The following is a 455,698-nucleotide window of genomic DNA, read 5'->3' as shown; positions in this document are numbered from 1 at the left end:
GCGGCTGCTGGGGCAGCCCGACCTTGTCCTCGAAGCCGGGCAGCGCGATCCGGTACACGCACGAGTCGCAGTTCATCCGCAGATCACCCTCGACCGCCTCCCGGTACCGCTCCATCACCAGGTCGAGCAGTTCCGGCTCGGGCCCGATGACGTCCGCCGAACGCACCTCGACCTCCGGGTGCGCCGCCGCCCAGCCCTCGGACTGCTGCCGCACCCGGTCCGGCAGGATCCCGGTGAAGAGAAAGTACGGCAGGACGACGATCCGGCGCGCCCCCAGTTTCAGACACCGGTCGAGCCCGCTCGGCACATCCGGCGCCGCCAGTGACACGAACGCGGTCTCCACACCGGCGTATCCGCGCCCCTCCCACAGCAGCCGGGCCGCCTTGTGCACCTCGGCGTTGGCGTCCGGGTCCGTCGACCCGCGGCCCACCAGCAGCACGGTCACGTCGGCGCGGTCCCCCGCGGCCCGCGAGGAGCCGCCCAGCGCCTCGTCCAGCCGCCGCTCAAGGACCGACAGCAGGGTGGGGTGGGGACCCAGCGGACGGCCGTAGGTGTACGAGATCCCCGGGTGCCGTTCCTTCTCACGCGCGAGCGCGGCCGGGATGTCGCCCTTGGCGTGCCCGGCGGAGACCAGCATCAGGGGCACCGCGGCGAACCGCCGCGCCCCCCGCTCCACCAGCTCGGCCACGGCGTCGCCGAGCGGCGGCGGGGACAGCTCGATGAAGCCGCCCGCGACGGGCAGTTCGGGGTGGCGGCGCCCCAGCTCCCGTACGAAGTCGCGGAACGCCTCGGCCCCGGCGGCGTCCCGGGTGCCGTGGCCGGCGATGAGCAGGGCGGGCGGGGTGGTCACAGCGTCTCCTCGGAAGTGGGGTGGTACAGCAGGGCGTTGAGCGCGGCGGCGGCGACCGCCGAGCCGCCCTTCTCGGACACGTTGCTGACGGCGGGCAGCCCGCTCGCCCGCAGCGCGGCCTTGGACTCGGTCGCGCCGACGAAACCGACGGGCAGCCCGATGACGAGCGCGGGGGAGGCGTCCAGCGTCAGCAGCTCCTCCAGGGCGGTCGGCGCGTTGCCGATCACCCACAGGGCGCCGGGCCCGACCTGCTCGTAGGCGAGCCGGATCGCGTGCGCCGAACGGGTCAGCCCGGGACCGGACTCGGCGTCGCGCAGCCGGCACACCGTCTCGCGGCGGGTGATCCCGGCGGCGACCATCTCCACGTCCACGACGACCGGCGCCCCGGCGTGCAGTGCAGCGTGTGCCTTCACCAGGTCGCCCTCGTCGGCCACCAGGTCGGTCGCGTACTCCAGGTCGGCGGCGGAGTGGATGACGCGTTCCACGACCGCCCGGGTCAGCGGCGGGAAGTGCGAGGTGTCCAGGCGGGCGCGCAGCCGCCGGAAGGACTCCTGCTCGATGGGGTGGACCACGCGGTTCACTCGCCCTCCTCCTGAGCGCTCTCCTGCCAGCGGTAGCCGCGCGGGGTGACCATCCGTCCGGCGATGTTCCGGGTCGCGGTGTTGCCCACGGTCACGACCGTCATCATGTCGACCCACGCCGGGTCTAGCGTGCCCAGGGTGGTCAGCCGGCTCGACTCGTCGGGACGCGAGGCGTTGCGCACGACCCCGACGGGCGTCGTCGGCTCGCGGTGCCCGGCGAGGATCGCGAGCGCCTTGGGCAGCTGCCAGTCGCGGCCGCGGGAGCGCGGGTTGTAGAACGTCACGACGATGTCGGCCTCGGCCGCCGCGCGCACCCGGCGCTCGATGACCTCCCACGGCGTGTGCAGGTCGGACAGGCTGATGGAGACGTGGTCGTGGCCGAGCGGCGCGCCCAGGATCGCCCCGGCGGCGAGCGCCGCGGTGACCCCCGGCACGCCGATCACGTCGATGTCGTCGGAGGCCTCGGCGAGCGCGGGGGAGGCCATCGCGTACACGCCGGCGTCCCCGCTGCCGACGAGCGCGACGGCATGCCCGGCGCGCGCCTCGGCGACCGCGGTACGCGCCCGTTCCTCCTCGGCACCGAGCCCCGACTCCAGGATCCGGGTGCCGGGCCGCAGCAGGTCACGGATCTGGTCGACGTACTGGTCGAGGCCGACGAGCACGGCGGCGCGGCGCAGTTCGGCCCTGGCCCGCGGGGTGAGCAGATCGCGGGCGCCGGGGCCGAGCCCGACCACCGCGAGCCGGCCGCGCGCGGGACGTCGTACGACGGCGCAGGTCGCCATGGCGGGCCGGCCGTCCGGCCGCCGTGACTTCCGCTTGGGGACGAGGAGTTCACCGCCCCGCGCGAGCGCCGCCGCCTCGGCGACGGAGGGGGTGCCGACGGCGGCGAGGGGAGCGTCCGAGGGGTTGGGGACCTGGACCCCGGCCAGCTCCTCGGCGGAGTACGTCACCAGTGGAACCCCGAGCCGCGCGGCCGCCGCGACGAGCCCGGGCTCCTCGGCCTTCGCGTCGACGGTGGCGAGTTCGGCGACGCTGCGCGGAGACAGGCCCGCGTCCCGCAACGCGTCCTCGACGAGGGCGAGCACCTCGTCGGCGGGGGCGTCCTTGGAGGCACCGACGCCGACGACGAGGGACGGCGGCCGCAACAGCACCTCGTTCCCGGCGGGTTCGACCGCGCGGTCGGTCACCCGGACGGTGTGGGCGCCCTCGTCCGCCAGCGGCAGCGGGGGCAGCGGCCACGCCGTCTCGGCACGCAGCGCGACCGGTTCGCCGTCCAGCAGGGCCCGCGACACGGCCGCCACCGAGCCCTCCACCGGGAAGCCGAGAGTGTCGAGCCCGGGCAGTCCGACCGCGTCGGTCGCGGTGGTCACCACCGGCTGCGCGGCCAGCAACTCACCCACCTCACGGGCGAGTTCGTTCGCCCCGCCGCCGTGCCCCCCGACCAGCGACACGGCGAACCGCCCGCCCTCGTCGACGCAGACCACGCCCGGGTCGGTCGCCTTCTCGCCCAGCAGCGGGGCGATCAGCCGGACCACCGCACCCGTGGCCAGGAAACACACCAGCTGCTCGCACTCCGCGAACGCGGACCGTACGGCGTCCTTGACGGCACCGTCGTACACCCGCGTGCGGTCCGGCCACGCCGCGGCCAGCCGGTCGCGCGCCGCCGCCCCCGCCGCGGTGGCGGAAATGAGGCCGATCACTGGGCAACTCCTTCTTCGGATCCGTCGTCGGACCCTTCTTCGGAAGCGGGGAGCCTGGACCCCCACAGCAGGAACACGGGATTGGTCGCCGCCAGCCGGGTCACCTCGCCCGGCAGCGGCGCGAGACGGGAGGACTGCAGCAGCACCCCGTCGCAGGAGAACCCGGCACCGGTCAGCGCCGCACGCGCCGCCGGCACCCGGTCCAGGGCGGCCATCGCCACCACCACCGTCCGCCGGGCGCGCCGCGCGCAGGCGTCGACGACGGCGGGCAGTTCACGGCCCCCGCCACCGACGAACACGGCGTCCGGGTCGGGGAGCGCGGCCAGGGCCTCCGGCGCCGAGCCGTGCACCACGTCCACGTACACACCGTGCGCCCGGGCGTTGGCTGCGATCCGCCCGGCCCCGTCCGCGGCCTTCTCCACGGCGACGGCGGCGGCACCGAGGCGCGCGCACTCCACGGCCACCGACCCGGACCCCGCGCCGACGTCCCAGACGAGGTCGCCCAGCCGGGGCCCGAGCCGGGCCAGGGCCAGCGCCCGGACCTCGAACTTGGTGATCATCGAGTCGCGGTGCGCGAACTCGTCCTCGCCGAGGGCCCACCCGGCGGGCTCCGCCCGGCCGCCCGCCACCGTCCGCACGGCGCTCAGCGCCCGCCTCTCGTCGAGGCACAGCACCACACTGACGTCCGCACCCCAGTCCCGCGCGGCGGCTTCGGCGGGCGTGACCCACTCGACGCGCTCCCGCGGGGAGCCGAGCGCCGAGGCGACGACAAGGACCCGCCCGCCGGACAGCGGCGCCGGGGCGGACGAGCCCGCGGCGGTCTCGTCCGCGGACGAGGTCCGCGGTGCGGAGGAGCCGTGCGCGGACCCGCCCCACGGCGAGTCGCCGGCCGGCCGCAGCGCCGCCCCCAGCTCCGCCGGACCCGCACCCGGCCCCGTCAGCACCGCGACCTTCGGATGCGCTCGGCAGACGTTCACCGCCGTCCGCGGCTCCCGCCCGTGCGCGCTGACGACCACCGCGTCGTCCCAGGGGAGCCCGACCCGCGCGAAGGCGGTGGCGACGGAGGACACGCCGGGGCGCACGTCCAGCGTCCCGGCCCCGAACCGCTCGGCCAGCACCCGGACGATCCCGAAGAACCCCGGGTCACCGGAGGCCAGCACGACGACCCGGTTCTGCTTCTCCAGGTGCCGTGCCACGACATCGAGGGCGGGCGCCAGCGGACCGAGTACGACCCGCTCGGCATCCTCCGGGACCGGCGCGGCCGACAGATGCCGCCGCCCCCCGACGACCAGCCGCGCGCCGGCCAGCGCATCGGGCGGAAGCGGCGTGCCCGTCCCCGTACCGACGACGGTGATCATGTACTCGCCCCCCGCTCGCGCAGCGTCCGCCGGGCCTCGGGGTCGGCCTTGCGGAAGCCGTGGAAGTGGCCGGGGTGGTAGAGGTGCGAGCGGGTGCCATGGGCGTCCAGGGCCGGGCCGACCAGGAAGAGGGTGTGCTTCCAGAGCCTGTGCTCCTTGACCGTCTCCTCCAGCGTCTCGATCGTGCACTTCACGACCAGCTCCTCCGGCCAGGTCGCCTGATAGGCGACGACGACCGGGGTGGAGGTCGGGTAGCCGCCCTCCAGCAGCTCGCGCACCAGCTGTCCGCTGCGCGCGGCGGAGAGGAAGATCGCCATGGTGGTCCCGTGCCGCGCGAACTCCCGCACCTCCTCGCCCGGCGGCATCGGCGTCTTGCCGCCGCCGAGCCGGGTGAGCACGACGGACTGCGCCACCTCGGGGATGGTCAGCTCACGTCGGGCCAGCGCGGCCACGGCCGAGAAGGAGGAGACACCGGGCACGATCTCGACCTCGACACCGATCCCGGCACACCGGTCGACCTGCTCCTGCGTGCCGCCCCACAGGGCCGGATCCCCGGAGTGGATCCGGGCGACCCGCAGCCCCTCGGCACGGGCCCGCTCGTACACGGCGACGACGTCCTCCAGCGACATCGTCGCGGAGTCGAGGACCTCCGCGTCCTCGCGCGCGTGCTGGAGGACCTCCGCCTGGACCAGGCTCGCTGCCCAGATCACCACGTCGGCCTCGGCGATCGCGCGCGCGGCCCGGAACGTCAGCAGATCGGCGGCGCCGGGGCCGGCACCGACGAAGGTCACCTTGCCGGTGGGGGCGGCGCCGAAGGCATGGGCGGCGGCAGTGGCTGCGTCAGCGGCATCGGCCATGGAAAATCGGTCCTCTCTGGACAAAGGGTGTTACGGGTGCTGCAGGATGTGCGCTGGGGCGGGTCGATCGGATAGCAAGGGCACATGGCGGTCTTCGTCGCGCTCGGCGCGTTCCTGATGACGCTGGCCGGCGGCTGGACGGCACAGCGTGTGACCGACCGTCGTCACCTGGTCCTGGGCCTGGCCGGCGGTCTGATGCTCGGGGTGGTCGGCCTCGACCTGCTGCCGGAGGCGCTGCGCGCCGCCGGCCGCGAGGTCTTCGGCGTACCGGCCGCCCTGCTCCTGTTCGTGGCCGGATTCCTCCTGGCCCATCTGGTCGAACGCACCCTGGCCCTGCGCCAGGCCGCGCACGGCGGCGACGAGCACGGTCACCGGGCGCCCGAGGTGGGCCTGACGGCGGCGGGCGCGATGGTCGGCCACAGCGCGATGGACGGGGTGGCGATCGGCGCGGCCTTCCAGGTGGGCGGCGGCATGGGCGCGGCGGTCGCGCTCGCGGTCATCGCCCACGACTTCGCGGACGGCTTCAACACGTTCACGATCACGAGCCTGTACGGCAACGCGCGGCGCCGGGCGATAGCGATGCTGGTCGCCGACGCCTGCGCACCGGTCCTCGGTGCCCTCTCCACGATCTTCGTCACCATCCCGGAGGCTCTGCTCGGCGGCTATCTCGGCCTCTTCGGCGGCGTCCTGCTCTACCTGGCCGCCGCGGAGATCCTCCCGGAGGCCCACCACGAGCACCCGGCCCGCTCGACGCTGCTGTGCACGGTGGCCGGCGCGGCGTTCATCTGGCTGGTGGTGGGCATGTCCAGCTGACGCCCGACCGGTCACAGCTTCCCGCCTCTGCCGCCGTCCCGGCGCGGGGGCGCGATGAGCGTGGACAGGTACGGCAGCGGGGAGCCGTCCAGCTCGGCGGCGGACCGGATGGACTCCTCCGCCAGCCCCAGCGCCGACCCCCATACGGCGTCGTCGACCCGCCCGGCCTCCCGCAGCGCCGCCACGACCGCACCGGCCTGCCGCCCGAACTTGTACGCCACGACCGTCCCCGGCCCGCTCAGCGCCTCCTTGAGCACCTCGGCCCCCGCCGTCACCGGCACCAGCGTCAGCGGCTCCGTCCCCTCGGTGAGCACGGCCCCGGAGCGGGCGGCGAGGTCCTGCATGGCAGTGATCCCGGGGACGGTCTCGACGACGACTTCGGGTATCAGCTCACCGATGGTCTGCGCGAGATAAGTGAACGTCGAATAGACATTCGGATCCCCGATCGTGGCGAAGGCGACCGCCCCATGACCGCGCAGCAGCTCGGCCACCCTGGCCCCCGCCGCGTCCCAGGCCGCCTCCCGCCGCCCCCGGTCGCTGCGCTCGTTCAGCGCGAAGACGACCCGTACGACCTTCTCCTCGCCGACGTAGTGCAGCACGGTGGCCTCGGCCCGCCCCCGCTCGCCGGAGTCCATCACGGGCACCACGACGACATCGGCCGCGCGCAGGGCGTTGACCCCCTTCACGGTCACCAGCTCCGGGTCACCGGGCCCCACTCCGACTCCGATCAACCTGCTGCTGCTCATGACGTCCGGCACCTCTCCACGAACCTTTGGGCCACACCGGGCTCGGACGCCCAGTGCGTGTGCAGATAACTGGCGTGCACATCCCGCTGTACAAAACCTTCGACACGCGGCCGGGGCGTACGCACCCCCCACGCGGGAGCCGCCCCCGCCCCCGGCTCCACCACCGTCCGGTGGAACTCGTGCCCCCGCATACGGGTACCGGCGACGGCCAGCACACTGTCGCTCACGGCCACGGCATCCCGGTACCCCAGCGTCAGCCGCTCCGACATCCGCGCCCGCGCGTCCAGCACCCCGCACATGGGCACCCCGTCCAGCTCCCGGCACAGATACAGCAGCCCCGCACACTCGGCGGCGACCGGCCCCCCACGCTCCGCGAGTGCGGCGACGTCCTTCCTCAGCAACTCGTTGGCCGACAACTCCCCGGCGTACACCTCAGGAAACCCACCCCCGACGACCAACCCGCGCGTACCTTCGGGCAGCCGCTCGTCCCGAAGCGGATCGAACACAACGACTTCGGCCCCAGCGGCGACAAGCAACTCGGCGTGCTCGGCGTAGGAAAAGGTGAAGGCAGGCCCTCCAGCAACCGCAACAACCAACCCCTCCGCCGCCTGAGGGCGCAGGCCGTCCCGCGCCTCCCTCAGCTCGTCGGGCGTCTGAGGACGCAGGCCGTCCCGCGCCTCCCTCAGCTCGTCGGGCGTCTGAGGACGCAGGCCGTCCCGCACTCCCTTCAGCCCGTCCGGCGTTTGAGGACGAGGCCGTTCAGGCCGAAGCGGGGGTCCGGGGGCGGCAGCCCCCGAAGGCGGGGCCGAAGGGGCGGCAGCCCCTGGAGATGGGACGGGTAGGGGCGGCGGGGGCGAGGAAACCAAGGCCGCAGCCGCATCCCACGCCGCACCCGGCAACGCCCCGGCCCCCCGAGCCAACCCCATCAGCGCCTCCAGGTCACACCCGTCGGAGACCTGCGCGGCCATCGCAGCCACCGCCGCAACCGCCTCCCCCCGCCGCTCCGCCACCGGCACCAACCCCAGATGCCGCGACGGCGTGTCCACCTGCGCCACCCGCCGCAACACCCCGAACACCGGCACCCCCGCGGCCTCCAGCGCCTCCCGCAGCAACTCCTCGTGCCGGTCCGACCCCACCTTGTTCAGAATCACGCCCCCGACCCGCACCTCCGGATCCCACGACGCGAACCCGTGCACCAGCGCCGCCACCGACCGCGACTGCGACGACGCGTCCACGACCAGCACCACCGGCGCCCGCAGCAGCTTCGCCACCTGAGCCGTGGACGCCAGCTCCCCTTCCCCCGCGGCCCCGTCGTACAGCCCCATCACACCCTCGACGACGGCCAGATCACAGCCGCGCGCACCATGCGCGAACAGCGGGCCGATCAGCTCCGTCCCGCACAGGTACGCGTCGAGGTTCCGCCCCACCCGCCCGGTCGCGAGCGCGTGATACCCGGGGTCGATGTAGTCCGGCCCGACCTTGTGCGGGGACACGGCGAGCCCCCGCGCGGCGAACGCGGCCATCAGCCCCGTGGCGACGGTGGTCTTGCCGCTGCCCGAGGAGGGCGCGGCGACGACCAGCCGGGGCACGGACGAGGACGTCACCACTCGATGCCCCTCTGCCCCTTCTGCCCCACGTCCATCGGATGCTTGACCTTGGACATGTCGGTGACGAGATCGGCGAAGTCGACGAGCTTCCCGGGCGCGTTCCGCCCGGTGATCACGACGTGCTGGGTGCCGGGCCGGTCCCGCAGCACGGAGACGACCTCGTCGGTGTCCACCCATCCCCAGTGCATCGGGTAGGCGAACTCGTCGAGGACGTACAGCTTGTAGGTCTCGGCGGCCAGATCCCGCTTGACCTGCTCCCAGCCCTCCCGGGCCTTCTCCTCGTTGTCCAGCTGCTCGTCGCGCTGCACCCACGACCAGCCCTCGCCCATCTTGTGCCAGTCGACGCTCCCGCCCTCGCCGGAGGCGCCCAGCACCCGCAGCGCGTTCTCCTCGCCGACCTTCCACTTGGCGGACTTGACGAACTGGAACACCCCGATCGGCCACCCCTGGTTCCAGGCCCGCAGCGCGAGCCCGAACGCGGCCGTCGACTTGCCCTTCCCGATCCCGGTGTGCACGACCACCAGAGGACGGTTACGGCGCTGACGGGTCGTCAGTCCGTCGTCCGGTACGACACTCGGCTGCCCCTGCGGCATTACGCGGCCCTCCTCTGTACGTCCTTCACCAGCCCGGAGATGGCGTCCGCCCGCAACTCGTCGAGCGTCACCGCCGTACCGCCCAGCTCACCGGCGAGCTGTCCCGCCAGCCCCAGCCGCACGGGTCCCGACTCGCAGTCGACAACCACCGAGGCGACCCCCTCGGCCGCGAACAGCCGGGCCGCCCGCCCGGCGAGGGCGACCGGCTCCGTCCCACCGGTGGCCCGCCCGTCCGTCACCACGACCACCAGCGCCCGCCGCGCCGGATCCCGCAACCGCTCCACCCGCAGCACGTCATGCGCCTTCAACAGCCCGGCGGCGAGCGGCGTCCGCCCGCCCGTCGGCAGCGACTCCAGCCGGGCCGCCGCCGTGTCCACCGACGACGTCGGCGGCAGCACCACCTCGCCGGCCGCCCCCCGGAACGTCACAAGCCCCACCTTGTCCCGCCGCTGATACGCGTCGAGCAGCAGCGACAGCACGGCACCCTTCACAGCGCTCATCCGCTGCCGTGCGGCCATCGACCCGGACGCGTCGACCACGAACAGCACGAGGTTCCCCTCGCGGCCCTCCCGGGTCGCCTGCCGCAGATCGTCCCGGCGGAGCACGAGCCCCGGCCCGGACCGCCCGCGCGCCCGCTGATGCGGGGCGGCGGCCTGCACCGTCGCCGCCAGGTGCAGCTTGGTCAGGGCACCGCGCGGCCGTCGCGCACCCGTGGTCCGCCCGTGCTCGGTGCGCGCCCGGGACCGTCGTCCGGCGGCCCCCTCGCCGATCCCCGGCACACTCAGCACCTTGGTACGAAAGGGCTCGGCGGCCCGTACGGGAGCCTGCTCCCCGCCACCGGCCTGCCGCGGCACGCCCTCGCCCTCCCCGGCCTCGGGCCGGGCGGCGCCGTCCGTGTCACCGTCGCCCTGCGGCCCCTCGTCGGGCTGCGGCTGCCCGCCGCCCCCACCGGGACCGTCCGGATCCGGATCGTCGTCCTCGGACTCTCCGGCGAACTCCTCCAGCGTCCGGTCCAGCCTGTCCTCGTCGAGTCCCGGCGCGTCGAAGGGATTGCGGCGCCTGCGGTGCGGCAGCGCCAGCAGCGCGGCCTGCCGTACGTCCTCGGCCAGCACCACCGTCCGCCCGGCCCACGCGGCGAGCGCGCCGGCGGTCCGCGCCATCACGATGTCGGCGCGCATGCCGTCGACCTCGAAGGCGGCGCAGGTCGCCGCGATCTGCCGCAGCACCCCGTCGCCCAGCCGCACCGACGGCAGCAGTTCCCGTGCCGCCACGATCCGTTGCCGCACGGCGGCCTCCTCGCCGGCCCAACGCGCAGCGAAACCCGTCGGATCGTCGTCGTACGCGAGCCGCCGCCGTACCACCTCCACCCGCTGGTCGGGCTCGCGGGAGGCGGCCACCTCGACCGTCAGGCCGAACCGGTCGAGCAACTGCGGGCGCAGCTCACCCTCTTCGGGGTTCATGGTGCCGACGAGCAGGAACCTGGCCGCGTGCCGCACCGAGACACCCTCGCGTTCCACGTACGACGCGCCCATCGCCGCCGCGTCCAGCAGCAGGTCGACCAGGTGGTCGTGGAGGAGGTTGACCTCGTCGACGTAGAGGATGCCCCGGTGCGCGTCGGCCAGCAGGCCCGGCTCGAAGGCCTTCACGCCCTCCGCCAGGGCGCGTTCGATGTCGAGCGCGCCCACCAGCCGGTCCTCGGAGGCGCCCACCGGCAGCTCGACCATGCGCGCCGGGCGGGACTCGAACGCGCCGGGCGGGTTGTGCGGGCCGTCGGGGCAGGCCGGGTCGGGCGCGGCCGGGTCGCAGGAGAAACGGCAGCCGGCGACGGTGTCCACGGCCGGCAGCAGCGCCGAGAGGGCGCGTACCGCCGTCGACTTGGCGGTGCCCTTCTCGCCGCGCACCAGCACTCCGCCGACCGCCGGCGAGACGGCGTTCAGCAGCAGCGCGAGCCGCAGGTCGTCCTGGCCGACGACGGCCGTGAACGGGAACGGGGTACTCACTGGTCGTCGCCCTCCGAGTCGCTTTCCAAGTCGCCTTCGAGCTCCAGGTAGGTGGCGCGCAGCCGCTCCAGGGTGTCCGCGTCCGGCTCGGCCCACAGGCCCCGGTCGGCGGCCTCCAGGAGCCGTTCGGTGATGCCGCGCAGCGCCCACGGGTTGGACTTCTTCATGAAGTCCCGGTTCTCCGCGTCGAAGACGTACTCCGCGCTGAGCTTCTCGTACATCCAGTCGTCCACGACCCCGGCGGTGGCGTCGTACCCGAACAGGTAGTCCACGGTCGCCGCCATCTCGAAGGCGCCCTTGTAGCCGTGCCGGCGCATGGCCGCCATCCAGCGGGGGTTGACCACCCGGGCGCGGAAGACCCGGTGGGTCTCCTCGCCGAGCGTGCGCGTCCTCACCTGGTCGGGCGTGGCCGAATCGCCCACGTACGCCTCGGGGTTGGCGCCGGTCAGATGACGCACCATGGCGACCATGCCGCCGTGGTACTGGAAGTAGTCGTCGGCGTCCACGAGGTCGTGCTCGCGGGTGTCCACGTTCTTCGCGGCGACCGCGATCCGCCTGAACGCCGTCTCCATGTCGCCGCGCGCCGCCCGCCCGCCGAGCCCGCGCCCGTAGGCGTAACCGCCCCACACCGCGTACACCTCGGCGAGGTCGGCGTCGGAGCGCCAGTTGCGCGCGTCGATCAGCGGCAGCAGCCCGGCACCGTAGGCCCCCGGCTTGGAGCCGAAGATCCGGGCCGTCGCGCGCCGCCGGTCGCCGTGCTCGGCGGTGTCCTCGTCGGCATGCGCCTTCACGTAGTTCTGCGAGGCGGGCTCGTCCAGCTCGGCGACCGTGCGCACCGCGTCGTCGATCACTCCGACCACGTGCGGGAACGCGTCCCGGAAGAAGCCGGAGATCCGGACCGTGACGTCGATGCGCGGCCGCCCCAGCTCGGCCAGGGGGATCACCTCGAAACCGGTCACGCGCCGCGACGCGTCGTCCCAGACCGGACGGCAGCCCAGCAGCGCCAGGATCTCGGCGATGTCGTCGCCCTGGGTGCGCATCGCGGAGGTGCCCCACACCGTCAGGCCGACGGACCGCGGGTACGCGCCGGTGTCGCTCAGATACCGCTGCACCAGCGAGTCCGCGAGCGACTGGCCGACCTCCCAACTCAGCCGGGACGGAATGGCCTTGGGGTCGACCGAGTAGAAGTTCCGGCCGGTGGGGAGGACGTTGACCAGACCGCGGGTGGGCGAGCCGGAGGGGCCCGCCGGGACGTAACCGCCGTCCAGGGCCTTCAGGATGTGCCCGATCTCGTCCGTGGTCCGGGCGAGCCGTGGCACGACCTCGGCGCACGCGAACTCCAGCACCGCGACGGCTTCGGGGAGTTCGGTGCCGAGCACCTCCCGTACGAGCGCGCCGCTCTCGGCGACGGCCCAGCCCCGCTGCTCCATGCCCTCCGTGACCCGGCGGCACAGCTGCTCCAGCAGGTCGATCGCGTCGGCGGCGGTACGTGAGGGGCCCTCGACCAGATCCGTCAGCTCCACCGGGACCTTCACCGGCGCGCCCGGCTCGGCCAGCAACTCCTTCTCGCTGAGCCCGAAATGGGCCGCGAAGGAGGCCCTGAGCCCTGGCAGCGCGTTGGCCTGGCCGCCCCACACCTGCGAGGCGCGCAGCACGGCCAGCACCAGGTTCACCCGCGCCTCACCGACCGGTCCGCCGCCGAGGATGTGCAGACCGTCGCGGATCTGCACGTCCTTGATCTCGCACAGATAGCCGTCGATGTGCATGACGAACTCGTCGAAGTCGCCGTCCTCCGGCTGCTCGTCCACATGCAGGTCGTGGTGCAGCTCGGCCGCCTTGACCAGCGTCCAGATCTGGGCGCGGACGGCCGGCGCCTTGGTCGGGTCCAGATCCGACACCAGCGCGTACTCGTCGAGCAGCTGCTCCAGCTTGGCCAGGTCGCCGTAGGTGTCGGCACGGGCCATAGGCGGCACCAGGTGGTCGACGACGGTGGCGTGCCCGCGCCGCTTGGCCTGGGTGCCCTCGCCGGGGTCGTTGACGATGAAGGGGTAGATCAGCGGCAGGTCGCCGAGGACCGCGTCCGGCGCGCAACCCGCGCTCAGGCCGAGACCCTTGCCCGGCAGCCACTCCATGGTGCCGTGCTTTCCCATGTGCACGACCGCGTCCGCCCCGAAACTGTTCTCCAGCCACCGGTAGGCCGCCATGTAGTGGTGCGACGGCGGCATGTCCGGGTCGTGGTAGATCGCGATCGGGTTCTCGCCGAAGCCGCGCGGCGGCTGGATCATGACGACGACGTTCCCGAACTGGAGGGAGGCCAGCACGATGTCGTCACCGTCGACGTACAGCGTGCCCGGCGGCTCGCCCCACGCCTGCGTCATCGCGTCCCGCAGCTCCGGGTCGAGCTTCTCGAACCACGCCCGGTAGTCCGCGAGCGGCACCCGCGCGGGCGCGGCGGCCAGCTGGTCCTCGGTCAGCCACTCGACGTCGTGCCCGCCGGCCTCGATGAGGCGGTGGATCAACTCGTCGCCGCCGGAGGGGTACTCGCTGACGCCGTACCCGGCGTCCCGGAGGGCGTCCAGCACCCGCACCGCCGACGCGGGCGTGTCCAGACCGACCGCGTTGCCGACCCGGGAGTGCTTGGTCGGATACGCGGTGAAGACCAGCGCGATCCTCTTCTCCGCGTTCGGCTTGTGGCTGAGCCGCGCGTGCCGTACGGCGATTCCGGCGACGCGTCCGGCCCGCTCCGGGTCGGCGACGTACACCGGGACGTCGTCCGGACCCTGCTCCTTGAAGGAGAACGGGACCGTGATCAGCCGTCCGTCGAACTCCGGGATGGCGACCTGCATCGCCGCGTCCATGGGGGAGAGGGCGGCGTCGGACTCGTCCCAGGCGCTTCTCGACGTGGTCAGGCAGAGACCTTGCAGCACCGGCACGTCGAGGTCGGCGAGCGCCCCGATGTCCCAGGCCTCCTCGTCACCGCCGGCCGAGGCCTGGGAGGCGTGCGTGCCGCCGGCCGCCAGGACGGTCGCGACCAGCGCGTCGGCCTCGGCGAGGAGCTCGTACAGCCCGGCGTCCGCCCCGCGCAGCGAACCGCAGTACACCGGGAGGGCGTTGGCGCCCTGCGCCTCGACGGCATCGCAGAGGGTGTCCACGAAGGCGGTGTTGCCGCTCAGTTCATGGGCCCGGTAGAAGAGCACCCCGACGGTCGGCCGGCCGCTCTCCCGGGTCCGGGCGCCGTGGACGCCGTACTCGGGCATCTTCTGCGGCTCGTCGAACCCCTCACCGGTCAGCAGCACGGTGTCGGACAGGAACCGGGCCAGCTCGGTGAGGTTGGCGGGGCCGCCCTCGACGAGGTACCTGAGCGCCTCGGCCACCACACCCGCCGGCACCGAGGACTCCGCCATCAACTCCGCGTCCGGCACGGCCTCGCCGCCGAGCAGCACGGTCGGGATCCCGGCGGCCTTCAGCGCGGCGAGCCCGTCCTCCCAGGCACGCTTGCCGCCGAGCAGCCGTACGACGGCGATGTCCGCGCCCTCGATCAGCGCGGGCAGCTCCGCCGCGACGTCGACGCGCGTCGGATTGCCGATCCGGTAGCCGGCACCGGAGGCGGCCCGGGCCGCCAGCAGATCGGTGTCCGCGGTCGACAACAACAACACAGTGCTCATGCGGGCGCTCCCGGTGGAATGAAAGGCAGTCCTTGCGGCGCGCCCGACTCGATGAGCCGCCAGAGCGCGTCCGTGTCCGCGTGCTGTTCGATCAGGTCGCCGAGCCGGTCGAGCTGCTCCTCGCGCAGCGCGGCGAACGAGGTTTCGGGGGCCGGCACGAACCGGCGGCCCGCGGCGGCCGCCACCTCGCGCAGGAAGGCCCGGCGGAAACCGTCCGACTCCAGGGAGCCGTGCCAGTGCGTGCCCCAGGTCTGCCCGACCCGGCACCCGTCCAGGCTGTGTCCATGGTCATCAGAGATGAACGCATCCCCACCGGTCACCTCGGCCACCCCGTGATGGATCTCGTACCCTTCGACCCGCTCGCCGAGGGCCTCCCCGACGGGCCGGGTCAGCGTCTTCTCCCGGGCGAACCGGACGCGCACGGGCAGCACCCCGAGCCCTTCGACATGGCCTCGGCGGCTCTCGACGTCGTCCTCGATGTGCTCACCGAGGATCTGGAAGCCACCGCAGACGCCGAGCACGGGCCGCTGCTCGGCGGCCCGGCGCCGCAGCGCCCGCGCGAGCCCCCGCTCGTGCAGCCACTCCAGGGCGCGAACCGTCCCGCGGGTTCCCGGAACCACGACGAGATCGGCATCGGCCAGCTCCTCAGGCCGGTCCACGAACCGCACCACGACGCCCGGTTCGGCGGCCAGGGCGTCCACGTCCGTGAAGTTGGACATGAGGGGTATCGCGCAGACGGCGACCCGGAGGACGTCCTCGCCGACGGGCGGCGCGGTGTTCGACTCCCGCACCGTCCCGCGCAACGACACCCTCAGCCCGTCCTCCTCGTCGATCCCGAGCCCGTGCCGGAACGGGAGCACGCCGTACGTCCGCCGCCCGGTGAGCCCGTGCAGCATGTCGAGGCCCGGCTCCAGCAGGGAGACGTCACCCCGGAACTTGTTGACGAGGAACCCGGCGACGAGTTCCTGGTCCTTGGGCGAGAGCAGGGCGACGGTGCCGAAGAACGACGCGAACACGCCCCCGCGGTCGATGTCCCCGACCACGAGCACGGGCAACCCGGCATTCCGGGCGATCCCCATGTTCACGATGTCGGTCCGGCGCAGGTTGATCTCCGCCGGACTGCCGGCTCCCTCACAGATCACCGCGTCATACGTGCCCCGCAACTCGGCGAGGCAGTCGAGCACGGTCCCGAGCAGCTTCTGCTGCCGCCCGCCGTGGTAGCCACGCGCACTCAGCTCACCGACCGGCTTGCCGAGCAGCACGACCTGACTGCTCTGCTCGCCACCGGGCTTGAGCAGCACCGGGTTCATCGGCGCGGTCGGCTCCACCCGGCAGGCCTGCGCCTGCATGGCCTGCGCCCGCCCGATCTCGGCCCCGTCACGCGTCACGAACGAATTGAGGGACATGTTCTGCGCCTTGAACGGCGCGACCTTCACACCCTGCCGCACCAGCCACCGGCAGATACCGGCGGTGACGACGCTCTTCCCGGCGTCGGAGGTGGTACCGGCCACGAGGAGGCCTCCGTTGTTCATGACGCCCTTCCCCGAAGCGATCCGCGCAGCAGGGCCGCAGCCGCGCTCACCCCCCACGCCAGCCATCCCACCCGCCGCGACAACCGCACCGCCCGATCGATGTCAGCGACTTCCACAGCGCGCCCCTCCCCGTTCAGCACCGGCCGATGCTCCACTCGCCCCCCGTACGACAACGTCCCCCCGAGCCGTACCCCCAACGCCCCCGCGAACGACGCCTCCACGGGCCCCGCGTTGGGGCTCGGATGCTTCGCGGCATCGGCCCGCCAGGCCCGTACCGCTCCCTTGGGGTCCGTTCCGGACACCGCGGCCAGCACGGCGGTGAGCCGCGCCCCCGGCCATCCGGCCACGTCGTCCAGCCGCGCGGAAGCCCACCCGTACCGGCGGTGGCGGGCCGACTTGTGCCCCACCATGGCGTCCAGGGTGTTCACGGCCCGGAACCCGAGCAGCCCCGGCACACCCCCAACGGCCCCCCACACCAGCGCCCCGACGACCGCGTCGCTCGTGTTCTCGGCGACGGACTCCACGACCGCCCGTGCGATCCCGTCGGCGTCCAGGGCCTGCGGATCCCGCCCGCACAGATGCGGCAGCCGCGCGCGGGCCGCCTCGACGTCGCCCGCCTCCAGGGCCCGCCCGACGGCGCGGGCCTCGCGGGCGAGCGAAGTGCCGCCGACCACGGCCCAGGTGGCCGCGCCGGTGAGGGCCACGGACGCCGCGGTGGACGGTCGTACGATCCGCTGGGCCACGGCGCCCAGCGCCACGGCGCCGCCGGCGCACACGGCGGTGTGCAGCGCGCCCCACCCGCGGTGGTCCCGCCACAGCACCCGCTCCACGGCCCCGGCCGTCCGGCCGAACACGGCGACCGGATGCCCCCGGCGCGGATCGCCGAGCAGCAGATCACCGAGAAGGCCGGCGGCGGCGCCGTACGCGAAGACGCGATCGGCACCCATCGGCTCAGCCGGCCGCGGGGTGGGGGAACGACCGGGTACTGAACCTCGAACGGCAGCCGTGCATGGCGATATGTCCTCACTCAGGGTGTCCGCGCCCTGGTTCGACGAGACCGGCGGTGAGAGTTCCTGGCTTCCGGGGACTGCTACCCCGGTGACAGTGGCGGGACCGCGCCGGATTCACACCGGCTTCCTCCCTTGCCGCCGTACATGGCTCCGGAAGTCCACCACGCCCCTGGAAGACCCGTCAACTTGCCGTTGACCTGGGAGGGGAGTGTGTGGGAAGGCCCACACCGGTTACCTGCCGAGGTCTGTGGGGCATGCCGAAGGCTCCTCTCCGAGCGGATGGAGAGGAGCCTTCGGTGGGGGCGAGCCCCTGTTGTGTCAGGCCTTCGCCACGATCAGGTGGATCCCGTAGGCCACCGCGGCCGCGCAGCCGGCGAAGCAGAGGTAGGCGGCCGTCACGGCCAGGGCGGCGGAGTCGCCCTGGGCGGTGGCGCGTTCGCGGGCGGAGAGGCCCTTGATGCCGAGGGTGAACAGGGCCACCAGGCCCACCGTGACCACGAGGCTGACGCCGAAGACGGAGCCGATGGCTGCCCAGTCGATGTTCATGTCGCTTCTTCCTCGGGGGTCAGACGGTGGCGGCCGGGTCGGTCGCGGGAGCGGCGGGGGCGGTAGCGGGGGCGGGGATGGTGGCGACGAGATCGTCGGTGACCGGGCCGGCGGGCGGCGGGGTCACGGCCGCGATCGCCGTGGTCACCACGCCGGCCGGCTCGGCGGTGTCGGCGTCGTTGACGTTGCCGCTGTCCACGACCTCGCGGCGGGACAGCTTCCAGATGCCGGCGCTGGTGGCCACCAGGAAGACGGCGACGAGCGCGGTGCCCCAGTCGCCGAGGTCCGTCACGGACTCGGCGAGGGCGCCGACCAGCGCGGCGGCCGGGAGGGTGAGCAGCCAGGCGACGACCATGCGGGTCGCGGTGGACCAGCGGACCGTGCCGCCCTTGCGGCCGAGGCCCGCGCCCATCACGGAACCGGAGACGACGTGCGTGGTGGAGAGCGAGAAGCCGAGGTGCGAGGAGGCCAGGATGGCGGTGGCCGCGCTGGTCTGGGCGGCGAAGCCCTGCTGCGGCTGGAGGTCGGTCAGGCCCTTGCCCATGGTGCGGATGATGCGCCAGCCGCCGATGTAGGTGCCCAGCGCGATGGCGAGGCCGGCCGAGAGGATGACCCAGGTGGGAGGGTTCGAGCCGGGGGCGATGGAACCGCCCGCGATCAGCGCGAGGGTGATGATGCCCATCGTCTTCTGCGCGTCGTTGGTCCCGTGCGCGAGCGAGACCAGTCCGGCGGAGGCGATCTGGCCGGCGCGGAAGCCCTTGCGGGTGGCGTTGTCGTCGGCGTTCTTGCCGATCGTGTAGGAGAGCCGGGTGGAGAGCATCGCCGCGAGGCCCGCGACCACGGGGGCGGCGACCGCCGGGAGCAGGACCTTGGTGACGAGCACGTCGCCGTGGACCGCGCCGAAGCCGGCGGAGGCGACGGTGGCACCGATCAGGCCGCCCATGAGGGCGTGCGAGGAACTGGAGGGCAGGCCCACCAGCCAGGTGACGAGGTTCCAGAGGATGGCGCCGACGAGCGCGGCGAAGATGACCTCGGGACGAATGCCGTTCTCGTCGACGAGACCCTTCGAGATCGTGTTGGCGACCTCCACGGAGAGGAAGGCGCCCGCCAGGTTGAGCGCGGCGGACATCGTCACCGCGATCTTGGGCTTGAGCGCGCCGGTCGAGATGGTCGTGGCCATCGCGTTGGCGGTGTCGTGGAAACCGTTCGTGAAATCAAACGCGAGTGCGGTGACCACCACAATCGCGAGGATCAGCGAGAAGCTTTCCATTTACCCAGGCAATCTTTCGAAGTCATTGGTTGTTGGACCGTAGGCAACCTGGGTGAACGGTAGGTGAACTGGGGTGGGCTTAGGGGTGTCAGTGATGGGGGGTCGTCATTCCGCTTCCGGTCCGGCGACCCAGTCGCCGCTTGGTCAGTGGCCCCGGGCGAACGCCCTCAGCCGCCCCGGTGAGCCGTTGAAGAGATTCTGGTCACCCGGCAGGCTGCCGCTGTTGCCGTACTGCCAGAACGTCCAGGAGGACCATCCGGCCGGCAGCGTTCCCGCCTCCGCCGAGCCGTGCCGCGCGATCCACAGCGCGTGGTCGGCGGCGAACGCGCCGCTGCCGCCGGTGCAGAGGTCCCACCAGTTGGTCGTCGTGTAGATCACCGGCCGCCGGCCGGTCTCCCGCCGCAGCTCGTCGCTGAAGGACCTGATCCAGCCGACCATCCCGGACGGGCTCAGGCCGTAGCACCTGTGCTTCTTGTCGTACGGGTTGTACTCGACGTCGAGCGCGGGCGGCAGCGTCCAGCCGTCCGCCGTCCAGGTGCCGCCGTTGCTCACGAAGTACGCGGCCTGTGCGGCGCCCGACGACTGGTCCGGCCGGGCGAAGTGGTACGCGCCCCGGACGAGGCCCGCCTGGCGGGAGCCGTTGTACTGCCGGCCGAAGTACGGGTTGCGGTAGGTGGTGGACTCGGTCGCCTTGATGTAGACGAACACGGCGCCTTTCGCCTTGGCGTCCGGCCAGTCGACGTTCTTCTGGTGCGAGGAGACGTCGTGCCCCCTCGGTGTGCTCGCGGCGGAGGCCGGCGTCCCGGCGAGCGCGGGCGCGGTCCCCGCGAGGGCGAGTGCCGCCGCGGCCGCCGCGAGGACATGAATGCGGTGGCGGGTCGACGGAGTGCGGTCACGGGCCACGTTTCCCCCCGGAATGGCGGCGTGTACGAAAAATCGTCCAGAGAATATTGGAAGATCGGCGTATGATCGGTGATCTTCGGCCAAGCCTAGAAATGGAATCCTTTGTGGGGTTTTGCGCTCTACTGGATTCCGGACGTCCGGCCTAAAGTGCCCCGCCGTGCAGGGCCGTTGAGGCGCCGGCTGGCAGGATCGGGCCATGGCTGAACACCGGCGGGACGAGCGTGACCAACGGGGCGGGCGCGGCGGCGCACAGGGGGTGGCGGAGCCCCGAAGACGGGATGCGCGGGCGGCGGAGGTTGACGCGTGGCGGGAACTCGTCGCCACGGCCCGCCGCACGGTGTCCGACGGGCTGGTCGTCGGCACCTCCGGCAACGTCTCGGTCCGCGTCGGCGACACGGTGCTGGTCACGCCGTCGGGCGTGCCGTACGACCGACTCACCCCCGACGACGTCACGGGCGTCGACCTCGCCGGCCGCCAGGTCCTCGGCACCCTGGTCCCGACCAGCGAACTGCCGATGCATCTCGCGATCTACGGCAGCACCGGCGCCGGGGCCGTCGTCCACACCCACGCCGTCCACGCGACGGCCGTCTCCACGCTCGTCCCCGAGCTGCCGGCGATCCACTACATGTCCGCCGCCCTCGGTGGCGCCGTCCGGGTCGCCCCCTATGCGACGTACGGCACCGACGAGTTGGCCGAGAACATGCTCCGCGCCCTGACCGACCGCTCCGGCTGCCTCCTCCAGAACCACGGCACGATCACCTACGGCACCACCCTGACCCAGGCCTACGACCGCACCGCCCAGCTGGAGTGGATGTGCCACCTGTGGCTGACGGCATCCACGGTCCCGGGCCTGACCCCGACCCTGCTCTCGCCCGGCCAGGTGGCGGAGGCGGAGGAGAAGCTGAGGGGATACGGCCAGACAGAGGGGTGAACCCCGGCCTGACGGGAAGACGGGTCCAGTGGCTTCGTCGATTTCTCCTTCCTCCACTGGCCGACACCGGAGTCCGCCCGGACACTGGACAGGTGCGCCCAGTCAAAGTCACGGCCGCCGCCGTCGGTGCCGTACTCGCCGCCGGTGCGGCCGGCGTGGCCGCGGGGCGGTTGGCCAGTGACGCCGCGCTGAAGGCACCGCCCGGCCGGCCCCTGCCCACCGAACCCCGGCTCACCGTGCACGGCACCGCGGCCGGCCGCATCACCCTCACCCGCGACCTCGCCTCGCTGCGCCCCGGCACCTACGGCCTGGCCGGCGACGGCTCGCACGCGGTCGTCGGCGCCGTCCTGGAGTCCGCCGCGGACACCGCCGACACCGTCGTACGACGGCTGGAGCGGGTGACCCACGGCACGTTCGAGACCGGAGACAACGCCTGGCTCACCGCCAACGTCCACGTCGGCAACCCCGGCACGGCCCTGGGCCTGGAGTACGCCGACATCGACCTGCCGGGCGAACTCGGCCCGCTGCCCGCCTGGTTCGTGCCCGGCCACCGGGAGACCTGGGTGATCGCCGTGCACGGCCTCGGCACCACCCGCGAGCACCCCATGAACGTCATGCCGTTCCTGCACGCCCTGCGCCTGCCGGTGCTCGCCCTCGCCTACCGCGGCGACCTCGGCGCGCCACGCCCCCCGGACGGCCTGAACCACCTCGGTGAGAGCGAGTGGCGCGACCTGGACGCGGCGATCCGCTACGCCCTCCGCTACGGCGCCCGCCGCGTCGTCCTGTACGGCTGGTCCACCGGCGCCACCATGGCGCTGCGTGCCGCCGCCCACTCGGCGCTGCGCGAGCGGATCTCCGGGCTGGTCCTCGACTCCCCGGTGCTCAGCTGGGAAGCCACCCTGCGCGCCCTCGCCCAGGCCCGGCACACCCCCGAGCCCCTGCTGCCGCTCGCGGTGCGCGCCGCACAGGGCCGCGCCCGCCTGCACGCCGACCATGCCGGTGACCCCGTCGACCCGGAACACCTCACCGTGCCCACCCTGATCGTGCACGGGCCGGACGACACCGTGGCCCCCTGGGCGTACTCCCGGCGGCTCGCCGAGCGGCGGCCCGACCGGGTGGCCCTGCACACCGTCCCGGACGCCCCGCACGGCGCGATGTGGAACGCCGACCCGGAGGAGTACGAGGAGCGACTGCGCCGGTTCCTCACGCCCCTGATGTGACACCCCGGGGCGTGCGCCCCCCTGGGCGTGTGCTTGCGTGTGCACCCCGATGTGCGCTCCCCGATGTGCGCGACCCTCGGCGCGTGGGCTCGCCGCGCGCGCCCCTTCGGCTCCCATGACAACCCCCGATGTGATTCTTCCCGCACCCGCCGGTCCTTCCCCTCCGCCTCCCCGGCCGCTCCTCGTCACAAGCCGGAGACCCCGATTCCGGCCGGTTCCAAAGGTTCCGTTTAAGCCCGTACCACTGGCCTGAACACGTCTCCTCGCCTCCCCTCCCACCCCGTGCGTTGGCCAGCCCCGTCGCCCGCCGTGACATTCCGTTTGGGTTTTCGGACCGTCAACCGGAAGACTGCACCCGTGACGTCCCGTATCCCGCGCGACTCAAGGCTTCGACTCGTCCGAACGCGACCCCTGGCCGCCGCCCCCCGAGCGATGAACCAGCGGCCCGCGCGCCGCCCCGCACCCCGCCCGCCGGAGGGCACCCCGGCCCCCGCCGAGCTGGCCAGAATGGCACGCTCCGGCCTGGCCGGCGCGGCCCGCGTCGCCCACTGGGCCGACGCCGCACTCGGGCCCGGAAGCGACGGCGCGACCGCCGACGGCAAGGCCACCCTGTCCGACGCGTCCGCCGAACGCGCGTCCGAAGACCTGGGCCTGACCGTCGCTCAGGTCCGCGCCGACTGGGACACCGCCCGCCTCGCCGGTCTGGTGGAGGTGCACGGCGACAGCGCGCGTCCCGGCTGGCGCCTGCGCGCCTGGGACCGGGACGACAGCGCCGTGCTGCGCGGCTGGGTCGCCCTCTTCGACGCGTGGTCGCTCGCTCACCCGGAGCCCGCGGAGTTCGAGCCGGCCGCCGTCGCCGAGGTCGTCTCGGCCATGCCCCAGGTGCTCTCCTTCCTCCAGCTGTCCGCCGGTCCCGTCCCGGTCGAGCAGCTCCTGGATCTGCTGGGACAGCGGGTCACCGAACTGCGCACCGAACGCTGCGAGGTCCCCTACGAGACGGAGAACGGCACCGGGACCGCCAAGCCCCTCGCCGCCGTGCGCTCCGCCGACGCCGCCCCGGCCGCCCACGTCCCGGCCGAGGACCCAGCCCCCGCCGACGAGGCCGAACTCGCCCCCCTCCTCGACTGGTCCCTGCACGCCCTCGCCTCCGTCGGCGCGCTGACCTACGGAGACGGCCAGGCCACCCTCACCCCGCTGGGCAGCTGGGCGGTCTGGGTCAAGCTGGAGCAGATCTGCGTCGCCGCGCAGAGCCCCGCCGGGAACATCGAGGTCGCCGCCGAGGAGATGCTGCGCGGCTGCGCCCAGCTGCGCCCCAACGCGGCCCGCGCCGAGTACCGCGCCTGGCTCGCCGCCCGCCCCGTCGGCGGCGCCGTCACCGAACTCGTCGACGCCGCCCGGGGCGAGGACGCCCTGCTGCGCGGCCTCGCCTTCGAGGCGCTGCGGGTCGTCGGCGCCCCCGCCGAACCGGACGTCCGCGCGGTCGTCGACGAGCCGACCCTGCGGCCCTATGCCCTGCTGTGGCTGGCCGAGCACGACGGGGTCGACCCCGAGGACGCCCACGAGGTGCTCACCCGGGAAGAGGCGACCTGGCTCTGGGTGGACACGGCCGCAGCGGTCGCCGACCACGGTGAGGCACCGCTGCTCGTCCGCCACCTTGAGTCGGCACTGCAGCCCACCGTCCCCGCGCTGCTCGACGAGGTGCGCGCGGTCGGTCACCCGCGCACGGTGCAGGTCCTGGTCGCGCTCGCCGCCGCCCACCCCGACCCGGCACTGGCCAAAGCCGTCCGCCGGGCCGCCTTCCAGGTGCACACCGGCGGTTAGGGATGCCGGATCAGGCGGCTATCTCCGGGGCGTACGTGCCGAAGCTCCAGATGTTGCCCTCGACGTCCCGGGCCATGTAGTCCCGCGAACCGTAGTCCTGGTCCGTCGGGGGCATCAGGATCTCGGCGCCGTGGTCCGCGGCGCGCTGGTGGTGTGCGTCGACGTCGTCCACGACGATGTACACCCCCGTCGGGCCCGCGCCCTCCATCGCCGCGTCGAACCGGCCGCCGCGGCCCTTGGAGCCCAGCATGATCGCGCCGTTGCCCTGCACCAGCTCGGCGTGGAGCACCATGCCGTCCTCGCCCTCGTACACCGACAGCTCGGTGAAGCCGAAGGCCTCCGTCAGCTGCTTGATCGCCGCCTTCGCGTCCGTGTACAGCAGCGACGGATAGATGCTCGGCCGCCCGCCACTCGTGCCCGCCATCCCGATCACTCCCTTGTGCGTCGGTCCCCGAAAGCCGTCGTTCCGGCCTGGTCCCCAGTCTTGCACCCGGCACTGACAACGCCTCAGGCCCGGACCGACGTTGCAGGTCAGCGCCTCATCGGAAGCAGCCGGCCGGCTGCTTCTCGGTCGGACCGCGACCTCTCAACGAGCCCGTGAGGTGCGGTACATGCCACCGGGGGGACTGCCGTCTGCTCGCGCCGCCCGAACGGGCGACGTCCCGCCCCGCCCCCGCGTCACGTCCGCCCGCTCGTCACGGGCGTGGCTACGCTCTGCGCCTGACGCAGGCACAGAGGCGCCCGACCGGGCTCCGAAGGAGTGAGGGGTGGCCGTTCTGCAGCACGGGAGGACCGAGCCGTCCGACACGGAGGACCGCCCGGAGCAGCCTCCGACCGCCGTCCGGCACGGGACTCCGACCGCCGTCCGGCACCGGAATCCGACCGCCGTCCCGAGGCAGCCTCCGTCCGGCCTCCCGGGAGGACACCCCGCCCGCACCCCCCTCAAGGGCCTCCTCGCCCTCGCTCTCCTCCTCGCGGCCGTGCTCCTGCTCGTCACAGGCGCCCACCGGATCCGCCCCGCCCCGTACGGCGACCACCTCACGCCCGGCCCGCCCGCGCCCGGCGCACGCGCGCGTGGCGACCTCGTCGAGGCGTACGACGGGCGGACCCTGCGGTGGAGGTACGCCCGCGTGGGCCGCCGCCCGCTCAGCGTGCTGCCCACGCGCGGGCAGGCGATCACCGTCTGGGACGACGGGCTCGTCACCGACACCGACGGCCGCTCCGTGCGCTGGCACCGCGCCCTGCCCGCCGCGACCGGCTGGCTGCGCGCCCGGGGCGGCGCCGGTGTCCTGCGGCTCCTGGACGGCGGCATCCTCGCGATCGTGACCCCGGCCCGCATCGCGGCGTACCGCACCGGCGACGGTGACCTGCGCTGGGTGCTGCCCGCCCGCGCGGGCTGCGCGTTCCGCCCCGAACGTGCCGTACGTCACGGCTCCGCCCTGCTCGTCGCCCAGCCCTGCGTGCACGGTGCCTGGACCGCGCAGCTCGTCGCCGTGGACGACCTGGGCGGAATCGCTCCGCACCGCACACCGCTGGGCAACGACCCGCCCCGCGCGGGGCGTCCCGAACACCCGCGCACCGAAAAAGCGCTTGCGCCGCCCCGTTAGACTTGTCCCATGGCCATTCTCCTCGCGCATTAGACGGCGGGAACGTCCTCAGCCGTCCACCCGTCAAAAACCCGTACGCCCTGGAGTCTGTCCGTGATCTCCGCCTCCGGTATCGAGCTGCGCGCCGGTGCCCGCATCCTCATCGAGAACGCCACCTTCCGGGTCGCCAAGGGCGACCGCATCGGCCTGGTCGGCCGGAACGGCGCAGGCAAGACCACCCTCACCAAGGTCCTGGCCGGCGAGGGCATCCCGGCCGCGGGCACCGTCACCCGCTCCGGCGAGGTCGGCTACCTCCCCCAGGACCCCCGCACCGGAGACCTCGACGTCCTGGCCCGCGACCGGGTCCTCTCCGCGCGCGGCCTCGACGTACTGCTGCGCAAGATGCGCGAGAACGAACAGCGCATCGCCAACGGCCAGGGCGCCACCCGCGAGAAGGCGCTCAAGCAGTACGAGCGCCAGGAGACCGAGTTCCTCACCAAGGGCGGCTACTCCGCCGAGGCCGAGGCCGCCACCATCGCCGCCGCGCTCAACCTGCCCGACCGGGTGCTCGGCCAGCCTCTGCACACCCTCTCCGGCGGCCAGCGCCGCCGTATCGAGCTGGCCCGGATCCTGTTCTCCGACGCGGACACCCTGCTGCTCGACGAGCCGACCAACCACCTGGACGCGGACTCGATCGTCTGGCTGCGCGACTACCTGAAGACCTACCGCGGCGGCTTCATCGTGATCTCCCACGACGCCGACCTGGTCGAGACGGTCGTGAACAAGGTCTTCTACCTGGATGCCAACCGCTCCCAGATCGACGTCTACAACATGGGCTGGAAGCTCTACCAGCAGCAGCGCGAGGCCGACGAGAAGCGCCGCAAGCGGGAGCGCGCCAACGCCGAGAAGAAGGCGGCCGCGCTGCACTCGCAGGCCGACAAGATGCGCGCCAAGGCCACCAAGACGGTCGCCGCGCAGAACATGGCCCGCCGCGCCGACAAGCTGCTGGCCGGCCTGGACGCCGTCCGCGTCTCCGACAAGGTCGCCAAGCTCCGCTTCCCGGAGCCCGCGCCCTGCGGCAAGACCCCGCTGACCGCCGAGGGTCTGTCGAAGTCGTACGGCTCCCTGGAGATCTTCACCGACGTCGACCTGGCCATCGACAAGGGGTCGCGGGTCGTCATCCTCGGTCTCAACGGCGCCGGCAAGACGACCCTGCTGCGGCTGCTCGGCGGTGTCGAGCAGCCCGACACCGGTGAGGTGATCGCGGGCCACGGCCTCAAGCTCGGCTACTACGCCCAGGAGCACGAGACCCTGGACCCGGAGCGCACGGTCCTGGAGAACATGCGCTCGTCGGCCCCCGACCTGGACCTCGTGGAGGTCCGCAAGGTGCTGGGCTCGTTCCTGTTCTCCGGCGACGACGTCGACAAGCCGGCCGGCGTCCTCTCCGGCGGCGAGAAGACCCGCCTGGCCCTCGCCACGCTGGTCGTCTCCTCCGCGAACGTCCTGCTGCTGGACGAGCCGACCAACAACCTCGACCTCGCCAGCCGCGAGGAGATCCTCGGCGCCCTGCGCACCTACAAGGGCGCGGTCGTCCTCGTCACCCACGACGAGGGCGCCGTGGAGGCGCTCCAGCCCGAGCGGATCATCCTGCTGCCCGACGGCGTCGAGGACCTCTGGGGCGCCGACTACGCGGATCTCGTCGCCCTCGCCTGAGATCCGGTCTCGTCGCCGTCGTTTGATCGAATGCCTGATCCACTGGCTATGGATCATTCGGCCTATCGGTGATCCATCATCTGTGTGAGATCTCCTCGTATCGAGGTGTGTCCTACATCGATTTCGCGGCCGACCCCTTTGTCGACAAGGGGTTGGCCGCTTTCTGCGCCTGACCTGGCACTTCACGGAAGTACCCGTTCGGCCGCACGGACGGCCCGCGGCGGAATCACAGATTCCGCATGTGGGGATGCGCTCCTGTCGTCACAACGATGTCTCACGGACCTTGCCGAATGGGTGGCCATCGCGCCCCGGAGGGGTGATCATGAGGGGACCAGAGCGCACTTCCCATGAGGAGGCACGGGTGGCCGAGACTCTGAAGAAGGGCAGCCGGGTGACCGGCGCCGCGCGCGACAAGCTCGCGGCAGACCTGAAGAAGAAGTACGACTCCGGTGCGAGCATTCGGGCACTGGCCGAGGAAACCGGCCGCTCGTATGGCTTCGTCCACCGGATGCTCAGCGAGTCGGGTGTCACGCTGCGTGGGCGTGGCGGGGCGACGCGGGGCAAGAAAGCCGCGTCCTGACCCCGGGCGGCCCATCGGCTTCGATGGTGGCCACCCGGTCGGTCGAGTGATCGGCCGGGTGGTTACTGTGCAGTCACTTAGCATGCCGTACGGCAATGCGTGATGACCGCACACATCGGAGGCGCCCCATGGCTTCGCCCGACCAGGACCTCGTTCCTGTTCTCGACAAGGACGGCGTACGGCTCACCGTCGACGACGCGCTCGCCACGGTGACGCTGACCAACCCGGCCAAGCGCAACGCCCAGAGCCCCGCACTGTGGCGGGCGTTGGCAGAGGCCGGGCGGTCACTGCCGGGGTCGGTCCGGGTCGTCGTGCTGCGCGGTGAGGGCCAGTCCTTCTCCGCGGGCCTCGACCGGCAGATGTTCACGCCGGAGGGGATCCCGGGAGAACCGACCTTCATCGAGCTCGCACGCCGCGGCGACGCCGAGCTCGACGCGGCCATCGCCGAATACCAGGAGGCGTTCACCTGGTGGCGGCAGAGCGACATCGTGTCGATCGCCGCCGTGCAGGGACACGCCATCGGGGCCGGCTTCCAGCTGGCCCTCGCGTGTGACCTGCGCGTCGTCGCCGACGACGTGCAGTTCGCCATGCGCGAGACGAGCCTCGGGCTGGTGCCCGACCTGACCGGCACGCACCCGCTCGTCTCGCTGGTGGGCTACGCCCGCGCACTGGAGATCTGCGCGACCGGACGGTACGTCCAGGCCGCGGAAGCGGTGGCTTCCGGGCTGGCGAGCGTTGCCGTACCGGTGGGCGACCTCGACGCGGCGGTGCGCGACCTGGCCGGCGCGCTGCTGGCTGCGCCGCGGGACGCCGTGGTGGAGACGAAGGCGCTGCTGCGGGGTGCCGGCGGTCGTACGTATGACGAGCAGCGGGCTGCGGAGCGGCAGGCTCAGGCTCGGCGGCTGCGGGACCTCGCGGGGGTGGGCGAGTAGTTGACCGCGGGCCGGTGGGGGTTGCTCGCGCCCACGCGGCGACAGCCGCATGTCGGCACAGCCCCGCGCCCCTGAAGGGGCGTGTTTCAGGCGACGCTTGTCACCAGTACAGCCACGGTCGGCTGATCGCCCAGCTCCTCGCCGACCGCCGCGCGGACCCGCCGGGCCACCTCCACCGCCCGTGGGCCGTCGGTCAGCGCCACCTCCACCCGGACGTGCCTGCGGGGCAGGGCGGCGTCGAAGTGCACCTGGCGGCTCAGCGCCCCGGTCACCCGCGCCACCCCCGGCACTCCCAGCGCCGCCGCCACCACCCGGGCCTCCTCGGGATCCGCCGCCGCCCGGACGGACGGCGGCCGAGGCGCGGGTACGGCCTCCGGCTCCGCCGTCTCCTCCACCAGCAGGTCGGTCACCCGCAGGTCCACCTCGGTCACCGCCAGCCCGAGCCGTCCCGTGGCCGCCGCCAGAGTCCGGCGCAGCCGGGACGCCGTCGCCGGGAGGGGCTCGGCGGCCGTCGCCGCGAAGTCCGCCGACAGCCGCAGCGGACCCGGCGGCACCGCACCGGGCGGTGCCGGTACGACGGCCTCCGCCACGTCCGCCGGATCCGCCAGAGCGATCCGCACCGCACCCAGCCGCACCCCCGCCACCTCGCCCGCCGCCCGCCGCAGGACCGCGTCCGCGGCCGCCTGCGTGAGCCAGGCCCCGTCGTGCGGGCCGCCCAGCGGAAGCAGCCTGCCCAGGCCCAGAGGGTGCCGTACCGTGCCTGTCCGTCGGTCCGCCGTCATTGCTCCAGCCTGCCGCATCTTCGGGGCACGACAGGACATCCGCACGTACCTTGGTCGCAGGACGAGGACGGGAAGGGACGCACGGCGATGACCGAGATGGCGGCTGAGCCCGAGAAGGACCCGACGGTACAGACCCGCAAGACCGTCAGACGGGGCGGCGGCGACCCGGCGACCCGGGGGCGGACGACGATCGCCGACGGAGTCGTGGAGAAGATCGCCGGACTGGCGGCCCGGGACGTGGTGGGCGTGCACGCGATGGGCAGCGGCCTCGCCCGCACCTTCGGTGTCGTCCGCGACCGGGTGCCCGGCGGCTCCAAGTCCGTGTCCCGGGGCGTGAAGGCCGAGGTCGGCGAGGTGCAGACCGCGCTGGACCTGGAGATCGTCGTGGACTACGGCGTGTCGATCGCCGACGTGGCCCGCGCGGTCCGGGAGAACGTGATCGCCGCCGTGGAGCGCATGACCGGGCTCGAAGTGGTCGAGGTCAACATCGCGGTGAGTGATGTGACACTCCCGGAGGAACAGGACGAGGAACCGGAGTCCCGGCTCCAGTGACCGCTGAGGGGAGCGCACCATGAGCATGGCCGTCGTCGGCATGATCGCCGGCATGGCGCTGGGCTTCGCCGGGTACTTCGGCGGGTTCGGTGCCTTTCTGCTGGTGGCGGCACTCGGGGCCGTCGGGTTCGTCGTCGGCCGGTTCGCGGAGGGGGACCTGGAACTCGGCGACTTCTTCCGTACCCGCGACGACCGGCGTGGCCGCCGGCGATGACCTCCGCGAGTGGTGAGACGCGTGGCGCCCTGACCGTCGTGGCGCCCGGCGAGCGCGGTGACCTCCGGATCGCCGACCGGGTGGTGGCGAAGATCGCCGGACAGGCGGCCCGCGAGGCGCTCGGCCCGCTCCCGAAGGACGCCGTACCCCCGCACGCCACCGTGGTCACCCACCATGACACGGCCCGCGTCCGGGTCCACCTGGAACTGGACTATCCGTCGGACATCGGCGCCCGCTGCGCGGCCGTGCGTCGGCATGTGGTCGAGCGGGTAGGCGCGTTGGTGGACATGGACGTCCGGGAGGTCGCCGTTCACGTCGAACGGCTGCACCCGGCCCAGACCCAGGGGAGGGCCTGATGAGCGCCGAACAGACACCGGTCATCGAGAAGCCGCCGCCACCGGCCGCCGCACCCCCGGCCGGTCACGCGCCCCGCTTCTGGTCCCCGCGCCGCGCCCCCGCGGCCCTGGTCGCGGTCCTCGTCCTGGTGATCGCGGGCGCCTTCCTCTACGACATCGCGGCCGTACGAGCCCACCACCCCGCCATGCGCTGGCGCCGCGAACTGGCCCGCCGACTCGCGGCGCAGCCCCTGGACGGCACCTGGGTCCTGGTGGGCGCGGGCATCACCACCGCCCTGGGCCTGTGGCTGCTGGTCCTGGCCGTCACGCCCGGCATGCGGGACCTCCTGCCGATGCGCCGCACCCACCCCGACGTCCGCGCCGGGCTGCGCCGGGACGCGGCCGCCATGGTGCTGCGCGACCGGGCCATGGAGATCTCGGGCGTGCGCCGGGTGCGGGTACGACTGCACCGCTCCCGCGCCCATGTCCTCGCCGTCTCCCACTTCCGCGAACTCGACGACGTACGCGGTGACCTGGAGGCTTCCCTGGCCGACGCGATCCGCGCCATGGGGCTGGCCCGCCCGCCCACGCTGACCCTGCACGTGATCCGCCCCGGCCGGAAGGGGTGACGTTGTGCTCGGCACCGTCAACCGCGTACTGATCGCCCTCGCGGGCCTCCTGCTCCTCACCCTCGGCGGCTCGGTCCTGGCCGTCGGCCTCGGCGCCCCGCCCCCGTCCTGGTGGATCCACGACGGCCGCCACGACGTCCTGCTCACCCAGGCCGAGCGCACCCACTGGCGTGCCGCGGGCTGGTGGTGGCCGACGGTCCTGGCCGCCCTGGCCGTCCTGTTCCTTCTCGCCCTCTGGTGGCTGACCGCGCAACTGCGCCGACGCCGCCTGACCGAGGTCCTGGTGGACACCGGAGACGGCGAGGACGCGTTGCTGCGCGGCAGGGCCCTGGAGACGGTCCTGGCGACGGACGCCGCCCACCAGGAGGGCGTCTCCCACGCCGAGGCGGTCCTGAGGGGCACGCGTACGGCTCCGCAGGTACGGGTGTGGCTGCAACTGGAGCCGGACGTGGCCCCGGAGACGGCTCTGAGGGACCTGACGAACCAGGCACTGACCCACGCCCGGAACTCGGCGGCGCTGGAGAAGCTGCCCGCAGAAGTCCGACTGACGTCAGTGAAGCACCGTGCGGAGAGGGTCACTTGACAACGCCGTCAAGCTCCCACGCACCCGCACCCGAAGCACCGACCGTCAGAACCCGTGCCTCATCCCCCCGTCCACAGGCACCATGATCCCGGTCAGATAAGAAGCCGCCGGAGACATCAAGAACGCCCCCACCCGCCCGAACTCCTCCGGAGCCCCGTACCGCCGCAACGGAATCCGCGACTCGTGCTCGGCCCGCGTCGCCTCGGGGTCGGCGGACATGCCGTCCAGCTCCCGCACCCGGTCCGTGTCGATCCGGGACGGCAGCAACCCCACCACCCGGATCCCGCGCGGCCCCAGCTCGTCCGCCAGCGACTTGGCGAACCCGGCCAGCCCCGGCCGCAGCCCGTTGGAGATGGTCAGCCCGGGAATCGGCTCGTACACCGACGCGGACAGCACGAACCCGATGACCCCGCCGTCCTCCAGCTCGGCCGCGGCCGCGCGGGCCAGTCGCACGGCCCCCAGGAACACCGACTCGAACGCGGTCTGCCACTGCTCGTCCGTGTTGTCGGCGACGAACCCGGCCGGAGGCCCGCCCACGCTCACGAGGATGCCGTCGAACCCGCCGAACCGCTCACGCGCGATCGCGATCAGCCGCTCCGGCGCCGACGGATCCGCGTTGTCGACAGCCGCGCCCACCGCGTTCGGCCCCAGCTCGGCCGCCACGTCGGCGGCCCGCTTCTCGTCCCGCCCGGTCACCACGACCTTCGCCCCGTCCGCGACCAGCTCGCGCGCGGCCGCGTGACCCAGCCCGCGGGTCGCTCCGGTGACGACGTACACCCGGTCCTTCAGCCCAAGATCCATGGTCCCTATCCTGCCTGCTCGCCGTCGAAGAGCGTGAGGGCGGTGTTCACCAGACCGATGTGACTGAACGCCTGCGGGAAGTTGCCCAGTTGACGCCCGGTCTCCGGGTCGTACTCCTCGGACAGCAGCCCCACGTCGTTGACGAGGCCCACCAGCCGTTCGAACAGTTCCTTCGCCTCGTCGGTGCGGCCCGTCATGTGCAGCGCGTCGGCGAGCCAGAACGAGCAGGCCAGGAAGGCGCCCTCGCCGCCGGGCATCCCGTCGACGCCGATCGCGTCGGTGTCGTAGCGGCGCAGGAACCCGCCGTGGCCCAGGTCGTCGCGGATCGCGTCGACCGTGCCGACCACCCGGGGATCGTCCGGCGGCAGGAAGCCGACGCGCGGGATCAGCAGCAGCGCGGCGTCGAGCTCACGGGAGCCGTAGTACTGCGTGAAGGTGTTGCGCTTCGGGTCGTACCCCTTCTCGCACACCTCCCGGTGCACCTCGTCACGGAACGCGCGCCAGCCCTCCAGCTCGCCCTCCAGGTCCGCGTGCTCCTCCAGGGTCCGTACCGCGCGGTCCGCCGCCACCCACACCAGCACCTTGGAGTGCACGAAGTGGCGGCGGCCGCCGCGCACCTCCCACAGGCCCTCGTCCGGCTGCCGCCAGGCCTTCTCCAGGAACTTCATCAGCGCGCACTGGATGGACCACATGTGCGGCTTGGTGGGCAGACCGGCGGTGCGGGCCAGCGACAGCGAGTCCATCACCTCGCCGTACACGTCCAGCTGGAGCTGGTCGACGGCACCGTTGCCGACGCGCACCGGGCGGGAGCCGGCGAAGCCGGGCAGCCAGTCCAGTTCGAACTCGGGCAGCCGGCGCTCACCCGCGAGGCCGTACATGATCTGCAGGTCCGCCGGGTCGCCGGCGACCGCGCGGACCAGCCAGTCGCGCCAGCGCTCGGCCTCCTTGCGGTAGCCGGCGGCGAGCAGGGCGCCGAGGGTGAGGGTGGAGTCACGCAGCCAGCAGAAGCGGTAGTCCCAGTTGCGCACCCCTCCCAGCTCCTCGGGCAGCGAGCTGGTGGCCGCGGCGACGATGCCGCCGGTCGGCGCGTAGCTGAGCGCCTTGAGGGTGATCAGAGAGCGGACGACCGAGTCCCGGTGGGGGCCGTCGTAGGTGCAGCGGGCGGTCCAGCGCCGCCAGTCGGTGACACTGGCGCGCAGCGCCTCGTACGCGTCCGTGAGCGGCGGCCGCTGCTCGTGCGAGGGATGCCAGGTGAGCACGAACGCGACCCGCTCGCCCTCGGCGACGCTGAACTCCGAGTGCGTGCCGAAGTCCTCGCCCCAGGTGCGTACGGACGGATCGCTGCGCAGCCACACCGCGTCGGGCCCGGCGACGGCGACCCGGTGGCCGCCGGAGCGGCGCATCCAGGGCACGACCGAGCCGTAGTCGAAGCGGAGCCGCAGCGTGCTGTGCATCGTGACGCGGCCGCTGACGCCCTCGACGATGCGTACGACGTCGGGCGCCCGGTCGCGCTGCGGCATCAGGTCGGTGACGCGGACCGTGCCCTCGTCGGTCTCCCACTCGGTGTCCAGGACCAGGGTGTCATGGCGGTAGGCGCGCCGGGTGCAGGTGGTGGCGCCTCGGGGGGCGATCCGCCAGTGGCCGTGGTCCTCGTCGCCCAGGAGCCTCGCGAAGCAGGCTGCCGAGTCGAAGCGGGGCAGGCACAGCCAGTCGATGGAGCCGTCCCGGCCGACCAGGGCCGCGGTCTGCTCGTCGCCGATGAGCGCGTAGTCCTCGATACGTCGGTCCACGGGTGCCGGTTTCCCTGCCGGCCGGGGGGCCAATCAGGGGGGAGGGCCGGGGGAGTGACGTGGCCGTTCTCAGACGGCGGCCGGTTCCGCTTCGGCGGCCGTCTCCTGCTCCGCCGCTGCCTCGGCACGCGCGCGTGCCTCACGACGGACCAGCACGAAGAAACCGTAGGGGACGCCCGCGGCGAACAGCCACCACTGGATCATGTACGCGTAGTTCAGCGGGGCGTCTTCCTTGCCCGGGTCGGAGATCTGCTCCGGGGTGTCGCCCTTGGGCTGGGGCGCTGTCTGCTCGATGTAGCCGCCGAGCACCTGCTTGCCGAGCCGGCGCGCCTGCTCCTCGCTGTTGATCAGCATGATCTGCCGGTCGGGCAGGCCCTTGAGGTCCTTGATGCCGCTCGCCGCGGTGGTCTCGTCGGGCATCAGCCGGCCCTGGATGGTGACCTTGCCGGCCGGCGGGGCCGGGATCTTGGGGAAGGCGGTCTGGCTCGGGCCGTCCGACGGGATCCAGCCCCGGTTGACGAGCAGCACCTTGCCGTCGGTCAGGACGAGGGGGGTGAGCACGTGGTAGCCGACCTCGTCGTCGGAGTTGGTACGGCGGCGGACGACGACCTCGTCGGCGGTGTCGAAGGTGCCGGTCGCGGTGACCGTGTGGTACCGCTCCTTGCGCGTCACGGCGTGCCCCGGCTCGGTCACCTGCTCGACCGGCACCGGCTTGGCGCCGAGCGCCTCGGCGACCAGCTGGTTGCGGGCGCTGCGCTCCTCGTACCGGTGCTTCTGCCAGAACCCCAGCCGGATCATGGTGGGGATGAGAAGCAGCGAGATGAGGGTGAGGATCACCCACTGCCGGGTCAACAGGAAGCGGTACACCCCACGACCGTACAACTCGGTCGTGGGGCGCGAACGGGCGGGTACCGGGTCGGCCGGGTCACACGCGGTCGACGATGCCCGCCTTCCCGGCCTCGCGGGCGCAGTGGGCGCCGCAGAACCACTGGTTGTCGGCCTCCACGCCCTGGCCGATGATCGAGACCTTGCAGTGCTCGCAGAGCGGGGCCATGCGGTGGATCGCACAGGAGAAGCAGTCGAAGACATGGACCGCGCCCTGCGCGTGCACCTCGAAGGTCATTCCGTAGTCATTGCCGCATACTTCGCATTTCGCCATGCGCCACAGGGTGGGCGGTCGGCCGCGCGGGGGCGAGCGGGCGCCGGGCGAGTCGTACGGCAATCACCCGTCCGTACGGACCGTGCGGACGGGTGTACGGCTCCCCGGCGCGGTCATTTCTCCGTGGCCGGCGCCACGTCCCGCAGCAGCTGCCCGAACGCCGCCTCGTCGACCACCGGTGTCCCGAACTGACGGGCCTTGAGGACCTTCGACGTGCCCGAGTCGGGGTCGTTGGTGACGAGCAGACTGGTGAGCCGCGAGACGCTCGCGGAGACGTGCAGACCGGCCTCGACGGCCCGGTCCTCCAGCAGCTCCCGCTCGACCGAGGTGTCCCCGGAGAACGCCACCCGCATGCCCTGCTTCAGCGGGCTGCCGTCCTCGTACCGCCCGGGGTTCGGATAGGGGCACGCCGGCCGTTTGCGGGACGGCCGCCAGCTGCTGGGCCGGTAGCCGCCGTATCCGCCGTTCCCGGCGCTCGCCTGGGGCCCGATCCGGGGCGTGTCCGACCACTCCGCCAGCGGCCGGCACTCAAGGAGCGGCAGCCGTACGTTGCCCGCCGCCGCGGCCCGCAGACTGGGCCGGAACGCCTCCGCGAGCACGCGCGCGTCGTCCAGTGCGTGGTGCGCCCGCCGCTGCACGACACCGAAGTGCGCGGCCAGCGTCTCCAGTTTGTGGTTGGGCAGCGGCAGGGCCAGCTCCTTGGCGAGCGCGATCGTGCACAGCCGCTGCCGTACCGGGGCCTCGCGCCGCGCCCGCGCGTACTCGCGGGCGATCATCTGCCAGTCGAAGACCGCGTTGTGCGCGACCAGCACCCGGCCGTCCAGCCGGGCCGAGAACTCCTCGGCGATGTCGGTGAAGAGCGGCGCGCCTTCGAGGGTCTCGCTCGTCAGACCGTGGATCCACACCGGACCCGGATCGCGCTCGGGGTTGACCAGCGTGTACCAGTGGTCCTCGACCTCGCCGCGCTCGTCCAGCCGGTAGACGGCCGCGCTGATTATCCGGTCGTCCCGGGCCAGTCCGGTGGTCTCCACGTCGACGACGGCATAGCCCTTGGGATACGCGGCCGGCCACGGGGTGCCGGGGGACACTGCGGTCGTACGGTCTTCGAGCATGGTCATTGAGGATACGGGCCCGCACCGACAGCCCCGTCCGTCAGGTCGCCTGCCGCGGCCGCTCGTTCGAATGTCCTGACGGCTCGTCCGTCCTGACGGCCCGTCGCCCGGCGGTGGACTTTGTCCTGATCGCCCTTCGCGTGGCTATGGACCTTTTCGCCGCCCGGTGCAAGCGTGCACCCCGCCCGGCGCGCAGAGGGTCGACGGAAGGGCGGTACGGCGGATGGCACGCGTACGGTACGGCGCTCGGACCGAGGCGGAGATCGCGGCCGCCCGCACCACGAAGCTCCCGGACGTCTGGTCCACCGGGGTGGTGGCCGTCTGGGAGACCGACCCGGACGCGGTCGCGGCCGTCCTGCCGCCGCCGCTCAAACCGGCCGGCCGGCCCCTGGCCCGCGTCAACATCAGCAAGGTCGAGCTGCCCGGATACCCGCTCGGCGCAGGCTCGTTCGCGGTCGCCGCCGCCCACGGCACGGTTGAGGGCTGGTACCCGCTGGTCATGCCGATGACCCACGAGCGCGCCCTCACCGGCGGCCGCGAGGTCTTCGGTGAGCCCAAGAAGCTCGGCGAGGTGAGCGTCGAGCGCGACGGCGACCTCGTCCGCGCGTCCCTCGCCCGGCACGGCGTCGCCTTCGTTGAGGTGCGTGGCACCGTCGACGGTCCGCTGCCGCTGCCCGAGCCCGCCCGGAAGACCGACTTCTACTTCAAGTTCCTCCCGGCGGTGGACGGTTCGGGCTTCGACGGGGACCCGCTGCTGGTGCACTGCGTACGCGAGGAGAGGGTCCGCCGGCTGGAACGTGTCACCGGGGAGGTGATCCTCCGCGAGTCGGCGTACGACCCGGTCGCCGACCTGCCGGTGCTGCGCCTGCTGGACCTCAGCCTCGGCGAGAAGTCCAGCGACCAGCGCGGCCGGGTCGCCGAGCGGGTCGACGCCCAGGCCCTGCTGCCGTACGTCCACCAGCGCTACGACGACCCGCGCCAGATCCATGACGCGCCGCCCGAAGGGAGCGAGGCCTGATGGAGCTCCGTGCCGGACAGGTCGCCGTCGTCACCGGCGCGGCGAGCGGGATCGGGCTCGCGATGGCCCGGCGGTTCGCCGCCGAGGGGCTGAAAGTGGTCCTGGCCGACGTGGAGCCGGCCGCCCTGGAGAAGGCCGCCGACGCGCTCTGCGCGGAGGGCGCCGACGTGCACGCGCGCGTGGTCGACGTCGGCGTCCGCGAACAGGTCCTGGAGCTGGCCGAGGCGGCCTACGACACCTACGGAGCGGTGCACGTCCTGTGCAACAACGCCGGGGTCGGCTCGGGCGCCGAGGGCCGGATGTGGGAGCACGAACCGAACGACTGGAAGTGGGCGTTCGAGGTCAACGTGTGGGGCGTCTTCCACGGCGTCCAGGCCTTTCTGCCCAGGATGATCAAGTCGGGTCACCCCGGCCATGTGGTCAATACGTCATCCGGCGACGGCGGTATCGCCCCACTGCCCACCGCTTCCGTGTACGCGGTCACGAAAGCGGCCGTCGTCACGCTCACCGAGTCCCTGTACGCCCATCTCAGAGCGGAGCACGCGCGCGTGGGCGCCTCGGTGCTCTTCCCGGGGCCGCACATGCTGCGCACGGGTCTGTGGGAGTCCCACCGCAACCGCCCGGGCCGCTACGCCAAGGAACGGCCGCGCAGGACGCCGTACCGCAGTCTCGACCAGTGGGAGGCCGCGATGCGCGAGGCGGGCAAGGAGGTCGCCTTCACGCCCGTCGAGGAGGTCGCCGAGTTCGTCGTGGCGGGCATCCGCGCGGACCGCTTCTGGCTGCTGCCGGAGAGCGAGCACAGCGACGCCCAGATCAGGGCGCGGGCGCGCTCGATGCTGGACCGGACGAACCCCTCGTACCTCGAAAGCTTCATCCTGGACTGAACAGGGGGCAGTGGTGACCGCGTACGACGACCCATATCTGATCATCTCCTCCGACTGCCACGCCGGGCTGCCCACCGAGGAGTACCGGCCCTATCTGGACGCCCGGTTCCACCGGGACTTCGACGAGTTCCTCGCCGGGCGCGACCGCCGCCGGGAGGAGATGACCCGGCTCGGGATCCGCAACGAGGCGTTCGCGGCCAAGTGGTTCCGGGACAACGAGGAGGGACTGCGCGGCGGCTGGGACGCCGCGCAGCGGCTGAAGGAGCTGGACGGCGACGGGGTGGCCGCCGAGGTGGTCTTCCCGGACGCCGACGCGGTCGACAGCCGGACCGCGGCGCCGTTCGGGGTCGGCCTCGGCCTGTCCGGGGACCACGACCCGGAGCTGGGCATGGCAGGGGCCCGGGCCCACAACCGCTGGCTGGCGGACTTCGTGTCGGAGCACCCGGAACGGCACTGCGGGGTCGCCCTGCTGCCGGTCACGGCCCCGGCCGACCGCGTGGTAGCAGAGGTCCACCGTGCGAAGGAGTCCGGCCTCGGCGCGCTGATGATCCCCGCCATGTGGGTCGACAAGGAGCCGTACCACGACCGCCGTTACGACCCCGTCTGGGCGGCGGCCGCCGAGTGCGGGATGCCGGTCCTCACCCACTCCGGGGCGGCCCCGCGTGAGGAGTACGGCGACCATCTCGGCATCTACGTCAGCGAGGTGACGTGGTGGCCGGCCCGCCCGCTGTGGTTCCTGCTCTGGTCCGGCGTCTTCGAACGCCACCCGGGTCTGCGCTTCGGCGTCGCCGAGTCGGGCTGCTGGTGGCTGCCGAACCTGCTGTGGTTCATGGACCGGCTCTACCTCGGCGCGCACGGTGGCAAGAAACTCTCCCCCTTCGGGGAACTGAAACGCCCGCCGCACGAGTACCTGGACCGGCAGGTCTTCGTCTGCGCCACCAACACCAAGCGCCGTGAACTCGCCCAGCGCTACGAGATCGGCGTCGACAACATCCTGTGGGGCAGCGACTTCCCGCACCCCGAGGGCACCTGGCCCGACACGCGCGCGTGGCTGCGCCGCACCTTCCACGACATCCCGGTGGCCGAGACCCGCCGGATGCTCGGCCTCGCGGCGGCCGAGGCCTTCGGCTTCGACGTGGACCGTCTGACCCAGCTCGCCCTGCGTATCGGCCCCACCCCTGCCGACCTCGGCCAGCCGGCCGACCAGACGGCGGTGGAGGCATCCTGGGCCCGCTCGCGCGAGGTGGGCCGCCACTGGCTGACCGACAACGACTTCCCGGCTCTGGGGGTGACGTCGTGAGCGACGACCGCTACACGGTGATCTCGGCCGACTGCCACGCGGGGGCGGACCTCCTCGACTACCGCCCCTACCTGGAGAAGCGTCACCACGACGACTTCGACGTGTGGGCGGCGACGTACGTCAACCCCTACGAGGACCTGCTCGCCGACTCGGCGGACCGGAACTGGAACTCCGGGCGGCGGCTCGCGGAGCTGGAGCAGGACGGGATCGTCGCGGAGGTGATCTTCCCGAACACCATCCCGCCGTTCTTCCCGTCCGGCTCGCTCATGGCCCCCGCGCCGACGGCGGCGGAGTTCGAGCGGCGCTGGGCGGGCCTGCGCGCCCACAACCGCTGGCTGGCCGACTTCTGCGCCGCCGCACCCGGCCGCCGCGCGGGCGTCTTCCAGATCCTCCTCAACGACGTCGAGGAGGCCGTGAAGGAGATCCGCTGGGCGGCCGGGGCCGGCCTGAAGGGCGGTCTGATGCTCCCCGGCACTCCGCCCGGCTCGGGCCTGCCCGAACTGCACGCGCGCGTGTACGACCCGATCTGGGCCGTCTGCGCGGAACTCGGTGTCCCGGTCAACCACCACGCGGGCTCGGCCTCCCCGCCGCTCGGCGACGAACCGGCCGCCCGCGCGGTCTTCATGGTCGAGACGACCTGGTTCTCGCACCGGGCGCTGTGGCACCTGGTCTTCGGCGGCGCCTTCCGCCGCCACCCGGACCTGAGACTGGTCCTGACCGAACAGGGCTCCGGCTGGATCCCCGGCGTCCTGGCCATGCTGGACTACTACCACGGCCGCATGCTGGCGGCGGCGACCAGGGCGACGACGGCGGAGTCGAAGTTCGGGGTAGGCCTGGCGGACTCGATGGGCGAACCGCCGTCCTCGATCTGGCGGGACAACTGCTTCGTCGGCGCCAGCTTCATGCGCCCGCACGAGGTGCCGCTGCGCGACCGCATCGGCCTCGACAAGATCATGTGGGGCAGCGACTACCCGCACGACGAGGGGACGTACCCGTACACCAGGGAGGGCCTGCGCTTCGCCTTCGCCGGCGTCCCGCGCGACGAGCTCGCGGCCATGCTCGGCGGCAACGCGGCCCGCGTCTACGGCTTCGACCTGGACCTCCTGGACCCGATCGCGGCGAAGGTCGGACCGACGGTGGCGGAGATCGCCGAGCCGCTGCCGGAGCCTCCGGCGGACGCGACGAGCCCGCTGTTCGCGCGGGGGGCCTCGGTACGGGTCTGGTGACGTCGGTGCGGTGCCCATGGGCCTCGGGGTGCGATCCTCCCTGCTGTGACGGAACCTACGCACGACAACGAGGCCCACGGGGGAGCGCTCGGCTCCCGGCTCAACTGGCTGCGGGCGGCCGTACTGGGCGCGAACGACGGCATCGTGTCGACGGCGGGCATCGTCGTCGGCGTCGCGGGCGCCACGCCCGACCGCAACGCCCTGCTGACGGCGGGCCTGGCGGGCCTGCTCGCGGGATCCATGTCGATGGCGGCGGGGGAGTACGTCTCGGTGTCCACCCAGCGCGACTCGGAACTCGCCGCGCTGGCGCAGGAGAAGCGGGAGCTGAGGGAGCAGCCCGAGGCGGAACTGGAGGAACTGACCGAACTGCTGGAGCGCCGCGGCCTGACCCGGGAGGTGGCCCGCGAGGCGGCGGTCCAGCTGACGGAACGGGACGCGTTGCGTGCCCACGCGCGCGTGGAACTCGGTATCGACCCGGACGAGCTGACCAACCCCTGGAACGCGGCGGTCGCCAGCTTCCTGGCGTTCACGGTGGGGGCGCTGCTGCCCCTGCTGGCGATCGTCCTGCCGCCGGCGGACTGGAGGCTGCCGGTGACGGTGGGGTCGGTCCTGGCGGCCCTGGTCCTGACGGGGTGGAGCAGCGCCCGGCTGGGTGCGGCGGCCGCGGGACCGGCGGTGCTGCGGAACATGGCGGGCGGGGCGCTGGCCATGGGAGTCACCTATGCGGCCGGGAGTCTGCTGGGGGCGGTGGGGGTCTAGCGGCCGCCCGCCCGTTGGCGGAGATCGCCAACAAGCAAGCGCATACCGCCCCTCATACTTGTGGGTAACAACGTCTAGCCGCGGCCGACCAGCGGTTCTACGGTGCCCCCATGCCGAACCTGCCCGATGTCGTGCTGTGGTCGATACCCGCCTTCGTGCTGCTCACCGTGATCGAGGTGATCAGCTACCGCATCCATCCCGACGACGACGCCGCCGGGTACCAGGCCAAGGACGCGGCCACGAGCATCGGCATGGGGCTCGGGTCGCTCGTCTTCGACTTCGTGTGGAAGATCCCCATCGTCGCGATCTACACGGCGGTCTACGAACTGACCCCGCTGCGAGTTCCCGTCCTGTGGTGGACGGTCCCGCTGATGCTGTTCGCGCAGGACTTCTTCTACTACTGGTCCCACCGCGGTCACCATGTCATCCGCATCCTGTGGGCCTGCCACGTCGTCCACCACTCCAGCAAGAAGTTCAACCTCTCCACCGCACTGCGCCAGCCCTGGACCTCGCTGACCGTCTGGCCGTTCTACGTCCCGCTGGTGGCCGTGGGGGTGCACCCCGCCGCGCTCGCCTTCTGCTCCTCCGCCAACCTCGTCTACCAGTTCTGGATCCACACCGAACGCATCGACAGGATGCCCCGGTGGTTCGAGTTCGTGTTCAACACGCCGTCCCACCACCGCGTGCACCACGCCTCCCAGGGGGGCTACCTGGACCGCAACTTCGGCGGGATCCTGATCATCTGGGACCGGCTGTTCGGGTCCTGGGTGCCCGAGGTCGAGCGCCCTGCGTACGGGTTGACCAAGAACATCGACACGTTCAACCCCGTCAAGGTGGCCACCCATGAGTACGTCGCCATCGCCAAGGACATCAAGGCCGCGCGCAGTTGGCGGGAGCGGGCCGGGCGGGTGTTCCGGGGGCCGGGCTGGGCGCCGGCGTCCGCCGTGGAGCAGGCCGAGGAATCCGTGGCAGCGTGAGAGCGTCCCGGGCGCTGCTCGCCGCCTTCGCCCTTGCCGTCGTCCTCGACCTCGCCTGCCTGGCCGTCGGCTTCCGCACCGGACACGCCGCCGCCAAGGTGCTCCTGATGCCCCTGCTCGCGGCGTCCGCCGCCCGCGCGGGCGCCCCGCGGCTCCTCGTCGCCGCCCTGCTGTGCGGCTGGGGCGGCGACCTCCTGCTCCTCTCCGGCGCCGGTCCCGCCTTCATGGCGGGCATGGCCTCCTTCGCCGCCGGGCACGTCTGCTATCTCCGCCTCTTCCGCCGCCAGGGCCCGCCACGCGCGCGTGCGCGCCTCCTCGCCCTCGTCTACGGGGTCGCCCTCGTCACCCTGGTCACCCTGCTCTGGCCGGACCTGCCGACCGGCCTGCGGGTCCCCGTGGCCGGCTACAGCACCCTGCTCACCGCCATGGCGTACACCGCCGGCACCCGGCTCGGACCGGTCGCCGGGTTCGGCGGCGCGCTCTTCACGCTCTCCGACTCCCTGATCGCGACCGGCGTCGCCGGCTGGCCGCAACTGCCGCGACCCGACTTCTGGATCATGCTCACCTACGCGGCGGCACAGTTCCTGCTGGTCCGGGGCACCCTCGACACGCGCCCCGCACCGGCCACGGCGTACCGTGAAGTGCGCTCGACCACCCCCTGAGCGCCCCCACGCCACCGTACGAGAAGGACCCTCGCCATGCGCGCCACCACCATCCACGCCCCCTTCGACATGCGCGTGGAGGACGTGCCCGAGCCCGTGGTGCAGCTGCCCACCGACGCTGTCGTACGCGTGCTGCGCGCCTGCATCTGCGGCAGCGACCTGTGGGCGTACCGGGGCGAGGCGGCCCGGCAGCCGGGACAGCGCATCGGGCACGAGTTCCTCGGCGTGGTCGAGGAGACCGGCTCCGAGGTGGGCACGGTGAGGCGCGGAGACCTCGTGGTCGCCCCCTTCATGTGGTCCGACGGCGTCTGCGACTACTGCCGCGAGGGCCTGACCACGTCCTGCGAACACGGCGGCTTCTGGGGGGCGGTGGGGTACGACGGCGGCCAGGGCGAGGCCGTGCGCGTCCCGTTCGCCGACGGCACCCTGGTCCGGCTGCCCAAGGACGCGGCCTCCGACGACCACCTGCTGTCGGCCCTGCTCACCCTCTCCGACGTCCTCGGCACCGGCCACCACGCGGCGCTCGGCGCGGGCGCCCGCCCCGGTGCCACGGTCGCCGTCGTCGGGGACGGCGCGGTCGGCCTGTGTGCCGTGCTGGCCGCCAAGCGGCTGGGCGCCGAGCGGATCATCGCACTGGGCCGGCACGAGGTCCGCACCGACATCGCGCGCCGCTTCGGCGCCACCGACGTCGTCGCCGAACGCGGGGACGCGGCCGTGGACGCCGTCCGCGCGCTCACCCGGGGCCAGGGCGCGCACGCCGTCGTCGAGGCCGTGGGCACCGAGCAGTCCATGCGGACGGCGGTCGACATCACCCGCGACGGTGGCGCGATCGGCTTCGTCGGCGTCCCGCACGGCAGCGGCACCGGCCTGGACCTCGGCGTCATGTTCGACCGGAACATCGCCCTGCGCGGTGGTGTCGCCCCGGTCCGCGCCTACATCCCCGACCTGCTGCCCGACGTCCTCGACGGCACGATCGACCCGTCGCCGGTCTTCGACCTGACCGTCGGCATCGAGGGCGTGCCCGACGGCTACAAGGCGATGGACGAGCGGACCGCCCTGAAGGTGCTCGTCACCAACGGCTGAGTCAATGCCTGATCAACGCGTGAATCAACGCTCCGATCAACACTTGATCAAGTCCACCTGATCGGCAGCGGCAGCGCCGTCAGCACCCCTGACACCGCCACGACCACCCCCAGTACCGCCACCTCGGCCCGCGCGGGGACGTACGCGGTCAGTGGGTCGGCCGCCCTGCGCAGCCGGAACCGCGCCCACAGCGCGAGCACGGCGACGGCGGCTACGAGGATCACCTTGGCCAGCAGGGTGCGCCCGTACGCCGTCGTCGTCAGCTGCTCCAGGACCGTGCCCGCGGGCATCCGCCGCAGCGAACTCCACACGCCCGTCGCGGTGATGGCAGCGAGCAGGACCGCCGCCACGCGCGCGTAGAGCCCGAGCAGCGCCGCCCCGGCCTCCCGGCCGCGCCACCGGCGCAGCATGCGCAGCGTGTGCAGCAGCCCGCCCGCCCACAGCGTCGCGCACGTCAGATGCACCAGCGTCAGCGCGGAGCCGAGTAACGGGTAGTGCTCGGGCGCGGGATGCGCGCGCAGCGCCTCCGCGACGGCCACCGCCGCCAGCGGCCACACCTGGGTCGCCGGGCGGCGCGAGCGGGTGCAGAGACCGGCCAGCAGAAAGGCGTTCACCTCGATCAGCGCCAACTTGCCGTCGGGCGACCGGTAGAGACCGCCCACGTCGATGTCGGCGAGAGAGCGCGGCACGAGGTTGCCCGTGGACACGACCGCGGCGAGCCCCAGCGCGGCGACGAAACCGGCGACGGCCGCGAACATCGCCCAGTCGGGCGGCCGTTCGGGCGGCGCGTCCGGCAGCCGGCGGGCCAGCCGGTCCACGAACAGCTCACCGGCGGGCAGGCACAGGGCGGCGAACAGCACCCCGCGCAGCAGGGCGATGCCGCCCACCCCGGGCGCGGCGGCCTCACCGGTGCCCCGCAATGCGACGGACGGCCCGAGCAGCGGCACCAGCGCGGCCACCACCGCCAGCACCAGGAGGGCGACGGCCCGCGAGGTCCCGGGGCGTCTCGCGAGGCCGCCGGCGGCCACCTCGGCGGTCGGTCGTGTCAACGGCCCCCCTGATCTCCACCAGCCATGACAGAAGCGGGCAAGTACAGGAAAACAGCTGACGGCCCGGCATACCACCCATTCATATGTTTTTGGCCACTCTGGCCCGCGCGGTCGCGCGCAACGCGCCCGGTCCGCCCTCGCTTTCGCTCCGGGCGGCTATGTCCACCGGGCCGGATCCGACCCCCAGGGCACCGGCGGCCGCGCCCAGTCGGCCGGGCCGCCCGCGAAGGACACCGGCGGGCGCGCGTACCGCAGCCGCCCCAGCGCGCTGTCCTTCTCTGCGAGCCAGGCGTCCGGCCCCTCGTGCGGCTCGCCGCGCTCCGGCGCGGACTCCGCCTCCGCCTTCTCCTCCGCCATCTCCGTCATGAGCCAGTGCGCGGTCCGCGCCAGAGCCAGCCGTACGAACCTGCTGCCGCCGTCGTACGACTGCTCGGTCAGGGCCCGCAGCACGCCTGCCGCCAGCAGGTATCCGGTGCCGTGGTCCAGCGCCTGCGCGGGCAGCGCGCCCGGCCGGTCCGCCGTGCCCTCGATCTCCGCGATGCCCGTGGCGACCTGCACCAGGCTGTCGAAGCCGCGCCGCCCGCCCCAGGGCCCGTACGCGCCCCATGCCGACACCTGGGCCACGACCACCCCGGGCCGCCGCTCGGCCAGCGCCTCGGGGGAGAGCCCGAACCGGTCCAGGGCGCCCGGCCGGTAGCCGGTGACCACGACGTCCGCCGAGGCCAGCAGCTCCTCGAAGGCCGCCCGGTCCGTCGTCAGGCCGAGCGTCGCCGAGCGCTTCCCGAAGCCGGTGTCGGCGTGCAGGTCGGGGAGTTCGGGCAGCCATGGCGCGTCCAGGCGCAGGACGTCCGCGCCCAGCAGGCCGAGGGTGCGGGTGGCGACCGGGCCGGCCAGGACCCGGGTCAGGTCCAGGACACGCAGGCCGGCGGCGGGCAGCAGGGGAGTGGCGCCGGTGTCGAGCGGCGGGAGCACGCGCGCGTGCGCCGTGCCCGGGTGACCGCGTTCGACCAGGGGGCGTGCGGCCACAGTGACCGCCTGCTCGTGCGCGGCCCACTCCCCGGGCGACCGCAGCGCCACGGCGAGCCCGCCGGCACCGAGGACCGCGTCCTCCACCTCCAGTGCGGGGCGCCCGGCGATCCGGGCCGCGACGTCCTCCGGGGAGGCGTCTCCCGGCAGTCCCAGCCCGCCCAGCAACCGAGCCCTGTGATGCGGGTAGTTGGCGTGAGTGCGCACCCACCCGTCGGCCGCGCGCCAGAACCGGGACAGCGGGGCGAACGGTACGGGCGCCCGCCCGTCGAGCAGCAGGTGCCGCTCACTGGTGAACGCCGCCGCCACGGCCCCGTCGTCCACCCGGACCGCGGGGACCGTGGCCGCCCCGGTCCGCCGTGCTCCCAGCTCGGCGGCGGCCAGCGCGCACACGCCGACGCAGGCGCGGGCGAGCCGGCGTACCGGAAGGTGTGCCGGAAGCGTGCCCGCGCGGGTCACGGTCGTGACCCGCGCGGGCAGCGACGGATCGCCGCCCAGCGCGGACCATGCGTACTTGATTCCAGTCATGACTGCACTATGCATTATTGACTGGATCAATATGTGTGGCCGGGGCTACCTGGTCACCGCTGCCAGCGCGTCGGCCGTGCCCCAGCCGTAGAAGCCGTTGCGGTTCTTGGAGCCCTCGCAGACCGCGTCGATCTTGCCGTCGCCGTTGATGTCGTACGGGTCGGTGCACGGCGTGGCGGTCGCCTCGGCGTACAGCAGGGCCTTCACCATGGCTGCGGAGGCGTGCGGATGGGTTGACTTGATCAATGCCGCGACGCCGACGACATGCGGGGTCGCCATCGACGTACCCGCCATGTAGCCCCACGTGCCGCCCGGCAGCGGGCCCAGGATCAGGCCGCTGGTGGCAGGGGGCGCCGGCGCCTGGTAGGCCGTGGAGTCGCCGCCGGGCGCGGCGATGTCGATGACCCCGAGGCCGTAGTTGGAGAACGACGACTTGAGGCCCTTCGCGCCGGTCGCCGCGACCGTGACGACACCCGGCAGCTGGGTCGGTATGTCGAAGCACTTGTGCGGGTCGATCACCCGGTCGGTCGGTGTGCCGTCGTTCGGCGAGACCGGGTCGGTGATCGAGTGCGAGGCCAGGTCGTAGCTCTCGTTGCCGGCCGCCGCCACATTGACCGTGCCCTTCCGCTCGGCGAACTGCGATGCCCGGGTGATGGCGTCGACGAGAGCCTTCTGGTTCGGGTCGTCGGTGCAGTTGAAGTACCAGGGGTCGGTGTAATAGCTGTTGTTGGTGACGTCGACGTGGTGTTCGGCCGCCCATACGAAGCCGCAGACCACGGCCTCCGTGTAGAAGTACCCGGCGGTGGTGGCGACCTTGATGCCCGCCACCTTGACGCCCGGCGCCACACCGGTGATGCCGATCCCGTTCCTGGCGCCCGCGATCTCGCCCGCCACGTGCGTGCCGTGCGGGCTCTCCGCCGCGGTGGGCCGCCAGGCGCCGTACGTGGTGTCCGGCTTGCCCGAGACGCAGTTGGTGGACGCGGCCGCGTCGAAGTTCGGGGCGATGTCAGGGTGGGTGTCGTCGACGCCCGTGTCGATGACGGCGACGGTGACCTTCGGGCTGCCCAGGGTCTTCTCGTGCGCCTTGTCCGCATTGATGGCGGGCAGGTCCCACTGCAGCGGCTCCAGCGGGTCCTGCCCGTCGGTCGCCCGCGCGTCCGCCTGTGCGACCTGCTCGGAGCTGAGCACCTCCGGTGTGCCCACGTCGGTGGTCGACTGCGCGGGCAGCGGGGCGTTGCGGGTGTTCCCGGCCGAGTCCACGCCGGGCACCTTTCGGATGATCGTGGCGAAGTCCGGGTTCGAGGAGTGGACGACGATCACACCGATCTCGTCGTACGCGATCACCACCGAACCGCCGACCCGCTCGATCGCCCGCTGGACGCGTTCGGAAGTGCCGTGCCCAGGACGGACGTTGACGACGTAGCTGAGGGACGTCGGGTCACTGGCGGCGGCCGCGACCGCGGCCGTGGACACGCCTGTGTCGGCGGCGGACGCCGAGACGGGGGGCAGGAAGACGAGGGCCGTGGCCATGGCCATGCCGAGCGGGAGGGCGAGGACGCGACGGTGGCGCGGCTGGGGCGCGGTCATCTGAGGTCTCCAGTTCGTTCGCGGAACGGGCGTGCCGTGCGGGAAGGTCCTGCTCTTCTGTGGCTGCTTGCTCTTCCGTGGTCACCTCACCGCGCGGAGCGCGTCGACGACACCGGAGCCGTAGAAGCCGTTGACGTGCTTGCCGCCCACGCAGGTGGCGTCGACGACGCCGTCGCCGTCCCCGTCGTACGGGCCGGCCGGGCAGCCCGGGTTGTCCGCCTCCGCCTTCAGCAGGGCCAGCAGGCGGGCCGGGGTGGCATGCGGGTGGGTCGACTTCAGCAGCGCGGCCACGGCGGCCACGTGCGGGGACGCCATCGAGGTGCCCTGGAGGAAGCCGTACTGGCCGTTCGGCAGGGTGGACAGGACGCGGCCGTTCTTCGACGGGGTGTCCGGGATCTGGTACTTGTCGCCGCCCGGACCCGCCACGTCGATGACGCCCTGCCCGTAGCTGGAGTAGTAGGACTTCGTGTCGTCCACGCCGACCGCGCTCACGGTGACCACGCCGGGCAGCTGGGTCGGCACGTCGAAGCATTCGTGCGGATCGACCGTCCGGGTGACGGCGGTCGAGTCGTCCGGGCTGGAGACGTCCGTGAGGGCGTGCGCGTCGAGGTCGTCGTTGGAGTTGCCCGCCGAGGCCACGTTGAGCGTGCCCTTGCGCTGGGCGTACAGCTGCGCCCTGTTGACCGCGTCAACGATGGCACGTTGATCGGGGTCGTCCATGCAGTTGTACAGCCATGGATCAACGTAGTAGCTGTTGTTGGTGATCTCGATGCCGTGGTCGGCGGCGAAGACGAAGGCGCAGACGACGCTCTCCGGGTAGAACAACTGCGTCGAGTCCGGCTGGGCCACCGTGATGCTCGCGACCTTCACGCCCGGTGCCACGCCCGCCACGCCGATCCCGTTGCGGGCGGCGGCTATCTCGCCGGCGACGTGGGTGCCGTGGTAGTGGTCGGCGTCCACCGGCCGCCAGGCGCCGTACGTCGTGTCCGCCTTGCCGCTGACGCAGTTGGCGGACTGCGAGGCGGAGAAGTTCGGGGCGATGTCCGGGTGGGTGTCGTCGACGCCGGTGTCGATGATGCCGACCGTCACCGACCGGCTCCCCGGGTTGATCACGGCGGCCTTGTCGGCGCCGATCGTCCGCAGATCCCACTGGTCCGCTTCCAGAGGCTCCTGGCCCGCCGTCGCCCGCTGCTCGGCCTTCGCGGCCTGGGCCTTCGACAGCACCTGCACGGCACCCTCGTCCGTGGTCCCGGCCGCGCTCAGTGGAGCCGTCCGGGTGGCGCCCGCCGACTGCACCCCGCGCACCGCTCGCAGGGCCGCGCCGAAGTCCGGGTTCGCCGAGTGCGCGACGATCACGCCGATCTTGTCGTACGTCGCGATGATCGTGCCGCCATTGCGGGCGATCGCCCGCCGCACCGACTCGACCGTGCGATGGTCCGTCCTGGTGTTGACGACGTAGGCCAGAGTCGGCCCGTCCGCCGCCTGCGTCGCCCGGGTGGTCGGCGGGGCCGCGGAAGCCGCCGTCGGCAGGAGGCCGAGCGAGGCGGTCAGTGACAGGACGACCGGGACGGCGAGCGCCAGCCCCCGTCTGGAACGCAGATGAGCCATGGGGTCTCCACATCATCCGGAACATCAGCCGAAAACATCGGCCGAAAACGGGACCGCCCAAGACGCGAGTGGCGCTTGGGCAGGTACATGACGGGTGGTGCAGGGCCGAAGCTATCCCCCGCACTCACCGGCCAGCAATGACCGGAGGGGACTTGCGCCCACGACTTCCGAAAGAACTCGGGCGGGTTGAACCTGCCCACGCGTGGCGCCGTGACCTTGAGGAGGGAGCCGCAGCAGGATCGAGGCCCCCCGTCGGAATCACTCGCCGGAGCCGCGCCGTCACCACCGGTGAGTGATCCACATGTCTGTGAGGTCAGAATCCGCATGTCCGTATCGCGAGGAGACTCCGTGGCAACCGAGACACCACCGCCCTCGAACACACAGACCCGGCACCCCTCCGGCGAGGAGTTCGCCGAGGTGCAGCAGAGTCCGGAGTTCGCCGAACTGCGGCACTCCTACCGCTCCTTCGCCTTCCCGCTGACCTTCGCCTTCATCGCCTGGTACCTGCTGTACGTCCTGCTCTCCAACTACGCGGACGACTTCATGGGCACCAAGGTCGTCGGCAACATCAACGTGGCCCTGGTCCTCGGCCTCGCCCAGTTCCTCACCACGTTCCTCATCGCCTGGTGGTACGCCCGGCACGCGGCCGCCAAGCTCGACCCCAAGGCCGAGGCCATCAAGTCCCGGATGGAGGGCGGCGCATGAGCCCCGCGATCACGTTTGCGGCCGGCGAGGCCAGTGACCACCGGACGCTGATCATCACCCTGTTCGCGGTGTTCGTCGCCGCGACCCTCGTCATCACCGTCTGGGCGGGCCGCCAGACCAAGGACGCCGCCGACTTCTACGCGGGCGGCCGCCAGTTCACCGGCTTCCAGAACGGCCTCGCCGTCTCCGGCGACTACATGTCCGCCGCATCCTTCCTCGGCATCGCCGGCGCGATCGCCCTCTTCGGCTACGACGGCTTCCTGTACTCCATCGGCTTCCTGGTCGCCTGGCTCGTCGCCCTGCTCCTGGTCGCCGAGCCGCTGCGCAACTCCGGCCGCTACACCATGGGCGACGTGCTGGCCTACCGCATGCGCCAGCGGCCGGTCCGCACCGCCGCCGGCACCTCCACCATCGTCGTCTCCATCTTCTACCTGCTGGCCCAGATGGCGGGAGCGGGTGTCCTCGTCTCGCTCCTCCTGGGCATCACCAGCGACGGCGGCAAGATCGGCATCGTCGCCCTGGTCGGTGTCCTGATGATCGTCTACGTCACCATCGGCGGCATGAAGGGCACCACCTGGGTCCAGATGGTCAAGGCCGTGCTGCTCATCGCGGGCGCCCTGCTGCTGACCTTCATGGTCCTGGCGAAGTTCAACTTCAACATCTCCGACCTGCTCGGCAAGGCCGCCGACAACAGCGGCAAGGGGTCGGCCTTCCTGGAGCCCGGCCTGAAGTACGGCGCCACCGGCACCAGCAAGCTGGACTTCCTCTCCCTCGGCATCGCCCTGGTCCTCGGCACCGCGGGCCTGCCGCACATCCTGATCCGCTTCTACACCGTGCCCACCGCCAAGGCGGCCCGGAAGTCGGTCCTCTGGGCGATCGGCCTGATCGGCACCTTCTACCTGATGACCCTCGCCCTCGGCTTCGGCGCGGCCGCGCTGATCAAACCGGACGAGATCATCGCGTCCAACAAGTCCGGCAACACGGCGGCGCCCCTCCTCGCCCTCCATCTGGGCGGCGTCGACTCCACCTGGGGCGCGGTCCTACTGGCCACCATCTCGGCGGTGGCCTTCGCGACGATCCTCGCGGTGGTCGCGGGCCTCACCCTGGCGTCCTCGTCGTCCTTCGCGCACGACATCTACGCCAACGTCATCAAGAAGGGCCAGGCCACCGAGAAGCAGGAGATCAACGCGGCCCGGTACGCCACGGTCGGCATCGGCGCGGTCTCCATCCTCCTCGGCGCCCTCGCCCGCGACCTGAACGTCGCCGGCCTGGTCGCCCTCGCCTTCGCGGTCGCCGCCTCCGCCAACCTGCCGACCATCCTCTACAGCCTCTTCTGGAAGCGGTTCACCACCGCCGGGGCTCTCTGGTCGATCTACGGCGGCCTGGTCACCGCGGTCGGCCTGGTGCTGTTCTCGCCGGTGGTGTCCGGCAAGGAGACGTCGATGTTCCCGGGCGTCGACTTCCACTGGTTCCCGCTGGAGAACCCCGGCATCATCTCGATCCCGGTCGGATTCCTCCTCGGCGTCCTGGGCACTCTGCTGTCGAAGGAGGTCCCGGACGCCGCCAAGTACGCGGAGCTGGAGGTGCGGTCGCTGACGGGCACCGGCGCGCACTGAGCTTCGTACGACTGGCCGCGTCGACGGGATCATAGGATCCTACGACGCGGCCGCGTCGTGCCTCGTGGCATCGGGCCTCTCACTATGTCGGTGTCGTCGCGTAGGCTCGCAGGTGACGGTGAATATCTGGTCCGGAACGAGGGAGGGGGCCCGCGTGCTCATCGACACCTATGGCCGGGTGGCCACCGACCTGAGAGTCTCGCTGACCGACCGGTGCAACCTGCGCTGTACCTACTGCATGCCCGAGGAGGGGCTGCAGTGGCTGGCCAAGCCCGACCTGCTCACGGACGACGAGATCGTCCGGCTGATCGACATCGCCGTCCGTCTGCTGGGCGTCGAGGAGGTCCGCTTCACCGGCGGTGAGCCGCTGCTGCGTCCCGGCCTGGTCGGCATCGTGGAGCGGGTGGCGGCCCTGGCCCCCCGCCCCCGGATGTCCCTGACGACCAACGGCATCGGCCTGCGCCGCACCGCGGCGGCCCTCAAGGCGGCCGGCCTCGACCGGGTCAACGTCTCCCTGGACACCCTCCGCCCGGACGTCTTCAAGACCCTCACCCGCCGCGACCGCCACCAGGACGTGCTGGCCGGTCTGGTGGCCGCCCGCGACGCCGGTCTCACCCCGGTCAAGGTCAACACGGTCCTGATGCCCGGCCTGAACGCGGACGAGGCCCCCGATCTCCTCGCCTGGGCAGTGGCCCACGACTACGAGCTGCGCTTCATCGAGCAGATGCCCCTCGACGCCCAGCACGGCTGGAAGCGCGACAGCATGGTGACGGCCGGGGACATCCTGGCCTCGCTCCGCACCCGCTTCGACCTCACCCCCGAGGGCGCGGACGACCGCGGCTCGGCTCCGGCGGAGCGCTGGCTCGTCGACGGCGGCCCGCACCGGGTCGGTGTCATCGCCTCGGTCACCCGCCCGTTCTGCGCGGCCTGCGACCGCACCCGCCTCACGGCCGACGGCCAGATACGGACCTGCCTGTTCGCGCGGGAGGAGACGGATCTGCGCGGTGCGCTCCGCTCCGGCGCGGCGGACGAGGAGATCGCCCGCATCTGGCGGCTGGCGATGTGGGGCAAGAAGGCGGGAGCCGGTCTGGACGACCCGACGTTCGTGCAGCCGGACCGGCCGATGTCGTCGATCGGAGGCTAGAGCCGGCTATTTCTCGGCCGACTGCCACTCCCGCAGCGACACGACGTCCTTGAGGAAGCCCCGGACGCCGAGGAACTGCGAGAGATGCTCCCGGTGCTCCTCACAGGCGAGCCAGGTCTTGCGCCGCTCCGGGGTGTGGATCTTCGGGTTGTTCCACGCCAGCACCCACACCGCGTCCGCGCGACAGCCCTTCGCCGAACAAACAACGTCACTCACTGCTTCGTCTCGCACTGGGTCGTCTCGCACTGGGTCGTCTCACCGAAAAGCCCCGCAAAAAAGGCGACGCCGAGCAGCCACGGGGGGAGCTGCCCGGCGTCGGTCCGTCGCTCCGACGGGGGATGCGGAGCGCGTACGAAGTATGTCATGGGTCACCCTTGGCCCGGCACTGGAACAGCACGATTGATCTGAGCTTTTCTTGAGCTTTGTGGGTGGTCGTCGTCCGGTTACGGCGTATCCCCGATGCTCACACCGACTCCGGCCGCTCGCCGCGCACCCCTGCCGCCGGGTCCGCCGGCACGTCCTCCGGGACGGCTTCCGTGGGGGAGTCCGCCGCCCGCGGCGGCGTGATCATCAGCCGGGTGGGCGCGATGCCGAACGTCGACGGAAGCGACGGCGGCCGTTCCCGTCCCGCGTTGGCGATGACGACCGCGACATAGGGAAGCAACGCGCCCAGCACCAACGCCACGACGGCCACGTACCGTTCGACGTTCCACAGCGCGACCGCGAGGATCACGGACACGGTGCGGACCGTCATCGAGATGACGTACCTCCGCTGCCGGCCGCGCACGTCCTCCGCGAGGCCCGTACGGGCCCCGGTGATCCGGAACACCTGGACGTTGCCGTCGCCGCGCTGCTTCCGCGTCACAATCCACCATCCGCCCGCATCGGACTCTCCCCGGCGCTACCCCGTCCACACCCGCTCGGGGAACCGGGCCGGGACCCTTTCCACGGTACGCCGCGCCTGCGCCGCCTTCGAGACCGGGGCGCCCACCCGCCTGCGTGAACGCCCTGCGCCGTACCCCGTACAGGCGCACCGACATGCGCCGTACGGGGTACGGGCCGAGACTTGGCGTAAAGCTCACGTCGAGCCGGACGAGGAGGCAGCCATGGGCTGGTTGTGGGCGATCATCGTGGGTTTCGTGCTGGGCCTGATCGCGAAGGCGGTCATCCCGGGCAAGCAGCACAGCCCGCTCTGGCTGACGACGATCTTCGGCATGCTGGGCGCGATCGCGGGCAACGCGATCGCGCGAGCGTTCGGCGTGGCGGCGACCCCGGGCATCGACTGGACCCGTCACCTGTTCCAGCTGGTCGCCGCGATCATCATCGTGGCCCTGGGGGACATGGCGTACATGGCGACCCTGGGAAAGCGAAAGCAGCGCATCTGAAGCACCCCGTCAGGGGCGCGGGGAACTGCGCGACCAGCCACAACGAGCCGGCACTCGGCAACGCACCCGCACCCCTAGGCGCTCACGAACCGACGACCTCCACAGCCGCCAGATTCTTCTTCCCGCGCCGGAGCACCAGCCACCGCCCGTGCAGCAGCTCCGCAGGATCCGGAACGGCATCCTCGGCGGTCACCTTCACGTTGTTCACGTAGGCCCCGCCCTCCTTGACGGTCCGCCGGGCGGCGGACTTGGAGGCCACCAGCCCGACCTCGGCGAACAGGTCCACCACCGGACCCAGCTCGGCGACCCGGACATGCGGCACCTCGGACAGTGCCGCGGCCAGCGTCCGGTCGTCCAGCTCCGCGAGCTCGCCCTGCCCGAACAGCGCCTTGGACGCGGCGATCACCGCGGCCGTCTGGTCGGCTCCATGGACGAGCGTCGTCAGCTCCTCGGCCAGCGCCCGCTGCGCGGCCCGCGCCTGCGGCCGCTCCTCGGTCTGCTTCTCCAGCTCCTCAAGCTCCGTCCGGGACCTGAAGGACAGGATCCGCATGTACGTCGAGATGTCCCGGTCGTCCACGTTCAGCCAGAACTGGTAGAACGCGTACGGCGTCGTCATCTCGGCGTCGAGCCAGATGGCGCCGCCCTCGGTCTTGCCGAACTTCGTGCCGTCCGCCTTGGTCATCAGCGGCGTCGCCAGCGCGTGCACCTCGGCGTGCGGCTCCAGACGGTGGATCAGGTCCAGACCCGCGGTGAGGTTGCCCCACTGGTCGCTGCCGCCCTGCTGGAGCGTGCAGCCGTACCGCCGGAACAGCTGGAGGAAGTCCATGCCCTGGAGGATCTGGTAGCTGAACTCCGTGTAGCTGATGCCCTGGTCGGACTCCAGGCGGCGGGCCACGGAGTCCTTGGTCAGCATCTTGTTGACGCGGAAGTGCTTGCCGATGTCCCGCAGGAACTCGATCGCCGACAGGCCCTCGGTCCAGTCGAGGTTGTTGACCATGACGGCCGCGTTCTCGCCTTCGAAGGACAGGAACGGCTCGATCTGGGCGCGCAGCTTGCCGACCCAGCCGGCAACCGTCTCGGGGGCGTTGAGCGTCCGCTCGGCCGTCGGACGCGGGTCCCCGATCAGACCCGTCGCACCGCCCACCAGGGCCAGCGGCCGGTGACCGGCCTGCTGGAGCCGGCGCACGGTGAGCACCTGTACCAGGTGCCCGACGTGCAGGGACGGCGCGGTCGGGTCGAAACCGCAATAGAACGTGACGGGACCGTCCGCGAGCGCCTTGCGCAAAGCGTCCTCGTCAGTGGACAGAGCGAACAGCCCCCGCCACTTCAGCTCGTCGACGATGTCCGTCACGGTTCTCGTATCTCCTTGGTGATCTTCTGGCGGTCGTGCGACCACGGCTACGAGGTTATACGCCCTGACTGACAGAGCTCATATTGAAGTCGGGCACCCGCAGCGCAGGCATCGCAGCCCTAGTGAACCAGTCGCTCCATTCCCTCGGCAGCGTCTTTTCCGTGCGCCCCGCCTCGGTCGCCCGCCCCAGCAGGTCCACCGGCGACTCGTTGAACCGGAAGTTGTTCACCTGCCCGGTGACCTGGCCGTTCTCCACCAGGTAGACGCCGTCCCGGGTCAGCCCCGTGAGCAGCAGCGTCGCCGGGTCGACCTCGCGGATGTACCAGAGACAGGTCAGCAGCAGGCCCCGCTCGGTCGAGGCGACCATGTCGTCCAGGGACCGGTCCTGGCCGCCGTCGAGGATCAGGTTGCCGCCCGCCGGGGCGACCGGCAGCCCGGTGAGGCCCGCGGTGTGCCGGGTGGTGGTCAGGTGCTTCAGCGCGCCGCCCGAGACCCACTCGGTGGCGCCGAGGGGCAGCCCGTTGTCGAAGACGGACTGGTCGGCGCCGGAGGAGTGCGCGACCACGAAGGGCGCGGACTCCAGACCCGGCTCGTTCGGGTCGCTGCGCAGGGTCAGCGGCAGGTCGGTGAGCTTCTCGCCGACGCGGGTGCCGCCGCCCGGCTTGGAGAACACCGTGCGGCCCTCGGCCGCGTCCCGCCCGGACGCCGACCACAGCTGGTAGATCAGCAGGTCGGCGACGGCGGTCGGCGGCAGCAGCGTCTCGTACCGGCCGGCCGGGAGGTCCACGCGCCGCTCGGCCCAGCCGAGCCGCACGGCGAGCTCGGCGTCGAGCGCGCCCGGGTCGACGTCCTTGAAGTCCCGCGTGGAGTGCCCGGCCCAGGCGGAACGCGTGCGGTCCGGCGACTTGGCGTTCAGCTCCAGCGTGCCGGTGGGCTGGTCGTGCCGCAGCCGCAGCCCGGTGGAGGTGCCCACGTACGTCGACACGAGTTCGTGGTTGGCGAAGCCGTACAGCTCACGGCCACCGGCACGCGCGCGTGCGAAGGCCTCGCCGAGCGCCGGGGCGAAGTCGGCGAACACGGCGGAGGAGGTCTCGCCGGGGGCGTCCGTGAAGTCCGGCGACCCCGGTACGCCCGTGACCAGCGGCTGGGCGTCCTCGGCGGGCCCGGCGCCCCGCGCGGCGGCCTCGGCGGCCCGCACCAGGGGCTCCAGGTCGTCGGCGGTCACGGCCGACCGGGACACCACACCCGACGCCGTGCCCTCCTTGCCGTCCACGGTGGCGACGACGGTGAGCGACCGGCCGCGCGTGACGCCGTTGGTGGTGAGCGCGTTGCCGGCCCAGCGCAGGTTGGCCGTGGAGTGCTCGTCGGCGATGACCACGCAGCCGTCGGCCCGGGACAGTTCCAGCGCGCGCTCGACGACCTCGTGCGGCTTGGTGTTGCGAGCGCTCATCGACCGGCCTCCTGCGTGGTGTTGAGGATGTTGACGCCCTTGAAGAGGGCAGAGGGGCAGCCGTGCGAGACGGCGGCGACCTGTCCCGGCTGGGCCTTGCCGCAGTTGAAGGCGCCGCCGAGGACGTACGTCTGGGGGCCGCCGACGGCCGCCATGGAGCCCCAGAAGTCGGTGGTCGTCGCCTGGTAGGCGACATCGCGCAGCTGCCCGGTGATCCGGCCGTTCTCGATCCTGAAGAACCGCTGTCCGGTGAACTGGAAGTTGTACCTCTGCATGTCGATCGACCAGGAGCGGTCGCCGACCACATAGATCCCGCGGTCCACCCCGCCGATCAGGTCCTCCGTCGCCAGCCCGCCCGGGTCCGGCTGCAGGGACACGTTGGCCATGCGCTGCACCGGGACGTGTCCGGGGGAGTCGGCGTACGCGCACCCGTTGGAGCGGTCGAAGCCGGTCAGCCTCGCGATCCTGCGGTCCAGCTGGTAGCCGACCAGCGTGCCGTCCTTGACCAGGTCCCAGGACTGGGCCGCGACGCCCTCGTCGTCGTACCCGATGGTCGCCAGGCCGTGCTCGGCGGTGCGGTCGCCGGTGACGTTCATCAGGTCGGAGCCGTACTTGAGCTTGCCGAGCTGGTCGAAGGTGGCGAAGGAGGTGCCGGCGTAGGCGGCCTCGTAGCCGAGCGCGCGGTCCAGCTCGGTGGCGTGGCCGATGGACTCGTGGATGGTCAGCCACAGGTTGGAGGGATCGACCACCAGGTCGTACAGACCCGCCTCGACGCTCGGCGCCCGCATTTTCTCGGCCAGCAGCTCAGGGATCTGCTCCAGCTCGGCGTCCCAGTTCCAGCCGGTGCCGGTGAGGTACTCCCAGCCGCGGCCGACCGGCGGCGCGATGGTCCGCATCGAGTCGAACTCACCGCTGGAGTCGTCGACCGACACGGCCGTCAGCTGCGGATGCAGCCGCACCCGCTGCTGGGTCGTCACGGTCCCGGCCGTGTCCGCGTAGAACTTGTTCTCGTGCACGGTGAGCAGCGAGGCGTCCACGTGGTTGACGCCGTTCGCCGCCAGCAGCCGCGCGCTCCACTCGGCGAGCAGCGCCGACTTCTCCTCGTCCGGCACGGTGAACGGATCGATCTCGTACGACGAGATCCACGTCTTGTCCGCGTGCACCGGCTCGCCGGCCAGCTCAACCCGTTCCTCCGACCCGGCCGCCTTGATGACCTGTGCCGAGAGCTTCGCCATGGCCACCGCCTGGGAGGCGACCTTGGCGGCCGCGTCCAGGGTCAGGTCCACCCCGGACGCGAAGCCCCAGGTACCGCCGTGCACGACCCGGACCGCGTACCCGAGGTCGGTGGTGTCCGACGATCCGGCGGGCTTGGCGTCCCGGAGCCGCCAGGACGCGCTGCGCACCCGCTCGAACCGGAAGTCCGCGTGCTCGGCCCCCAGCGCACGCGCGCGTGCCAGCGCGGCGTCGGCCAGGGCCCGTAGCGGAAGCGCCGTGAAGGCTTCGTCGATGGAATGAGGCACGGAGGTCTCCCTGCTGTCGTGGCCTGTCCGTCCGATCATGTCGCGCCCGTGGGCGCGCGGACCACAGGTTTCGGTCCGGCGTCGGGCCTTTCTGTAGGGACCCCACAGCGACACTCCTCAGCCACTGTCGGTGCCCGCTTGCCCGCGGTGACGGCGGGACCGATAGGTTTTCGATGAAGCCGCCTGTCATGCCAGCTGTTCGGGCGGGTGCCAGACCGAACGAAAGGGTGATCCGTTGAGCCGCTCGGTTCTCGTCACTGGAGGCAACCGGGGCATCGGCCTCGCCATCGCCCGCGCATTCGCCGACAACGGTGACAAGGTTGCCATCACGTACCGCTCGGGTGAGCCGCCGGCCGTCCTCAAGGAACTCGGCTGCCTGGCCGTCAAGTGCGACATCACCGACTCCGAGCAGGTGGAGCAGGCCTACAAGGAGATCGAGGACGCGCACGGCCCGGTCGAGGTCCTGATCGCCAACGCCGGCATCACCAAGGACACGCTCCTGATGCGCATGTCCGAGGAGGACTTCACCTCGGTCCTGGACACCAACCTCACCGGCACCTTCCGGGTGGTCAAGCGCGCCAACCGCGGCATGCTGCGCGCCAAAAAGGGCCGCGTCGTCCTCATCTCGTCGGTCGTCGGCCTCTACGGCGGCCCCGGCCAGGCCAACTACGCCGCCTCCAAGGCCGCCCTGGTCGGCTTCGCGCGGTCCCTCGCCCGCGAGCTGGGCTCGCGCAACATCACCTTCAACGTCGTCGCGCCCGGTTTCGTCGACACCGACATGACCAAGGTGCTCACCGACGAGCAGCGCGCCGGCATCGTGTCGCAGGTGCCGCTCGGCCGGTACGCGCAGCCCGAGGAGGTCGCCGCGACGGTGCGGTTCCTCGCCTCGGACGACGCCTCGTACATCACTGGAGCCGTCATCCCCGTTGACGGCGGACTGGGAATGGGTCACTGATCACCATGAGTGGAATCCTTGAGGGCAAGCGCATCCTGATCACGGGTGTGCTGATGGAGTCCTCCATCGCCTTCCACGCGGCCAAGCTGGCCCAGGAGCAGGGTGCCGAGATCATCCTCACCGCGTTCCCGCGGCCCACGCTGACCGAGCGCATCGCCAAGAAGCTGCCGAAGCCCACCAAGGTCATCGAGCTGGACGTCACCAACGACGAGCACCTCGGGCGGCTGGCCGACGTCGTCGGCGAGGAGCTCGGCAGCCTCGACGGCGTGGTCCACTCCATCGGTTTCGCCCCGCAGGACGCGCTCGGCGGCAACTTCCTCAACACGCCGTTCGAGTCCGTCGCGACCGCCATGCACGTCTCGGCGTACTCCCTGAAGTCGCTGACCATGGCCTGCCTGCCGCTGATGCAGAACGGCGGCTCGGTCGTCGGCCTCACCTTCGACGCCCAGTACGCGTGGCCGCAGTACGACTGGATGGGCCCGGCCAAGGCCGCCCTGGAGGCCACCAGCCGCTACATCGCGCGCGACCTGGGCAAGCAGAACATCCGCTGCAACCTCATCTCGGCCGGCCCGATCGGCTCGATGGCCGCCAAGTCCATCCCGGGCTTCAGTGACCTGGCCGCCGTCTGGGACCACCGCTCCCCGCTGGAGTGGGACCTCAAGGACCCCGAGCCGGCCGGCCGCGGCATCGTCGCCCTGCTGAGCGACTGGTTCCCGAAGACCACCGGCGAGATCATCCACGTGGACGGCGGTCTGCACGCCATCGGCGCCTGACCCGCACGGACTCTCCGAGGCCCGCACCCCGCGAGGGTGCGGGCCTCACCCGTTCGGCCCACCGGCCGGGCCGTCGCCGCCACGACGGCGCACCCTGGATTACGCGTGGAGCGAGCGTTCACCGCGCGACGCCCCTCCCCAGCCCGGCCGAGGAGGTCCCCTTGTGCGCCTGTCCCGCAGCCTGGCCCCGGTGACCCTGGCCCTCGCTCTCGTGCTGTCGCTGCCGTACGACGCGGAGTCCCACGCGCTCGTGCCGAGCGGACACAAGCCGGCCCCACAGCTGTTCGGCGCCTCCTGCCGGAGCACCGTCCGCGGCTCCCATGTGGTGGCCTACTGCCACAACCCCTACGTCGACACCGACCGGGTCAGGCTGCACATCGAGTGCGCCCAGTGGTGGGACATCGACACCGACGGCTCCCCGGCCGACATCGGCCCGGCGATGACCGTGCGCCTGGCCGGCCGCTGCTGGAAGGAGGTCGGCGCGGTGTGGATCAGCCACCAGAAGGTGAGCTGAACCGGTCCGGACGGCACAGGAACGGGTAGCTCGCCGCCTCCTTCGCGGCCGCGTCCGCGTCGCCCGCGCGGATCGCCTCGACCAGCCGGGTGTGGTCCATGTACGCCTGCGGGGTCAGCTCGGCGCCTACGTCCGCGCGCAGCCACTCCCGCAGTACCTCGCCCAGGTCCGCGTACATCGCCGTCAGCACGTCGTTGTGCGACGCGGCCACCACGGCCAGGTGCAGGGTCGCGTCCGCCGCCACGAAGGCCTCCGCGTCCCCTGACCGCCAGGCCTGCTCGCGGCGCGCCAGCAGGGCGTCCAGCTGCCTGAGGTCCTTCTCCGTCCGACGGACCGCGGCCAGCCGGGCGGCCGACGACTCCAGGGTCGAGCGCAGCTCGGCGATGTGCCGGGGGTCGGCCTCCGCGAACCGGCGGTGCATCACGCCGGCCAGCTCACTGGTCGCCGCGACGTACGTCCCCGAGCCCTGGCGGATGTCCAGCAGGCCGTTGTGCGCCAGCGCCCGGACGGCCTCCCGGACGGTGTTGCGGGCCACCCCGAGCTGCTCGACCAGCTCCGGCTCGGTGGGGATGCGCGAGCCCACCGGCCACTCGCCCGAGGTGATCTGGTTCCGCAACGCGGCGATGACCTGCTCGGACAGTACCGAGCGGCGCGGATGACTCAGAGGCATGGCACACCTTCGCACGCGAGGCCCCACCGGAAGCGGCCGGGCCTGCCCGGGGATGGACAATCAATCATCCCATGATTCTATGATGGGTCTCATGGCAGGCAAGGAAACCCGCACCACGAGCTCCACGGCAGGACGGACGGCAGCAAGGGCGAAGACACCTGTGGCAGCCCGGGCGACGGCGCCCGACGGGACCCCCGCGACCGCCACGCGCGCGTGGACGACACGGCTGGTCGTCATCGGCATCGTGCTGTCCGCGGTCAACCTCCGGCCCGCCATCACCAGCCTCGGCGCGCTCCTGGAGGAGGTCCGCGACGGCCTCGGCATGAGCGGCAGCGTGGCCGGGCTGCTCACCTCCGTGCCCCCGCTCTGCTTCGCCGTCTTCGGTGTCATGGCGCCCCGCCTCGCCCGCCGCTTCGGCCCGGCGGCCGTCGTCTGCGCCGCCATGGTCGCCGTCACGGCAGGCCTGCTGATACGCCCGTACACCGGCAGCACCGCCGGGTTCCTGGCCGGCAGCGCGCTCGCGCTCATGGGCATCGCGGTCAGCAACGTCCTCATGCCGGTCATCGTCAAGCGCTGGTTCCCCGACCGGGTCGGCTCCATGACCGGCCTGTACTCGATGGCCCTCGCCGCCGGCACCTCGGTGGCCGCCGCGGTGACCGTGCCCGTGACCGACGCGCTGGGCGGCGGCTGGCGATCCGGGCTGGCCGTGTGGGCCGGGCTCGCGGCGGCCGCGGTGCTGCCGTGGGTGCCGCTGGTCCGGGACCGGGGACCGGCGCCGGCCCCGGAGGCCGGGGCCGCGGCACGCGCGCGTGCGGAGCGGCAACCGCCCGCCCTGCGGATCACCCGCAGCCGTACCGCCTGGGCGCTCGCCGTGTTCTTCGGGCTCCAGGCCACCGCCGCCTACATCACGATGGGGTGGATGGCGCAGATCTTCCGGGACGCCGGCGTCTCCGCGAGCACGGCCGGGCTGCTGCTCGCCGTCACCATGGTGATGGGCGTACCGCTGGCCTTCGTCATTCCGCGCGTGGCCACCCGGCTGCCGCGCCAGGGCCCGATCGTGATCGCCCTCGGCGTCTGCGGCCTCGCCGGATACGCGGGCCTGTACCTCGCGCCCGCCGCCGGCGCCTGGGCCTGGGCCGTGCTGCTCGGCATCTCGAACTGCGCCTTCCCGCTGGCTCTCACCATGGTCGGGATGCGGGCCAGGACCGCAGCGGGCGTCGTCCAGCTCTCCGCCTTCGCCCAGAGCGCCGGATACCTCATCTCCATCCCCGGCCCGCTGCTGGTGGGCGTGCTCTACCAGCACAGCGGCGGCTGGGGCCTGCCGATCGCCCTCATGATCGGCCTGATGCTCCCGCAGATGGCCGTCGGCATCCTGGCGGGCCGCGACCGCACGGTGGAGGACGAGGCAGCCGCGACGGCCTGACACCGCCCCGCCCCGCCGGTCCCGAGGCACCGCGGCCCTGCCGCCCCCTGCCGTTCCTGTCCCCGCCGCCCCGCGGCCCCGCCGCCCCCTGCCGTTCCTGTCCCCGCCGCCCCGCCGACCCTGTCCCCGCTGCCCAGCCGGCCCCGCCCTGTCGGCGCCGCCTGTGTCGGCCCCTGCCGGCCCGTGTCGCGGCCACCCCGCCCGGTGCGTTCCCTTCCGGGGATGCCAGACTGGCACCATGCCAGTGCTCGATCCGAACCCCCAGAACGGTCAGAAGAAGATGCTGATCGTCTTCGGCTCGTTCTTCGCCATCTTCATCGTCATCGCCGTCATCGCGACCCTCGCGTCACCCTGACCACCACAGGCCACCGCCCGCGGCCGCTGGTGGGGCTAGCCCCACCATCCCCTAGGGGGTGAGGGTCAGGGTCAAGTGGGTGGATCACCGGATGGGTTGGCGACCGCGGATTCCGTAATTTCGAGGTGTGGCCGCGAGGGCGGCCGAGGGATCCCGGAGACCAGCGGAGGCGATCATGCCGGCCCTAACGCACACCCGGCACCACCCGGCGACCCGGGGCAGCGTCGACATCCGGCTCCCCTGGTGGGCGCTCGCCCTGCCCGCGCTCGCCTTCGTGGCCCTGCTGATCCTCATACTGAACCCGGTGGACGCCCACGCGGCCACCGGCGACCCCGCCGTCACCCACCTCTTCGAGCGCGTCCAGCAGCTCGTCACCCGCTAGCCGCCGTACCGCCGGGCAGGGCGAAGCCGCATGTCAACTCCCTGCGCCCGATGGCCTGTTTCATGCGAAGCTGGGTGCCATGAGCGTCGCAGAATCCCGCAGGATTGTCCTCTTCCGCCATGCGAAAGCCGACTGGCCACAGGTGACCGACCACGAGCGACCGCTCGCTGACCGGGGCCGAACGGACGCCGCCGTCGCCGGACGCAAGCTCGCGGACAGCGGTATCACCTTCGACCTGGCCCTGTGCTCCACCTCCGTGCGCACCCGGGAGACCTGGAAGCTCGCCGTCCATGAGCTCGCGCACCGGCCGAAAACCGTCTACGAGGAGCGGGTGTACGAGGCCTCGCCGGGCGAGCTGATCGCCGTGCTCAACGAGGTGCCCGACGACGTACAGAACGTGATCCTCATCGGTCACAACCCCGGCGTGCACGGCCTGACCGAGATCCTCGCCGGCACCGCCGAGGCCGACGCCCGCGAGTGGATGAACCGCCGGGGCTTTCCCACCGCCGCCTTCGCCGTGGTGACGCACGAGGGCTCCTGGAAGGCCCTGGAGCCCGGCGTGGCCACGCTCGCGGACTACTGGGCTCCCTCCGAATGACACCGCACCCCCGCTGACGCGGCACGACGAGGGGCCCGGCACCTTGAAGACAGGCGCCGGGCCCCTCGTGTCCGGATCGGCCGGACGGTTCAGCTCTCGTCGTGGGTGTCCGCGGCCTCGACCTCTTCGCGGGTGACGCCCAGCAGATACAGCACCGTGTCCAGGAACGGGAAGTTCACCGCCGTGTGCGCGGCCTCGCGGACCACCGGCTTGGCGTTGAAGGCGACACCGAGACCGGCCGCGTTCAGCATGTCCAGGTCGTTGGCGCCGTCGCCGATGGCCACGGTCTGCGCCAGCGGCACCCCCGCCTCGGCGGCGAACCGGCGCAGCAGCCGCGCCTTGCCCGCCCGGTCCACGATCTCGCCGGTCACCCGGCCGGTCAGCTTCCCGTCGACGATCTCCAGCGTGTTGGCCTGGGCGAAGTCCAACCCCAGCCGCTCCTTCAGATCATCGGTGACCTGGGTGAAACCGCCCGAGACGACGCCGACTTGGTAGCCGAGCCGCTTCAGCGTACGAATCAGGGTCCGGGCACCGGGCGTCAGCCGCACCTCGGCGCGCACCTTCTGCACGACCGACTCGTCCAGCCCCTCCAGCAGCGCGACGCGCGCGTGCAGCGACTGCTCGAAGTCCAGCTCACCACGCATCGCGGCCGCCGTCACCTCGGCGACCCGGTCCTCGCAGCCGGCGTGCGCGGCGAAGAGCTCGATCACCTCGTCCTGGATGAGCGTCGAGTCCACGTCCATGACGACCAGGCGCTGGGCCCGCCGGTGCAGACCGGCCGCGACGACCGCGATGTCCACGCCGAGCTCGGCCGCGTCGGAGGCCAGGGCGGTGCGCAGCGGCTCGGTCGCCACGCCGGACACCGCGAACTCGACGGCCGTCACCGGGTACTTGGCGAGCCGGAAGATACGGTCGATGTTGCCGCCGGTCTTGGCGATCCGGGCGGCGATGGCGGCCGTCGACTCGGCGGTCAGGGGACGGCCGAGGACGGTGACCAGGGAACGCCCGAGGCCACGCGGACGGTTGTCGCCGCGGCCGGAGATGATCTCCGCCTGCATCTTCATCGACTCGGCCCAGCTGTGCACGGTCGCCCGCAGGTCGCCCTCCAGCCCCGCCGGGGGCTGGGTCACGAGCGCGCACAGCACCAGGCGGCCTCGCGTGACGACCTGCTCGATGTCGACCACGTCGACCATGTAGGCGGCAAGAGTGTCGAAGAGGCCGGCCGTGATGCCCGGCCTGTCCTTGCCGAAAATCTTGACGAGGAGAGTGGGGACCTCGGAGGTCTGCGGATCGCTCATGGTGTAACCACCGTAACCGGCACCCAGTGCCTGCGGCGCAGGTGGTCCGCCTGACGGACACGGAACAATAGGTGTCGGGCCGGTGTCGGACGCTTTGCTTCCGGACTACGCGCGAACGTGCGTGCGATGTCGGGGGCCGGGGCGGGAGCGCACCCGGCCGTGTCTCCGCACGCGGTTCGGTCCTGGACCGCGCGCACGCCGGACGTCACGATCCGCGCGGCCGCCTGGGCGGCGGCGGAGGGGGTGGGGGAGGCGGCGGCGGTGGGGGCCCGGCGCCCGGACCGCCCTGGGACCCGTCGGGCCGCCGCGCGCCCGGCCGGGGCCGCGAGGAGCGAGGCGGCGGGCCGAGCGGCCGGGCCATGGTGGGAGCGCCGTACACGTCGCCCGACTCAGGCGGCGGTGCGTCGGAGGGGGGCCCGCTGCCATCCGGCCGACTCTCCCGCGGTGCCCGGCGGCCCTCGGCACGCCGGTCGCCGTCCGCCGGGGGCGGTGCGCCCGGCGGACGACGACCCGGGGCGGCGGAACCACTCGGCGGTGCCCCCGCCCCCTGGACTCCACCGGACCAGGGCCCCCGGCCGCCCCCTGCCTCCCGGCCGCCCCGTGGCTCCCGCAGCTCCTCCGGCACTCGGAGATAGGGGTTCGTGTTCGGATTCGGCGGACGGTACGGCGTCCCCGGCGTGTAGGGCCCCGCCCCCTCGCCGCCGACCGGCCCCGAAGCCCCGCCGGCCCCCTGATACGGCGGCCCGCCGCCTGCCCCGCCCTGCCCCGCGTCACCCAGTGCCAGCGGAGCCGCCCGTGACCCGGCCGCGCCGGTCACCCAGGCCAGCAGCGCCCCTGCGGCCCCCGCCGCCGCACCCCAGACCGCTCCGAGCAGCAGCGCCATGCCCAGCTGCCCGTGCAGTCGGATCCCGGCGCCGAACGCGTCGAAGCCCAGCACCGACAGCGAGGCGTCCACCGACACGTCCGCCAGCCAGGCCAGCAACGGCAGGGTGAGCGCGGTGGCGATCCCCAGCCGCACGGCACACCGCCCGGCGAATCCCAGCGCACCGGAACCGGAGCCCGGCCCGCCGGTGACCCCCACCCCGGCCGAGCCGGCCCTCGGACCCACGGGAGTCCGCACCGCCGTGAACACCCCGGCCAACAGCATCAGCAGCGCCGCCGCCACACCCAGCAGCCACACCCGCCCGTCCAGGTCGGCCAGGTGGCCCAAGGTCACCGACTGGTCGGACTTCGAGTTCAGGAGGTCGTCCAGGGGGTGCGGCAGGAACATGGTCAGGACGCCCGTGGCCCTGCCGTCGAAGGGGACGAAAAGGCCGATCGGGATGCCCAGCCAGACGCCGTTCGGGGCGCCGAGCAGGGCCGCGCCGAGGATCCTGGCCGGGTGCGGGTCGCCGATCGCCGCGTAGGCCGCGGCCGCCCAGCCGGCCGCCACGGCCACCAGCATCACCGTCACCAGCGCCGAGGCCGCCGGCCTCACCACCCGGTGCACCGCCGCCCAGCCGTCCGGCAGCGGCGTCCGGCGCGAGGCCAGCAGAGCGATCAGCAGGATGCCCACCGACCAGCCGAGGCCGCCGAGCAGGGTCGCCGCCGTGTCCACGGTGAAGCCGACCGCCGCCTTGGCGTGCGCCAGGTCGCCGAGGCGGTCCGGCAGCAGCCCGCCGATGTCGCCGATGCCGGGGATCTTCAGACCGCCGCCGCCGCTCCCTCCCCCCGTCAGCCTGTCCAGCCCGAGCGCACCGCCGTCGATCGTCACGACGGAGTGCCCCGCCCAGGCCAGTCCGCCCAGGATCGCCACGAACAGCACCACTACCGAGCCCGCCCGGGCCAGCAGTTCGGCCGGGGCGATCACAACTCCGGCCGGGCGCAGGGACCGTAAGAAGAACCATGACAAAAGGAGCGCGCCGACCAGGCTCACCCCGAGTGGCGTGATCTCGATGGCCGTGGTGGCCTCCGCCCCCTTCAGGCCGAAAGCGGACAGATCTCCGTCCGGGGTGACCGAACCACCCGCCCCGAGCGCCACAACCGCCGCGGTCATCGGGCCGAGTGAGCCCGCCGCGTCGGCCCGCAGCAGATGCAGACCCAGCGCCGCCGTACCCGCCATACCAATCAACGCCCAGCTCACGGCGGCGATCGCGGACAGCAGGATGTCGGCCCACGGCAGCCGTGCGCCGTGCCTCGCGTGCTCGGCTCCCGTGCCGGACGCACCAGCACTCATGACAGACCCCCCGATCCGCAGCCGCCCGGACCACTCCGTCGCGCTTGTCCCCCTCGCGTGGATTACCACTCTCCGGCCCGGTTTCAACCCCGTCAACGGAAAGAGTTGAAGCGCTCGTACGAGGACTCCACAAGGCCCGGCTTTCGGTCAGAGAGCCGAGCCTGAAATAGTTCCCGACGATGTTCGACATCCCTAGACTCCCTGTGATGGGGGTAACTCGGGGGACTACTCATGGGGCTTGGCGTGCCGGAACTCGTACTGGAATCAAACGGACGTACCTGGACGCTCGATCCGTCCAGGTCATACACCCTCGGACGCGATCCGCAGGGGGACATCGTGTTCGACGACGCCAGGGTCTCCTGGCGGCACGCCACGATCAGCTACGACGGCCGTAGTTGGGTCATCGAGGACCACGGCAGTACCAACGGCACCTTCGTGCAGAGCAGGCGGGTCCAGCGGTCGGAGATCGGCCCGGGATCGGACGTCCATCTCGGCAACGCGAACGACGGACCGCGCCTGGGCCTCTCCGGCGCCGCGGCCGTCGCCCAACCGCAGCCCCAGCAGCAGCCGTACGCGGCGCAGGGCGCGGGCGCCGCCGGCTGGTCCCAGCCGGCCGCTCCGCAGCCGTCGGCCGCGCAGCAGCCGGCTCCGCAACAGGGCTGGCAGCAGGCCCCGCCGGCGATCCCGCAGCAGCAGGGCGCCCCGGCCATGGCCTCCGGTGGTGGCGCGGGGGCGCCGCCGGTCTACGGCGACCGCAGCCCGACCACGTTCCACCAGTTCTCCATCGGCCGCGTGATGCGCATCGGCCGTGCCCTCGACAACGAGCTGGTCGTTTCCGACCTGCAGGTCTCGCGTCACCACGCCGAGTTCCACTCCACGCCCGACGGCCGGATGGAGATCCGCGACCTCGGCTCGCACAACGGCACCTACGTCAACGGTATGCCGATCGCCAAGGGCGGCAGCGCGCTGCTCGGCCCGAACGACATCGTGGGCGTCGGCCACTCCACCTTCCGGATCGTCGGAGACCGGCTCGAAGAGTTCGTCGACACCGGTGAAGTCTCCTTCTCCGCACGTCACTTGACCGTCACGGTCGACGGCGGCAAGCAGATCCTCAAGGACGTCTCCTTCGGCGTCCCGGAGAAGTCCCTGATCGCGGTCATCGGCCCGTCGGGTTCCGGCAAGTCGACCCTGCTCAAGGCGCTCACCGGCTACCGCCCCGCCAACGAGGGCGAGGTCCTGTACGACAACCGCAACCTGTACAAGCAGTTCGCCGAGCTGCGCCAGCGCATCGGTCTGGTCCCGCAGGACGACATCCTGCACAAGGAGCTGACGGTCAGGAAGGCCCTCAAGTACGCGGCCAAGCTGCGCTTCCCCGCCGACACCACGGCCGAGGAGCGCGAGGCCCGCATCGACGAGGTGCTGCGCGAGCTGAAGCTAGACGTCCACAAGGAGAAGAAGGTCACCTCCCTCTCCGGCGGCCAGCGCAAGCGCGTGTCGGTGGCCCTGGAGCTGCTCACCAAGCCGTCGCTGATCTTCCTCGACGAGCCCACCTCGGGCCTCGACCCGGGCATGGACCGCGATGTCATGCAGCTGCTGCGCGGTCTCGCCGACGACGGCCGCACGGTCCTCGTCGTCACGCACTCGGTGGCCGAGCTGGCGCTGTGCGACAAGCTCCTGGTGATGGCGCCGGGCGGTGCGGTGGCCTACTTCGGGCCGCCGGAGGAGGCGCTGAACTTCTTCGGCTACGACACCTGGGCCGACGTCTTCTCCGCCTTCGAGAACTACCGTGACTACGACTGGGCCGGCCGCTGGAAGGGCTCGCAGCACTACCAGATGTACGCCGCGGACATCGACGCCATTGCGCCGCAGTCCGTACAGATGCCGCCGATGCAGGTGATGAAGCCGAAGAAGCCGCAGAGCTGGGGGTCGCAGTTGCTGACCCTGGTGCGGCGGTACGTCTCGGTCATCGCCTCCGACAAGGGCTTCCTGGCGCTGACGGTGATCCTGCCGGCGGTGCTCGGCGCGGTCAGCCTGCTCATCGACAGTGACAAGACCCTGCTGGTGAACCCGGTCAACCACAAGACCGGCATCCCGGTCCCGAACGGCACGGCCACCACGGTCCTGCTGATCCTCGCCGTCGGCGCCTGTTTCGCGGGCGCCGCGAACTCCGTGCGCGAGCTGATCAAGGAACGGGTCATCTACGAACGGGAGCGCGCGGTCGGCCTGTCCCGGTCGGCGTACCTGATGTCCAAGGTGGTCGTGCTCGGTGTGATCACCGTGCTGCAGGGACTGATGGTCGGCCTGATCGGCTTCTCCAGCCGCACGATCCCCGACCGGGGAGTCATCCTCGGCCACTCCACCCTCTTCGAGCTGTGCATCCCGATCATGGGGCTCGGTTTCACCTCGATGATGTTCGGGCTGGTCATCTCCTCGCTGGTGAAGACGTCCGAGAAGACCATGCCGCTGCTGGTGATGTTCGCGATCATCCAGGTCGTGTTCACCGGCTGCCTGTTCAACCTGAACGGCGCGGTCGGCGTCAACCAGGTCTCGTTCCTGATGCCGTCCCGCTGGGCGGTGGCCGCCGACGGCGCCACGCTCGACTTCAACAACATCGCGCCCAACACCGACGACCCGACCAAGACGGATCCGCTGTGGAACCACACGGCCGGCGCCTGGAGCATGGACATGGCCGCGCTGCTCGTTCTCGGCGTGATCTGCGGCTTCCTGGTGGCCCGCTTCCTGCGCCGCCACGAGCCCGAGGTCATGCGCAAGTAGCCGTCGCTCCCGTACGACGCCGAAGGGCGGCACCCGCAACGGGGTGCCGCCCTTCGGCGCGTCGGTGCCGAGGTCCGCGCCTGCCTCAGTACGCGCTGTTCACGTTGTCGATCGAGCCGTAACGGTGCGCCGCGTAGTTGGCGGCGGCGGTGATGTTGGCGACCGGGTCGTAGATGTTCCAGGACGTGCCGGAGACGTGGTACGTGGCGAAGGTCGGCGGGATGACCTGGAGCAGGCCCTTGGACGGGATGCCGTTGATCGCGTTGATGTCCCAGTTGTTGATGGCGTTCGGGTTGCCGGAGGACTCCCGCATGATGTTGCGGTGCAGGCCGCTGTAGGAGCCCGGGATGCCCTTGGCGTTCATGATGTCGAGGGCCTGGCGGATCCAGCCGTCGAGGTTGTTGGCGTAGGTCTTCGCGGCGACCGGCTGGATCTGCGGGCGCTGCGCGGACCGGCTCGCGGCCTGCTGGGCGGCGCGCTTGGCGGCGGCCTTCTTGACGGCGGCGACGTGCTTCGCATGGGCGGCGTGGACGTGCGCGACGTGGGTCGCGTGCGCCTTCTTCACGTGCGCGACGTGGGCCGCGTGGACCTTCTTCAGGTGCGCGACGTGCAGCTGGTGGGCGGAGGTCGCCTTCTTCTTGGCGGCGATGGCCTCGACCTTGACGTTCTGGAGGGCCAGCTGGTCCGTGACCGTGCCCGTGACGTCCTTGATCTGCTCGGTGCCGTGGGCCGCCTTGGCGGCGGTCCGGGGGGCACCGGACGAGATCGTCTCGGCGCTGCTGGGCACGGCGGAGAAGGCGAGGGCGGCGGCGCCGAGCGTGGCGACACCGGCGAGCGCGATCTTGTGGTGCTTGGTCAGCGCGGGACTGTGGCTGTGCTTGGGCATGGAGTGGACCTCTTCGAATAGCGCGGAGGTCGCTCGTTGTCTGCGGGGGAGACCGGCTCCTCCTGCGCAAGCACCGCGGGGGGAACCCGCGGTGCTGAGCGACGGCAGCCATTCTTAGCGGCCGCAAAATGCGGTGGCAAAGGTGTGACGTACGATCCCCGGTAGTGGAGCCCGGAGTGACAAATCGGGACAGATTAGAACGTCTGCCCCGTTCACCCCGGGACCCTTTATCTCCTATGTCCGTTCGTACGTGATGTGCGCCCTATGTGCGGCCTCACATCGTCTCTACAGCCATCTCACCAGGAGTTGCTGTCGCAATGCTCTGTGTGAGGACTCTCCTCCGGGAGGATGAGGTGCACGTCCCCGAACTCGTGCCACAGGTAGCGCCCGCCCAGCGCCTCCTGGTAGCTGCGGTCCACCGCGGCCCGCCCCGCGACCGCCTCCAGCATCAGCAGATGCGAGGCCTCCGGCTCGTGCAGCCCGGTCAGCAGCCCGTCCACCACCCGCACCCCGCGCTCGGGCGTCACCACGAGCTCCGTCCACCCCTCGGCCGCCCGCACCACCCCGTCGGCCCCGGCGGCGGACTCCACGGCCCGCACGGCCGTCGTACCGACCGCGACCACCCGCCCGTCACCCGCCCGCACGTTGTTGATCAGCCGCGCCGACGCCGCCGGCACGGCGAAGCGTTCCGCGTACGGCGGCTCGTGCGCCTCCCCCGACGACACCCCGGTATGCAGCGTGATCGGCGCGAACTGCACCCCCCGGCTCACCAGCTCCGCCACCAGCCGCGCGGTGAAGGGCCGCGCCGCACTCGGCATCTCCGCGCTCCCCGACCCGTCCGCCGACGGCAGCGCGAACACCGTCTGATAGACGGACAACGGCTGGTCCCGCTCCGTATAGGAGTAACGGATCGGCCGCCCGTGCTCCCGCAGCACCCCGCGTACGTCCACCGAGGCCCGCGCCCACCACAGCCGCTCGCCCCGCTCGCTCATCGGCTCCTCCAGGACCAGCCGCCCGCCCCCGGGCAGCCGCACCCTGGTTTCCGCGCGGGTACCCGCACGCACGCGTGTCGTACCGTTCCCGTCCGGCTCCCGCAGCTCGACCGCCCACCGCCCGTCGTCCCCGCGCGTGGAGAAGTGCACCACCACGCGCGCGTGCCCGACCCGCCCGTCCACGGCCGCCGCCAGCGTCGCAGAGGTGTTCACCACCAGCAGGTCCCCGGCCCGCAGCAGGCACGGCAGCTCGGCGAAGGCGTGATGCGACACCGCCGTCCCGCGCGATACCAGCAGCCGTACGGCGTCCCGCTCCAGCCCCGGCCCACGCTGCTCGGCCGGCACCCGCGCGGACAGCTCCTCCGGCACCCGCACCACCGTCGTCATCGCCCCTCCACCAGGGCCGGCGCCCCGTACCGCCCACTCGCCGGCCGCTCGTCGAGCAGCCGCAGGAACGCCGGTACGACACTCGCCGGTGCCGGCCGCGGATCGTCGTCGTCCGGTACGGCCGCCGCGTACAGACCGGTCGCCATGTCCCCGGGATCCACCGCCCACACCCGCAGACCCGGCTCCTCCACGCCGAGCACGGCAGCCAGCTGGTCCAGGGCCGCCTTCGAGGCGCCGTAACCGCCCCAGGTCTCGTACGCCTCGGCGCCCGCGTCCGAGCTGATCGCGACCACCGCACCCGCCCCCGACACCCGCAACAGCGGCAGCGCCTCCTGGACGAGTCCCAGCGCGGCCACCACGTTCACCTCCAGCGCCCGGCGCAGCCCCTCCAACGGCAGCTCGCCCAGGCGCACCAGCGGCTCGGCACCCAGCGCGCTGGCGTTGCTCACCAGCAGGTCCACTCCGCCCAGCGCCCGTGCGGCGGCCACCAGGCCGGCCCGGTGCCCGGCGTCCGTGACATCGCCGGGCAGTGCCTCCACCCGCGTCCCGTGCTCCGCGACGGCCTGCGCCGCCTCCTTCAGTACATCGGCTCCCCTGGCGTCCAGCACCAGATCCCAGCCACGCGCGGCAAGCGCCTCTGCCAGCGCCCGCCCCAGCCCCTTCGAGGCCCCCGTGATGATCGCTACCGGCATGACAACCGTCCCCTCGGTTCCGTCCGCCCGCGTCGGCGGTGGTCCCAACGTAGGAACGCGACCCTCCCGGCCGCCTCGGACGCGGGCCGCAACCTGGCGGGGCCCTTCGGACTAAGCCGCCGGTCCGGGCCGCACGCCCTAGGTCCCCGGGCCTACGGCCACCGGCCCAGGTCCTGCGCCGCCGGCCCGATCCGCGGTGTCACACCCCGCCGGTACCGTGAGGGCATGAGTCAAGGCCCCCGGTCCGGTCTCGCGGCGGTGAGCTCCGCGCTGCTGGCCATGAGCCGGCATCTGGAGGTGCGCGACGTCCTCAAGACGATCGTCGCCTCCGCCCGTGAACTGCTCGACGCGCAGTACGCCGCGCTCGGGGTCCCCGACGACCACGGCGGCTTCGCCCAGTTCGTCGTCGACGGCGTCACCGACGCCGAGTGGAAGGCCATCGGCCCGCTCCCGCGCCAGCACGGCATCCTCGCGGCGATGCTGCGCGAGGCGAAGGTCGAGCGGCTCGCCGACGTCCGCACGGACCCCCGCTTCGAGGGCTGGCCGTCCGCCCACCCCGAGATGTCCGACTTCCTGGGCCTGCCGATCCGGGACGGCGACGAGGTGATCGGCGCGCTGTTCCTCGCCAACAAGAACTGCGGCAGACCTCAGGGCGGCTGCGGCTTCACCGCCGAGGACGAGGAACTGCTCTCCATCCTCGCCCAGCACGCGGCCATCGCCCTCACCAACGCCCGGCTGTACGAGCGCAGCCGCGAGCTGACCATCGCCGAGGAACGCTCCCGGCTCGCCCACGAGCTGCACGACGCGGTCAGCCAGAAGCTGTTCTCCCTGCGCCTGACCGCCCAGGCCGCCGCCGCCCTGGTGGACCGCGACCCGGCCCGCGCCAAGGGCGAGTTGCAGCAGGTGGCCGCGCTCGCCGCCGAGGCCACCGACGAACTGCGCGCCGCCGTCGTCGAGCTGCGCCCCGCCGCCCTCGACGAGGACGGCCTGCTGGCCACCCTGCGCACCCAGGTCCAGGTCCTCGACCGGGCCCACACCGCGCGCGTGACCTTCGCCGCCAGCGGCTTCAGGGCCCTGCCCGCCGCTCAGGAGGAGGCCCTGCTCCGGGTCGCCCAGGAAGCACTGCACAACGCCCTGCGGCACTCCGGGGCCGACCACGTCGACGTGACCGTGAACCGGCGCGGCGGCGGAGCCGTCCTGCGGGTCGCCGACGACGGCAGCGGCTTCGACCCGCACCTCACCCGGCGCGCCGGACGCCATCTCGGCCTGGTCTCCATGCGGGACCGGGCGAGCGGTGTCGGCGGCACGCTGACCGTGGAATCGGCGCCCGGCAAGGGCACCACGATCGAGATGGAGGTCCCCGGTGGCTGACGCGATCCGGGTGCTGCTGGTCGACGACCACCAGGTCGTCCGCCGGGGCCTGCGCACCTTTCTTGAGGTACAGGACGACATCGAGGTGGTCGGTGAGGCCGCCGACGGCGCCGAAGGGGTCGAGCGCGCCCAGGAGCTCACCCCCGACGTCGTTCTCATGGACATCAAGATGCCCGGCCTCGACGGCGTGGAGGCCCTGCGCAGGCTCCGCGAACTCGACAACCCCGCGCGCGTGCTGATCGTCACCAGCTTCACCGAGCAGCGCACGGTCGTCCCGGCCCTGCGCGCGGGCGCCGCCGGATACGTCTACAAGGACGTCGATCCCGAGGCGCTCGCCGCCGCCATCCGCTCCGTGCACGCGGGGCACGTCCTGCTGCAGCCCGAGGTGGCCGGCGCCCTGCTCTCCCAGGAGGAGGCCAACACCGGCCAGGGCAGGAGCGGTTCGCTCACCGAGCGGGAGCGCGAGGTGCTCGGGCTGATCGCCGACGGCCGCTCCAACCGCGAGATAGCGCGTGCCCTGGTGCTTTCCGAGAAGACCGTCAAGACACACGTCTCGAACATCCTGATGAAACTGGACCTCGCCGACCGCACCCAGGCCGCCCTGTGGGCCGTTCGCCACGGCGTGACCGGCTGAAACGCCCTCCGCAACGCTTCACGGACGGCAACCCGGAGGGTCGCCTTCCGGACTGAGATTCATACCGTCGTGGGAATGTCACCCGGACGGCGCATCCTCTGGCGGCCGCCGCCGTTCTTCAGGGCGTGCTGCGGCGAACGCCGTGGCGATCGCCAAGGAGGGCTCAAGAAGTGAAGAACCTGAAGAAGGCAGCGGCCGTGACGATGGTGGCCGGCGGGATCGTGGCCGCCGGCGCGGGCATGGCCTCCGCCCACACCGGCGCCGCCGCGGCAGGCGCGGCCCACGGTTCTCCGGGCGTCGTCTCGGGCAATGTCATCCAGGCCCCGGTGGACGTTCCGGTCAACGTCGTCGGCAACAGCATCAACGTCGTCGGCGTGCTGAACCCCGCCTTCGGCAACCTCGGCCTCAACCACTGAGACCGCGCCGCACGGCGGCATCGACCTCCGGCCTTCCGGGCGCCCCCGGAAGGCCGGTCGGCTTTTGCGCCCAGCGCCCGGTTGGGCAGCGCCCCCGAAGGGGCGCGGGGCGTAGTCGGATCTGCCGCTACCGCCGCGTGGGCGCGACCAGCCACGACGGCGCCGCAGACGACCAACGACATCCCGTGGCACTTCGCGGCCCTTCCAGCGAAGCGCTCAGCGCCCTCGCTCACGCTCTTCCACAACGGAGTTGTACGCCGCGACCTGCGCCCGTCGAGCCGTCCGCTCCACGGGCCGCAGCGCCAGCGACCGCGCGGCCATCTCCGACGCGCTCACCGCCGCGCCGTGCCCGTTCTCATAGGCCAGCGAGACCAGCAGCCCCACCCGCTGCGCCAGCTCCAGCACCCGCACCGCCCGCGGCGGATATCCCGGCGCCAGCACCTCCCGACCCCGCTCGGCCCGTGCCCGGTACGCGTCGATCGCCGCCTCCGCCACCGGCCCCGACCCCGCGACGTCCAGCTTCGACAGGACATCGGTCGCGTCCCGCAGCGCCTCCGCCAGCTCCCGCTCCGCCTCACCGAGCGACGGCACGTCGGCCGGCGGCGCCTCCCGTACCGGCAGCACATGCCAGACCACCTCGACATGCACATCACCGGCCGGTCCCGCCTCGTACACCTCCGGCACCAGCCCGAACGCGGCGCCGTGACAGATCACCGCCTCCTCCGCCTCCAGCGCCCGTGCGTTGAACTCCGGCGGCCCGCTCAGCCCCAGCGGATGCCCCGACGCCGGCAACGCGACCCGCAGCCCGGTCGCCCCCAGCGTCCGCAGCCGCCCCAGCGCCAGCGTGAGCCCGACCGGAGCGGATTCACCGGGCAGCCCCTCCACCCGGTGCACCGCGTCCTCGCCGACGACGGCGAGCACGGCGTCATCCGGAGAGACAAGTCCGGCCAAAAGGGCATTTCCCCAAGCGGCGAGGCGTCCTGAACGCGGTTCCGAAAGCATGCGTCCACCCTAAGGACCGGACCGATGGAATGGAGCGCCGCACTCGTGGCGTAGATTTCATAAAGGCCGCGCCCACCGGCGCCGCCGCCCGGGCCACAGGCGTACGCGACAGCCGAGAACGGCGACACTGCAAGGGGAGACAACGCGCTCATGAGCGATGTTCTGGAGCTTCAGGACGTATCCGTGGTCCGGGAGGGCCGGGCTCTGGTGGACCAGGTCTCCTGGTCGGTGAAGGAGGGCGAGCGCTGGGTCATCCTCGGCCCCAACGGCGCCGGCAAGACCACCCTCCTCAACGTCGCCTCCAGCTACCTCTTCCCCAGCAACGGCACCGCCACCGTCCTCGGCGACACCCTCGGCAAGGTCGACGTCTTCGACCTGCGCCCGCGCATCGGCATGGCCGGCGTCGCCATGGCCGAGAAGCTCCCCAAGCGCCAGACCGTCCTGGAGACCGTGCTCACCGCCGCCTACGGCATGACCGCCCACTGGCAGGAGGAGTACGACGAGGTCGACGAGCAGCGCGCCCGCGCCTTCCTCGACCGCCTCGGCATGACCGAGTACGTCGACCGGAAGTTCGGCACCCTCTCCGAGGGCGAGCGCAAGCGCACCCTGATCGCCCGCGCCCTGATGACCGACCCCGAACTGCTCCTCCTCGACGAACCCGCCGCCGGACTCGACCTCGGCGGCCGCGAGGACCTGGTCCGTCGCCTCGGCCGGCTCGCCCGCGACCCGATCGCCCCCTCCATGATCATGGTCACCCACCATGTCGAGGAGATCGCCCCCGGCTTCACCCACGTCCTGATGATCCGTCAGGGCAAGGTCCTCACCGCCGGCCCGCTGGAGCTCGAACTCACCTCCCGCAACCTCTCCCTCTGCTTCGGCCTCCCGCTCGTCGTCGAACAGCTCGGCGACCGCTGGACCGCCCACGGACTGCCCCTGTCCTGACGTAGCCTGACGGTTTCTCACCCGGCAAAGCGCACTGTCGGGGTCGGCACCCCCGGCCCTACCATGACTGTGTGAACAGCATCGACGCGTGGGTGTGGTGGCTCGTCGTCGCGGCGGCCCTCGGGATTCCGCTCGTGGTGACCGCGATGCCGGAATTCGGCATGTTCGCGGTCGGCGCCGTGGCCGCCGCCGGTACCGCCGGACTCGGCGCGGGCACCGTGATCCAGGTGCTCGTCTTCGTCGTCGTCTCGGTCGCGCTGATCGCCGTCGTACGGCCCATCGCGAACCGGCACGCCGCCCAGCGCCCGCAACTCGCCACCGGCGTCGACGCGTTGAAGGGCAAACAGGCCGTCGTACTCGAACGCGTCGACGGCGGCGCGGACGGACGGATCAAGCTCGCCGGTGAGATCTGGTCGGCGCGCGCCCTCGACCCGGACCGCGCCTACGAAGTGGGGCAGGAAGTGGACGTCGTGGAGATCGAGGGGGCCACCGCGATTGTCATCTGACCTCGAAAGACTCAACTGAACAGAAGAGTCCCCGAGTTGCGCGTGCGTCTGTCAGACTCATCCAGCAAGATCTTCAACAACCATAAGATCTGCCGAAGCGCCGAGGCGGAGAAGGGTACGGGGAGCGACGATGGAACCGGTCATCATCGTCCTGGTCATTCTGGTGGTGTTGGTCTTCATCGCCCTGATCAAGACGATCCAAGTCATCCCACAGGCGAGCGCCGCCATCGTCGAGCGCTTCGGCCGCTACACGCGGACACTGAACGCGGGCCTCAACATCGTGGTCCCGTTCATCGACACCATCCGCAACCGCATCGACCTGCGAGAACAGGTCGTACCGTTCCCGCCGCAGCCGGTGATCACCCAGGACAACCTGGTCGTGAACATCGACACCGTCATCTACTACCAGGTGACGGACGCCCGCGCGGCCACCTACGAGGTCGCCAGCTACATCCAGGCCATCGAGCAGCTCACCGTCACCACGCTCCGCAACATCATCGGCGGCATGGACCTGGAGCGCACCCTGACCTCCCGCGAGGAGATCAACGCGGCCCTGCGCGGCGTCCTCGACGAGGCCACCGGCAAGTGGGGCATCCGCGTCAACCGCGTCGAACTCAAGGCGATCGAACCGCCGACCTCCATCCAGGACTCGATGGAGAAGCAGATGCGCGCCGACCGCGACAAGCGCGCCGCGATCCTCACCGCCGAAGGCACGCGCCAGGCCGCGATCCTCACCGCCGAGGGCGAGAAGCAGTCCCAGATCCTGCGCGCCGAAGGTGAGGCCAAGGCGGCGGCACTGCGCGCGGAAGGCGAGGCGCAGGCGGTCCGTACGGTCTTCGAGGCGATCCACGCCGGCGACCCGGACCAGAAGCTCCTCTCCTACCAGTACCTCCAGATGCTCCCGAAGATCGCCGAGGGCGACGCCAACAAGCTCTGGATCGTCCCCAGCGAAATCGGCGACGCCCTCAAGGGCCTCTCCGGTGCGATGGGCAACTTCGGCTCCCTGGGCGGCGGCGGTTCGAACGGCGGTGGCAACGTCCCGGCCCAGGAGCGCAGGGAAAAGCCGAACATCGACTAGAGGCGCCTCAAAACCAACGTTCCCCGCGCCCACCTTCTTGTTCCTGGGGGCGCGGGGCTGCATTTGATATGCGGCTCCGCCGCGTGGGCGCGATCAGCCACAGCCGCAGTCGCCGAACGACCGGGACCAGGCACTCTCTCAGGCGGCCACATCCCCCGCCAGCCACTCAGGCAAGGCCGCCAGATCCTCGGCCCCCATGGCCAACAGCATCGCATCCTGCGGCGAAGGCTCGAACGGCCTCCGAAGCAACGGCATCCCCGCCTGCTCCGGCGTCCGGTCCGCCTTCCGGTGATTGTCCTCCGCACACGAGGCCACCGTGTTCAGCCAGGAGTCCTGACCGCCCTGGGCCCGAGGCACCACATGGTCCACGGTGGTCGCCCGCCGCCCGCAGTACGCGCACCGGTGCTGGTCCCTGACCAGCACCCCCCGCCTCGACCAGGGCGCCTGTCTCCGGAACGGCACCCGTACATACCTGCAGAGTCTGATCACCCGAGGCGCGGGTATGTCCACATCCGCACCGCGCATGCGCAGTTCGGGGTGGGCCTGCTCGACGACGGCCTTGTCCTGGAGCACCAGAACAACGGCGCGGTTCAACGTCACCGTAGACAGCGGCTCGAAGCTCGCGTTCAGCACCAGCGTGTCACGCATCCAGCCCACCTCCCATGTGCACCTGCCCACCCCCGGCGGGCTTGGATCAACTCTGGACGGGCGCGCCGAGATGGACAACGCAATAAAACTGCCCGCCTCTGATCACTTCCATGACCAGAGGCGGGCAAACGTTCTATGAACGCTCAGCTGATTTCGCGCGCGGCGTCAGCCCTGCCCGGGGTTCTCGTACTCCCCGATGAGCTGCGCACGCGCGATCGCGTGGAACCGCAGATTGAACCCGACGACGGCAGGCGACACGTCGGCGTCCGGACCGAGCTTCTCCTGGTCCACCGCGTACACCGTGAAGACGTACCGGTGCGGCCCGTCCCCGGGCGGCGGCGCGGCACCGCCGAAGTCCTTCGACCCGTAGTCGTTGCGCACCTGCACCGCGCCCTCGGGCAGCCCCTCGAACTTGCCGCTGCCCGCGCCCGCCGGCAACTCGGTCACCGAGCCCGGGATGTCGAACACGGACCAGTGCCAGAACCCGCTGCCCGTCGGGGCGTCCGGGTCGTAGCAGGTCACGGCGAAGCTCTTGGTCCCGGCCGGGAAGCCCTCCCACCGCAGCTGCGGCGAGGTGTTGCCCTTGGCGTAGACCTGAGCGTCCTTGAGCGTCGCCCCTTCCTCGATGTCCTCGCTCGTCACCGTGAACGACGGGACGGGCGGATGGAAGTCATGGGGGAGCGGCCGCCGCTTGAGCTCGGTCACCTCGGTACCTCCTGATCGATACTGATCGATTACGGAACCCGTTACGGAATCCGCAGTTCCCGAGCCTAGAACCAGTTGCGCTTGCTGCCGACCTCGGACAGCCACTGGTTGAGGTACGCCGCCCAGTCGGTCCCGTGGAAGTCGTGCAGTCCCACCTGGAACGAACGGAAGGTGTCGCTGCCCTCACTGAACAGACCGGGCTTCTTGTCCATTTCGAGGATGACGTCCATGGCGTGCGCGTCCGCCACGAAGCTCAGCTCGACCTGGTTCAGACCCCGGTACTGGGACGGCGGGTGGAACTCGACCTCCTGGTAGAACGGCAGCGTCTGCCGCGTCCCCCGGATGTGCCCCTTCTCCAGGTCCGCGTTCTTGAAGCGGAAGCCCAGCTGGATGAAGGCGTCCAGGATCGCCTTCTGCGCGGGCAGCGGGTGCACGTTGATCGGGTCCAGATCCCCGGAGTCGACGGCACGCGCGATCTCCAGCTCGGTGGTCACCCCGATGTTCATCCCGCGCAGCGCCTGCCCGTCGATCATCGTGACGGGCGTCTCCCACGGAATCTCCAGCCCGAACGGCACCGCGTGCACCGCCCCGGCCTGAAGCTCGAAGGCACCGCCCAGCCGCACCTTGCCGAAGCCGATGTTCTGCTTGTACTCCTCGTCGCCGCTCTCGACCTCGACCCGCGCCTGGAGCCCCACGGACAGCCCCTGGATCTCCTGGTTCACCGAGCCGCCCTGGATCCGCACCTCGCCCTGGACGACACCGCCCGGTACGACGTTCACCTCGGTGAGCACCGTCTCGACGGACGCCCCACCGGCCCCCAGGCTCGCGAGCAGCTTCTTGAACCCCATGACACTCCTCTACTTACTACGTACGGACCCTTGATCCCTACAAACGCGATCCGGTCCCGACCGGTTCCGGTCCACACCCTGGCAAGCTGACGAATCCTTGACCAGCCCTTGGCGTCCCCGGTCTGGACTAGGCTCGGACGCCATGATCGCGCCCCCGGACCGTACGCCACTCCCCAGGAACTTCTTCGACCGACCTGTACTGGAGGTCGCCCCCGACCTCCTCGGTCGCATCCTCGTCCGCACCACACCGGACGGTCCGATCGCGGTGCGCCTCACCGAGGTGGAGGCGTACGACGGCCCGAACGACCCCGGCTCGCACGCCTATCGCGGCCGCACCCCCCGCAACGACGTGATGTTCGGTCCGCCCGGACACGTGTACGTCTACTTCACCTACGGCATGTGGTTCTGCATGAACCTCGTCTGTGGTCCGGAGGGCACCGCGAGCGCGGTCCTGCTCCGCGCCGGCGAGATCATCGAGGGTGCCGAGCTCGCACGTAAACGTCGACTTTCGGCCCGATATGACCGAGAACTGGCCAAAGGGCCTGCCCGCCTGGCCACCGCCCTGGGCGTCGACCGAGCCATGGACGGCACGGACGCCTGCGCCGCCGGCGGGACACCGCTGCGGATACTGGCCGGCTCGCCCGCCCCGTCCGACCAGGTACGCAACGGTCCGCGCACCGGGGTCGCCGGCGAGGGCGGCAATGGTGACGCGCACCCCTGGCGCTACTGGATCGCCAACGACCCCACCGTGAGTCCCTATCGGGCCCACGTCCCCAGGCGCCGCTCAAGTTGACGCGTCCCTGGAAGGTGCGTAATGTAGCCCGAGCCGCTTGAACCGGGTACGGCAATCGCCAGCAGCCGGAAGCGGCCACCCACTACCTGCGATTTCCCCTGACGGGGTCGACTTCGGCATGCCTGCATGCCCGAATTCGAACTCACGGAACTCGATTATGAGTCCCGGCGGGAATCGGCTAACGTAGTGAATGTCGAAAGGCCGACAGGCGGAAGCCGGAAAGCCTCAAGACAATCCCGCCGACCGGGAATCGGACGCCGAAAGGATCTGATAGAGTCGGAAATGCAAGACCGAAGGGAAGCCCGGAGGAAAGCCCGAGAGGGTGAGTACAAAGGAAGCGACCGTTCCTTGAGAACTCAACAGCGTGCCAAAAGTCAACGCCAGATATGTTGATACCCCGTCCGTCGGACACTGTCCGATGGTCGAGGTTCCTTTGAAGAAAAATACAGCGAGGACGCTGTGAACGGTCGGATTATTCCTCCGGCCTGTTCCGCTCCCGTGAGAAGCATTCACGGAGAGTTTGATCCTGGCTCAGGACGAACGCTGGCGGCGTGCTTAACACATGCAAGTCGAACGATGAACCACTTCGGTGGGGATTAGTGGCGAACGGGTGAGTAACACGTGGGCAATCTGCCCTGCACTCTGGGACAAGCCCTGGAAACGGGGTCTAATACCGGATATGAGCCTGGGAGGCATCTCCCGGGTTGTAAAGCTCCGGCGGTGCAGGATGAGCCCGCGGCCTATCAGCTTGTTGGTGAGGTAGTGGCTCACCAAGGCGACGACGGGTAGCCGGCCTGAGAGGGCGACCGGCCACACTGGGACTGAGACACGGCCCAGACTCCTACGGGAGGCAGCAGTGGGGAATATTGCACAATGGGCGAAAGCCTGATGCAGCGACGCCGCGTGAGGGATGACGGCCTTCGGGTTGTAAACCTCTTTCAGCAGGGAAGAAGCGAAAGTGACGGTACCTGCAGAAGAAGCGCCGGCTAACTACGTGCCAGCAGCCGCGGTAATACGTAGGGCGCAAGCGTTGTCCGGAATTATTGGGCGTAAAGAGCTCGTAGGCGGCTTGTCACGTCGATTGTGAAAGCCCGAGGCTTAACCTCGGGTCTGCAGTCGATACGGGCTAGCTAGAGTGTGGTAGGGGAGATCGGAATTCCTGGTGTAGCGGTGAAATGCGCAGATATCAGGAGGAACACCGGTGGCGAAGGCGGATCTCTGGGCCATTACTGACGCTGAGGAGCGAAAGCGTGGGGAGCGAACAGGATTAGATACCCTGGTAGTCCACGCCGTAAACGGTGGGAACTAGGTGTTGGCGACATTCCACGTCGTCGGTGCCGCAGCTAACGCATTAAGTTCCCCGCCTGGGGAGTACGGCCGCAAGGCTAAAACTCAAAGGAATTGACGGGGGCCCGCACAAGCGGCGGAGCATGTGGCTTAATTCGACGCAACGCGAAGAACCTTACCAAGGCTTGACATACACCGGAAACGTTCAGAGATGGGCGCCCCCTTGTGGTCGGTGTACAGGTGGTGCATGGCTGTCGTCAGCTCGTGTCGTGAGATGTTGGGTTAAGTCCCGCAACGAGCGCAACCCTTGTCCCGTGTTGCCAGCAGGCCCTTGTGGTGCTGGGGACTCACGGGAGACCGCCGGGGTCAACTCGGAGGAAGGTGGGGACGACGTCAAGTCATCATGCCCCTTATGTCTTGGGCTGCACACGTGCTACAATGGCCGGTACAATGAGCTGCGATACCGTGAGGTGGAGCGAATCTCAAAAAGCCGGTCTCAGTTCGGATTGGGGTCTGCAACTCGACCCCATGAAGTCGGAGTCGCTAGTAATCGCAGATCAGCATTGCTGCGGTGAATACGTTCCCGGGCCTTGTACACACCGCCCGTCACGTCACGAAAGTCGGTAACACCCGAAGCCGGTGGCCCAACCCCTTGTGGGAGGGAGCTGTCGAAGGTGGGACTGGCGATTGGGACGAAGTCGTAACAAGGTAGCCGTACCGGAAGGTGCGGCTGGATCACCTCCTTTCTAAGGAGCATCTAGCTGCCGTAAAGGCAGCCAGAGCCACTACGTCGGCAAACGTCCGACGGTGGTCAGCTCATGGGTGGAACGTTGACTACTCGGCACGGTAACTTTGATGGATCACCAGTACTGCTTCGGCGTGGAACGTGAGTCTGGATGAGGAACGTGTCGGGCACGCTGTTGGGTGTCTGAGGGAACGAGTGTCCCTCGATGCCGGCCCCAGTGAACTCCGGTTTCTTCCGGGGGTGATGGGTGGCTGGTCGTTGTTTGAGAACTGCACAGTGGACGCGAGCATCTGTGGCCAAGTTTTTAAGGGCGCACGGTGGATGCCTTGGCACCAGGAACCGATGAAGGACGTGGGAGGCCACGATAGTCCCCGGGGAGTCGTCAACCAGGCTTTGATCCGGGGGTTTCCGAATGGGGAAACCCGGCAGTCGTCATGGGCTGTCACCCGCTGCTGAACACATAGGCAGTGTGGAGGGAACGAGGGGAAGTGAAACATCTCAGTACCCTCAGGAAGAGAAAACAACCGTGATTCCGGGAGTAGTGGCGAGCGAAACCGGATGAGGCCAAACCGTATGCGTGTGAGACCCGGCAGGGGTTGCGTATACGGGGTTGTGGGATCTCTCTTCTGTCGTCTGCCGGCGGCAGGGCGAGTCAGAAACCGTTGATGTAGGCGAAGGACATGCGAAAGGTCCGGCGTAGAGGGTAAGACCCCCGTAGCTGAAATATCAACGGCTCGTTTGAGAGACACCCAAGTAGCACGGGGCCCGAGAAATCCCGTGTGAATCTGGCGGGACCACCCGCTAAGCCTAAATATTCCCTGGTGACCGATAGCGGATAGTACCGTGAGGGAATGGTGAAAAGTACCCCGGGAGGGGAGTGAAATAGTACCTGAAACCGTGTGCCTACAAGCCGTGGGAGCATCCTTGTGGTGTGACTGCGTGCCTTTTGAAGAATGAGCCTGCGAGTTTGCGGTGTGTTGCGAGGTTAACCCGTGTGGGGTAGCCGTAGCGAAAGCGAGTCCGAACAGGGCGTTTCAGTAGCACGCTCAAGACCCGAAGCGGAGTGATCTAGCCATGGGCAGGTTGAAGCGGAGGTAAGACTTCGTGGAGGACCGAACCCACCAGGGTTGAAAACCTGGGGGATGACCTGTGGTTAGGGGTGAAAGGCCAATCAAACTCCGTGATAGCTGGTTCTCCCCGAAATGCATTTAGGTGCAGCGTCGTGTGTTTCTTGCCGGAGGTAGAGCACTGGATAGGCGATGGGCCCTACCGGGTTACTGACCTTAGCCAAACTCCGAATGCCGGTAAGTGAGAGCGCGGCAGTGAGACTGTGGGGGATAAGCTCCATGGTCGAGAGGGAAACAGCCCAGAGCATCGACTAAGGCCCCTAAGCGTACGCTAAGTGGGAAAGGATGTGGAGTCGCACAGACAACCAGGAGGTTGGCTTAGAAGCAGCCACCCTTGAAAGAGTGCGTAATAGCTCACTGGTCTAGTGATTCCGCGCCGACAATGTAGCGGGGCTCAAGCGTACCGCCGAAGTCGTGTCATTGCAGCAATACTCCCAACGGAGGCTGTGATGGGTAGGGGAGCGTCGTCTGCCGGGTGAAGCAGCCGCGTAAGCGAGTTGTGGACGGTTGACGAGTGAGAATGCAGGCATGAGTAGCGATTCACACGTGGGAAACGTGTGCGCCGATTGACTAAGGGTTCCTGGGTCAAGCTGATCTGCCCAGGGTAAGTCGGGACCTAAGGCGAGGCCGACAGGCGTAGTCGATGGATAACCGGTTGATATTCCGGTACCCGCTGTGAAGCGTCAAACATCGAACCAGGCGATGCTAAGTCCGTGAAGCCGCCCCGGAGCCTTCGGGCAAAGGGGAGTGGTGGAGCCGGCGAACCAGACTTGCAGTAGGTGAGTGATGGGGTGACGCAGGAAGGTAGTCCAGCCCGGGCGGTGGTTGTCCCGGGGTAAGGGTGTAGGCCGTGCGGTAGGTAAATCCGTCGCACATCAAGGCTGAGACCTGATGCCGAGCCGATTGTGGTGAAGTGGATGATCCTATGCTGTCGAGAAAAGCCTCTAGCGAGTTTCATGGCGGCCCGTACCCTAAACCGACTCAGGTGGTCAGGTAGAGAATACCGAGGCGTTCGGGTGAACTATGGTTAAGGAACTCGGCAAAATGCCCCCGTAACTTCGGGAGAAGGGGGGCCATGCCTGGTGAGGGAATTTACTTCCTGAGCTGGGGGTGGCCGCAGAGACCAGCGAGAAGCGACTGTTTACTAAAAACACAGGTCCGTGCGAAGCCGTAAGGCGATGTATACGGACTGACGCCTGCCCGGTGCTGGAACGTTAAGGGGACCGGTTAGCTCCATTTCGGTGGGGCGAAGCTGAGAACTTAAGCGCCAGTAAACGGCGGTGGTAACTATAACCATCCTAAGGTAGCGAAATTCCTTGTCGGGTAAGTTCCGACCTGCACGAATGGCGTAACGACTTCTCGACTGTCTCAACCATAGGCCCGGTGAAATTGCACTACGAGTAAAGATGCTCGTTTCGCGCAGCAGGACGGAAAGACCCCGGGACCTTTACTACAGTTTGATATTGGTGTTCGGTTCGGCTTGTGTAGGATAGCTGGGAGACTTTGAAACGCGGACGCCAGTTCGTGTGGAGTCGTCGTTGAAATACCAGTCTGGTCGTGCTGGATGTCTAACCTGGGTCCGTGATCCGGATCAGGGACAGTGTCTGATGGGTAGTTTAACTGGGGCGGTTGCCTCCTAAAGAGTAACGGAGGCGCCCAAAGGTTCCCTCAGCCTGGTTGGCAATCAGGTGTTGAGTGTAAGTGCACAAGGGAGCTTGACTGTGAGACCGACGGGTCGAGCAGGGACGAAAGTCGGGACTAGTGATCCGGCGGTGGCTTGTGGAAGCGCCGTCGCTCAACGGATAAAAGGTACCCCGGGGATAACAGGCTGATCTTCCCCAAGAGTCCATATCGACGGGATGGTTTGGCACCTCGATGTCGGCTCGTCGCATCCTGGGGCTGGAGTCGGTCCCAAGGGTTGGGCTGTTCGCCCATTAAAGCGGTACGCGAGCTGGGTTTAGAACGTCGTGAGACAGTTCGGTCCCTATCCGCTGTGCGCGTAGGAGTCTTGAGAAGGGCTGTCCCTAGTACGAGAGGACCGGGACGGACGAACCTCTGGTGTGCCAGTTGTTCTGCCAAGGGCATGGCTGGTTGGCTACGTTCGGGAGGGATAACCGCTGAAAGCATCTAAGCGGGAAGCCTGCTTCGAGATGAGGACTCCCACCCACTTGATGGGGTAAGGCTCCCAGTAGACGACTGGGTTGATAGGCCGGATCTGGAAGCCAGGTAACTGGTGGAGGTGACCGGTACTAATAGGCCGAGGGCTTGTCCTCAGTTGCTCGCGTCCACTGTGTTAGTTCTGAGGCAACGACCGTTGCCGGCTAGAGCTGAACACACAATTGAAGAGTGTGCTTGTTCGCTCGAAACCATTAGGGTTTCGGTGGTCATAGCGTGAGGGAAACGCCCGGTTACATTCCGAACCCGGAAGCTAAGCCTTACAGCGCCGATGGTACTGCAGGGGGGACCCTGTGGGAGAGTAGGACGCCGCCGAACAATCTTTGGAGGACCCCTGGTCCCAGCGTTCAGCTGGGACCAGGGGTCCTTTTGTTTTTACAATGCTTGCGGTACCGAAGACAGGAGTCACCATGTCCACCAACTCTCCCGACGACCGACCGGAGCGCGACCAGCGGCGACGGGACAGTGGTGACCGTAACGACCGTGGGGATCGCGGTGGTTACGGCCGTCGCGACGGCCGTCGTGACGACAACCGTGGTGGTGGCGGGTACGCGCGTCGTGACGACAACCGCGCGGGCGGTGGCGGTGGTTACGGCCGTCGCGACGACCGGCGCGGTGACGATCGTGGTGGTTTCCGCCGCGACGACAACCGCGGTGGTGGTGGCGGTGGTTACGGCCGGCGCGACGACAACCGCGGCTCCCGCCCGGGGTTCCAGCGTGACGACCGCCGTGACGACCGGGACGGCTATGGGCGTCGTGATGACCGTGACCGTGGTCCGCGGCGTGACGACCGCGGCGACCGTCCCGCTGTCCGGCGTGACGACCGCGGTGACCGTCCCGCTGTCCGGCGTGACGATCGCCGTGATGACCGCAGGGATGACCGCCGGGACGATCGGCGTGACGAGCGTCCGGCCTTCCGGCGTGACGACCGCGACGACCGTGGTGGTTTCCGGCGTGATGACCGTCGGGACGACAACCGTGGCGGCGGTGGCGGCTACGGCCGTCGGGACGACAACCGCGGTGGCGGTGGCGGCTACGGGCGTCGGGACGACAACCGCGGTGGCGGCGGCGGCTACGGGCGTCGGGACGACAACCGCGGTGGCGGTGGCGGCTATGGGCGTCGTGATGACCGTGACCGTGGTCCGCGGCGTGACGACCGCGGTGACCGTCCCGCTGTCCGGCGTGACGACCGCGGTGACCGTCCCGCTGTCCGGCGTGACGATCGCCGTGATGACCGCAGGGATGACCGCCGGGACGATCGGCGTGACGAGCGTCCGGCCTTCCGGCGTGACGACCGCGACGACCGTGGTGGTTTCCGGCGTGATGACCGTCGGGACGACAACCGTGGCGGCGGTGGCGGCTACGGCCGTCGGGACGACAACCGTGGCGGCGGTGGCGGCTACGGCCGTCGGGACGACAACCGCGGTGGCGGCGGCGGTGGTTACGGCCGCCGGGACGACCGGCATGACGACCGGCGTGACGACCGCGGCCGTGGCCCCCGCCGGGACGACAACCGCGGCGGCGGCTACCCCCGCCGGGACGACCGCCGTGACGACAGTCGCGGTGGCGGTGGCTACCCGCGCCGTGACGACAACCGCGGCGGTGGCTTCCGCCGTGACGATCGCCGGGACGACAGGCGTGACGACAGGCGTGACGGTGGTTTCCGCGGCCGCGACGACCGGGACCGCGACCGCGATCGCGAGCCGATCAAGCGGCTGCCGATCCCCGAGGACGTCACCGGCGAGGAGATCGACAGGGACGTACGGCAGGAGCTGCAGAGCCTGCCCAAGACGCTCGCGGAGGACGTCGCCAAGAACCTGGTGATGGTCGCCCGGCTCATCGACGAGGACCCCGAGGGCGCCTACGGCTACTCCAGGGTGGCCCTGCGGCTGGCGTCCCGTGTCGCCGCCGTCCGTGAGGCGGCCGGGTTCGCCGCGTACGCGAACCAGAAGTACGCCGAGGCACTCGCCGAGTTCCGGGCCGCGCGGCGCATGACCGGCACCGTCGACCTGTGGCCGGTGATGGCCGACTGCGAGCGTGGGCTCGGACGGCCGGAGAAGGCGCTGGACATGGCCGGCGCCCCCGAGGTGCACAAGCTCGACAAGGCCGGCCAGGTCGAGATGCGGCTCGTCGCCGCCGGTGCCCGGCGTGACATGGGGCAGCTGGACGCGGCGATCGTGACGCTGCAGAGCCCTGAACTGGCGTCCAACTCCGTACAGCCGTGGACCGCCCGGCTGCGGTACGCCTACGCCGACGCCCTGCTCGCCGCCGGGCGTGCCGACGAGGCCCGGGAGTGGTTCGCCAAGGCCGTCGAGGCGGATCGGGACGGCAGCACGGACGCCTCCGACCGGCTGGCCGAGATGGACGGGGTCGAGTTCGTCGACGCTCTGGACGAGGAGAGCGCCGAGGAGACCCCGGAGGAGACCGAGGTCGCGGCCGACATGGAGTCGGACACGGAGGCAGCGGCCGAGACCAGGACCGGCGCCGAGTCCGACGTCGAGTCCGGCGCCGAGTCCGGCGCCGAGTCCGGCGCCGAGTCCGGCGCCGAGTCCGACGTCGAGTCCGACGTCGAGTCCGAGGCTGGTTCCGAGCAGGACTGAGCGCAGTGACCGAGTGACGGTGACTGTCGGAGGGCAGGCCCCGATCGCGGGGTCTGCCCTCTCGCTTTCGGGGCTCCCTTGGGCGTGCTCAGACGTCGAGCGCCCGGAGCACCAGCCCCGATGCCGGCTTCGGGCCGAAGGACGTCGACTTGCGGGGCATCGTCACGCCCTGGCGGGCCAGATCGCGGACGACCTCCTCGCGGACCGGGTGCATGAGGACGGCCGTACCGCCGTCCCGCTCGGCCTTGGCGACGGTCGCCGCCGTGTCGTGGATGTACGCGATATGCGCGGGGGAGTCCTCGGGGATCCGCCAGACGTGGTCGAGGAGCGTGGCGTGCAGGACGGTCGCGTCCAGGGTGCGCCAGGCGGCCGGGCGGCTGTCGGGGATCGTGCGGGCGAGGAGGTCCGGGTCCGGGCGGTCGATGAGGTGGAACGCGCCGTCGCCGGCCAGCAGGAACGCGTTGCCGACGCACGCCGCGTCCGCCAGCGCCTCCTGCGCCGCCGGGAGCGGGACGTCGAGCCGTCGTACCCGGAACAGGCCCTTGACGTGCTCCAGTGCCTCCGCCACCGGCAGGCCGTGCAGCAGGCGGTGGATGGCGCGGACGCGCAGCGGGTAGCGGGCGGTGTCGACGAGGAGGACCAGCCCGTAGTCCCAGGGGCTGGGCGAGGGGTGCTCCGCGCGTAGACGCAGGTAGGTGGCCCAGCGGTGGTGGCCGTCGGCGATCAGGGCCTGGTGGTGGGCCAGGTCGGACTGGACGAGGGTCACCTCGGCGGGGTCGGTGATCGACCAGAGGCGGTGGTGGAAACCGTCCTCCGTGGTGGTGGCGAGGAGCGGGGGGCGGTCGGCCACCGTTTCGACGACCTCGGCGGTCGTGCCGTCGCCCCGGTAGGTGAGCAGGAGGGGTTCGAGGTTCGCGGAGGTGGCACGCATCAGGGCCGCGCGGTCGGCGACGACCGGGGGCATGACCTCCTCGTGCGGGAGCACCACGCCCTCGGACGGCTCCGAGAGCCGCAGGGCGCCGATGATGCCGCGCTGGAGCAGGTCGTTCCCGTCGTGCTGCTCGTAGACGTACAGGCCCGGTTCCGGATCCGCGGCGAGGATGCCCTCGGCCTGCCAGCGGTGCAGGGTGTCGGCCGCCTGTTCGGTACCGGCGCTGGGGGTACCGGCCTGGGGAAGGATGAGGCGGACGATGTTGTGCGGGTCGGCGGACTGGAGGTGGTGTACTCCGTCGGGGCGTACGACGACGTCGTACGGCGGGGAGGTGACGGCGGCCAGGCTGCCGACCCGGTCCGGGTCGTAGCGAAGGCCTCGGAACGGGGTGAGTTCCAGGCCTCGGCGCTCCGTCGCTTCCGAGTGACCTGCAGTGTTCATCCCGGCATCGTACGTGTGTCAGTGGCGTGCGGGATGATCGACGGTGAAAGGCGGGCGGACGAAGAGTGACGAGGAGTGACGAGGAGCGATGGGGAGCGATGGGGATGAGCCAGGGCGTCAGGACTGGTCCCGAGGGCAGCGGACAGGCCCTGAGCACGGCGTACGACACGGCGCTGCTCGATCTGGACGGGGTGGTGTACGCGGGGGGCAGTGCGATCGCGCATGCCGTGGAGTCGCTGGAGGTCGCCCGCGCGGGCGGCATGCGTCTGGCGTACGTCACCAACAACGCGCTGCGGACGCCGGACACGGTGGCCGAGCACCTCACCGAGCTGGGGATCCCGACGGGGGCCGACGACGTCATCACCTCGGCGCAGGCGGTCGCGCGGCTGATCAGTGAGCAGGTGCCTGCCGGGGCGCGGGTGCTGGTGATCGGCGGGGAGGGACTGCGGGTCGCGCTGCGGGAGCGGGGTCTTGAGCCGGTGGAGTCCGCCGACGACGACCCGGCGGCCGTGGTGCAGGGATACGGCGGTCTCGACCTGCCGTGGGGGCGGTTCGCCGAGGCGTCGTACGCCGTCGCGCGCGGGGTGCCGTGGTTCGCGTCCAACACCGACCTGACGATCCCGAGCGGACGCGGGATCGCGCCGGGCAACGGGGCGGCGGTGGAGGTGGTCCGGATCGCGACGGGTGCCGAGCCGCAGGTGGCGGGCAAGCCGCTGCCGCCGATGCACCGGGAGACGATCCTGCGGACGGGGGCGGAGCGGCCGTTGGTGGTCGGGGACCGGCTGGACACCGACATCGAGGGCGCGTTCAACGGCGGGGTCGACTCGCTGCTCGTGCTGACCGGCGTCACCGACGGGCGTCAGTTGCTCGCCGCGCCGCCGCAGCACCGGCCGACCTATGTCGACGCCGATCTCCGGGGGCTGCTCACCGGGCAGCCGGAGGTCACGGCGGACGGTGACGGCTTCCGGTGCGGTGGCTGGTCGGCGACGGCGGGGGACGGCCGGCTGGAGCTGGAGGGTGACGGCGAGTCGATCGACGGGTTGCGGGCGCTGTGCGCGGCGGCCTGGACGGCGGCCGGGGAGGGCTCCTGCGAGCTGGACGGAGGCAAGGCACTGGCGCGGCTGGGGCTCTGAGACCCGGTATCTCCGGGGAGTTGCCGCGCTGCGAGCGGGAACGAGGGGGAACGGGGACACGGCATCGAGAGAAGATGCGAGGGTAGGCTAACCTAACCTCGTGTTGGTCGACAGTCCTCCCGAACAGCGCGCGGACACCACCTCCGCGCCCCCGACCCGTCGGGCGATCAGAGCCTTCGGGCTGCTCGTCTCCGTCGTGATCCTGCTGCTCGTCGCTCTGGCGAGCATCTCGATCGGGGCGAAAGAGCTGCCGCTGGACCAGGTCTGGCACGGCCTGTTCCACGACACGGGGACATACGGCGACGTCGTCGTCGACGCTCGGCTGTCGCGGACCGTCCTCGGCCTGCTGGCCGGTGCCGCCCTCGGGCTGTCCGGGGCGGTGCTCCAGGCGTTCACCCGCAACCCGCTCGCCGACCCCGGACTGCTCGGCATCAACGCGGGCGCGTCGGCCGCGGTCGTCACCGCCATCACCTACTTCGGGGTCAGCAGCCTGAGCGGCTATGTGTGGTTCGCCTTCCTCGGGGCGGCCGTGGTGGGCGCGCTGGTGTGGTTCCTGGGCGGCAGCCGGGGCGCCACCCCGGTCCGGCTCGCGCTGGCCGGTACGGCGATCAGCGCCGCGCTCTACGGCTACCTCCAGGCCGTGATGATCACGGACGACGCGGCGCTCAACAAGTTGCGTTTCTGGACGGTCGGTTCGCTGGCCTCGGCGAGCAACTCGACGATCCTGCAGGTGCTGCCGTTCCTCGCGGCCGGCACCCTGCTCGCCCTCGGCCTCGCCCGGCCGCTGAACGCGGTGGCGATGGGCGACGACACCGCGCGCGCCCTCGGGGCCAACCTGGGCCGCACCCGGGCCCTCGCCATGCTCGCCGCCACCGTGCTGTGCGGCGCGGCCACCGCCGCCTGCGGCCCGATCGCCTTCGTCGGCCTGATGGTCCCGCACGTCGTGCGCTCGTTCACCGGCCCCGACCTGCGCTGGATCCTGCCGTACGCGACGGTCCTGTCGCCCGTGCTGCTGCTCGGCGCCGACGTCATCGGCCGGATGGTCGCCCGCCCTTCGGAGCTCCAGGTCGGCATCGTCACCGCGGTCATCGGCGGGCCGGTCTTCATTCTTCTCGTACGACGGCGGAGGACGGCCCAGCTGTGAGGAACACGCGTACCCTGCGCACCCCCGGCGGGCTCTCCCTGCGGGCCGACGTGCGCGCGCTGGTCGTGGTCGTCGCGCTGCTGCTGGCCGCGTGCGCCGCGAGTGTCGTGCTGATCGGTACCGGGGACTTCCCGATCTCCTTCGGTGACGTGCTGAAGACACTGGCCGGGAACGGCACCGCCGGGCAGGACTTCATCGTCAACGAGCTGCGGCTGCCGCGGGTCCTGGTCGGCCTGCTGGTCGGCGCCTCGCTCGGGCTCGGCGGCGCGCTGTTCCAGTCGATCTCCCGCAACCCGCTGGGCAGCCCGGACGTCCTCGGCCTCTCCCAGGGCGCCACCTCCGGCGCGCTCGTCGTCATCGTGCTGCTGTCCGGAACCGCCGCCCAGGTCACCGTCGGTGCGCTGGCCGGCGGACTGGTGACCGGCCTCGCCATCTACCTCCTGGCCTGGAAGCAGGGCGTCCACGGTTACCGGCTGGTCCTGGTCGGTATCGGCGTCTCCGCCGTCGTCACCGCGGTCAACGGCTATCTGCTCACCAAGGCCGACCTGGTCGACGCGACCCGCGCGGTCGTCTGGATGACCGGTTCCCTCGACGGCCGCGACTGGAGCCAGGTGTGGCCGCTGCTGGCGCTCTGCGCGGTCCTCGTCCCGCTGGTCCTCGTCAACGCGCGGGGCCTGCGGATGATGGAGATGGGCGACGACGTGTCGTACGCGCTCGGGGTGCGGGTGGAGCGGGTGCGGCTGCTGCTGATGGTGGCCGCCGTCCTGCTCACCGCGGCGGCCACCGCAGCCGCCGGACCCGTCAGCTTCGTGGCGCTCACCGCGCCCCAACTCGCCCGCCGCCTCACCCGCGCGCCCGGCCCCAACCTGCTGCCCTCCCTCTGCATGGGCGCCACCCTGCTCGTCACCGCCGACTGGGCCTCCCAGCGCGCCTTCGGGGCCGACCAGCTGCCCGTGGGCGTGGTCACCGGCGTCCTCGGCGGTGTCTATCTGCTGTGGCTGCTCGTCACCGAGCGCAGGGCGGGCCGGATATGAGCGCGACACCCGAGTCAGACAGCAAGAGGAGCACCGTGAACCGCCTGTCCGCCGAGAACGTCACCCTCGCCTACGACCAGCGGGTCATCGCCGAGCAGCTGTCGGTGGAGATCCCCGACAACTCCTTCACGGTGATCGTCGGCCCCAACGCCTGCGGCAAGTCGACGCTGCTGCGCGCGCTGTCCCGGATGCTCAGGCCGAGCCAGGGCCGGGTGCTGCTCGACGGTCAGGTCATCCAGTCGATGCCCGCGAAGAAGGTCGCCCGCACCCTCGGCCTGCTCCCGCAGTCGTCCATCGCGCCCGACGGCATCACCGTCGGCGACCTGGTCGGCCGCGGCCGGTACCCGCACCAGGGCATCCTGCGCCAGTGGTCCGCCGAGGACGAACGGGTCGTACAGGAGTCGATGGAGCGGACCGGGATCGCCGAACTCGCCGACCGGTACGTCGACGAGCTCTCCGGCGGTCAGCGGCAGCGCGTCTGGATCGCCATGGCGCTCGCCCAGCAGACCCCGCTGCTGCTCCTCGACGAGCCGACCACCTACCTGGACATCCAGCACCAGATCGACGTCCTCGACCTGTGTGCCGAACTCCACGAGGAGCAGGGGCGGACGCTGGTCGCCGTGCTGCACGACCTCAACCACGCGGCCCGGTACGCAACCCACCTGATCGCGCTGCGGGGCGGCCAGGTGATCGCCGAGGGCGCCCCGAACGACATCGTCACGGCCGAGCTGGTCGAGGAGGTCTTCGGGCTGCGCTGTCAGATCATCGACGACCCGGAGACGGGGACCCCGCTGGTGGTGCCGGCCGCCCGGAAGGCGAGGGTCACAACAACTTCCTGAGCCGGAACAGGTCGAGCAGGTTGGCGTCCAGCCTCACCCGGCCCGAGCCCCAGGCCCCGGCGAAGTTCAGCTCGCCGTCGACCAGGGCCACCAGGTCGTCGCCGGCCATGGCGAGTCTGATCTGCGCCTTCTCCCGCGGTGGACCGGGGAACGTCTCCTCGACCTCGATCCGGCCACCGGTGAGCCGGCCGGCGAAGGTGACATCCAGGTCGGTGATGTGGCAGCTCACCGTGCGGTCCATGGCGGCGGCCGCACGGACGTCGCCCTCGGTGCCGCCCATGCTGTGCGAGAGCTTGTCGAGTGCGGCGCGGCACTCCTCGATCGTGGCCATCGCGATCGACGGTACCCCAGCGGTTCGATGTAGCGTCGGGGCATGACCGACTCCGTGCCCGAGGGCCGGGTGACGGAGGCCGAGGAAGCGGCCGCCGTCGAACCCGACTACGACCCCGCCGCGCCCGCCCCGCTGAACGTCCCCCGCACCCCCACCGGCAACGCCGAGGTCGACGCACAGCTCGACCGGCTGGCCGACGCCGACCACCTCGCCACGGACGGGCATCTGGAGATGTACGAGGATGTGCACCGGGGGCTGCGCGACGCGCTGACCGCGCTCGACGCCCGTCCGCCGGGACCCCCGGCGCCCGCACCGCCGTACGGCAACAGGGCGCCCGCGCCGTCGTACCACCAGAGCAGGAGCTGAACCCACCGTGGCAGGAGTCGCACGTCGCCGTCTGGACGCGGAGTTGGTCCGCCGGAAGCTCGCGCGCTCGCGTGAGCACGCGAGCCAGCTGATCGCCGCCGGGCGGGTCACCGTCGGCAAGACCCTCGCGACCAAGCCGGCCACCCAGGTGGAGACCGCCGCCGCCATCGTCGTGCAGAGCGACGGCAGCGATCCCGAGTACGTGTCCCGGGGCGGCCACAAGCTCGCCGGCGCGCTGGCGGTGTTCGTCCCGCAGGGCCTGGTGGTCGAGGGGCGGCGGGCGCTGGATGCCGGTGCGTCGACCGGAGGATTCACCGATGTGCTGCTGCGCGCGGGGGCCGCGCATGTCGTCGCCGTCGACGTCGGGTACGGCCAACTCGCGTGGTCTCTGCAGAGCGATGAACGCGTCACCGTCAAGGACCGTACGAACGTACGCGAGTTGACGCTTGAAGCGATCGATGGGGAGCCTGTGGATCTTGTCGTGGGTGATCTGTCCTTCATCCCGCTCGGGCTGGTGCTGCCGGCCCTGGCGCGGTGCGTGAGGCCGGACGCCGACCTGGTGATGATGGTCAAGCCGCAGTTCGAGGTGGGCAAGGAGCGACTGGGGAGCGGGGGAGTCGTACGGAGTCCGCAGCTGCGGGCGGAGGCCGTGCGGGGGGTTGCCGGGAAGGCGTGGGAGCTGGGACTCGGGGTGAAGGGTGTCACCGCCAGTCCGCTGCCCGGGCCGTCCGGCAACGTCGAGTACTTTCTGTGGCTGCGGGCCGGCGCACCCCAGTTGGATCCGGCCGACGTTGACCGTGCAGTGGCGGAGGGGCCGCGTTGACACAGAACCGAGCTCGTACTGTTTTCCTCCTCGCTCACACCGGGCGGCCGGCCGCGATCCGCAGCGCCGAGCTCGTGGTGAAGGGGCTGCTGGCGGCCGGAGTGGGGGTACGGGTACTGGATTTCGAGGCCCGCGACCTGCCGCTGCCCGACGAGGTCGAACTCGTCGAGGAGGCCTCGCCGCACAGCCTCGACGGCTGCGAGCTGCTGATCGTGCTCGGCGGTGACGGGACGCTGCTGCGCGGCGCCGAGTTCGCCCGCGCGTCCGGGGTGCCGATGCTCGGCGTCAACCTCGGCAGCGTCGGGTTTCTGGCGGAGGCCGAGCGGGACGACCTCGACAAGGTGGTCGACCGGGTGGTGAGCAGGGCGTACGAGGTCGAGGAGCGGATGACCGTCGACGTCGTCGTGCACCGCAACGGGGACATCGTGCACACCGACTGGGCGCTGAACGAGGCGGCGGTGCAGAAGGCGGGCGCCGAGAAGCTGCTGGAAGTGGTGCTGGAGATCGACGGGCGGCCGGTGACGGGGTTCGGGTGCGACGGCATCGTGCTGTCGACGCCGACCGGGTCCACGGCGTACGCGTTCTCGGCGGGCGGGCCGGTGGTGTGGCCGGAGGTGGAGGCGCTGCTGATGGTGCCGATCAGCGCGCATGCGCTGTTCGCCAAGCCGCTGGTGACCTCGCCGGACTCGGTGCTGGCGGTGGAGGTGCTGCCGCACATCCAGCCGGGGGTGCTGTGGTGTGACGGGCGGCGGACGGTTGAGCTTCCGCCCGGGGCTCGGGTCGAGGTGCGGCGGGGGGCGGTGCCCGTGCGGCTGGCTCGGCTGCATCACGCGTCGTTCACGGACCGGCTGGTCGCGAAGTTCGCGTTGCCGGTGTCCGGGTGGCGGGGGGCGCCGCACTAGCGGTCTGCGGGGGTGGCCGGGGAGCTTCGGCGACTGCGGGTGGTTCGTGGTTGCTCGCGCAGTTCCCCGCGCCCCTGGGCAGGTCCACCCGCCGGGGTGTCGAGGTGGTCGGTCGCGTCCGTGCGGTGGTGGCCGTATGTCGATATGGTCCCGCGCCCCTGGGCAGGTTCACTCGCCGGGGTGTCGAGGTGGTCGGTCGCGTCCGTGCGGTGGTGGCCGTATGTCGATACGGTCCCGCGCCCCTGGGCAGGTCCACCCGCCGGGGTGTCGAGGTGGCCGGTCGCGTCCGCGCGGTGGTGGCTGCATGTCGGTTCAGTCCTGTGCCCCTTTGGGGCGTCTTCGCTCCCCGCCGACTGCCCCTCGCGGTTTCTCCACTCGCCCGGGTGACAGGGGGCCTCGCACTTCGTCGGCCCGACCTCGTAAGGTCTTCCCCGTGCTGGAAGAAATGCGGATACGGTCCCTCGGAGTCATCGACGACGCTGTCGTCGAGTTGTCGCCGGGGTTCACCGCCGTCACCGGTGAGACGGGTGCGGGCAAGACCATGGTGGTCACGAGCCTGGGGCTGCTGCTCGGTGGGCGGGCGGATCCCGCGCTGGTGCGGATCGGGGCCGAGAAGGCGGTCGTGGAGGGGCGGGTCACCGTGCCCGAGGGCGCCTCGGCGGGCGTACGGGCCGAGGAGGCCGGTGCCGAGCTGGACGACGGGGCGCTGCTGATCAGCCGTACCGTTTCCGCCGAGGGGCGCTCGCGAGCGCACCTGGGCGGGCGCAGCGTGCCCGTGGGGCTGCTCGCCGAGCTCGCCGACGACCTGGTGGCCGTGCACGGGCAGACCGACCAGCAGGGGCTGCTGAAGCTGTCCCGGCAGCGGCAGGCCCTCGACCGGTACGCGGGCGACGGGGTCGCCGTACCGCTGGCCAAGTACGGCGAGGCGTACCGGCGGCTGCGGGCCGTCGCGGCCGAGCTGGAGGAGATCGTCACGCGCGCGCGTGAGCGGGCCCAGGAGGCCGACATGCTGCGCTATGGGCTGGACGAGATCGCCGGCGTCGAACCACGGGCCGGCGAGGACGTCGAGCTCGCCGAGGAGGCCGAGCGGCTCGGGCACGCCGAGGCGCTGTCGTCCGCCGCGACCGCCGCGCACTCCGCGCTCGCCGGAAACCCCGAGGACCCCGAGGGCATCGACGCGGCCACCCTCGTCGCGGGCGCCAACCGGGCCCTGGAGGCCGTGCGCTCGCACGACCCGGCGCTGGCCGCGCTCGCCGACCGGATCGGCGAGGTCGGGATCCTGCTCGGCGACGTGGCGGGTGAACTCGCCGGGTACGCCGACGACCTGGACGCCGATCCGCTGCGGCTCGCGGCCGTGGAGGAGCGGCGCGCCGCGCTCACCGCGCTGACCCGCAAGTACGGCTCGGACGTCGACGCGGTGCTGGCGTGGGCCGAGCAGAGCGCCGCGCGGCTCACCGAGCTCGACGGCGACGACGAGCGGATCGACGAACTGACCGCCGAGCGGGACGGCCTGCGCGCCGAACTGGGCGGTCTCGCACAGGCTTTGACCGAGGCGCGCACCGAGGCCGCCGAACGCTTCGCGGCCGCCGTCACCGCCGAACTGGGCTCCCTCGCGATGCCGCACGCGCGCGTCTCCTTCGCCATCCGGCAGACCGAGGATCCGGAAGGCGTGGAGGTCGGCGGCCGGGCGGTGGCCTACGGCCCGGCGGGTGCCGACGAGGTCGAACTGCTTCTCGCCCCGCATCCGGGCGCCCCGCCCCGCCCCATCGCCAAGGGCGCCTCCGGCGGTGAGCTGTCGCGGGTGATGCTCGCGGTGGAGGTCGTCTTCGCGGGTACGGACCCGGTCCCGACGTACCTCTTCGACGAGGTCGACGCGGGTGTCGGCGGCAAGGCGGCGGTGGAGATCGGGCGGCGCCTGGCCAAGCTCGCCAAGTCCGCACAGGTGGTCGTCGTCACGCACCTTCCCCAGGTCGCCGCCTTCGCCGACCGGCAGTTGCTCGTGGAGAAGACCAACGACGGCTCGGTCACCCGCTCGGGCGTGAAGGTCCTGGAGGGCGAGGAGCGGGTACGGGAGCTGTCCCGCATGCTGGCCGGCCAGGAGGACTCGGAGACGGCACGGGCGCACGCCGAGGAACTGCTGGCGACGGCACGGGCGGAGCGCTGACGGACCACGGACGGAGATAAGAGAGCGGAGATCGGCGGGCGGCGGGCAGAGGGCGGTGGGTGAAGGCCCCCAGGGCGTCACCCTCCCGGGTGACACGGTTCGGCGCATTGCCCCGGCCCGCCTCGGTATGTGACCTCTCGGAATACCCGGAACCCCCTTGTGTGCTGGCATGCTTGAGGGGGGCGCGGTGTCCGGGGGAGGTACGCGCGGTGATGCCGTCGGCCCCGATACCTTCTGTACGTTCCCTCGTGACCGCCCCACGCCGAACCAGGAGCCCCGGCCGCGTGAGCCCCGTGAGCAGCAACGCACCGCACGCTCAGTCGTCGCTGCGCACCGTGCAGGTGCTGGGCGGCGGCAACGCCGGCAGCAGCGCGCACGTGCGTTCGCTGGCCGCCGGCCTCGTCGCGCGGGGCGTGCGGGTCACGGTGTGCGCCCCCGCCGAGGCCGATCGCGCCTACGGCTTCTCGGGCGTCGGCGCCGACCATGTGCATGTGCCCCGCAGCAGCGACCCGGGCTCGGTCGCCGCGCTCCGCGCCGCCTGCACGGACGCCGACCTGGTGCACGCCCACGGCCTGCACGCCTCCTTCCGCGCGGTACTGGCGCTGAGCGGCCGCACCACTCCGCTGATCGTCACCTGGCACAACCGGGCGCATGCCGAGGGAGCGCGGGCGCATCTGCTGAGGATGCTGGAGCGGCGGGTGGTGAGGACGGCCGCCGTGGTGCTCGGCACCACCTCCGACCTGGTGGACCGGGCCCGCCGTACCGGCGCCAGGGACGCCCGGCTCGCCGCCGTGGCGCTGCCCGGCCTGCGGCGGCCCGCCGACGAGGACGAGGCGGAGCGGCTGCGGCCCAAGGTCCGGGCCGAACTCGGCGCCATGGGGCGGCCGTTGCTCATCGCGGTCGGCTCCCTCGACCGGCATCGCGGTTATGACGTCCTGCTGGACGCGGCACGTGCCTGGTGCCGGCTCGATCCGGTGCCGCTCCTCGTCATCGCCGGCGAGGGGCCGCTGCGTTCGGCGTTGCAGCGGCGGATCGAGGACGAGGAGCTGCCCGTGCGGCTGATCGGCCGCCGTGACGATGTCGCCGAGCTGCTCGCCGCCGCCGATCTGGCGCTGCTGCCCAGCAGTTGGGAGCCCCGCTCCGTCCTCGCCCAGGAGGCACTGCAGGCGGGCGTGCCGCTCGTCGCCACCGCTGTCGGCGGTATCCCCGACCTGGTCGGGGACGCGGCCGAGCTGGTCGCGTACGGCGACGCACGGGCCCTCGCCGACACCGTCGTACGTCTGCTCGGCGACCCCGAGCGCTGCGCGGAGCTGCGCGAGCGGGGGGCACGGCAGGCGGCGAGCTGGCCCACGGAGGACGAGACCGTCGCCCAAGTGCTCAGCGTGTACGACGAGTTGACGCAGCTCAGGCCGCTGCCGTGAGGCGTCAGGGCACGTGCCTTCTGGCTCTCAGTGCCAGGCTCAACGCCAGGACCACCTGTGGGTCGTCGAGGTCGGTGCCCAGCAACTCCCCGATGCGGGCGAGGCGGTTGTAGAGGGTCTGCCGGTTGAGGTGGAGTTCCCGGGCCGTCTCCGCCTTGCGGCCCGCGTGCGCCAGATAGGTCTCCAGGGTGGGCAGCAGCGGCGGCTTGGAACGGTGGTCGTGGTCGCGCAGCGGGCCGATCGCGCGGTCCACGAAGGCCGCCAGGTCGGGGTGGTCGCGCAGCCGCCACAGCAGGAGGTCGATGTCGAGGCGGCGCGCGTCGTACCAGGGCCGGTCGGAGAGGCCCTGGGCCGCTGTCGCCGTCGCGGCCGAGTGCCGCAGTCCAGCCGACGCCGCCGCCCAGCCGCCGGCCACCCCGACCACCACGACCGGGGGAGCGGCTCCGGGGCGCTGCATACCGGCGCGCTCCACCCCCGCCCGGAGCGCTGCCGCGACCCGGTCCGCGACCGTCGTCCGCTCCGCCTCCGAGCGCAGGCCCACGAGCAGCGGCACGCGGCCCTCGACCGGTCGTACGCCCAGCAGGACCGGCACGCCCACGGCCGCCAGCTCCTCGCCGACCGCCCGGGCCAGCACCGCCCAGCCTCCGCCCGGGGACAGGGAGTCGCCGACCCGCATGACCACCGGCAGCAGCGGGCTGCCGCCGGGCTTGAAACCGAGGACACGGGCCTGCGCCGGGGCGTCCTCGGCGGTGATCCGGCCCTCCGCGAGGTCGGTCAGGAAGTCGCCGCGCCCACGCGCCGCCAGCTCCTCCTCCTGGCGGGCCTGCATCAGCACGACGGCCAGGATGCCCGCCGCGCGGTCGGCGGCGATCCGGTGCACGGGCGCCAGCGGTCCGCGCACCGGAAGCAGGACCAGCCGGGCCCGCACCGACCCCGCCCCCGGGCCGCCGCCGGGCACGTCGACCAGCACCGCCCCGGTCGGCGGCGGCGCGTCCTTGTGCTGACCGCGCAGCCCCTCCCACACCTGGAGCGGATCCGCCCCCTCGGGCCCCGATCCGGCCGCGTACAGCAGCCGGCCGTCGGCGGTCTCCAGGAAGACCGGGTTGCCGCTGAAGTCGGCCAGGATCGCCAGCACCTGCGGCACCCCGCCGCCGCCCAGCAGGGCCTCGGTGCAGCGGCGGTGCATCTCCTCGGCGCGCTGGAGGAGCGCGTAGTGGTGGTTGACGATCTCGGTGTGGATCTCCTCGGTCACCGTCACGAACGGCACCTCGCGGTGCAGCACGACCAGCGGCAGTCCCGTCGAGCGGGCGGTGTCGACGAGGGTGGCGGGCAGCCGGGAGAACCGGGCGCCCAGCTCCACCACCAGGGCGGCGATGCCCCGCTCGGCGAGCGTGCGGACGAACGCCCGCTGGTCGGTCGGCCGGGTGCCCAGCCCGTAGCCGGTGGTGAGCAGCAGTTCGCCGCCCTTCAGCAGCGAGGCGATGTTCGGCACCTCGCCCGCGTGCACCCAGCGCACGGTGCGGCCCAGCCGGTCGGCGCCCGCCAGGATCTCCGGGAGCCCGCTGCGCAGCGTGGGCAGCTCCAGCGCCCGCTGCACGGTGATTCCGGCGCCCTGGGTGTCGAGTCCGCTGCCCGTACCGCTGTCCATGGAGCGGACGCTACCTGGGTGAACGCGTCCACGGCACCTTCCGCTAGAGCGGTCTGATGTTGTGGTTGAAGCGGAAAACGTTGTCGGGGTCCCAGCGCCGCTTCACCTTGCCGAGCCGCAGCGCGTTCCCCACGCCCAGACCGGCCCGCACCCGCTCCGGGCTCTCGTCACCGACGAGGTTCAGGCAGACCGCGCCGGTGGACCACGGCCGGACCGCGGTACCGGCGCCCCGCACCCACTCGATCACCCGTTCGTCGTCGCCCGGGTCCGCCCAGATCCCGAACGGATGCACCACCCAGGCCGCGTCCCGGTACGGCACCGGGTACTGACCCGGTCCGGAGGCGATCGCGCCGCCCAGCGGGACCAGCACCAGCCGGCTGCCGGTCGGCACCGGCATCCCCGCCGCGCCACCGCACCAGGCGTCCACCGCCGCGTCGGGCAGGCCGGCCAGACACTCGGCCGACCCGTGGTTGCGCAGCCCGGCCGGAACGTCGAGCATGCCCTGCACCTCGCTGTACGGCATCGCGCCGACGACCTCCGCCGCGTGCGGCAGCGCCAGCAGCGGCTCGGCGACCCCGCGCAGGCCTTCCTCGTCCCCCACGTACGTCACGAGGACGGCGCACACCGGATCGCCGCCGACAGTGAGGTACAGCACCGTGCCGCCCACCTCGTCGGGGCCGGTGCGGATCACCTCGCGGAAGGCGCGGAGGACGTTCGGGCCCGACGACGGCGGGAACAGCAGCAGCGCGGTCGTGAACACCGGCAGCTCGTGCAGTCCGAGGGTGAGCGCGGTGGCGACGCCGAAGTTCCCGCCACCGCCGTGCAGGGCCCAGAACAACTCCGGATTCTCGTCGGCGTCGGCGCGGACACGCTCCCCGCCGGCGGTGACCAGTTCGACACCCAGCAGGTGGTCGACGGCCAGGCCGAAAGCGCGGTCCAGCCAGCCCGTCCCGCCGCCGAGCACGAAACCGGCGACCCCCGTGCCGGAGGCTCGGCCGCCGGTGGTGGCGAGACCGTACGGCTGGGTCGCCCGGTCCAGACGGCCGATGGTGGCGCCGCCCTGCACGCGTACGGTCTTCGCCACCGGGTCGACGCTCACCTCGTGCATCCGGCGCAGGTCCACCACCAGCGCGGCGTCGGCAACCGCCGAGCCCGCCACACCGTGCCCACCGCCCCGCACCGCGACGTGCAGGTCCAGCTCCCGGCCGAACCGCACGGCGCGGACCACGTCGGCGTCGGCGGCGCACTGGGCGATGACGGCAGGCCGCCGGTCGATCATGCCGTTGAAGACGGCACGGGCGTCGTCGTACCCCGGGTCCCCGGGGGCGAACACCTCGCCGACCAGATCCTCGCGGAGCTCAACGAGTGCCGTGCGTGCCTTCGAGAGGGGAGCCATGGCTGCCCCCTTCCGGAAAGGGGGGATTCCTTCTTGACCAGCCTAAGGAGGGGCGTGCCCCTCAGGGGCGCGGGGCTCCGTCTGACATGCGGCTGCCGCCGCGCGGGCGCGACCAGCCCCCACGCACCCGCAGACAACCGACGACCGACGGCGCTACCCCCCGTACGCGCCCGACGCCGTCAGCCGCAGCGCCGTGTCGATCAGCGGCACGTGGCTGAACGCCTGCGGAAAGTTCCCCACCTGCCGCTTCAGCCGCGGATCCCACTCCTCCGCCAGCAGCCCGAGGTCGTTCCGCAGCCCGAGCAGCTTCTCGAACAGCTTGCGGGCCTCGTCGACGCGCCCGATCATCGCGAGGTCGTCGGCCATCCAGAACGAGCATGCCAGGAAGGCACCCTCGTCACCGGGGAGGCCGTCCACGCCCTCGTCGCCGCCCGAGGTCGGGTAGCGCAGGATGAAACCGTCCGACGTGGACAGCTCCCGCTGGATCGCCTCGATGGTGCCGATGACCCGCTTGTCGTCCGGCGGCAGGAACCCCATCTGGGGGATGAGCAGCAGCGAGGCGTCCAGCTCCTGGGAGCCGTACGACTGGGTGAAGGTGTTGCGCTCCTTGTCGTAGCCGCGCTCGCAGACGTCCCGGTGGATGTCGTCGCGCAGCTCCGTCCAGCGCTCCAGCGGGCCGTCCGCGTCGCCGGACTCGATGAGCTTGATGGTGCGGTCGACGGCGACCCAGGCCATCACCTTGGAGTGCACGAAGTGCCGGCGCGGCCCGCGCACCTCCCAGATGCCCTCGTCCGGCTCGTCCCAGTGGTCCTCCAGGTAGCGGATGAGCTTGAGCTGGAGCAGGGACGCGTAGTCGTTGCGGGCGAGGCCGGTCATGTGGGCCAGGTGCAGGGCCTCGGTGACCTCGCCGTAGACGTCCAGCTGGAGCTGGTGGGCGGCGCCGTTGCCGACCCGGACGGGCGCCGAGTTCTCGTAGCCGGGCAGCCAGTCCAGCTCGGCCTCGCCCAGCTCCCGCTCGCCCGCGATGCCGTACATGATCTGCAGGTTCTCGGGGTCGCCGGCGACCGCGCGGAGCAGCCACTCGCGCCAGGCGCGGGCCTCCTCGCGGTAGCCGGTGCGCAGCAGCGAGGACAGGGTGATGGCCGCGTCGCGGAGCCAGGTGTAGCGGTAGTCCCAGTTGCGGACACCGGCGATGTCCTCGGGGAGGGAGGTCGTGGGCGCGGCGACGATGCCGCCCGTGGGGGCGTAGGTGAGGGCCTTGAGGGTGATCAGCGAGCGGATCACGGCCTCGCGGTACGGGCCGTGGTACGTGCAGTGCTCGACCCACTCCCGCCAGAAGTCCTCGGTCGCCTGCAGCGACTGCTCCGGCTCCGGCAGCGGCGGCGGCTCCTTGTGCGAGGGCTGCCACGAGATGGTGAACGCGATCCGGTCGCCGGGGGCGACGGTGAAGTCCGCGTAGGTGGTCAGCGACTTGCCGTAGGTCTCCGCGGAGGTGTCGAACCACACCGAGTCGGGGCCGGCCACGGCGACCGTACGGCCGTCGTGCTTGTGCACCCAGGGGACCACCCGGCCGTAGGAGAACCGCATGCGCAGCACCGAGCGCATCGGCACCCGGCCGGTGACGCCCTCGACGATGCGGATCAGCTGGGGCGCGCCGTCACGCGGGGGCATGAAGTCGGTGACCCGGACCGTGCCGCGCGGGGTGTCCCACTCCGACTCCAGGATCAGCGAGTCGCCCCGGTAGGTGCGGCGCGTCGCGGTCGCGGGCTGGGAGTCGGCCGCGTGCGCCGGGCCGAGCCGCCAGAAGCCGTGTTCCTCCGTGCCGAGCAGACCGGCGAAGATGGCATGCGAGTCGAAGCGGGGCAGGCACAGCCAGTCCACTGTGCCGTCCCGGCAGACCAAGGCGGCGGTCTGCATGTCTCCGATGAGTGCGTAGTCTTCGATGCGCCCGGCCACGTGCAACTCCAGTCGAACGGCCACGTCACCCCCCAGGCAGAGGGGGGCTGTCGCTAGTGCGGTCAAGGGGGGTTGTTGTTGTGCGTCGTTAAGCGGTGAAGCAAAGCAGCCCGCCGTGCCCTGAGGCAAAACGACAGTCATAGCTCAACGAACTGCCAAGCTCTCGTGTTCCGGGAGTGACGGGCGGGGGTGTGCCGTGTTTTCCGGCCGGCTCGGCAGCGAGTGTCCGAGCAGGATACGACGCACGTAGATGATCTGCGTGCCGCTCCGGGCAACCTGTGTGGGCCGAACGGGTGAGCGCCGAGTGAAAAGCCGGTAAGGCAGATACCACGTCTGTGCCGACCTGTGTACGGAGCGTGGCCGGAGGCCATCTCTCCACGGCGCTGATACCCTGGTAGCCCGTGGACCGGTGGGCACGAAACCCCCGAACCGCAGCGACGGCCCCACCCCCGGAAACTCCCGGACGGCAGCCGTACCGCACGACAGACCGCGACCACGGGAGCCCCCTCTTGGCCATGCCGCCGCATGCTTTCAAAAACAGCGCAGCCACGACGACCAAGCACATCTTCGTCACCGGGGGTGTCGCCTCCTCGCTCGGCAAGGGCCTGACGGCCTCCAGCCTGGGCATGCTGCTCAAGGCCCGGGGCCTGCGCGTCGTGATGCAGAAGCTCGACCCGTACCTGAACGTCGACCCGGGCACGATGAACCCCTTCCAGCACGGTGAGGTCTTCGTCACCAACGACGGTGCCGAGACCGACCTGGACATCGGCCACTACGAGCGTTTCCTCGACCGCGACCTGGACGGCTCCGCCAACGTCACCACAGGTCAGGTCTATTCGACGGTGATCGCCAAGGAACGGCGTGGCGAGTACCTGGGCGACACGGTCCAGGTCATCCCGCACATCACCAACGAGATCAAGCACCGCATCCGCCGCATGGCCACCGACGAGGTCGACGTCGTCATCACCGAGGTCGGCGGCACGGTCGGCGACATCGAGTCGCTGCCGTTCCTGGAGACGGTCCGCCAGGTCCGGCACGAGGTCGGCCGGGACAACGTCTTCGTGGTGCACATCTCGCTCCTGCCGTACATCGGGCCCTCCGGCGAGCTGAAGACCAAGCCCACCCAGCACTCCGTGGCCGCCCTGCGGAACATCGGTATCCAGCCGGACGCGATCGTGCTGCGCTGCGACCGCGAGGTCCCCACCGCGATCAAGCGCAAGATCTCGCTGATGTGCGACGTCGACGAGGCCGCGGTCGTGGCCTGCCCGGACGCCCGCTCGATCTACGACATCCCGAAGACCGTGCACGGCGAGGGCCTGGACGCCTACGTCGTCCGCAAGCTGGACCTGCCGTTCCGCGACGTGGACTGGCGGACCTGGGACGACCTGCTCGACCGCGTCCACAACCCCGATCACGAGATCACCCTCGCGCTGGTCGGCAAGTACATCGACCTGCCCGACGCCTACCTCTCGGTCACCGAGGCGCTGCGCGCCGGCGGTTTCGCCAACAAGGCCCGCGTGAAGATCAAGTGGGTGACGTCGGACGACTGCCGGACCCCGGCCGGCGCGGCGGCCCAGCTCTCCGACGTCGACGGCATCTGCATCCCCGGCGGCTTCGGCGACCGCGGTGTGCTCGGCAAGGTCGGCGCCATCCGCTACGCCCGCGAGAACCGGATCCCGCTGCTCGGCCTCTGCCTGGGCCTGCAGTGCATCGTGATCGAGGCCGCCCGCAACCTGGCCGACATCCCGGACGCCAACTCCACCGAGTTCGACTCCGCCACCGGCCACCCGGTCATCTCCACCATGGCCGAGCAGCTGGACATCGTCGCCGGCGAAGGCGACATGGGCGGCACCATGCGGCTCGGCATGTACCCGGCCAAGCTGGCCGAGGGCTCCATCGTGCGCGAGGTGTACGACGGCAAGGAGTACGTCGAGGAGCGGCACCGCCACCGCTACGAGGTGAACAACGCCTACCGCGCGGAGCTGGAGAAGAAGGCCGGCATCCTGTTCTCCGGCACCTCCCCGGACGGCAAGCTCGTCGAGTACGTCGAGTACCCGCGCGACGTCCACCCCTACCTGGTCGCCACCCAGGCCCACCCGGAGCTGCGCTCCCGCCCGACCCGCCCGCACCCGCTCTTCGCAGGCCTGGTGAAGGCCGCGGTCGCGCGTCAGCAGGGCGCCGTCGAGCAGGGGAATTCGAAGTAACACACCGGTTGTACGGTGGCCGGGGCGCATACCTTCAAAGGTGAGCACCCCGGTTTTCTTTTCTGCAGGTGGCAGGCGCGTGGAAGGGCGGCACGGCATGACGATCAAGGACACCCCCGAGGAGTGGGAGATCCGGGCGACCGAGACCCCCTTCGTGGGCAACAAGACCTCGGTCCGCACGGACGAGGTGGTCATGCCCGACGGGTCGGTGGTCCGCCGCGACTACCAGGTGCACCCCGGCTCGGTCGCCGTCCTCGCCCTCGACGAGGAGGACCGCGTGCTGCTCATCCGCCAGTACCGGCACCCGGTCCGGCAGAAGCTCTGGGAGATCCCGGCCGGCCTGCTCGACGTCCCCGGCGAGAACCCGCTGCACGCGGCCCAGCGCGAGCTGTACGAGGAGGCGCACGTCAAGGCCGAGGACTGGCGGGTGCTGACCGACCTGTACACCACCCCCGGCGGCTGCGACGAGGCGGTACGGATCTTCCTCGCCCGTGACCTGTCCGCGGCCGAGGGGGAGCGTTTCGCGTCGGAGCACGAGGAGACCGACCTGGAGTACGCGCGCGTGCCGGTCGACGAGCTGGTGCGCCTGCTGCTCGCCGGTGATCTGCACAACAACTGCCTGGTGACGGGCGTCCTCTCGCTGGTCGCCGCCCGCACCGGCGACGGCCTCGACGCGCTGCGCCCGGCCGACGCGCCCTGGCCGGCCCGCCCCTTCGAGTCCTGAACCACCGATCGGACGACCCGGTGTGACCATCGCCTGATCCGATCGGGCGATGCGCCCGCCGCGCTCCGCCCGGAACGTCCGCGCACGTGAACTAGGCTCGACGCGATTGAGCCGATACGCCCGAACCGGAGCCCCGGCGGGCCTGCGTGTGCGGTGGGACGGGAGTGTGGCCCGTGACGGATCAGGCGGTGGACACAGGCGGCGCACGGCGCTCGGCGCCCGCGGCCACGGACGACCGGTTCCTGGGCCGTACAAGGGAGTTGAAGGAACTGCGCGCCGACATCGAGCGCGCGGGCCTGGACACCATCGCCGGCCGCAAGGCCCCCCGTGCCCGGGTACTGCTGATCGCGGGCAGACCCGGTTCCGGCCGCACCGCCCTCGCCGGGGAACTCGTCCGGCAGGTCGCCGCCGCCTACCCCGACGGGGTGCTGCGCGCCCGCCTCACCGAGCCCGACGGCACCCCGGTCCCCGTCGAGCGCACCGCCCGCGACCTCCTCACCGCCCTGCGGCTGCCCACCCCGGCCGGCGCCGCCGCGGACGACCTCACCCACGCCCTGCGCACCGCCCTCGCCGAACGCCGGATGCTGCTCCTGCTCGACGACGCGCCCGGTGCCGAAGAGGTCGACGTCCTGCTCCCCGACACCCCGGACTGCCTGGCCGTCGCCGTCTCCGGCGGCCCGCTCACCGGCATCTCGGACGTCCGCCCGTGCACCCTGGGCGGCCTGGACACCAAGTCGGCCGTGGAACTGCTCAGCCGGTACACCGGCTCGGTCCGCATCACCGTCGACCCCCGGTCCGCCGAGTCGCTGGTCGAGGTGTGCCAGGCGCAGCCCGCGGCGCTCGCCCTGGCCGGCGGCTGGCTCGCCGCCCGCCCCCAGGCCGCCGTCTCCGACCTCGCCAAACGGCTGCACGCCGAGCCGGACGACGGCACCGCGCTGGCCCGGGTCCTCCGGTTCGCGCACGACCAGCTGCCGGCCCAGTCCGCCCGGATACTGCGCCTCCTCAGCCTGGCCCCGGCCGGCCTGGCCGACCCGCACACCGCGTCCGCCCTCGCCGGCTGCTCGGTCGACACCGCCCGCACCACCCTGGACGAGCTGGTCCGGCTGGGCCTGCTGCGCCCCGTGACCTCCTCGCTGCCCCAGTACGAGGTCCCTGGCTGCCTGCACCCGCTGCTCCGGGCGCTGGCCGAGAGCCAGGAGCGGGCCGCGGAGCTCCAGCTGGCCCGCGCCCGGATGCTGGAGCGCACGGTACGGCTGCTGCAGTCCTGCCGGGCGATCACCGAGACCGACAACCCGCAGGCCCGCGAGAAGCTCCAGGCGCTCCCCCGCGAGCTGCGCTTCCCCACCCCCCGGGCCGCCGCCGACTGGCTGTGCGGCCGGCGCCCGGCCCTGCTCGCCGCCGCCCGCGCGGCGGTCGCCGACGGCGAGCTCGACACGCTGGCCCGCCGTCTGATGGCGCAGCTGGTCAAGGCCATGGTGGCCCACCTCGGCACCCAGGCCGCGGCCCCCGACCTGTACGGCGTCCACGGGCTCGTCCTGGATGTCGCCCGGCGCCGCGGGCTGTACCGCGAGCAGGCCGCCGCGCTGCTGAACCTCGGCGACCTGGACGCGCAGACCGGGCGCACCGCGGCCGCGCTGGTGCGCTATCGGTCTGCTTTGGATGCCGGACGCAAAGCAAATGACCCGTACGCGACCGGTCGTGCAATGGAATCCGTAGGTGGCACGTATCAGGAGCTGGGGGACTACGACCGGGCCGCCGACTGGTTCGGCCGGGCCCTCGCCGAGCGCCTGGCCCGCGGCGAGCGTGCCGAGGCGGCCCGGCTCTACGGCCGCATCGCCGGCGCGCACACCTACGCGGGCCGGTACGGCGAGGCGCTGCGGTCCTGGCGGGCGGCTGTTTCCGGCCACCGCAAGAACGGTGATGTGCCCGCGCAGGCAAGGGCGTTGAGCGAGCTGGCCCGGGTCCAGGAGTACGCCGGCCGGCCCGAGGAGTCGCTGCGCACCTGCCAGGAGGCGGTCGAGTGGGCGCGCCGCGCCGAGGACACCCGGCTCCAGGCGGCGCTCCAGTTGCGGCTCGCCGACACGCTGGAGCGCCTCGGCGACTCCACCGCCGCGAGCCTGCACCGGTCGGCCGCCGAGCGCATGCTGGGTGAGGAGCCTCTGGACCCCGTGGGCCCCCCGGACCATGACTCCGAGCCGGAACGCGGCGCTAACACCTGCGAAATCCGTAGTACATCCGGCGAAGATTGATGCAATGAAAGGCTAGACAGTCGGAACACCTTCATTAAACTGGCTCTGCCGCCGGTTCTTCCGCGGTGTCTCCTGGTATGCCGCTGCATGCCGGGTATGTGTATCTATGCCCCCACACACCCTCTGAGCCAAGGACCGTGATCGACGTGAAGGTCGGCATCCCCCGCGAGGTCAAGAACAACGAGTTCCGGGTGGCCATCACCCCGGCCGGCGTGCACGAGCTGGTGCGTCACGGCCACCAGGTCGTCATCGAGCGCGGCGCCGGTGTCGGCTCGTCGATCCCCGACGGCGAGTACGTCGCCGCCGGTGCCACGATCCTGGACACCGCCGACGAGGTGTGGGCCACCGCCGACCTGCTGCTGAAGGTCAAGGAGCCGATCGCGGAGGAGTACCACCGCCTCCGCAAGGACCAGACCCTCTTCACCTACCTGCACCTGGCCGCCTCCAAGGAGTGCACCGACGCCCTGCTGGAGTCCGGCACCACGGCGATCGCCTACGAGACCGTCGAACTGCCCAACCGCGCGCTCCCGCTGCTCGCGCCGATGTCCGAGGTGGCCGGCCGGCTCGCCCCCCAGGTCGGCGCCTACCACCTGATGCGCGCCGCCGGCGGCCGTGGCGTCCTGCCCGGTGGTGTCCCGGGTGTACTGCCCGCCAAGGCCGTCGTCATCGGCGGCGGGGTCTCCGGCTGGAACGCCGTGCAGATCGCCATCGGCATGGGCTTCGACGTGACCCTGCTCGACCGCGACATCAACAAGCTGCGCGAGGCCGACCGGATCTTCGGCACCAAGGTCAAGGCCGTCATGTCCAACGCCTTCGAGCTGGAGAAGGCCTGCCTGGAGGCCGACCTCGTGATCGGCGCGGTGCTCATCCCGGGCGCCAAGGCCCCGAAGCTCGTCACCAACGAGCTGGTCTCCCGGATGAAGCAGGGAAGTGTCCTTGTCGACATCGCGATCGACCAGGGCGGCTGCTTCGAGGACTCCCGTCCCACCACGCATGCCGAGCCGACCTTCAAGATCCACGAGTCGGTCTTCTACTGCGTCGCCAACATGCCCGGCGCGGTGCCCAACACCTCCACCTACGCGCTCACCAACGCCACGCTGCCGTACATCGTGTCGCTCGCGGACAACGGCTGGGCGGAGGCGCTGCGCCGTGACGCCGCGCTGGCCAGGGGTCTCAACACCCATGACGGCAAGGTCGTTTACAAGGAGGTCGCCGAGGCGCACGGCCTGGAGCACGTGGACCTCGACACGCTGATCGGCTGAACCGGCCCCGACCCGCAAGTCACCTTTTCGTAAAGGCGATACGTCAACAAGCCGCGTCAATCGCGCACATCCGGCCGGACCTTGCCCGACAAGGTCCGGCCGGATGTGTGTATGGTCACTTTGCGACTTGCGGTCAACTCGCCTCGAACGTAACCCTTCGACCGATTCGCACACCGGTGAAACCTGCTGTGCGACGGCCGTACGCCCTTGACAGCGGGATGTTTCATTGCCGACACATCCTGCCGGGTCCGGCGGATTGTGTTGCTGCGAACACCCGACACGCCATAGAGTCGCCAACCGTCGGCATGGTGCCACGCTGACCTGTCTAGAAGTTTCCTGGTCACCAAGGAGGTAAGACGACTTGTGAATGAGTCGACATTTTCTCCCGGGGGTGGTCAACCAGGAATGCCGGTACGGGACCAGGGTCCCGCGGGGTTCGAGGCTGTCGGCTCCGTCGCGGTGCGTACCTTCGCAGCAGCCCAGAGTCCGCTGATCACGCGGACAGCACACCAGAGCATGGATGGCCATCACGTGAACGCCAGGGCCGGCGACGGAAGTGGCGCGCCCCACAACCAACTCGCCGACTACGACGAACTGCCCGACGGGCACTTCTACGACCCCGACGCCGAGTACGAGCCCGATCCGGAGTACGCGGCCACGCTCGCGCCCGACGCTGCCCGCCAGCGTCGCGAGCGCGTCGGCCCGACCGGGCGCCCGCTGCCGTACTTCCCGATCCCGGGCCCGGTGACCAGTCACGGCCCCGCGACGATCATCGCGATGTGCAACCAGAAGGGCGGCGTCGGCAAGACCACGTCGACCATCAACCTGGGTGCCGCGCTCGCGGAGTACGGCCGGCGGGTGCTGCTCGTGGACTTCGACCCGCAGGGCGCGCTGTCGGTCGGTCTCGGCGTCAACCCGATGGAGCTCGACCTCACCGTCTACAACCTGCTCATGGAGCGGGGCATGGCGGCCGACGAGGTCCTCCTGAAGACCGCGGTCCCCAACATGGACCTGCTGCCCTCCAACATCGACCTGTCGGCCGCCGAGGTCCAGCTGGTCTCCGAGGTCGCCCGCGAGTCGACCCTGCAGCGCGCCCTCAAGCCGCTGCTGCCCGACTACGACTACATCGTGATCGACTGTCAGCCCTCGCTCGGCCTGCTCACGGTCAACGCGCTGACGGCCGCTCACAAGGTGATCGTGCCGCTGGAGTGCGAGTTCTTCGCCCTGCGCGGTGTCGCCCTGCTGACCGAGACCATCGAGAAGGTCCAGGAGCGGCTCAACCCGGAGCTGGAGCTCGACGGCATCCTCGCCACGATGTACGACTCGCGCACGGTCCACAGCCGTGAGGTGCTGGCCCGTGTGGTCGAGGCGTTCGACGACCACGTGTACCACACGGTCATCGGCCGCACGGTCCGCTTCCCGGAGACCACGGTCGCCGGTGAGCCGATCACCACGTACGCCTCCAACTCCGTCGGTGCCGCCGCCTATCGCCAGCTCGCCAGGGAGGTGCTCGCCCGGTGTCACGCCGAGTGAGTCTGCCCGGGGCCGACGAACTGTTCCGTACGACCGGGGGGACGGCGCTGCAGCCGTCCACCCCGAGGCGCCCGGCCAACGGCGAGGCCCGGGTGCCGGCCCCCGCGGGGGAGAGCGACGAGACGGCGGCCGCGGCCGCCGAGGACGTGCCCCAGTCGGTGCCCGTGCAGGGCGGCGACGGCGAGGGCGCTGAGCACGTGGCGGCGGAGGCCGATCCGGCCGACGCCGGGGAGTCCCGCAACCGCGGGACGTCGGCCACGGTGGTGCCCTCCGGTCCGCGCCGGCAAGATGTGCAGGAAGGTTCTGGCGCCGACGCCCAGGGCCAGCCGCGCAAGCGCGGTGGCCGGGCGCCCGCCCGGCGGCCCAGCGGGCGCGAGCGGCACGACGAGAAGATCACCGTGTATGTCTCCGCCGAGGAGCTGATGGACCTGGAGCACGCCCGTCTCGTGCTCCGAGGAGAGCACGGGCTCGCCGTGGACCGGGGCCGGATCGTCCGCGAGGCGGTCGCCGTGGTCCTGGCCGACCTGGAGTCCCGCGGGGAAGCGAGCATCCTCGTACGACGGCTGCGGGGTCGGTAGTCGGCCGAGTGGGCGGTAAGCGGTAGCCTGCGACGGCCATGACCTCGAACGACGTTCCCGCTTCCGGCCCCGGTGCCGGGCGCAGGCGTGCGCTGGGGCGGGGGCCGGGGGTTTCGCCTCCGGCGCCGGAAGCGTTGCCGGTGGTCGACGAGAGGCCGTCGTCGGCTGAGGTCGACTCTCCGGCTGAGGCCGGGGGACCGTTGGGCCCACCCTCCGCCACTCTCGACTCCGCTCGAGCGGGGGGACCCCCGTCGCCCGGCGGAACGACTGCCCACAACGGCGGCGTGTCCGCAGAGGAACCCGGCGCTGCCGAAGCGCCCGACGGCGTCTTCACAGTGCGGCTCGCCAACTTCGAGGGGCCCTTCGACCTCCTCCTCCAGCTGATCTCCAAGCACAAGCTGGACGTCACCGAGGTCGCGCTCTCCAAGGTGACCGACGAGTTCATGGCGCACATCCGGGCGATGGGGCCGGACTGGGACCTGGACCAGACCACCGAGTTCCTCGTGGTGGCCGCCACCCTGCTCGATCTCAAGGCCGCCCGGCTGCTGCCCGCCGCCGAGGTCGAGGACGAGGCCGACCTGGCGCTGCTGGAGGCCCGTGACCTGCTCTTCGCGCGGCTGCTGCAGTACCGCGCGTACAAACAGATCGCCGACATCTTCAACCGGCGTCTGGACGACGAGGCCCGCCGCTGGCCCCGTACCGTCGGCCTCGAACCGCATCTCGCCGCATTGCTGCCCGAGGTCGTCATCAGCATCGGGCCGGAGGGGTTCGCCAGGCTCGCGGTCAAGGCGATGCAGCCCAAGCCCAAGCCGCAGGTGTACGTCGACCACATCCACGCCCCGCTGGTCAGCGTGCAGGAGCAGGCCGGGATCGTGGTCGCGCGGCTGCGGGAACTGGGGGAGGCCAGCTTCCGGGTGCTCGTCGAGGACACCGACAACACGCTCACCGTCGTCGCCCGCTTCCTGGCGCTCCTTGAGCTGTACCGGGAGAAGGCCGTGGCCCTCGACCAGGAGACCGCCCTCGGAGACCTGATCGTGCGGTGGACCGGCGGTGACGAGCAGACCCGGCCGATGGTCACCGACGAGTTCGACCGGCCGCCCGAGCCGCCCAAGGAGGAGAAGGCGTGAGTGAGGAGACCGCGGAGCTGCCGGCGGGGCTGCGGCCCGTCGCCGAGCTCGACCTCAAGCCGGCCCTGGAGGCGGTGCTCATGGTCGTGGACGAGCCCGCCACCGTCGAGCACCTGGCCAAGCTCCTGGAGCGGCCGAGGCAGACGATCACCAAGGCGCTGCGGGCGCTGGCGGAGGAGTACACCGCGCAGGGCCGCGGCTTCGAGCTGCGGTTCGTCGCGGGCGGCTGGCGTTTCTACACGCGCGCCGAGTACGCGCCCGCCGTCGAGCGGCTGGTCCTGGAGGGCCAGACCGCCAGGCTCACCCAGGCCGCCCTGGAGACCCTCGCGGTCGTCGCGTACCGCCAGCCGGTGAGCCGCAGCCGCGTCTCGGTCGTCCGTGGAGTCAACTGCGACGGTGTGATGCGCACCCTCCTCCAGCGCGGTCTGGTCGAGGAGGCGGGCGCGGAACCCGAAACAGGTGCGATCCTGTACAGGACGACGAACTACTTCCTGGAGCGGATGGGCCTGCGCGGTCTGGACGAGCTCCCGGAGCTCGCGCCCTTCCTCCCGGAGGCGGAGGCGATCGAGGCCGAGACCCAGGAGGGGGTGCCGTCGTTCGATCCGGACGCTCCGGATTCCGAGGACGCAGACGACAAGACGGAACTTTGATGCGAAGCAGCAGCGGCAGGAACAGCAGCGAAAACAACGGCGGGAGCCGTGGTGGCAACAGCGGCGGCCGCGGCGGGAGCAGCGGTGGCCGCGGTAACTACCGCGGCGCCGGGAACGCCCGCGACGACAAGCAGGGCGGCCGGCCGAAGAAGCCGCGCCCGGAGGAGCGGCGCTACGACGTGGGCCCCGGCGCCACCCAGGACGGCCCGAAGTCGGGTCGTGGCGCCTCGGCGCGCGGCGGCGCCAAGGGCGGCCCCAGGCAGGGCCAGGGCACCGGGCGCGGCCGTACCGCTCCGGCGAGTTCCCGGGAGTACGACGCCCGCGCCGAGGAGCGCAACCGGGAGCGGTACGCGGGCAAGAAGGACGTCAAGCTGCCCAAGACCTTCCCGGGCGCCGAGCAGGAGGGCGAGCGGCTGCAGAAGGTCCTCGCCCGCGCGGGCTACGGCTCCCGGCGCGCCTGCGAGGAGCTGATCGAGCAGGCCCGCGTCGAGGTCAACGGCGAGATCGTCCTGGAGCAGGGCAAGCGGGTCGACCCGGAGAAGGACGAGGTCCGCGTCGACGGGCTGACCGTCGCCACGCAGTCGTACCAGTTCTTCTCGCTGAACAAGCCGGCCGGTGTGGTCTCCACCATGGAGGACCCGGACGGCCGGCAGTGCCTCGGCGACTACGTCACCAACCGGGAGACGCGGCTCTTCCACGTGGGGCGACTCGACACCGAGACCGAGGGCGTCATCCTGCTCACCAACCACGGCGAGCTGGCGCACCGGCTGACCCACCCCAAGTACGGCGTGAAGAAGACCTACCTCGCGCACATCGTCGGCCCGATCCCGCGCGACCTGGGCAAGAAGCTCAAGGACGGCATCCAGCTGGAGGACGGGTACGCGCGCGCCGACCACTTCCGGGTCGTCGAGCAGACCGGCAAGAACTACCTCGTCGAGGTCACCCTGCACGAGGGCCGCAAGCACATCGTGCGCCGCATGCTGGCCGAGGCCGGGTTCCCGGTCGACAAGCTGGTGCGGGTCGCCTTCGGACCCATCACCCTCGGCGACCAGAAGTCGGGCTGGCTGCGCCGGCTGTCCAACACCGAGGTCGGGATGCTCATGAAGGAAGTCGACCTCTAGACCTCCTGCTGATCCTCCGAACCCCGTGAAGGGGTGTGTACGGCTTCCTGACGGCCGGTCCCGGGCACCCCGGGACCGGCCGTCGTCGTCTCCGTGAACGGGGCTCCGGCGGCCACTGAGGGCTTGCGCGCCCCCGCGCGCTCTTTATAGTCGTAGGGACTATTATTCGCATCGATCAACGAGGGGTGGACAGGCGCATGCAGGGCTACGACAAGTACGCCTTCGAACCCTTCGCCGTCACCGTCGACCTCGCCGTCCTCACCCTCCGCGCCGGCGCTCTGCACGTGCTGCTCGTCGAGCGCGGGCAGGAGCCGTACGCCGGAGAGTGGGCACTGCCCGGCGGCTTCCTGCTGCCGCGGGAGTCGGCCGAGACGGCGGCCCGGCGGGAGCTCGCCGAGGAGACCGGCCTGTCGGACGTGTCCGGACTGCATCTGGAGCAACTGCGCACCTACAGCGAGCCCGACCGTGATCCGAGGATGCGGGTGGTCTCCGTCGCCTTCACCGCGCTGCTGCCCGACGCCCCCGAACCGCACGGCGGCGGTGACGCGGCACAGGCGCGCTGGCAGCCGTACGACCCGGCCCGGCCGCTCGCCTTCGACCACGACCGGATCCTGGCCGACGCCCATGAACGGGTCGGCGCGCAGCTGGAGTACAGCTGTCTCGCCACCGCCTTCTGCCCGCCCGAGTTCACGCTCGGGGAGCTGCAGAACGTCTACGAGACCGTGTGGGGCGTCACCCTGGACCGCCCCAACTTCCGCCGCAAGGTGCTCGCCACCCCCGGCTTCGTCGAACCCGCCCCCGGCGCCGCCCGGCTGACCGGCGGCCGCGGCAAACCGGCCGCCCTCTACCGCGCGGGCACCGCCACCGCGCTCCACCCGCCCCTGCTCCGCCCGTCCCGGGAAGGACGCCCCGCATGACCACGAACATCGGCGACAAACGCGCCGCCACCGGCTCCCTGATCGGTCTCGCCCTCGGCGACGCGCTCGGCTTCCCCACCGAGTTCAACGACGTGCCCTCGATCCTCGCCAAGTTCGGTCCCTGGCGGGAGATGGCGCTGCCGCGGCCGGCCGTCGTCTCGGACGACACCCAGATGACCCTCGCCGTGGGACACGCGATGCGCACTGCCATGGACCGGGGGGTGCTCGCGCCCAAGCGGCTGGAGCGGCCGCTGCGCGAGGAGTTCGTGGACTGGTACCAGTCGCCCCAGAACAACCGGGCGCCCGGCCGGACCTGCCTGCGGGCCTGCAGTCTCCTGAAGGAGGAGGGGCGCCTCTGGCAGGACGCCAGCCAGATCGACTCCAAGGGCTGCGGGGCCGACATGCGGGTCGCGCCCGTCGGCCTCGCGCCCGGGCTGAGCGACGAACAGCGCGCCGGCGCCGCCCAGTTGCAGTCCGCGCTGACCCACGGCCACCCCACCGCCCTGGCCGCCTCCGACCTCACCGCACGTGCCGTACGGCTGCTCGCGCAGGGAGCCGAACCGGACGGGCTCGTCGGGCAGTTGCGCGGGTACGCCCGGGAGAACCGCACCCGCTACCACCACACCTGGCTCGGCGACCTGTGGACGCGCAGCCACGACGCCACCCCCGAGGACTTCATCGCACGCGGCTGGGACGAGTGCCTGGAGATCCTCGACCGGCTCCAGGAGGCCGTGCGCACCGCCTCTCCGGAGGCCGACCCGTGCCTGGCCACCGGGGCCGGCTGGATCGCCGAGGAGGCCCTGGCGACCGGACTGCTCTGCTTCCTGCTCTTCCCCGGCGAACCGCTGCTCGCCCTGCGCCGGGCCGCCTGCTCCTCAGGCGACTCGGACTCGATCGCCTGCCTCACCGGGGCGTTCGCGGGTGCCTGGCTGGGCGCGGAAGCCTGGCCTACGGAGTGGGCCGACCGGATCGAGTACGCGGGCGACCTGCTGACCCTCGGCGCGCTCTGGGACGCCTGAGCGCTCGCTCGACGACCTGCTCGACAGGCGCGGAGCAGCTAACGCCGCCCGGCGCGCTCCGCGCGCACGACGCCCTGCACGACCCCGTGGTCCGCGTGCGTCCGGAGGGCCGAGTCCCGGCGGGTCCGGAACAGGAAGTCGGCCACGCGCGCGTGGTCCGGCTCCGCCGGGAGCGGGCTGCCGTGCAGGGCCCGCTCGGTCTCTTCGGCGAGCCGGGCCATCCGGGACTCGACCTCCGCCCAGGAGACCTCGCCCCGCTTCACCGCCAGGAACCCCGCGCGCCGCTCGCCCACGTCGATCGTGAGCTCGCCGGTGCGCAGCAGGTCGCGGGCGCTGGTCAGGAGCCGCAGCAGGTGCATCGCATGCTTCCAGCGCGGGGCGCCGTGCGCGCGCAGGTCCGCGTCGAGCTTCCGGCGCTGGCCCAGGGCGTACCGGGTGAAGGTGTCGTAGGCGTGCCGGGAGAGGAAGGCGCCGCGCAGGGCGAGCAGTTCGCGGCCGGTGCCGTCGATGTGCTCGACCAGGGGCGAGTGCAGGCACTCCAGGATGTTCGGGTTGGCCCGCAGCGCCAGCTCGCAGAACCGTTCCAGCTCCCAGGAGAACCGCTCCTCCTCCGGTCCCTCGACATGGGTCGGAGGCTTCTCGAAGCGCCAGAACAGGGGAGTGGGGGCGAGGAAGACGCCCCGGCGGTCGGTGTCGCTGCCCTCCGTGGCCAGGCCGAAGGCGCGCGACCCCATGACACAGGCGTAGATCGTGTGGTCGCGTACCAGGTCCTCGGGCTGCATGCCGGGGAGCGTACGCGGCCGGTCAGCCCAGGGTGATCGAATTTCCGCTCACCGTGATCGACTTCGCCGGCAGCGGCCTGGTCGCCGGGCCGTGGGCCACCGCGCCGTCGGCGATGTGGAACCTGCTGCCGTGACAGGGGCAGTCGATGGTGCCGTCCGCCACCTTGGCCACGGTGCAGCCCATGTGGGTGCAGATCGCCGAGAAGGCCTTGAACTCGCCCTTCGCCGGCTGGGTCACCACGATCTTCTGGTCCTTGAAGATCGTGCCGCCGCCCTCCGGGATCTCACTCGTCTGCGCCAGCGCACTCCCGGCGGCCGCGCTCGCGGCCCCGGAGGCGGTGGGCGTCTCGGACGAGGTGGGTGTCTCGGTCGAGCCGGAGGAGCCGTTGTTGTTGCCGCAGCCCACGCAGGTCGCGGCGAGCGCCGCGGTACCCGTCGCGAGCATGGTGCGCCGAGTGGAGCCCTCGGTCATGTCGTCACCCCGAACGTGCGGAAGAACCAGAATGCGGACGTCAGCCAGACGAGCGTGAGCACGGCGAACACCAGCCCACCGACGATCGGCAGCAGCCAGCCAGGGAGTCGCTCCCAACGGAGCAGCAGCATCTTGGCACTGAAAACACCGAAGAAGAAGCAACCCAGGATGGAGTGCCACAAAACGCGTGTTTCGTACGTCTGATAGCCCAACGCGTACAGGCAGTGCACCGCCACGGGGACGGCGACCAGGAAGGCGATCCGCCCCGACCAGCGGTGCAGGCCCGACGCCCAGCGCGGTCCCGGCAGCTTCCCGTACAGCATCAGCGCGGAGACCAGCTGGACGAGCGCGAAGAAGAACGCGATCGAGGCCAGCCACGTCTTCCCCGCGAATGTGCTGCTGAAGGCGCCGAGGCCGAAGACGGCCCCGGTCGGGTGGTGGACCCTGCCGTACACGCCGAGGGCGACCGCGACCGCCCCGGCCACCAGGACGGGGACGAGATAGCGGGCGGGGTTCGGGCTTCGGCGGTTCGGCTCGGGCGGCGGCCAGCTCTGGGTGGCGGCGTTCGGGTCGACGCTCATGTCGGCTCCCTCGGGTCACGGCCGGATGTCAGGGGAGGACCGGGTTCGCCGTCAGCGGCTGTCCGTCGACCGTCACGGCGCCGGTCTCCGGGTCGATGCGGGGTGCGGACGACGGTGTGCCTTCGCGGTCGACCATGCCGACCTGGCGGCCGTCGGCGAGCACGATCCAGCCGCCGTCGACCTTCGCTCCGCGCACGGTCGCGGTGGCCCGGTACAGCCCCGACCCCTTGACGGCCTTCCGGGCGGTGAAGGCGTAGTGGCCGCCGTCCAGGTCGACGGCCCCGCGGATGCGGCCGCCGTCCTGCAGCGTCCCGTTCAACGCGGCGCCGTGGCCGCCGGTCAGCCGCATGCTGCCGTCGGGCCGCACCCGGCCCTTGAGCCAGGACTCCTTGCTGCGCCCGTCGCAGAAGTACGCGATCGCCCTCCCGTCACGGACCGAGACGGCGACGGAGGACGAGTCGTCGTCGGTGCGTCCGGCGTAGGAGGCGTCGGCGATCTTCGACGGCGACGGCAACGAGGCCGGGGACGCCGTGCTGCTCGTCGGCGTCGGAGCCGGTGGCTTCTCCTGGTACGACGACGAGGCGTTCCTCGTCCCCGCCGTGGCGTCGAGCGCCAGCGTGAGCAGGCCGAGCAGCAGACCCGCGAGCAGGGTCAGCAACGGACCGGGACGTTTCATGGCGGACCTCCCCCGAGGCGGGTCTGGCTGCCATCAGAGCGGACCGGCGGGCCCGACGTAAAGAGACCCACAGGGGTTTTTCACTCCAAGTAGCGGAATTAGGTCATATGCGTGACATTGGGGCCATGGCAGGCAATGACCTTGAAAACATACTCGGCAGCCTCCTCGGCGACGACGAGGGCGCCGGGCTGCTGACCACGCTGATCGGCGCGATGAGCCACGGCCAGGGCGGCAGCTCGCTCGGCGGGCTCCTGGAGACCCTCGCGAAGTCAGCTCCGGCCGTCCGCAAGGACTAGGCGGCGTCTCAGCGGGCGGGCGCGACGCACGGGCCCGGCGGCGGTCTGACTAGGCTGGCCGGACCAAGAGGCCGACGTCAGAACAGGAGCAGCGCCGTGGCGGTACGAGCGGTCCGGGGGGCCGTCCAGCTGGAGCGGGACGAGGCCGGTCACATGGACGAGCAGGTCGGAGCGCTGCTCACGGCCGTCATGGAGCGGAACGGCCTGACCGCCGACGACCTGATCAGCATCTGGTTCACGGCCACCCCCGACCTGCACAGCGACTTCCCGGCGGCCGCCGCGCGGAAGCTCGGCATCGTCGACGTACCGCTGATCTGCGCCCAGGAGCTGGACATCGCGGGTGCGATGCCCCGCGTCGTACGGATACTGGCGCACATCGAGACCGACCGGGCCCGCGCCGACGTGAACCACGTCTACCTCGGCGCCGCGGCAGCCCTGCGCAAGGACATCGCCCAGTGAGAACCGCGCTCGTCATCGGTACCGGTCTCATCGGTACGTCCGCCGCGCTCGCCCTCGCCCAGCGGGGCGTCGTCGTCCACCTCGCCGACCACGACCCCGAGCAGGCCCGGACCGCGGCCGCGCTCGGCGCCGGCACCGACGAGGCCCCCGGGGGCCGGGTCGACCTGGCGATCGTCGCCGCCCCGCCCGCCCATGTCGCGTCCGTCCTCGCGGACGCGATGAGCAGGGGCGTGGCCCGCGGCTACGCCGACGTGGCCAGCGTCAAGGGCAGCCCGCGCCGGGAGCTGGAGGCCAAGGGCCTGGACCTCTCGTCGTACATCGGGACCCACCCCATGGCGGGCCGGGAGAAGTCCGGGCCGCTCGCCGCCACCGCCGATCTCTTCGAGGGCCGGCCCTGGGTGCTCACCCCGACCCGGGACACCGACACCGAGGTGCTGAACCTCGCCCTGGAGCTGGTCTCGCACTGCCGGGCCCTGCCGGTGGTCATGGAGGCCGACGCCCACGACCGCGCGGTGGCCCTGGTCTCGCACATGCCCCACCTGGTCTCCAGCATGGTCGCGGCCCGCCTGGAGCACGCCGACGAGTCGGCCGTACGGCTGTGCGGACAGGGCATCCGGGACGTGACCCGGATCGCCGCCTCCGACCCCCGGATGTGGATCGACATCCTCTCCGCGAACCCCGGCCCGGTCGCCGACCTGCTCGCCGACGTCTCCGCCGACCTCGACGAGACGGTCCGCGCGCTGCGCGCCCTGCAGTCCTCGGACGAGGCCAAGCGGCGCGAGGGCGGCGCGGGCATCGAGGACGTGCTGCGCCGCGGTAACGCCGGCCAGGTACGGGTACCCGGCAAGCACGGCTCGGCGCCGCGGGCGTACGAGGTCGTGGCGGTGCTCATCGACGACCAGCCCGGCCAGCTGGCCCGGATCTTCGCGGACGCCGGGGCGGCCGGCGTCAACATCGAGGACGTGCGGATCGAGCACGCGACCGGTCAGCAGGCCGGTCACGTCCAGCTCTGGGTGGAGCCGAAGGCGGTGCCCGTCCTCACGTCGGCGCTGCGGGACCGGGGCTGGGCGCTGCGGCAGTAGCGCTGAGAACGACGGTCCCGGGGGCCGGTAACCTTGTGCGGGGCGCACCGCCGCCCCCACACCACCCACCACCCTGCACCCGGAAGGTGTCCCCCCGTGGAAAACGGCGCCGTAAAGCCCGTGATTGTCGCGATCGACGGCCCCTCGGGCACCGGCAAGTCGAGCACGTCCAAGGCCGTGGCCGAGCAGCTCGGCCTCAGCTACCTGGACACCGGGGCCCAGTACCGGGCGATCACCTGGTGGATGGTGACCAACGGCATCGACCTCACCGACCCGACCGCGATCGCCGCGGTGGCCGGCAAGCCGGAGATCGTCTCGGGGACCGACCCGGTCAAGCCGACGATCACCGTCGACGGCGTGGACGTCTCCGCCCCGATCCGCACCGAGGAGGTCACCTCCAAGGTCAGCGCGGTCAGCGCGGTGCCGGAGGTGCGGACCCGGATCAGCGAGCTGCAGCGGTCCCTGGCCCGCGCCGCCGCGGCCGGCATAGTCGTCGAGGGCCGGGACATCGGTACGACGGTGCTGCCCGACGCCGACCTGAAGGTCTTCCTCACCGCCTCGCCCGAGGCCCGCGCGGCCCGGCGCAGCGGCGAGCTGAAGGGCGCCGACGTCAACGCCACCCGCGAGGCCCTGGTCAAGCGGGACGCGGCCGACTCGACCCGCAAGACCTCGCCGCTCGCCAGGGCCGGCGACGCGGTCGAGGTGGACACCACCGAGCTGACGCTGGCCCAGGTCATCGAGTGTGTCGTCACCCTCGTCGAGGAGAAGCGGGCCGGGAAGTGAGTCTTCCGTCGCAGCGGGGCGCCGAGACCGGGCGGCGCATCGGGGTCGGCCTGATGTACGGGCTGTGGAAGCCGCGCGTGCTCGGTGCCTGGAAGATGCCCGCGCACGGCCCGGCGATCCTCGCGGTGAACCACTCCCACAACATCGACGGCCCGATGGTCATGGGCGTCGCACCCCGGCCGACGCACTTCCTCATCAAGAAGGAGGCGTTCGTCGGGCCGCTCGATCCGTTCCTGACCCGGATCGGGCAGCTGAAGGTGGACCGGCATTCCACCGACCGCACCGCCGTCACCCGGGCGCTCGGCGTCCTGGAGGCCGGGGGAGTGCTCGGCATCTTCCCCGAGGGCAGCCGGGGGGACGGCGACTTCGCCGCACTGCGCGCCGGGCTCGCCTACTTCGCGGTGCGCTCCGGGGCGCCGATCGTCCCGGTGGCCGTGCTGGGAAGCTCCGAGCGGCGCGGACGGTTGATAAAGGGGCTGCCCCCGCTGCGGTCCCGCGTCGACGTCGTCTTCGGCGACCCCTTCGAAGCGGGCGACGGCAGCGGCAGACGCACCCGCAAGGCCCTGGACGAGGCCACCGAGCGCATCCAGAAGCAGCTCGCCGGCCACCTGGAAAACGCCAGGCGTCTGACCGGACGCTAGGCGACACTGAGTAGTGGCTCAGCCCCCCTGTGCGGCCGGGCCACCGATCACCACGATGAACGACGAGGTACGCACTTCATGAACGACCACATCCAGCCCGGCGACTCGGCTGAGCACGAGTACGACCACGGGGCGCTCGGCGACGCCGAGTACGCGGAGTTCATGGAGCTCGCCGCGGAAGAGGGCTTCGACATCGGGGACGTCGAGGGCGCCATCGAGGCGGCCGGCCACGGCCCGCTGCCCGTCCTCGCCGTCGTCGGCCGCCCCAATGTCGGCAAGTCGACTCTGGTCAACCGCATCATCGGCCGCCGCGAGGCCGTCGTCGAGGACAAGCCCGGTGTCACCCGGGACCGCGTGACCTACGAGGCCGAGTGGGCGGGCCGCCGCTTCAAGGTCGTCGACACCGGCGGCTGGGAGCAGGACGTCCTCGGCATCGACGCCTCCGTGGCGGCCCAGGCCGAGTACGCGATCGAGGCGGCCGACGCGGTCGTCTTCGTCGTCGACGCCAAGGTCGGCGCGACCGACACCGACGAGGCCGTCGTCCGGCTGCTGCGCAAGGCCGGCAAGCCCGTCGTACTGGCCGCCAACAAGGTGGACGGCCCCAGCGGCGAGGCCGACGCGGCCTACCTCTGGTCCCTCGGCCTCGGCGAGCCGCATCCGGTCTCCGCCCTGCACGGCCGCGGCACCGGCGACATGCTGGACGCCGTCCTGGAGGCGCTGCCCGAGGCGCCCGAGCAGTCCTTCGGCGGCCCCGGCGCCGGCGGCCCCCGCCGGATCGCCCTCATCGGGCGCCCGAACGTCGGCAAGTCCTCCCTCCTCAACAAGGTGGCGAACGAGGAGCGCGTCGTCGTCAACGAGCTCGCCGGCACCACCCGCGACCCGGTCGACGAGCTGATCGAACTCGGCGGCGTCACCTGGAAGTTCGTCGACACCGCCGGTATCCGCAAGCGCGTCCACCTCCAGCAGGGCGCCGACTACTACGCCTCGCTGCGCACCGCGGCGGCGGTGGAGAAGGCCGAGCTCGCGGTCATCCTGATCGACGCATCCGAGTCCATCTCGGTGCAGGACCAGCGCATCGTCACCATGGCCGTCGAGGCGGGCCGCGCGGTCGTCCTCGCCTTCAACAAGTGGGACACCCTCGACGAGGAGCGCCGCTACTACCTGGAGCGCGAGATCGAGACCGAGCTCGGCCAGGTCGCCTGGGCACCGCGGGTGAACGTCTCGGCGCGCACCGGCCGCCACATGGAGAAGCTGGTCCCGGCGATCGAGACCGCCCTCGCCGGCTGGGAGACCCGCGTCCCCACCGGCCGCCTCAACGCCTTCCTCGGCGAGCTGGTCTCGGCCCACCCGCATCCGGTGCGGGGCGGCAAGCAGCCGCGCATCCTGTTCGGCACCCAGGCCGGCACCAAGCCGCCGCGGTTCGTCCTCTTCGCCTCCGGCTTCATCGAGGCGGGCTACCGCCGCTTCGTCGAGCGCCGGCTGCGCGAGGAGTTCGGCTTCGAGGGCACGCCGATCCATATCTCCGTGCGGGTGCGCGAGAAGCGCGGCGCGAAGAAGAAGTAGGGGCACAGGTGAGAGGGGCGGCCACCGGATCGGTGGCCGCCCCTCTCACCTGTGTCAGTGCCCCTGGCGCGGACCCGGCGGAAGCGCCGCGGGGACCGGCGTCATGCCGGTCCCCTGGGTCCGCCCGAGCGTTCCGACCCGCTGCCACTGCGGCGGCTGCGGCTGCCCGCCGCCGTGCCGGGCGTTGTAGGCACCCGCGCTGTACGCGCTGTACGAGTTCCCTCCGTACGACCCCAGCCCATGCGTGCCGGTACTGAACGGGGCGCTCCCGAAGGCGACGAACCCCAGCGACTCCTCACCGCTGCGATCACCCGGCAGCGTACGGAAGGCCTTGACCCACTCCGTGTAGAGCGAGTCATAGATCGGCGTGGCCGAGTGCCCGCCCGTGGCTTCCTGAGCCACCCGAGCAGCGGGAACGGCGGAGAAGGACGGCCGGTGGTGAGGAAAGTCGTATGCGTGCACGTATGTCCAAACGACCGGATTCCTGAAGAGATGCGGCCAGTAGTTTGCTTTTAGGGGCGCTTGCGCTCCGTAAGGGGAACGGGGCTGTGTTGGATGTGCGGCCGCCGCCGCGCGGGCGCGACCAGCCACGACGTTGCCGCAGTCGCCACCCGGACCGAAGTCCCTCCCCCGTGGGCGCTCCTCAAACTCCCGCAAGCGGCAACGCAGCCGCCACCAGCTTCCCGTTCGCCGCCGCCTTGTCGATCGCGTCGCGCAGCAGATCCTCCCGGGGCTGCCGCCCGATCGACCCCACCGGCGCCGCGAACATCAGCACCTGCTGGTGCTTGTTGGCCGCCGCCCGCCACCCGTCGGTCACCTGCAGCGGCTGATGCGCCTGCCACCACGCCACCGGCTGCCCGCCCGCCGCCCCGGGCTGCAGCACCGCGTGCAGCTGACCCACCGCCAGCAGCACCGACCACCCGTGCAGCACCGGCGGCACCGCGGACAGCTCCGTCACCGGCATGAAGCCCTGCTCGATGAGGAGCGGCAGGAAGTCGTCGCCCACCCCGTCGGTGCCGGGCCGCACGATCGGCGAGGTCGGCTCCACGACCAGCGCCGGGTGCAACTCCCCGGTGATCAGCACGAGTCCGCTGGTCACCCCGAGCACCGCCTGCTCGGGCACGGACTTCTGCGGGCCGCCGCCGGGCGCGCTGTCGCCGTTGATGGAGCGGACCGCGCCCTGCAACTGCTCCTCGGTGACCTGGACGACCTGCGAGGGCAGGCAGGTGGCGTGGGCGAAGGCGAGGACGGCGGTCTCGTCGCCGATGAACAGGACGGTGCTGGTGCGCTCCTGTTCGGAGTCGCCCGGGGTGCGGCAGGACGTGCAGTCGTAACTGCCGGGGGCGTTGTCTCCGGCGAGCAGCCGGTCGGCTTCTTCGTCGCCGATCTCGGCGCGTACCTCGTCGCTGACGTCGAGCATGCGCGGCACGGTGGCTCCCTCGGGATGCGGTGCATGAAGGCCCGGGTGGCTCCCGGTCCGTGAGCCCCCGGGGTGGCGGGCTCATGAAGAAGACAACGGGCGATCTGTGGTGGGGGTCACGCAGTGGGGGGATCGGGATCGAACCATCCACTGCGCAGGGTCACTCCAGGTGCGGAATCCGGCACTCCCCGTCAACTCTTCGCAAGCCAAAGGAGTTTGACGCGGTGAAGTGAATCACAGATCCGTCGAACCCGTGGTCGACAAATCACGAAATCGGGGAATGTAGTGGGTGGCCGAAAATCGCCGCTACTCACGGTAACACCCAACTGGCCTGGCTCGACAGGGAGTTGGTTGATTTCGGGCGTTCCAGATCTCTAGATTCCTCCGCCGTGTGCAACGAGCACCGCTCGGGTACGTCCGCCGGCCACACCAGCCAGAGCACCACCGCACCACCGGCCGTGGCGGACGGGGCGAGCGCGAGGAACCGCGTCCATCGCGCGGGGACCGCGCCCCGCCTGGGGGGACCCCGGGTATGTGGAGAGGGAAATACATGTCCGAGTGTGCCGATACCACCCGTGAGACCGCCGCGAACAAGAACGGCTCCCGCAAGGGCCGTACGACGGCCGCCCTGGCCGGGGCGGCGCTGCTCGCCCCGCTGGGCCTGCTGGCAGCCACCGGCAACGCCGCGGCGGCGGACAACGGAGTGTGGGACCGCATCGCCCAGTGCGAGAGCGGCGGCAACTGGCACATCAACACCGGCAACGGCTACTACGGCGGACTCCAGTTCTCCGCCTCCACCTGGCGCGCGTACGGCGGCACCGCCTACGCGGCGACGGCCGACCAGGCCTCCAGGGAAGCGCAGATAGCCGTCGCCACCAAGGTCCAGCACGCCCAGGGCTGGAACGCGTGGCCGGTCTGCTCGGGGCGGGCCGGAGCGACCGGCTCGGCGCCCGAGAGCGCCTCGGTGACCACGAAGAGCACCACGGAGTCGGCGACGAAGTCGTCGACCACGTCGACCACCAGGAAGTCGGCCCCCGCGGCGAAGGCGCCGCAGCGCTCGACGGACCGCACCGGCCGCACCTCGTCCAAGGGCGACTACACCGTCCGCGAGGGCGACACCCTGAGCGGGATCGCCGAGCGGCACGGCACCACCTGGCGGCACCTCTACGCCGCCAACAAGGCCGTCATCGGCGACGACCCGAACCTCATCGTGCCCGGGCAGCGCCTCGCGCTCTGACGCGAACCCCTGCCTGGCACGTCCCCGCACCGCCCTGCCCCGCCCGGTCCGACCGGGCGGGGCCCGGTGCGTTTTGGGGGCATGTACATGCTTTGAATGAGAGCGGGCATCCTGATGTGAGGGCGATTCATGTGCGGACGGCGCGCTTCGAGTTCACGCTGCCGTGACCCCCTGCAGGCCCGCCCGGTACGGGGGTTCTGTGCCGAAGCGGTGAATCTCTTATGCGGTGCCGGCTTCGGCGCGGGCCGCCGGAATCGGAATGGAATGCATGCGCCGAAGGCCCCGGATCCCCGCTCCCGGTTCTTTCCGGAGGCTTTTCGGAAGACCCTACCGGCATCCGGGAATTGCGCTCGAATGCGCCAGGAAGACGCATGGAACCGCTCGTACGTGTGATGGAGTTCGATCGAAACGCGTGTCGTGATTCTGTGACAGAAGTGTGACCGGGGACGGACCCGGGACTTCGGCCCCGTCTCCGCTTCCGTCTCCGCCGCAAGCGGCCTAGCGTGGGCCTCATGGCACCGGACACCGCTCCGCCGACGGAGCCCCAGGACAGCCCGCAAGGGTACGTAGGCCTCGACGCGGGCGACGCGGAACGGCTCGCCCGGCAGCGGGGGTGGGCGACGGTGCGCTCGCTGCCGCCGGGCGCGATCATCACCATGGAGTACCGGGTGGGGCGGCTCAATTTCGAGGTGCGCGACGGCGTCGTGGCGCGCTCCTGGAAAGGCTGACCGTGCGACGGTGAAGGCCCCGGTTCCCGCAGCGGGAACCGGGGCCTTCACCGTGCCGGAGGCCGGCTGTGCGTACCTGACCCCGCTGGTTGCCTCCGTGCGGCGCGGTCAGCCGCCCGTCAGCGGGCGGGCAGCCTGGGCGGCGGTGCCGCGCGGCTGCCGGTCGGGGTGCTGCGGGCGGCGGCTGCCCACCGGGGTCACGGGGGTGCGCTCCGAGCGGGCGGTGTGCGGGCCGGGTGCCAGATGGATCGGGGTCCGGGGCGCACGGGTCAGGGAGACCGGCTCGGGCTCCGGTGTCGTCTGCTCGACGGGCGCCGGGCGCGGCTTGAGGACCACGGGCACCGGGACGGGCGCGGGCAGCGTACTGCCGCGGCGGGCGCGCCAGCGGTCGCGCAGGTCGAAGAGCGAGGTCTCGGTGCGGGCGATGAACGGCTCGCACCACGGCAGGGCAAGCAGGATCAGCAGCCCCGCGGCCCAGCCCAGCAACACGTCGCTCAGCCAGTGCGTACCGAGGTAGACGGTGGACATGCCGACGCCGAGCGAGGTGACCGCCGAGGCGGCGGAGAGCCAGCGGCGGGCTCTCGGGGTGGAGGCCAGATATGCCAGAATTCCCCAGGTCACCACCGCGTTGGCGGTGTGTCCGCTGGGGAATATATCGCCGCCCAGGCCCATCTCGTTCGAGCCGATGACGGTCGCGTAGTGCGGTCCGAGGCGCCCCATGCCGAGCTTGGCGGCACCGACCGTGATGTTGAGCAGCAGCAGGGAGGCGCCGAGCGTGAGCAGCGGGCGCACGGTGTGCTGCCGCCATGAGCGCCAGCCCAGCCAGGCCGAGACCATCACGGCGGTCGGACCGCGCTGACCGAGGACCACGTAGTAGTCGACGAACCAGTGGATTCCCGCCCACTGCTGGTACGGCCGGAAGAACATGACCTGCCAGTCGAGCCGGACCAGCCACGACGTGATCACGACGGCCCACACGATCGCCAGGTAGAAGGCGAGGGTCGCGGTGAACAACACGACCCGGTGCCGGCTCATCTTCGGCACATCAATGTGGGCCGGCCGTTCCGGCTCACGGTCCAGCCTGGCGAACACCCGGTCCAGACGGGTGAGGTTTCGTTCGGTACGCACCCAATCGACGTTACAGCGAGTGAGCTCTGTTCCCGATCGAAACAGCGGCTTTGTGATGACGATGTGATGTGGGAAACCTCTCAGGAGGTCTCCGAATTCTAAGGATTCCGTAATCCTCGGCGGGTCCGCCCTTCAATTCCTTTGATCATGCCGGGTCGCCGTTTTGTGGCACTTATGAATTCGTTAACCGAAGCATGGGGTGGAATTCTCCGGCTGCTCATCGGGGCCATGGGAACGATCATGGAGGTCCGGAGCCGTTCAGCCAGAACGCGCCATAGACCGCCGAGGCCACCGCCACACCCGTCGTGACCAGCACTGATCTGCTGGCGCGCAGCCGGGCCAGGGCTCGGGCGAGCGGCAGCAGGACCGGGAAGGCCGGCATCAGCAGCCGTGGCTTGGACCCGAAGTAGCTCGACGCGCAGAGCGCGAGGGCGAGGACGACACCCGTGTAGACCAGCAGGGGGAGCGGTTGCCGCTGGCGGACGCCGATCACGTAGAGCCACAGCAGCAGGCCGACGCCGAGAATCAAACCCGCTCCGGCCAGGGCGGACGGAAATGACGTGAACTTGTCGGCGACGAAGCGCGCGAACGCGTAGCCGCCGTCGAAGCCGTTGCGCCAGCCTGCCTGGACGTCCAGGTAGCCGAGCGGGCCCCGGCCGGTGCGGTGGCCGACCCACAGGACGTAGGCGGCGGCGCCCACGGGGGCGAGGGTCATGGCGAGGGCGCGGCGCCGAGCAGGCGCGTCGGAAGGAGTGGCCGAGGGGGTGGTGAAGAAGGTGCTGAAGAAGGTGCTGAAGAAGGTGGTGAAGAAAGGGGTGAAAGAGGAGACGAGGGGGGCGCGTGTCTCATGTGGTGCGCCGGTTGCCTGCGGTGTGCGCCCGGCGCGGGCGGCGCCGGCCCCCTCGGGGGCGTGTCCATCGGGGCGCGCGCTGTCCGCTTGGTCCGCACCACGGTCCCGCGCGCCCGCGCTCCGATCCCGCACGAACGAGACCACCCCCGCCGTCCACACGGCCGCCACCACGGCGAGCCCCACCGGCCGGGTCAGCCCCGCCAGCGCGGCCAGCGCCCCCGCGCTCACCCAGCGGCCGGTCAGGACGGCGTACAGCGACCAGGCGGCCAGCGCCGTGAACAGCGACTCGCTGTACGCCATCGACTGCACGATCCCGACGGGCAGTACGGCCCACAGCAGCACCGCGCAGATCCCCGCCCGCCGGCCGTACACGACGTCCGTGACCGCGAAGATCCCCCAGGCCGCGGCGAGCGAGGCGAGCAGACTCACCGTGAACCCGGCGTCGGCGTACGACAGGGGCGTGAGCGCGTGCAACAGGCGCTCCAGCCAGGGCAGCAGCGGGAAGAAGGCCAGGTTCGAGTGGACGTCGCCGTTCGGCAGCCGCACCTCGTAGCCGTAGCCCAGGTCGGCGACCCGCGTGTACCACAGCGAGTCCCAGCGCGCCGTCAGCAAGGTGTACGCGCTCCTGTCGCGTGCCGCACTCCACCCGGCCAGCACGACCAGGCCGAGGGCGCGCACGGCCGCGTACCCGAGCAGGGCCGGCGCCGCCCGGCGCAGAGCGGGCGCGCGCGGGGCCGTCACGGGCGTTTCAAGAGCGGTCACGGGCTCGATTATCGACGGGCGGCGGAACCGCGCGGTTCACGCGGGCGTGGTCCGGAGCGGGGGCAGTGGTGTACGCCACATGAGTTCTCCGGAGCGTGTGAGAGGTCCGCCACGTGCCCCCGGAACGAACTCGCGTACGCTGACATGTCACTCGCGTTCGTATGCGCGGGCCGGGGACCCCGCTCCTCCCCGGCCGTACGACGGGGCGTCCCCACCCCGCCGGTCCGCCGCACGCGAGGGACCATCTGGGAGGTACGTACATGTCCGGGACGACCACGGCCGCCGTACGACCGCGCCGTCGGGCGGCGTCCAGGGCCGGTGACGGTGCCAACCGCTGGGTCGTCCTCGTCGTCCTCTGCGTCAGCCTGCTGCTGGTCGCCCTCGACGCGACCGTGCTGCACGTCGCGGTGCCCGCCGTCACCGAGGACCTCAAGCCCGGCGCCATGGAACTGCTCTGGATCGTCGACGTCTACCCGCTGGTCTGTGCCTCGCTGCTGATCCTCTTCGGCACGCTCGGCGACCGGGTGGGCCGGCGCCGCGTCCTGCTCCTCGGCTACGCCCTGTTCGGCGTCGCCTCCGCGGCGGCCGCCCTCGCGCCGAGCGCGGCGGCGCTGATCGGAGCCCGGGCGCTGCTCGGCGTCGGCGGAGCGATGATCATGCCGGCGACGCTCTCCATCCTCCGGCAGGTCTTTCCCGACCGCCGTGAGCGGGCCCTCGCCATCGGCATCTGGAGCGCGGTGGCGGCGGTCGGCGCGGCCGTGGGCCCCCTCCTCGGCGGCTTCCTGCTCGAACACTTCTGGTGGGGCTCGGTCTTCCTGGTCAACATCCCGCTGATGCTGGTCAGCCTCCCGGTGGGACGGCTCTTCCTCCCCGAGTCGCGCGGGGACCGAGACGGCCCCTGGGACGTGGTCGGCGCGCTGATGGCGGCGGCCGGCCTGTTCGGCGTGGTGTTCGCGGTGAAGCGGCTGGGCGGCGGCGAGCCGACGGGCAGTGCGCTGACGGTGGCGCCGCTGCTGCTGGGCGCGCTGCTGCTGATCCTCTTCGTACGACGGCAACGGCGGCGGACGTACCCGCTGGTGGACCTGACGATGTTCGCGCGGCCGGCGTTCAGTACGGCGGTGGGCTGCATCGTGCTGGCGATGCTGGCGCTGGTGGGCCTTGAGCTGATCGCCGCGCAGTATCTGCAACTGGTGCTGGGGCTCTCTCCGTTGCAGACCGGGCTACGGCTGCTGCCGCTGACGCTCGCCGCGATGGCGGCGGGACTGGCCGGGGCGCGGATGCTGCGGCGGTTCGGGCCGCGCCGGATGGTGTGCTTCGGCTTCTGCCTGACCGCGGCGGCGGTGCTCACCCTGACGGCGATGGGCGGGGTGGACAACGCGGGCCTGCTGCTCGCCGGCTTCCTGCTGCTCGGCTTCGGGCTGGAGACCACGCTCTTCGGGGCGTACGAGTCGATGCTGAGTGAGGCGCCGGCGGCGCAGGCCGGTGGGGCGGCGGCGATCGGGGAGACGTCGTACCAGCTGGGTGCCGGGATCGGGATCGCGCTGCTCGGCAGCGTGATGAACGCGGCGTACACGCCCGGGCTGGCGGGGGTGCCGGGGGTGCCGGCGTCGGCGTCGGCCGCGGCGGGGCACTCGCTGGGGGAGGCGTACGCGGTCGCCGGACGGCTGGGTGGGACGGCGGGGGCGGGGTTGCGGCGGGCGGCGCGGGATTCCTTCGTGCACGGGCTGCATGTGACGTTGCTGGTGAGTGCGGGGCTGTTGTTGCTGGGGGCGGTCATGGCGCTGCGGTTGCCGCGTGCCATGCACTGTGAGGAGGCGCCGGTGGAACTCCCCGCTCCCCGGGGACCCCAACGCTCCCGCGTCTCGGCATAGCCCCTCCGGGGAGGGGGCCGGTTCGCGGGGGTGCCGCGTCGTCGGCGGGGTCCTTTCCCGCCCGCGCACCGCCCGTGCGGGTGGGGATGAAGGTGGGGCGACCTGTGGGGGTGCTTCGTCGTTGGCGGGTGCGGGTCAGGACTTTGCCCACCCGCGCACCGCCCGTGCGGGTTGGGGGAGGGGTGGGGCGACCTGTGGGGGTGCCTCGTCGTTGGCGGGTGCGGGTATGGGGGGATCTGTGGCCGACGTGGGTGGTGTGGGGGTGGGGGAACGGGGAGACTGTGCCTAAGCTGGTGTAACTAGCGGTGCTAGTTTTGGGAGGGTTCTGATGTCCGCGTCCGTGAAGTTGCCTCCGTTCGATGCCGGTGACCCGCTCGGGATCGACGATCTTCTGGAGCCGGAGGATCTGGCCGTACGGGAGACCGTGCGGAGCTGGGCGGCGGATCGGGTGCTGCCGTTCGTCGCCGAGTGGTACGAGAGCGGGGAGCTGCCCGGCATCAGAGAGCTCGCCAAGGAGCTCGGGTCGATCGGGGCGCTCGGTATGTCGCTCAGCGGCTACGGCTGCGCCGGGGCGTCCGCCGTCCAGTACGGGCTCGCCTGCCTGGAGCTGGAGGCCGCCGACTCGGGCATCCGGTCGCTGGTGTCCGTACAGGGGTCGCTCGCCATGTACGCGATCTATCGGTTCGGGAGTGAGGAACAGAAGTCGCGGTGGCTGCCGGGCATGGCCGCCGGTGACGTCATCGGCTGCTTCGGGCTCACCGAGCCGGATCACGGGTCCGACCCGGCCGCCATGCGGACGTACGCCAAGCGCGACGCCGGCGGCGACTGGGTGCTGAGCGGGCGGAAGATGTGGATCACCAACGGGTCGGTGGCGGGCGTCGCCGTCGTGTGGGCGCAGACGGAGAACGGGATCCGGGGATTTGTCGTGCCCACGGACACGCCTGGGTTCTCCGCGCCCGAGATCAAGCACAAGTGGTCGCTGCGGGCCAGTGTCACCAGTGAGCTGGTGCTGGACGACGTGCGGCTGCCCGCGGACGCGGTACTGCCGGAGGTCACCGGGCTCAAGGGGCCGCTCAGCTGTCTGTCGCACGCCCGGTACGGGATCGTGTGGGGCGCCATGGGCGCGGCCCGCACCTGTTTCGAGACCGCCGTCGACTACGCGAAGTCGCGGGAGCAGTTCGGTCGGCCCATCGGTGGCTTCCAGCTCACCCAGGCCAAACTCGCCGACATGGCGGTCGAACTGCACAAGGGGATCCTGCTCGCCCATCATCTGGGGCGGCGGATGGATGCCGGCCGCCTGCGTCCCGAGCAGGTCAGCTTCGGCAAGCTCAACAACGTACGCGAGGCCATCGAGATCTGCCGTACGGCGCGGACGATCCTCGGCGCGAACGGGATCTCGCTGGAGTACCCCGTGATGCGGCACGCGACCAACCTCGAATCGGTGCTCACCTACGAGGGCACCGTCGAGATGCACCAGCTGGTGCTGGGCAAGGCACTCACCGGACTCGACGCCTTCCGGTGACCCCGCGCCAGGGCAGGGCCGACGAGCGGCCCTGCCTCAGCTCTGGTTGAAGAAGCCGTCCTCCCGGCGCGAGGCCGGTTCGCCGCTGACGATCTCGGTGTTCGCCGGGGTCAGCAGGAAGACCCGGTTGGCGACCCGCTCGATCGTGCCGCGCAGACCGAAGGTCAGCCCGGCCGCGAAGTCGACCACACGCTTGGCGTCGGCCGGCTCCATGGCCGTGAGGTTCACGATGACCGGCACACCCTCGCGGAACAGCTCGCCGAGCGCGCGGGCGTCCCGGAAGCTGTCCGGGGTGACCGTGCCGATCCGGCGGCCCTTCTCCTCGGCGGTGTCCGAGGCCACCTTGACCCTGGGGTCGGTGACCCAGGCATCCCCGGGCTGCTCGGTCCCTTCGGAGTAGTCGTCGTCGTAATAGCGCTCGTCATCGTTGTCGTCGACGAGGCCAAGCCAGGCACTCGCCTTGCGTACCGATCCCATGGACGCCTCCTCTCACAGCGGTCTTTCTTGCTTCCGCATCCCTATCGTCGTCCATGATGCGGATGTCGCGCCAAGTGGATAGACGCCGCACGGGGGGTTTGTGACGGTACTGGTGCAGAGCCAAAACGTCGAGAGCCCAGGTACCCCAAGGGCGTTAGCTCACACAGCTGCTGACTGTGAGTGAAATATGATTGTCTCCGGCGTCCGAGTGATGAAGGGTGCGTCCGGGTGAACGGGTCGAGGTGGTTCGAGGCGCCTTCGGAGTGCCTTCCGAGTCTCTTCGCGCTGACTCCGGGACGCTCGGACCGCGCGGTTGTCCGGCCGGGTGGCAGGGGGGAAAGCCCTGGTGAACGGCTCACTCGGGGCGGCCGGGGCGCGGTCGGGCCGGGGCCGGGGCATGCCCCGCCGCAGCGATCGCGGGCTTCTGCGAACGACTCTGACGGAGGCTCAGGAGAGGTCGGCCGGCTCGGATGTGGTGGCGGGTGGCGTCAACCGGCGTGCGGATCCGTCACCGTATACGGATGCGCGGCGTCTGGGCGGGCGCCTCGGAATTCGCCTTGATCCTGTTTCCGTGAGGTAAAACAAAAACCTGATCGGCTGACCGCTGCCGGCCAAGGGAAGAGGAGGGTGCGGCGGCGCTGCCGCGGTTGGATCAGCGGACGTGCGGAGCGCGAGGGGAGGGGTGCGCGTGTGAAGGCGAAGGGTGGAACGCGGAGGAGAACGCGAAGAGTCCCCGCTGTCCGCGGGGCGCGCAGGGGGTCAGCTCAACAGGAACAGGACCACACGCGACCGAAGTCGATGTGGGAGCGGGTGACCAGCCACTGCTGTGGATGCATGGGCCAAGTGGAACAGGTCTCCGGTTTTCCGTCAACTGACCTGAGACGCGCTGCCCACACTCCGGACACCCTTGACAGCGAGGGGAAACGGCGCCGTAGAGTCGACGGACGGCCCTGCTGAGGGGCTCGGCCGTAAGAGCGCCGCACCGCGGCGCTCCGTGTGAAGGCACCCGCACCACCGTGTGCGCGTCCACCGTGTTCGATTGATCCGCCACGGAGCCTTCGCATGTCTTCCGAGACCCTCGCCAGACCCACCACCGTCCCCGGCATACCCGGACCCGCGGCCGACCGCTTCACCTCGGAGGCCGCCCGATGAGGCCCCAGCTGGTGATCGTGGGAGCCGGGCCGCGGGGGACCGGCCTCCTGGAGCGCATCGCCGCCAACGCGCCCGAGCTCTACGCCGGTTCCGGCCTCGACATCCATCTGGTCGACCCGCATCCGCCGGGCGCCGGACGCATCTGGCGGGCCGCCCAGTCGCCGCTGTTGTGGATGAACTCGCACGCCGAGGACGTCACCATGTTCACGGACGAGACGGTGCGGATGGCCGGGCCGGTGCGGGAGGGCCCCACCCTGCACGAGTGGGCGGGCCTGGACGGCCGTACCTTCGCGGACCGGCAGATCCAGGGCCGCTATCTGCGCCACGTCTACGACCGTGCCGTCGCCGACCTCCCCGACGGCATCACCGTCCGGCACCACCCGCGCCGTGCCCTGCGGGTGAGCGGGCCGCGCGAGGGCCGTCAGCAGGTCTGGCTGGAGGGCCGGCCGCGCCCGCTCCTCGCCGACCTCGTCGTCCTCGCCCTCGGCCACCTGGACGCCGAACTCGACCCGGAACAGGAGGCGCTGGCCGCGTACGCCGACGCGCACGGCCTGCTGCACCTGCCGCCCGACTTCACCGCCGACAGCGACCTGTCCGCGCTGCGGCCCGGCGAGCCGGTGCTGGTCCGGGGGTTCGGGCTCGCCTTCGTCGACCTGATGGTGCTGCTCACCGAGGGGCGGGGCGGCCGCTACGACGGGGACACCTATGTGCCCTCCGGGCAGGAACCGGTGTTGTACGTCGGGTCGCGGCGCGGAGTGCCGTACCACTCGAAGATCGGGTACGACTGGACCGGCGAACGCCCGCCGCTGCCCCGCTTCCTCGGGCTCGGCGAGATCGACGAACTGCTCGCCCGGCCGGGTGGCCTCGACTTCCGGCGGGACGTGTGGCCGCTGGTGCAGAAGGAGCTGGGGTTCGCCCACTACCACCGGCTGTTCACCGTCCACCCCGAGCGGACGGCCGTCGCCTGGCGGGACTTCGAGGAGAAGTACGCCGCCGCCGAGGGGGACGCCGAAGTGCGGGCCCTGGTGGCGGCCGCGGTACCGGATCCGGCCGACCGGCTCGATCTCGCGGCGCTGGACCACCCGCTGGAGGGGGTGCGGTACGGGTCGCACGAGGAGTTCCAGGACGGGCTGCGCGGCTATATCGAGGCGGACCTGGACCGCCGGCACGATCCCGGGTACAGCCCGGACCTGGCGGTGTTCCTCGGACTGCTCTCCGTCTACGGGCAGTTGGTGCGGCTCGGCGACATCGGGTCCTGGTGGCACGGGTTCTTCAGCTACCTCGCCTCCGGGCCGCCCGGCCCCCGGCTGCGGCAGATGCTCGCGCTGTCCCGGGCCGGGGTGCTGCGGTTCGTCGGCGCCCGGATGGCGGTGACGGCCGAGGACGGGGTGTTCCGGGCGTCCGCCGACACGGTGCCCGGGTTCGCCGTGGAGGCGCGGGCCCTTGTCGAGGCGCGGCTGCCCGAACCGACCATGGGGCGTGCCCGGGACACGCTGCTGCGCGAGCTGCATGCCGGCGAGGCCGCCGAGACGGCCGACGGGCTGCTCAGGGTGGACCCCGCCGACGGGCGGATCCTCGACGGGGGCGGGCGGCCGCATCCCCGGCGGTTCGCGCTCGGGCCGTTCACGAACGGCCGTACGCCCGGGGCGTTCACCCGGCCGCGCACCGGAGGGCCCGCGTTCCGGCAGAACGACGCCACGGCACGCGCGGCGCTGGCCTTCCTGGCCGACCCGGCGAGATCCGTGTCATGAGCGTCAGGGCCGACAGCACAGCCGTGCACAGGGAAGTCCCGCGCGCCGGAGGTGCGCGGTCCGCCCGGCGGCAGGAACGGCGGCGGGGCGCGAAGACGCACCGCGTGCGAAGAGGCACCGCGGTGGTGCTGGGAAGCGATCGCGGCGGCTTGGGCGCATCGGGTGACTTACCGGGAGGTTCGTGGTGATGAGCGGCTCGTACGGCCGGGGGCTGCTGCATCTGGCCGCCGCCGTGGACCAGGACGGCGTGTTCGACGCGGAGCGTCACGTCGAGCTGGTGCGGCTCGCCGAGAGCGGGGGCCTGGACTTCGTGACGCTCGACGACCGGTTCGGGTGGCCGGAGACCGACGCGCTCACCGTGCTGGCGCAGGTGGCCCCGGCCACCCGGCGGATCGGGCTGGTGCCGGTCACGACCGCCCCCGAGGCCGCCGTCGCCCACCTGGACCGGATCAGCCGGGGCCGGGCCGGCCGGTGGAGCGAGGCCCCGGGACCCGCGCCGGAGCAGCCGGTCCGGGTGGCCGACGCCACCGAGCCCGCCGCCCGGCGGGCCGCCGCCCGGTACGCCGATGTCGCCCTGGTGCGGGCCGCGAGCTCCGCGCAGGCCGCCGCCGTACGGGAGGAACTGCGTTCCTGTGCGCGGGAGTTCGGGCGGGATCCGGAAACGCTGCGGGTGCTGGTGAGCCTGGTGGTGGATCTGGGCGACGGGGAGCGCGCGGCCGAGCCGGGGCACGGTGGCGGAGGGCCCCGGCAGACCGTGCGGGGACCGCTGTACCGGGGCGGCCCGGTGGATCTGGCGGAACTGGTCGCCGGCTGGCACGGTGAGGGCGCCACCGACGGCTTCCACCTGGTCCCCGCCGAACCGCGCCGCGACCTGGAGCGGCTGGTCAACGGCACGGTGGCGCTCCTCCAGCACCGCGGCCTGTTCCGCACCTTCTACCCGGGCAGCACCCTGCGCGAGCACCTCGGCCTCGCCCGGCCCGCCGGGCAGCTCGCGGCGCCCTGAACCACCTTGCGCACCTCGCGCTGGCCGGCCGCCTTCCCCGGTGCCTGAACGGCCTGGGGGCATCCCCGTGATCGAGGACCATCCGGACGGCCGGCTCCCGGCCGTCCCCGGAATCCGGGCGGCCGCCGAGGATGGCGTCGTGCTCACCGCGACGGCGGCCGACGGCCTGGCCCTGGACGGCGGGACGCTTCACGCCGTACGGCGACGACCCGCGCACCGTCCGCGTCGGCACCGCGGACGGAGTGGAGCGCGCGCTCGTGCTCGCGGGGGAACTCGGCTTCACCGTGGCCGGCCGGGAGCTGACGCTCCAGGTCGCCGAGCAGGCCGACGGCCGGCTGTGGGCGGTCTTCGCCGACACCACCAGCGGGGTCACCAGCGTCCGGTTCAGGTTCCTCTATTCGGCCGCCCCGGCCGCCGACGGCTCCGCCACCGTCGACTTCAACCGGGCACAGCTGCCGCAGTGCGTCTTCGCGAGACCACTTCATCTGCCCTTTCCCGCCGCCGGGCAACACGCTGGACCTCGCGGTCGAGGCGGGGGAGCGGAACCTCGCCTGACCCTTTCGAGGGAATTGCGACAGGCCCTCAACTCACCCGGACCACGACGAGATCACCCAAAGACGGCGTGGTTCGAACACTGTCGCACGGCCAAAAGGCACCCTTGCGGGTACCGGTCGTTCGCCCGAATACTCCCCCTCAGCGCTTGTCAGGGGCATTGCGTGTCCGAAATCCGGGCACCACCCCTGGCTGCGCCTCACGGGCCCCGACCCCACGCGGGCCCCCGACTTCCCCTGGGAGGGAACGAAAAGTGAGGATCAAGCGCACGACCCCACGCAGCGGTATCACGAGACGGACCCGGCTGACCGCCGTGGGCACCGGCTTCCTGGCCGCGGCCGCGTTCGCCGTCCCCACCGCGAGCGCGAGTACCGTCCACACCTTCAGCGCCACCGAGCTGAAGGCCGCGAACAGCTCCGTTCTGAAGGCCGACGTCCCCGGCACCGCCTGGTCCGTCGACAGCAAGACCAACCGTGTGGTGGTCACCGTGGACTCCACGGTCTCCAACGCCGAGATCGCCAAGATCAAGCGGCAGGCGGGCGTCAACTCCGGCGCGCTCACCATCAAGCACACCCCCGGCACCTTCAAGAAGCTGATCACCGGCGGCGACGCCATCTACGGCGGCGCCTACCGCTGCTCGCTCGGCTTCAACGTGCACAGCGGGAGCACGTACTACTTCCTGACCGCCGGGCACTGCGGGCAGGTGGCCTCGACCTGGTACAGCAACTCCGGGCACACCACCGTCCTGGGCACGAACGTCAGCTACAGCTTCCCGACGAACGACTTCGCGCTGGTGAAGTACACCAACAGCTCGATCGCGCACCCGAGCGCGGTCGGCAGCCAGACCATCTCCAGCGCGGCCACGCCCAGCGTCGGGACGACGGTGTACCGCCGCGGTTCGACCACCGGCACGCACAGCGGCCGGGTCACCGCGCTCAACGCCACCGTCAACTACGGCAGCGGTGACATCGTCTACGGCATGATCCAGACCACGGTCTGTGCCGAGGGCGGCGACAGCGGCGGCCCGCTCTACGGCGGTTCCGTGGCCTACGGTCTGACCTCCGGCGGCAGCGGTGACTGCACCTCCGGCGGTACGACCTTCTTCCAGCCGGTCACCGAGGCGCTGAGCTACTACGGCGTGAGCGTCGGCTGACGACCCTTCGGATCTGCTCCCGGCGAGCCCCCGTACGCAACCGGCGTACGGGGGCTCGCTCTTGTACGAACCCGGAGTTACCGTCGAAGGACCGTTGAAGTCAGTCACCTCCCCCTGGGGGCCGGCATGGTCGAGGCGCTGGTGGCGGCCGCAGCCGCTCTCGTGTCCGTCGGAGCGGTCTACGCGATGTCCGCGGCACGGGTCGTCAAACAGTACGAGCGGGGTGTGGTCTTCCGGCTCGGCCGGCTCCGACCGGAGGTGCGTGGGCCCGGGTTCACCATGATCCTCCCGTTCGTGGACCGGCTCCAGAAGGTCAACATGCAGATCGTCACGATGCCCGTGCCCGCGCAGGAGGGCATCACCCGGGACAACGTGACCGTGCGCGTCGACGCCGTCGTCTACTTCAAGGTGACCTCGCCCGCCGAGGCGGTGGTCCGGGTCGAGGACTACCGGTTCGCGGTCTCGCAGATGGCGCAGACCTCGCTCAGGTCCATCATCGGCAAGAGCGAGCTGGACGACCTGCTGTCGAGCCGCGAAAAACTCAACCAGGGCCTGGAGTTGATGATCGACAGCCCGGCCGTGGAGTGGGGGGTCACCATCGACCGCGTCGAGATCAAGGACGTCTCGCTGCCCGAGACCATGAAGCGGTCCATGGCCCGGCAGGCCGAGGCCGATCGGGAGCGCCGGGCCCGCGTCATCAACGCCGACGCCGAGCTGCAGGCCTCCAAGAAGCTCGCCGAGGCCGCCAAGGAGATGTCGGAGCAGCCCGCCGCGCTCCAACTGCGGCTGCTGCAGACGGTGGTGGCGGTCGCCGCCGAGAAGAACTCGACGCTGGTGCTGCCGTTCCCGGTGGAGCTGCTGCGGTTCCTGGAGCGGGCACAGCAGCAACCGCCCCCGGCGGGAGGGGCGGATGGGGCCGGCGGGTCGGCAGCGCTGAATTCGGGCCAGGGCGGCCAGGGGTAGCCGGGGCGGCAGCCAGGGGCGGCCGGCACTGCCCGCCGTCCGTTGCCCGCCCGTGGTGTCTGCACCGCGAATCCTCCTGAGGCACCGGTGAACTGTGAACGGTCCGCGCACGGGGGCGCACAACATCCGCGCACGCGAGACCTGGAGTCGACCTTGTGTGCTCCCTGTGGGGCTCGGAATAGTGGGCGGCCGTCAACCAGCCTTCCGGCCCTTGAGGTCCCCATCACCTTGCGGGCCACCCCCCACAGGAGGACGCGAGTTGAAGCACCGACGCATATCCCGGCGCCGGGCGGCGCTCGCCGGCGCGGGCGCCGCCGCGCTCGTCGCCGCCGGAGTGACCTTCCAGAGTGCGAACGCGAGCGAGCCCGCCGAGGCCGCCGTGCCGCAGGTCCTGTCCGCTCCGGCGGCCGGAAAGCTCGCCTCGACGCTCGTCGCCGACCTCGGCCCCGACGCGGCGGGCAGCTACTACGACGCCCGGTCGAGGAGCCTGGTCGTCAACGTGCTCGACGACACCGCCGCCGAGGCCGTCGAGTCGGCCGGGGCCAAGGCGAGACTCGTCGCCAACTCCCTCGCCGAACTCGACGGCGCGCGCACCACGCTCAAGCAGGACGCGACCGTCCCCGGCACCTCGTGGGCGACCGACCCGGTCGGCAACAAGGTCGTCGTCACCGTCGACCGGACGGTCACCGGGACCGACCTGGCCAAGCTCACCAAGGTCGTCGACGGACTCGGCGGCAAGGCCGAACTCCGCCGCTCGCACGGGGAGTTCAAGCCCTTCATGGCCGGCGGCGACGCCATCACCGGCTCGGGCGGGCGCTGCTCGCTCGGCTTCAACGTGGTCAAGGACGGTGAGCCGTACTTCCTGACCGCCGGGCACTGCACCGAGGCCATCTCCACCTGGTCGGACTCCGCCGGGAACGTGATCGGGAAGAACGCCCTGTCCAGCTTCCCGGGCAACGACTTCGGCCTGGTCAAGTACACATCCGACGTGGCCCGTCCGAGCGAGGTCGACCTCTACGACGGCTCCGCGCGGCAGATCACCGGCGTGGCCGAGGCCACCGTCGGCATGAAGGTGACCCGCAGCGGCTCCACCACCCAGGTCCACGACGGCACGGTCACCGGCCTCGACGCCACCGTGAACTACTCCGAGGGCACGGTGAGCGGCCTCATCCAGACCGACGTGTGCGCCGAACCCGGCGACAGCGGCGGCTCCCTCTTCTCGGGCAGCAACGCCATCGGCCTGACCTCCGGCGGCAGCGGTGACTGCACCTCCGGCGGGGAGACGTTCTTCCAGCCGGTGACGGAGGCGCTGACCGCGACGGGGACCCGGCTCGGCTGACCAGCACCGGCACCCGGCTCGGCCGGCATCCGTCGTATCCCTGTGAGGCCCCGCCCCTTCCGTGGGGGCGGGGCCTTTGCCGTGGCCGCGTGGCCATGGATCCCCGGGAGCCGGCCGCAGTCCGTCACGGAGAGTGTCGCACATGTGGCGGATCGTTGTCGGCGCGCTCCCCCAGGGTGCCGACCGGCCAGGGCGAGGTGCGTGGCGTGGTGGCGGTTTTCCTCAACTGCGGTGACCGGCCGGAGAGCTGACGGGGCGGTGCCTGGCTCGGGCCTCGTCCATCCCGTGAAGAATCGCTGATGCGTTCGAATGTAAGTCGCTTGCGGGTCGCTGACCGGGGCTGATGGGGTTAGAGTAATCGAACGCGAGTACGATGAACATATCGGGCGTATGTCTGAAAAGGGGTGGAGTGATGGAGGTGCGGCATGACGGGCTTCGCTCATCTGCACGTCGCGTCCGGTTACTCCGCCCGCTACGGCGCCTCCCATCCCGAGCAGCTCGTCCGGCGGGCGGCCGAGCGGGGCATGTCCGCGCTCGCGCTCACCGACCGGGACACGGTCACCGGGGCTGTTCGATTCGCGCAGGCCTGTGCGAAGGAGGGGGTCCGGCCGGTCTTCGGTATCGATCTGGCGGTGGAGGCCCTGGCGCCCCCGCCGCCGGGCCGGCGGCGCCGCACCCCGGTGCGTGGCGGTGCGCACGTGGTCGAGCCGCCGCTGCGGTTCGTGCTGCTCGCACGGGATGGAGAGGGGTGGGCGCGGCTGTGCCGGATCACGTCGGCCGCCCATGTCGGTGCCGTGTCCGGTACCCCGCCGGTGGTGCCGTGGGAGGCGCTGCGCGAGTACGGCGGCCCGGGGCTGACCGTGCTGCTCGGGCCGCTCTCGGAGCCGGTGCGGGCGCTGTCGGTGGGCCGGGAGGACGTCGCGGTGAAGCTGCTGGCGCCCTGGCAGGAGATCTTCGGGAGGGATGTTCGATTGGAAGCCGTCGCGCAGAAACGTTCCGGCATCGGTCCGGGATCCCTGCGCCTGGCCGCCCGGACCCTCGCGCTGGCCGATCGCACCCGCACCACCGCCGTGCTCTCCAACGCCGTCCGCTACGCCGACCCCGGCCAGCACCGCCTCGCCGACGTCCTGGACGCCGCCCGGCTGCTGCGGCCGATCGACCGGCGCCGGCTGGACAGCGGACAGCGCTGGCTCAGGGACGAGAGCGGAATGGCGGCCGTCGCCCGCATGATCACCGAATCCGCCGGAGCGGATGCCCGCCGGGCCCGCAGGCTGATGACGGACACCGCGGACACCGCGACCGTATGCGCCGTGGATCCGGCGGCCGACCTCGGCCTCGGCACTCCGCACCTCCCCGAACCGGCGCTCTTCGGCGCCGAGCCGGGGGCCGGCGGCGCGGCCCGGCTGCTCCGCCTGCGCTGCGAGGCCGGCCTGGTCCGCCGCGGCCTCGACCGCGACCGCGAGGCACTCGCCCGGCTGGACGAGGAACTCGCCGTCATCTCCCACTGGAACTACGACGCGTACTTCCTCGCCGTCGGACAGGTCGTCGCCGACATCCGGGCCAAGGGCATCAGGGTCGCGGCCCGTGGCTCCGGCGCCGGCTCCCTGGTCTGCCACGCCCTGGACATCGCCACCGCCAACCCGCTCGACCACAGCCTGCTGTTCGAACGGTTCCTGAGCAGGCGCCGGGAGTCGCTGCCCGACATCGACATCGACGTGGAGTCCGCCCGGCGCCTGGAGTGCTACGACACGATCTTCGAACGCTTCGGCAAGGAACGGGTGGCGGTCACCGCCATGCCCGAGACCTACCGCGCCCGCCGCGCCCTGCGCGACACCGGCCTCGCCCTCGGCATCCCGCCCGCCGACGTCGACCGGATCGCCAAGAGCTTCCCGCACCTGCGCGCCTGCGACATCACCGGCGCCCTCGCCGAACTGCCCGAACTGCGGCAACTGGCCGCCGAGGCACACCGGTACGGCCCCCTGTGGGAGCTCGCCGAGGGCCTCGACTCCCTGGTCCACGGCATGGCCATGCACCCCTGCGGCGTGGTCATCAGCGACGCCACCCTCCTGGACCGGCTGCCGGTGCAGCCCACCCCGCAGGGCGACTACCCCATGGCCATGGCCGCGAAGGAGGAGATCGAAGCGCTCGGCAACATCAAACTCGACGTCCTGGGTGTGCGCATGCAGTCCGCGATGGCGCATGCCGTCACCGAGATCGAACGCACCACCGGCAGCCGTATCGACCTGGACGACCCCGCGCAGGTACCGCTGGACGACGTCTTCGCCTTCAAACTCATCCAGGCCAGCCAGACCCTCGGCCTGTTCCAGCTGGAGTCGCCCGGACAGCAGGACCTGCTGTCCCGGCTCCAGCCCCGCGACGTGCAGGACGTCATCGCCGACATCAGCCTCTTCCGTCCCGGCCCGGTCGCCGGTGGCATGCCCGAGCGGTACATCGCCGCCCGCCACGGCGGCAGACCCGCGTACGCGCACCCGGACCTGGAGCCGGTGCTCGCGGACACCTACGGCGTGACCATCTGGCACGAGCAGATCATCGAGACGCTGCGGGTGCTGACCGGCTGTGACCGGGCCTTCGGCGAGGTCACCCGGCGGGCGCTCGGCGACAAGGAGCAACTGCCCAGGATCAGGGACTGGTTCCACGAGCGGGCCCGCGCGCGCGGTTACAGCGCGGCCGTGCGGGACGAGGTGTGGAAGACCGTCGAGGCCTTCGGGGCGTACGGCTTCTGCCGCGCCCACGCGGTCGCCTTCGCCGTGCCCGCCCTGCAGAGCGCCTGGCTCAAGGCGCACTACCCGGCGTTCCTGCTGGCCGGCCTCCTCGAACACGACCCCGGCATGTGGCCCAAGCGGGTCCTGGTCTCCGACGCCCGCCGCCGCGGCGTCCCCGTCCTGCCGGTCGACATCAACCACTCGGGGGTGAAGCACACCGTGGAGAAGACCGACGGAGACCGGTGGGGAGTGCGGCTGGCGCTCTCCGCGGTGCGCGGCATCAGCGAGGGGGAGTGCGCCCGGATCGAGGAGGGGCAGCCGTACGGATCGCTGTCGGACTTCTGGCAGCGGGCCCACCCCAGCAGGCCGGTCGCCGAGCGCCTCGCCGAGATCGGCGCCCTGAACGGTCTGCACGACGGCCGCCTCACCCGGCGCGACCTGCTGCTCCAGATCGCCGAACTCCATCGTCAGTCCCGCGCCCGGTCCGCGCACGAGGGGCAACTGCCCCTCACCGCGGACGCCGTCGGCGGGGCCGAGCCGAGCGGGCTGCCGGAGATGACCGGCCGCGAGGCCCTGAGCGCCGAGCTGAGCACCCTCGGCATCGACGTCTCCAGGCACCTGATGGAGCACCACCACCGGCTGCTGCGCGAGATCGGCGCGACCGACGCGGCGCACCTGGCCGGGCTGCGTGCCGGTCAGCAGGTCCTGGTCGCGGGTGTACGGGCGTCCACCCAGACCCCGCCGATCGCGAGCGGCAGGCGGATCATCTTCGTCACGCTGGAGGACGGTTCCGGGCTGGTCGACCTGGCCTTCTTCGAGGACTCGCACCCGGCGTGCGCGTACACCGTCTTCCACAGCGGGCTGCTGCTGGTGCGCGGCACGGTCCAGGTGCGCGGCACCCGTCGCACCGTCGTCGGCACGATGGCCTGGGACCTGGACGAGATCGCCGCCGCCCGCCGTGACGACGGCCCCGAGGCCGCCCTCGCGCTCCTCGGGGCGAGCCGTCCGCATCCCACCCCCGCCCAGCCGCACCGCACCCTGGTCAACGGCACCACCGGCGCCCGACTGCACCCGTACGCCGACCTCCAGCCGGCCGGCACCCGCTCGGCCGACCTGAAGAAGTTCGGCCACCGAAGCCCCGGGAGCGCGGGATGAGCGGGACGACCACACGGCAGCGGCACATCGCCCACCTCCACCTGCACGCCTCACTGAACGAGGCCCAGTACGGCGATATAATCGAACTGATGTCCGATATCACGCCGCACGTCCAGGCGGTTCCGCCCGACGCCGTCCAGCTCGACCTGACATCGGCGCTCCGGTACTTCGACCTGTCCCCCTACGACATGGTCCAGGCGACGATGATGAGGCTGAAGGCCCTCTACGGCATCGACAGCAGCGCCGGGCTCGCGGGCAACCGGATGCTGGCGGCGATGGCGGCCGACGCCTCCGCGCCGGGGGAGGCCACCTGGGTGCCCACCGGGCAGGCGGCCGACTGGCTGTACCCGCGGCCGGTCACCGCACTGCCCGGGATCGGCCGCACCACGGCGCAGACACTCGCCAGATACGGCCTGCACAACATCGGCCAGGTCGCCGACCTGCCCGCGGGGACCCTGCAGCGGCTCCTCGGCGTGGGCCCCGCCCGCCTGCTGGCCGAGCGCGCCCGCGGCCACGACCCGCGCCCGGTCACCCCTCTGGAACCGGCGGCACACCTGACCGCCGACCTGGCGCTGGAACGGGACTGCCTCGACCCGGCGCAGCAGCATCGAGCCGTCCTGGGACTCGCCGACCAGATCGGTCAACGGCTGCGCGCCGAACGCCGGATCACCGGCCGGCTCACCCTCACCGTGCGGTACGCGGACCGCAGCTTCACCACGCGCACGCGCACCCTGCCGGAACCCACCGACCACTCACCCGCCCTCGCGGCGACCGCCCTGGGGCTGCTGAACGCCCTCGGGCTGCAGCGGGCGAGGGTTCGCGCCTTCGTGATCCGAGCCGACGCCCTGCTGCCTGCGGGCAGCGCCTACCGGCAACTCTCCATGGACCCGGGCGACGATCGCGCCCGCGCGGCCGAAGCCGCCGCCGACCGCGCCCGCCGCCGCTTCGGCCCCTGGGCCGTCCGCCCGGCGACTCTGGCCGACTGACCCGTCGCCGTCGAACCAGGGCAAGTCCCACGACGAACTCGGCGCCCGCGACCGCGGTGCGTCACCACGCGCAGGGCCGGCGGCAGGGGCACCGCGGCCGGCACGGTCGATGCCACCGTCAGCGCCCCGGCCACGGCGATCCCGTCGAGGAAGTTCACCCCACGACGAACATGCCGAGCAGCGCGATGCAGACGGTGGCGCCGGCGAACAGCACGGCATGTCCCGAGGTGTTCACCGCGCTGGTCACGGCTTCTGGAGAACCTTGAGAAGCACCAGAAGCTCGCCTTTGACGAGGAGCACGTGGCGTCTCTGCGCCGGGTGCTCGCCAACTACGCGGAGGTCAGAAGCGCCTTGCTCACGGCTTGACCCACAAAACAGGGCAGCGTCGGCTTCATCTCGGTCCAAGCGGCTGAGGCGCGCGCCCGGACGGTCAGCCGGCCCACGGTGGCGCGATGCGGGTGCCGTCGGTCAGTTCGGCCTCCAGGCCGATGGACGTGGTGACCCAGGAGAGCGCGGTGTGGTCGGTCGGGTTCTCGACGGTGAGCGTGGCGCCGGGGTTGACGATGACGGTGTCGCCGGCGCGCACGCGCTCGGTGCGGCCGTCGAGGGTGACCAGGAGTTCGCCGACGAGCAGGTGGAAGATCTCCTCCCGGGTGACGGTGTGGGCGGGGGCCCTGGTCCCGGCCGGTATCTCCCCTCGCCAGGCGCACAGTTCCGTGCTGCCGGTGCGGGGAGTGGCGTAGGAGACGAAGCGGGCGCCGTGGAGCTCGTGGGTGGTGGCCTCGGCGGAGCGGACGACGGGCATGGGATGCCTCTCGGTGGGACGGGCGAGATGGTCAAGGAGCTTGACCATAACGCATATGGTCAAGTTGCTTGACCGATTCGTCAAGGGTGTTTCAATGCCTCCGTGCAGAACTCCGAGGCCATGGCCCTGTCCGCAGCCCTGCTCGCCGCCGCCGGTGAGCTGACCCAGCGCATCAACGAAGGGGTCGTCGCCCGCGGCTTCGAGGGGATCAGGCCCGCCCACGGCTTCGCTTTCGCGCGGCTCGCCCCGGACGGGGCCACCGTCACCGAACTCGCCGCGCACCTCGGGGTGACCAAGCAGGCGGCAAGTCAGCTTGTCGACGAAGTCGTGCGCAAGGGGTATGCCGAGCGCCGGCCGCACCCCGGGGACGCGCGGGCGAGGCTGATCGTCCTCACCGAGCGCGGGTGGGCGTGCACGCGGGCCGCGGAGGAGGCGGCCGCCGGGGTCGTGGGGGAGTGGGCCGAACTGCTGGGCGAGGGTGAAGTGCGCGTGTTGGGTGAGCGTTTGGGGCGGATCGCTCCCTATGGTCCGATCAGGCCTGCCTGGTGATGTTCCGTCAGGGTCGGGTATGAGCCACTGGTTACCGCTGAAAGTTTTTACTGACGCGTAACTTCACGCTTCTGCTACTCGTCCGTAACTTGATGAGTGAACAGCATCCTCGTGATCCGGATCACAGGGCGTAAGGCCGTCGCACCTCCCTTGAGCCGCAAGGAGATCACACGATGCTGCCCTGGAAACGAGTGCTCAGACCCCTGACCGCGCTGCTCCTCGCCGCCGCCGTCGCCACCGTTCCCGCCGCCACCGCCCACGCGTCGAGCGCCCCCAGCACCGGCTGGAACGACTACTCCTGCCGCCCCTCCGCCGCCCACCCCCGCCCCGTGGTCCTGGTCCACGGCACCCTCGGCAACTCCGTCGACAACTGGCTCTCCCTCGCCCCGTACCTGGAGGACCGCGGCTACTGCGTCTTCTCCCTCGACTACGGCCGGCTGGACGGTGTCCCCGTCTTCTACGGCCTGGGCCCCATCGACAAGTCGGCAGAGCAACTCGCCGCCTTCGTCGACAAGGTGCTCGCCGCGACCGGCGCCGCCAGGGCCGACCTCGTCGGCCACTCCCAGGGCGGCATGATGCCCCGCTACTACCTCAGGTTCCTCGGCGGCGCCGCCAAGGTGAACGCCCTCGTCGGCCTCGCCCCCGACAACCACGGCGCCACCCTCAGCGGCCTCACCAACCTGCTGCCGTACTTCCCCGGCGCCAGTGACCTGATCAAGGCCACCACCCCCGGCCTCGCCGACCAGATGCCCGGCTCCGACTTCCTCACCAAGCTCAACGCGGGCGGCGACACCGTCCCCGGAGTGCACTACACGGTCATCGCCACCAAGTACGACGAGGTGGCGACGCCCTGGCAGAGCCAGTACCTGAGCGGCTCCGACGTCCACAACGTCCTGCTCCAGGACCTGTGCTCGCTCGACCTCTCCGAGCACGTGGCGATCGGGCTCTTCGACCGCATCGCCTTCCACGAGGTGGCCAACGCGCTCGACCCGGCGCACGCCACCGCCACCACCTGTGCGTCGGCGTTCAGCTGAGCCACGGCCCGACCGAACGCCGCCGGGGCCTGTCCGGCCTGAGCCGCCGGTCAGGCCCCGGAGCCATGAGAGTCGGCGCCGGGGCGCCCGCCGCCGCCCCGGCCGGGAGCGGATCCCGTGGGGGCGATCAGAAAGCTAGCCCCAGGAAACCGGGAAATCGCCTGCTGGGAGCAGGCGACGGAGATCCTTATGGTCGCCTTAAGGGAGTGCTCAGACTGCGCTCAGGTAGCTAGCGTTCACGCCATGACGAACGACGAGATCCGGCTGGCCCGGGCCGCCGACGTACCGGCCGTGAAGGCCGTGACCGACATGGCGTACCACCCCTACGTCGCACGGATCGGGGTGGTGCCGCAGCCCATGGAGGCGGACCACATGGCGAATGTGGCCGTGGGCCGGGTGTTCGTCGCAGGGGAGCCGGTGATCGGGCTCGTCGTCATCGAGGCGCACGAGGACCACCTGTTCCTCGACAGCATCGCCGTCCACCCCGCCGCGCACGGCAGGGGGGTGGGAGGGCGGCTGCTGGAGTTCGTGGACGCACGCGCGCGTGCGCTCGGCCTGCCCGAGGTCAGGCTCTGCACCAACGTGCTGATGTGGGAGAACCGGAAGCTGTACCCGAAGTACGGCTACGAGGTCGTCGAGCGGCGCGTTGACGGGCCGTACGACCGCGTCCACTACCGCAAGCGGCTGGGCTGAAGGGCGCGCGGGACGGGCACGGTCAGCCGTCCGGCCACCAGGTGCGTGCGATGTCCTTCCGCACCTCCGGGCGTCCGGCAGGGCGCTCGTCGGCCTCCTCGCGGATCCGACGGCTGTCCGTCCTCTTCAGGGGCTTCTGCACAGTGGTGCGGCGCATGGCTGCCTCCTTCAGGGCCTACCGAGTTCCGCGTTGTCACGGAGGTAGACCCTTTTGGCGAGAGTTCCTCATCGATGCCGGTCTGTCAGTGGTCGCTGTCACACGGATCGAGTGTCAGTGGTGGGTGTCACGCTGGGGGCATGACGAACGACAGTGATCGGACAGTTGCGGTACGTGTCGACTGGGATGCGGAGGCCGCCACCTTCGACGCGGAGCCCGATCATGGGCTGGGCGCGCCCGAGGTGCGCGCGGCCTGGGCGGCGCGGCTCCGGGCGTGGCTGCCCGCCCGCCCCGCAGACGTCCTCGACCTCGGCTGCGGCACCGGCAGCCTCTCCCTCCTCGCCGCCGAGCAGGGGCATCGCGTCACCGGGGTCGACAGCTCCCCGGCGATGGTGGCGCGGGCCCGCGCCAAGCTCGCCGGCCGTGACGCGGCGTTCCTCCTCGGCGACGCGGCGGCGCCGCCGGTGGGCGAGCTGCTCTTCGACACCGTGCTGGTACGGCATGTGCTGTGGACGCTGCCCGATCCCGCGCGCGTGCTGCGGCACTGGCGCGGCCTGCTGCGCCCCGGAGGGCGGTTCGTGCTGGTCGAGGGGGTGTGGGGGACCGTGGCCCCCGTCGGCATACCCGCTGACCGGCTCACCGCCCTCCTGGCACCGCTCGGCGCGGACGTGCGCGTGGAACGGCTGTCGGCCCAGACGGCGCTCTGGGGGAAGGCGGTGGACGACGAGCGGTACGCGGTGGTGGCGACGCTGTGACGGCCCAGGGCGCGTCAGGACAGCAGGGTCCCGAAACCGCCGCCCTCACGGGCCAGTGCCTCCAGGGTGTCCAGCGCCGACACCGCTGCCGCGGCGGCCTCCGGGTCCCGCTCCGCCAGCCCGCTCTCGGCGAACTCGTCCTCGTCCAGCCGGAGCACGTCCGAGCCGTCGGCGGAACGCCACAGGTCCAGGTCGAGGTCCTCGACGACCAGCCGGCCGCCGGTCAGCGTCGCGGGGCGGGTGACGTCGCAGTACCAGCCCTTCAGCGTGCCGTCGGCGGCGCGCACCTCCTTCACCGCGTACCAGCGGTCGCGCCAGTAGAACTCGGTGAAGACATCGCCCTGTTCGAAGCGGACGAAGCCGAAGTCGCGGGGCGTGTCACCGGCCCAGGGGGCGCGCACGGTGATCCGGTCGCCGTCGTCGTGCAGCAGCTCGGCGGGATAACAGATCTTCGTGCGGCCGGCCTTGACCAGCACGACGTCCACCGTGCCCGTCGAATCACCCGAGTTCACGGACATACCTGACCTCCGTCGCACAGATCTCGTACCCGAACCACTTGTTGATCGCCAGCATCGCGCCGTTGCCGCTGTCGTTGCCCGTGAAGGCCTCCGTGCAGCCGGCGGCGCGGGCACGGTGCAGGGAGTCGTTCTTGGCGAGCTTGGCCAGCCCCCGGCCGCGGAAGGCGCGGGCGGTGCCGGTCATGACGGTGCCGTACCGTGTGCCGCCGTCGGTGCGGCCCGCGCTGAAGGCCGCGGGGCGGCCGTCGACCAGGACGACCGAGGTCAGCTCATGGCTGAGCAGCGGGTGCCGCCAGGTCTCGTTCAGCCAGGCCTCGTAGTCGGCGAACTCGATGTCGATGTCGCTCGGTTCGTCCAGCAACGTCTCCGCGTCGAGGTCGAAGAGCGGGCGCGGGTCGTCGGCGAAGTCGGCGGCGGTGCGCAGCTCCACCCCGGGCGGGGGAGTCCGCAGCGGGGGCAGCGCGCCGTGCGCGAGGTCGAGACGGAGGAAGTGGGCGGAGCGGCTCGCGGTGTAGCCGCGACGCTCGGCGAAGGCGCGGTTGGACGGGGCGTCCAGGACCCAGGCGTACGAGGTGCTCGCGCCCACCGCCGACAGGTGCCCCTCCGCCGTACGCACGAGGAGGGCGCCGGCGCCCCGGCCGGTGCGCTCCGGGTGCACGTACACGTTGGCGAAGCCCTGGCCCGGCTCCGTGCTCTCGTGGGCGAGACCGACCTGGGCGGTACCGATGACCTCGCCGTGCTCCTCCGCGATGAGCTGGCGGAAGCGGGCGTCGGGGTGGGCGTGCGTGAGGTCGTGGACCAGGGACTCCGGGGTGTACAGCATGTAGGGCAGTGCGAGCTGCCGGACCCGGGCGAAGCCCTCGGCGTCGGACCGGACGTCGGCGCGCAGGTCACGCACGATCACTGTCATGGGGCGCACGCTATGCGGGACGTGGGCCGGATGCCTCTCATTTTCCGGCGGGTACGGGAGAATCGGGCCGTGACCTTGAAGATCCACATCGATGACAGCGCGCCGCCGTACGAGCAGGTACGGGCGCAGATCTCCGAGCAGGCGCGGGGCGGGGTGCTGCCGGTGGGGTACCGGCTGCCGACGGTCAGGGGGCTGGCCGAGTCGCTGGGCCTGGCGGTGAACACGGTGGCCAAGGCGTACCGGGCGCTGGAGACGGACGGGGTGATCGAGACACGGGGGCGCAACGGCACGTTCGTTGCGGCGGCGGGGTCGGCGGCGGAGCGCGAGGCGTCGCTGGCCGCCCAGGCCTACGCCGAGCGGGTGCGCCGACTGGGGCTGGGGGAGGAGGCGGCGCTGTCCGCGGCGCGGGATGCCCTGCGGGCGGCTTATGGGGGGTAGGGGATTTCGGGTTCGGCTGAGCAGGGCTCGGCACCGCCGGATTCCACCGTCGTGGCTGAACGCCGTTGCGGCGGGGAGAAGGGACTGATGGGTGGCGGAGAGAGACTTCCGCCGCTTGCTATTTCCGCCGCAACGGCGATCAGCCACCGCGGCGCGATCCGGCGGTGCCGGACCCTGCTCAGCCAGGTCGGCGTCGGTCAGCCGCTCGTGCTCAGCTCCGGCGTCCTGGTCACCGTCAGTCCCGCCCGCTGCGCCGCTCTTCCGAATGCCACGGCGTCCCGCACCGCCGCCCCGCCCGGGTCGTTGTTGAAGTACGTGTAGATGTCGGCCTTCTTTGGGTACGCCGTGGCGATGCGGTCGACCCATGTCTCCAGGGAACGGCGGCCGTAGCGGGGCCAAGGGCGGGCTCGGCCCTGATGGAAGCGGACGTACGCCCAGTCGGTGGTGCGCCAGAGCGGGGTCATGGGGCGGGCCTGGATGTCGGCCCAGCACAGGGCCGCACCCCGGGACTCCAGGACCTCCCGGGTCTCCGGCGTCCACCAGGAGTCGTGCCGGGGCTCCACCGCGACGCGGGTACCGCGCGGGAAACACGCCAGGCAGGCGTCCAGCAGCGACGGGTCCGCCCTGAGCGTCGGCGGGAGTTGGAGGAGGACCGGGCCCAGCCGGTCGCCGAGGCCCGCCGCGTGGCTCATCAGGCGGTCGACCGGCTCCGCGGGGTCCTTGAGGCGTTTGATGTGCGTCAGGTAGCGGCTCGCCTTGACCGCGACGACGAAGTCCGGCGGGACCCGGTCCCGCCAGGACTCGAAGTTCTCGCGGGACGGGAGGCGGTAGAACGCGTTGTTCAGCTCCACCGTGGTGAAGTGCTGCGCGTACTCCTCCAGCCACGAGCGCATGGGGAGCCCGGCCGGGTACAGGACGTCCCGCCAGTCCTTGTACTGCCAGCCCGACGTTCCGATGAACAGGGGCATACCCCCATCAAAGCACTACAGGTACAGCCCCGCGTCCGCGCCCTCCCGCGCCCCCGGTACCGAGGTCGGTGCCGTGCCCCGGCGCAGCGCGTACAGCTCCGCGAGGGTCGCCCCGTCCCGGCCCACGCCCTCCTCGGTGCCGAGCCAGTTCACCGCCTCGCGATGGGTCAGCTGGCCCACCTCGATCCGGGCCAGGCAGCGGCCGGGGCGGACGACCGCGGGGTGCAGCCGCTCCAGGTCCTCGTTGGTGGTGACGCCGACCAGGACGTTGCGTCCCTGGCCGAGCAGGCCGTCGGTGAGGTTCAGCAGCCGGGACAGCGCCTGGCCCGCCGTGTGCTTGGCCTCGCCGCGGATCAGTTCGTCGCAGTCCTCCAGCAGCAGCAGCCGCCAGCGGCCCTTGCCTGCGCCGTCCTCCTCGCCGATCGCGATGTCCATCAGATAGCCGACGTCGGAGAAGAGCCGTTCCGGGTCGAGGACGCAGTCCACCTGGCACCAGTCCCGCCAGGACCGGGCCAGGGTGCGCAGGGCGGAGGTCTTGCCGGTGCCCGGCGGCCCGTGCAGCAGCAGAAGACGGCCGGCGATGTCCTCCGGTGTCGTCTTCATCAGGCGGTCCATCGCGTCCGCGACCGGGGCCGTGTAGTTGGCGCGGACCTCGTCCCAGGTACCCGCGGAGATCTGCCGGGTGGTGCGGTGCGGGCCACGGCGCGGTGAGACGTACCAGAAACCCATGGTCACGTTCTCCGGCTGCGGTTCCGGCTCGTCCGCCGCGCCGTCCGTCGCCTCGTTCAGCACCTTCGCGGCCAACTCGGCGGTGGTCGCGGTGACCGTGACGTCCGCGCCCCGGTTCCAGCGGGAGACCAGCAGGGTCCAGCCGTCGCCCTCCGCCAGGGTCGCGCTGCGGTCGTCGTCGCGGGCCACCCGCAGCACCCGCGCCTCCTTCGGCAGCAGGGTCGCCCCGGAGCGCACCCGGTCGATGTTGGCCGCGTGCGAGTACGGCTGCTCGCCCGTCGCGAAGCGGCCGAGGAACAGCGCGTCGACGACATCGGACGGGGAGTCGGAGTCGTCGACGTTCAGCCGGATCGGCAGCGTCTCGTGCGGCTTGACAGACATGTCGCCATGATCCGTCACCGGCGCCCGCTGCGCACCCGTTTTCCGCAGTGGGAGGGGAGTGTCGGGTGTGCGCCGAGCTTCCGGAGTACCCAGAAGAGGCCACGCGCACAGCCCGGCGCGCCCCCGATCCTGTTACACGGCTGTCGATCGCCGATACCTGCCCCCGGGGTCGATTTCCACCGATACTGTTGTCCTTGATGGGACGTCATGGGTGGAATTCGGGGGCTGGGCGGTGGCGGCTCACCGCCCTGCTCGGGGTGGGCGTGGCCGCACTCGCCCTGATCGTGACACTGGTCAGCACACTTCCCGGGGGCGGCACCGGCACCGCGGGCACGACCCGGGACGGCGACAAGGTGCACGGCACCCCCGCCACCCCGCCGGACACCACCGAGCCGTACGTGGGCTGGGGCTTCACCCACACCCAGTACAGCGCCGACGAGGGCAGTACGACCGCCACCGACCGCGTCGAGAACCTGCTGTCCCAGGACGCCGGGCTGCCGCAGAACCAGGCCATCATGGGCTGGGGCGCCGACAATCCCGAGCCGGTGAAGGGGCGTTACGACTTCGCGGCGCTGGACCGGCGCGTCGACTTCATGCGCAGGTCGGGCGGCACCCCGGTGGTCACCCTGTGCTGCTCGCCGGACTGGATGAAGGGCGGCAGGCCCGGTGTGAACAACACCGACTGGAGCCAGGCGGCCTTGGAGACCGCGCCCACCCCGGACCACTACCAGGACTACGCCGACCTCGCCGCGACCGTCGCCAGGCGCTATCCGGACGTACGGCACTTCATCGTCTGGAACGAGTTCAAGGGCTTCTGGGACAACGCGAAGGGCCGCTGGGACTACGAGGGCTACACCGAGCTCTACAACCTCGTCTACAAGGCGTTGAAGGCTGTCGACAAGGACATCATGGTCGGCGGGCCGTACCTCGCCATGGACAGCTTCGACCCGCGCCGGACCGAGAACGCCTCCACCACCCTCAAGGGCGCGTGGGGCGTCATGGACCAGCGGGTCCTCGACGCCTTCGACTACTGGAACACCCACAAGGCGGGCGCCGACTTCGTGGTCGTCGACGGGTCCAGCTACACCGATGACGACGACCTGCTGCCCGACGAGTTCGCGGCCACGCAGAAGCTCACCGCCGTCAGCGAGTGGGTGCGCGGACAGACGCACGACCTGCCGCTGTGGTGGGCCGAGTACTACGTCGAGCCGGCCGACGGCCAGGACGAACGCGACGGCTGGACCGAGGACCACCGGGTCGCCGTCCAGGCCACCGGCATGATCGCTCTGGTCGAGGGCGGCGCCGACTCCGGCTTCTACTGGAATCCGGAGGACGAGAAGGGCGGCGACTGCGCCGGCTGCCTGTGGACCACGACCGACAGCGGAAACGGCGGCCAGGCACTGCCCATGTACGACCTGGTGTCGCGGTTCGGGAAGGCGTTCGGGCCGGGGACCAGGTACGAGACGGTCCCCGTCGCCAAGGACGACGTGCCCGGCGTCCGCGTCCTCGCCGGCGACAGGACCGTTCTCGTGGTCAACACCCTCGACCGGGCGATCAGCGCGCAGGTGGACGGGAAGCGGTTCGAGATGAAGGCCTACGAGGTGAAGTGGCTCACCAGGTGAACCCGGTGAGCCACCCGACCCCGCACCCCGTCACTTGAGCGTCAGGAACCGCTGCGCCAGCGAGGCCAGCACCACCGCGAGCAGCGGCAGCGAGAACCAGAAGCTGCCCTGCAGCCGGCGCAGTTGCCGCACCCCGGGCCGGACCGCGACCCGGACCACCTCGCGCGCGGTCAGCAGCAGGATCAGCACGACGGCGGCGAGCCCGCCGATCACCGACCACGGCGTCCAGGTGATCCGCGGCCCGATCGGCCCCGGATCCGGCTCGGCCACCGCACCCGCGGGCTGCGTGCGCAGCGCGTACATGGTGACGTCGTCGTTGACCAGGACCTTCGTCAGATCCTGCCGGTCGTCCAGGTTCTCGATCAGCCGGCTCTCCCAGGTCGCCGAGTAGCCGGCGTCCAGCTGGAGATAGGTGACCTGACTCCTGTTGATCACCAGATACGAGTTCGGGCCGGCGTCCTTGAGCCCCTTGACCAGGCCCGACACCAGGACCGGGTCGGTCGGCGCGAGCGTCGGCACGTAGTCGACCCGCTCCATGTCCTTGGCGCCCCACGGGATCGCCGGGGTCACGTCGTTGACCGTGTCGTTGCTCAGCCACAGCAGCCGTACCGTCGGCTTGTCGTGGGCGTAGACGTAGTCCATGGCGGCGACCTCGCCGGGCCTGACCCGCTCGAAGGACTCGTTGCCCCAACGGGCCACCAGGAAGCCGCCCATGAGCAGCAGGCCGGCCAGCAGCGCGGCCACCGGCGCCAGACCGCCCCGGTCCTTCTCCCGCTCCTTCGCCGTGGCCCCGGTGCGCGGGAACAGGGCGAGCCCGGCCAGCAGGGCCGCACCCGGCACGGCGAACATGAAGACGCGCAGCGCCATCTCGCCGCCGTACGACTGCATGCCGAAGCCCAGGAACGGCACGAAGGTCAGGACCAGCAGGGAACGCTCGCGGTACCTGTGGAAGTGGCGGCGCCACCAGCCCCAGACGGCGAACGCCATCATGCCGCCGGCCAGCAGAACCCGGATGTACAGCACCAGCTTGTGGGTCGAACTGCCGCCCTGGATACGGCCGGAGACCGAGGTGGAGACATTGCTGCCGACCCCGCCGACCCCGCCGAACAGTTCGTTGAAGTGACCGGACCAGTACGGCTCCGCCATGAAACCCAGCCAGACGGCCGCGAACACCCCGAACAGGACGGGCAGGCCCCGCAGTTCGGATCTGCCGATCAGTACCAGGGCCGCCAGCACGCCCAGCATCACGAACGGGGTGAGCTGGTGCGCCGGGACGGTCGCCGCGTACAGGCCGACCAGCACCATGAGCAGCACGGCCTGCTGACGGCGGTCGGTCGGCTCGACCTCCGCCTCGCCGGGCCGGAACCTCGTCCATATGACGTGCGGGGCGCGGAACCAGACGAGCAGGATCGCCACGAACATCAGATAGAGCAGATACGTGAAGCCCTGCGGGGAGAAGTAGTCCTGGCCGACCCAGCCGCACAGCACGAAGATCCAGATGCCGGTCCACTTCGCCCGCCAGCTCGCCCGCAGCGACCGCACCAGCAGGAACATCGGTGTCAGATAGGCGAGCTGGATGAAGGTCGGCCACCAGCGGATGACCTCGGTGAAGTCCGTGACCCCGCACGTCCGGCCGATGAACGCGGCCGCCGCGAAGAAGCCCGGCCAGCTCCAGCGGGCGTCCAGGTCCGGTACCGCCGACCCGGTGCGGTCGATGTAGTCGATGAAGCCGAGGTGCTGCCAGGCGGTCGGGAAGCGCGGCTCGGTCTCGATCACGGCCGGCAGGGCATGCAGCGAAACGACCGTCGCCAGCAGGGTGACCAGCAGCAGCGCCTTGTGCTCCCGGCGCAGCCACAGCAGCCCAGCGAACACCGTGACCAGCAGCGCCGCCCCGACCAGCGTCGGCAGCGGCAGCACGGAGATCAGCCCGAGCCCGCCCATCCGGTCCAGGTCGGCGTCGTCGAGCCGGGCCGCCGGCACCCAGTACAGCAGCAGGGCGGCGACCAGGAGACAGCCGAGGACGACTCCCGCGCGGGTGGGCGTCAGCCGCTCCCGCAGCGAGCGTGCCGGTTCCCCCGGAGCCTCGGCCGGCATCTCTGCCGCCCCCGGTACGGCCGCCTTCCCGGACGGCGCGTCGACCTCCGCCTCCTTCAGCAGCGAGACCTCGGCAGGACCGAGCGAAGCCTCCGAGTGCGGCTCCCGCTCTTCCACCGGCGCCCCCGGGTTCCGCGGCGGCCGCAACGCCCACGTCGGCCGGTCCTCCGGTCGGACAACGGGTGTGCCCGTGGGCGGAGTTCCCGGCCCGGGCCGTACGTCCGGACGCCGCTCCACGTGGTCGAAGTCCACGTGGATGCCGAGGGCGAGGGTGTCGGTGTCCAGCGCCCACGCCGGACCCCGCCTGCGCGGCGCGGTGGCGGGCTGGACCATGGGGGTCCCCCCGCTGGAGCGAAGCCGGAAGCGGGGGAGGGTGCCCAGGTCGGCGAGGTCGCCGTCCGGTGCCGTGCCCTCGGGGATCTCCGCGGGTGCCGCCCGCAGCGTCCTCCACAGCCGGGGCGCCGCGATCGTCACGATCACCGCGAGGCTGGAGATCTCGGCCACGCCCGCGCCGGTCAGCCCCATCCGGGGCAGCAACAGCAGGGTCAGTCCGAGCACCAGCACGCACAACAGGCCCTGCAGCCAGGCGAGGCCCGCGGTACGGCTCTGTGCGCGCAGCACCGCGAAGTACGTCTCCATCACGACCCTCAGCAGCGCGCCGACCGCGAACCAGCGCAGCAGCGGGGTCGCGGCGTCCGCGTAGCCGGGGCCGAACACGCCGAGGATCCAGGGCGCCCCGAAGAACAGCAGCGCGCAGATGGGGATCATGATCCGGGCCATCCGCTTCAGCGCGGCCCGGGTGTTGCCGGCCAGCCGGGCCGGGTCGTGCGAGCCCTCGACGGTCAGCGAGGCGCCCATGTTGATGGCGAGCAGGTTGGTGGTGCCACCGATGGTGGTGGTGATGTAGAAGTACGCGTTGTCCTCGGAGCTGACCTGCGAGGCGATGATGACCGGGACCAGGTAGACCACGGCGAGGGAGAACAGCGAGCCGGTGTAGTCCCCGGCCAGGAACCTGCCGATCTCCTTCAGCGTGGGCGGCCTGGCGTGTTCCGCGGTCGCCTTGACGTGCCGGGGCACCAGACGCCGGAACACCAGCCAGCCCAGCGGGACGAACGAGGTGGCGATCGCGGCGACCCAGGAGACGAAGACACCGGCCATCGGGATCGCCGCCGCGAAGGCGACGAGGAGCGCCAGCTTGACGGCCGAGAAGACGGTGTTGCCCACCGGCACCCAGGGCGCGTTGCGCAGCCCGGTCAGCACCCCGTCCTGCAGCGTGAGCAGGTTCCACGCGATCACCGACACGACGAACCCGAGGCCGGGCAGCGGCCCGTGCAGGAAACGGTACGACGGCCCCCACACGCCCAGGGTCATCAGGAAGACGCCGGCCGCCAGCGCCACGATCAGCGAACTGCCCGCGTAGGTACGGAAGATGAACGTGCCGGTCCGGCGCCCGGCGACCGGGATGAAGCGGGCAAGGGCGCCGGTCAGGGTCACCGCGGTGAGCCCCGCCAGGAGTTTCATGGCGGCGATGGCGGCGGAGCCCTGGCCGACGGCCGACTCGGAGTAGTAGCGGGCCGCGGCCAGCCAGAAGCCGAGGCCCAGGACGGCGGAGATGCCGGTGTTGAGCATCAGCGCGTAGGCGTTCCTGAAGAGTGGGCTGCCGCCGGACGGGCCGACCCGTCCGGGCAGGCGAAGACGGCGCCCCGACTGCTCGGGCGCCGACGTCTCGGGGGTCGCGGTCTCGGTTGTTGTGGTCGTGTCAGACACGGGAACGGATGGCCTTCCGGCGGACCTGGCGGGCTCTGCGGAGAACGGCGTACCCCTTGGTGAGGGCACGGTCCCTGGCGAAGTTGCGGGCGATCGCACGGCCTTCGAGCAGCCGCGCGAACTCCGCGGCGTCCGTACTGCGGCGCACGGTGATGCGCTGCAGTGCGAACGGACCCTGACGGCGGTGGGCGAGACCGTTGCCGACGGCGAGCGCCTGGGCGTACCCGGCCGCCCGCACGGCCTGCCGGACCCGGCGGCTGGAGTAGCCGTACGGGTAGGCGAACGAGGCCGGTGCGGTGCCGAGTTCGTCGGTGACGATCTCGCGGCTGCGCACCAGCTCGGTGCGCAGCCGGTCGTCGTCCAGCTGGTCGAGCTCCGGGTGGGTGTGGCTGTGCCCGCCGATCTCGCAGCCAATGCCCGCGAGTTCGCGCACCTGGTCCCAGTCGAGCATGGCGTCCAGGCCGCCCCCGGTGTCGTACGCGCCCCTGATCCAGCCCGTCGAGACGAACAGCGTGGACGCGAAGCCGTGCTTGGCGAGCACGGGCAGGGCATGCCGGTGCACGCCCTCGTAGCCGTCGTCGAAGGTGATCAGGACGGGACGGGCGGGAAGCGGGGCGCCGGAGCGCCAGCGCGTGGCCAGATCGGCCGTGCTGACCGGGGTGAGGCCCAGGTCGCCGATGAGCGCCATCTGCCCGGCGAACGCCTCCGGCGCCACCGACAGCGCGCGGGTGGCGTCGTTGGGCGCGGTCGCGACCGAGTGGTACATGAGGATCGGGACCGGGGCGTCGCTCATCGGGCACCCCCGTCGGCGGGGGCGGGCTCGCCGGGCGGTCCCCCCTCGATCCCGGCGACCGCGAAGGTCGCCCCGCCCCGCCGCGCCCGCACGCTCCCCACCACGTAGCCGCCCGCCGCCGTCAGCACCCCGGCGACGATCGCGCCCGCCCGGCCCGCGCCGCCCGGCCGGGCCAGCAGTGCGTCCCGCAGGCCACGAGCGACCCCCGCGGGCAGCACACGTGTGGTGTACCGGCGTTCGGACTCCAGCCCCTTGCCGGCGCCCACGCTGCGGGCGACCAGGGCCTTGGAGAGACCCTCGGCATAGGCGCGGGTGCGGAAGTACCCGAAGTGCTCACGGGCTTCGGGCACCCGGTGGTGGATGACCGCGCGGTCGTCGATGAGCAGGACGGCGTCCGGGCGGGCCCGGGTGAGCCGGATGCACAGCTCCGTCTCCTCGCAGCCCAGCGGGCGTCTGTCGCCGTCCCGGCCGATGCCGGTGGCGAAGCCGCCCGCCGCGTCGAAGGCCGTACGCCGGAAAGAAGCGTTTCCGCCGAGGACGTTCCGGACCCGGACACGGCCCGGTGGCAGGCCCCGGTAGGTGCAGCCGACGACCCAGTCGAACTCCTCAGGGAACCAGTCGGGACGCCGTCCCGAGGCCCAGACGGGCACGGTCCGGCCGCCGACCGCCATCACCTTCGGGTCGGCGTATCCCTCGGCGAAGCGGCGCAGCCAGTCCCGCTCGGCCACCGCGTCGTCGTCGAGGAAGGCGATCACCTCCCCGTAGGAGGCGGCGATGCCCGTGTTGCGGCCCGCGGACAGGCCGCGGGGGCCCGCGTTGGCGAGCACCCGTACGTCCGTGGCCTCCTTGTACTCCTTCGTGAGCCGTTCCAGGAGCGCCGGGTTGTGGTCGACGACCAGCAGGGTCTCCAGCGCCGGACACGACTGGGCGCGCACCGAGGAGACCGCCGCGAGAATGTCCTCCCAGCGGTCCTCGGTGTACACGCAGATCACGACGGAGATGTCGGGATCGCTCAAGACGACTCTCCCTGGCCCGTGGTGAGCATCGGGGAGTGCCGCACCTGCCGGCGCAGGTCACGCCGGTTGGAGCGCTCCTTCAGGATCACCTTGAGCACCCGCAGGCCGTCGCGCACGGCACGCAGGTTGCTGGTGCCGTGGATGCGGAGGTACTCGTAGCTGGGTATCTCCTGGACCTTCAGGCCCGCCTTGACCACCCGGATGTTGATCAGGGTCTCGATCTCGAAGCCGGTACAGTCGAGGTCGATCTTGTCGAGGCAGTGCCGCCAGAACGCGTTGTACCCGTAGCAGAGGTCGGTGTAACGGGCGCCGAACTTGCGGTTGACGACCGTGCACAGCGCCCAGTTGCCGAGTTTGCGGATGAAGGTCATGTCGTCGGTGCCGCCGCCGTTGGCGAAGCGCGAGCCCTTGGCGAAGTCGGCGCCAGAGACCAGGGCGGAGACGTACGACACGATCTCGTGGCCGTCGGCCGAGCCGTCCGCGTCCACCATGACGACGATGTCGCCGGTGCACGCCTCGAACCCGGTGATCAGGGCGTCCCCCTTGCCCTTGCCACGCTGTTCGACGACTTTCACGTCGGGCCACAACTCCCGCGCGACTTCCACGGTGTTGTCGGTGGAATTGCCGTCCACAAGGACCACTTCGTGTATCCAGCCGGGAAGTGTCTTGAAGACGTAGGGGAGATTCTCCGCCTCATTCATGGCGGGAATCACCACACTCACCGGCGGTGTGATCGCCAGGTGAGAGGAGATCGGCCGGTATTCGCCCGCGATTAACGGATCTTGGCCCGCGGCCGGTGGGCGCAGAACAGAACTCATGAGTCTTGTCCCTCTCGTCCGGTGGACCGCCCGCCCCTTGGGTGGCCCGCTTCTGTGTCCGGTTCGAAAGGGGGGTTCTCACCCGTGGTGCGGAAAACGGGTCTCCGTATCCGCAGGTGAGCTGGCAAAGCTGGCCGGTCTGCCGGAAGACGGCAGCCGGTCGCGCGGCACGGCTCGGAAACGACAGTGGTCATTGCGGTCACCGAGCACGGCACCCCCCTACCGCGCCCCGCTCCGGAACATCGCGGTCTTGAGCCCTCCCCTAGAGCCGCTTGGTGATGATCCGATGCGGGTGAGATGTACGACGGTATTGATGATTGAACCAGTATGGCAAGACCCGGAAGTGGGCCTCACGTTTTTGTTGGTTTGGCCGTTGCGAAACTTTGGCCGACCTTGTTCTTCAACTCGAACGGATATTCCCGGCTCGCCGGGGTGTCCGTTCGAGAATGCGTTCCACCGGTCGCAGAAGTACCAGCAGAAGCAGCAGAAGGCTGATCGCGGTCACGGCGACGATGCCGCCGCGCCAGGACCAGTGGTGGGTGGCGAGCATGCCCTGGGCGATCAGCATGTCCAGGGCGACGGCGCCCGCCAGTGCGGTGAGCACCCGGGCGAACGGATCGAGTCCGCGCAGTGCCCGGCCGATCGCCGCGGCTGGCGCGGCGAGCAGGTAGAACAGCGCCAACGGCCCGCGTAACGACGAGCCCGAGTCGGTGAGTGCGAGCAGCGCACCGGTCCCGGCGACGGCCGTCGCGGCCCCCGTGAGCAGGGGCCCCAGGTCCCTCCCTGGCCCTGGACGTGCCCGTTCGTCCGCAGTTGACGAGGTCTTGAGTCGTATGGTCTGCATGGCCGACTTTGCCCCCCAAGGCGCCGGATGCCGGGTTTCAATGTCGCGCAGGCGAATGCGGGGCGTCAAGCGGGCCTCCGGACATGACCGTTCCTCGGAGACACCTGATGCCTCCGGGGAACAAGTCGCTCGATTCCGGCGCGTTCCGTTGATCGATTGCGACACGAACCCCTCGGTCCCGTCGAGCGTATTCAAACGTGCCGGGAATGCACAGGACCGGTCCGGTAAGGGCTGGTTGGGATCCTGAACAGTTTTGGCATGGACACTTCCCGTCAACACGCGTCGTTGCTACGACAGTTGTGGCAGAGATCCTGCTAAAGGGAGGTTCCATGAGACGTTCCCGAATTACGGCATACGTGACTTCACTCCTCCTGGCCACCGGCCTCGCCCTCACCGGGGCGGCCGCGACGGAAGCGCAGGCCGCGACCGGGGGCTATGTGGCGCTCGGCGACTCGTACTCGTCCGGCGTCGGCGCCGGCAGCTACATCAGCTCAAGTGGCAGCTGCGACCGCAGCACCAACGCCTACCCCTACCTGTGGAACGCCGCCCACAGCCCGTCCTCGTTCTCGTTCCTCGCCTGTTCGGGCGCCACCACCGACGACGTGCTCTCCGGCCAGCTCGGCACGCTCAGCTCCTCGACCGCCCTGGTCTCCATCACCATCGGCGGCAACGACGCCGGCTTCGCCGACGTCATGACGACCTGCGTGCTCAGCTCCGACAGCACCTGCCTGTCCCGCATCAGCACCGCGGAGGCCTACGTCGACTCCACGCTCCCCGGCAAGCTCGACAACGTCTACGACGCGATCAGCGCCAAGGCCCCCAACGCCAAGGTCGTCGTCCTCGGCTACCCCCGCTTCTATCTGCTGGGCACCACCTGCCTCGGTCTCTCCACGGCCAAGCGCACCGCCATCAACAACGCCGCCGACTACATCGACACCGCGATCGCCAAGCGCGCGGCCGACCACGGGTTCACGTTCGGCGACATCCGCTCCGCGTTCTCCAGCCACGAGATCTGCTCCAGCAACTCCTGGCTGCACAGCGTCAACTGGCTGGACATCACCGAGTCGTACCACCCCACCGCGGCCGGCCACTCCGGCGGCTACCTGCCGGTCCTGACCGCCGACGCGTCCTGAGCCCTAGTCCGAACTCGTAGGCGAAGGCGAAGCGGAGGCCCCGCCGGTCGGGGTCTCCGTGGTCTTGGTGCAGGTCACCGAGAACGGCACCGAGCCGGACGTGGTCTCCACCGGGCTGCGCACCTCCACGGCGATCGCGTCGCTCAGCGTCCCGCTGTCGGACCAGGTCGTCACGGTCACCCCCGTCTGCCGGGTCCTCCCGCCGCCGTCCGGGAAGGACAGCGTCTTCCAGCCCTGGTCGTCGAGCGTCCCGTTCTTCAGCACCCACCGGTACTGCACCTCCGCGGGCACCCTCCCCACCGTGAACGTCGCGGTGAACGTCGGCGCCTGCGCGGACGACGGCGGACAGGCCCCCGAGTAGTCCGTACGGGACCCGGTCACGCTGACCTTCACACTCTGCGCGGCCGCGCTGCTGCTCGCGGACGCGGAGGCGGACGGGGACTTCGACGGGGCTGTGCTGCTCGTGCTCGGCGCCGGGGAGCTGAGGCTGCTGGCCGACTGACTGGCGCCGGCGCTGCCGCCGCCGTCGCCGTTGTCGCGGTTGAGAAGGGCGTACGTCAGCCCGCCGAGCGCGAGGGCGACCAGCACCAGGCCGATGAGCAGCACGGTACCGGCCCTGCGGTTGCCGTCGCGGTCCGACGCGGGCGGCCAGGTGTCCGCCGGGGTGGGCATCGGGGGCGTGGGCGAGGACGGCCGAGGCTGCCGGGCGACGAGTGTCCGGGCCTCGTACGGCGCCGGGACCGGGACCGTGGGGGCCGTGCCGGGGGTGCCCCCGGCCGCGGTCAACCGCAGGTCGTGCTCGGCCTGTTCGGCCGACAGCCGGTGCGCCGGGTCCTTGCGGAGCAGCCCCTCGATGACGGGGGTGAGCGGCCCGGCCCGGTACGGCGGCGGCAGCTCCTCGTCCACCACGGCCCGCAGGGTGCTCAGCGGGGTGTCCTGCCTGAACGGCGAGGTGCCCTCGACCGCCGCGTACAGCAGCACGCCGAGCGACCACAGGTCGGACTCGGGACCGAACGCCCGCCCGAGCGCCCGCTCCGGGGCGAGGTACTCCGGTGAGCCGACCACCTCGCCGGTCATGGTCAGCGCCGAGCTGCCCTCGACCGTGGCGATCCCGAAGTCGGTGAGCACCACCCGGCCGTCGTTCGACAGCAGCACGTTGCCTGGCTTCACGTCCCGGTGCAGCACCCCGGCGGCATGCGCGGCCCGCAGCGCGGACAGCACCTCGGCGCCGACGCCCGCCGCCCGCTGCGGCGACATCGGCCCCTCCGCCTCCAGCACGTCGGCCAGGGACACGCCCGGGATCAACTCCATGACGACCCAGGGCCGTCCGCCCTCCATCGCCACGTCGTACACCGTGACGACATTGCGGTTCGCGATCCGGGCCGCGGCCCACGCCTCGCGTTCCAGCCGGGCGTACATCCGCTCGACGTCGGAGCCGGGCAGCCCGGCGGGCGCCCGCACCTCCTTGACGGCGACGTCACGGCCCAGCACCTCGTCGCGGGCCCGCCACACGGTGCCCATGCCGCCCTCGCCCAGCGGGGACAGCAATCGGTAGCGGCCCGCGATCACTCGCTCACGACCCGGCTCTTCGGTCACGGGTGCCCCCCACGGCAGCTCGCGCGAATTCATCACAAACGTAACTCAGAGGAGTGCGGATGCGGCCCCCTTGAGCACCAGTCCGGCGCCCAGGGCCACGACCACGAGCGCCGAGGCGAGCGGGGTGGTCCTGCGGACCAGCGCGGCCATGGGGTGGGTGGTCCAGCGAGGGCGTTTGTCCATCACCCGAGTCATTCCCGTACCCAGCTTGACGACGGCGAACCCGGCGGCGGTCAGCGTCAGCGCGAGACCGACGCCGTAGGCGACGACGAGGAGCAGCCCGAACCAGGCCTGGCCGAGGGCGGCGGCGCCGACCAGCACGACGACGGCGGAAGGGCTGGGGACGAGGCCGCCGGCGAAGCCGAGGAGGATGGTGCCGCGGAGGGTGGGGGCCGTGGGGTGGGTGTGGGTGAACCCGCCGTGACTGTGCGGCATGTTGGTGCGGCCGTCAGCGGGGGCTGCGCCCCCGGACCCCCCTTCGGCCTGAACGGCCTCGTCCTCGAACGCCGGACGGGCTGAAGAATGTGGCTGAGCGCCGTGGTCATGGCCATGAGAGTGGTCGTGGTCATGAGGGTGGCCGTGATCGTGCGTGTGCGCGTGGGCGCGGGTGTGCTCGTGGGCGCCGACCAGGGCGGGCTCCCGCTCCTCGGCCGCCTCGTGCTCGTGATCGTGGTCGTGCTCATGGTCGTGGTGGTGACCGTGCTCGTGGTCGTGGTGGTCGCCGTGCTCATGGTCGTGGTGGTCGCCGTGGGCGTGTTCGTGGGTCCTGTTCCGCCATGCCCTGCGGGTCAGGTTCGCGCCCGCGGCCAGGACCATGACGCCGCTCGCGATGCCCAGCCAGGCGATCACCGAGGGCGTGGCCGCCGAGCCCGCCGTCACCAGGACGCCGAGGGCGACCACGCCCAGGGTGTGGGTGACCGTGACCGACGCGGCCAGCGGGAGGACGTCGCGCAGGCGGGCGCGGCCGCCTCGGGCCGCTGCCGTCGCCGCCATCAGGGTCTTGCCGTGGCCCGGTGCGAGGGCGTGCACCGCGCCGAGGCCGATCGAGATGAACAGCGCCAGCACCGCGAACCCGACGGTGAGGTGGTGGCGGGCGACCAGGTCGGTCAGGGCCTGGGTCCAGCGGTCGATGCCCCGGGGGAGGATCTCGGCCCCCGGCGTGGCCTGCCGTTCCTGGGCGAGGGCCGGGCCGCCCGGCCGTACGTGGACGGCGGCGGTGGTGATGTCGGCCGGGGAGGAGAGCAGGTCCTTGGGATAGCTGGTGAGTTCGTGGGAGAGGGACGTCTTCGGTACGTCCGTCCTCGTCAGCGTCATCCGGTCGCCGCGCGCGGTGATCTCCCGCCAGCCGGGGCCGGAGTCGGTGCCGGCGCTGTGGAAGCCCAGGGTGACGGCGGTGCCCTTCGGGAGCGGCGCGGTGAACCGGCACGACACCCGCAGGGTGTTCAGCCCCGCCTGGCCGGGGCGCAGTTCGGCGTGGCTGGTGGTGACGGTCAGGGGGGTCGCCGTGCCGTCGACGGTGAGCTTGCTGCCGTCCGCCGCCGTCGTGCAGCGCTGCTCGGCCCACTTGGCGGCGCCGAGCCGCTTCAGGTCGGGCTTGGCCTGGGTCGCCGGGATCTCGGCGAGGTCCTCGAAGTGGTCGACGCGGAGCTGTCCGGGGGCGGCGACGAGACCGTCGTACTTGTTGACGGTGAAGTTGCCGAGCGGGTGGGCGCTCGCGGCCGTGGCGGGGAGGAGGGCCAGGGCGCAGGCCGTGGTGAAGAGGGCGGCGATCCGGCGCAGGTTCACTTCGAGGCCTCCAGCGCCTTGCGGGCCGCGCGGGCGCCCAGCGGGGAGAAGCCCGGGTTGAGCTTGAGGGCCTTGGTGAGGGCGGCCCGGCCGGCCGCCTTCTCGCCGTTGGCCAGCTCGATCATGCCCAGGTGGTAGGTGAAGGAGGCATTGCGGTAGCCGGTGGCGACGGACTGCCGGGCGTAGGGCAGCGCTTCCTTGTCCTTGCCGTTGACGTGCAGGGCCCAGGCCAGCGCGTCCGCGGTGTGCACGGTGTGGCGGCGGGCCCACTCGGTGCGCGCGGCCTTCAGCGCCTCGGCCTTGTTGCCGTGGTCGGCGGCGGCGAGGGCGGTGTCGAGGTCGGCGTTGACGCCGTTGGCGCGGGCGAGCGCGATCCAGGCCTCGACGAGGGCGTACTGGTCCTCGGCCTTCTCCTTGTCGCCCTTGGCGCCCCGGTTCTCGTACAGCTCGCCGAGTTCGACGAGGGGCTGGGGCAGGGGGTAGCGGGAGACGACCAGCTCCATGCCCTTGATGGCGTCGGCCCGGTCACCGGTCGCCGCCTGGGCGCGGGCCCGGCCCTCCAGCGCGGGAAGGTAGTTCTCGTCGGCGGTCAGGGAGCGGGCGTAGTAGTTCAGCGCGCTCTTGTAGTCGCCCTGGTTCCAGGCGAGCAGGCCGAGCTGGGCGGCCACGTAGGAGATGTCGCCCTTCGAGGTGGCCGTGGAGAGGGCCTGTTCCAGCACCCGCTGGGCGCCCTTCACGTCACCGCGCAGCTCCCGCACATACGCGTACCGCGTGAACACCGGTACACCCGGCTTGCGTTGGTCGGCGAGGTCGGCCGCCTTGCTCGCCTCGTCGTAGCGGCCGAGTTCGACCAGGGCGTCGATGCGGGAGGACAGGGCGTTGGCGTTGTACGGGTTCTGCTTGAGGGCCTGGTCCGCATAGGTGAGCGCCGGCGCGAACTCGTGCCGGGCGGCGGCGAGCGCGGCCTCGGCGGCCAGCGCCTGGTCGTTGCCCGGGGTGATCTGGAGCGCGCGCTTGAGGGCCTTCTGCGCCTGTGGGTAGCGGGACGGGTCGCCCTTGGTGCGGGCCTGCTCGACGTAGGCGAGGCCGAGGGTGGCCCAGCTGTCGGAGTCCTTCGGCTGGGTGCGGAGATGGGCCTGGAGGGAGGCGATGGTCGTGTCGAGGTCCCCGCTCGCCAGCATCGCCGGGTCCACCGCGCTCGACGTGGCCACCGGCGCCGTACCGCCGTCCGGATCGGACCCGAAGGCGATCGCCCCGCCGGTCAGCGCGATCGCCATCAGCAGGGCGGAGCCCGCGAGTTGGGCCCGCCGCCAGTTCCGCCCCGCGGCGGCGAACCGGCGCAGCGCGGTGACGCGCTGTTCGTCGCGCCCGTCGTCCTTCGTCTCGGCGGGCTGCTTGTCGTTCGTACCCGGGGCCATGCCCTCTCCTAGTAGCTGTTCGCGCGGGGCGGCGCGGCCCGCGCCGTGGGGGATTGGGTGGGTGCGGGCCGCGCCAGTACATGAGGGGCGTGAATCGAGCGCCCCGTAAGGGGCGCGGGGAACTGCGCGATCAGCCACCGCCGATCCGCAGTCACCCGACTGCCCCGGTAGGAACGGCGATCAGTACGGTCGCCGCATCCGCCGCCGCCACCAGCCGAACCCGGTCCCGATCAGCAGCACGCCCGCCGCACCCGCGGCCGCCGACCCGGCGATCAGCGTCGTGTTGCTGTCACCGGAACCGGTCAGTGCGTCGCCCAGCGCGCTCTTCGTGGTGCTGCCGGCCGCCGCCTTGGCGATCTTGCCGCGCGAGCCGGCCGTCGGCTCGGCCACGTACGGGAAGTACTTCTCGAAGCTCTTGTCGTTCTTGTCGACCGCGTCGCCCAGGTCGTTCTTGGAACCGACCAGTTCGCCCTCCATGACCTGGAGAGCCTCGTCGATCACGTCGTCGGTGAGCCGACGGCCGTTCGGGAAGCCCGCGTTGTCACCGTCCAGGACACCGAGCCGCTTGGGCTTGGCGGTGGGCTTGATGGACGTGTTCAGACGGAGCATCTCCGACGGCGTCGCGTACGGCTGCTCCGTGTTGAGACCCTTGACGCCGGTGAGGAACACGCTGACGAGGTCGTTGCGGGGCTCCGACGGAGCCTTGATGTGGTAGATCGCCTCGATGAGCTTCGGCAGTTCCGGGTTGGTGACGTTCTTCAGGAACTGCGCGTCGTCCTTGGGCTCGGACGCGTTGAACTTGTCCTTGTCCTTCTGCGGGTTGACGACCTCGTTGACCAGCGGGTTGCCGAGGCGTGAGACCTGCGCGTAGTACCCCTGCGCGTTCCTGCGCTGGGTCGTCGCGTAGATGCCGACGGTCGGGCGCGACGCCGACTGCCGGATCAGGGAGTTCGGCACCTGGAGGGCGATCGTGTTGACGTTGTAGCCCTTGAGCGTGTCGTTGCCGACCTCGCTGAGGTTGCCGCCGTACAGCAGGTCGAAGACGCGCAGGTCGGCGAAGAACGGGTCGTCGGCCTGGCCGGCGAAGGTCGCGCCGCCGTTCGAGGTCTTGTAGATGGCCTGGGAGCGCAGCTTCGCGTAGTCGGGCATCGACGCCTTGCCGACGTCCGAGGGAGCCGCCGGGATGTTGTCGGCGATCCTCGTCTTGTACTGCTGCCGGCCGTTCTTGAGCTTGATGAGGTCGAGGTCGTACGACTGCGTGACGTTCAGGTCGGGGTCGTTCAGGCTGTCGACCACGCCCGTGTTGTAGAGGAACGTCTTCTTGTTCTTGATCTTGGTGCTGAAGGTGTAACGGAAGATCAGGTCGTCCTTCGCGTCACCGTTGTTGTCGATGTGGATGTCGTACTGGGCGTCGTCGGCGAACTGGTAGAAGTTCGGGCCGCCGGCCGGCTCCTCGAAGGGGATGTAGTCCGACACGATCGTCGTGGTGTCGGACTTGTCCGGGCTGACGAACGCGTACAGGTCGGTGTTGTCGTACTGCGGGGTGCCCGAGATGAGCGGGGCCTCGCGGTGGGAGGAGGCGGAGGCCGCCCCCGGTTCCAGCGCGGCGACGCTGGCGGCTGTGATCCCGCCGGTGGCCAGTGCCCCACAGATGAGCGTGACAAGGCCCTTGCGCCCCGCGCGGCTCCTGGAGTTTAGAGGTGTCATGCCGTCCGTCCCTCGGTCCCAACTTGCTTGACGGACGGGTATACGGAGCAGGGAGGCCGTTTGGATTGGTCCGAAGAAAAAAATCTTTTTTTCATGGTCAACCCGCGTTTCGGGCGCTCGCGTACGTACTTCTGCCGGAGGTGCGTCAGTTGCGAATGCCTGGTGTGGGAGGACGGGCCGGGTGCGGCCACAGGAGGGGGGACGGGGTGGAGGCGGACGAACTGCTGGTGCTCGTCGCCGGTGGCGACCAGAAGGCGTTCGAGGACCTCTACGGACTGGTGTCCGGCCCGGTGTTCGGGCTCGTGCGACGCGTGGTCCGCGACCCCGCCCAGTCCGAGGAGGTGGCCCAGGAGGTGCTCCTCGAACTCTGGCGCTCCGCGGCCAGGTTCGATCCCGGCCGGGGCAGTGCCCTGTCCTGGATCCTCACCCTCGCCCACCGCCGCGCCGTCGACCGGGTGCGCAGCGCCCGCGCGGCCGGCGAACGCGAACAACGCGAGGCCCTGCGCGCCGGCGAACCCGCCTTCGACCAGGTCGCCGAAACGGTGGAGGCCGGCCTGGAACGCGAATGGGTACGCCGCTGTCTGGACCGCCTCACCGCCCTGCAGCGCCAGTCCGTCACGCTCGCCTACTACGACGGCTACACGTACCGTGAGGTCGCCGAGCGGCTCAGGCTGCCGCTGGGCACGGTCAAGACACGGATGCGCGACGGACTCACCCGGCTGCGCGACTGCCTGGGAGGCGCCGCATGAGCCTGGTCGGCCGCCTGCTGCACCGCGAGGACCTGCACTCGCTGGCCGCGCCCTACGCCCTGGACGCTCTGGAGCCCGGCGAGCGGCGCCGCTTCGAGAAGCACCTCAAGGACTGCGCCCGGTGTGCCGACGAGGTCCGGGCGCTGACCGAGGACGCGGTGCGGCTCGCCTGGTCCGCGGCGGCCCCGCCGCCCCTCGCGATGCGCCACCGGGTGCTGGCTGCCGTCCGCGCCACCCCGCAGGAGCCGGCCCCCGGCCAGGAGCACGTACCCAATCTGCCGCCGCACGTCTGGGGCGTGCAGCCCCCGCCGCCGCGGCGGCGGGGGCGCCCGCTGTTCGTGCCGTTCGCCACCGCCACCGCGGCCGCCGCGCTGGTCGTCGCCTCGCTGTTCGCCGTGCAGGCCGACCGGACGCAGGGTCAGCTCGACGCCGCGCGCTCCCAGTCGCGTGAGATCGCCCACGTTCTTGCCGCGACCGACGCCCGCGCGACCAGCTACCAGGACGCCCAGGGCGGAAGTATCGGAGCGGTGGCCTCCGTTTCGGAGGGGCGGGCCGTCGTCACGCTCAGCGGATACGGCACCCCGTCGAACGGCCGAGTGCACCAGCTCTGGCTCATGCGCCCCCGTCTGCAACCGCGCTCCCTGGGGCTCTTCAAGGCCGACACGCCCCTGGTCGCCACGGGGCTGAGCAAGTCCGCGACGTCACTCGCGGTGACCGTCGAGCCCGCCGGTGGGTCAGCACAGCCCACCAGCCAGCCGGTTGTCCAACTCGCCCTGAAATCGGTTGGATTCGGAGAGTAGTCGAAGCGTGGTTCAAGAGGGGTCGTCAACACCCTTGCGGGGAAGGTGAATCCTGTGACCGCGATACACGAGTGCCCCATCGGGGCGATAGGGTTACCCTGCCCGGGCCGGGTGGACTCGTACGGGTGGGGAGTGACATGGATCAGATAACACGCAGCAGGGCGAGGGTTCCTGCGATCACCTGCGGGAGCGGTGCGACCAGTTCGCGCCTCGACCGCCATCTGTCGGTGCTGGCGGGTCCCGCCATACCGCAGCAGCAGGCGGTCGAGGCGACGTCGCTGATGCGTGAGCTGACCGCGCGCGAACCCGCGCGGCGCAGCGACCGGGGTGCGCGGGTCAGCCGTGTCTCCCTCTTCGCGCCGCTGCGACGGCTGCGCCGTTCGCTGTTCGGCGGCAGCAAGCACTGACCGCCTGACCGTCAGGCCCGCGCTCAGGCCGCCACACCGTCCCGGCGCAGCGCTGCGATCTCGGCGTCCGTCATCCCCACGGCACGCAGCAGCGCCTCGGTGTGCTGCCCGAGCGCGGGCACATCCCCCATCCGCGCCTCGTCCCCGCCCGGCAGCGTGATGGGCGGCAGCAACGCGCGCAGCGGCCCGACCGGCGAACCCACCTCCCGCCACCGCTCCCGGGCCGCAAGCTGCGGATGCCCGGCCAGTTCCCGCAGATCCCGCAGCCGTGCGCACGCGATACCCCCGGCCTCCAGCCGTGCCAGCGCCTCGTCGGCGCCGAGCGCCTTGAGGGCGGCCCCGACCACTTCGTCGGTCCGCGCCCGGTTCGCCACCCGCGCCGCGTTCGTCGCGAACGCCGGGTCCGCGCCCAACTCCGGTCGGCCGATCACCTGTTCGGCCAGCCGCCGCCACTCCCGGTCGTTCTGCACCGACAGCAGCACCCGCCCACCGTCCGCGGTCGGGTAGGCGTCGTACGGCGCGATCACGGCATGCGCCAGACCCGTGCGCTCGGGCGGCGTCCCGCCGTGCATCGTGTGATGCAGCGGATGCCCCAGCCACTCGGCCAGCGCCTCCAGCATCGACACCTCCACCGGCCCGCCCCGTCCGGTGGTCCCGCGCCGCACCAGCGCGGCGAGGACCCCCGAGAAGGCGTACATGGCCGCCGCGATGTCCGCCGCCGGGATCCCCGCCTTCACGGGCTGCTCCGGCGTCCCGGTGACCGACACCAGCCCCGCCTCGCACTGCACGAGCATGTCGTACGCGCGTTTGCCGGCGTACGGCCCCGACGCCCCGTACCCGGAGATGTCCACCGCGACCAGCCGGGGGTGCGTGGCGCACAGCGTGGCCGCGTCGAGTCCGAGCCGGGACGCGGCACCGTGGGCCAGGTTCTGCACGAAGACGTCCGCGTCCGCGATCAGCCGCCGTACGGCGTCCAGGCCGCGCGGGTCCTTGAGGTCCAGCGCGATGGACTCCTTGCCCCGGTTGCACCACACGAAATGCGAGGCGAGCCCCCGGGCGGCGGTGTCGTAGCCACGTGCGAAGTCCCCGCCGTCGGTCCGCTCCACCTTGATGACGCGAGCCCCGAGGTCCGCGAGCTGCCGGGTGGCGAAGGGGGCGGCGACGGCCTGTTCGACGGCTACCACGGTGATGCCTGCGAGGGGCAGGGGGAGACGGTCCATGGACCGGATCATGTCCGGTGACCGCCGGGTTTGTCAGCAGCGCCCGTACCGGCGGACGGCGAGGGGCAGGAAGACGGCGATGAGGACCGCGCTCCAGGCGACCGACCCCAGCACGGGGTGCGCCACCGGCCAGGCCGCGCCGTCGGGGACGGGAGCGTTGCCGAAGAGGTCGCGCAGGGCCGTCGTCACCGCGCTGATCGGGTTCCACTCGGCGAGCGAGCGCAGCCGGCCCGGGGGGTTGCCGGTGGGAATGCAGGCGTCGGAGAGGAGCGGCAGCACGAAGAAGGACGCCCCGAGCTGACCGGCCGCCTCCTCACTGCGGGTGAGCAGGCCGAGGTGGATGCCGACGGTCGTGCAGGCGAACCGGAACAGGAGCGGCAGGCCCACCGCGCCGGCCGCCGCCGCTGCCGGGCCCTCGACGCGCCGGCCCACGGCGAGCCCCACCAGGAGCAGGGGCACGGTGCCCACCGTGGTGACGACGAGGTCGGCCGCCGCCTGGGCCGGCGGTACGGCGGCCCGGCTCACCGGCATGCTCCTGAAACGGTCGGTCACACCTCGACGGGTGTCCTGAGCGGCCTGGACGGCCCGAGGCGTTCGCGGAGGATTCGGGTCCGGTCGACATGGAGGGGGTTTTCCGCGGCGGCAGCCGCACCTCGCACACGGTCCCGGGCCCCCAGGAGTCAGAGCAGCGTCAGCTGACCCGCTGGGCCTTCTTCGGTGTGTTCCAGGATCGACGCTGGTTTGCGGGCCGTCTCCGGAGGCGGGAGTACGCCCCCTGCCGTCAGGTCGCTCGCCGTGATCCGTGTCCTGATCTCCAAGGCGGCCTGCTGCGCGCGTGCGTCTGCCAGCAGGGTCAGGACCGTGATCAGTTCCAGCAGTTCCGAGGTCCATGACTGGGACCAGGACAGCGCGGTGACCGCGGTCAGGGTCCCCGGTTCCGCCGGGTCCGCCGTGCGGGCCGCGAACCACGTCTCCAGGACCCGGGCCTCACCCGTCCTGAAGTCCCACGCCTCCCGCGGTACCGGGGAGACACGGCCCTCGTCGAGGTGGAGGGCCTCCTCCTCGGGGTCGTAGCGGATCGTGCGGGGGCGGGCGGGCAGCGGGGCCCGGACGTACGGGCGGCGGCCGCCCGGGAGTTTGGGGCGTTCGCCGTCCCGGCGCAGCAGCCACAGGGCCCGGTGGCCGAGTTCCACGCCCTGTGCCCAGAGCGCGGTGTCGTCGGTGAGCGGGACGGTGCGGTCCGGGCGGATCACGGCCAGGGCCCATGCGAGGACGTCCAGCGGGGCGACGCCTCGGCCCAGCCGGCCGGCCAGGTGTTCCAGCAGCCCCGGCGCCAGGTTGGGTTCCCTGCCGCCCGGACGGCGATACAGCGGGCGGATGCGGCCCGCACGCAGGGTGGGGAGGAGGGAAGTCGCCAGCAGGGGCATGCCCTCCGGAGACTCCACCGCGAAGATCTGGTGGTCGTCCGTCACCCGCCACAACTCCGGGCGGGCCGCGTCGATCAGGCGGTGGTCCGGGATCAGCCACTGGTCGTCGAACGGGGCGGCCAGGACGCGGACCGGAGCCGGGCAGGGACCCGACGCGGCGGCGAGCGGTTCGGTGCCGCTGGGCTGGCCGGGGAGCTGGGCGACCGCGGAGTGGACCGTGCGGGACCGGGTCGGCTCGAACAGGGTCTCGCGGTCGGCGCCCTCGGCCTTGAGCAGCGCGTCCCAGCGGGCCTTCAGGATCGCCGGATCGGGAGCCGTCGGCCACCCCCGGCCGAGCCGTAGTGGTGCGACGGACCACGGCATGAGGTCCGCCAGCGGCGGAGCGTCGTCGTGCGTCACGCCCGGCATCGTACGACGAGTTCAGGTGGCGTCGAGCGTGACCGTGAAGGAGAACCGGTCGCCCCGGTAGTGGATGACCGCCAGGTCGAGCACGCGGCCGGCGGTGTCGTAGGTGACGCCCGTGTAGTGCAGGATCGGGCTGAGGAGCGGGACTTGGAGCAGCCGGGCCGTCTCCGGGTCGGCCAGACGGGCCTCGACCGTGTCCGTGATGCGGCTGATGTCCGCACCGGCGACGTCCCGGAGCACCTTGGTCATCGGCCGGCGGGTGAGGTCCTCCGGGTCGATGCGCTCGGCCAGTTCGGGGCGGACGTGGTTGCGGGCGTGGTTGGTGGGCTCCCCGGTCTGCTCGTCACTGCGCAGACGGTGATACGCCGCCACCTCGGCGAGGTCCGGGAAGTACTCGGTGAGTTCGCCGGTGACGGGCACCGTGCCGTGGTCCAGCAGCTCCGCCGTCATGCCCGACTGCTGGGCCACGATGGCGTCCACCGAGCCGAGCAGCCGTACCGGGGTGCCCCGCCGGACGTCCGGCTCGATGAAGGTGCCGCGGCGGCGGTGCCGGCTGATCAGGCCCTCGTCCTCCAGCTCCTTCAGCGCCTGCCGCATGGTCAGCACGCTCACCCCGTAGTGTTCCGCGAGCTGTTCCTCGGTGGGCAGCCGGAGCGGGTCCCGGGGCGAGCGGCCGAGTATCGAGGCGCGCAGCGACTGCGACACCTGGTACCAGAGCGGCAGCTTGCGGTTCAGGACGATCGAGTCCGGGGCGAAGGAGGTCACGGGCCATCCGTACCGGTGGGGGGATCTTCAGTGCAAGGGGCGGAAGTGCCGTTCCAGGCCCTGCCACACGTCGTCGTAACGCGGCTGGAGGTGTTCGGCGGTCGCCGCCTGCGGGGTGAGGGTGACCGGCCAGCGGGTCTCGAACATGAACGCCAGGCCGTCGTCCATCTTCTGCGGCTTCAGCTCGGCCGCGCTCGCCCGGTCGAACGTCTCCCGGTCCGGGCCGTGCGCCGACATCATGTTGTGCAGCGACCCGCCCCCCGGCACGAAACCCCCGTCTCCGGCGGTCTTCGCGTCGTACGCGCCCTCGATCAGGCCCATGTACTCGCTCATCACGTTGCGGTGGAAGTACGGCGGCCGGAAGGTGTTCTCGCCCACCAGCCAGCGCGGCGCGAAGACCACGAAGTCGACGCCGGCGAGGCCTGGGGTGTCGGAAGGCGACGTCAGCACCGTGAAGATCGACGGGTCGGGGTGGTCGTAGGAGATGGTGCCGATCACATTGAAGCGGCGCAGATCGTAGATGTACGGCACATGTGTGCCGTGCCAGGCGACCACGTCCAGTGGGGAGTGGTCATAGGTGGCGGTCCACAGGTTGCCGCAGAACTTGTTGACCACCTCCACCGGACCCGCCACGTCCTCGTAGGCGGCGACGGGAGCCAGGAAGTCCCGGGCGTTGGCGAGACCGTTGGCGCCGATCGGGCCGAGGTCGGGGAGGCGGAAGGGCGCGCCGTAGTTCTCGCACACATATCCCCGGGCCGTGTCCTCCAGCAGCTCCACCCGGAAGCGGACCCCACGGGGGATCAGTGCCACATGTCCCGGCTCCACATGCAGCAGGCCGAACTCCGTGTGCAGCAGCAGTCCGCCGCGCTCCGGGACGACGAGCAGCTCGCCGTCCGCGTCGGAGAGGACCCGCGCCATGGAGGCGTTGGCGTGATAGAGGTGCACGGCCATGCCGGTGCGCTGGGTGGCGTCGCCGTTGCCGCCCAGGGTCCACAGACCGGCCAGGAAGTCCGTGCCGGGCGGCGGCTGGGGCGGCGGGTTCCAGCGCAGCCGGTTGGGGTCCGGGGCGAGGTCCGTGAAGGGGGCGGTGCGCAGCGCCCCGTTGCCGGCGGCGCGGGTGAACGCCGGGTGGGCGGCCGAGGGGTGGATCCGGTACAGCCAGGAGCGGCGGTTGTGGGCCCGCGGCTCGGTGAAGGCCGTACCGCTGAGCTGCTCCGCGTACAGGCCGAGGGGGGCGCGTTGCGGGGAGTTGCGCCCCTCGGGCAGGGCGCCGGGCACCGCCTGGGAGGAGTGCTCGTTGCCGAACCCGGACAGGTACGACAGCCCCTCGGCGGTCTTCCGCGCTTCCCCGCGCTCCCGCTCGGACTCGCTCCCGCGGGAGGTGCCCCCATCGCTCATGATCGCTCCCTGGACCTGCCTGAACGCCGTTGATTCCTATGTATCACCGTAGGATTGCGCGGGGCCGGCTGCAAGAGGGTCCGATCATCCCGGCGGGGTATGGCGAGAACCCGACTTCAGGGGGATCCGGTACCGGGCGCGCTGTTCTACGCTCCCGGGCATGTCGTGGACGCGTGGACTGCCCGGTGCGCTCGCGGTCTGCGCGCTGCTGCTGGTCGCGGCGGCGGGATGCGGGACCGGGGAGGCGCACGGGCGGCGGGGGACGGGATCGCCCTCGCCCGTGGGCAAGATCCTCGACGACACGGACGCGAGCGGGCGTCACTACCGCGAGCTGGACAGGAAGCAGGCGCCCGAGGTGGGCACGGTGGTCACCCCCGACGCCGCCGGCGGCTGGGACGTCCGGCTCGACGTGCACCGCTTCCGCTTCTCCCCGGCGGGCACCGCGGCGAAGGCCGTCGTCGGCCGGGGCTTCGCCTACCTCTTCGTGGACGGCGGCCTGGTGACGCGGCTGCGGACCGCCGCCTACCACCTGCCCGCCGGCCTCGTCCCGCACGGCACCCATCACGTCACCGCCCGGCTCTACGCGGACGACGGCACGGTCTGGGCCGTGCACGGCAAGCCGGTGGAGAGCACGGCGGACGTCACGGCGTCGGGCGCGGAGACGACCAAGCCGTCGGCCTCGGCGCCCACGCCCGCCTCCCCTTCGGCCGCCGGCACCCGCGCGAGCAGCCCGGACGCCGGATGAGTGCATGGGCCATCCGTCTGCGTACTCGGGGGCGAGGTTCACCTGATCCCGGCGGAAAGGCATCATGAAGCCCGTGCCCCCAGCGACATCGCTTCGCAAAGCGCCCGTGCAGCGCCGCAGCGCCGAACGGCTGACCAGGATCCTCGACGCCTGTGCCGACCTCCTCGACGAGGTGGGCTACGACGACCTGAGCACCCGGGCCGTCGCGGTGCGCGCCGGGGTGCCCATTGGCTCGGTCTACCGTTTCTTCGGCAACAAGCGGCAGATGGCCGACGCCCTCGCCCAGCGCAACCTGGAGCGGTTCTCCGAGCGGGTCACCGAGCGGCTGAAGGACGCGCCGAAGGGTGACTGGCGGGCGGCGACGGACGCGGTGCTCGACGAGTACCTGGCCATGAAGCGCACCGCACCCGGCTTCTCCCTCGTCGACTTCGGGAACCAGATCCCGGTCGGCGCCCGCCACTCCGAGCCCAACCACAGAGTCGCCGACCGCCTGACCGACCTCCTCTCCGGCTACCTCGGCCGCACCCCCGACGAGGCACTGCGCCGCACCTTCCTGGTGGCCGTGGAAACCGCCGACACACTGGTCCACCTCTCCTTCCGGGTGGACCCGGAGGGCGACGAGGCGATCATCAGGGAGATGCGGGAGCTGCTGCGGGCCTATCTGGGGCGGGTGCTGGACTGACCGGGTCCCCCGGGCCGCCCCGTTGCTAAGGTGATCCGACGCTTGGGGCGCGCACGGGGGGAACGCCATGGCTCGGGTGGTCTGCATCCACGGCATCGGGCAACAGCACACGGGGGAGCACGAGCTGCGGGGCGCCTGGCACCCCGCGCTCCCCGACGGCCTCCTGCGGGCCGGCGCCACCACCGCCCTCGCGGCGGACGACGTGCGCTGTGTCTTCTACGGCGACCTGTTCCGCCCGCCGGGCCGCACGCTCGCACTCGGCGACCCGCCCCTGGACGCCTCCGACGTCGAGGACGGCCTGGAGACCGAACTGCTGCTGGCCTGGTGGGCGGAGGCGGCCCGCACGGACGCCGCGGTGCTGCCGCCCGACTCCCGTACCCTGGCCCGCACCCCACGGGCCGTGCAGCGAGCCCTGGGCGCCCTCAGCCGTTCCCGGTTCTTCGCCGGTGTCGCACTGCGCGGCCTGGTCCTCGACCTCAGGCAGGTCCGCCGCTACCTGTGCGACCCCGGGCTGCGCGACGCCGTCCAGCAGCGGGTCGCCGACGCGATCACGGAACGCACCCGGGTGGTCGTGGGCCACTCGCTGGGCAGCGTCGTCGCCTACGAGTCACTGTGCGCCCTCCCGGACCTGCCGGTGCGCGCCCTGCTGACGCTGGGCTCGCCGCTGGGCATCCGCAACCTCGTCTTCGACCGGCTGCGCGTCGGCGCCACGGGCTCGCCCGGCGACTGGCCCGGTTCCGTGCGGTACTGGACCAATCTCGCGGACGAGGGTGACGTCGTCGCCCTGGTGAAGGACCTGCGGCCACTGTTCGGCGAGCGGGTCAGGTGTCAGGTGGTCCACAACGGGGCACGGGCCCATGACGCGACGAGGTATCTCAACACCGCGGAGGCGGGCCGGGCGGTGGAGGAGGCCTGCCGGGACACGGGGGAGGCCGGGGCATGAGCGACAGACGCCGGGCGGTGGACCGTGGGCGCGGCGCCGGGCCCCGCTGAGGCGAAGGCCGCCGGCACCCCCATGGGTGCTTCGCGGCGTTTCCTCATCGCCGCCGCCGTCACCTCCGTCGCCGCGCACCCCGAGGCGGAACGCGCCGAACTGGCCGACGACGTGCGCCGGATCGAGGAGCTCTTCCTCGGGCCGCTCGGCTACCGCCGGGGCGCGGACCTCGCCCCCGACCCGACCCGCCGTCAACTCCAGGACGCGTTGCGGGCGTTCGCCACAGACCCGGACCGCGGCCCCGAGGACTACGTGGTTCTCTATCTCGCCACGCACGGCGTCACCGCCGAGCACAGCGGACGCCACTACCTGCTGCTGCACGACAGCGACGCACGGGATCTGCGCGGCACCGCCCTGCCCACCGAGGACCTGGTGTCCTACCTGTGGGAGGACACCGCCGTCGAACGCCTGCTCGTCCTCATCGACGCCTGCTACGCGGAGGAGGGTACGGACCGGGCGCTGCGCCGGGCCCTGGAGGACCGGCGCTTCCGGGAACCCGTCACCGGACACGGCGGCACCGGGCTCGTCCTGGTCGCGTCCTCCCGCCGCAAGGAGGAGAGCTGGTCCGGTGCCCTGGCCGCCGCCTTCGACCGGGCCGTACGGCGCGAGGCCGTCGCCGGTCACGCGCCCGACCGGATCGGCCTCGACCAGGTCATGGCGGCCATCAGCGTCGACCCCGAGGTCCCGGCCTCCCAGCGCCCCGTCTGGTCCCTCACCCACGCCACCGGGGACATCCCCGCCTTCCTGCCCAACCCCCGCCACATCCGCGACGCCGCCGGGCTGAAGCTGGACGAGATCGACCGGATCGCCGCCGTCCGCAGCCGCGAACGCGAGAGCCGGGAACAGGACATGCGCGGCTTCTTCCTGCCCCGCGCCCGGGGCACCGACGTCCCCACCGAGGAGGTCTGGGACTTCACCGGCCGGCATACGGCCCTGGGCGACCTCACCACCTGGCTCGACCCGCGCCGCACCGAGGAACGCCTCTGCGTGGTCACCGGCGACCCCGGGTCCGGCAAGTCCTCGCTGCTCGGCATGGCCGCCGTCCTCACCGACCCACAGCGCGCCGCCGCCGTGCCCCGCCAGGAGCTGCCGCCCGTGCTGCCCGGACCCGACGACATCGACGTCCGCGTCAACGCCGGCCACCTCTCCACCCGGCAGCTCCTGGACGCCCTCTGCGCCGCCGCGGGCTGCGCCGCCGACTCCCTGGGCGCCCTCGCCGCGCACCTCCAGACCCGGACCCGTCCGCTCGTCGTCCTCATCGACTCCCTCGACGAGGCCCTGGCGCCGCACGAGGCCGTCGACGAACTCGTCGCGCCGCTCACCGACCCGGCCCGCCGCCTCCCGGTACGCCTCCTGGTCGGCGCCCGCCCGCACGTCGCCGCCCGGCTCCCCGCCGACGCGCCCCGCATCGACCTCGACTCCGAACGCCACGGCGACCCGGACGCCGTCCGTGCCTACACCCGCAAGCTGCTGTGCGCCCCCGGCTCGCTGCTGCGGACCGCCGAGCCCCCACTCCTCGACGCGATCGCCGAGGCCGTCGCCGAGGCGGCCGGCCGCTCCTTCCTCGTCGCCCGCATCACCGCCCGGACCCTCGCCCGGGAACCGCGGCTGCCCGATCCGTCCGACCGGCGCTGGCGCGAGGAACTGCCGCGCCTGCCGGGCGAGGCCATGGAACGCGACCTCGTCCAGCGCCTCGGTCCGCTCGCCCGGCGAGCCCGCGAACTCCTCCTCCCGCTCGCCTACGCCCAGGGCGCGGGCCTGCCCTGGGCGGGCGTGTGGGCCCGTATCGCCACCGCGCTCACCGGCCGGGAGTACGGCGACGAGGACATCGTCTGGCTGCGGCACGCGGCAGGGTCCTACGTCGTGGAGGGCGTGGAGGAGGGCGGGTCGGTGTACCGGGTGTACCACCGGGCCCTCATCGAGCATCTGCGGGAGGGCCGGGACGCCCAGGCCGTCCAGCGGACCGTCACCGAGGTCCTGCGGGACATCGAACATCCTTACGTGCGACGGTACCTGGCACTCCACGCCGGCGAGGGCGGGGTGCTGGACGGGCTGGTCCAGGACGCGTCCTTCGTGCTGGGCGCCGAACCGGGGCGCCTGCTGGCCGCGCTGCCCGGACTGCGCACCCCGGAGGGACGGCGGGCCGGGCAGGCGGTGCGGGACCTGGAGCCTCGGCTGCGGAAGAGAGCGGGGAGCGGGGCCGACCCGGAGGGCAGAGCGCGACTGCGGCTGGCGGCGGTGTGCCGGAAGGCGGGGGCGCTGGCCGAATCGTGCGACGTGGGGGAGGCGGAGCTGCCGTGGCGGGCCCGGTGGGCGGCGTGGAATCCGCATGAGGGGGACCGGCGGTACGACAGGATGAGCGTCGGGCTCGGACAGGGCGTGGTCGTCCCGAGGGCGAACGGGGCAAGGTTCCTGGACCTCACGCGGCGGGGCGGGGCCCGGTGGGTGAACCTGGACCACGGCGCGGTGACCCACGCCGCCGAGACGGACGCCCGCTGGTTCAACGGGACACTGACCGCGGTGCCCCAGCTGGGCGACACGGCAGCCGCGTTGTTCTTCGACCGGCAGCTCGTCCTGGACAACGGCCGGCTGGAGTCGGGGAGATACGCACGGCTGCTCCACGTCTGGCGGGAGGACCGGAAGTGGACCTGGGTGATGCCGACCGACCCGGCCTTCGACACCCGACGGGAGTTCCCGATGGCCGCCGACCAGTTGACCGTGCTCGGGGGACTGGACGGTCTCCCGGCCACGGCGGCCCTGCGCTTCGACACCGGCCATCTCCTCGTCCACTCGCTCACCACCGTTCCGTTCTACGCGCCGCTCGACCGCCGGGCCCGCCGGGGGCTGTGGTCCTGGGAGATCGATGACTGGCGGGAACGACTGGACCAGTTGGCGGCCCCCTGCGTCCGGGTGCTCTCCCCGAAAGACGGATGGCACATCACCGCATGTGCCGCACCCCGCGAACTGTCCCCGGGGACCCTGCTGTTGGGCCACGCCGACGGCAGGGTCACCCAGTACTGGCCGCTGGGTGAGGAGACCGAGGCGGAGACGGCCACCGGCCACGCGGGCCACGTCACCGAGATGGCGCCGGTGTACGGCCACCCCCTGGGCCGGCTTCTCGTCACCGCCGGGAACGACGGCACCGTACGGCTCTCCTCCCTCACCACGGGGGAGCCCGTCCGCACCCTGCTGCGCGTCCCCGCCCACGTCGCCTCGATCGCCGTGCACCGCGTCGGCCGCCAGTGGATCGTCGCCGTGGTCACCGCCGACGGCCAGCTGCACCGCGTCGACCTCGACAGCGGCCGTCCCGTCGGGCTGCCCCTGCGCGTCGACCGGGGCGCATACGTCCGGGCCGAGACCTTCGACCTCGGACTCACCCCCTGCGTCTCCGTACAGGGCCACAACCGAGGCGTCCAGGTGTACGACCTCCTCACCGGCGACCGCGTCGGCGGCCAGGTCATGGATCACGAGGCCGCCGCCCTGTGCCGGGCCGGCGGGACGGTGTGCGTCGGCGGCACCGACGGCGTCGTACGACTGTGGCCGTCCCCGCACGCCGCGGACTCCGTCTACCTGACCGCCCATGAGCGCGAGGTGCTCGCGGTCGGTGAGATCCGGGGGCCGTCCGGGGCGCCCGCGCTGGTGAGCGTCGGTGCGGACCACGAAGTCCGGTGCTGGGACCTGGAGCGGCCGCATGAGCTGTGGCGGCACCGGCATCCCGCCGACCGGAGCGGCTGGCAGGACCCGCTGGTCCACCGCGCCGCCGTCGGCCGGGACTTCGTCGCCACCGCCGAGTACCGGGGGCAGGTCCGGATCCTGGTGCTGAGGGACGGACTCCCGGTCGCCGAGCAGGAGTTCACGATCCCGGAGATCCCGACCGCGCTCACCGTCGGCCGGGTGCGCGGCCGGGACGTGGTCGTCGTCGGCACGGACACCGGCCGGCTGGTCTGCTGGGACGTGGGCGGCGGCCGTATGTTCGCCTACGGCCCGCGGCCGGACGCCGAGGTGTGGGTCAGCGCGCTCGCCCTGAGCCCCGACGGCTCCGGGAGGCTCGCCGTGGGCGGACTCGACGGGTCGGTGCGGGAGTGGGCACTGCCGTCCTGCCGCCCGCTCGGCCCGGTCCGCGCCGCGCACCGCGGGGCCGTGCGGGGGCTCGTGTACACGCCGTCCGGGCTGGTCGGCTGCGGGCTCGACATGCGGCTCGTCTCCTACGACGACGGGTGGGAGCGGCGGATGCCACGTCCGCCGGCTTCACTGCACCTGGCGGACGACGGGCTGCTGTGCGGGGACGACCGGGGGCAGATCTGGCGGCTGCGGGAGGGGGCGGAGGGACGTCGGGTGGTGGAGGGGCTGGACGCGGTCCGGCCGGTCACGGCTGTCGCCGCGCTGGCGGTCGGGGGAGAGCTCGCCGTCGCCGTGGGCGGCCGGGACGGCTCGCTCCAGGTCCGGGAGGCGGAGGACGGCACCCTGGTGCGGCGGCTGCGGCCGGTGGGGGAGGCCGAGGTGGAAGAACTGGTCGGCGTGGCGACGGACGCCGGACTCCGGCTGTTCTCCCTCGACACCGAAGGGCTCTTTCAGCACTGGGACTTCGGCCCGGAAGGCCCGCGTACCTCGGTGGGGACCCCGCAGTACCTGCCGCTGCCCCATGCCGTCCAGGACAGAGGACTGACGGTGGTGCCGGCGGACGGCGGTGGGAGAGCGTCGCTGGTGTCCGTCTCGTGCCCGGACTACGACCTCGTCTGGGTCCACGACGTGACCCGGGACCGGTCCCTGGCCGACCGGTTGACGGTCCACGAGTCCGCCTACCGGCCCCGGGCGGTGCGCTGCGCGGGTGCGCTGCTGGTGGTCGTTCCCGTCGGCGACGGCTTCGCGCACGTGTTTGACGTGGTTGCCGCCCGCTGGGCGCTCCTGCCGGTACCGGACACCTGGCTGCTCGCGGTCTTCGTGATTCCCGGCCCGGCCGGCGACGAACTGTTCCTGGTCAGCGACGACGGTGCCGCGATCGTCCCCTGGGAGGCGCTGCGTCCCCGGTTCGGGGCGCCCGGCGAACCGCTGCCACGGCCCCGACGGCTTCGGTGGCTCGGCCCGCTCCGCCGGTATGTCCCCCGCTCCCTTCTCCACTCCGGCACCGCGCCGATCGCCGCCCATGAGCACGGGATCCCCCTTCCCTACCCGGATCACATCGTCCTCTTGCCGGACCACGAGACCTACGCGATGGCAGAGGGCACCCGCGTCGCCGTCCTCCGTGTCCGCTCCGGGGAGGTGCTCCGCACGATCGACCTGCCCTCGCTCTGCACCGCCCTGGCCACCGGCCCCGCGGGCGAACTGATCGTCGGCACCGAGAACGGCGTGATCCTGTTCGACTGACCCCCGGAACCCCCTCCCCGTCATGCCTACCGGTCGGTATGCTCGCCGCACCAGGCACCGCCGCTCTCAGGAGGACCCATGCCCCGCACCGCCCTGCGCGTCTGCCCCCTGTGCGAGGCCACCTGCGGCCTGACCCTCACCATCGAGGGCACCCGTGTCACCGGTGCCCGCGGTGACCGCGAGGACGTCTTCAGCAAGGGCTTCATCTGCCCGAAGGGGGCCTCCTTCGGCGCCGTCGACGCCGACCCCGACCGGCTGCGGACCCCGCTCGTCCGCAGGGACGGCGAGCTGCGCGAGGCCACCTGGGCCGAGGCCTTCGACGCGGTCGCCGCCGGGGTGCGGGGCGTCGTCGAGCGGTACGGCGCCCACTCCGTCGGCGTGGTCCTGGGCAACCCCAATGTGCACACCGTGGCCGGCGGCCTCTACCCGCAGGTGCTGGTCGGCGCCCTCGGCACCCGCAGCGTCTTCACCGCCTCCACCGTCGACCAGATGCCCAAGCACGTCTCCAGCGGACTGCTCTTCGGTGACGCCAACGCGATACCGGTGCCCGACCTCGACCACACCGACCACCTCCTCCTCATCGGCGCCAACCCCCTGGAGTCCAACGGCAGTCTGTGCACCGCCCCCGACTTCCCGGGCAAGCTCAAGGCGCTCAAGGCCCGCGGCGGCACCCTCACCGTCATCGATCCGCGCCGTACCCGCACCGCGAAACTCGCCGACCGGCACATCGCCATCCGGCCCGGCGCCGACGCCCTGATGCTCGCCGCGATGGCACAGGTCCTCTTCGAGGAAGGCCTGGTGGACCTCGGTCACCTCGCCCCGCACATCGAGGGACTCGACGAACTCCGCGCCGAACTGGGCGACTTCACCCCGGACGCGGTCGCCCGCGCCTGTGACGTGGACGCCGGGACGATCCGCGTCCTCGCCCGCGAACTCGCCGCCGCGCCGACCGCCGCCGTATACGGCCGGATCGGCAGCTGCACCGTCCCGCACGGCACCCTCGCCAGCTGGCTCGTGGACGTCCTCAACGTCCTCACCGGCAACCTCGACCGGTCCGGCGGCGCGCTCTTCCCGCAGGCCGCCACCGACCGGACCCCGCGACCGGCCGGTCCCGGCCGGGGCTTCGCGCTCGGGCGCTGGCACTCCCGGGTCAGTCGACACCCCGAGGCGAAGGGCGAGTTGCCGCTCTCCGCGCTCGCCGAGGAGATCGACACCGCGACGGCGGAGGGCGAACCGATCCGGGCGCTCATCGCCGTCGCCACCAACCCGGTGCTCTCCGCGCCCGACGGCGACCGCCTCGACAAGGCGCTGAACTCCCTCGACTTCATGGTCAGCGTCGACCCCTACCTCAACGAGACCGCCCGCCACGCCGACGTCGTGCTGCCCCCGCCGCCCCCCTCGCAGAGCCCGCACCACGACTTCGCCTTCAACACCCTCGCCGTACGCAACCAGGTCCGCTACTCCCGCCCCGCCGTCCCGCTGGAGCCGGGCAGGATGGCGGAGACCGAGATCCTGGCCCGGCTGATCCTCGCGGCCGGTGGCATGCACGGCGCCGAACCGTCCGCCGTCGACGACATGGTCATCGGCCAGACCCTGGGGAAGGCGGTCAAGGAGACCCACTCGCCCGTGCACGGCCGGGACCCGCGGGAACTCGCCGGCCTGCTCACCGGGGAGACCGGCCCCGAGCGCCGGCTCGACCTGATGCTGCGCCTCGGCCCCTACGGCGACGGCTTCGGCGTCCACCCCGGCGGACTCACCCTGGAGCAGTTGCTCGCCCACCCGCACGGCATCGACCTCGGGCCGCTCCAGCCCCGCCTGCCGCAGCCGCTGAAGACCCGGAGCGGCAAGGTCGAACTGCTGCCCCGGCCCATCGCCGACGATCTGCCGAGGCTGCGCGCGGCCCTCGACACCAGCCCCGCGGCCCTCGTCCTCGTCGGCCGCCGGCACCTGCGCTCCAACAACAGCTGGATGCACAACGTGCCCGCCCTCACCGGCGGCTCCAACCGCTGCACCCTGCACATCCACCCCGAGGACGCCGAACGGCTCGGCGTGCGCGACGGCGCCGACGTACGGGTCAAGGGCGCCGGCGGCGAGGTGGTCACCCCCGCCGAGGTCACCGACGGCGTCCGGCCCGGTGTCGTCAGCCTCCCGCACGGGTGGGGCCACGACCGCCCCGGCACCCGGCTCAGCCACGCCACCACCGCCCCCGGCGTCAACGTCAACCAGCTCCTCGACGGCAGCCTGCTCGACCCGCTGTCCGGCAACGCCGTCCTCAACGGCATCCCCATCGAAGTGACCGCAACCCCGTGACCTGGAGTTTTGCGCTTATTGCTCGCGTGTCAACGTCTTGTTAACGACGTTCGGCGCGACCTAACGTCGTCGCACCGCCGGCCCTGGTGGGAGTTCAAGGGCGAACGTTAGGTAATCCACTCATGCTGACCATCCTCGGCTTCGGCATGATCGCGACCTTCCTGGTCCTGATCATGCTGAAGAAGATGTCGCCGATCGCGGCGCTCGTGCTGATCCCCGCACTGTTCTGCGTGGTCGTCGGCAAGGGCGCCAGACTCGGCGACTACGTCATCGACGGCGTCACCAGCCTCGCGCCCACCGCGGCGATGCTCATGTTCGCGATCGTCTACTTCGGGGTGATGATCGACGTCGGCCTCTTCGACCCGGTCGTCAAGGGGATCCTGAGGTTCTGCAAGGCCGACCCGCTGCGGATCGTCGTCGGTACGGCCGTACTCGCCGCGATCGTCTCGCTCGACGGCGACGGCTCCACCACCTTCATGATCACCGTCTCGGCGATGTACCCGCTGTACAAGCGCCTGAAGATGAGCCTGGTCGTGATGACCGGTGTCGCGGCGATGGCCAACGGCGTGATGAACACCCTGCCCTGGGGCGGCCCCACCGCCCGTGCCGCGACCGCGCTCAAGCTGGACGCGAGCGACATCTTCGTGCCGATGATCCCGGCACTGGCCATGGGCCTGCTGTTCGTCTTCGCGCTCGCCTACGTCCTCGGCCGCCGCGAGCGCAAACGGCTCGGCGTGCTGACGCTGGACGAGGCGCTGGTGGAGGAGCCCCGGACGGAGACCGTCCTGGTCGGTGCCGGTGCCGGTGCGGGCAAAGGCGACCGGAGCACCGGCGTCTCCGGTACCGGTGCCGACCTCCCGGACGAGCCGGAGGGCGACGACGGCTTCCAGGGCCTCGACCCGCACCGCGCGACCCTGCGCCCCAGGCTCTACTGGTTCAACGCGCTGCTGACGGTCACCCTGCTCACCGCCATGATCATGGAGTGGCTGCCGATCCCGGTGCTGTTCCTGCTGGGCGCGGCGCTGGCCCTGACCGTCAACTTCCCCCAGATGCCCGCCCAGAGGGCCCGGATCGCCGCCCACGCCGAGAACGTCCTCAACGTCTCCGGCATGGTCTTCGCCGCCGCCGTCTTCACCGGCGTCCTCCAGGGCACCGGCATGGTCGACCACATGGCCGACTGGCTGGTCGGGAACATCCCCGACGGCATGGGCCCGCACATGGCCCTCGTCACCGGCGTGCTGAGCATCCCGCTCACGTACTTCATGTCCAACGACGGCTTCTACTTCGGCATCCTCCCGGTGCTCGCCGAGGCAGGCCAGGCGCACGGTGTCCCGGCCGTCGAGATCGCCCGCGCCTCGATCATCGGCCAGCCGCTGCACATGTCCAGCCCGCTCGTGCCCGCCGTCTACGTCCTGGTCGGCATGGCCAAGGTCGAGTTCGGCGACCACACCCGCTTCGTCGTGAAGTGGGCCGCTCTGACATCCCTGGTGGTGCTCGGGGCAGGGATCCTGTTCGGAATCATCTGAGCCGTCTGTTGGAGGACTTCACCATGGCGCCCGCCAGGAACCGCGGCTGGCTGCTCCGTCTCGTCATCGCCTTCGGCTTCGCCCAGGGGGCGGTGTCGATGGCCCGGCCCGCCGTCTCCTACCGGGCGCTCGCCCTCGGCGCCGACGAACGGGCCGTCGGCGTCATCGCCGGTGTCTACGCCCTGCTCCCGCTCTTCGCCGCCGTACCGCTCGGCCGCCGCACCGACCACGGCCGCTGCGCACCCCTGCTGCCCGTCGGCGTCGTACTGATATCCGGCGGCTGCGCGCTCAGCGGACTCGCCGACTCCCTGTGGGCGATGGCCCTGTGGAGCGGGGTGATGGGCCTCGGCCACCTCTGCTTCGTGATCGGCGCGCAGTCCCTGGTGGCCCGTCAGTCGGCGCCGCACGAACAGGACCGCAACTTCGGTCACTTCACCATCGGGGCGTCGCTGGGGCAGCTGATCGGGCCGATCGCCGCGGGTGCGCTCATCGGCGGCCCGGACATGGCGGGCACGAGTGCGCTCGCGCTGGTGGTGGCGGGTGCGGGGGCGGCGGTCGCGGTCACGTCGCTGTGGCGCGTCGAGGACCGTACGGCGGTCAAGTCCCGTACGGAGGAGGGGGACCGGGTGCCGGTGGGCCGCATCCTGCGCGCCCGGGGCGTCCCGGCCGGCATGCTGGTCAGCCTCTCGGTTCTCTCCGCGACCGACATCCTGACCGCGTACCTGCCCGTGGTCGGCGAGCACCGGGACATCTCCCCGGCCGTGATCGGCGTGCTGCTCAGTGTGCGGGCGGGGGCGACGATCGCCTGCCGGCTCGTCCTCACACCACTGCTGCGGCTGCTCGGGCGGCCGGTGCTGCTGACGGTGACCTGCTTCCTGGCGGCCCTGCTCTGTGCGGGGATCGCGGTGCCGGCGCCGGTGTGGGCGCTGTGCCTGATGCTCGGCGCGCTCGGCTTCTGCCTGGGGGTCGGGCAGCCGCTGTCGATGACGACGGTCGTGCAGGCCGCACCCGACGGCGCCCGCTCCACGGCGCTCGCCCTGCGGCTGACCGGCAACCGGCTGGGCCAGGTGGCCGCGCCGGCCGGGGCGGGGCTGGTGGCGGGGGTGGCGGGGGTGGCCGCGCCGTTCGTGATGCTGGGCGCGTTGCTGCTGGTCTCGGCGGGGGTGGCGGTGCGCTCGCCGGGGTCGGCCGGGCGGGGCGGGGGCGCCGGTCCGGTGCCGCGGACGCGCCGCAAGGGCCAGGCGTTGCGCCGCACGAGCGATATCTGACGGCGCGTCGGACGTGGCTGCCACGGTCCTTGGTGTGCATGAGTGACAGTCCAGAACGAAAGGTCGATTTGTATGAAAATCATCTAACTCGGAGGAGCTTGCATGGTCACGCTCACACTTCCGCGCACCGCCGGTTCCCGTGCGGGCGCCACCGTCGTCCTCTCCGCCCTCGCCGTGGCGGGTGCGTCGTGGGTGGCGGCGCCGAACGCGGCGGCCCAAGGGGAGAACGGCGACATCAGGCTCCACCGCGTGGGTGTGCCCTTCGGCGTCTCGAAGGACGACCCGCTGGTCTGCAAGTTCTACCTCGACGCCGTCAACTTCGACATCCTCACCTCGATCGGCTACACGATCACGCCACAGCCCCCGCTGCCCACCGCCGCCACCGTCGCCGGCTCCATCCAGCTCGCCGGAGGCGCCGGTCACACCGACCCGCTGGGGCTGGCGGACGGGCAGTACAGGCTCACGTGGATCGTGGACGGCGCCCGGAAGGAGAAGGTCTTCCGGGTCAACTGCCATGACGGCAGGCAGGACGGGCCGCAGGACCAGAACGGCCAGAACGGTCCGAACGGTCCGAACGGCCCCAACGGTCCGAACGACCAGAACGGCCAGAACGGCCAGAACAGTCCGAACGGGCAGATCCAGGACAACCAGCGCGGCGACTCGTCCTGGGGGGAGGGCGGCGGTGACCACAACGGCCCGCAGGGCGGTGTGCACGCGGGCGGCGGCGGCATCGCCGACACGGCGGCCGCGTTCTCGCCCGTGGCCGCGGCCACGGCCGTCACCCTGGTCGCGGCCAGCGGTGTGGTGTACGTCCGGCTGATCCGCCGCCGGCCCCATGGCGCCGCGTAGGCGCAGACGCAGGCCCTGGTACCGGACCCGCGCCTACCGCCTCGCCAGGACGGCCCTGCTGGCGATCGTCCTGGTGACAGTGGTCCGGTGGTGGGGGCACGAAGGGTCGGCCACGCCGGACGGGTCGGACGCCCTGGCGGCGTCCGGGCCGGGCGCGGCCGAGTCCGGGCCCCCGCCCCGCCCGTTGCCCCGGTCCCGGCCGACGTCGATGCGCATCCCGTTCCTGGGTGTCGACGCGCCGGTCACCGGGGTCCGGCTCGACCGGGGCCGGCAGTTGGAGACACCGCCGGTCGACGACCCGAAGCTGATCGGCTGGTTCCAGGGCGGCGCCACGCCGGGCGAGTCCGGCCTCGCGATCGCCGTCGGCCACCGTGACACCAGGACGGGACCCGCCGTCTTCGCGGCGCTCGCCCAGGTCAAGCCCGGCAAGCGGATCGAGGCCGGACGCGCCGACGGCCGTACCGCCGTGTACACCGTGGACCGGGTGAAGGTCTATGACAAGGTCGGTTTCCCCGACGAGGAGGTGTACAGCCCGACCCGGCGTCCCGAACTCCGCGTGATCACCTGCGGTGGCCTCTTCAGCCGGCGGACGGGCTACACCAGCAACGTGGTGGTCTTCGCCCACCTGACCGCGACGAAATGACCGGGCGGGGGCCGCGGTTCGACCTGGACGAGTGAACTCCGGCGGGAAGCGGGGACCTGCGAGGGACAACCCCTCTAAGAAGGGGGCATGCGCACTCAACTCCTCCGCAACCGGTCGGCCCTGGCCGTGGCCGGGGTCCTGCTCGCCGGCGCTCCGGCCGCGTACACCGCGCTGGCCGACGGCCATGCCCCGCCCGTGCCGGTACGAGGCAGGCCGTACATCGAGACCCGGCTGCTCTTCGGCACCGCCCGGCCGGACGGCGGACCCGCCGTCACCGACCGGCAGTTCACGGCGTTCGTCGACAAGGAGATCACCCCGGACTTCCCCGACGGGCTCACCGTGCAGAACGGGCGCGGGCAGTGGCGGGACGCGCACGGGACGATCGAGAAGGAGCGGTCGTACGTGCTGCTCCTGCTGTATCCGGAGTCGGCGGCGAAGGCCGGCGACCGGAAGATCGAGGAGATCCGGCGGGCCTACGAGAAGGCCTTCGCGCAGGAGAGCGTGGGCAGGGTGGACGAACGCGCCCAGGTCGACTTCTGATGGCCCCGGGGCACGTCTGGCGCGCTAAAACTATCGCCGCTAGTTTGTGACTCGGACGACGCGGCCCTGCCGGGAGGAAGCAGTATGAAGGCACACGACGGCCTGTACATCGACGGCGACTGGCGCGCCGCCGAGAGCCGGGACGTGATCGAGGTGGTGAACCCGGTCGACGAGCAGGTCGTCGGCCGGGTCCCGGCGGGCGGCGCGCTGGATGTCGACACCGCGGTGCGCGCCGCCCGTGCCGCCCTCCCGGGCTGGGCCGCCACTTCGCCCGCGGAGCGGGCCGCCCGGCTCGCCGCCCTGCGCGACGTGCTCACGGCCCGGAAGGACGAGATCGCGGAGACGGTCACCGCCGAACTGGGCTCACCGCTCCAGTTCTCCCAGGCGGTCCACGCGGGCGTGCCGATCGCGGTCGCGGGCTCCTACGCCGAACTGGCGGCCACCCACCCCTTCGAGGAGCGGGTCGGCAACTCCACCGTCTACCAGGAGCCGGTGGGCGTGGTCGGCGCCATCACGCCCTGGAACTACCCGCTGCACCAGATCGTCGCCAAGGCCGCCCCGGCACTGGCCGCCGGCTGCACGGTCGTGCTGAAGCCCGCCGAGAACACCCCGCTCACCGCCCAGCTGTTCGCCGAGGCCGTGCACGAAGCGGGCTTCCCCGCCGGTGTGTTCAACCTGGTCACCGGCCTCGGCCCGGTCGCCGGGCAGGCCCTCGCCGAACACCCGGGCGTCGACCTGGTCTCCTTCACCGGCTCCACGGCCGTCGGCAGGCAGATCGGCGCGGTGGCCGGGGCCGCCGTGAAGAAGGTCGCCCTCGAACTGGGCGGCAAGTCCGCGAACGTCATCCTCCCGAGCGCCGACCTCGCCAGGGCCGTCAACGTCGGCGTGGCCAACGTGATGTCCAACTCGGGGCAGACCTGCAGCGCCTGGACCCGCATGCTGGTGCACGCCGACCGGTACGAGGAGGCGGTGGAGCTGGCGGCCGCGGCCGCCGCCAAGTACGGCGATCGGATCGGGCCGGTCGTCAGCGCCCGCCAGCAGGAACGGGTGCGCGGTTACATCGAGAAGGGCATCGCGGAGGGCGCCCGGGTGGTCGCCGGCGGCCCCGAATCCCCGCGCGAGCGGGGCTACTTCGTCAGCCCTACCGTGTTCGCCGACGTCACCCCCGAGATGACGATCGCGCAGGAGGAGATCTTCGGCCCGGTCCTGTCGATCCTGCGCTACGAGGACGAGGACGACGCCCTGCGCATCGCCAACGGCACGGTCTACGGGCTCGCGGGTGCCGTCTGGGCCGGGGACGAGGCGGAGGCGGTGGCCTTCGCCCGGCGCATGGACACCGGGCAGGTCGACATCAACGGCGGCCGGTTCAACCCCCGTGCGCCGTTCGGCGGTTACAAGCAGTCGGGCGTCGGCCGGGAGCTGGGCGCGCACGGGCTCACCGAGTACCTCCAGACCAAGTCCCTGCAATTCTGAGGAGGCCGCTCCGATGACTTTCACGGTCCGAGCCGCCGTACTGCCCGCCGTGGGCGCCCCGCTCTCGGTCACCTCGATCGAACTCCCGGACCCCGGCCCCGGCCAGGTCCGGATCCGGCTCGCCGCCGCCGGTGTCTGCCACTCCGACCTCTCCCTGTCCGACGGCACCATGCGCGTGCCGGTCCCGGCGGTCCTCGGTCACGAGGGCGCGGGGACCGTGGTGGCCGTGGGGGAGGGGGTCACCCGGCTCGCGCCGGGCGACCCGGTCGTCCTCAACTGGGCGCCCTCCTGCGGAAGCTGCCACGCCTGCGCGCTCGGCGAGGTCTGGCTCTGCGCCAACGCGCTGAACGGCTCCGCCGACGTCCACGCCCGTACGGCGGACGGCACCGACCTGCACCCAGGCCTGAACGTCGCGGCCTTCGCCGAGGAGACCGTGGTCGCCGAGTCCTGCGTCCTCCCCCTGCCCGCGGGCATCCCGCTCACCGGCGCGGCCCTCCTCGGCTGCGCGGTCCTCACCGGTTACGGCGCCGTCCACCACTCGGCGCGGGTCCGGGCGGGCGAGACGGTGGCGGTGTTCGGCGTCGGCGGGGTGGGCCTGGCCACCGTCCAGGCGGCCCGGATCGCGGGCGCCTCCCAGATCATCGCGGTGGACCTCTCCGCGGAGAAGGAAGGACTGGCACGCGCGGCCGGCGCCACGGACTACGTCCTCGCCTCCGACACCACGCCCCGCGCGATCCGCGCCCTCACCGGCAGACAGGGCGTCGACGTCGCCGTGGAGTGCGTGGGCCGGGCGGTCAGCATCCGGGCGGCCTGGGAGTCCACCCGCCGGGGCGGCCGTACGACGGTGGTCGGCATCGGCGCCAAGACCGAACAGGTCACCTTCAACGCCCTGGAGCTCTTCCACTGGGGCCGCACCCTCTCCGGCTGCGTCTACGGCAACTCGGACCCGGCCCGCGACCTGCCGGTGCTCGCCGAACACGTCCGGGCCGGGCGCCTGGACCTCGGGGCGATGGTGACGGAACACATCGCCCTGGAGGGCATTCCGGCGGCCTTCGAGAACATGACGGCGGGCAAGGGCGGGCGGGCGCTGGTCGTCTTCTGACCGGCGTCACGGCACCTGTTCGGAGCGGGGCTCCCCGGCCGCGGCCACGGTCCGGGGAGCGTGCGTCCGCGCCCGGGACCGGGACACCGCCACACCGGCCAGGCACAGCACGCCGCCCGCCAGGGTGACCAGCCCGGGCACCTCGCCGAGGACCAGCCACGCCATCAGCACCACCAGCGCCGGCACGGCGTACGTCGTCGCCCCCATCCGGCTCGCGGTGGTCCTGGCCAGGGCGTATGCCCAGGTGGTGAAGGCGAGCGCGGTCGGGAAGACACCGAGGTACACCATGTTCAGGGTGGCGGACACGGGCGCGTCGGCGGCCTCGTGCACCAGCTGCCCGGCGAACGGCAGACAGGCGACGGCGCCGACGAGACACCCGTACGTCGTAGCCTGAAGCGCGCTCGCCCGGGCCAGCGCGGGCTTCTGGGAGACGACACCGGCCGCGTAGGCCACCGCCGCGAGCAGGCACAGCACCACACCCAGCACCGAGGAGCCGCCCCCGCCGGCCATCGACAGCCCCACGGTCACGGCGCCCGCGAACGACACCGCCATCCCCGCGAGCAGCCGGGGCGGCATGGGATCACCCAGCAGCCGGGCCCCGAGCAGGGCGATCAGCAAGGGGCCGACGTTCACCACGAGGGCGGCCGTCCCCGCGTCCACCTGCTGCTCGCCCCAGTTGAGGACGACCATGTAGAAGCCGAACCACAGCACGCCGGACATCCCGATCCCACGCCAGGCTGACCTGGGTGGCAGCCCTTCGCGCCGCACGACACAGAGGAGCCCGAGCACGACGGAGCCCGAGAGCAGCCGGCCCAGGGCGAGCGCGCCGGGGGAGTAGGAGTCGCCCGCGCTGCGGATCGACACGAAGGCGGAGGCCCAGAGCACGACGGTGAGACCGGCGGCGACGGCCGGGAGAAGGCCTGCTCGGGCCGGGGCGGCTTGGTTGGTCATAGCCCCGAGGGTAAGGACGCCACCGCCCCGACGCTGGCGGATTTCGGACGGCTGGGCGCGGCTGGGGCCGAGGTGGGGACACTTACCGGCGCTGGCACGGTACTGCCCGCGCCCACCCGTGCCGCCCCAGCGGCACGACTGCCCGCGGCTGGATGAGCTGACATGAGCGCCGCGGCTGGACAGCGCGCCCCAAAGGGGCGCGGGGAACTGCGCGGCCGGCCCCCACCGGCCCGCAGTCGGCGACCGACCGAACCGGCCCCTACCCCGCCGTCTCCTTCACGCGCGCGAACTGTTCACTCAACCCGTCCAGCAGCGCCCGCAACCCCGTCTCGAACGCCCGCTCGTCGATCTTCTCCTGGCGCTCCGAGAGGAGATGCGCCTGCCCGAGATGCGGATAGTCGGCCGGGTCGTACGCGCTCGCGTCGTCCACGAAGCCCCCGGCGAACGACCCCAGCGCCGACCCCATGACGAAGTACCGCATCAGAGCCCCGATCGACGTCGCCTGCGCCGGCGGCCACCCCGCCCCCACCATCGCGCCGTAGACCGCGTCGGCGAGCCGGAGCCCGGACGGGCGGCGGCCGGGGCCCCGGGCGAGGACCGGGACGATGTTCGGGTGGTCGCGCAGGGCGCTGCGGTACGACACCGCCCAGTCGTGCAGCGCGGTCCGCCAGTCCCGGCCGTCGCCCTGCCCGAGGTTCTCGAACATCGACAGGTCGACCTGCGCGCTGACCGAGTCCGCGACCGCCTCCAGGATCTCGTCCTTGGTGCGGAAGTGGTTGTACAGCGAGGGCCCGCTCACCCCCAGCTCGGCCGCGAGCCGGCGCGTGGAGAGGGCTGCGAGACCCTCCGCGTCCACGAGTTCCCGTGCCGCACGGACGATCCGGTCGGTGCTGAGGAGGGGCTTGCGCGGTCGGGCCATGGCGCACATAGTAGGGCCGGGAGAAGAAACTAGCGGTGCTAATTTAAAGGGTGATCACATGGTGAACCTGGGGCTCAGCGAGGAGCAGACCGCCGTACGGCAGCTCGCCCGGGATTTCGTCGACCGCGAGATCACCCCGAACGCGATCGCCTGGGACCGTGCCGAGGAGGTCGACCGGGGGATCGTGAAGAAGCTCGGCGAGGTCGGTTTCCTGGGGCTGACGATCGACGAGGAGTACGGCGGCTCCGGCGGCGACCATCTCGCGTACTGCCTGGTGACTGAGGAGCTGGGCCGCGGCGACTCCTCGGTGCGCGGAATCGTGTCGGTCTCCCTGGGCCTCGTCGCCAAGACCCTCGCCGCCTGGGGGACCGAGGAGCAGAAGCGGCGCTGGCTGCCGGGGCTCACCTCCGGCGCGTACGTCGGCAGCTTCGGCCTCACCGAACCCGGCACCGGTTCCGACGCGGGCAACCTCACCACCCGAGCCGTTCGCGAAGGCGACGACTACGTCGTCAACGGCACCAAGGTGTTCATCACCAACGGCACCTGGGCCAACGTCGTCCTCCTCTTCGCCCGCTCCACCGACGCCCCCGGCCACAAGGGCGTCTCCGCCTTCCTGGTGCCGGCCGACGCCCCCGGCCTCACCCGCCGCCCCCTGCACGGCAAGCTCGGCCTGCGAGGTCAGGCCACCGCCGAACTCGTCCTGGAGAACGTCCGGGTCCCCGCCTCGGCGATGCTCGGCCCCGAGGGCAAGGGCTTCTCGGTCGCCATGTCGGCGCTGGCCAAGGGCCGGATGTCGGTCGCCGCCGGCTGCGTCGGGATAGCGCAGGCCGCGCTGGACGCGGCCGTGCGGTACGCGGGGCAGCGTGAGCAGTTCGGCACGCCGATCGCAGGGCACCAGCTCGTCCAGGAGCTGATCAGCGACATCGCCGTCGACGTGGACGCGGCCCGGCTGCTGACCTGGCGGGTCGCCGACCTGATCGACCGCGGGCTGCCGTTCGCCACCGAGTCCTCCAAGGCCAAGCTGTTCGCCTCCGAGGCCGCCGTGCGCGCCGCCAACAACGCTCTCCAGGTCTTCGGCGGCTACGGCTACATCGACGAGTACCCGGCCGGCAAACTCCTGCGCGACGCCCGCGTGATGACCCTCTACGAGGGCACCAGCCAGATCCAGAAGCTGCTCATCGGGCGGGCGCTGACGGGCGTTTCGGCGTTCTGAGTACGTCCCTGAGTATCCCGACGGATGTGGGGCGGGCCACGCGCGGCGATGCTCGAACCATGAGTGACACACCGGTCAGACACCAGAACACGGCGGCCTTCTACGGCCAGGCCGTCGTCTCCTTCGCCCTTGCCATGACGGCCACCGTCATCGGCATCTTCCGGCTGCACGCCGACGCCTGGGTGCGCGGCTTCCTCGGTATCGCCGTGCTCTACCTCGTCACCTCCGCCTTCACACTCGCGAAGGTCGTCCGCGACCGCCAGGAGGCCGGCCAGATCGTCAGCCGGGTCGACCAGGCCAGGCTGGAGAAGCTGCTCGCCGCGCACGACCCCTTCGAGAAGCTCTGAAGCCCTGCCGCCCGGAAAAAGCTCTGAGCGGGCACACTAAGCGCTCGCTCAGCTTCGGCGGTATGGTGGAGCTCCGGTATCGAGAGGGGCGAGCGAGCGATGAGTACGGCGGAGGAGACGACCGGCGGCGAGGTCGAGCCGTGGGAAGAGGTCACCCCTGACGCGGCCCGGCGACTGCTGGTCGCCGCCGTGGAGGCCTTCGCCGAGCGTGGCTACCACGCCACCACCACCCGCGACATCGCGGGCCGGGCCGGCATGAGCCCCGCCGCGCTCTACATCCACTACAAGACCAAGGAAGAGCTGCTCCACCGGATCAGCCGCATCGGTCACGACAAGGCCCTGGACATTCTCCGGACGGCCGCCCGGCGCGAGGGCACCGCCGCCGAGCGGCTCGCCGACGCCGTGAGTTCCTTCGTCCGCTGGCACGCCGGGCGGCGCACCACCGCCCGGGTGGTGCAGTACGAACTCGACGCCCTCGGCCCCGACGCCCGCGCCGAGATCCTCGGCCTGCGCCGCCAGGTCGACGCCGAGGTGCGCGGGATCATCCAGGAGGGCGTCGCGTCCGGCGAGTTCGACGTCCTCGACGTGCACGGCACCACCCTCGCGGTGCTGTCGCTCTGCATCGACGTCGCCCGCTGGTTCAACGTCAACGGGCCCCGGACCCCCGAGGAGGTCGGCGCGCTCTACGCCGACCTCGTGCTGCGGATGGTCGGGGCCAAGTAGCCGCGGAGCCGCTCAGAGGTAGTAGCGGGACACCGACTCCGCGACGCAGACCGGCTTGTCGCCGCCCTCGCGCTCCACGCTGAAAGCGACCGTCACCTGGACACCGCCCGTGACATCCGTCACATCGGTGATCGTGGCGGTGGCGCGCAGCCGGGAGCCGACCGGGACGGGGGAGGGGAAACGGACCTTGTTGGTGCCGTAGTTCACGCCCATCTTCACGCCCTCGACCTTGATCAGCTGGGGGCCGAAGAGCGGGAGCAGCGACAGTGTCAGATAGCCGTGCGCGATGGTCGTGCCGAACGGGCCGGCGGCCGCCTTCTCCGGATCGACGTGGATCCACTGGTGGTCGCCGGTCGCGTCCGCGAACAGGTCGATCCGCTTCTGGTCGATCTCCAGCCAGTCGGTGTGGCCCAGCTGCTCGCCCACGGCCGCCTTCAGCTCGTCGGGGGAGGTGAAGATCCTCGGTTCTGCCATGTTGCCGGCCCTCTCGCACTGTCGGGATCACGCGTTGCCATGTCTAAGCAACTGCTTAGCATGGTCCGGTGCGGGTCCTCTGTCAACGGACCGCGACCCGCACCCGCTGGGTAGTCTCTGACGGGTGCCGCAGATTCCCGAGAAGATCCACGAGCTGACCGTGGGTCAGCTGTCCGCGCGCAGCGGCGCCGCCGTGTCCGCGCTGCACTTCTACGAGTCCAAGGGGCTCATCAGCAGCCGGCGCACCCCCGGCAACCAGCGCCGCTACACCCGCGACACGCTGCGCCGGGTCGCCTTCGTCCGGGCGGCACAGCGGGTCGGCATCCCCCTCGCGACGATCCGGGAGGCCCTCTCGGAACTCCCCGAGGAGCGCACGCCGACCCGCGAGGACTGGGCCCGGCTCTCGGAGGCCTGGCGAGCGGAGCTGGAGGAGCGCATCAGGCAGCTCAACCGCCTGCGGGATCATCTGACCGACTGCATCGGCTGTGGCTGTCTGTCGCTGGACACGTGTGTGCTCTCCAACCCGGACGACGCGTTCGGCGAACGGCGGGCGGGTTCCCGTCTGCTGCCGGAACGGGCGGAGCGGACGCGCCAGGGCGCGTCGGTCACCGCCGGTACTGGAGCGGCCTCTGCCGGTCGCCGCTGACGACGGTCGGGTCACCGGCAGTTGGGGGGTGCGGCATCCCCGGCGCACCCCCACGTGGTCAGGCCGACATGAGAAGCCGCCCGCGCCTGGCATAGGCCAGGGCCTCGGCGGTGAGCACCGGACGCGGCACCAGGATCCCGCAGTCCGCGCAGACCGGACCGGCGGAGGGCTCGTGGTCCAGGTCGTACTTCCAGATGAGGCGCTCCCCTTCGCACACCGGGCAGGCCGTGCCCGGCTCGCGCTCCAGGGCGGCGATCAGCCGTCGCAGCACCTCGGCGAGTGGTTCGTCGGGATGAACCCGTGGGTCGTCGCACCAGGCCACTCCGAATCCGCCCCAGGTCAGCCGGTGCCAGTCGTCCACGCTGCCCGGGCGGCGCAGCCCGTCGTGCTTCTCCTTCTTGCGGCGCTCGGCGAACTCGACCTCATAGGCGAGCCATACCGTCCGCGCCTCCTCCAGCTCCTCCAGCGCGCCCACGAGACGCACCGGATCGGGGGCCCGGTCCTCGGGACCGAACCCGGCCCGCGAGCAGAGATGGTCCCAGGTCGCGCGGTGCCCGTAAGGAGCGAACCGCTCCAGGCACTTGCGCAGCGAGTAACGCCGTAGCGCCAGATCGCACCGTGGGTCTCGCACCTGTCTCGCCAGACTCCGGAAACCGGCCATCGCCCTGCACCTCCGTCACACCTGCAGCTGTACATCGGTCACTTCGGCGTCGCCGCACGGGCTGCGCGCGGCGTTGCCGTATAGACGTATCGACACTCGAATCGGCTCCATCCGATTTCCGATGCCGTCCATAAGGCCGCCCGCCTTGACCGACGACGGGTGACACCGCCGACACGGGCGACCACTCCAAAACTTGACGCATGTTCATCTTCAATCCCGGGGATACCGGCGGTAACGTCCGGCACCACCCCCGTCGTGAGGAGCCGCCATGCCCCGGCGCACCAGACATCACGCGTTGTTCGACAAACTGAGAACTCCCCGCAAGCTCCCCGGGTTCCTGAAAGCCGCATCCGTATGCGTCCTCATCGCCGGCCTGCTCTCCCCGCTGGTCCAGGCGACTCCGGCGGCGGCCGCGGCCTCCAACGACTACTGCGGCGGCCAGTGTTCCGACATCCTGCCGCCCGGCGAGAACGGCAACGCCACCCTCGCCCAGATCCTGCTCAACCAGGCCTTCGGCACCCAGCCCAGCCACGCGGAGGACCAGCTCGGCCTCTACAACAACCTGGCCACGGGCTACTCCACCCTCACCGACGCGAAGATCAACACGTTCTTCAACGACTCGTCGTTCGGAGTCGCGTCCAGTCAAGTCGCCTCCTCGGAGAACCCGGCCGGCCGCAGCGATGTCACCATCGTCCGCGACAAGGCGACCGGAGTGCCTCATATCACCGGTACCACCAGATACGGCACGGAGTTCGGCGCGGGGTATGCCGCCGCTGAGGACCGGCTGTGGCTCATGGACGTGTTCCGGCACGTCGGCCGCGGCCAGCTCACCACCTTCGCCGGTGGCGCCGCCTCCAACCAGGGCCTTGAACAGGAGTTCTACCGCAACGCCCCCTACTCCGAGGCCGACCTGCAGGCGCAGATCGACAACGCCGTCGCCAACAACGGCACCCGCGGCCAGCAGGCCCTCGCGGACGCCGACGCCTACCTCGACGGCATCAACTCCTACATAGACGCCTCGGACAGCGGCCGTTACTTCCCCGGTGAGTACGTGCTGACCGGGCACAAGGACTCGATCACCAACGCCGGCACGATCGACCACTTCAAGATCACCGACCTGGTGGCGCTGGCCTCCGTGATCGGCACGCTGTTCGGCTCCGGCGGCGGCGGCGAGGTCAACAACGCCATCTCGCTGCTCGCCGCCCAGGAGAAGTACGGCGTGACCGAGGGCACCAAGGTCTGGGAGTCGTTCCGCGAGCGCAACGACCCCGAGGCCGTGCTCACCGTCCACAACGGCGAGAGCTTCCCCTACGGCACCAAGCCCGACAACCCCCAGGGCGAGGCGCTGCCCGACGCCGGGTCGGTGACGACCGAACCGCTGGTCTACGACGCCAGTGGCACCGGCGCCGACCAGAGCGCCACCGCCGCCGCGGAGACGGCGACCAAGACCGCGCTCAGCTCGGCCAGACGCGGCATGTCCAACGCCCTCGTCGTCAGCGGCAAGTACACCGCGAGCGGCCACCCGATCGCCGTGTTCGGACCGCAGACCGGCTACTTCGCCCCGCAGCTGCTCATGCTCCAGGAGATCCAGGGTCCGGGCATCAGCGCCCGCGGCGCCTCCTTCGCGGGCCTGAGCATGTACGTCGAACTGGGCCGCGGCCAGGACTACGCGTGGTCCGCGACCACCTCCGGGCAGGACATCATCGACTCCTACGCGGTCGAACTCTGCCAGGACGACTACCACTACCTGTTCCACGGCACCTGCACGGCCATGGACGAGGTCGAGCAGACCAACTCCTGGAAGCCGACCACGGCCGACAGCACGGCCGCCGGGTCGTACACCATGAAGGTCTGGAAGACGAAGTACGGCCCGGTCGAATACCGGGCCACCGTCGGCGGGAAGAAGGTCGCCTACACCACCCTGAGATCCTCGTACATGCACGAGGCCGACTCGATCATCGGCTTCCAGATGCTCAACGACCCCGACTACGTGAAGAGCCCGCAGACCTTCCAGAGTGCGGTGCAGCACATCAACTACACCTTCAACTGGTTCTACGCCGACTCCACGCACACCGCGTACTACAACAGCGGCAACAACCCGGTGCGGGCGAGCGGGGTCGACCCCGAGTTCCCGATCTGGGGGCAGGCCGCCTACGAGTGGCAGAACTGGGACCCGACCACCAACACGGCGGACTACACCCCGGCCGCCCAGCACCCCCAGTCGATCGACCAGGACTACTACGTCTCCTGGAACAACAAGCAGGCGCTGAACTACACGACAGCGAGCTGGGGTGACGGCTCCGTCCACCGTGGCAACCTGCTGAACGACCGGGTCAAGAAACTCGTCGCCGCCGGTGGTGTCACCCGCTCCGCGCTTGTCAAGGCCATGGCAGACGCGTCGCTCACGGACCTGCGTGCCGAGGACGTCCTGCCCGACCTGCTGAAGGTGATCAACAGCAGTACGGTGACCGACACCACGGCCGCCGCGGCCGTCACCAAGCTCCAGACCTGGCTGACCGCGGGCGGCAAGCGCACGGAGACCTCGGCGGGCTCGAAGACGTACGCCAACTCCGACGCCATCCGGATCCTGGACGCCTGGTGGCCACTGCTGGTGAAGGCCGAGTTCCAGCCCGGCCTCGGTGACGACCTGTACACCGCGTTCACCAACAACCTGTACATCGACGAGACCCCGTCGGCCGCTCACGGACCGACCGGTGCGCATGCCGGAAGCTCCTTCCAGTACGGCTGGTGGAGTTATGTCGACAAGGACATCCGATCGGTGCTCGGGCAGACCGTGTCGGGACCGCTCGCCGAGCAGTACTGCGGCGGCGGCAGCCTCAGCGCCTGCCGGGACATCCTCATCAGCACCCTGAAGACGGCGGCCGGCACCAGCGCGTCCACCGTCTACCCCGGGGACTCGCTGTGCTCGGCGGGCGACCAGTGGTGCGCCGACTCGATCGTCCAGCGCACCCTGGGCGGCATCAAGCACTACAACATCAGCTGGCAGAACCGGCCGACCTTCCAGCAGGTCGTGGAGTTCACGTCACACCGGTGAGCCGAACACCGGTGAGCTGATGCCCCACGGCGGCGGGGTCACCCGATGCGCCCCGCCGCCAGCACCACCCGCGCCAGTTCGGGGTGCACGATGTCGCTGTGCGCCCCGGACGGCGGGCCGCCCCTGCACACCACCGCCGCCGCGTCGACGTTCACGCAGCCCGGCGCGGCGAGCGGGCCGCGCAGCGCCGCCGCCAGGTCCAGCGACCGGGTGCCCGGCACCTCCTGGACGCCGTCGTGGCCCATCGCGCCCCACTGGGCGCCCAGCATCCGCCCCACGTCCTCGCCCAGCGCCGACTCGCAGTCGTCCGCCATCCGCGAGGCCATCGGATACAGCGTGCCGAGCGCCTCGTCGAAGTGGGAGTAACAGCACACCAGCGGGCCGTCGATCCGGTTCTGCTGCCCCTGGAGCGCCCCGCCGGCGCGTGGATCGTGCGGCAGCCGGGCGGCGAACGCGTAGTGCGAGAAAGCCCCCTGCAGCAGGGTCACGGACTTCACCGTGCGCACCCCGTCCGGCAGCCCGCGCAGCGCGAACGACACCAGCCGGCCACCGAAGCTGTGCCCCACCAGATGCACCCGCACGTCCGGTGCGGCCCCGGCCAGCAGGCCGATCACCGGCCCGAGCCCGCGCTCCCCGACGGTCCCCGCGCGCCGCTTCATCGCGTAGTAGGTCGCCTGCCGCAGCAGCTCCTTCGCGCCGTCCCACGGGTTCGGCACCGTGAACCCGGCCGCGCCGCCGCCTCCCTGGAGACCGGCCAGCGCCGCCGCGAACTCCTCGCACAGGGCCGTCGTGTCCCCGCTGAACAGCACGGGTTCGCTCTGCGGGACGCCCTCCGCGAGCGTGTCCGCCGCGAACAGCGGCTGGGGGCCGCCGGGGAGGACCTCGACCAGCAGCCGCACCAGGCGCCCGAACTCCACCAGTTCGTTCGCCGGCCGCTGGTCCAGCATCCGCGCGATCTGGTCGACCACGGTGGCCCGCCCCGGGAACGTCTCCAGGAGCGCGTGCCGGGTGTCCTTGTCGAGGACGGGCGCCGGTGACTGCTCCGCCTCCATGGCCACCACGGACTTCGGGAAGTCCGGGATCGGCTCGTCGCAGAACCGCATCGACGGCCAGATCACCCCGGCGTACCCGATCCGCGCCTTCGGCGCGAGCTTCGGGATCGGTGCGAAGAACCGCCGGTACAGGGCGGTCGCCCCCGAACGGTCGTTGTTCCAGCCGTGCGCGAAGACGATCAGGTCATCGAGGTCATGGCCGCCGATCTCGCCCAGCAGCCGGTCGCGTTCGGCGCCGTCCGGGTCCCCGTCCGCGTCGAAGGTCAGCTCCCAGTAGGGAGTCACACTCATCCCAGGATCCGCCATGCCAGGCTCCTCGTCCCCCGAACCGGTGCGATGTGCGCGCATCGTCCCGCCACGGGGCAAGGTTGGCCATACAGCGCGCCTCACCTGTAGAGGAGAAATTCCTTTCGGACCCGGCGGAAAGCGGCGAGTTCGTCCTGCCAGGCGCCGACGACCTCGTCCGGACCCGCGCCGGTGTCGATCATCGTGCGCACGCGCGCGGATCCGGTGAGCTTGTCGATCCAGTCGTCCGAGCGCCAGGCGAAGCCGCTCCACACCTTCTTCGCGGTGACCAGGAGGCCGATTCCGGTGCGTACGGGGTCGTAGGCGGCCCGGTCGTGCACATGGATCTGCACCCCGCCGACGGTCGTGCCCTGGAACTTGGAGAAGGTGGGCGCGAAGTACGCCTCCCGGAACCGCACGCCCGGCAGCGCCAGTTCGTTGGCGGCCGCCGCCCAGCGCGCGTCGATGCCCTCCGCGCCGAGCAGTTCGAAGGGGCGGGTGGTGCCGCGCCCCTCCGACAGGTTCGTGCCCTCGAAGAGACACGTCCCCGAGTAGACCAGGGCGGTGTCCGGGGTGGGCATGTTGGGACTCGGCGGCACCCAGGGCAGGCCGTAGGCGTCGTAGAAACGCGAGCGCCGCCAGCCCGTCATCGGTACGACGTCCAGAGCGACCGGTGTGCCGAGGAACTCCGCGTTGAACAGCCGCGCGAGCTCGGCGACCGTCATCCCGTGTGCCTGTGCGATCGGCTGCCGGCCGACGAAACTGGCGAACTCCCGGTGCAGAACCGGCCCTTCGGCCGTGCGGCCGGTCACCGGGTTCGGGCGGTCGAGGACGACGAAGCGCCTGCCCGCCAGCCGAGCGGCCTCCATGCAGTCGTACAGCGTCCAGATGTAGGTGTAGAAACGGGCGCCGACGTCCTGGATGTCGAAGACGACGGTGTCCACGCCGGAGGCGGTGAAGACGTCGGCGAGGGGCTGTCCGCTCTTGAGGTAGGTGTCGTAGACGGGAAGGCCGGTCGCCGGGTCGTCGTGGCGGCCCTCGGAGCCGCCGGCCTGGGCGGTGCCGCGGAAGCCGTGCTCAGGGCCGAAGACGGAGGTGAGGTTCACCCGGGGGTCGGCGTGCATGACGTCGACGATGTGGCGGGCGTCGGCGGTGATGCCGGTGGGGTTGGTGACGATGCCGACCTTCTGGGCGGCGAGGAGGGCGTAGCCGTCGGCGGAGAGGTGGTCGAAACCGGTCTTGAGGGTGCCGTGGGCGTCGGCCGTGGTTGCCGTGGGTACGGCTGCCACGGCCGTTGCCGTTGCCGCTGCCGTGGCGGCGGTGAGCAGGCTTCGTCTGGACGGGTGCAATGGGGTGGCCTCCGTCGTCGTCCGGGTGTGGGCCGGATAGGGCTGGTCGCGCAGTTCCCCGCGCCCCTTTTGGGGCGCGCTGCAGCTTAGGGGGTGCGACAGTCGCTCTTTTCTCAAACATACCGACCGGTTAGTGTGTCCGTGCTGAGCCGAGTCTGGTCGCGTCGTGTCGAAGGAGACCGATGGTGGGAGCCGTGCAAGATGCCCGAGTCGTGGTCACCGGGGCGGGAGGTGGCATCGGGGCCGCCCTTGCCCGTCGGTTCGCCGCCGAAGGTGCTCGCGTCGTCGTGAACGACCTGGACGGGGAGAAGGCCGCCGCGGTCGCCGAGGAGATCGGCGGGATCGCTCTTCCGGGTGACGCGTCCGGCATCGTCGCCGCCGCCCGGGACGCGCTCGACGGGAGCGTCGACGTCTACTGCGCCAACGCCGGACTCGCCTCCGGCGGGTCCGAGGCGGCCGACGCCGCCGTATGGGAGTCGGCCTGGGACGTCAACCTCATGGCCCATGTGCGGGCCGCGCAGGAGCTGGTGCCCGACTGGCTGGAGCGGGGGAGCGGGCGGTTCGTGTCCACCGTGTCCGCCGCCGGACTGCTCACCATGATCGGGGCCGCGCCCTACAGCGTCACCAAGCACGCCGCCTACGCCTTCGCCGAGTGGCTGTCGCTGACGTACCGGCACCGCGGGCTCAAGGTGCACGCGATCTGTCCGCAGGGCGTCCGTACCGACATGCTCGCCGCCACCGGCACCGCGGGCGACCTGGTGCTCCAGCCGACCGCGATCGAGCCCGACGCCGTCGCGGACGCGCTGTTCAAGGGGATGGCGGAGGACCGGTTCCTGATCCTGCCGCACTCCGAGGTCGCCGGCTTCTACCAGGCGCGGGCCACCGACCCGGACCGCTGGCTGACGAACATGAACCACCTCCAGCAGAAGTGGGAGGCCACCCTGTGACCCAGTCGCAGACCGAGTCCGGCTACGCCGCCCGGCCCTGGGTGGGGCTGCTCAACGAGGCCCAGCGCGGCCCGGTCGCGCCGCCCGCCTCGCTGGTGCACGCGCTGCGCACCGCCGTGGCCGCGGCACCCGACCGCACCTGCCTCACCTACTTCGACGCCCGGCTCAGCTTCCGCGAGGTCGACGAGCTGAGCGACTCGGTCGCCGCGCATCTCGCCCAGCGGGGCCTGGAGCGCGGTGACCGGGTCGCCGTCATCCTGCAGAACTCGCCGCACTTCGTGCTCGCGCTCCTCGGCGCCTGGAAGGCGGGCGCGACCGTCGTGCCGGTCAACCCGATGTACAAGTCGGGGGAGGTCTCCCACGTCCTGCGGGACGCGGAGGTGACCGCGCTGGTCTGCTCGCAGCGGTCCTGGGAGTCGTACCTGCGCGACACGGCCGCCGACTCGCCGGTGCGGGTCGTGCTCACCGCCTGCGAGCTGGACTTCCAGACGCGTGACGACGCGCGCGTGCTGAGCTTCGAGCGGCTGCCGCAGGCCGCCGACGCCGAGGACCTGGTCGCCGTCGCGCGGCAGGGCGGCAAGGCGCCCGCGGGGCGGGACCCCGAGCCGTCCGACATCGCACTGATCAGCTACACCTCGGGGACCAGCGGCGCCCCCAAGGGCGCCACCAACCTGCACAGCAACATCATGTACAACGCCGAGCGGCAGCGGACCGGGCTCGCGCTGCCCGACGCGCCGGTCTACTACGCCCTCGCGCCCCTCTTCCACATCACCGGCATGGTCTGCCAGCTCTGCGCCTGCCTCACCAGCGTGGGTACGCTCGTGCTCACGTACCGCTTCGAGTCGGGCCTGGTGCTGGAGGCGTTCGCCGAGCACCGTCCGCAGTACACGGTGGGCCCCTCCACCGCCTTCATGGCCCTGGCCGCCCACCCGGACGTCACCCCGGAGCACTTCGCCTCCTTCGTCAACATCTCCTCCGGCGGCGCGCCGCTGCCGCCCGCCCTGGTGGAGAAGTTCCGCGCCGGGTTCGGGCCGTACATCCGCAACGGCTACGGGCTGACCGAGTGCACCGCGCCCTGCGCCTCAGTGCCGCCGGAGCTGGAGGCGCCCGTGGACCCCGTCTCCGGCACCCTCGCGGTCGGAGTGCCCGGCCCGGACACCGTCGTCCGCATCATCGACGACCAGGGCCAGGAGGTGCCCTTCGGCGAGCAGGGCGAGATCGCCGTGCGCGGGCCGCAGGTGGTGCCCGGGTACTGGCGGCGGCCCGAGGCCACCGCCGAGACCTTCCCGGACGGCGAACTGCGCACCGGTGACATCGGGTTCATGGACCCGCAGGGCTGGCTCTACGTCGTCGACCGCAAGAAGGACATGATCAACGCGTCCGGGTTCAAGGTCTGGCCGCGCGAGGTCGAGGACGTGCTGTACACCCACCCGGCGGTACGCGAGGCGGCCGTGGTCGGCGTGCCGGACGGGTACCGCGGGGAGACCGTCAAGGCCTACATCAGTCTTCGACCCGGTGCTGCAACCGATCCGGACGATCTCGCCCTCTATTGCAAGGAGAGACTGGCCGCCTACAAATATCCGCGCCAGGTGGAGATCCTGCCCGACCTGCCGAAGACGGCAAGTGGGAAGATCCTCCGACGGGAACTGCGTTCCCGACCGCAACAGAGTTAGCAGATCTACGAGAAAGGCAGGTGGCGGCAGTGCCCAGGACGACGGACGGAGACGGGGCTCCTGTTCCGCAGCGGCTTCTTGCCGCCGCCACCCGGCTCTTCGCGGAGCAGGGGTACGACCGGACCTCCGTGCAGGAGATCGTGGAGGCGGCCGGCGTCACCAAGGGGGCGCTGTACCACTACTTCGGCTCCAAGGACGATCTCCTGCACGAGGTGTACGCGCGCGTGCTGCGCGTCCAGCAGGAGCGGCTCGACGCGTTCGCGAACGCGGACGAGCCGATCGAGAAGCGGCTGCGCGGCGCGGCGGCGGACGTGGTCGTCACGACCATCGAGAACCTCGACGACGCGATGATCTTCTTCCGGTCCATGCACCACCTGAGCCCGGAGAAGAACAAGCAGGTGCGCGCCGAGCGCCGGCGCTACCACGAACGTTTCCGCGCGCTCGTCGAAGAGGGCCAGCGCGAGGGCGTCTTCTCCACCGCGACCCCGGCCGACCTCGTGGTCGACTACCACTTCGGCTCCGTCCACCACCTGTCGACCTGGTACCGCCCCGACGGCCCGATGGCCCCCCAGGAGGTCGCCGACCACCTGGCCGACCTGCTGCTGAGAGCACTTCGCCCGTGATGTGCCTAGGCTGGAACGGCTGAATTCCTCTACGAGTCGACTCGGGGGGAAGGAGACCGAGTGCGATGGCGAAAGTCCTCTTCATCGTCAGCGGGGCCACCTACTGGGTCCTCAAGGACGGCACCAGGCACGCGACCGGCTACTGGGCCGAAGAGTTCGCGATGCCGTACAAGAAGATCACGGAGGCCGGGCACGACGTCGTGGTCGCGACGCCCGGCGGCGTGACCCCGGCCGTCGACATGATGAGCCTGCGTCCGTCGATGGCGGGCGGTGAGGAGATGGCTCTCGAACTGGAGGAGATCATCCGCTCCGCCGAGGTGATGCGGCGGCCACTCCAGCTCTCCGACGTCCGCCTGGAGGACTACGACGCGGTGTACCTGCCGGGCGGCCACGGCCCCATGGCGGACCTGGCGTTCGACGCCGACTGCGGCCGCCTGCTGACCGCCCAGCTCGCCTCGGGCAGGCCACTCGTGATCGTCTGCCACGCCCCCGCCTCGATCCTCGCCACCAGGATCCACGGCAGGTCCCCCTTCGAGGGATACCGCGTCACCTGCTTCACCGACGAGGAGGAAGAGGGCGTCGGCCTGGCCTCCCGGGCACCGTGGCTGCTGGAGACGGAACTCAAGGAGAAGGTCGGCATCGACTTCAGCCGCGGTCCGATCTGGGAGCCGTACATGGTCGAGGACCGCAATCTCATCACCGGCCAGAATCCCCACTCGGCCGCGATCCTGGCGGACCGGCTGCTCCAGATCCTCAAGTAGGCACGGTCCCCAGTACCGGGCGCCGGCCGGCGCCGGGATGGCGTCCAGGTCGGCGAGGCCGGCCGGCTGCAGCCGGAGGCCGGCCGGATCCGCGTACTACTTCCCACCCCGCCGCCCGGGACGTGTTCCCCGACCGGGACAACCAGATCCGCGGCTGCGTCCCCCGCCTGCGTGCCCTGGGCGGCACCGACCCCGACGCCTACTACGCCGAGCCCGGGACCCCCGACCACGACGCCATGGTCCTCCTCGACATGCTCGGCACCCCGCACGCCCCGACCCGGCCCGGAGGCACCGGCCCTTGACCGGCGACCGGGACCGGACGACCACCGACCCGGCCCGCCGTGGGGGCCGGGTCGGCGGACACCCGCACCGGCCCCTCGGCGCACAGCGCCTACAGGTACTTCTTCAGCTCCCGCCGCGCCAGCGAGCGCTGGTGCACCTCGTCCGGTCCGTCGGCGATCATCAGCGTGCGGGCCCCGGCGTACAGGTCGGCCAGCGGGAAGTCCTGGCTGACACCGCCCGCGCCGTGCAGCTGGATCGCGCGGTCGATGATGTCGACGACCGCACGCGGCGTGGCGATCTTGATGGCCTGGATCTCGGCGTGGGCGCCCCGGTTGCCGACGGTGTCCATCAGCCAGGCCGTCTTGAGCACCAGCAGCCGCAGCTGCTCGACCGTCACCCGGGCGTCGGCGATCCAGTTGTGCACCACGCCCTGCTGGGCCAGCGCCTTGCCGAACGCCGTCCGGGACACCGCCCGCCGGCACATCAGCTCGATCGCCCGCTCGGCCATGCCGATCAGCCGCATGCAGTGGTGGATCCGGCCGGGGCCGAGCCGGGCCTGGGCGATGGCGAAGCCGCCGCCCTCCTCGCCGACCAGATTGGCCACCGGCACGCGCGCGTGGTCGAAGACCACCTCGGCGTGGCCGCCGTGGTAGTGGTCCTCGTAGCCGAAGACCTTCATCGCGCGCTTCACGGTGACGCCCGGGGTGTCGCGCGGGACCAGGACCATGGACTGCTGGCGCCGGATGTCGGTGCCGTCCGGGTCGGTCTTGCCCATCACGATGAAGATCCTGCAGTCCGGGTTCATCGCCCCGGAGATGTACCACTTGCGGCCGGTGATGACGTAGTCGTCGCCGTCCCGCTCGATGTGGGTGGTGATGTTGGTGGCGTCGGAGGAGGCAACCTCCGGCTCGGTCATGGCGAACGCGGAGCGGATCTCACCGGCCAGCAGCGGCTCCAGCCACTGCTTCTTCTGCGCGTCGTCGCCGAACTGGGCGAGCACCTCCATGTTGCCGGTGTCCGGCGCCGCGCAGTTCAGCGCGGTGGGCGCCAGGTGCGGGGAGCGGCCGGTGATCTCGGCGAGGGGTGCGTACTGGAGGTTGGTGAGGCCGGCGCCGTACTCGGCGTCGGGGAGGAAGAGGTTCCACAGGCCCTGCCTGTGCGCCTCGGCCTTCAGCTCCTCGACCACGGCCGGGGTGTCCCACGGCGAGGCCAGCGCGGCCCGCTGCTCCTCGGCCACCGCCTCGGCCGGGTAGACGAACTCGTCCATGAAGGCGAGGAGTCGGGCGCGAAGCTCCTCGGTGCGCGCGTCGAACGCGAAGTCCATGACCGGTCAGCCTTCCTGAAGAGTGGTCAGTCCGTGGTCGATGAAGACGGGGACGAGCTCGCCGATGCGGTCGAAGCCCTGCCCGAGCGTCTGGCCCAGCGTGTACCGGTAGTGGATGCCCTCCAGGATCACGGCGAGCTTGAACCAGGCGAACGCCGTGTACCAGGAGATGTGCGAGACGTCCCGCCCCGAGCGGGCGGCGTACCGCTCGACCAGCTCCCGCGGAGCCGGGTGGCCCGGCGCCTCGGCGGTCGTGGACACCGGGGAGTCCGGCGCACCCAGCGGCAGGCTGTACATCACCAGCAGGCCCAGGTCGGTCAGCGGGTCGCCGAGCGTCGACATCTCCCAGTCGAGAATCGCCTTGATCCGGTCGTCTTCGCCGATCAGGACGTTGTCGAGGCGGTAGTCGCCGTGGATCACGGTGGGCGCGGGGGACTCGGGCAGCCGGCGGCCCAGGGTCGCGTGCAGCTCGTCGATCCCGGCCAGCTCACGGTTGCGCGAGGCGTCCAGCTGCTTGCCCCAGCGGCGCAGCTGGCGGTCCAGGAAGCCCTCGGGGCGTCCGAAGTCGCCGAGACCGACCTCCGCGGGGTCCACGGCGTGCAGCTCGACGAGCGTGTCCACCAGGGACAGCACGGCGTCGCGGGTGCGCTCGGGGCCGAGCGGGACGAGCTGCTCGGAGGTCCGGTACGGGGTGCCCGCCACGAACTCCATCACGTAGAACGGCGCGCCGAGGACCTCCTCGTCCTCGCAGAGCAGCACCGGGCGCGGCACCGGCACCTCGGTCGGGTACAGCGCGCTGATCACCCGGTGCTCGCGCTTCATGTCGTGCGCGGTGGCCAGGACATGACCCAGCGGCGGCCGTCGTACGACCCACTTCGAGGTGGAGTCGCTGATCGCGTAGGTGAGGTTCGACCGTCCGCCCTCGATCAGCCTTCCGGTCAGCGGGCCGGTCACCAGACCGGGGCGCTCGCGGTCCAGGAGGCCGCGCAGCCGGTCGAGATCGAGTCCGGGCGGGTGGTCGGGGCTCATGCATCGCTCCTACGAACGAATGAACAGGACCCGACTCATGATGCCGACCAGTCGGTATGTCGTCCAGCGCGTGAGCCAAACGTGACCGGGACCACCCTACGGCCCGAACGGCGGGCGGCGGCTCCCCGCGCGCAGAGCGGAGAGCCGCCACGGGCGAGGACCGGCTCAGTGATCGTCCCAGTGGCCGTCGTGCTCGGCGTGCCGGTGGCCGTCGTGCAGGTAGTCGATGTGGTCGCCGTGCAGCACGCCGGTGTGCCCGCAGCCGTCGCCGTGCCGGTGCTCGTGCGCCTCGTGGGTGACGTGGCCGTCGGGCTCGCACTCGTCCCAGTGGCCGCCGTGCTCGCGGTGCAGATGCCCGTTGTGGGCGTAGTCGACGTGGTCGCCGTGCGGCACCTGGTCGTGCCCGCAGTCCGGCCCGTGGCTGTGGCCGTGTGCGGTGTGTTCCTGATGAAGGGTGGTCATGGTGCTCGCCTTCAGGGGGTACAGGGTTCAGGAGTGTGGCGTGATGCCGACGGACAGGCTGCCACGCGAACGGCGCATATGCGGGCATCCCGGTTGCGTGGCGTCCGAGTACCCCGGAGGGTCGTGTGCATGAAAGGCATCAGCTACAGCCGGTACGGCGGCCCCGAGGTGCTGGAGTACGGCGAGGTCAAGGACCCGAAGGTCGGCCCCGACTCGGTGCTGGTGAAGGTCCGCGCGGCGGCCGTCAACCCGGTCGACTGGAAGTGCCGTGAGGGCCATCTGAACGGCGTCCTGGACGCCGTCTTCCCGGTGGTCCCCGGCTGGGACGTCTCCGGGGTCGTCGTCCAGCCCGGCTCCGCCGTGACCGAGTTCGCGGTCGGCGACGAGGTGATCGGCTACGTCCGCGAGGACTTCCTCTCCCGGGGCACCTTCGCCGAGTACGTCGCCGCCCCGGTGCGCACCCTTGCCCGCAAGCCGCGCAACCTCACCTTCGACCAGGCCGCCGGGCTGCCGCTGGCGGGCCTCACCGCCTACCAGGTGCTGGTGCACGCCCTGGAGGTCAGGCGCGGCGAGACGGTCCTGGTGCACGCGGCCGCCGGCGGGGTCGGCTCCCTCGCCGTGCAGATCGCGGCCCATCTCGGCGCCCGGGTCATCGGCACGGCGAGCGAACCCAACCACGACTTCGTCCGGGGCCTCGGCGGTGAGCCGGTGACCTACAGGGCGGGCCTGGCGGAACGCGTGCGGGGACTGGCCCCGGAGGGTGTGGCCGCCGTCTTCGACACCGTCGGCGGGGAGGCCCTGACCGCCTCGGCGAACCTGCTCGCCCCCGAGGGCAGGATGGCCTCGATCGCCGACCCGGACGTGGTCGACTTCGGCGGCCGCTACTGCTTCGTACGCCCCGACGCCGAGGACCTGACCCGGCTCACCGCGCTCGCGGAACAGGGCGCGCTCACCGTCCATGTCGCCGAGACGTATCCGCTGAAGGCGGCGGCCGACGCGCAGCGCCGCAGCCAGGAGGGGCACACCCGGGGCAAGCTGGTGGTCACCGTGGAGTGGCCGGAGGAGGGCTGAGCGCGGGCTACACGACCAGTGCGGCGGCGCACAGGGCGATGGCGACCGTGCACAGCACCGCCCCGGTCGCCCACCGGGGGGCCAGCGCCGGGGGGCGGGGCGCCGCGAGGGCGCGGATGCGGCGGTGGGCCACGAGCAGGAAGCCCAGCCACAGGACACAGCAGGCCGCGCAGGCGACCACGCCGGCGTCCGAGGTGCTGCCGTGCAGGGCGGTCTTCGCCGCGAGTATGGCGGCGACGGTCGCCGACAGAGTCGTACGGCGCCAGGCCAGCCGGGTCCGCTCCGGCTGGAGCCCGGGGTCGCGGGCCGGCTCCGTCATCCCTCCCACCCGACGAGCACGACGACGACCATCGCGACGGCGACCACGGCGATGACCACGCTCAGCAGCGCCGGGAACCGGGAGACCGGCAGATCCTCACCGCGCCGCATCGCCCGCTCGCAGCGCATCCAGTGATTGACGGCACGCAGCGAGCAGAGCACGCCTGCGGCGAGGAGGGCCAGGGCGAGGCCGATGCGCCAGCCCCGGCCGAGGTCGGGCAGGAACTGGTCCACGGCGAATCCGCCGCCGATGAGGGCGAGGGCGGTGCGCAGCCAGGCCAGGAAGGTCCGCTCGTTGGCGAGGGAGAAGCGGTAGTCGGGGGTGGTTCCTTCCTGGCGCACGACCTCGGGGGCGAACCACAGGCGGACGTTCCGTACGAATCCGATCACGTGCCGGAAGCCTACCGGGGTGGTCGCCGGTCTCCTTCGGCTGCGGGCGCGTGGGGGCTGGCCGCGCAGTTCCCCGCGCCCCTTACGGGGCGCTGCGGTCGCGTCAGCTGCATAGCCGCGGGGCGGTCGTGCCGCTGGGGCACCTCAGCCCCGATGGGCCTGCAGCCGCTTCCACGCCGCCACCCCGTCCGGCACCCACTCCCACTCCCCGAGCCGTGACACCACCTCCTCCTCCGTCAGGAAGTCGTGCCACGCCACCTCCTCCACCTGCGGCCGAACCGGCAGCTCGCAGCGCACCTCGTACACCGCCGACCACCAGCTCCGCCCGGCCCCGCCGTCGTACAGGAACTTGAAGAGGAACCTCGGCCGCGGCAGTCCGGAGACGCCCAGTTCCTCCTCGGCCTCCCGCAGCGCCGCGTCGTCGTAGGACTCGCCCGCCCCCACCACGCCCCCGACGAACATGTCGTACAGGGAGGGGAAGACCAGCTTGGTCGCGGTGCGGCGGTGCACGAAGACGCGGCCGGCGGCGTCGCGGGCCTGGATGAAGACGCAGCGGTGGCGCAGACCCCGGGCGTACGCCTCACCGCGTGGGGACTGTCCGATGACCTGGTCGTGCTCGTCGACGATGTCGAGGATCTCGTCAGCAGCGCTCATGCCGTCATCCAAGCAGGCGGACGGCCCCCGGCGTCAGCGCGGCTGGAGGTCGAGCGACGGCTCCTTCGGCGCCGCACCGCGCGGCATCGCGGGATGCAGCCCGAGCAGCACGATGCCCGCCACGATCGCCGCGAGCCCCGCCGCCTCCCAGGCCAGCGCCCCGGTGTCGGTGCGCAGCCGGTCCCCGAGGAAGCCGACCCCGCACAGGATCCCGGCGAGCGGCTGGGCCGCGGTGAGCGCGGGCAGCGAGTTGCGCAGCTCCGCCGTCTCGAACGCGCTCTGGACGAGGATCAGCCCGGTGACCCCGAGGACCAGCACGCCGTACGGCTGCCAGCCGGTGAGGACCTCCATGATGCCGCCCTCCGAGAAGCGGGTGCTGGTGACCCGGGTCAGCGCGTCCTGGACGCCGTAGAGCAGGCCGGCGGCGAGGGCGAGCAGGGTGGGGCCGGCGCTGAGGCGGGACCGTTTGGCGTAGGTCGTGAGCAGCAGGGCTGTGCCGACCATCACGCCGATGATGAGCCAGTGGCGCGCCGGGTTGGTGACGGCGTCGCCGCCGCGTGGCTGGCCCGCCAGGATGAACGCGGTCACCCCGCCCGCGAGCAGGACGAGGCCCGCCCAGCCCTGGTGGCTGAGGGGATGCCTGGTCTGGTGCCGGGAGAGCGCGAGGGCGAAGAGGAGGTTCGTCGCGAGCAGTGGTTCGACGAGGGAGATCTCGCCCTTGCCGAGGGCGATCGCGCCGAGGATCATGCCGGCCACCATCAGGCCGATGCCGCCGAGCCAGCGCGGCACCCGCATCAGGTCGAGCAGCAGCCGGGGCGAGAGGAAGTCGCTGAGCGGTGCCTTCTGGGCGACGTTCTGCTGGAGCACGAACCCGAAGCCCAGGCAACAGGCCGCACTCACGGCGAGAATCAGAACCAGAACGGACACGCTGCGTACCTCGATCTGCGGCCGGGCTACGGAGTGCGTAGTGGCCGACTGTAGCGCTCCCGGGTGGGGATTGCTCCGGGGGTACCCGGAACCGGGCGGTTGACTCGGTCACGCTGCCCGGGTCGACCACGGTGGGCGGATCGGGGCGGTTGCTACGGGACCCTACGGCCATGGTCCGACGCCCGGGCGGCCGGCGCCATGGCGTACGCCACAGCCGGCACCCGGTGCCCCACGGCCACGGTACGCCCATCGGCCCCCGGCGCGCGTCAAGTTCCCCTGGGTACAGGGTAGTTGAATGGAGTACCAGCCTCGTTCGGCTTGACGCAAAGTCTTGGCTGGGGGTTTGCTGTGCGTGATCGGCCGATGGCAGCCCGACAACCAGGAAGTTCCGCGGTGCCCCCAACCCCGCCCCTCTTAGGCCCAGGCCCGACCGTGTCAGGCCCGGGCCCGGCCGTCGCCGAAGGCCCCCGCGCGGCCACGCACCCCGGCTGCGAGCACTGCCCCGACGACGCCCTCGGGGACGCCGAACTCATCTCGGCGCGGGCCGCGTTGGCCCAGGGCCGCTGGCAGTCCGCCCGCTCCCTGTTGCTCCACACGGGTGACGACTGGGACCGCCGCGGCCACCGGGTCACCGCCCTGGCCAGCGAGCCCTACGCCGTCGCCTGGGCCCGCGAGTGGCTGCTCGCCGAGCCCGGCTCCGCCGGCGCCGCCACCCTGTACGCCCTGACCCTGGTCAGGCGCGCCCTGCGCGGCAAGGCGGACCCGGAGCGTGCCCGCGAGGCCTGCGCCGGCGCCGCCGCGCTCGCCCCCGCCGACCCCACCCCGTGGCTCGGCCTCCTCCTGGTGGCCCGCTACCTGGGCACCGGCGAGGAGACGCGCCGTACCTTCACCGAGGTGCGCCGCCGTCATCCCGAGCACCACCACGCGCACCACCTGATGGCGGCCCGGATCGCGGAGACCGAGCTCCGGGGCACGTACGAACTGTGCGCCTTCGCCGAACGCGCGGCGGCCGAGGCCCCGGCCGACTCCCCGCTCGCCGTCCTGCCGGTCGTCGCGTACACCGAACGCCACCGGGTACTGGCCGCCACCGGCCAGGCCCCCGCCGACCCGGCCGCCGCCGGGCACTGGGCCGAGCCGTCCGCGCTGCGCGCCCTGGGCGCCGCCTTCGACTGGTGGCTGGAGTGGGGGATCGAGGAACATCCCCGCCGCCACATCGACCTCAACCACCTCGCCCACGCCACCTTCGGCGCCGGCCGGTACGCCGAGGCCGCGGCCCTGTTCCAGCGCATCGGCCGCCATGCCACCGCGGCACCCTGGTCGTACCCGGACCGTGACCCGTGCGAGGCGTTCCGGGCGGCCCGGGAGCGGGTGCTGGGAGGTTGAGGCGAGGTTCATGAGAAGAGGTTGTGGATTCCTTACGGCCGCGGGATTTCGTGGCCGAGGCCGCCCCGATGGTGTTCGAATGAGTGCGTGAACTCTGAACAGTCCGAGGAGCCGCGGCGCACCGAGGAGGGCAGCCCGGTCGGCCGCCGGGTGTTCCTGGGCACCATCGGCCTCGGCGCGCTCGGCCTGGTGACCGCGCCCGTGCTGCAACGCGTCACCGAGTCGGTCCTCGGTGCCTTCTCCGGCAAGGACCCCACGGGCCTGACCGGACTCCTCCCGAACGGCGGCGGCTTCCGCTACTACTCGGTGACCGGGTCGGTGCCGGACAAGACCGCCGCCGACTACCAGCTGAAGATCGGCGGACTGGTCGACAAGCCGCGGACGTACACCCTGGCCGACCTGCGGGCGCTGCCGCAGACCAAGCTGGTCAAGGACGTCCAGTGCGTGACCGGCTGGCGGGTGCCGGACACGCCCTTCGAGGGCGTCCGTCTCTCCCATCTCCTGGACCTGGCGGGCGTCCGGGACTCCGCGAAGGCCATCCACTTCACCTGCTTCGACGGCGCGTACACCGAGAGCCTCACCCTCGACCAGGCGCGCCGCCCGGACGTCCTGGTCGCGCTGCGCATGCAGAACAAGGCGATCACCCACGACCACGGCGGTCCGGTCCGTCTCTACGTCGCTCCCATGTACTTCTACAAGTCGGCCAAGTGGCTCTCCGGCATCACGGTCACCGACAAGGTCGCCCCGGGGTACTGGGAGAGGCTGGGCTACGACGTCGACGCCTGGGTCGGCCGTTCGAACGGACGTGACGATGAGCCTACGAGCTGAGGCCCCGGCCGCCACGGACCGGCTGCACCGCTTCACCGCCGCCGAGCGCTGGGTGCACCGCACCACGGCACTGCTGATGGGCCTGTGCGTCGCGACGGCCGCCTGTCTCTACATCCCGCAGCTGGCGGTCCTCGTCGGCCGCCGCGAACTGGTCGTCCGCATCCACGAGTGCGCGGGCCTCGCCCTCCCCGTCCCGGTCCTCCTGGGCCTCGCCTCCCGTGCCTTCCGCAGGGACCTCGGCTTCCTGAACCGCTTCGGCCCCCACGACAGGCTCTGGCTGCACGCCGCCCTGAGCCGCGACAAGCGCCGCTCCTCGCGCCCGGCGGGCAAGTTCAACGCCGGCCAGAAGATCTACGCGAACTGGATCGCCGGCGCCACCCTCGTCATGCTCGGCACGGGCCTGCTCATGTGGTTCACCCACCTCGCCCCGCTGATGTGGCGTACCTCGGCCACCTTCGTCCACGACTGGCTGGCCCTGACGATCGGCATCGTCCTGGCCGGCCACATCGGCATGGCCCTGGGCGACCCGGAGGCAAGACGAGGCCTGCGCACGGGAACGGTGAGCCAGGAGTGGGCCAAGCGCGAGCACCCGTTGTGGCGGCCGTAGCCGTCGCGCCTGTTCGGCTTCGGTACTTCTCTCCACCGCGACGGCGGTCAGCCGGGACGGCGGAGTCCGGCGGTGCGCCACCGGGGGCACCGCCGGACTCCGCCCGCTCCTAGATCACCAGGGACAGCAGCAGGACCAGGCCGCCCCCGACCACCGAGATGATCGTCTCCATCACGGACCAGGTCTTCAGCGTCTGGCCGACGCTCAGGCCGAAGTACTCCTTCACCAGCCAGAAACCGGCGTCGTTGACGTGGCTGAAGAACAGCGAGCCCGCACCGATGGCCAGGACGAGGAGAGCGGTGTGGGCGGTCGACATGTCGGCCGCCAGCGGAGCCACCAGGCCCGCCGCCGACACCGTGGCCACCGTCGCCGAGCCCGTCGCCAGCCGGATCGCCACCGCGATCAGCCAGGCCAGCAGCAGCGCCGGTATCGACCAGTCCTTGGAGATCTCCAGGATCATCTGGCCGACGCCGCAGTCGATCAGCGTCTGCTTGAAGCCGCCGCCCGCGCCGACGATCAGCAGGATGCCCGCGATGGGCACGAGCCCCTTCTCGACGGTCTCCGAGATGCGCTCCTTGGAGAACCCGGCCGGCCGGCCCAGCGTGAACATGCCGACGATCACGGCCGCGAGCAGCGCGACCAAGGGGGAGCCGATGACGTCGAAGACGCGCTGGACGGTGTGCGCCGGGTCGTCGACGACTATGTCGACCAGCGCCTTGGCCAGCATCAGGACGACCGGCAGCAGGATGGTGGCGAGGGTGGCGCCGAAGCCGGGGCGGTTCTCCAGTTCCTCGGACGGGCGCTGCGGGAGCATCCGGTCGGGGGCCTGCACGTCCACCCAGCGGGCCGCGACCTTCGAGAACAGCGGACCGGCGATGATCACGGTCGGGATCGCGACCAGGACACCGAGTGCCAGGGTCACGCCCAGGTTCGCGTGGACCGCGTCGATCGCGACCAGCGGGCCCGGGTGCGGGGGCACCAGGCCGTGCATCACGGACAGACCGGCGAGGGCCGGGATGCCGATGCGCATCAGGGAGTAGTGGCCGCGCTTGGCGACCATCAGCACCACCGGGATGAGCAGCACGATGCCGACCTCGAAGAACAGCGGCAGCCCGACCACGGAGGCGATCAGCACCATCGCCCAGGGCATCGCCCGCCCGCGGGCCTTGGCGAGGATCGTGTCGACGATCTGGTCGGCGCCGCCGGAGTCGGCCAGCAGCCTGCCCAGGATCGCCCCGAGCGCGATCAGGACACCCACGCCGGCGACGGTGGCGCCGAGCCCGGTGGTGAAGCTGGTGATGACCTTGTCGAGCGGCGCCCCGGCGAACGCGCCGAGCGCGAGCGAGCCGATGGTGAGCGCCAGGAAGGCGTGGAGTTTGAACTTGGTGATGAGCAGGACGATGACGGCGATGCCCAACAGGACGGCGATGCCGAGTCGGGCATGTCCGGCCGAGGTGATGGGCGCGACGGCGTCCGCTGCCAGCATCTCGACGCTGAGTCTGGTCACGGGGTTCCTTGCGATGACGGGAACAGGAAAGGGGGGCGGTTACTGCGGGGTGCGGTCGGGCAGCGCGTCCAGCGCCCGCACGGCCCGTGCGGTGATCTCCTCGGGGCTGCCCGAGATGTCCACGGCGACGCCGGCCTCGTCCGCCTCCAGCGGCTGGAGCGTGGCGAACTGGGAGTCCAGCAGCGCGGTCGGCATGAAGTGACCCTGCCGGTGCGACATCCGGTCCTCGATGAGCTGCCGGTCGCCGGTGAGGTGCACGAAGACGAGGTCCGGGGCGGAGACCCGCAGCCGGTCGCGGTACGCCCGCTTCAGCGCGGAGCAGCTGACCACCCCGCCGAGCCCCTCCCGGCCGTGCGCCCAGGCGCCGATGGCGTCCAGCCACGGCCACCGGTCGGCGTCGTCGAGGGGGTGCCCGGCCGACATCTTGGCGATGTTGGCCGGCGGGTGGAAGTCGTCGCCCTCGGCGTACGGGACGCCGAGCCGGGCGGCGAGCAGGGGACCGATCGTGGTCTTGCCCGTGCCCGCGACGCCCATCACCGCGACGACGTATGGGGTCCGCATCACTGCCTCGCTGTCTTCCTACGGGGAGATCCCGACAACAGACACCGGCCTACGACATCCGGCGTCGGCCTCACTGAAACCCATTAGGTACGACGAATTCAAGAGTCTGTGACATATAAGTCTGACTTTTTGGCCCCGTGATCCACTCGGTACGCTGAGTGCATGAGCACACCGGGCCGGGGCCTGCACGGCCGAGTACTGGACGCCCTCGGCCCCGCCATCACCGCGGGCGAGTACCCGCCGGGGAGTGTCCTGCGCACCGACGAGCTGGCCCAGCACTTCGAGGTGTCACGTTCCGTGATGCGCGAGGCGGTCCGGGTCCTCGAATCCATGCACCTGGTCGAGTCCCGCCGACGGGTGGGCGTCACCGTCCGCCCCAAGGCCGAGTGGAACGTCTACGACCCGCAGGTCATCCGCTGGCGCCTGGCCGGCGCCGACCGCCCGCACCAGCTGCGCTCACTCACCGTGCTGCGCTCGGCGATCGAGCCGGCGGCGGCCGGCCTGGCTGCGCGGCACGCCACGGCCGCGCAGTGCGCCGAACTCACCGAGTGCGCCCTCGGCATGGTGGCCAACTCACGCGGCCACAAGCTGGAGGCCTACCTCGTCCACGACATGGCGTTCCACCGGGTGATCCTCACCGCGTCCGGCAACGAGATGTTCGCCCGGCTCGGTGACGTCGTCGCCGAGGTCCTCTCCGGCCGCACCCACCACGAAGTGATGTTCGAGGACCCTGACCCGGCCGCCGTCACCCTCCACGTCCAGCTCGCGGAGGCGGTACGCGAGGGCGACGCCCCCCGCGCCGAACAACTGACCCGCGCCATCACGACGGGCGCCCTCCAGGAACTGGACGTCCTGGCGCCGTAGCGCTACTCCCGCGGGAACACCCCGTCCAGATACACCCAGGCTCCGTCGACCCGCTCGAACCGGCTGCGCTCCTCCAGCGAGCCGCCCTCGAAGGACGCCCGGAAGGTCACGGTGCCGGTGGTGTGGAAGGCCGACCCGTCGGCCGTCGCCAGGATCTCCAGGCCGGTCCAGCGCATGCCGGGGTCCAGGCCGAGCCGGGCCGGGCGGGTCCGGGGGTGCCAGGTGCGCAGCAGGTACGGCTCGTCACCTTTCACGAAGGCGCTGTAGCGCGAGCGCATCAACGCCTCGGCCGTGGGCGCCGCCGCCTCACCCCGGTGGAACCGGCCACAGCACTTCTCGTACGTCTCCGCCAGCCCGCACGGGCAGGCGGCGGGGGGCCGCTGCCGGGAGCGTTTCGGTGTCACGGGCCCGCCCCCCTACGCCGACTCGGCGTTGGTGGGCGGCTGGGCCGGGCGGGCCGGGACGGCCGGCGTGGGCAGGGCGGGCAGCGCCGTGCGGTGCACCCAGGCGTCGAGGAGGCCGTCCAGCGGCTCGTCCGCGAACCGGTTGACATGGGCCGTGAACGTCGCCGTCGTCACGGACCCGCCCCGGTGCAGCCCCGCCCACGCGCGCAGCATGTGGAAGAACCGGTCGTCGCCGAGCGCGCAGCGGATCGCGTGCACCGTGACACCGCCCCGCTCGTAGAGGCGGTCGTCGAACATCGACTTCTTGCCGGGAGCGGCGATCCGGATGTCCTGCGGCAGCCCGGACAGCAACCGGTGGGCCGCTGCCGCCAGTTGCTGGGCGCTGCGGCCGCCGGAGCGCTCCGACCACAGCCACTCCGCGTACTTGGCGAGCCCCTCGTTCAGCCAGATGTGCCGCCAGTCGGCGATGGACACGCTGTTGCCGAACCACTGGTGGGCGAGTTCGTGCGCCACCAGCCGCTCCGAACCCCGCGCCCCGTCCACGTGGTTGACGCCGAACAGCGACAACCCCTGGGCCTCGACGGGGACATCGAACTCCTCGTCGGCGACGACCACCGCGTACTCGTCGAAGGGGTACGGTCCGAACAGCCGCTGGAACAGGTCCATCATCGCGGGCTGCCGCGCGAAGTCCCTTGAGAACTCAGGCAGGAGATGCGCCGGTATGTGCCCGTGCATGGGCACCCCGCCGAGGCCGGGGTCGCCCAGCAGCACGGTCTGGAACTTGCCGATCGCGAGGCTCACCAGGTAGCTCGACGTCGGTGCCGCCTGCTCGTACACCCAGGTCGTCGTGGACGCCTTCGTGGTGCGGGTGAGCAGCCGGCCGCCGGCCACCACCGAGTACGCCGACGGGCAGGTGACCGAGAGCAGGTACGACGCCTTGTCGGCCGGCCGGTCGTTGCACGGGAACCAGGAGGGCGCGCCGACCGGCTGGCTGGCCACCAGCGCGCCGTCCGTCAGCTCCTCCCAGCCGATCCCGCCCCACGGGCTGTTCACCGGCTTCGGGTTGCCGGACCAGTGGATCTCCATGGTGAAGGCGGCCCCGGCGCGCAACGGCTTCGCGGGCTTGATCCGCAGCCTGCCGTTCCGGTGCGTCCAGTGCGGCTGACGGCCGTCCACCCGGATCCGGCCGATCTTGAAGTCGGCCAGGTTCAGCTGGAACTCGGACAGGGCCGCCCGGCCCGCGATCGCGTTGATCCGGGCCATGCCGGCCAGCCGATTGGGTCCGGGCCGGTAGTCCAGCGTGAGCTCATAGCGATGCACCCGGTACCGGGCATCGCCGTTGTCCGGGAAATACGGGTCCGGACCCGCTGACTGCTGCACTGCCACTTCCGCGTTCGCTCCCTGCGCTGTGCTCGAACCGTCTCTCGGCGCGCCGACACCCGCGGCCACCGGACGGCCCGCGCTCAGGGACGCCATGCCTCGATCGGATTGCCGAGCCAGCGGGTGTCGTCGGGAACCGACTCCGCCGCCATGACGAGCGACGCGGGCCCGAGGGTGGTACGGGCCCCGATCGTGCTGCCGGGCAGCACGATCCCGCCAGGACCCAGTGTGGCGCCCTCACGGAGAACCACAGTATCCGTCCGCAAGATCCGGTCGTGGAAGAGGTGAGTCTGCAGCACACAGCCGCGGTTCACCGTGGTCGCGTCCTCCAGGGTCACCAGATCCGTCTCCGGAAGCCAGTAGCTCTCCACCCAGACCCCCTTGCCGATGCGCGCCCCGAGGCCGCGCAGAAAGGCCGTCATCACAGGGGTACCCGGAACCGAGCCGGCCAGCCACGGCACCGCCAGCACCTCGACGAACGTGTCCGCCAGCTCGTTGCGCCACACGAACGAGCTCCACAGCGGATGCTCCCCGCTGCGGTGCCGCCCGACCAGCACCCATTTGGCCACCACGCAGACCAGGCCCGCGGCCGCACCGGCACCCAGCAGCACCAGCCCCGACAGCAGCGGCGCCCACGCGCCCAGCGCGCACAGCGCGGCCACCGTCAGCCCGGCCAGCGCCGCCGAGCACAGCACCGGCACGATCCTGCACGTCTCCACCAGCGCCCGCGCCCACAGCAGCCGCGCCGGCGGCTCGTAGGTCCGGCTCTGGTCGCCGTCGGCGGCGCTGCGCGGCAGCTTCACCGGCGGCAGCCCCAGGTACGACGTGCCCTTCTTCGCCTTCTTGGGCGTCGCCGACAGCACACCCACCAGACCGCCGTCCGGCACACTGCGGCCCGGCGCGGTCATCCCGGAGTTCCCGAGGAACGCCCGCCGCCCGATCTGCGCGCGCCCGATCCGCACATACCCGCCGCCCAGCTCGTACGGCGCGGTCAGCGTGTCGTCGGCCAGGAACGCGCCCTCGCCGACCGTCGTCAGGCTCGGCAGCGCGAGCACGGTCGAGACCTCGGCGCCCTTGCCGATCCGCATCCCGAGCAACCGCAGCCACACCGGCGTGACCAGGCCGGCGTACAGCGGGAACAGGGTCTCGCGGGAGCGGTCCATCAGCTGGGACACCGTCCACGCCTGCCAGCCGGTCCTGCTGTGCGTCGGGTAGGTGCCGGCGCGCAGCCCCAGGCTCAGCAGCCGTACCGAGACGAGGACCAGCAGCGCGTACGCCAGCCCGAACGCCAGCGTGGCCGGGACCAGCGCGGCCGCCGCGCCCCGCAGGGCCTCGGCCAGGCCGTCCCCGGGAGCCACGAAACGCCCGGCGACCAGGAGCGCGGCGGCCCCCGCCAGCACCGGCAGCGCGCTGAGCGCGAAGCCCGTCAGGCCGTACATCACCCGCCAGTAGGTGCCGCGCTGCGGCCGCTGCTCGGGCCAGTTCCGCTTGGCCTTGCCCAGCTTGACCGCCGGGGCGCCGGCCCAGCGCTGGCCGGTCGGGATCTGCCCGGTGACCGCGGAGCCGGGGGCCACCTCGGCACGCTTGCCGACGCGGGCGCCCGGGAAGACCATGCTGCGCGTCCCGACGACCGCGTGGGCGCCGATCCGGACCGGGCCGATCACCAGCCGGTCGCCGTCCAGCCAGGAGCCGGACAGGTCCACCTCGGACTCCACGGCCGCGCCCCGCCCGATCCTGAGCAGGCCGGTGACCGGCGGCAGCGAGTGCAGGTCCACCTCGGGACCGATCTTGGCCCCCAGCGCTCGCGCGTACCGCTCCAGCCAGGAGCCGGTCAGCGTGGTCGCCCCGGTGAACTCGGCCAGCCGCTCGGCCGCCCACAGCCGCAGGTGCACGGAGCCGCCGCGCGGGTACGTGCCGGGTTTCACGCCCCGCAGCAGCAGCCGCGCGCCGCCGGCCGAGACCGCGATCCGGCCGGGCGGGGTGAACAGCACCACGGCCCCGAGGGCGACCAGCCACCAGGGCGCGGTGGGCAGCCAGCCGTAGCCGCCCAGCACATTGCCGAGCGCGGCCAGCACCACCGTCCAGCGCAGCCCGAGCAGGGTGAACAGCGGGAGGAGCAGCAGCAGCTGCACGGACTGGGCGGTGCGGGGCACGGGCGCGATCGTGCGCTCGGCGCCGTCGTCCTGCGCGGAGTCTTCCAGCCGGCGGGCCAGCTTGCGCAGCACCGGCTGCTGGTAGATGTCGAGGACGGCCGCGCTGGGGTGGCGGGTGCGCAGCCGGGTGGTGAGCTGGGCGGCGGACAGGCTGCCGCCGCCGATCGCGAAGAAGTCGTCGGAGGCACTGCTCACCGGGATGCCGAGGACCTCGGTCCACTGCTCGGCGAGCCAGGCCTCGGTGCCGTACAGCTGCTCGGCCGGGCCGCCCGTCTCCAGGCCCTCCAGAGGCCAGGGAAGGGCGTTGCGGTCGACCTTGCCGGAGGTGCGGGTGGGCAGCTCGGCGACCGGCGCCAGCAGCGGGACGAGGGCCGCGGGCAGCTCGGCACGCAGCTTCTCGACGGCGGCCGCGTGGTCCCAGCCGTCCTGGGTGACCACATAGCCGACCAGGAGCTGGTTGCCGCTGCGCGCGGTCCGTACGGCCGCCGCCGCGCCCGCGGCGCCGGGGAGCGCCTGGAGGGCCGCGTCGACCTCGCCGAGCTCGATCCGGCGCCCACCGAGCTTGATCTGCTCGTCGGCACGCCCGAGGAAGACCAGCCCCTCGCGGTCGGCGCGCACCAGGTCACCGCTGCGGTACGCCCGCTCCCAGCCCAGCGACCGAAGGGGCGCGTACTTCTCCGCATCCTTCTCGGCGTCGAGGTACCGGGCGAGGCCGACCCCGCCGATCACCAGCTGGCCGCTCTCGCCCATCGCCACGGGCACGCCCGCGTCGTCCACGACGGCCAGCTCCCAGCCGTTCAGCGGCAGCCCGATGCGGATCGGCTCCTCGCCGGTCATCAGGGCCGCACAGGCGACCACGGTGGCTTCGGTGGGGCCGTAGGTGTTCCAGACCTCACGGCCCTCGGTCACCAGGCGCTGTGCCAGCTCGGGCGGGCAGGCCTCGCCGCCGAAGATCAGCAGGCGGACGTCGTTGAGCGTCTCGGGCTCCCAGAGGGCGGCGAGGGTGGGCACGGTCGAGACGACGGTGATCTCCTGCTCGACCAGCCAAGGGCCGAGGTCGGCGCCGCTGCGCACCTGGGAGCGCGGCACGGGCACCAGGCAGGCGCCGTAGCGCCAGGCCAGCCACATCTCCTCGCAGGAGGCGTCGAAGGCCACGGAGAGGCCCGCCATGACCCGGTCACCGGGCCCGATCGGCTCCTCGGCCAGGAACAGCGCGGCCTCGGCGTCCACGAAGGCCGCGGCGCTGCGGTGGGTGACGGCCACGCCCTTGGGCCTGCCGGTGGAACCGGAGGTGAAGATGATCCACGCGTCGTGCTCGGTGCCGGGGCGGCCGGCGGGCTCCGCGGAGTCGCGGCGGACGTCGATGTGCAGCCCCGCGCCGAGGACGGCCGCCACCTCCGCCTCGCCGAACACCAGGGCGGCCCGCTCGTCCGGGTCCTCGGCGTCGACAGGCACGTAGGCGGCCCCGGCCGCGAGAACGCCGAGCACGGCCACATACAGGTCGTTGGTCCCGGAGGGAACCCGCACGCCCACCCGGTCCCCGAGCCCGACCCCGGCCTCGGCGAGCCGCCGGCGCAGCCGCGCCACCTCGACGGCGAGTGCGCGGTAGGTGAGCTGGGCGGTGCCGTCGTCGAGCGCGGGCTCGTCCGGGTGAGCCCGTACCGTTGCTTCGAACACGTCCACGAGCGTGCGCGGCGAGGCCGCCACCCCGGCCGAGAACCGTGCGGTGTCCCCGAACTCCTCGCGGATCTCTTCGTCGAGCAGGCCGAGAGCACTGCTCCCGTCAATGGCTGCCATCCGGTCCTCGCGTCTCGTTCCCGGAACCCTCCGGGGCGCCGGCGGGTCCCCAGGTCTGCCTGGGGTTATCCGGCTCCGGCTGGGTAACAAGCCGGAAATATTAGTACGACGCTAGGCTCCCGCTCCTCCGACGGCCACCCGAAGGCGGCCGTTCGGAGCACTTCCTTGAATCTTGAGCAACCTCTGACCAGGGATTATCCGCTCCCGGCGAGAGATGGGCCACACAGCGTGAGGCAGGTCAACTCCACGTGTCCGGCGGCCTGTACGACAACGGCCGGTCCGCGGCGAGGAGAGAGGGGAGAGCGCCGCGGAGCCGGCCGTCACCGTGGGGGCGGAGAAAACGTCACAGGGCGCCGGGCGTCACGCGGCGCTCACCTCGGCCCAGATGGACTTGCCCCAGGGCAGATTGCCCACGCCCCAGCGGCCCGAGCAGAGCGCGTCGAGGATGAGCAGACCGCGCCCGCGGTCCCGTTCCACCGAGATGGGACGCAGCCGGGGATGGCGGCCCAGCGGGTCGTGCACCTCGACCCGGGTCCGGGAGCCGTCGGTGTCGATGACGAGGCGCACCGGGTCGTCCGGATCGGTCTCGTAGCGCAGGGAGTTGGTGACCAGCTCACAGGTGACCAGGGCGACCGCGTCGATGTGGTCGCGGGAGGCGTCGGGGGTGTGGTGCGCGATGAAGTCGCTCACGAACAGTCGGGCGGCCTTGGCCGACTGAGGCTCGCTGGCCAGTAACAGAACCGGCGGCGGGGCGACTTGCAGGGCGCGGGGTTCGGTCGTGGTGCTCCGCTGGCGTTCGATCATGTGCATCCCCTCACGGGCATGTCCCAACGCAGGCACGGTGGTTCGCCATGCGAGTGCGGTCACTGTCGTATTTCCCGGATTCATGGTGCCTTCACAGCACAGTCGATCGCAATACGTCCCACGAGATGTGAAATATTGCGCATCGAGTCGAGAGAGTTGCGGCACAAGTCGTCAGCCGGTGGCGGGGGTCGGGGCGGCACGGGCAGACTGTCGGGCAGTTCACCGGAGAGAAGGGGGAATCCGTGAGCACGCCCACGGTGCGCCGGCGTCGGCTCGGTGCGAAGTTGCGCGAACTGCGCGGCGAACTCACCCTCGACGAGGTCGCCGAGCACTCCGGAGGCGCGTTCGTCTCGTCCAAGCTGTCCCGGATGGAGACCGGCAAGACGGCCCCCAAGGCAGCGGACATCCAGGCGCTGCTCCACCTCTACGGCGAACTCGGCCGTGACGTCAGCGACGAGCTGCGCGCGGCCCTGATCACGCTCACCAAGGAGGGCGGCAGGCGCGGCTGGTGGCACTCGTACCGGGGTGTCCTCACCCCGGTGTACGAGGACCTGATCAGCCTGGAGGCGGAGGCCGAGACGGTCTCCACCTGGCAGCTGGGCATGGTCCCCGGACTGCTCCAGACCGCCGAGTACGCCCGCGAGATCATCCGGGCGACCGCCATGTCCGAGGCGGTCGAGGCACGGGTCGACGCGCTCGTCGAGGTACGGCTGGCACGCCAGGCCGTCCTCACCCGGGACAGCGACCCGCTGGCGCTCTGGGCGATCATCTCCGAACAGGCCCTGCGCTCCACCACCGAGGATCCCGCCCTGATGTACGAGCAGTTGGGGCGCCTGCTTACGATGGGGCGACGCCCGAACATCAACATCCAGGTGTTGAGATCGGACGCTCCCCTGCACGCCGGGCTCACCGGCACCTTCAGCATCCTGGGCTTCGGTCCGCACACGGATCTGGACGTCGTCCACCAGGAAGGGCTGACCTCCGCCCTGTACATCGAGGAACGTGATCGGGTCTCCACGCACCGGGCCGCGTGGCAACGCCTCACGTCTGCCGCCGAGTCCGTCGAGGCGTCGGTGGAACTGATCACCCAGATAAGGAAGAACGAATAAGGAATGAAGCACGCTGACGACGCGTCGACTCTGCCGGTGATCTGGTGGAAGTCCTCGGCGTCCGCATCACAGTCCGACTGCGTGGAATGCGGGATCGTCGACGAGGCGACGGTCGCCGTCCGCGACAGCAAGTGGCCCGACGGGCCCGCGCTCCTGCTGGACCGCGCCACGCTCCGTGCGTTCACCTCCGCCGTCGCCCTCCGTGACGGCCGAATAGGCGGCCTCCCGGGCGGCCTCGGCTGAGACAGCGGCGCGCCCACCGCGAGGTGGTCGCCCGCACTCGGCCCCGCACTCTGCCCGAAAACCAAGAAACCCCTGCTCAGCAGGGGTTTCTTCGTGGTGTCCGAGGGGGGACTTGAACCCCCACGCCCGATAAAGGGCACTAGCACCTCAAGCTAGCGCGTCTGCCATTCCGCCACCCGGACAAGGTGTCTGTCGTGCGAAGACTTCCGTGTGGGCTTCCCTCGCGGCGACGGAGGAAACACTACCAGGCTTTCGGGGGCGGCCGATCACACCCCGTTCCGGGGCCCGTGGGCGTGAACGGCGTGTGACGGGCCGGGACCGGCCTTGGGCCCGGGCCGGGAAGGGAGAGAGGATGGCGGGGACCGGCCGGCAGTGACAGCAGGAGGAATCAGCGTGAGCGAGACGGACACGGCCAAGGGCGTCACCGGCGAGGACGAGGTGGTGGACCTCTGCCGCGAGCTGATCCGGTTCGACACCAGCAACTACGGCGACCACTCCGGTCCCGGCGAACGCAAGGCCGCCGAGTGGGTCGCCGAGAAGCTCGCCGAGGTCGGCCTGGAGCCCAGGATCTTCGAGTCCCACCCGGGCCGCGCCTCCACGGTGGCCCGCATCGAGGGCGCGGACCCGTCCCGGCCCGCCCTGCTGATCCACGGTCATCTCGACGTCGTACCGGCCAACGCCGACGACTGGACCCACCACCCCTTCTCCGGCGAGATCGCGGACGGGTGCGTGTGGGGCCGGGGCGCTGTCGACATGAAGGACATGGACGCCATGACCCTGGCGGTCGTACGGGACCGGCTGCGCAGCGGCCGGAAACCGCCCCGGGACATCGTGCTGGCCTTCCTCGCCGACGAGGAGGCCGGGGGCACCTGGGGCGCCCGGCACCTGGTCGACAACCACCCGGACCTCTTCGACGGCGTCACGGAGGCGATCAGCGAGGTCGGCGGCTTCTCCTTCACGGTCAGCGAGCAGCGCCGGCTCTACCTCGTCCAGACCGCCGAGAAGGGCATGCACTGGATGAAGCTGAAGGTGGCCGGCACCGCCGGGCACGGCTCGATGATCCACCGCGACAACGCGATCACCGAGCTGTCGGAGGCCGTGGCCCGGCTCGGCCGGCACAGGTTCCCGGTACGGGTCACCAAGACCACCCGGGCCTTCCTCGACGAGCTGGGTGACGCGCTCGGCACCGAGCTGGACCCGGAGGACATGGAGTCGACGCTGGCCCGGCTCGGCGGCATCGCCAAGCTGATCGGCGCGACCCTCAGCAACACCGCCAATCCCACCCAGCTGAACGCCGGTTACAAGGTCAACGTCATCCCCGGCGAGGCCACCGCGCACGTGGACGGCCGCTTCCTGCCCGGTCACGAGGAGGAGTTCCTCGCCGACCTGGACCGGATCCTCGGCCCGAACGTGGTCCGCGCCGACGTGCACTCCGACAAGGCGCTGGAGACCAGTTTCGACGGGGCCCTGGTGGAGGCCATGCAGTCCTCGCTGCTCGCCGAGGACCCGACCGCGAAGGCGATCCCCTACATGCTCTCCGGCGGCACCGACGCCAAGTCCTTCGACGACCTCGGCATCCGCGGCTTCGGCTTCGCGCCGCTCAAGCTGCCGCCGGAGCTGGACTTCGCGGGCATGTTCCACGGTGTGGACGAGCGGGTGCCGGTGGACGGGCTCCAGTTCGGTGTCCGCGTGCTCGACCGTTTCATCGACGAGTCGTGAAGCCCTGGCTTCAGGTAATCGGGCGGCTGTACGAAGCCGACTGAGAAGAGTGAATGCGACGATAAGCTCGTAGCTCGATTACTCCCTCCTCGTTACTCCAGATGCGATCCGCTACTTGGAATCGCATTGCCAACAAGGAGGAATAATGCTCAAGAAGGTCGTCGCTGCTGCGGCTGCCACTGGTGGTCTGGTTCTCGCGGGTGCGGGCCTGGCCGTCGCCGACTCGGGTGCCCAGGGCGCTGCCGTGGGTTCCCCGGGTGTCGTCTCCGGCAACGTGATCCAGGTTCCCGTGCACGTCCCGGTGAACGTCTGCGGCAACACGATCTCCGTGATCGGGCTGCTGAACCCCGCCTTCGGCAACACCTGCCTCAACAAGTGACGCCGACTCCCTGAGGGGCGTCTTTCCGCCGGCCCCGGAGCGCGCGCCATGCGCTCCGGGGCCGACCGGTTTTTCCGCGGGCTTTTTCCGAATGAACGTCCGTGCGGAATGCAGCAAGGTCAGGATCCGAGGCAGGGGGGAATTCAGAAAATGCGACAGGGTACCCGCAAGGGCCTTATGACAGTGGCCGCGGCGACCGGTGTGATCGCCGCGGCAAGCGGATACGCCCACGCCGACTCGGGGGCCGTCGGCTCGGCCACCGACTCACCCGGCGTGCTCTCCGGCAACACCGTGCAGGCGCCGGTGCACGTGCCGGTGAACGTCTGCGGCAACACCGTGAACGTCGTCGGCGCCCTCAACCCGTCGATGGGCAACAAGTGTGCCGACCGCGGCCCCGGCGGCGGTCCTTCGACGGGCTACGGCGACACCGCAGGACACGGCGTCCACCGCGGGCACGGCGGCTCGCACGCCGGGGGCCACACCGCGGGCTCGCCCGGTGTCGGTTCGGGCAACACCGTGCAGGCGCCGATCGACGTCCCGGTCAATGTCTGCGGCAACAGCGTCAACGTCATCGGCGTCGGCAACACCGCCGTCGGCAACGAGTGCTCCGACGGCGGGGGTTACGGACACGGGGGCCACCCCGGGCACCCCGGCGGCGGTCACCCCACGCAGCCGCCCGGGCACGGCGGGCACGGCGGGCATGGCGGGCATGGCGGGCATGGAGGTCACGGAGGTCACGGCGGCCACGGAGGTCACGGCGGCCACGGACCCGGCACGCCTCCTGGCCACGGAGGCCACGGCAGCACCCCACCCGGGACGCCGGGGACCCCTGGCACGCCGGGACAGCCGGGGACGCCGGGCCACCCGGGGACGCCGGGTCATCCGGGGCAGCACCCTGGCACGCCTCCCGCCCACTCCGGGAACACCACCGTTCCGACCGGTACCCACGGCTCCGGCCTCATCCACCCGCTGGGCAGCGCCTCGGTGAGTGCGCCGGTCGCCGCCCCGCAGCTCGCGCACACCGGCAGTGACCTGCCGCTGGGCCTCGCGCTCCCGGCGGGCGCGGGCGCGCTGCTCGCGGGCGCGGTGCTGTACCGCAGGGCGCGCGCAGCGGCGTAGCGCACGGACGGTGACGCACCGGCGGCGATGCGTGGAACGGGACGGGCCCCGCGTCGCGGGGCCCCTTCCGTCAGTCGGCCAGTCTCACCATGTGGCACGCACCTGGCGGATGATCCGCCGGCGCAACCGCACCCTGCGGCTGCCGTCGCGCATGAGGCTCAGTCGGTCCAACTCCCAGTGTCCGTACTCGGCATGGTCCGTCAGCAGACGTGTGGCTTCCTTGCGGGACACCCCGCGAGGTACGTACACGTCGACAAATTCGTATTCCGGCATCGCATCTATTGTGCGGGCTGGTGCCCGGTACGGATAGCGTCTGCACTATGTCTGATGCTGCGCAGCCCACCGCTGCCGAGGTACGCGCCGCCGCCGAGGCGGTCAAGACCGCGCTCGACCGCCATCTGGCCGCGGTCGAACGCAGGTCGGGGGAGGACGACCCGGCTGTCTACGAGGCGTTCAACCAGCTGGCCGCGGCCGCCGAGGTCTACGACGAGCTTCTCTACGACCGCTACGACGAGGTCACGCCCTTCGAGATCCCCGGTACGGACGACTCGCTGCCGCCGTACGCGGGCCCCGAGGAACCGAACGCGATCAGCGTGCTGATCCGCCGCGACTACGCCGTGGCCGAACCACAGCGGCTGCTGGCACAGGCGCAGCGGGTCGAGGCGGCGGAGTACGACGACGGCCCCGGCGCGGACGAGGACGCCGCCGGCACGATCCACGGGGCGCTGGGGGTCCTCTTCGGCGAGTTCGAGCCGGACGAGATCGCCTCCCGGCACAAGGAGTTCGGCCTGGAGGAGGGCGACTCCACGCTGTGGGTGACCGCGGCGGACGAGCCGGCCGAGCCCGGCGAGTGGCTGGAGACGCCCTTCGAGGGGGTCGATCCGCAGCGGGTGGTGTGCCGCTTCGACGTCAGCGCCGTCTTCGACGACGAGGACGCGGACGGCCAGGACGCGGACGGCGAGGACGCCGGGGACGCCGGCGAACTGGACGACGACCTCGACCTGGACGAGGACGAGGACCTGGAGCCGTTGGACGCTGCCGAGCGCTGATTCTCCCGCCGGCCGACGGTGCCTTCCGGACTCGGTCCGGACGGGCGTCGTCGGCCGGCGCCGTTGCGGCTGATCGCCGTCAGGTCGCGGTCGGCACCTGGGTCTTCAGCAGGAGCGGGAGGCGGGTGGTGCGGGGCTTCGGCAGGGTCTCGGCCACCGCCTTCGGCAGAGCCTGATCCACGCCGTGGACCACCGACAGATGACGCTCCGCCCTGCTGAACGCCGTGTACACCCAAGGTCGGCTCAGCGACTGGACCGCGTCACCCGGCAGCACCACAACCGCCGCCGGCCAGCGGCTGCCGGCCGCCTGGTGGGCGGTCACGGCCCAGCCGTGACGGACGGACTGCTCCACCCGATCCTTCGGTACGACCACGGGCGCACCCGCGCACGACAGGTGCAGCCCGTCGGCGTCGGCCTTCACCACCTGGCCCCAGGCCGTACGGCCCGGCGCGGGGGAGTAGGCGATACGGTCACCCGGGTCGAAGCCGCCGAAGCGGCCGGGGCCGGGATTGAGCCGTTCCTTGAGGGCGGTGTTGAGGGCTCGGGTGCCCGCCGCCCCGCCGTGGCCCGGGGTGATCACCACGGTCTGCTCGGCGGGGACGCCGATCGCTCGCGGGACGGAGTCGGCGACCAGCTGCACCGTGCGGTGCACCGCCTCGCCCGCGTCCCGCACCGGCACGATCACGACCTCCTTGCCGGGCGCCTCGACCTGGGTGAGCTCGCCGACGCCGATCCCGGAGACCAGCTCGCCGAGCGGGCCGGGGTCGGGCGTGCGGGAGGCGATCTGCGGGCAGACGCGGGCCGCCAGCAGGTCGGCGAAGACCCGCCCGGGCCCCGCGGACCACAGCACCGCCGGGTCCCCGCTCAGCACCAGCCGGGCCCCGTCGGGCAGCGCCTCCACGAGCATCGCGGCGCCCTCCACGTCCAGCTGGGGCGCGTCCAGCACGATCAGCAGGTCGAGGTCCAGGGCACCGTCCGCGTCCCGGCCGGGGCCCGCGGCGCCGGCCAGCAGTTCGGCGACGGTGCCGACGGCTCCTTCGCCGCCGGTGAGGCGCCGGCGGCCGTCGGGGGTGTGGGTGGCGGCGAAGGCGCGCAGTCCGGCGGCGCGGGCGGCGGTCAGCAGGGCCGCGGGTTCGGCGCGGGCCGCCTCGCCGCCCGTGTGCAGCACCAGGCCGTGCCCGGCGACCGCCCGCGCCAGCTCGGCGCCGCCGCGGGAGGCCGCCGCCGCGGCCGCCTCCCAGGGCTCCGAGGCGTCCTTGGCGAGGGAGTTGACGAGCCGGGCCAGCCCGTCGGCGAGGCTCTCCTCGGCGAGTGCGTACCGCTCCAGGGCGACCAGGACCCGGACCGGCCGCTCCTCCTCGTCGTCCTCGGGCTCCGGGGCGCCCGGATCCAGGGCGTCCTGGAAGACCAGCGCCTCGCCCTCCGCGAGCACGCTCTGCACGGCAGCCTCCGGGTCGGGCACCGCACGCTGGGCCAGCGCGGCGGTGAGCGCCGGCATCTCCAGCGCGGTGTGCCCGGCCACGGCGGCCTGTTCGAGCAGCCAGCCGGTCACCGCCCGGCCGCGCCGCTCGTCGTCCGGACCGCACTGGTCACCGAGCAGCGCCCGCGCGAACCCGTCGGCCTGGTCGGGCCGCACGCCGGTGACCCGGAGCAGCTGCCAGGGGTCCTCCCGGAGCAGCGTGTCCGCGCCCTCGCCGAGGGCGGCGGCGACCTGAGGCGCGAGCGACTCGGGCGCACCGCCGTCTGCCAGCACCCCGCGCACCGCCGTGACCGCCCCCGCGGCAGGCAGGCCGGGCACGCCGGGCACCGGGGAGGCGGGCGCAGGCTGCGGCCGACGGACGGGCTCGGGCTCGGGCGCCCGGCGCGGCGCCGGTTCCGCGAAGACGGTGGCCGCCGGCTTCTCCCCGCTCTCCACCGCCCGGATCGCCGCGAGCAGGTCCGCCGCCTTCCCGCTGAGCTTGGTCCCGCTCTCGATCGGCCCCGCCTTCTCGGCCTTGCGCCGGGCGATCCGCTCCCGCTCCACCCGCTGAGCAGCCAGCTCGGCCTCGGACTCGGACACCTGAGCCGCGCCTTCGGCCCCGTCCTCGCCGCCGCTGCCCGGGCCGCTCACCGCGGCCTCCTCGCTGCTTCCGGATCCGCCCCCGCCCACGTCACCACCGACCGGTCCAGAGCCACCGGCCGTCGCACCCGCGGCCGCCCTGGAGGAGTCCCCACCGCCGACGGCCCCGCCGCTGCCGCCGTCGCCGTCCGCGCCGTCGGTGTCGGCCGTGCCCGACCCTGCGGTGTCCGGGTCGCCGGACGCGGCCGGGCCGGCAGTGGGGGCTCCGGCCTCCGTCGTCCCCCCGGCCGTCGTGTCCTCGTCGGCCTCGGGCTTGGCGCCCAGCCCCGGCTCCGTGCTCACAGCGTGCTCCAGTCGTGATCGGGATAGCGGTGCACGGGCGCCGACACGTCGTCGAGCGCCCGGCAGATCTCGTCAGGAAGAGTAAGCGCCTCCACTGACAATGCCCCCGCGAGCTGCTGCGCGTTGCGCGCGCCGACGATCGGGGCGGCCACGCCCGGCCGGTCCCGCACCCACGCGAGCGCCACCTGGAGCGGGGTGACCGCGAGTCCGTCCGCCGCCGTCTGCACCGCGTCCACGATCCGGGTGGCGGTGTCGTCGAGGTACGGCTCGACGAACGGCGCCAGATGCTCGGAGGCACCGCGCGAGTCCGGGGGAGTGGAGTGGCGGTACTTCGCGGTCAGCACACCCCGGCCCAGCGGAGAGGACGGCAGCAGGCCGATGCCCAGGTCGAGGGCGGCGGGCAGCACCTCGCGCTCGATGCCGCGCTGGAGCAGCGAGTACTCCAGCTGCGTGCTGGCCAGCCGGGTCCGCGTGCCCGGCGCCGCGAGCTGCCAGGTCGCCGCCTTCGCCAGCTGCCAGCCGCAGAAGTTGGAGATCCCGGCGTAACGGGCACGACCGCTGCTGACCGCCAGGTCGAGGGCCTGGAGGGTCTCCTCCAGCGGGGTGTCCGGGTCGTAGGCGTGTACGTGCCAGACGTCGACGTAGTCGGTGCCGAGGCGGGCCAGGGAGGCGTCGAGCGCGGCGAGCAGATGACCGCGCGAGCCGTCGAAACGCCGGTCGGGGTCGGGGACGCTGCCCGCCTTCGTCGAGATGACCAGGTCCCGGCGCGGCACCAGCCCTTCTATCAGCTGCCCGAGCAGATACTCGGCCTCTCCGTCGCCGTACACGTCCGCGGTGTCGACGAGGGTTCCGCCGGCCTCCCAGAACGCCTTCAGCATGTCCGCGGCGTCGTGCTCGTCGACGTCCCGGCCCCAGGTGAGGGTGCCGAGTCCGATTCTGGACACACGCAGGCCGGTACGGCCGAGATGCCTCTGCTCCATGTCCGCCGACATTACTGGCCAGAGCTGGTGCGTTGGGTTGCCTGTGGATAACCGGTTTCCAGGGCAGAGCAGGTGGGCCGGTCGGCTTCGCCATGGGCTTCGCGCCGTGTCCGGCCGCGAGTCGGCGGGGGCTGAGCGCGCAGTCCCCGCGCCCTGAGGGGCCCTCTCGACGCGCCCGCGCGGCGGAGCCGCATATCGGGCGCTGCCCCGCGCCCCTTTCGGGGCGCCTCACGCTAAGGTCTCTCGCGACAGCGACGTTACTGATCAGTAAGGGGAACGGCCATGCAGCTCGGGATCAACCTCGGTTACTGGGGTGCCGGGATGGACGGGGACAATCTGGCCGTGGCCCAGGAGGCCGAGCGGCTCGGGTACGCCGTGTGCTGGGCCGCCGAGGCCTACGGCTCCGACGCCGCCACCGTGCTCAGCTGGGTCGCCGCCCAGACCGAGCGCATCGACGTCGGCTCGGCCATCTTCCAGATCCCGGCCCGGCAGCCGGCGATGACCGCGATGACCGCCGCGACCCTCGACTCCCTCTCCGGCGGCCGTTTCCGGCTCGGCCTCGGTGTCTCCGGACCGCAGGTCTCCGAGGGCTGGTACGGCGTCAAGTTCGACAAGCCGCTCTCCCGCACCCGCGAGTACGTGGAGATCGTGCGCAGGGCGATGAGCCGGGAACGGCTGTCGTACGAGGGCGAGCACTGGACGCTGCCGCTGCCGGGCGGCCCCGGCAAGCCGATCAAGCTGACCGTGCACCCGGAGCGCGAGCACATCCCGGTCTACATCGCCGCCATCGGCCCGAAGAACCTGGAGCAGACCGGCGAGATCGCCGACGGCGCGCTGCTGATCTTCCCCTCCGCCGGGCACCTGGAGGAGACGGCCGTCAAGTACCTGCGCGCGGGCCGCGAGAAGGCGGGCAGGACCCTCGACGGGTTCGACATCTGCCCGACGCTGCCGCTCGCCGTCGGCGACGACAAGGACGTGGCGACGCTCGCCGACAGCTTCCGGCCCTACACCGCGCTGTACGTCGGCGGCATGGGCAGCCGCAAGCAGAACTTCTACAACCAGCTCGCCCAGCGCATGGGGTACGAGCGGGAGGCGGCCGAGATCCAGGACAAGTACCTGTCCGGGGACAAGAACGGGGCCGCCGCGGCCGTACCGCAGGAGCTGATCGACCAGACCACGCTGCTCGGGTCCGTGGACCGGATCGCCGACCGGATGAAGGCCTACGCGGCCGCCGGGGTCACCACGCTCTCCCTCGCGCCCGCCGGCTTCGCCCTGGACGAGCGGCTCGCCTCGCTGCGGGCCGGCGCCGAGGCCCTGGAGCGCGCGGGGCTCGCGTGAGCACCTGACAAGGGAAGTGGTCCGCGGCCGTGGTGGGGGCTCGGGGGTCTTCCCCGCCACGGCCGTCACCCAGCACAACGCGCCGGACCGCACGCGGTTACGCCCCCGCGGTGACCCCGGCGCTCCTCCTTTCGGCCGAGTGCTCCCGCACCCCTGTTGCAGTGACCCCGATGCGGCATTTGACTCGTTCTTTGCTGGTCTGGTGAGTCCTCCAGAGAGGTGCCCACGATGCTTTCGGCAAGGAGTCTGTTCCAGGAGATCCTCGACAACGACGAGTCCTTCCGGCTCTTCTGCTCCATCGCGGCCGGCGGGGAGTGCCAGGGCGGCTGGGAGAACGGGCGGATCGCCGCGCTGGTGCCGAAGGGCGAACGCGACCTCGCCCCCAAGATCACCCGCCATGGCGCCGACGAGGACAAGCACGGGCGCATCTTCCACGCCCTGCTCAGGAGGCGGGGCCTGACGGCCGTCGCGGTGCCGGCCGACACCGACTACACGATGATCCTGGAACGGCACGGCATCGGGCTCGCCCACGACCGGCTCCGCGCCGACCGGCCGCTCACCGTGCCGGACATCGTGACCTACCTCGCCCACAGCCGGGTCACCGAGCAGCGCGCCGCCGAGCAGATGGCGCTGCTGCGCCGGTACTTCGCCGGCCACCCCGACGTGGGCCGCGCGGTGCGCATGATCTCCGGCGACGAGGACAACCACCTCGCCTACTGCCACGAGGAACTGCTGCGCCTGGCCGCCGCCGGGCACGGCCACGCCATCCAGCGCACGCTCCGCGCGTGCGCCCTCGCCGAGATCCGCGTCTACCGCGACGTCAGCCTCGCCGTCACGGCCCACATGGGCCGCATCCTCGGCTGGCCGACGGCCAAGTCCGCGCTCCTCGCGTTCTGCATCCACGCCGTCTACGCCTACGAACGCGCCACCGGCTGGCGCCGCATGGTCTCCCTGCGGATGCCGGAGCGCAGGAACGCCCTGGGCGGCCCCGCGACCCCGGCCCCCGAGTTCGCCTGAACCCGACCGCCGCAGACGTCCCTCACATCCACCCGCGGCGCTTGAACAGCCGGTACAGCCCCAGCTCCAGCAGCGCCATGATCATGATCACCGCCGGGTACGACCAGAACCAGTGCAGCTCGGGCATGTGGTCGAAGTTCATGCCGTAGATCCCCGCGATCAGTGTGGGGACCGCGGCCATGGCCGCCCACGCGGAGATCTTCCGCATGTCGTCGTTCTGCCGCACGCTCATCTGCGCGAGGTGGGCGTTGAGGACGTCCGACACCAGCCGGTCCAGGGCCTCCACGCTCTCGTTCACCCGCAGCAGATGGTCGTTGACGTCACGGAAGAACGGGCGGGCCTCCTCGTGCACGAAGGGCACCGTCGTGCCGCCGCCGTACGGGCCCGCTCCCGCCAGCTTGGTCATGGGCAACGCCAGTGGCACGGTCGCCCGGCGGAACTCCAGGATCTGCCGCTTGAAGGTGTAGATCCGGGACGCGGTGTGGGAGCCGCCGCCGCTCGGCGAGAACACCTCGGTCTCCAGCTCCTCCAGGTCGTTCTGCAGCTCGGTCGCGACCTCCAGGTAGTGGTCCACTACCGCGTCGGAGATCGAGTGCAGCACCCCCGTCGGACCGTGCTTCAGCATCTCGTGCTGCTCCTCCAGATGCCGCCGGATGTCGCCGAGCGGCGAGGGCGTCCCGTGGCGCACGGTGACCACGAAGGAGTCCCCGATGAAGATCATCAACTCGCCGGAGGTCACCGTGTCGCTCTTCGGCTCGTACGTCACCGGCTTCAGGACGACGAACAGCGAGTCGTCGTAGACCTCCAGCTTGGGCCGCTGGTGGGCGGTCAGGGCGTCCTCGACGGCCAGCGGATGCAGCCCGAACTCGTCGGTGACCAGGCCGAACTCGCGCTCCGTCGGCTCGTACAGGCCGACCCACAGAAAACTGTCGCCACGCGCGCGTGCCTCCGCGAGGGCGTCGGAGAAGTCCTGCGGCGTCTCGGTCCGTTCCCCGTCCCGGTAGATGGCGCAATCCACGATCACGGAGCGTATTCTCCCGTCGCCCGCCCGCCTGCGCACTTCGGCGTGCGCCTACCCTGGGCCGCATGCCCACGCTGATCCTCGTAAGGCACGGACGGTCCACCGCCAACACCTCCGGTGTGCTCGCCGGCTGGACACCGGGCGTCGCCCTCGACGAGCGCGGAGCCGCGCAGGCCGCCGCGCTGCCGGGCCGGCTCGCCGGGCTGCCGGTCTCCGAGATCGTCACCAGCCCGCTGCAGCGCTGCCAGGAGACGGTCCGCCCCCTCCTCGACGCCCGCCCCGAGCTCACCGCCCACACGGACGAGCGGATCGGGGAGGCCCACTACGGCGACTGGTCCGGCCGCAAGCTCGCCGAGCTCAAGGACGAGCCGCTGATGGAGGTCGTCCAGGCCCACCCCTCGGCGGCCGCGTTCCCCGGCGGCGAGTCCATGCGAGCCATGCAGACCCGCGCCGCCGAGGCGGTACGTGAGTGGAACGCGCGCGTGGCGCGTGACCACGGCCCGGACGCCGTCTATCTCATGTGTTCGCACGGTGACATCATCAAATCCCTTGTCGCGGACGCGCTCGGCCTGCATCTCGACCTCTTCCAGCGGATCTCTGTCGAACCGTGTTCCATCACAGCGATCCGTTACACCCGCCTCAGGCCGTTTCTCGTTCGTCTCGGGGACACCGGGGATTTCGCCTCCCTCGCCCCCCGCGAGGAACCTCCCGGGGAAGACGCCCCGGTCGGTGGCGGCGCCGGCGCGCCGTGATCGTCAGCCGCAGTAGGGTGAAGCGATCCACGTAAGCGACCCCACCGGTCGCGTCGTCGCCCTCCCAATGCCACGCACTCTCGATTCCCATGGAGACAGGACGTGTCCCGTCAGGTGTTCCTCTACGATCCGCCGGACCGCTTCGTCGCGGGCACGGTCGGACTGCCCGGACGCCGTACGTTCTTCCTCCAGGCCACGGCCGGCCCCCGGACGACCAGCGTGGCCCTGGAGAAGACCCAGGTCGCCGCGCTCGCCGAACGCATGGACGAACTCCTCGACGAGGTCGTGCGCCGCAGCGGCGGCAACGCCGCCGTCCCCGCCGTCGCACCCAACGAGGTCGCCGACACCGCCCCGCTGGAGACCCCCATCGAGGAGGAGTTCCGCGTCGGCACCATGGCGCTCGCCTGGGACGGCGAGGAAGAGCGCATGATCGTCGAGGCGCAGGCCCTCGTGGAACTGGACGCCGAGTCCGAGGAGGACCTCGCCGAGGCCGAGGAACGGCTCCTCCAGGACGAGGAGAACGGGCCCCCGATGCTGCGGGTCCGGCTGACCGGCGCGCAGGCCAGGGCCTTCGCCAAGCGCGCCCTCGACGTCGTCAACGCCGGGCGGCCGCCGTGCCCGCTGTGCAGCCTCCCGCTCGACCCGGAAGGACACGTATGTCCGCGCCAGAACGGATACCGCCGCGGAGCGTGACCGCCGCCGAGCTGCTCGCCCACGGTGACCTGAAGGTGCGCGGCCGCATCCGCGACGCCTCGAACGCGGCGCTGTTCTGCACGGTCGCGCACGACGGCCAGGAGGCGTCCTGCGTCTACAAGCCGGTCGCCGGGGAGCGCCCCCTGTGGGACTTCCCCGACGGCACCCTCGCGCAGCGCGAGGTGGCCGCCTACGAGGTCGCCGCGGCCACCGGCTGGGACCTCGTCCCGCCCACCGTGCTGCGCGACGGCCCGTACGGCGAGGGCATGGTCCAGCTGTGGATCGACGTCGACCCCGAGGGCGCCGAGCTGCTGGCCCTGGTGGACGCGGAGGAACCGGAGCCCGGCTGGAAGGCCGTCGGGTTCGCCGACGTCGGTGACGGCAGGACGGCCCTGCTGGTGCACGCAGACGACGAACGGCTGCGCCGGCTCGCCGTCCTCGACGCCGTCGTCAACAACGCCGACCGCAAGGGCGGCCACCTGCTGCCCACCGCCGACGGCCGCCTGTACGGCATCGACCACGGCGTCACCTTCAACGTCGACAACAAGCTGCGCACCCTGCTGTGGGGCTGGGCGGGGGAGGAGCTGACCGGCGAGGCCGTCGAGGTCCTCAAGGGGCTGCGCGAGGCCCTCAGGGGGCCGCTGGGGGCCCGGCTGGCCGAGCTGATCACCACCGCCGAACTGGACGCCACGCGCGCGCGTGTCGAGACGTTGCTCACCACCGGAAGGCACCCGGAGCCGAGCGGCGAGTGGCCGGCCATCCCCTGGCCACCGGTATAGCGCTCACCAGCACATTCCGGCCCGGAGATCAAGAGCGTCTTCCCGGTCGTCCGGTTCGTATACCGAACTCGGGTCCGGTTACGCTCATGTACATGCATGCCTGGCCCGCTTCCGAGGTCCCCGCCCTGCCTGGTCAGGGCCGCGACCTGAGGATCCACGACACCGCGACCGGCGGTCCGGTCACCCTCGACCCCGGTCCCGTCGCCCGTATCTATGTCTGCGGCATCACGCCGTACGACGCGACCCACATGGGGCACGCGGCGACCTACAACGCGTTCGACCTGGTTCAGCGCGTGTGGCTCGACACCAAGCGGCAGGTGCACTACGTCCAGAACGTGACGGACGTCGACGACCCGCTGCTCGAACGCGCGCAGCGCGACGGCGTCGACTGGGTCGCCCTCGCCGAGCAGGAGACGACCCTCTTCCGTGAGGACATGACCGCTCTCAGGATGCTGCCGCCGCGGCACTACATAGGCGCGGTCGAGGCCATACCCGGCATCGTGCCGCTGGTCGAGCGGCTGCGCGAGCTCGGCGCGGCCTACGAACTCGAAGGCGACATCTACTTCTCGGTCGAGTCCGACCCCCACTTCGGCAAGGTCTCCGGCCTCGACGCGGCCGCCATGCGGATGCTCTCCGCGGAACGCGGCGGCGACCCCGACCGCCCCGGCAAGAAGAACCCCCTCGACCCCATGCTGTGGATGGCCGCCCGCGAGGGCGAACCCAGCTGGGACGGCGGTTCCCTCGGCCACGGCCGCCCGGGCTGGCACATCGAGTGCGTGGCCATCGCCCTCGACCACCTCGGCATGACCTTCGACGTCCAGGGCGGCGGCTCCGACCTGGCCTTCCCGCACCACGAGATGGGCGCCTCGCACGCCCAGGTGCTCACCGGCGAGTTCCCGATGGCCAAGGCGTACGTCCACGCCGGCATGGTCGCCCTCGACGGCGAGAAGATGTCCAAGTCCAAGGGCAACCTGGTCTTCGTCTCCCAGCTCCGCAGGGACGGTGTCGACCCGGCCGCCATCCGCCTCGCCCTCCTCTCCCACCACTACCGCGCCGACTGGGAGTGGACCGACCAGGTCCTGCGGGACGCCGAGGAACGCCTCGCCCGCTGGCGCGCGGCGGTCTCCCGCCCCGACGGCCCGTCCGCCGAGGCCCTGGTGGAGGAGATCCGCGAGGCCCTGAGCAACGACCTGGACGCCCCGACAGCACTGGCGGCGGTGGACCGCTGGGCAGCCGTACAGAAGGAAGAGGGCGGCACGGACACGGGCGCGCCGGGCGTCGTATCACGCGCGGTGGACGCGCTGCTGGGCGTGGCCCTTTAACAGGCCCCGGCCCCCGCGCCCCTGCTTTCGGGGGCGCGGGGCTGTGTCGATGTGCGGCTCCGCCGCGTGGGCGCGACCGGCCGCAACTCACCCGCACCGAACACACACGGCGCATCCCCGGGCTGTCGACAAGGCCGACAAGAAGGGGCGGTACGCACCCCGCGTACCGCCCCTGTCTCAGTCCTCGGAGGTGTCCTCGCCGTCCGACCCCTGGTCCCCGGCGTCACCGGTCTCCCCGGAGTTCTCGGCGTTCCCAGGGGCGTCGGGCTTCGGCGGCCGCGGCGGCCGGCTCCGGTTGCCGGGGTTGTCCCGCAGGTACGACGCGGTGTCGCCGCCGTCCGCCGTGGCGTGACCGCCGGGCGGGCTCACGTCCCGGCGCCGCAGGTAGCGCTCGAACTCACGGGCGATGGCCTCGCCCGACGCCTCCGGCAGCTCCGCGGTGTCCCGGGCCTCCTCCAGCGTCTGCACGTACTCGGCGACCTCGCTGTCCTCCGCGGCCAGCTGGTCCACCCCGACCTGCCAGGCGCGCGCGTCCTCGGCCAGCTCACCGAGCGGGATCCGCAGGTCGAGCAGGTCCTCCAGCCGGTTCAGCAGCGCCAGCGTGGCCTTCGGGTTGGGCGGCTGGGAGACGTAGTGCGGAACCGCGGCCCAGAGCGAGACCGCCGGGACGCCCGCATGCGTGCACGCCTCCTGGAGGACGCCGACGATGCCCGTCGGGCCCTCGTACTTGGTCTCCTCCAGGTCCATCCGCTGGGCCAGGTCCGAGTCCGAGGTGACCCCGCTGACCGGCACCGGACGTGTGTGCGGGGTGTCACCGAGCAGCGCGCCCAGCACGACCACCAGCTCGACCCCCAGCTCGTGGGCGAATCCGAGCAGTTCGTTGCAGAACGAGCGCCAGCGCATGGACGGCTCGATGCCGCGGACCAGCACCAGGTCGCGCGGCTTGTCGCCGCCGACCCGGACCACCGACAGCCGGGTCGTCGGCCAGGTGATCTTGCGCACGCCGGCGTCCATCCACACCGTGGGACGGTTCACCTGGAAGTCGTAGTAGTCCTCGGCGTCGAGCGCCGCGAACACCTCGCCCTTCCACTCCCGCTCCAGATGCGCGACCGCGGTGGAGGCGGCGTCGCCGGCATCGTTCCAGCCTTCGAACGCGGCCACCATGACTGGGTCGATCAGCTCGGGAACCCCCTCCAGCTCGATCACCCAGTGCCTCCTTCCGACGTGCCCTCGCGTACGCCCCAACCTTACGGCGTGAGGCGGGGGCGCCCGCAGCCCCCTTGCACGGGGGAGTGAACGGATCACTGCCCCGTTCGCCGCCCTCGAACACCCTTGGCCCGCAGAAGCGGGTAAGCGCTTCACAGACTGCTGCGCAGCCACTGCTCCACGCTCGCGATGTGCACGGTCGCCCAGGACCGGGCCGCCTCCGCGTCCCGGTCGCGCAGTGCGGCCAGGATCGCCCGGTGCTCCCGCAGGGTCCGGGCGACCGCGTCCTCCTGGGTCAGGCCGCGCCAGATCCGGGCTCTGGTGGTCGGGCCGGACAGCCCGTCAAGGAGCGAGCACAGCACCGAGTTTCCCGAGGTCTGCACGATGCCCCGGTGGAACTCCAGGTCGCAGGCGACCAGTTCCTCCACCGAGGGCGCGGCGCCGAGCGCGTCCAACTGGGCGTCCAGTGCGTCCAGTTGCTGCTCGCTGATCCGGGAGGCGGCCATCGCGGTCGCGGCCGGCTCCAGGATCCGGCGCACCGCCAGGAACTCCAGGACGGTGTCGTCGCGGTGGAAGTCGACGACGAAGCTCATCGCCTCCAGCAGCAACTGCGGGTCCAGACTGGTGACATACGTGCCGTCGCCCTGCCGGACGTCCAGGATCCGGATCAGTGACAGGGCCCGCACCGCCTCCCGCAGCGAGTTGCGGGACAGGCCCAGTTCGGCGGCGAGCTCGCTCTCCTTGGGCAACCGGTCTCCGGGGCGCAGCGCACCGGAGACGATCATGTCCTTGATCTTCTCGATCGCCTCATCGGTGACTGCCATACCGGCCTCCCTAGGGCTCAGACATCCGATGTCTCAGCCACATTATGCGGCCTGGTCAGGCGTCCGCGGCTGCTTCGGGTACGCGAAAGGGGCGGCTCCAGGGGAGAGGAGCCGCCCCGTTCACAGACCCGTCCCCGGTACGGCGGGGACGGGGCCTCAGCGGGTGCCGGGCCGGTCAGGGAGGACCCGGCACACCGCCCGTATCGCGTCGCCCTCGGGCGGGCTCTTCGGGCTACTTCTTGTCGAGCAGGTCCTGGACCCTGGCCCGGACGTCGTCCGTGGCCAGGCCGCGGATCGTCAGCGTGGTGCGGCGGCGCAGCACGTCGTCCGTGGTCTCGGCCCACTCGTGGTCGCGGGCCCAGACGACCTGCGCCCAGATCTCCGGGGCGTCCGGGTGGACGCGCTCGGCGAGCTGCGGGTCCTCGTTGGCGATACGGGCGATGTCGAAGGCCAGCGAGCCGTAGTGGGTGGCGAGGTGCTTCGCGGTGTCGGCGGCCATCCGCGGACCCGGCGCCGGGTTGTCCACCAGCAGGCGGTGGGCGACCGCGCGGGGGTTGGCGACGCCGGGCAGCGGCAGCTTCTTCGGCAGCGAGGCGATCGGCTCGAAGTCGTCGCCCAGCGGGTGGCCCGGCAGCGCCTCCAGCTTCTCCATGACCGTACGGCCGATGTGCCGGAACGTGGTCCACTTGCCGCCGGCGACGGACAGCATGCCGCCCCTGCCCTCGGTGACCACGGTCTCCCGCTTGGCCTTGGCGGTGTCGCCAGGGCCACCCGGCAGCACCCGCAGGCCGGCGAAGGCGTAGGTGATCAGGTCGCGCTTGAGCTGCTGGTCCCGGACGGAGAACGCGGCCTCGTCCAGGATCTGGGCTATGTCCTGCTCGGTGACGGAGACATCCGCCGGGTCGCCCTCGTACTCCTCGTCGGTGGTGCCGAGCAGCAGCATGTCCTCCCACGGGAGGGCGAAGGTGATCCGGTACTTGTCGATGGGGGTGGCGAGCGCGGCCTTCCACGGAGAGGTCCGCTTCAGGACCAGGTGCGCGCCCTTGGAGAGGCGGATGGACGGAGCCGCGTTCGGGTCCTCCATCCGGCGCAGGTGGTCGACCCAGGGGCCGGTCGCGTTGAGCACCAGGCGGGCGTTGACGCCGAACTCCTCGCCGGAGACCGCGTCCTTCAGGTCGGCGCCGGTCACCCGGCCCCTGGTGAAGCGCAACCCGGTGACCTGGGCGTGGTTGAGGACGACCGCGCCCGCCTCGACGGCCGCGCGGACGGTCATCAGCGCCATGCGCGCGTCGTTCATCTGGTCGTCGCCGTACACGGCGACGGCCTTGAGGTTCTCGGTGCGCAGCTCCGGCACGTCCCGCTGCGCCCGAGCGGGCGAGAGCAGGTGGCCGACGCCGTCACCGAACGCGGAGAGCGCGGAGTAGGCGAACACGCCCGCCCCGAGCTTCGCCGCGCCGTGCGGCCCGCCCTTGTACACGGGGAGGTAGAACGTGAGCGGGTTCGCCAGGTGGGGGGCCACCTGGCGGGAGACCGCACGGCGCTCGAAGTGGTTCTCCGCCACCAGCTTCACCGCGCCGGTCTGCAGGTAGCGCAGACCGCCGTGGAGGAGCTTGGACGAGGCGGAGGAGGTGGCGCCGGCGAAGTCGCCGGCGTCGACCAGTGCCACCCTGAGCCCGGACTGCGCGGCGTGCCAGGCGGTGGAGATGCCCAGGATGCCGCCGCCGATCACGAGAAGGTCGTACGACGCCTTGGAGAGCTGCTCCCTGGTCTCGGCACGGCTCGGAAGCGAGCCGGAGGCCGGGTGCGTCCCCAGGGCAGGTACGGACTGCAGGGTGGACTGACTGGTCATGTCGGGTTCTTACTCCTCGTCAGAGCTCGATCGTGAGAGCGTGCGGGCTCTCGTCAGCTCTCGTCGTCGTCGATCCAGCCCATGGTCCGCTCGACGGCCTTGAGCCAGTTCTTGTACTCACGGTCGCGGGTCTCCGCGTCCATGCGGGGGGTCCACTCCGCGGCCCGGCGCCAGTTGGCGCGCAGTTCCTCGGTGCTGGACCAGAAGCCGACGGCGAGACCGGCGGCGTAGGCGGCGCCGAGGCAGGTGGTCTCGGCGACCATCGGGCGCACCACGGGTGCGTCGAGGACGTCGGAGAGGGTCTGCATCAGCAGGTTGTTGGCGGTCATGCCGCCGTCGACCTTGAGGGCCACCAGCTCGTCGCCGGAGTCCTTCACCATGGCGTCCGCGATCTCGCGGGTCTGCCAGGCGGTGGCCTCCAGGACGGCGCGGGCCAGGTGCGCCTTGGTGACGTACCGGGTCAGGCCGGCGATGACACCGCGGGCGTCGGAACGCCAGTGCGGGGCGAACAGGCCGGAGAAGGCCGGCACGAAGTAGGCGCCGCCGTTGTCCTCGACCGTGAGCGCGAGCGTCTCGATCTCGGCCGCGGTGGAGATCAGGCCCATCTGGTCACGCATCCACTGCACCAGCGAGCCGGTGACGGCGATCGAGCCCTCCAGCGCGAACACGGTCGGCTGCTCGCCGATCTTGTAGCCGACCGTGGTCAGCAGGCCCGCGTAGGAGTTGATGATCTTGTCGCCGGTGTTCATCACCATGAAGGTGCCGGTGCCGTAGGTCGACTTGACCTCGCCCTCGGAGAAGCAGCACTGGCCGAACAGGGCCGCCTGCTGGTCGCCGAGCGCGGAGGCGACCGGGATGCCGCCGAGCAGGTCGCCGAGCTGTCCGCCGGTGACCTCGCCGTAGACCTCGGCGGAGGAGCGGATCTCGGGGAGGATCTGCAGCGGCACGCCGATGGACTCGGCGATCTTCTCGTCCCACTGCGTGGTGTGCAGGTTCATGAGAAGGGTGCGGGAGGCGTTGGTCACGTCGGTGACGTGCTTGCCGCCGTTGACACCGCCGGTCAGGTTCCAGATGACCCAGGTGTCCATGGTGCCGAAGAGGATGTCGCCCGCCTCGGCGCGCTCCTTGAGGCCCGCCACGTTGTCGAGCAGCCAGCGGGCCTTGGGGCCGGCGAAGTAGGAGGCCAGCGGGAGGCCGGTCTCACGGCGGAAGCGGTCCTGGCCGACGTTGCGGCCGAGCTCGCGGCAGAGGGCGTCGGTACGGGTGTCCTGCCAGACGATGGCGTTGTGGACGGGCTCACCGGTGTTCTTGTCCCACAGCACGGTGGTCTCGCGCTGGTTGGTGATGCCGATGGCCTTGATGTCGTCGCGGGTGATGCCGGCCTTCTGGATGGCCCCGGCGACGACTTCCTGGACGTTGGTCCAGATCTCGTTGGCGTTGTGCTCGACCCAGCCCGGCTTCGGGAAGATCTGCTCGTGCTCCTTCTGGTCGACGGAGACGATTCGGCCGTCCCGGTCGAAGACGATGCAGCGGCTGGAGGTCGTGCCCTGGTCGATCGCGGCGATGAAGGGGCCTGCGGTGTGGGCGTCGGTCACTGTGTGCTCCTCAAAGATCCGTGGTTGTGGCGGTACGTCTGTTCACGTCTGCTTCTTCGGCGAGGCCTGACGCTTTAAGCGAAGGCGACGTTGTAGATGCCCGCGGCTATGGCTCCGCCGATCAGCGGGCCGACCACCGGGATCCAGGCGTAGCTCCAGTCGGAACCACCCTTGTTGGGCAGGGGGAGGAGAGCGTGCACGATGCGCGGGCCGAGGTCACGGGCCGGGTTGATGGCGTAGCCCGTCGGGCCGCCGAGCGAGAGACCGATGGAGACGACCACCAGCGCGGTGATCAGGCCGCCCAGCACGCCGAGGCCGTTGCCCTTGTCGTTGAGGCCCTGGGTGAGGACCGCGAGGATCAGCACCACGGTGCCGATGATCTCGGTGGCGAGGTTCTGCACCGCGTTCCGGATCTCCGGGCCGGTGGAGAAGATGCCGAGCACCGGTCCGGCGCCCGTCTCCTGGGCCTCGACGGCCTTGGCCTCGGTGGCCTGCGCGCCCGGACCGCCGACGATCTCCTTGTCGGTCAGGTGGGCGTGGAACTGGCCGTAGTAGGCGACCCACACCAGGGTCGCGCCGATCATCGCGCCGAGCAGCTGTCCGGCGAAGTAGACCGGGACGTTGCTCCAGTCGCTGTTCTTGATGGCGAGAGCGACGGTTACGGCCGGGTTGAGGTGGGCACCGGACAGGGGTCCGGAGATGTAGACGGCCGTCATGACGGCGAAGCCCCAACCGAAGGCGATGGCGAGCCAGCCGGCGTTACGGGCCTTGGAGGCCTTGAGCGTGACGGCGGCACAGACGCCACCGCCGAGCAGGATGAGTATGGCGGTACCGATGGTCTCGCCGATGAAGATGTCGGAGCTGGACACCCGCGACTCCTTTGTCCTTCGTCCAGGGAAGCCGAACCCCGAGTCCCTTCGGGGTGTTGGCGCCCTCGGGGGTGAGAGCGATGTCGGCCTTTGGCGTTGTCACACTCTAGCGCGTATTGCCGGTAGGTGTTCGACAATGCCGACCGATGGACGGGAGTCTTGCTCCGGCGTTACGCATGCGTCAAGGGTTCTGTTATCGAAAGCGCGATCGTTATTGATTGCTGCGGGTTGTCGATGAGTCGGGTCGTCCGCCGGGTGTCCTGCGGTAACTGCACTGATCTGCACTTTTGCCCTGTTATGTCCATCTCAGGGTACGACTGAGGCCGGTCCGCCGACACGCGAACCGGCCTCGACTGTCGATCAGTGGCGTGCGGTCAGAACCGGCCCGCGCCGAGATCCCGCGACACCGCACGGGCGCAGTCCCGCACCGCCGCTATCAGGTCGGGCCGCAACTCCCCGTCGTTGCAGAGCCGTTCCACCGCCCCTGTGATGCCCACCGCGCCCACCGGCATGCGGCGGCGGTCGTGGATCGGCGCCGCGACCGAGGCCACGCCCTCCCAGGTCTCCTCCACGTCGGCCGCGTACCCGCGCGCCCGCGTGATGTCGAGGATGTTCTCGAAGGCGTCCAGGTCGCAGGTGGTGCGGTCGGTGAAGGGTTTGCGGTCGGCCTCCAGGGCCTCGCTGTGCGCCACCGGGTCGTAGGCCGACAGCACCTTGCCCAGCGCCGTGGAGTGCAGCGGCTGCATGGCGCCGATCTCCAGCACCTGCCGGCTGTCGTCGGGCCGGAAGACGTGGTGCACGATCAGCACGCCCTGCTGATGGAGCACGCCCAGGTAGACGCTCTCCCCGCTGGAGCGGGCCAGGTCGTCCGTCCACACCAGGGCCCGCGCCCGCAGCTCGTGGATGTCCAGGTAGGTGGTGCCGAGCCGGAGCAGCTCGGCGCCCAGCTGATAGCGCCCCGAGACGTCGTCCTGCTCGACGAAGCCCTCCTGCTGGAGGGTGCGCAGGATGCCGTGGGCGGTGCCCTTGGCGAGACCCAGTGACGAGGCGATGTCCGACAGGCCGAGCCGCCGCTCGCCGCCCGCCAGCAGTCGCAGCATCGCGGCCGCCCGTTCGAGCGACTGGATGTTCCGTGCCATCGCCGTACTGCCTCCGTCCCCGGTGACCTTCACCGCCACGACGTCATAACCGTCGTTCGGCAATGTCGAACACTACCGGTCCATGTCGACTCACCGCTAATGGTCCGTCGACATCCGTTACTTCACGCGTGGCCCGCCCTTGGGTGTCCGGCCACACATGTCCGCCCCGCACCATGACCGCTGAGCGGCCGAAACGCCATGGCCGGCGTCATACTGCCCGCCCCGAGGCTCACTCGTCCGCCACATGGACGCCCTGCCCATCCAAGCCCACTCCCGGTTACCCTGGCGCCGTGCGTCCATAGCCGGGTCCGCCCGGGGAAACCGCATAGCCGACAGCCGTCGCATTCAAGGGAGCCCTTCATGGCCTCGTTGCCGCCGTCCCCTTCCGCCGACAGCCGGACCCGGGTGTCCGCGCTCCGGGAGGCGCTCGCCACACGCGTGGTGGTCGCCGACGGAGCCATGGGCACCATGCTCCAGGCACAGGACCCCACCCTGGAGGACTTCGAGAATCTCGAAGGCTGCAACGAGATCCTCAACCTCACCCGCCCGGACATCGTGCGTTCGGTCCACGAGGCCTACTTCTCCGTGGGCGTCGACTGCGTCGAGACCAACACCTTCGGGGCCAACCACGCGGCCATGGCGGAGTACGACATCGCCGACCGCGTCCACGAACTGTCCGAGGCCGGTGCCCGCATCGCCCGCGCGGCCGCCGACGACTTCACCGCCCGCGACGGACGGCAGCGCTGGGTCCTGGGCTCCATCGGCCCCGGCACCAAGCTGCCCACCCTCGGCCATGTGCCGTACGTCACCATCCGTGACGGCTTCCAGCAGAACGCCGAGGGCCTGCTCACCGGTGGCGCCGACGCCCTGATCGTCGAGACCACCCAGGACCTGCTGCAGACCAAGGCCTCCGTCCTCGGCGCCCGCCGCGCCATGGAAGCCCTCGGCACCGAGGTCCCCCTCCTCGTCTCCATGGCCTTCGAGACCACCGGCACCATGCTGCTGGGCTCCGAGATCGGCGCCGCGCTGACCGCGCTGGAGCCGCTCGGCATCGACATGATCGGCCTGAACTGCTCGACCGGCCCCGCCGAGATGAGCGAGCACCTGCGCTACCTCACCCGGCACTCGCGCATCCCGCTGCTGTGCATGCCGAACGCCGGTCTGCCGGTCCTCACCAAGGACGGCGCCCACTTCCCGCTGGGCCCCGAGGGCCTGGCCGAGGCCCAGGACAACTTCGTCCGCGACTACGGCCTCTCCCTCATCGGCGGCTGCTGCGGCACCACCCCCGAGCACCTGCGCCAGGTCGTCGAGAAGGTCCGCGGCGTCACCCCGCCCGAGCGCAGCCCGCGCCCCGAGCCCGGCGCCGCCTCCCTCTACCAGACCGTGCCGTTCCGCCAGGACACCTCCTACCTGGCGATCGGCGAGCGCACCAACGCCAACGGCTCCAAGAAGTTCCGCGAGGCCATGCTGCAGGCCCGCTGGGACGACTGTGTGGAGATGGCCCGCGAGCAGATCCGCGAGGGCGCCCACATGCTGGACCTGTGCGTGGACTACGTCGGCCGGGACGGCGTCGCCGACATGGAGGAGCTGGCCGGCCGCTTCGCCACCGCCTCCACCCTGCCGATCGTCCTGGACTCCACCGAGGTCGACGTCATCCAGGCCGGCCTGGAGAAGCTCGGCGGCCGCGCGGTCATCAACTCCGTCAACTACGAGGACGGCGACGGCCCCGAGTCCCGCTTCGCGAAGGTCACCAAGCTCGCCCGCGAGCACGGCGCCGCCCTGATCGCGCTCACCATCGACGAACAGGGCCAGGCCCGCACCCCCGAGCACAAGGTCGCCATCGCCGAACGGCTCATCGAGGACCTCACGACGAACTGGGGCATCCACGAGTCGGACATCCTCATCGACACCCTGACCTTCACCATCTGCACCGGTCAGGAGGAGTCCCGCAAGGACGGCATCGCCACCATCGAGGCGATCCGCGAGCTCAAGCGCCGCCACCCGGACGTCCAGACCACCCTCGGCCTGTCCAACATCTCCTTCGGCCTCAACCCGGCCGCCCGCATCCTGCTGAACTCCGTCTTCCTCGACGAATGCGTCAAGGCGGGCCTGGACTCGGCGATCGTGCACGCCAGCAAGATCCTCCCGATCGCCCGCTTCAACGAGGAGGAGGTGCAGACCGCCCTCGACCTCATCCACGACCGCCGTACCGAGGGCTACGACCCCCTCCAGAAGCTCATGCAGCTCTTCGAGGGCGCCACCGCCAAGTCCCTGAAGGCCGGCAAGGCCGAGGAACTGGCCGCCCTGCCGCTTGAGGAGCGTCTCAAGCGCCGCATCATCGACGGCGAGAAGAACGGCCTGGAGGCGGACCTCGACGAGGCCCTGCAGACCCGCCCCGCTCTCGACATCGTCAACGAGACCCTGCTGGACGGCATGAAGGTGGTCGGTGAGCTGTTCGGCTCCGGCCAGATGCAGCTGCCGTTCGTCCTGCAGTCCGCCGAGGTCATGAAGGCCGCGGTCGCCCACCTCGAACCGCACATGGAGAAGTCCGACGCCGAGGGCAAGGGCACCATCGTGCTGGCCACCGTGCGCGGCGACGTCCACGACATCGGCAAGAACCTCGTCGACATCATCCTGTCCAACAACGGCTACAACGTCGTCAATCTCGGCATCAAGCAGCCCGTCTCCGCGATCCTGGAGGCCGCCGACGAGCACAAGGCCGACGTCATCGGCATGTCCGGCCTGCTCGTCAAGTCCACGGTGATCATGAAGGAGAACCTGGAGGAGCTCAACCAGCGCGGTCTCGCCGCCCGCTTCCCGGTCATCCTCGGCGGCGCCGCCCTCACCCGCGCCTACGTCGAGCAGGACCTGCACGAGCTCTACGAGGGCGAGGTCCGCTACGCCCGTGACGCCTTCGAGGGCCTGCGCCTGATGGACGCCCTCATCGGCGTCAAGCGCGGCGTGCCCGGCGCCAGCCTCCCCGAGCTGAAGCAGCGCCGGGTCCGCCCCGCCGCCGTCGTGGAGGTCGAGGAGCGGCCCGAGGAGGGCCATGTCCGCTCCGACGTCGCCGTCGACAACCCGGTGCCCACCCCGCCGTTCTGGGACACCCGTGTCATCAAGGGCATCCAGCTCAAGGAGTACGCCGGCTGGCTCGACGAGGGTGCCCTCTTCAAGGGCCAGTGGGGCCTCAAGCAGGCCCGCACCGGCGAGGGACCGTCGTACGAGGAACTCGTCGAGACCGAGGGCCGCCCCCGGCTGCGCGGCCTCCTCGACCAGCTCCAGACGGAGAACCTGCTGGAAGCGGCCGTGGTCTACGGTTACTTCCCGTGCGTCTCCAAGGACGACGACCTGATCATCCTGGACGAACAGGGCAACGAACGCACCCGGTTCACCTTCCCCCGCCAGCGCCGCGGCCGCCGGCTGTGCCTCGCCGACTTCTTCCGCCCGGAGGAGTCCGGGGAGACGGACGTGGTGGGCCTCCAGGTCGTCACCGTCGGCTCCCGCATCGGTGAGCGGACCGCCAAGCTGTTCGAGGCCAACTCCTACCGCGACTACCTCGAACTGCACGGCCTGTCCGTCCAGCTCGCCGAGGCCCTCGCCGAGTACTGGCACGCGCGCGTGCGCTCCGAGCTGGGCTTCGCCGGCGAGGACCCGGCCGACGTCGAGGACATGTTCGCCCTGAAGTACCGAGGCGCCCGCTTCTCCCTCGGCTACGGCGCCTGCCCGAACCTGGAGGACCGCGCCAAGATCGCCGACCTGCTCCAGCCGGAGCGGATCGGCGTCCACCTCTCCGAGGAGTTCCAGCTGCACCCCGAGCAGTCCACGGACGCCATCGTGATCCACCACCCGGAGGCGAAGTACTTCAACGCGCGGTGAGGCGCCCGGTGGGGCGTGCGGCGCGCCGAGACACGCGCCACACAGCGCACTGATCGGATAAGTCGTACACTGGTCGGTCCACAGCAGGCCGGTTCCCCGCACGGGAACCGGCCTGATCGTCCCTCAAGGAGGTGCGACCGGATGACCAGCACGGTCCCCGCGCTCGGAACCCGTACGGCGGAAGGCTCGGCCCTCCAGGCGGTGCTCCTCGACATGGACGGCACCCTGGTGGACACCGAGGGCTTCTGGTGGGACGTCGAGGTCGAGGTCTTCGCCCGCCTCGGCCACGCCCTCGACGAGTCCTGGCGCCATGTCGTGGTCGGCGGCCCCATGACCCGCAGCGCCGGGTTCCTCATCGAGGCCACCGGCGCGGCCATCACGCTCGCCGAACTCAGCGTGCTGCTCAACGACGGCTTCGAGGAGCGCATCGGCACCGCCCTGCCGCTGATGCCGGGCGCGCAGCGGCTCCTCGCCGAGCTGTACGAACAGCAGATCCCCACCGCCCTGGTCTCCGCCTCGCACCGGCGCATCATCGACCGTGTCCTGACCTCGCTGGGCCCCCGGCACTTCACCCTGTCCGTCGCCGGCGACGAGGTCTCGCGCACCAAGCCGTACCCGGACCCGTATCTGCTCGCCGCCGCCGGGCTGGGGGTGGATCCGGCCAGATGCGCGGTCGTCGAGGACACCACGACCGGCGTCGCCGCCGCCGAGGCCGCCGGCTGCCAGGTGGTCGCGGTCCCGTCGGTCGCGCCGATCGCCCCGGCCGAGCGGCGTACCGTGGTGACCTCGCTGGAAGAGGTCGACCTGGCTTTTCTGCGCGGCCTGATGACGGAAATGCGCTAGCCGTTCACCCAGCGTACAAAGTGCATTGAGTGAAATCCGTGCGCGGTTCATTCAACGGAATTCGCAACTGTTCAACAGGCTGAATTCCGATACCTGATCACGCGCATACGCGTGTGACGTTCCCCACGTGCACGGCAGCTCGACAACGTTGCCGCGGTGTGCAGCTCACCCCCGTTCGGGGGGAAACCGGGTGACCTTGTGTCCCGATTGGGGAGACGCTGCACTAATCCTGCCGCTGTCCGGGTGTTCGTTCTGTCCGCAACCGGTACCCCTGCGTGATGGGGCCTCAACTCACGCCGCTGCCAACCCTCCTGCGGTCGCGGACTAATCTCGTCGCGAGAACATCGCCGTAACCCCCGTGATCCGCTTCGACACCCCATGTATGCGGGATACACGGACACGAACAGCTCTGGAGAACTTCGAGCATGAACCGCAAGACTTTGGTGCTGCCGGCCGTGGTCGGCCTGCTCACTCCCGTGCTCGCCGCGTGCGGTGGATCCGACAGCGGGAGCAGCAGCAGCGACGCGATCGTCGTCGGCACCACCGACGGGTTCACCGCCACGAAGGATGCCCCGGCGCCGATCGACCCCGCCTACTCCTACGACGTCGGCGGCTGGAACATCCTGCGCCAGACCGTGCAGACCCTCATGTCGCAGCCCAAGGGCGACGGCGACCCGGTCCCCGACGCGGCCGAGAGCTGCTCCTTCACCGACAGCGGCAGCGAACGCTACGCCTGCAAGCTGCGCGAGGGCCTGAAGTTCTCCGACGGCAACGCCGTCACCGCCGCGGACGTCAAGTGGTCCATCCAGCGCGCCCTGCGCATCAAGGCCGACACCGGCGTCTACGCCCTCCTCTCGAACATCGACACCATCGAGACCCAGGGCGACCGCGAGATCATCTTCCATCTCAAGTCCGCCGACGCCACCTTCCCGTACAAGCTGTCCACCCCGGTCGCGGGCATCGTGAACCCGAAGGACTACGAGAAGGACAAGCTCCGGGACGGCTTCGACATCGACGGCTCCGGCCCGTACACCTTCAAGGCCGACGTCAAGAACGACGAGCTCGTCTCCGCCACCTTCACCAAGAACCCGAACTACAAGGGCAGCGTGAAGGTGAACAACGAGCAGGTCGTCCTGCGCCCCTTCAAGGACGCCGACGCCATGGGCAAGGCGATCGACAAGGGTGACATCGACGTCATGACCCGCACCATGTCGCCGTCCCAGATCAACAAGCTCGACGCCGGCGACGACTCCAATGTCGACCTCGTCGAGATGTCCGGCCTGGAGATCCGCTACCTCGGCTTCAACACCGACGCGCCGACGGTCAAGTCCAAGGCCGTCCGCCAGGCCATGGCCCAGGTCATCAACCGCGACGAACTCGTCGCCAAGGTGTACGGCTCCCAGGCCGAGCCGCTGTACTCGCTGGTCCCGGCCTCCATCACCGGCCACTCCAACTCGTTCTTCAACAAGTACGGCGACCCCAGTGTCTCCAAGGCCAAGAGCCTGCTGACCGCGGCGAACATCACCACCCCGGTGAAGCTGACCCTGCACTACACGACCGACCACTACGGTCCGGCCACCAAGCAGGAGTTCGAGGTTCTCAAGCAGCAGCTCAACAACAGCGGCCTGTTCGACGTCAGTATCCAGGGCACCGCCTGGGACACCTACCAGACGGCCGAACGCAAGGGCGACTACGACGTCTACGGCATGGGCTGGTTCCCCGACTTCCCGGACGCCGACAACTTCCTCGCGCCCTTCCTCGACAAGGACAACTTCCTCAAGTCGCCCTACGCCAACAGCAAGATCATCAACACCCTGATCCCGGAGTCCCGCCGCGAGGCCGACCGGGCCAGCGCCACCAGCAGCCTGACCGAGATCCAGGACACCGTCGCCGACGACGTCCCGGTGCTGCCGCTCTGGCAGGGCAAGCAGTTCGTCGCCGCCCGCGACGACATCACGGGCGTCGCCTACGCCATCAACTCCTCCGCCAGCCTCCAGCTGTGGGAGCTCGGCCGCGGCTCCAGCAGCTGACGCCCGGTCACACGACGCGAAGGGCGCCCCTCTCGGTGGAGAGGGGCGCCCTTCGCGTCGTCCGCGTCGCCTTCAGCCGTCCTACTGCGCGCCGGGCCGCACCAGGCCGCTCTCGTACGCGTACACCGCCGCCTGCACCCGGTCCCGCAGCCCCAGCTTGGTCAGCACATGCCCCACATGCGTCTTCACCGTGGTCTCGCTGACGAACAGGTCGGCGGCGATCTCCGCGTTCGACAGCCCCCGCGCCACCAGCTTCAGCACCTCCACCTCGCGGTCGGTGAGGGTGTGCAGAGTGTCCGGCACCGGGTCCTCACCGGACGGCAGATGCGTCGCGTACTTGTCCAGCAGCCGGCGCGTGATGCTCGGCGCCAGCATCGCCTCACCGTTCGCCACCACCCGGATCGCCTGCACCAGCTCGTTCGCCGGGGCGTCCTTCAGCAGGAAGCCGCTGGCCCCCGCGCGCAACGCCTCCACCACGTACTCGTCGAGATCGAACGTGGTCAGCACCAGCACCTTCGCCGGACCGTCCCGGCCGGGACCGGTGATCTGCCGGGTCGCCTCCACGCCGTCCATCCGCGGCATCCGGATGTCCATCAGCACCACATCGGGCTGGAGAGCGCGCACCTGGTCGAGGGCCTGCAGGCCGTCTCCGGCCTCGCCCACGACCGCGATGTCCTGCTCGGCCTCCAGAATCATCCGGAACCCGGTACGCAGCAGCGGCTGGTCGTCGACCAGTAGGACGCGGATGGCCACGGTGAGTCTCCTTCTGCTAGTCCGCGCCCATTCTGCCCTGCGGCACGTCCGCGGACTCGGCCGACCTCACCGGCAGCGGGTACGGCGGGGGAGTACCGCCGAACTCGGGGCAGTGCGCCTGATGGTCGCACCAGCCGCACAGCTTCGTCGGACGCGGCCGCCACTCGCCCGACTCCGTCGCCTGCCGGATCGCCTCCCACAACGCGAGCAGCTTGCGCTCCACCCGCTGGAGATCGGCGAGGACCGGGTCGTACGTCAGCACGTCACCGCTGCCCAGATAGACCAGCTGCAGCCGCCTGGGCACCACGTTCTTCAGCCGCCACACCACCAGCGCGTAGAACTTCATCTGGAACAGCGCGCCCTCGGCGTACTCCGGCCGCGGCGCCTTGCCCGTCTTGTAGTCGACGATCCGCACCTCACCCGTCGGCGCCACGTCGACCCGGTCGATGATCCCGCGCAGCCGCAGCCCCGACTCCAGCTCCGTCTCCACGAACAGCTCCCGCTCCACGGGCTCCAGCCGGACCGGATCCTCCAGCGTGAACCAGCGCTCGACGAGCTGCTCCGCCTCACCCAGCCAGCGCGCCAGCCGCTCGCCCTGCGGATCCTCCGCGAACAGCTCCCCGAGCTCCGGCCGGGACTCCCGCAACCGGTCCCACTGGCCCGGGATCAGCGACTTGGCCCGCGGCGCTGTCCGCTCCACCGCGGGCGCGTCGAAGAGCCGCTCCAGGACCGCGTGCACCAGAGTCCCGCGCGTCGCCGCCTCGCTCGGCTTCTCCGGCAGCCGGTCGATCACCCGGAACCGGTACAGCAGCGGACACTGCATGAAGTCACTGGCCCGCGACGGCGACAGCGAGGCGGGCGGCCCGGCCGCCTTCCCCGCCACCGCCGTGACCGGCCCTTCCCCCGGCGCGACGACCGCGTCCCGATCCTGCGAGGCGTCCTCGATGCTGCTGTCCATGACCACAGACCATACGGCCCGCCACTGACAGTCACCCAACCCGCGCGACGGCCCGGCCGCCACAGGGGGTGCCGGAGCGGAACACGCCACGACCGCCGCATACCATCGACGAGAGACGACATATCTAACGAGGGGACACCGTGGACGTGAGCGGCGGCAGCGGGCAGCCCCGGTCGGACAACGCCGACCCGACCGAGCACCGCGCAGGGCCCACCGACGCAGGCCCGGACCCGGCCGACCCCCGCGCCACCACACCCACCGACCAGCCCGAACCGACGCAGGAGACACCCGGCGAGGAGCCCGCGCCCCAAGCCCCGGAGACACCGGAAACGCCGGTGACGCCCGAGACCCCGCAAGCGCCCGAGACCCCGCAAGCGCCGGAACCCGCGCCCGCGCCCCGCGCGGACACACCCCGCGAAGGCGACCGGCCGGGCCGCGCACAGTCCGGCATGGCCAAGGGGCAGCCGCCGCAGCGGCCCAAGGAGCCCGGGGGCGGGCTGCTCATGGGACGGCCCTTCGGCGTCCCGGTGTACGTCGCCCCCAGCTGGTTCCTCGTCGCCGCCCTGATCACCTGGGTCTTCGGCGGCCAGCTCGACCGCGTGCTGCCCGAACTCGGCGCCGCCCGCTACCTCGTCTCCCTCTTCTTCGCCATCGCCTTCTACGCCTCCGTCCTGGTCCACGAACTCGCCCACACGGTCGCCGCGATCCGCTTCAAACTCCCCGTCCGCCGCATCCAGCTCCAGTTCTTCGGCGGCGTCTCCGAGATCGAGAAAGAGGCCGAGACCCCCGGACGGGAGTTCGTGCTGGCCTTCGTCGGCCCGCTGCTCTCCCTCATCCTGTCCGGCCTCTTCTACCTCGCCATGCAGCCCGTCGAGCCCGGCACCGTCCCCGGTGTCCTGCTGGCCGGCCTGATGGTCTCCAACCTCATCGTCGCCGCCTTCAACCTCCTGCCCGGCCTGCCCCTGGACGGCGGCCGGATGCTCCGCGCCGTCGTCTGGAAGATCACCGGCAGGCCCATGAGCGGCACCGTCGCCGCCGCCTGGGTCGGCCGCGCCCTCGCCGTCTCCGTCCTCATCGGCCTCCCGCTGCTCAACCACTGGGGCGCCTTCGGCGGCGGCACCGACGACAGCAGCGGCATGGACGCCATCACCGACGCCCTGCTCGCCGCCATCCTCGCCGCGATCATCTGGACCGGCGCCGGCAACAGCCTGCGCATGGCCCGGCTCCGCGAACACCTCCCGGAACTGCGCGCCCGCACCCTCACCCGCCGCGCCGTCCCGGTCGAGACCGACACCCCGCTCTCCGAGGCCCTGCGCCGCGCCAACGCCGCCGGCGCCCGCGCCCTGGTCGTCGTCGACGCCGACGGCACCCCCCTCTCCCTCGTCCGCGAGGCCGCGATCGTCGGCGTACCCGAACACCGCCGCCCCTGGGTCGCCGTGAGCGGCCTCGCCCAGGACCTCACCGACGGCATGCGCGTCTCGGCAGAGCTGGCCGGAGAGGACCTCCTCGACGTCCTGCGCGCCACCCCCGCATCCGAATACCTGGTCGTCGAGGAGACCGGCGAGATCTACGGCGTCCTGTCCGCAGCCGACGTCGAGCGCGCCTTCGTCAGGGCAATGGCAAGGCCCTCCTGAAACGCCCCGCCCCGCAAGGGGCGCGGGGCGTAGTCGATGTGCGGCTCCGCCGCGTGGGCGCGAGCAACCACGACCCGCCCGCACCGCTCCCACGACCGAAGGCGCCCTCTGTTGGTCCGAGCCGCCCGCAGGGGCCGGTAGGCTGTTCACATGTCCGAACCGACCGGTGCCGCCCGCAGGCGCGGGCCCTTCAAGGTCGGGGACCAGGTACAGCTGACCGACCCCAAGGGCCGCCACTACACGTTCACGCTCGAAGCCGGGAAGAACTTCCACACCCACAAGGGTTCCTTCCCGCACGACGAACTGATCGGCGCTCCCGAGGGCAGCGTTGTCCGCACCACCGGCAACGTGGCCTACCTCGCGCTGCGCCCCCTGCTCCCCGACTACGTCCTGTCCATGCCCCGCGGGGCAGCCGTCGTCTACCCCAAGGACGCGGGGCAGATCCTCTCCTTCGCCGACATCTTCCCCGGCGCCCGGGTCGTCGAGGCCGGCGTCGGCTCCGGCTCGCTCAGCAGCTTCCTGCTGCGCGCCATCGGCGACCAGGGCATGCTGCACAGCTACGAGCGCCGCGAGGACTTCGCCGAGATCGCCCAGCAGAACGTCGAGCGCTACTTCGGCGGCCCGCACCCCGCCTGGCAGCTCACGGTCGGCGACCTCCAGGACAACCTCTCGGACACCGACGTCGACCGGGTCATCCTCGACATGCTCGCCCCCTGGGAATGCCTGGAGGCAGTCTCCAAGGCACTCGTCCCCGGCGGCATCCTCTGCTGCTACGTCGCCACCACCACCCAGCTCGCCCGGACCGTCGAGTCCATCCGCGAGATCGGCTGCTTCAACGAGCCGACCTCCTGGGAGACCATGATCCGCAACTGGCACGTGGAAGGCCTCGCCGTCCGCCCCGACCACCGGATGATCGGCCACACCGGCTTCCTGCTGACCGCCCGCCGCCTCGCCGACGGCGTCGAGCCGCCCATGCGCCGCCGCCGCCCCGCCAAGGGCGCCTACGGCGAGGACTACGACGGCCCCAACGCCGACGGCGGCGCCGGCCGCTGAGCCCCTCCCCGCCGCCACGACAACGTACGAGCGCCGCTGCCGAGTTCCCCGGACCCCACCGGAACTCGGCAGCGGCGCTCAGGCGTTGACGCCATCACCGGACCGCGGGACCCACCGCCCACGAAAGGCCACCCCCGCCGTTCCCACTCACTGTGACGTGTGGCACGATGCAGCCCACCCCCCCCACCGGCACAGGCCTCACAGGAGACACTCCTAGTGCAGCAATCCGTGGTCCCGGAGCTCGCTCACACCGACACCCGCCCCATGCACTGGCTCGCCACCGCCGCTGCCGTGGCCGGCGTCGTCGCGCTCTCCTCCCTCTACCAGCCCGGCTCGGCCAAAGCCGCCCAGCCCGCCGCCGGAACCGAGACGAAGCGCGCCCCCGCGGCCGCCGCGCCGCCCAGCACCACCGGCGTGGACTTCCCCCTCGACTGCGGACCCGTGAAGGAACTGGTCGTCAAGAAGGCCACCGGCGACCTCGACGGCGACGGCAGACCCGAGACGGTGGCGGTGGTGCACTGCGACTCGGCCATGGGCACCCCGCCCGACGGCGTGTACGTCCTCACCCAGGCCGCCGGCGCCACCAGCCCCCGCGTCGTCGCCACCCTGGTCGACCCCAAGGACCGGCTCACCGTGACCGACTTCGCGGTAGCCGGCAACGCGGTCACCGCCACCCTGCTCGGCTATTCCTCGGACAATGTGCCCAGTTGCTGCCCGGACCTGAAGTCCACCGCCAAGTGGCAGTGGAACGGCCACGCGTTCGTCCGCTCCACCCCGGCCGCCGCCCACAGCGTCTGACGGCAGCGCGGGCCCGACGGGCCGCACACCGACGCCACGCGGAGTGGCCGGAAAGTCACTCCGCGTCCGGCCCGTACACCTCGACGCGGTCCGCGACCCGCCGCACATGGATGCACTCGCCCGGACACTCCCGCGCCGAGTCCACCACATCCGTGAGGAGCGGCAGCGGCACCGGCACCGTCGCCCCCTTCGCCTGGAGCAGCTCGTCGTCCGCGCCCTTCACATAGGCCAGGCCGTCGATGTCCAGCTCGAACACTTCCGGGGCGTACTGGGCGCAGATCCCGTCACCCGTACACAGATCCTGGTCGATCCAGACCTCAAGCGCCTCACCGCCGGCCAGGGTCTCCTGCTGCACGGTCATCTCTCCTGCCCTCGAAAGCGCCGGCCGGCAGGACCCGGGGGTCACCCGGTCCCGCCCCGGCGGGGGTTGAACGCCCTTGACCCTACCTCCGGCCCCCAGCCGCCCGCGCACCCTCCCGGCGCACCCCCGCGTGCGCTCCGGAACCGCGCGCACGGCGCGTCCCACCGCGCGGTACGGCGGCGCCCGGCCACCGAAACGATCGACTTGAGCCAACCCGCGACCCACCCCGGCGATCACCCGCCATATCCGCCCCGTCGCTCTGTGTAAGAAATCCGCCATCGGGGCACAACCCCTGAACCGGCACTGGAGCGGACAACTCCGGTCAGTCACGAAGGGTTTTGACCACTCCAGGCCTGGAACACGCCGCTTCTGAATCGCGTTGAGTGGGTATCCACCCGGCACGAGGGAGAACGCGATGGGTGACCGACGACACACCTTGACAGTCTTTGTGATCTAGGGGTTTCAATCGACACCCACCCAGGTAGGGTCTGGAAGCGTCCAGCTCCCCTTGGAGGAGGTGAGGACCGTGGCAGCCCACGACGACGACATGAACCGCGGCATCCGCCCGGGACGGGGGTCCGACGACCCGTCCGAGCAGATCGCCTATCTTGAGCAGGAGATCGCCGTCCTGCGACGCAAGCTCGCCGACTCTCCGCGACACACGAGGATTCTCGAAGAGCGGATCGTCGAGCTGCAGACGAACCTGGCCGGCGTGTCCGCCCAGAACGAGCGACTCGCGAACACCCTCCGCGAGGCCCGCGACCAGATCGTGGCCCTCAAGGAAGAGGTCGACCGACTCGCACAGCCGCCCGCAGGCTTCGGTGTCTTCCTCACAGCGAACGAGGACGGCACCGCCGACATCTTCACCGGCGGCCGCAAACTGCGGGTGAACGTCAGCCCAAGCGTCGACCTGGACGACCTCAGGCGCGGCCAGGAAGTCATGCTCAACGAAGCGCTCAACGTGGTCGAGGCCATGCACTTCGAGCGCGTCGGCGACATCGTCACCCTCAAGGAGATCCTTGAGGACGGCGAGCGCGCCCTCGTACTGGGGCACACCGACGAGGAACGGGTGGTACGGCTCGCCGAGCCGCTGCTGGACGTGAACATCCGCCCCGGCGACGCCCTGCTGCTCGAACCCCGCTCCGGCTACGTCTACGAGATCGTCCCCAAGAGCGAGGTCGAGGAACTCGTCCTCGAAGAAGTCCCCGACATCGGCTACGAGCAGATCGGCGGTCTCGGCGGCCAGATCGAGGCCATCCGCGACGCCGTCGAGCTCCCCTACCTCTACCCGGACCTGTTCAAGGAGCACGAACTGCGCCCGCCCAAGGGCGTCCTGCTCTACGGACCCCCCGGATGCGGCAAGACGCTCATCGCCAAGGCCGTCGCCAACTCGCTGGCCAAGAAGGTCGCCGAAGTCACCGGCCAGGCCGCGGGCAAGAGCTTCTTCCTCAACATCAAGGGCCCCGAGCTCCTGAACAAGTACGTCGGCGAGACCGAGCGGCAGATCCGCCTCGTCTTCCAGCGTGCCCGGGAGAAGGCCAGCGAGGGCACCCCCGTCATCGTCTTCTTCGACGAGATGGAGTCCCTCTTCCGCACCCGCGGCTCCGGTGTCAGCTCGGACGTGGAGAACACCATCGTCCCCCAGCTGCTCGCCGAGATCGACGGTGTCGAAGGCCTCCAGAACGTGGTCGTCATCGGCGCCTCCAACCGCGAGGACATGATCGACCCCGCCATCCTCCGCCCCGGCCGGCTCGACGTGAAGATCAAGATCGAGCGTCCCGACGCCGAAGCGGCCAAGGACATCTTCGGCAAGTACCTCACCGAGCGCCTCCCGCTGCACGCCGACGACGTCGGCGAGCACGGCGGCAGCAAGGCCACCACCGTCGCCAGCATGATCCAGACGGCAGTGGAACACATGTACGCCGAATCCGAGGAAAACCGCTTCCTGGAAGTCACCTACGCCAACGGCGACAAGGAAGTCCTCTACTTCAAGGACTTCAACTCCGGCGCAATGATCGAAAACATCGTCGGACGCGCCAAGAAAATGGCGATCAAGGACTTCCTCGACCAGAAGCAGAAGGGCCTGCGCGTCTCCCACCTCCTCCAGGCCTGCGTGGACGAGTTCAAGGAGAACGAGGACCTGCCCAACACCACCAACCCCGACGACTGGGCCCGGATCTCCGGAAAGAAGGGCGAACGGATCGTCTACATCCGTACCCTCATCACCGGAAAGCAGGGCGCCGACACCGGACGCTCCATCGACACGGTGGCAAACACCGGACAGTACCTGTAAAACACAGGGCGGCTGCGGGTGCCCTCACCGGGTACCCGCAGCCGACTGTTTTTCCGGCCAAAACCGGAACCGAGGCGAGCAAGGCAATGACGCAAATGATCTCCCCACCGGCGCAGCGGCGTTCTAGGCTCGTTCCTACCGCCGAGTCGCGCAGTGCGGGGACGGGCACCGCACACGCACCGGAGCGCCAGCGGTACGCGAGCGCAGCCCACGACCGAGGGCTCCGCCGGGCAAGGAGGGCCGCATGACCGTACGGCGAGTAATGGGCATCGAGACGGAGTACGGGATCTCCGTCCCCGGCCACCCCAACGCCAATGCCATGCTCACCTCATCCCAGATCGTCAACGCCTACGCGGCGGCGATGCACCGGGCCCGCCGGGCCCGCTGGGACTTCGAGGAGGAGAACCCGCTACGGGACGCGCGAGGCTTCGACCTCGCACGCGAGGCCGCCGACGCCAGCCAGCTCACCGACGAGGACATCGGCCTCGCCAACGTGATCCTCACCAACGGCGCCCGCCTCTACGTCGACCACGCGCACCCCGAATACAGCGCCCCCGAGGTCACCAACCCCCGCGACGCCGTCCTGTGGGACAAGGCCGGCGAACGCATCATGGCCGAAGCCGCCGAACGAGCCGCCGCACTCCCCGGCGCCCAGCCCATCCACCTCTACAAGAACAACACCGACAACAAAGGCGCCTCCTACGGCACCCACGAGAACTACCTGATGAAGCGGGAAACCCCCTTCTCGGACATCGTGCGCCACCTCACCCCCTTCTTCGTCTCCCGCCAGGTCGTCACCGGCGCCGGCCGCGTCGGTATCGGCCAGGACGGCCACGAACACGGCTTCCAGCTCAGCCAGCGCGCCGACTACTTCGAGGTCGAGGTCGGCCTGGAGACGACGCTGAAGCGGCCGATCATCAACACCAGGGACGAACCCCACGCGGACGCGGAGAAGTACCGCCGCCTGCACGTGATCATCGGCGACGCGAACCTCTCGGAAACCTCCACGTACCTCAAGCTCGGCACCACGGCCCTGGTCCTCTCCATGATCGAGGACGGCTTCATCGCCGTCGACCTCGCCGTCGACCAGCCCGTACGCACCCTCCACCAGGTCTCCCACGACCCCACCCTCAAGCGCCTCGTCACCCTCCGCAGCGGACGCACGCTCACCGCCGTCCAGCTCCAGATGGAGTACTACGAACTGTCGCGCAAATACGTGGAGGAGCGCTACGGCGCCGACGCGGACGACCAGACCAAGGACGTCCTCACCCGCTGGGAGGACACCCTCAACCGCCTCGAACACGACCCCATGAGCCTCGCCGGAGAACTCGACTGGGTCGCCAAACTGGAGCTCATGGAGGGCTACCGCCGCCGCGACGGCCTCGACTGGGACGCCGCCAAGCTGCACCTCCTCGACCTCCAGTACGCCGACGTACGGGCCGAGAAGGGCCTCTACAACCGCCTCGCGGCCCGCGGACGCATGAAGCGGCTCCTCGACGAGGCCGACGTGGAACGGGCCCGTACCAGCCCGCCTGAGGACACCCGGGCCTATTTCCGCGGCCGCTGCCTGGAGCAGTACGCCGACGACGTCGCCGCCGCCAGCTGGGACTCGGTCATCTTCGACCTCCCCGGCCGCGACAGCCTCCAGCGCGTCCCAACCCTGGAACCACTACGCGGAACGCGAAATCACGTCAAAGAGCTCCTGGACCGCTGCCGCACCGCAGAAGACCTGGTCAGGGTCCTTTCCGGCGGCTGAGCGGGCACACGGACCGCACCGGGCGGACGGGTCAAAATCCCGCCGCCCGGGAATCATCGAGGTGGCCCCCGTACGTTGGAGAAACTGCGGGGCCGATGTCGGACCCGGCTTGTAGGGTCTGATCATCACCGATCGGCAGGAAGCCGACCTGTCGACCATGTCGGGCGAACTGAGCGGGGTGAGTGTCATGGCAACCAAGGACACCGGCGGCGGACAGCAGAAGGCGACGCACTCCACCGAGGAGGTCGAGGAGCAGGCGGCAGAGTCGCAGGGCTCCGAGGACCTCAAGGAGCGGCACGAGAAGCTGAGCGACGACGTCGACTCGGTTCTTGACGAAATTGACGATGTCCTTGAGGAGAACGCAGAGGACTTCGTGAGGTCCTTCGTGCAAAAGGGTGGGCAGTAAGCCCATTTCCCCTTCGAATCGAAGGGGGGCGGAGGTCGGGAGTGTCGGGGGAGTCGAGTGTGAAGCGCTGCACGCGGTGCGGAGTCACCAAGCCGCGCGCAGCCTTCGCGGCCAATCGGTCAGACCTGGACGGCCTTCAGCGTCGCTGCCGTGGTCGCGCTCCTCAGCCGGACCGAAAACGGCAGGAGGCCACGGGCAGGAGCGTGCCCCAGCCCGGCGCGGTCCCCGTGGGGCACAAGCATTGCCAAGGGTGCGGAGAGGGCTGCAAGGCAGTGGATGACCGGGCCGGTCGTCTCAGGCGCACGTACGGTCTCAGCGAAGTCGAGCGCGATGAACTGATCGCCTCGCAAGGCGGCGTCTGCTGTATCTGTCTATCTGCCCCGCCCGTGCATGTGGATCACTGCCACAAGACGGGTAGGGTCCGAGGCGTACTGTGCTTCAACTGCAATTCGGCCATCGGCAAATTGAGGGACAAGCCCGACGCCGCTCGCCGAGCCGCTGCTTACCTGGAAGGAAACTTGTGGAAGCCAACACTCGTAGCACCGGGCGTCTGCCAGCTGCCTTCCTGACGCCTGGGTCCTCTTCGTTCATGGACTTTCTCGGGGAGCACCAGCCGGAGCTGCTGCCCGGCAGGCGGCAGTTGCCGCCCACGCAGGGGGTGATCGAGGCGCCGCACGGGACGACGATCGTGGCGGTGACCTTCCCCGGCGGGGTCGTGCTGGCCGGTGACCGTCGGGCCACGATGGGCAACGTGATCGCGCAGCGGGACATCGAGAAGGTGTTCCCCGCGGACGAGTACTCGGCCGTCGGTATCGCCGGCACCGCCGGTCTCGCCGTGGAGATGGTGAAGCTCTTCCAGCTGGAGCTGGAGCACTTCGAGAAGGTCGAGGGCGCTCAGCTGTCGCTGGAGGGCAAGGCGAACCGGCTGTCGACGATGATCCGGTCCAATCTCGGCATGGCGATGCAGGGGCTCGCCGTCGTGCCGTTGTTCGCCGGGTTCGACGTGGACCGGGCGAAGGGGCGGATCTTCTCGTACGACGTGACGGGCGGTCGTTCCGAGGAGCACCACTTCGCCGCCACCGGGTCGGGCTCGGTCTTCGCGCGCGGTGCGATGAAGAAGCTGTTCCGTGGCGACCTGTCCGAGGAGCAGGCGACCACACTGGTGGTGCAGGCTCTGTACGACGCGGCTGACGACGACTCCGCGACCGGTGGTCCGGATGTCGCCCGCCGGATCTACCCGATCATCACCGTGATCACCGAGGGCGGTTTCCGCCGGCTCACCGACGAGGAGTCCTCCGAGCTGGCGCGTGCGGTGCTGGCGCGCCGTCTGGAGCAGCCGGACGGTCCGCGCGCGGCGCTGCTGTAGGCGTCGGCGTTCTTATCAAGGTGATCCCAGTGACTTCGACGGAACCCTAAGGAAGGGGACGGATACCGGTGTCGACGCCGTTCTATGTCTCACCTCAGCAGGCGATGGCGGACCGTGCCGAGTACGCCCGCAAGGGCATCGCGCGTGGCCGCAGTCTGGTTGTGCTCCAGTACGCCGACGGCATCGTGTTCGTCGGTGAGAACCCGTCCCGTGCGCTGCACAAGTTCAGCGAGATCTATGACCGGATCGGTTTCGCGGCCGCCGGTAAGTACAACGAGTACGAGAATCTGCGGATCGGTGGGGTGCGCTACGCCGATCTGCGTGGTTACACCTATGACCGTGACGACGTGACGGCGCGTGGTCTCGCGAACGTGTACGCGCAGACGCTGGGCACGATCTTCTCGTCGGCGGCGGAGAAGCCGTACGAGGTGGAGCTGGTCGTCGCCGAGGTGGGGGAGACCCCGGAGGGTGATCAGATCTACCGGTTGCCGCACGATGGTTCGATCGTGGATGAGCACGGTTCGGTGGCGGTCGGCGGTAGCGCGGAGCAGATCAGTACCTATCTGGACCGTGAGCACCGGGACGGGATGACTCTGGCGGAGGCTCTGAAGCTGGCGGTGACGGCTCTGTCGCGGGAGTCGAACGGTACGCAGCGGGAGATTCCGGCGGAGCGTCTTGAGGTGGCGGTGCTGGACCGTACGCGTCCGCAGCAGCGCAAGTTCAAGCGGATCGTCGGTCCGCAGCTGGGCCGGCTGCTGGAGGCGGACGGTGCGGCCACGGCTGCCGAGGCCGAGGAGGCCGAGGAGTCCGGCGGAGACGTCGAGTAGCCCTGCTCCTGTTCCACCCGCTCAGCGCCCCGCCCGGGAGTTTCCGGGCGGGGCGCGGGCGTTCTCGTGGCGTCAGGGCTGCCGTGGGGGCGCTGTGGAGCCCCGTACGACCAGTTCCACGGGGATGTCCCCGGCTTCGGGTTCCCGGCCGTCCAGGACGGCGAGGAGGGCTTGCATGCCGCGTTCGCCGAAGAGTTCGGCGTCGAGGCGGACGGTGGTGAGTTCGGGGTCGATGGCGGTGGCGAGGGCGAGGTCGTCGAGGCCGGTGACGGAGATGTCGTCGGGGATGCGCAGGCCTAGGCGGCGCAGGGCTTTGTAGGCGCCGGCGGCGAGTTTGTCGTCGTCGCAGACGAGGGCGGTGGGGCGGGGGCCGGGGGTGGTGAGGGCGGCTTCGGTGGCGGCCTGGGCGTCTTCGATGGAGATCGGGGCGTGGACGGTGCGTACCGAGGTGCCGGGGACGCCTGCGGTGCGGGTCGCCAGTTCGCGGGCGCGTACTTCGAAGGTCCAGGAGGCGACGTCGGCGGCGAGGTGGAGGAAGTGGCGGTGGCCGAGGGCGAGGAGGTGGTCGGCGACCTGGCCTACGCCGTCGGCGATGTCCAGGTTGACGGTGGCGGCGCCGAGGCTGCCGTGGGGGTCGCTGTCGAGCATGACGAGGGGGAGCTGGTCGCCGCGGATGGCGGTGAGGGCGTCGGCGGCCATGGAGGAGGCGATGACGCCGTCGAGGGCGGCTTGGGCCGAGGCGAAGGGGTCGGGGATCGGGGCGGCCCGCAAGGGCCTTCCTTTGAGGGCGGTGGTGGGCGACGGGCGGGCCGGGCCGATCCCTTCGGGGGAGGGGTAGAGGACGACGCCGAAGCCGTGTGCGGAGGCGACGCGGGCGGCGCCGGTGTAGACGCCTGCGAAGAACTCGGTGGTGAGGGCGGGGACGACGAGGAGGACGGTGCGGGTGCGGCCGAGGCGGAGGTTGCGGGCGGCGAGGTTGGGGCGGTAACCGAGGTCGCGGGCGGCTTCGCGGACGCGTTCGGCGGTGGTTTCGGAGACGCGGCCGCGCCATTTGTCGCCGAGCACGAGCGACACGGCTGCCTGGGAGACGCCGGCTGCCTGGGCGACGTCGCGGCTCGTCGGGCGCGTGCTGCTGCGTGGCACCGGGGGTGGGCTCCTTCGTCTGGACGTGTGAACTGCGCACATGGTACGTATGGGAGACGGGGTTATACGTAAAACTTGGAGGCGGGTCATGGCCGCGGGGTACCTGGAGATCCTCAGGGCGAGGCATGCGGCCCGGCTGCTGACGGGGACGCTGGTGGGGCGGTTGCCGAACGCGACGGCCGCTCTCGCGATCGTGCTGTTCGTGCGGGCGCAGGGGGGTACGTACAGCCTCGCGGGGGCGCTCGCGGCGGTGTACGGGGTGGCCAACGCCGTCGGTCAGCCGGTGCTCGGGCGGCTGGTCGACCTGTACGGGCAGCCGCGGGTCCAGTTGCCGGCGGCGTTCGCGTCGGCCGTGGGGATGGCCGTCTTCGCCTTCGCGGGTACCGGGTCGCTGCCGGTCGCGTCTGCCGCAGTGGCGGCGGCCGGGCTGTGCGCGCCGCCGCTGGAGGGCGGTCTGCGGGCTCTGTGGCCGAGTGTTCTCGGAGCGGAGGAGCGGGTGCACACGGCGTACGCGATGGACGCGGTGGCGCAGGAAGTCATGTTCACCGTGGGACCGTTGCTGGTGACGTTGTGTGTGTCGCTGTGGTCGGCGCAGGCGGCGCTGCTCGTCGTGAACGTGGTGGGTGTCCTCGGGGCGCTGTCGGTGGTGGTCTCGCCGCCGTCGCGGGCGTGGCGTTCGGCGCCGCGTGAGGCGCACTGGCTGGGCGCGCTGCGCTCGTCGGGGCTGCTGGCCCTGCTGGCGGCGTTCCTGTTCGTGGGGATGGCGCTGGGGTCCATCACGGTCGCGTCGGTGCCGTACGCGGACGGCCACGGCGGTGACGTGGTGTACGGCTGGCTGATGGCCGCACTGGGGCTCGGTGCGCTGGTGGGGGGCACGGTCTACGGGTCGCGGCAGTGGACGGGGGAGCCGGCGCGGCGACTGCGGGCACTGGTCGCCCTTCTGGCGGTGTGTTACCTGCCGCTGATGCTGATGCCGGGTGCGGTGGCCATGGTGCTGCTCACCGTGCTGGCCGGAGTGTTCCTGGCGCCGGCGATCGCGTGTGCGTTCGTGCTGGTGGACCGGCATGCGCCGAGCGGTACGGTCACCGAGGCGTTCTCCTGGCTTGTGACGACGTTCACAGTGGGGGCGTCGGTGGGAACGGGCCTGGCGGGCCCGGTCGTCGAGGCGGGCGGGGTGCTGTGGGGGTTTGCCGTGCCGGGTGCGGCGGGGGCCGTGTCGTTGCTGGTCCTGGCGGTCACCGGGCGGGTCCTCGCAGCTCCCGGTGGGGGCACGGTGGTTGCGGCCGGTTCGGAAAATGATCCAAATCGTGCTGCCGAACCCCGTTTCAGCTCAGGGGATCGGGCGTAATGTTCAGTCATGGACCGCCGCATTTTCGGGCTGGAGAACGAGTACGGCGTCACGTGCACGTTCAGGGGACAGCGCCGCCTGTCGCCTGACGAGGTGGCGCGGTACCTCTTCCGCCGTGTCGTGTCATGGGGCCGTAGCAGCAATGTCTTTCTGCGGAACGGCGCCCGGCTCTATCTCGACGTGGGCTCACATCCGGAATACGCGACACCCGAGTGTGACAATGTGATCGAACTGGTCACCCACGACAAGGCCGGCGAGCGCATTCTCGAAGGACTGTTGGTGGACGCCGAACGACGCCTGCATGAGGAAGGAATCGCGGGCGACGTCTACCTTTTCAAGAACAACACCGACTCGGCGGGCAACTCGTACGGTTGCCACGAGAACTATCTGGTGGCGCGGCACGGGGAGTTCTCCCGGCTCGCGGACATTCTCATTCCGTTCCTGGTGACCCGGCAGCTGCTGTGCGGCGCCGGCAAGGTGCTGCAGACGCCGCGTGGTGCGGTGTACTGCGTGAGCCAGCGGGCGGAGCACATCTGGGAGGGCGTCTCCTCGGCGACGACGCGTTCCCGGCCGATCATCAACACGCGCGACGAGCCGCACGCGGACGCCGAGCGCTACCGCCGGCTGCATGTCATCGTGGGCGACTCGAACATGTCCGAGACGACGATGCTGCTGAAGGTCGGTGCCACCGACCTGGTGCTGCGCATGATCGAGGCGGGCACGGTGATGCGTGACCTGACCCTCGAGAACCCGATCCGGGCGATCCGCGAGGTCAGCCACGACATCACGGGCCGGCGCAAGGTGCGCCTGGCCAGCGGCCGGGAGGCCTCCGCACTGGAGGTGCAGCGGGAGTACTACGAGAAGGCCGTGGACTTCTGTGAGCGCCGCGGTATCCGTACCGGCACGGTCGAGCAGGTGCTGGAGCTGTGGGGCCGGACGCTGGACGCGATCGAGGCCGAGGACCTGGACCGGATCGGCACCGAGATCGACTGGGTGATGAAGTACAAGCTCATCGAGCGGTACCGGGCCAAGCACAACATGACCATGTCTCATCCGCGGGTGGCGCAGATAGACCTCGCTTATCACGACATTCACCGTCGTCGGGGTCTGTATTACCTGCTGGAGAAGAAGGGGCAAGCCGCGCGGATCTGCAATGACTTGAAGATCTTCGAGGGCAAGTCGGTGCCGCCGCAGACGACTCGGGCGCGGTTGCGCGGTGACTTCATCCGGCGGGCCCAGGAGCAGCGCCGGGACTTCACGGTCGACTGGGTGCATCTGAAGCTCAACGACCAGGCGCAGCGCACGGTGTTGTGCAAGGACCCGTTCCGTTCGGTCGACGACCGGGTGGAGAAGCTCATCGCCGGTATGTGAGCGTTCGTCGCACAACGCCACACGGGCGCCGTACGTTTTCCGTACGGCGCCCTTGGCACGTCGTAGAGTTGCGCGCACGCCATCCGCAAGATCGACCGATTACGAGGCTCTTCCGTGCGCCGACGCTCTCTTCTCCTTGCCGCTGTTCCCGCAGGACTGGTCACGCTCGCCGGGTGTGGTGACAAGTCGTCCTCCTCCAGCAAGGCCAGCGCCTCGCCGTCGGCCTCTGCTTCGGTGCCGCCGCCGAAGATCGTGGACGGTCCGTTGCCGGCGATCACGGCGGGCACGAAGTTCGACGAGAAGCCCACGGTCGCCAAGGGCAGCGGGGACCCGTCGAAGGACCTGGCGGTCAAGACGGTGATCGCGGGCGGCGGGAAGACGGTCGCGGAGAACGACTTCATCCAGGCCAACTACCTGGGGCAGATCTGGTCCACGGCGAAGGTCTTCGACCAGTCGTACGACCGTACGCCGCTGCTCATGCAGCTCGCCGCGGGCAGCATCATCGACGGCTGGCGGTACGCGCTGGCCGGGAAGAAGGTCGGCAGCCGGGTGCTGATGGCCGTGCCGCCGACGTGGGGGTACGGCAGTTCGGGCAACTCGCAGGCGGGGATCAAGGGGACCGACACCCTGGTGTTCGTGGTGGACGTGCTGAACTCGTACAACTCGAAGAGCTCCAGCACGGGCAAGGAGGTCGCGCAGAGCGACTCCGCGCTGCCGAAGGTCGGCACCAACACGGACGGGAAGGCCCCGTCGATCGACATTCCCAAGGCGGACCCGCCGAAGAAGCTGGTGTCGAACTACGTGCTGGAGGGCGACGGCCCCGAGGTGCAGGCGGCGCAGACGATCCTGTGCCAGTTCAAGGGCGAGGTCTGGGACAGCGGCAAGGTCTTCGAGGAGACGTATGAGAGCGGGCGGCTGGCCCAGTTCTCGGTCGAGCAGATGCAGCAGGTCGTCAAGGGGCTGGCGCAGGGGATCACCGGCAAGAAGGTGGGCAGCCGGATCATGGTCGTCACGCCGCCGGACCTGGCCTATGGGAACAACCCGCCGAGCGGTGGTGTGGTGAAGAAGGGTTCGACGCTGGTGTTCTCGGTGGACATCCTCGCGGCGATGTAGTCGCGCGGGCGGTACCGGGGCGGGGATGAAAGACTGTCCGGGTTCCGTGTCGTTACACAAGCAGGAGCCTAAGACGTGAGCATCGACAAGCCCGAGATCGACTTCCCTGAGGGCGAGCCCCCGGCCGACCTGGAGATCAAGGACATCTGGGAGGGCGACGGTGAGGTGGCGCAGGCGGGCCAGACCGTCACCGTGCACTACGTGGGTGTCGCGTTCAGCACCGGCGAGGAGTTCGACGCCAGCTGGAACCGGGGCGCGCCGTTCCGCTTCCCGCTGGGCGGGGGCCGGGTCATCAAGGGCTGGGACCAGGGTGTGCAGGGCATGAAGGTCGGCGGCCGGCGCCAGCTGACCATTCCGGCCCACCTGGCGTACGGCAACCAGAGCCCGACGCCGGCGATTCAGCCCGGCGAGACGCTGATCTTCGTCGTGGACCTGATCGGGGTCTGATCCCCCTCCCGGGCCGGCGCCGTCACGCGCCGACCGGTCCTGGCCGGGAACCGGCCGGCCGAGGGCCCGTGCCGTGCGCGCGGGCCCTCGGTGTTTGTCGGGTCGTGTCCGTTTCGGTCCTCGTTGTCTGTACTGGCTTTTGCCGTGACACTCCGGAGCGGTACGGTCATCGGTCAGAAGCACCATAGGGAAGGCGAAGGGCGTCGATGGCCATTGCCAAGGCCGAGCGGCTGATGAACCTGGCGCTGTGCCTGCTGGGGACGCGGCGGCCGCTCAGCAAGCGTGAGCTGCGGGATTCCATCGAGGCATACGTCGAGGCCGCCGGGCCGGGAAAGGGTGCGGCGGGCAGCGACGACTCCTTCAACCGGATGTTCGAGCGGGACAAGGACGATCTCCGCGAGCTCGGACTGGTGATCGAGACCGTCGAGAACCTGGACGGCGAGGTCGGCTACCTCGCGCGCCGCGACAGCAACCGCCTGCCCCCCATCACCCTGGACGCCGAGGAGGCCGCCGCCCTCGGCCTCGCCGCCAAGGTCTGGCAGCAGGCCCGGCTCGCCGGCGCCGCCAGCGGCGCCCTGCAGAAGCTGCGCGCGGCAGGCCTCCCCGAGGACGTCGACCCGTACGAGGCCCATGGCGCCCTGGAGCCGCGGATCCCCGTGCACGAGGCCGCCTTCGAGCCGCTGATGCTGGCCTGCCGGGACCGCCGCCCGGTCCTCTTCGACTACCGTAAGGCCACCGCCGCCCGCCCCGAGACCCGGAACGTGGAGCCCTGGGCCCTGGAGTGCTGGCGCGGCCACTGGTACCTGGCCGGCTGGGACCGCGACCGGGGTGCCGAGCGGGTGTTCAGGCTGTCCCGGATCACCGGCAAGGTCCGCTCCCGGGGCACCGCCTTCACCGCGCCGGTCCCGGACGTCGTCACCGTCCGCGAGACCGTGGCGAGCTGGGCCGGGGAGATCGCCGACCGCTCCGCGCTGATCCGGCTGCGCTCGGGGTCCGGGTACCCCCTTCGGGCGAAGGCCACGGCGGTGCGGGAACTCGGCGACGGGTGGGACGAGTTGGAGATTCCGTACGGGCACGGGCTGGATGCCTGGCTGGTGGAGTTCGGGCCGGACGTGGTGGTCCTGGAACCGGCCGAGCTGCGGGCGGACGTCATGGACCGGCTGCGTGCCGTGGCCAAGGGCTGAGGGGGAGCGGAGCAAGGCAGTGGCAGGCAAACCGGTCAGGCCCGTGAACGCCATCGACCAGACCCGGCGGATGCTCTCCCTGGTGACCTACCTGCGCGAGCGCCCCGGCGCCCGGATCGCGGACGTGGCGCGCGCCTTCGGCATCACCGAGGACGAGCTGGTCTCCGACCTCGACGTGCTGCCCATGTGCGGCACCAGCTTCCGCGGCGGCGATCTGCTGGACATCGACACCGACGGCGAGCGGATCTGGTGGCACAACGCGGCCGCGCTCGGCGAGGAGGCCGCCGAACCGCTGCGACTCGCCGCCGACGAGGCGACCGCGCTCCTGGTCGCCGCCCGCGCGGTGGCCACTTTGCCCGGCCTGCGCGAGGGCGACCGGCAGGCGCTGCTGCGGGCCACCGCCAAGGTGGAGACCGCGGCCGGCGAGGCGGGCGACGCCAGCGCCCGGCTGTCGGTGACCTTCGAGTCCGAGGGCGGCGTCTTCGCCGACGTGGACCGGGCGATCGCCGAGCGCCGCCGGCTGTGGATCCGCTACTACTCACCCGCCCGCGACGAGGTCACCGAGCGCGAGATCGACCCGATCCGCCTGGTCAGCGTCGGCCACACCTACGTGGAGGCCTGGTGCCGCCGCTCCGAGGCGCGGCGCACCTTCCGGCTCGACCGGGTCGCCGAGATCAAGATCCTCGACGAGCCGTCCGCACCCCCCGAGATCGAGCTCCGCGACCTCTCCGAGGCCCTCGTGCAGCCGGCCGCCGAGGACCCCGAGGTGGTCGTCGAGGTCGGCCCGGCCGGCCGCTGGGTCGCCGAGTACTACCCGCACGACAGCGCGGATGAGCTTCCCGACGGCGGGCTCCGTATTACCCTGCGCACCCCCGATCCGGCCTCCCTGCGCCGGCTGGCGCTCAGGCTCGGCGGCGACGGCCGGATCGTGTCGCCGCCCGAGCTGGCCGACAGCGCCCGCCGGGCGGCCCGCGAGGCACTGACGGCGTACGACCAGGTGGGACACGGCGACGAGGAAGGGCAGGGGCTTTGAACGAGTCTTCGGGGATTCTGGACGAGCCTTCGGGTTCCGGTGGCGCGGGCGCGCGGGAGATGACGGTCGCGGCCGCCTTCGCCGGGATGAGAAGAGTGGTCCCCGTGGTCTTCAGAGCCGGCTGCCCGGACTGCCGGGGCAGCTTCGAGCTCGCCGCGAGCGCTCTGCGCCTGGCCATCGGGGCCACCAGCAAGACGACGTTCTACTCGTTCACCTGCCCCGACTGCGGGGCCGCGGTGCGCAAGCCCGCCGGCGAGCGGATCGTCGAACTGCTCACCGGCGGCGGGGTCAGGACGCTGCGTCTGCACCCCACCGTCTAGGCTCGGCCCCATGTTCTGGGCGATGGTCGCGGTAGCTGTGGGTTTCGTGGGGCTCGCCGTGCTCGGCGTCCTCGCCGTCCGGGTCTTCCTGGAGGCGCGCAGGCTGGGAGCGCAGGTCGCGGACTCGGCACGGCGGATCAACCGGGCCGCCGAGGACCTGGAGCGGGCGGCCGCCGGTGCTGCCCGTACTGTGGACACGCTGTGACTCCCGCTGTGCAATGGGTGTGAGTAGAGGGCCGTAAGCGGTTTGCGTCACTTCGCCCTGTCACGGTGCCCGTAGGGGCAGGTACGCTGCTGAACGCGGCACGGAGAACGAGGCCCGTTCCGCGGACCGGGAGTACGCACGGGGATTGCCTCACGTTTACCCCTGAGCGTTACGATCGCTGAGAGCACGATCACTCGGACACACGTCCGACCGATCGGACAGCACCCCACCCAGCCGCCTCGGTGAGAAGGTAAAGACTTATGTTCGGAAGGCTCGGAGCCCCCGAGATCATTCTCATCCTTGTCGTCGTCATCCTGCTGTTCGGCGCGAAGAAGCTTCCGGACATGGCCCGCTCGCTCGGCAAGTCCGCGCGCATCCTCAAGAGCGAGGCCAAGGCGATGAAGGAAGACGGCAACACCACCTCCCAGGCGCCCGCCTCCAGCGAGCAGCCCCAGGCCCAGCGCACCATCCAGGCGTCCCCCGGCGACGTGACCAGCTCCCGCCCGGTCAACGAGCCGTCGGACACCACCCAGCGCTGACGCAGGGCCGGAAGCCCCCGGCCTGCCGCACGAGATGAGGACGTGGGTTGCCAAAGTCTGCCCGCAAACAGGAGAGGGATCCCGAGGGGCGGATGCCTCTCGCGGATCACCTTCGTGAGCTCCGCAACCGGCTCGCGAAGGCCATGCTGGCCATCATCGTCATCACGGTGGTCGCCGCCTTCTTCTACAACGACATCATCGACTTCCTCACCAAGCCGATCCTCGAATCGGTCGGTTGCGCGCACACCTTCTCGCAGATGAACAAGACCACCGGTAACGAGCAGTGCGCCCAGATCACCATCAACGGTCTGCTCGCGCCCTTCACGCTCGCCCTCCAGGTCTCCCTGATGGCCGGTGTGGTGTTCGCCTCCCCGGTCTGGCTGTACCAGCTGTGGGCCTTCGTCGCCCCGGGTCTGCACAGGCACGAGAAGAAGTACGCGTACGCGTTCGTCGGCACCGGAGTCCCGCTCTTCTTCGCCGGCGCGTTCTTCGCGTACAAGGTCCTGCCGACCACCGCGAAGGTCCTCATCGGCTTCACCCCGCACGGCGTGAGCAACCTGCTGCCGCTCGACGACCTGCTGCAGCTGGTCACGCGCATGGTGATCGTCTTCGGTCTCTCCTTCGAGCTGCCCCTGCTCCTGGTGATGCTCAATCTCACCGGCATCATCTCCGGCAAGCGGATGCTCGGCTGGTGGCGGGCGATGATCCTCGGCATCACGGTCTTCGCGGCCGTGGCCACCCCGAGCACCGACCCGCTCTCCATGCTGGCCCTCGCCGGGCCGATCTGGGTGCTGTACTTCGGCGCGGTCGCGTTCTCCCTCCTCAACGACCGGCGCAGGCGCCGCCGCGACGACGACGGCCTCGACGACGACGAGGCCTCCGACCTCGACCTCAGCCCCGAGGACATCGGGGAGATCGAGACCGTCTCCGCCAGCCGCGCGCTGCCCGAGGGCCCCGACCGGGTCAACGGCTACGACGACGTGACCTGACAGAGCGGCCAGACCCACCGAGAGGTGTCCGCGTCCCACGGCGCGGGCACCTCTTTGTTGCCCGTTGTCCCATGTTCCGGATAATGATCGTCCTGTTGTCAGTGGGGACCGGTACGCTCGAAAGCACGATGACAGAGGACCTCTCACCGGCCGAGCGGTATGCGGCGGCCCGCAGGCGGGCCGCCGAGCAGGCCACCGCGCTCGCGTCTTTCCGCGAGATGTACGACTTCGGCCTCGACCCCTTCCAGATCGAGGCCTGCCAGGCGCTCGAATCCGGAAAGGGCGTACTGGTGGCCGCCCCCACCGGCTCCGGCAAGACGATCGTGGGCGAGTTCGCCGTCCACCTCGCCCTGATGCAGGGCAAGAAGTGCTTCTACACGACACCCATCAAGGCACTGTCGAACCAGAAGTACGCCGACCTCTGCCGCCGCTACGGCGACGGCATGGTGGGCCTGCTCACCGGAGACAACAGCATCAACCCGGACGCCGCGGTGGTCGTGATGACCACCGAGGTCCTGCGGAACATGCTGTACGCGGGCTCCCAGACCCTCATCGGCCTCGGCTACGTGGTCATGGACGAGGTCCACTACCTCTCCGACCGCTTCCGCGGCGCCGTCTGGGAAGAGGTGATCATCCACCTCCCGGAGTCCGTGACCCTGGTCTCGCTGTCGGCGACCGTCTCCAACGCCGAGGAGTTCGGCGACTGGCTCGACACCGTTCGCGGCGACACCGAGGTCATCGTCTCCGAGCACCGGCCCGTCCCGCTCTTCCAGCACGTGCTCGCCGGACGCCGGATGTACGACCTGTTCGAGGAGGGCGAGGGCCACAAGAAGGCCGTCAACCCCGACCTCGCCCGGCTGGCCCGCATGGAGGCACAGCGTCCGTCGTACCAGGACCGCAGACGTGGCCGTGCCATGCGCGAGGCCGACCGGGAGCGGGAGCGCCGGCAGCGCTCCCGGGTGTGGACACCGGGCCGCCCCGAAGTCATCGAACGCCTCGACAACGAGGGCCTGCTGCCCGCCATCACCTTCATCTTCAGCCGCGCCGCCTGCGAAGCCGCCGTCCAGCAGTGCCTGCATGCGGGACTGCGGCTCAACGACGAGGAGGCACGGGACAAGGTGCGCGCCCTCGTCGAGGAGCGCACCTCGTCGATCCCGCCGGAGGATCTGCACGTCCTCGGCTACTACGAGTGGCTGGAGGGCCTGGAGCGCGGTATCGCCGCCCACCACGCCGGCATGCTCCCCACCTTCAAGGAAGTCGTCGAGGAACTCTTCCTACGCGGCCTGGTCAAGGCCGTGTTCGCCACCGAGACCCTCGCGCTCGGCATCAACATGCCCGCCCGCTCGGTGGTGTTGGAGAAGCTCGTCAAGTGGAACGGCGAGCAGCACGCCGACATCACCCCGGGCGAGTACACCCAGCTGACGGGCCGTGCGGGCCGGCGCGGCATCGACGTCGAGGGCCACGCGGTCGTGCTGTGGCAGCGCGGCATGAGCCCCGAGCACCTCGCCGGGCTCGCCGGCACCCGCACCTATCCGCTGCGGTCCAGCTTCAAGCCGTCGTACAACATGGCCGTCAACCTGGTCGAGCAGTTCGGGCGGCACCGTTCAAGGGAGCTGCTGGAGACCTCCTTCGCGCAGTTCCAGGCCGACAAGTCGGTCGTCGGCATCTCCCGTCAGGTGCAGCGCAACGAGGAAGGGCTCACCGGCTACAAGGAGTCCATGACCTGCCACCTCGGCGACTTCGAGGAGTACGCGCGACTGCGGCGCGAGCTGAAGGACCGGGAGACCGAACTGTCCCGGCAGGGCGCGGCCCAGCGGCGTGCCGAGGCGGCCGTCGCCCTGGAGAAGCTCAAGCCCGGCGACGTCATCCATGTGCCGACCGGCAAGTACGCCGGGCTCGCCCTGGTGCTGGACCCGGGGCTGCCCGCCGGGCGGTCCAACGGCCATCGCGGCTTCGACCAGTACGACGGGCCCCGGCCGCTGGTGCTGACCGCCGAGCGGCAGGTCAAGCGGCTCGCTTCCATCGACTTCCCGGTGCCGGTCGAGGCGCTGGAGCGGATGCGGATCCCCAAGTCCTTCAACCCCCGCTCCCCGCAGTCCCGTCGGGACCTCGCCTCCGCGCTGCGCACCAAGGCCGGGCACATCCCCCCGGAGCGGGCCCGCAAGAAGCGGTCGCAGGCGGCCGACGACCGTGAGATCGCCCGGCTGCGCACCGCGATCCGCGCGCACCCCTGCCACGGCTGCAACGACCGCGAGGACCACGCCCGTTGGGCCGAGCGCTACCACCGGCTGGTCCGGGACACCTCGCAGCTTGAGCGGCGCATCGAGGGCCGTACCAACACCATCGCCCGGACCTTCGACCGGATCGTGGCGCTGCTGACCGAGCTGGACTACCTGCGCGGGGACGAGGTCACCGAACACGGCAAGCGGCTGGCCCGGCTGTACGGCGAACTCGACCTGCTCGCCAGCGAATGCCTGCGGGCGGGTGTCTGGGAGGGCCTCGGCCCCGCCGAACTCGCCGCGTGCGTCTCGGCGCTGGTGTACGAGGCCCGGGTCGGTGACGACGCGATGGCCCCCAAGCTGCCCTCCGGGAAGGCCAAGGCCGCGCTCGGTGAGATGGTGCGGATCTGGGGGCGGCTGGACGCCCTTGAGGAGGAGTTCCGGATCACGCAGACCGAGGGCGTCGGGCAGCGCGAACCGGACCTCGGGTTCGCCTGGGCCGCGTACATGTGGGCGTCCGGAACCGGACTTGACGAGGTGCTGCGGGAGGCCGAGATGCCCGCCGGGGACTTCGTCCGGTGGTGCAAGCAGGTCATCGACGTGCTGGGGCAGATCTCGGCCGCGGCCCCGATAGAGGGGTCGACGGTGGCGAAGACCGCGCGCAAGGCGGTCGACCTGGTGCTGCGAGGAGTGGTGGCCTACTCGTCGGTGGGCTGACGGGTGTGACCGCGTGGGGCCTGTCCGGCGGACCCCGCCGGACAGGCCCCGTTCGCCGTGCGGGCTCAGCGCAGCCGCGTGAAGGTGAAGTCGCCGGAGAGCCTGCTGTCCAGCCGGACCGCCGAGACGATCCTCCCCTCCTCGACCAGCCGTTCGACCTCGGCCCGCGGAAGACCGCAGCCCTCGGCGATCAGCCGCACCGCCCGGACCGGGATCCGCGCCGCGAAGCGGACCGCGACGTCGATCACCGCACGGCCCGGCTGATCCGATCGGCCGGTGTCGAGCCGCCAGGCGCCGCCCCAGTCGAGGGCGACCCGGTTACGGTGCTGCACGACCGGATCCTGGAGCAACTCGGCTGCCAGGCCGGGGTCGTTGCCGTGCAGCCGGTCCAGCAGATCGGGCCGCACGGAGCGCACGTTCACCCGCTCCAAAAGCGTCAGCTTCGCCGTCTCCCCGCATCCGGTACAGAGCACGAGGAGCCAGGCGTCGATGAGCTTGTGATGCGCGTTGACACGGAACCTGCCGCTCGCCCGGAAGCGTTCCCACCCGCAGGTGTGGCAGCGGCGCAGGACAAAAGGCAGGCAGGTGGGCATGACCACCCAGTTGGTGAGCACAGAAGTACACCGGTTTCAGTGAGAAATCCGCAGCAAAAGGAGGCGCGGCGCACAGGTGCGGCGCGCGACCGATCAGCGCTTGGGAGGTCTCACACGGTGTACAACGGCACGTCCTTGATCACACGACGGGGGCGGGCAGCACGGTAGCGGCGCGGGGCCACGCCGTTCCACTGGTTTTCCGTGGGCCGGAGGCTGTCAGCGCGACGCCAGGAAGGCCCGCCAGCCGCCGTGACGGGTGATGTCCTCGGCGTCCGCCGACGCGCTGGGCTCGCACAGGAAGCCGGGCACGCCGGTGCCGTCGGCCAGTTCCACGCGGCCCAGGGCCATGGGACGGGGGAGCGCGGCCAGCAGCCGGCCCAGGCCCTGGGCCGGCAGGCTCCAGACCTCCGTCTCGATCGCCGCCCCGCCCGCTCCGACATGCACCAGGCCGGGCTTGGGCGGACTGGTCCGCAGGGCGTAGAGGCGGTACGCCGGGGCCGTGGTCGTCGTGCGCTCCCGTACCGCCCCCAGCGCCAGGAGCTGGGGATTGAGCGGCTGACCGGTCAGGTGGGCGCCGACCACCGCCAGGCGCACCCGCGGTTCCAGGGTTCGGGCGATGGTGGCCAGACGGTCGTCCGTGAACGCCGGGCCGATCAGCATCACGCCGAACGGCAGGCCGTTCACCTCACCCGCCGGTACCGCCACCGCCGCCAGGTCGAAGAGGTTCGTGGAGTTGGTGAAACGGCCCAGGCGGGCGTTGGTGCCCAGCGGGTCGGCCGCGACCTCGGCCAGGGTGGGGTGGCCCGGAGCGGTGGGAAGCAGCAGGGCGTCCGCGTCGGCGAGCTCGGCCAGGGCGCGGCCGCGCAGGTCACGAAGCCGCTCCTGGTCGGCGAAGAGCCGGTGGGCCGGGACGTCACGGGCCCGGGTGATGATGCCGGCGACCGTGGGGTCGAGGCCCTCGCCGCCGGAAGAGATCAGTTTGTCGACAAAGGGGCCTACCGCTGTGTAGCGCTCGGCCACGAACGCGCCCTCGTAGAGCATCGCGGCCGCCTCGGTGAAGGGGGTCAGGTCGAGAGGGCGGATCGAGGCGCCGGCGGCGGCCAGGCCCTTCACCGTCTCCTCGTACGCCTCCGCCCAGCCTTCGTCCAGCTCGCCGAGCTGGGCCCGGGGCGGGACGGCGATGCGCCAGGGGCCGGGGGCCCGCTGGGGGAGCGGCGGGAGCGTGCGGTCCGGCGGGGCCGCCATGTACGACAGTGCCTGCTCGGCTTCCGGGAGAGTGCGGGCGAACACCGTCACGCAGTCGATGGACGCGCAGGCCGGGACCACACCGGCCGTCGGAACCAGGCCGCGTGTCGGCTTCAGGCCGACGATGCCGTTGAAGGCGGCCGGGACCCGGCCCGAGCCCGCGGTGTCCGTGCCGAGGGCGAGGTCGACGATGCCGAGGGCCACGGCGACGGCCGAGCCGGAGCTGGAGCCGCCGCTGATCCGGGCGGGGTCGATCGCGTTGCGGACGGCGCCGTGGGGGGAGCGGGTGCCCACCAGGCCGGTCGCGAACTGGTCGAGATTGGTGGTGCCGAGGACGAGCGCGCCGGCCGCCCGCAGGCGGGCCACCGCGGGAGCGTCGGCCTGCGGTTCGTACGCGTACGCCGGGCAGCCCGCCGTCGTGGGCAGCCCGTGCACGTCGATGTTGCCCTTGGCGGCGAGCAGGCGGCCCGCGAGGGGAAGGTGTGCCCCCGCGGTCACCCGCTCGTCGATCGCGCGGGCCTCCGCCTCGGTCTCCTCCTGCGGGCGCAGGTCGATCCAGATCTCGGGCCGGTCGACGGCCTCGATGCGTGCGTAGGCGGCACGGACACGGGAGACAGTGCTGGACATGGTTGTGCTCCTCGGGGTCAGTTCCGGGCCGGTGCCAGGACGAGCAGGGCCGTGCCCGCCTCCACCTGGTCGCCGGGCCGCGCCAGGATCTCCGTGACGACACCGGTCATCGGTGCGTGCACCCTGGACTCCATTTTCATCGCCTCCAGCGCGAGCAGGGGCTGCCCGGTGGTCACCTCGTCCCCGGCGGCCACGTTCAGCTGCCATACGGAGGCCGCGAACTCGGCCTCGACCAGTCGGCCGCCCGGCGGCACCGCCACCTCGGCGGGCTGGGCGGCGGGCGCCGTGGCCGCTGCCGCCCGCGCGAACTCGCCCGCCGCTTCCCAGGCGTCCCGCTCCGCGGCGAACGCCTTCTGCTGGCGTGCCCTGAACTCCCCGATCGAGTCGGCGTGCGAGGTGAGGAACTCCTGGTAGGAGGCGAGGGAGAAGGTCCCCTCCTCGATGCGCGGCACGAACCGGCCGGAGGTGATGTCGGCGCGCAGGTCGAGGAGTTCGTCCGCGGACACCGGGTACCACCTGATCCGGTCGAAGAAGCGCAGCAGCCACGGCATGCCCGGCTCGAACGCGCCGCGCTGCTGCCAGCCCGACCAGACCTGGGTCGTACGGCCCACGAACTGGTAGCCGCCCGGGCCCTCCATGCCGTAGACGCACAGGTAGGCGCCGCCGATGCCGACGGAGTTCTCGGCGGTCCAGGTGCGGGCCGGGTTGTACTTCGTGGTGACCAGGCGGTGGCGCGGGTCGAGCGGGGTGGCGACCGGGGCGCCCAGGTACACGTCGCCGAGGCCGAGGACCAGGTACTCCGCGTCGAAGACCGTGCGGTAGACGTCCTCGACCGAGTCCAGGCCGTTGACCCGGCGGATGAACTCGATGTTCCACGGGCACCAGGGGGCGTCGTCGCGGACGCCCGCCATGTAGCGGGCGATCGCCTCCCGGGTCGCCGGGTCGTCCCAGGAGAGGGGGAGGTGGACCGTGCGGGAGGGAACCACCAGTTCGTCGGTGGGCGGCAGTCCCGCCACGATCTCCCGTACCGCGCGGAGGAGCCCGGCCTGGGCCAGGACGCTCGGATCGGTCTGGATCTGAAGCGAACGGATGCCCGGCGTCAGGTCCGTGACGCCGGGCAGGTCCGCCGCCGTCACCGCCTCCATCAGCGCGTGCACCCGCATCCGCAGGGCCAGGTCGAGTTGCATGGGACCGAACTCGACCAGCAGGTTGTCGTCGCCGCTGCGCCGGTAGGTCACGTCACCGTCCCGGGCGAGGACACCGCCGTCGACGATCTCGGGGCGGGGCGCGCCCGTGACGTCGACCGGGGTGAAGCGGACCGTGTCGCCGGGGCGTAGCTGGCCGAGCTTCCAGCGTTCGCCGCTCAGGACCGTCGCCGGGCAGACGAACCCGCCCAGGGAGGGGCCGTCGGGACCGAGCAGGACCGGCATGTCGCCGGTGTAGTCGACGGCGCCCACCGAGTACGGGGTGTCGTGGATGTTGGACGGGTGCAGGCCCGCCTCACCGCCGTCGGTGCGCGCCCAGCGCGGCTTGGGGCCGATCAGGCGGACGCCGGTGCGCGCCGAGTTGAAGTGCACCTTCCACTCGGCCGCGTAGAAGTCGCGGATGTCGTCCTCGGTGAAGAACTCCGGTGCCGCGTGCGGGCCCTCGACGGCCGCGAGCTGCCAGTCGGCGGTGAAACTCGGGCGGTCGGTGACGGGCTGGCCGTCGGTCACGGCCCCGCCGTGCAGGACGTCCCCCGTGCGCAGCGCCCGGCCGCCGTGGCCGCCGAACCGCCCCAGGGTGAAGGTGCTCGCGCTGCCGAGGAAGGCGGGGACGTCGAGGCCGCCGCCGGCGACGAGGACGTAGGTGCGCAGGCCGTGTCCGGTGGGGGCGCCGATCTCCAGCAGGCCGCCGGCCGGGACCGTCACCGGCTCCCACTGGGCGGCCGGGGTGCCGTCGACCGTCACCGGGGCCGGGGCGCCGGTCACGCAGACGGTGGTGGGGTGGGTGAAGCGCAGGGCCGGGCCCTGGAGGGTGCATTCGAGGCCGGGCGCGCCCTCCGGGTTGCCCAGGGCGACGTTGCCGAGGCGGAAGGAGCGGTCGTCCATCGGGCCGCTCGGGGGGACGCCGACCTGCCAGTAGCCGGTGCGGCCCGGCCAGTCCTGCACCGTGGTGAGCGTGCCGGCGGCGACGACCTCGATCCGGGAGGTGGGGTCGGTGACCTCGGCGAGGGTCGCCGTGGAGTGGGCGGCGGCACGGAACGCGGGGTCGGCGAGCGCCGCGCGCACCAGGCCGAGGTTCGTCTCGATGCCGTCGACGCGGGCGGCGGTCAGCGCCTCGTCCAGCCGGCGCAGCGCCTCGGCGCGGTCGGGGCCGTACGCGATCACCTTCGCGAGCATCGGGTCGTACGACGTCGTCACCTCGGTGCCGGTCTCCACCCAGCCGTCGACGCGCACCCCCGCCGGGAACTCCACCCGGGTCAGCAGGCCGGCGCTGGGCCGGTGGCCGCGGGAGGGGTCCTCGGCGTAGACGCGGGCCTCGACGGCGTGGCCCCGCGGTGCGCCCGGGTCGCGGACGACGTCGGTCTCGCCCCGCGCGAGGCGCAGCATCCAGGCGACCAGGTCGACGCCGTAGATCTCCTCGGTGACCGGATGTTCCACCTGGAGGCGGGTGTTGACCTCCAGGAAGTAGGCCTCCTCGCGGGCCGCGTCGTACACGAACTCGACCGTGCCGGCCGAACGGTAGCCGACCGAGGCGCACAGATCCCGGGCGGCGGTGGCCAGCCGGGCGCGGACCCGCGGGGGCAGACCGGGGGCCGGGGCCTCCTCGACCACCTTCTGGTTGCGGCGCTGGAGGGAGCAGTCCCGGTCGCCGAAGGTGACGACCCGGCCGTCACCGTCGCCGAAGACCTGGATCTCGACATGGCGGGCGTGCTCGACCAGGCGTTCCAGGAAGACCCCGGCCGAGGAGAAGGAGGCGGCGGCGACCCGCTGCACCCGCTCCCAGGCTTCGGTCAGCTCATCGGCTGATCGACATGCCGACATACCGATACCGCCGCCACCGCCGGTCGCCTTGAGCATCACGGGATAGCCGATGGCGGAGGCCGAGCGGAGGGCTTCGGGCAGGTCGGCCAGCAGCCCGGTGCCCGGGGCCAGGGGCACCCCGGCGGCCTCCGCGGCCGCGCGTGCGGTGTGTTTCGCGCCGAACAGTTCCAGCTGCTCCGGGGTCGGCCCGACGAAGACGATCCCGGCCTCCTCGCACCGGCGGGCGAAGGCGGCGTCCTCGGACAGGAAGCCGTAGCCGGGGTGGATCGCGCCCGCACCGGTGTCCTTGGCGGCCTTCAGGACCAGGTCGGCGTCGAGGTACGACTCCTTCGCCGGCGCCGGGCCGAGCCGGACCGCCTCGTCGGCGAGGCGTACGTGCGGTGCCGAGCGGTCGGGGTCGGAGTAGACGGCGACCGTGCGCAGGCCCAGCGCGCGGGCGGTGCGGATGATGCGGACGGCTATCTCGCCCCGGTTGGCGATCAGCAGCTTCTCGAAGGTGGTCATCCCGCGGCTCCGGTGACCGTCATCGCCACGGCCGTCGGGTCGAAGCCGTTGCAGGGGTTGTTGATCTGGGGGCAGTTGGAGACCAGGACCAGGACATCGCGTTCGGCGCGCAGGGTCAGCTTCCGGCCCGGGGCCGAGAGGCCGTCGACGATGCCGAGGGTGCCGTCCTTCTCGACGGGCACGTTCATGTACCAGTTGATGTTGGAGACCAGGTCGCGCTTGCCGAGACCGTGCCGGGCGCCCTCCGCGAGGAAGTTGTCCACGCAGGCGTGCTGGGACCAGGTGTGGTGGCCGTAGCGGAGGGTGTTGGACTCCTTGGAGCAGGCGCCGCCGACCGTGTCGTGGCGGCCGACCTCGTCGGCGGTCACGGTCATCAGCGGGGTGTGCTCGTTGGAGAGCAGGACGCTGCCGGTGGTCAGGAATATCGAGCCCTGGGCGTGGACGGTGTCGGGCGCGCTGTAGCGGACCGACGTGTCGTGGGCGTCGTAGACGAGGAAGTCGACGGCCTGGTTGCCGTGCAGGTCGGTGATGGTGAGGGACTCGCCCGCGCGGATCACGGCGGACCAGGCGGCGCGGGCGGGGACGACGGTCTGGATGCTCATGCGAGCCCCCTCGCGGCGAGGAATCCGGCGGTGTTGAGGAAGGCGCGGCGGCCCTCGGGGGTGGCGTCCCAGAGCGGGTCGCCCGGCGGGGTGGGGGCGGCGCGCCAGGCCAGCACCTCCAGCGGGGTGCTGACGTAGTCGGGGCGCGGGTCGGCCGGGTGCGGGACGTTCGCGATGAGGACGGTCACGTCCTGCTCGGCGCGGAGCGTGACGCTGCCGCCGGGGCCGGCCGAGCCGGTGAAGTCCAGCGTGCCGTCGTCGCGCACCTCCACGCCCTGGAAGAACGACAGGGAGGGCGGCAGGTCGCGCGGTTCCAGGCCGTTCTTGGCCGCGGCGAGCTTGAACAGCTCGCGGCCGGCGGGGGAGGGCGACTGCGGAGTGCCGTCGCCGTACCGCTCGGTGTTGCGCAGGAGGGCGGAGGTGCCGCAGAGGGCGTCGTGGCGGCCGGAGGTGTCGGCTACGACGGAGGTCAGCACCCGGCCCTGGTCGGAGAGGAGCAGCACGCCCTCGCCGAGGTAGGCGTTCCACTGGACCTTGACGGTGTCGGCGACGTTCAGCCGCTCCCAGGGGCGGTCGGCGGCGTACAGCAGGACGTGGGCGCAGGCGTCGCCGGCCAGGTCGGTCAGGCGCAGCTCGGTGCCGCGGGCCAGGACGCGGTGCGTGTAGTTGCCGCCGGCCACCGTCTCGGCCCACACCAGGTGGCCGGCCTCGCAGGGCGGGTCCGGCCAGTCGGCGGCCGGTACCACGGGCATGGTCTCGGCCCGGGTGCCCTCCTGGGCGCGGGCGTGCGCACGGGCCCCGTATGTGGTCGCTGTCGCCATCGCTGACCTCCGGTTTCTTCGGCTGGGGGGTTATTTCTGTCGCTCGACAGAAATTAGGGGTGCGTGGGGTCGGCGGCGTTGCCTCGGTGTTCCGGCCCGGTTACCGAGGGCTCACCGGGGGCGGCGGCCCGGTGGGCGAGGCGTCGGCGTGATCGCCGTACGGCGTGGTGTGCGAGGATCGAACGCATGGGGACGAGCAGTGGCCGCCGGGTCGGCCGGCCGCGGGCCACGCAGCGACCGGACAGCGGACTGGAGCCGCGGGCCGAACTGCTCGCCGCCGCGGCCGAGTTGTTCACCACCCGCGGCTACGCGGCCACCACCACCCGGGCCGTCGCCGAGCGGGCAGGCATGCGGCAGGCCTCGATGTACCACTACGTCTCCGGCAAGGAGGAACTCCTCGCCGAGCTGCTGGAGTCCACCGTCACGCCGTCCCTGGCCTGTGCGCGGGAGCTGCTCGCGGACGATGTGTCCCCGGCCGAGGAGCGGCTGCGGATCCTGTGCCGGGCCGACGTGGAGCTGCTGTGCGCCGGGCCGCACAACCTGGGCGCGCTCTACCTGCTGCCCGAGGTGCACACCGACCGGTTCGCGGGCTTCCGTGCGGTACGCGCCGAACTCAAGGACGCCTACCGGCAGTTGATCGCCGCGACGGCGGTCGGCGGGGCGCTGGCCAAGAGGGAGCTGGAGCTGCGGACCGATCTCGTCTTCGGGCTGATCGAGGGCGTCATCCTGGTCCACCGCTCCGAACCGGAGCGTCCCGCCCACGAGTTCGCCCGTGCCACGGCCGAGGCGGCGCTGCGGATCGTCGGGGTCTGAGGAGCCCCGGGGGTCGGCGGAGGTTCCGGTCCGGAGGCTCGTTTCACCCATCACGGTGAGTGATATCCGTACATCCGTACGCGGTGACGGATCGTGTTCGAATGAATGCCCTGCGTGCAAAACGACCGAGGGTACTCCAGTCCTTTGGGCGTTTTCAGGTGCTTGCCGAATATGACACGGCGTTGATCCGGTCGGACTAAGCTCGCCCGCGGCGCACCGAGTTGAGGTGAATTCGTGCGCCTGTTCCCAATCATACGGAAGATCCCGACTGCTCCATGAACCTTCCCCCCACGAACTCCTCCGACACCCAGCCGATTCGTCTCAGAAGGCATACATGGTGAGTGTGCAACCGCCTCCCAATGGCCGTGAACTTTCCCTGGCGCGGGTGCTGTTGCTGCCCGCCATACTGATGGCCGCGGCGACCGCCGCCGCCGTCGTCCTGGTGGCGGAGCCCGCCCGGACCGCCGTCGCCGTGTGCGGGACCGTCGGCATGCTGCTGGTGCTCGCGACGGCGGCGGAAGCGGTGCGCCGCGGCCGTAGGCTCCGGGACGCCCGGGCCGAGCACGACCGTCACCGTGCGTATCTGGAACGGTGCCTGACCGCGAGCGAGGAGGAGATCGACCGCCTCGGCCGGGAGGTCTTCCCGACCGCGCTCTACCGGCTGAAGGCCGGTGAGTCACCCAAAGAGGTGGTCCGCCAGCTCTTCGAGGTCGACCCCCGGATGCGCCACGCCCCCGAGTCGCAGCGCCGGCTGATCCGCGCCATGCTCGACATCGTCGACGAGGAAGACCTCCAGCGCGACTCCCTGGAGCGCTCGTTCGTCAGCGTCGCCCGGCGCGTCCAGGCCATCGTCCACCAGCAGGCCCACGAACTGCGGGAGATGGAGGAGGACCACGGCCGCAACCCCGAGGTCTTCGACGACCTGCTGCGCATCGACCACGGCACCGCCCTGATCGGACGCCTCGCCGACTCGGTCTCCGTGCTCGGCGGCGGCCGTCCCGGCCGCCAGTGGCCCAACCCCGTCGCCCTCTACAGCGTGCTGCGCGGCGCCATGTCCCGGATCCTGGAGTACCGGCGCATCGAGCTGCACTCCATCTGCCAGGTCAACATCAAGGGCACCTCCGTCGAGCCGGTCATCCACGCGGCCGCCGAACTCCTCGACAACGCCACCCGCTACTCGCCGCCCTCCACCAAGGTGCACGTCACCGCCGTCGAGGTGCAGTCCGGCGTGTGCATCGAGATCGAGGACGCCGGCGTCACCCTGAACGAGGAGGCCCGCGACCGCCTGGAGGGCCTGCTGGAGAAGGCCAAGCAGGGCAAGGACATCCAGGTCCTCGGCGAGAACCCGCGCCTCGGCCTCTCGGTCGTGGGCCGCCTGTGCAAGACGTACAACATGGACGTCTCGCTGCGCGCCTCCGCGTACGGCGGCGTCCGGGCCGTCCTCATCGTGCCCAGCGACATGATGACGACCGACCCGGCCCCCGGCATCGCCCACGGGATCGGCGCCACCGGCATTCCCAAGCCCGAACTCGGCGCCCTCGAAGGCCCCAAGCGGCCGCCCAAGCGGCGCCGGCCCACCAGCCCCCGCATCCCCGCCGGGATCTCCATGGAGGATGACGTCCCCGAGGTCACCGAATGGACGGCGGGCGGGCTGCCGCAGCGGCGCAGCCGCATGAAGACGCCGCTGAGCCAGCGGATCGCCGAGCAGGCCGCCATCGAGCGCGCCGAACGCGAGGGCAACCCGACCATCTGGTCGCAGCACAAGGAACCCGAGCCCGAGCAGCCGGAACCGGAGCGCCGCGAACCCGGCCTCTGGGTCGAGGCGTTCTGGGAGGGGCTCAAGAAGAACAACCCGGGTGTCCACCCCACCGACTTCACCCGGAACCCCACCAAGTACCTGCATCTGATCAATGATCCGGCCGGCACCGAGGCCGACGACGAGGGGGACCTCAAGTGATCCAGCAGCGAGGCAACTTCGACTGGATGCTCAAGCAACTCGCCGACGGGGTACCGGGCGTCGAGATGATCGTCGTGCTCTCCGCCGACGGCCTGCGCATCGCCCGGCACGGCGGCGACCCCGACGCCGCCGACCGGCTCGCCGCGGCCTGCGCGGGCGTGCAGAGCCTTGCCGGTGCCGTCGCCCAGGAACTCCCCATCAGCAACGGCGACATGAACCTCGTCCTGATCGAGATCGACAGAGGCTACTTCTACCTCATGTCCGCCGGCGCCAACGCCTACCTCGCCGTGCTGGCCGACGTCACCTGCGAACCGGGCCGGATGAGCGAGATGATGCGCGACCTCGTCGTGCGCATCGGCGCCCACCTCACCAGTCCGCCCCGGCGGAACGGGCAGACCGTATGACTCCTCCGCAACGCAAACGGCGCCGGCCCAAGCCGGAACACGTTCCGCCCCCGCTCCCGTCCACGCCGCCGACCCCCGAGAGCGGCGGCGAGGACGGCGACAACAAGAACCCCGAACGGCTCTACGTCATCAGCGGTGCCGACGGCGCCCGGGCCGAACTCGACCTGGTCACCTTAATCGTGGCGCGCGCCGCCCCACCGCCCTCCGTCACCCCCGAGCAGGCGGCGCTGCTCCGGCTCTGTCTCGCCCCCCTGTCCGTGGCCGAGCTCTCGGCCTACCTCAACCTGCCGTTCAGCGCGATGACGGCGCTGATCACCGAGCTGATCACGGCCGAACTGGTGCAGGCGCGCGCCCCGATCGTCCGCCAGGCGCTCCCCGACCGTTCACTTCTCGAAGCGGTGATGCATGGACTTCAAAAGCTCTGAGACGATCCCCGGTCCCCGCACCGAGGACCATCTGCCGCACACCGCCCAGGCCGCGGTGAAGATCGTGATCGTGGGCGGCTTCGGAGTCGGCAAGACCACCATGGTCGGTTCCGTCAGCGAGATCAGACCGCTGACCACCGAGGAGACCATGACCCAGGCGGGCATCGGCGTCGACGACAACTACGGTTCCGAGTCCAAGACCGCCACCACCGTGGCCATGGACTTCGGCCGCATCAGCATCACCGACCAACTGGTGCTCTACCTCTTCGGCACCCCCGGCCAGGAACGCTTCTGGTTCCTGTGGAACGGCCTGTTCGAAGGTGCCCTCGGCGCGGTCGTCCTCATCGACACCCGGCGCCTGGAGGTCAGCTTCGACGTCATGGGACGCCTGGAGGAACGCGGGGTACCTTTCGTCGTCGCCGTCAACTCCTTCCCGGACGGGCCCCGTTACCCCATCGAGGAACTGCGCACCGCGCTGGACCTGCCCCCCGATGTCCCCATCGTGGAGTGCGACGCCCGCCGCCGGGCCTCCAGCCGTGACGTCCTGATGACCCTGATGCGCTTCCTGCACTCGCTCGCCATGTCCGGCGCGCTCACCTGACACCTCTTTCCGCTTCTTTCGAACTCTTTCGCATCTCTTCGGAGCGAACACTGTGACGCCTGAATCCCCCTTCCCGGCCGGCACCAGCACCGACCCGGTCCCGCCGCCCGGCTGCCCGGCGCACGACCGCGGCCCCGGCGGACTCCAGCGGCTCTACGGCGCCGACGCGGACCACCTCGGCGAGCTGTACGAGAAGCTGCGCGAGGAACACGGCTCCGTGGCGCCCGTCCTGCTCCACGACGACGTACCGGTCTGGGTGGTCCTCGGGCTCACCGAGAACCTCCAGATGGTCCGCACCCCTGCCGTCTTCACCCGGGACAGCCGGATCTGGACCCCGCTGCGCGAGGGCATGGTCAAGCCCGATCACCCCCTCATGCCGCACATCGCCTGGCAGCCCATCTGCTCGCACGCCGAGGGCGACGAACACCTGCGGCTGCGGGCGGCGGTCCAGGGGGCCATGACCACCATCGACCACCGCAGCATCCGCCGCCTCATCGGCCGCTACACCCAGCTGCTGGTCAACGAGTTCTGCGAGGAGGGCCGTGCCGAACTGGTCTCCCAGTACTCCGAGCACCTGCCGATGGCGGTCATGTGCGAACTCCTCGGCATGCCCGAGGAGTACAACGACCGGATCGTGGAGGCCGCCCGGGACATGCTCAAGGGCACCGAGACCGCGATCGCCAGCAACGAGTACGTCATGGGCTGCCTGACGCGGCTCACCGCCCGGCGCCGGGCCCGCTCCGAGGACGACTTCACCAGCCACCTCATCAACCACCCGGCCGGGCTCAACGACGACGAGGTCGCCCAGCACCTGCGGGTCGTCCTCATCGCCGCCTACGAGACCACCGCCAACCTCCTCGCCAACGCGCTGCGCATGGTCCTCACCGAGCCCGGCTTCCGCGCCCAGCTCAACGGCGGCCAGATGACCGTACCCGAGGCGATCGAGCAGTCCCTGTGGGACGAGCCGCCGTTCAGCACCGTCTTCGCCTACTTCGCCAAGCAGGACACGGAACTCGGCGGCCAGCGCATCCGCAAGGGCGACGGACTGCTCTACGCGCCCGCGCCGGGCAACGTCGACCCACGCGTCCGCCCCGACCTGAGCGCCAACATGCAGGGCAACCGCTCCCACCTCGCCTTCGGCGGCGGCCCGCACGAATGCCCCGGCCAGGACATCGGCCGTGCCATCGCCGACGTCGGGGTCGACCAGCTGCTGACCCGGCTCTCCGACATCCAGCTCGACTGCGACGAGGAGGAGCTGCGCTGGCGCGCCTCGATCGCCTCCCGGCACCTGGTCGACCTGCCGGTGCGCTTCGACCCGAAGCCGAAGCAGGACGTCACCCTCATGCCGAGCCCGGCCCTGGTCCCCCCGCAGCGTACCGACTGGCAGGCCGGCACCATTCGCCCGGCAGCCCCCGCACCGGCAGCTCCGGAACCGGCCCCCGAGCCCCAGCCGGCGGTGCCGGTGGCCGTGGCCGCCTCCGAACCGGCCAGGCCCCGCGGCATCTGGCCCAGGCTGCGCCGCTGGTGGCTGGGCCGCTAACCGGCCCAGTCCTCGTACGACTCCCAGGCCCGCAGCGTTCGCCCGCTGCACAACCGGTGTTCCACCCCCGTGACCGGATCGGTGAACTCCAGCCGTCGCGCCAGCAGTTGCAGCGGCCGCCGGAAGTCACCGTCCGGCACGGGGCCGGTCACGACCGGATACAGCGGATCGCCGAGGATCGGCACACCCAACCGGCTCATGTGAACCCGCAGTTGATGGGTCTGTCCGGTGTGCGGGGTGAGCCGGTACCGTCCCAGGTCACCTCTGCGTTCGACCAGCTCGACGACCGTCTCCGCGTTGGGCTCCCCCTCGATCTCCCGGGCCGCGGGCACCCCACGCTCCTTGCGGATCCGACTGCGCACCGTCCGGGTGACGGCGAGCGACGGGTCGTACGGCGCGATCGCCTCGTACTCCTTGCGTACCCGCCGCTCGCTGAACAGCGTCTGATACGCCCCCCGCTCCTCGGGCCGCACGGTGAACAGCACCAGCCCGGCCGTGAGCCGGTCCAGCCGGTGCGCGGCCCCGAGCGCGGGAATCCCCAGCTCCCGCCGCAGCCGGGCGAGGACGGTCTCGGTGACGTGACTGCCGCGCGGGGTGGTGGCCAGGAAGTGCGGCTTGTCGGCGACGACGAGGTGGTCGTCCCGGTGGACGACCACGAGGGGGAAGGGGACGGGGACCTCGGGCGGCAGGTCGCGGTGGAACCAGAGGTAGCGGCCGGGGGAGTAGGGGGTGTGGGCGGCGACGGGGTTTCCGTCGGCGCCCACCACCAACCCCGCGTCCAGCATCTCGGCGACTGCGCCGGGGGCGGCTCCGGAGAGCCGTGCGACCAGGTAGGCGCCGACGGTCTGCCACTCCTCGGCGAAGGGCAACCGCACCCTGACGGGGTCCACCCCTTGGCGCTGGGGGAGGGGGGAAGGCGGGGCTGCGGTCTTACGTCTCATTTGCAGCCAAGGCTACGGGGAGCGCCCCCTTCTCGGGGGCCGGGGGGCGCGGGGCTGCATCGATATGCGGCTCCGCCGCGTGGACGCGACCAGCCCCCACCCACCCGCACCCGACCTACTACGCCACAGGTTCCGGCACAGCGACCGCACTCCGGGACTCCGCCCGGGTGAGCCTCCAGACCCCGCCCACCACCACAGTCCCGACCAGGAACAACACGGTGAACCACCGGAAGTACCAGTGGCCCCCGCTGGGGTCGTACACCGCCCCCCGCGGCCACGCCAGATTCACGGTCATCACCAGCCCGTACAGCAGCGCGACCGCGTTCACCGGCACCCCCCACCGCCCCAGCGAGAACAACGGCGCCCCGGTCTCGTCCGTCCCCTCGACCCGGAACTCGCCCCGTATCCGCCGCACCAGCAGGGGCCCGGTCACCATCGCGTAGGCGAGGTACAGCATCACGATGCACGTGGTCCCGATCGCCAGGAACGCGTCCGGTGACGCGAAGTCGAGCAGCAGCAGCGCACCGGCCAGCACCCCCACCACCACGGCCGGCGCCCCCGGCATACCGGTCCGCGGATTCACCCGCGCCAGCCGGTCGGCGAACGGCAGCTGCCCGTCCCGTGCCATGGAGAACAGCATCCGGGACGCCGCCGTCTGGATCGCCAGCGTCGCCACCGCGATCGCCACCACCACGTCGGCCAGCAGCACCCGACCCACCCCGTCCCCGAGGCTGCTGGTCAGCACGTAGCTGAGTCCGTCGACCCCCAGGTGTCCGTCGGTCAGGCTGGGCGCGGCCAGCAGGCCGCCCAGGACGACCAGGCCGCCGAGCAGGCCCGCGGCGGTCAGCGCCGTGAGGATCGTCCGCGGCGCCGTCCGCCGCGGCTGGTGCGTCTCCTCGCTCATCTCACCCGCGCTGTCGAAGCCGATCATCACGTACGCGGCCGTGAACGAGCCGACCAGCAGCGCGCCCAGCAGACCGCCCTCGGCGGCCGTACCGGTGTGGAACGTGATGCCGGGGGAGCGCTTGGAGTGGGTGAGCAGCAGCACGATGATCAGTACCGCGCCGATGATCTCGGCGGTCACCCCGACCCGGTTGATCACGGACATCACCCGGTTGTCCATGATGTTGACGAGGGTGGTCAGTACCAGCAGTACGACGCCCAGCACAGCGGCGTTGGCGGCTCCGTCGGCCGAGGCCGGCGAAGCATCCGTGCCGATCAGCTGGAAGCCGGACCAGAGGGCGGGCAGCACCATCTGCAGGGCGAGCGCGGCCGCCGCGACCACCACGATCTGCCCGATCACCATGATCCAGCCGGCGAACCAGCCGAAGGACGGGTTGGACAGACGTGAGGACCACTGGTAGATGGCGCCGGAGATCGGGTAGCGCCCGGCCAGTTCGGCGAAGCACGCGGCCACCAGCAACTGGCCGACCAGCACGGCCGGCCAGGCCCAGAAGAAGACCGGGCCGCCGAACGCGTACCCGAAGGCGAAGAACTGGAAAACGGTCGTCAGTACGGAGATGAAGGAGAACCCGGCGGCGAAGGAGGCGTACCGGCCGAGGCTGCGATGCAGCTCCTGGCGGTAGCCGAACTCCTCCAGGGAGCGGTCGTCGAGTGTCGTCACGGCGGCACCTGCCTGTCAGGCGGACTTCCTGTCGAAGACGGAAATCGCGGATTTCCTGTCGGGCGACAGAAATTAGGGACGCGCTGTTTCGGACGCGTCACGCCGGCGTGTCCGGGGCGGGCCCAAGTCCTCACGTCCTTGCGGAGCTGCACCAGACGCGATACATCGTGTGTATTGACGGTGCGGATCGACTCGCGATATGTTCGGCCACGGATATTCGGAAGCGAGGTGGTCGGCGTGGCGGCGAAGCGGCGCAAGCTCAGCAATCCCCTGGCGCTCGTCGTGCTGACGACCCTCTGGCAGAAGCCGATGCATCCGTACGAGATCGCCCAGACCATGCGCCGGCAGGGGAAGGACACCAGTACCCGGATCAACTACGGCTCGCTCTACACGGTCATGCAGAACCTGGAGAAGCACGGCTTCGTCGAGGTGGCCGACGTGGAGCGGCAGGGCAACCGCCCGGAGCGCACGGTCTACGGCATCACCGACGCCGGGCGCGAGGAGATGATCCACTGGCTGTCCGACCTGATGGCCGTACCGGCGAAGGAGTACCCGATCTTCGAGACCGCGCTCTCGCTGATGGGTGCCCTGCCGCCGGACGAGGTCGAGCGCCTCCTGGAGCAGCGGCTGAGCTCCCTGGAGGTGGAGGTCACCGGCGGCAGGGCCGTGCTGGAGAAGCTGCACGGGACGGTGCCCCGGCTGTTCGTCGTCGAGGTCGAGTACCACCTGCACATGCTGGAGGCGCAGACCGAATGGGTCCGCGGCTTCGTGCGGGAGATACGGGACGGTTCGTTGCCGGGCGTCGAGGGCTGGCGCCGCTTCCACGAGACCGGCGAAGTGCCCCCGGAGTTCACGGAGGTGGACCAGCAGTAGCGGCAGCCGAGAGAGAAACAGACCCCGGCAGAGCTGTTGCAGCAGCTCCGCCAGGGTCTCGAACCCCGAGCTGAACCCGCCGTGAGGCAGATCCGGGCGATCGAGGTGCGGCACACCCAGGATAGCCCGGTGCTCCTCAAGCGGATCAGCTGTCATCCGCTCACTCAGGAGAGCCCTGTCATGAACACCCGTGCGCCCGCAGTGCAGGCGCGCCAGCTGATCAAGACCTATTCCGGCGACGTCACCGCGCTGAACGGCATGGACGTCACCGTCGAAGCCGGCACCGTCTTCGGGCTCCTCGGGCCCAACGGCGCCGGCAAGTCCACCACCGTCAAGATCCTCACCACCCTGGCCCGTTCCGACTCGGGCACCGCCACCGTGGCCGGCCATGACGTGCTGCGCCATCCCGACCGGGTGCGCCGCGCGATCGGTGTCGTGGCCCAGAACTCCGGCGCCGACCCTGTGGCCACCGGCCGCGAGAACCTCCGGCTCCAGGGCAGGCTCTACGGCCTGCGTGGCACCGGTCTCGACCGCCGAGTCGACGAACTGCTGGACCGCTTCACCCTCACCGAGGCCGCCGGCCGCCAGGTCAAGGGGTACTCCGGCGGGATGCGGCGCCGACTCGACGTGGCTCTCGGGCTGGTCCACCGCCCCGAGGTGCTCTTCCTGGACGAGCCCACCACCGGCCTGGACCCGGAGGCCCGCGCCGCGATGTGGGACGAGATCGGCCGGCTGGCCGGCGAGGAGGGCCTGACCATCCTGCTCACCACGCACTACCTGGAGGAGGCCGACCGGCTCGCCGAGCGGATCGCGATCGTCGACCGCGGCCGGGTCGTGGTCGAGGGCACCCCCGACTCCCTCAAGGGCGAACTGCGCGGCGACGCCGTCCACGTGGAGTTGCGCGAGGCGCCCGGAGAAGCCGGCCGCACCCTGCTCACGGGCGCCCTGACCGGGTTGCCGGGCGTCCGCGAGGTGCTGTTCGACGGGCGCAGGATCAGCGCCCGCGCAGACGACGGGGCCGCCGCGATGCCCGCGCTGCTCGCCGAGCTTGAGCGGGCCGGGGTGACCGTGGTGACGGCGACCGTCGCCCGCCCGTCCCTCGACGACGTCTATCTGCGCTACGCGGGCCGCCGGTACGCGGAGGCCGACAGCGCGTCCGGGAGCCCGGACGCGCCCGCCCTGGCCGGAGGTGCCCGATGAGCAACGCCGTCTCCCAGACCTGGTACATGACCCAGCGACAGCTGCTGGTGTTCGCCCGCCAGCCCGCCTACGCGATCATCACCCTGATCCAGCCGGTGATCTGGCTGTTCCTGTTCGGCAGCCTCTTCAGGAAGGTCGTCGAGCTGGGCGGCTTCGGTACCACCTCCTACCTCGACTACCTGGTGCCGGGCGTGGTGGTGATGAGCGCGCTCAGCTCCAACATGTGGGCGGGCATGGGCACGTTGGAGGAGATCCAGCGCGGCACTCTCAACCGCTTCCTGACCACCCCGGTCAGCCGGGCCGCGCTGATGAACGGCAACGTGGTGAACAACGGCCTGGTCACCGCCGGCCAGTCGCTGATCATCGTGCTGCTCGGCCTGCTGGGCGGCGCCGACTACCCGGGCGGGATCGGCGGCACAGCCGTCCTGGTGGTGGCCGCGGTACTGCTCGGCACGATCTTCGGCGCGCTGTCCAACGCGCTCGGCATGCTGGTCCGGGAGCGCGAGTCGATCATCGGGATCAACACCTTCCTGCTGCTCCCGCTGACCTTCCTGTCCAGCGCTTTCATGGCGCCGTCCCAGATGCCCGGCTGGATGCGGCACATCGCCGACTTCAACCCGCTCAACTGGGCGATGGTGGCCGGCCGTTCGGCGATGTCGGCGGACCCCGACTGGGGTGCGGTGCTCGGCCGTGGCGGGGCGCTGCTGGCGCTGGCGGTCGCGGCCGTGTGGCTGTCGATCAGGACCTTCAGGTCGTACCAGCGGTCGGTGTAGACCGGCCGGCACAGGGACCGGCGGCACCCTCGGGTGCCGCCGGGCCGAATGTCTCAGGCCGCGGCCGCGCCGTTCTCCTGCTCCGCCTCGATCCGGGCGTTCCACTCGCGCTTGGAGGCCTGCCAGCCGTCCTCGTTGTGGCCGAGCCGCCAGTAACCGGAGATCGACAGGTCCTCGCGCGGAATCCCGTTCTCCACGCGCAGCAGAGCCCGCAGTTCCTTGACGAAGCCCGCCTCGCCGTGCACGAAGGCGTGCACCCGGCCCTGCGGGAACTCCAGCGCCCGTACGGCTGCGACCAGGGCCTCGCCGACCGGCCGGGAACCGCGGTGCAGCCAGACGACCTCGACGTCGGAGTCGATCTTCTGCTCCTCCTCGGGGCCGGAGACCTCGACGAAGGCGAACGCCTTCGACCCGGCCGGCAGTGACTCCAGGGCGCGGGCGATCGCGGGCAGCGCGCTCTCGTCACCGGCGAGCAGATGCCAGTCGGCGCTCGCGTCGGGGGCGTAGGCACCGCCGGGACCCATGAAGTGCACGGTCTCACCGGGCTGCACCCGGCAGGCCCACGGCCCGGCCAGGCCCTCGTCGCCGTGCACCACGAAGTCCAGGGTCAGCTCCCGGTGTTCGGCATTCCAGGAGCGCACGGTGTAGGTCCGGGTCACGGGCCAGTGCTCGCGGGGGAACTCGGCGCGGATCCGCTCCAGGTCGAAGGGGGCCGGATAGCTGATGCCCGCTGGTCCGAAGAGGAGTTTCACGTAATGATCGGTGCAGGTGTCCGCGGCGAAGCCGGCCAGTCCGTCACCGCCGAGGACCACGCGCTGCATATGGGGGCTCAACCGTTCGGTGCGCACCACCTGAGCGGAATGGGGCTTACGCGGCTTACGTCCCGGGCGCTCTGCCATGACCGGCCTCCCTGCTCAATGGTTAGGTTTACCTAAGTTAGCACCTCCTTCCCAGTTAACACCTCTTCCATGAACACTCGATGAGAGTGTTTTGCCGGAAGCATTCCTTCGCGGAGTCAGGCTTCCAGCGTCACCAGCAGGCGAGTCAGCGAGCCGCCCAGACCCCAGCGGGCGGCCAGCGCGTCCAGCCCCGCCGGGTCGCGGGGGGCCTTCGGCAGCGCGGTGTCGACGTCCGGCAGGGGTACGTCGCCGGCGACCCGCACCACCCGCGGCGCCACGGCGACATACGGCCGGGCCTCGTCCAGCCGCTTGCGCTGCGACGGCGTGAGCTTCGCCTTCGGGTCGTCGACCGCGGCCATGATCCCGGCCAGGTCGCCGAACTCGGCGAGAAGCTTCGCGGCCGTCTTCTCCCCGATGCCCGGCACTCCCGGCAGGCCGTCGCTCGGGTCGCCGCGCAGCAGAGCCAGGTCCGCGTACCCGCGTCCGTCCACCCCGTACTTCTCGCGCAGCCACGCCTCGTCGGTCGTCTGCAGCGTGCCGACCCCCTTGAGCGGGTACAGCACCCGCACCCCGCGCGCGTCGTCCACCAACTGGTAGAGGTCGCGGTCGCCGGTGACGATGTCCACCGGACCCTCGGCGCGCGCGGTGAAGGTGCCGATCACGTCGTCGGCCTCGTACCCGGCGACGCCGACCCGGGCGATGCCGAGCGCGTCCAGCACCTCCTCGATGACCGGCACCTGCGGGGACAGGGTGTCCGGCACCTCCTCCTCGTCCGGTCCGCTCTCGTGCTCCTCGGCGACCCGGTGCGCCTTGTAGGAGGGGATGAGATCGACCCGCCACTGCGGCCGCCAGTCGGCGTCCATGCAGGCCACCAGCAGGTCCGGCCGGTGGTCCTTGACCAGCCGGTCGATGAAGTCCAGCAGCCCGCGCACGGCGTTCACCGGCGTGCCGTCCGGCGCCCTCACGGAGTCCGGGACGCCGAAGTAGGCGCGGAAGTACAGCGAGGCGGTGTCGAGAAGCATCAGTCGTGCGGTCACGCCCCGCATCATGCCGTACGGCACTGACGGCGACCGGCCGCTGCGCCGGAGTCGCGGGCCGCCCCCGGCACCGGCCGGCCCTCCCGGCACACCGGCGATGCCGGCGGACGCCCCCCCGGCGCCTACGAAAAGGATCCGGCCAACCACATAGCGCTACGGCCTTGCCCAAGCCTTTCCGCCCTGCTGACCGGAGCCGGTCGACCGCACGCTCGACGCGAGCCGCACCACCTCCCGGCTGCGCCGAGGGCGCCCGGGCAGCACCGTGGTCCGCTGCGACACCGGGGAACTGACCGGCCACCACCGCCCCGACCGCGCCACCCTCCGCCGACTCCGGGCCGCGCCGCGGGACTTCACCGTCCGGCGGGCCCGCCCGGAGCGCCGCCGCGACCAGGGCACTCCTCGCGCGGGGCGCGGCGGGAACATCGGTGACCGCACACGCATTGAACTTATGGGGTGCTCCCTCGTCCTGGTCAGGGGCGGCGCCTGCGAGCCGGCTTCGGGAACCGGCCGACGTACGCCCATGACCGCGTCTCCGGCCGGGCCGACCGGCTGTGTCCGCGGGCCCGGGCGGCGGCCCGGCCCTCGCCCGTCCTCCCGCCGCGCCGAGTCACCGGTCCCGACGGCCGTCCGGCCCTGCCGGCCAGCGTGTTCATACCGAAGGAGGAGTCGGCGCCCGGCCAGTCCGGTCGGCCGGCGTACTGGCGCGAACTGTGAGGGTCGCGCTCACCGGACGTGCAGGGATGTGACGGCCGCCTGAAACGGTTTGCCGAACATGCGTAGGGTGCAGAGAACCCCTCAGGAGGGGCCCGGCCGACGCGGGGCCCCCGAGGGACGGAACGACGAGCGAAGGAGGGAGCCGGAGCGATGGGCGACCACAAAGACCAGCAGCCCGTGCGGGTGGGCGCGGCGGTCCGGCGGCGTCGCCGTGCGCTGGAGCTCACCCTCGCCGTCGTGGCCGAGCGCAGCGGCCTGTCGGTGCCCTTCCTGAGCCAGGTCGAGAACGACAGGGCCCGCCCCAGCCGCACCTCCCTGGAGAAGCTCGCCGACGCCCTGCGCACCACGGCCGTCGAACTCCTCGCCGCCGCCGACCCGGCCTGCAGCGTCGACGTCGTACGGGCCGAGGACGCCACCGACCCCGACTTCGCACCCCAGGTGCGTTCCCTGGTCCGCGGTCACCACCAGTTGCACGCCTCCGAGTTCACCGGCGACCACGACGCCGGCCGCGAATTCCAGCACCGCAACGACGAGTTGATGTACGTCGCCGACGGTGCCGTGGAGATCGAGGCCGAGGGCCGCGCCTACCGCCTCGGCCGCGGCGACACCCTCTACCTCACCGGCGGGGTCCGCCACCGCTGGCGCGCGACGGTCCCGGACACCCGGGTCGTCGTGGTGGCGGTGGCGGAACACATCGAGGCAGTCCACGATCGCCAGCGCTGACGTCCCCCCTTCCACGTAGGCGCACTCTGAAGCGCCCCGCACCGCAGCGCCCCATAAGGGGCGCGGGGCTGTATCTGATCCGCGGCTGCCGCCGCGTGGGCGCGACCGGCCACACCGCACCCGCACCCGGTCAGGGCGAGTCGTCTGCCTCCCCGGACTGCCCAGTGCGCTGGTCAGCGGACGGCACCTGACCTGGTACGGACCCTCACTGTCCGCGGCGCCACGGGTGCTGGGCGAGGCGCTGCGAGCAGCTCACCGCTGAGCAGCCCGCGCACGGTGCCGGAGGCGGCCGCCGACCAGCCGGCGACAAGGACGGCGTACAGGCCCACCGCCAGCCAGTGGTACGCGGCCAGCCCGGTGTGCCGCCCGAGCGCGGCGGCGCCCGTGACACACGTCCCCACGGGGAAGGTGAACGCCCACCACGTCATGGCGAACCGCATCCCCTGCCGCCGAGCCCGCACCACGTGCGCGGCCGCCAACGCCAGCCACAACAGCGCGAACCCCAGCACCGGGACGCCGTACAGCACCGCGAGGAGGCCGAAACCAGCGGCGTACGGTGGCGGTACGACGCCGGGGGCGAAGTCCGCGAAGGCGCCCACCGCCGTCGTGGACTGCCCGAGCGGGCCCAGCACCAGGAAGACCGTGGGGGTCAGGACGAGCGGCAGCGGACCGCTGGTGACCAGCCGGGCGAAGACGAGCGTCAGCATCAGCAGCGTGCCGAGCAGACTCAGACCGAAGAGCGCGAAGCAGCCGTAGAGCAGCGTCTCGCGCGGCTGGCCGGGCGGCAGATGCAGGACCAGCTGCGGCCCGACCGCGGCCGACACCATCGGCGCGACCAGCGGCAGCAGCCATACCGGGGAGGCCTGACCGGGCTCGACCCGATGCCGTACGGCGAGCAGGTACGGCACGGCGACGGCCGCCGCTAGTCCCACGGCGGTACCGGTGACGAAGAGCACCGAGCCGAGCGCGACGGCGGCCGGCTCCCCGATCCAGTCCCGACCGAGGGAGAGGGCACCGGCCCCGACGGCGAGCAGGGCCATGGCGAGGCAGCCGTAGAACGGTGCCACGGCGGGGTCCTGGAGATGCGCGCGGGCCTGGCCCAAGTGGTGGGTCCAGTGCAGGACCCGGGCGGCCAGCAGGACCACGAGCTGCAGCAGGGACAGGGCCCACACGCCGACGAGGAGCTCGCGCAAGCCGTCGACGCCGAGCGCGCCGCCGCCGAGGGCGAGGGCGGCGGTGCCCATGACGGAGGCGTACCAGTTGGGGCCGAGGTGACGGACTGCGGTGACCATGGATCCAACGGTTCCGCCGTTCCGCGCCACCGGCCAGGGAGTCCTTCTCTATGGGGGCATAAGCTGGTCTTATGAGCGAGACCGAGGGACGGGCGGCAGGGGGCACGCTGGCGCACCGGGTGCCGGACCTCGGCGCGCTGGAGCTGCTGCTGGCGGTGGCGCGGCTGGGCAGCCTCGGGGCGGCGGCGCGGGAGGTCGGCATCACCCAGCCGGCGGCCAGCAGCCGGATCCGTTCCATGGAGCGGCAGCTGGGCGTGGCCCTGGTCGACCGTTCACCGCGCGGCTCCCGGCTGACGGATGCCGGGGCGCTGGTGACCGACTGGGCGCGGCGGGTGGTGGAGGCGGCGGAGGCCTTCGACGCGGGTACCCAGGCGCTCCGGGACCGGCGGGACTCGCGGCTGCGGGTCGCGGCGAGCATGACCATCGCCGAGTACCTTCTGCCCGGCTGGCTGCTCGCGCTGCGCGCCCAGCGTCCCGACACGGCGGTGTCCCTGCTCGCCGGCAACTCGGCGGCGGTGGCCGAGCGGCTGCTCGCGGACGAGGCGGACCTGGGCTTCGTGGAGGGCCTGTCGGTTCCGCACGGCCTGGACTCGGCGGTGATAGCGCACGACCGCCTGATCGTCGTGGTCGCCCCCGGTCACCCCTGGGCCCGCCGCCGGCGCCCGCTCGCGGCGGCGGAGCTGGCGGCGACGCCGCTGATCCTCCGCGAACGCGGCTCAGGCACCCGCCAGGTCCTCGACGCGGCGCTGGGCGGCCTGGCCCGCCCGCTGATCGAACTGTCGTCGACCACGGCGGTGAAGGCGTCGGCGGTCGGCGGCGCGGGCCCCGCGGTCCTCAGCGAACTGGCACTGGGGGAGGAACTGGCGATGCGGCGGCTGGTCGCCGTCCCGCTGGAGGGCATCGCCCTTCGCCGCGACCTGCGGGCAGTCTGGCCCACCGGCCACCGCCCGACCGGCCCGGCCCGCGAGCTGCTCTCCCTGACCCGGGGTTAGAACTCCGTCGCCCACCCACCACCCGACTCGGTCACTCGAAGAGGAGCCGCCGCAAAAGACAGCCCGCCAGGCGTGCGGGGACGAAGGCGGGCCCGCACCGCGTTCCGGCTTGTCCGGGCGTGCGGGGGCGGAGGGGGGCCCGCGTCGCGTTCCGGCTTGTCCGGGTGTGCGGGGGCGGAGGGGGGCCCGCACCGCGTCTCGGCTTGTCCGGGCGGGTGAGGACGCAGGTCTGCCCGCACCCCCTCCAGCCCGTCCGGCGTTTGAGGACGAGGCCGTTCAGGCCGATGCGGGGGTCCGGGGGCGGCAGCCCCCGGAACGGGCGGTCGAAGGGGGCCCACCCCCTGGAGGACGGGACGGGTAGGGGCGGCGGGGGCGAGAATCCGGCTCAGTGCGTGGATGCGGCGGTGACCAGGGCTGCCATCACGCGCAGGTCCTCGCCCATCTCCGGATGCCACTGCACCCCGACGGCCCAGCCCCGTTCCGCGGGCAGTTCGATCGCCTCGACCGTCCCGTCGGCCGCGTGCGCCGACACCAGCAGCCCCGCGCCGAGGCGGTCCACCGCCTGATGGTGGAAGGTCGGGACCGACGTCTCCTCCGGGACCGTCTCGGCGTACCGGGTGCCGGGGACCGGCTTCACCTCGTGGCGGCCGAAGACCCCGGGCACCTCCGCGTGCCCGTCGATGTGCTGGACGAGAGTGCCCCCGAGGGCGACGTTCAGCAGCTGCATGCCCCGGCAGATGCCGAGCACCGGTACGGCCGTGGCCAGCGCGGCGTCGATGAGGGCCAGCTCCCAGGCGTCCCGGGCACGAGCGGGACGCCCGGTGCGCGGGTCGGGCTCGGCGCCGTAGCGCACGGGCTCCACGTCCGGGCCACCCGCGATCACCAGGCCGTCCAGGCGGGCCACCGTCGCCGCCGCGTGCTCCGGGGCGTCCGGCGGCAGCAGCGCGGCCAGGCCGCCGGCCCGCTGGACGAGGCGTGGGTAACCGGCCGGCAGCAGGGCCGCCTCCAGCTCCCAGACTCCCCAGCGCGTCCCGGCCTCCAGGTATGTACTCACGCCGATCAGCGGCCGTCCGGGCATGGACCCTCCCCTGTCACAAAGGTGTGCGTGCACACCTTTATCGCACACCCTGATGACAGGCCGGTCGGGCCGTCACGCCAGGAAGCCCCGCAACAGCGCCGCCGTCCCGGCGCAGTGCTCCCGCATCATCTCCCGCGCGCCGTCCGCGTCCCCGTCCAGCACCGCCTCCACCAGCGCGATGTGCTGGCGCTGCGAGTGCTCCAGGTTGCGGACCAGGAGCGGGATGCAGTCGAGGAGGTCGTTGACCGTCGCCCGTACGGCGGCGTACTGGGCGGTGAGGGAGGGGGAGCCGCACAGCTCGGCGATCGTCAGATGCAGCAGGGTGTCCAGGCGGCGGTAGTGCGCCAGCGGCGCCTCGTGCGTGCGGGCGAGCGCCTCCCGCAGCCGGAGCGCCTGCTCGCCCGTGAGCCCGTGCGCCGCGCACAGGCCCGCCGCGCCCACCTCAAGCACCTCCCGGAACCGGAGCACGTCCTCGATGTCGACCTCGGCGATCCGGCGCCGCAGCTCGTCCTCGCCGCCCGCGTCCGTGCGCGGCAGCACGAAGGTCCCGCCGTACCGTCCGCGCCGGGACTCCACCAGGCCCTGGTCCTGAAGCACTTTCAGCACCTCGCGCAGCGTCACCCGGCTGATCCCGAGCCGCTCCGCCAGAACCCGCTCGGCGGGCAGCCGCTCGCCGCCCGGAACCAGGCCCAGCCGGACGACCTGCAGGATCTGCTCCAGCGCCTCCTCGAAGCCGTTGCCCGCCCGCACCGGTCGCAGCACCGGAGTCAACGGGTCGTCGAGGGCGCCGTCCGCGTCCAGCGACATATGGCCGTACCCCCTTCCCAAGCAATGGTTCCCTTCAATACCTTAGAGCTCCCCGACCGGCCCCAGAAGCGCTGCGTGAAAGAAGCCGAAGGAGCTCCCGTGGCAGACCGCACACCCCCGCTGAGCGTCGAGGAGCTGCACACCCTCGTCGCGAGCGGTGAGATCGACACTGTCGTCCTGGCCTTCCCCGACATGCAAGGGCGGTTGCAGGGCAAGCGGTTCGCCGCCCGCTTCTTCCTCGACGAGGTCCTGCGCCACGGCACCGAGGGCTGCAACTACCTCCTCGCCGTCGACACCGAGATGAACACCGTCGACGGCTACGCCATGTCCTCCTGGGACCGCGGCTACGGCGACTTCGCCATGCACCCCGACCTCGCCACCCTCCGCCGCGTGCCCTGGAACGCGGGCACGGCGATGCTCATCGCCGACCTCGCCTGGAACGACGGCTCCCCGGTCGTCGCCGCGCCCCGGCAGATCCTCCGCCGCCAGCTGGAGCGCCTCGCCGAACTCGGCTACACCGCACAGGTCGGTACGGAGCTGGAGTTCATCGTGTTCAAGGACACCTACGAGGCGGCCTGGGACGCCAACTACCGCGGGCTGACCCCGGCCAACCAGTACAACATCGACTACTCGGTACTGGGGACCGGGCGGATCGAGCCCCTGCTCCGCCGGATCCGCAACGAGATGGCGGCCGCGGGACTGACCGTCGAGTCCGCCAAGGGCGAGTGCAACCCCGGACAGCACGAGATCGCCTTCCGCTACGACGAGGCCCTCGTCACCTGCGACCAGCACGCCATCTACAAGACCGGCGCCAAGGAGATCGCCGCCCAGGAGGGCGTCTCCCTCACCTTCATGGCCAAGTACAACGAGCGGGAGGGCAACTCCTGCCACATCCACCTGTCGTTGACGGACACGGCCGGCCACAACGTCTTCGCCGCCCCCGACGGGCACGGCATGTCCGACGTGATGCGGCACTTCCTCGCCGGACAGCTCGCCGCCCTCCGCGACTTCTCGCTCCTCTACGCGCCCAACATCAACAGCTACAAGCGGTTCCAGCCGGGCTCCTTCGCCCCGACCGCCGTCGCCTGGGGCCAGGACAACCGCACCTGCGCACTGCGAGTCGTCGGCCACGGCCGCTCGCTGCGCTTCGAGAACCGGCTGCCCGGCGGCGACGTCAACCCGCACCTCGCCGTCGCCGGGCTGGTCGCCGCCGGCCTGTACGGCATCGAGCAGCAGCTGGAACTCCCCGAGCCCTGCCCCGGCAACGCCTACACCGCCGACTTCGCCCACGTCCCGACCACCCTCCGCGAGGCCGCCGAACTCTGGGAGAACAGCCCCGTCGCGAAAGCCGCCTTCGGCGACGAGGTCGTCGCGCACTACCGCAACATGGCCCGCGTCGAACTGGAGGCCTTCGACGCCGCGGTGACCGACTGGGAGCTGCGCCGCTCCTTCGAACGCATGTGAGGCATCACTTGTCGCAACAGTACGAACTCGACGTCCTCGACCCGGCCACGGAGGAGGTGATCGCGACCGTCCCGGGGGCCGGTGAGGAGGACGTCGACACCGCCGTACGCCGGGCCGCGCGGGCCCAGGAGCGCTGGTCCGCGCTCGCGCCCGGCGAACGGGCCCGGCTGCTACGCCGGTTCGCCGCCGCCGTCGACGAACACCGCGAGGAACTCGCGCAGTTGGAGGTCCGCGAAGCCGGTCACACCATCGGCAACGCCCGCTGGGAGGCCGGCAACGTCCGCGACCTGCTCGACTACGCGGCCGGCGGAGTGGAGCGGCTGACCGGACGCCAGATCCCGGTACCCGGCGGCCTCGACGTCACCCTCCTCGAACCCCTCGGGGTCGTCGGTGTCATCGCCCCCTGGAACTTCCCCATGCCCATCGCGGCCTGGGCCACCGCCCCCGCCCTCGCGGCCGGCAACGCGGTCGTCCTCAAGCCCGCCGAGACGACCCCGCTCACCGCCCTCCGGCTCGCCGAACTCGCCCTGGTGGCAGGGCTCCCGGAAGACCTCTTCCAGGTGCTCCCCGGCCGCGGCGACATCGCCGGCGAGGCCCTGGTCCGCCACCCCGGCGTCGCCAAGATCGTGTTCACCGGCTCCACCCGGATCGGCAGGCGCATCATGGCGCTCTGCGCCGACCAGGTGAAGCGCGTCACCCTCGAACTGGGCGGCAAGAGCCCCAACCTCGTCTTCGCCGACGCCGACATCGAGGCCGCCGCGGCCGCCGCCCCCATGTCCTTCCTGGACAACTCCGGCCAGGACTGCTGCGCCCGCACCCGCATCCTCGTCCAACGGCCCGTCTACGACCGCTTCCTGGAACTCCTCGCCCCCGCGATCGAGTCCGTCTCGGTCGGCGACCCGGCCGACGAGCGGACGGACATGGGCCCGCTGATCTCCCAGGCCCAGCTTGAGCGGGTCCGTTCGTACGTCGACGCGGACGCGCCCGGCATCCGGGGCAAGGCCCCCGAGGGCCCCGGCTTCTGGTTCCCGCCGACCGTCCTCACCGGCGTCGACCCGCACGCGCGCGTGGCCGTCGAGGAGGTTTTCGGACCGGTCGCCGCCGTCATCCCGTTCGAGGACGAGGCCGACGCGATCCGGCTGGCCAACGACACCGACTACGGCCTCTCCGGCTCGATCTGGACCCGCGACGTGGGCCGCGCCCTGCGCGTCTCCCAGGCCGTCAAGGCCGGCAACCTGTCCGTCAACTCCCACTCCAGCGTCCGCTACTGGACCCCCTTCGGCGGCTACAAGCAGTCGGGGATCGGCCGTGAACTCGGCCCGGACGCGCTCGCCGCCTTCACCGAAACCAAGAACGTCTTCATCAGCACGGAAGGCCCCGCACAGTGACCGCTGAGACCCCCGACATCGTCTGCCGCCGACTCGTCGGCCGTACCGCCGTCATCACCGGAGCCGGCAGCGGCATCGGCCTCGCCACCGCGCGGCGGCTGGCCTCCGAGGGCGCCCACGTCGTCTGCGGCGACGTCGACGAGACCCGGGGCAAAGCCGCCGCCGAGGGGGTCGGCGGGCTCTTCGTGAAGGTCGACGTCACCGATCCCGAACAGGTCGAGGCGCTGTTCAGGACCGCGTACGACACCTACGGCAGCGTCGACATCGCCTTCAACAACGCCGGTATCTCGCCGCCCGACGACGACTCCATCCTGGAGACGGGACTTGAGGCCTGGAAGCGCGTCCAGGAGGTCAACCTCACCTCCGTCTACCTGTGCTGCAAGGCCGCCATCCCCTACATGCGGCGGCAGGGCAGGGGCTCCATCATCAACACGGCGTCCTTCGTGGCCCGGATGGGCGCGGCCACCTCGCAGATCTCCTACACCGCCTCCAAGGGCGGAGTTCTGGCCATGTCCCGTGAGCTGGGCGTGCAATTCGCCAGGGAGGGCATCCGGGTCAACGCGCTCTGCCCCGGACCGGTCAACACCCCGCTTCTCCAGGAGCTGTTCGCCAAGGACCCGGAGCGGGCCGCCCGCCGCCTGGTGCACATCCCGCTGGGCCGGTTCGCCGAGGCCGAGGAGATCGCCGCCGCCGTCGCCTTCCTGGCCAGCGACGACTCCTCCTTCGTCAACGCCAGCGACTTCCTGGTGGACGGCGGGATCTCTGGGGCGTACGTCACGCCCCTCTAGGAGCCCGTGTACGGACCCCGACCCCCGCCCTACAGTGCGGGAGTGAGCATGACCCCGCCCGGCTGGCACGCCGACCCGCACGCCCCGCACCTGGAGCGCTGGTGGGACGGACGGGCCTGGACCGAGCACCGGCGCACCCCGTCCGGCCTCCCCGCGCCGCCGCCCCCGGCGGCCCGGGCGTCCGGACGGGCCAAGGCGGTCGCGCTGACATCCGCCGCGGCCGTGCTGGCCACGGCGATCGTCTGCGGCGCGACCGTGCTCCGCACCGACGAGGCGAGCGGCCGAGCCGACACGACGGTCCGCACCGCGCCCAGCCCGGCGGCGCCCCCGGCCCTCGTCGTCGACCAGCTCAACGGCATCAGCCTGCCGGTGCCGGCCGGCTGGACCGGCTCCTCGTACCTCGCCCAGAACGACGTCGTGATGACCACCGCGGGCACCTACGCCTGCCCGGCCCACACCGGCCGGTGCCGCCACGGCCAGGTCATCAGCCGTACCGCGGGAGACGCCGACGGTGCCTCCCCGCGCACGGTCGCCGAACGGGACGTACCCGACGCGGCCGAGGCGGCGTACGGCCAGGATCCCGGCGGACGGCGGCCCTTCGGGGGCATCCGGTCCCACCGGGTCGTCAAGGCCGGGCGGGTCGCGGTGGCCGGCCGCGACGGCTACCTGGTGCGCTGGCGGATACGGACCGCCGACGGGCCGGGCGGCTACGTCCAGTCCGTGGCCTTCCCGTCCGCCACCGGCGTGCCGGCCCCGGTCGTCGTCCGGCTCGTCTTCGACGCGGGCCCGGACGGACCGCCACTGTCCGACATGGACGCCATCACCGGCGGCATCAGGCCGGTCGGTTAGAGGAAGGTGTGACCTTCACCCCGGTACGTCGGTACGGTCGCCGTCACCCGGTCGCCCTCGACCAGCTGCAACTCGGCGAACCGCTCGCACAGCTCGCCCGCCTTGGCGTGCCGGAACCACACCTTGTCGCCGATCAGCAGGTCGTCCGCCGCCGAGCCGAGCAGCGGGGTCTGCACCTCGCCGGGGCCCTCCTGCGAGTCGTACGACAGCCCCTCAGGCAGGTACGGCACCGGGAGCCGGTCCGGGCCCGCGACGCCCGAGGCCGGGTAACCGCCGCCGAGGACCGTGACGACCCCCACACCGGGCCGCCGCACCACCGGCATGGCGAACAGCGCGGCCGGCCGGCCGGTGAACGACGTGTAGTTGTCGAAGAGGCGCGGCACGTACAGGCCCGACCCGGCCGCTATCTCGGTGACCGCGTCCTCCGCGGCCGTGGTCTGCACACTGCCCGTGCCGCCGCCGTTGACGAACTCCAGGCCGGGCGCCACCGCGCGGACCGCCCGCACCACCGCGGCGCGCCGCTCGGCCAGCTCACGGCGGGCGGTGGCCTGCATCAGACGCACCGCGCGGGAGCGCAGCGGCCGGCCGGCGACGTCGTCCCCGACCCCGGCGATGTGCCCCTCGTACCCCATGATCCCGACGAGCCTGAAGCCCGGCCGCCGGGCCACGGCGCGGGCGAGGTCGGCGAGCTGGGCGGGGGAGTACAGCGGCGAGCGCCGGGCCCCGACCCGCACCCGGCCCCCGAACAGCTTCAGCGAGGTGTCCAACTCCAGGCAGACCCGGACCACTTCACCGCCGCCGTCACGGGCGGCGTCGATCAGGTCGAGGTGCGCCGGATCGTCGATCATCACCGTCACGGCGGCGGCCAGCTTCGGATCGGCGGCCAGCTCCGCGAACCGGGCCCGGTCCGCGGACGGATACGCCAGCAGGATGTCGTCGAACCCCGACCTCGCGAGCCACAGCGACTCCGCCAGCGTGAACGACATGATCCCCGCGAAACCCTCCTTCGCGAGGACCCGTTCCAGCAGGTGCCGGCAGCGCACGGACTTGCTCGCGACCCGGATCGGCTTCCCGCCGGCCCGGCGTACGAGGTCGTCCGCGTTGGCGTCGAAGGCCCCCAGATCCACGATCGCGAGAGGGGCGTCCAGGTGGGCGGTGGCCCGGTCGTAACGGGCCCGGTCGGCGGCGCGCGCAGTCATGAACGAAGCCTGCCAGACAGGATTACCGCAGGGTAGGGGGACGATCCGGGCAGATGCCGCGGGGCCGCGGACTGGTTCCCGTTCGGCCTCGGACAACCCGTAGAGTGACGCGCACGTACGGCGGAACGGACCTGGTCGCCTGACCCGCACCGGGATGCGGATCCGCGCGTGCGGGTATGCGTGCCCGGGAGCGGACGGCTCCCCGCCGGGGAGCACGACGGCCCGTACGAGGAGTTGGCCCGGGCATGAGGAAACGGGGGGCGCATGAGCGGCGAAGCGCGGCACGCCCCGATCCCACGGCAGCCCTCGCCGGACCGCGCCCCGACAGCGCCCACCGGGGAGCCCGCGCCGACGGCCGACGGGTCCCGGCCGGGGAACGGCGGCACCGGCCAGGGCGACGCCCCGCACGCGGCCGACGCGTCCCGCCGGGCGGACCGGCCGGGGTTCTTCGACCGGCCGAACCGAGTGAACCGCTCACCGCGGCCGGACGTATCCACTGGCAGGACCGGGATCACCGGGCAGGACCAGCTGCCGGGAGGGCCTGGCGGGCAGCAGAGTCGTGATGACCGGACGAGTCGGGGCGGTGTGGTGGGCCAGGGCGAACAAGGGGCGGGGGACAGGGCCGTAAGCCGCTCGACGTCCGCCGAACGCATCACTCGGCCCCGCTACCCCAACCTCCGGCCACCCCAGGGCCGCCCCATCGCGTCCGCACCGCCCCCACCGGCCTCGGCCCGCTTCCCGGACGCACCCGCGGCCTCCTCCGACCGCGAGACCGGCCGCCCTGCGCCGCCGACGCCCTCGGTCCGGGAGCCCGACCGCTCGGTACCGCCCGGGTCGTCGGCGTTCCCCGGTGGGGAGACCGGTCGAGGGGGACCCTCTGCGTCCGCGGGCCCGGCGTCCGGTCGGGCAGTGGCGCCCGAGGTCCCCGGACGGGGCGCGCCGTTCCGGCTGTCGTACGGTCCGGGGCCGTCGCCCCGGCGCCCGGGGTCCGGACCGGAACCGAGCGGCTCGCCGCGCGCTGCGCGCACCGCCGCGGAACCGGAGCCGTCGGCGGACGAACCGCGCGCAACAGCCCGGCCGCGGACCGCGCACCCCGGCAGTCCTGCCGAGGCGTCGAGCGACACGACCGAGAACTCGGCCGGCGCGGCCGGGCCCGGACGGCTCGAACGACAGCGCGGCGACTTCCCGGCCACCACCATCGGCGCACGGGAGTCGGGCAGCGCGTGGAGCCCGCACATGCGGACGTTCCCCGTACCGACGGCCCCACCGCGCCCCACGACACCCCCGAAGGCCGCCCCGCCGCCGCCCCGTCCGCCCCAGCCCCCGGCCGCCGGCACTCCACCGCGTCCCACGGCCGCCCCGACGGCCGGCACACCCGCGCGTCCCGCGGCGCCCGCCGTGCACGGCGTTCCCGCGCAGCCGGCGAGCGCCCCGGCGCCCGCCGTGCCGCCGCGTCCAACGGAGCCCCCGGCGGCCGATACTCCGGCGCGGCCGGTCAAGGCCCCGGGGGCCGACGTCCCGCCTCGGCCCACCGTTCCGGCGCCAGCCGCCCCGCCGCGTCCGACGGGGTTCCCCGACGGTGCCGCCCAGGCACGTCCCGCGGCGTCGTCGGCGAGCGGTACGGCGTTCCCGGCCGTCGACGGTCTCAACGGGCCCGCGCGCCCGGCGCCCGCCGCGCCGCCGCGGCCCTCTGCGGCCCCGGCCCCCGCCCCGGCCGGCCCGGATTCCGGCGCGGTGCCGCATGCCGCGCCCGCTCCGCCCTCCTACCTCGACGCCGCCTCGCCGCCCGACCCCCTCGGTCCCGCCCCGGACCCCTCGATGTCCTGGAGCGTCACCGCGGGAACTCCCGGCCGGGAGCGGCCCGTTGTGACGTTCGGTGAGCCCGAGGGATACGACGAACGTGGGCGGGGGCTGTCGTTGATCGGTCGAGTGGCGCCCCGTACCGCCGCTGCCGCCGCCTGCATGGTGCTCGGCCTCGGTCTCATCGGCGGCGCGGTGACCGGGGGCTGGATCGTCGACGACGGCGACACCGCCGCGGCGACCAGCTTCAGCTCCGCCGCCGACCTGTGGCACAACGCCCCCGTCGACGAGCTGTTCCCGCCCACCGTGCAGGGCACCGGCGCCGGCCCCGGCGGAGCCGACCGCACCTGGACCAGGATCGCCGTCGCCCCGGCCACCGGCTGCACCGACGCCTTCGACCCGCTGCTGCGCAAGACGCTCGCCCCCGTCGGCTGCCGGCGCCTGATCCGCGCCACCTACACCGACGCCACCCAGAGCTACGTGACGACCGTCGGCCTGCTGTTCACGAAATCCGACCCGGCCGGGATGACCGCCCTCGCCAAGCGGTTCGCGGCCGAACGCCTGGACCGCCGTACCGACCTGCTGCCCCTCCCGTACGCCGCGAAGGACACCGCCGCCGAGCGGTTCGGGCCGCACCAGCGCGCCACATGGACGATCTCCGTGCTCTCCGACGCCCCGGTCGTCGCCTACGCCGTCTCCGGCTGGGCCGACGGCCGTACCGTCGACACCCCGCAACCCGCCGCCGACGCCGAGGTGTCCGGCGCCACCACGGCCGCGGCCCAGTCCGGCCTCGGCAACGAGGCGCAGGGCCTGGCCGACCGCATCGAACGGCGACTGCGCCACGACATCGCCGACTCGGCAACGGAGAAGCCCTCATGAAGCGCCGCGCAACCGGGGCCGCGGTGAGCCTGCTGCTCGCCGGCTCGCTCGCCCTGCTGCCCTCCACCACCGCGTACGCGGACACCATCCGCGCCCAGCAGTGGGGCCTGTCCGCCCTGCACCTCGACGAGGCCTGGCGGACCACCAAGGGCAAGGGCATCACCGTCGCCGTCCTGGACACCGGCGTCGAGGCCGACCACCCGGACCTCGTCGGCAACGTCCTGCCCGCCAAGGACATGATCGGCTTCGGTGCCGGGCCCGGCGACAGCGACTGGGCTCGGCACGGCACCGCGATGGCCGGCATCATCGCCGGTCACGGCCACGGGGTCGGCAACGGCGACGGGGTGATGGGAGTCGCGCCCGAGGCCAGGATCCTGCCCGTCCGGGTCATCCTCGAAGACAGCGACAGCGCCCGCGACAAGGCCCGCACCACCCGTGGCAACGCGCTGGCCGACGGCATCCGCTGGGCCGCGGACCACGGCGCCGACGTCATCAACCTCTCCCTCGGCGACGACTCCGACTCCGCGCACCCGGAGCCCAGCGAGGACGAGGCCATCCAGTACGCGCTGAAGAAAGACGTCGTGGTCGTCGCCTCGGCCGGAAACGGCGGCAAGAAGGGCGACCACATCTCGTACCCGGCCGCGTACCCGGGCGTCATCGCCGCCACCGCGGTGGACAGGTTCGGCGTCCGCGCCTCCTTCTCCACCCGCCGCTGGTACGCCACGGTCAGCGCGCCCGGCGACGACATCGTCATCGCCGAACCGGACCACAAGTACTACGAGGGCTGGGGGACGAGCGCCGCCGCCGCCTTCGTCTCCGGAGCCGTGGCCCTGGTCAAGGCCGCCCACCCCGGCCTGACCCCGGCCCAGATCAAGAAGCTCCTGGAGGACACCGCCCGCGACGCCCCGGCCGGCGGCCGCGACGACTCCCGGGGCTTCGGCATGATCGACCCGGCGGCGGCGATCAAGTCCGCGGCCGGCCTGAAGACCCGGAACCTGACCTCGGCCTCGTACAGCAAGAAGTACTTCGGCTCCGGCCCCGACCCGGAGGAAACGACGACAAGCGCGACCGACTGGGCAGCTCCCATGGCAGGAGGTACCGGCGGGGTCCTGCTGGTAGCGGCAGTGGTCCTGTGGAGAGCCCGCAGACGGCCCTTCGAAACCCCCTGAAGTGCCCCGGAACCTGCCGTCCCACCCCTACTGCGAAGCAGAAGCCGACGAATCACCTTCGGTGAACGACCCCAGCGCCGCCTTCGCAGCCGCCTCCACCACCGAAATCCCCTTCGCCTGACTCACGGTCCCCTTCGACAGCACGGCGACCAGATAGTCCGTCCCGCCCACCGTCACCCGCCCGATGCTGTTGACGTCCCACAACCCCGTCGTGCTCCGCGCCAGCCACCCGTTCTTCAGCGCGTACTGCGAACCGTCGGCGGCGGCCGAGACCCCCCACCGCTGGTCCGACTCGACCGTCTTCATCAGCCCCTGGACGTACGCCTGCGAGGCCGCGCTCAGCTTCGAGTCGTCCCCGAACACCTGCTGGAGCAGGGTGAGCTGATCGGCGGCGGTGGTCTGCGTCAGCCCCCACAGCGGCCCGTCGCCCCCCTCGGTCGACGTGAGCCCGAACCGCTTGTTCGCCGCGTCCAGGCCGTCCGCCTTGCCGATGACGTCCCACAGCTCCGTCGCCGACGTGTTGTCGCTGTTCTCGATCATCTTCGTGGCGTACGCCTTCTCGGTCGCCGTCAGATGCCGGCCGGCGTCCTGCGCCTGCAGCAGCAGCGTCGCCAGGATGTCCACCTTGACGATGCTCGCCGTGTCGAAGGCCGCGTCCCCGTACGTCGCGCTGTCTCCGGAGTCCAGGTCGAGGACGGCCGCCGAGACCTTCGCCCCGGACGGCAGCGTCACCTTCGCCATCGCCGAACTCAGCAGCGCGTCCCGGTCCACGGCCGGCTCCGTCACGGGTTCCACCGACGCCTCCCCACTCGCCGAAGCCGAGACCGAGGAGGACGGCCCCGGAGACGCCGCCGAGGATACGGCGTCGTCGCGCGCGTGCGCCTTCACGTACACGCTCCCCGCCGCGGTGGCACCGACGACGGCGACGGTGGCGAGGGAGACGTAGAGAAGGGCCCGGCGCCGGGGCCGGTCACGGCGGCGGGCCCGACGGGAACCTGAGGTGGCTCTTGAGGACTCCATGCCCGCGATGCTCGGGGCGGGGACTGTGTGAGCCGTTTGCCGGACGTTAGAAGTAGGTCAGGGAAATCTGAGATTCCCGTGAAACCCGTGTCCGGCCGGTTTCGGGGGCCGCACAACCGCAGCAGCATCCCACCGATAGGGTCGGGGACCGTGGCGAACAAGAACATTCCCGACTCCGGCTACTCCGACGACGACGGCTCCGCCGACCCCCGGCTGGCCGCCGCGCTGGCCGCCTGGGCCGAGGACCGCGGCGCCGTCGGACCGGTCCTGGAGGCGCTGCGGGGCGCCCGGCTCCTGGTTCCGGTGGTCGCCGTGCTCGGTGAGGTCGAGGAGGACGAGAACGGGCTGCGCCGCGAGAAGACCAGCGACATGGCCGTCCCCACCCTGAAGGCGGGCCACCGCACCGCTCTGCCGGCCTTCACCTCCACCGAGTCGCTGGCCCGCTGGGACCCGGCGGCCCGGCCCGTCGCCGTACCCCTGCACCAGGCGCTCCAGGCCGCCGCGCACGAGAAGGCCGACACGGTGGTGCTGGACCTGGCGGGGCCGGTGCCGTTCGAGCTGAGCGGCGCCGCGCTGCTCGCCCTCGCCGAGGGGCGTACGACCGCCGATCCGCTCGCGGACCCGGCCGTGGTCGGCGCTGTCCGGGCCGCGGTGGCCACCGAGCCCGCCGTGCTCCGTGCCCACCTCGGGCCCGGGTCGGCCGACGGGACGCTGGCGCTGGTCCTCGACCCGGCCGCCGAGGCCCCCGCCGAGGCCGCCCGGGCCGTCGCCGAGCGGCTCGCGGCCGACGAGACGCTGCGGGCCCGCCTGGTGCGCGGCCTCGACCTGGCACTGCTGCCGGCCGGGACCACGCCTCCGGGCGAGCCCTTGTACGTCAGGGACTGACCGGCGGTCAGCCGTAGACCGGGCCGGTGTACTTCTCGCCGGGGCCCTGGCCGGGCTCGTCGGGCACGAGCGAGGCCTCGCGGAAGGCCAGCTGGAGCGATTTCAGGCCGTCCCGCAGCGGGGCCGCGTGGAAGGAGCTGATCTCGGTCGCGGACGCGTCGAGCAGCCCCGCGAGGGCGGTGACCAGCTTGCGGGCCTCGTCCAGGTCCTTGTACTTGTCGCCCTCCTCGGTCAGACCGAGCTTCACGGCCGCGGCGCTCATCAGGTTGACGGCGACCGTCACGATCACCTCGACCGCGGGGACCTCGGCGATGTCGCGGGTCATCTCGTCGAAGTCGGGCTGTCCGGCGTCACCGGGGCCGGGAAGGGGCGTCTCACTCATGCCCCACACGATAGGCGCAGGGACCAGAAGGCTCTTACTTAGCCCCAGGTCGTCTCAATTAGCCCTGTCTCGGCTTTGCTGCTAGCCTGGTGTGACGACCGGCCGGACAGGTATGCCATACGGATAGCTGAACCGGCCCACAAGTGGAGGCTTCGAACTCCCACCCGACCGCCCCCCGGGCGGCGGGTCACCGGTCAGACGGTCGCTTCGCCGGGTACGGCGTCGCGTTCCGTCCGATTGTGCGCCCCGCGATCCCCGCGGCGGTGTTCCGGTAGTTCGAGGAGCCCCGCCTGTGATCGTCCGGGGCATTTTTTGTGCTTCGGCGCGGTTAGGTCTTACGAAAACAGACGTTACGCGGCTGCCCGCCAGGCCGTCGCGTGGTGCTACCGAGGAGGATCCATCAGCGCCGAGCCCCGCATCAACGACCGGATTCGCGTTCCCGAGGTGCGACTTGTCGGTCCCAGTGGCGAGCAGGTGGGCATTGTCCCGCTCGCTAAGGCCCTGGAGCTTGCGCAGGAGTACGACCTGGACCTGGTCGAGGTCGCGGCGAACGCCCGTCCGCCCGTGTGCAAGCTCATGGACTACGGGAAGTTCAAGTACGAGTCGGCCATGAAGGCCCGTGAGGCGCGCAAGAACCAGGCGCACACGGTCATCAAGGAGATGAAGCTCCGGCCGAAGATCGACCCGCACGACTATGACACCAAGAAGGGTCACGTCGTCCGGTTCCTCAAGCAGGGCGACAAGGTCAAGATCACGATCATGTTCCGTGGTCGCGAGCAGTCCCGGCCCGAGCTGGGCTACCGACTGCTGCAGCGTCTCGCGGAGGACGTCCAGGACCTCGGTTTCGTGGAGTCGAACCCGAAGCAGGACGGCCGGAACATGATCATGGTTCTCGGTCCGCACAAGAAGAAGACCGAGGCCATGGCCGAGGCCCGGCAGGCGCAGGAAGCCCGCAAGGCGGATGCGAAGGCCAACCCCGGTCGTTCGCAGAACGCTGCCGAACTCGAAGCCGAGGCCGAGGGTGAGGCTGCCGAGGCCGAGGTGCCCGCTGAGGAGCACGTCGAGGCGTGATCCCGGGGGTAACGCCCCAGGTCAGCACCCGGGGCGCGAGCCCCAGGATGTAATCGATACAAGAGCGACGTTCCACCGTGCCCGGTTTCACGACCGGGCACCGGAGCGCCACCGACGAGGAGATAACGGCGCTATGCCGAAGAACAAGACGCACAGCGGTGCCAGCAAGCGCTTCAAGGTCACCGGCTCCGGCAAGGTGCTGCGTGAGCGCGCCGGCAAGCGCCACCTGCTTGAGCACAAGTCGTCCCGTGTGACGCGTCGCCTCACCGGCAACGCCGAGATGGCCCCGGGTGACACCGCGAAGATCAAGAAGCTTCTCGGCAAGTGACACGCGGGCGCCCTCGGCGCCCTGAGTCAGACCAACCGGGACCCAGCCGTTTCCGGGCCGCGTGAGTCCAACCGCGGCCCCGCTACAAGGAGTTAACAAGTGGCACGCGTCAAGCGGGCAGTCAACGCCCACAAGAAGCGCCGGGCGATCCTCGAACAGGCCTCCGGCTACCGCGGTCAGCGTTCGCGCCTCTACCGCAAGGCCAAGGAGCAGGTCACCCACTCGCTGGTCTACAACTACAACGACCGCAAGAAGCGTAAGGGCGACTTCCGTCAGCTGTGGATCCAGCGCATCAACGCCGCTGCCCGCGCCAACGGCATCACCTACAACCGCTTCATCCAGGGTCTGAAGGCCGCGAACGTCGAGGTCGACCGCAAGATCCTGGCGGAGCTGGCCGTCAACGACGCCAACGCCTTCGCCGCGCTCGTCGAGGTGGCCCAGAAGGCGCTGCCGTCGGACGTCAACGCCCCCAAGGCGGCGTGACTGCGCTGGCTCTGGCCGACGTGACTGAAGGACCCGCAGGCTGAAAGGCTTGCGGGTCCTGTTGTTGCCGGAGCTGCGCTTTGTCCTTCGGCCGCGGGCTGCTGGGGGCTGGTCGCGCAGTTCCCCGCGCCCCTACGGGGCGCGCTGCCCAGCCGTGGCCTACACAGCTACACAGCTGCGGGCAGGCGTGCCGCAGGGCGGCACGGGTGGGCGCTGGGGGTCCCCCCGGCCGAAGGCTGGGGGAGGCACCCCGCCAACGCGGGCGAGTGAAACTGCTGGCCCGGCCCAGGGCTCGGCACCGCCGAAAACGTACGTCGTGGTTGCTCGCCGTTGCGGCGGGAAATCTTTCGCTGAAGGTGAAGAACGAACATGCCCACCCCCGAGCTGATCTCCCCCCGCTCCGCCCGCGTCGCCGCCGCTCGGCGGCTGGGGCGGCGGAACTTCCGGGGCAAGGACCGGCTGTTTCTCGCCGAGGGGCCGCAGGCCGTGCGGGAGGCGGCCGGGCATCGGGTCGGTGACGTGCCGACGCTCGTCGAGCTGTTCGCGACCCTCGACGCCGCGGAGCGGTACGCCGACATCGTGGGGGAGGCCAGGGCGGCCGGCGCCCGGATCCACCTCGCCTCCGAGGACGTCATCGCCGACATCTCCACCACCGTGACGCCCCAGGGACTCGTGGGGGTGTGCCGGTTCCTCGACACCCCGTTCGAGGACATCCTCGCCGCCCGCCCCCGGCTGGTCGCCGTCCTCGCCAACGTCCGTGACCCCGGCAACGCCGGCACCGTGCTGCGGTGCGCCGACGCCGCCGGCGCGGAGGCGGTCGTACTGACCGACGCGTCCGTGGACCTGTACAACCCGAAGGCGGTCCGGGCCTCCGTCGGGTCGCACTTCCACCTTCCCGTCGCCGTCGGCGTGCCCGTCGAGCAGGCCGTCGCCGGGCTCAAAGGGGTCGGCGTACGGATTCTCGCCGCGGACGGGGCCGGGACCGACGACCTCGACGACGAGCTCGACAAGGGAACCATGGGCGGACCCACGGCGTGGGTGTTCGGCAACGAGGCCTGGGGGCTCCCGGAGGAGACCCGCGCGCTCGCGGACGCCGTCGTGCGCGTCCCGATCCACGGGAAGGCCGAAAGCCTGAACCTCGCCACCGCCGCCGCCGTATGTCTCTACGCATCGGCCCGTGCACAGCGCGCCTCCGGAGGGTGCCGTTCCGTCACCCTGAGCTAGTAAGGTGACCAGCTCGGGGGCCTGCTGCGCCGTCTGAGAGGTGGAGTACGGGGTATGAGTGTCGGCACCAGCAACGCGCCGGGCGGCCGCGGAACCGGCCGCGTACCGGCCCCCCGGCACGGCGACCTCAGCGGGCTCGGCATCGACCCCGACGAACTGCCCGACGGCCTGGTGGTCGCCGACGAACACGGTCTCGTCGTCTGCTTCAACGCCGCCGCCGCCCGCATCACCGCCACCGCCCCCGCCGACGTCCTCGGGCAGCGCCTGGAGAAGGCGCTGCCGTTAGAAGACCTGGAGGGCCGGCGCTGGTGGCAGCTCACCGACCCCTACGGCGGCCTCGCCATCCGGGTCGGCCAGCCCGAGCGGAACCTGCTGCTGCCCGGCGGCCGGGAGGTGCTGGTCTCCGCCAGGTACGTGCGGGCCGAGCCGACCGGGCCCGTGCACCGGGTCGTCGTATCGCTGCGGGACACCGAGGCCCGCCGCCGTACCGAACGCAGTCACGCCGAGCTGATCGCCACCGTCGCGCACGAGCTGCGGTCGCCGCTGACCTCCGTCAAGGGGTTCACGGCCACCCTGCTCGCCAAATGGGAACGGTTCACCGACGACCAGAAGCGGCTGATGCTGGAGACGGTCGACGCCGATGCCGACCGGGTCACCCGGCTCATCGCCGAGCTGCTCGACATTTCGAGGATCGACAGCGGGCGGCTGGAGGTGCGCCGGCAACCTGTCGACATAGGTGCGGCCGTCGGGCGGCACATCCAGGCCTACGTCGCCGCCGGGCAGCCCGCCGACCGCTTCCTGCTCCGTGTCGAGCAGCCGCTGCCCGCGCTGTGGGCCGACCCCGACAAGGTCGACCAGGTCCTCAGCAACCTCATCGAAAATGCCGTGCGGCACGGCGAGGGAACCGTCACCATTGACATCGCGGCCACGGCGTCCCCCCGCGAGGGGGAAGGCGATGAGCACGCAGCCACGTCGGTCACGGTGAGCGACGAAGGGCCCGGCATCCCGGAGGAGTCCATGAACCGCGTCTTCACCCGCTTCTGGCGGGGCAGCAAGCGCGGCGGCACCGGCCTCGGGCTGTACATCGTCAAGGGCATCGTCGAGGCCCACGGCGGCACCATCACGGTCGGACGCGCCCCCGGCGGCGGCGCCGAGTTCCGATTTACGTTGCCCGTGAGCACGCCGGCGTATCTCACCTGAGATCGGCCGAGCGGCCCGCGGGCGCATTCGTTCACCTCCACCCCGTTAGACTCGGCCTTTGGCACCTTTGTGTCCTTCTCACGGCCCACCAACGGTCTCGGGGACCTTCAGCCAGCCAATCGGAAGCACGGGAAGAGATGTCGGCACCGAATAAGTCGTACGACCCTGTCGAGGTCGAGGCGTTGAAACCGGAAGAGATCGAGCGCATGCGGGACGAGGCGCTCGCCGCCTTCGCCGCCGCGGACTCCCTCGACGCGCTCCAGGAGGCCAAGGTCGCCCACACCGGTGGCGCCTCCCCGCTGGCCCTCGCCAACCGCGAGATCGGCGCCCTGCCCCCGCACGCCAAGGCGGCCGCCGGCAAGCTGGTCGGCCAGGCCCGCGGCGCCGTGAACAAGGCCCTGGCCGGCCGCCAGGAGGAGCTGGAGGCCGAGCGTGACGCCCGGGTGCTGGTCGAGGAGGCGGTGGATGTCACGCTGCCCTACGAGCGGGTCCCGGCCGGCGCCCGCCACCCGCTGACCACCCTGTCCGACCGCATCGAGGACATCTTCGTGGCCATGGGCTACGAGGTCGCCGAGGGCCCGCAGGTCGAGGCCGAGTGGTTCAACTTCGACGCCCTCAACATCGGCCCGGACCACCCGGCCCGTGGTGAGGCGGACACCTTCTTCATCGAGGGCCCGCAGGGCGGCACCGAGTCCGGTGTCGTGCTGCGCACCCACACCTCGCCGGTCCAGATCCGCTCGCTGCTCGACCGCGAGCTGCCGGTCTACGTGATCTGCCCCGGCCGCGTGTACCGCACCGACGAGCTGGACGCCACGCACACCCCGGTCTTCCACCAGGTCGAGCTGCTCGCCGTCGACGAGGGCCTGACCATGTCCGACCTCAAGGGCACCCTGGACCACATGGTCCAGTCCCTGTTCGGCGAGGGCATGAAGACCCGGCTGCGGCCGAACTTCTTCCCCTTCACCGAGCCCAGCGCCGAGATGGACATGCTGTGCTACGTCTGCAAGGGCGAGTCCGTCGGCAACCCCGACCGCCCCTGCCGTACCTGCTCCTCCGAGGGCTGGATCGAGCTGGGCGGCTGCGGCATGGTCAACCCGCGGGTGCTCACCGCCTGCGGCGTCGACCCGGAGAAGTACAGCGGCTTCGCCTTCGGGTTCGGCATCGAGCGGATGCTGATGTTCCGCCACAACGTCGAGGACATGCGAGACATGGTCGAGGGTGACGTCCGGTTCACCCGGCCGTTCGGGATGGAGATCTGATGCGGGTCCCGCTTTCCTGGCTGCGGGAGTACGTCGACCTGCCGGCCACCGAGACCGGCCGCGACGTACAGGCCAAGCTCATTGCGGCCGGTCTTGAGGTCGAGACCGTCGAGCAGCTCGGCGACGGCCTCAAGGGCCCCCTGGTCGTCGGCCAGGTGCTCACCATCGAGGAGCTGGAGGGCTTCAAGAAGCCGATCCGCTTCTGCACGGTCGACGTCGGTACGGCCAACGGCACCGGTGAGCCCCAGGAGATCGTCTGCGGCGCCCGCAACTTCGCCGTCGGCGACAAGGTCGTGGTCGTGCTCCCCGGCGCGGTGCTCCCCGGCGACTTCGCCATCGCCGCGCGCAAGACGTACGGCAGGACCTCCCACGGCATGATCTGCTCCAGCGGCGAGCTGGGCATGGGCGACGACGGCACCCACGGCATCATCGTGCTGCCGCCGGAGACCGAGGTCGGCAGGGACGCCATCGAGCTCCTGGAGCTGGTCGACGAGGTCCTGGACATCGCCGTCACCGCCAACCGCGGCGACTGCCTGTCCATCCGCGGCGTGGCCCGCGAGACCGCCATCGCCTACGGCCTGCCGCTGCGCGACCCCGCGCTCCTGGACGTGCCGGGACCGAACGCCTTCGGCTACCCGGTCCAGGTCCTGGACCCGCTCGGCTGCGACCGCTTCACCGCGCGCACCGTCACCGGTCTGAGCCCCGAGGCCCGCTCCCCGATCTGGCTCCAGCGCCGTCTGCAGAAGGTCGGCATGCGCCCGATCTCGCTCGCCGTCGACGTCACCAACTACGTGATGATGGAGCTCGGCCAGCCGCTGCACGCCTACGACCGCACGCTGGTCCAGGGCACCATCGGCGTCCGCCGCGCGGCCGAGGGCGAGAAGATCGTCACCCTCGACGGCACCGAGCGGAAGCTGCACGCCGAGGACCTGGTCATCACCGACGACCGCGGCCCGATCGGCCTCGCGGGCGTCATGGGCGGCGCCAACACCGAGATCGCCGACCACGCGGACGTGGAGAACGCCACGACCGACGTGGTGATCGAGGCCGCCCACTTCGACGCCGTCGCGATCGCGCGCACCGCCCGCCGCCACAAGCTGTCCTCCGAGGCCTCCCGCCGCTTCGAGCGCGGCGTCGACCCGCAGGCCGCGGCCGCCGCCGCGCAGCGCACGGTCGACCTGCTGGTGCTGCTCGCCGGCGGCACCGCCGAGGCCGGTGTCACCGAGGTCATCGCGCCGTCCGCGCCGCACACCATCACGGTCGCCGCCGACCACCCCGACAGGGTCGCGGGTGTCGAGTACGGCCGGGAGACCGTCGTCCGCCGCCTCCAGGAGGTCGGCTGCGACGTCTACGGGCAGGACGAGCTCCTCGTCACCGTCCCGTCCTGGCGGCCCGACCTCCTTGAGCAGAACGACCTGGCCGAAGAGGTCATCCGCCTGGAGGGCTACGAGAACCTGCCCTCCACGCTGCCCAAGCCGCCGTCCGGCCGTGGCCTGACCCACCGGCAGCGCCTGCACCGCCGGGTGGGCCGCGCGCTGGCCGGGGCCGGCTATGTCGAGGCGCCGAACTACCCGTTCGTCGGCGAGCACGTCTTCGACCAGCTCGGCCTGGCCGCCGACGACCCGGCCCGCCGCGTCGTCAGGCTCACCAACCCGCTCAACGACGAGGAGCCCGCGCTCCGCACCTCGCTGCTGCCGGGCCTGCTCGGCGCGCTCCGGCGCAACGACGGACGCGGTGCGCACGACCTGGCGCTGTTCGAGACCGGCCTGGTCTTCCTGCCGCGCGCGGAGCAGGGCATCGCCGGTCACCTGCCGGTCGACCGGCGCCCGACCGACGCGGAACTCGCCGCGCTGAACGCCGTGCTGCCCGAGCAGCCGCGCCATGTCGCCGTCGTCCTCGCGGGCGCCCGCGAGCAGGCCGGCTGGTGGGGCAGGGGCCGTCCGGCCGACTGGGCCGACGCGGTGCAGGCCGCGCGGACCGTCGCCGCCGAGGCGGGCGCCGAGCTGATCGTGCGGTCCGGCCAGTACGGGCCGTGGCACCCCGGCCGGTGCGCCGAACTGGTCGTCGTCGCCGACGGCGCCGAGCGGGTCGTGGGCCACGCCGGTGAACTGCACCCGCGGGTGGTGAAGGCGCTGGGGCTGCCGGCGCGCACGAGCGCGATGGAGCTGGACCTCGACGCGCTGGAGCAGGTCGGCGACGGCACCCCGCAGGCGCCGAGCATCTCCACGTTCCCGGTGGCCACACAGGATGTCGCCCTCGTGGTGGACAAGCCGGTGCCGGCGGCGGAGGTCGAGGCGGCGCTGCGTGCGGGCGCGGGTGAACTCCTTGAGGCGATCCGGTTGTTCGACGTGTACGTCAACGACGAGCAGCTGGGCGACGGGAAGAAGTCGCTGGCGTATGCGTTGCGCTTCCGCGCCGGGGACCGGACGCTGACCGTGGACGAGGCGTCGGCTGCGCGGGATGCGGCAGTTGCCCTGGCCGGGGAGCGTACGGGAGCGGTGCTTCGGGGCTAGTCGCGGTAAGGGGAACTGCTGTCGGCCGGCTGCGGGTTCGTCGTGGCTGGTCGCGCAGTTCCCCGCGCCCCTGAAGGGGCGCGTCCGCGAGGGCGCTTACATGTACTGCTACCTGCATAAATGCGGATGTCTCCGGGGTGGTCACTCATTTGGGTGAGATCCAACCCGGACATGGCCCTTTCGGGGCATGCCGTCGACAGAATCGGACCGGCCTTTCGGGGTCGGTCCGTCTGTTCTGTCAGGGCCTACTTGGGGGCCATCGGCATGATCCGCATCAAGGCTGGGGTTCCCCGCAGCAGGCAGCCCCGGACGACCTCACGACCCAGGCGCCGTGCCCTCGCCCTGGGGTTGCCCACGGTGTGGGGCGCCGTCGCGGTCGGCTACAAGTTCGGATGCCCGCTGGCCGAGCAGCACGGGCTCGGTGCGCGGATCGTCACCAGCGCCGTGTTCTTCGCGGTCGGCACCGGCCTGATAGCGCATGTCCGCCGGGCCCTGCTCCGGGAGTTGCGGCAGGCCCGCATGGTCGCCGGCGCCGCGCAGAGCGTGCTGCTGCGGCCGCTGCCGCCCCGGCTCGCCGGCCTGAACGTCGCCGCCGCCCAGCTCTCCGCCGACCGGGGCGCCAGCATCGGCGGCGACCTCTACGAGGCCGTCGCCACCGAACACGGTGTACGGGTCGTGATGGGCGACGTACGCGGGCACGGACTGTCGGCGATCGGTACGGCCGCCGCCGTCCTCGGCAGCTTCCGCGAGGCCGCCCACGACGAACCCGAACTGGGCCGGGTCCTCGGTCGCTTGGACCGCGCCCTCGCCAGACACCTACGAGAACGAGCCAGGGCAGAGCACCCGTCCAGCGGCCTGGACCCGGACAGCCCGGTCGCCGAGGAGTTCGTCACCCTGTTGCTGTTGGAGATCACGGGAGACGGCGAACTACGGGCCCTCAACTGCGGCCATCCGTGGCCGTACCTGCTGAGCGGTACGCGAGTGGAGCCGCTGTCGACGGCCGATCCGCTACCGCCCCTCGGGCCCTTCCCGCTGCCGACGGACCCGGCCGCAAACGACTGCGGCCAGTTGCTCGACGGTGAGTCGCTCGTCCTCTACACGGACGGCGCGGAGGACGCGAGAGACGCGAGGGGACGCTTCTTCTCCCTGCCGGAGGCCCTGGCAGAAGCGGTCCGAGACCGCCCTGTCTCCCCCCGGACCATCCTCCGTACGGTCTTCACCGCCCTGCTCCACCACACCAACGGCCGCCCCACCGACGACATCGCACTCCTGGTACTTCACAACGAACGCACGCACCAACGCGCCCCCTTCGGGGCGCGGGGCGCTGACATCAGCGGCTCCGCCGCGGGGGCGCGAGCAACCACAACGCACCCGCAGCCGACGAACCACCTCTGACGGCCCCTCTCTTGGTCGTCGGCCAAGCCGACGGCCAGGCCACCGCTGTACGAGGGGGAGCCGGCGGCCCGGCCGGCCTCTTGCGAGGCAGTTCAGTCAACCGGTACGACACTCTCCGCGACAGCGTGCACACGCTACGGATGCGCGCACTTGGTTCACACCCCGTGTGAACGCACCCGCACTACGCTGACGGCACCAGGCCACTCGGGGGGCATTCATGCAGCCCAACTCTCTGCTCGACGCGATCCTGGACGAGGCGGGGATCTCGCACGCCGGTCTCGCCGCCCACGTCAACCAGGCGGGCCGGGCCCGTGGACTCTCGCTACGCTACGAACACACCGCCGTCGCCCGGTGGTTGAAGGGCCAGCGGCCGCGCGGTCAGGTGCCGGACCTGATCTGCGAGGTGCTCGCCGCCCGGCTGCACCGCCAGGTCACCCTCGACGACATCGGCCTCGGCATACCCGGCGAGCCCAGCGTCCCGCACGCCACCTCGCTCTCCGGCTTCGTCGAGCGGGCCACCGCCCTGTGGCGCTCCGACGAACAGCAGCGCCCGCACATACTCGGTGCCCCCGCCGTCACCGGCACGCCCGCCGTGATGCCGGTGTGGGAGTGGGAGAACCCGCCGGAGGACGTCGACGTCTCGCGGGGCGGACGGCACCGGGTCACGCCGGCCGACCTGGAGATGCTGCGCGCGGCCCGGGCGCACTACGAGCAGATGTACCGCAAGGCCGGCGGCATGGCCACCCGCACCCGGATCGTCGGCTTCCTCAACGCCGAGGCGGCTCCGCTGCTGCGCGGCAGCTACACCGATGCCACGGGCCGTCAACTGCACCGCGCGACGGGCGGGTTGGTGGCGATCACGGGCATCTGTGCGTACGACTCCGACGCACACGGGCTCGCCCAGCGCTACTTCCACCAGGCGCTGCGCCTGGCCAAGGCGAGCGGGGACCGGGGACTCGGCGCGTACGTCATCGCCCTCCTTGTCAACCAGGCGCTGTTCATGCGGGAGTTCCGGCAGGCCGTCGCCTTCGCCGAGGCCGCCCTGCGCACCGCAGGCAAGCACATCACCCCCGCCCTCGCCTCCGACCTCTACGCGATGCAGGCCAAGGCGTACGCCCACCTCGGCGACGGCACGAGCGCGCTGTCCTGCATCCGGCGGGCCGAGACGGCCGCCGAACGCATCCGGCGCGGCCACGAGCCCGACGAGACCGGCTATGTCCAGCCCGGCCTGGTCAATGTGCAGGTGGCCGAGGCGCTGCTCAGCCTCGGCGAGCTCGCGGCCGCCCGGGAGCATGCCGCGGCCGCCGTCGACAACCCCGCCCACGACCGCGGGCGGGTGCACCGGCTCGCCATGCTGAGCACCATCGAACTGCGCCAGGGGAACGCCGACAACGCGGTGGCCACGGCCGTGCAGATGGCCGAGCAGGCCCGCGGAATGGAGTCCCAGCGCCTGCGCGACAGACTCCGCGCGGTACGCGAGCACCTGGTGCGCAGCGGCGGTGCCGGAACCGCCGAGGCCGCCGAGTTGATCGACGGAGCACTGCGCGTACCGCTCTAGGCACGGTGGGCGTTCAGAGCCGCTGCTGCGATATTGCCACTTACTCGGCGGAAGGTGGCAGAACCGTGCAGTGGACGAAGCAGAACGAACAAACTGTGTATGAAAACCGCTGGTTCAGCGTCAATCTCGCAGATGTCGAGCTGCCGGACGGCCGGCACCTCGACCACTTCCTGATACGGCTGCGGCCGGTGGCCGTGGCGACGGTGGTCAACGAGGCGGGCGAGGTCCTCCTCCTGTGGCGCCACCGTTTCATCACCGACAGCTGGGGCTGGGAACTCGCGGCGGGAGTCGTCGAGGACGGCGAGGACATCGCCGCCGCGGCCGCCAGGGAACTGGAGGAGGAGACCGGCTGGCGGCCGGGAACCCTGCACCATCTCATGACCGTGGAGCCGTCCAACGGCCTCACCGACGCCCGGCACCACATCTACTGGTCCGACGAGGGCGAGTACGTCGGACACCCCGTGGACGACTTCGAATCGGACCGCCGGGAGTGGGTCCCCCTCAAGCTCGTCCCGGACATGATCGCCCGCGGGGAGGTCCCGGCCGCCAACATGGCGGCCGCGTTACTCCTGCTGCACCACATGAGGCTCACCGACGACTAGTGGGCCAGCGCCTGCCAGACCGTGACGACGAGGGCGCCCAGTGCGGTGAGCGCGGCGAGGGAGGGCAGGGGCCAGCGGGCGTGTTCCAGCGAGGCCAGGCGGGTGTTGAGCTCGTCCAGTTCCTTGGCGGTCTCCTTGGTGCGATGGCTGAGCAGGTTCAGCCCTCCCTCGACCTGGGCGTAGGCCACATCGAGGCGGCGACGTAACTCTGCGAGTTCTCCTTGGACCACGGGATGCTCCGGTTCGGTGGTCACGGGTCCGCTCCTTCGTGTGATCGAGGGTGTCGTTCCGCATCCCTTTGCATGCGCATGAAGAGTGAACTCGCCTGGTGAGCGCGTGGGGAGAGTGTGCGAAGGGCATATGCGTGCCCGGGGTGCACACGGTGTGTGAACCACGCGGGCCCGGCACCGAAGGAGGTGCCGGGCCCGTGGAGCATCGCTCCGTGTAATCAGCGGGGCGTGCTCAGCCGTAGGTGTAGAAGCCGGAGCCGGTCTTCCGGCCCAGGCGGCCCGCCTCGACCATCCGCTGGAGCAGCGGGGGAGCGGCGTACAGCGGCTCCTTGTACTCGGCGTACATGCTGTTCGCGATGGAGACGATGGTGTCCAGACCGATCAGGTCGGACAGCTTCAGCGGACCCATCGGGTGCGCGCAGCCCATTTCCATGCCGTTGTCGATGTCCTCGCGGCTCGCGATGCCGGACTCGAACATCCGGATGGACGAGAGCAGGTACGGCACCAGCAGCGCGTTGACCACGAAGCCGGAGCGGTCCTGGGCGCGGATCGCGTGCTTGCCGAGCACCTTCTCGGCGAACATCTGGGCGCGGCTGAGCGTGCCCTCGGACGTGGTGAGCGCGGGGATCAGCTCGACCAGCTTCTGCACCGGGGCCGGGTTGAAGAAGTGGATGCCGATGACGTGGTCGGGGCGGGAGGTGGCGACCGCCAGCTTCACCAGGGGGATCGAGGAGGTGTTGGAGGCCAGGATCGCGTCCGGGCGGGTCACGACCTGGTCGAGCACCTGGAAGATCTCCGTCTTCACCTGCTCGTTCTCCACGACGGCCTCGATCACCAGGTCGCGGTCGGCGAACTCGCCGAGGTCCGTGGTGAAGCTCAGCCGCGCCAGGGTGGCGTCCCGCTCCTCCACGCTGATCTTGCCGCGCTCGGCGGCCTTGGCCAGGGAGTTGTACAGCCGGGTGCGGCCGATCTCCAGGGCCTCGCCGGTGGTCTCGGCGACCCGCACGTCCAGACCGGCGCGGGCGGCGACCTCGGCGATGCCCGCTCCCATCTGGCCGCAGCCCACGACTCCGACCTTCTCGATGTCGGTCACATCGTCCCCTTCGCTGATCTACGAGCGGCCCGCAGGACCGCCGGATCCGGCGCCTGCTCCGTTCGAGCACGTTACCCGTAAGTATCGATGATCGATCGTCCGGGTGCGGGCATCCTGTGCCGCGGAGGCGATCCGTGGCCGGGCGGATCCGCAGAGTGAGAGGGGCTGACGATGGCACGAGTGTCACGAGTGTCTCGCAGGGCGTTCGCGGTGGCGGCACTGTCCCTGCTGACGTCGGCGGCACCGGGAGCGGCGGCACCGGGCGCGGCGGCGCCGACGGGGCGGCCCCGCCGGGGGGTCACCGAGATGCGCGGCATGTGGCTGGCGACCGTCTCCAACCGTGACTGGCCCTCCCGCACCGGGCTGTCGGCGTCCGACCAGCGCAAGGAGCTGACCGCCCTCTTCGACAAGGCGGTCGGCCACCGGCTGAACACCGTGATGTTCCAGGTGCGGCCCACCGCCGACGCGTTCTGGCCCTCGCCGTACGAGCCCTGGTCGCAGTACCTCACGGGCACCCAGGGCAAGGACCCGGGCTGGGACCCGCTGGGCACGGCCGTCGAGGAGGCGCACGCCCGGGGTCTGCGCCTGCACGCCTGGTTCAACCCGTACCGCATCGCCAACCACACCGAGCCGGGCAGGCTGGTGGCCTCGCACCCGGCCCGCAAACACCCGGAGTGGGTGGTGCCGTACGGCGGCAAGCTCTACTACAACCCCGGTATCCCGGCCGTCCGCGCCTTCGTGGAGCAGGCGATCCTCGACGCGGTCGCCAGGTACCCCGTGGACGCGGTCCACTTCGACGACTACTTCTACCCGTACCCGGTGGCCGGCCAGACCTTCGACGACGACGAGGCGTACGACGCCCACGGCGGCGACTTCTCGTCGCGGGCGGCCTGGCGGCGGGACAACATCGACAAGCTGGTGACCGAGACCGCCGCCGGGGTGCGGAAGCTGCGGCCCGGCACCCGGTTCGGGATCAGCCCGTTCGCGGTGTGGCGCAACGCCGGCACCGACTCACGGGGTTCGGACACCAAGGCGGGCGTCGAGACGTACGACGATCTGTACGCGGACACCCGGACCTGGGTGCAGAAGAACTGGATCGACTACATCGTGCCGCAGGTGTACTGGCAGATCGGCAACGCCGCCGCCGACTACGCCAAGGTCGTCGACTGGTGGGCGGGCGTGGCCAAGGGGTCCGGGACCCAGCTGTACATCGGCGAGGCGCTCTACCAGGCGGGGGCCGCCGGCGCCCCCGCGGCCTGGCAGGACCCGGCCGAGCTGTCCCGGCATCTCACCCTGGCCGACCGGTACCCGCAGGTCGGCGGACATGTCTACTTCGCTGCCGAGGACGTGGCCGCCGATCCGATCGGGGCGCTGTCCCGGGTGGTCGCCGACCACTACCAGCAGCCGGCGACCCCACCGAGCTGACCCGCGGGCCTTCGCCCCGGTCTTCGGTTTCAGCGGTTCGGCAGCGCCCCGAAGGGGCGCGGGGCCGCATGTGATGTGCGGCTGCCGCCGCGCGGACGCGACCAGCCACGGCGGCGCCGCAGCTGACCGACAGCAGACGGCACATCGCGCCGCTTCCAGCGGAGCGCTCAGTGCTGTTCGTGGATCTCCCGGTGCTTGACCTGGCAGTCCGGACCGGGGGACATGATGGCCTCGTGGCCGTCCTCGAAGCGGACCCGGTAGGGCGGGGTGCCCTCGGGGCCGAGTACCTGGACGACTTCCGAGACCTGGTCGTGCTGTCCGACCACCCTGCCGTGCTGGACAAGCTGGTCGCCCTTGGATGCACGCATCTCCAGGGCCTCCTCACGATCGCGATCGTTGGGTGACGGCGATGCACACGAGCACGGCGGCGGCCGTGAGTGGAGCGGCCGCGGTGAGGTGCTCGTCCAGCAGCAGCACCGACCACACCAGTGTGAGCAGGGGCTGGGCCAACTGCAACTGGCTGGCCTTCGGAATGCCGACGGCCGCCATGCCCCGGTACCAGACGACCAGACCGAGGAACTGCGAGCCCGCCGCCACCCACAGCACACCGGCCACCCCGTGCGCGTTCCAGACGACCGGCTCGTACGACAGCGCGACCACCGCGGCCGGCACGGTCAGCGGCAGGCAGCCCACCAGTGCCCAGCCGATGACCTGCCAGCCCGGCATGACCCGGGCCAGCCGGCCGCCCTCGGTGTAACCGGCCGCGCACACCACGAGTGCCCCGAACAGGTAGCCGTCGGCGCTCGTGAGTGCCCCGCCGCTCTGCGCGATCGTGAACGCCAGCACGGCCGCCGCGCCCGCCAGGGCCGCCGCCCAGAAGGTAGGGGAGGGGCGGATGCCCGTGCGCAGGGCCGAGAAGAGGGCCGTGGTCAGGGGGAGCAGGCCCACCACGACGGCCGCGTGCGAGGTGGTGGAGGTCTCCAGGGCGAGCGTGGTCAGCATCGGGAAACCCAGCACGACCCCGGCCGCGACGACCGCCAGGCCCGCCCAGTGCCGGCGCTCGGGCAGACGAACCCGCAGGAACAGCAGGCAGCCGCCCGCCATGGCCGCCGCGAGCACACTGCGCACGGCCACCAGCGCCCACGGTCCGAAGCCCTCCAGACCCCAGGCCGTGGCCGGGAAGGTGAGGGAGAAGGCGACGACACCGAGCGCGGCCTGCAGGGTGCCGAGCCGCGCGGAGGAGGAGTGGGCGGCCGGAGGCGGGGCCTGGGTGCCGGCCGGGGGAGTGCTGACCGCTATCGAAGCCGGGCTGGTAGCGCTACTCTCTGCTCTCATGCAAGAGCGTAGCAGCGGCGCGGAACTGGCGGAACGTCTGCGGCGGGACCTTGACCGCTACTCACCCGGTGGAAAGCTCCCGTCGAGCCGGGTACTCGTCGAGCGGTTCCGGGTGAGCCCGGTGACCGTCTCCCGGGCGCTGGCCCAGCTGGTCGCGGAGGGCCTGGTGGTCACCCGGCCCGGCGCGGGCGCCTTCAAGGCCCCGCCGCGTACCGCGGCCGAGCCCGTCGGGGACACCTCCTGGCAGGAGGTGGCGCTCAGCGCCGACGGTGCCCTCGACGTGGTCCCGCGCACCGTCGACGCCTCCGGGGTCACGGTGTGCCTCGCCGCCCCGCCGCCCGGCGTGCTGGAGCTCAGCGGCGGGTACCTGCACGCCTCCCTGGAGCCCGAGCGGGCGATGGCGGCGGCACTGGCGCGGGCCGGCCGCCGCCCCGGCGCCTGGGGCCGGCCGCCGCTCGACGGACTGCCGGAGCTGCGGGAGTGGTTCGCCCGTGACATCGGTGGCACGGTCACCGCCGCCGAGGTACTGATCGCCTCCGGCGGCCAGTCCGCTCTGGCCACCGCCCTGCGCGCGCTCGCCCCGCCCGGCGCCCCGGTCCTGGTCGAGTCGCCCACCTACCCCGGCATGCTCGCCATCGCCCGTGCCGCCGGCCTCCGCCCGGTCCCGGTCCCGGTCGACCCCGACGGGGTGCGGCCCGCCCTGCTCGCCGACGCCTTCCGGGCCACCGGCGCCCGGGTGTTCGTCTGCCAGCCCCTCTTCCAGAACCCGACCGGCGCCGTCCTGGCCCCGGACCGCCGCGCCGAGGTGCTGCGCATCGCCCGCGCGGCCGGCGCGTTCGTGATCGAGGACGACTACGTGCGGCGGCTGGTGCACGCCGACGCGGGCCCGCTGCCCCGCCCGCTCGCCGCCGACGACCCCGACGGAGTCGTCGTGCATGTCGGCTCGCTCACCAAGGCCACCTCGCCGAGCTTCCGGGTGGCTGCCCTGGCCGCCCGCGGCCCGGTGCTGGAACGCCTGCGCGCCATCCAGATCGTCGACACCTTCTTCGTCCCCCGCCCGCTCCAGGAGGCCGCCCTCGAACTCGTCGGCTCCCCGGCCTGGCCCCGCCACCTGCGCAACCTCGCCGCCGAGCTGAAGACCCGCCGGGACACCCTCACCGGCGCCCTCGCCCACCACGTCCCCGAACTCGCCCTCCCGCACATCCCCTCCGGCGGCTACCACCTCTGGCCACGCCTGCCCGACGGCACCGACGACACCACTCTGACCGCCGCCGCCCTCCGGGCCGGGGTCGCCATCACCCCCGGCCGCCCGTACTTCAGCGCCGAGGCCCCGGCCGCCCACGTCCGCCTGAGCTTCGCCGCGGTCGCGGGCACGGGCGAGATCCTGGAGGGGGTACGACGGCTGCGGGCCGCCTGCGACGAGGTGCTGCGTCCCAGGCCCTGAAAATCTGATCGACGCCGACGCGCCCGACCGGCGAGGATCCCCGCATGAGCGATGCACCCCGCCTCCCCGAGGGCTACGAGTTCTCCGCCGACACCGACCGCGTGGACGTCGAGCGGGTCCACCGCTGGCTGGCGACCGACGCCTACTGGGCGACCGGCCGCCCGCTGGACCAGCAACAGCGCGCGATGGCGGGCTCGCTCAACTTCGGGGTCTACGACGCCGTCACGGGGGAGCAGGTCGCCTACGCGCGCGTGGTGACCGACCTGGCGCTGTTCGCCTGGCTCTGCGACGTCTACGTCGACCCGTCGGTGCGCGGCAAGGGCGTCGGCACGGCGATGGTCGGCGCCGTCCGCGAGCACCTGCGGCCGTACGGCGTGCGGCGCGTGCTGCTGGCCACCCACGACGCCCACGGGGTCTACGCGAAGCTCGGATTCGCCCCGCTCGAACACCCGGACCAGTGGATGGCGCTCTACTACACGTCGCCCGAGTGACATTACGGCCGACTTGTCGGACACCTCCTGACCATTGAGTAACATTTCCTCCACGTCCGGCAACTCACCGCCCAATCGCCCTTGACCTGCGCACATGCGCGTCACACCATCGCCGCATGCCACTTCGGGTCACGTTCGTCGCGGCCGCGCGCAGCTCGCCGCTGCTCGCGGAGCGCTTCGAGGACGATCGCCCGCTGGACACGGCGGGCTGGGACGAGGTGCAGCGCGTCGCCGGCGAGCTGGTGCCCCTCGCGGGGGCCGAGCTGCGCTACTGCTCGCCGACCCAGCGCAGCCGTGCGACCGGCGACGTCCTCGGCTACGCTCCGCTGGTCCAGCTCGCCCTGCGCGACTGCGACATGGGCCGCTGGCGAGGGCTGACGCTGGGCGAGGCGATGGCCAGGGAGCCGGACCAGGTGGACGCCTGGCTCGCGGACCCGCGCGCCACCCCGCACGGCGGCGAGTCGCTGCTCGCGTTCATCTCCCGGGTCGGCGGCTGGCTCGACACCCGCCCCGTCGACGACGGCGGCCGGATCGTCGCCGTCGCCGAGCCCTCGGTGATCCGGGCCGCCCTCGTCTACGCCCTCAAGGCGCCCCCGTCGACCTACTGGAACATCGACGTGCGTCCGCTCTCGACCACCACGGTGACGGGCCGGGGCGGCCGCTGGAACCTGCGCTTCGACCCGGCGTCGGCTCAGACCTCCCGCGCGTAGCGCTCCGCTGGGAGGGCCGAGTCGGGTCGGCTGCGGCTCCGTCGTGGCTGGTCGCGCAGTTCCCCGCGCCCCTTTGGGGCGTTGGTGTGCAGCGGTCGGCTGGGAGGGGCGAGTCGGGTCGTCGGTCGGCTGCGGCTTCGTCGTGGCTGGTCGCGCAGTTCCCCGCGCCCCTTTGGGGCGTTGGTGTGCAGCGGTCGGCTGGGAGGGGCGAGTCGGGTCGTCGGTCGGCTGCGGCTTCGTCGTGGCTGGTCGCGCAGTTCCCCGCGCCCCTTTGGGGCGTTGTAGCGGTCGGCTGGGAGGGGCGAGTCGGGTCGTCGGGTGGTTGTGGCGCCGTCGTGGCTGGTTGCGTAGTTCCTCGCACTCCTCTGGGGCGCTGGTGGGCAGCGTGGGCTGGGAGGGGCGCGTTGGGTCGGCGGTTGGTTGTGGCGGCAGCCGCGGGTTCAATACGGCCTCGTGCCCCCTGCGGGGCGCTGTCGCACCGTCCCTCAGTGATCGCGCGCGTACCAGGTCGTCAGAAGCAGGTCTTTCGCCGGGCCGGCCACCCGCCACACCGTGCGCCAGTGGTCGGGGTCCTGGACGGTGAACTCGCCGCGGTAGAGGTCGGCCGCGCAGGGATGGTCGGTGACGTGGCGGCCCGCGGTCAGGTCCAGGTCGTGGAAGGGGCGGTCGTCGGCGAAGCGCACGTCGGCCGTGCCGGGGCGCGGGCCGGGCAGGAAGCGCAGGGTGCGTTCGGCGGGCCGGGCCACGCCCTGCCAGGTGAACGTGCCCGACTCCTCGTGCAGCAGGCCGCCGCCGTCCAGGGGGCGGAACAGCGTGGCTCCCTCGAAGCGGCCCTCGGCCCCGCTCGCCAGATCCCGCACGGTCCGGTCCACCCGCCACCGCCCGGCCAGGTGAGCCAGGACATCCGCCACCGGCCAGAACTCGCCCACGGTCATCCCTTCCTCGGCCCCCGACCCTACGCCGCGCCGGTCCCCGGCCGGGGGCACGGGCCCCCGCCCCATTGACGCGCTCATGACCCTTACATATCTTGCCGTTCGAAGTGCTGACTGCTGTTCGGTATCTCGAATGACGCGAATGGCGTAGTTCTCCCCACGAGCCGCGGAGTATCCATGTCACGCACCACGCGCACCCGGCTGAGACTCGGCCTGGGGGCAAGCGCTTTCCTGCTCGCCGCCGGTCTTCTCCCGGCCCCCGCCCACGCCGAGGACGCCACCGACTACTCGATCACCGTCGATCCGGCCACCCAGGGCGCCAAGATCGACAAGACGATGTACGGCGTCTTCTTCGAGGACATCAACCGCGCCGCCGACGGCGGTCTGTACGCGGAGCTGGTCCAGAACCGGTCCTTCGAGTACACGACCGACGACAACACGTCGTACACTCCGCTCACCGCCTGGACCGTCACCGGCACCGCGCAGGTCGTGAACGACGACGGCCGGCTGAACACCCGTAACCGCGACTACCTGTCCCTCGCCGCCGGTTCATCCGTCACCAACTCCGGATACAACACCGGCATCCGCGTCGAGGACGGCAAGAAGTACGACTTCTCGGTCTGGGCCCGCGCCGACACCGGCACGACCCTCACCGTCGGCCTCGCGGACTCCGGCGGCGCCCTCGCCGCCGCCCGCCGGGTGGCCGTGAAGAAAGACGGCTGGGCCCGGTACAGGGCGACCTTCACCGCCACCCGGACCAGTTCCGCCGGCCGCCTCACCGTGGCCACGGCGGACGCCGCCGCGCTCGACATGGTCTCCCTCTTCCCGCACGACACCTACAAGCACGAGGCCAACGGCCTGCGCAAGGACCTCGCCGAGAAGATCGCCGCCCTGCACCCCGGCTTCGTCCGCTTCCCCGGCGGCTGCCTGGTCAACACCGGCTCGATGCAGGACTACAGCGAGGCCTCCGGCTACCAGCGCAAGCGGTCCTACCAGTGGAAGGACACGATCGGCCCGGTCGAGACCCGGGCCACCAACGCCAACTTCTGGGGTTACAACCAGAGTTACGGTCTCGGCTACTACGAGTACTTCCGTTTCGCCGAGGACATCGGCGCCATGCCGCTGCCCGTCGTCCCGGCCCTGGTGACCGGCTGCGGCCAGAACCAGGCCGTCGACGACGACGCGCTGCTCAAGCGGCACGTCCAGGACACTCTCGACCTCATCGAGTTCGCCAACGGCCCGGTGACCTCGAAGTGGGGCAGGGTGCGGGCCCAGATGGGCCACCCCGAGCCGTTCCACCTCACCCACATCGAGGTCGGCAACGAGGAGAACCTGCCCCAGCAGTTCTTCGCCCGCTTCACCCGGTTCCGGACCGCCGTCCAGGCGGAGTACCCCTACATGCAGGTCATCTCCAACTCCGGCCCCGACGACTCCGGTACGACCTTCGACACCGCCTGGCAGCTCAACAAGGACGCCAAGGTCGACATGGTCGACGAGCACTACTACAACAGCCCGCAGTGGTTCCTGCAGAACAACGACCGCTACGACTCCTACGACCGCGGCGGACCGAAGGTCTTCGTCGGCGAGTACGCCTCCGGCGGCAACACCTTCAAGAACGGGCTCGCCGAGGCCGCGTACATGACCGGCCTCGAACGCAACGCGGACGTCGTCTCACTCGCCTCCTACGCCCCGCTGTTCGCCAACGAGGACTACGTCCAGTGGAGCCCGGACATGGTGTGGTTCAACAGCCATGCTTCCTGGGGCTCGGCCAACTACGAGGTGCAGAAGCTGTTCATGAACAACGTCGGTGACCAGGTGGTCCCGAGCACGGCCAGCACCACGCCGGACGTCAGCGGCCCCATCACCGGTGCCGTCGGCCTGTCCACCTGGAACACCAGCGCCGCGTACGACGACGTCAAGGTGACCGACGCAGACGGCGGCACGCTGCTCACCGACGACTTCTCCGGTGACGCGGCGCAGTGGACGCACACCGGCGGCGGCAACTGGGCGGTCCAGGACGGGCAGTACGTCGAGACCTCGGACACCGCCGAGAACACCATGATCCAGGCCGGTGACCCCAACTGGCACGACTACGACCTGCACGTGAAGGCCGTCAAGAAGTCCGGCAAGGAGGGCTTCCTCGTCGCCTTCGGCGTCAAGGACACCGGCAACTACTACTGGTGGAACATCGGCGGCTGGAACAACAGCCAGACCGCGGTCGAGCAGGCCGTCGACGGCGGCAAGTCCACGCTGATCGCCAAGCCGGGATCGGTCGACACCGGCCGCGCCTACGACGTCGACATCAAGGTGCGGGGCCGGCAGGTGACCCTGTACCTCGACGGGCAGGAGTGGGGCGGCTTCACCGACGACAAGCCGGCCGAGCCGTTCCGGCAGGTCGTCACCGAGGACAAGGAGACCAGTGACCTGATCGTCAAGGTCGTCAACGCCCAGTCCGTGGCGGCCCGTACCGCCCTCGACCTCGGCGGTGCCAAGGTCGCCAGGAAGGCGCGGGTCACCACGCTGGCGGCGGCGCCCGGCGCGGTGAACACCGAGACGTCCACCGCGGTCGCCCCGGTCACGTCCACCTTCACCGGGGTCGCCGACAGGTTCATGTACACCTTCCCGGCGAACTCGATCACCTTCCTGCGGATCAGGCAGAAGTAGCGTCCGGCGCGGGCTGCTGTCCGACCGGCAGCAGCCCGCGCTCCGCGAAGACCTTCCTGGCGACCAGGGTGGCATTGAGCGCCTTGGGGAAACCGCAGTACCCGGCGGAGTGCAGCAGCGCCTCGACGATCTCCTCGGGCGTGAGTCCCGAGTTGAGGGAGAAGTTGATGTGCACCTCCAGCTGGGGCTCGCAGCCGCCCAGCGCGGTGAGCATGCCCAGCGTCACCAACTGCCGGTCCCGGGGCGGCAGCTGGGGCCGGGAGTAGATCTCGCCGAAACCCCAGGCGACCACCTGGTGGCCCAGCTCGGGGCTGATGTCGGCCAGGGTGTCCAGGACCCGCTGCCCGGTGCCGCCGTCCACCTGGCCCAGGACCTCAAGGCCGTGGGCGAACCGCTCGTCACGGGTGGTGCTCTCGCTCATGCCGGCTCATCCGTTCTCGTCGGAAACGCTCTCTTCGGAAGCGGTCAGGACACGAACGCTAGGAGTTGGAGCGCGCTCCAGGTCAAGTCGGCGCCGCCGTCACCCCAACGCGCGCAGCGCGGCGACCTGTTCGCCGAGGAAGTCCCGGCTCCAGCCGGCGTGATCCCCGACGTAGCCGCGGGGGCCGCACTCCACGACGAGGATCAGGCCCAGGTAGAGGCCGTAGAGTGCGAGGCGGTGGCGCAGGGCGGGGGAGAAGTCGAGGCGGCCGCCCGCCGCACGGTACCCGGCCACCAGGTCGCTGTCCGGGCCGATGTCCCCGCCGAACCCCAGTGAGACCAGTTCGGCGGCCGGGTCGCCCCAGAAGGCCCGCTCGTGGTCGATGAGGCCCGTGATCCTGGGAGTCTGCGCACGGCCGTCGATGAAGATGTTGCCCGGCCAGAGGTCGAAATGGACGAGCCTGGGCTCGGTGACCTGGTCGAGTGTCTGCCCGCCCTCGGCCACCAGGGCCCGTATCCCGGCGGCAGGCACCCCGAGGTCGGAGTCCCAGCGGGCCGCGTCCTCCAGCAGGGCGTCCACCATGGCCGTGAAGGCGGTGCGCCAGTCGGCCGCGGAGAGTTCCGCCCCGGGCGCCGGATAGCCGTAGCGGCCGTCCTCGGAGGTCAGGGTGTGCAGCCGGGCGGTGACCGCGCCCAGCTCGCGGCGCAGCGTCGAGGCGGTGGCCGGCGGAAGGTGCTCGGCGGCCTTGTCCCAGGGGGTGCCCTCCAGCACCGAGACGGCGAGGAAGTCGTCTCCCCGGTACAGCAGTTCGGGGGCCGGCACCGCTCCGTCGGGGAGGCCGGCCAGGCGCCGGTAGACCATGGCCTCGGTGGCCATGATCCCGTGCTCGTAGCGCAGCACGGGAGCCTCGGCGGGCGGCGCGAGCTTCACCACGGCCGGGCGGCCGTCGTCGAGACGCACCCGGTAGGCGGTGTTGAACCAGCCGTCGGTGAGTTCCTCCTCCAGCCGGCATCCGACGCCTGTCGCCTCACGGAGGAGCGTGTCGAGTTCGGTGGCGGACAACCGGCGCTTGGTCAGGCTCTGCATGCGGCGACTCGCTCTCGTCCGGCGGGGCGGTGCGTTGCGGCGGCGGTGCGGTAGAGGCGTGGTGCGGTAAAGGCGCGGGCGGTGTGTGGGAGCGCTCCCGAAGATACGGGATCCGGGTCAGCCGTGGCCCCTGCTTCGGATGGCCTCCGCGGCGTCGACGAGTTCGCCGAGAACGGTGCGCACGGCCCGCCGGGCCGTGCGCTCGGGGCGGTGGAGCGCGTCGATGTGACGGTGGGGCTCGATGCCGTCGAGCGGTCTGAGGGTGACGCCGGGGTGCGGACGGGACGTCCAGCGGGGCATCAGGGCGACTCCGCCGCCCGCGGCGACCACCTCGGCGACCACGGCGATCTCGTTGACGCGATGCACGATGTCGACGCCGCGCCCGGCCGCCGCCGCGATGGCCTCGACCGTGGCCAGCAGCGGGAAGCCGTCGTGCACGGTGATCCAGGGCTGTTCGGCGACGTCGTGCGCGGTCAGGGCGGGCCGCGCGGCCAGCGGATGGCCGATGGGCAGGGCGATGTCGAGCGGTTCGCGCAGCAGCGGGGTGGCCGAGGCGGTCCGGGGCCAGGGCGGGGCGTGGTCCAGCCGGTGGGCCAGGACCAGATCGTAGGTGCGGGTCAGGGGCGGGAAGTCGGCCTGGGCCACGTCCTCGTCATGGAGGGTGAGGCGAGGGGATCCCGGCCCGCTCAGCCGTCGTAGCAGCACGGGGTAGAACGCGGCGGCCCCGCTGTGGAAGGCCGCGACCGACACCGTGCCGTCGGGTTCGTCGACGTACGCGTCGATGGTGTGGCGGGCCCGGGCCAGTGCCGTCGCCACGCCGATCGCGGCGTCCGCCAGGGCCTGTCCGGCCGGTGTGAGGACCAGCCGGCGGCCGGACCGCTCGGTGAGGGGGACCGGGATCGAGCGCTGGAGCAGGCGCAGTTGCTGCGAGATCGCCGAGGGTGTCACCCGCAGCGCCTCGGCGACCGCCGTGACGCTGCCCAGTTCGCCCAGCTCCCGCAGGACCCGCAGCTGCCGCTCGTCCACCCTGTGAGTGTAGCTTCGCTAAAAGGTTGGTTGAGAAGGTCGTCGTTTACTTCAACGGGCCGGCCGTGGATCGTGAACGGCATGCCGAACAACCGCCGCATCGACGTGGTGCTCCTGGCCGTCGCCGTCGTCTGGGGCTCCAGCTATCTGACGGCGAAGACCGCCACGGACGCCCTCCCCGTCCCGACCGTCCTCTTCGTTCGCTACGCCGTCGCCGCGCTCGCGTGCGCGGCCGTGCTGCGCCGGCCCGGTGGCCTCACCCGGGACGAGAAGGTGTACGGATGTCTGCTCGGACTCACCCAGGCCGCCGTCCTCGTCCTGGAGACGTACGGCGTCGCCCACACCAGCGCCGGGAACGCGGGCCTGATCATCAGCCTCACCCTGGTCCTCACCCCCGTCCTGGACCGGGTCGCCCTGCCGGGCAGGTTCTTCCTCGCCGCCGGGGTGTGCATGGCGGGCGTCGGACTTCTCGTCTCCGGCAACGGGCTGCACGCTCCCGGAGCCGGTGATCTGCTGATGCTGGCGGCGGCCGTGGTCCGCGCCGGTCATGTGGTGCTGGTCGGCCGGGTGACCGCGGGCCGGGACCTGCAGCCGCTGCGGCTGACCGCCGTGCAGTGCGCCGTCGGCGCCGTCCTCTTCCTGCTTCCGGCGGCCCCCGGGCTGCCGGCGCTCGCCCGGACCGGCGCTGCCACCTGGGCCCAGCTCCTCTACCTGGCCCTCTTCTGCGGCCTCTTCGCCTTCCTCGCCCAGACCTGGGCGGTCCAGCGCACCTCCGCGACCCGGGCAGGCCTGCTGCTGGGCACCGAGCCGGTATGGGCCCTGCTGGTCGGCGCCGGACTCGGCGGCGAACGGCTCACCGGTCTCTGCGTCCTGGGGGCCGCACTCGTCGTCACGGGGACGTACTGGGGCCAATCCGTCGAACGCGCCCATCGTCGGCTCTCGCCGCCGGCGGCGGCCGAGGAGGTCGTCCATGGTGCCGGCGCAGGTGTCCCACAGGCGCGTTAACCTCGGAATCATTTTCCGGAAAACTTCTGTTTCCTCTGAAGTGGTGAATTCTTTCCCGTAGTGCACGCGGATTCGGAATTCGATTTACTACTTCACAGGCGCGGCACAACCATCAGGAACCTCTACCCGTCTAAGTCGGCGAAAGACCGACCTGCGGGGAGTGACACCCCCGTTTTTATCTGGGGGCCGCACAGAATGAATCGCACCACGCTGGCCGGGCGCGAACAGGGGGCGAAACCGGCAGGGGGCGAGGAGGAACGGGAGACCGGCCCCGTGAAATGGCGGAACGCCGATCCACGGGCGGTCGCCGCGCTGCTCGCGGCACTTCTCACCACCCTGGCGTTCTGTGCCGCCGACGTGATCGCCCGCAGCTACCCGTTCGGGCCCCGCACCCGCAGCGTCAACGACCTCGGCAACCAGTACGTTCCCTTCCACGCCCACCTGTGGGACCTGCTGCACGGCAGGGCCGACGGCGGGCTCCTCGTCAACTGGCAGTCCGGCTACGGCTCCAGCTTCCTGCCGGACCTCGGCACCTACCTCAGCAGCCCGTTCGCGCTCCTTGTCGCCGTCTTCCCGCGCGACGAGATCGACCTCGCGGTGTACGTGGTCACCGTGCTGAAGACGGCGGTCGCCGGCGCCGCCATGGCCTGGCTGCTGCTGAGCCTGCGCCGGGGCCGCTGGTGGGCGGCCGGCGTGCTGGGCGCCTCCTACGCCCTGTGCGGCTGGAGCCTCGCCCTCGCCTCGTACAACCCGATGTGGCTCGACGGCCTGATCGCACTGCCGCTGCTCTGCCTGGTCGGCGAGTGGGCGACAGCCGGCCGGCGCCCGTTGCTCGGGGTCCTGATCGTGGCGCTCGCCTGGATCGCCAACTTCTACACCGCCTACATGGCGACCCTCGGCGCGGCCCTGGTGCTGCTGCTCCGGCTGGTCCTCGCCGAACTGCCGTGGCGGCACGCCCTTGCGGTGGTGGGCCGGGCCGCGGTGACCGTCGGGCTCGGCATCGGGCTGGCCGCGCCGCTGGTGGTCGTCGTGTACTCCGGCACCCAGCACGCCTACCCGGGCCGCGAGGGCCACTTCGCCCCGGTCGGCACCGAGGACCTGCTCGCCCGGCTGCTGCCGACGACCTACAGCTACAGCTCCCCGGCCCTCTACGTCGGCATCACCGCGCTGGTGCTCGCCCTCGCCCTGCCCTTCCACCGGAAGGTCCCGGTCCGGGTGCGGGCTGGCTGGACGGCGCTGGTGGTCGCGGTGGCCCTGTCGCTCCAGTGGGCGCCTACCAGCCTGGCCTGGCACGCCTTCGCCGTCCCGAACGGCAGTTCCTACCGGCAGGCCTTCGTGCTCTGCGCCCTGCTGGTCATCGCCGCCTGGCACGCCCTGGCCTACGGACTTCCGGACCTGCGGGCACTCGGCGCGGCCGCCGTGCTGCTGGTCCTGATCGCCGCCGCCGCGAGCCGCAGCACCCTCACCCAGCAGCACACCCAACACACCTGGCCGGTGGTGCTGCTCGCGGTCGCGGGCGCGCTCGGCGGGCTCGCGCTGCTCGGTCTGAGGAACGGGAGGCCGCTGCTGGCCGGGCTGGCCGTGGCGCTGCTGATCTGCGCGCAGTTCGGCGAGGCCGCCGCCACCTCGGCTGTGGCCACGCGGATGCGGCTCGGCCAGATGGACGACTACGCACCCTGGGGCGACCGCCAGCAGAAGGAGGCGGACGCGGTCGCGAGTGCCGACGCCTGGCCCGCGTACCGCACCGAACCCGGCCGCGACCAGACCGTCGCCAACGACCCGATGATGGTCGGCGGCCAGGGCGCCCAGTACTACAGCAGCCTCACCGCCGACGTGCTCAGCCGCACCCTCACCGCGCTCGGCGACGGCTGGACCTCGCGCGGCCGCAGCCTGCAGTCCCTCGACAACCCCGTCACCGACGCGGTCTTCTCGGTGGGCGCCCGGGTGCACAACCCGCCGGACCCGCACCAGAAATGGCTGCCCCAGGGCGGCGGTCCGTCCACGGTCACCCGCGAGGACGTACCCCCGCTGGTGACGGTACGGCCCACCGCCGCCCACTCCACTCCCGCCTCCTTCGGCCCCTCGCCCTACCGCAACCAGGAACTCCTGCTCGGCGCCCGCGTCTACACCCTGCCCCGCACCACCCTCAGCGGTGTGCACAAGGGCGACGCGGCGCGGGGCCTGCTGGTCGACGGAGCGCAGACGATCACCGCCCGGTGCCGGTCCGGAAGTTCGGTCTTCCTGTGGGCACCCGACTACTCCGGTACCGCTCAACTCGCGAGCGGCGGCGAGCAGAAGCTGTTCAGGTCCGACGCCGAGGGCACGAAGATCGCCGCGATGCAGCCGCTCGGCACGGTCCGCGCCACCGGGCAGGTCCGGATCGGCCTCAAGCCCAACCGGCTCAGCCGGGTCCCGGCACAGGGCGCGGTCGGCTGCCTCGACACCGCGCGACTGCGTACCGCCGTCCAGCACCTGAAGTCCACCGGTGCGACGAAGGTGACCGTCTCCGACGGCACCGTCCATGCCCAACTGCCGGCCGGCAGCAGGGGAATCGCCGTCGTGGCCGCCCCGCGGATCGCCGGCTGGCGCTGCTCCGCCGGCGGCGCCGAGGTCGCGGCAGGCGAGTTCCACGGCCTGATCGCGGTCCCGCTGAACGACTCAGCCACCAGCCTCACCTGCACCTTCCGCCCGCCCGGTCTGCGCCTGGGCACCGCGGCCGGCGGCGCCTCGCTGCTGGCCCTGATCCTCATCGGCACCGTCTCGGCCGTACGCCGCAGAAGAGTCACCCGCCCCGGCGAGCGCACGACCACCGCTCACTGACCCGTCCCCAGGGGGAAGAACCCATGCTGATATCGATCGTCGCGCCCTGTTACAACGAGGAAGAGGTCATAGATCGCTTCCACGAGCAGATCCAGAAAATCGCCAACGAACTCCTGCCGCTCGGCCACGACATGGAGTTCGTGTACGTCGACGACGGCAGCCGCGACCGCACGCTGACCCTCCTCAGCCGGATCGCCGACCGCGACTCGCGCGTCCGGTACGTCTCCTTCAGCCGCAACTTCGGCAAGGAGGCGGCCCTGCTGGCGGGGCTGAAGCACGCCACCGGCGACGCCGTGATCGTCATGGACGCCGACCTCCAGCACCCGCCGGAACTCATCAAGCGGATGGTCGAACTGCGCGGCGAGGGCTACGACCAGGTCATCGCCAAGCGAACCCGGCAGGGCGACCGCTTCACCCGCACCCTCACCGCCCGCCTCTACTACCGGCTCATCAACCAGATGGTCGACGTCGAACTCGTGGACGGCGTGGGCGACTTCCGGCTGATGTCGCGCCGGGTGGTGGACGCGATCGTGAACCTCACCGAGTACAACCGGTTCTCCAAGGGCCTGTTCGCCTGGGTCGGTTTCCCCAGCACCACCTTCGAGTACGAGAACGCGGTGCGCGAACACGGCAGCAGCTCCTGGTCGTTCCGCAGCCTGCTCAACTACGGCCTCGACGGGCTGCTCTCCTTCAACAACCGCCCGCTGCGCGCCGCGCTCTACCTCGGCCTGACCCTGCTGGCCCTCGCCGGCGCGTACACGGCCTGGATCGTGGGCGCGGCGATGGTCCACGGCGTCCAGACGCCCGGCTATGTCACCATCATTACAGCCGTCACCGCCCTGGCCGGCGTGCAGATGATCATGCTCGGGGTCATCGGCGAGTACACCGGCCGGATCTACTACGAGGTCAAGGGGCGCCCGCACTTCCTGGTGAAGGCGACGAACGTGGACCGAACGGAAGACCGCACCCGCGGCACGACGAAGGACCTCATCCCCTGATGCCGAACGCCACCCTGTCGACCGCCACCGGACCGACCCGCCCGATATCCGGGCAGATCATCACCTTCGCCGTGGTGGGTGTCGTCAACACGGCGACGTACTACGGTCTCTACCTGCTTTTTCTGATGTATTTGCCGTACCTGGCCGCGCATGTTCTCGCGTTTTTCCTGAGCATGATCGGCTCCTTTTTTCTCAATGCGAAGTTCACTTACCGGACGCGTCCCACCTGGCGGAAATTCCTGCTGTTCCCGCTGACCAACGCGACGAATTTCGTGATCACCACGGTGGGGGTCTACGTGATCGTCGACATGCTGCACGTGGGGAGCACCTTCGCTCCGCTGATGGCGTCGGCGGCGGCGATTCCGGTCACCTTCGTGGTGTCGCGATGGGTCATGCTGCCGAAGGTGGAGGCGGCGTAGGCAGCAGCTGTACGAGCGGGATCCGGGCGCCCATGCCGGGAGCGCCGGCGAGGGCCACGACGAACGGCAGCGCGGCGGTCGAGGCGGTGGTCACGGGCCCGAGGCGCAGCGCGAAGCACTCCCCGGCTCCAGTCGCTCCCGCGGAACATCGTCCAGCGTTACCAGGGTCATGTCCGCCACTCCCGTCCTCGTGGTACCGGCGAGCCGGTTTCCCCCGCCGGGCATCCTTTCGGCGAGGACGTTCTCCGTTGCCGCCTCGCGGGCGTGATCGGGCCGGTACGTGAGGGGCGTATTGCATAAAAGTGCAGGCAACCGTATAGTCATGCCATCCAGAGGAGGATGGACATGGTGGTACGTGCGGCGGTGGCCGGAGCGAGCGGGTACGCGGGCGGAGAGGTCCTGCGGCTGCTCCTCGCGCATCCCGAGGTCGAGATCGGCACCCTGACCGGCAACTCCAACGCGGGTCAGCGCCTGGGCGCGCTCCAGCCGCACCTGCTGCCGCTGGCCGACCGCGTGCTGGCGGAGACGACCGCCGACGCGCTCGCCGGGCACGACGTCGTCTTCCTCGCGCTCCCGCACGGGCAGTCCGCCGCCGTCGCCGAGCAGCTCGGCCCGGACGTCCTCGTCGTCGACATGGGCGCCGACTTCCGCCTCGTCGACCCGGCCGACTGGGAGCGCTTCTACGGCTCCCCGCACGCCGGTACCTGGCCCTACGGCCTCCCCGAACTTCCGGGTGCCCGTGCCGCGCTGGAGGGGTCCAAGCGCATCGCGGTACCCGGTTGCTACCCCACCGCCGTCTCCCTCGCCCTGTACCCGGCCTACGCCGCCCAGATCGCCGAGGCCGAGGCGGTGATCGTCGCCGCGTCCGGTACCTCCGGCGCCGGCAAGGCGCCCAAGCCGCACCTGCTGGGCAGCGAGGTCATGGGCTCCATGACGCCGTACGGCGTCGGCGGCGGCCACCGGCACACCCCCGAGATGATCCAGAACCTCAGCGCGGTGGCGGGGGAGCGGATCGCCGTCTCCTTCACGCCGACGCTCGCGCCGATGCCGCGCGGGATCCTCGCCACGTGCAGTGCCTCGGCGAAGAGCGGGGTCACGGCGGAATCCGTCCGGGCCGCCTACGAGAAGGCCTACGCCGACGAGCCCTTCGTCCACCTGCTCCCCGAGGGCCAGTGGCCCGCCACGGCGTCCGTCCACGGTTCCAACGCCGTTCAGGTGCAGGTCGCGTACGACGAGGCCGTCGGCCGCATCATCGCGATCAGCGCCATCGACAACCTGACCAAGGGCACTGCCGGCGGTGCCGTCCAGAGCATGAACCTCGCCCTGGGTCTCGCCGAGACCACCGGGCTGACCACGATCGGAGTTGCGCCGTGAGCGTGACGGCAGCGAAGGGATTCACGGCCGCGGGCATCGCCGCCGGGATCAAGGAGAACGGCAACCCGGACCTGGCCCTCGTGGTCAACAACGGGCCGCGCCGTGCCGCCGCGGGCGTCTTCACCTCCAACCGCGTCAAGGCCGCGCCGGTGCTGTGGTCCGAGCAGGTCCTCAAGAGCGGCCAGGTCTCGGCCGTCGTCCTCAACTCGGGCGGTGCCAACGCCTGTACGGGCCCCAAGGGCTTCCAGGACACCCATGCGACGGCGGAGAAGGCCGCCGAGGTGCTGGGGCGCGGTGCCATCGAGGTCGCGGTCTGCTCGACGGGCCTGATCGGCGTGCTGCTGCCCATGGACAAGCTGCTGCCCGGCGTCGAGACCGCCGCCGCCCAGCTCTCCGAGCACGGCGGCGAGAAGGCCGCCATCGCCATCAAGACCACCGACACCGTGCACAAGACGTCCGTGGTGACGGGGGGGTCCCCCCGGACGGAGGCTGGGGGAGGCTGGACCGTCGGCGGGATGGCGAAGGGCGCCGGCATGCTCGCGCCCGGCCTCGCCACCATGCTGGTCGTCCTCACCACGGACGCGGCCGTCGAGAGCGAGGTCCTCGACAAGGCGCTGCGGGCCGCGACGCGGACGACCTTCGACCGCGTCGACTCCGACGGCTGCATGTCCACCAACGACACCGTGCTGCTGCTCGCCTCCGGCGCGGCCGGCGTCACCCCGGAGTACGACGAGTTCGCCGAGGCCGTCCGCGCCGTCTGCGACGACCTCGGGCAGCAGCTGATCCGGGACGCCGAGGGCGCCAGCAAGGACATCAAGGTGGAAGTGGTCAACGCCGCCTCCGAGGACGACGCCGTGGAGGTGGGCCGCTCCATCGCCCGCAACAACCTCCTCAAGTGCGCCATCCACGGCGAGGACCCCAACTGGGGCCGCGTCCTCTCCGCGATCGGCACCACCAAGGCCGCCTTCGATCCCGACCAGCTGAACGTCGCCATCAACGGCGTCTGGGTCTGCAAGAACGGGGGGGTCGGCGAGGACCGCGAGAAGGTCGACATGCGCTACCGCGAGGTGCACATCGTCGCCGACCTCGCAGCGGGCACCGAGACCGCCACGATCTGGACCAACGACCTGACCGCCGACTACGTCCACGAGAACAGCGCCTACTCGTCATGAGCACCACGCGTAAGCACACCGCGCTGCCCAAGGCGCAGATCCTCATCGAGGCGCTGCCCTGGCTGGTCCGTCACAACGGCAGGACCGTCGTGATCAAGTTCGGCGGCAACGCCATGATCGACGAAGAGCTGAAGGCCGCCTTCGCCAAGGACGTCGTCTTCCTGCACCACGCCGGCCTCAGACCGGTCGTCGTGCACGGCGGCGGCCCGCAGATCAGCGCCGCCCTCGACAAGCACGGCATCGTCAGCGAGTTCAAGGCCGGACTCCGGGTCACCACCGAGGACGCCATGGACGTCGTACGGATGGTGCTCGCCGGGCAGGTCCAGCGCGAGCTGGTCAACCTGCTCAACCAGCACGGGCCGCTCGCCGTCGGACTGACCGGCGAGGACGCGCACACCATCACCGCGACCAAGCACCGGCCCGAGATCGACGGCGAACTCGTCGACATCGGGCGGGTCGGCGAGATCACCGCGATCGACACGGGCGCGATCAAGGCCCTGCTCGCCGACGGACGGATCCCGGTCGTCTCCTCCATCGCCCGCTCCGAGGACGACGGACATGTCTACAACGTCAATGCTGATACGGCGGCTGCGGCACTCGCTGCTGCGCTGGGCGCCGAAACCCTCATGGTCCTCACCGACGTCGAGGGCCTCTACGAGGACTGGCCGAACTCCGACGAGGTGATCAGCCGCCTCACCGCGTCCCAGCTGGAGAAGCTGCTGCCGGAGCTGAGCTCCGGGATGGTGCCGAAGATGGAGGGCTGTCTGCACGCCGTGCGCAACGGCGTCACCACTGCCCGGGTCATCGACGGCCGGGTCCAGCACTCGATCCTGCTGGAGATCTTCACGGACGAAGGCATCGGCACGATGGTCGTGCCGGACCAGGAGGGGGAGTCATGAGCAACCAGGAACTGACCGCGCGGTGGCAGGGCGCGCTCATGAACAACTACGGCACCCCGCGGCTGCCCCTGGTGCGCGGCGAGGGCGTCAAGGTCTGGGACACCGAGGACCGGCAGTACCACGACTTCGTCGGCGGTATCGCCACCAACGCGCTCGGCCACGCCCACCCCGCGATCGTCGAGGCCGTGAGCAAGCAGATCGCGTCCCTCGGGCACATCTCCAACTTCTTCATGGCCGAGCCCACCGTCACCCTCGCGGAACGGCTGATCCAGCTCTTCGGCCGGGAGGGCCGGGTCTTCTTCTGCAACTCCGGTGCCGAGGCCAACGAGGCCGCCTTCAAGATCGGCCGGCTCACCGGGCGGACCCACATGGTCGCCACCGACGGTGGCTTCCACGGCCGGACGATGGGCGCCCTCGCGCTCACCGGACAGCCCGCCAAGCAGGACCCCTTCCGCCCGCTGCCCGCCGACGTCACCCACGTGCCCTACGGCGACGCGCAGGCGCTGGCCGCCGCGGTCACCGAGGACACCGCCCTGGTCGTCATCGAGCCCGTCCAGGGCGAGAACGGCGTGGTCGTCCCCCCGGCCGGCTACCTCAAGGCGGCCCGCGCGATCACCGCCGCCACCGGCGCACTGCTCGTCCTCGACGAGGTGCAGACCGGCATCGGCCGCACCGGCACCTGGTTCGAGTACCAGGCCCACGAGGGCGTGCTGCCCGATGTCGTCACCCTCGCCAAGCAGCTCGGCGGCGGGCTGCCGCTGGGCGCGACCGTGGCCTTCGGCCGCGCCGCCGACCTGCTCCAGCCCGGTCACCACGGCACCACCTTCGGCGGCAACCCGGTCGCCTGCGCCGCCGGCCTCGCCGTCCTCGACACCATCGAGAACGAGGGGTTGCTGGAGAACGTCAAGCGGCAGAGCGAGAGGTTGCGGGACGGAATCGAGGGTCTCGGGCACGGGTTGATCGATTATGTCCGGGGCGCGGGTCTCCTCCTGGGTATCGTGCTCACCGAGCCGCTGGCAGCGCAGGTGCAGCAGGCGGCTCAGGAGGCCGGGTTCCTGGTGAACGCGCCCGTCCCGGACGTCGTACGGCTGATGCCGCCGCTGAACCTCCGCGACGCCGAGGCGGACGCGCTGCTCGGGGCTCTGCCCGGCATCCTCGACGCAGCGAGCGGGGACGGACGATCCGGAGAATGAGACGACGATGAGTCAGGCGCAGGAGTTCGACCAGTCGGGCGGAGCGGGGCCGGCGGTGCCGCAGACCCGGACCGCCCGGCACCGCCGGATCGTGGACATCCTCAACCGGCAGCCGGTGCGCTCGCAGAGCCAGCTCGCGAAACTGCTGTCCGACGACGGGCTCACGGTCACCCAGGCGACGCTCTCCCGGGATCTCGACGAGCTGAACGCCGTGAAGATCCGCAACACCGACGGCGAGCTGATCTACGCGGTGCCCAGCGAGGGCGGATTCCGTACGCCCCGGGCGCCGCTCGGGGAGTCGGCGAAGGAGGAGCGGATGCGCCGCCTCTCCCAGGAACTCCTGATCTCGGCGGAGGCCTCGGCGAACCTGGTCGTCCTGCGCACCCCGCCCGGCGCGGCCCAGTTCCTCGCCTCGGCGATCGACCAGGCGGAGCTGCACGACATCCTGGGGACCATCGCCGGGGACGACACGCTGCTGCTCATCAGCCGGGAGCCGACCGGCGGCCAGGCACTCGCGGACCACCTGCTGCGGCTCGCCCAGAACGGCCACTGACGGTCCCGGAAGAGCCGCCGGGGCCGCTGACCCGCGTGCGGTGCCCGGCCCGGCGGCGGACAATGGCGGTGTGATCTTCCGCGGCGAGCGGTCAGGCGGGCGGGCAATCCCCTGGCGGCCGTCGAACGTACACAGGGGTGTGTCGGGATTCAGGTTCCCCGTCGGCCGCCTCCCGGACGAGGCTCTGCTGTCCGGGCTGGCCACCGGAGATCCGGAGCTCGCCGAGATCTTCGTACGGCGGTTCCAGCACCGGGTCTTCGGGGTCGCCATGGCCGTCACCGGGGACCAGCAGCTCGCCGAGGACGTCGCCCAGCAGACGTTCGAACGCGCCTGGCGGCATGCCCAGATCTACGACTCGCGCCGCGGCTCGGTCGGGACCTGGCTGACGACCATCGCGCACAACCTCGCCGTCGACGCCGTCCGCGCCCGGCGGACCGAACCGATGGCACCCGAGGACCTCGACCCTCTCCTCGACGCCGTCACCGAGACCCCCGAGCGGTGGGCGCTCGCCGACGAGGCCTCCACCCAGCTCCGGGCCGCGCTGGCCCGGCTGCCCCGGGAACAGGCCCGGGCCCTGATGATGGCCGGCATCTACGGCATGACGGCCCAGCAGATCGCCGACGCGGAGCGGATCCCGCTGGGCACGGCCAAGACGCGGATCAGAGCGGCGATGGCGAAACTCCGCACCGCGCTCGCGTCCCCGAAGGGAGGCGACCATGTCCGGTGACGCGCACTGCGAGAAGCTGCGCGAGGTCGGCGCCGAACTGGCGCTGGGGGTGCTGCCCGGCCGCGAGCGGGCCGAGGCGGTCGCCCACCTGGACGGGTGCGCGGACTGCCGGGAGTACGTACGCCGGCTCACCGGGATCGGTGACCGGCTGATCGGCCTGCTGCCGGAGAGCGACCCGCCGCCCGGCTTCGAGACCCGGGTGGCGCGCAGCCTGGCCGAGCAGTCGGCGGGGCCGCAGGGGGCCCGGACCGCCCGTGCCGCCCAGGTCAGGCGCAGCCGCGTCCGGCGTGTCCGGCTGCGGCTCGCGGCGGCGGCCGCCACCCTCGCCGTCGCGGTCGGCTTCGCCGGCTGGGCGATCGGCAGCGCCGTCGAGGGTGCCGTCACCGCCTCCTCGTCGCCCACCGTCGAGTCCGAGCCCGTCCTGGTCGGGGACATGATCCCGGCCGGCGGCGGGCGGCCCGTCGGCGAGGTCTACGCCCACCCCGGCAGCCCCGCCTGGATCTTCGTCTCCGTCGCCCTCACCGGCACCCCCTACAACGGCAGGGTCACCTGCCTCCTCGCGCGCGCCGACGGCACGACCACACGGGTCGGCGACTTCCCGCTGCGTGGCGGCCACGGCAACTGGGGCGTGGCGGTCCCGGTCGACCTCACCAAGTACTCCGCCGCCCGACTGGCCTCGCCCGACGGCACCGTCCTCGCCGCCGCCCAGTTGCAGAAGGCCAAGGTGGTCGAGCCGGAGACGTGACCACGCCGTGACCACGCGCCACGGCCCGGGGAGAGCGGGACCGCCTCCGTACGGCCGTCGTTTCCGCGCGTGGGGGCCGGAGACGGGACCTGGCCCGCGGGGCTCATGACAGCACCGCACCCGCGTTCAGCCGGTGCAGCCGGGCGTACGCTCCCTCGCGCCCGAGCAGGTCCGCGTGGGTGCCGTCCTCGACGACCCGACCGTGGTCGAGCACCACGATCCGGGTGGCGTCACGGACGGTCAGCAGGTTGTGGGAGATCACGACGGTCGTCCGCCCGGCCATCAGCCGGTGCAACGGATCCATGATCCGCCGGCCCGACCGGGCGTCGAGCCCGGCCGTCGGTTCGTCGAGCAGGAGCACCGGCGCGTCCCGGATCATCGCCCGCGCGATCGCCAGCCGCTGGCACTGACCGCCGGAGAGCGTCCGGCCGCGCTGGCCGACGAGCGTGTCGTAGCCCTCCGGGAGCCGCTCGACGAACTCGTGCGCGTCCGCCGCACGCGCCGCCGCGACGATCTCCGCCTCCGTGGCCGCCGGCCGGCCGTAGGCGATGTTCTCCCGCACGGTGCCGTGGAAGACGAGGGTCTCCTGCAGCACCACCGCAACACTCTCCCGTACGGCGGAAAGGGTGAGTTCGCGCACGTCCGTCCCGTCCAGGCGGACCGCGCCCCGGTCGGGGTCGTAGAACCGCAACTGCAGTTTCGCGAGCGTGGACTTGCCCGCCCCGCTCGCCCCGACCAGCGCCAGTGTCTCCCCGGGCGCCACATGGAACGAGACGTCCGACAGCGCCCAGTCCGCTGTACCGGGATAGCGGAACCACACCCTGTCGAACTCCACGTCACCGCGCGCCCGGCGGATCCGCCGCGCCCCCGGCGCCTCCGTCACCTGGGGCCGCTGGTCCAGCAGTTCGATGATCCGCTCGGCCGAGGCGGAGGCCGCGTAGAAGGTGGTGCCGAGCCCGGACAGGCCGTGGACGGGGCCGTACAGCTTGCCGATCAGCGCGAGGAACACCAGGAGCCCGCCGAGCGTGAGCTGGCCTTGGGCCAGCTTCCAGGTGCCGAGGCCCAGCACCGCGAGCCCGCCTGCCACCTCGATGGTCTCCACGACGGGTCCGTAGACGCCACGGATCCGCGCCGAGGCCATCGCCGCCCGGAACCTGCCGAGGTTCTCCCGCTCGAACCGGTGCGCCTCCCAGCCCTGCCGGTTGTACGCCTGCACCAGTACGACATTGCCGAGCGACTCCTCCGCGATCGCGCTGAGCGTGCCGCTGCGGCGCCTGCGCTCCCGGGACGCCTCCTTGATCAGCCGTGCGAAGCGCCGGGCGCAGCCCCAGAACATCGGCACGACGAGGAGGGAGAGCAGGGTCAGGTCCCAACGCAGGTAGAAGAGCAGACCGAGGAAGACGCCGAGCCGGATCAGGTAGTACAGGGCGTCAGCCACGCCCGACAGCATGAACGTCTCCACCGCGTCGACGTCGCCGGTGACCCTGGACAGCACGTCCCCGAGCCGCCGGCGCTCGAAGAAGCCGAGCGACAGCCCCTGGACGTGCCGGAACACGTCGGAGCGGAGCCCGAGCAGGAAGTGTTCGCCGACCCAGGTGGACGTCACGTCATCGGCGAAGCGGAGCGCGCCGGAACAGACGACGAGGCCGAGGTAGGCCGGTGCGATCCACAGGAACGGGCGTAGGTCGCGGGGGACCAGCACGTCGTCGACGACGATCTTGAAGAGCCAGAGTTCGGCCGCGTCGACGGCGGGTGCGGTCAGACTCAGCAGGACGACGGGTACGAGCCAGCGGCGGCCACCGCGGGTGTACGGCCAGAACCGCCGGAACACCTCACGCGGGGCGACCTGGGGCGCGGCCGCGACCACGTCGTCGGAGGTGACGCCGGTCGACAGCAGACGCCGTAGGAGGTGCGTCATGTCGGGAGTCCCTCGTCAACCAGCGGCGACGCGGACCGGCGCAGCCCAGGTCGCCGGTCCGCTCGCCCTTCCCTCCGCGGTCAGTAGCCGCCGTGGCCGTGACGGTCGCCGTGATCGTCGCGGTCGCCGTGGAAGAAGTCGTCGCGGTCGTGGTCGTGGTCGTGACCGTGACGGTCTCCATGCCGGTCGCCGTGCCCCTCGTCGCCGTGGCCGTGGCCGTGGCCATGGTCGCGGTGCATCGCGGGCAACAGATTGCTGAAGATGGCCATGGTGTTCCTCCCGAAACTTGCCTTACAGGGGGTACGGCCGAAGGGGGAGGATGGATGGCGTTTCACGCCAGGAATCGGAAAATCTTCGCGGCGGTGTTCGGCAGTCGTTCGGCTGCGGGCCGGTGGGGGCAGGTCGCGCAGTTCCCCGCGTCCCTGTGGGACGCGCTGCCCAGCCGTCTCTCTGTATAGCCGCGGGCAGTCGTGCCGCTGGGGCCCCCTCTGAGGGAGGCACCCTGCCGGCGCGGTGAGCGCCCCCGCCTCAGCCCAGACGCGCGGCCAGCCCCCCGGTGCACCGCACCTCGTCCCCCGCGGTGATCAGCAGCCCCTCCACGTCCGGCAGGGACTCCAGCCACGCCAACCCGGCGCGCGACCCCATCGCGAACGCCGCCGTGGCCCAGCAGTCCACCCACGTCAGCCGCGGCCCCACCACCGTCACCGCCACCAGATCCGTCACCGCCGACTTCCCGGTCCGCGGATCGACGATATGGGCGCCCCGCTCCGCCGTCCCCGACGTCGCCACCGCCAGTTCGCCCACCCCCGCGGCCGAGATCACCGCCGCCAGCCCACCCGGCCGCAACGGATCGGCGATCCCCACCCGCCAGGCGCGCGTCGGCTCGGGTGTGCCGAACATCTGGACGTCGCCGCCGCCGTTCACACTCACCCCGCTCACCCCGGCCACCCGCCTGAGCGACCGTGCCGCCCGTTCGACGGACCAGCCCTTGACGATTCCGGTGGGATCGAGCCGCCCCCGGTAGCGCGTGCTGAACCAGCCGTCGCTCACCCGCTCCGCCTCGGCCGCCAGCTCCAGCACCTCGGCCACCTCGGGATCGCACTCGGCGACGCCGATCTCCTCCCGCGCCAGCCGGGACACCTGACTGTCCTCGCGGTAGGTGCTGAACACCTCGTCGACCCGGTGCAGCCCGACGACCGCCTCGTCGAGGGCCGCCCGTACGGCAGCCGGGTCCTCGCCGCGGACGTCGAAGGAGAAGACGGTCCCCATGACCTCCTCCGCGTGACGCACCGCGGCGGGAGCCTCCGCGGACTCCGCCACCGCCTCAGCCACCGGCCTGGTCCAGCGCCGACTGCAGGGACTGCTTGTAGCCGGTGCTGGTGTAGGTGGCCCCGGAGACGGAGTCGATGTTCGCGCTCCCGGCCGCCACCGCCTCCTGGTTGAGCTTCGGGACGGAGAGCGCCGTCTTCTGGTCGCTGGTGCCGCCGCTGGGCGCCTGCACCGCCTCCGCCTTGGTGATCTTCCCGCCGGAGACGGTGATCCGGACCTGGACCGGCCCGTACTGAGTCTGCGCCACCTGCCCGGTCACCGTCTTGGCCTGCGCCTGCGCGGACCCGGACGACGAGGACGAACCCGACGAGGACGACCCCGACGAAGCAGAGCCCGACGACGAGGACGCGCTCGCCGCCTTCAGCTTGTCCAGTGCCGACTGCAGCGACTGCTTGTAGCCGGTGCTCGTGTAGGTGGCCCCGGAGACGGAGTCGATGTTCGCGCTCTGCGCCGCCACCGTCTCCTTGTTGAGCTGCGGCACCGACAGCGCGGTCTTCTGGTCGCTGGTGCCGCCCTTGGGCGCCTGGATCGCCTGGGCCTGGGTGATCTTCCCGTTGGCGACGGTCAGCCGGACCTGGACGACCCCGTACTGCGTCTGGGTCGCGTCCCCGTCCACCGTCGTGGCCCCGGCGGCCCCGGTGCCGCCCTGCGGCGACTCCTGTCCGGCCGCCGCGGCCGACGGCGCCGCGCCGGCCGCCGACGCGGACGCCGGGTCCGACGACGGCTTCAGCGACAGCAGCAGCACGACACCGGACACGGTCGCCGCGGTGGCCAGCACCACACGCCTGATGGGGTGAGTCTTCCTCATCGTTCCCGAACTCCCGATTCCCTGGATTCCCGTGGGGTCCCGTCGCTCACATCTCGAACGACTCGTGATGGATGCGGCGGGCGGGAACCCCCGCGCCGCGCAGTGCTTCGTACACGCCCTGCGCGAACCCGGGCGGGCCGCACATGAAGACGTCGTGGTTGTCGATGTCCGGGATCTTCCGCTGGAGGTTCTCCGCGGAGATGTCCGGCCGCTCGCCGTCCGGGCTGTTGACCGCGTACATCAGCCGCGCCCCGCGCTCGTTGGCGATCTTCGCGAGTTCGTCCCAGAGGGCCAGGTCGTGCGTGGTGTTGGCCCGGTAGAGCAGGGTCAGGTCGCCGGCGGCGCCGGGCAGCGTCTCGAACAGCGCCCGCATGGGCGTGATCCCGACGCCGCCCGCCACCAGCAGGACCTTGCCGCGGCTGCGCCGGGACGCGGTCATCGCCCCGTACGGCCCTTCGGCCCACACCTTGGTCCCGGGCCGTAGTTCGCGCAGCCGCGCGCTGTGGTCGCCGATCGCCTTGACGGTGATCCGCAACATGTCGGGGCGAGGAGCCGCCGACAGGGAGTACGGGTGCGAGCTGAACCGCATTCCGGGCGCCAGGAACCGCCAGCGGAAGAACTGGCCGGCCTCCGCGCCCATCCGGTGCAGCTTGCGCCCGCCGATCAGCACCGACACGATGCCCGGCGTCTCCTCGATGACCGCCTCGACCCGCATGCGGTGCCGCAGGTTGAGCCGGATCGGGGTGAGGATCCGGTACCAGACCACCAGCGCGGTGACCGCGCCGTACAGCCCGTACCAGAACGTCTTGGCCATCGGGGTGAGGGCGAAGTCGTTGCCGGTGGTGATCTGGTGCCAGAAGGTCAGGAACACCGCCGCGTACGTGAGCAGGTGCACGTGGTACCAGGTGTCGTACGGCATCCTGCGCCGCACCGGGCCGATCGAGGTCAGGCCGATGACGACGAACAGGCCGGTCCCGATGGCGGCCTTGCCCATGTCGGGGAGCTGGTTCACGGAGTCGATGGTCTGCTGGACGATGTCGTTCAGCGTCTTGCCGGCCTGCAGCGCGTAGCCCCACATGATGAGGAAGACGTGCGCGAAGACCAGGCAGAGCGTGTACCGGCCGCTCATCGCGTGCCAGCGGGCGACGCGGTCGGAGCCCACCCGCCGCTCCAGCGCGGGCACCCGGGCCATCTGGAGCACCACGAGGGCCATCAGGTAGCCGGCCAGCAGACCGGTGATCCGGCCCGCGTTGAGGATCTTGCCGTTCTGGTCGGCGATGGACGGCGTGTTGTGCCACCACAGCCACAGCACGGCCGCCGCGCCCGCCCATACGGCGAGCAGCAGCGGGACTGCCGGGGAGCGGCGCGGGCGGATGCGGCGCATCGTCTGTCGGCGGGCGGCACGTCCGCCTGCGAGCGTGGTGGTCACGGTTCCTCCGTAGGGAATTGACCCTTGGCCCACAGATACGTGCCGTACTGCCCGAGTGTTCAGAGACCCGCGGAGTCCAGTGCCGACTGGAGTGACTGCTGGTAACCCTCGCTGGTGTAGGTGGCCCCGGAGACCGTGTCGATGCTCGCGCTCTGCGCCGCCAGCGCCTCGCTGCGCAGCTGCGGGATGGCGTAGCTGTTGATCTGCTGGTCCCGCGGGTTCTCCGTCGGGTACTGCACCGCCGTGACGTCGGTGATCTTGCCGTTCTTGATGGTCACCTTCACCTGGACGGGGCCCCAGCGGGTCTGGACGGTGTCCCCGGTGACGGTCTTGGTGCCGGTGCTGCTGCTCCCGGACTTGCTGGAGCCGCTGGAGCCGCTGGTGCTGCCGGAGCCGCTTGAGCCGCTGGTCGTGCCCGGCGAGGCACTCGCGCTCGCCGAGGGGGCGGGGGCCGCCGAGTCGGTGATCACCGTCGGGGCGGTGTGCGGCTTCAGCGCCAGCAGCATCACTATCCCGGAGACGGTCGCGGCGCTCGCCAGCATGACCCGGCGCAGGGGGCGGTTCTTGTTCAGTGCGTGCACGGCAGGGGCCTCACAGCTCGAAGGACTCGTGGTGGATACGGCGATCGGGCACCCCGGCGGCGCGCAGCGCCCCGTACAGCTCCTGGGCGAAGCCGTGCGGACCGCAGATGTACACGTCATAACCGGCGAGGCCCGGGAAGGTCGCCCGCAGCGACTGTGCGGTCAGGGCGGGGCGCTCACCCTGCGCACCGTTGAGGGCGTACAGCACCTGGGCCCCGCGCCAGCGTGCGATCGCCTCCAGCTCGCTGCCCAGCGCCAGGTCCTCGGCGGTCCGCGCCCGGTAGAGCAGCGTGACCTCGCCGGGCAGGGTCTCGAAGAGTGCCCGCAGCGGAGTGACGCCGACACCGGCCGCGATCAGCAGAGTCCGGTGGCTGCTCGCCCGGTCCGCGGTGAGGGCGCCGTACGGGCCCTCCGCCCACACCCGGGTGCCCGGGCGGAGCAGCGCCACCGCCGTGCTGTGGTCGCCCAGCGCCTTGACGGTGATCCGCAGCAGGTCGCCACGCGGCGGCGCCGACAGGGAGTACGGGGTCGACGTCCAGCCCATGCCGTCACCGCCGAAGAACCGCCACCGGAAGAACTGCCCGGCCTGCGCGCCCAGTTCGCCGATCCGCCGGCCCTGGACGACGACCGAGTACACGCCCGGCGCCTCCTTCTGCACCGAGTGCACCCGCAGCCGGTGCCGCAGGTTGAGCCGCACGGGCGCCAGGATCCGGAACCACAGCACCAGCGCCGCTACCCCCAGGTACAGCGCGTACCAGAAGGCGGTGGCGACCGGCTTGCCGTTGAAGTCGTTGCCCAGCGTCAGCTGGTGGAAGAAGGCGAGGAAGACGGCCGCGTAGGTGAGCAGGTGGACGTAGTACCAGAACTCGTAGCTGGTACGGCGGCGCGCCGCGCGCATCGAGGTGATGCCGACGGCGAAGAGGATCACCGTGCCGGCGGTCGCCTTGAGCATGTCGGGGTAGTCCAGGACGACGTTCAGCGTCTCGTGGACGATCGAGGCGTGGTCCTGGGCCGCGTACCCGGTGAGGATCAGCACGATGTGCGCGACCAGCAGGCAGACCGTGTACCGGCCGGCCATCGCGTGCCAGCGGGCGACCCGGTCCGAACCGACCCGCACCTCCAGCAGCGGCACCCGGGCCATCAGGCCGACGAGCACCGCGCAGGAGTACCCGCACAGCAGACCGGCGATCCGCCCGGCCCCGGTCAGCCAGCCCGCCGCACCCACGACGGAGCCGGTGTCCGACCACCACAGCAGGACCACGGCCGCCGCACCGGCCCACAGCAGGGCGAGCACGGCGCCCGCGGGGGAGCGGCGCGTGGCCACGGGCACGGCGGGGGCCGTACGCCGTTCGTCCACGGTCGTCATGAGTCGTGTCCTCTCTCCGGTCAGGACGCCACTGTGCAACCCGAACTTCTGAGCACCTTCTGAACCGGGACCGTCTGAGCCGGCTCAGAGGAAACTCAGAGCCCCCAGGGCCACTCCTCGCTCCCGGGAGGAGGGATGCTGGTAGACGCGATGAACACGACCCGCTCCGGCCGCCCCGCCCTCACCCGACCCGACGGCACCCCGCTCCGCGTCCTCGTCGTCGACGACGACCCCGACCTCGCGGAGGTCCTCACCGGTGCCCTGCGCTACGAGGGCTGGGAGGTCCGGGCGGCCGGCGACGGCGCAAGCGCGCTGGCCGCGGCCCGGGAGCTGATGCCGGACGCGGTGGTCCTGGACGTGATGCTCCCGGACACCGACGGCTTCGCCGTGCTCCGCTCGCTGCACCAGGTCAAGCCGGACGTCTGTGTGCTCTTCCTCACGGCCCGGGACACCGTCGAGGACCGTATCGCCGGCATCACCGCGGGCGGCGACGACTACGTGACCAAGCCCTTCAGCCTGGAGGAGGTGGTCGCCCGGCTGCGCGGACTGCTGCGCCGCGCCGGCATGGCCCGCCAGCAGGAGGACGGTCCCCGGCTGGTCGTCGGCGACCTGACCATGGACGAGGAGGCCCGCGAGGTGACCCGGGCCGGCGAGCTGATCGAGCTCTCCCCGACCGAGTTCGAGCTCCTGCGCTTCCTGATGCGCAACCCGCGCCGCGTCCTCAGCAAGGCACAGATACTGGACCGGGTGTGGTCGTACGACTTCGGCGGCCGCGCCCACGTCGTCGAGCTGTACATCTCCTACCTGCGCAAGAAGGTGGACGCGGGCCGGGAGCCCATGATCCACACGGTCCGCGGCGCCGGTTACGTCCTCAAACCGGTGACCAAATGAACCTGCTACGACGGCTCCGGCACCTGCTCCGCCACCCGCCCCGCCTCCGCACCCTCCGAGCCCGCCTCACCGCGGGCCTGGTGGTGCTGCTCGCGGTGAGCTGCGCGGCGGTGGGTGTGGCGGCCGTGGTGGAACTGGACGGCTTCCTCACCGGGCGCCTGGACCAGCAGCTCCAGCAGACCGGTCCGAGCTTCCCGCAGTCCCTGGAACACGGGAAGTACAAGCCCAGCGACCGGGACGGCGACGAGCACGGCGACACCCGCCGCCAGGCGGCCGGCACCTTCGGCGCCCGCCTGCTGAAGGGCCAGGTCACCAACGCGGCCCTGATCCCCGCCGGAGCCGACCCGGACCTGACCGTCGCCCTCACGGCCCGGGACCGCGCGGCTCTCGCCGAACTGCCGGTGGACGGCCGCGGTCACACGGTCCACCTCGCCTCGATCGGTGACTACCGGCTGCTGGCCTGGCCGGGCCGTGACGGCGACGTCCTGATCACCGGCCTGTCCCTGGAACCGGTACGCGCCACCGTCCACCGCCTGGAACTGGTCGCCGCCGCCGTCTTCGGCCTCGCCCTCGCCGCGGCCGGGGTGGCCGGCGCCCTCTGGGTCCGCTGGTCCCTGCGCCCGCTGAGCCGCGTCGCGGACACGGCCACCCGGGTCAGCGAACTCCCGCTCGCCAGCGGCGAGGTGGCCCTGCCGCCCCGCGCCCCCGAGTCCGACCCCCGCAGCGAGGTCGGCCGGATGGCCACCGCCTTCAACCGCATGCTGGGCCACGTCGAGGACGCGCTCACCAAACGCCACGCCAGTGAGGAACGCCTGCGCACCTTCGCGGCCGACGCCAGCCACGAACTGCGCACGCCGGTCGCCTCGGTCCGCGGCCACGCGGAACTGGCACTGTTCCACCCGGGCCCGGTGCCCCCCGAGATCACCCGCGCTCTGGAGCGCATCGCCGCCGAGTCCTCCCGCATGGGCGAGATGGTCGACGACCTCCTCCTCCTGGCCCGCCTGGACGCCGGCCGCCCCCTGGAGAGCCACCCGGTCGACCTCACCCACCTGATCCTGGACGCGGTCACGGACGCCCGCGCCGCGGGCCCCGGCCACCGCTGGACCCTGGACCTCCCCGAGGAACCGGTGACGGTGACCGGTGACACCCACCGCCTCCAACAGGTGTTGGCCAACCTGTTGGCCAACGCGCGTTTGCACACACCTGTCGGCGCGAAGGTGACCGTGACACTGGAGACGGACGGCGCCGAGGCGGTTCTCCAGGTGCACGACGACGGCCCCGGCGTTCCACCGGACATCCAGCCCGGCGTCTTCGAACGCTTCACCCGAGCCGAACACCGCCGCCGCGCGGACGCGCCCGGTGGGGGAGCGGGGCTGGGCCTGTCGATCGTGGCGGCGGTGGTGGAGGCACATGGGGGGACGGTGACCTTGGAGAGCACTCCAGGGTCAACGACGTTCACTGTGCGGCTCCGGGTGGGGTCACCCACCTAGGGGCGCGGGGCTGTACCGATGTGCGGCTCCGCCGCGTGGGCGCGACCAGCCACACACAACCGGCACCCGTCAGCGCACCCGCACCCCTACGGCGCAACGCAACCTCAATACCGGGCGAGAGCCGTATCCCCGCCCACCGTCCCCATGGCGATATGCGGCGCCTTCTTCGGATCCGCCCACTGCAGAATCCGCCGCATCGCGTCCTCCGGCACCGAAACACACCCCGCCGTAGCCCCCGCCCCGTTGACATGCAGAAAGATCCCGGCCCCCCGCCCCCGAACCGGCTTGTCGTAGTTGAACCCGATCACCAGCGCATACCCGTACTGCGTCCCGTACGACGACAGCTTCTCCGACTCCGCTGCCCGGCAGTCGCCCGGCAGCGGCTCCACCCACCGGTTGTAGGACGCCGAGTCGTTGTCCTGGCACCACCACGCGTCCGCCGTCACCGGCCGGTACTCCACCGTGGTCCCCGCCGGCGCCGCCTGGATACCGAACCCGAACGGCAGGTCGTACAGCCCCGTCGGCGTCGTGTTCGTACCCTGCTGCCGCTTGACCCCCTCGACCAGCCCCTTCGCCCCGAAGCGGGCATCGGCCGACCCCACCTTCACCCACGCCCCGTCCCGCCGCTCCCACCAGGTCAGGGTCCCCGACGTCGAGTTCAGCGCCGGCGCCTCCACGGTGATCAGCTGGGTGCCGCCCCCCGTGTCGGCCATGCTCGCGGGCAGCGGCCCGGCGTCCCCGCCCCCCGGTGCCGCGCCGAGCAGCAGGAGGGACGCGGACACAAGGGTGACGACGACGCCTGGACGCATGGCTCAGACGGTAGACGGAGGCAGCGGCAACGGCAGCCCGGGTAGGCCGTCCAGGCTCACCGCGATGTGCTCCTTCTTCTCGAAGTACGCGCTCAGCGAGGCGTCGTCCTCGCGCGCGAAGCGCTTCCCGTGCAGCTCGCGATCGGCCTCGTACGCCATATGGGGGACCGCGTAACCGCAACTGTCCCGGACGAGTTCGGCGTGCACGACGATGATCGCGCGCAGGCCGTGCCGGGCCGGGTCGATGGCCGGGAAACGGGAGAGAAGGTCCGTGAAGCGCGGGTCGTCACGGAAGACCGCCTCGCCGCGGCCGTGCACCCGCACGATGTTCGGCGGGCCCTGGAACGCGCACCACATCAGGGTGATGCGGCCGTTCTCCCGCAGATGGGCGATGGTCTCGGCGTTGGAACCGGCGAAGTCCAGGTAGGCCAGGGTCAGTTCGTCGAGTACGGCGAAGGAGCCCCGGAGGCCCTTGGGGGAGAGGTTGACCGTGCCGTCGCCCGCGAGCGGGGCGGTGGCGGTGAAGAACAGGGGCTGTTCCTCGATGAACGTGCGGAGCCTGCCGTCGATGCGCTCGTAGGTCTTTCCCATACCTGGGAATTATCGGCGCACTTACTTCGCACGTCTAAGAAGTTCCGCGATCCGGACAGGACCCACTGCGGCCGCCCCGGCCGGCGCTGTACACGGGGCGGCCACAGCTGCCTGTCACGTCACTTGGTGAGCGTGCAGGCGGCCAGGGAGTCGAGGCCGGTCGGCTTGGTCGACGTCCGGCCGATCGCGATGGCGATCCGGTCGATGGTCGACTTCCGCTTGTCCGCCAGCGGGCCGAGGATCGCGTTCTGCACGAAGTTCGGGCCACCCTGGCCGACCGTGGTCTGGAGCCGGTTGTTGGCCTCCTGGATCTGCGTCTGGAGCAGGGTGAGGTTGCGGTCGACCTCCGCCTGCGCGGACGCGGGGATCGCCGGGAGCTGGGAGGCGACGTCCGGGCAGGTGATGGTGCCCACCGCGCTGCTGCTCGTGGTGCCGGTGCTGCCCGTGGACTGCTGCTGGGTCGCGGCCGTGCTCGGCGTGGCCGCGGCCGAGGCGGTGCCCGTCGCCGTACCGCCGCCCGTGTTCGTGGCGGTCCCGCTCGCGTTCAGGGTGCACGGTGCCAGCGAGTCCAGGCCGGTCGGCTTGGCGGCCGTACGGCCGATCGCGGTCGCGATCCGGTTGATGGTCGCCACGCGCTTGTCCTTGAGGGGACCGAGGATCGCGTTGTTCACGAAGTTCGGCCCGCCCTGACCCACCGTGTCGACCAGCCGCTTGTTGGCCTCCTGGATCTGTGTCTGCAGGAGCGTGAGGTTGCGGGTGACCTCGGCCTGGGCGGAGGCGGGGATCGCCGGGAGCTTCGAGGCGACGTCCGGGCAGGTGATCGTGCCGGGCGAGGCGGCGAGGGTGCGCGCGTTGCTCGTGCCGCTGCTCTTGTCGGGCGTACCGGCGAGGGCCGAACCGGCGATGACCGCGCCGGACAGAGCCACGGCGGCGGCACCGCCGATGAGCGCGACACGACGCTTGTTGTACTTCGGAAGAGCCCTGGACATGCGGATGCCTCACTTGGGTCAGAGGTGGGTTTACAAACGCGGCGCCAGCGTTCAGGGATGGGTACGGGCAAGCGGTTTCGTTTGTTCAAACCTTTTTCACATCCGTCCGACGAACCTGGTCGGATTGACGAATCATGCAGTGCTCTGCATACTCATGCATAGCAAGCGGATGTACGGGAGGAGGGACCCATGACCGAGCGCGTCGTACTCGCCTACTCCGGCGGGCTGGACACCTCCGTCGCCATCGGCTGGATCGCCGAGGAGACGGGCGCCGAGGTCATCGCCGTCGCGGTGGACGTCGGCCAGGGCGGAGAGAACCTGGACGTCATCCGCAAGCGCGCGTTGGCCTGCGGCGCGGTCGAGGCGGAGGTCGCCGACGCCAGGGACGAGTTCGCCGACGAGTACTGCCTCCCGGCCATCAAGGCCAACGCCCTCTACATGGACCGCTACCCGCTGGTCTCCGCCCTCTCCCGCCCGGCCATCGTCAAGCACCTGGTCGCCGCCGCCCGCAAGCACGGCGCCACGACGGTCGCCCACGGCTGCACCGGCAAGGGCAACGACCAGGTCCGCTTCGAGGCCGGCATCGTCGCCCTCGCCCCCGACCTGACCTGCATCGCCCCGGTCCGCGACTACGCGATGACCCGCGACAGGGCCATCGCCTTCTGCGAGGCGAAGAACCTCCCGATCGCGACCACCAAGAAGTCCCCGTACTCCATCGACCAGAACGTCTTCGGCCGCGCCGTCGAGACCGGCTTCCTGGAAGACATCTGGAACGGCCCGATCGAGGACATCTACGAGTACACCCAGAACCCGGCCACTGCGCGCGAGGCCGACGAGGTGGTCATCACCTTCGAGGCGGGCGTTCCGGTCGCGATCGACGGCAAGCCGGTCACCGTGCTCCAGGCGATCCAGGAACTGAACCGGCGCGCGGGCGGCCAGGGCGTCGGCCGCATCGACATGGTCGAGGACCGTCTCGTCGGCATCAAGTCCCGCGAGGTGTACGAGGCCCCCGGCGCGATCGCGCTCATCACCGCCCACCAGGAGCTGGAGAACGTCACCGTCGAACGCGAACTCGCCCGCTACAAGCGGCAGGTGGAGCAGCGCTGGGGCGAACTCGTCTACGACGGCCAGTGGTTCTCCCCGCTCAAGCGAGCCCTCGACGGCTTCGTCAACGAGGCGAACCAGCACGTCACCGGCGACATCCGGATGACCCTGCACGGCGGTCGCGCGGTCGTGACGGGCCGGCGCTCGGAGTCGTCCCTGTACGACTTCAACCTCGCGACGTACGACACTGGTGACACTTTCGACCAGGCCGCGGCCAAGGGCTTCATCGACATCTACAGTCTGTCGTCGAAGATCGCCGCCAAGCGTGACCTGGCACAGGACTGACCAACCCTCTCTAGGAGCAACGCAAGTGAGCAGCAACAGCGGTGACGTACGGCTCTGGGGCGGACGGTTCGCCGACGGTCCCGCCGAGGCCCTGGCGAAACTGTCCGCGTCCGTCCACTTCGACTGGCGGCTCGCGCCCTACGACATCGCCGGTTCGCGTGCCCACGCGCGCGTGCTGCACAAGGCGGGCCTGCTCACCGAGGACGAACTCCAGCGCATGATCGCCGGCCTGGACCAGCTCGAAGCCGACGTCACCGACGGCTCCTTCGTGGGCACGATCGCCGACGAGGACGTCCACACCGCGCTGGAGCGCGGCCTCCTGGAGCGCCTCGGCCCCGACCTCGGCGGCAAGCTGCGCGCCGGCCGGTCCCGCAACGACCAGGTGGCGACCCTCTTCCGGATGTACCTGCGGGACCACGCCCGCACCATCGGCGGCCTGATCGCCGACCTCCAGGACGCCCTGATCGGCCTCGCCGAGGCCCACCCGGACGTCGCGATGCCCGGCCGCACCCACCTCCAGCACGCCCAGCCGGTCCTCTTCGCCCACCACGTCCTGGCCCACGTCCAGTCCCTGTCCCGGGATGCCGAGCGGCTGCGCCAGTGGGACGAGCGCACGGCGGTCTCCCCGTACGGCTCCGGAGCCCTCGCCGGCTCCTCCCTCGGCCTGGACCCGGAGGCGGTCGCCGCCGACCTCGGCTTCGAGCACGGCAGCGTCGGCAACTCCATCGACGGCACGGCCTCCCGCGACTTCGTGGCGGAGTTCGCCTTCATCACCGCGATGATCGGTGTGAACCTCTCCCGCATCGCGGAGGAGGTCATCATCTGGAACACGAAGGAGTTCTCCTTCGTGACCCTGCACGACGCGTTCTCCACGGGTTCGTCGATCATGCCCCAGAAGAAGAACCCCGACATCGCGGAGCTGGCCCGCGGCAAGTCCGGGCGCCTGATCGGCAACCTCACCGGTCTCATGGCCACCCTCAAGGCGCTGCCCCTCGCCTACAACCGCGACCTCCAGGAGGACAAGGAGCCGGTCTTCGACTCCTGCGACCAGCTGGAGGTCCTGCTCCCGGCCTTCACCGGCATGATGGCCACCCTCACCGTCAACCGCGAGCGCATGGAGGAACTGGCCCCGGCCGGCTTCTCCCTCGCCACCGACATCGCGGAGTGGCTGGTCAAGCAGGGCGTACCGTTCCGTGTCGCCCACGAGGTGGCCGGCGAGTGCGTCAAGGCGGCGGAGGCCGAGGACAAGGAACTCGACGAGCTGACCGACGACCAGTTCGCCAAGATCTCCGCCCACCTGACCCCCGAGGTACGCACGGTCCTCAACGTCCCGGGCGCCCTCGCCTCCCGCAACGGCCGCGGCGGCACGGCCCCGAGCGCGGTGGCGATCCAGCTGGCGGAGGTCAAGGCGGACGTGGCCGTGCAGCACGCGTGGGCCGACGCGAAGAAGTAGGACTCCTCCAGCGCCCCGGGGGACAGCGCCCCGCCAGGGGCGCGGGGCTGTGTCCGATGTGCGGCTGCCGCCGCGTGGGCGCGATCAACCACGACCCACCCGCGCTCGCGAACGCACCGCACCACCCGAGCTGAACGGCGAACCAGAGGTCATCGCGGGTTACGTTGGTCGACAGCCCAACGGAGCCGACCGAAACGGAGCCCGCGATGCCCTTCGCCCGACTGGCAACAGCAACAACCCCCACCTGCCACATCGGCCTCGGCCTCGCCGCAGTCGGCCGCCCCGGCTACATCAACCTCGGCCGTGAAGCCGACCTCGGCACCGATCGCAGCGTAGCTGCGCTCCGCACCCGTACCCACGAACTCCTTGACGCCGCCTACGCCCAGGGCGTCCGCTACTTCGACGTGGCCCGCTCCTACGGCCGCAGCGAGGAGTTCCTGGCCGACTGGCTGACCGCCCACCCCGGCATCGACGACGTCGTCGTCGGAAGCAAGTGGGGCTACACCTACACGGCCGGCTGGTCGGCGGAGGCCGAGACCCACGAGGTCAAGGACCACAGCGTCCAGACGTACGACCGCCAGCGCGCCGAGACCGCCGAGCTGCTCGGCGACCGCCTCGACCTCTACCAGATCCACTCGGTGACCCCGGACAGCCCCGCCCTCACCGACAAGGAACTCCACGCCCGCCTCGCCGAAGCGGCGGCCGGCGGCATCACCATCGGCTTCTCCACCAGCGGCCCCGCGCAGGCGGACGCCATCCGCGCCGCCCTCGCCGTCAGGGTCGACGGCGAGCCCCTCTTCCGTACCGTCCAGTCGACGTACAACGCCCTGGAGACCTCGGCGGGCCCCGCCCTCGCCGAGGCGCACGACGCCGGACTCACGGTGATCGTGAAGGAGGGCATGGCCAACGGCCGTCTGGCCGCCCCGCACGCCCCCGACGCCGTGCGGACCGTGGCCGAGGAGACCGGTCTGGGCTGCGACGCCGTCGCCCTCGCGGTCGTACTCCGCCAGCCCTGGGCCGGGGTCGTCCTCTCCGGCGCGGCCACGATCGGCCAGCTCGCCTCCAACCTGCATGCGGCCGTGGTCGACCTCGACGCGGACCAGCTGACCCGCCTCGCCACCCTGGTCGAGGACCCGCGCGCCTACTGGGAGCGGCGCGGCAGCCTGCCCTGGCACTGATGCGGGACCACCTCCGACCAGACCTCTCTGAGCCGCACATGACCCAGGTGAGACAAACTTGTCTCACCTGGATTACTCTTGTCTCATGGCCCTCGACCGCGACCACGTCCTGCGCAGCGCAGCCGCCCTGCTGACCCGCAAGTCCACCGCGACCATGGACGAGGTCGCCAAGGCCGCCGGGATCAGCCGGGCCACCCTGCACCGGCACTTCGCGGGGCGCGACGCCCTCGTGCGCGCGCTGGAGGCGCTCGGCATCGAGGAGTGCGAGGCGGCCCTGGACGCGGCCCGCCTGGACGAGGGCCCCGCGGCCGAGGCCGTACACCGCCTGGTCGGCGAGATCGAACCGGCCGCCGGCCTGCTCGCCTTCCTCTACACGGAGAACCAGCTGTTCGAGGGCGAGGCGCAGCACCAGGGCTGGACGCGGATCGACGACCGCATCGCGGCCCTCTTCAGGCGCGGTCAGCAGGACGGCGAGTTCCGCATCGACCTCACGCCCGCCTGGCTCACCGAGGCGCTGTACGGCCTGCTGGCCTCCGCCGCCTGGGCGGTCTCCGAAGGCCGCGTCGCCCGTAAGGACTTCACCCACATGATCGTCGAGCTGCTGCTCGGCGGCGCACGACGAAGAGAGGAATCATGACCAGCACCCTGCAGCCGGCGCGCGCAGCGGAGGCGGAGGAGAAGCGGCCGGGCCGCTGGCTCGCGCTCTCCGCTCTCGTGCTCGCCGTGCTGCTGGTGGCCGTGGACGCGACCGTCCTCGGCCTCGCGACCCCCTACATCAGCGAAGACCTCAACCCTTCGGGCACCCAGCTGCTCTGGATCGGTGACGTCTACTCGTTCGTCATCGCCGGTCTGCTGGTCTCGATGGGCAGCCTCGGCGACCGCATCGGCCGCAAGCGGATCCTGCTCGTGGGCGCGACGGCGTTCGGCGCGATATCCGTCCTGAACGCGTACGCGACGACCCCCGGCATGCTGATCGCGGCCCGCGCCCTGCTCGGCGTCGCGGGCGCGACCCTGATGCCCGCCACCCTCGCCCTGATCCGCAACCTCTTCCACGACCCGCGCGAGCGCAGCCTCGCCGTCGGCATCTGGGGCGCGGCCGCGTCGGCCGGCACGGCGGTCGGCCCGATCGTGGGCGGCTTCCTGCTCGAACACTTCTGGTGGGGCTCGGTCTTCCTGATCAACCTGCCGGTGATGGTGGTCCTGGTCCTCGTCGGCATCAGGACGCTCCCCGAGTCCCGCAACCCCCGCCCCGGCCCCTGGGACCTGATCAGCGTCGTGCTGTCGCTGGTCGGCATGATCGCGGTCGTGTACGCGGTGAAGGAGGCCGCGACCCACGGCCTCACCGGGGTGACCGCGGTCGCCGCCCTCCTCGGTGCCGTGGCCCTTCACGGCTTCGTCCGCCGCCAGCTCACCATGCCCGAGCCCCTGCTGGACATGCGGCTGTTCCGCAACCGGGGCTTCAGCGGCGCGGTCCTGGCCGACCTGCTGACCGTGCTCGGCATGTCGGGCCTTGTGTTCTTCCTCTCCCAGTACCTGCAACTGGTCCAGGGCAGGCACCCGTTCGAGGCCGGCCTCGCCGAACTCCCGGCCGCGGTCGGCGCGGTGGCGGCGGGCCTGGTGGCGGGACGTACGGCCCGCCGCTACTCGGTGCGGGCGGTGGTCTCCGGCGGCCTGGCGGCCGTGGGTGTGGCCCTCGCGGTCCTGACCACCCTCTCGCAGTCCACCGGCTACCCGCTCCTCGGCGCCGCCCTGCTGGTGGTCGGCGTCGGCGCGGGCTTCTCGTTCACGGTCACGGCGGACGTCATACTCTCCAGCGTCCCCAAGGACCAAGCGGGCGCCGCCTCCGCGGTCTCCGAGACGGCCTACGAACTGGGCGCGGCGCTCGGCATCGCCCTGCTCGGCTCGATCGTGACCGGCGTCTACCGCGACTTCACGGCCCCGGCGGGCACCCCGGCCGCCGCCCACGAATCACTGGGCGCGGCGGTGGAGGCGGCGAAGACCATGCCGGCCCACCCGGCGGCGGAGATGCTGACAGCGGCCCGCGACTCCTTCACCCACGGCCTCCACCTGGCCTCGGGCGCGGGCGCCGCGGTCCTCCTGGCAACGGCGGCGGCAGCGTGGTTCCTGCTCAAGAACCAGAAGCTCTGAAACGCGGTTCGGGGCAGCACCCCTTCAGGGGCGCGGGGCCGTGTGTGATGTGCGGCTGCCGCCGCGTGGGCGCGAACAACCACGACGCACCCGCGCCCGAGGAAATACCGATGCACCCCAAAATCATTTCTTGTAACCCAACACCGTCATCATCCCGCTCTCCGAGTGGTACTGGTTGTGACAGTGCAGCATCCACAACCCCGGGTTGTCGGCATCGAAGTCGAGCACCAGCTTGCGATGCGGCAGCACGATCGTCGTGTCCTTGCGCGCCCCCGCCGAGCTGATCCCGGTGACCGAGAACGTATGCCCGTGCAGATGCATCGGATGCCACATGTCGGTCGCGTTGACCAGCGTCAGCCGTACCCGCTCACCGGCCCGCACCGCATGCCGTTCCCGCACGTCGTACGACTTGTGGTCGAACCCCCAGTCGTACTTCTGCATCGTCCCCGTGATCCTGATCCGCAGATCGCGGTCGGGAGTGCGGTCGTCCAACGCGACGGATTCGGCCGGCAGCAGGCGGCGTGCCGGTACGAGCTCGCGGTCCAGTTCGTCCGGGCGGACATCCGGCGCCGGAAGGTTTCTCCCCTTGTCGGTGCGGAGGATCGCGAGCGCCTTGCCCTTCTTGCCCTCGGCGAGTGCGACGAGCGGGAAGACGCCGTCCTGGGCGGTGACGAGGACGTCGTACCGCTCGGCCATGCCGATGAGCAGCGCGTCGGTCTTCTTGTGCTGCACGGGATAGCCGTCGGTGTGGGTGACCGTCATGGCGTGACCGCCGAGCGCGACCCGGAAGGCCGTCTCGGAGCCCGCGTTGATGAGACGGATCCGGACCCGGTCGCCGGGGCGGCAGCGGAAGACGGATGGGGCGGTGCGCAGGCGCCCGTTGGCCAGGTAGTGCGGGTAGGCGACGTTGCCGCCCTCGCCGTGGAGCAGTTGGCTGTGGGAGTTGCGCAGCACCCGGTCGGGGCCCGTCGGCGTCCTGGACCTGGATTTGGACGGTGAGGCGGACGCGTGCGCCGATCCGTGGGGGCTCGGGCTGTGGCGACCGGGGCCCATGCCCATGCCCATGTCCATGTCCATGGATCCGCCCGGCTTGAGCTGGTCCAGTACCCGCTCGGGGCTGGAGCCGTCGATGCCGTCCACCCAGTCGTCCAGGACGACGACCCATTCCTGGTCGTAGGCGAGCGGCTCCTTCGGGTCGTCGACGATGAACGGCGCGTAGAGGGCCCGGTCGGGCTGCATGCCGACGTGGGAGTGGAGCAGATACGTGCCCGGGTGGGAGGCGACGAACCGGTAGATGAAGTCCGTCCCCGGCGCGATGGGAGGCTGGGTCAGGTCCGGAACACCGTCCATGTCGCAGCGCAGCCGCACCCCGTGGGCGTGCAGTGTGGTCTTCTCGGTGAGCTGGTTGGAAAGCGTCAGGCTGAGCACGTCACCGGCGGTGGCGCGGACCAGCGGCCCCGGGACCGACTCGTTGTAAGCCCAGCTGTGGACCGACCGCCCGCCCAGGTCCAGCATGCTCTTGGCGGCCGTGAACCTGATCATGCGGACGGGGCCGGACCCGCGCTTCCGCTCCGTCGCGAGCACTTCCGGGTCCGACGGGTTGACGTACCCCTTGGGCCCCTGCGGGACGAACGCCGCGGTGCCGGCCGTGTGGCGTGGGCCGGAAAGGGGTTCGGAGCCTGAGTCGCTACACGCCGCAAGAAGCCCCGCGCCGGCGGCAGCGAACGGAGCACGGAGCAGGGTACGCCGAGAAGGTTTCTGCATGTCTGAATAAGACATGCTGTGTGCTCATATGGTCGGTAAATGCGGAGGAATGACCGGAGTGTCGGGTCAGATTCCACCGGCAGGCGGACCCCGGACGGATGTCAGGCAGATGGCAGACAAAAGGGCGCGAACGATTGGTCCGCGCCCTTCCGCCGAAAGAGTGTCAGCCAGACCCGGTCGTCAGGCGGCCTTCGCCTTCGTGGCGTACATGTCCACGTACTCCTGCCCGGACAGCCGCATCACCTCGGCCATCACCGAGTCGGTCACGGCCCGCAGCACATAGCGGTCCCGGTCCATCCCCTCGTACCGCGAGAACTCCATCGCCTCACCGAACCGGACGGTGACCTTGCCGGGTCGCGGGATGCCCGCGCCACCCGGCTGCAGCTTGTCCGTGCCGATCATCGCGAACGGCACCACCGGCGCGCCGGTCATCAGCGTCAGCCGCGCGATGCCGGTACGGCCCCGGTAGAGCCGGCCGTCGGGGGAGCGGGTGCCCTCCGGGTAGATCCCGAAGATCCTGCCCTCGTCCAGGACCCGCTTGCCGGTCATCAGCGCGGCCACCCCGCCGCTCGCGCCGTCCCGGTCCACCGGGATCATGCCGACACCGGTGAAGAACCAGGCCATCAGCCGGCCCTTGAAGCCCTTCCCGGTGACGTACTCGTCCTTGCCGATGAAGAACACCTGCCGCTTGCTCACGAGCGGAAGGATCATCGAGTCGATGAACGTGAGGTGGTTGCCGGCGAGGATGACCGGCCCGTCCCCCGGGATGTGCTCCACGCCCTCCACCTGGGGGCGGAACATCAGGCGCATGATCGGTCCGAGCACTGCCTTGATGAGCGCGAAGCGGGACAACGGGTCCTCCGATGTCGAGGGGCGGTATGAGTATGTGCAGGTGAGGACATTACTCGCGGCTCCCTGGGAAGCGCACATCGGGAACGGCCGGTTCACCGAGGTCTTACGTACTGTTGACGCTGGTTTACCTGCGGTGACGCCCAGGCGTCGGCTCGTCACGAGGTGGCGGCGATGTGACGGAAGTCGCCGACGGACCGTCACCGCCCGCCGTCCATCAGCCATACGGCGTCATCCGACCGTTGGGCCGGTGGTCTCCCGTCGGTCACATGCGCCGCCCTACGATCAGCCGGCATCGAAGGGCGAAGGTCAGGAGAGCGCTCATGAACACGCACGACTCGGACGAGCGGACGCAGGCAAACGGTACGACCGGACGGCGGGCGCTGCTCGGCGCCGCGGTGCTCGGCGCCGGCGGCGCGGTCCTCGGGCTGCCCGGGGCGGCCAGAGCGGCCGAGGTCAAGCAGGCCGGTCACGGCGACGGCGGCCTGAAGAGCCTCCCGAAGCCGACGATCATCGGTCACCGGGGCTCCAGCGGCTACCGCCCCGAGCACACCTTCGGCTCCTACAACCTCGCCCTCGACCTCGGCGCCGACGTCGTCGAGGCCGGCGACCTCGTCCCCACCAAGGACGGCCACCTGGTCTGCCGCCACGAGCCGGAGATCGGCGGCACCACGGACGTGGCCGACCACAAGGAGTTCGCCGACCGCAAGACCACCAAGACGCTGGACGGCGTGCCCACCACCGGCTGGTTCACCGAGGACTTCACGCTCGCCGAGCTGAAGACGCTGCGCGCGATCGAGCGCATCCCGGCCAACCGCCCGCACAACACGCTCTACAACGGCCGCTGGGAGATCCCCACCTTCGAGGAGGTCCTCAAGTGGCAGGACGAGCAGACCCGCAAGCGCGGCAAGCAGGTCTGGATCTACCCGGAGACCAAGCACCCCACCTACTTCCGCCGCCTCGGCCTCGGCCTTGAGGAGCGGGTCGCCAAGCTGCTGCGCAAGTACGGCAAGGACAAGCGGAACTCCCCGGTCATCCTGCAGTCCTTCGAGCCGTCCAGCATCCAGCGCCTGAACACGCTGCTCGACAACCCGCTGGTGGTGCTGCTCTCCGCCGCCGGCACGCAGCCCTACGACTTCGTCGCGACCGGGGACCCGCGCACGGTCGCCGACCTGATCACGCCGAAGGGCCTGCGGGAGATCGCCGGTTACGCGCAGGGCATCGGCCCGACCCTCGACCTGATCATCCCCAAGGACGCGAACGGCGACTTCACCACGCCGAGCACGCTGGTCGCGGACGCGCACAAGGTGGGTCTGGTCCTCCACCCGTACACCATGCGCAACGAGAACCCGTTCCTGCCCCCGGCCTACCGCAAGGGCAGCGCCGCGGACGCCTACGGCAACGTCTTCCCCGTCTTCCAGAAGTACTTCGAGACCGGCATCGACGGCGTCTTCACGGACAACGCCGACACCGCGCTGCTGGCCCGCGCCGACTTCGTCAACGGCTGAGCACCCGCGCCCCGTTCGGGGTGTCTCCCGGCCGCCCCGGCAACCTGCCCCGGGGCGGCCGCGTCGTTCCGCGTATGACGCACGACCTGGTCGCCGCCCTGCGCCCGCTGCTCACCGCCGAAGCCTCGGCCGAGGCACATGCCTGCGGAGGCGACCCCCGCGACCTGGAGCAGACCGTCTGGCTCCGCCTCCTGGAGCGCCTGGCGACCCACGGCCCACCCCGTGCCCCCGAGGACTGGTTGCGCCGGGCGGTCCGCGCCGAGTCCCGCCGCACCCGCCGTACCGCCGGCCGGGAACGCCCCTACGCCACCGACCCCGCCGACACGGCCACCCCCACCCCCGAGCAACGCGTCCTCACCACCGCCCGCCACCGCGCCCTGCGCGAGGCGGTGGTCCGCCTGCCGGGCCGCTGTCCCGGCCTGCTCCAGGCCCTGCTCTCCCCGAAGGACCTGACATACCGGGAGATCGCGGGGGAGTTGGGTATCTCACAGGGCAGTCTCGGCCCGGAACGTTCCAGATGTCTGGGTTGTCTGCGTCGATTGTTGACGCCGGAGGTTGCGCCCCGCGAAGCGCGGGGATAGGAGTGAGAACGACAGGCGATCAGGTGAGCGGGAGGCGTGCGCACATGGGCATGAGCGTGACCATCTCGGTGGCGACCGAGCAGGATGCAGAGCAGATCTTCAGGCTCCAGTACCTGTGCTTCCAGAGTGAGGCGGCGCTGTACGGCAACTACCGCATCGACCCGCTCGTCCAGAGCCTCGACTCGGTCCGTCAGGAACTCGCCACCGACTGCGTCTTCGTCGCCCGGCTCGGCGAGGAGGTCGTCGGCTCGGTCCGCGGCTCGGTCACCGAGGACGGCGCCGCGGCCATCGGGAAGCTCTGCGTGCATCCCCGCCTCCAGGGCCACGGCATCGGCGCGAGGCTGCTGCGCGCGGCCGAGTCGGCGCTCGTGGAGGAGCGCGGCGCCAAGAAGTTCCGCCTCTTCACCGGCCACCGCAGCGAGGGCAACCTCCGCCTGTACAGGAGGGTCGGGTACGAGACCGTAGGCACGTCAAAGGGCGCGGACGGCGTCCCGATGATCGTCCTGGAAAAGCCGGCCAGCACTTATGCGACAACGGCCTGACTTTTCAACGGCCCTCGCTCAAGCGCCCCGTCAGGGGCGCGGGGCTGCATTTGATCTGCGGCTCCGCCGCGTGGACGCGACCAGCCACAACGCACCCGCAGCCGCGCACGTTCCTCAGGCCCCCGCCCCTTCGGCGCCCTTCCGCAACCAGTACAACGCGGAAATCGGCAGCAGCACAGGAATGAACACGTAGCCCATCCCGTAGTCCGACCACACGGTCGCATCCGGGAAAGCAGAAGAGTCGACGAGGGTCCAGGTACCCACGATCAACACCCCCGCGAGCTCGGCGGCGCAGCACACCTGCGCCACCTTGCGGGCCGTCTCGCCGCCCCGCACCAGTGTGTACGTGATGAACGCGTACACCACCCCCGCCACCGCCGACAGCGAGTACGCCAGCGGCGCCCGGTCGAACCCGGTAGCGATCTGGTACGCGGATCGCGACACCGCGCCGACCACCATCACCCCGTAGAACCACACCAGCAACGTCCCGGGCCCGCTGGTCAGCCGCCGCTTCGGCCTCTCTTCCACGGCCGTCATCTCACCCTCCCCAGATGTCATAGAGCCGCACCTCCAGCACGGCCAGCACCACACCGCCCGCGGCGACCGTCACGGAACCCCACCGCGTCCGCTCGGCGAGCGACATGAATCCCGCGGCCGGCACGCACGCGAACGCGCCCAGCAGATAGGCGACGAAGATCGTCGTCCCCTGCTCCGGCTTCTCGCCCCGCGCCAGCAGCACGATCCCGGCGACCAGCTGGACCAGCGCCAGCACCGTCACCACGGCCATCCCGATGAAGTGCCAGTCCTTCGTCGGCTGGTCCCGGTACGCCGCCCAGCCGCACCACACGGCGAGCAGCAGCGCGGCGACTCCGGTCACCAGTAGCAGGGCATTGAGCATGCGGTGACCTTATTACGGCCGAAACGGCCCGATGCCGTCGCCCCCGCCGTACACCGTAGGGTCCAGACCATGACGATCCACGCACAAGCCCTCCTGTTCGACAACGACGGCACCCTGGTCTCCTCCCTCGACTCGGTCGAGCGCTGCTGGGCCCTCTGGGCGGCGGAGTACGGCGTCACCGAAGAGTTCGCCCGCGTCGAACTGCATGGACGGCCCGCCGCGGACATCGTCGCCGACCTGCTCCCGGCGGCCCTGGTGCCGGAGGCGGTCGCCCGCGTCGAACAGCTGGAGGTGGAGGACGTCCCCAACGGCGGTGTCCACCTGCTCCCCGGCACCGCCGCCCTCCTCGACGCCCTGCCCGCCGACCGCTGGGCCGTCGTCACCTCCGCCACCGGCCGGCTGGCCGAAGCCCGTCTGGAAGCGGTCGGGATCCGGCCGAAGACACTGATCTGCGCCGACGACATCACCCGCGGCAAGCCCGACCCCGAGCCCTACCTCCTCGCCGCCCGCCGGCTGGGCGTCGACCCGGCGCACTGCGTGGTCTTCGAGGACGCCCCCGCCGGACTCCAGGCGGGCCGCGCGGCCGGCATGACCACCGTGGCCTTGGCCACAACCCACCAGGCGCACGAGCTGGACGCGGACCTCGTGGTGAAGGACCTCTCGGCGTTGTCCGTGCTGGTCACCGAGGGCTCCGTCGAGATATCGCCCCTCGGCTGAAAGGCGTCCGCCGCTGTCCACCATGCGGACAGCGGCGGCCTGTCAGGACCGTAGGTCTGGTTTACTGATCGCATGACCACGACGAGCGACCGCACCCCTGCGACCGAGGCGACCATGACGCCCGGTGCTCGTCGTATGTGTCGAATGTGCGCCTTCTAGAGGGCCCCCGCACCACCCCAGAGCTCGCGCCCCGAAGCGAGACCGGTGGCATGTCCGTACGACGCCACGAAACGCGTATGTGACCCAAGCCGCCCCCCCGCGCACATGTTCTCCCCGGTTCAGCGCCCTTGCGAGAACCGTGCCGCGTCCCTGAACGAACGCACCCGTGCGCCCGGGCACACCCACGCCCGCGCACTCGACAGTGACGGAAACCCACGTGATCACCACAACGGGCCTGACGAAAATCTATCGGTCCCACCGCTCGCGCGGCCGCGAGGTCACCGCCCTCGACGGCGTCGATCTGCACGTCCGCGAAGGCGAGGTGTACGGCGTCATCGGCCAGTCCGGCGCCGGCAAGTCCTCGCTGATCCGCTGCGTCAACCTGCTGGAGCGCCCCACCACCGGCACCGTGACGGTGGACGGGCAGGACCTCACCGCCCTCGCCGGGCGCGGTCCCCGGGCCGGCAGGGAGCTGCGGCAGGCACGCAGCCGCATCGGCATGGTCTTCCAGCACTTCAACCTGCTGTCCACCAGGACTGTCCAGGACAACGTCGAGCTGCCGCTCGAAATCCTCGGGAAGTCGGGGAAGGAACGCTCCGTCAAGGCGCTTGAGCTGCTCGACCTCGTCGGACTCGCCGACAAGGCGAAGGCCTACCCGGCGCAGCTCTCCGGCGGCCAGAAGCAGCGCGTCGGTATCGCCCGCGCCCTGGCCGGCGACCCCAAGGTGCTGCTCTCCGACGAGGCCACCAGCGCCCTCGACCCGGAGACCACCCGCTCCATCCTCCAGCTGCTGCGCGACCTGAACCGGCAACTGGGCCTGACCGTCCTGCTCATCACGCACGAGATGGACGTCGTGAAGACGATCTGCGACTCGGCCGCCCTCATGGAGAAGGGGCGGATCGTCGAACACGGCACTGTCAGCGAACTGCTTGCGACCCCGGGCTCCGAACTGGCCGCCGCGCTCTTCCCGGTCGGCGGCGAGGCCTCCGGCGACGACCGCACCGTCCTCGACGTCACCTTCCACGGCGAGGCCGCCACCCAGCCGCTCATCTCCCAGCTCTCCCGCACCTACAACATCGACATATCGATCCTCGGCGCCGCCATCGACACCGTCGGCGGCCTCCAGATCGGCCGGATGCGCATCGAACTGCCCGGCCGCTACGAGGACAACGTGGTGCCCATCGGCTTCCTGCGCGAGCAGGGCCTGCGGATCGACGTACTGGGCCGGGAGGCCCTGCTGGTGAAGGACGGTGCCCGGTGACCTGGTCCGAGATGCAGCCGCTGCTGTCCCAGGCGTGTTGGGACACGCTCTACATGGTCGGCTGGTCCACGCTGATCGCCGTCGTCGGCGGCCTGCCGCTCGGCGTCCTGCTCGTTCTCACCGACCGCGGCGGCCTGCTCCAGAACGTGCTGGCCAACAAGGTCATCGGGCAGATCGTGAACGTGGCCCGTTCGATGCCGTTCATCATCCTGATGGTCGCGCTGATGAACTTCACCCGCTGGATCACCGGGACGACCATCGGCCGCGAGGCCGCCATCGTGCCGCTCGCGATCGGCGCCATCCCGTTCTTCGCCCGCCTGGTCGAGACGGCTGTCCGCGAAGTGGACGGCGGACTGGTCGAGGCCGTGCAGTCGATGGGCGGCAACACCTGGACCGTCGTACGCAAGGTCCTCGTACCCGAGTCGCTGCCCTCGCTCATCTCCTCCACCACGACCACGATCGTCGCGCTCATCGGCTACTCGGCCATGGCCGGCACGGTCGGCGCCGGCGGGCTCGGCGACATCGCCATCCGCTACGGCTACCAGCGGTTCGAGACCGAGCTGATGTGGATCACGGTCGCCATCCTCGCGGTCGTCATCTCGGTCATCCAGTTCGCCGGCGACTACGCGGCCCGCTCCCTGCACCGCCGCGGCGGCCGGTCGGGACCGGCGCCGAAGCTGCGCCTGCTGAAGGCCTCCACGGCCGCCGGCGAGACCGTCTGAGCCACCGGCGACCTCCCCCGGATTTCCCCGCACCACCCATCGCGGGGTCGCTCCACCCTTAAGGAAAGGCACTTTTCGTGCGTAACACCGCAAAGCTCACCACCGCCGTCCTCGCCGCCGGAGCCCTCACCTTCGGGCTCACCGCCTGCGGCTCGGGCAAGGACTCCGCCTCCGCCGACTACAGCGGCCCGCTGGTCGTCGCGGCGAGCCCGACCCCGCACGCCGAGATCCTCGACTACATCAAGGACAACCTGGCGAAGAAGGCCGGACTCGACCTGGAGGTCAAGGAGTTCACCGACTACATCACGCCGAACACGGCGACCGAGGACGGCTCGGTGGACGCCAACTACTTCCAGAACAAGCCGTACCTCGACGACTTCAACAAGAAGCGCGGCACCCACATCGTGCCCGTCGTCACGGTGCACCTGGAGCCGCTCGGCCTCTACTCCCACAAGGTCGAGAGCGTGGACGCGCTGAAGAGCGGTGCGACCGTCGCCGTCCCGAACGACTCCGTGAACGAGGCGCGCGCCCTCAAGCTGCTCGCCGCCAACGGACTCATCACCCTCAAGGACGGCGCCGGCAGCGAGGCGACCCCGCAGGACATCGCGAAGAACCCGAAGAACCTCCGGTTCAAGGAGGTCGAGGCGGCCCAGACCGCACGCTCCCTGGACGACGTGGACGCCGCGGTGATCAACGGCAACTACGCCATCTCGGCCGGCATCAAGCCCGCCAAGGACGCCCTCGTCGTGGAGTCCGCGAAGAACAGCCCGTACGGCAACTTCCTCGCGGTGAAGAAGGGCGACGAGAAGGACCCGCGGGTGAAGAAGCTCGCCAAGCTCCTCACCTCGCCCGAGGTGAAGAAGTTCATCGAGGACAAGTACCAGGGCTCGGTCATCCCGTCCTTCTGAGCCGCGCCGCCCTTCCGACGGCACGTATACGGCGTATCGCCACGCACGGGGTCCACTCGGTCACCACGGGTGGACCCCGTCGTGCGGTTCAGTGGTTTCATGCTGCATGCTGGGCAGTTCGCAGGCCCTGACGGTTTGGCCCTGAAGGAATTCCGAAGGTTACGGAGTGGCGCATGACTAGCACCTTCCCCAGCATCTCCATCAGCACGGAGCGGTTGGTGCTGCGTCCCTTCGACGAGGACGACGTGCCCGCCCTGGCCGAGATGATGAACGACGAGCAGGTGGGGGCCTGGACCGGCGTGCCCCAGCCGTACAGCGAGGACGCCGCCCGGCGCTGGATCGCCGAGTACGCGCCGGCCGAGCGGCTCGCGGGCCGGGGCCTCGACCTCGCCGTCACCGAGTTCCTCACCCAGCGCCTGGTCGGCGTCATCCAGCTCGCCAAGACCAACTGGCACATCCGCTCGACCGAGTTGTCGTACATCGTCGCCTCGTGGGCCCGTGGCGAGGGCTACGCCTCCGAGGCCGCGCTCGCCACCGCCCAGTGGCTGCTCGGCGACCAGAAGTTCGAGCGCATCGAGTTGCGCACCGCCGCCGACAACACCGCCTCCCAGCAGGTGGCCCAGAAGATCGGCTGCATCAGCGAGGGTGTGCTGCGCAACGCCTGCATAGTCCACGTCCGCACCGAGGACGGCACCTGGGCGGACGTACGCAGCGACTACATCGTGTGGAGCCTGCTCCCGGAGGACCTGGAGGGCGCGGGCGAGGAACTCGCCGGCAGCGACGGCTTCACCTCCTGGAACTGACGGCGACGGGACTCGCCCCGTCGCGCCCCGTACACCTCCACCAGGTACTCTCACGGAGCCCGCCCTCTGGGCCCGGACCCTGACGACCTGCGAAAACCCTGGAGACTGACGACGATGGCCGACCGGGTCACGGTGATCGGCTGGGACGGCTCGCCCCTGACCGCCGCGGGACGCGGCGCACTCGGCGCCGCCACGCTCGTCGCGGGCGCGGCCCACCATCTGGACCTCCCCGAGGTGCCGCCCGGCGCCGAACGCATCCGCCTCGGCAGTGTCGCCCTCGCCGCCCGCCGCATCGCCGGCCACCGCGGCACCGCCGTGGTGCTCGCCGACGGCGACCCCGGCTTCTTCGGTGTCGTACGGACCCTGCGCGCACCCGAGTTCGGCCTGGAGGTCGAGGTCGTCCCCGCCGTCTCCTCGGTGGCCGCCGCCTTCGCCCGCGCCGGCATGCCCTGGGACGACGCGCAGGTGGTCGTCGCACACCGGCGCACCCTGCGACGCGCGGTGAATGTGTGCCGCGCCCACACCAAGGTGGCCGTCCTCACCTCACCCGGCGCCGGACCCGCCGAACTCGGCCTGCTGCTGGAGGGCGTTCACCGCACCTTCGTCATCTGCGAGGAACTCGGCACCGACCGCGAACAGGTCCACGTCGTCACCTCCGACAAGGCCGCCGACCACGCCTGGCGCGACCCCAACGTCGTCATCGTCATCGGGGGCACGACCGGACCGGTGACGGTGCCCGAGGGCGGTGGCTGGATCGCCGGACGGGACCCGGCGGCCGGTCCGCGGGGCTGGGTGCAGCCCGACGCGGAGTACGGCGACGGAGCCGCGCTCGGCGAAGGGGAAACGGATCTGCTGCGGGCCGCCCAACTGGCCCGGCTGGGGCCCCGGGTGGGGGACCTGGTCTGGGACATCGGCTGCGGCAGCGGCGCGTTCGCCACCGAGGCCGCGCGGGCCGGCGCCGCCGTCATCGCCGTCGACCGGGACCTCGCGGCCTGCGTCCGCAGCGAGTCGGCCGCCCGCAGGTTCGGGGTCCAGCTGCAGATCGTGCACGGCAGCGCCCCGCACGTGCTGGAGAACCTGCCCGAGCCCGACGTCGTCCGGGTCGGCGGCGGGGGAGCGGCCGTGGTGAACGCGGTCGCCGACCGCCGTCCGCAGCGCATCGTCACCCACGCCGCCACCCGCGACGCGGCCGAACTCGTCGGCCGCGACCTGACCGAGCACGGATACCAGGTCGAGTGCGCCCTGCTGCAGTCCGTCGAACTCGACACCAGGGCCTGGACGGAGACCGAGCGGAACGTCGCGTTCCTGCTCAGCGCCGTGCTACCCGAACGCGCCCCGTGATCCTGTTGTCATACTGCGCGAGGTAGGCTGGCCGATCGCTGCACTACACCGGTGGCCCGGAAATTCGTTGGTCAATGTCCGGAAAACACGCCCCTTTTGGGGCGGGTGTGGTACGGCAGAACCGGGGACGCGCGCAACGTGGCGCAGTCCACAGCGGGCTGTCGCGGATCACGCTGTCGCGACGGTCGAACGGCCGGGACAATGCCACTGAATGGCTTTGTCGCCTTTTCCGGCGGGTCGTTCGTGCCGCTGGGCGCGCACGCTCGTTCTTGACAGTGGGGCGGTCGGTGCGCCGCCCCGGCGAGCTGGTCGTAGAAGGCACTAACCGATGGGCGAGGGGTACGCATGACGGACACCGGCCAGGTCCCGGGCGAGGGACTGCCGGAGAGCGCAGGCATGGTGGAACAGCCGGGCGCTCCCGCGCTCGGCGCGTACACCTACCTCTCCGAGTCGCCTGCCGAGGACGAAGACCTCCTGCTCCCCGGCGCCCAGGGCGCCTGGGGCAACGAAGTGCCGCCGCCGGCCCCCGAGCCGGTCGTCGAGACCGTCCACGAGCCCGGCCCGCACGAGACGGACGGCCGCGACAGCGGCTCGGTCGACCTGACCGCCGTCCGGCTGCCCAACTCGGTACCGGCGTCCCCGATCCTCTCGGTACCGCACGATCCCGCGGCCGCCCCGGCCCCGCGCCGCCCGCTGCACCTCGGTCCGCCGATCCCCGACGCCTCCGCCAGCCCGGTCCGCTCCCTCGCCGACCGCGGGCCGGCCGGCGCGCCGCTACGGCAGCCGGGCGCGCCCGCGGCCGGTCCCGAATACCTCGACGTCCAGCCGCCGCGCGAGGCCGTACCGCAGTCCGCCGCGCCCTGGGGCGCGCCGCAGCCGACGCCGCAGACCGTCCCGCAGTCGGCACCGCAGGCCGCTCCGGTGGCCCAGGTGGTCGCACAGGCCCCGGCTGCCGAAACGGTTATTCCGGTTGCGGAGCCCGTTGCTGTCGCGGCTCCGGCCGCCCCTGCCGCTACCGCCGCTCCGGAGCCGCAGGCGCAGCCAGTGGGCGCCCACGAGCTTCACGGAGCCGACCCTTCCGGTGCCGCGCAGGCGGCCGTCGCCCGGCTCGCCACGGCGGCCGTCGCCGTGGCCACGGGTGTCGCGGCCGAGGAGCCGCAGGCACCGGCCGCCGGCGCCGCCGTGCAGCCCGAGAACGCGTACGGTCCGCAGGGCGCGGCCCAGCCGGTCGACGGGGGTGCCCCGGTGCCGGTGGCACCCGAACCGGGAGGCGACTGGGGAGCGGAGCCGGGGGCGCCGTACGTCGTGCAGACTCCGGACGCCGTTCAGGTGCCGCAGTTCCCCGAGGCCGCTGGGATCGTCGAGGTTCCCCAGGCACCGGACGTGGTGCCGCCGCAGGTGACTCCGGCGCACGCGGTGGGCCCGGAGGTTCCGGAAGCGGTGCCGGCTCCCGGCGCCGACCCGGCATCCGGTGGAGTTGCCGTGGCCGAGGCCGCGCCGGTGGCGGAGGAGGCCGGTCAGCAGCTCGCGGAGCCGGTCGCCGAGGCCGTGGTGACCGATCCGGAGCCGCAGGTCGAGCCGCACGCCGTGGCGCTCGTCGGGGCCGAGCCGGTCACGGAGACCGGGGGCCCCGAGCCCGGTCCGGCGCTGGAAGCCGTCGTACCGGAAGCGGTCGTACCGGAAGCTGTCGTGCCCGAAGCCGTCGCGCCCGAGTCCCTCCCGGCCGCGGAGGCCGTCGCCGCCGACTCCGCTCAGCCGCTGCCCGCCGCGCCGCCCGTGCCGGTGCGGGCCGAGGAGGCCGGTGCCGAGGAACCCGCCCCGGCAGCCCCCGCCGCCGTCGCCCCCGAGGCCCCGCAGCCGCTCCAGGTGCCCCAGCCGCCGGAGGCCCTCGCGTCGGCCGTCCCGGAGGCCGAGCAGGTCGCCCCGCCCGCCCCGGCCGAGGTCCCCGCGGCGGCTGTCGTACCGCCGGCCGAGACCTCCGAGGCGCAGCCCGCCCAGCCGGCCTATGTCGCGGCGCCCCTGGCGGGCCCGCAGACCCAGGGCACCGCGCCCGTCCCCGAGGAGACCACGGCGGCCCAGGAGTCCCTGGTCGCCGTCGAACCGACGGAACCGGCCCCGGACCAGCCCCTGGGCGAGTTCGTCCCCGTCGACGGTCAGGTGCCGACCACTCCGCATCTCGCTCCCACCCCGCCCCACCCGCTGGTCCTCCCCGCGCAGGACCAGGGCGCCGAGTCGCTGCCCGAGCAGGCCGCGACGGTCCCCGCGCCCCGCGAGGCCGAACCCGCTCCGCTGCCGGAGCACCCCGATGTCGTACAGCAAGCGGAGGACCTGGACACCAGGGCCGCCGACCAGGAAGAGAGCACGGCCCCCGTGGCAGAAGCACGTCAGTCCACCGGCCCGGCCGCGCCCGCGTACGACGACGCCGAACGCGAGGCCGTCCTCAAGGTCATGCGCGAACGCCGTGACATCCGCAACGGCTTCCGCAGCGACCCCATCCCGCACGAGGTGCTGCTGCGCGTCCTGGAGGCCGCCCACACCGCGCCCTCCGTCGGCCACTCCCAGCCCTGGGACTTCGTCGTCATCCGCTCGGCCGACACCCGCCGCACGATGCACGAACTGGCCATGCGTCAGCGCGAGGCGTACGCCAAGTCCCTCCCCAAGGGCCGCGCGAAGCAGTTCAAGGAACTGAAGATCGAGGCGATCCTCGACACCCCGGTCAACATCGTCGTCACCGCCGACCCGACCCGCGGCGGCCGTCACACCCTCGGCCGGCACACCCAGCCGCAGATGGCGCCCTACTCCGCCGCCCTCGCCGTCGAGAACCTCTGGCTCGCCGCGCGTGCCGAGGGCCTGGGCGTCGGCTGGGTCAGCTTCTTCGACGAGCGCGAGATGGTCCGCGCGCTGGGGCTGCCCGAGCACCTCGAAGTCATCGCCTACCTGTGCGTGGGTTACGTCGACGAGTTCCCGGACGAGCCCGAGCTGATGCAGGCCGGCTGGTCCAAGCGCCGCCCGCTGTCCTGGGTGGTGCACGAGGAGACGTACGGCCGCCGGGCGCTGCCCGGCGAGGATCCGCACGACCTGCTCGCCGAGACCGTCGCCAGCGTCCGCCCGCTGGACGCCAAGGCGCTCGGTGAGGCCTGGGAGCGGCAGAAGCGGATGACCAAGCCGGCCGGTGCGCTCGGCATGCTGGAGATCATCTCAGCCCAGCTGTCCGGGCTGTCCCGGCAGTGCCCGCCGCCGATCCCGGAGCCCGCGGCCGTCGCGATCTTCGCCGGCGACCACGGGGTGCACGCCCAGGGCGTCACGCCGTGGCCGCAGGAGGTCACCGCCCAGATGGTGGCCAACTTCCTCGGCGGGGGAGCGGTCTGCAACGCGTTCGCGAGCCAGGTGGGCGCCGAGGTGTGCGTGGTGGACGTCGGTGTCGCCTCCGAACTCCCCGCCACGCCGGGCCTGCTGCCCCGCAAGGTGCGCGCGGGCACGTCCGACATGACGACCGGCCCGGCGATGTCCCGCGAGGAGGCCAAGCAGGCCATCGAGGTGGGCATCGAGACGGCCAGGGACCTGGTGGCCGCGGGCAACAAGGCGCTTCTCACCGGCGAGATGGGCATCGCGAACACGACCGCGTCCGCGGCCCTGATCTCCGTGTTCACGGGCGCCGACCCCGCCGAGGTCACCGGCCGGGGCACCGGCATCAACGACGAGACCCTCGCCCGCAAGACCGAGGTGGTCCGCCGCGCCCTGGAACTCCACCAGCCGGACCCGGCCGACCCGATCGGCGTCCTCGCCGCGGTCGGCGGCTTCGAACACGCGGCGATGGTGGGCCTGTTGCTGGGCGGCGCGTCCCTGCGTACGCCGGTGATCCTCGACGGCGTCAGCGCGGGCGCCGCCGCCCTCGTGGCCCGCGCGATCGCCCCCGAGGTCCTCGCGGCGTGCATCGCCGGCCACCGCAGCGCGGAACCGGGCCACGTGGCAGCCCTCAACAAGCTGGGCCTGCGCCCTCTCGTCGACCTCGACCTCCGCCTGGGGGAGGGCACGGGCGCTCTGCTCGCGCTCCCGCTGGTGCAGAGCACGGCGAGGGCCATGCACGAGGTGGCGACCTTCGACTCGGCGGGCGTGACGGAGAAGTAGCAGGAGCGGTCCCGCGTTCTCGCGGTGACCGGCCGGTCGCTGAAAGGCGCTGCCCCCGGGGCGGCCGGCTGGTCGCTGAAAGGTGCAGTTCTTGCGGCGACCGGCTGGTCGTGGGCGGTCGTGGTTGTTCCCGGAGTGGCCAGGCCAAGGCACAAACGACCTGCCGGCCGACCCAGGTACAACCCAGCCACCAACCACCGGCAGCCGCTCCGGGAACAACCACAGCCACCAACCACCAGCGTGGCCTGTGGCTGTGGCTGTGGCTGTGGCTGTGGCTGTGCCTGTGGCCGATGGCCACGGGGTACGGGGTACGGGACGGCCGCCCCGGGTTCCTCGGCGGCCGGCCGGTGGTTGTGGGCAGTCGTTCCGCTGGGGCGGAACGGGTGGGCACAACCACCCACAGCCGCGCACCCGGCACACAACGCCCAGCTACCGGACACCTGACCCGCCAAACCGCCCCGCCGCTTAAAATCTGCACGTCAGGGCTACAGCAACGCCTCGGAGGAGCCGCCTCGTCATGGCCGAACACCCCGCCTACCCCGTAGGCCTCCGCCTCACCGGCCGCAAGGTGGTCGTCCTCGGCGGCGGCCAGGTCGCCCAGCGCCGCCTCCCCGCCCTCATCGCGGCCGGCGCCGACATCACCCTCGTATCCCCGGAAGCCACCCCTTCCGTCGAAGCGATGGCCGACGCCGGTGAGATCACCTGGGCCAGGCGCGCCTACCAGGACGGCGACCTCGGCGAAGCCTGGTACGCGCTGATCGCCACCAGCGACCCCGCCGCCAACACCGCCGCCTCCGCCGAAGCGGAGCGCCACCGCGTCTGGTGCGTGCGTTCCGACGACGCCGACCAGGCCACCGCCTGGACCCCCGCGACCGGCCACAGCGAGGGCGTCACGGTCGCCGTCCTCACCACCGACGCACGCGGCCGCGACCCCCGCCACACCGCCGCCATCAGGGACGCGGTCGTCGAAGGCCTGCGCGACGGCACCCTCGTCGCCCCCCACCACCGCAGCCGCACCCCCGGCGTCGCCCTGGTCGGCGGCGGCCCCGGCGACCCCGACCTCATCACGGTCCGCGGCCGCCGCCTGCTCGCGGCCGCCGACGTCGTCATCGCCGACCGCCTCGGCCCTCGCGATCTCCTCGCCGAGCTCCCGCCGCACGTCGAGGTGATCGACGCGGCGAAGATCCCGTACGGCCGGTACATGGCCCAGGAGGCCATCAACAACGCCCTGATCGAGCACGCCAAGCAGGGCAAGTCGGTCGTACGGCTGAAGGGCGGCGACCCCTACGTCTTCGGCCGGGGCATGGAAGAGGTCCAGGCGCTCGCCGAGGCCGGGATCCCCTGCACGGTCGTCCCCGGCATCTCCAGCTCGATCTCCGTACCGTCCGCCGCGGGCATCCCGGTCACCCACCGGGGCGTCGCACACGAGTTCACGGTGGTCAGCGGCCATGTCGCGCCGGACGACGAGCGTTCGCTGGCCGACTGGCCGTCCCTCGCCAAGCTCACCGGGACCCTCGTCGTCCTGATGGGCGTCGACAAGATCGGGAAGATCGCCGAGACACTGGTCGCGCACGGGAAGTCCCCGGACACGCCCGTCGCCCTGGTCCAGGAAGGCACGACGGCCGCTCAACGCCGGGTCGACGCGACCCTCGCCACGGTCGCGGAGGTCGTCCGCACGGAGGAGGTCAAGCCCCCGGCGGTCATCGTGATCGGCGAGGTCGTGACCGTGGGCCCGCGGACGGCGCCCTGAAGGGCACTGACGTAACCCCTGGTAACACAACTCGTTCCAGCCCGTTGGCACCACACCCAGGACAAGGCAGTATCACCCTGTGGCCGATCTCATCACCGTTGAGGATCCCGACGACCCGCGCCTGCGCGACTACACGGGCCTGACCGACGTCGAGTTGCGCCGCAAGCGCGAACCGGCCGAGGGTCTGTTCATCGCCGAGGGCGAGAAGGTCATCCGCAGGGCGAAGGACGCGGGCTACGAGATGCGTTCCATGCTGCTGTCCGCCAAGTGGGTCGACGTCATGCGCGATGTCATAGACGAACTCCCGGCCCCCGTCTACGCGGTCAGCCCGGAGCTCGCCGAGAAGGTCACCGGCTACCACGTGCACCGCGGTGCCCTCGCCTCCATGCAGCGCAAACCGCTGCCGACGGCGGCCGAGCTGCTGCGCACCACCCGCCGGGTCGTCGTCATGGAGTCGGTCAACGACCACACCAACATCGGCGCGATCTTCCGCTCGGCGGCCGCCCTCGGCATGGATGCGGTGCTGCTGTCACCGGACTGCGCCGACCCGCTCTACCGGCGCAGTGTGAAGGTCTCGATGGGCGCGGTCTTCTCCGTGCCGTACGCCCGTCTCGACACCTGGCCCAAGGGGCTGGACTCGGTCCGCGAGACCGGGTTCACGCTGCTCGCCCTCACCCCGGACGAGAAGGCCCGCAGCCTGGACGAGGCCGCCCCGCACCGGATGGACAGGGTCGCCCTCATGCTCGGCGCGGAGGGCGACGGCCTCTCCACCCAGGCCCTGGTCGCCGCCGACGAATGGGTGCGCATCCCGATGTCCCACGGCGTCGACTCCCTCAACGTGGGCGCCGCGGCCGCGGTCGCCTTCTACGCGGTGACCGCCGGCCGCCCCGCGGCGTAGGACCCCCTACTCCCTGAGGGCCACGGCCTTCGCCGGCACGACACCGGAACCGGGCACGCCCATCCCGTGGGCGGGCCCGGAACAGCCCTGGGCCAGCGCGATTCCGAGCGCCACCAGCAGGGTCACCACCACGAACACGAACAGCCGCTGGCGCAGCAACCGCGGATTGGCCGGCCGCCGTCCGGTACTCGTGGGACGGGGCGCCGGACGCCCGGCGCCACCGCGCGACGCGGGCCGGCTCCCGGTGCCGTTCCCGGGCCGGGTGCCGTTGCCGCGGGGGGCGGGGGTGGGGCGTGAGCCGTTCGTCCGTGGCGGCAGACCGCCGGTCGGGCGCGGACCGCTGCCGCCGCGGGAGGGGACGTTGCCCCGCATCGGCGCACCCGTCGCTCCCGACGACTGCGGCCGGCGCTGGGTGCGCTGCGGATCCGGGTAGGTGTCGGTGAGCCGCCCGGTGGGGCGGTCCGCCTCCGCGGCACGCGGCGCGGGCGGCCGTACGTCGGCCAGTCCCTGCGCCTCGCGCGCGGCGATCTCCTTCAGCCGGAGCGACAGCTGCAGCGTGCTCGGCCGTTCCTCCGGGTCCTTGGCCAGACAGGCCCGGACCAGTGGCGCGAGGGCGTCCGGCACCCCGTGCAGATGGGGCTCCTCGTGGACGACCCGGTAGAGCATCACCTCGGAACTGCCGTGCCCGAAGGGCGAGTCACCGGTCGAGGCGTAGGCCAGGGTCGCGCCGAGCGAGAAGACGTCCGTGGCGGGGGTGACGGCCGCCCCCCGCACCTGCTCGGGCGCGAGGAACCCGGGGGAGCCGACCGCCGTACCGACGTGGGTGAGGGTGGAGGCCCCGGTGGCCCAGGCAATGCCGAAGTCGATGATCCGCGGCCCCTTCGGGGACAGCAGGATGTTGGACGGCTTGAGGTCCCGGTGCACGACCCCGGCCTCGTGCACCGCGACCAGGCCCTCGGACAGCGCCGCGCCGACCGCCGCCGCGTCCGCCGCGCCCAGCGGGCCGTCGTCGGCGACCTTGTCGTGCAGCGAGGGGCCGGGCACGTACTGGGTGGCGAACCACGGCCGCTCGGCGTCGAGGTCCGCCGCGACCAGCCGTGCCGTGCAACCGCCCCTGATCCGCCGGGCCGCCGAGACCTCACGGGCGAAACGCGAGCGGAACTCCTGGTCCTCGGCCAGATCGGGCCGGATCACCTTCAGCGCGACCCGCTGCCCCTTCTTGTCGGAGCCGAGGTAGACCACGCCCATGCCGCCGGCGCCGAGCCTTCTGTGAAGCCTGAACGAGCCGACGACGCGCGGGTCCTCGCGCCTCAGGCGCATCATCGCCATGTTCATCCCCGCTGCCCGGTCCGTTTGACGTGGCACAGCTTACGTTTACCGGGCCGCCCGTGCGCAGAGGCCGCGCCCTCTCGGCCCGATGGATTGTCAGTGCCGGGTGCGAGACTTGAGGAGTGGTCAGGAAGGCGCCGTTATCGGCTCCTTTGAGCATCTGTCTGCTCCAACAAGCCGTCACAGAAGGGGGATTGATGCTGTGAAGGGTGACCGCGTGGAGATAGTCGTGGACGCCGGCGACACGACCCGCACATACGAGGTGGTGGCGAGCAGGGCAGGCCGCCGGGTGGAGACAGCGGTACGGCGGGGGGTGGTGGAAGTGAGCGAAGTCACGCGAAACGGCGCCGTCGTCCGGACCGCCCGCTTCATGGCGACCAGGGTCCTGGCGCTCGTCGAGCAGCCGGTGCCCCGCGAGGACAGCTCGGAAAAACCGGGAAGGACCGGGCACCCCCTCCGGGAAGTCCCCGAGGGGTAGGACGAGACGCAGTACTCCGTCTCCACCCAGAGGAGTAGACCGCAGGTCACGGCTCATCCTCTCGGAGGCCCGCGATTCGGTACGAGGGCATGACGTCCGCGAGGTGCCACGCGCCTAGATTTGAGGTCAAGCGGCGGGTGCAGCACTCGTCCCCCGAGGTCAGACACCCGCCGCTGCCAACGACAACTGAGAACGGTCAGGAGAGGGACCATGGCCCTTACGGCACAGCGGACACACACCACCCGCCCCCGCCGACAGGGCCGTCGCCACCCGCTGGTGGCGACGCTGATGGCCCTTCCCCTGGCGGCCCTGCTCCTGCTCGTCTTCGACGGCTGGGAGACGGTGGCCACACAGGCGTCGTCCGTGGGAGTGATGCTGGGGCGCTGAGCGGCGACCCCAGGCCCGGAAGAGCGGTCCGGGCGGGGACATCCACCTGTGAAACCCCGTGGGGACGGGGGTGCGGCGGACGGCAAAATGCCGGCGCAGCTGGGGAGCTGCGCCGGCATTGCTTTTTACGGGGCGCCGGTTTCGTACGTACGCAGCTGCGGGCCGGTGGGGGCTGGTCGCGCAGTTCCCCGTGCCCCTTGCGGGGCGCTCCAGTCGCGTCGGCCTCCTGGCTGCGGGCAGGCGTGCCGCAGGACGATGGGGGTCCCCGCGCGGGCGAAGCCGGGGGTCCCCCTCCGGGGGAGGCACCCCGCCGGCGCGGGCGAGCGAGACCCCGGTACCCCAGCCCCCACCCCGCTCCGCCATGGACCCTGGACCACCGCACCCACGTACCCTCACGGCAGCACAGCCGCCGCACTTCCCGGGGGACCCCATGACCGCCGACGTACTACCCCAGCTGACCGCCAGGATCAGAGCCGCCGCCCACCCCGACGCGGCCCCCTTCGCCTGCGCCTGCGCCACCACCACCCTCGCTGACCGCCCCGACACCACGGTCCTCCGCCACGCGGACACCGTCGCCAAGGTCCACGCCCCCGACACCGACCCCGCCGCCCTCGCCCTCCGCCTGGCCACCGCCGCCCGCCTCCCCGACGTCTTCCTCCCGCCCCTCGCCCCGGCCCCCGCCGCGTTCGTCGGCGACCGCCCGGTCACCCTCTGGCCGTACGGCGCCCCCGTGGACCCCGACGCCCCCGAATCCGCCCCCTGGGAAGCCGCCGCCACCCTCCTCGCGCGGCTCCACCGCACCCCGCCCACCCCCGGCGCACCGCCGATGCGCGGCCCCGCCAAGGCGGCCCTCGCGACAGCCCGCCTCCAAGAAGCCCTCGCCGGCGCTGGCCCCCACCCCGCCGCCCCGCCCATCCTCCGTGCGTGGTCCGCTCTGCCCGCGTGGGCCCGCGCCCAGGCGCCCATGCCCGACCACCATCCCCGCACCCTCTGCCACGGCGACCTGCACCTGGGCCAGCTGGTCCGGTACCCGGCGCCGAACGGCCCGTGGCGGCTCATCGACGTCGACGATCTCGGCGTCGGCGCCCCCGCCTGGGACCTGGCCCGCCCGGCGTCCTGGTACGCCTGCGGCCTCCTCCCGGCCGACGCGTGGACCCGCTTCCTCACCGCCTATCGCGCGGCCGGCGGTCCGGCCGTACCGGAGGACGGCGATCCCTGGCCCGCCCTGGACGTCCCGGCCCGCGCCCTCACCGTCCAGACCGGGGCCCGGTACCTCACCAAGGCGATCACGGCGGACCGTCCGCTGGACGAGGTCGAACAGTCCCTGATCGACGCGTGTGCCCGGATGGCCCCGGAATGACCCCCGGCCGGCCTCGGAACGACCTTGATCCCCGCCCGGTTGGCGCATGATTTCCCGAAGTAGGCTGCAACCGACCGGGGTCGGACGGAGTCTGTCCTGGGAGAACGTGAAGCAGTTTTTACCGGCGAGGAGTTGAGCCGACCATGCAGTGTCCGAAGTGTCATGCGCCGATGCACACCTACAACCGCAACGGCGTCCAGATCGAGCAGTGCAGCGGCTGCCGGGGCATCTTCCTCGACTACGGCGAGCTGGAGGCGCTGACCCAGTTGGAGGCGCAGTGGTCCAAGCCCGTCCCGCCGTCGGCTCCGCAGGCGTACCCTGCCCCGCCCGCCCCGGCCTGGGGCGCCCCGCACGGTGGCGGTCACCACGGCGGCGGCCACGGTGGGCACTACGGCGGCCACGGCCATGGTCACGGCCACAAGGGCTGGGCGCACATGCTCTTCTCCAGCTGACCGCACGAAGAAAGCCCCGGCCGTACGAGACGGCCGGGGCTCTTTGCTGTGTGGACGATACTGGGATTGAACCAGTGACCTCTTCCGTGTCAGGGAAGCGCTCTCCCGCTGAGCTAATCGTCCTCGGGACCGTGATCCCGGGATCACAGGCACTGCGTGCGCGATACTGGGATTGAACCAGTGACCTCTTCCGTGTCAGGGAAGCGCTCTCCCGCTGAGCTAATCGCGCGAGGCGGATCCGCGGTCTTCCGACCAAGATCCAGTGGACGATACTGGGATTGAACCAGTGACCTCTTCCGTGTCAGGGAAGCGCTCTCCCGCTGAGCTAATCGTCCTTGGAGGTGGAGACGGGATTTGAACCCGTGTAGACGGCTTTGCAGGCCGTTGCCTCGCCTCTCGGCCACTCCACCAGGAGTGTAGGGGATCGGGAAGACCCCTGGTTTCCTGCGAGCGGACGACGAGGCTCGAACTCGCGACCTCAACCTTGGCAAGGTTGCGCTCTACCAACTGAGCTACGTCCGCCTGTCGTTTCGGTCCGCTCTCGCGTCCCGGCGACGTGTTGAACTCTAGCGGATTCCCGGGCCAGCACAAAAACGCGTTTGCGCAGCGTGCTGCGCCGGACCCGACGGATGACGTGGTCAGGGCACCCTTGACGCCATGCCCGGGTCACCCCCAGGACACCCGCCATAGACTCGACGACGTGCTCCATCATCCTCCTCTCGCCCGGTTCGGTGACCGTGTCGCCACCGGTCTGCTCGACGTCACCAGCGATCCCGAGGCCCTCGACTCCTCCGGTTTCTGGGCGGTCTGCGCGGATTTCGAGGGCCGGCTGACCTGCGCCCGCTTCGGTGACGTACGGGAGGAGCCGGTGCCCGCCCCGGCGCCGGGGCGGTGGCGGGGACCGGCGGCCGGTGACTGGACGTCATCCCTCGACCGCGCCGCGTACACGGCGGCGGTACGGCGGATCCGCGCGCACATCGCGGCCGGGGAGGTCTATCAGGCCAACCTCTGCCGTGTGCTGTCCGCGCCGATCGCCCCGGACGCCGACGTGGACGCCCTGACCGCGCTGCTGGCCCGCGGCAACCCGGCACCGTATGCCGGAACGATTCGCCTCCCGGAGCACGGGGTGGAGATAGCCACCGCCTCGCCCGAACTGTTCCTGCGCCGGGCGGGACGGACCGTCGAGAGCGGCCCCATCAAGGGCACCGGCCGCACCGAGGCGGACCTCCTGGAGAAGGACTACGCCGAGAACGTGATGATCGTGGACCTGGTCCGCAACGACATCGGGCGGGTCTGTGCCACCGGCACCGTGACCGTCCCCGACCTGTGCGCCGTGGAGAAGCACCCGGGGCTGGTCCATCTGGTCTCCACCGTCCGGGGCGAGCTGGCAGCGGACGCAGGCTGGCCCGAACTGCTCGCCGCGGCCTTTCCGCCCGGCTCGGTCACCGGGGCGCCGAAGTCGAGCGCCCTGCGGATCATCGATGCCCTGGAGACCGCGCCGCGCGGCCCGTACTGCGGCGGCATCGGCTGGGTGGACGCGGACCGGGGCACCGGCGAGCTGGCCGTGGGCATCCGTACCTTCTGGATCGACCGGGGCGCGGGCGCGCTCCGGTTCGGCACCGGGGCCGGGATCACCTGGGGTTCCGACCCGGAGGGTGAATGGCGGGAGACCGAGCTGAAGGCCGCCCGGCTGCTCGCGGTAGCGTCGGGTACGTACGACGTGAACGGAGGGGTCTGAGTTGAAGATCTGGCTGGACGGCGGGTTGCAGGACGAGGGGTCCGCGCGTGTCTCCGTCTTCGACCACGGGCTGACCGTGGGGGACGGCATTTTCGAAACGGTGAAGGCGACCGAGGGGAGGCCCTTCGCGCTCACCCGCCACCTCGACCGGCTGACCCGTTCGGCCCGGGGCCTCGGCCTGCCCGACCCCGACCACGACGAGGTCCGCCGGGCCTGCGAGGCGGTGCTGGCGGCCAACCCGATGCCGCTGGGTCGGCTGCGCCTCACCTACACCGGCGGCCACGGCCCCCTCGGCTCCGACCGCGGCGACCGCGGTCCCACCCTCGTGGTCGCCCTCGGCGAGACCAGCCGCCGCGCCGACTCCACCGCCGTGATCACGGTCCCCTGGACCCGCAACGAGCGGGGCGCGCTCACCGGCCTGAAGACCACCTCGTACGCCGAGAACGTCGTCGCCCTGGCCCGCGCCCACCAACACGGCGCCTCCGAGGCCCTGTTCGCCAACACCGTCGGGCAGCTCTGCGAGGGCACCGGCTCCAACGTCTTCGTCGTCCTCGACGGCGAGATCCACACTCCGCCGGTCGCCTCCGGCTGCCTGGCCGGCATCACCCGCGCCCTGGCCGTCGAGTGGACCGGCGCCCGGGAGTCCGACCTGCCCCTGGACGTCCTGGAGCGGGCCGACGAGATCTTCCTCACCTCCACCCTGCGCGACGTCCAGGCCGTGCACCGCGTCGACGACCGCGAACTCCCCGGCGCGCCGGGCCCGGTGACCGCCAAGGCCATGCGCATCTTCGACGAGCGTTCGGGCGAGGACCTGGATCCCTGAGAGTCCCGCTCAGGGGCAGCGTCGGATGAAGCCTCGCCGGGGGCTGACGTCAGGGTCTTTTGGGGCTGACGTCAGGGTCTCGGGCGGGTAGAACACCCCTGATGACCACGACCCTGCGGCCGACCGAGCCGCTCCAGCACGGCGCCGACGGAGCGCTGTCCCGCCGCTTCCAGGTGTGCGTGAACAGCAGGCCCGTCGGCACCCTCCACCTCGGCACCTCGAAGAACCTCGGCCCCGGGGTGGCCCGGATCGTCGACCTGCGCATCGAGGAGCCCGACCGCCGCCGGGGCCGGGGCACCGTGGCCGCGCTCGCCGCGGAGGAGGTGGCGCGCGGCTGGGGCTGCGGGCAGATCGAGCTGGGTGTGCCGGCCGCCGCGGGGCCGGTGCTGCGGCTCGTCCAGGCGCTCGGCTACGTCCCGCGCAGCCGGGGCATGGAGAAACGGCTCGGAGACATCCCGCCCGCCCTGCCGCCGGGCAGCCGCGGCCGTGCCATGACCGAGGCCGAGTACGAGAAGTGGCTCGCGCACGAGTCGGAGGCGTACACCCGCACGTGGATCGAGCGGGGCCTGGCCCCGGCCGAGGCACACGAGAAGTCGCGGCGCGACCACGAGCGGCTGCTGCCGCGCGGGCTCGCCACGGAGGACATGCGGGTCAGCATCCTCGAACACGAAGGGACCCGCGTCGGCACCCTGTGGGTGGCCTTCCGGGAGGACAGCGCCTGGGTGTACGACGTCGAGGCCGACGCCGCCCACCGCGGCCAGGGGCACGGCCGCACCCTCATGCTGCTCGCGGAGGACCAGACGATCGCCGCCGGCAGACGCGTCCTCGGCCTCAACGTGTTCGCCGGCAACGCCCCGGCGGAACGGCTCTACGAGTCGCTGGGGTACGCCACCGTGCGCTACGTCCTCTACAAGAACCTGATCTGAGCCCCGGTCACGCCTGCCTGGTCACGCCTGCTCGGCCAGCAACCGGTCGGCGATCTCGGCCACGCGCTCGCGCAGGCCCTCCTGGCTCTTGCCGCCGTCGAGGCGTTCGCCGCCGATGACGTAGGTCGGGGTGCCGGTCACGCCGATGGCCTTGCCCTCGGCCTGGTCGGCGTCCACGATCAGGATGTGCCGGCCGTCGACCAACGCGGTGTCGAACTCCTCGGCGTCCAGGCCCAGTTCACCGGCCACCTCGACCAGGAACGGCTCGCCCCCGCGGTCCAGCTCCTCGACGCGGCCGAGGACCGCTTCGACGTACTCCCAGCCCTTTCCCTGCTCCAGAGCCTCCTCGGCGGCCTGCGCGGCGGCGAAGGCGTGCTTGTGCTTCTCCAGCGGGAAGTGCCGCAGCCGCAGCTCCAGCCGGTCGCCGTACCGGGCACGCAGGGCACGGAGATCGTCCAGCGCACCGCGGCAGTCAGGACACTGCAGTTCACACCAGACGTCGAGAACCAGGGCGCCGGTGCGCACGGGGGAGTCGTTCATACCGCCCAGTCTTCCAGCCCACGCTCCGTCGACCCAATCGAGCCGACGTCAGATGTCGAGGTGGTCGGTGGTGGGGCTGAGGCCGGGGGTGGGGACGCTCACCGGCGCTTGCCGGGTGCCTCTCCCAGAGGGGGCACCCGCGGCGACCGCCCGTGCCGCCCCAGCGGCACGACTGCCCGCGGCTGAAACCGCCACGCCGCCCGCGGCCGAGAAACCGCCATGCTGCCCGCAGCCGGGAAACCGCCATGCTGCCCGGGGCTGGATGAGCCCGCATGAGCGGCCGCGGCTGGATGGATGCGGCGGCTGTGGCCGGGACAGCGGTGGCTGTGGGCGGGGACGGGTGGTGGTCGGCTGTCGGGTGGGCGGTGGGCGGCAGTAGGCACCGGCGGCAGCGCGGCGGGTGTGGTCGTGGCTCGTACCTGGGGTGGAGGTGACCCGGAGAGGACCCCGAGATGCCCCTGATTGTCGGGCCTGGGCATGGATCGCACGGGCCGGGCGGTGCACGATGGAAGGGGCGGAGCAGCGCGCGCACCCCAGCCTCGCCCCGCCCGCCCGACCCCGCCCGCAGGAGGACCGGATGATCGCCGAGACAGTCTGTTCCGCCGTGTCCGCGGCGGGCCTGGGCATCGCCGTGGTCACCGCCTATCGCAAGCGGTACCTGGCAGCGGCCCGCATCGCCGCCTACTCTCTCGTCCCCATCGGCCTGGTCATGACCGGCGTGGTCGGCTGGCTCGCCGATACCGCGTTCAGTCCCACCGCCTGGGCGGGCTTCGGCGTCCTGGGCGTGGCCTGGGCCCTCTTCTGGAGCACCCGCGCCGTGGAGCGCCGGCGCGGCGGCACCCGCGGCACCCGGGCCGAGCGGAAGGCGGCCGCGCGGGGCGCAGAGCGCGACGCCGTCGCCCCCGCCTCCTCGGCACCGTCCCTGGGTCCGGCCACCCGCCCTGCGAGCAGACCCGCGGCGGCCCCCCGGAGCACCGCCTCGGGCGACGACTTCAGCGACATCGAGGCCATCCTCAAGAAGCACGGAATATGACGCTCCGTGGCGAGGGGAGCGGCGCTGCTCGGCCGGGCCGCGACCGCATGCATATGACAGTCACATGAGGCATTGAAACGACACAGTGCGCCTGCGGCGTGCGCCGAAGTGTTCAGAGGATGGGCGGAAGTGAAACGGACATCGCGGAATTCGGCGAACTCCCGCCCATTCCGGGCGTGTTGATCGCGCGACGGCTGCCCGCTGGGACATCATCGCCGCGAGATGCTGGACACGAAACAGAGCGAGGCCGCGCCACCGAACGGCGAGCCCCGCGGGTGCCTCTTCGCCCTTTCCCAGCCACCGCTGATGATCTTCCTAGCGGTGATCGGGTGTCTGCTCCTCATGGCTGCGCTGCACGACCTGCTGTGGCTGTGAGCCGTACCCGCCAGTCCCGGCGCCACCCGCCGGGACCGGCGTCGGCATCGACGCCCCGGCGCTCCCGGGATCAGCCGGCCGCCTCCTTGCGGCGTGCCCGGTATGCGGCGACATGCAGCCGGTTTCCGCAGGTCCGGCTGTCACAGTAGCGACGCGAACGGTTACGGGAGAGGTCGACGAAGGCGCGCCGGCAGTCCGGGGCCTCACAGCGCCGCAGCCGCTCCTGCTCCCCGGCGACGACGAAGAACGCGAGCGCCATCCCGCAGTCGGCGGCGAGATGGTCGGCCACCGAGGCGCCGGGCGCGAAGTAGTGCACATGCCAGTCGTAGCCGTCGTGGTCCGTGAGCCGGGGCGTGGTGCCCGCGGCGGCGACCAGCTCGTTGATCATCCCGGCCGCGGCCCGGGCGTCGGCAGCGGCGAAGATGCCCGCGAACCGTCCGCGGATCTTGCGCACCGCCGAAAGATCGAACTCCGACAGCACACCCACATCGCTGATGTCGTGGTTTCGTACGAAATCCTGGAGAGCCGCGACATCGGCCAGTTGGTCCGACGCCGTGTCGTCCTCCGGTGCGGTGTTCACCAGATCCACCACGGCGTCGAGAGAACACCGGGTGTCGTGGGTGATCAGCACGTTTCGCTCCCTGGCCTGAGGGTCGGGCGGGCGCCCGCCGATGGTGGCCGATGGTAGCGACATACGGGGGCCCCGCACCGTGCCCTGTCCCACTCATGACTGTCCAGTGGAACGCTCACCGCCCTCCGGCGGTTCCCCGGGCACACCGGCGCCGCCCCGTGACCGAACACGGTGGCGGCGCCGGTGCTGCCCTATGCGGTTGTCTTGGCCCGAGCCGTCTCCCCGAGTGGACGGCGCCGGGCGGCTTTCAGGGGCCGCGCCCTAGCTCTCCGCCAGGATGTGGGAGAGCTCCTGATCGAGATCGAAGTGCCGGTGTTCCGTGCCGGGGGGCACGGCGGCGTCTGTTCGCTTCAGGAAGGATTCCAGGGCCCGCGCCGGGGCTTCGAGCAGAGCTTCGCCTTCCGGAGAGCTCAGGGCGATGCAGACGACGCCCTGACCGTGACTGCGGGACGGCCAGACGCGGACGTCGCCGGTGCCGGTGGGGCGGTGCAGCCCCTCGGCGAGGAGGTCGCGGGCGAACACCCACTCGACGGTCTCCTCGGCTCCGGTGTGGAAGGTGGCGTGCACGGCGTAGGGGTCGGCCGTGTCGTACCGCAGGCCTGCGGGGACAGGCAGGGAGGACTCGCTCGACACAACGAGGCGCAGGTGCAGCTCGCAGCTGACCGTGGTGTTCATAAGCGCCAGGGCCTTTCGCTCAGTGTGCGCTCGGGGATTCGCACGTCGGCGAAATCGACATGCCACCTACGGTGCCGTTGTAAACCCCTCTGAGTGTTTTGCGTGTGTTTACGTAACTCTTCCGGCCGAGAACCTGGACGCGATCTACGACCATTCCGGTGACCGGAATCGCTCAGGTAGGGTTTGGTCGTATGAATACGGGGAGTAACGAACCGGGCGAGGTCACCGTGGCCTCGGACGGGAGCGAGGTGGACGGGACGACGACGGACCGGGCGCGTGACGAGCGGGGGCTCGGATCACGGGCGCCCGAGTTCATCAAGGCGCGCCGGATGCTGCACCTGAGCTGGCAGGTCGGGGTCTTCGTGGTCGGCTTGGCGATCGTGGCCCTGGGCATCGTCCTGCTGCCGTTGCCCGGGCCGGGCTGGGTGATCATCTTCGCCGGCATGGCGATCTGGGCGACCGAGTTCGTCTGGGCCCAGCTGGTGCTGCGCTGGACGAAGCGCAAGGTCACGGAGGCGGCCCAGAAGGCTCTGGACCCCAAGGTGCGCCGCCGCAACATCACGCTCACGGCGATCGGCCTGGTGGTCGTGGGTGCCGGGGTCGGGATCTACCTCTCCAGGTTCGGGATCGTGATGCCCTGGAAGATCGAGGAGTGATCCGGCCGCCGGCCACAGGCCCTAAGGGCTGTCCGGCGGATCATGCCGCAGACGCGGGGTCTGGCACGCCTACCTGCCGCGTTGTCGTCGGTCGCCGACGTCACCCAGCCTTCGGCCGGGAGGTGCCCCCACCGCGTCGACTCCCTCCTCCGCCTTGCAGTCGGACGCACCGGACCCCGCTCGTCACGGCTGACAGCCACCGTTGCTGTCCTGCGACTTGATCTGCCGGACAGCCCCTGGGCGACTGGTCGGGGGCACCCCCTGACATGGGGTAATGTTCTTCCTGCGCCCGGGCGATTAGCTCAGTGGGAGAGCGCTTCGTTCACACCGAAGAGGTCACTGGTTCGAACCCAGTATCGCCCACCCGGAACCACGGCCCACCTGCGAGAGAGCAGGTGGGCCGCGGTCGTTCCAGGGCCGGTGGGCAGGGCTGCGACGGCCATGGCAACGTAGAGCGCGGCACGGCTGATGCGCGGAGGCGCGGACGGGCCGGTGCGGGGGCGGCGAGGCGGGCGCGGGGGCGGCGTGGTGGCGGCGTACGGCACCGTGATCACGGCAGGTGCCGTGACCCCGGTCAGGACCCTCGGGGAGCGCCGTGCGGCGGTCACCGCTCAGGCGCCTGCGCCGACGGCGGCAGGGCGGCAACGTGGCTCTCGGCGGCGCGCTGAGTCCGAACGCGAGCGGCGTAGGGGCCTGCGGACGCGTGATCGCCTTCGGCCCGACAGGGGCACGGCCTGCGTGTTTCCCCCGAGGCAGACGTAGATTTCCGGCCCCGGAAGCCGGCCTGGGAAACCGAACCGGAACCGCACCTGGAACCGAACCCGCTGGCCGGGCCGCACTCTGCGTAGTGGTCGGAGGTATGCGCCCCGAGCACCCACGCCCCAACCTCCGAGCCCCCAACCCTGGCACCCCGAGGCCGGCGGCACCCCGCCTCGGCCCGCCCTGCTCCTCCCTCACCCTCGCGCCCCGGAGCGGTCCTTCGAAGCTGTCCCCCGAAGCGCCCCGCCCCACCCCTCATCGCCCTCGCCCGCTCATCGAAGCCAACCCGTAACACCCGCCTCCCGCACGCCACTTCGCGTTCGACCACCCGACCGTGCGGCGCTCACCTGCGACGTCGCCCGCGCCGCGCCCCCCGCACCCGCGCCGCCCGGTTCCACCCCGCCGTCCCCGCCCACAAGAAATTCCTGTCCGAATCATTGACGCCTCACCGGCCCCTCCGTAACTTGTGCCAGCAAGCGCTTACTTGAAACGATTCATGCAGGCGTCGGCGACGCTGCGGGGAGGGGCCCGACTATGGGAACCAGCAGGAATGTGGAGAGGCGCACCATCCTGAAGGCGGCTGGAGCCTCGGCGGCCGCGCTCGGGCTCACCGCGACGGCCGGGTGTGGCGGCGGCAGTGGTTCCGGGGACGGAACGGTGACGATCCGTTACTCGTGGTGGGGTGCTGAGGAACGCGCGCAGAAGATCAACAAGACCATCGCGCTCTTCGAGAAGAAGTACCCGAAGATCAAGGTCAAGACCGACTTTCAGACGTATGCGTCCTTCTGGGAGAAGTTCCAGACGCAGGCCGCCGGCGGAAATCCCCCGGATGTTTTCCAAAATGCCGTCACCTTTCTCCGGAAGTACGACAAGCGAGGAATTCTCCTCGACCTCAAGTCACAGGTGCAGGCAGGAAATCTGAGCCTGGATCACTTCCGGGCCGGGGTGACGAAGGTCGGCCAGGTCGACGGAAAGCAGCTCGGAATCCCGGTCGGCTCCAACACCATGGCGCTGGTCATCGACAAGAAGGTCTACGAGAAGGCCGGCGTCGAGCCGCACGCGGGCTGGACCTGGGACGACTACTTCAAGGCCCTGAAGACCATCCACGACAGGACGAAGGTCGCGGGGGACACCGGCTACTTCAGCATCATGTACCTCTACGACCTCTACCTCCGCCAGAACGGCAAGGCGTTCTACACCGACGACGGACTCGGCTTCGACAAGGCCGACCTGACGGAGTGGTGGACCGACGGCTACAACCGCGTCAAGGCCGGCATCGTCACCGACCCGAAGGTCGTGGCCCAGGACACCCCCAAGTCCGCCCTCTCCGCAGGTCACGGCGCCTCCGAGTTCACCTGGGACAACTTCACCGTCCGCTACTCCTCCGAGGGCAGCAGCACCTACGGCCTCGCCCCGATCCCCACGATGGACGGCAAGCACACCGGGCAGTACCTCGCCTCCCTGATGCTGAGCGCCTCCGCCCGCACCGCCCACCCCAAGGAAGTCGCGCAGTTCATCGACTTCATGGTCCACGACCCCGAGGTCGGCAAGATCATGGGCTACGACCGGGGCATCCTCGCGAGCACCGAGCAGTACTCGGCGTACCAGCCGACGGACGCGGTGAACAAGGAGATCGCGCAGTACGAGGACGACACGGCCAAGGCAGGCGTCCTCGGCACGATCACCCCGCACCCCTCCGGTGCCGACACCATCGAGGCCGCCTTCCTGCGCATCGGCGGCGACCTCGGCCAGGGCAAGACCAAGGTCTCCGACGCGGTGAAGCAGTTCTTCACCGAGTCCGAGGCCGCCTTCCAGGCCTGATGGGACCTGCCGTGACGCTCGTCAAGGACTCCCCGCCCGCCGCCCGTGAGCCGCGTTCGGCCGCCTCCGCCTCCGCGGGGCGGCGGCCGGGCCGCCGGCGCGAGAACCTCGCCGGCTACCTCTTCATGTCCCCGTGGATCGCGGGCTTCCTGCTGCTGACCGCGGGCCCGATGGTCGCCTCGCTCTACTTCGCGTTCACCGACTACAACCTCTTCAACACTCCGAAGTGGGTCGGGTTCGACAACTTCACCAAGATGTTCGACGACCCCCGCTGGCAGAAGTCGGTGGAGGTGACCGCGAAGTACGTGGTCATCGGCACCCCGCTGAAACTGCTGCTCGCCCTCGGGGTGGCGATGCTGCTCGCCCAGAGCCGGCGCGGCCAGGCCTTCTACCGGGCCGCCTTCTACGCCCCCTCGCTCATCGGCGCGAGCGTCTCGGTCGGCTTCGTCTGGCGGTCCCTGTTCTCCGACGACGCGATCGTGGACCGTACCCAGTCCTTCTTCGGCTGGCACGTCGGCGGCTGGGTCGGCAACGCCGACTGGGTGCTGTACTGCCTGGTCGCGCTGACCGTCTGGCAGTTCGGCGCGCCCATGGTCATCTTCCTGGCGGGTCTGAAGCAGGTGCCGAGGGAGCTCTACGAGGCGGCCGAGATGGACGGCGCCGGGCCGTTCCGCAGGTTCTGGAACATCACCCTGCCGATGATCTCCCCGGTGCTGTTCTTCAACGTGCTCCTGGAGACCATCCACTCCTTCCAGATCTTCGGCTCGGCCTACGTCGTCTCCAACGGCACCTGCGGACCGGCCGACGCCACCCTCGTCTACACCTGCTACCTGTACGAGCAGGGCTTCAAGAACGCCCAGATGGGCTTCGCCGCCGCGATGGCCTGGATGCTGCTGCTGGCCGTGGCCCTGGTGACGGCCGTCCTCTTCTGGTCCCAGAAGAAGTGGGTGCACTACGAGGAGGACGCCCGATGAGCGCGACCACCACCGAGCCGACGCTCGCGACCCCCGCCAAGCAGCCCCTGCTCGGCCGCCGCCGGACCGGATCCCTCGGCTGGCATCTGGGCGCCCTGCTGATCCTCGCAGTCATCCTCTACCCGGTGGTCTGGGTGATCGGCGCCTCGTTCAAGCCCAGCAAGGACGTCATCAACAGCCTCCAGCTGCTCCCGTCCCACCCGATCCTGTCCAACTTCAAGGGCCTCGCCGACGGCATAGCGGACATCAGCATCTGGACGTTCTTCCAGAACTCCCTCTTCTACGCCGTCGGCGCGGTCGTCGGCGTGCTGATCTCCTGCTCGCTCACCGCCTACGCCTTCGCCCGCATCCGGTTCGCCGGCCGCAACCTGCTCTTCTCCCTGATGATCGGCACCCTGCTGCTGCCGTACCACGTGCTGCTGATCCCGCAGTACGTGATGTTCCAGAAGCTGGGCTGGATCAACACCTACACCCCGCTGCTGATCGGGAAATACCTCGCCACCGAGGCGTTCTTCGTCTTCCTGATGGTGCAGTTCATGCGGAACCTGCCCCGGGAGCTCGACGAAGCGGCCCGGCTCGACGGCTGCGGGCACTTCCGTATCTACTGGTCGATCGTGCTGCCGCTGTGCCGGCCGGCCCTGATCACCAGTGCGATCTTCACCTTCATCAACGCCTGGAACGACTTCATGGGCCCGCTGATCTATCTCAACGAGCCCGGCAAGTACACGGTTTCCCTCGGTCTGATGATGTTCCGCGACTCCGACGGCGTGGCGGCCAACTACGGCGGGATGATCGCCATGTCGCTGGTCGCGCTGCTGCCCGTACTGCTGTTCTTCCTCGCCTTCCAGCGCTATCTGATCGACGGAATGGCGACCTCCGGACTGAAGGGCTGAGGCCGTGGCCGACGACGTACGGGTGAGGACCTCGAACTTCTCCGACCGGTTCGGCGTCTTCGCCGAGTGTCTGCTCACCGGGGTGTGGATCGCGATCGGATCCCTGGGAGTCGTCACCTACCCGGCCGCCTTCGCCGCCGGCGCCCGCCATCTGCGCCGCCGTACCGGCCAGGTGGGCGGCGGCTGGCGGGAGTTCGTGAGCGACTTCCGGGCCGCATTGCCGGGCGGGTGGGTCGTCGGGCTGGCCGGCTGGGGCGCGGTCGCCGCCGCCTGGGTGGATGTCCAGGCCGTGCGGGCCGGGCTGCCCGGTGGGCCGCTCCTCGGGGCCGTCGGCCTGTTCGCGGTGATCGGCCTCGCGGTCGCGGGGCTGCGCGCGGCGGCCGTCTGGACGCCCGGCGACCGATGGCGCGCTCTGCTCCCGGCGGCCGGCCGGCGTACCGTCCTCGACCCCGGCGGATCCTTCCTGCTCGTCGGGGGAGCGGTCCTCGTGGTCTGTTCCGCCCTGCTCATCGCGCCGCTGGCGGTGCCCGTGCTGGGTGCCCTCGCGGCGGCGGCCGTCGCCGTGGAGGAGCGTCACCGGCGCCGCCACAGCTGACCGGCCTGGCACCAGGGTCGGCGCCCCGGCGCCGCACCTCGCTCTGTCATGCCCCTGACCAACCCTGCCATGACCGCCCCTGCACTCGCACGGAAAGGAATGACGGACCATGTCTCCCATTCCCCGCAGGTCCCTCCTCAAGGCGGCCGCCGTCGCCGGCGCCGCCGCCCAGTTCAGCTGGGCGCTGGGCGCGAAGGACGCACAGGCCGCGCCCGCAGCCGAGGCCGCCGACGCGGACCCGGTGACCCTGGACTGGCTGGAGGACGGCGGCCTCGGCGCCGCGCCCGGCTCGACCGTCGGCGTGCCCTGGCCGATGGGCGCGTTCCAGGAGGACCAGGCCTTCGCGCTGACCGACGCGGACGGCAAGGACGTGGCCGTCCAGTCCTGGCCGATCGCCTACTGGCCCGATGGCTCCCTCAAGTGGACCGCCCACGCGGTCGGTTCCGGCAACGGCAAGCTCACCCTGGCGGCCGGCGAACCGGCCGCCCCCGCCCAGCAGGTCACCGTCGACAAACGCGGCGGCACGATCGACGTCTCCACCGGCGTGATGACCGTGAAGATCGGCAAGAACGGCTCGACGATCGTCAAGTCCGTCACCCGGGGCTCCACCGAGATCGCCAGGAACGGGCGGCTGGTCCTCATCCGCCAGCCCGAGATCGAGGACGAGGACCAGGGCACGGTCAGGACCGAGCGCTTCGACGGCGCCATCGACTCCGTCACCGTCGAACAGGAGGGCCCGGTCCGGGCGGTCGTCCGCGTCGACGGCAAGCACCGCAAGGGCAGCCGCGGTTGGCTGCCGTTCTCGATCCGCCTGTACTTCTACGCGGGCGCCGACTCCTTCCGGATGGTCCACACGATCACCTACGACGGTACCCAGGAGCCGGGCAAGGCGAGCGGTGACTTCATCCGCGGGCTCGGCGTCCGCTTCAGCGTGCCGATGCGCGACGAGGCGTACGACCGGCATGTGCGGATCGGCGGCGAGGGAACGGGCCTGCTGCGAGAGGCCGTCCAGGGGATCACGGGCCTGCGCCGCGACCCGGGCGCGGCCGTCCAGGCGGCCCAGTACGCCGGGCAGAAGCTCCCCGACCCCGCCACCTGGGACCAGCGCGTCACCACCCGCCTGCAGTACATCCCGCACTGGGGCGACTACACCCTCGCCCAGCTCTCCGCCGACGGCTTCACCCTGCGCAAGCGCACCAAGAAGGGGTACGGCTGGATCGCGGCGGGCGGCGGCAAGCGGGCCTCCGGCTTCGGTTACGTCGGCGGCGCGAGCGGCGGACTCTCCTTCGGCCTGCGGGACTTCTGGGAGAAGTTCCCCGCGCAGCTCGACATCCGCGACGCCCACACCGACACGGCCGAGGTCACCCTCTGGCTCTGGTCGCCCGAGGCCCAGCCGATGGACCTGCGCTTCTACCACGACGGCATGGGCCAGGACACCTACGCCGAACAGCTCGAAGGCCTCAACATCACCTACGAGGACTACGAGCCCGGGTTCGGCACCCCCTACGGCATCGCCCGTACCTCCGAACTCCTCTTCTGGGCCAACGAGTCGACCCCGTCGGCGGACGCGCTGGCCGAACAGGCCGCGGCCGTACGGACGTTGCCACAGCTCACCGCCCCACCGAAGCAGCTCATCAAGGCCAAGGTCTTCGGCCCCGGCCTCTACTCCGAGCCCGACCGCTCCACCGCCGCCAAGGCGAAGATCGAGGACCACCTCGACTTCCTCTTCACCTACTACAAGGACCAGGTGGAGCAACGCCGTTGGTACGGCTTCTGGGACTACGGCGACTTCATGCACACCTACGACACCGTGCGTCACCAGTGGCGGTACGACGTCGGCGGCTACGCCTGGGACAACTCCGAGCTCTCGCCCGACCTGTGGCTCTGGTACGCGTACCTGAGAAGCGGCCGCTCGGACATCTTCCGGTTCGCCGAGGCGCTGACCCGGCACACCGGCGAGGTCGACGTCTACCACATCGGCCAATGGGCCGGCCTCGGCACCCGGCACGGCATCCAGCACTACGCGGACAGCGCCAAACAGCAGCGCATCTCCAACACCACCTACCGGCGCTTCTACTACTTCCTCACCGCCGACGAACGCGTCGGCGACCTCATGGCCGCCAACGTCGACTCCGACGAGACCTTCCTCGTCCTCGACCCGCAGCGCAAGGTCCGCACCGACCCCTACACTCCCGACCGGCACGCCCTCTCCATCGGCTTCGGCACCGACTGGAGCGGCCTGGTCTCGGCCTGGCTGACCGAGTGGGAGCGCAAGGGCCCCAAGTGGGAGAAGGCCAAGGCCCGCGTCCTGTCGACCATGGAGGGCATCGCCGCCCAGCCCAACGGCTTCGTCCAGGGCAGCGGCCTCTACGACCTCGACACCGGCAAGTTCGCGACCGCCGCCACCCCGGTGGTCTCCGTCTCCCACCTCTCGGCGGTCTTCGGCCTCAACGAACTCTGCGCCGAACTCATCCACCTGATCGACATGCCGAAGTTCAACGAGGTGTACTTCGACTACTGCCGCTACTTCAACGCCACCAAGGCGGAGCAGGCGGCACGCTACGGCTCCAACTTCGGCACCCTGCTGCTCTTCCAGGGCCACTCACGCCTCGACGCGTACGCCGCCGTACAGACCGGCGACGCGACCCTCGCCGCGCGCGCGTGGACGAAGTTCTACAGCTCCGACGGCTACACGGAGTCCTCGCCGTGGAAGACCGAGCCGCTCTCCGGCCCGGTCACGCTGGTCGCGGGCAGCGAGGCCGGCTGGGTCTCCTCCAACGACACCGCGCTGTACGGGCTCGCGGCCATCGAGAACCTGGCGCTGCTCGGCGACAAGATGCCCGCATAGATGAGGCGGGGGAGCGCCGTCGCACGGGCGGCGGCGCTCGTACCGAGTGTGGTCCAGGTCACTCGAAGCGGGCATGAGTACGCGTACTCAGATCGACTGCCCGGGCAGACTCCGTCCATGGACTGGACCCACTACCGTTTCCGCAGCCTGTGGCCCCTGCCGGTGCCGTCCACCGTCGTCTACGACGCGCTGGAGCGGGTCGAGGACTATCCGCGCTGGTGGCCGCAGGTGCGCTCGGTGAGCCGGCTGAACGACACCACCGGCGTCCTCACCATCCGCTCGGCCCTGCCCTACGACCTCACGTTCATCGCGCGCGAGACGCGCCGCGACCCGGTCGCCGGGGTCCTGGAGGTCGCGATGACCGGTGACATCGAAGGCTGGTCCCGCTGGACGGTCACCGCCACCGGCACCGGCACCCTCGCCCGCTACGAGCAGGTCGTCGACGTCAACAAGCCGTTGCTGCGCCGACTCGCCGTCCCCGGACGGTTGTTCTTCCGCGTCAATCACCGGCTGATGATGCGGGCGGGCCGACGCGGACTGCTCGGGCACCTCCAAGCGGTTTGAACGAATCCCGCCGGTACCTATATCGTTCTCTGCGTTCCCGGGCGATTAGCTCAGTGGGAGAGCGCTTCGTTCACACCGAAGAGGTCACTGGTTCGAACCCAGTATCGCCCACCACCGGGAAGGCCGGTCCGCCTGTGCGGACCGGCCTTTTTGCCGTCCCGCGATCCGGCCGAACGGGGGACTCGGCGGGCCGCGCCCGTCTGCCCCTCGGCCGGCCGCGCCCGCGATGCCTAGGCTGGCACCGTCACGGAAGGGCGGTGCCATGGATGCTGACTCCCGGATCAGGGCCGCGATCGAGGAGCACTGGGCGGCGTCGGAACGCGGGGACATCGAAGCCGAGCACGCCGTCTACGCCGCGGACGCGATCCTCGACTACCCGCAGTCGGGCGAGCGGTTCCGGGGTCGCCGGACGATCGCGGCGCAACGCGGCGGGCACCCGGCCGACCGGCACTTCACCGTGCTGCGGATCACCGGCCATGCGCAGGTGTGGGTGAGCGAGTGCGTCATCACCTACGACGGTGTGCCCTCGTACTCGGTGAGCATCATGGAATTCGCCGACCGGCGAGTGGTGCACGAGACCCAGTACTTCGCGGGCGCGTTCGGCACGCCGGCATGGCGGGCGGCGCTCGCGGAGCCGATGCCGGGGAGGACTGTCACAGGCACCTGACGGTCGGCCCGCGGGCCCGTCAACCGGCCGGTTCGCCGCCTGCGGTGTCCGCGGTGTCCGTGCTGCCCGCGGTGCGGAAGCGCGCCCGGTAGGCCCCCGGCGTGATGCCCAGGTTGCGGGTGAAGGCCCGGCGCAGCGATTCCGGGGAGCCGAAGCCGGTGCGCCGGGCCACCGTGGCCATGGGGTCGTCGCTGCCCTCCAGCACCGCCTGGGCGGCTTCCATGCGGATCCGCTCGACATAGCGGGCCGGGGACATGGCTGTCTCCTCGTGGAACAGGCGCGTCATGTGACGAGGGCTCACACCCGCCAGGCGTGCCATGGCCGCCACGGTGTGCGGGGCGGACGGGTCCTCGGCGACCGCGTCCAGGACCCGGCGCAGTATCTCCTGCCGCGGGCGCGGAGTGTGCGTACGGACACTCAACTGCGACTGGCCGCCCGGCCGCTGCATGAACACGACCATGTCCTTGGCCGTGGCGCGGGCGGCGTCGGCACCGAGGTGTTCCTCGACCAGGGCGAGCGACAGGTCGATGCCCGAGCTGACGCCCGCGGAGGTCATGATGTGGCCGTCGCGCACGAACAGCGCGTCGGTCGCCACGGTCACCCGCGGGTAGCGCAGCGCAAGTTGGTCGGTGAAGCGCCAGTGCGTGGTCGCGGCATGCCCGTCGAGCAGCCCGGCCGCGGCGAGGAGGAAGGCGCCGGTGCAGACGGACGCGGTACGGCGGCTGCGCGCGTCGAGCGCCCGCACGGCGTCCAGCAGGGCGTCGTCCTTGACGAGGGAGGGCCACTCCGGACCCCCGGGGACGACGACCACGTCGCTGACATCGCGAACCTCCTCGGCGGCCAGGTCGACGCGCAGTCCGGTACCGGCCGAGGTGACCACGTCGGCACCGTCCGGGGAGACCGTGCGCACGCGGTAACGACCGCCGAACTCGTTCGCCGACGAGAACACCTCGATCGGACCGGTGACATCGAGCAGGCGTACGCCCGGGAAGACCAGCACGGTCACCGACAGCGGCTTCCTGCCTGACGGCCTGTCCTTCATCGTGCGCCTCCCGGCCGGACGGCCCTCTCGCCGCGGAACCCGTGGGTTTGACTATCAAACTTACCATGGGCGGACGCCTCGATGTCCTGGTGTGAGGGCGTCCTGGCGCGTGCTGCTCTGTGGCGGGACCTCTGCCGCGCCATAGGTTCGCAAGGCCGACCGCCCGACGGTCCCGGCCGTGGTCAGAGCGACACGAGAAGATCCGACGCGAGAAGAGAAGGCCCTCCCCGCCGTGGCACCCCACACCAGTACCACCCAAGCGTTCCCGCCTCCGGGCGGCCGGGTTCAGAGAGATTCCGGACATGCCCGTGCCCGGCCCGCCGGGGCGGACGGCGCGGGGCCAGGGCGGCTCGGGCCCGGCTGGTTCGCGGCCGTCATGGGCACCGGGATCGTCGCCGTCGCGGCCGCCACCCTGCCGCGCACCCTTCCCGGACTCCGCGGGGCCGCCACGGTGGTCTGGGCGGGGGCCGGGCTGCTGCTGATCGTGCTGGCGGCCCGTTACCTCGGGCAGCGGAAGCTGCGCGTGCACGCCGGTGATCCGCTGCTGGCGCAGTTCCTCGGGGCGCCGCCGATGGCGCTGCTCACCGTCGGAGCCGGCGCGCTGCTGCTCGGCCCGCGGCTGATCGGGGAGCGGGCGGCGCTCGACGTGGACCGGGTGCTGTGGTCCGCCGGTACGGCCCTCGGACTCGCCAGCGCCTGCGCGGTGCCCTACCTGATGGTCACACGGCACCGGTTCGCGCCGGACGCGGCGTCCGGCGGCTGGCTGCTGCCGGTGGTGCCGCCGGTCGTCTCCGCCGCGACGGGCGCACTCCTCGTGCCCCGGACACCGGCCGGGCAGCCGCGGCTGGCCCTGCTGCTGGGCTGCTACGCGATGCTCGGGCTCGGCCTGATGGCGGTCCTGCTGGTGCTGGCCATGGTGTACAGCCGTCTGGTGCACCATGAGGCGCCCAGCGGTGCGACGGTGCCCACCGTGTGGATCGGAGTGGGGGCGCTGGATCAGGCCGTGACGGCGCTGGGCGCGCTGGCCACGGCGGCGCCCGGCACGCTGCCCGCCCCGTACGCACGCGGGAGCGCGGTCGCGGCGCTCCTCGGCGGGCTCGGGATATGGGGCTTCGCCCTGCTGTGGCTGGCGCTCGCCACGGCACTGACCGTGCGCGAGATCCGCAGAGGGCTGCCCTTCGCGCCCACCTGGTGGTCCTTCATCTTCCCCCTGGGCGCCTGCGTCACCGGAACCAGCGCCCTGGCCGCCCGTACCGGCTCACAGCCGTTCGTCTGGAGCGCCGTCGCGCTGTACGTACTGCTCGTCGCCGCCTGGGCGGTGGTCGCCTGGCACTCCCTGCGGCACGCCGCCGGACAGCGGCGGGACGGGGCGCCGGTGCGGGCGCCCCGTCCGTCACGCCGCCGTAGGCAGTTCCGGTCGTAGCGGCCAGTACGTGTTCACCGTCTCCGGCGTGCCGCTGCGGGTGAACCACGCCTGGAGGCCACGCGCCTGTGCCGCGTGCCAGGTCGTCTGCAGGGTGTGCAGCTCGGCCGGGGACAGGCGCTCCAGGCGGGTCGCGAAACGGCGGCCCAGCGCCCGTACGACCTCCAGGGACGCGAGCGCGTCCGCGCCCGCGTCGTGGGCGCCTTCGAGGGGGACCTCGTAGTGCGCGCACAGGTCGGTCAGGGTGCGGCGGCCCTTGCGGTAGCGGTCCAGATGCTTGTCCAGGACCCGGGGATCGAGGACGAGCAGGGGGCTCGCCTCGAACCAGTGGTCCAGCGAGGACGCCCGGTGGCGGCGCAACTCGCGGTCCAGCAGGGTCAGATCGAACGGCGCGTTCATCACCACCAGCGGGCGGTGCATCGCCGCGTGCTCGGCCAGTTCCTCGGCTATCTCGTACATCACCGGCGCCGGCCAACGGCCGTTGCGCTGCAGGTGTTCGTCCGTCAGCCCGTGCACCGCCGTCGCCGCTTCCGGCACCGGCATGCCCGGGTTGACCAGCCAGCGGGTCACCCGGGGCCGGGTGCCCGGGGCGTCCTGGACGACGACCGCGGCGGACACGATGCGGTCGGTCTCCACGTCCACGCCCGTGGTCTCCGTGTCGAAGGCCGCCAAGGGCCCCTCGTACCAGCACGTCATGCCAATACAACTCCTCGTTCACCCACGGCAGGTGACGTTCCGTCTTCTGCCTGTTTGGTGATACCCGGGCCGTTTGCGACGTACGCCGGAAGGACACAACAGGAGTGCGGGTCTTTGCAGTTCAGCGGCCCGCCACGGGGAAGCTCTTTGGCTGGGAAGGCTGTTGGTCATGGCGATAGCGCAGCCCGAACGGGGCGGGCTGCTGCCCGAACGTACGGGCCCCCATCGCGGCACACTCGCCACCACCGCCTGCATGGAGACACTGCAGGTGGGCTATCTGCACGCCGTCGCGGCGGCGGCCGGCTGCTCGCTGTCGCAGCCGTTCCCGGACAACGGCATCGACTGGCACGTCAGCCACGGCTCGCCCGGTCACACCGTCGACGACGAGGTGACGATAAAGGTGCAGCTCAAGTGCACCTACCAGATAGCACCGAACCCGCCGGGACGTTTCTTCTCCTTCACGCTGGACAACGACCACCTGCGCAAGCTCGCCCGTACACCGGTGTCGGTGCACAAGATCCTGGTGGTGATGCTGGTACCGCGCTCTCCGGACGACTGGTTGCGCGCCAGCCACGACCGGCTCGATCTGCGCCACTGCTGCTACTGGATCAACCTGGCAGGGCACCCGATCACCGGTCGGCACCGGACCACCGTGCGGGTCCCGACCTCGCGCATCTTCGACGACCGGGCGCTGTGCGAGATCATGACGCGGGTCGGGACGGGAGGCAGACCATGAGGCACCGTCCGTACGAGGAGCAGCTGCGGGAGGTCCGGCCGCATCCCGACGACCCCCACTGGCACCGTCCCCCCGAGCCCGCCGAGGTCGACCCCGCCGTGCTCGGCGCCCTGCTGCGCCGGCACGGCTGGCAACGGCGCGGGGGAGCGCCGGGGCGTTACGGCCGCTGGACCCCACCCGGGCCGGGCAACACCGGCACCAGCCTGCTGGTACCCGAGAGCCGCGCCTTCCCGGACAGCGACGACCTGCTCGGGGAGGCGCTCACCGCTCTGGTGCGCAGCGGTACGCCCGCCGCGCGTGAGGTGCTGGTCGGGCTCGCCGTGCCCAGCGACGAGATCCGCTGGTGGCGGGATGTGCCCAGCGGCCCGGCGGACGCCACGTCCTGGACGGTCGAGGAGCAACTGCGCACCGCCGCCCGGCAGACCCTGCTGGCCGGCGCGCTCGCCACGCGCGCGCGTGCCGGTTACTACGGCGCCCGGCACAAGCGCGCGGCCGCCGCCATGCTGGAGTCCGTCCTCGTCGGCTCGGCGGAGGGCGGGCGCGGTCTGACCGCCTTCGTGCCCGTCGGCACCGGCCGGCCCCTCGCCGTCCGTCTCCACCAGGCCCTCTACGCGGCCCGCGAGGCCATCGACTACCAGCGGGCCACCGGCGGCATGGACGCCTTCGACGGCGCCGTCGAGGCGGGCGTGAGCCGTGAGCTGACCGATGCCCTCGTCACGCTCGTGCGCGGGACGGAAGGCGCCCGCGTCTCGGTGGACTGGGCGCCGGGCGCCGGCGTCCCCGACGACTGCGCGTCGACTCTGGAACCCGTCGAGTTCTCGCCCGGCGACCTGCCCGTGCTGCGCGAGGCCGGCGCACGCTATCTGCGCGACGAGCCCTCCGTCGCGGTCCGGGTCACCGGGACCGTGGTCCGGATGCGCCGCTCGGAGCCGCGCGGCGAGGGCGCGGTACGGCTGCGGGTGATCGCCGGCGCCGAGGTGCCGTACGTCCGCGTCACCCTCGACGAGGAGGACTACCGGATCGCCGGGCAGGCCCACCTCGTCGGACTTCCGGTGCGGGTGCACGGCCGGCTGGAGAGCCGGGGCGGCTTCCGGCGGCTGTCCGGCGCCTCCGGGGTCGTACCCGTGCAGGTGGACGACGAGGAACGGGACAGCCTGATGAAGTCGCTCCAGGAGAATCTGGACTTCTTCGAGGAGGCGTGCAGCGGGGACGACTGCGACTGACGGCCCACTGTCGGTAACCGTTTCGCAGTCGGTGTGGCCGGGTCGGTACGATCCGGTATTGCGCGCGCTCCTGGTACGGCGCCCGCATCCGCCTTCAGTCAGGAGAGACCGGTGTCAGACGTCCGTGTGATCATCCAACGCGATTCCGAGCGGGAAGAGCGCGTGGTGACGACGGGCACTACGGCCGCCGAGCTCTTCGCCGGCGAGCGCGCGGTCATCGCCGCCCGGGTGGCCGGGGAGCTCAAGGATCTCGCGTACGCGCCCGCCGAGGGTGAGGTCGTGGAGCCGGTGGAGATCTCCTCCGAGGACGGTCTCAACATCCTGCGCCACTCCACCGCGCACGTCATGGCCCAGGCCGTCCAGGAGATCTTCCCCGAGGCCAAGCTGGGCATCGGCCCGCCGGTCAAGGACGGCTTCTACTACGACTTCGACGTGGCGAAGCCGTTCACGCCCGAGGATCTCAAGGCCATCGAGAAGAAGATGCAGGAGATCCAGAAGCGCGGGCAGCGCTTCTCCCGCCGTGTGGTCACGGACGAGGCGGCCCGCGAGGAACTGGCCGACGAGCCGTACAAGCTCGAACTGATCGGCCTCAAGGGCTCGGCGTCGAGCGACGACGGCGCTGACGTCGAGGTCGGCGCCGGTGAGCTGACGATCTACGACAACCTGGACGCCAAGACCGGCGAGCTGTGCTGGAAGGACCTCTGCCGCGGTCCGCACCTGCCGTCGACGCGTCTCATCCCGGCGTTCAAGCTGATGCGCAACGCGGCCGCCTACTGGCGCGGCAGCGAGAAGAACCCGATGCTCCAGCGCATCTACGGGACCGCCTGGCCGTCCAAGGACGAGCTGAAGGAGTACCTGGACTTCCTCGCCGAGGCCGAGAAGCGCGACCACCGCAAGCTGGGCAGCGAGCTGGACCTGTTCTCCATCCCGGAGCAGATCGGCTCCGGCCTCGCCGTCTTCCACCCCAAGGGCGGCATCGTCCGCCGAGTGATGGAGGACTACTCGCGCCGCCGGCACGAGGAGGAGGGCTACGAGTTCGTCTACACCCCGCACGCCACCAAGGGGAAGCTCTTCGAGACGTCCGGGCACCTGGACTGGTACGCCGACGGCATGTACCCGCCCATGCAGCTCGACGAGGGCGTGGACTACTACCTCAAGCCCATGAACTGCCCGATGCACAACCTGATCTTCGACGCGCGCGGCCGGTCCTACCGTGAACTGCCGCTGCGGCTCTTCGAGTTCGGGACCGTGTACCGGTACGAGAAGTCCGGTGTCGTGCACGGCCTCACCCGGGCCCGTGGCTTCACCCAGGACGACGCGCACATCTACTGCACCAAGGAGCAGATGGCGGACGAGCTCGACAAGACGCTCACCTTCGTCCTGAACCTGCTGCGCGACTACGGCCTCACCGACTTCTACCTGGAGCTGTCCACCAAGGACCCGGAGAAGTTCGTCGGCTCCGACGAGGTCTGGGAGGAGGCGACCGAGACGCTGCGCGCGGTCGCCGAGAAGCAGGGCCTGCCGCTGGTCCCCGACCCGGGCGGCGCCGCCTTCTACGGCCCGAAGATCTCCGTGCAGACCAAGGACGCCATCGGCCGCACCTGGCAGATGTCGACCGTCCAGCTCGACTTCAACCTGCCCGAGCGCTTCGACCTGGAGTACACCTCCGCCGACGGCACCAAGCAGCGCCCGGTGATGATCCACCGCGCCCTGTTCGGCTCCATCGAGCGGTTCTTCGCGGTCCTCCTGGAGCACTACGCGGGTGCCTTCCCGGCCTGGCTGGCGCCGGTCCAGGCGGTGGGCATCCCGATCGGTGACGGGCACGTCGAGTACCTGCAGGACTTCGCCGCCGAGGCGAAGAAGCAGGGGCTGCGGGTCGAGGTGGACGCGTCCTCGGACCGGATGCAGAAGAAGATCAGGACCGCGCAGAAGCAGAAGGTGCCGTTCATGATCATCGTCGGCGACGAGGACATGAACGCGGGCACGGTGTCGTTCCGCTACCGCGACGGATCGCAGGAGAACGGCATCCCGCGTGCCGAGGCGATCGCGAAGATCGTCGATGTGGTGGAGCGCCGCGTTCAGGTGTGATGCGGTCGCCGCCGACGCGGGGCTGATCCGCTTCGCACCGCTGGGTTTCAGGCCCCCGGGGAATCCCCCGGGGGCCTTCTCTCGTCCTCGCTCAGCGAGAACCGCTGCAGCATCCAGGACGAGAACGACCCCGTGACCGTGCCCAGCAGTCCCAGACCGCAGGCCATCAGCCCCACGGCGATGAACCGCCCCAGGGTGGTCACCGGGACGTAGTCTCCGTAACCGACCGTGGAGAGGGTCGAGCAGGTCCACCAGAGGGACTCGCCGAAGGTACGGATGGTGGCGTTCGGGGCCGAGCGTTCGGCCTGGTAGACGGCGAGGGCGCCCGAGAAGCCCAGCAGGGAGATCGACAACGTCGAGTAGGCCGCCACACGCGCGTGCAACGGGAGCCGGGGCTCCCCGCGCCGGCGCTGGATCGACTCGTAGGTCCGCACGACCCGAACCGGCCGCAGCAGTGGCAGCACCAGGACGACCGTGTCCAGCCAGTGCCGCCGTACGAACCCCGGTCCCTCCCCGCTGAGCCGCCAGCGCACCGCGTAGTCGACGGCGAACATCGCCCAGGCCGTGTACATCAGCGACAGGAAGAAGGCGTGCTCGGCCTTCGGCAGCCCGGGCGTCAGTACATGCACCGCGTACGAGCCGAGGAAGACCAGCGAGGCGATGCCGAGCGGCAGGTCGGTCCTCCGGTCCCAGCGGATCAGCCGGCTGTCGTCGTCCATCCGCCCAGCTTCGCCGCCGGGCCGTTTCGCCGGGCCCCGGCGACACGCCGCGAACGGGCGAAGCCATATGCTGCCTAGCATGACGAGTGAGCCGGAGCAGCAGATCGGAGTGGGGACGCAGGACGCGTTCCAGCGCCTGTGGACACCCCACCGGATGGCCTACATCCAGGGTGAGAACAAGCCGACCGGTCCGGGGGCCGACGACGGCTGTCCCTTCTGCTCGATCCCGGCCAAGTCCGACGAGGACGGGCTGGTCGTCCGGCGCGGCGAGCACGTCTACGCGGTGCTCAACCTCTACCCGTACAACGGCGGCCATCTGATGACCGTCCCCTACCGCCATGTCGCCGACTACACGGATCTGACCGCCCCGGAGACGGTCGAACTGGCCGAGCTGACCAAGCAGGCGATGACAGCGCTGCGCACGGCGTCGGGTGCCCACGGCTTCAACATCGGTATGAACCAGGGCTCGGTCGCGGGTGCCGGTATCGCGGCCCACCTGCACCAGCACATCGTCCCGCGCTGGGGCGGCGACACGAACTTCATGCCGGTGGTCGGCCACACGCGGGTGCTGCCGCAGCTGCTGGCGGACACCCGCAAGATGCTGGCCGAGGCCTGGCCGACGTCACATTGAGCAGCCCGTCCGGGGGTGCCCCCTCTGGGGGAGATCGAGGACGAGGCCGTTCAGGTCGAAGCGGGGGTCTGGGGGTGGCAGCCCTCAGGCGCCGGTGCCCGTCCCGCCCCTTCGGCCGAACCGCCGGAGGCTCACGCGTCGTAGGTGTCCGCCTTCTTCGGTGACGCCTCCTGGACCGCCCCGCTGAGTGCTCCCGCCCGCGAGTTGAACTTGTCCATGTTGACGTCGTGCTCCTTGAGCACGGTGAACGCGGCCCGGTGCACCGCCCGGAGCACCGGCGTGGCCGCGCGCAGCGCGTCGTCGGCCATGAAGCGGTGCCGCCAGGGCTGGTCGGCCCAGGCGTGCCGGAGGCCGAACGGCTCGGGCAGGCCGATGGAACCGCCGAGCCACTTCAGCAGCGGCGGATACCAGCTGACCATCGCCCGCGCGCCCAGCCGGACCACCTCGTCCGGGGTGACCAGGGGCAGCTTGACGGTCCGGGTCTCCCAGAACCGGACGGTCTTCGCGACCGTCTTGGTGGGGGCCTCCGGCTTGCCGCCGAACAGGCCGTTGACCGGACCGAGGGCGTGTCCGGTGACCTCGATCCGCAGGGTCTCCTTCAGCACGGTGACGGTGGTCATCATCGTGATGATCAGGTCGCCGTTCCACAGGTGCGGCCACTGCACGCCCAGGTAGTGCCGCTCACCCTTGTCGAAGTGGTTGTTGTTGCAGATCCGCTCCACGTCCGCGGGCCCCACCAGGTAGTCGGTCCCCTCGGGCCTGGTCACCGCCTTGGCGCCCTCTCCGACATGGGTGACGATCCAGTGCCTGACCTGCGGTGGCGGGAAGCCGCCGGTCTTCAGGTGCTGCCGGTGCAGCACGCTCAGTTCCTTCTCGATCTCCCGGACCACCGTCCAGGCACGGAACTCGTGGACGCCCTTGACCGGATCGAGCGGCACCAGCTCCTCGGCGAGGTGCCAGGAGCCCCAGCGGGTGCCCATGCCGAGTATGCCCTTGGGGCCGGCGTAGAAGACCGAGTTGGACTGCTGCTCGGCGCTGAGCCGGGCCAGGGACTGGCGCAGTTGCTCGGCCGCGGCCTGGTCGGGGCTGGTCGGTACCGCCTCCGGGACCTTGGCGCCGACGCTGCCGCCGGAGAGCAGGCCGTCCCAGGCCTCGCGCAGGTCCCTCGCGGTGCGCTCGCACAGCCGCTTGGCCAGGTACCAGCCGACGACCGGGAGCACGATGCAGCCGCGCGCGTACCATCCCCAGAAGCCGGCGAGCGGCATCCGGATCAGGAAGATGACCGCGAGGACGCCGACGGCGGCCAGCAGTGCGCTGCCGAAACCGGAGACCCGCTTGTCGCCGGCCTTCAGCATGGTGGCCCGGAGCTGGAAGACCCCCAGCCACACCAGCAGGCCGGGCAGGAAGAGCACCCCGCACAGGAGCATGACGGCGGTGAGCCGCAGGTCGCGTTCCCGGCGGATGCGGTTGGCCGCGAGGCAGTGCTCGACGACCACCTGGGGTTCGCTGCCGAAGGACTGGACGAGGGGTTTGCGGCCGACGCCCAGCATGCGGTCGATGACCGCCTGGGAGTACGCCTCACCGAAGTTGGGCCGGAATATCTTCGCCCATTTACGGCCCTCGGTGACCGTGGACTGGTGCCACTCGTTGTCGGCCTTCTTGATCTCCTCCATCGGTGTGTCCCGGTAGGCCGCCGAGGCCAGGGCGTAGGTCGGTGCCTGCGCCTCGCCGCCCGGCCTGGGCACCTGTGGCCCGAAGAAGTCCTCGAAGCTCATTCCCGCCCCCACTTGCCGCTGTCCTGCTTCTGCGGCCTTCCCGACTTCCGTACTCCGCACACCTGTTGATCAAGTACTCAGAGTATCCCCAGCCACTGACAGGTGTTCGGCGGACGGCCGAAGCCGTCCGCCGAACACTCCCGTTGCCGACCGACTAGGAGGCCTTCTCGGCCTGTTCGCGAATCTTCTCGGCGATCTGCGGTGGCATCGGCTCGTGCCGCGCGTAGGAGCGGCTGAACCGCGCCGTGCCGTGGGAGAGGGAGCGCAGGTCGACCGCGTACCGGCCGATCTCGAACTCCGGTACCTCGGCCTTGATGAGGGTGCGTCCGCCGCTGGTCTGCTCGGTGCCCAGCACCCGGCCGCGCCGCCCGGACAGGTCGCTCATCACGGCGCCCACGTAGTCGTCGCCGACCAGTACGGACACCTCGGCCACCGGTTCGAGGAGATGGATCCTGGCATCCGCGGCCGCCTCCCGCAGCGCCAGCGCGCCGGCCGTCTGGAAGGCGGCGTCGGAGGAGTCCACGGAGTGCGCCTTGCCGTCGAGCAGGGTGACCCGCACGTCGACCAGCTGGTAGCCGGCGGCGACCCCCTTGACGGCCTGGGCCCTGACGCCCTTCTCGACCGACGGGATGAACTGCCGGGGCACCGCGCCGCCGACCACCTTGTCGACGAACTCGATGCCGGAGCCGCCCGGCAGCGGTTCCACCTCGATCTCGCAGATCGCGAACTGCCCGTGCCCGCCGGACTGTTTGACGTGCCGGCCGCGTCCGGCGGACTTGCCGGCGAACGTCTCCCGGAGGGACACCTTGTGCGGTACGACGTCGACCTGGACGCCGTAGCGGCTGCGCAGCCGTTCCAGGGCGACGTCCGCGTGTGCCTCGCCGAGGCACCACAGCACCACCTGGTGGGTGTCCTGGTTCTGTTCGAGCCGCATGGTCGGGTCCTCGGCGACCAGCCGGGCGAGGCCCTGCGAGAGCTTGTCCTCGTCCGCCTTGCTGTGCGCCTCGATGGCGAGCGGCAGCAGCGGGTCGGGCATCTCCCACGGCTCCATGAGCAGCGGGTCGTCCTTGCCGGAGAGGGTGTCGCCGGTCTCCGCGCGGCCGAGTTTCGCCACGCAGGCCAGGTCACCGGCGATGACGTGGGTGACCGGCCGCTGCTGTTTGCCGAACGGTGTGGACAGGGCGCCGATCTTCTCGTCGACGTCGTGGTCCTCGTGGCCGCGGTCGGCGAGGCCGTGCCCGGAGACGTGGACCGTCTCGTCGGGGCGCAGGGTGCCGGAGAAGACCCGCACCAGCGAGACCCGGCCGACGTAGGGGTCGGAGGCGGTCTTCACCACCTCGGCGACCAGCGGGCCGCCGGTGTCGCACGGCTTGATGTCGCGCGGGGTGCCGTCGATGGTGGTGACTCCGGGCGTGGGGTGCTCGAAGGGGGTCGGGAAGCCCCCGGTGACCAGCTCCAGGAGCTCGACCGTGCCGAGGCCCTGGCGGGCGCCGTCGGTGGCCGGGGCGGCCGCCAGGACGGGGAAGAAGGCCCCGCGTGCCACGGCCCGTTCCAGGTCCTCGATCAGCGTCTTGAGGTCGATCTGCTCGCCGCCCAGATAGCGGTCCATGAGCGTCTCGTCCTCGCTCTCCGAGATGATCCCCTCGATGAGCCGGTTGCGGGCCTCCTCGATGTCGGGCAGCTGGTCGGGGCCCGGCTCGGACTCCTTGCGCTCCCCGGTGGAGTAGTCGAACAGCTTCTGCGTGAGCAGCCCGACCAGCCCGGTCACCGGCGCGTGCCCGTCCGGACCCTGTGGGCCGTGCAGCGGCAGGTAGAGGGGCAGCACGGCGTCCGGGTCGTCGGCGCCGAACGCCTCGGCGCACACCCGGGTCATCTCCTGGAAGTCCGCGCGGGCGGCCTCCAGGTGCGTGATGACGATCGCCCGGGGCATCCCGACGGCCGCGCACTCCTCCCACACCATCCGGGTCGAGCCGTCCACCCCGTCCGAGGCCGAGACGACGAAGAGGGCCGCGTCCGCGGCGCGCAGACCGGCCCTCAGCTCTCCGACGAAGTCGGCGTATCCCGGGGTGTCCAGGATGTTGATCTTGATTCCGTTCCACTCGACCGGTACCAGCGACAGCTGTACGGAGCGCTGCTGCCGGTGCTCGATGTCGTCGTAGTCCGAGACGGTTCCGCCGTCCTCCACCCGGCCCGCCCGGTTCACCGCTCCCGCGGTCAGCGCGAGAGCCTCGACCAATGTGGTCTTGCCCGATCCGGAGTGGCCGACCAGCACCACATTCCGTACAGACGCGGGGTGGTCGGCCGCCCTTGCCCTGCCGGCGGCTCCGGGGTGTTCCTTGGCCTTGTCGCCCATGGTCATGCCTCCCGTGCACGGTGAGGTCTCTGTGGGCGCGGGCGAGCTGGCGGGCCGCGTGCGGTGGCGGCTCCGATGACGCCCGCGGTTATTCGAGCTTTCCACTCCCGTCACGGTGCGTCCATACGAAGGACGTGATCGTGCCCGCGGGACCCTTCCGGACCGGCCTCCGGTCCCCTCTGCGAGTGCCCACCCGTCGCACACACGCGCGCGTGGCTACGATGGGCCAGCCGGGGTGGCCAGCAGGGGCCGCACGGCGCAACGACCGTCGGGAAGGCCATGCTGAACAAGTACGCGCGTGCATTCTTCACGCGTGTCCTCACACCGTTCGCCGCGTTTCTCATCCGCCGGGGCGTGAGCCCGGACACGGTCACGCTCCTCGGCACGGCCGGAGTGGTCGCGGGCGCGCTGGTCTTCTTCCCCCGGGGCGAGTTCTTCTGGGGCACGATCGTGATCACGCTGTTCGTGTTCTCGGACCTGGTGGACGGCAACATGGCCCGCCAGCTGGGCCGCACCAGCCGCTGGGGCGCCTTCCTGGACTCCACCCTGGACCGGGTCGCCGACGGCGCGATCTTCGGCGGCTTCGCCCTCTGGTACGCGGGCAACGGGAACAACGATGTCCTGTGCGCGGTCTCCATCTTCTGCCTGGCCAGCGGCCAGGTGGTGTCGTACACCAAGGCGCGCGGCGAGTCGATCGGGCTGCCGGTGGCCGTCAACGGTCTCGTGGAGCGCGCCGAGCGCCTCGTGATCTCGCTGGTGGCGGCCGGTCTGGCCGGCTTCCACAAGTTCGGCGTCCCGCACATCCAGATCCTGCTGCCGATCGCTCTGTGGATCGTCGCAGTGGGCAGCCTGGTCACCCTCGTCCAGCGGGTCGTCACGGTCCGCCGGGAGTCCGCGGAGGCGGAGGCCGCGGCCGAGCGCGAGAAGGCCTCGCACGGGAGCGAGGCCGCGCAGTGACCGCCGCCGACCGGCTCACCGACGCTCTGTACGGTGTCGGCTGGAGCACCGTCAAGAAGCTCCCCGAACCGGTCGCCGTGCGCCTCGGCAACTCCATCGCGGACCTCGCCTGGAAGCAGCGCGGCAAGGGCGTCCAGCGGCTCGAATCCAACTACGCGCGCGTGCTGCCCGACGCGAGTCCCGAGCGGCTGCGCGAGCTCTCCCGCGCGGGCATGCGCTCGTACCTGCGCTACTGGATGGAGTCCTTCCGGCTGCCGTCCTGGAGCGAGGAGCGCATCCGCACCGGCTTTGCCCCCAAGGACGTCCACCACCTCATTGACGGCCTCGCCTCCGGCCGCGGGGTGATCCTCGCGCTGCCGCACCTGGCCAACTGGGACCTGGCCGGCGCCTGGGTCACCACCGAGCTGAAGACGCCGTTCACCACGGTCGCCGAGCGGCTCAAGCCGGAGACCCTGTACGACCGTTTCGTCGCCTACCGCGAGGGCCTCGGCATGGAGGTCCTGCCGCACAGCGGCGGCACCGCCTTCGGCGCCCTGGCCCGCAGGCTGCGCGACGGCGGCCTGGTCTGCCTGGTCGCCGACCGCGACCTGTCCGCCTCCGGCATCGAGGTCGACTTCTTCGGCTCCACCGCGCGGATGCCCGCCGGTCCGGCACTGCTGGCCCAGCAGACCGGTGCCCACCTGCTCCCCGTGACACTGTGGTACGACGACACCTCCGTCATGAAGGGCCGGGTGCACGCCCCGATCGAGGTACCCGAGTCAGGTGACCGGACCGCGAAGACGTCTGTCATGACACAGGCGCTGGCCGACGCCTTCGCCACCGGGATCGCCGACCATCCGGAGGACTGGCACATGCTCCAGCGCTTGTGGCTCGCCGACCTCGACCCCGCGAAGGGACCGTCGTGAGGATCGGCATCGTCTGCCCCTACTCCTGGGACGTCCCGGGTGGCGTCCAGTTCCACATCCGCGACCTCGCCGAGTACTTCATCCGCCTGGGCCACGACGTCTCCGTCCTCGCCCCCGCCGACGACGACACCCCGCTGCCGCCGTACGTCGTCTCGGCCGGCCGAGCGGTCCCGGTGCCGTACAACGGCTCGGTGGCCCGGCTCAACTTCGGGTTCCTGTCCGCCGCGCGGGTGCGCCGCTGGCTGCACGACGGCGCGTTCGACGTGGTCCACATCCACGAGCCGACCTCGCCGTCCCTGGGCCTGCTGACCTGCTGGGCGGCGCAGGGCCCGATAGTGGCCACCTTCCACACCTCCAACCCGCGCTCCCGCGCGATGATCGCCGCGTACTCGATCCTGCAGGCCGCCCTGGAGAAGATCAGCGCCCGGATCGCGGTGAGCGAGTACGCCCGCCGCACGCTGGTCGAGCACCTCGGCGGCGACGCGGTGGTGATCCCCAACGGTGTCGACGTGGACTTCTTCGCCAAGGCGGAGCCGCGCCCCGAGTGGCAGTCGGGAGGGGGACGGGCGGGCGAGACGATCGGTTTCATGGGCCGCATCGACGAGCCCCGCAAGGGCCTCCCGGTGCTGATGAAGGCCCTGCCCAAGATCCTCGCCGCCCGCCCGCAGACCCGGCTCCTGGTGGCCGGCCGGGGCGACGAGGAGGCCGCGGTCGAGTCCCTCCCGGCAGAGCTGCGCTCCCATGTGGAGTTCCTCGGCATGATCAGCGACGAGGACAAGGCCCGCTTCCTGCGCAGCCTCGACCTGTACATCGCACCCAACACGGGCGGCGAGAGCTTCGGGATAATCCTGGTGGAGGCCCTGTCCGCGGGCGCCCCGGTCCTCGCCTCCGACCTCGACGCCTTCACCCAGGTCCTGGACCAGGGCGCGGCGGGCGAGCTCTTCGCCAACGAGGACGCGGACGCGCTGGCCGAAGCGGCGGTGCGGCTCCTGAAGGACCCGGAGCGCCGGGCCGGGCTGCGCGACCGCGGCAGCGTGCACGTACGGCGCTTCGACTGGTCCACCGTGGGCGCGGACATCCTGTCCGTCTACGAGACGGTGACGGCGGGCGCGGCGGCGGTGGCGGCCGACGAGCGCTCGGGGCTGCGGGCGCGGTTCGGGCTGGCGCGGGACTAGGGCTCCGCCGGGGGGCGCCGCGATGTGTCGTCTGCCGTCTGTAGTGTGCGGCGCCGTCGTGGCTGGTCGCGCAGTTCCCCGCGCCCCTTCGGGGGCGCGCTCCCACGTGCGCGTCCTATAGCGTTCCGCCCGTGACCGCAACGCTCATCTGGACGCTCTGGATCCTCGCCGCCCTCGTGGTGATCGGCCTGTACCTGAGCTGGACCGCAGGCCGTCTCGACCGGCTGCACTCGCGCATCGACGCCGCCCGTGCCGCCCTCGACGCACAGCTGCTGCGGCGCGCCTCGGTGGCCCAGGAGCTGGCGACCTCGGGGGTGCTTGATCCCGCCGCCTCGATCGTGCTGTACGAGGCCGCGCACGCCGCCCGGCAGGCCGAGGAGGAGCAGCGGGAGGTCGCGGAGAGCGAGCTGAGCCAGGCGCTGCGTGCGGTCTTCGAGGATCCGCAGCAGGTCGAGGAGGTCCGGGAGGCGCCCGGCGGCGAGGCCGCCGCGAGCGAGCTGGCCGAGTCGGTGCGCCGGGTCCCGATGGCCCGCCGCTTCCACAACGACACCGTCGGCGCGGCCCGCCGGCTGCGCGAACACCGCAAGGTCCGCTGGTTCCGGCTGGCCGGACACGCCCCCTTCCCGCTGGCCTTCGAGATGGACGACGAACCGCCTGCCGCGCTGGCCGAGCGCCCGGCCTGACCGCAAAAGGATCCACCGGCTACCCATTGGCCCTTGCTGTGGACTGGTCCACTCGCGTTTCCTCGGTGTTTGCAGAAACCCTCTTTCAGCGAGTGAGGTCACCCGTGTCCACCATCGAGAACCAGACCCCCGAGACCGGCACCGCCCGCGTGAAGCGCGGCATGGCCGAGCAGCTCAAGGGCGGCGTGATCATGGACGTCGTCACGCCGGAGCAGGCGAAGATCGCCGAAGACGCGGGCGCCGTCGCCGTCATGGCCCTGGAGCGGGTCCCGGCCGACATCCGCAAGGACGGCGGGGTGGCCCGGATGTCCGACCCGGACATGATCGAGGGCATCATCGAGGCGGTCTCCATCCCGGTGATGGCCAAGTCCCGTATCGGCCACTTCGTCGAGGCCCAGGTCCTGCAGTCGCTCGGCGTCGACTACATCGACGAGTCCGAGGTCCTCACCCCGGCCGACGAGGTCAACCACTCCGACAAGTGGGCCTTCACCACCCCGTTCGTCTGCGGCGCCACCAACCTCGGTGAGGCCCTGCGCCGGATCGCCGAGGGCGCGGCCATGATCCGCTCCAAGGGCGAGGCCGGCACCGGCAACGTCGTCGAGGCCGTCCGTCACCTGCGCCAGATCAAGGGCGAGATCGCCAAGCTGCGCGGCTGCGACAACAACGAGCTGTACGCCGCCGCCAAGGAGCTGCGCGCCCCCTACGAGCTGGTCAAGGAGGTCGCCGAGCTCGGCAAGCTCCCCGTGGTGCTGTTCTCCGCCGGTGGCGTCGCCACCCCGGCCGACGCCGCCCTGATGCGCCAGCTCGGCGCCGAGGGCGTCTTCGTCGGTTCCGGCATCTTCAAGTCCGGCGACCCGGCCAAGCGCGCCGCCGCCATCGTCAAGGCGACCACCTTCTACGACGACCCGAAGATCATCGCGGACGCGTCCCGCAATCTCGGCGAGGCCATGGTCGGCATCAACTGCGACACCCTCCCCGAGGCCGAGCGCTACGCCAACCGCGGCTGGTAAGGCCAGAGGTCTCGCAGACATGTCCGACGCACCTGTCATAGGCGTCCTGGCCCTCCAGGGCGACGTACGGGAGCACCTCATCGCCCTGGCCGCGGCCGACGCCGTGGCCAGGCCGGTCAGGCGCCCCGAGGAGCTCGCCGAGGTGGACGGCCTGGTCATCCCGGGCGGCGAGTCCACCACCATCTCCAAACTGGCCGTCCTGTTCGACGTGATGGCGCCCCTTCGCGCGCGCGTGCGCGACGGAATGCCGGTCTACGGCACCTGTGCGGGCATGATCATGCTCGCCGACAAGATCCTCGACCCGCGCTCGGGCCAGGAGACCATCGGCGGCATCGACATGATCGTGCGCCGCAACGCCTTCGGGCGGCAGAACGAGTCGTTCGAGGCCGCGGTCGACGTACGCGGGATCGACGGCGCCCCTGTAGAGGGCGTGTTCATCCGCGCGCCCTGGGTCGAATCCGTGGGTGCCGACGTCGAGGTGCTCGCCGAGCACGACGGCCACATCGTCGCGGTCCGCCAGGGCAACGCGCTCGCCACGTCGTTCCACCCGGAACTGACCGGCGACCACCGTGTGCACGCCCTGTTCGTCGACATGGTGCACGCGAACCGGGCGACCGAGTCCTAGTAGGATCTCTGGCGTTCGTTGTTGGATGGGTTACGCGAAGGAGACAGGCAGATGTCCGGCCACTCTAAATGGGCTACGACGAAGCACAAGAAGGCCGTGATCGACGCCAAGCGCGGCAAGCTCTTCGCGAAGCTCATCAAGAACATCGAGGTCGCGGCCCGCATGGGCGGGGTCGACATCGAGGGCAACCCGACTCTCTACGACGCCATCCAGAAGGCGAAGAAGCAGTCGGTCCCGAACAAGAACATCGACTCCGCGGTCAAGCGCGGCGGTGGCCTTGAGGCCGGTGGCGCCGACTACGAGACGATCATGTACGAGGGCTACGGCCCGAACGGTGTCGCGGTGCTCATCGAGTGCCTCACCGACAACCGCAACCGCGCCGCCTCCGACGTCCGCGTCGCCATGACCCGCAACGGCGGCTCGATGGCCGACCCGGGCTCGGTGTCGTACCTCTTCAACCGCAAGGGCGTCGTGATCGTCCCCAAGGGCGAGCTGACCGAGGACGACGTGCTCGGCGCGGTCCTGGACGCGGGCGCCGAGGAGGTCAACGACCTCGGCGAGTCCTTCGAGGTGCTCAGCGAGGCCACCGACCTGGTCGCCGTCCGCACCGCACTCCAGGACTCCGGGATCGACTACGACTCCGCCGAGGCCAACTTCGTCCCGACCATGCAGGTCGAGCTGGACGAGGAAGGCGCCAAGAAGATCTTCAAGCTGATCGACGCCCTTGAGGACAGCGACGACGTGCAGAACGTCTTCGCCAACTTCGACGTCAGCGACGAGGTCATGGAGAAGGTCGACGCGTAACGCCGCCGCGGGCTGAGCGGATTCGGCGGGCTGGTGGGACACGTCCTACCAGCCCGCTGCCGTTGTCAGTGGCAGCGACTAGCCTGGCGCCATCCGTAGATCACCGTCCACGGACCGCAACCATCGATTGAGGAACCACGACGGCGCTCAGCCAGGTCCGCGAGAGCGGCGGCGGTTCAGCCGCAAAGAGGGGAGGGGCGCGGTGCGCGTACTGGGGGTGGACCCCGGGCTGACCCGGTGCGGTGTCGGTGTCGTCGAGGGCGTCGCCGGGCGGCCGCTCACCATGGTCGGCGTGGGAGTGGTCCGCACGCCCGCCGACGCCGAGCTCGGCCGTCGCCTGGTCGCCATCGAGCAGGGCATCGAACAGTGGCTGGACGAGCACCGGCCCGAATTCGTCGCCGTGGAGCGGGTGTTCAGCCAGCACAACGTACGGACCGTGATGGGCACCGCCCAGGCCAGCGCCGTCGCCATGCTGTGCGCCGCCCGCCGGGGCATCCCCGTCGCCCTGCACACCCCCAGCGAGGTCAAGGCCGCCGTCACCGGCTCCGGACGCGCCGACAAGGCCCAGGTCGGCGCCATGGTCACCCGGCTGCTCCGGCTCAGCGCCCCGCCCAAGCCCGCCGACGCCGCCGACGCCCTCGCGCTCGCCATCTGCCACATCTGGCGCGCTCCCGCCCAGAACCGACTCCAGCAGGCCGTCGCCCTGCACGCAGCCAACGCAACGAAAGGCCGTACGGCATGATCGCCTTCGTCAGCGGCCCGGTCGCCGCCCTCGCCCCGGACTCCGCGGTCGTCGAGGTCGGAGGGATCGGCATCGCCGTCCAGTGCACCCCCAACACCCTGTCCGGGCTGCGCATGGGGCAACCGGCCAAGCTCGCCACCTCGATGGTCGTACGGGAGGACTCGCTCACCCTGTACGGCTTCGTGGACGACGACGAGCGCCAGGTCTTCGAGCTGCTGCAGACGGCGAGCGGGGTCGGCCCGCGGCTCGCCCAGGCGATGCTCGCCGTGCACAGTCCCGACGCGCTGCGCCGCGCGGTCGCCACGGGTGACGAGAAGGCGCTGATCGCCGTCCCCGGCATCGGCAGGAAGGGCGCCCAGAAACTGCTGCTGGAACTGAAGGACCGGCTCGGCGAGCCCATCGGCGCCCCCGCGATCGGCGCGCCGATCAGCCAGGGCTGGCGCGACCAGCTGCACGCCGCCCTGATCGGCCTGGGGTACGCGACCCGGGAGGCCGAGGAGGCCGTCACCGCCGTCGCCCCGCAGGCCGAGGCGGCGGGCGGCACCCCGCAGGTCGGCCAGCTCCTGAAGGCCGCCCTCCAGACCCTCAACCGCGCCCGCTGACCCACCACCGCTGAGGCACATCACTTATGAACTGGGACGACACGACCGACACCGGTGCCGACGCCGAGCGGCTGGTGGGCGCCGTCGCCGACCGTGAGGACCAGGCCGTCGAGGCCGCGCTGCGCCCCAAGGACCTGGGCGAGTTCATCGGCCAGGAGAAGGTCCGCGAGCAGCTCGACCTGGTGCTGCGCGCCGCACGCGCGCGTGGCGCGACCGCCGACCACGTGCTGCTCTCCGGCGCCCCCGGCCTGGGCAAGACCACCCTCTCGATGATCATCGCGGCCGAGATGGGTGCCCCCATCCGCATCACCTCGGGCCCGGCCATCCAGCACGCCGGCGACCTGGCCGCGATCCTCTCCTCCCTCCAGGAGGGCGAGGTCCTCTTCCTCGACGAGATCCACCGCATGTCGCGGCCCGCCGAGGAGATGCTGTACATGGCGATGGAGGACTTCCGGGTCGACGTCATCGTCGGCAAGGGGCCGGGTGCCACCGCCATCCCCCTCGAACTGCCGCCGTTCACGCTGGTCGGCGCCACCACGCGCGCAGGCCTGCTGCCGCCCCCGCTGCGCGACCGCTTCGGCTTCACCGCGCACATGGAGTTCTACGAGCCGCGCGAGCTGGAGCGGGTGGTGCACCGCTCGGCGCATCTGCTGGACGTCGAGATCGAGCCGGCCGGCGCCGCCGAGATCGCCGGCCGTTCGCGCGGCACGCCCCGCATCGCCAACCGGCTGCTGCGCCGGGTCCGCGACTACGCGCAGGTCAAGGCGGACGGGCTGGTCACCCGCGAGATCGCGCACGCGGCGCTCGCGGTCTACGAGGTCGACGAGCGCGGCCTGGACCGGCTGGACCGCGCCGTCCTGGAGGCGTTGCTCAAGCTGTTCGGCGGCGGCCCGGTCGGCCTGTCCACTCTCGCCGTCGCCGTGGGGGAGGAGCGCGAGACGGTCGAGGAGGTCGCCGAACCCTTCCTGGTCCGTGAGGGCCTGCTGGCCCGCACCCCGCGCGGTCGCGTCGCCACCCCCGCGGCCTGGGCCCACCTGGGCCTGACCGCCCCGCGCGGCGCGGGGGGCGGAACCGGCCAGCAGGACCTGTTCGGCACCTGACCTGGCCGTCGCGCGTCCCGGGGCCGAGCCGTTGCCGGTGAGAACGTCGGGCCGCCGTGTCCCGGGAGCGGCCGTGGGCCGGTCCCCGTCCGCGGCCCGGACAGCCGCCGCCTTCTGGGCCGGGCTCCGGCCGTAGACGTGATCGCTTCGTGACGGCGGGGCATTGGCGGGCCCAGGAACCCAGGTGCCATGCTGAACGTTGTTCCATGCGCGCGGACTCGCTTAGACTCCGCCGATGCCGCCTTTGTGGGCGGCGCCGACCACACCCCCATCATCCAGGCCGCTCACCGCCGCGGCTGCGCGAAGGAAATTCCGTCCCGTGAATAGCTTGCCTCTTCTCGTGTTCATCGTCCTCATCGCGGCCATGGTCCTGATGACGCGCTCCACCAAAAAGCGCCAGCAGCAGGCCACGCAGATGCGGAACGAGATCCAGCCCGGCAACGGGGTCCGCACCATCGGGGGCATGTACGCGACGGTCAAGGAAGTCAACGAGGACACGGTCCTCGTCGACGCCGGCCCGGGCGTCGAGCTCCTCTTCGCGAAGAACGCGATCGGCGCCATCCTCACGGACGACGAGTACAACCGCATCGTGCACGGCATCGAGCACGACCTGAAGTCCGACGCCGGCGTCGTCCCGGACGACGCCTCCTCCCTCACCGAGACCGACGACGAGTCCGCCGACGCTGCCGCCGCCTCCGACGACAAGGCCGTCGACCTCGGGAAGAAGGACGCCGCCGAGAGCGAGACCGAGGACACGGAGGACAAGACCGACGGACCGGCCGAGGAGGCCGCGGCCGCCGAGGCGAAGGCCGACGAAGGGCCGAAGAAGACCGACGGCGACACCGACGCGAAGTAGCCGTGCCCCGGGGAGCGGTGCGCGCATGACACGCGCACCTCGCACCCCGGGCGCGTCTGTTTCCCGCACGGGATCCCGACACCATGTCATGGCCGACCGCACCGACCAGGCGTGCGGCGGCCCGAGAGGGAGTACAAGAAGGTGGCAGCACCTAAGAGGGGCCGGAGCGCGAGCGCCCAGAGCAAGCCAGGGCGCTCGCTGGCCCTCATCCTGATCGCCATCGTGGCGCTCACCGGCGGAATGTTCGCCTCCGGAGACACCACTCCGCGTCTCGGTATCGACCTGGCCGGTGGTACGAGCATCACGCTGCAGGCGAAGAACGAGCCGGGCCAGCCCAACGCGATCAACAAGACCAACATGAACACCGCGGTCGAGATCATGAACCGCCGTGTCAACGGTCTGGGCGTGTCGGAAACGGAGGTCCAGACCCAGGGCACCAGCAACATCATCGTCAACATCCCCAAGGGCACCAACTCCGCAGAGGCCCGCCAGCAGGTCGGCACCACCGCGAAGCTGTACTTCCGCCCGGTCCTGGCCCAGGAGGCCAGCGCCGGCACCGCGGCGACCGCCTCCCCGAGCGCGTCCGCCGGCGGCAGCTCCAGCGCCTCCCCGAGCGCCTCCCCGTCGAGCAGCGCGTCGGCGTCCGAGAAGGCGACCGGGTCGTCCTCCGCCTCGCCGTCGTCCTCGGCCACCTCGCAGGGCCGTGCGGTCACCGACGCCCTGAAGGCCGGTTCCACGCCCTCCTCCTCGGCGTCCGCCTCCTCGTCGGCGAGCCCCTCCGCCACCTCCTCGGCCGACGCGAGCGCCTCCGCCGCGGCCTCGAAGCTGGAGGCCCAGTACACCGCTCTGGACTGCTCCAAGGCCACACAGCGCGCCACCGCCGGCAAGAACGCCAAGCCGACCGACACCACCGTGGCCTGCGGCCAGATCTCCGGTGTCTGGTACAAGTACGTGCTCGGCCCGGCCCGCGTCGACGGCACCGATGTCAAGAAGGCCCAGGCCGTCTACGACACGCAGAGCGCCGCCGGCTGGCAGGTCCAGATGTCCTTCACCGGCAGCGGAGCCAAGAAGTTCGCGGACGTCACCGCCGAGCTCGCCAAGAACACCTCCCAGCCGACGAACGAGTTCGGCATCGTCCTCGACGGCGAGGTCGTCTCCAGCCCGACCGTGAGCCAGTCGATCACCGGCGGCCAGGCGGAGATCTCCGGCAGCTTCACCCAGGAAGAGGCCCAGAGCCTCTCCAACATGCTGTCCTACGGCGCGCTCCCGCTCTCCTTCAGGACGGAGAGCGTCACCACCGTCACCGCCGCTCTCGGCGGCCAGCAGCTGCACGCCGGTCTGCTGGCAGGTGCCATCGGTCTCGCGCTGGTCATCATCTACCTGGTGGCCTTCTACCGCGGTCTGTCGCTCGTCGCGATCCCCTCGCTGCTGGTGTCCGCGATCCTCACCTACACGATCATGTCGCTGCTCGGCCCCACGATCCACTTCGCGCTGAACCTGCCGGCCGTCTGCGGTGCGATCGTCGCGATCGGCATCACGGCGGACTCGTTCATCGTGTTCTTCGAACGCATCCGGGACGAGATCCGCGAGGGCCGCACGCTGCGTCCCGCCGTCGAGCGGGCCTGGCCGCGCGCCCGGCGCACCATCCTGGTCTCCGACTTCGTGTCGTTCCTGGCCGCCGCCGTGCTGTTCATCGTGACCGTCGGCAAGGTCCAGGGCTTCGCGTTCACCCTCGGTCTGACCACCGTGCTCGACGTGGTCGTCGTCTTCTTCTTCACCAAGCCTCTGATGACGCTCCTCGCCCGGCGTAAGTTCTTCGCGAGCGGCCACAAGTGGTCCGGCCTCGACCCGAAGGGTCTGGGCGCCAAGGCCCCGCTGCGCCGTACCCGCCGTCCCGCCGGCCCCGCCGCCGGCCCTGTCGACCCGAAGGAAGCGTGAGCGATGTCGAAACTCGGCAACCTCGGCGCCCGACTCCACCGCGGCGAGATCAGCTACGACTTCGTCGGCAAGCGCAAGATCTGGTACGGCGTCTCCATCCTGATCACCATCACGGCCATCGTCGGCCTGGCGGTGCGCGGCCTGAACATGGGCATCGACTTCCAGGGCGGCGCCGTCTTCACCACCTCCAAGACCAGCGTCTCGGTGGCCCAGGCGGAGACCTACGCGAAGGACGCCTCGGGCCACGACGCGGTCGTGCAGAAGCTCGGCACGGGCGGTCTGCGCATCCAGATCGCCGGCATGGACACCGAGAAGTCGGACGCGACCAAGGCCAAGCTGGCCAAGGACATGAAGGTGGACCCCGAGTCCATCAACTCCGACCTGGTCGGCCCGAGCTGGGGTGACGAGATCGCCAACAAGGCCTGGGAGGGCCTCGGCATCTTCATGGTCCTCGTGGTGATCTACCTGGCGATCGCCTTCGAGTGGCGGATGGCGCTCGCGGCCCTGGTCGCGCTGATCCACGACATCACCATCACGACCGGTATCTACGCACTGGTCGGTTTCGAGGTCACGCCCGGTACGGTCATCGGTCTGCTGACGATCCTCGGTTACTCGCTCTACGACACGGTCGTCGTCTTCGACAGCCTCAAGGAGCAGACGAAGGACATCACCAAGCAGACCCGCTTCACCTACAGCGACATCGCCAACCACTCGATCAACGGCACCCTGGTCCGTTCGATCAACACCACGGTCGTGGCGCTGCTGCCGGTCGCGGGTCTGCTGTTCATCGGTGGCGGCTTCCTCGGCGCGGGCACGCTCAACGACATCTCGCTGTCGCTGTTCGTCGGTCTCGCCGCCGGTGCCTACTCCTCGATCTTCATCGCGACGCCGCTCGTCGCCGACCTCAAGGAGGCCGAGCCGCAGATGAAGGCGCTGAAGAAGCGCGTCCTCGCCAAGCGTGCCCAGACCGCCGCCGAGGAGGAGATGGCCGAGGCCCGGGTCGGTGGCTCCGAGGACCCCGAGGACGCCGCTCCGGCCGTCGTCGGCCCGCGCAACCAGCCCGCGTCCCGTAACCGGGGCGGTCGCGGCCGGCCGTCGGGGAAGCGCCGGTGACCGACATCAAGGAACTGCTGCTCAGCCGTATACGGGACGTCGAGGACTATCCGGAGCAGGGCGTGATGTTCAAGGACATCACCCCGCTCCTGGCGGACCCGGTCGCGTTCACCGCGCTCACCGACGCGCTCGCGGAGATCGCCGTCAACACCGGTGCCACCAAGGTGGTCGGCCTGGAGGCCCGGGGCTTCATCCTGGGCGCCCCGGTCGCCGTCCGCGCCGGCCTGGGCTTCATCCCGGTCCGCAAGGCGGGCAAGCTCCCCGGAGCCACCCTCCGCCAGGCCTACGAGCTGGAGTACGGCTCCGCCGAGATCGAGGTGCACGCCGAGGACCTGTCCGCGGCCGACCGCGTCCTGGTCGTCGACGACGTCCTGGCCACCGGCGGTACCGCGGAGGCCTCCCTCCAGCTCATCCGCCGGGCGGGCGCCGAGGTCGCGGGCCTCGCCGTCCTCATGGAACTGGGCTTCCTGGGCGGCCGCGGCCGCCTGGAACCGGCCCTCAAGGGCGCCCCTCTGGAGGCCCTGCTCGCCGTCTGAGCGGAACTTCCGGAACGACGCAGCCCCGAGTGCGCTTTTATCGCGCACTCGGGGCTGCGTCGTTCTGCTCCGTGCTCGTTTATGCCGTGCGGCTGAATGTCACATCAGCAAAAGCAGCGATCAGCAGTTCTCGATGTCCTGGGAAAGGATGGTGCCGGGCTCCTTGAGGTGACCCTTCTCATCGCCCGCGGCGGTGATGCGGTGCAGGTTGTTCTCCTGGCCGTCCTTCCACCACACGCACAGGTGCTGAGTCGTGCTGCAGGTGTTGTGGTAGTAGATGGTGGTCGTGCTGGTCCCGTCGGCCCAGGACCAGTTGAAGCACGTCACGCTGCCTCGGTGGGTGGACATCGGGGCCGCGGTCGCCGCCTGCGCCGGAAGCGCGAAAGCCGCACTCAGGCCCACCGCCAGGGCCGCCGCAGCCATTGTCTTTCCGAGTATCTTCATGCTCTGTCCCGTTTCTTTTTCTTTGAAGCGGAAATTGGTCAGTACTTCCGCTTCTGGTCGAAGTTGATCTTATGTGGCCCCTGATCTTCGAGTCAACGGAATTAATGATCTCGGTTTATCGATCCAGTTCAACTGGCGACTTCTTGGGAAAAGAGCAAATTTCACATACGGTCGATCGGGTTCCGTGGATTCCCGCCCGGGCGGCCGTTCGGACGGGCTCCGCACGTTCGGCGGCGGCCGGATCGCTACCATGGTTGTCCGGGGCCTGACTGGGGGACCCGGATCGCGCACGAGGAGTCCTCTTGCCAGACGAGGCCCAGCACCTGACCGCCGCCAAGCCCGAGTCCGCCTCGGCGGCCGTGGCCAAGCCCGCGCCGAGCGCGCCGCACGCGAAGAACGACGCCCGCGGGCCGGTCGAGCACGCCCAGTCCGCGCCCGCCGACAAGTCGGCCGAGCAGTCGCGTCCCAAGCCGGCCCCGCCCGAGCGCCCCGCGCCGGCCCCCGTGGTCCGTCCCACCGCCGGCCAGGCCGCCCGCTCGGGCTCCTCCAACCGCGTCCGCGCCCGCCTCGCCCGCCTCGGTGTGCAGCGCGCCAACCCGTACAACCCGGTGCTGGAGCCGCTGCTGCGCATAGTCCGCAGCAACGACCCCAAGATCGAGAACGCCACCCTGCGCCAGATCGAGCGCGCCTACCAGGTCGCCGAGCGCTGGCACCGCGGCCAGAAGCGCAAGAGCGGCGACCCGTACATCACGCATCCCCTCGCGGTGACCACCATCCTCGCCGAGCTGGGCATGGACCCGGCGACCCTGATGGCGGGCCTCCTGCACGACACCGTCGAGGACACCGAGTACGGCCTGGAGGACCTGCGCCGCGACTTCGGTGACGTGGTCGCGCTGCTCGTCGACGGCGTGACCAAGCTGGACAAGGTCAAGTTCGGCGAGGCCGCGCAGGCCGAGACCGTGCGCAAGATGGTCGTCGCCATGGCCAAGGACCCGCGCGTCCTGGTCATCAAGCTCGCCGACCGCCTGCACAACATGCGCACCATGCGCTACCTCAAGCGCGAGAAGCAGGAGAAGAAGGCGCGCGAGACGCTCGAAATCTACGCGCCGCTCGCTCACCGGCTGGGCATGAACACCATCAAGTGGGAACTGGAGGACCTCGCCTTCGCGATCCTCTACCCCAAGATGTACGACGAGATCGTCCGGCTGGTCGCCGAACGCGCCCCCAAGCGCGACGAGTACCTCGCCATAGTGACCGACGAGGTCCAGTCCGACCTGCGCGCCGCCCGCATCAAGGCGACCGTCACCGGCCGCCCGAAGCACTACTACAGCGTCTACCAGAAGATGATCGTCCGCGGCCGGGACTTCGCGGAGATCTACGACCTGGTGGGCATCCGCGTCCTGGTGGACACCGTCCGCGACTGCTACGCGGCCCTGGGCACCGTCCACGCCCGCTGGAACCCGGTTCCGGGGCGGTTCAAGGACTACATCGCGATGCCCAAGTTCAACATGTACCAGTCGCTGCACACGACGGTCATCGGCCCCAACGGCAAGCCGGTCGAACTCCAGATCCGTACCTTCGACATGCACCGCCGCGCCGAGTACGGCATCGCCGCGCACTGGAAGTACAAGCAGGAGGCCGTCGCCGGCGCCTCCAAGGTCCGCACCGACGTGCCGAAGTCGTCCGGCAAGGGCAAGGACGACCACCTCAACGACATGGCGTGGCTGCGCCAGTTGCTGGACTGGCAGAAGGAGACCGAGGACCCCAGTGAGTTCCTGGAGTCCCTGCGCTTCGACCTGTCCCGCAACGAGGTCTTCGTCTTCACGCCCAAGGGCGACGTCATAGCGCTCCCGGCGGGGGCCACCCCCGTCGACTTCGCGTACGCGGTCCACACCGAGGTCGGTCACCGGACGATAGGCGCCAGGGTCAACGGCCGTCTCGTGCCGCTCGAATCGACCCTGGACAACGGCGACCTCGTCGAGGTCTTCACCTCCAAGGCGACCGGCGCCGGACCCTCCCGCGACTGGCTCGGCTTCGTCAAGTCCCCGCGCGCCCGCAACAAGATCCGGGGCTGGTTCTCCAAGGAGCGCCGGGACGAGGCGATCGAGCAGGGCAAGGACGCCATCGTCCGCGCGATGCGCAAGCAGAACCTGCCGATCCAGCGCATCCTCACCGGCGACTCGCTGGTCACGCTGGCGCACGAGATGCGCTACCCGGACATCTCCTCGCTGTACGCGGCGATCGGCGAGGGCCATGTGGCCGCGCAGAACGTCGTCCAGAAGCTGGTGCAGGCGCTCGGCGGCGAGGAGGCGGCCACCGAGGAGATCGACGAGGCGGTCCCGCCGTCCCGCACCCGCGGCCGCAAGCGGCGCAGCAACCAGGACCCCGGTGTGGTCGTGAAGGGCGTCGACGACGTCTGGGTCAAGCTGGCCCGCTGCTGCACGCCCGTGCCCGGTGACCCGATCATCGGCTTCGTCACGCGCGGTAGCGGTGTATCGGTTCACCGCAGCGACTGCGTCAACGTCGAGTCACTGTCCCGCGAACCCGAGCGCATCCTCGACGTCGAGTGGGCGCCCACCCAGTCCTCGGTCTTCCTGGTGGCCATCCAGGTCGAGGCCCTGGACCGCTCCCGGCTGCTCTCGGACGTCACCCGCGTCCTGTCCGACCAGCACGTCAACATCCTCTCCGCGGCCGTCCAGACCTCCCGGGACCGGGTGGCCACCTCCCGCTTCACCTTCGAGATGGGCGACCCCAAGCACCTGGGCCACGTCCTGAAGGCCGTACGGGGCGTGGAGGGCGTGTACGACGTCTACCGGGTCACCTCGGCGCGCAACCGGTCCTAGAAGGCCGCGAGATACGACGAGAGGGGCCCCGTACGTCGCGTACGGGGCCCCTCTCGGTGTCGGTGGGAGGCCTAGCCGCCGAACTCCTGCAGGCCCTTCAGAGCCTGGTCCAGGAGCGCCTGCCGGCCCTCCAGCTCGCGCTCCAGCTTCTCCGCCTTCGACGTGTTGCCCTGGGCGCGGGCCTGTTCGATCTGCGTCCTCAGCTTGTCCACCGCGGCCTGCAGCTGGCCGGTCAGACCCGCGGCACGCGCGCGCGCCTCCGGGTTGGTCCGGCGCCACTCGGTCTCCTCGGCCTCCTGGATGGCCCGGTCGACGGTGTGCATCCGGCCCTCGACCTTCGGACGCGCATCGCGCGGCACGTGGCCGATGGCCTCCCACCGCTCGTTGATCGAACGGAAGGCGGACCGCGCTGCCTTCAGGTCGCTGATCGGCAGGAGCTTCTCGGCCTCGGCCGCCAGCTCCTCCTTCAGCTTCAGGTTCTCGGTCTGCTCCGCGTCCCGCTCGGCGAAGGCGGACCCGCGCGCCGCGAAGAACACGTCCTGGGCGCCGCGGAAGCGGTTCCACAGGTCGTCCTCGTGCTCGCGCTGGGCGCGGCCGGCGGCCTTCCACTCGGCCATCAGCTCGCGGTAGCGCGCGGCCGTCGGACCCCAGTCCGTCGAGTCCGACAGCGACTCGGCCTCGGCGACCAGCTTCTCCTTGGCCTTGCGGGCGTCCTCGCGCTGGGCGTCGAGCTGCGCGAAGTGCGCCTTGCGGCGCTTGGAGAACGCCGACCGGGCGTGCGAGAAGCGGTGCCACAGCTCGTCGTCCGACTTGCGGTCGAGCCGCGGCAGGCCCTTCCAGGTGTCCACCAGGGACCGCAGCCGCTCACCGGCCGCCCGCCACTGGTCGGACTGGGCCAGCTGCTCCGCCTCGACGACCAGGTCCTCCTTGGCCTGACGGGCCTCGTCGGACTGCTTGGCGCGCTGCGCCCGGCGCTCCTCGCGGCGCGACTCCACGGTCTTCACCAGGTCGCCGAGCCGGGTGCGCAGTGCCTCCAGATCACCGACCGCGTGGTGCGCCTCCACCTGCTCGCGCAGGTGGTCGATGGCGGCCTGGGCGTCCTTCGCGGACAGGTCGGTGGTCTGTACTCGCTTTTCGAGGAGGCCGATCTCGACAACCAGGCCCTCGTACTTGCGCTCGAAGTAGGCCAGCGCCTCCTCAGGGGAGCCGGCCTGCCAGGAACCGACGACCTGCTCGCCGTCGGCCGTACGCACGTACACGGTCCCCGTCTCGTCGACGCGGCCCCACGGGTCGCTGCTCACAGCGCCTCCTCCACATGATGCCCGCGAGGGGCCTCAGCGCCCCCGGGCATCGTCCACAGTTTCGTCACGGCCAACATAGGCGACCGGCGGGTTGCCTGTCCGCATCCCGCGCGACCGAAATTTCGCAGTTGGTGGTCAGGATTTGGCGACCGTGGCCTTGTTGATCACGACCGTCGCGTTGGGGGCTCCGTCACCCTGGCCGGTGCTCTCACCCGCGGCGGCGATCTTCTTGAGGATCTTCAGTCCGGCCGCGTCGACCGTGCCGAACGGGGTGTAGCTGGCCGGCAACTGGCTGTCCTGGTAGACCAGGAAGAACTGGCTGCCACCGGTGTGCTTCTGGCCCGTGTTGGCCATCGCGACCGTACCCGCCGGGTAGACACCGCCCTTCAGGCTTTTGTCCTTCAGGTTCTCGTCAGGAATCGTGTACCCGGGGCCGCCGCTTCCGGTCCCCGTCGGGTCGCCGCACTGCAGCACGTAGATGCCGTTGGTGGTGAGCCGGTGGCACTTGCTGTGGTCGAAGTAGCCCTTCGACGCGAGGAAGTCGAACGAGTTCACGGTGTGCGGGGCCGCCGACGTCTTCAGCGCGATGCCGATGTCACCGCAGGTCGTCGACAGCGTCATCGTGTACTTCGCCGACGTGTCGATCGTCATCGCCGGCTCCTTCTTCCAGCTCATCTTCTTCACCGAGCCGGCGGCGGCCTTCTCACACGGGTCCGGCGCCTTGCTGGCGCTGGGCGAGGCGCTGGGCGTCGTCTCCGAGCCGGCGTTCGCCTTGTCGTCGTTCTTCAGCACGCCGGTCGTGTACAGCGCGACGCTGCCGATCACGATCACGCCGAGCACTGATGCGATCACGGAGTTGCGCATGCGTGCCTTGCGCCGTGCGCTGGTACGCCGCTGCTGCTGCCGCAAGAACTTCTCCCGGGCGAGCTGACGCCGCCGCTGCTCCTGGCTGACCACCGGGTTCTCTCCTCATGCGTGTCGTGTGCCGACCGGTACGCGTGCGTCCTGTGCGCTGTGTGAGCCGACCGCTGCGTGTAGCCCCGTACCGTATATGGGTTCGCTGAGGAAACGGCAGCGCCGGTAGGCTCTGGACCACAGCTTGTAGCCACCCGAATCGACACAACGAAGGACGATCGTGCTCATTGCCGGGTTCCCCGCCGGGGCCTGGGGGACGAACTGTTATCTCGTCGCCCCCGCCGCCGGTGAGGAGTGCGTGATCATCGACCCCGGCCACCAGGCCGCCGAAGGCGTCGAGGAAGCACTGAAGAAGCATCGGCTCAAGCCCGTCGCCGTCGTCCTCACCCACGGCCACATCGACCACGTGGCCTCGGTCGTCTTCGTGTGCGGAGCGCATGACGTACCGGCCTGGATCCACCCCGAGGACCGGTACATGATGAACGACCCCGGAAAGGGCATCGGCCGGTCCATCGGCATGCCGCTGCTGGGCGAGCTGACGGTGGGGGAGCCGGACGAGGTGCGCGAGCTGACCGACGGCTCGAAGCTCGCGCTCGCCGGGCTCGAATTCTCCGTCGCGCACGCGCCGGGCCATACCAAGGGGTCGGTGACCTTCCAGATGCCTCGGACGGCCGAGATTCCCTCGGTCTTCTTCTCGGGCGATCTGCTCTTCGCCGGCTCCATCGGACGCACGGACCTGCCGGGTGGCTCCATGGACGACATGCTGGCCTCGCTGGCCCGTGTCTGCCTGCCGCTCGACGACTCCACCGTGGTGCTCTCCGGCCACGGCCCCCAGACGACCATCGGCCAGGAGCGCGCCACCAACCCCTATCTGCGGCAGGTGGCCGCCGACGGCCAGGGAGCGCCCGAGGCTCCCCGACGAGGAATGTGACGAGAGACCTTCCGTGAGCACCTTTCAGGCCCCCAAGGGCACGTACGACCTGATCCCGCCCCGTTCCGCGAAGTTCCTCGCGGTGCGCGAGGCGATCGCCGGACCGTTGCGGAACTCCGGCTACGGCTACATCGAGACGCCCGGCTTCGAGAACGTCGAGCTCTTCGCACGCGGTGTCGGAGAGTCGACCGACATCGTGACCAAGGAGATGTACGCCTTCGAGACCAAGGGCGGAGACAGGCTGGCCCTGCGGCCGGAGGGCACCGCCTCGGTCCTGCGCGCCGCTCTTGAGGCGAACCTGCACCGGCAGGGCAACCTCCCGGTCAAGCTCTGGTACTCCGGCTCGTACTACCGGTACGAGCAGCCGCAGGCGGGCCGTTACCGGCACTTCTCCCAGGTCGGTGCCGAGGCGATCGGTGCGGAGGACCCGGCGCTGGACGCCGAGCTGATCATCCTGGCCGACCAGGCGTACCGCTCGCTGGGCCTGAGCAACTTCCGCATCCTGCTCAACAGCCTGGGCGACAAGGAGTGCCGCCCGGTGTACCGCGCCGCGCTCCAGGACTTCCTGCGCGGCCTGGACCTGGACGAGGACACCCTGCGCCGGGCCGAGATCAACCCCCTCCGTGTCCTGGACGACAAGCGCGAGTCGGTCCAGAAGCAGCTGGGCGACGCGCCCCTCCTCCGTGACTACCTCTGTGACGCCTGCAAGGCGTACCACGAGGAGGTCCGCGAGCTGGTGACGGCCGCGGGCGTCACCTTCGAGGACGACCCGAAGCTGGTCCGCGGCCTCGACTACTACACCCGCACCACGTTCGAGTTCGTCCACGACGGCCTGGGCTCCCAGTCCGCGGTGGGCGGCGGCGGCCGCTACGACGGCCTCTCCGAGATGATCGGCGGCCCCGCGCTCCCGTCCGTCGGCTGGGCGCTGGGTGTCGACCGCACGGTGCTGGCCCTGGAGGCGGAGGGCGTCGAACTCGACATCCCGTCCGCGACCAGCGTCTTCGCCGTGCCGCTCGGCGAGGAGGCGCGTCGCGTGCTCTTCGCGAAGGTCACCGAGCTGCGCCGGGTGGGCGTCGCGGCGGACTTCTCCTACGGCTCCAAGGGGCTCAAGGGCGCCATGAAGAACGCCAACCGCAGCGGCGCCCGCTACGCGATCGTCGCCGGCGAGCGGGACCTCGCCGAGGGCGTCGTCCAGCTCAAGGACATGGAGTCCGGTGAGCAGACCGCGGTGGGCGTGAACGAGATCGTGGCGGAGCTGGAGTCCCGCCTGGGCTGAGGCGCTGCCGAGGGGCGGCGGGGGTTCATCGCCCCCGCCGCCCCCACCCGTCTTGGTCGGGTGGGCGAGGCGTCAGTCCAGCAGCCCCAGCCTCATCGCGGACGTGACCGCGGCCGTCCGGTCGTCCACGCCGAGCTT

General features: G+C 71.4%; 408 protein-coding genes, 8 tRNA genes, 3 rRNA genes, 5 pseudogenes and 1 riboswitch (2 of these 425 only partly in view). Of the genes and pseudogenes, 258 read left to right on the top strand and 166 right to left on the bottom strand.

Features of this window, described 5'->3' with window-relative positions; all coding sequences use genetic code 11:
- The 5 genes in view from OHB00_RS12845 to cobM are tightly spaced (each overlapping or abutting the next) and all read right to left on the bottom strand, a layout consistent with a single transcriptional unit that may run on beyond the window.
- Window positions 1-850, bottom strand: partial view of a sirohydrochlorin chelatase gene (locus OHB00_RS12845; RefSeq protein ID WP_406434353.1) — the 5' portion only. It extends 77 nt beyond the left edge of the window; only the first 850 of its 927 coding nucleotides appear in the window; it begins with the start codon at window positions 848-850; the stop codon falls past the left edge of the window.
- Window positions 847-1,431 (bottom strand): precorrin-8X methylmutase, encoded by a 585-nt coding sequence (locus OHB00_RS12840; RefSeq protein ID WP_406434351.1) that lies wholly within the window; start codon window positions 1,429-1,431, stop codon window positions 847-849. The genes OHB00_RS12845 and OHB00_RS12840 overlap by 4 nt, the downstream gene beginning before the upstream one ends.
- Window positions 1,428-3,131 (bottom strand): precorrin-3B C(17)-methyltransferase, encoded by a 1,704-nt coding sequence (cobJ, locus tag OHB00_RS12835; RefSeq protein ID WP_406434349.1) that lies wholly within the window; start codon window positions 3,129-3,131, stop codon window positions 1,428-1,430. The genes OHB00_RS12840 and cobJ overlap by 4 nt, the downstream gene beginning before the upstream one ends.
- Complete coding sequence (cbiE, locus tag OHB00_RS12830) at window positions 3,128-4,489, bottom strand: precorrin-6y C5,15-methyltransferase (decarboxylating) subunit CbiE (protein ID WP_406434347.1); 1,362 nt, start codon at window positions 4,487-4,489, stop codon at window positions 3,128-3,130. Before cbiE (OHB00_RS12830) ends, cobJ begins: the two co-directional genes overlap by 4 nt.
- Window positions 4,486-5,346 carry a precorrin-4 C(11)-methyltransferase gene (cobM, locus tag OHB00_RS12825; RefSeq protein WP_406434345.1) on the bottom strand — a complete coding sequence of 287 codons (861 nt, stop codon included), beginning with the start codon at window positions 5,344-5,346 and terminating at the stop codon, window positions 4,486-4,488. The genes cbiE (OHB00_RS12830) and cobM overlap by 4 nt, the downstream gene beginning before the upstream one ends.
- Before the next feature lie 84 nt (window positions 5,347-5,430).
- Here cobM and OHB00_RS12820 point away from each other — a divergent pair, with 84 nt between their 5' ends.
- On the top strand, window positions 5,431-6,159 hold the full coding sequence (locus tag OHB00_RS12820) for a ZIP family metal transporter (RefSeq protein ID WP_406434343.1): 729 nt from the start codon (window positions 5,431-5,433) through the stop codon (window positions 6,157-6,159).
- A gap of 11 nt (window positions 6,160-6,170) precedes the next feature.
- On the opposite strand, the gene cobI is transcribed toward OHB00_RS12820, so the two are convergent.
- The 10 genes and pseudogenes from cobI to OHB00_RS12770 all read right to left on the bottom strand — a co-directional run bounded on the left by cobI (window position 6,171) and on the right by OHB00_RS12770 (window position 20,031).
- Entirely contained in the window at window positions 6,171-6,917 is a 747-nt protein-coding gene (cobI, locus tag OHB00_RS12815) for a precorrin-2 C(20)-methyltransferase (protein WP_406434341.1), read from the bottom strand.
- A pseudogene (locus OHB00_RS12810) lies at window positions 6,902-8,506 on the bottom strand (cobyrinate a,c-diamide synthase); the annotation flags it as partial. The pseudogene OHB00_RS12810 and the gene cobI, both read right to left, overlap by 16 nt.
- A complete protein-coding gene (gene cobO / locus OHB00_RS12805; RefSeq protein WP_406434339.1) occupies window positions 8,506-9,105 on the bottom strand; it encodes a cob(I)yrinic acid a,c-diamide adenosyltransferase in 600 nt (199 codons plus the stop codon). The pseudogene OHB00_RS12810 and the gene cobO, both read right to left, overlap by 1 nt.
- Entirely contained in the window at window positions 9,105-11,105 is a 2,001-nt protein-coding gene (locus tag OHB00_RS12800) for a putative cobaltochelatase (RefSeq protein ID WP_406434337.1), read from the bottom strand. Before OHB00_RS12800 ends, cobO begins: the two co-directional genes overlap by 1 nt.
- Entirely contained in the window at window positions 11,102-14,770 is a 3,669-nt protein-coding gene (gene cobN / locus OHB00_RS12795; protein WP_406434335.1) for a cobaltochelatase subunit CobN, read from the bottom strand. Before cobN ends, OHB00_RS12800 begins: the two co-directional genes overlap by 4 nt.
- Window positions 14,767-16,302: a cobyric acid synthase gene (locus OHB00_RS12790; protein ID WP_406434333.1), complete on the bottom strand. Its 1,536-nt coding sequence runs from the start codon at window positions 16,300-16,302 to the stop codon at window positions 14,767-14,769. The genes cobN and OHB00_RS12790 overlap by 4 nt, the downstream gene beginning before the upstream one ends.
- Window positions 16,299-17,249, bottom strand: a complete 951-nt coding sequence (locus OHB00_RS12785; RefSeq protein ID WP_406434331.1) for a cobalamin biosynthesis protein — start codon at window positions 17,247-17,249, stop codon at window positions 16,299-16,301. Before OHB00_RS12785 ends, OHB00_RS12790 begins: the two co-directional genes overlap by 4 nt.
- A 99-nt stretch (window positions 17,250-17,348) precedes the next feature.
- A riboswitch (cobalamin riboswitch) is annotated at window positions 17,349-17,491 on the bottom strand.
- A 139-nt stretch (window positions 17,492-17,630) separates the two neighbouring features.
- Entirely contained in the window at window positions 17,631-17,858 is a 228-nt protein-coding gene (locus OHB00_RS12780; RefSeq protein ID WP_406434329.1) for a hypothetical protein, read from the bottom strand.
- A gap of 19 nt (window positions 17,859-17,877) precedes the next feature.
- Window positions 17,878-19,128 carry an anion permease gene (locus OHB00_RS12775; RefSeq protein WP_406434327.1) on the bottom strand — a complete coding sequence of 417 codons (1,251 nt, stop codon included), beginning with the start codon at window positions 19,126-19,128 and terminating at the stop codon, window positions 17,878-17,880.
- Between the two features lie 144 nt (window positions 19,129-19,272).
- A complete protein-coding gene (locus OHB00_RS12770) occupies window positions 19,273-20,031 on the bottom strand; it encodes a lysozyme (protein ID WP_406434325.1) in 759 nt (252 codons plus the stop codon).
- Window positions 20,032-20,227: 196 nt separating this feature from the next.
- Between OHB00_RS12770 and OHB00_RS12765 the strand changes: the two genes are divergently transcribed.
- The 3 genes from OHB00_RS12765 to OHB00_RS12755 all read left to right on the top strand — a co-directional run bounded on the left by OHB00_RS12765 (window position 20,228) and on the right by OHB00_RS12755 (window position 24,003).
- The gene (locus tag OHB00_RS12765; protein WP_406434323.1) at window positions 20,228-20,962 is read left to right on the top strand and encodes a class II aldolase/adducin family protein; all 735 of its coding nucleotides are present in this window, start codon (window positions 20,228-20,230) and stop codon (window positions 20,960-20,962) included.
- 92 nt (window positions 20,963-21,054) lie between these two features.
- On the top strand, window positions 21,055-22,182 hold the full coding sequence (locus OHB00_RS12760) for an alpha/beta hydrolase (RefSeq protein WP_406434321.1): 1,128 nt from the start codon (window positions 21,055-21,057) through the stop codon (window positions 22,180-22,182).
- Between the two features lie 432 nt (window positions 22,183-22,614).
- A complete protein-coding gene (locus tag OHB00_RS12755) occupies window positions 22,615-24,003 on the top strand; it encodes a hypothetical protein (RefSeq protein ID WP_406434319.1) in 1,389 nt (462 codons plus the stop codon).
- 10 nt (window positions 24,004-24,013) lie between these two features.
- On the opposite strand, the gene OHB00_RS12750 is transcribed toward OHB00_RS12755, so the two are convergent.
- Window positions 24,014-24,427: a VOC family protein gene (locus OHB00_RS12750; RefSeq protein WP_406434317.1), complete on the bottom strand. Its 414-nt coding sequence runs from the start codon at window positions 24,425-24,427 to the stop codon at window positions 24,014-24,016.
- Window positions 24,428-24,770: 343 nt separating this feature from the next.
- Between OHB00_RS12750 and OHB00_RS12745 the strand changes: the two genes are divergently transcribed.
- The 4 genes from OHB00_RS12745 (at window position 24,771) to OHB00_RS12730 (ending at window position 28,814) form a co-directional block, all read left to right on the top strand.
- Window positions 24,771-25,610, top strand: coding sequence for a hypothetical protein (locus OHB00_RS12745; RefSeq protein WP_406434315.1), 840 nt, complete (start codon window positions 24,771-24,773; stop codon window positions 25,608-25,610).
- 93 nt (window positions 25,611-25,703) lie between these two features.
- The gene (locus OHB00_RS12740) at window positions 25,704-27,302 is read left to right on the top strand and encodes an ABC-F family ATP-binding cassette domain-containing protein (protein ID WP_406434313.1); all 1,599 of its coding nucleotides are present in this window, start codon (window positions 25,704-25,706) and stop codon (window positions 27,300-27,302) included.
- 361 nt (window positions 27,303-27,663) lie between these two features.
- Window positions 27,664-27,882, top strand: a complete 219-nt coding sequence (locus OHB00_RS12735; protein WP_046727957.1) for a helix-turn-helix domain-containing protein — start codon at window positions 27,664-27,666, stop codon at window positions 27,880-27,882.
- A gap of 128 nt (window positions 27,883-28,010) precedes the next feature.
- Window positions 28,011-28,814 carry an enoyl-CoA hydratase/isomerase family protein gene (locus OHB00_RS12730; RefSeq protein ID WP_406434311.1) on the top strand — a complete coding sequence of 268 codons (804 nt, stop codon included), beginning with the start codon at window positions 28,011-28,013 and terminating at the stop codon, window positions 28,812-28,814.
- Window positions 28,815-28,900: 86 nt separating this feature from the next.
- On the opposite strand, the gene OHB00_RS12725 is transcribed toward OHB00_RS12730, so the two are convergent.
- Window positions 28,901-29,596 carry a nucleopolyhedrovirus P10 family protein gene (locus OHB00_RS12725; protein ID WP_406434309.1) on the bottom strand — a complete coding sequence of 232 codons (696 nt, stop codon included), beginning with the start codon at window positions 29,594-29,596 and terminating at the stop codon, window positions 28,901-28,903.
- Between the two features lie 87 nt (window positions 29,597-29,683).
- Between OHB00_RS12725 and OHB00_RS12720 the strand changes: the two genes are divergently transcribed.
- The 5 genes from OHB00_RS12720 to amaP are packed head-to-tail and all read left to right on the top strand — an operon-like array spanning window position 29,684 to window position 31,909.
- On the top strand, window positions 29,684-30,148 hold the full coding sequence (locus tag OHB00_RS12720) for an Asp23/Gls24 family envelope stress response protein (RefSeq protein WP_406434307.1): 465 nt from the start codon (window positions 29,684-29,686) through the stop codon (window positions 30,146-30,148).
- Between the two features lie 19 nt (window positions 30,149-30,167).
- Window positions 30,168-30,362: a hypothetical protein gene (locus OHB00_RS12715; RefSeq protein WP_406434305.1), complete on the top strand. Its 195-nt coding sequence runs from the start codon at window positions 30,168-30,170 to the stop codon at window positions 30,360-30,362.
- A complete protein-coding gene (locus OHB00_RS12710) occupies window positions 30,359-30,718 on the top strand; it encodes an Asp23/Gls24 family envelope stress response protein (protein ID WP_406434303.1) in 360 nt (119 codons plus the stop codon). The genes OHB00_RS12715 and OHB00_RS12710 overlap by 4 nt, the downstream gene beginning before the upstream one ends.
- Window positions 30,718-31,326, top strand: coding sequence for a DUF6286 domain-containing protein (locus OHB00_RS12705; protein WP_406434301.1), 609 nt, complete (start codon window positions 30,718-30,720; stop codon window positions 31,324-31,326). Before OHB00_RS12710 ends, OHB00_RS12705 begins: the two co-directional genes overlap by 1 nt.
- Window positions 31,327-31,330: 4 nt before the next feature.
- Complete coding sequence (amaP, locus tag OHB00_RS12700) at window positions 31,331-31,909, top strand: alkaline shock response membrane anchor protein AmaP (RefSeq protein WP_406434299.1); 579 nt, start codon at window positions 31,331-31,333, stop codon at window positions 31,907-31,909.
- 45 nt (window positions 31,910-31,954) lie between these two features.
- On the opposite strand, the gene OHB00_RS12695 is transcribed toward amaP, so the two are convergent.
- From OHB00_RS12695 to OHB00_RS12675, 5 genes are all read right to left on the bottom strand, one after another.
- Window positions 31,955-32,710, bottom strand: coding sequence for an SDR family oxidoreductase (locus tag OHB00_RS12695; protein ID WP_406434297.1), 756 nt, complete (start codon window positions 32,708-32,710; stop codon window positions 31,955-31,957).
- A 5-nt stretch (window positions 32,711-32,715) separates the two neighbouring features.
- Entirely contained in the window at window positions 32,716-34,500 is a 1,785-nt protein-coding gene (locus tag OHB00_RS12690) for a glycoside hydrolase family 15 protein (protein ID WP_406434295.1), read from the bottom strand.
- Between the two features lie 69 nt (window positions 34,501-34,569).
- A complete protein-coding gene (locus tag OHB00_RS12685; protein WP_406434293.1) occupies window positions 34,570-35,367 on the bottom strand; it encodes an SURF1 family protein in 798 nt (265 codons plus the stop codon).
- Between the two features lie 58 nt (window positions 35,368-35,425).
- Window positions 35,426-35,659 (bottom strand): hypothetical protein, encoded by a 234-nt coding sequence (locus tag OHB00_RS12680; protein WP_089101588.1) that lies wholly within the window; start codon window positions 35,657-35,659, stop codon window positions 35,426-35,428.
- Window positions 35,660-35,772: 113 nt separating this feature from the next.
- Window positions 35,773-36,771 carry a DEDDh family exonuclease gene (locus OHB00_RS12675; RefSeq protein ID WP_406434290.1) on the bottom strand — a complete coding sequence of 333 codons (999 nt, stop codon included), beginning with the start codon at window positions 36,769-36,771 and terminating at the stop codon, window positions 35,773-35,775.
- Window positions 36,772-36,994: 223 nt separating this feature from the next.
- On the opposite strand from OHB00_RS12675, the gene OHB00_RS12670 reads away from it, so the two are divergent.
- From OHB00_RS12670 to OHB00_RS12635, 8 genes are all read left to right on the top strand, one after another.
- Entirely contained in the window at window positions 36,995-37,789 is a 795-nt protein-coding gene (locus tag OHB00_RS12670; protein WP_406434288.1) for an acetoacetate decarboxylase family protein, read from the top strand.
- Window positions 37,789-38,673 carry an SDR family NAD(P)-dependent oxidoreductase gene (locus tag OHB00_RS12665; RefSeq protein WP_406434286.1) on the top strand — a complete coding sequence of 295 codons (885 nt, stop codon included), beginning with the start codon at window positions 37,789-37,791 and terminating at the stop codon, window positions 38,671-38,673. The genes OHB00_RS12670 and OHB00_RS12665 overlap by 1 nt, the downstream gene beginning before the upstream one ends.
- 13 nt (window positions 38,674-38,686) lie before the next feature.
- Window positions 38,687-39,973 (top strand): amidohydrolase family protein, encoded by a 1,287-nt coding sequence (locus tag OHB00_RS12660; RefSeq protein ID WP_406434284.1) that lies wholly within the window; start codon window positions 38,687-38,689, stop codon window positions 39,971-39,973.
- Window positions 39,970-41,199, top strand: coding sequence for an amidohydrolase family protein (locus OHB00_RS12655; RefSeq protein ID WP_406434282.1), 1,230 nt, complete (start codon window positions 39,970-39,972; stop codon window positions 41,197-41,199). Before OHB00_RS12660 ends, OHB00_RS12655 begins: the two co-directional genes overlap by 4 nt.
- Window positions 41,200-41,244: 45 nt before the next feature.
- Window positions 41,245-41,958 (top strand): VIT family protein, encoded by a 714-nt coding sequence (locus OHB00_RS12650; protein ID WP_406434280.1) that lies wholly within the window; start codon window positions 41,245-41,247, stop codon window positions 41,956-41,958.
- A gap of 110 nt (window positions 41,959-42,068) precedes the next feature.
- Entirely contained in the window at window positions 42,069-42,935 is an 867-nt protein-coding gene (locus OHB00_RS12645) for a sterol desaturase family protein (RefSeq protein WP_406434278.1), read from the top strand.
- Window positions 42,932-43,597: a lysoplasmalogenase gene (locus OHB00_RS12640; RefSeq protein WP_406434276.1), complete on the top strand. Its 666-nt coding sequence runs from the start codon at window positions 42,932-42,934 to the stop codon at window positions 43,595-43,597. Before OHB00_RS12645 ends, OHB00_RS12640 begins: the two co-directional genes overlap by 4 nt.
- A gap of 36 nt (window positions 43,598-43,633) precedes the next feature.
- Window positions 43,634-44,680: a zinc-dependent alcohol dehydrogenase family protein gene (locus OHB00_RS12635; RefSeq protein ID WP_406434274.1), complete on the top strand. Its 1,047-nt coding sequence runs from the start codon at window positions 43,634-43,636 to the stop codon at window positions 44,678-44,680.
- Window positions 44,681-44,727: 47 nt separating this feature from the next.
- On the opposite strand, the gene OHB00_RS12630 is transcribed toward OHB00_RS12635, so the two are convergent.
- The 4 genes from OHB00_RS12630 to OHB00_RS12615 all read right to left on the bottom strand — a co-directional run bounded on the left by OHB00_RS12630 (window position 44,728) and on the right by OHB00_RS12615 (window position 50,478).
- Window positions 44,728-45,729, bottom strand: coding sequence for a CopD family protein (locus OHB00_RS12630; protein WP_406434272.1), 1,002 nt, complete (start codon window positions 45,727-45,729; stop codon window positions 44,728-44,730).
- Between the two features lie 156 nt (window positions 45,730-45,885).
- A complete protein-coding gene (locus OHB00_RS12625) occupies window positions 45,886-47,283 on the bottom strand; it encodes a CoA transferase (protein WP_406434270.1) in 1,398 nt (465 codons plus the stop codon).
- Window positions 47,284-47,328: 45 nt separating this feature from the next.
- Window positions 47,329-48,870, bottom strand: a complete 1,542-nt coding sequence (locus OHB00_RS12620; RefSeq protein WP_406434268.1) for a S8 family peptidase — start codon at window positions 48,868-48,870, stop codon at window positions 47,329-47,331.
- Between the two features lie 81 nt (window positions 48,871-48,951).
- Window positions 48,952-50,478 carry a S8 family peptidase gene (locus OHB00_RS12615; RefSeq protein WP_406434266.1) on the bottom strand — a complete coding sequence of 509 codons (1,527 nt, stop codon included), beginning with the start codon at window positions 50,476-50,478 and terminating at the stop codon, window positions 48,952-48,954.
- 348 nt (window positions 50,479-50,826) lie between these two features.
- On the opposite strand from OHB00_RS12615, the gene OHB00_RS12610 reads away from it, so the two are divergent.
- From OHB00_RS12610 to moaA, 3 genes are all read left to right on the top strand, one after another.
- Window positions 50,827-51,183 (top strand): DUF485 domain-containing protein, encoded by a 357-nt coding sequence (locus OHB00_RS12610; protein WP_406434264.1) that lies wholly within the window; start codon window positions 50,827-50,829, stop codon window positions 51,181-51,183.
- Window positions 51,180-52,799 (top strand): cation acetate symporter, encoded by a 1,620-nt coding sequence (locus tag OHB00_RS12605; RefSeq protein ID WP_406434262.1) that lies wholly within the window; start codon window positions 51,180-51,182, stop codon window positions 52,797-52,799. The genes OHB00_RS12610 and OHB00_RS12605 overlap by 4 nt, the downstream gene beginning before the upstream one ends.
- 154 nt (window positions 52,800-52,953) lie before the next feature.
- The gene (gene moaA, locus OHB00_RS12600) at window positions 52,954-53,943 is read left to right on the top strand and encodes a GTP 3',8-cyclase MoaA (protein WP_406434260.1); all 990 of its coding nucleotides are present in this window, start codon (window positions 52,954-52,956) and stop codon (window positions 53,941-53,943) included.
- Window positions 53,944-53,949: 6 nt separating this feature from the next.
- On the opposite strand, the gene OHB00_RS12595 is transcribed toward moaA, so the two are convergent.
- Complete coding sequence (locus OHB00_RS12595) at window positions 53,950-54,159, bottom strand: hypothetical protein (RefSeq protein ID WP_406434258.1); 210 nt, start codon at window positions 54,157-54,159, stop codon at window positions 53,950-53,952.
- A 247-nt stretch (window positions 54,160-54,406) separates the two neighbouring features.
- Window positions 54,407-54,808 (bottom strand): DUF3099 domain-containing protein, encoded by a 402-nt coding sequence (locus OHB00_RS12590; RefSeq protein ID WP_406434256.1) that lies wholly within the window; start codon window positions 54,806-54,808, stop codon window positions 54,407-54,409.
- 241 nt (window positions 54,809-55,049) lie between these two features.
- Between OHB00_RS12590 and OHB00_RS12585 the strand changes: the two genes are divergently transcribed.
- The gene (locus OHB00_RS12585; protein ID WP_406434254.1) at window positions 55,050-55,328 is read left to right on the top strand and encodes a GlsB/YeaQ/YmgE family stress response membrane protein; all 279 of its coding nucleotides are present in this window, start codon (window positions 55,050-55,052) and stop codon (window positions 55,326-55,328) included.
- 82 nt (window positions 55,329-55,410) lie between these two features.
- Here the strand turns inward: OHB00_RS12585 and tyrS are convergent, their stop codons facing one another.
- The 3 genes from tyrS to OHB00_RS12570 are packed head-to-tail and all read right to left on the bottom strand — an operon-like array spanning window position 55,411 to window position 59,688.
- Window positions 55,411-56,679 (bottom strand): tyrosine--tRNA ligase, encoded by a 1,269-nt coding sequence (gene tyrS / locus OHB00_RS12580; protein ID WP_406434252.1) that lies wholly within the window; start codon window positions 56,677-56,679, stop codon window positions 55,411-55,413.
- A 55-nt stretch (window positions 56,680-56,734) separates the two neighbouring features.
- Window positions 56,735-58,129, bottom strand: coding sequence for a metallopeptidase TldD-related protein (locus OHB00_RS12575; RefSeq protein WP_406434250.1), 1,395 nt, complete (start codon window positions 58,127-58,129; stop codon window positions 56,735-56,737).
- On the bottom strand, window positions 58,126-59,688 hold the full coding sequence (locus OHB00_RS12570; RefSeq protein WP_406434248.1) for a TldD/PmbA family protein: 1,563 nt from the start codon (window positions 59,686-59,688) through the stop codon (window positions 58,126-58,128). Before OHB00_RS12570 ends, OHB00_RS12575 begins: the two co-directional genes overlap by 4 nt.
- A gap of 196 nt (window positions 59,689-59,884) precedes the next feature.
- Between OHB00_RS12570 and fabG the strand changes: the two genes are divergently transcribed.
- The 3 genes from fabG to OHB00_RS12555 all read left to right on the top strand — a co-directional run bounded on the left by fabG (window position 59,885) and on the right by OHB00_RS12555 (window position 61,891).
- Entirely contained in the window at window positions 59,885-60,604 is a 720-nt protein-coding gene (fabG, locus tag OHB00_RS12565) for a 3-oxoacyl-[acyl-carrier-protein] reductase (protein WP_406434246.1), read from the top strand.
- A gap of 5 nt (window positions 60,605-60,609) precedes the next feature.
- Window positions 60,610-61,377, top strand: coding sequence for an enoyl-ACP reductase FabI (gene fabI / locus OHB00_RS12560; RefSeq protein ID WP_406434244.1), 768 nt, complete (start codon window positions 60,610-60,612; stop codon window positions 61,375-61,377).
- 163 nt (window positions 61,378-61,540) lie between these two features.
- Window positions 61,541-61,891, top strand: coding sequence for a hypothetical protein (locus OHB00_RS12555; RefSeq protein WP_406434242.1), 351 nt, complete (start codon window positions 61,541-61,543; stop codon window positions 61,889-61,891).
- Here the strand turns inward: OHB00_RS12555 and OHB00_RS12550 are convergent.
- Window positions 61,869-62,561 carry a FadR/GntR family transcriptional regulator gene (locus OHB00_RS12550; RefSeq protein ID WP_406434240.1) on the bottom strand — a complete coding sequence of 231 codons (693 nt, stop codon included), beginning with the start codon at window positions 62,559-62,561 and terminating at the stop codon, window positions 61,869-61,871. The genes OHB00_RS12555 and OHB00_RS12550 overlap by 23 nt on opposite strands.
- A gap of 52 nt (window positions 62,562-62,613) precedes the next feature.
- Between OHB00_RS12550 and OHB00_RS12545 the strand changes: the two genes are divergently transcribed.
- The 4 genes from OHB00_RS12545 (at window position 62,614) to OHB00_RS12530 (ending at window position 65,319) form a co-directional block, all read left to right on the top strand.
- Window positions 62,614-63,984, top strand: a complete 1,371-nt coding sequence (locus tag OHB00_RS12545; protein ID WP_406434238.1) for a CynX/NimT family MFS transporter — start codon at window positions 62,614-62,616, stop codon at window positions 63,982-63,984.
- 238 nt (window positions 63,985-64,222) lie between these two features.
- Window positions 64,223-64,339, top strand: a complete 117-nt coding sequence (locus OHB00_RS12540; protein WP_089107830.1) for an SGM_5486 family transporter-associated protein — start codon at window positions 64,223-64,225, stop codon at window positions 64,337-64,339.
- 175 nt (window positions 64,340-64,514) lie between these two features.
- A complete protein-coding gene (locus OHB00_RS12535; RefSeq protein WP_406434236.1) occupies window positions 64,515-64,721 on the top strand; it encodes a hypothetical protein in 207 nt (68 codons plus the stop codon).
- 79 nt (window positions 64,722-64,800) lie between these two features.
- Window positions 64,801-65,319 carry a SixA phosphatase family protein gene (locus tag OHB00_RS12530; RefSeq protein ID WP_406434234.1) on the top strand — a complete coding sequence of 173 codons (519 nt, stop codon included), beginning with the start codon at window positions 64,801-64,803 and terminating at the stop codon, window positions 65,317-65,319.
- An 89-nt stretch (window positions 65,320-65,408) separates the two neighbouring features.
- Here the strand turns inward: OHB00_RS12530 and serB are convergent, their stop codons facing one another.
- Entirely contained in the window at window positions 65,409-66,617 is a 1,209-nt protein-coding gene (serB, locus tag OHB00_RS12525; protein ID WP_406434233.1) for a phosphoserine phosphatase SerB, read from the bottom strand.
- A 205-nt stretch (window positions 66,618-66,822) separates the two neighbouring features.
- Complete coding sequence (locus OHB00_RS12520) at window positions 66,823-68,832, bottom strand: streptophobe family protein (RefSeq protein ID WP_406434231.1); 2,010 nt, start codon at window positions 68,830-68,832, stop codon at window positions 66,823-66,825.
- Window positions 68,833-69,075: 243 nt separating this feature from the next.
- Here OHB00_RS12520 and OHB00_RS12515 point away from each other — a divergent pair, with 243 nt between their 5' ends.
- The gene (locus OHB00_RS12515) at window positions 69,076-71,607 is read left to right on the top strand and encodes an FHA domain-containing protein (RefSeq protein WP_406434229.1); all 2,532 of its coding nucleotides are present in this window, start codon (window positions 69,076-69,078) and stop codon (window positions 71,605-71,607) included.
- An 85-nt stretch (window positions 71,608-71,692) separates the two neighbouring features.
- Here OHB00_RS12515 and OHB00_RS12510 read toward each other — a convergent pair whose 3' ends face one another.
- The 3 genes from OHB00_RS12510 to OHB00_RS12500 form a co-directional block, all read right to left on the bottom strand.
- Window positions 71,693-72,493, bottom strand: coding sequence for a transglycosylase SLT domain-containing protein (locus tag OHB00_RS12510; protein WP_406434227.1), 801 nt, complete (start codon window positions 72,491-72,493; stop codon window positions 71,693-71,695).
- Between the two features lie 296 nt (window positions 72,494-72,789).
- Window positions 72,790-73,872, bottom strand: a complete 1,083-nt coding sequence (locus tag OHB00_RS12505) for an S-adenosylmethionine:tRNA ribosyltransferase-isomerase (RefSeq protein WP_406434225.1) — start codon at window positions 73,870-73,872, stop codon at window positions 72,790-72,792.
- Window positions 73,869-74,564, bottom strand: coding sequence for an SDR family NAD(P)-dependent oxidoreductase (locus OHB00_RS12500; protein WP_406434223.1), 696 nt, complete (start codon window positions 74,562-74,564; stop codon window positions 73,869-73,871). The genes OHB00_RS12505 and OHB00_RS12500 overlap by 4 nt, the downstream gene beginning before the upstream one ends.
- A gap of 225 nt (window positions 74,565-74,789) precedes the next feature.
- Here OHB00_RS12500 and OHB00_RS12495 point away from each other — a divergent pair, with 225 nt between their 5' ends.
- From OHB00_RS12495 to OHB00_RS12485, 3 genes are all read left to right on the top strand, one after another.
- The gene (locus OHB00_RS12495; RefSeq protein WP_406434221.1) at window positions 74,790-75,935 is read left to right on the top strand and encodes a GAF domain-containing sensor histidine kinase; all 1,146 of its coding nucleotides are present in this window, start codon (window positions 74,790-74,792) and stop codon (window positions 75,933-75,935) included.
- A complete protein-coding gene (locus OHB00_RS12490; RefSeq protein WP_406434219.1) occupies window positions 75,928-76,569 on the top strand; it encodes a response regulator in 642 nt (213 codons plus the stop codon). Before OHB00_RS12495 ends, OHB00_RS12490 begins: the two co-directional genes overlap by 8 nt.
- A gap of 170 nt (window positions 76,570-76,739) precedes the next feature.
- On the top strand, window positions 76,740-76,985 hold the full coding sequence (locus tag OHB00_RS12485) for a chaplin (protein WP_406434217.1): 246 nt from the start codon (window positions 76,740-76,742) through the stop codon (window positions 76,983-76,985).
- A 216-nt stretch (window positions 76,986-77,201) separates the two neighbouring features.
- Here OHB00_RS12485 and OHB00_RS12480 read toward each other — a convergent pair whose 3' ends face one another.
- Window positions 77,202-77,987 (bottom strand): hypothetical protein, encoded by a 786-nt coding sequence (locus tag OHB00_RS12480; RefSeq protein ID WP_406434215.1) that lies wholly within the window; start codon window positions 77,985-77,987, stop codon window positions 77,202-77,204.
- A 150-nt stretch (window positions 77,988-78,137) separates the two neighbouring features.
- On the opposite strand from OHB00_RS12480, the gene OHB00_RS12475 reads away from it, so the two are divergent.
- From OHB00_RS12475 to OHB00_RS12465, 3 genes are all read left to right on the top strand, one after another.
- Window positions 78,138-78,929: an ABC transporter ATP-binding protein gene (locus OHB00_RS12475; RefSeq protein ID WP_406434213.1), complete on the top strand. Its 792-nt coding sequence runs from the start codon at window positions 78,138-78,140 to the stop codon at window positions 78,927-78,929.
- A 71-nt stretch (window positions 78,930-79,000) separates the two neighbouring features.
- Window positions 79,001-79,435, top strand: coding sequence for an NfeD family protein (locus tag OHB00_RS12470; protein WP_406434211.1), 435 nt, complete (start codon window positions 79,001-79,003; stop codon window positions 79,433-79,435).
- 130 nt (window positions 79,436-79,565) lie between these two features.
- Entirely contained in the window at window positions 79,566-80,513 is a 948-nt protein-coding gene (locus OHB00_RS12465; protein ID WP_406434209.1) for an SPFH domain-containing protein, read from the top strand.
- A 138-nt stretch (window positions 80,514-80,651) separates the two neighbouring features.
- Here the strand turns inward: OHB00_RS12465 and OHB00_RS12460 are convergent, their stop codons facing one another.
- From OHB00_RS12460 to OHB00_RS12450, 3 genes are all read right to left on the bottom strand, one after another.
- Window positions 80,652-81,161, bottom strand: a complete 510-nt coding sequence (locus OHB00_RS12460; protein WP_406434208.1) for an HNH endonuclease — start codon at window positions 81,159-81,161, stop codon at window positions 80,652-80,654.
- A gap of 165 nt (window positions 81,162-81,326) precedes the next feature.
- Window positions 81,327-81,866: a YbhB/YbcL family Raf kinase inhibitor-like protein gene (locus tag OHB00_RS12455; RefSeq protein ID WP_406434206.1), complete on the bottom strand. Its 540-nt coding sequence runs from the start codon at window positions 81,864-81,866 to the stop codon at window positions 81,327-81,329.
- 65 nt (window positions 81,867-81,931) lie between these two features.
- Window positions 81,932-82,714 (bottom strand): sporulation protein, encoded by a 783-nt coding sequence (locus OHB00_RS12450; protein WP_406434204.1) that lies wholly within the window; start codon window positions 82,712-82,714, stop codon window positions 81,932-81,934.
- A gap of 142 nt (window positions 82,715-82,856) precedes the next feature.
- Here OHB00_RS12450 and OHB00_RS12445 point away from each other — a divergent pair, with 142 nt between their 5' ends.
- The 4 genes from OHB00_RS12445 (at window position 82,857) to rrf (ending at window position 89,159) form a co-directional block, all read left to right on the top strand.
- Window positions 82,857-83,507 carry a DNA-3-methyladenine glycosylase gene (locus OHB00_RS12445; RefSeq protein ID WP_406434202.1) on the top strand — a complete coding sequence of 217 codons (651 nt, stop codon included), beginning with the start codon at window positions 82,857-82,859 and terminating at the stop codon, window positions 83,505-83,507.
- A 508-nt stretch (window positions 83,508-84,015) separates the two neighbouring features.
- A 16S ribosomal RNA gene (locus OHB00_RS12440) occupies window positions 84,016-85,540 on the top strand.
- Window positions 85,541-85,833: 293 nt separating this feature from the next.
- Window positions 85,834-88,939: ribosomal RNA gene (locus OHB00_RS12435) — 23S ribosomal RNA — on the top strand.
- Window positions 88,940-89,042: 103 nt separating this feature from the next.
- Window positions 89,043-89,159, top strand: a 5S ribosomal RNA gene (gene rrf / locus OHB00_RS12430).
- Together the 16S, 23S and 5S rRNA genes form the textbook arrangement of a ribosomal RNA operon.
- Window positions 89,160-89,188: 29 nt before the next feature.
- Here rrf and OHB00_RS12425 read toward each other — a convergent pair.
- Window positions 89,189-90,307 carry a hypothetical protein gene (locus OHB00_RS12425; RefSeq protein ID WP_406446374.1) on the bottom strand — a complete coding sequence of 373 codons (1,119 nt, stop codon included), beginning with the start codon at window positions 90,305-90,307 and terminating at the stop codon, window positions 89,189-89,191.
- Between the two features lie 240 nt (window positions 90,308-90,547).
- Here OHB00_RS12425 and OHB00_RS12420 point away from each other — a divergent pair, with 240 nt between their 5' ends.
- Window positions 90,548-91,441 (top strand): tetratricopeptide repeat protein, encoded by an 894-nt coding sequence (locus OHB00_RS12420; protein WP_406445749.1) that lies wholly within the window; start codon window positions 90,548-90,550, stop codon window positions 91,439-91,441.
- 88 nt (window positions 91,442-91,529) lie between these two features.
- Here OHB00_RS12420 and OHB00_RS12415 read toward each other — a convergent pair whose 3' ends face one another.
- Entirely contained in the window at window positions 91,530-92,813 is a 1,284-nt protein-coding gene (locus OHB00_RS12415) for a DUF1015 family protein (protein ID WP_406434200.1), read from the bottom strand.
- 104 nt (window positions 92,814-92,917) lie between these two features.
- Here OHB00_RS12415 and OHB00_RS12410 point away from each other — a divergent pair, with 104 nt between their 5' ends.
- The 4 genes from OHB00_RS12410 to OHB00_RS12395 all read left to right on the top strand — a co-directional run bounded on the left by OHB00_RS12410 (window position 92,918) and on the right by OHB00_RS12395 (window position 96,963).
- The gene (locus tag OHB00_RS12410) at window positions 92,918-93,946 is read left to right on the top strand and encodes an HAD-IIA family hydrolase (RefSeq protein WP_406434198.1); all 1,029 of its coding nucleotides are present in this window, start codon (window positions 92,918-92,920) and stop codon (window positions 93,944-93,946) included.
- Window positions 93,947-94,046: 100 nt separating this feature from the next.
- Window positions 94,047-95,090, top strand: coding sequence for a FecCD family ABC transporter permease (locus tag OHB00_RS12405; RefSeq protein WP_406434196.1), 1,044 nt, complete (start codon window positions 94,047-94,049; stop codon window positions 95,088-95,090).
- The gene (locus OHB00_RS12400; RefSeq protein ID WP_406434194.1) at window positions 95,087-96,124 is read left to right on the top strand and encodes a FecCD family ABC transporter permease; all 1,038 of its coding nucleotides are present in this window, start codon (window positions 95,087-95,089) and stop codon (window positions 96,122-96,124) included. Before OHB00_RS12405 ends, OHB00_RS12400 begins: the two co-directional genes overlap by 4 nt.
- A complete protein-coding gene (locus OHB00_RS12395) occupies window positions 96,121-96,963 on the top strand; it encodes an ABC transporter ATP-binding protein (RefSeq protein WP_406434192.1) in 843 nt (280 codons plus the stop codon). Before OHB00_RS12400 ends, OHB00_RS12395 begins: the two co-directional genes overlap by 4 nt.
- Here OHB00_RS12395 and OHB00_RS12390 read toward each other — a convergent pair.
- The gene (locus OHB00_RS12390) at window positions 96,947-97,294 is read right to left on the bottom strand and encodes a sterol-binding protein (RefSeq protein ID WP_406434190.1); all 348 of its coding nucleotides are present in this window, start codon (window positions 97,292-97,294) and stop codon (window positions 96,947-96,949) included. The two genes, OHB00_RS12395 and OHB00_RS12390, sit on opposite strands and share 17 nt — an antisense overlap.
- A gap of 42 nt (window positions 97,295-97,336) precedes the next feature.
- Between OHB00_RS12390 and OHB00_RS12385 the strand changes: the two genes are divergently transcribed.
- The 5 genes from OHB00_RS12385 to OHB00_RS12365 all read left to right on the top strand — a co-directional run bounded on the left by OHB00_RS12385 (window position 97,337) and on the right by OHB00_RS12365 (window position 102,970).
- On the top strand, window positions 97,337-97,660 hold the full coding sequence (locus OHB00_RS12385; protein ID WP_406434188.1) for a hypothetical protein: 324 nt from the start codon (window positions 97,337-97,339) through the stop codon (window positions 97,658-97,660).
- A 7-nt stretch (window positions 97,661-97,667) separates the two neighbouring features.
- Window positions 97,668-98,483, top strand: a complete 816-nt coding sequence (locus OHB00_RS12380) for a TlyA family RNA methyltransferase (protein ID WP_406434186.1) — start codon at window positions 97,668-97,670, stop codon at window positions 98,481-98,483.
- Entirely contained in the window at window positions 98,480-99,385 is a 906-nt protein-coding gene (locus OHB00_RS12375; RefSeq protein WP_132889008.1) for an NAD kinase, read from the top strand. The genes OHB00_RS12380 and OHB00_RS12375 overlap by 4 nt, the downstream gene beginning before the upstream one ends.
- A gap of 445 nt (window positions 99,386-99,830) precedes the next feature.
- Window positions 99,831-101,549, top strand: a complete 1,719-nt coding sequence (gene recN, locus OHB00_RS12370) for a DNA repair protein RecN (protein WP_406445748.1) — start codon at window positions 99,831-99,833, stop codon at window positions 101,547-101,549.
- A 284-nt stretch (window positions 101,550-101,833) separates the two neighbouring features.
- On the top strand, window positions 101,834-102,970 hold the full coding sequence (locus tag OHB00_RS12365) for a glycosyltransferase family 4 protein (protein WP_406434184.1): 1,137 nt from the start codon (window positions 101,834-101,836) through the stop codon (window positions 102,968-102,970).
- A gap of 4 nt (window positions 102,971-102,974) precedes the next feature.
- Here the strand turns inward: OHB00_RS12365 and OHB00_RS12360 are convergent, their stop codons facing one another.
- The 3 genes from OHB00_RS12360 to OHB00_RS12350 all read right to left on the bottom strand — a co-directional run bounded on the left by OHB00_RS12360 (window position 102,975) and on the right by OHB00_RS12350 (window position 107,970).
- Window positions 102,975-104,618, bottom strand: coding sequence for a PucR family transcriptional regulator (locus OHB00_RS12360; protein WP_406434182.1), 1,644 nt, complete (start codon window positions 104,616-104,618; stop codon window positions 102,975-102,977).
- A gap of 43 nt (window positions 104,619-104,661) precedes the next feature.
- Complete coding sequence (locus OHB00_RS12355) at window positions 104,662-106,014, bottom strand: FAD-binding oxidoreductase (RefSeq protein ID WP_406434180.1); 1,353 nt, start codon at window positions 106,012-106,014, stop codon at window positions 104,662-104,664.
- A 153-nt stretch (window positions 106,015-106,167) separates the two neighbouring features.
- Window positions 106,168-107,970, bottom strand: a complete 1,803-nt coding sequence (locus OHB00_RS12350) for a glycoside hydrolase family 15 protein (protein WP_406445746.1) — start codon at window positions 107,968-107,970, stop codon at window positions 106,168-106,170.
- A 515-nt stretch (window positions 107,971-108,485) separates the two neighbouring features.
- Here OHB00_RS12350 and OHB00_RS12345 point away from each other — a divergent pair.
- The 11 genes from OHB00_RS12345 to OHB00_RS12295 all read left to right on the top strand — a co-directional run bounded on the left by OHB00_RS12345 (window position 108,486) and on the right by OHB00_RS12295 (window position 121,354).
- On the top strand, window positions 108,486-110,174 hold the full coding sequence (locus OHB00_RS12345) for a CTP synthase (RefSeq protein ID WP_406434178.1): 1,689 nt from the start codon (window positions 108,486-108,488) through the stop codon (window positions 110,172-110,174).
- A 97-nt stretch (window positions 110,175-110,271) separates the two neighbouring features.
- Window positions 110,272-110,898, top strand: coding sequence for an NUDIX domain-containing protein (locus tag OHB00_RS12340; RefSeq protein WP_406434176.1), 627 nt, complete (start codon window positions 110,272-110,274; stop codon window positions 110,896-110,898).
- 173 nt (window positions 110,899-111,071) lie between these two features.
- Window positions 111,072-113,147, top strand: a complete 2,076-nt coding sequence (locus OHB00_RS12335; protein WP_406434174.1) for a tetratricopeptide repeat protein — start codon at window positions 111,072-111,074, stop codon at window positions 113,145-113,147.
- A gap of 137 nt (window positions 113,148-113,284) precedes the next feature.
- Window positions 113,285-114,409: an alanine dehydrogenase gene (gene ald / locus OHB00_RS12330; RefSeq protein WP_406434172.1), complete on the top strand. Its 1,125-nt coding sequence runs from the start codon at window positions 113,285-113,287 to the stop codon at window positions 114,407-114,409.
- Window positions 114,410-114,814: 405 nt separating this feature from the next.
- Window positions 114,815-115,942, top strand: a complete 1,128-nt coding sequence (locus OHB00_RS12325; protein WP_406434170.1) for a ParA family protein — start codon at window positions 114,815-114,817, stop codon at window positions 115,940-115,942.
- Window positions 115,927-116,520, top strand: a complete 594-nt coding sequence (locus OHB00_RS12320; RefSeq protein ID WP_406434168.1) for a hypothetical protein — start codon at window positions 115,927-115,929, stop codon at window positions 116,518-116,520. Before OHB00_RS12325 ends, OHB00_RS12320 begins: the two co-directional genes overlap by 16 nt.
- A 38-nt stretch (window positions 116,521-116,558) precedes the next feature.
- Complete coding sequence (locus OHB00_RS12315) at window positions 116,559-117,647, top strand: segregation/condensation protein A (RefSeq protein WP_406434166.1); 1,089 nt, start codon at window positions 116,559-116,561, stop codon at window positions 117,645-117,647.
- Window positions 117,644-118,297, top strand: coding sequence for an SMC-Scp complex subunit ScpB (gene scpB / locus OHB00_RS12310; protein WP_406434164.1), 654 nt, complete (start codon window positions 117,644-117,646; stop codon window positions 118,295-118,297). Before OHB00_RS12315 ends, scpB begins: the two co-directional genes overlap by 4 nt.
- Window positions 118,297-119,418: a pseudouridine synthase gene (locus tag OHB00_RS12305; RefSeq protein ID WP_406434162.1), complete on the top strand. Its 1,122-nt coding sequence runs from the start codon at window positions 118,297-118,299 to the stop codon at window positions 119,416-119,418. The genes scpB and OHB00_RS12305 overlap by 1 nt, the downstream gene beginning before the upstream one ends.
- Window positions 119,419-119,615: 197 nt before the next feature.
- Window positions 119,616-120,335, top strand: coding sequence for an NUDIX hydrolase (locus tag OHB00_RS12300; protein ID WP_406445744.1), 720 nt, complete (start codon window positions 119,616-119,618; stop codon window positions 120,333-120,335).
- Window positions 120,332-121,354: an ADP-ribosylglycohydrolase family protein gene (locus OHB00_RS12295; protein ID WP_406434159.1), complete on the top strand. Its 1,023-nt coding sequence runs from the start codon at window positions 120,332-120,334 to the stop codon at window positions 121,352-121,354. The genes OHB00_RS12300 and OHB00_RS12295 overlap by 4 nt, the downstream gene beginning before the upstream one ends.
- Window positions 121,355-121,392: 38 nt before the next feature.
- Here OHB00_RS12295 and OHB00_RS12290 read toward each other — a convergent pair whose 3' ends face one another.
- The 4 genes from OHB00_RS12290 to OHB00_RS12275 are packed head-to-tail and all read right to left on the bottom strand — an operon-like array spanning window position 121,393 to window position 123,865.
- Window positions 121,393-122,136 (bottom strand): DNA polymerase beta superfamily protein, encoded by a 744-nt coding sequence (locus OHB00_RS12290; RefSeq protein WP_406434157.1) that lies wholly within the window; start codon window positions 122,134-122,136, stop codon window positions 121,393-121,395.
- A gap of 22 nt (window positions 122,137-122,158) precedes the next feature.
- Complete coding sequence (locus OHB00_RS12285) at window positions 122,159-122,608, bottom strand: Rieske (2Fe-2S) protein (protein WP_406434155.1); 450 nt, start codon at window positions 122,606-122,608, stop codon at window positions 122,159-122,161.
- A complete protein-coding gene (locus tag OHB00_RS12280; protein WP_406434153.1) occupies window positions 122,605-123,189 on the bottom strand; it encodes a DUF6529 family protein in 585 nt (194 codons plus the stop codon). Before OHB00_RS12280 ends, OHB00_RS12285 begins: the two co-directional genes overlap by 4 nt.
- A gap of 28 nt (window positions 123,190-123,217) precedes the next feature.
- Window positions 123,218-123,865 (bottom strand): hypothetical protein, encoded by a 648-nt coding sequence (locus OHB00_RS12275; RefSeq protein ID WP_406434151.1) that lies wholly within the window; start codon window positions 123,863-123,865, stop codon window positions 123,218-123,220.
- Window positions 123,866-123,990: 125 nt separating this feature from the next.
- Between OHB00_RS12275 and OHB00_RS12270 the strand changes: the two genes are divergently transcribed.
- The 6 genes from OHB00_RS12270 (at window position 123,991) to der (ending at window position 128,689) form a co-directional block, all read left to right on the top strand.
- On the top strand, window positions 123,991-124,161 hold the full coding sequence (locus tag OHB00_RS12270; RefSeq protein ID WP_406434149.1) for a hypothetical protein: 171 nt from the start codon (window positions 123,991-123,993) through the stop codon (window positions 124,159-124,161).
- A gap of 96 nt (window positions 124,162-124,257) precedes the next feature.
- Window positions 124,258-124,620: a chorismate mutase gene (gene aroH, locus OHB00_RS12265; RefSeq protein WP_406434147.1), complete on the top strand. Its 363-nt coding sequence runs from the start codon at window positions 124,258-124,260 to the stop codon at window positions 124,618-124,620.
- Window positions 124,617-125,702, top strand: coding sequence for a prephenate dehydrogenase (locus tag OHB00_RS12260; RefSeq protein ID WP_406434145.1), 1,086 nt, complete (start codon window positions 124,617-124,619; stop codon window positions 125,700-125,702). Before aroH ends, OHB00_RS12260 begins: the two co-directional genes overlap by 4 nt.
- A 96-nt stretch (window positions 125,703-125,798) precedes the next feature.
- Entirely contained in the window at window positions 125,799-126,485 is a 687-nt protein-coding gene (gene cmk / locus OHB00_RS12255; protein ID WP_406434143.1) for a (d)CMP kinase, read from the top strand.
- Between the two features lie 53 nt (window positions 126,486-126,538).
- On the top strand, window positions 126,539-127,126 hold the full coding sequence (locus tag OHB00_RS12250; protein WP_406445742.1) for a lysophospholipid acyltransferase family protein: 588 nt from the start codon (window positions 126,539-126,541) through the stop codon (window positions 127,124-127,126).
- A 78-nt stretch (window positions 127,127-127,204) separates the two neighbouring features.
- A complete protein-coding gene (der, locus tag OHB00_RS12245; protein WP_406434141.1) occupies window positions 127,205-128,689 on the top strand; it encodes a ribosome biogenesis GTPase Der in 1,485 nt (494 codons plus the stop codon).
- A 54-nt stretch (window positions 128,690-128,743) separates the two neighbouring features.
- Here der and OHB00_RS12240 read toward each other — a convergent pair whose 3' ends face one another.
- Complete coding sequence (locus tag OHB00_RS12240; protein WP_406434139.1) at window positions 128,744-129,151, bottom strand: hypothetical protein; 408 nt, start codon at window positions 129,149-129,151, stop codon at window positions 128,744-128,746.
- A gap of 181 nt (window positions 129,152-129,332) precedes the next feature.
- Entirely contained in the window at window positions 129,333-130,118 is a 786-nt protein-coding gene (locus tag OHB00_RS12235; RefSeq protein ID WP_406434137.1) for a hypothetical protein, read from the bottom strand.
- A 541-nt stretch (window positions 130,119-130,659) separates the two neighbouring features.
- Between OHB00_RS12235 and OHB00_RS12230 the strand changes: the two genes are divergently transcribed.
- Window positions 130,660-131,346: a transglycosylase family protein gene (locus OHB00_RS12230; RefSeq protein ID WP_406434135.1), complete on the top strand. Its 687-nt coding sequence runs from the start codon at window positions 130,660-130,662 to the stop codon at window positions 131,344-131,346.
- Between the two features lie 512 nt (window positions 131,347-131,858).
- Complete coding sequence (locus OHB00_RS12225) at window positions 131,859-132,074, top strand: I78 family peptidase inhibitor (protein WP_406434133.1); 216 nt, start codon at window positions 131,859-131,861, stop codon at window positions 132,072-132,074.
- A gap of 108 nt (window positions 132,075-132,182) precedes the next feature.
- On the opposite strand, the gene OHB00_RS12220 is transcribed toward OHB00_RS12225, so the two are convergent.
- Window positions 132,183-133,202, bottom strand: coding sequence for a phosphatase PAP2 family protein (locus OHB00_RS12220; protein ID WP_406434131.1), 1,020 nt, complete (start codon window positions 133,200-133,202; stop codon window positions 132,183-132,185).
- 238 nt (window positions 133,203-133,440) lie between these two features.
- Window positions 133,441-134,814 (bottom strand): mannosyltransferase family protein, encoded by a 1,374-nt coding sequence (locus OHB00_RS12215; RefSeq protein ID WP_406434129.1) that lies wholly within the window; start codon window positions 134,812-134,814, stop codon window positions 133,441-133,443.
- Between the two features lie 260 nt (window positions 134,815-135,074).
- Here OHB00_RS12215 and OHB00_RS12210 point away from each other — a divergent pair, with 260 nt between their 5' ends.
- Both OHB00_RS12210 and OHB00_RS12205 read left to right on the top strand, forming a co-directional pair.
- The gene (locus OHB00_RS12210; protein WP_406434127.1) at window positions 135,075-136,685 is read left to right on the top strand and encodes an MFS transporter; all 1,611 of its coding nucleotides are present in this window, start codon (window positions 135,075-135,077) and stop codon (window positions 136,683-136,685) included.
- Between the two features lie 328 nt (window positions 136,686-137,013).
- Entirely contained in the window at window positions 137,014-138,207 is a 1,194-nt protein-coding gene (locus OHB00_RS12205) for an acyl-CoA dehydrogenase family protein (protein WP_406434125.1), read from the top strand.
- Between the two features lie 36 nt (window positions 138,208-138,243).
- On the opposite strand, the gene OHB00_RS12200 is transcribed toward OHB00_RS12205, so the two are convergent.
- Window positions 138,244-138,684, bottom strand: a complete 441-nt coding sequence (locus tag OHB00_RS12200) for a cell division protein SepF (RefSeq protein ID WP_390977655.1) — start codon at window positions 138,682-138,684, stop codon at window positions 138,244-138,246.
- A 1,148-nt stretch (window positions 138,685-139,832) separates the two neighbouring features.
- On the opposite strand from OHB00_RS12200, the gene OHB00_RS12195 reads away from it, so the two are divergent.
- From OHB00_RS12195 to OHB00_RS12160, 8 genes and pseudogenes are all read left to right on the top strand, one after another.
- Window positions 139,833-141,587, top strand: a complete 1,755-nt coding sequence (locus OHB00_RS12195; protein WP_406434123.1) for an FAD/NAD(P)-binding protein — start codon at window positions 139,833-139,835, stop codon at window positions 141,585-141,587.
- A 187-nt stretch (window positions 141,588-141,774) separates the two neighbouring features.
- Complete coding sequence (locus tag OHB00_RS12190) at window positions 141,775-142,590, top strand: LLM class flavin-dependent oxidoreductase (RefSeq protein ID WP_406434121.1); 816 nt, start codon at window positions 141,775-141,777, stop codon at window positions 142,588-142,590.
- A 70-nt stretch (window positions 142,591-142,660) separates the two neighbouring features.
- A pseudogene (locus OHB00_RS12185) lies at window positions 142,661-143,145 on the top strand (DUF1684 domain-containing protein); the annotation flags it as partial.
- A gap of 250 nt (window positions 143,146-143,395) precedes the next feature.
- Window positions 143,396-144,295 (top strand): S1 family peptidase, encoded by a 900-nt coding sequence (locus OHB00_RS12180; protein WP_406434119.1) that lies wholly within the window; start codon window positions 143,396-143,398, stop codon window positions 144,293-144,295.
- A gap of 126 nt (window positions 144,296-144,421) precedes the next feature.
- On the top strand, window positions 144,422-145,258 hold the full coding sequence (locus OHB00_RS12175; protein ID WP_406434117.1) for a slipin family protein: 837 nt from the start codon (window positions 144,422-144,424) through the stop codon (window positions 145,256-145,258).
- A 259-nt stretch (window positions 145,259-145,517) separates the two neighbouring features.
- A complete protein-coding gene (locus tag OHB00_RS12170; RefSeq protein WP_406434115.1) occupies window positions 145,518-146,597 on the top strand; it encodes a S1 family peptidase in 1,080 nt (359 codons plus the stop codon).
- 425 nt (window positions 146,598-147,022) lie between these two features.
- The gene (locus OHB00_RS12165) at window positions 147,023-150,475 is read left to right on the top strand and encodes a DNA polymerase III subunit alpha (RefSeq protein WP_406434113.1); all 3,453 of its coding nucleotides are present in this window, start codon (window positions 147,023-147,025) and stop codon (window positions 150,473-150,475) included.
- Window positions 150,472-151,461, top strand: coding sequence for a DNA polymerase thumb domain-containing protein (locus tag OHB00_RS12160; protein WP_406434111.1), 990 nt, complete (start codon window positions 150,472-150,474; stop codon window positions 151,459-151,461). Before OHB00_RS12165 ends, OHB00_RS12160 begins: the two co-directional genes overlap by 4 nt.
- A gap of 154 nt (window positions 151,462-151,615) precedes the next feature.
- Here OHB00_RS12160 and OHB00_RS12155 read toward each other — a convergent pair.
- A pseudogene (locus OHB00_RS12155) lies at window positions 151,616-151,741 on the bottom strand (MMPL family transporter); the annotation flags it as partial.
- Window positions 151,742-151,891: 150 nt separating this feature from the next.
- Window positions 151,892-152,266 (bottom strand): cupin domain-containing protein, encoded by a 375-nt coding sequence (locus tag OHB00_RS12150; protein WP_406445740.1) that lies wholly within the window; start codon window positions 152,264-152,266, stop codon window positions 151,892-151,894.
- A 102-nt stretch (window positions 152,267-152,368) separates the two neighbouring features.
- On the opposite strand from OHB00_RS12150, the gene OHB00_RS12145 reads away from it, so the two are divergent.
- The 3 genes from OHB00_RS12145 to OHB00_RS12135 all read left to right on the top strand — a co-directional run bounded on the left by OHB00_RS12145 (window position 152,369) and on the right by OHB00_RS12135 (window position 154,542).
- Complete coding sequence (locus OHB00_RS12145) at window positions 152,369-152,815, top strand: MarR family winged helix-turn-helix transcriptional regulator (protein ID WP_406434109.1); 447 nt, start codon at window positions 152,369-152,371, stop codon at window positions 152,813-152,815.
- Between the two features lie 173 nt (window positions 152,816-152,988).
- Window positions 152,989-153,849 (top strand): esterase/lipase family protein, encoded by an 861-nt coding sequence (locus tag OHB00_RS12140; protein ID WP_406434107.1) that lies wholly within the window; start codon window positions 152,989-152,991, stop codon window positions 153,847-153,849.
- A gap of 243 nt (window positions 153,850-154,092) precedes the next feature.
- The gene (locus tag OHB00_RS12135; protein ID WP_406434105.1) at window positions 154,093-154,542 is read left to right on the top strand and encodes a GNAT family N-acetyltransferase; all 450 of its coding nucleotides are present in this window, start codon (window positions 154,093-154,095) and stop codon (window positions 154,540-154,542) included.
- Between the two features lie 22 nt (window positions 154,543-154,564).
- Here OHB00_RS12135 and OHB00_RS12130 read toward each other — a convergent pair whose 3' ends face one another.
- The gene (locus OHB00_RS12130; RefSeq protein WP_089102986.1) at window positions 154,565-154,699 is read right to left on the bottom strand and encodes a hypothetical protein; all 135 of its coding nucleotides are present in this window, start codon (window positions 154,697-154,699) and stop codon (window positions 154,565-154,567) included.
- A gap of 140 nt (window positions 154,700-154,839) precedes the next feature.
- On the opposite strand from OHB00_RS12130, the gene OHB00_RS12125 reads away from it, so the two are divergent.
- Window positions 154,840-155,454, top strand: coding sequence for a class I SAM-dependent methyltransferase (locus OHB00_RS12125; protein WP_406434103.1), 615 nt, complete (start codon window positions 154,840-154,842; stop codon window positions 155,452-155,454).
- A 14-nt stretch (window positions 155,455-155,468) separates the two neighbouring features.
- Here OHB00_RS12125 and OHB00_RS12120 read toward each other — a convergent pair whose 3' ends face one another.
- A complete protein-coding gene (locus OHB00_RS12120; protein ID WP_406434101.1) occupies window positions 155,469-155,972 on the bottom strand; it encodes a DUF402 domain-containing protein in 504 nt (167 codons plus the stop codon).
- On the bottom strand, window positions 155,953-156,882 hold the full coding sequence (locus OHB00_RS12115; protein ID WP_406434099.1) for a GNAT family N-acetyltransferase: 930 nt from the start codon (window positions 156,880-156,882) through the stop codon (window positions 155,953-155,955). The genes OHB00_RS12120 and OHB00_RS12115 overlap by 20 nt, the downstream gene beginning before the upstream one ends.
- Before the next feature lie 69 nt (window positions 156,883-156,951).
- Here OHB00_RS12115 and OHB00_RS12110 point away from each other — a divergent pair, with 69 nt between their 5' ends.
- The gene (locus OHB00_RS12110; protein ID WP_406434097.1) at window positions 156,952-157,320 is read left to right on the top strand and encodes a GntR family transcriptional regulator; all 369 of its coding nucleotides are present in this window, start codon (window positions 156,952-156,954) and stop codon (window positions 157,318-157,320) included.
- 197 nt (window positions 157,321-157,517) lie between these two features.
- On the opposite strand, the gene OHB00_RS12105 is transcribed toward OHB00_RS12110, so the two are convergent.
- Window positions 157,518-158,288, bottom strand: coding sequence for a DUF72 domain-containing protein (locus tag OHB00_RS12105; protein WP_406434095.1), 771 nt, complete (start codon window positions 158,286-158,288; stop codon window positions 157,518-157,520).
- Window positions 158,289-158,303: 15 nt separating this feature from the next.
- Window positions 158,304-159,398: a DUF5925 domain-containing protein gene (locus tag OHB00_RS12100; RefSeq protein WP_406434093.1), complete on the bottom strand. Its 1,095-nt coding sequence runs from the start codon at window positions 159,396-159,398 to the stop codon at window positions 158,304-158,306.
- Between the two features lie 197 nt (window positions 159,399-159,595).
- On the opposite strand from OHB00_RS12100, the gene OHB00_RS12095 reads away from it, so the two are divergent.
- A complete protein-coding gene (locus tag OHB00_RS12095; protein WP_406434091.1) occupies window positions 159,596-161,020 on the top strand; it encodes a GH39 family glycosyl hydrolase in 1,425 nt (474 codons plus the stop codon).
- A gap of 30 nt (window positions 161,021-161,050) precedes the next feature.
- Here the strand turns inward: OHB00_RS12095 and OHB00_RS12090 are convergent, their stop codons facing one another.
- From OHB00_RS12090 to OHB00_RS12070, 5 genes are all read right to left on the bottom strand, one after another.
- Window positions 161,051-164,881, bottom strand: coding sequence for a lipopolysaccharide biosynthesis protein (locus OHB00_RS12090; protein WP_406434089.1), 3,831 nt, complete (start codon window positions 164,879-164,881; stop codon window positions 161,051-161,053).
- A complete protein-coding gene (locus OHB00_RS12085; protein WP_406434087.1) occupies window positions 164,874-165,674 on the bottom strand; it encodes a polysaccharide deacetylase family protein in 801 nt (266 codons plus the stop codon). Before OHB00_RS12085 ends, OHB00_RS12090 begins: the two co-directional genes overlap by 8 nt.
- Window positions 165,671-166,690 (bottom strand): glycosyltransferase family 2 protein, encoded by a 1,020-nt coding sequence (locus OHB00_RS12080; RefSeq protein WP_406434085.1) that lies wholly within the window; start codon window positions 166,688-166,690, stop codon window positions 165,671-165,673. Before OHB00_RS12080 ends, OHB00_RS12085 begins: the two co-directional genes overlap by 4 nt.
- On the bottom strand, window positions 166,687-167,508 hold the full coding sequence (locus OHB00_RS12075) for a glycosyltransferase family 2 protein (protein ID WP_406434083.1): 822 nt from the start codon (window positions 167,506-167,508) through the stop codon (window positions 166,687-166,689). Before OHB00_RS12075 ends, OHB00_RS12080 begins: the two co-directional genes overlap by 4 nt.
- A gap of 400 nt (window positions 167,509-167,908) precedes the next feature.
- On the bottom strand, window positions 167,909-168,352 hold the full coding sequence (locus tag OHB00_RS12070) for a hypothetical protein (RefSeq protein ID WP_406434081.1): 444 nt from the start codon (window positions 168,350-168,352) through the stop codon (window positions 167,909-167,911).
- Window positions 168,353-168,681: 329 nt separating this feature from the next.
- Here OHB00_RS12070 and OHB00_RS12065 point away from each other — a divergent pair, with 329 nt between their 5' ends.
- Window positions 168,682-169,485: an SGNH/GDSL hydrolase family protein gene (locus OHB00_RS12065; RefSeq protein WP_406434079.1), complete on the top strand. Its 804-nt coding sequence runs from the start codon at window positions 168,682-168,684 to the stop codon at window positions 169,483-169,485.
- A 3-nt stretch (window positions 169,486-169,488) separates the two neighbouring features.
- On the opposite strand, the gene OHB00_RS12060 is transcribed toward OHB00_RS12065, so the two are convergent.
- The 4 genes from OHB00_RS12060 to OHB00_RS12045 all read right to left on the bottom strand — a co-directional run bounded on the left by OHB00_RS12060 (window position 169,489) and on the right by OHB00_RS12045 (window position 175,991).
- The gene (locus tag OHB00_RS12060) at window positions 169,489-171,081 is read right to left on the bottom strand and encodes a serine/threonine-protein kinase (RefSeq protein WP_406434077.1); all 1,593 of its coding nucleotides are present in this window, start codon (window positions 171,079-171,081) and stop codon (window positions 169,489-169,491) included.
- Window positions 171,082-171,126: 45 nt separating this feature from the next.
- A complete protein-coding gene (locus tag OHB00_RS12055; protein WP_406434075.1) occupies window positions 171,127-172,866 on the bottom strand; it encodes a nickel transporter in 1,740 nt (579 codons plus the stop codon).
- Window positions 172,863-174,284: a tetratricopeptide repeat protein gene (locus OHB00_RS12050; RefSeq protein ID WP_406434073.1), complete on the bottom strand. Its 1,422-nt coding sequence runs from the start codon at window positions 174,282-174,284 to the stop codon at window positions 172,863-172,865. The genes OHB00_RS12055 and OHB00_RS12050 overlap by 4 nt, the downstream gene beginning before the upstream one ends.
- Before the next feature lie 180 nt (window positions 174,285-174,464).
- Window positions 174,465-175,991: a DUF4331 domain-containing protein gene (locus tag OHB00_RS12045; protein WP_406434071.1), complete on the bottom strand. Its 1,527-nt coding sequence runs from the start codon at window positions 175,989-175,991 to the stop codon at window positions 174,465-174,467.
- 206 nt (window positions 175,992-176,197) lie between these two features.
- Between OHB00_RS12045 and OHB00_RS12040 the strand changes: the two genes are divergently transcribed.
- The 3 genes from OHB00_RS12040 (at window position 176,198) to OHB00_RS12030 (ending at window position 177,947) form a co-directional block, all read left to right on the top strand.
- Window positions 176,198-176,740 (top strand): sigma-70 family RNA polymerase sigma factor, encoded by a 543-nt coding sequence (locus OHB00_RS12040; protein ID WP_406434069.1) that lies wholly within the window; start codon window positions 176,198-176,200, stop codon window positions 176,738-176,740.
- Window positions 176,737-177,540 (top strand): anti-sigma factor domain-containing protein, encoded by an 804-nt coding sequence (locus OHB00_RS12035; RefSeq protein ID WP_406434067.1) that lies wholly within the window; start codon window positions 176,737-176,739, stop codon window positions 177,538-177,540. Before OHB00_RS12040 ends, OHB00_RS12035 begins: the two co-directional genes overlap by 4 nt.
- Window positions 177,541-177,677: 137 nt before the next feature.
- Window positions 177,678-177,947 (top strand): hypothetical protein, encoded by a 270-nt coding sequence (locus OHB00_RS12030; RefSeq protein ID WP_352362186.1) that lies wholly within the window; start codon window positions 177,678-177,680, stop codon window positions 177,945-177,947.
- Window positions 177,948-177,970: 23 nt separating this feature from the next.
- Here the strand turns inward: OHB00_RS12030 and OHB00_RS12025 are convergent, their stop codons facing one another.
- The 5 genes and pseudogenes from OHB00_RS12025 to hmgA form a co-directional block, all read right to left on the bottom strand.
- Entirely contained in the window at window positions 177,971-179,167 is a 1,197-nt protein-coding gene (locus OHB00_RS12025; protein WP_406434065.1) for a CaiB/BaiF CoA transferase family protein, read from the bottom strand.
- A 33-nt stretch (window positions 179,168-179,200) separates the two neighbouring features.
- Window positions 179,201-179,746: pseudogene (locus tag OHB00_RS12020) on the bottom strand (ABC transporter permease); the annotation flags it as partial.
- Between the two features lie 101 nt (window positions 179,747-179,847).
- The gene (locus OHB00_RS12015) at window positions 179,848-181,002 is read right to left on the bottom strand and encodes a type ISP restriction/modification enzyme (RefSeq protein WP_406434063.1); all 1,155 of its coding nucleotides are present in this window, start codon (window positions 181,000-181,002) and stop codon (window positions 179,848-179,850) included.
- Window positions 181,003-181,014: 12 nt separating this feature from the next.
- Complete coding sequence (locus tag OHB00_RS12010) at window positions 181,015-181,764, bottom strand: GntR family transcriptional regulator (protein WP_406434061.1); 750 nt, start codon at window positions 181,762-181,764, stop codon at window positions 181,015-181,017.
- Window positions 181,765-181,791: 27 nt separating this feature from the next.
- The gene (gene hmgA, locus OHB00_RS12005; protein WP_406434059.1) at window positions 181,792-183,162 is read right to left on the bottom strand and encodes a homogentisate 1,2-dioxygenase; all 1,371 of its coding nucleotides are present in this window, start codon (window positions 183,160-183,162) and stop codon (window positions 181,792-181,794) included.
- Window positions 183,163-183,322: 160 nt separating this feature from the next.
- Between hmgA and OHB00_RS12000 the strand changes: the two genes are divergently transcribed.
- The 12 genes from OHB00_RS12000 to OHB00_RS11945 all read left to right on the top strand — a co-directional run bounded on the left by OHB00_RS12000 (window position 183,323) and on the right by OHB00_RS11945 (window position 200,658).
- Window positions 183,323-183,907 (top strand): hypothetical protein, encoded by a 585-nt coding sequence (locus tag OHB00_RS12000; protein ID WP_406434057.1) that lies wholly within the window; start codon window positions 183,323-183,325, stop codon window positions 183,905-183,907.
- A 64-nt stretch (window positions 183,908-183,971) separates the two neighbouring features.
- A complete protein-coding gene (locus OHB00_RS11995; protein WP_406434055.1) occupies window positions 183,972-184,589 on the top strand; it encodes a TetR family transcriptional regulator in 618 nt (205 codons plus the stop codon).
- A 67-nt stretch (window positions 184,590-184,656) separates the two neighbouring features.
- A complete protein-coding gene (locus OHB00_RS11990; RefSeq protein ID WP_406434053.1) occupies window positions 184,657-185,532 on the top strand; it encodes a hypothetical protein in 876 nt (291 codons plus the stop codon).
- A 72-nt stretch (window positions 185,533-185,604) separates the two neighbouring features.
- Window positions 185,605-190,947 carry a caspase family protein gene (locus tag OHB00_RS11985; RefSeq protein WP_406434051.1) on the top strand — a complete coding sequence of 1,781 codons (5,343 nt, stop codon included), beginning with the start codon at window positions 185,605-185,607 and terminating at the stop codon, window positions 190,945-190,947.
- Window positions 190,948-191,025: 78 nt separating this feature from the next.
- On the top strand, window positions 191,026-193,257 hold the full coding sequence (locus OHB00_RS11980; RefSeq protein WP_406434049.1) for a molybdopterin oxidoreductase family protein: 2,232 nt from the start codon (window positions 191,026-191,028) through the stop codon (window positions 193,255-193,257).
- 122 nt (window positions 193,258-193,379) lie between these two features.
- On the top strand, window positions 193,380-194,783 hold the full coding sequence (locus tag OHB00_RS11975; protein WP_406434047.1) for a CitMHS family transporter: 1,404 nt from the start codon (window positions 193,380-193,382) through the stop codon (window positions 194,781-194,783).
- A 23-nt stretch (window positions 194,784-194,806) separates the two neighbouring features.
- Window positions 194,807-196,051: an MFS transporter gene (locus OHB00_RS11970; RefSeq protein ID WP_406434045.1), complete on the top strand. Its 1,245-nt coding sequence runs from the start codon at window positions 194,807-194,809 to the stop codon at window positions 196,049-196,051.
- A 102-nt stretch (window positions 196,052-196,153) separates the two neighbouring features.
- Window positions 196,154-196,900 (top strand): hypothetical protein, encoded by a 747-nt coding sequence (locus tag OHB00_RS11965; protein ID WP_406434043.1) that lies wholly within the window; start codon window positions 196,154-196,156, stop codon window positions 196,898-196,900.
- A complete protein-coding gene (locus tag OHB00_RS11960; protein ID WP_406434041.1) occupies window positions 196,887-197,543 on the top strand; it encodes a class F sortase in 657 nt (218 codons plus the stop codon). Before OHB00_RS11965 ends, OHB00_RS11960 begins: the two co-directional genes overlap by 14 nt.
- A gap of 87 nt (window positions 197,544-197,630) precedes the next feature.
- The gene (locus OHB00_RS11955) at window positions 197,631-198,083 is read left to right on the top strand and encodes a DUF3574 domain-containing protein (RefSeq protein ID WP_406434039.1); all 453 of its coding nucleotides are present in this window, start codon (window positions 197,631-197,633) and stop codon (window positions 198,081-198,083) included.
- Between the two features lie 84 nt (window positions 198,084-198,167).
- Complete coding sequence (locus OHB00_RS11950) at window positions 198,168-199,556, top strand: aldehyde dehydrogenase family protein (protein ID WP_406434037.1); 1,389 nt, start codon at window positions 198,168-198,170, stop codon at window positions 199,554-199,556.
- Between the two features lie 13 nt (window positions 199,557-199,569).
- The gene (locus tag OHB00_RS11945; protein ID WP_406434035.1) at window positions 199,570-200,658 is read left to right on the top strand and encodes a Zn-dependent alcohol dehydrogenase; all 1,089 of its coding nucleotides are present in this window, start codon (window positions 199,570-199,572) and stop codon (window positions 200,656-200,658) included.
- 6 nt (window positions 200,659-200,664) lie between these two features.
- Here OHB00_RS11945 and OHB00_RS11940 read toward each other — a convergent pair whose 3' ends face one another.
- Window positions 200,665-201,609 carry a DMT family transporter gene (locus OHB00_RS11940; protein ID WP_406434033.1) on the bottom strand — a complete coding sequence of 315 codons (945 nt, stop codon included), beginning with the start codon at window positions 201,607-201,609 and terminating at the stop codon, window positions 200,665-200,667.
- Window positions 201,610-201,868: 259 nt separating this feature from the next.
- On the bottom strand, window positions 201,869-202,528 hold the full coding sequence (locus tag OHB00_RS11935; RefSeq protein WP_406434031.1) for a TetR/AcrR family transcriptional regulator: 660 nt from the start codon (window positions 202,526-202,528) through the stop codon (window positions 201,869-201,871).
- A 61-nt stretch (window positions 202,529-202,589) separates the two neighbouring features.
- Between OHB00_RS11935 and OHB00_RS11930 the strand changes: the two genes are divergently transcribed.
- The 3 genes from OHB00_RS11930 (at window position 202,590) to OHB00_RS11920 (ending at window position 204,811) form a co-directional block, all read left to right on the top strand.
- On the top strand, window positions 202,590-203,741 hold the full coding sequence (locus OHB00_RS11930) for an acyl-CoA dehydrogenase family protein (RefSeq protein WP_406445738.1): 1,152 nt from the start codon (window positions 202,590-202,592) through the stop codon (window positions 203,739-203,741).
- Window positions 203,742-203,800: 59 nt separating this feature from the next.
- Entirely contained in the window at window positions 203,801-204,088 is a 288-nt protein-coding gene (locus tag OHB00_RS11925) for a YiaA/YiaB family inner membrane protein (protein WP_406434029.1), read from the top strand.
- 99 nt (window positions 204,089-204,187) lie between these two features.
- Window positions 204,188-204,811 carry a TetR/AcrR family transcriptional regulator gene (locus tag OHB00_RS11920; protein WP_406434027.1) on the top strand — a complete coding sequence of 208 codons (624 nt, stop codon included), beginning with the start codon at window positions 204,188-204,190 and terminating at the stop codon, window positions 204,809-204,811.
- 12 nt (window positions 204,812-204,823) lie between these two features.
- Here the strand turns inward: OHB00_RS11920 and OHB00_RS11915 are convergent, their stop codons facing one another.
- Window positions 204,824-205,285, bottom strand: a complete 462-nt coding sequence (locus tag OHB00_RS11915) for a MaoC family dehydratase (RefSeq protein WP_406434025.1) — start codon at window positions 205,283-205,285, stop codon at window positions 204,824-204,826.
- A 124-nt stretch (window positions 205,286-205,409) separates the two neighbouring features.
- Between OHB00_RS11915 and soxR the strand changes: the two genes are divergently transcribed.
- The gene (gene soxR / locus OHB00_RS11910) at window positions 205,410-205,931 is read left to right on the top strand and encodes a redox-sensitive transcriptional activator SoxR (RefSeq protein ID WP_406434023.1); all 522 of its coding nucleotides are present in this window, start codon (window positions 205,410-205,412) and stop codon (window positions 205,929-205,931) included.
- 58 nt (window positions 205,932-205,989) lie between these two features.
- Here soxR and OHB00_RS11905 read toward each other — a convergent pair whose 3' ends face one another.
- On the bottom strand, window positions 205,990-206,592 hold the full coding sequence (locus OHB00_RS11905; RefSeq protein ID WP_406434021.1) for a hypothetical protein: 603 nt from the start codon (window positions 206,590-206,592) through the stop codon (window positions 205,990-205,992).
- A gap of 268 nt (window positions 206,593-206,860) precedes the next feature.
- Here OHB00_RS11905 and OHB00_RS11900 point away from each other — a divergent pair, with 268 nt between their 5' ends.
- Window positions 206,861-209,647, top strand: a complete 2,787-nt coding sequence (locus tag OHB00_RS11900) for a penicillin acylase family protein (RefSeq protein ID WP_406434019.1) — start codon at window positions 206,861-206,863, stop codon at window positions 209,645-209,647.
- Window positions 209,648-209,685: 38 nt separating this feature from the next.
- Here the strand turns inward: OHB00_RS11900 and OHB00_RS11895 are convergent, their stop codons facing one another.
- On the bottom strand, window positions 209,686-211,005 hold the full coding sequence (locus tag OHB00_RS11895) for a serine-threonine protein kinase (protein WP_406434017.1): 1,320 nt from the start codon (window positions 211,003-211,005) through the stop codon (window positions 209,686-209,688).
- 80 nt (window positions 211,006-211,085) lie between these two features.
- Complete coding sequence (locus OHB00_RS11890; RefSeq protein WP_406434015.1) at window positions 211,086-212,333, bottom strand: exo-beta-N-acetylmuramidase NamZ domain-containing protein; 1,248 nt, start codon at window positions 212,331-212,333, stop codon at window positions 211,086-211,088.
- A 182-nt stretch (window positions 212,334-212,515) separates the two neighbouring features.
- Here OHB00_RS11890 and OHB00_RS11885 point away from each other — a divergent pair, with 182 nt between their 5' ends.
- The 5 genes from OHB00_RS11885 to OHB00_RS11865 all read left to right on the top strand — a co-directional run bounded on the left by OHB00_RS11885 (window position 212,516) and on the right by OHB00_RS11865 (window position 216,639).
- Window positions 212,516-213,280 (top strand): SDR family oxidoreductase, encoded by a 765-nt coding sequence (locus tag OHB00_RS11885; RefSeq protein ID WP_406434013.1) that lies wholly within the window; start codon window positions 212,516-212,518, stop codon window positions 213,278-213,280.
- Window positions 213,277-214,953 carry a class I adenylate-forming enzyme family protein gene (locus OHB00_RS11880; RefSeq protein ID WP_406434011.1) on the top strand — a complete coding sequence of 559 codons (1,677 nt, stop codon included), beginning with the start codon at window positions 213,277-213,279 and terminating at the stop codon, window positions 214,951-214,953. The genes OHB00_RS11885 and OHB00_RS11880 overlap by 4 nt, the downstream gene beginning before the upstream one ends.
- Window positions 214,954-214,982: 29 nt before the next feature.
- Window positions 214,983-215,576 carry a TetR/AcrR family transcriptional regulator gene (locus OHB00_RS11875; protein WP_089103029.1) on the top strand — a complete coding sequence of 198 codons (594 nt, stop codon included), beginning with the start codon at window positions 214,983-214,985 and terminating at the stop codon, window positions 215,574-215,576.
- 65 nt (window positions 215,577-215,641) lie between these two features.
- On the top strand, window positions 215,642-216,337 hold the full coding sequence (locus OHB00_RS11870) for a type 1 glutamine amidotransferase domain-containing protein (RefSeq protein ID WP_406434009.1): 696 nt from the start codon (window positions 215,642-215,644) through the stop codon (window positions 216,335-216,337).
- A gap of 122 nt (window positions 216,338-216,459) precedes the next feature.
- Window positions 216,460-216,639, top strand: a complete 180-nt coding sequence (locus tag OHB00_RS11865) for a hypothetical protein (protein WP_406434007.1) — start codon at window positions 216,460-216,462, stop codon at window positions 216,637-216,639.
- Between the two features lie 89 nt (window positions 216,640-216,728).
- Here OHB00_RS11865 and OHB00_RS11860 read toward each other — a convergent pair whose 3' ends face one another.
- The 3 genes from OHB00_RS11860 to OHB00_RS11850 all read right to left on the bottom strand — a co-directional run bounded on the left by OHB00_RS11860 (window position 216,729) and on the right by OHB00_RS11850 (window position 219,434).
- On the bottom strand, window positions 216,729-217,943 hold the full coding sequence (locus OHB00_RS11860; protein WP_406434005.1) for an acyl-CoA dehydrogenase family protein: 1,215 nt from the start codon (window positions 217,941-217,943) through the stop codon (window positions 216,729-216,731).
- 6 nt (window positions 217,944-217,949) lie between these two features.
- Window positions 217,950-218,972 carry a phosphotransferase family protein gene (locus OHB00_RS11855; RefSeq protein ID WP_406434003.1) on the bottom strand — a complete coding sequence of 341 codons (1,023 nt, stop codon included), beginning with the start codon at window positions 218,970-218,972 and terminating at the stop codon, window positions 217,950-217,952.
- A gap of 165 nt (window positions 218,973-219,137) precedes the next feature.
- Window positions 219,138-219,434 (bottom strand): hypothetical protein, encoded by a 297-nt coding sequence (locus OHB00_RS11850; RefSeq protein WP_406434001.1) that lies wholly within the window; start codon window positions 219,432-219,434, stop codon window positions 219,138-219,140.
- A gap of 129 nt (window positions 219,435-219,563) precedes the next feature.
- Between OHB00_RS11850 and OHB00_RS11845 the strand changes: the two genes are divergently transcribed.
- On the top strand, window positions 219,564-220,505 hold the full coding sequence (locus tag OHB00_RS11845) for an NADP-dependent oxidoreductase (RefSeq protein WP_406433999.1): 942 nt from the start codon (window positions 219,564-219,566) through the stop codon (window positions 220,503-220,505).
- A 7-nt stretch (window positions 220,506-220,512) separates the two neighbouring features.
- On the opposite strand, the gene OHB00_RS11840 is transcribed toward OHB00_RS11845, so the two are convergent.
- The 4 genes from OHB00_RS11840 to OHB00_RS11825 all read right to left on the bottom strand — a co-directional run bounded on the left by OHB00_RS11840 (window position 220,513) and on the right by OHB00_RS11825 (window position 222,794).
- Window positions 220,513-220,824: a DUF202 domain-containing protein gene (locus OHB00_RS11840; protein ID WP_406433997.1), complete on the bottom strand. Its 312-nt coding sequence runs from the start codon at window positions 220,822-220,824 to the stop codon at window positions 220,513-220,515.
- Complete coding sequence (locus OHB00_RS11835) at window positions 220,821-221,213, bottom strand: YidH family protein (protein WP_406433996.1); 393 nt, start codon at window positions 221,211-221,213, stop codon at window positions 220,821-220,823. Before OHB00_RS11835 ends, OHB00_RS11840 begins: the two co-directional genes overlap by 4 nt.
- Before the next feature lie 144 nt (window positions 221,214-221,357).
- Window positions 221,358-221,867: an NUDIX hydrolase gene (locus OHB00_RS11830; protein ID WP_406433994.1), complete on the bottom strand. Its 510-nt coding sequence runs from the start codon at window positions 221,865-221,867 to the stop codon at window positions 221,358-221,360.
- Between the two features lie 33 nt (window positions 221,868-221,900).
- A complete protein-coding gene (locus tag OHB00_RS11825; protein WP_406433992.1) occupies window positions 221,901-222,794 on the bottom strand; it encodes a DMT family transporter in 894 nt (297 codons plus the stop codon).
- A 432-nt stretch (window positions 222,795-223,226) separates the two neighbouring features.
- On the opposite strand from OHB00_RS11825, the gene OHB00_RS11820 reads away from it, so the two are divergent.
- The 3 genes from OHB00_RS11820 (at window position 223,227) to OHB00_RS11810 (ending at window position 225,612) form a co-directional block, all read left to right on the top strand.
- The gene (locus OHB00_RS11820; protein ID WP_406433990.1) at window positions 223,227-224,177 is read left to right on the top strand and encodes a hypothetical protein; all 951 of its coding nucleotides are present in this window, start codon (window positions 223,227-223,229) and stop codon (window positions 224,175-224,177) included.
- An 87-nt stretch (window positions 224,178-224,264) separates the two neighbouring features.
- The gene (locus OHB00_RS11815; protein WP_406433988.1) at window positions 224,265-225,005 is read left to right on the top strand and encodes a molybdopterin-dependent oxidoreductase; all 741 of its coding nucleotides are present in this window, start codon (window positions 224,265-224,267) and stop codon (window positions 225,003-225,005) included.
- Complete coding sequence (locus OHB00_RS11810) at window positions 224,989-225,612, top strand: cytochrome b/b6 domain-containing protein (RefSeq protein ID WP_406433986.1); 624 nt, start codon at window positions 224,989-224,991, stop codon at window positions 225,610-225,612. Before OHB00_RS11815 ends, OHB00_RS11810 begins: the two co-directional genes overlap by 17 nt.
- Window positions 225,613-225,721: 109 nt before the next feature.
- Here the strand turns inward: OHB00_RS11810 and OHB00_RS11805 are convergent, their stop codons facing one another.
- Together OHB00_RS11805 and OHB00_RS11800 are read right to left on the bottom strand one after the other, a co-directional pair.
- Window positions 225,722-227,119, bottom strand: a complete 1,398-nt coding sequence (locus OHB00_RS11805) for a gluconate:H+ symporter (RefSeq protein ID WP_406433984.1) — start codon at window positions 227,117-227,119, stop codon at window positions 225,722-225,724.
- 39 nt (window positions 227,120-227,158) lie between these two features.
- A complete protein-coding gene (locus tag OHB00_RS11800) occupies window positions 227,159-227,680 on the bottom strand; it encodes a gluconokinase (protein ID WP_406433982.1) in 522 nt (173 codons plus the stop codon).
- 162 nt (window positions 227,681-227,842) lie between these two features.
- Here OHB00_RS11800 and OHB00_RS11795 point away from each other — a divergent pair, with 162 nt between their 5' ends.
- Window positions 227,843-228,544: a FadR/GntR family transcriptional regulator gene (locus OHB00_RS11795; protein ID WP_406433980.1), complete on the top strand. Its 702-nt coding sequence runs from the start codon at window positions 227,843-227,845 to the stop codon at window positions 228,542-228,544.
- Window positions 228,545-228,546: 2 nt separating this feature from the next.
- On the opposite strand, the gene OHB00_RS11790 is transcribed toward OHB00_RS11795, so the two are convergent.
- The 4 genes from OHB00_RS11790 to OHB00_RS11775 form a co-directional block, all read right to left on the bottom strand.
- Entirely contained in the window at window positions 228,547-228,948 is a 402-nt protein-coding gene (locus OHB00_RS11790; RefSeq protein ID WP_406433978.1) for a YchJ family protein, read from the bottom strand.
- A 12-nt stretch (window positions 228,949-228,960) separates the two neighbouring features.
- Window positions 228,961-230,334 carry a M1 family metallopeptidase gene (locus OHB00_RS11785; RefSeq protein ID WP_406433976.1) on the bottom strand — a complete coding sequence of 458 codons (1,374 nt, stop codon included), beginning with the start codon at window positions 230,332-230,334 and terminating at the stop codon, window positions 228,961-228,963.
- A 77-nt stretch (window positions 230,335-230,411) separates the two neighbouring features.
- Window positions 230,412-234,278 carry a Pls/PosA family non-ribosomal peptide synthetase gene (locus OHB00_RS11780; protein ID WP_406433974.1) on the bottom strand — a complete coding sequence of 1,289 codons (3,867 nt, stop codon included), beginning with the start codon at window positions 234,276-234,278 and terminating at the stop codon, window positions 230,412-230,414.
- A 360-nt stretch (window positions 234,279-234,638) separates the two neighbouring features.
- Window positions 234,639-235,082: an ATP-binding protein gene (locus OHB00_RS11775; RefSeq protein WP_181805838.1), complete on the bottom strand. Its 444-nt coding sequence runs from the start codon at window positions 235,080-235,082 to the stop codon at window positions 234,639-234,641.
- A 242-nt stretch (window positions 235,083-235,324) separates the two neighbouring features.
- Between OHB00_RS11775 and OHB00_RS11770 the strand changes: the two genes are divergently transcribed.
- Complete coding sequence (locus tag OHB00_RS11770; RefSeq protein ID WP_406433972.1) at window positions 235,325-236,191, top strand: helix-turn-helix domain-containing protein; 867 nt, start codon at window positions 235,325-235,327, stop codon at window positions 236,189-236,191.
- 3 nt (window positions 236,192-236,194) lie between these two features.
- Window positions 236,195-236,434: a DUF397 domain-containing protein gene (locus OHB00_RS11765; protein WP_406433970.1), complete on the top strand. Its 240-nt coding sequence runs from the start codon at window positions 236,195-236,197 to the stop codon at window positions 236,432-236,434.
- A 94-nt stretch (window positions 236,435-236,528) separates the two neighbouring features.
- On the opposite strand, the gene OHB00_RS11760 is transcribed toward OHB00_RS11765, so the two are convergent.
- A tRNA-Leu gene (locus tag OHB00_RS11760) sits at window positions 236,529-236,616 on the bottom strand.
- 211 nt (window positions 236,617-236,827) lie between these two features.
- Between OHB00_RS11760 and OHB00_RS11755 the strand changes: the two genes are divergently transcribed.
- The 3 genes from OHB00_RS11755 to OHB00_RS11745 all read left to right on the top strand — a co-directional run bounded on the left by OHB00_RS11755 (window position 236,828) and on the right by OHB00_RS11745 (window position 239,651).
- On the top strand, window positions 236,828-238,153 hold the full coding sequence (locus OHB00_RS11755; RefSeq protein WP_406433968.1) for a M20/M25/M40 family metallo-hydrolase: 1,326 nt from the start codon (window positions 236,828-236,830) through the stop codon (window positions 238,151-238,153).
- A gap of 145 nt (window positions 238,154-238,298) precedes the next feature.
- The gene (gene chpH / locus OHB00_RS11750; protein ID WP_406433966.1) at window positions 238,299-238,532 is read left to right on the top strand and encodes a chaplin ChpH; all 234 of its coding nucleotides are present in this window, start codon (window positions 238,299-238,301) and stop codon (window positions 238,530-238,532) included.
- A 150-nt stretch (window positions 238,533-238,682) separates the two neighbouring features.
- Complete coding sequence (locus OHB00_RS11745; protein ID WP_406433964.1) at window positions 238,683-239,651, top strand: chaplin; 969 nt, start codon at window positions 238,683-238,685, stop codon at window positions 239,649-239,651.
- 84 nt (window positions 239,652-239,735) lie between these two features.
- Here OHB00_RS11745 and OHB00_RS11740 read toward each other — a convergent pair whose 3' ends face one another.
- The gene (locus OHB00_RS11740) at window positions 239,736-239,924 is read right to left on the bottom strand and encodes a DUF5703 family protein (RefSeq protein WP_046732800.1); all 189 of its coding nucleotides are present in this window, start codon (window positions 239,922-239,924) and stop codon (window positions 239,736-239,738) included.
- 47 nt (window positions 239,925-239,971) lie between these two features.
- Here OHB00_RS11740 and OHB00_RS11735 point away from each other — a divergent pair, with 47 nt between their 5' ends.
- Window positions 239,972-240,700: a hypothetical protein gene (locus OHB00_RS11735; protein WP_406433961.1), complete on the top strand. Its 729-nt coding sequence runs from the start codon at window positions 239,972-239,974 to the stop codon at window positions 240,698-240,700.
- 79 nt (window positions 240,701-240,779) lie between these two features.
- Here the strand turns inward: OHB00_RS11735 and OHB00_RS11730 are convergent, their stop codons facing one another.
- A complete protein-coding gene (locus OHB00_RS11730) occupies window positions 240,780-243,101 on the bottom strand; it encodes a helix-hairpin-helix domain-containing protein (RefSeq protein WP_406433959.1) in 2,322 nt (773 codons plus the stop codon).
- Window positions 243,098-244,081: an aldo/keto reductase gene (locus OHB00_RS11725; RefSeq protein ID WP_406433957.1), complete on the bottom strand. Its 984-nt coding sequence runs from the start codon at window positions 244,079-244,081 to the stop codon at window positions 243,098-243,100. The genes OHB00_RS11730 and OHB00_RS11725 overlap by 4 nt, the downstream gene beginning before the upstream one ends.
- Before the next feature lie 282 nt (window positions 244,082-244,363).
- Here OHB00_RS11725 and OHB00_RS11720 point away from each other — a divergent pair, with 282 nt between their 5' ends.
- Together OHB00_RS11720 and OHB00_RS11715 are read left to right on the top strand one after the other, a co-directional pair.
- Complete coding sequence (locus tag OHB00_RS11720; RefSeq protein ID WP_406433955.1) at window positions 244,364-245,419, top strand: LLM class F420-dependent oxidoreductase; 1,056 nt, start codon at window positions 244,364-244,366, stop codon at window positions 245,417-245,419.
- A 228-nt stretch (window positions 245,420-245,647) separates the two neighbouring features.
- Window positions 245,648-246,436: a ferritin-like domain-containing protein gene (locus tag OHB00_RS11715; RefSeq protein ID WP_406433953.1), complete on the top strand. Its 789-nt coding sequence runs from the start codon at window positions 245,648-245,650 to the stop codon at window positions 246,434-246,436.
- Window positions 246,437-246,458: 22 nt separating this feature from the next.
- Here OHB00_RS11715 and corA read toward each other — a convergent pair whose 3' ends face one another.
- On the bottom strand, window positions 246,459-247,460 hold the full coding sequence (corA, locus tag OHB00_RS11710; RefSeq protein ID WP_406433951.1) for a magnesium/cobalt transporter CorA: 1,002 nt from the start codon (window positions 247,458-247,460) through the stop codon (window positions 246,459-246,461).
- A gap of 62 nt (window positions 247,461-247,522) precedes the next feature.
- Between corA and OHB00_RS11705 the strand changes: the two genes are divergently transcribed.
- From OHB00_RS11705 to mshC, 4 genes are all read left to right on the top strand, one after another.
- Window positions 247,523-248,209 carry a histidine phosphatase family protein gene (locus OHB00_RS11705; RefSeq protein WP_406433949.1) on the top strand — a complete coding sequence of 229 codons (687 nt, stop codon included), beginning with the start codon at window positions 247,523-247,525 and terminating at the stop codon, window positions 248,207-248,209.
- Between the two features lie 102 nt (window positions 248,210-248,311).
- Window positions 248,312-248,902 carry a DUF3090 domain-containing protein gene (locus tag OHB00_RS11700; RefSeq protein WP_406433947.1) on the top strand — a complete coding sequence of 197 codons (591 nt, stop codon included), beginning with the start codon at window positions 248,312-248,314 and terminating at the stop codon, window positions 248,900-248,902.
- Window positions 248,866-249,681, top strand: coding sequence for an SCO1664 family protein (locus OHB00_RS11695; RefSeq protein WP_406433945.1), 816 nt, complete (start codon window positions 248,866-248,868; stop codon window positions 249,679-249,681). Before OHB00_RS11700 ends, OHB00_RS11695 begins: the two co-directional genes overlap by 37 nt.
- Window positions 249,682-249,773: 92 nt before the next feature.
- Window positions 249,774-251,003 (top strand): cysteine--1-D-myo-inosityl 2-amino-2-deoxy-alpha-D-glucopyranoside ligase, encoded by a 1,230-nt coding sequence (mshC, locus tag OHB00_RS11690; protein ID WP_406433943.1) that lies wholly within the window; start codon window positions 249,774-249,776, stop codon window positions 251,001-251,003.
- Window positions 251,004-251,180: 177 nt separating this feature from the next.
- Here the strand turns inward: mshC and OHB00_RS11685 are convergent, their stop codons facing one another.
- From OHB00_RS11685 to OHB00_RS11660, 6 genes are all read right to left on the bottom strand, one after another.
- The gene (locus tag OHB00_RS11685) at window positions 251,181-252,209 is read right to left on the bottom strand and encodes a PAC2 family protein (RefSeq protein ID WP_406433940.1); all 1,029 of its coding nucleotides are present in this window, start codon (window positions 252,207-252,209) and stop codon (window positions 251,181-251,183) included.
- Window positions 252,210-252,361: 152 nt separating this feature from the next.
- Window positions 252,362-253,033 (bottom strand): FadR/GntR family transcriptional regulator, encoded by a 672-nt coding sequence (locus OHB00_RS11680; protein WP_406433938.1) that lies wholly within the window; start codon window positions 253,031-253,033, stop codon window positions 252,362-252,364.
- Window positions 253,034-253,265: 232 nt separating this feature from the next.
- The gene (locus tag OHB00_RS11675; RefSeq protein ID WP_406433936.1) at window positions 253,266-254,882 is read right to left on the bottom strand and encodes an FAD-dependent oxidoreductase; all 1,617 of its coding nucleotides are present in this window, start codon (window positions 254,880-254,882) and stop codon (window positions 253,266-253,268) included.
- Between the two features lie 53 nt (window positions 254,883-254,935).
- A complete protein-coding gene (glpK, locus tag OHB00_RS11670) occupies window positions 254,936-256,477 on the bottom strand; it encodes a glycerol kinase GlpK (protein ID WP_406433934.1) in 1,542 nt (513 codons plus the stop codon).
- A 74-nt stretch (window positions 256,478-256,551) separates the two neighbouring features.
- Window positions 256,552-257,346 (bottom strand): MIP/aquaporin family protein, encoded by a 795-nt coding sequence (locus OHB00_RS11665; RefSeq protein ID WP_406433932.1) that lies wholly within the window; start codon window positions 257,344-257,346, stop codon window positions 256,552-256,554.
- 374 nt (window positions 257,347-257,720) lie between these two features.
- Entirely contained in the window at window positions 257,721-258,485 is a 765-nt protein-coding gene (locus tag OHB00_RS11660) for an IclR family transcriptional regulator (RefSeq protein WP_406445736.1), read from the bottom strand.
- 360 nt (window positions 258,486-258,845) lie between these two features.
- On the opposite strand from OHB00_RS11660, the gene metH reads away from it, so the two are divergent.
- The 3 genes from metH (at window position 258,846) to OHB00_RS11645 (ending at window position 265,234) form a co-directional block, all read left to right on the top strand.
- On the top strand, window positions 258,846-262,361 hold the full coding sequence (gene metH, locus OHB00_RS11655) for a methionine synthase (RefSeq protein ID WP_406433931.1): 3,516 nt from the start codon (window positions 258,846-258,848) through the stop codon (window positions 262,359-262,361).
- 141 nt (window positions 262,362-262,502) lie between these two features.
- Window positions 262,503-263,204: an HAD family hydrolase gene (locus OHB00_RS11650; protein ID WP_406433929.1), complete on the top strand. Its 702-nt coding sequence runs from the start codon at window positions 262,503-262,505 to the stop codon at window positions 263,202-263,204.
- A gap of 425 nt (window positions 263,205-263,629) precedes the next feature.
- Window positions 263,630-265,234, top strand: coding sequence for an ABC transporter substrate-binding protein (locus tag OHB00_RS11645; RefSeq protein ID WP_406433927.1), 1,605 nt, complete (start codon window positions 263,630-263,632; stop codon window positions 265,232-265,234).
- 81 nt (window positions 265,235-265,315) lie between these two features.
- Here OHB00_RS11645 and OHB00_RS11640 read toward each other — a convergent pair whose 3' ends face one another.
- Together OHB00_RS11640 and OHB00_RS11635 are read right to left on the bottom strand one after the other, a co-directional pair.
- Window positions 265,316-265,987, bottom strand: a complete 672-nt coding sequence (locus OHB00_RS11640; protein WP_406433925.1) for a response regulator — start codon at window positions 265,985-265,987, stop codon at window positions 265,316-265,318.
- 16 nt (window positions 265,988-266,003) lie between these two features.
- Complete coding sequence (locus OHB00_RS11635; RefSeq protein WP_406433923.1) at window positions 266,004-266,945, bottom strand: RecB family exonuclease; 942 nt, start codon at window positions 266,943-266,945, stop codon at window positions 266,004-266,006.
- Window positions 266,946-267,085: 140 nt separating this feature from the next.
- Here OHB00_RS11635 and OHB00_RS11630 point away from each other — a divergent pair, with 140 nt between their 5' ends.
- From OHB00_RS11630 to OHB00_RS11620, 3 genes are all read left to right on the top strand, one after another.
- A complete protein-coding gene (locus OHB00_RS11630) occupies window positions 267,086-268,579 on the top strand; it encodes a site-2 protease family protein (RefSeq protein WP_406433921.1) in 1,494 nt (497 codons plus the stop codon).
- A 150-nt stretch (window positions 268,580-268,729) separates the two neighbouring features.
- Entirely contained in the window at window positions 268,730-269,632 is a 903-nt protein-coding gene (locus OHB00_RS11625; RefSeq protein WP_406433919.1) for a tRNA (adenine-N1)-methyltransferase, read from the top strand.
- 216 nt (window positions 269,633-269,848) lie between these two features.
- Complete coding sequence (locus OHB00_RS11620) at window positions 269,849-270,430, top strand: hypothetical protein (RefSeq protein ID WP_406433917.1); 582 nt, start codon at window positions 269,849-269,851, stop codon at window positions 270,428-270,430.
- Window positions 270,431-270,485: 55 nt separating this feature from the next.
- Here the strand turns inward: OHB00_RS11620 and OHB00_RS11615 are convergent, their stop codons facing one another.
- Window positions 270,486-270,791, bottom strand: coding sequence for a ferredoxin (locus tag OHB00_RS11615; protein ID WP_406433915.1), 306 nt, complete (start codon window positions 270,789-270,791; stop codon window positions 270,486-270,488).
- Window positions 270,792-271,317: 526 nt separating this feature from the next.
- Here OHB00_RS11615 and arc point away from each other — a divergent pair.
- The 6 genes from arc (at window position 271,318) to prcA (ending at window position 277,439) form a co-directional block, all read left to right on the top strand.
- Entirely contained in the window at window positions 271,318-273,084 is a 1,767-nt protein-coding gene (gene arc / locus OHB00_RS11610; RefSeq protein ID WP_406433913.1) for a proteasome ATPase, read from the top strand.
- A gap of 244 nt (window positions 273,085-273,328) precedes the next feature.
- Complete coding sequence (gene dop / locus OHB00_RS11605; protein ID WP_406433911.1) at window positions 273,329-274,840, top strand: depupylase/deamidase Dop; 1,512 nt, start codon at window positions 273,329-273,331, stop codon at window positions 274,838-274,840.
- A 187-nt stretch (window positions 274,841-275,027) separates the two neighbouring features.
- Window positions 275,028-275,246, top strand: coding sequence for a ubiquitin-like protein Pup (locus OHB00_RS11600; RefSeq protein WP_132889128.1), 219 nt, complete (start codon window positions 275,028-275,030; stop codon window positions 275,244-275,246).
- 41 nt (window positions 275,247-275,287) lie between these two features.
- The gene (locus OHB00_RS11595) at window positions 275,288-275,815 is read left to right on the top strand and encodes an endonuclease VII domain-containing protein (protein WP_406433909.1); all 528 of its coding nucleotides are present in this window, start codon (window positions 275,288-275,290) and stop codon (window positions 275,813-275,815) included.
- Window positions 275,767-276,612 carry a proteasome subunit beta gene (gene prcB, locus OHB00_RS11590; protein ID WP_406433907.1) on the top strand — a complete coding sequence of 282 codons (846 nt, stop codon included), beginning with the start codon at window positions 275,767-275,769 and terminating at the stop codon, window positions 276,610-276,612. The genes OHB00_RS11595 and prcB overlap by 49 nt, the downstream gene beginning before the upstream one ends.
- A gap of 68 nt (window positions 276,613-276,680) precedes the next feature.
- Window positions 276,681-277,439 (top strand): proteasome subunit alpha, encoded by a 759-nt coding sequence (prcA, locus tag OHB00_RS11585; protein ID WP_406433905.1) that lies wholly within the window; start codon window positions 276,681-276,683, stop codon window positions 277,437-277,439.
- 72 nt (window positions 277,440-277,511) lie between these two features.
- Here the strand turns inward: prcA and OHB00_RS11580 are convergent, their stop codons facing one another.
- On the bottom strand, window positions 277,512-278,582 hold the full coding sequence (locus OHB00_RS11580) for a LacI family DNA-binding transcriptional regulator (RefSeq protein WP_406433903.1): 1,071 nt from the start codon (window positions 278,580-278,582) through the stop codon (window positions 277,512-277,514).
- 88 nt (window positions 278,583-278,670) lie between these two features.
- Here OHB00_RS11580 and OHB00_RS11575 point away from each other — a divergent pair, with 88 nt between their 5' ends.
- From OHB00_RS11575 to OHB00_RS11525, 11 genes are all read left to right on the top strand, one after another.
- Window positions 278,671-279,930: an MFS transporter gene (locus OHB00_RS11575; RefSeq protein WP_406433901.1), complete on the top strand. Its 1,260-nt coding sequence runs from the start codon at window positions 278,671-278,673 to the stop codon at window positions 279,928-279,930.
- 9 nt (window positions 279,931-279,939) lie between these two features.
- Entirely contained in the window at window positions 279,940-281,301 is a 1,362-nt protein-coding gene (pafA, locus tag OHB00_RS11570) for a Pup--protein ligase (protein WP_009297738.1), read from the top strand.
- 114 nt (window positions 281,302-281,415) lie between these two features.
- Entirely contained in the window at window positions 281,416-282,414 is a 999-nt protein-coding gene (locus tag OHB00_RS11565; protein ID WP_406433899.1) for an FKBP-type peptidyl-prolyl cis-trans isomerase, read from the top strand.
- Between the two features lie 75 nt (window positions 282,415-282,489).
- A complete protein-coding gene (locus OHB00_RS11560; RefSeq protein WP_406433897.1) occupies window positions 282,490-282,861 on the top strand; it encodes an FKBP-type peptidyl-prolyl cis-trans isomerase in 372 nt (123 codons plus the stop codon).
- A gap of 206 nt (window positions 282,862-283,067) precedes the next feature.
- Entirely contained in the window at window positions 283,068-284,045 is a 978-nt protein-coding gene (locus OHB00_RS11555) for a helix-turn-helix transcriptional regulator (RefSeq protein ID WP_406433895.1), read from the top strand.
- A gap of 19 nt (window positions 284,046-284,064) precedes the next feature.
- Window positions 284,065-285,078 (top strand): helix-turn-helix transcriptional regulator, encoded by a 1,014-nt coding sequence (locus tag OHB00_RS11550; RefSeq protein ID WP_406433893.1) that lies wholly within the window; start codon window positions 284,065-284,067, stop codon window positions 285,076-285,078.
- A gap of 59 nt (window positions 285,079-285,137) precedes the next feature.
- Complete coding sequence (locus tag OHB00_RS11545; RefSeq protein WP_406445734.1) at window positions 285,138-285,398, top strand: hypothetical protein; 261 nt, start codon at window positions 285,138-285,140, stop codon at window positions 285,396-285,398.
- 10 nt (window positions 285,399-285,408) lie between these two features.
- The gene (locus tag OHB00_RS11540; protein ID WP_361291532.1) at window positions 285,409-285,603 is read left to right on the top strand and encodes a hypothetical protein; all 195 of its coding nucleotides are present in this window, start codon (window positions 285,409-285,411) and stop codon (window positions 285,601-285,603) included.
- A 260-nt stretch (window positions 285,604-285,863) separates the two neighbouring features.
- Window positions 285,864-286,142, top strand: a complete 279-nt coding sequence (gene tatA / locus OHB00_RS11535; RefSeq protein WP_406433891.1) for a Sec-independent protein translocase subunit TatA — start codon at window positions 285,864-285,866, stop codon at window positions 286,140-286,142.
- 47 nt (window positions 286,143-286,189) lie between these two features.
- Window positions 286,190-287,131, top strand: a complete 942-nt coding sequence (gene tatC, locus OHB00_RS11530; protein WP_406433889.1) for a twin-arginine translocase subunit TatC — start codon at window positions 286,190-286,192, stop codon at window positions 287,129-287,131.
- Between the two features lie 83 nt (window positions 287,132-287,214).
- Window positions 287,215-290,067: a DEAD/DEAH box helicase gene (locus OHB00_RS11525; protein ID WP_406433887.1), complete on the top strand. Its 2,853-nt coding sequence runs from the start codon at window positions 287,215-287,217 to the stop codon at window positions 290,065-290,067.
- A 65-nt stretch (window positions 290,068-290,132) separates the two neighbouring features.
- On the opposite strand, the gene OHB00_RS11520 is transcribed toward OHB00_RS11525, so the two are convergent.
- From OHB00_RS11520 to OHB00_RS11500, 5 genes are all read right to left on the bottom strand, one after another.
- Complete coding sequence (locus OHB00_RS11520; RefSeq protein ID WP_406433885.1) at window positions 290,133-290,681, bottom strand: DUF1062 domain-containing protein; 549 nt, start codon at window positions 290,679-290,681, stop codon at window positions 290,133-290,135.
- A gap of 195 nt (window positions 290,682-290,876) precedes the next feature.
- Window positions 290,877-292,532, bottom strand: a complete 1,656-nt coding sequence (gene atzF / locus OHB00_RS11515) for an allophanate hydrolase (protein WP_406433883.1) — start codon at window positions 292,530-292,532, stop codon at window positions 290,877-290,879.
- Window positions 292,533-292,549: 17 nt separating this feature from the next.
- Window positions 292,550-296,062 carry a 5-oxoprolinase/urea amidolyase family protein gene (locus OHB00_RS11510; protein ID WP_406433881.1) on the bottom strand — a complete coding sequence of 1,171 codons (3,513 nt, stop codon included), beginning with the start codon at window positions 296,060-296,062 and terminating at the stop codon, window positions 292,550-292,552.
- The gene (locus tag OHB00_RS11505) at window positions 296,059-296,664 is read right to left on the bottom strand and encodes an urea amidolyase associated protein UAAP2 (RefSeq protein ID WP_406433879.1); all 606 of its coding nucleotides are present in this window, start codon (window positions 296,662-296,664) and stop codon (window positions 296,059-296,061) included. Before OHB00_RS11505 ends, OHB00_RS11510 begins: the two co-directional genes overlap by 4 nt.
- Entirely contained in the window at window positions 296,661-297,485 is an 825-nt protein-coding gene (locus OHB00_RS11500; protein WP_406433877.1) for an urea amidolyase associated protein UAAP1, read from the bottom strand. Before OHB00_RS11500 ends, OHB00_RS11505 begins: the two co-directional genes overlap by 4 nt.
- Before the next feature lie 186 nt (window positions 297,486-297,671).
- On the opposite strand from OHB00_RS11500, the gene OHB00_RS11495 reads away from it, so the two are divergent.
- From OHB00_RS11495 to OHB00_RS11470, 6 genes are all read left to right on the top strand, one after another.
- Window positions 297,672-298,298, top strand: a complete 627-nt coding sequence (locus OHB00_RS11495; RefSeq protein ID WP_406433875.1) for a TetR/AcrR family transcriptional regulator — start codon at window positions 297,672-297,674, stop codon at window positions 298,296-298,298.
- A 334-nt stretch (window positions 298,299-298,632) separates the two neighbouring features.
- Window positions 298,633-300,255 carry a sensor histidine kinase gene (locus tag OHB00_RS11490; protein WP_406433873.1) on the top strand — a complete coding sequence of 541 codons (1,623 nt, stop codon included), beginning with the start codon at window positions 298,633-298,635 and terminating at the stop codon, window positions 300,253-300,255.
- Window positions 300,252-300,659, top strand: a complete 408-nt coding sequence (locus OHB00_RS11485) for a roadblock/LC7 domain-containing protein (protein ID WP_046726726.1) — start codon at window positions 300,252-300,254, stop codon at window positions 300,657-300,659. The genes OHB00_RS11490 and OHB00_RS11485 overlap by 4 nt, the downstream gene beginning before the upstream one ends.
- Window positions 300,656-301,084: a DUF742 domain-containing protein gene (locus tag OHB00_RS11480; RefSeq protein ID WP_406433871.1), complete on the top strand. Its 429-nt coding sequence runs from the start codon at window positions 300,656-300,658 to the stop codon at window positions 301,082-301,084. The genes OHB00_RS11485 and OHB00_RS11480 overlap by 4 nt, the downstream gene beginning before the upstream one ends.
- A complete protein-coding gene (locus OHB00_RS11475; RefSeq protein ID WP_406433869.1) occupies window positions 301,065-301,685 on the top strand; it encodes a GTP-binding protein in 621 nt (206 codons plus the stop codon). Before OHB00_RS11480 ends, OHB00_RS11475 begins: the two co-directional genes overlap by 20 nt.
- A 52-nt stretch (window positions 301,686-301,737) precedes the next feature.
- Window positions 301,738-303,225, top strand: a complete 1,488-nt coding sequence (locus OHB00_RS11470) for a cytochrome P450 (RefSeq protein ID WP_406433867.1) — start codon at window positions 301,738-301,740, stop codon at window positions 303,223-303,225.
- On the opposite strand, the gene OHB00_RS11465 is transcribed toward OHB00_RS11470, so the two are convergent.
- Window positions 303,222-304,166: a pseudouridine synthase gene (locus OHB00_RS11465; protein ID WP_406433865.1), complete on the bottom strand. Its 945-nt coding sequence runs from the start codon at window positions 304,164-304,166 to the stop codon at window positions 303,222-303,224. The genes OHB00_RS11470 and OHB00_RS11465 overlap by 4 nt on opposite strands.
- A gap of 118 nt (window positions 304,167-304,284) precedes the next feature.
- Window positions 304,285-305,790, bottom strand: coding sequence for an amino acid permease (locus OHB00_RS11460; protein ID WP_406433863.1), 1,506 nt, complete (start codon window positions 305,788-305,790; stop codon window positions 304,285-304,287).
- 237 nt (window positions 305,791-306,027) lie between these two features.
- On the opposite strand from OHB00_RS11460, the gene OHB00_RS11455 reads away from it, so the two are divergent.
- The 3 genes from OHB00_RS11455 (at window position 306,028) to OHB00_RS11445 (ending at window position 308,636) form a co-directional block, all read left to right on the top strand.
- Window positions 306,028-306,663: a PadR family transcriptional regulator gene (locus OHB00_RS11455; RefSeq protein WP_406433861.1), complete on the top strand. Its 636-nt coding sequence runs from the start codon at window positions 306,028-306,030 to the stop codon at window positions 306,661-306,663.
- 180 nt (window positions 306,664-306,843) lie between these two features.
- Window positions 306,844-307,863, top strand: a complete 1,020-nt coding sequence (locus OHB00_RS11450; protein WP_406433859.1) for an ATP-binding cassette domain-containing protein — start codon at window positions 306,844-306,846, stop codon at window positions 307,861-307,863.
- On the top strand, window positions 307,860-308,636 hold the full coding sequence (locus OHB00_RS11445) for an ABC transporter permease (RefSeq protein WP_406433857.1): 777 nt from the start codon (window positions 307,860-307,862) through the stop codon (window positions 308,634-308,636). Before OHB00_RS11450 ends, OHB00_RS11445 begins: the two co-directional genes overlap by 4 nt.
- 53 nt (window positions 308,637-308,689) lie before the next feature.
- On the opposite strand, the gene OHB00_RS11440 is transcribed toward OHB00_RS11445, so the two are convergent.
- Together OHB00_RS11440 and OHB00_RS11435 are read right to left on the bottom strand one after the other, a co-directional pair.
- On the bottom strand, window positions 308,690-309,535 hold the full coding sequence (locus OHB00_RS11440; RefSeq protein ID WP_406433855.1) for a siderophore-interacting protein: 846 nt from the start codon (window positions 309,533-309,535) through the stop codon (window positions 308,690-308,692).
- Between the two features lie 116 nt (window positions 309,536-309,651).
- Window positions 309,652-310,581 (bottom strand): 5'-3' exonuclease H3TH domain-containing protein, encoded by a 930-nt coding sequence (locus OHB00_RS11435; protein ID WP_406445732.1) that lies wholly within the window; start codon window positions 310,579-310,581, stop codon window positions 309,652-309,654.
- An 855-nt stretch (window positions 310,582-311,436) separates the two neighbouring features.
- Here OHB00_RS11435 and OHB00_RS11430 point away from each other — a divergent pair.
- Window positions 311,437-312,009, top strand: coding sequence for a helix-turn-helix domain-containing protein (locus OHB00_RS11430; RefSeq protein WP_406433853.1), 573 nt, complete (start codon window positions 311,437-311,439; stop codon window positions 312,007-312,009).
- Between the two features lie 173 nt (window positions 312,010-312,182).
- Here OHB00_RS11430 and OHB00_RS11425 read toward each other — a convergent pair whose 3' ends face one another.
- The gene (locus OHB00_RS11425) at window positions 312,183-313,301 is read right to left on the bottom strand and encodes a TDT family transporter (RefSeq protein WP_406433851.1); all 1,119 of its coding nucleotides are present in this window, start codon (window positions 313,299-313,301) and stop codon (window positions 312,183-312,185) included.
- Window positions 313,302-313,372: 71 nt separating this feature from the next.
- On the opposite strand from OHB00_RS11425, the gene OHB00_RS11420 reads away from it, so the two are divergent.
- Window positions 313,373-314,293, top strand: coding sequence for a LysR family transcriptional regulator (locus OHB00_RS11420; protein WP_406433849.1), 921 nt, complete (start codon window positions 313,373-313,375; stop codon window positions 314,291-314,293).
- Window positions 314,294-314,678: 385 nt separating this feature from the next.
- Here the strand turns inward: OHB00_RS11420 and OHB00_RS11415 are convergent, their stop codons facing one another.
- Both OHB00_RS11415 and OHB00_RS11410 read right to left on the bottom strand, forming a co-directional pair.
- On the bottom strand, window positions 314,679-315,371 hold the full coding sequence (locus tag OHB00_RS11415) for a gamma-glutamyl-gamma-aminobutyrate hydrolase family protein (RefSeq protein ID WP_406433847.1): 693 nt from the start codon (window positions 315,369-315,371) through the stop codon (window positions 314,679-314,681).
- Window positions 315,372-315,443: 72 nt separating this feature from the next.
- Window positions 315,444-316,178 (bottom strand): FadR/GntR family transcriptional regulator, encoded by a 735-nt coding sequence (locus OHB00_RS11410; RefSeq protein ID WP_406433845.1) that lies wholly within the window; start codon window positions 316,176-316,178, stop codon window positions 315,444-315,446.
- A 99-nt stretch (window positions 316,179-316,277) separates the two neighbouring features.
- On the opposite strand from OHB00_RS11410, the gene OHB00_RS11405 reads away from it, so the two are divergent.
- The 4 genes from OHB00_RS11405 to OHB00_RS11390 are packed head-to-tail and all read left to right on the top strand — an operon-like array spanning window position 316,278 to window position 320,667.
- Window positions 316,278-317,642 carry a glutamine synthetase family protein gene (locus tag OHB00_RS11405; protein WP_406433843.1) on the top strand — a complete coding sequence of 455 codons (1,365 nt, stop codon included), beginning with the start codon at window positions 316,278-316,280 and terminating at the stop codon, window positions 317,640-317,642.
- Between the two features lie 8 nt (window positions 317,643-317,650).
- Window positions 317,651-319,030 (top strand): aldehyde dehydrogenase family protein, encoded by a 1,380-nt coding sequence (locus OHB00_RS11400; RefSeq protein ID WP_406433841.1) that lies wholly within the window; start codon window positions 317,651-317,653, stop codon window positions 319,028-319,030.
- Complete coding sequence (locus tag OHB00_RS11395) at window positions 319,027-319,818, top strand: 3-oxoacyl-ACP reductase (RefSeq protein WP_406433839.1); 792 nt, start codon at window positions 319,027-319,029, stop codon at window positions 319,816-319,818. Before OHB00_RS11400 ends, OHB00_RS11395 begins: the two co-directional genes overlap by 4 nt.
- A gap of 48 nt (window positions 319,819-319,866) precedes the next feature.
- Complete coding sequence (locus tag OHB00_RS11390) at window positions 319,867-320,667, top strand: DUF2510 domain-containing protein (protein ID WP_406445730.1); 801 nt, start codon at window positions 319,867-319,869, stop codon at window positions 320,665-320,667.
- Here the strand turns inward: OHB00_RS11390 and OHB00_RS11385 are convergent.
- A complete protein-coding gene (locus OHB00_RS11385) occupies window positions 320,664-321,866 on the bottom strand; it encodes an amino acid deaminase/aldolase (RefSeq protein WP_406433837.1) in 1,203 nt (400 codons plus the stop codon). The two genes, OHB00_RS11390 and OHB00_RS11385, sit on opposite strands and share 4 nt — an antisense overlap.
- Window positions 321,867-323,600: 1,734 nt before the next feature.
- Between OHB00_RS11385 and OHB00_RS11380 the strand changes: the two genes are divergently transcribed.
- A complete protein-coding gene (locus OHB00_RS11380; RefSeq protein WP_406433835.1) occupies window positions 323,601-324,545 on the top strand; it encodes a hypothetical protein in 945 nt (314 codons plus the stop codon).
- Window positions 324,542-325,714, top strand: a complete 1,173-nt coding sequence (gene mycP, locus OHB00_RS11375; protein ID WP_406433833.1) for a type VII secretion-associated serine protease mycosin — start codon at window positions 324,542-324,544, stop codon at window positions 325,712-325,714. Before OHB00_RS11380 ends, mycP begins: the two co-directional genes overlap by 4 nt.
- 27 nt (window positions 325,715-325,741) lie before the next feature.
- On the opposite strand, the gene OHB00_RS11370 is transcribed toward mycP, so the two are convergent.
- On the bottom strand, window positions 325,742-326,734 hold the full coding sequence (locus OHB00_RS11370; RefSeq protein WP_406433831.1) for a serine hydrolase: 993 nt from the start codon (window positions 326,732-326,734) through the stop codon (window positions 325,742-325,744).
- Window positions 326,735-326,884: 150 nt separating this feature from the next.
- On the opposite strand from OHB00_RS11370, the gene OHB00_RS11365 reads away from it, so the two are divergent.
- The gene (locus tag OHB00_RS11365; RefSeq protein WP_406433829.1) at window positions 326,885-327,619 is read left to right on the top strand and encodes an SseB family protein; all 735 of its coding nucleotides are present in this window, start codon (window positions 326,885-326,887) and stop codon (window positions 327,617-327,619) included.
- A gap of 7 nt (window positions 327,620-327,626) precedes the next feature.
- Here OHB00_RS11365 and OHB00_RS11360 read toward each other — a convergent pair whose 3' ends face one another.
- Complete coding sequence (locus OHB00_RS11360) at window positions 327,627-328,001, bottom strand: DUF1844 domain-containing protein (RefSeq protein WP_406433827.1); 375 nt, start codon at window positions 327,999-328,001, stop codon at window positions 327,627-327,629.
- A gap of 399 nt (window positions 328,002-328,400) precedes the next feature.
- On the opposite strand from OHB00_RS11360, the gene infC reads away from it, so the two are divergent.
- From infC to OHB00_RS11310, 10 genes are all read left to right on the top strand, one after another.
- On the top strand, window positions 328,401-329,072 hold the full coding sequence (infC, locus tag OHB00_RS11355; protein WP_406445729.1) for a translation initiation factor IF-3: 672 nt from the start codon (window positions 328,401-328,403) through the stop codon (window positions 329,070-329,072).
- Window positions 329,073-329,205: 133 nt separating this feature from the next.
- Entirely contained in the window at window positions 329,206-329,400 is a 195-nt protein-coding gene (rpmI, locus tag OHB00_RS11350; RefSeq protein ID WP_046726698.1) for a 50S ribosomal protein L35, read from the top strand.
- A gap of 99 nt (window positions 329,401-329,499) precedes the next feature.
- The gene (gene rplT / locus OHB00_RS11345; RefSeq protein WP_006141703.1) at window positions 329,500-329,883 is read left to right on the top strand and encodes a 50S ribosomal protein L20; all 384 of its coding nucleotides are present in this window, start codon (window positions 329,500-329,502) and stop codon (window positions 329,881-329,883) included.
- 369 nt (window positions 329,884-330,252) lie between these two features.
- The gene (locus OHB00_RS11340; protein WP_406433825.1) at window positions 330,253-331,107 is read left to right on the top strand and encodes a TrmH family RNA methyltransferase; all 855 of its coding nucleotides are present in this window, start codon (window positions 330,253-330,255) and stop codon (window positions 331,105-331,107) included.
- A gap of 54 nt (window positions 331,108-331,161) precedes the next feature.
- Complete coding sequence (locus tag OHB00_RS11335) at window positions 331,162-332,307, top strand: sensor histidine kinase (RefSeq protein WP_406433823.1); 1,146 nt, start codon at window positions 331,162-331,164, stop codon at window positions 332,305-332,307.
- Window positions 332,308-332,444: 137 nt separating this feature from the next.
- Entirely contained in the window at window positions 332,445-333,566 is a 1,122-nt protein-coding gene (pheS, locus tag OHB00_RS11330; protein ID WP_406433821.1) for a phenylalanine--tRNA ligase subunit alpha, read from the top strand.
- Window positions 333,566-336,079 (top strand): phenylalanine--tRNA ligase subunit beta, encoded by a 2,514-nt coding sequence (pheT, locus tag OHB00_RS11325; protein WP_406433819.1) that lies wholly within the window; start codon window positions 333,566-333,568, stop codon window positions 336,077-336,079. The genes pheS and pheT overlap by 1 nt, the downstream gene beginning before the upstream one ends.
- 264 nt (window positions 336,080-336,343) lie before the next feature.
- Window positions 336,344-337,474: a PP2C family protein-serine/threonine phosphatase gene (locus OHB00_RS11320; protein ID WP_406433817.1), complete on the top strand. Its 1,131-nt coding sequence runs from the start codon at window positions 336,344-336,346 to the stop codon at window positions 337,472-337,474.
- Between the two features lie 217 nt (window positions 337,475-337,691).
- A complete protein-coding gene (locus OHB00_RS11315) occupies window positions 337,692-339,032 on the top strand; it encodes a transcriptional regulator (RefSeq protein ID WP_406433815.1) in 1,341 nt (446 codons plus the stop codon).
- Between the two features lie 65 nt (window positions 339,033-339,097).
- Complete coding sequence (locus OHB00_RS11310) at window positions 339,098-339,634, top strand: NUDIX domain-containing protein (RefSeq protein ID WP_406433813.1); 537 nt, start codon at window positions 339,098-339,100, stop codon at window positions 339,632-339,634.
- Here OHB00_RS11310 and OHB00_RS11305 read toward each other — a convergent pair.
- Window positions 339,631-339,888 carry a hypothetical protein gene (locus tag OHB00_RS11305; RefSeq protein WP_352366376.1) on the bottom strand — a complete coding sequence of 86 codons (258 nt, stop codon included), beginning with the start codon at window positions 339,886-339,888 and terminating at the stop codon, window positions 339,631-339,633. The two genes, OHB00_RS11310 and OHB00_RS11305, sit on opposite strands and share 4 nt — an antisense overlap.
- 208 nt (window positions 339,889-340,096) lie before the next feature.
- Window positions 340,097-340,957, bottom strand: coding sequence for a 3-hydroxybutyryl-CoA dehydrogenase (locus tag OHB00_RS11300; protein ID WP_406433811.1), 861 nt, complete (start codon window positions 340,955-340,957; stop codon window positions 340,097-340,099).
- A 171-nt stretch (window positions 340,958-341,128) separates the two neighbouring features.
- On the opposite strand from OHB00_RS11300, the gene OHB00_RS11295 reads away from it, so the two are divergent.
- A complete protein-coding gene (locus OHB00_RS11295; RefSeq protein WP_406433809.1) occupies window positions 341,129-342,382 on the top strand; it encodes a glycoside hydrolase family 10 protein in 1,254 nt (417 codons plus the stop codon).
- A gap of 167 nt (window positions 342,383-342,549) precedes the next feature.
- On the opposite strand, the gene OHB00_RS11290 is transcribed toward OHB00_RS11295, so the two are convergent.
- Both OHB00_RS11290 and OHB00_RS11285 read right to left on the bottom strand, forming a co-directional pair.
- Window positions 342,550-342,750 carry a DUF1918 domain-containing protein gene (locus OHB00_RS11290; RefSeq protein WP_406433807.1) on the bottom strand — a complete coding sequence of 67 codons (201 nt, stop codon included), beginning with the start codon at window positions 342,748-342,750 and terminating at the stop codon, window positions 342,550-342,552.
- A gap of 13 nt (window positions 342,751-342,763) precedes the next feature.
- Complete coding sequence (locus OHB00_RS11285; protein ID WP_406433805.1) at window positions 342,764-343,717, bottom strand: DMT family transporter; 954 nt, start codon at window positions 343,715-343,717, stop codon at window positions 342,764-342,766.
- Here OHB00_RS11285 and OHB00_RS11280 point away from each other — a divergent pair.
- The 3 genes from OHB00_RS11280 to OHB00_RS11270 all read left to right on the top strand — a co-directional run bounded on the left by OHB00_RS11280 (window position 343,605) and on the right by OHB00_RS11270 (window position 346,362).
- On the top strand, window positions 343,605-345,161 hold the full coding sequence (locus OHB00_RS11280; protein ID WP_406433803.1) for a PLP-dependent aminotransferase family protein: 1,557 nt from the start codon (window positions 343,605-343,607) through the stop codon (window positions 345,159-345,161). The two genes, OHB00_RS11285 and OHB00_RS11280, sit on opposite strands and share 113 nt — an antisense overlap.
- 44 nt (window positions 345,162-345,205) lie before the next feature.
- Window positions 345,206-345,652, top strand: coding sequence for a GNAT family N-acetyltransferase (locus tag OHB00_RS11275; RefSeq protein ID WP_406433801.1), 447 nt, complete (start codon window positions 345,206-345,208; stop codon window positions 345,650-345,652).
- A 116-nt stretch (window positions 345,653-345,768) separates the two neighbouring features.
- Window positions 345,769-346,362, top strand: coding sequence for a histidine phosphatase family protein (locus OHB00_RS11270; protein ID WP_406433799.1), 594 nt, complete (start codon window positions 345,769-345,771; stop codon window positions 346,360-346,362).
- A gap of 485 nt (window positions 346,363-346,847) precedes the next feature.
- Here the strand turns inward: OHB00_RS11270 and OHB00_RS11265 are convergent, their stop codons facing one another.
- Complete coding sequence (locus OHB00_RS11265; protein ID WP_406445727.1) at window positions 346,848-347,291, bottom strand: DUF6314 family protein; 444 nt, start codon at window positions 347,289-347,291, stop codon at window positions 346,848-346,850.
- Between the two features lie 180 nt (window positions 347,292-347,471).
- Between OHB00_RS11265 and OHB00_RS11260 the strand changes: the two genes are divergently transcribed.
- Window positions 347,472-349,958, top strand: a complete 2,487-nt coding sequence (locus OHB00_RS11260; protein ID WP_406433797.1) for an alpha-L-arabinofuranosidase C-terminal domain-containing protein — start codon at window positions 347,472-347,474, stop codon at window positions 349,956-349,958.
- Here OHB00_RS11260 and OHB00_RS11255 read toward each other — a convergent pair.
- The 3 genes from OHB00_RS11255 to OHB00_RS11245 form a co-directional block, all read right to left on the bottom strand.
- Window positions 349,945-350,379, bottom strand: coding sequence for a carboxymuconolactone decarboxylase family protein (locus OHB00_RS11255; RefSeq protein ID WP_406433795.1), 435 nt, complete (start codon window positions 350,377-350,379; stop codon window positions 349,945-349,947). The genes OHB00_RS11260 and OHB00_RS11255 overlap by 14 nt on opposite strands.
- Before the next feature lie 99 nt (window positions 350,380-350,478).
- Window positions 350,479-351,465, bottom strand: a complete 987-nt coding sequence (locus OHB00_RS11250; protein ID WP_406433793.1) for a phosphotransferase family protein — start codon at window positions 351,463-351,465, stop codon at window positions 350,479-350,481.
- Between the two features lie 117 nt (window positions 351,466-351,582).
- Window positions 351,583-352,491 carry a LysR family transcriptional regulator gene (locus tag OHB00_RS11245; protein ID WP_406433791.1) on the bottom strand — a complete coding sequence of 303 codons (909 nt, stop codon included), beginning with the start codon at window positions 352,489-352,491 and terminating at the stop codon, window positions 351,583-351,585.
- 81 nt (window positions 352,492-352,572) lie between these two features.
- Here OHB00_RS11245 and OHB00_RS11240 point away from each other — a divergent pair, with 81 nt between their 5' ends.
- The 11 genes from OHB00_RS11240 (at window position 352,573) to OHB00_RS11190 (ending at window position 364,396) form a co-directional block, all read left to right on the top strand.
- Entirely contained in the window at window positions 352,573-353,496 is a 924-nt protein-coding gene (locus tag OHB00_RS11240; protein ID WP_406433789.1) for a DMT family transporter, read from the top strand.
- Between the two features lie 195 nt (window positions 353,497-353,691).
- Window positions 353,692-356,316 carry a YfhO family protein gene (locus OHB00_RS11235; RefSeq protein ID WP_406433787.1) on the top strand — a complete coding sequence of 875 codons (2,625 nt, stop codon included), beginning with the start codon at window positions 353,692-353,694 and terminating at the stop codon, window positions 356,314-356,316.
- Between the two features lie 23 nt (window positions 356,317-356,339).
- Window positions 356,340-357,314, top strand: coding sequence for a glycosyltransferase family 2 protein (locus OHB00_RS11230; protein ID WP_406433785.1), 975 nt, complete (start codon window positions 356,340-356,342; stop codon window positions 357,312-357,314).
- Window positions 357,314-357,733 carry a GtrA family protein gene (locus OHB00_RS11225; protein ID WP_406433783.1) on the top strand — a complete coding sequence of 140 codons (420 nt, stop codon included), beginning with the start codon at window positions 357,314-357,316 and terminating at the stop codon, window positions 357,731-357,733. The genes OHB00_RS11230 and OHB00_RS11225 overlap by 1 nt, the downstream gene beginning before the upstream one ends.
- 345 nt (window positions 357,734-358,078) lie before the next feature.
- On the top strand, window positions 358,079-359,107 hold the full coding sequence (gene argC / locus OHB00_RS11220; RefSeq protein WP_406433781.1) for an N-acetyl-gamma-glutamyl-phosphate reductase: 1,029 nt from the start codon (window positions 358,079-358,081) through the stop codon (window positions 359,105-359,107).
- Complete coding sequence (argJ, locus tag OHB00_RS11215; RefSeq protein ID WP_406433779.1) at window positions 359,104-360,279, top strand: bifunctional glutamate N-acetyltransferase/amino-acid acetyltransferase ArgJ; 1,176 nt, start codon at window positions 359,104-359,106, stop codon at window positions 360,277-360,279. The genes argC and argJ overlap by 4 nt, the downstream gene beginning before the upstream one ends.
- Window positions 360,276-361,178: an acetylglutamate kinase gene (gene argB / locus OHB00_RS11210; RefSeq protein WP_406433777.1), complete on the top strand. Its 903-nt coding sequence runs from the start codon at window positions 360,276-360,278 to the stop codon at window positions 361,176-361,178. The genes argJ and argB overlap by 4 nt, the downstream gene beginning before the upstream one ends.
- Window positions 361,175-362,371, top strand: coding sequence for an acetylornithine transaminase (locus OHB00_RS11205; RefSeq protein ID WP_406433776.1), 1,197 nt, complete (start codon window positions 361,175-361,177; stop codon window positions 362,369-362,371). The genes argB and OHB00_RS11205 overlap by 4 nt, the downstream gene beginning before the upstream one ends.
- Window positions 362,372-362,378: 7 nt before the next feature.
- Window positions 362,379-362,924, top strand: a complete 546-nt coding sequence (locus tag OHB00_RS11200) for an arginine repressor (RefSeq protein WP_406433774.1) — start codon at window positions 362,379-362,381, stop codon at window positions 362,922-362,924.
- A 139-nt stretch (window positions 362,925-363,063) separates the two neighbouring features.
- Complete coding sequence (locus OHB00_RS11195) at window positions 363,064-363,651, top strand: RNA polymerase sigma factor (protein WP_406433772.1); 588 nt, start codon at window positions 363,064-363,066, stop codon at window positions 363,649-363,651.
- Window positions 363,641-364,396 carry a zf-HC2 domain-containing protein gene (locus tag OHB00_RS11190; protein ID WP_406433770.1) on the top strand — a complete coding sequence of 252 codons (756 nt, stop codon included), beginning with the start codon at window positions 363,641-363,643 and terminating at the stop codon, window positions 364,394-364,396. The genes OHB00_RS11195 and OHB00_RS11190 overlap by 11 nt, the downstream gene beginning before the upstream one ends.
- A gap of 103 nt (window positions 364,397-364,499) precedes the next feature.
- Here OHB00_RS11190 and OHB00_RS11185 read toward each other — a convergent pair whose 3' ends face one another.
- From OHB00_RS11185 to OHB00_RS11155, 7 genes are all read right to left on the bottom strand, one after another.
- A complete protein-coding gene (locus OHB00_RS11185; RefSeq protein ID WP_406433768.1) occupies window positions 364,500-366,314 on the bottom strand; it encodes an ABC transporter ATP-binding protein in 1,815 nt (604 codons plus the stop codon).
- A gap of 80 nt (window positions 366,315-366,394) precedes the next feature.
- Window positions 366,395-366,583, bottom strand: coding sequence for a hypothetical protein (locus tag OHB00_RS11180; protein WP_406433766.1), 189 nt, complete (start codon window positions 366,581-366,583; stop codon window positions 366,395-366,397).
- 259 nt (window positions 366,584-366,842) lie between these two features.
- Window positions 366,843-367,583, bottom strand: a complete 741-nt coding sequence (locus OHB00_RS11175; RefSeq protein ID WP_406445725.1) for an FAD:protein FMN transferase — start codon at window positions 367,581-367,583, stop codon at window positions 366,843-366,845.
- Window positions 367,584-367,638: 55 nt separating this feature from the next.
- Entirely contained in the window at window positions 367,639-368,451 is an 813-nt protein-coding gene (locus OHB00_RS11170; protein WP_406433764.1) for an FMN-binding protein, read from the bottom strand.
- Window positions 368,452-368,497: 46 nt separating this feature from the next.
- The gene (locus OHB00_RS11165; protein ID WP_406433762.1) at window positions 368,498-369,880 is read right to left on the bottom strand and encodes a ferric reductase-like transmembrane domain-containing protein; all 1,383 of its coding nucleotides are present in this window, start codon (window positions 369,878-369,880) and stop codon (window positions 368,498-368,500) included.
- Window positions 369,881-369,939: 59 nt separating this feature from the next.
- Window positions 369,940-370,461: an FMN-binding protein gene (locus tag OHB00_RS11160; protein ID WP_406433760.1), complete on the bottom strand. Its 522-nt coding sequence runs from the start codon at window positions 370,459-370,461 to the stop codon at window positions 369,940-369,942.
- Between the two features lie 10 nt (window positions 370,462-370,471).
- A complete protein-coding gene (locus OHB00_RS11155) occupies window positions 370,472-371,827 on the bottom strand; it encodes a ferric reductase-like transmembrane domain-containing protein (protein WP_406433758.1) in 1,356 nt (451 codons plus the stop codon).
- Between the two features lie 150 nt (window positions 371,828-371,977).
- Here OHB00_RS11155 and OHB00_RS11150 point away from each other — a divergent pair, with 150 nt between their 5' ends.
- Together OHB00_RS11150 and OHB00_RS11145 are read left to right on the top strand one after the other, a co-directional pair.
- On the top strand, window positions 371,978-372,718 hold the full coding sequence (locus tag OHB00_RS11150) for a response regulator transcription factor (protein WP_406445723.1): 741 nt from the start codon (window positions 371,978-371,980) through the stop codon (window positions 372,716-372,718).
- Window positions 372,715-374,208, top strand: a complete 1,494-nt coding sequence (locus OHB00_RS11145; RefSeq protein WP_406433756.1) for a sensor histidine kinase — start codon at window positions 372,715-372,717, stop codon at window positions 374,206-374,208. The genes OHB00_RS11150 and OHB00_RS11145 overlap by 4 nt, the downstream gene beginning before the upstream one ends.
- 104 nt (window positions 374,209-374,312) lie before the next feature.
- Here the strand turns inward: OHB00_RS11145 and OHB00_RS11140 are convergent, their stop codons facing one another.
- The 3 genes from OHB00_RS11140 to OHB00_RS11130 form a co-directional block, all read right to left on the bottom strand.
- A complete protein-coding gene (locus OHB00_RS11140) occupies window positions 374,313-375,017 on the bottom strand; it encodes a L,D-transpeptidase (RefSeq protein WP_406433754.1) in 705 nt (234 codons plus the stop codon).
- A 3-nt stretch (window positions 375,018-375,020) separates the two neighbouring features.
- A complete protein-coding gene (locus OHB00_RS11135) occupies window positions 375,021-375,608 on the bottom strand; it encodes a pyridoxamine 5'-phosphate oxidase family protein (RefSeq protein WP_406433752.1) in 588 nt (195 codons plus the stop codon).
- Between the two features lie 119 nt (window positions 375,609-375,727).
- The gene (locus OHB00_RS11130) at window positions 375,728-376,597 is read right to left on the bottom strand and encodes a hypothetical protein (protein WP_406433750.1); all 870 of its coding nucleotides are present in this window, start codon (window positions 376,595-376,597) and stop codon (window positions 375,728-375,730) included.
- A gap of 189 nt (window positions 376,598-376,786) precedes the next feature.
- Here OHB00_RS11130 and OHB00_RS11125 point away from each other — a divergent pair, with 189 nt between their 5' ends.
- From OHB00_RS11125 to OHB00_RS11105, 5 genes are all read left to right on the top strand, one after another.
- Window positions 376,787-377,986, top strand: coding sequence for an argininosuccinate synthase (locus OHB00_RS11125; RefSeq protein ID WP_406433748.1), 1,200 nt, complete (start codon window positions 376,787-376,789; stop codon window positions 377,984-377,986).
- Between the two features lie 25 nt (window positions 377,987-378,011).
- The gene (gene argH / locus OHB00_RS11120) at window positions 378,012-379,439 is read left to right on the top strand and encodes an argininosuccinate lyase (protein ID WP_406433746.1); all 1,428 of its coding nucleotides are present in this window, start codon (window positions 378,012-378,014) and stop codon (window positions 379,437-379,439) included.
- 206 nt (window positions 379,440-379,645) lie between these two features.
- Window positions 379,646-380,617 (top strand): aldo/keto reductase, encoded by a 972-nt coding sequence (locus tag OHB00_RS11115; RefSeq protein ID WP_406433744.1) that lies wholly within the window; start codon window positions 379,646-379,648, stop codon window positions 380,615-380,617.
- A gap of 85 nt (window positions 380,618-380,702) precedes the next feature.
- Window positions 380,703-381,254, top strand: a complete 552-nt coding sequence (locus OHB00_RS11110) for a TetR/AcrR family transcriptional regulator (protein WP_406433742.1) — start codon at window positions 380,703-380,705, stop codon at window positions 381,252-381,254.
- On the top strand, window positions 381,251-382,765 hold the full coding sequence (locus OHB00_RS11105; protein WP_406433740.1) for an MFS transporter: 1,515 nt from the start codon (window positions 381,251-381,253) through the stop codon (window positions 382,763-382,765). The genes OHB00_RS11110 and OHB00_RS11105 overlap by 4 nt, the downstream gene beginning before the upstream one ends.
- Window positions 382,766-382,888: 123 nt before the next feature.
- Here OHB00_RS11105 and OHB00_RS11100 read toward each other — a convergent pair whose 3' ends face one another.
- Both OHB00_RS11100 and OHB00_RS11095 read right to left on the bottom strand, forming a co-directional pair.
- Window positions 382,889-384,529: a multicopper oxidase family protein gene (locus OHB00_RS11100; protein ID WP_406433738.1), complete on the bottom strand. Its 1,641-nt coding sequence runs from the start codon at window positions 384,527-384,529 to the stop codon at window positions 382,889-382,891.
- 180 nt (window positions 384,530-384,709) lie between these two features.
- Window positions 384,710-385,381 (bottom strand): 1-acyl-sn-glycerol-3-phosphate acyltransferase, encoded by a 672-nt coding sequence (locus tag OHB00_RS11095; RefSeq protein ID WP_089103180.1) that lies wholly within the window; start codon window positions 385,379-385,381, stop codon window positions 384,710-384,712.
- A 320-nt stretch (window positions 385,382-385,701) separates the two neighbouring features.
- On the opposite strand from OHB00_RS11095, the gene OHB00_RS11090 reads away from it, so the two are divergent.
- From OHB00_RS11090 to OHB00_RS11080, 3 genes are all read left to right on the top strand, one after another.
- Entirely contained in the window at window positions 385,702-386,886 is a 1,185-nt protein-coding gene (locus OHB00_RS11090; RefSeq protein ID WP_406433736.1) for a glycerophosphodiester phosphodiesterase, read from the top strand.
- Between the two features lie 74 nt (window positions 386,887-386,960).
- Window positions 386,961-387,467: an RNA polymerase sigma factor gene (locus tag OHB00_RS11085; protein WP_406433734.1), complete on the top strand. Its 507-nt coding sequence runs from the start codon at window positions 386,961-386,963 to the stop codon at window positions 387,465-387,467.
- A 44-nt stretch (window positions 387,468-387,511) separates the two neighbouring features.
- On the top strand, window positions 387,512-388,009 hold the full coding sequence (locus OHB00_RS11080; RefSeq protein WP_406433732.1) for a GNAT family N-acetyltransferase: 498 nt from the start codon (window positions 387,512-387,514) through the stop codon (window positions 388,007-388,009).
- A 114-nt stretch (window positions 388,010-388,123) separates the two neighbouring features.
- Here the strand turns inward: OHB00_RS11080 and OHB00_RS11075 are convergent, their stop codons facing one another.
- Together OHB00_RS11075 and OHB00_RS11070 are read right to left on the bottom strand one after the other, a co-directional pair.
- Complete coding sequence (locus tag OHB00_RS11075; RefSeq protein WP_406433730.1) at window positions 388,124-388,546, bottom strand: hypothetical protein; 423 nt, start codon at window positions 388,544-388,546, stop codon at window positions 388,124-388,126.
- Between the two features lies 1 nt (window position 388,547).
- Entirely contained in the window at window positions 388,548-388,907 is a 360-nt protein-coding gene (locus OHB00_RS11070) for a hypothetical protein (protein ID WP_406433728.1), read from the bottom strand.
- A 69-nt stretch (window positions 388,908-388,976) separates the two neighbouring features.
- On the opposite strand from OHB00_RS11070, the gene OHB00_RS11065 reads away from it, so the two are divergent.
- The 9 genes from OHB00_RS11065 (at window position 388,977) to OHB00_RS11025 (ending at window position 401,594) form a co-directional block, all read left to right on the top strand.
- A complete protein-coding gene (locus tag OHB00_RS11065; RefSeq protein WP_406433726.1) occupies window positions 388,977-389,624 on the top strand; it encodes an HAD family hydrolase in 648 nt (215 codons plus the stop codon).
- A gap of 376 nt (window positions 389,625-390,000) precedes the next feature.
- A complete protein-coding gene (locus OHB00_RS11060) occupies window positions 390,001-391,044 on the top strand; it encodes a methionine ABC transporter ATP-binding protein (protein ID WP_406433724.1) in 1,044 nt (347 codons plus the stop codon).
- Window positions 391,041-391,766, top strand: a complete 726-nt coding sequence (locus OHB00_RS11055) for a methionine ABC transporter permease (protein WP_406433722.1) — start codon at window positions 391,041-391,043, stop codon at window positions 391,764-391,766. Before OHB00_RS11060 ends, OHB00_RS11055 begins: the two co-directional genes overlap by 4 nt.
- Window positions 391,767-391,843: 77 nt before the next feature.
- A complete protein-coding gene (locus OHB00_RS11050) occupies window positions 391,844-392,674 on the top strand; it encodes a MetQ/NlpA family ABC transporter substrate-binding protein (RefSeq protein ID WP_406433720.1) in 831 nt (276 codons plus the stop codon).
- A 173-nt stretch (window positions 392,675-392,847) separates the two neighbouring features.
- Window positions 392,848-393,477, top strand: coding sequence for a GNAT family N-acetyltransferase (locus tag OHB00_RS11045; RefSeq protein ID WP_406433718.1), 630 nt, complete (start codon window positions 392,848-392,850; stop codon window positions 393,475-393,477).
- 114 nt (window positions 393,478-393,591) lie between these two features.
- A complete protein-coding gene (cbiE, locus tag OHB00_RS11040) occupies window positions 393,592-394,818 on the top strand; it encodes a precorrin-6y C5,15-methyltransferase (decarboxylating) subunit CbiE (RefSeq protein ID WP_406433716.1) in 1,227 nt (408 codons plus the stop codon).
- A gap of 345 nt (window positions 394,819-395,163) precedes the next feature.
- Window positions 395,164-398,946, top strand: coding sequence for a nicotinate-nucleotide--dimethylbenzimidazole phosphoribosyltransferase (gene cobT, locus OHB00_RS11035; RefSeq protein WP_406433714.1), 3,783 nt, complete (start codon window positions 395,164-395,166; stop codon window positions 398,944-398,946).
- Between the two features lie 517 nt (window positions 398,947-399,463).
- A complete protein-coding gene (gene cobA, locus OHB00_RS11030; protein ID WP_406433712.1) occupies window positions 399,464-400,696 on the top strand; it encodes a uroporphyrinogen-III C-methyltransferase in 1,233 nt (410 codons plus the stop codon).
- A 79-nt stretch (window positions 400,697-400,775) separates the two neighbouring features.
- Complete coding sequence (locus OHB00_RS11025) at window positions 400,776-401,594, top strand: TrmH family RNA methyltransferase (protein ID WP_406433710.1); 819 nt, start codon at window positions 400,776-400,778, stop codon at window positions 401,592-401,594.
- 6 nt (window positions 401,595-401,600) lie between these two features.
- On the opposite strand, the gene OHB00_RS11020 is transcribed toward OHB00_RS11025, so the two are convergent.
- A complete protein-coding gene (locus OHB00_RS11020; protein WP_406445721.1) occupies window positions 401,601-402,929 on the bottom strand; it encodes a protein kinase domain-containing protein in 1,329 nt (442 codons plus the stop codon).
- A gap of 196 nt (window positions 402,930-403,125) precedes the next feature.
- Between OHB00_RS11020 and OHB00_RS11015 the strand changes: the two genes are divergently transcribed.
- From OHB00_RS11015 to OHB00_RS11000, 4 genes are all read left to right on the top strand, one after another.
- Window positions 403,126-403,401, top strand: coding sequence for a hypothetical protein (locus OHB00_RS11015; RefSeq protein WP_406433708.1), 276 nt, complete (start codon window positions 403,126-403,128; stop codon window positions 403,399-403,401).
- A gap of 210 nt (window positions 403,402-403,611) precedes the next feature.
- A complete protein-coding gene (locus OHB00_RS11010) occupies window positions 403,612-403,788 on the top strand; it encodes a hypothetical protein (RefSeq protein WP_046726640.1) in 177 nt (58 codons plus the stop codon).
- Window positions 403,789-404,218: 430 nt separating this feature from the next.
- Window positions 404,219-405,148: a phosphotransferase family protein gene (locus OHB00_RS11005; protein WP_406433706.1), complete on the top strand. Its 930-nt coding sequence runs from the start codon at window positions 404,219-404,221 to the stop codon at window positions 405,146-405,148.
- A gap of 143 nt (window positions 405,149-405,291) precedes the next feature.
- Window positions 405,292-405,600: a zf-TFIIB domain-containing protein gene (locus tag OHB00_RS11000; RefSeq protein WP_406433704.1), complete on the top strand. Its 309-nt coding sequence runs from the start codon at window positions 405,292-405,294 to the stop codon at window positions 405,598-405,600.
- Window positions 405,601-405,651: 51 nt separating this feature from the next.
- On the opposite strand, the gene OHB00_RS10995 is transcribed toward OHB00_RS11000, so the two are convergent.
- The 5 genes from OHB00_RS10995 to OHB00_RS10975 all read right to left on the bottom strand — a co-directional run bounded on the left by OHB00_RS10995 (window position 405,652) and on the right by OHB00_RS10975 (window position 406,122).
- Window positions 405,652-405,723: transfer RNA gene (locus OHB00_RS10995), tRNA-Val, on the bottom strand.
- Window positions 405,724-405,757: 34 nt separating this feature from the next.
- Window positions 405,758-405,829 (bottom strand) — tRNA-Val (locus OHB00_RS10990).
- Window positions 405,830-405,863: 34 nt separating this feature from the next.
- Window positions 405,864-405,935 (bottom strand) — tRNA-Val (locus OHB00_RS10985).
- A 1-nt stretch (window position 405,936) separates the two neighbouring features.
- Window positions 405,937-406,010: transfer RNA gene (locus OHB00_RS10980), tRNA-Cys, on the bottom strand.
- A 39-nt stretch (window positions 406,011-406,049) separates the two neighbouring features.
- Window positions 406,050-406,122 (bottom strand) — tRNA-Gly (locus tag OHB00_RS10975).
- Window positions 406,123-406,300: 178 nt separating this feature from the next.
- On the opposite strand from OHB00_RS10975, the gene OHB00_RS10970 reads away from it, so the two are divergent.
- The 3 genes from OHB00_RS10970 (at window position 406,301) to OHB00_RS10960 (ending at window position 409,087) form a co-directional block, all read left to right on the top strand.
- Complete coding sequence (locus OHB00_RS10970) at window positions 406,301-407,338, top strand: chorismate-binding protein (RefSeq protein ID WP_406433702.1); 1,038 nt, start codon at window positions 406,301-406,303, stop codon at window positions 407,336-407,338.
- Between the two features lies 1 nt (window position 407,339).
- A complete protein-coding gene (locus tag OHB00_RS10965; RefSeq protein ID WP_406433700.1) occupies window positions 407,340-408,161 on the top strand; it encodes an aminotransferase class IV in 822 nt (273 codons plus the stop codon).
- A gap of 101 nt (window positions 408,162-408,262) precedes the next feature.
- The gene (locus tag OHB00_RS10960) at window positions 408,263-409,087 is read left to right on the top strand and encodes a GNAT family N-acetyltransferase (protein WP_406433698.1); all 825 of its coding nucleotides are present in this window, start codon (window positions 408,263-408,265) and stop codon (window positions 409,085-409,087) included.
- A gap of 21 nt (window positions 409,088-409,108) precedes the next feature.
- Here OHB00_RS10960 and OHB00_RS10955 read toward each other — a convergent pair whose 3' ends face one another.
- Window positions 409,109-409,627: a DsbA family protein gene (locus OHB00_RS10955; RefSeq protein ID WP_406433696.1), complete on the bottom strand. Its 519-nt coding sequence runs from the start codon at window positions 409,625-409,627 to the stop codon at window positions 409,109-409,111.
- Window positions 409,628-410,204: 577 nt separating this feature from the next.
- On the opposite strand from OHB00_RS10955, the gene OHB00_RS10950 reads away from it, so the two are divergent.
- Both OHB00_RS10950 and OHB00_RS10945 read left to right on the top strand, forming a co-directional pair.
- Window positions 410,205-410,660 carry a hypothetical protein gene (locus tag OHB00_RS10950; protein ID WP_406433694.1) on the top strand — a complete coding sequence of 152 codons (456 nt, stop codon included), beginning with the start codon at window positions 410,205-410,207 and terminating at the stop codon, window positions 410,658-410,660.
- 222 nt (window positions 410,661-410,882) lie between these two features.
- A complete protein-coding gene (locus tag OHB00_RS10945; RefSeq protein ID WP_406433692.1) occupies window positions 410,883-411,035 on the top strand; it encodes a hypothetical protein in 153 nt (50 codons plus the stop codon).
- Between the two features lie 70 nt (window positions 411,036-411,105).
- On the opposite strand, the gene OHB00_RS10940 is transcribed toward OHB00_RS10945, so the two are convergent.
- A complete protein-coding gene (locus OHB00_RS10940) occupies window positions 411,106-411,666 on the bottom strand; it encodes a CGNR zinc finger domain-containing protein (protein WP_406433690.1) in 561 nt (186 codons plus the stop codon).
- Window positions 411,667-411,927: 261 nt separating this feature from the next.
- The gene (locus tag OHB00_RS10935) at window positions 411,928-412,341 is read right to left on the bottom strand and encodes an SsgA family sporulation/cell division regulator (protein WP_004002642.1); all 414 of its coding nucleotides are present in this window, start codon (window positions 412,339-412,341) and stop codon (window positions 411,928-411,930) included.
- A gap of 191 nt (window positions 412,342-412,532) precedes the next feature.
- On the opposite strand from OHB00_RS10935, the gene OHB00_RS10930 reads away from it, so the two are divergent.
- The 10 genes from OHB00_RS10930 (at window position 412,533) to OHB00_RS10885 (ending at window position 422,118) form a co-directional block, all read left to right on the top strand.
- Window positions 412,533-412,997, top strand: coding sequence for a TIGR02611 family protein (locus OHB00_RS10930; protein ID WP_406433688.1), 465 nt, complete (start codon window positions 412,533-412,535; stop codon window positions 412,995-412,997).
- Between the two features lie 291 nt (window positions 412,998-413,288).
- A tRNA-Val gene (locus OHB00_RS10925) sits at window positions 413,289-413,360 on the top strand.
- A 930-nt stretch (window positions 413,361-414,290) separates the two neighbouring features.
- Window positions 414,291-415,577, top strand: a complete 1,287-nt coding sequence (locus tag OHB00_RS10920; protein ID WP_406433686.1) for an ABC transporter substrate-binding protein — start codon at window positions 414,291-414,293, stop codon at window positions 415,575-415,577.
- 11 nt (window positions 415,578-415,588) lie between these two features.
- Complete coding sequence (locus tag OHB00_RS10915) at window positions 415,589-416,551, top strand: carbohydrate ABC transporter permease (protein ID WP_406433684.1); 963 nt, start codon at window positions 415,589-415,591, stop codon at window positions 416,549-416,551.
- Complete coding sequence (locus OHB00_RS10910; RefSeq protein ID WP_406433682.1) at window positions 416,548-417,444, top strand: carbohydrate ABC transporter permease; 897 nt, start codon at window positions 416,548-416,550, stop codon at window positions 417,442-417,444. Before OHB00_RS10915 ends, OHB00_RS10910 begins: the two co-directional genes overlap by 4 nt.
- A gap of 4 nt (window positions 417,445-417,448) precedes the next feature.
- Complete coding sequence (locus OHB00_RS10905; protein WP_406433680.1) at window positions 417,449-418,039, top strand: hypothetical protein; 591 nt, start codon at window positions 417,449-417,451, stop codon at window positions 418,037-418,039.
- A gap of 109 nt (window positions 418,040-418,148) precedes the next feature.
- Window positions 418,149-420,887 carry a Tat pathway signal sequence domain protein gene (locus OHB00_RS10900; RefSeq protein WP_406433678.1) on the top strand — a complete coding sequence of 913 codons (2,739 nt, stop codon included), beginning with the start codon at window positions 418,149-418,151 and terminating at the stop codon, window positions 420,885-420,887.
- A 117-nt stretch (window positions 420,888-421,004) separates the two neighbouring features.
- Window positions 421,005-421,451, top strand: coding sequence for an SRPBCC family protein (locus OHB00_RS10895; protein ID WP_406433676.1), 447 nt, complete (start codon window positions 421,005-421,007; stop codon window positions 421,449-421,451).
- A gap of 39 nt (window positions 421,452-421,490) precedes the next feature.
- Window positions 421,491-421,565 (top strand) — tRNA-Val (locus OHB00_RS10890).
- A gap of 148 nt (window positions 421,566-421,713) precedes the next feature.
- Window positions 421,714-422,118, top strand: coding sequence for a nuclear transport factor 2 family protein (locus tag OHB00_RS10885; protein WP_406433674.1), 405 nt, complete (start codon window positions 421,714-421,716; stop codon window positions 422,116-422,118).
- Between the two features lie 19 nt (window positions 422,119-422,137).
- On the opposite strand, the gene OHB00_RS10880 is transcribed toward OHB00_RS10885, so the two are convergent.
- Window positions 422,138-423,160 carry a GlxA family transcriptional regulator gene (locus OHB00_RS10880; protein WP_406433672.1) on the bottom strand — a complete coding sequence of 341 codons (1,023 nt, stop codon included), beginning with the start codon at window positions 423,158-423,160 and terminating at the stop codon, window positions 422,138-422,140.
- Between the two features lie 178 nt (window positions 423,161-423,338).
- Here OHB00_RS10880 and OHB00_RS10875 point away from each other — a divergent pair, with 178 nt between their 5' ends.
- Entirely contained in the window at window positions 423,339-424,583 is a 1,245-nt protein-coding gene (locus OHB00_RS10875; RefSeq protein ID WP_406433670.1) for a TDT family transporter, read from the top strand.
- On the opposite strand, the gene OHB00_RS10870 is transcribed toward OHB00_RS10875, so the two are convergent.
- Window positions 424,554-425,279 (bottom strand): 3'-5' exonuclease, encoded by a 726-nt coding sequence (locus OHB00_RS10870; protein WP_406433668.1) that lies wholly within the window; start codon window positions 425,277-425,279, stop codon window positions 424,554-424,556. The genes OHB00_RS10875 and OHB00_RS10870 overlap by 30 nt on opposite strands.
- Before the next feature lie 169 nt (window positions 425,280-425,448).
- On the opposite strand from OHB00_RS10870, the gene OHB00_RS10865 reads away from it, so the two are divergent.
- The 3 genes from OHB00_RS10865 (at window position 425,449) to thrS (ending at window position 429,326) form a co-directional block, all read left to right on the top strand.
- The gene (locus OHB00_RS10865; RefSeq protein WP_406433666.1) at window positions 425,449-426,015 is read left to right on the top strand and encodes a DUF4365 domain-containing protein; all 567 of its coding nucleotides are present in this window, start codon (window positions 425,449-425,451) and stop codon (window positions 426,013-426,015) included.
- On the top strand, window positions 426,012-427,238 hold the full coding sequence (locus tag OHB00_RS10860; RefSeq protein WP_406433664.1) for a hypothetical protein: 1,227 nt from the start codon (window positions 426,012-426,014) through the stop codon (window positions 427,236-427,238). The genes OHB00_RS10865 and OHB00_RS10860 overlap by 4 nt, the downstream gene beginning before the upstream one ends.
- Before the next feature lie 111 nt (window positions 427,239-427,349).
- The gene (gene thrS, locus OHB00_RS10855) at window positions 427,350-429,326 is read left to right on the top strand and encodes a threonine--tRNA ligase (RefSeq protein ID WP_406433662.1); all 1,977 of its coding nucleotides are present in this window, start codon (window positions 427,350-427,352) and stop codon (window positions 429,324-429,326) included.
- 47 nt (window positions 429,327-429,373) lie between these two features.
- Here the strand turns inward: thrS and OHB00_RS10850 are convergent, their stop codons facing one another.
- A complete protein-coding gene (locus tag OHB00_RS10850; RefSeq protein ID WP_406433660.1) occupies window positions 429,374-430,045 on the bottom strand; it encodes a potassium channel family protein in 672 nt (223 codons plus the stop codon).
- Between the two features lie 67 nt (window positions 430,046-430,112).
- On the opposite strand from OHB00_RS10850, the gene OHB00_RS10845 reads away from it, so the two are divergent.
- Window positions 430,113-430,676, top strand: coding sequence for an HIT family protein (locus OHB00_RS10845; RefSeq protein WP_406433658.1), 564 nt, complete (start codon window positions 430,113-430,115; stop codon window positions 430,674-430,676).
- 131 nt (window positions 430,677-430,807) lie between these two features.
- Here the strand turns inward: OHB00_RS10845 and OHB00_RS10840 are convergent, their stop codons facing one another.
- Both OHB00_RS10840 and OHB00_RS10835 read right to left on the bottom strand, forming a co-directional pair.
- Window positions 430,808-432,451: a hypothetical protein gene (locus OHB00_RS10840; protein WP_406433656.1), complete on the bottom strand. Its 1,644-nt coding sequence runs from the start codon at window positions 432,449-432,451 to the stop codon at window positions 430,808-430,810.
- 154 nt (window positions 432,452-432,605) lie between these two features.
- Window positions 432,606-434,804 (bottom strand): elongation factor G-like protein EF-G2, encoded by a 2,199-nt coding sequence (locus OHB00_RS10835; RefSeq protein ID WP_406445719.1) that lies wholly within the window; start codon window positions 434,802-434,804, stop codon window positions 432,606-432,608.
- A gap of 221 nt (window positions 434,805-435,025) precedes the next feature.
- Here OHB00_RS10835 and pgsA point away from each other — a divergent pair.
- The 14 genes and pseudogenes from pgsA (at window position 435,026) to OHB00_RS10765 (ending at window position 447,850) form a co-directional block, all read left to right on the top strand.
- Window positions 435,026-435,761 (top strand): annotated as a pseudogene (pgsA, locus tag OHB00_RS10830) (phosphatidylinositol phosphate synthase).
- Window positions 435,758-436,666 (top strand): phosphatidylinositol mannoside acyltransferase, encoded by a 909-nt coding sequence (locus tag OHB00_RS10825; protein WP_406433654.1) that lies wholly within the window; start codon window positions 435,758-435,760, stop codon window positions 436,664-436,666. The pseudogene pgsA and the gene OHB00_RS10825 overlap by 4 nt, the downstream one beginning before the upstream one ends.
- The gene (locus OHB00_RS10820; protein WP_406433652.1) at window positions 436,663-437,841 is read left to right on the top strand and encodes a glycosyltransferase family 4 protein; all 1,179 of its coding nucleotides are present in this window, start codon (window positions 436,663-436,665) and stop codon (window positions 437,839-437,841) included. Before OHB00_RS10825 ends, OHB00_RS10820 begins: the two co-directional genes overlap by 4 nt.
- 131 nt (window positions 437,842-437,972) lie before the next feature.
- Window positions 437,973-438,524 carry a hypothetical protein gene (locus OHB00_RS10815; protein ID WP_406433650.1) on the top strand — a complete coding sequence of 184 codons (552 nt, stop codon included), beginning with the start codon at window positions 437,973-437,975 and terminating at the stop codon, window positions 438,522-438,524.
- Window positions 438,525-438,628: 104 nt separating this feature from the next.
- Window positions 438,629-439,534, top strand: a complete 906-nt coding sequence (gene pdxS, locus OHB00_RS10810; RefSeq protein ID WP_406433648.1) for a pyridoxal 5'-phosphate synthase lyase subunit PdxS — start codon at window positions 438,629-438,631, stop codon at window positions 439,532-439,534.
- A 19-nt stretch (window positions 439,535-439,553) separates the two neighbouring features.
- On the top strand, window positions 439,554-440,159 hold the full coding sequence (pdxT, locus tag OHB00_RS10805; protein ID WP_406433646.1) for a pyridoxal 5'-phosphate synthase glutaminase subunit PdxT: 606 nt from the start codon (window positions 439,554-439,556) through the stop codon (window positions 440,157-440,159).
- Between the two features lie 51 nt (window positions 440,160-440,210).
- Window positions 440,211-440,963 carry a YebC/PmpR family DNA-binding transcriptional regulator gene (locus OHB00_RS10800; protein ID WP_406433644.1) on the top strand — a complete coding sequence of 251 codons (753 nt, stop codon included), beginning with the start codon at window positions 440,211-440,213 and terminating at the stop codon, window positions 440,961-440,963.
- Between the two features lie 202 nt (window positions 440,964-441,165).
- Window positions 441,166-441,705, top strand: coding sequence for a crossover junction endodeoxyribonuclease RuvC (gene ruvC, locus OHB00_RS10795; protein WP_351704441.1), 540 nt, complete (start codon window positions 441,166-441,168; stop codon window positions 441,703-441,705).
- The gene (gene ruvA / locus OHB00_RS10790) at window positions 441,702-442,307 is read left to right on the top strand and encodes a Holliday junction branch migration protein RuvA (protein ID WP_406433641.1); all 606 of its coding nucleotides are present in this window, start codon (window positions 441,702-441,704) and stop codon (window positions 442,305-442,307) included. Before ruvC ends, ruvA begins: the two co-directional genes overlap by 4 nt.
- A 26-nt stretch (window positions 442,308-442,333) precedes the next feature.
- Entirely contained in the window at window positions 442,334-443,407 is a 1,074-nt protein-coding gene (ruvB, locus tag OHB00_RS10785) for a Holliday junction branch migration DNA helicase RuvB (RefSeq protein WP_406433639.1), read from the top strand.
- 319 nt (window positions 443,408-443,726) lie between these two features.
- On the top strand, window positions 443,727-444,263 hold the full coding sequence (gene yajC, locus OHB00_RS10780; protein ID WP_406433637.1) for a preprotein translocase subunit YajC: 537 nt from the start codon (window positions 443,727-443,729) through the stop codon (window positions 444,261-444,263).
- A gap of 141 nt (window positions 444,264-444,404) precedes the next feature.
- Window positions 444,405-446,201: a protein translocase subunit SecD gene (gene secD, locus OHB00_RS10775; protein WP_406433635.1), complete on the top strand. Its 1,797-nt coding sequence runs from the start codon at window positions 444,405-444,407 to the stop codon at window positions 446,199-446,201.
- Window positions 446,202-446,204: 3 nt separating this feature from the next.
- Window positions 446,205-447,314, top strand: a complete 1,110-nt coding sequence (gene secF / locus OHB00_RS10770; protein ID WP_406433633.1) for a protein translocase subunit SecF — start codon at window positions 446,205-446,207, stop codon at window positions 447,312-447,314.
- On the top strand, window positions 447,311-447,850 hold the full coding sequence (locus OHB00_RS10765) for an adenine phosphoribosyltransferase (protein ID WP_406433631.1): 540 nt from the start codon (window positions 447,311-447,313) through the stop codon (window positions 447,848-447,850). The genes secF and OHB00_RS10765 overlap by 4 nt, the downstream gene beginning before the upstream one ends.
- Window positions 447,851-447,970: 120 nt before the next feature.
- Here OHB00_RS10765 and OHB00_RS10760 read toward each other — a convergent pair whose 3' ends face one another.
- The gene (locus OHB00_RS10760) at window positions 447,971-448,294 is read right to left on the bottom strand and encodes a hypothetical protein (protein ID WP_406433629.1); all 324 of its coding nucleotides are present in this window, start codon (window positions 448,292-448,294) and stop codon (window positions 447,971-447,973) included.
- A 302-nt stretch (window positions 448,295-448,596) separates the two neighbouring features.
- On the opposite strand from OHB00_RS10760, the gene relA reads away from it, so the two are divergent.
- Window positions 448,597-451,137 (top strand): GTP pyrophosphokinase, encoded by a 2,541-nt coding sequence (gene relA / locus OHB00_RS10755; protein ID WP_406433627.1) that lies wholly within the window; start codon window positions 448,597-448,599, stop codon window positions 451,135-451,137.
- Window positions 451,138-451,208: 71 nt separating this feature from the next.
- On the opposite strand, the gene OHB00_RS10750 is transcribed toward relA, so the two are convergent.
- Together OHB00_RS10750 and OHB00_RS10745 are read right to left on the bottom strand one after the other, a co-directional pair.
- A complete protein-coding gene (locus tag OHB00_RS10750; protein WP_406433625.1) occupies window positions 451,209-452,438 on the bottom strand; it encodes a DUF349 domain-containing protein in 1,230 nt (409 codons plus the stop codon).
- Between the two features lie 135 nt (window positions 452,439-452,573).
- Complete coding sequence (locus tag OHB00_RS10745; RefSeq protein ID WP_406433623.1) at window positions 452,574-453,395, bottom strand: peptidylprolyl isomerase; 822 nt, start codon at window positions 453,393-453,395, stop codon at window positions 452,574-452,576.
- A 178-nt stretch (window positions 453,396-453,573) separates the two neighbouring features.
- Here OHB00_RS10745 and OHB00_RS10740 point away from each other — a divergent pair, with 178 nt between their 5' ends.
- Window positions 453,574-454,284: an MBL fold metallo-hydrolase gene (locus OHB00_RS10740; RefSeq protein ID WP_406433621.1), complete on the top strand. Its 711-nt coding sequence runs from the start codon at window positions 453,574-453,576 to the stop codon at window positions 454,282-454,284.
- A 13-nt stretch (window positions 454,285-454,297) separates the two neighbouring features.
- A complete protein-coding gene (hisS, locus tag OHB00_RS10735; protein WP_406433619.1) occupies window positions 454,298-455,560 on the top strand; it encodes a histidine--tRNA ligase in 1,263 nt (420 codons plus the stop codon).
- Window positions 455,561-455,632: 72 nt separating this feature from the next.
- On the opposite strand, the gene OHB00_RS10730 is transcribed toward hisS, so the two are convergent.
- Window positions 455,633-455,698, bottom strand: the 3' portion of a protein-coding gene (locus tag OHB00_RS10730; RefSeq protein ID WP_406433617.1) for a response regulator. It continues 558 nt past the right edge of the window; the window shows 66 of its 624 coding nt (coding positions 559-624); its start codon lies off the right edge, out of view — the gene reads right to left on this strand; it ends in the stop codon at window positions 455,633-455,635.

Origin of the sequence: Streptomyces sp. NBC_00631 (assembly GCF_045206895.1) — a bacterium.
Taxonomy (GTDB): domain Bacteria; phylum Actinomycetota; class Actinomycetes; order Streptomycetales; family Streptomycetaceae; genus Streptomyces.
Note: the sequence above shows the minus strand (reverse complement) of the source record. Positions and strands in the feature narration are given on the sequence as shown.

Excerpts from the sequence above, each read along its gene's own strand:
- cbiE (WP_406434347.1), bottom strand. The coding sequence starts at position 4,489 with ATGATCACCGTCGTCGGTACGGGGACGGGCACGCCGCTTCCGCCCGAT.
- cobM (WP_406434345.1), bottom strand. The coding sequence starts at position 5,346 with ATGGCCGATGCCGCTGACGCAGCCACTGCCGCCGCCCATGCCTTCGGC.
- OHB00_RS12820 (WP_406434343.1), top strand. The coding sequence starts at position 5,431 with ATGGCGGTCTTCGTCGCGCTCGGCGCGTTCCTGATGACGCTGGCCGGC.
- cobO (WP_406434339.1), bottom strand. The coding sequence starts at position 9,105 with ATGCCGCAGGGGCAGCCGAGTGTCGTACCGGACGACGGACTGACGACC.
- cobN (WP_406434335.1), bottom strand. The coding sequence starts at position 14,770 with ATGAGCACTGTGTTGTTGTTGTCGACCGCGGACACCGATCTGCTGGCG.
- OHB00_RS12790 (WP_406434333.1), bottom strand. The coding sequence starts at position 16,302 with ATGAACAACGGAGGCCTCCTCGTGGCCGGTACCACCTCCGACGCCGGG.
- OHB00_RS12785 (WP_406434331.1), bottom strand. The coding sequence starts at position 17,249 with ATGGGTGCCGATCGCGTCTTCGCGTACGGCGCCGCCGCCGGCCTTCTC.
- OHB00_RS12780 (WP_406434329.1), bottom strand. The coding sequence starts at position 17,858 with ATGAACATCGACTGGGCAGCCATCGGCTCCGTCTTCGGCGTCAGCCTC.
- OHB00_RS12775 (WP_406434327.1), bottom strand. The coding sequence starts at position 19,128 with ATGGAAAGCTTCTCGCTGATCCTCGCGATTGTGGTGGTCACCGCACTC.
- OHB00_RS12765 (WP_406434323.1), top strand. The coding sequence starts at position 20,228 with ATGGCTGAACACCGGCGGGACGAGCGTGACCAACGGGGCGGGCGCGGC.
- OHB00_RS12755 (WP_406434319.1), top strand. The coding sequence starts at position 22,615 with ATGAACCAGCGGCCCGCGCGCCGCCCCGCACCCCGCCCGCCGGAGGGC.
- OHB00_RS12750 (WP_406434317.1), bottom strand. The coding sequence starts at position 24,427 with ATGGCGGGCACGAGTGGCGGGCGGCCGAGCATCTATCCGTCGCTGCTG.
- OHB00_RS12730 (WP_406434311.1), top strand. The coding sequence starts at position 28,011 with ATGGCTTCGCCCGACCAGGACCTCGTTCCTGTTCTCGACAAGGACGGC.
- OHB00_RS12725 (WP_406434309.1), bottom strand. The coding sequence starts at position 29,596 with ATGACGGCGGACCGACGGACAGGCACGGTACGGCACCCTCTGGGCCTG.
- OHB00_RS12720 (WP_406434307.1), top strand. The coding sequence starts at position 29,684 with ATGACCGAGATGGCGGCTGAGCCCGAGAAGGACCCGACGGTACAGACC.
- OHB00_RS12715 (WP_406434305.1), top strand. The coding sequence starts at position 30,168 with ATGAGCATGGCCGTCGTCGGCATGATCGCCGGCATGGCGCTGGGCTTC.
- OHB00_RS12710 (WP_406434303.1), top strand. The coding sequence starts at position 30,359 with ATGACCTCCGCGAGTGGTGAGACGCGTGGCGCCCTGACCGTCGTGGCG.
- OHB00_RS12705 (WP_406434301.1), top strand. The coding sequence starts at position 30,718 with ATGAGCGCCGAACAGACACCGGTCATCGAGAAGCCGCCGCCACCGGCC.
- OHB00_RS12695 (WP_406434297.1), bottom strand. The coding sequence starts at position 32,710 with ATGGATCTTGGGCTGAAGGACCGGGTGTACGTCGTCACCGGAGCGACC.
- OHB00_RS12680 (WP_089101588.1), bottom strand. The coding sequence starts at position 35,659 with ATGGCGAAATGCGAAGTATGCGGCAATGACTACGGAATGACCTTCGAG.
- OHB00_RS12675 (WP_406434290.1), bottom strand. The coding sequence starts at position 36,771 with ATGCTCGAAGACCGTACGACCGCAGTGTCCCCCGGCACCCCGTGGCCG.
- OHB00_RS12670 (WP_406434288.1), top strand. The coding sequence starts at position 36,995 with ATGGCACGCGTACGGTACGGCGCTCGGACCGAGGCGGAGATCGCGGCC.
- OHB00_RS12665 (WP_406434286.1), top strand. The coding sequence starts at position 37,789 with ATGGAGCTCCGTGCCGGACAGGTCGCCGTCGTCACCGGCGCGGCGAGC.
- OHB00_RS12645 (WP_406434278.1), top strand. The coding sequence starts at position 42,069 with ATGCCGAACCTGCCCGATGTCGTGCTGTGGTCGATACCCGCCTTCGTG.
- OHB00_RS12635 (WP_406434274.1), top strand. The coding sequence starts at position 43,634 with ATGCGCGCCACCACCATCCACGCCCCCTTCGACATGCGCGTGGAGGAC.
- OHB00_RS12625 (WP_406434270.1), bottom strand. The coding sequence starts at position 47,283 with ATGACTGGAATCAAGTACGCATGGTCCGCGCTGGGCGGCGATCCGTCG.
- OHB00_RS12620 (WP_406434268.1), bottom strand. The coding sequence starts at position 48,870 with ATGACCGCGCCCCAGCCGCGCCACCGTCGCGTCCTCGCCCTCCCGCTC.
- OHB00_RS12615 (WP_406434266.1), bottom strand. The coding sequence starts at position 50,478 with ATGGCTCATCTGCGTTCCAGACGGGGGCTGGCGCTCGCCGTCCCGGTC.
- OHB00_RS12605 (WP_406434262.1), top strand. The coding sequence starts at position 51,180 with ATGAGCCCCGCGATCACGTTTGCGGCCGGCGAGGCCAGTGACCACCGG.
- OHB00_RS12585 (WP_406434254.1), top strand. The coding sequence starts at position 55,050 with ATGGGCTGGTTGTGGGCGATCATCGTGGGTTTCGTGCTGGGCCTGATC.
- OHB00_RS12575 (WP_406434250.1), bottom strand. The coding sequence starts at position 58,129 with ATGAGCGCTCGCAACACCAAGCCGCACGAGGTCGTCGAGCGCGCGCTG.
- OHB00_RS12570 (WP_406434248.1), bottom strand. The coding sequence starts at position 59,688 with ATGATCGGACGGACAGGCCACGACAGCAGGGAGACCTCCGTGCCTCAT.
- fabI (WP_406434244.1), top strand. The coding sequence starts at position 60,610 with ATGAGTGGAATCCTTGAGGGCAAGCGCATCCTGATCACGGGTGTGCTG.
- OHB00_RS12550 (WP_406434240.1), bottom strand. The coding sequence starts at position 62,561 with ATGCCTCTGAGTCATCCGCGCCGCTCGGTACTGTCCGAGCAGGTCATC.
- OHB00_RS12545 (WP_406434238.1), top strand. The coding sequence starts at position 62,614 with ATGGACAATCAATCATCCCATGATTCTATGATGGGTCTCATGGCAGGC.
- OHB00_RS12540 (WP_089107830.1), top strand. The coding sequence starts at position 64,223 with ATGCCAGTGCTCGATCCGAACCCCCAGAACGGTCAGAAGAAGATGCTG.
- OHB00_RS12535 (WP_406434236.1), top strand. The coding sequence starts at position 64,515 with ATGCCGGCCCTAACGCACACCCGGCACCACCCGGCGACCCGGGGCAGC.
- OHB00_RS12530 (WP_406434234.1), top strand. The coding sequence starts at position 64,801 with ATGAGCGTCGCAGAATCCCGCAGGATTGTCCTCTTCCGCCATGCGAAA.
- serB (WP_406434233.1), bottom strand. The coding sequence starts at position 66,617 with ATGAGCGATCCGCAGACCTCCGAGGTCCCCACTCTCCTCGTCAAGATT.
- OHB00_RS12520 (WP_406434231.1), bottom strand. The coding sequence starts at position 68,832 with ATGAGTGCTGGTGCGTCCGGCACGGGAGCCGAGCACGCGAGGCACGGC.
- OHB00_RS12510 (WP_406434227.1), bottom strand. The coding sequence starts at position 72,493 with ATGCCCAAGCACAGCCACAGTCCCGCGCTGACCAAGCACCACAAGATC.
- OHB00_RS12505 (WP_406434225.1), bottom strand. The coding sequence starts at position 73,872 with ATGACGACGGTGGTGCGGGTGCCGGAGGAGCTGTCCGCGCGGGTGCCG.
- OHB00_RS12500 (WP_406434223.1), bottom strand. The coding sequence starts at position 74,564 with ATGCCGGTAGCGATCATCACGGGGGCCTCGAAGGGGCTGGGGCGGGCG.
- OHB00_RS12495 (WP_406434221.1), top strand. The coding sequence starts at position 74,790 with ATGAGTCAAGGCCCCCGGTCCGGTCTCGCGGCGGTGAGCTCCGCGCTG.
- OHB00_RS12480 (WP_406434215.1), bottom strand. The coding sequence starts at position 77,987 with ATGCTTTCGGAACCGCGTTCAGGACGCCTCGCCGCTTGGGGAAATGCC.
- OHB00_RS12475 (WP_406434213.1), top strand. The coding sequence starts at position 78,138 with ATGAGCGATGTTCTGGAGCTTCAGGACGTATCCGTGGTCCGGGAGGGC.
- OHB00_RS12465 (WP_406434209.1), top strand. The coding sequence starts at position 79,566 with ATGGAACCGGTCATCATCGTCCTGGTCATTCTGGTGGTGTTGGTCTTC.
- OHB00_RS12460 (WP_406434208.1), bottom strand. The coding sequence starts at position 81,161 with ATGCGTGACACGCTGGTGCTGAACGCGAGCTTCGAGCCGCTGTCTACG.
- OHB00_RS12450 (WP_406434204.1), bottom strand. The coding sequence starts at position 82,714 with ATGGGGTTCAAGAAGCTGCTCGCGAGCCTGGGGGCCGGTGGGGCGTCC.
- OHB00_RS12445 (WP_406434202.1), top strand. The coding sequence starts at position 82,857 with ATGATCGCGCCCCCGGACCGTACGCCACTCCCCAGGAACTTCTTCGAC.
- OHB00_RS12425 (WP_406446374.1), bottom strand. The coding sequence starts at position 90,307 with ATGCCGGTCGTCCCGGCGGCCGTAACCACCGCCGCCGCCACCGCGGTT.
- OHB00_RS12415 (WP_406434200.1), bottom strand. The coding sequence starts at position 92,813 with ATGAACACTGCAGGTCACTCGGAAGCGACGGAGCGCCGAGGCCTGGAA.
- OHB00_RS12410 (WP_406434198.1), top strand. The coding sequence starts at position 92,918 with ATGAGCCAGGGCGTCAGGACTGGTCCCGAGGGCAGCGGACAGGCCCTG.
- OHB00_RS12395 (WP_406434192.1), top strand. The coding sequence starts at position 96,121 with ATGAGCGCGACACCCGAGTCAGACAGCAAGAGGAGCACCGTGAACCGC.
- OHB00_RS12390 (WP_406434190.1), bottom strand. The coding sequence starts at position 97,294 with ATGGCCACGATCGAGGAGTGCCGCGCCGCACTCGACAAGCTCTCGCAC.
- OHB00_RS12385 (WP_406434188.1), top strand. The coding sequence starts at position 97,337 with ATGACCGACTCCGTGCCCGAGGGCCGGGTGACGGAGGCCGAGGAAGCG.
- recN (WP_406445748.1), top strand. The coding sequence starts at position 99,831 with ATGCGGATACGGTCCCTCGGAGTCATCGACGACGCTGTCGTCGAGTTG.
- OHB00_RS12360 (WP_406434182.1), bottom strand. The coding sequence starts at position 104,618 with ATGGACAGCGGTACGGGCAGCGGACTCGACACCCAGGGCGCCGGAATC.
- OHB00_RS12355 (WP_406434180.1), bottom strand. The coding sequence starts at position 106,014 with ATGGCTCCCCTCTCGAAGGCACGCACGGCACTCGTTGAGCTCCGCGAG.
- OHB00_RS12345 (WP_406434178.1), top strand. The coding sequence starts at position 108,486 with ATGCCGCCGCATGCTTTCAAAAACAGCGCAGCCACGACGACCAAGCAC.
- OHB00_RS12340 (WP_406434176.1), top strand. The coding sequence starts at position 110,272 with ATGACGATCAAGGACACCCCCGAGGAGTGGGAGATCCGGGCGACCGAG.
- OHB00_RS12325 (WP_406434170.1), top strand. The coding sequence starts at position 114,815 with ATGCCGGTACGGGACCAGGGTCCCGCGGGGTTCGAGGCTGTCGGCTCC.
- OHB00_RS12315 (WP_406434166.1), top strand. The coding sequence starts at position 116,559 with ATGACCTCGAACGACGTTCCCGCTTCCGGCCCCGGTGCCGGGCGCAGG.
- OHB00_RS12305 (WP_406434162.1), top strand. The coding sequence starts at position 118,297 with ATGCGAAGCAGCAGCGGCAGGAACAGCAGCGAAAACAACGGCGGGAGC.
- OHB00_RS12300 (WP_406445744.1), top strand. The coding sequence starts at position 119,616 with ATGCAGGGCTACGACAAGTACGCCTTCGAACCCTTCGCCGTCACCGTC.
- OHB00_RS12295 (WP_406434159.1), top strand. The coding sequence starts at position 120,332 with ATGACCACGAACATCGGCGACAAACGCGCCGCCACCGGCTCCCTGATC.
- OHB00_RS12290 (WP_406434157.1), bottom strand. The coding sequence starts at position 122,136 with ATGCAGCCCGAGGACCTGGTACGCGACCACACGATCTACGCCTGTGTC.
- OHB00_RS12285 (WP_406434155.1), bottom strand. The coding sequence starts at position 122,608 with ATGACCGAGGGCTCCACTCGGCGCACCATGCTCGCGACGGGTACCGCG.
- OHB00_RS12280 (WP_406434153.1), bottom strand. The coding sequence starts at position 123,189 with ATGAGCGTCGACCCGAACGCCGCCACCCAGAGCTGGCCGCCGCCCGAG.
- OHB00_RS12275 (WP_406434151.1), bottom strand. The coding sequence starts at position 123,865 with ATGAAACGTCCCGGTCCGTTGCTGACCCTGCTCGCGGGTCTGCTGCTC.
- OHB00_RS12270 (WP_406434149.1), top strand. The coding sequence starts at position 123,991 with ATGGCAGGCAATGACCTTGAAAACATACTCGGCAGCCTCCTCGGCGAC.
- OHB00_RS12250 (WP_406445742.1), top strand. The coding sequence starts at position 126,539 with ATGTACGGGCTGTGGAAGCCGCGCGTGCTCGGTGCCTGGAAGATGCCC.
- der (WP_406434141.1), top strand. The coding sequence starts at position 127,205 with ATGAACGACCACATCCAGCCCGGCGACTCGGCTGAGCACGAGTACGAC.
- OHB00_RS12230 (WP_406434135.1), top strand. The coding sequence starts at position 130,660 with ATGTCCGAGTGTGCCGATACCACCCGTGAGACCGCCGCGAACAAGAAC.
- OHB00_RS12225 (WP_406434133.1), top strand. The coding sequence starts at position 131,859 with ATGGCACCGGACACCGCTCCGCCGACGGAGCCCCAGGACAGCCCGCAA.
- OHB00_RS12210 (WP_406434127.1), top strand. The coding sequence starts at position 135,075 with ATGTCCGGGACGACCACGGCCGCCGTACGACCGCGCCGTCGGGCGGCG.
- OHB00_RS12205 (WP_406434125.1), top strand. The coding sequence starts at position 137,014 with ATGTCCGCGTCCGTGAAGTTGCCTCCGTTCGATGCCGGTGACCCGCTC.
- OHB00_RS12200 (WP_390977655.1), bottom strand. The coding sequence starts at position 138,684 with ATGGGATCGGTACGCAAGGCGAGTGCCTGGCTTGGCCTCGTCGACGAC.
- OHB00_RS12195 (WP_406434123.1), top strand. The coding sequence starts at position 139,833 with ATGAGGCCCCAGCTGGTGATCGTGGGAGCCGGGCCGCGGGGGACCGGC.
- OHB00_RS12190 (WP_406434121.1), top strand. The coding sequence starts at position 141,775 with ATGAGCGGCTCGTACGGCCGGGGGCTGCTGCATCTGGCCGCCGCCGTG.
- OHB00_RS12175 (WP_406434117.1), top strand. The coding sequence starts at position 144,422 with ATGGTCGAGGCGCTGGTGGCGGCCGCAGCCGCTCTCGTGTCCGTCGGA.
- OHB00_RS12165 (WP_406434113.1), top strand. The coding sequence starts at position 147,023 with ATGACGGGCTTCGCTCATCTGCACGTCGCGTCCGGTTACTCCGCCCGC.
- OHB00_RS12160 (WP_406434111.1), top strand. The coding sequence starts at position 150,472 with ATGAGCGGGACGACCACACGGCAGCGGCACATCGCCCACCTCCACCTG.
- OHB00_RS12150 (WP_406445740.1), bottom strand. The coding sequence starts at position 152,266 with ATGCCCGTCGTCCGCTCCGCCGAGGCCACCACCCACGAGCTCCACGGC.
- OHB00_RS12140 (WP_406434107.1), top strand. The coding sequence starts at position 152,989 with ATGCTGCCCTGGAAACGAGTGCTCAGACCCCTGACCGCGCTGCTCCTC.
- OHB00_RS12135 (WP_406434105.1), top strand. The coding sequence starts at position 154,093 with ATGACGAACGACGAGATCCGGCTGGCCCGGGCCGCCGACGTACCGGCC.
- OHB00_RS12130 (WP_089102986.1), bottom strand. The coding sequence starts at position 154,699 with ATGCGCCGCACCACTGTGCAGAAGCCCCTGAAGAGGACGGACAGCCGT.
- OHB00_RS12125 (WP_406434103.1), top strand. The coding sequence starts at position 154,840 with ATGACGAACGACAGTGATCGGACAGTTGCGGTACGTGTCGACTGGGAT.
- OHB00_RS12120 (WP_406434101.1), bottom strand. The coding sequence starts at position 155,972 with ATGTCCGTGAACTCGGGTGATTCGACGGGCACGGTGGACGTCGTGCTG.
- OHB00_RS12115 (WP_406434099.1), bottom strand. The coding sequence starts at position 156,882 with ATGACAGTGATCGTGCGTGACCTGCGCGCCGACGTCCGGTCCGACGCC.
- OHB00_RS12105 (WP_406434095.1), bottom strand. The coding sequence starts at position 158,288 with ATGCCCCTGTTCATCGGAACGTCGGGCTGGCAGTACAAGGACTGGCGG.
- OHB00_RS12100 (WP_406434093.1), bottom strand. The coding sequence starts at position 159,398 with ATGTCTGTCAAGCCGCACGAGACGCTGCCGATCCGGCTGAACGTCGAC.
- OHB00_RS12095 (WP_406434091.1), top strand. The coding sequence starts at position 159,596 with ATGGGACGTCATGGGTGGAATTCGGGGGCTGGGCGGTGGCGGCTCACC.
- OHB00_RS12085 (WP_406434087.1), bottom strand. The coding sequence starts at position 165,674 with ATGAGCGACGCCCCGGTCCCGATCCTCATGTACCACTCGGTCGCGACC.
- OHB00_RS12075 (WP_406434083.1), bottom strand. The coding sequence starts at position 167,508 with ATGAGTTCTGTTCTGCGCCCACCGGCCGCGGGCCAAGATCCGTTAATC.
- OHB00_RS12070 (WP_406434081.1), bottom strand. The coding sequence starts at position 168,352 with ATGCAGACCATACGACTCAAGACCTCGTCAACTGCGGACGAACGGGCA.
- OHB00_RS12065 (WP_406434079.1), top strand. The coding sequence starts at position 168,682 with ATGAGACGTTCCCGAATTACGGCATACGTGACTTCACTCCTCCTGGCC.
- OHB00_RS12050 (WP_406434073.1), bottom strand. The coding sequence starts at position 174,284 with ATGGCCCCGGGTACGAACGACAAGCAGCCCGCCGAGACGAAGGACGAC.
- OHB00_RS12045 (WP_406434071.1), bottom strand. The coding sequence starts at position 175,991 with ATGACACCTCTAAACTCCAGGAGCCGCGCGGGGCGCAAGGGCCTTGTC.
- OHB00_RS12035 (WP_406434067.1), top strand. The coding sequence starts at position 176,737 with ATGAGCCTGGTCGGCCGCCTGCTGCACCGCGAGGACCTGCACTCGCTG.
- OHB00_RS12030 (WP_352362186.1), top strand. The coding sequence starts at position 177,678 with ATGGATCAGATAACACGCAGCAGGGCGAGGGTTCCTGCGATCACCTGC.
- OHB00_RS12025 (WP_406434065.1), bottom strand. The coding sequence starts at position 179,167 with ATGGACCGTCTCCCCCTGCCCCTCGCAGGCATCACCGTGGTAGCCGTC.
- OHB00_RS12015 (WP_406434063.1), bottom strand. The coding sequence starts at position 181,002 with ATGCCGGGCGTGACGCACGACGACGCTCCGCCGCTGGCGGACCTCATG.
- hmgA (WP_406434059.1), bottom strand. The coding sequence starts at position 183,162 with ATGAGCGATGGGGGCACCTCCCGCGGGAGCGAGTCCGAGCGGGAGCGC.
- OHB00_RS12000 (WP_406434057.1), top strand. The coding sequence starts at position 183,323 with ATGTCGTGGACGCGTGGACTGCCCGGTGCGCTCGCGGTCTGCGCGCTG.
- OHB00_RS11995 (WP_406434055.1), top strand. The coding sequence starts at position 183,972 with ATGAAGCCCGTGCCCCCAGCGACATCGCTTCGCAAAGCGCCCGTGCAG.
- OHB00_RS11990 (WP_406434053.1), top strand. The coding sequence starts at position 184,657 with ATGGCTCGGGTGGTCTGCATCCACGGCATCGGGCAACAGCACACGGGG.
- OHB00_RS11985 (WP_406434051.1), top strand. The coding sequence starts at position 185,605 with ATGGGTGCTTCGCGGCGTTTCCTCATCGCCGCCGCCGTCACCTCCGTC.
- OHB00_RS11980 (WP_406434049.1), top strand. The coding sequence starts at position 191,026 with ATGCCCCGCACCGCCCTGCGCGTCTGCCCCCTGTGCGAGGCCACCTGC.
- OHB00_RS11975 (WP_406434047.1), top strand. The coding sequence starts at position 193,380 with ATGCTGACCATCCTCGGCTTCGGCATGATCGCGACCTTCCTGGTCCTG.
- OHB00_RS11970 (WP_406434045.1), top strand. The coding sequence starts at position 194,807 with ATGGCGCCCGCCAGGAACCGCGGCTGGCTGCTCCGTCTCGTCATCGCC.
- OHB00_RS11965 (WP_406434043.1), top strand. The coding sequence starts at position 196,154 with ATGGTCACGCTCACACTTCCGCGCACCGCCGGTTCCCGTGCGGGCGCC.
- OHB00_RS11960 (WP_406434041.1), top strand. The coding sequence starts at position 196,887 with ATGGCGCCGCGTAGGCGCAGACGCAGGCCCTGGTACCGGACCCGCGCC.
- OHB00_RS11955 (WP_406434039.1), top strand. The coding sequence starts at position 197,631 with ATGCGCACTCAACTCCTCCGCAACCGGTCGGCCCTGGCCGTGGCCGGG.
- OHB00_RS11950 (WP_406434037.1), top strand. The coding sequence starts at position 198,168 with ATGAAGGCACACGACGGCCTGTACATCGACGGCGACTGGCGCGCCGCC.
- OHB00_RS11945 (WP_406434035.1), top strand. The coding sequence starts at position 199,570 with ATGACTTTCACGGTCCGAGCCGCCGTACTGCCCGCCGTGGGCGCCCCG.
- OHB00_RS11940 (WP_406434033.1), bottom strand. The coding sequence starts at position 201,609 with ATGACCAACCAAGCCGCCCCGGCCCGAGCAGGCCTTCTCCCGGCCGTC.
- OHB00_RS11935 (WP_406434031.1), bottom strand. The coding sequence starts at position 202,528 with ATGGCCCGACCGCGCAAGCCCCTCCTCAGCACCGACCGGATCGTCCGT.
- OHB00_RS11925 (WP_406434029.1), top strand. The coding sequence starts at position 203,801 with ATGAGTGACACACCGGTCAGACACCAGAACACGGCGGCCTTCTACGGC.
- OHB00_RS11920 (WP_406434027.1), top strand. The coding sequence starts at position 204,188 with ATGAGTACGGCGGAGGAGACGACCGGCGGCGAGGTCGAGCCGTGGGAA.
- OHB00_RS11915 (WP_406434025.1), bottom strand. The coding sequence starts at position 205,285 with ATGGCAGAACCGAGGATCTTCACCTCCCCCGACGAGCTGAAGGCGGCC.
- OHB00_RS11905 (WP_406434021.1), bottom strand. The coding sequence starts at position 206,592 with ATGGCCGGTTTCCGGAGTCTGGCGAGACAGGTGCGAGACCCACGGTGC.
- OHB00_RS11900 (WP_406434019.1), top strand. The coding sequence starts at position 206,861 with ATGCCCCGGCGCACCAGACATCACGCGTTGTTCGACAAACTGAGAACT.
- OHB00_RS11895 (WP_406434017.1), bottom strand. The coding sequence starts at position 211,005 with ATGGCGGATCCTGGGATGAGTGTGACTCCCTACTGGGAGCTGACCTTC.
- OHB00_RS11885 (WP_406434013.1), top strand. The coding sequence starts at position 212,516 with ATGGTGGGAGCCGTGCAAGATGCCCGAGTCGTGGTCACCGGGGCGGGA.
- OHB00_RS11870 (WP_406434009.1), top strand. The coding sequence starts at position 215,642 with ATGGCGAAAGTCCTCTTCATCGTCAGCGGGGCCACCTACTGGGTCCTC.
- OHB00_RS11860 (WP_406434005.1), bottom strand. The coding sequence starts at position 217,943 with ATGGACTTCGCGTTCGACGCGCGCACCGAGGAGCTTCGCGCCCGACTC.
- OHB00_RS11855 (WP_406434003.1), bottom strand. The coding sequence starts at position 218,972 with ATGAGCCCCGACCACCCGCCCGGACTCGATCTCGACCGGCTGCGCGGC.
- OHB00_RS11850 (WP_406434001.1), bottom strand. The coding sequence starts at position 219,434 with ATGACCACCCTTCATCAGGAACACACCGCACACGGCCACAGCCACGGG.
- OHB00_RS11845 (WP_406433999.1), top strand. The coding sequence starts at position 219,564 with ATGAAAGGCATCAGCTACAGCCGGTACGGCGGCCCCGAGGTGCTGGAG.
- OHB00_RS11840 (WP_406433997.1), bottom strand. The coding sequence starts at position 220,824 with ATGACGGAGCCGGCCCGCGACCCCGGGCTCCAGCCGGAGCGGACCCGG.
- OHB00_RS11830 (WP_406433994.1), bottom strand. The coding sequence starts at position 221,867 with ATGAGCGCTGCTGACGAGATCCTCGACATCGTCGACGAGCACGACCAG.
- OHB00_RS11810 (WP_406433986.1), top strand. The coding sequence starts at position 224,989 with ATGAGCCTACGAGCTGAGGCCCCGGCCGCCACGGACCGGCTGCACCGC.
- OHB00_RS11800 (WP_406433982.1), bottom strand. The coding sequence starts at position 227,680 with ATGCGGACCCCATACGTCGTCGCGGTGATGGGCGTCGCGGGCACGGGC.
- OHB00_RS11795 (WP_406433980.1), top strand. The coding sequence starts at position 227,843 with ATGAGCACACCGGGCCGGGGCCTGCACGGCCGAGTACTGGACGCCCTC.
- OHB00_RS11780 (WP_406433974.1), bottom strand. The coding sequence starts at position 234,278 with ATGGCAGCCATTGACGGGAGCAGTGCTCTCGGCCTGCTCGACGAAGAG.
- OHB00_RS11775 (WP_181805838.1), bottom strand. The coding sequence starts at position 235,082 with ATGATCGAACGCCAGCGGAGCACCACGACCGAACCCCGCGCCCTGCAA.
- OHB00_RS11765 (WP_406433970.1), top strand. The coding sequence starts at position 236,195 with ATGAAGCACGCTGACGACGCGTCGACTCTGCCGGTGATCTGGTGGAAG.
- chpH (WP_406433966.1), top strand. The coding sequence starts at position 238,299 with ATGCTCAAGAAGGTCGTCGCTGCTGCGGCTGCCACTGGTGGTCTGGTT.
- OHB00_RS11745 (WP_406433964.1), top strand. The coding sequence starts at position 238,683 with ATGCGACAGGGTACCCGCAAGGGCCTTATGACAGTGGCCGCGGCGACC.
- OHB00_RS11740 (WP_046732800.1), bottom strand. The coding sequence starts at position 239,924 with ATGCCGGAATACGAATTTGTCGACGTGTACGTACCTCGCGGGGTGTCC.
- OHB00_RS11735 (WP_406433961.1), top strand. The coding sequence starts at position 239,972 with ATGTCTGATGCTGCGCAGCCCACCGCTGCCGAGGTACGCGCCGCCGCC.
- OHB00_RS11725 (WP_406433957.1), bottom strand. The coding sequence starts at position 244,081 with ATGGAGCAGAGGCATCTCGGCCGTACCGGCCTGCGTGTGTCCAGAATC.
- OHB00_RS11720 (WP_406433955.1), top strand. The coding sequence starts at position 244,364 with ATGCAGCTCGGGATCAACCTCGGTTACTGGGGTGCCGGGATGGACGGG.
- OHB00_RS11715 (WP_406433953.1), top strand. The coding sequence starts at position 245,648 with ATGCTTTCGGCAAGGAGTCTGTTCCAGGAGATCCTCGACAACGACGAG.
- OHB00_RS11705 (WP_406433949.1), top strand. The coding sequence starts at position 247,523 with ATGCCCACGCTGATCCTCGTAAGGCACGGACGGTCCACCGCCAACACC.
- OHB00_RS11695 (WP_406433945.1), top strand. The coding sequence starts at position 248,866 with ATGTCCGCGCCAGAACGGATACCGCCGCGGAGCGTGACCGCCGCCGAG.
- mshC (WP_406433943.1), top strand. The coding sequence starts at position 249,774 with ATGCATGCCTGGCCCGCTTCCGAGGTCCCCGCCCTGCCTGGTCAGGGC.
- OHB00_RS11680 (WP_406433938.1), bottom strand. The coding sequence starts at position 253,033 with ATGGCAGTCACCGATGAGGCGATCGAGAAGATCAAGGACATGATCGTC.
- OHB00_RS11675 (WP_406433936.1), bottom strand. The coding sequence starts at position 254,882 with ATGACCAGTCAGTCCACCCTGCAGTCCGTACCTGCCCTGGGGACGCAC.
- OHB00_RS11660 (WP_406445736.1), bottom strand. The coding sequence starts at position 258,485 with ATGGCACGGAACATCCAGTCGCTCGAACGGGCGGCCGCGATGCTGCGA.
- metH (WP_406433931.1), top strand. The coding sequence starts at position 258,846 with ATGGCCTCGTTGCCGCCGTCCCCTTCCGCCGACAGCCGGACCCGGGTG.
- OHB00_RS11650 (WP_406433929.1), top strand. The coding sequence starts at position 262,503 with ATGACCAGCACGGTCCCCGCGCTCGGAACCCGTACGGCGGAAGGCTCG.
- OHB00_RS11645 (WP_406433927.1), top strand. The coding sequence starts at position 263,630 with ATGAACCGCAAGACTTTGGTGCTGCCGGCCGTGGTCGGCCTGCTCACT.
- OHB00_RS11635 (WP_406433923.1), bottom strand. The coding sequence starts at position 266,945 with ATGGACAGCAGCATCGAGGACGCCTCGCAGGATCGGGACGCGGTCGTC.
- OHB00_RS11625 (WP_406433919.1), top strand. The coding sequence starts at position 268,730 with ATGTCCGAACCGACCGGTGCCGCCCGCAGGCGCGGGCCCTTCAAGGTC.
- OHB00_RS11615 (WP_406433915.1), bottom strand. The coding sequence starts at position 270,791 with ATGACCGTGCAGCAGGAGACCCTGGCCGGCGGTGAGGCGCTTGAGGTC.
- dop (WP_406433911.1), top strand. The coding sequence starts at position 273,329 with ATGACCGTACGGCGAGTAATGGGCATCGAGACGGAGTACGGGATCTCC.
- OHB00_RS11600 (WP_132889128.1), top strand. The coding sequence starts at position 275,028 with ATGGCAACCAAGGACACCGGCGGCGGACAGCAGAAGGCGACGCACTCC.
- OHB00_RS11575 (WP_406433901.1), top strand. The coding sequence starts at position 278,671 with ATGGCCGCGGGGTACCTGGAGATCCTCAGGGCGAGGCATGCGGCCCGG.
- pafA (WP_009297738.1), top strand. The coding sequence starts at position 279,940 with ATGGACCGCCGCATTTTCGGGCTGGAGAACGAGTACGGCGTCACGTGC.
- OHB00_RS11555 (WP_406433895.1), top strand. The coding sequence starts at position 283,068 with ATGGCCATTGCCAAGGCCGAGCGGCTGATGAACCTGGCGCTGTGCCTG.
- OHB00_RS11545 (WP_406445734.1), top strand. The coding sequence starts at position 285,138 with ATGACGGTCGCGGCCGCCTTCGCCGGGATGAGAAGAGTGGTCCCCGTG.
- OHB00_RS11540 (WP_361291532.1), top strand. The coding sequence starts at position 285,409 with ATGTTCTGGGCGATGGTCGCGGTAGCTGTGGGTTTCGTGGGGCTCGCC.
- tatA (WP_406433891.1), top strand. The coding sequence starts at position 285,864 with ATGTTCGGAAGGCTCGGAGCCCCCGAGATCATTCTCATCCTTGTCGTC.
- OHB00_RS11525 (WP_406433887.1), top strand. The coding sequence starts at position 287,215 with ATGATCGTCCTGTTGTCAGTGGGGACCGGTACGCTCGAAAGCACGATG.
- atzF (WP_406433883.1), bottom strand. The coding sequence starts at position 292,532 with ATGTCCAGCACTGTCTCCCGTGTCCGTGCCGCCTACGCACGCATCGAG.
- OHB00_RS11510 (WP_406433881.1), bottom strand. The coding sequence starts at position 296,062 with ATGACCACCTTCGAGAAGCTGCTGATCGCCAACCGGGGCGAGATAGCC.
- OHB00_RS11505 (WP_406433879.1), bottom strand. The coding sequence starts at position 296,664 with ATGAGCATCCAGACCGTCGTCCCCGCCCGCGCCGCCTGGTCCGCCGTG.
- OHB00_RS11500 (WP_406433877.1), bottom strand. The coding sequence starts at position 297,485 with ATGGCGACAGCGACCACATACGGGGCCCGTGCGCACGCCCGCGCCCAG.
- OHB00_RS11495 (WP_406433875.1), top strand. The coding sequence starts at position 297,672 with ATGGGGACGAGCAGTGGCCGCCGGGTCGGCCGGCCGCGGGCCACGCAG.
- OHB00_RS11490 (WP_406433873.1), top strand. The coding sequence starts at position 298,633 with ATGGTGAGTGTGCAACCGCCTCCCAATGGCCGTGAACTTTCCCTGGCG.
- OHB00_RS11480 (WP_406433871.1), top strand. The coding sequence starts at position 300,656 with ATGACTCCTCCGCAACGCAAACGGCGCCGGCCCAAGCCGGAACACGTT.
- OHB00_RS11475 (WP_406433869.1), top strand. The coding sequence starts at position 301,065 with ATGGACTTCAAAAGCTCTGAGACGATCCCCGGTCCCCGCACCGAGGAC.
- OHB00_RS11465 (WP_406433865.1), bottom strand. The coding sequence starts at position 304,166 with ATGAGACGTAAGACCGCAGCCCCGCCTTCCCCCCTCCCCCAGCGCCAA.
- OHB00_RS11450 (WP_406433859.1), top strand. The coding sequence starts at position 306,844 with ATGAACACCCGTGCGCCCGCAGTGCAGGCGCGCCAGCTGATCAAGACC.
- OHB00_RS11445 (WP_406433857.1), top strand. The coding sequence starts at position 307,860 with ATGAGCAACGCCGTCTCCCAGACCTGGTACATGACCCAGCGACAGCTG.
- OHB00_RS11440 (WP_406433855.1), bottom strand. The coding sequence starts at position 309,535 with ATGGCAGAGCGCCCGGGACGTAAGCCGCGTAAGCCCCATTCCGCTCAG.
- OHB00_RS11435 (WP_406445732.1), bottom strand. The coding sequence starts at position 310,581 with ATGCGGGGCGTGACCGCACGACTGATGCTTCTCGACACCGCCTCGCTG.
- OHB00_RS11430 (WP_406433853.1), top strand. The coding sequence starts at position 311,437 with ATGGGCGACCACAAAGACCAGCAGCCCGTGCGGGTGGGCGCGGCGGTC.
- OHB00_RS11425 (WP_406433851.1), bottom strand. The coding sequence starts at position 313,301 with ATGGTCACCGCAGTCCGTCACCTCGGCCCCAACTGGTACGCCTCCGTC.
- OHB00_RS11420 (WP_406433849.1), top strand. The coding sequence starts at position 313,373 with ATGAGCGAGACCGAGGGACGGGCGGCAGGGGGCACGCTGGCGCACCGG.
- OHB00_RS11415 (WP_406433847.1), bottom strand. The coding sequence starts at position 315,371 with ATGCCCGGACGGCCGCTGATCGGCGTGAGTACATACCTGGAGGCCGGG.
- OHB00_RS11410 (WP_406433845.1), bottom strand. The coding sequence starts at position 316,178 with ATGTCGCTGGACGCGGACGGCGCCCTCGACGACCCGTTGACTCCGGTG.
- OHB00_RS11390 (WP_406445730.1), top strand. The coding sequence starts at position 319,867 with ATGACCCCGCCCGGCTGGCACGCCGACCCGCACGCCCCGCACCTGGAG.
- OHB00_RS11385 (WP_406433837.1), bottom strand. The coding sequence starts at position 321,866 with ATGACTGCGCGCGCCGCCGACCGGGCCCGTTACGACCGGGCCACCGCC.
- mycP (WP_406433833.1), top strand. The coding sequence starts at position 324,542 with ATGAAGCGCCGCGCAACCGGGGCCGCGGTGAGCCTGCTGCTCGCCGGC.
- OHB00_RS11370 (WP_406433831.1), bottom strand. The coding sequence starts at position 326,734 with ATGGAGTCCTCAAGAGCCACCTCAGGTTCCCGTCGGGCCCGCCGCCGT.
- OHB00_RS11360 (WP_406433827.1), bottom strand. The coding sequence starts at position 328,001 with ATGAGTGAGACGCCCCTTCCCGGCCCCGGTGACGCCGGACAGCCCGAC.
- rpmI (WP_046726698.1), top strand. The coding sequence starts at position 329,206 with ATGCCGAAGAACAAGACGCACAGCGGTGCCAGCAAGCGCTTCAAGGTC.
- OHB00_RS11340 (WP_406433825.1), top strand. The coding sequence starts at position 330,253 with ATGCCCACCCCCGAGCTGATCTCCCCCCGCTCCGCCCGCGTCGCCGCC.
- OHB00_RS11335 (WP_406433823.1), top strand. The coding sequence starts at position 331,162 with ATGAGTGTCGGCACCAGCAACGCGCCGGGCGGCCGCGGAACCGGCCGC.
- pheS (WP_406433821.1), top strand. The coding sequence starts at position 332,445 with ATGTCGGCACCGAATAAGTCGTACGACCCTGTCGAGGTCGAGGCGTTG.
- pheT (WP_406433819.1), top strand. The coding sequence starts at position 333,566 with ATGCGGGTCCCGCTTTCCTGGCTGCGGGAGTACGTCGACCTGCCGGCC.
- OHB00_RS11320 (WP_406433817.1), top strand. The coding sequence starts at position 336,344 with ATGATCCGCATCAAGGCTGGGGTTCCCCGCAGCAGGCAGCCCCGGACG.
- OHB00_RS11315 (WP_406433815.1), top strand. The coding sequence starts at position 337,692 with ATGCAGCCCAACTCTCTGCTCGACGCGATCCTGGACGAGGCGGGGATC.
- OHB00_RS11295 (WP_406433809.1), top strand. The coding sequence starts at position 341,129 with ATGGCACGAGTGTCACGAGTGTCTCGCAGGGCGTTCGCGGTGGCGGCA.
- OHB00_RS11290 (WP_406433807.1), bottom strand. The coding sequence starts at position 342,750 with ATGCGTGCATCCAAGGGCGACCAGCTTGTCCAGCACGGCAGGGTGGTC.
- OHB00_RS11285 (WP_406433805.1), bottom strand. The coding sequence starts at position 343,717 with ATGAGAGCAGAGAGTAGCGCTACCAGCCCGGCTTCGATAGCGGTCAGC.
- OHB00_RS11275 (WP_406433801.1), top strand. The coding sequence starts at position 345,206 with ATGAGCGATGCACCCCGCCTCCCCGAGGGCTACGAGTTCTCCGCCGAC.
- OHB00_RS11270 (WP_406433799.1), top strand. The coding sequence starts at position 345,769 with ATGCCACTTCGGGTCACGTTCGTCGCGGCCGCGCGCAGCTCGCCGCTG.
- OHB00_RS11260 (WP_406433797.1), top strand. The coding sequence starts at position 347,472 with ATGTCACGCACCACGCGCACCCGGCTGAGACTCGGCCTGGGGGCAAGC.
- OHB00_RS11255 (WP_406433795.1), bottom strand. The coding sequence starts at position 350,379 with ATGAGCGAGAGCACCACCCGTGACGAGCGGTTCGCCCACGGCCTTGAG.
- OHB00_RS11250 (WP_406433793.1), bottom strand. The coding sequence starts at position 351,465 with ATGCAGAGCCTGACCAAGCGCCGGTTGTCCGCCACCGAACTCGACACG.
- OHB00_RS11240 (WP_406433789.1), top strand. The coding sequence starts at position 352,573 with ATGCCGAACAACCGCCGCATCGACGTGGTGCTCCTGGCCGTCGCCGTC.
- OHB00_RS11235 (WP_406433787.1), top strand. The coding sequence starts at position 353,692 with ATGAATCGCACCACGCTGGCCGGGCGCGAACAGGGGGCGAAACCGGCA.
- OHB00_RS11230 (WP_406433785.1), top strand. The coding sequence starts at position 356,340 with ATGCTGATATCGATCGTCGCGCCCTGTTACAACGAGGAAGAGGTCATA.
- OHB00_RS11225 (WP_406433783.1), top strand. The coding sequence starts at position 357,314 with ATGCCGAACGCCACCCTGTCGACCGCCACCGGACCGACCCGCCCGATA.
- argC (WP_406433781.1), top strand. The coding sequence starts at position 358,079 with ATGGTGGTACGTGCGGCGGTGGCCGGAGCGAGCGGGTACGCGGGCGGA.
- argB (WP_406433777.1), top strand. The coding sequence starts at position 360,276 with ATGAGCACCACGCGTAAGCACACCGCGCTGCCCAAGGCGCAGATCCTC.
- OHB00_RS11205 (WP_406433776.1), top strand. The coding sequence starts at position 361,175 with ATGAGCAACCAGGAACTGACCGCGCGGTGGCAGGGCGCGCTCATGAAC.
- OHB00_RS11200 (WP_406433774.1), top strand. The coding sequence starts at position 362,379 with ATGAGTCAGGCGCAGGAGTTCGACCAGTCGGGCGGAGCGGGGCCGGCG.
- OHB00_RS11190 (WP_406433770.1), top strand. The coding sequence starts at position 363,641 with ATGTCCGGTGACGCGCACTGCGAGAAGCTGCGCGAGGTCGGCGCCGAA.
- OHB00_RS11185 (WP_406433768.1), bottom strand. The coding sequence starts at position 366,314 with ATGACGCACCTCCTACGGCGTCTGCTGTCGACCGGCGTCACCTCCGAC.
- OHB00_RS11180 (WP_406433766.1), bottom strand. The coding sequence starts at position 366,583 with ATGGCCATCTTCAGCAATCTGTTGCCCGCGATGCACCGCGACCATGGC.
- OHB00_RS11175 (WP_406445725.1), bottom strand. The coding sequence starts at position 367,583 with ATGGGGACCGTCTTCTCCTTCGACGTCCGCGGCGAGGACCCGGCTGCC.
- OHB00_RS11170 (WP_406433764.1), bottom strand. The coding sequence starts at position 368,451 with ATGAGGAAGACTCACCCCATCAGGCGTGTGGTGCTGGCCACCGCGGCG.
- OHB00_RS11155 (WP_406433758.1), bottom strand. The coding sequence starts at position 371,827 with ATGACGACCGTGGACGAACGGCGTACGGCCCCCGCCGTGCCCGTGGCC.
- OHB00_RS11150 (WP_406445723.1), top strand. The coding sequence starts at position 371,978 with ATGAACACGACCCGCTCCGGCCGCCCCGCCCTCACCCGACCCGACGGC.
- OHB00_RS11145 (WP_406433756.1), top strand. The coding sequence starts at position 372,715 with ATGAACCTGCTACGACGGCTCCGGCACCTGCTCCGCCACCCGCCCCGC.
- OHB00_RS11140 (WP_406433754.1), bottom strand. The coding sequence starts at position 375,017 with ATGCGTCCAGGCGTCGTCGTCACCCTTGTGTCCGCGTCCCTCCTGCTG.
- OHB00_RS11135 (WP_406433752.1), bottom strand. The coding sequence starts at position 375,608 with ATGGGAAAGACCTACGAGCGCATCGACGGCAGGCTCCGCACGTTCATC.
- OHB00_RS11130 (WP_406433750.1), bottom strand. The coding sequence starts at position 376,597 with ATGTCCAGGGCTCTTCCGAAGTACAACAAGCGTCGTGTCGCGCTCATC.
- OHB00_RS11125 (WP_406433748.1), top strand. The coding sequence starts at position 376,787 with ATGACCGAGCGCGTCGTACTCGCCTACTCCGGCGGGCTGGACACCTCC.
- OHB00_RS11115 (WP_406433744.1), top strand. The coding sequence starts at position 379,646 with ATGCCCTTCGCCCGACTGGCAACAGCAACAACCCCCACCTGCCACATC.
- OHB00_RS11110 (WP_406433742.1), top strand. The coding sequence starts at position 380,703 with ATGGCCCTCGACCGCGACCACGTCCTGCGCAGCGCAGCCGCCCTGCTG.
- OHB00_RS11105 (WP_406433740.1), top strand. The coding sequence starts at position 381,251 with ATGACCAGCACCCTGCAGCCGGCGCGCGCAGCGGAGGCGGAGGAGAAG.
- OHB00_RS11100 (WP_406433738.1), bottom strand. The coding sequence starts at position 384,529 with ATGCAGAAACCTTCTCGGCGTACCCTGCTCCGTGCTCCGTTCGCTGCC.
- OHB00_RS11090 (WP_406433736.1), top strand. The coding sequence starts at position 385,702 with ATGAACACGCACGACTCGGACGAGCGGACGCAGGCAAACGGTACGACC.
- OHB00_RS11085 (WP_406433734.1), top strand. The coding sequence starts at position 386,961 with ATGACGCACGACCTGGTCGCCGCCCTGCGCCCGCTGCTCACCGCCGAA.
- OHB00_RS11080 (WP_406433732.1), top strand. The coding sequence starts at position 387,512 with ATGGGCATGAGCGTGACCATCTCGGTGGCGACCGAGCAGGATGCAGAG.
- OHB00_RS11075 (WP_406433730.1), bottom strand. The coding sequence starts at position 388,546 with ATGACGGCCGTGGAAGAGAGGCCGAAGCGGCGGCTGACCAGCGGGCCC.
- OHB00_RS11070 (WP_406433728.1), bottom strand. The coding sequence starts at position 388,907 with ATGCTCAATGCCCTGCTACTGGTGACCGGAGTCGCCGCGCTGCTGCTC.
- OHB00_RS11065 (WP_406433726.1), top strand. The coding sequence starts at position 388,977 with ATGACGATCCACGCACAAGCCCTCCTGTTCGACAACGACGGCACCCTG.
- OHB00_RS11045 (WP_406433718.1), top strand. The coding sequence starts at position 392,848 with ATGACTAGCACCTTCCCCAGCATCTCCATCAGCACGGAGCGGTTGGTG.
- cbiE (WP_406433716.1), top strand. The coding sequence starts at position 393,592 with ATGGCCGACCGGGTCACGGTGATCGGCTGGGACGGCTCGCCCCTGACC.
- cobT (WP_406433714.1), top strand. The coding sequence starts at position 395,164 with ATGACGGACACCGGCCAGGTCCCGGGCGAGGGACTGCCGGAGAGCGCA.
- cobA (WP_406433712.1), top strand. The coding sequence starts at position 399,464 with ATGGCCGAACACCCCGCCTACCCCGTAGGCCTCCGCCTCACCGGCCGC.
- OHB00_RS11020 (WP_406445721.1), bottom strand. The coding sequence starts at position 402,929 with ATGAACATGGCGATGATGCGCCTGAGGCGCGAGGACCCGCGCGTCGTC.
- OHB00_RS11010 (WP_046726640.1), top strand. The coding sequence starts at position 403,612 with ATGGCCCTTACGGCACAGCGGACACACACCACCCGCCCCCGCCGACAG.
- OHB00_RS11005 (WP_406433706.1), top strand. The coding sequence starts at position 404,219 with ATGACCGCCGACGTACTACCCCAGCTGACCGCCAGGATCAGAGCCGCC.
- OHB00_RS11000 (WP_406433704.1), top strand. The coding sequence starts at position 405,292 with ATGCAGTGTCCGAAGTGTCATGCGCCGATGCACACCTACAACCGCAAC.
- OHB00_RS10960 (WP_406433698.1), top strand. The coding sequence starts at position 408,263 with ATGACCACGACCCTGCGGCCGACCGAGCCGCTCCAGCACGGCGCCGAC.
- OHB00_RS10955 (WP_406433696.1), bottom strand. The coding sequence starts at position 409,627 with ATGAACGACTCCCCCGTGCGCACCGGCGCCCTGGTTCTCGACGTCTGG.
- OHB00_RS10950 (WP_406433694.1), top strand. The coding sequence starts at position 410,205 with ATGATCGCCGAGACAGTCTGTTCCGCCGTGTCCGCGGCGGGCCTGGGC.
- OHB00_RS10945 (WP_406433692.1), top strand. The coding sequence starts at position 410,883 with ATGCTGGACACGAAACAGAGCGAGGCCGCGCCACCGAACGGCGAGCCC.
- OHB00_RS10935 (WP_004002642.1), bottom strand. The coding sequence starts at position 412,341 with ATGAACACCACGGTCAGCTGCGAGCTGCACCTGCGCCTCGTTGTGTCG.
- OHB00_RS10930 (WP_406433688.1), top strand. The coding sequence starts at position 412,533 with ATGAATACGGGGAGTAACGAACCGGGCGAGGTCACCGTGGCCTCGGAC.
- OHB00_RS10920 (WP_406433686.1), top strand. The coding sequence starts at position 414,291 with ATGGGAACCAGCAGGAATGTGGAGAGGCGCACCATCCTGAAGGCGGCT.
- OHB00_RS10910 (WP_406433682.1), top strand. The coding sequence starts at position 416,548 with ATGAGCGCGACCACCACCGAGCCGACGCTCGCGACCCCCGCCAAGCAG.
- OHB00_RS10900 (WP_406433678.1), top strand. The coding sequence starts at position 418,149 with ATGTCTCCCATTCCCCGCAGGTCCCTCCTCAAGGCGGCCGCCGTCGCC.
- OHB00_RS10895 (WP_406433676.1), top strand. The coding sequence starts at position 421,005 with ATGGACTGGACCCACTACCGTTTCCGCAGCCTGTGGCCCCTGCCGGTG.
- OHB00_RS10885 (WP_406433674.1), top strand. The coding sequence starts at position 421,714 with ATGGATGCTGACTCCCGGATCAGGGCCGCGATCGAGGAGCACTGGGCG.
- OHB00_RS10880 (WP_406433672.1), bottom strand. The coding sequence starts at position 423,160 with ATGAAGGACAGGCCGTCAGGCAGGAAGCCGCTGTCGGTGACCGTGCTG.
- OHB00_RS10870 (WP_406433668.1), bottom strand. The coding sequence starts at position 425,279 with ATGACGTGCTGGTACGAGGGGCCCTTGGCGGCCTTCGACACGGAGACC.
- OHB00_RS10865 (WP_406433666.1), top strand. The coding sequence starts at position 425,449 with ATGGCGATAGCGCAGCCCGAACGGGGCGGGCTGCTGCCCGAACGTACG.
- OHB00_RS10860 (WP_406433664.1), top strand. The coding sequence starts at position 426,012 with ATGAGGCACCGTCCGTACGAGGAGCAGCTGCGGGAGGTCCGGCCGCAT.
- OHB00_RS10850 (WP_406433660.1), bottom strand. The coding sequence starts at position 430,045 with ATGGACGACGACAGCCGGCTGATCCGCTGGGACCGGAGGACCGACCTG.
- OHB00_RS10845 (WP_406433658.1), top strand. The coding sequence starts at position 430,113 with ATGCTGCCTAGCATGACGAGTGAGCCGGAGCAGCAGATCGGAGTGGGG.
- OHB00_RS10840 (WP_406433656.1), bottom strand. The coding sequence starts at position 432,451 with ATGAGCTTCGAGGACTTCTTCGGGCCACAGGTGCCCAGGCCGGGCGGC.
- OHB00_RS10835 (WP_406445719.1), bottom strand. The coding sequence starts at position 434,804 with ATGGGCGACAAGGCCAAGGAACACCCCGGAGCCGCCGGCAGGGCAAGG.
- pdxT (WP_406433646.1), top strand. The coding sequence starts at position 439,554 with ATGTCCGACGCACCTGTCATAGGCGTCCTGGCCCTCCAGGGCGACGTA.
- OHB00_RS10800 (WP_406433644.1), top strand. The coding sequence starts at position 440,211 with ATGTCCGGCCACTCTAAATGGGCTACGACGAAGCACAAGAAGGCCGTG.
- ruvA (WP_406433641.1), top strand. The coding sequence starts at position 441,702 with ATGATCGCCTTCGTCAGCGGCCCGGTCGCCGCCCTCGCCCCGGACTCC.
- ruvB (WP_406433639.1), top strand. The coding sequence starts at position 442,334 with ATGAACTGGGACGACACGACCGACACCGGTGCCGACGCCGAGCGGCTG.
- secF (WP_406433633.1), top strand. The coding sequence starts at position 446,205 with ATGTCGAAACTCGGCAACCTCGGCGCCCGACTCCACCGCGGCGAGATC.
- OHB00_RS10760 (WP_406433629.1), bottom strand. The coding sequence starts at position 448,294 with ATGAAGATACTCGGAAAGACAATGGCTGCGGCGGCCCTGGCGGTGGGC.